Annotated in this window: 384 protein-coding genes, 4 tRNA genes, 1 other RNA gene and 5 pseudogenes; 195 read left to right on the top strand and 199 right to left on the bottom strand. The window is 70.4% G+C overall.

Annotation, left to right across the window (positions count from 1 at the left end; all coding sequences use genetic code 11):
* Positions 1-199: 199 nt before the first annotated feature.
* From ACFQUV_RS16810 to chpT, 6 genes are all read right to left on the bottom strand, one after another.
* Positions 200-1,090: a protein-glutamate O-methyltransferase CheR gene (locus ACFQUV_RS16810; protein WP_129608997.1), complete on the bottom strand. Its 891-nt coding sequence runs from the start codon at positions 1,088-1,090 to the stop codon at positions 200-202.
* Positions 1,087-2,253 carry a chemotaxis response regulator protein-glutamate methylesterase gene (locus ACFQUV_RS16805; protein WP_129608996.1) on the bottom strand — a complete coding sequence of 389 codons (1,167 nt, stop codon included), beginning with the start codon at positions 2,251-2,253 and terminating at the stop codon, positions 1,087-1,089. Before ACFQUV_RS16805 ends, ACFQUV_RS16810 begins: the two co-directional genes overlap by 4 nt.
* A gap of 64 nt (positions 2,254-2,317) precedes the next feature.
* Positions 2,318-2,683 (bottom strand): response regulator, encoded by a 366-nt coding sequence (locus ACFQUV_RS16800; protein ID WP_111385885.1) that lies wholly within the window; start codon positions 2,681-2,683, stop codon positions 2,318-2,320.
* A gap of 70 nt (positions 2,684-2,753) precedes the next feature.
* Positions 2,754-3,230: a chemotaxis protein CheW gene (locus ACFQUV_RS16795; RefSeq protein ID WP_244601570.1), complete on the bottom strand. Its 477-nt coding sequence runs from the start codon at positions 3,228-3,230 to the stop codon at positions 2,754-2,756.
* The gene (locus tag ACFQUV_RS16790; RefSeq protein WP_129608995.1) at positions 3,230-5,920 is read right to left on the bottom strand and encodes a hybrid sensor histidine kinase/response regulator; all 2,691 of its coding nucleotides are present in this window, start codon (positions 5,918-5,920) and stop codon (positions 3,230-3,232) included. Before ACFQUV_RS16790 ends, ACFQUV_RS16795 begins: the two co-directional genes overlap by 1 nt.
* A 364-nt stretch (positions 5,921-6,284) precedes the next feature.
* The gene (gene chpT, locus ACFQUV_RS16785) at positions 6,285-7,022 is read right to left on the bottom strand and encodes a histidine phosphotransferase ChpT (protein ID WP_129608994.1); all 738 of its coding nucleotides are present in this window, start codon (positions 7,020-7,022) and stop codon (positions 6,285-6,287) included.
* A gap of 111 nt (positions 7,023-7,133) precedes the next feature.
* Here chpT and ACFQUV_RS16780 point away from each other — a divergent pair, with 111 nt between their 5' ends.
* Positions 7,134-7,958: a 3'(2'),5'-bisphosphate nucleotidase CysQ gene (locus ACFQUV_RS16780; protein ID WP_129608993.1), complete on the top strand. Its 825-nt coding sequence runs from the start codon at positions 7,134-7,136 to the stop codon at positions 7,956-7,958.
* 45 nt (positions 7,959-8,003) lie between these two features.
* On the opposite strand, the gene ACFQUV_RS16775 is transcribed toward ACFQUV_RS16780, so the two are convergent.
* Entirely contained in the window at positions 8,004-8,480 is a 477-nt protein-coding gene (locus tag ACFQUV_RS16775; RefSeq protein ID WP_244601569.1) for a YHS domain-containing (seleno)protein, read from the bottom strand.
* A 158-nt stretch (positions 8,481-8,638) separates the two neighbouring features.
* Between ACFQUV_RS16775 and ACFQUV_RS16770 the strand changes: the two genes are divergently transcribed.
* The 10 genes and pseudogenes from ACFQUV_RS16770 to ACFQUV_RS16725 all read left to right on the top strand — a co-directional run bounded on the left by ACFQUV_RS16770 (position 8,639) and on the right by ACFQUV_RS16725 (position 18,310).
* Positions 8,639-9,226 carry a DUF1134 domain-containing protein gene (locus ACFQUV_RS16770; protein WP_111383620.1) on the top strand — a complete coding sequence of 196 codons (588 nt, stop codon included), beginning with the start codon at positions 8,639-8,641 and terminating at the stop codon, positions 9,224-9,226.
* 235 nt (positions 9,227-9,461) lie between these two features.
* The gene (locus ACFQUV_RS16765) at positions 9,462-10,709 is read left to right on the top strand and encodes a hypothetical protein (RefSeq protein WP_129608992.1); all 1,248 of its coding nucleotides are present in this window, start codon (positions 9,462-9,464) and stop codon (positions 10,707-10,709) included.
* Positions 10,706-11,602: a DUF2927 domain-containing protein gene (locus ACFQUV_RS16760; RefSeq protein ID WP_129608991.1), complete on the top strand. Its 897-nt coding sequence runs from the start codon at positions 10,706-10,708 to the stop codon at positions 11,600-11,602. Before ACFQUV_RS16765 ends, ACFQUV_RS16760 begins: the two co-directional genes overlap by 4 nt.
* A 55-nt stretch (positions 11,603-11,657) precedes the next feature.
* Positions 11,658-11,732: pseudogene (locus tag ACFQUV_RS16755) on the top strand.
* Between the two features lie 321 nt (positions 11,733-12,053).
* A complete protein-coding gene (locus ACFQUV_RS16750; protein ID WP_129608990.1) occupies positions 12,054-12,938 on the top strand; it encodes an STAS domain-containing protein in 885 nt (294 codons plus the stop codon).
* A gap of 2 nt (positions 12,939-12,940) precedes the next feature.
* Positions 12,941-13,333 carry an STAS domain-containing protein gene (locus ACFQUV_RS16745; RefSeq protein WP_111383623.1) on the top strand — a complete coding sequence of 131 codons (393 nt, stop codon included), beginning with the start codon at positions 12,941-12,943 and terminating at the stop codon, positions 13,331-13,333.
* Positions 13,311-13,718 (top strand): anti-sigma regulatory factor, encoded by a 408-nt coding sequence (locus ACFQUV_RS16740; RefSeq protein ID WP_207211462.1) that lies wholly within the window; start codon positions 13,311-13,313, stop codon positions 13,716-13,718. Before ACFQUV_RS16745 ends, ACFQUV_RS16740 begins: the two co-directional genes overlap by 23 nt.
* Before the next feature lie 4 nt (positions 13,719-13,722).
* On the top strand, positions 13,723-14,724 hold the full coding sequence (locus ACFQUV_RS16735) for an ATP-binding SpoIIE family protein phosphatase (RefSeq protein ID WP_129608989.1): 1,002 nt from the start codon (positions 13,723-13,725) through the stop codon (positions 14,722-14,724).
* Positions 14,725-14,849: 125 nt separating this feature from the next.
* Entirely contained in the window at positions 14,850-16,634 is a 1,785-nt protein-coding gene (locus ACFQUV_RS16730) for an ATP-binding protein (protein ID WP_244601568.1), read from the top strand.
* Positions 16,631-18,310, top strand: a complete 1,680-nt coding sequence (locus tag ACFQUV_RS16725; RefSeq protein WP_129608988.1) for a response regulator — start codon at positions 16,631-16,633, stop codon at positions 18,308-18,310. Before ACFQUV_RS16730 ends, ACFQUV_RS16725 begins: the two co-directional genes overlap by 4 nt.
* A gap of 895 nt (positions 18,311-19,205) precedes the next feature.
* Here ACFQUV_RS16725 and ACFQUV_RS16720 read toward each other — a convergent pair.
* The 5 genes from ACFQUV_RS16720 to ACFQUV_RS16700 all read right to left on the bottom strand — a co-directional run bounded on the left by ACFQUV_RS16720 (position 19,206) and on the right by ACFQUV_RS16700 (position 23,836).
* Positions 19,206-19,469: a hypothetical protein gene (locus ACFQUV_RS16720; protein WP_129608987.1), complete on the bottom strand. Its 264-nt coding sequence runs from the start codon at positions 19,467-19,469 to the stop codon at positions 19,206-19,208.
* Between the two features lie 149 nt (positions 19,470-19,618).
* Entirely contained in the window at positions 19,619-20,395 is a 777-nt protein-coding gene (locus tag ACFQUV_RS16715; RefSeq protein WP_129608986.1) for a 3-ketoacyl-ACP reductase, read from the bottom strand.
* Positions 20,396-20,514: 119 nt separating this feature from the next.
* The gene (locus ACFQUV_RS16710; protein WP_129608985.1) at positions 20,515-21,885 is read right to left on the bottom strand and encodes a glycosyl hydrolase; all 1,371 of its coding nucleotides are present in this window, start codon (positions 21,883-21,885) and stop codon (positions 20,515-20,517) included.
* 174 nt (positions 21,886-22,059) lie between these two features.
* Positions 22,060-23,163, bottom strand: coding sequence for a sugar kinase (locus tag ACFQUV_RS16705; RefSeq protein ID WP_111383630.1), 1,104 nt, complete (start codon positions 23,161-23,163; stop codon positions 22,060-22,062).
* Between the two features lies 1 nt (position 23,164).
* Entirely contained in the window at positions 23,165-23,836 is a 672-nt protein-coding gene (locus ACFQUV_RS16700) for a bifunctional 4-hydroxy-2-oxoglutarate aldolase/2-dehydro-3-deoxy-phosphogluconate aldolase (RefSeq protein WP_129608984.1), read from the bottom strand.
* A 644-nt stretch (positions 23,837-24,480) separates the two neighbouring features.
* Here ACFQUV_RS16700 and ACFQUV_RS16695 point away from each other — a divergent pair.
* Together ACFQUV_RS16695 and ACFQUV_RS16690 are read left to right on the top strand one after the other, a co-directional pair.
* Positions 24,481-25,395, top strand: coding sequence for a hypothetical protein (locus ACFQUV_RS16695; RefSeq protein ID WP_129608983.1), 915 nt, complete (start codon positions 24,481-24,483; stop codon positions 25,393-25,395).
* 32 nt (positions 25,396-25,427) lie between these two features.
* A complete protein-coding gene (locus tag ACFQUV_RS16690) occupies positions 25,428-26,462 on the top strand; it encodes a DMT family transporter (RefSeq protein WP_244601567.1) in 1,035 nt (344 codons plus the stop codon).
* A gap of 53 nt (positions 26,463-26,515) precedes the next feature.
* Here ACFQUV_RS16690 and ACFQUV_RS16685 read toward each other — a convergent pair whose 3' ends face one another.
* Together ACFQUV_RS16685 and ACFQUV_RS16680 are read right to left on the bottom strand one after the other, a co-directional pair.
* On the bottom strand, positions 26,516-29,149 hold the full coding sequence (locus ACFQUV_RS16685) for an EAL domain-containing protein (protein ID WP_244601566.1): 2,634 nt from the start codon (positions 29,147-29,149) through the stop codon (positions 26,516-26,518).
* Positions 29,150-29,592: 443 nt separating this feature from the next.
* Positions 29,593-31,110: an acetyl-CoA hydrolase/transferase family protein gene (locus ACFQUV_RS16680; protein WP_129608981.1), complete on the bottom strand. Its 1,518-nt coding sequence runs from the start codon at positions 31,108-31,110 to the stop codon at positions 29,593-29,595.
* Between the two features lie 336 nt (positions 31,111-31,446).
* Between ACFQUV_RS16680 and ACFQUV_RS16675 the strand changes: the two genes are divergently transcribed.
* Positions 31,447-32,535, top strand: a complete 1,089-nt coding sequence (locus ACFQUV_RS16675) for a DUF2336 domain-containing protein (protein WP_165363868.1) — start codon at positions 31,447-31,449, stop codon at positions 32,533-32,535.
* 448 nt (positions 32,536-32,983) lie between these two features.
* On the top strand, positions 32,984-34,594 hold the full coding sequence (locus ACFQUV_RS16670; RefSeq protein ID WP_129608979.1) for a methyl-accepting chemotaxis protein: 1,611 nt from the start codon (positions 32,984-32,986) through the stop codon (positions 34,592-34,594).
* A gap of 32 nt (positions 34,595-34,626) precedes the next feature.
* On the opposite strand, the gene ACFQUV_RS16665 is transcribed toward ACFQUV_RS16670, so the two are convergent.
* Complete coding sequence (locus ACFQUV_RS16665) at positions 34,627-36,171, bottom strand: bifunctional UDP-sugar hydrolase/5'-nucleotidase (protein ID WP_129608978.1); 1,545 nt, start codon at positions 36,169-36,171, stop codon at positions 34,627-34,629.
* A gap of 282 nt (positions 36,172-36,453) precedes the next feature.
* Between ACFQUV_RS16665 and ACFQUV_RS16660 the strand changes: the two genes are divergently transcribed.
* Both ACFQUV_RS16660 and ACFQUV_RS16655 read left to right on the top strand, forming a co-directional pair.
* The gene (locus tag ACFQUV_RS16660) at positions 36,454-37,152 is read left to right on the top strand and encodes a Crp/Fnr family transcriptional regulator (RefSeq protein WP_111383638.1); all 699 of its coding nucleotides are present in this window, start codon (positions 36,454-36,456) and stop codon (positions 37,150-37,152) included.
* Positions 37,153-37,166: 14 nt separating this feature from the next.
* On the top strand, positions 37,167-37,724 hold the full coding sequence (locus tag ACFQUV_RS16655) for an AAA family ATPase (RefSeq protein ID WP_371851704.1): 558 nt from the start codon (positions 37,167-37,169) through the stop codon (positions 37,722-37,724).
* Positions 37,725-37,731: 7 nt separating this feature from the next.
* Here the strand turns inward: ACFQUV_RS16655 and ACFQUV_RS16650 are convergent, their stop codons facing one another.
* Positions 37,732-37,992, bottom strand: coding sequence for a DUF1858 domain-containing protein (locus tag ACFQUV_RS16650; protein ID WP_280176755.1), 261 nt, complete (start codon positions 37,990-37,992; stop codon positions 37,732-37,734).
* Between the two features lie 146 nt (positions 37,993-38,138).
* Here ACFQUV_RS16650 and ACFQUV_RS16645 point away from each other — a divergent pair, with 146 nt between their 5' ends.
* The 3 genes from ACFQUV_RS16645 to ACFQUV_RS16635 all read left to right on the top strand — a co-directional run bounded on the left by ACFQUV_RS16645 (position 38,139) and on the right by ACFQUV_RS16635 (position 39,991).
* On the top strand, positions 38,139-38,537 hold the full coding sequence (locus ACFQUV_RS16645; RefSeq protein WP_378395291.1) for a metal-sulfur cluster assembly factor: 399 nt from the start codon (positions 38,139-38,141) through the stop codon (positions 38,535-38,537).
* A 10-nt stretch (positions 38,538-38,547) separates the two neighbouring features.
* Entirely contained in the window at positions 38,548-38,790 is a 243-nt protein-coding gene (locus ACFQUV_RS16640; RefSeq protein ID WP_111383640.1) for a DUF2249 domain-containing protein, read from the top strand.
* 70 nt (positions 38,791-38,860) lie between these two features.
* On the top strand, positions 38,861-39,991 hold the full coding sequence (locus ACFQUV_RS16635) for a hypothetical protein (RefSeq protein ID WP_378395289.1): 1,131 nt from the start codon (positions 38,861-38,863) through the stop codon (positions 39,989-39,991).
* Here ACFQUV_RS16635 and ACFQUV_RS16630 read toward each other — a convergent pair.
* Entirely contained in the window at positions 39,957-41,012 is a 1,056-nt protein-coding gene (locus tag ACFQUV_RS16630) for a glycosyltransferase family 1 protein (RefSeq protein WP_129607724.1), read from the bottom strand. The two genes, ACFQUV_RS16635 and ACFQUV_RS16630, sit on opposite strands and share 35 nt — an antisense overlap.
* Positions 41,013-41,264: 252 nt before the next feature.
* Here ACFQUV_RS16630 and ACFQUV_RS16625 point away from each other — a divergent pair, with 252 nt between their 5' ends.
* Positions 41,265-42,356 carry a YbhN family protein gene (locus ACFQUV_RS16625; RefSeq protein ID WP_245421772.1) on the top strand — a complete coding sequence of 364 codons (1,092 nt, stop codon included), beginning with the start codon at positions 41,265-41,267 and terminating at the stop codon, positions 42,354-42,356.
* A gap of 21 nt (positions 42,357-42,377) precedes the next feature.
* Here the strand turns inward: ACFQUV_RS16625 and ACFQUV_RS16620 are convergent, their stop codons facing one another.
* Positions 42,378-42,710, bottom strand: coding sequence for a hypothetical protein (locus ACFQUV_RS16620; RefSeq protein ID WP_129607725.1), 333 nt, complete (start codon positions 42,708-42,710; stop codon positions 42,378-42,380).
* A gap of 281 nt (positions 42,711-42,991) precedes the next feature.
* Between ACFQUV_RS16620 and ACFQUV_RS16615 the strand changes: the two genes are divergently transcribed.
* The 7 genes from ACFQUV_RS16615 (at position 42,992) to ACFQUV_RS16585 (ending at position 51,539) form a co-directional block, all read left to right on the top strand.
* A complete protein-coding gene (locus tag ACFQUV_RS16615; RefSeq protein ID WP_129607726.1) occupies positions 42,992-44,026 on the top strand; it encodes a DctP family TRAP transporter solute-binding subunit in 1,035 nt (344 codons plus the stop codon).
* Between the two features lie 182 nt (positions 44,027-44,208).
* Entirely contained in the window at positions 44,209-44,745 is a 537-nt protein-coding gene (locus tag ACFQUV_RS16610) for a TRAP transporter small permease (RefSeq protein ID WP_129607727.1), read from the top strand.
* A gap of 151 nt (positions 44,746-44,896) precedes the next feature.
* Positions 44,897-46,180 (top strand): TRAP transporter large permease, encoded by a 1,284-nt coding sequence (locus ACFQUV_RS16605; RefSeq protein ID WP_111383645.1) that lies wholly within the window; start codon positions 44,897-44,899, stop codon positions 46,178-46,180.
* 282 nt (positions 46,181-46,462) lie between these two features.
* On the top strand, positions 46,463-47,761 hold the full coding sequence (locus ACFQUV_RS16600; RefSeq protein ID WP_207211362.1) for a DUF3422 family protein: 1,299 nt from the start codon (positions 46,463-46,465) through the stop codon (positions 47,759-47,761).
* Between the two features lie 247 nt (positions 47,762-48,008).
* A complete protein-coding gene (locus ACFQUV_RS16595) occupies positions 48,009-49,940 on the top strand; it encodes an OmpA family protein (protein ID WP_378395284.1) in 1,932 nt (643 codons plus the stop codon).
* A 187-nt stretch (positions 49,941-50,127) separates the two neighbouring features.
* Positions 50,128-51,123, top strand: coding sequence for a lyase (locus ACFQUV_RS16590; RefSeq protein WP_165364052.1), 996 nt, complete (start codon positions 50,128-50,130; stop codon positions 51,121-51,123).
* Positions 51,123-51,539, top strand: coding sequence for a cytochrome c family protein (locus ACFQUV_RS16585; RefSeq protein ID WP_129610325.1), 417 nt, complete (start codon positions 51,123-51,125; stop codon positions 51,537-51,539). The genes ACFQUV_RS16590 and ACFQUV_RS16585 overlap by 1 nt, the downstream gene beginning before the upstream one ends.
* 26 nt (positions 51,540-51,565) lie before the next feature.
* On the opposite strand, the gene ACFQUV_RS16580 is transcribed toward ACFQUV_RS16585, so the two are convergent.
* Positions 51,566-52,351 (bottom strand): SDR family oxidoreductase, encoded by a 786-nt coding sequence (locus ACFQUV_RS16580; RefSeq protein WP_129610323.1) that lies wholly within the window; start codon positions 52,349-52,351, stop codon positions 51,566-51,568.
* Positions 52,352-52,645: 294 nt separating this feature from the next.
* Between ACFQUV_RS16580 and ACFQUV_RS16575 the strand changes: the two genes are divergently transcribed.
* From ACFQUV_RS16575 to dapA, 4 genes are all read left to right on the top strand, one after another.
* Positions 52,646-52,912: a hypothetical protein gene (locus ACFQUV_RS16575; protein ID WP_111387271.1), complete on the top strand. Its 267-nt coding sequence runs from the start codon at positions 52,646-52,648 to the stop codon at positions 52,910-52,912.
* A 202-nt stretch (positions 52,913-53,114) separates the two neighbouring features.
* Positions 53,115-53,354, top strand: coding sequence for a hypothetical protein (locus ACFQUV_RS16570; RefSeq protein WP_129610321.1), 240 nt, complete (start codon positions 53,115-53,117; stop codon positions 53,352-53,354).
* Between the two features lie 141 nt (positions 53,355-53,495).
* Entirely contained in the window at positions 53,496-53,786 is a 291-nt protein-coding gene (locus tag ACFQUV_RS16565; protein WP_129610319.1) for a hypothetical protein, read from the top strand.
* 35 nt (positions 53,787-53,821) lie between these two features.
* Positions 53,822-54,790, top strand: coding sequence for a 4-hydroxy-tetrahydrodipicolinate synthase (gene dapA / locus ACFQUV_RS16560; RefSeq protein ID WP_129610317.1), 969 nt, complete (start codon positions 53,822-53,824; stop codon positions 54,788-54,790).
* Between the two features lie 133 nt (positions 54,791-54,923).
* On the opposite strand, the gene ACFQUV_RS16555 is transcribed toward dapA, so the two are convergent.
* The 5 genes from ACFQUV_RS16555 to ACFQUV_RS16535 all read right to left on the bottom strand — a co-directional run bounded on the left by ACFQUV_RS16555 (position 54,924) and on the right by ACFQUV_RS16535 (position 59,529).
* Positions 54,924-55,616, bottom strand: coding sequence for a 4-carboxy-4-hydroxy-2-oxoadipate aldolase/oxaloacetate decarboxylase (locus ACFQUV_RS16555; RefSeq protein ID WP_129610315.1), 693 nt, complete (start codon positions 55,614-55,616; stop codon positions 54,924-54,926).
* Positions 55,613-56,329: a PIG-L deacetylase family protein gene (locus ACFQUV_RS16550; RefSeq protein ID WP_129610313.1), complete on the bottom strand. Its 717-nt coding sequence runs from the start codon at positions 56,327-56,329 to the stop codon at positions 55,613-55,615. Before ACFQUV_RS16550 ends, ACFQUV_RS16555 begins: the two co-directional genes overlap by 4 nt.
* A gap of 108 nt (positions 56,330-56,437) precedes the next feature.
* Positions 56,438-57,451 (bottom strand): tripartite tricarboxylate transporter substrate binding protein, encoded by a 1,014-nt coding sequence (locus ACFQUV_RS16545; protein ID WP_129610312.1) that lies wholly within the window; start codon positions 57,449-57,451, stop codon positions 56,438-56,440.
* 28 nt (positions 57,452-57,479) lie between these two features.
* Entirely contained in the window at positions 57,480-58,358 is an 879-nt protein-coding gene (locus ACFQUV_RS16540; RefSeq protein ID WP_129610310.1) for an amidohydrolase, read from the bottom strand.
* Between the two features lie 274 nt (positions 58,359-58,632).
* A complete protein-coding gene (locus ACFQUV_RS16535; RefSeq protein WP_155481554.1) occupies positions 58,633-59,529 on the bottom strand; it encodes a LysR family transcriptional regulator in 897 nt (298 codons plus the stop codon).
* Between the two features lie 189 nt (positions 59,530-59,718).
* On the opposite strand from ACFQUV_RS16535, the gene ACFQUV_RS16530 reads away from it, so the two are divergent.
* Complete coding sequence (locus ACFQUV_RS16530; RefSeq protein ID WP_129610306.1) at positions 59,719-60,087, top strand: hypothetical protein; 369 nt, start codon at positions 59,719-59,721, stop codon at positions 60,085-60,087.
* Between the two features lie 9 nt (positions 60,088-60,096).
* Here ACFQUV_RS16530 and ACFQUV_RS16525 read toward each other — a convergent pair whose 3' ends face one another.
* The 13 genes from ACFQUV_RS16525 to ACFQUV_RS16465 form a co-directional block, all read right to left on the bottom strand.
* A complete protein-coding gene (locus ACFQUV_RS16525) occupies positions 60,097-63,288 on the bottom strand; it encodes a multidrug efflux RND transporter permease subunit (RefSeq protein WP_129610304.1) in 3,192 nt (1,063 codons plus the stop codon).
* A gap of 15 nt (positions 63,289-63,303) precedes the next feature.
* Positions 63,304-64,518 (bottom strand): efflux RND transporter periplasmic adaptor subunit, encoded by a 1,215-nt coding sequence (locus ACFQUV_RS16520; RefSeq protein ID WP_129610302.1) that lies wholly within the window; start codon positions 64,516-64,518, stop codon positions 63,304-63,306.
* A gap of 851 nt (positions 64,519-65,369) precedes the next feature.
* Entirely contained in the window at positions 65,370-66,107 is a 738-nt protein-coding gene (locus tag ACFQUV_RS16515; RefSeq protein WP_111383405.1) for a NapC/NirT family cytochrome c, read from the bottom strand.
* Positions 66,108-66,168: 61 nt separating this feature from the next.
* On the bottom strand, positions 66,169-66,699 hold the full coding sequence (locus tag ACFQUV_RS16510; RefSeq protein ID WP_129610299.1) for a nitrate reductase cytochrome c-type subunit: 531 nt from the start codon (positions 66,697-66,699) through the stop codon (positions 66,169-66,171).
* A gap of 34 nt (positions 66,700-66,733) precedes the next feature.
* Positions 66,734-67,657 carry a quinol dehydrogenase ferredoxin subunit NapH gene (gene napH / locus ACFQUV_RS16505; protein ID WP_111383407.1) on the bottom strand — a complete coding sequence of 308 codons (924 nt, stop codon included), beginning with the start codon at positions 67,655-67,657 and terminating at the stop codon, positions 66,734-66,736.
* Positions 67,654-68,406: a ferredoxin-type protein NapG gene (gene napG, locus ACFQUV_RS16500; protein WP_129610298.1), complete on the bottom strand. Its 753-nt coding sequence runs from the start codon at positions 68,404-68,406 to the stop codon at positions 67,654-67,656. The genes napH and napG overlap by 4 nt, the downstream gene beginning before the upstream one ends.
* 153 nt (positions 68,407-68,559) lie before the next feature.
* Positions 68,560-71,082 carry a nitrate reductase catalytic subunit NapA gene (napA, locus tag ACFQUV_RS16495; RefSeq protein ID WP_129610296.1) on the bottom strand — a complete coding sequence of 841 codons (2,523 nt, stop codon included), beginning with the start codon at positions 71,080-71,082 and terminating at the stop codon, positions 68,560-68,562.
* 4 nt (positions 71,083-71,086) lie between these two features.
* Positions 71,087-71,353 carry a chaperone NapD gene (locus ACFQUV_RS16490; protein WP_111383410.1) on the bottom strand — a complete coding sequence of 89 codons (267 nt, stop codon included), beginning with the start codon at positions 71,351-71,353 and terminating at the stop codon, positions 71,087-71,089.
* Positions 71,350-71,763 carry a chaperone NapD gene (locus tag ACFQUV_RS16485; RefSeq protein ID WP_129610294.1) on the bottom strand — a complete coding sequence of 138 codons (414 nt, stop codon included), beginning with the start codon at positions 71,761-71,763 and terminating at the stop codon, positions 71,350-71,352. Before ACFQUV_RS16485 ends, ACFQUV_RS16490 begins: the two co-directional genes overlap by 4 nt.
* A gap of 286 nt (positions 71,764-72,049) precedes the next feature.
* A complete protein-coding gene (locus ACFQUV_RS16480) occupies positions 72,050-74,506 on the bottom strand; it encodes an alpha-amylase family glycosyl hydrolase (protein ID WP_129610292.1) in 2,457 nt (818 codons plus the stop codon).
* Positions 74,507-74,522: 16 nt separating this feature from the next.
* Positions 74,523-75,233, bottom strand: coding sequence for an EthD family reductase (locus ACFQUV_RS16475; RefSeq protein WP_129610290.1), 711 nt, complete (start codon positions 75,231-75,233; stop codon positions 74,523-74,525).
* A 129-nt stretch (positions 75,234-75,362) separates the two neighbouring features.
* Positions 75,363-76,910: a type 1 glutamine amidotransferase domain-containing protein gene (locus tag ACFQUV_RS16470; protein WP_129610288.1), complete on the bottom strand. Its 1,548-nt coding sequence runs from the start codon at positions 76,908-76,910 to the stop codon at positions 75,363-75,365.
* A 30-nt stretch (positions 76,911-76,940) separates the two neighbouring features.
* Positions 76,941-78,992, bottom strand: coding sequence for an AGE family epimerase/isomerase (locus ACFQUV_RS16465; protein ID WP_129610286.1), 2,052 nt, complete (start codon positions 78,990-78,992; stop codon positions 76,941-76,943).
* 488 nt (positions 78,993-79,480) lie between these two features.
* Here ACFQUV_RS16465 and ACFQUV_RS16460 point away from each other — a divergent pair, with 488 nt between their 5' ends.
* Positions 79,481-80,713 carry a DUF3419 family protein gene (locus tag ACFQUV_RS16460; RefSeq protein WP_244601657.1) on the top strand — a complete coding sequence of 411 codons (1,233 nt, stop codon included), beginning with the start codon at positions 79,481-79,483 and terminating at the stop codon, positions 80,711-80,713.
* A gap of 4 nt (positions 80,714-80,717) precedes the next feature.
* Complete coding sequence (locus ACFQUV_RS16455; RefSeq protein ID WP_244601656.1) at positions 80,718-81,413, top strand: class I SAM-dependent methyltransferase; 696 nt, start codon at positions 80,718-80,720, stop codon at positions 81,411-81,413.
* 127 nt (positions 81,414-81,540) lie between these two features.
* On the opposite strand, the gene ACFQUV_RS16450 is transcribed toward ACFQUV_RS16455, so the two are convergent.
* Positions 81,541-81,924: an H-NS family nucleoid-associated regulatory protein gene (locus tag ACFQUV_RS16450; protein WP_111383417.1), complete on the bottom strand. Its 384-nt coding sequence runs from the start codon at positions 81,922-81,924 to the stop codon at positions 81,541-81,543.
* A 660-nt stretch (positions 81,925-82,584) separates the two neighbouring features.
* Here ACFQUV_RS16450 and ACFQUV_RS16445 point away from each other — a divergent pair.
* Both ACFQUV_RS16445 and ACFQUV_RS16440 read left to right on the top strand, forming a co-directional pair.
* Positions 82,585-82,884, top strand: coding sequence for an antibiotic biosynthesis monooxygenase (locus ACFQUV_RS16445; protein ID WP_129610327.1), 300 nt, complete (start codon positions 82,585-82,587; stop codon positions 82,882-82,884).
* A gap of 281 nt (positions 82,885-83,165) precedes the next feature.
* Complete coding sequence (locus ACFQUV_RS16440; protein ID WP_129610282.1) at positions 83,166-86,378, top strand: trypsin-like peptidase domain-containing protein; 3,213 nt, start codon at positions 83,166-83,168, stop codon at positions 86,376-86,378.
* Between the two features lie 69 nt (positions 86,379-86,447).
* Here ACFQUV_RS16440 and ACFQUV_RS16435 read toward each other — a convergent pair whose 3' ends face one another.
* From ACFQUV_RS16435 to ACFQUV_RS16425, 3 genes are all read right to left on the bottom strand, one after another.
* Positions 86,448-86,687: a zinc ribbon domain-containing protein gene (locus tag ACFQUV_RS16435; RefSeq protein ID WP_378395271.1), complete on the bottom strand. Its 240-nt coding sequence runs from the start codon at positions 86,685-86,687 to the stop codon at positions 86,448-86,450.
* 114 nt (positions 86,688-86,801) lie between these two features.
* Positions 86,802-87,644 (bottom strand): GntR family transcriptional regulator, encoded by an 843-nt coding sequence (locus ACFQUV_RS16430; protein ID WP_129611724.1) that lies wholly within the window; start codon positions 87,642-87,644, stop codon positions 86,802-86,804.
* Between the two features lie 79 nt (positions 87,645-87,723).
* On the bottom strand, positions 87,724-88,578 hold the full coding sequence (locus ACFQUV_RS16425) for a polysaccharide deacetylase family protein (protein ID WP_165364189.1): 855 nt from the start codon (positions 88,576-88,578) through the stop codon (positions 87,724-87,726).
* 200 nt (positions 88,579-88,778) lie between these two features.
* Here ACFQUV_RS16425 and ACFQUV_RS16420 point away from each other — a divergent pair, with 200 nt between their 5' ends.
* From ACFQUV_RS16420 to ACFQUV_RS16410, 3 genes are read left to right on the top strand one after another with little or no spacing between them, the layout of a single operon-like run.
* Positions 88,779-89,819: a tripartite tricarboxylate transporter substrate binding protein gene (locus ACFQUV_RS16420; protein ID WP_129611722.1), complete on the top strand. Its 1,041-nt coding sequence runs from the start codon at positions 88,779-88,781 to the stop codon at positions 89,817-89,819.
* A 2-nt stretch (positions 89,820-89,821) separates the two neighbouring features.
* Positions 89,822-90,316, top strand: coding sequence for a hypothetical protein (locus tag ACFQUV_RS16415; RefSeq protein ID WP_129611721.1), 495 nt, complete (start codon positions 89,822-89,824; stop codon positions 90,314-90,316).
* Between the two features lie 50 nt (positions 90,317-90,366).
* Complete coding sequence (locus ACFQUV_RS16410; protein WP_129611720.1) at positions 90,367-91,083, top strand: transporter substrate-binding domain-containing protein; 717 nt, start codon at positions 90,367-90,369, stop codon at positions 91,081-91,083.
* 38 nt (positions 91,084-91,121) lie between these two features.
* Here ACFQUV_RS16410 and ACFQUV_RS16405 read toward each other — a convergent pair whose 3' ends face one another.
* Positions 91,122-91,520 (bottom strand): PPOX class F420-dependent oxidoreductase, encoded by a 399-nt coding sequence (locus ACFQUV_RS16405; RefSeq protein WP_129611719.1) that lies wholly within the window; start codon positions 91,518-91,520, stop codon positions 91,122-91,124.
* A gap of 118 nt (positions 91,521-91,638) precedes the next feature.
* Between ACFQUV_RS16405 and uvrB the strand changes: the two genes are divergently transcribed.
* The 3 genes from uvrB to ACFQUV_RS16390 all read left to right on the top strand — a co-directional run bounded on the left by uvrB (position 91,639) and on the right by ACFQUV_RS16390 (position 102,109).
* Positions 91,639-94,686 (top strand): excinuclease ABC subunit UvrB, encoded by a 3,048-nt coding sequence (gene uvrB, locus ACFQUV_RS16400; RefSeq protein ID WP_378395267.1) that lies wholly within the window; start codon positions 91,639-91,641, stop codon positions 94,684-94,686.
* 506 nt (positions 94,687-95,192) lie between these two features.
* The gene (locus ACFQUV_RS16395; protein ID WP_129611717.1) at positions 95,193-100,178 is read left to right on the top strand and encodes a response regulator; all 4,986 of its coding nucleotides are present in this window, start codon (positions 95,193-95,195) and stop codon (positions 100,176-100,178) included.
* An 8-nt stretch (positions 100,179-100,186) separates the two neighbouring features.
* Complete coding sequence (locus ACFQUV_RS16390) at positions 100,187-102,109, top strand: response regulator (RefSeq protein WP_129611716.1); 1,923 nt, start codon at positions 100,187-100,189, stop codon at positions 102,107-102,109.
* A 51-nt stretch (positions 102,110-102,160) separates the two neighbouring features.
* Here ACFQUV_RS16390 and ACFQUV_RS16385 read toward each other — a convergent pair whose 3' ends face one another.
* Both ACFQUV_RS16385 and ACFQUV_RS16380 read right to left on the bottom strand, forming a co-directional pair.
* A complete protein-coding gene (locus ACFQUV_RS16385) occupies positions 102,161-103,189 on the bottom strand; it encodes a methyl-accepting chemotaxis protein (protein WP_244601777.1) in 1,029 nt (342 codons plus the stop codon).
* On the bottom strand, positions 103,190-103,945 hold the full coding sequence (locus ACFQUV_RS16380) for a HAMP domain-containing protein (RefSeq protein WP_244601776.1): 756 nt from the start codon (positions 103,943-103,945) through the stop codon (positions 103,190-103,192).
* Between the two features lie 414 nt (positions 103,946-104,359).
* Between ACFQUV_RS16380 and ACFQUV_RS16375 the strand changes: the two genes are divergently transcribed.
* Positions 104,360-104,851, top strand: a complete 492-nt coding sequence (locus ACFQUV_RS16375; RefSeq protein WP_129611715.1) for a pyridoxamine 5'-phosphate oxidase family protein — start codon at positions 104,360-104,362, stop codon at positions 104,849-104,851.
* A 161-nt stretch (positions 104,852-105,012) separates the two neighbouring features.
* Here the strand turns inward: ACFQUV_RS16375 and ACFQUV_RS16370 are convergent, their stop codons facing one another.
* The gene (locus ACFQUV_RS16370; protein WP_129611714.1) at positions 105,013-105,903 is read right to left on the bottom strand and encodes a LysR family transcriptional regulator; all 891 of its coding nucleotides are present in this window, start codon (positions 105,901-105,903) and stop codon (positions 105,013-105,015) included.
* A gap of 100 nt (positions 105,904-106,003) precedes the next feature.
* On the opposite strand from ACFQUV_RS16370, the gene ACFQUV_RS16365 reads away from it, so the two are divergent.
* The 5 genes and pseudogenes from ACFQUV_RS16365 to ACFQUV_RS16345 all read left to right on the top strand — a co-directional run bounded on the left by ACFQUV_RS16365 (position 106,004) and on the right by ACFQUV_RS16345 (position 112,890).
* Entirely contained in the window at positions 106,004-107,599 is a 1,596-nt protein-coding gene (locus ACFQUV_RS16365; RefSeq protein ID WP_207211631.1) for a proton-conducting transporter membrane subunit, read from the top strand.
* Between the two features lie 23 nt (positions 107,600-107,622).
* Positions 107,623-110,046, top strand: coding sequence for a YbcC family protein (locus ACFQUV_RS16360; RefSeq protein ID WP_129611713.1), 2,424 nt, complete (start codon positions 107,623-107,625; stop codon positions 110,044-110,046).
* Between the two features lie 281 nt (positions 110,047-110,327).
* Positions 110,328-111,086: pseudogene (locus ACFQUV_RS16355) on the top strand (CHASE3 domain-containing protein); the annotation flags it as partial.
* Between the two features lie 67 nt (positions 111,087-111,153).
* On the top strand, positions 111,154-112,056 hold the full coding sequence (locus ACFQUV_RS16350) for a methyl-accepting chemotaxis protein (protein WP_207211630.1): 903 nt from the start codon (positions 111,154-111,156) through the stop codon (positions 112,054-112,056).
* Positions 112,057-112,332: 276 nt separating this feature from the next.
* Positions 112,333-112,890, top strand: coding sequence for a hypothetical protein (locus ACFQUV_RS16345; protein WP_129611712.1), 558 nt, complete (start codon positions 112,333-112,335; stop codon positions 112,888-112,890).
* Positions 112,891-112,896: 6 nt separating this feature from the next.
* Here ACFQUV_RS16345 and moaA read toward each other — a convergent pair whose 3' ends face one another.
* The 7 genes from moaA to ACFQUV_RS16310 form a co-directional block, all read right to left on the bottom strand.
* Complete coding sequence (gene moaA, locus ACFQUV_RS16340; protein WP_129611730.1) at positions 112,897-113,937, bottom strand: GTP 3',8-cyclase MoaA; 1,041 nt, start codon at positions 113,935-113,937, stop codon at positions 112,897-112,899.
* A gap of 37 nt (positions 113,938-113,974) precedes the next feature.
* Positions 113,975-115,774 (bottom strand): NapC/NirT family cytochrome c, encoded by a 1,800-nt coding sequence (locus ACFQUV_RS16335; protein WP_129611711.1) that lies wholly within the window; start codon positions 115,772-115,774, stop codon positions 113,975-113,977.
* Between the two features lie 28 nt (positions 115,775-115,802).
* Entirely contained in the window at positions 115,803-116,459 is a 657-nt protein-coding gene (locus tag ACFQUV_RS16330; protein ID WP_129611710.1) for a molecular chaperone TorD family protein, read from the bottom strand.
* Between the two features lie 18 nt (positions 116,460-116,477).
* A complete protein-coding gene (locus tag ACFQUV_RS16325; RefSeq protein ID WP_129611709.1) occupies positions 116,478-117,182 on the bottom strand; it encodes a cytochrome c family protein in 705 nt (234 codons plus the stop codon).
* Positions 117,183-117,232: 50 nt separating this feature from the next.
* Positions 117,233-118,255 (bottom strand): 4Fe-4S dicluster domain-containing protein, encoded by a 1,023-nt coding sequence (locus ACFQUV_RS16320; RefSeq protein WP_129611708.1) that lies wholly within the window; start codon positions 118,253-118,255, stop codon positions 117,233-117,235.
* 73 nt (positions 118,256-118,328) lie between these two features.
* Positions 118,329-121,130 carry a molybdopterin-dependent oxidoreductase gene (locus ACFQUV_RS16315; RefSeq protein WP_378395261.1) on the bottom strand — a complete coding sequence of 934 codons (2,802 nt, stop codon included), beginning with the start codon at positions 121,128-121,130 and terminating at the stop codon, positions 118,329-118,331.
* Positions 121,131-121,392: 262 nt separating this feature from the next.
* Positions 121,393-122,292 (bottom strand): chlorite dismutase family protein, encoded by a 900-nt coding sequence (locus ACFQUV_RS16310; protein ID WP_207211629.1) that lies wholly within the window; start codon positions 122,290-122,292, stop codon positions 121,393-121,395.
* 231 nt (positions 122,293-122,523) lie between these two features.
* Here ACFQUV_RS16310 and ACFQUV_RS16305 point away from each other — a divergent pair, with 231 nt between their 5' ends.
* Positions 122,524-123,081, top strand: a complete 558-nt coding sequence (locus tag ACFQUV_RS16305) for a sigma-70 family RNA polymerase sigma factor (RefSeq protein ID WP_307719486.1) — start codon at positions 122,524-122,526, stop codon at positions 123,079-123,081.
* Complete coding sequence (locus ACFQUV_RS16300; protein ID WP_129611706.1) at positions 123,078-123,713, top strand: NrsF family protein; 636 nt, start codon at positions 123,078-123,080, stop codon at positions 123,711-123,713. Before ACFQUV_RS16305 ends, ACFQUV_RS16300 begins: the two co-directional genes overlap by 4 nt.
* A gap of 556 nt (positions 123,714-124,269) precedes the next feature.
* On the opposite strand, the gene ACFQUV_RS16295 is transcribed toward ACFQUV_RS16300, so the two are convergent.
* Positions 124,270-124,344 (bottom strand) — tRNA-Thr (locus tag ACFQUV_RS16295).
* 699 nt (positions 124,345-125,043) lie between these two features.
* Between ACFQUV_RS16295 and ACFQUV_RS16290 the strand changes: the two genes are divergently transcribed.
* From ACFQUV_RS16290 to ACFQUV_RS16275, 4 genes are all read left to right on the top strand, one after another.
* A complete protein-coding gene (locus ACFQUV_RS16290) occupies positions 125,044-126,486 on the top strand; it encodes a short-chain fatty acid transporter (RefSeq protein ID WP_129611704.1) in 1,443 nt (480 codons plus the stop codon).
* Positions 126,487-126,601: 115 nt separating this feature from the next.
* On the top strand, positions 126,602-126,850 hold the full coding sequence (locus ACFQUV_RS16285; protein ID WP_129611703.1) for a hypothetical protein: 249 nt from the start codon (positions 126,602-126,604) through the stop codon (positions 126,848-126,850).
* A gap of 75 nt (positions 126,851-126,925) precedes the next feature.
* Positions 126,926-128,215, top strand: coding sequence for a UDP-N-acetylglucosamine 1-carboxyvinyltransferase (gene murA, locus ACFQUV_RS16280; protein ID WP_111385197.1), 1,290 nt, complete (start codon positions 126,926-126,928; stop codon positions 128,213-128,215).
* 161 nt (positions 128,216-128,376) lie between these two features.
* Positions 128,377-128,814 carry a DUF1236 domain-containing protein gene (locus ACFQUV_RS16275; RefSeq protein WP_129611702.1) on the top strand — a complete coding sequence of 146 codons (438 nt, stop codon included), beginning with the start codon at positions 128,377-128,379 and terminating at the stop codon, positions 128,812-128,814.
* A 25-nt stretch (positions 128,815-128,839) separates the two neighbouring features.
* On the opposite strand, the gene ACFQUV_RS16270 is transcribed toward ACFQUV_RS16275, so the two are convergent.
* Positions 128,840-129,205: a hypothetical protein gene (locus tag ACFQUV_RS16270; RefSeq protein WP_129611701.1), complete on the bottom strand. Its 366-nt coding sequence runs from the start codon at positions 129,203-129,205 to the stop codon at positions 128,840-128,842.
* 320 nt (positions 129,206-129,525) lie between these two features.
* Here ACFQUV_RS16270 and ACFQUV_RS16265 point away from each other — a divergent pair, with 320 nt between their 5' ends.
* Both ACFQUV_RS16265 and ACFQUV_RS16260 read left to right on the top strand, forming a co-directional pair.
* A complete protein-coding gene (locus ACFQUV_RS16265; RefSeq protein ID WP_129611700.1) occupies positions 129,526-129,921 on the top strand; it encodes a DUF1236 domain-containing protein in 396 nt (131 codons plus the stop codon).
* Positions 129,921-130,174: pseudogene (locus tag ACFQUV_RS16260) on the top strand (DUF3072 domain-containing protein). The gene ACFQUV_RS16265 and the pseudogene ACFQUV_RS16260 overlap by 1 nt, the downstream one beginning before the upstream one ends.
* Before the next feature lie 123 nt (positions 130,175-130,297).
* On the opposite strand, the gene ACFQUV_RS16255 reads toward ACFQUV_RS16260, so the two are convergent.
* A complete protein-coding gene (locus ACFQUV_RS16255) occupies positions 130,298-130,690 on the bottom strand; it encodes a hypothetical protein (protein ID WP_111385192.1) in 393 nt (130 codons plus the stop codon).
* Between the two features lie 312 nt (positions 130,691-131,002).
* Between ACFQUV_RS16255 and ACFQUV_RS16250 the strand changes: the two genes are divergently transcribed.
* Both ACFQUV_RS16250 and ACFQUV_RS16245 read left to right on the top strand, forming a co-directional pair.
* Complete coding sequence (locus ACFQUV_RS16250) at positions 131,003-131,830, top strand: DUF1236 domain-containing protein (protein WP_129611699.1); 828 nt, start codon at positions 131,003-131,005, stop codon at positions 131,828-131,830.
* 117 nt (positions 131,831-131,947) lie between these two features.
* Positions 131,948-132,529 (top strand): DUF2892 domain-containing protein, encoded by a 582-nt coding sequence (locus tag ACFQUV_RS16245; protein ID WP_244601775.1) that lies wholly within the window; start codon positions 131,948-131,950, stop codon positions 132,527-132,529.
* Positions 132,530-132,604: 75 nt separating this feature from the next.
* Here ACFQUV_RS16245 and ACFQUV_RS16240 read toward each other — a convergent pair whose 3' ends face one another.
* Positions 132,605-133,447: a hypothetical protein gene (locus ACFQUV_RS16240; RefSeq protein WP_129611698.1), complete on the bottom strand. Its 843-nt coding sequence runs from the start codon at positions 133,445-133,447 to the stop codon at positions 132,605-132,607.
* Positions 133,448-133,547: 100 nt separating this feature from the next.
* Positions 133,548-133,958, bottom strand: a complete 411-nt coding sequence (locus tag ACFQUV_RS16235) for a hypothetical protein (RefSeq protein WP_129611697.1) — start codon at positions 133,956-133,958, stop codon at positions 133,548-133,550.
* 209 nt (positions 133,959-134,167) lie between these two features.
* On the opposite strand from ACFQUV_RS16235, the gene ACFQUV_RS16230 reads away from it, so the two are divergent.
* Positions 134,168-134,821, top strand: coding sequence for an MT-A70 family methyltransferase (locus ACFQUV_RS16230; protein ID WP_129611696.1), 654 nt, complete (start codon positions 134,168-134,170; stop codon positions 134,819-134,821).
* Positions 134,822-134,855: 34 nt separating this feature from the next.
* Here ACFQUV_RS16230 and ACFQUV_RS16225 read toward each other — a convergent pair whose 3' ends face one another.
* The 4 genes from ACFQUV_RS16225 to ACFQUV_RS16210 are packed head-to-tail and all read right to left on the bottom strand — an operon-like array spanning position 134,856 to position 137,726.
* A complete protein-coding gene (locus ACFQUV_RS16225) occupies positions 134,856-135,749 on the bottom strand; it encodes a tellurite resistance TerB family protein (RefSeq protein ID WP_207211628.1) in 894 nt (297 codons plus the stop codon).
* A gap of 17 nt (positions 135,750-135,766) precedes the next feature.
* Positions 135,767-136,192 carry an ATPase inhibitor subunit zeta gene (locus ACFQUV_RS16220; RefSeq protein WP_129611695.1) on the bottom strand — a complete coding sequence of 142 codons (426 nt, stop codon included), beginning with the start codon at positions 136,190-136,192 and terminating at the stop codon, positions 135,767-135,769.
* A 32-nt stretch (positions 136,193-136,224) separates the two neighbouring features.
* Complete coding sequence (locus ACFQUV_RS16215; protein WP_165364188.1) at positions 136,225-136,557, bottom strand: ATPase inhibitor subunit zeta; 333 nt, start codon at positions 136,555-136,557, stop codon at positions 136,225-136,227.
* 41 nt (positions 136,558-136,598) lie between these two features.
* Positions 136,599-137,726, bottom strand: a complete 1,128-nt coding sequence (locus ACFQUV_RS16210) for a TerC family protein (RefSeq protein ID WP_129611693.1) — start codon at positions 137,724-137,726, stop codon at positions 136,599-136,601.
* A gap of 394 nt (positions 137,727-138,120) precedes the next feature.
* On the opposite strand from ACFQUV_RS16210, the gene ACFQUV_RS16205 reads away from it, so the two are divergent.
* The 4 genes from ACFQUV_RS16205 to ACFQUV_RS16190 all read left to right on the top strand — a co-directional run bounded on the left by ACFQUV_RS16205 (position 138,121) and on the right by ACFQUV_RS16190 (position 142,845).
* The gene (locus tag ACFQUV_RS16205; protein WP_244601774.1) at positions 138,121-138,426 is read left to right on the top strand and encodes a DUF485 domain-containing protein; all 306 of its coding nucleotides are present in this window, start codon (positions 138,121-138,123) and stop codon (positions 138,424-138,426) included.
* Positions 138,426-140,135 (top strand): cation acetate symporter, encoded by a 1,710-nt coding sequence (locus tag ACFQUV_RS16200; RefSeq protein ID WP_129611691.1) that lies wholly within the window; start codon positions 138,426-138,428, stop codon positions 140,133-140,135. Before ACFQUV_RS16205 ends, ACFQUV_RS16200 begins: the two co-directional genes overlap by 1 nt.
* Before the next feature lie 215 nt (positions 140,136-140,350).
* Positions 140,351-142,165, top strand: coding sequence for a DUF294 nucleotidyltransferase-like domain-containing protein (locus tag ACFQUV_RS16195; protein ID WP_129611690.1), 1,815 nt, complete (start codon positions 140,351-140,353; stop codon positions 142,163-142,165).
* Positions 142,165-142,845 carry a 3'-5' exonuclease gene (locus tag ACFQUV_RS16190; protein WP_129611689.1) on the top strand — a complete coding sequence of 227 codons (681 nt, stop codon included), beginning with the start codon at positions 142,165-142,167 and terminating at the stop codon, positions 142,843-142,845. Before ACFQUV_RS16195 ends, ACFQUV_RS16190 begins: the two co-directional genes overlap by 1 nt.
* A 59-nt stretch (positions 142,846-142,904) precedes the next feature.
* Here the strand turns inward: ACFQUV_RS16190 and ACFQUV_RS16185 are convergent, their stop codons facing one another.
* From ACFQUV_RS16185 to ACFQUV_RS16175, 3 genes are all read right to left on the bottom strand, one after another.
* A complete protein-coding gene (locus ACFQUV_RS16185) occupies positions 142,905-145,028 on the bottom strand; it encodes a hybrid sensor histidine kinase/response regulator (protein ID WP_129611688.1) in 2,124 nt (707 codons plus the stop codon).
* A gap of 123 nt (positions 145,029-145,151) precedes the next feature.
* Positions 145,152-146,312 carry a YcjF family protein gene (locus tag ACFQUV_RS16180; protein WP_129611687.1) on the bottom strand — a complete coding sequence of 387 codons (1,161 nt, stop codon included), beginning with the start codon at positions 146,310-146,312 and terminating at the stop codon, positions 145,152-145,154.
* The gene (locus ACFQUV_RS16175) at positions 146,309-147,787 is read right to left on the bottom strand and encodes a YcjX family protein (protein ID WP_129611686.1); all 1,479 of its coding nucleotides are present in this window, start codon (positions 147,785-147,787) and stop codon (positions 146,309-146,311) included. The genes ACFQUV_RS16180 and ACFQUV_RS16175 overlap by 4 nt, the downstream gene beginning before the upstream one ends.
* A 603-nt stretch (positions 147,788-148,390) precedes the next feature.
* Here ACFQUV_RS16175 and hemA point away from each other — a divergent pair.
* Positions 148,391-149,620 carry a 5-aminolevulinate synthase gene (hemA, locus tag ACFQUV_RS16170; RefSeq protein ID WP_129611685.1) on the top strand — a complete coding sequence of 410 codons (1,230 nt, stop codon included), beginning with the start codon at positions 148,391-148,393 and terminating at the stop codon, positions 149,618-149,620.
* Positions 149,621-149,923: 303 nt separating this feature from the next.
* Entirely contained in the window at positions 149,924-150,403 is a 480-nt protein-coding gene (locus tag ACFQUV_RS16165) for a RidA family protein (protein ID WP_111385427.1), read from the top strand.
* Positions 150,404-150,424: 21 nt separating this feature from the next.
* On the opposite strand, the gene ccoS is transcribed toward ACFQUV_RS16165, so the two are convergent.
* From ccoS to ACFQUV_RS16100, 13 genes are all read right to left on the bottom strand, one after another.
* Entirely contained in the window at positions 150,425-150,595 is a 171-nt protein-coding gene (gene ccoS / locus ACFQUV_RS16160; protein WP_129611684.1) for a cbb3-type cytochrome oxidase assembly protein CcoS, read from the bottom strand.
* A 63-nt stretch (positions 150,596-150,658) separates the two neighbouring features.
* A complete protein-coding gene (locus ACFQUV_RS16155) occupies positions 150,659-152,935 on the bottom strand; it encodes a heavy metal translocating P-type ATPase (protein ID WP_129611683.1) in 2,277 nt (758 codons plus the stop codon).
* Between the two features lie 197 nt (positions 152,936-153,132).
* Positions 153,133-153,645, bottom strand: a complete 513-nt coding sequence (locus tag ACFQUV_RS16150) for a FixH family protein (protein WP_129611682.1) — start codon at positions 153,643-153,645, stop codon at positions 153,133-153,135.
* 23 nt (positions 153,646-153,668) lie between these two features.
* Positions 153,669-155,123 carry a cytochrome c oxidase accessory protein CcoG gene (ccoG, locus tag ACFQUV_RS16145; protein WP_129611681.1) on the bottom strand — a complete coding sequence of 485 codons (1,455 nt, stop codon included), beginning with the start codon at positions 155,121-155,123 and terminating at the stop codon, positions 153,669-153,671.
* A gap of 150 nt (positions 155,124-155,273) precedes the next feature.
* The gene (gene ccoP, locus ACFQUV_RS16140) at positions 155,274-156,143 is read right to left on the bottom strand and encodes a cytochrome-c oxidase, cbb3-type subunit III (protein WP_129611680.1); all 870 of its coding nucleotides are present in this window, start codon (positions 156,141-156,143) and stop codon (positions 155,274-155,276) included.
* Positions 156,144-156,146: 3 nt separating this feature from the next.
* Positions 156,147-156,308: a cbb3-type cytochrome c oxidase subunit 3 gene (locus ACFQUV_RS16135; RefSeq protein ID WP_111385970.1), complete on the bottom strand. Its 162-nt coding sequence runs from the start codon at positions 156,306-156,308 to the stop codon at positions 156,147-156,149.
* A gap of 9 nt (positions 156,309-156,317) precedes the next feature.
* Complete coding sequence (gene ccoO / locus ACFQUV_RS16130) at positions 156,318-157,052, bottom strand: cytochrome-c oxidase, cbb3-type subunit II (RefSeq protein WP_129611679.1); 735 nt, start codon at positions 157,050-157,052, stop codon at positions 156,318-156,320.
* A gap of 13 nt (positions 157,053-157,065) precedes the next feature.
* Positions 157,066-158,721 (bottom strand): cytochrome-c oxidase, cbb3-type subunit I, encoded by a 1,656-nt coding sequence (gene ccoN / locus ACFQUV_RS16125; protein ID WP_129611678.1) that lies wholly within the window; start codon positions 158,719-158,721, stop codon positions 157,066-157,068.
* An 89-nt stretch (positions 158,722-158,810) separates the two neighbouring features.
* Entirely contained in the window at positions 158,811-159,956 is a 1,146-nt protein-coding gene (locus tag ACFQUV_RS16120; protein ID WP_129611677.1) for an AbrB family transcriptional regulator, read from the bottom strand.
* 226 nt (positions 159,957-160,182) lie between these two features.
* Positions 160,183-160,911 (bottom strand): helix-turn-helix domain-containing protein, encoded by a 729-nt coding sequence (locus ACFQUV_RS16115; RefSeq protein WP_207211627.1) that lies wholly within the window; start codon positions 160,909-160,911, stop codon positions 160,183-160,185.
* Between the two features lie 402 nt (positions 160,912-161,313).
* A complete protein-coding gene (locus ACFQUV_RS16110; protein ID WP_378395243.1) occupies positions 161,314-161,712 on the bottom strand; it encodes a response regulator in 399 nt (132 codons plus the stop codon).
* Positions 161,713-161,849: 137 nt separating this feature from the next.
* Positions 161,850-162,485 carry a response regulator transcription factor gene (locus ACFQUV_RS16105; protein WP_111385966.1) on the bottom strand — a complete coding sequence of 212 codons (636 nt, stop codon included), beginning with the start codon at positions 162,483-162,485 and terminating at the stop codon, positions 161,850-161,852.
* A complete protein-coding gene (locus ACFQUV_RS16100) occupies positions 162,457-163,698 on the bottom strand; it encodes a nitrogen regulation protein NR(II) (RefSeq protein ID WP_111385965.1) in 1,242 nt (413 codons plus the stop codon). The genes ACFQUV_RS16105 and ACFQUV_RS16100 overlap by 29 nt, the downstream gene beginning before the upstream one ends.
* 246 nt (positions 163,699-163,944) lie before the next feature.
* Between ACFQUV_RS16100 and ACFQUV_RS16095 the strand changes: the two genes are divergently transcribed.
* Complete coding sequence (locus tag ACFQUV_RS16095; RefSeq protein ID WP_244601772.1) at positions 163,945-167,457, top strand: NahK/ErcS family hybrid sensor histidine kinase/response regulator; 3,513 nt, start codon at positions 163,945-163,947, stop codon at positions 167,455-167,457.
* Positions 167,458-167,469: 12 nt separating this feature from the next.
* On the opposite strand, the gene ACFQUV_RS16090 is transcribed toward ACFQUV_RS16095, so the two are convergent.
* The 3 genes from ACFQUV_RS16090 to ACFQUV_RS16080 all read right to left on the bottom strand — a co-directional run bounded on the left by ACFQUV_RS16090 (position 167,470) and on the right by ACFQUV_RS16080 (position 169,524).
* Positions 167,470-168,156, bottom strand: coding sequence for a response regulator transcription factor (locus tag ACFQUV_RS16090; protein WP_371851762.1), 687 nt, complete (start codon positions 168,154-168,156; stop codon positions 167,470-167,472).
* Positions 168,157-168,426: 270 nt separating this feature from the next.
* Positions 168,427-168,888 carry a secondary thiamine-phosphate synthase enzyme YjbQ gene (locus ACFQUV_RS16085; RefSeq protein WP_129611675.1) on the bottom strand — a complete coding sequence of 154 codons (462 nt, stop codon included), beginning with the start codon at positions 168,886-168,888 and terminating at the stop codon, positions 168,427-168,429.
* A gap of 69 nt (positions 168,889-168,957) precedes the next feature.
* Positions 168,958-169,524, bottom strand: a complete 567-nt coding sequence (locus ACFQUV_RS16080) for a hypothetical protein (protein WP_129611674.1) — start codon at positions 169,522-169,524, stop codon at positions 168,958-168,960.
* A gap of 284 nt (positions 169,525-169,808) precedes the next feature.
* On the opposite strand from ACFQUV_RS16080, the gene ACFQUV_RS16075 reads away from it, so the two are divergent.
* From ACFQUV_RS16075 to ACFQUV_RS16055, 5 genes are all read left to right on the top strand, one after another.
* Positions 169,809-170,174, top strand: a complete 366-nt coding sequence (locus tag ACFQUV_RS16075; RefSeq protein WP_129611673.1) for an AtpZ/AtpI family protein — start codon at positions 169,809-169,811, stop codon at positions 170,172-170,174.
* A gap of 49 nt (positions 170,175-170,223) precedes the next feature.
* The gene (locus ACFQUV_RS16070) at positions 170,224-170,973 is read left to right on the top strand and encodes a F0F1 ATP synthase subunit A (protein ID WP_129611672.1); all 750 of its coding nucleotides are present in this window, start codon (positions 170,224-170,226) and stop codon (positions 170,971-170,973) included.
* 56 nt (positions 170,974-171,029) lie between these two features.
* The gene (locus ACFQUV_RS16065; protein WP_111388510.1) at positions 171,030-171,257 is read left to right on the top strand and encodes a F0F1 ATP synthase subunit C; all 228 of its coding nucleotides are present in this window, start codon (positions 171,030-171,032) and stop codon (positions 171,255-171,257) included.
* A gap of 92 nt (positions 171,258-171,349) precedes the next feature.
* A complete protein-coding gene (locus ACFQUV_RS16060; RefSeq protein ID WP_129611671.1) occupies positions 171,350-171,895 on the top strand; it encodes a F0F1 ATP synthase subunit B' in 546 nt (181 codons plus the stop codon).
* 10 nt (positions 171,896-171,905) lie between these two features.
* Positions 171,906-172,391 (top strand): ATP F0F1 synthase subunit B, encoded by a 486-nt coding sequence (locus ACFQUV_RS16055; protein WP_129611670.1) that lies wholly within the window; start codon positions 171,906-171,908, stop codon positions 172,389-172,391.
* A 1,075-nt stretch (positions 172,392-173,466) separates the two neighbouring features.
* Here ACFQUV_RS16055 and ACFQUV_RS16050 read toward each other — a convergent pair.
* From ACFQUV_RS16050 to thrC, 4 genes are all read right to left on the bottom strand, one after another.
* Positions 173,467-174,195 carry a hypothetical protein gene (locus ACFQUV_RS16050; RefSeq protein ID WP_129611669.1) on the bottom strand — a complete coding sequence of 243 codons (729 nt, stop codon included), beginning with the start codon at positions 174,193-174,195 and terminating at the stop codon, positions 173,467-173,469.
* Between the two features lie 107 nt (positions 174,196-174,302).
* The gene (locus tag ACFQUV_RS16045) at positions 174,303-174,893 is read right to left on the bottom strand and encodes a GNAT family N-acetyltransferase (RefSeq protein ID WP_129611668.1); all 591 of its coding nucleotides are present in this window, start codon (positions 174,891-174,893) and stop codon (positions 174,303-174,305) included.
* A gap of 329 nt (positions 174,894-175,222) precedes the next feature.
* Positions 175,223-176,491: a pitrilysin family protein gene (locus tag ACFQUV_RS16040; RefSeq protein ID WP_129611667.1), complete on the bottom strand. Its 1,269-nt coding sequence runs from the start codon at positions 176,489-176,491 to the stop codon at positions 175,223-175,225.
* On the bottom strand, positions 176,488-177,909 hold the full coding sequence (gene thrC / locus ACFQUV_RS16035) for a threonine synthase (protein ID WP_129611666.1): 1,422 nt from the start codon (positions 177,907-177,909) through the stop codon (positions 176,488-176,490). Before thrC ends, ACFQUV_RS16040 begins: the two co-directional genes overlap by 4 nt.
* 245 nt (positions 177,910-178,154) lie before the next feature.
* Here thrC and addB point away from each other — a divergent pair, with 245 nt between their 5' ends.
* From addB to idi, 4 genes are all read left to right on the top strand, one after another.
* Complete coding sequence (gene addB / locus ACFQUV_RS16030; RefSeq protein WP_129611665.1) at positions 178,155-181,370, top strand: double-strand break repair protein AddB; 3,216 nt, start codon at positions 178,155-178,157, stop codon at positions 181,368-181,370.
* 38 nt (positions 181,371-181,408) lie between these two features.
* A complete protein-coding gene (gene addA, locus ACFQUV_RS16025; RefSeq protein ID WP_129611664.1) occupies positions 181,409-184,912 on the top strand; it encodes a double-strand break repair helicase AddA in 3,504 nt (1,167 codons plus the stop codon).
* Positions 184,913-184,968: 56 nt separating this feature from the next.
* Complete coding sequence (gene trxA / locus ACFQUV_RS16020; RefSeq protein WP_111388744.1) at positions 184,969-185,289, top strand: thioredoxin; 321 nt, start codon at positions 184,969-184,971, stop codon at positions 185,287-185,289.
* 213 nt (positions 185,290-185,502) lie between these two features.
* Positions 185,503-186,066, top strand: coding sequence for an isopentenyl-diphosphate Delta-isomerase (gene idi, locus ACFQUV_RS16015; RefSeq protein ID WP_129611663.1), 564 nt, complete (start codon positions 185,503-185,505; stop codon positions 186,064-186,066).
* Here idi and ACFQUV_RS16010 read toward each other — a convergent pair.
* Positions 186,027-188,012, bottom strand: a complete 1,986-nt coding sequence (locus tag ACFQUV_RS16010; RefSeq protein ID WP_129611662.1) for an APC family permease — start codon at positions 188,010-188,012, stop codon at positions 186,027-186,029. The two genes, idi and ACFQUV_RS16010, sit on opposite strands and share 40 nt — an antisense overlap.
* Before the next feature lie 226 nt (positions 188,013-188,238).
* Between ACFQUV_RS16010 and ACFQUV_RS16005 the strand changes: the two genes are divergently transcribed.
* Positions 188,239-188,565: a cupin domain-containing protein gene (locus ACFQUV_RS16005; RefSeq protein ID WP_129611661.1), complete on the top strand. Its 327-nt coding sequence runs from the start codon at positions 188,239-188,241 to the stop codon at positions 188,563-188,565.
* A 206-nt stretch (positions 188,566-188,771) separates the two neighbouring features.
* Here ACFQUV_RS16005 and ACFQUV_RS16000 read toward each other — a convergent pair whose 3' ends face one another.
* From ACFQUV_RS16000 to ACFQUV_RS15990, 3 genes are all read right to left on the bottom strand, one after another.
* Positions 188,772-189,437: a polysaccharide biosynthesis/export family protein gene (locus ACFQUV_RS16000; RefSeq protein ID WP_111386015.1), complete on the bottom strand. Its 666-nt coding sequence runs from the start codon at positions 189,435-189,437 to the stop codon at positions 188,772-188,774.
* Between the two features lie 132 nt (positions 189,438-189,569).
* Positions 189,570-190,229 (bottom strand): peptide-methionine (S)-S-oxide reductase MsrA, encoded by a 660-nt coding sequence (msrA, locus tag ACFQUV_RS15995; protein WP_129611660.1) that lies wholly within the window; start codon positions 190,227-190,229, stop codon positions 189,570-189,572.
* Between the two features lie 173 nt (positions 190,230-190,402).
* The gene (locus tag ACFQUV_RS15990) at positions 190,403-190,723 is read right to left on the bottom strand and encodes a hypothetical protein (protein ID WP_111386014.1); all 321 of its coding nucleotides are present in this window, start codon (positions 190,721-190,723) and stop codon (positions 190,403-190,405) included.
* 200 nt (positions 190,724-190,923) lie between these two features.
* On the opposite strand from ACFQUV_RS15990, the gene rpsT reads away from it, so the two are divergent.
* From rpsT to ACFQUV_RS15915, 15 genes are all read left to right on the top strand, one after another.
* Positions 190,924-191,187, top strand: coding sequence for a 30S ribosomal protein S20 (rpsT, locus tag ACFQUV_RS15985; RefSeq protein WP_111386013.1), 264 nt, complete (start codon positions 190,924-190,926; stop codon positions 191,185-191,187).
* Positions 191,188-192,501: 1,314 nt separating this feature from the next.
* Complete coding sequence (dnaA, locus tag ACFQUV_RS15980; protein WP_129607855.1) at positions 192,502-193,950, top strand: chromosomal replication initiator protein DnaA; 1,449 nt, start codon at positions 192,502-192,504, stop codon at positions 193,948-193,950.
* Between the two features lie 148 nt (positions 193,951-194,098).
* On the top strand, positions 194,099-195,265 hold the full coding sequence (locus tag ACFQUV_RS15975; protein ID WP_129607856.1) for a glycosyltransferase: 1,167 nt from the start codon (positions 194,099-194,101) through the stop codon (positions 195,263-195,265).
* 304 nt (positions 195,266-195,569) lie between these two features.
* The gene (gene dnaN, locus ACFQUV_RS15970) at positions 195,570-196,688 is read left to right on the top strand and encodes a DNA polymerase III subunit beta (protein ID WP_129607857.1); all 1,119 of its coding nucleotides are present in this window, start codon (positions 195,570-195,572) and stop codon (positions 196,686-196,688) included.
* A 251-nt stretch (positions 196,689-196,939) separates the two neighbouring features.
* Positions 196,940-197,344, top strand: a complete 405-nt coding sequence (locus tag ACFQUV_RS15965) for an endonuclease domain-containing protein (RefSeq protein WP_129607858.1) — start codon at positions 196,940-196,942, stop codon at positions 197,342-197,344.
* Positions 197,341-198,507 carry a DNA replication/repair protein RecF gene (recF, locus tag ACFQUV_RS15960; RefSeq protein ID WP_129607859.1) on the top strand — a complete coding sequence of 389 codons (1,167 nt, stop codon included), beginning with the start codon at positions 197,341-197,343 and terminating at the stop codon, positions 198,505-198,507. The genes ACFQUV_RS15965 and recF overlap by 4 nt, the downstream gene beginning before the upstream one ends.
* Before the next feature lie 209 nt (positions 198,508-198,716).
* Positions 198,717-199,298, top strand: a complete 582-nt coding sequence (locus ACFQUV_RS15955) for a carboxymuconolactone decarboxylase family protein (RefSeq protein WP_129607629.1) — start codon at positions 198,717-198,719, stop codon at positions 199,296-199,298.
* Positions 199,299-199,357: 59 nt separating this feature from the next.
* Entirely contained in the window at positions 199,358-199,897 is a 540-nt protein-coding gene (locus tag ACFQUV_RS15950; protein ID WP_129607630.1) for a peroxiredoxin, read from the top strand.
* 340 nt (positions 199,898-200,237) lie between these two features.
* The gene (gene gyrB / locus ACFQUV_RS15945; RefSeq protein ID WP_129607631.1) at positions 200,238-202,670 is read left to right on the top strand and encodes a DNA topoisomerase (ATP-hydrolyzing) subunit B; all 2,433 of its coding nucleotides are present in this window, start codon (positions 200,238-200,240) and stop codon (positions 202,668-202,670) included.
* A gap of 309 nt (positions 202,671-202,979) precedes the next feature.
* Positions 202,980-203,951 (top strand): cytochrome c3 family protein, encoded by a 972-nt coding sequence (locus tag ACFQUV_RS15940; protein ID WP_129607632.1) that lies wholly within the window; start codon positions 202,980-202,982, stop codon positions 203,949-203,951.
* Positions 203,948-204,601: a cytochrome b/b6 domain-containing protein gene (locus ACFQUV_RS15935; protein ID WP_129607633.1), complete on the top strand. Its 654-nt coding sequence runs from the start codon at positions 203,948-203,950 to the stop codon at positions 204,599-204,601. Before ACFQUV_RS15940 ends, ACFQUV_RS15935 begins: the two co-directional genes overlap by 4 nt.
* Positions 204,602-204,619: 18 nt before the next feature.
* Positions 204,620-205,687 (top strand): ethylbenzene dehydrogenase-related protein, encoded by a 1,068-nt coding sequence (locus ACFQUV_RS15930; RefSeq protein ID WP_165363760.1) that lies wholly within the window; start codon positions 204,620-204,622, stop codon positions 205,685-205,687.
* Between the two features lie 559 nt (positions 205,688-206,246).
* Positions 206,247-207,695, top strand: a complete 1,449-nt coding sequence (locus tag ACFQUV_RS15925) for a tryptophanase (RefSeq protein WP_129607635.1) — start codon at positions 206,247-206,249, stop codon at positions 207,693-207,695.
* Between the two features lie 432 nt (positions 207,696-208,127).
* Positions 208,128-208,328 (top strand): hypothetical protein, encoded by a 201-nt coding sequence (locus ACFQUV_RS15920; RefSeq protein WP_129607636.1) that lies wholly within the window; start codon positions 208,128-208,130, stop codon positions 208,326-208,328.
* Positions 208,329-208,507: 179 nt separating this feature from the next.
* Entirely contained in the window at positions 208,508-209,077 is a 570-nt protein-coding gene (locus ACFQUV_RS15915; RefSeq protein ID WP_129608012.1) for an AAA family ATPase, read from the top strand.
* A gap of 496 nt (positions 209,078-209,573) precedes the next feature.
* Here the strand turns inward: ACFQUV_RS15915 and ACFQUV_RS15910 are convergent, their stop codons facing one another.
* The 3 genes from ACFQUV_RS15910 to ACFQUV_RS15900 all read right to left on the bottom strand — a co-directional run bounded on the left by ACFQUV_RS15910 (position 209,574) and on the right by ACFQUV_RS15900 (position 212,984).
* Positions 209,574-210,470: an MBL fold metallo-hydrolase gene (locus ACFQUV_RS15910; RefSeq protein ID WP_378395226.1), complete on the bottom strand. Its 897-nt coding sequence runs from the start codon at positions 210,468-210,470 to the stop codon at positions 209,574-209,576.
* 150 nt (positions 210,471-210,620) lie between these two features.
* The gene (locus tag ACFQUV_RS15905) at positions 210,621-211,751 is read right to left on the bottom strand and encodes a hypothetical protein (protein ID WP_129607842.1); all 1,131 of its coding nucleotides are present in this window, start codon (positions 211,749-211,751) and stop codon (positions 210,621-210,623) included.
* 231 nt (positions 211,752-211,982) lie between these two features.
* On the bottom strand, positions 211,983-212,984 hold the full coding sequence (locus ACFQUV_RS15900) for an adenosine kinase (RefSeq protein ID WP_129607841.1): 1,002 nt from the start codon (positions 212,982-212,984) through the stop codon (positions 211,983-211,985).
* A gap of 224 nt (positions 212,985-213,208) precedes the next feature.
* Between ACFQUV_RS15900 and murJ the strand changes: the two genes are divergently transcribed.
* The 16 genes from murJ to trmB all read left to right on the top strand — a co-directional run bounded on the left by murJ (position 213,209) and on the right by trmB (position 229,740).
* Positions 213,209-214,852 carry a murein biosynthesis integral membrane protein MurJ gene (gene murJ, locus ACFQUV_RS15895; RefSeq protein WP_129607840.1) on the top strand — a complete coding sequence of 548 codons (1,644 nt, stop codon included), beginning with the start codon at positions 213,209-213,211 and terminating at the stop codon, positions 214,850-214,852.
* Positions 214,852-215,886 (top strand): tryptophan--tRNA ligase, encoded by a 1,035-nt coding sequence (gene trpS, locus ACFQUV_RS15890; RefSeq protein WP_129607839.1) that lies wholly within the window; start codon positions 214,852-214,854, stop codon positions 215,884-215,886. The genes murJ and trpS overlap by 1 nt, the downstream gene beginning before the upstream one ends.
* 119 nt (positions 215,887-216,005) lie before the next feature.
* Entirely contained in the window at positions 216,006-216,500 is a 495-nt protein-coding gene (locus ACFQUV_RS15885; protein WP_129607838.1) for a universal stress protein, read from the top strand.
* A 239-nt stretch (positions 216,501-216,739) separates the two neighbouring features.
* A complete protein-coding gene (locus tag ACFQUV_RS15880; protein ID WP_111386313.1) occupies positions 216,740-217,291 on the top strand; it encodes a NifU family protein in 552 nt (183 codons plus the stop codon).
* Between the two features lie 251 nt (positions 217,292-217,542).
* A complete protein-coding gene (gene tsaB / locus ACFQUV_RS15875) occupies positions 217,543-218,226 on the top strand; it encodes a tRNA (adenosine(37)-N6)-threonylcarbamoyltransferase complex dimerization subunit type 1 TsaB (protein ID WP_129608616.1) in 684 nt (227 codons plus the stop codon).
* A 47-nt stretch (positions 218,227-218,273) separates the two neighbouring features.
* Positions 218,274-218,759, top strand: a complete 486-nt coding sequence (locus ACFQUV_RS15870) for a GNAT family N-acetyltransferase (RefSeq protein WP_129608615.1) — start codon at positions 218,274-218,276, stop codon at positions 218,757-218,759.
* A gap of 144 nt (positions 218,760-218,903) precedes the next feature.
* Positions 218,904-219,287, top strand: coding sequence for a Fur family transcriptional regulator (locus tag ACFQUV_RS15865; protein ID WP_111386327.1), 384 nt, complete (start codon positions 218,904-218,906; stop codon positions 219,285-219,287).
* Entirely contained in the window at positions 219,287-220,093 is an 807-nt protein-coding gene (locus ACFQUV_RS15860; RefSeq protein ID WP_111386319.1) for a 1-acyl-sn-glycerol-3-phosphate acyltransferase, read from the top strand. The genes ACFQUV_RS15865 and ACFQUV_RS15860 overlap by 1 nt, the downstream gene beginning before the upstream one ends.
* A 389-nt stretch (positions 220,094-220,482) precedes the next feature.
* Positions 220,483-221,940 (top strand): tRNA (N6-isopentenyl adenosine(37)-C2)-methylthiotransferase MiaB, encoded by a 1,458-nt coding sequence (miaB, locus tag ACFQUV_RS15855; RefSeq protein ID WP_129608614.1) that lies wholly within the window; start codon positions 220,483-220,485, stop codon positions 221,938-221,940.
* A 40-nt stretch (positions 221,941-221,980) separates the two neighbouring features.
* Positions 221,981-222,976: a PhoH family protein gene (locus ACFQUV_RS15850; RefSeq protein WP_111386329.1), complete on the top strand. Its 996-nt coding sequence runs from the start codon at positions 221,981-221,983 to the stop codon at positions 222,974-222,976.
* Positions 222,973-223,527 (top strand): rRNA maturation RNase YbeY, encoded by a 555-nt coding sequence (ybeY, locus tag ACFQUV_RS15845; RefSeq protein WP_129608613.1) that lies wholly within the window; start codon positions 222,973-222,975, stop codon positions 223,525-223,527. The genes ACFQUV_RS15850 and ybeY overlap by 4 nt, the downstream gene beginning before the upstream one ends.
* Positions 223,518-224,819 (top strand): hemolysin family protein, encoded by a 1,302-nt coding sequence (locus ACFQUV_RS15840; RefSeq protein WP_244601528.1) that lies wholly within the window; start codon positions 223,518-223,520, stop codon positions 224,817-224,819. Before ybeY ends, ACFQUV_RS15840 begins: the two co-directional genes overlap by 10 nt.
* On the top strand, positions 224,816-226,408 hold the full coding sequence (gene lnt, locus ACFQUV_RS15835) for an apolipoprotein N-acyltransferase (protein WP_207211431.1): 1,593 nt from the start codon (positions 224,816-224,818) through the stop codon (positions 226,406-226,408). The genes ACFQUV_RS15840 and lnt overlap by 4 nt, the downstream gene beginning before the upstream one ends.
* Before the next feature lie 598 nt (positions 226,409-227,006).
* Positions 227,007-227,444 carry a helix-turn-helix domain-containing protein gene (locus ACFQUV_RS15830; RefSeq protein ID WP_129608622.1) on the top strand — a complete coding sequence of 146 codons (438 nt, stop codon included), beginning with the start codon at positions 227,007-227,009 and terminating at the stop codon, positions 227,442-227,444.
* 244 nt (positions 227,445-227,688) lie between these two features.
* Complete coding sequence (metK, locus tag ACFQUV_RS15825; RefSeq protein ID WP_111387741.1) at positions 227,689-228,882, top strand: methionine adenosyltransferase; 1,194 nt, start codon at positions 227,689-227,691, stop codon at positions 228,880-228,882.
* 90 nt (positions 228,883-228,972) lie between these two features.
* Positions 228,973-229,740, top strand: coding sequence for a tRNA (guanosine(46)-N7)-methyltransferase TrmB (gene trmB / locus ACFQUV_RS15820; protein ID WP_129608611.1), 768 nt, complete (start codon positions 228,973-228,975; stop codon positions 229,738-229,740).
* Between the two features lie 13 nt (positions 229,741-229,753).
* Here trmB and ACFQUV_RS15815 read toward each other — a convergent pair whose 3' ends face one another.
* Entirely contained in the window at positions 229,754-230,413 is a 660-nt protein-coding gene (locus tag ACFQUV_RS15815; protein WP_129608610.1) for a 2-hydroxychromene-2-carboxylate isomerase, read from the bottom strand.
* A gap of 558 nt (positions 230,414-230,971) precedes the next feature.
* On the opposite strand from ACFQUV_RS15815, the gene rimP reads away from it, so the two are divergent.
* From rimP to pnp, 8 genes are all read left to right on the top strand, one after another.
* Positions 230,972-231,625 (top strand): ribosome maturation factor RimP, encoded by a 654-nt coding sequence (gene rimP / locus ACFQUV_RS15810; protein ID WP_244601531.1) that lies wholly within the window; start codon positions 230,972-230,974, stop codon positions 231,623-231,625.
* A gap of 3 nt (positions 231,626-231,628) precedes the next feature.
* Complete coding sequence (gene nusA, locus ACFQUV_RS15805; RefSeq protein WP_129608609.1) at positions 231,629-233,293, top strand: transcription termination factor NusA; 1,665 nt, start codon at positions 231,629-231,631, stop codon at positions 233,291-233,293.
* Positions 233,294-233,313: 20 nt separating this feature from the next.
* A complete protein-coding gene (locus ACFQUV_RS15800; RefSeq protein WP_129608608.1) occupies positions 233,314-234,021 on the top strand; it encodes an RNA-binding protein in 708 nt (235 codons plus the stop codon).
* Positions 234,021-236,747 carry a translation initiation factor IF-2 gene (infB, locus tag ACFQUV_RS15795; protein WP_129608607.1) on the top strand — a complete coding sequence of 909 codons (2,727 nt, stop codon included), beginning with the start codon at positions 234,021-234,023 and terminating at the stop codon, positions 236,745-236,747. The genes ACFQUV_RS15800 and infB overlap by 1 nt, the downstream gene beginning before the upstream one ends.
* Positions 236,748-236,934: 187 nt before the next feature.
* A complete protein-coding gene (rbfA, locus tag ACFQUV_RS15790; protein WP_111388430.1) occupies positions 236,935-237,363 on the top strand; it encodes a 30S ribosome-binding factor RbfA in 429 nt (142 codons plus the stop codon).
* Positions 237,364-237,430: 67 nt separating this feature from the next.
* Positions 237,431-238,456, top strand: coding sequence for a tRNA pseudouridine(55) synthase TruB (gene truB, locus ACFQUV_RS15785; protein ID WP_244601530.1), 1,026 nt, complete (start codon positions 237,431-237,433; stop codon positions 238,454-238,456).
* Positions 238,457-238,459: 3 nt separating this feature from the next.
* Entirely contained in the window at positions 238,460-238,729 is a 270-nt protein-coding gene (gene rpsO, locus ACFQUV_RS15780; RefSeq protein WP_111388427.1) for a 30S ribosomal protein S15, read from the top strand.
* A 462-nt stretch (positions 238,730-239,191) separates the two neighbouring features.
* Positions 239,192-241,357: a polyribonucleotide nucleotidyltransferase gene (gene pnp / locus ACFQUV_RS15775; RefSeq protein WP_129608605.1), complete on the top strand. Its 2,166-nt coding sequence runs from the start codon at positions 239,192-239,194 to the stop codon at positions 241,355-241,357.
* A 99-nt stretch (positions 241,358-241,456) separates the two neighbouring features.
* Here pnp and ACFQUV_RS15770 read toward each other — a convergent pair whose 3' ends face one another.
* Complete coding sequence (locus tag ACFQUV_RS15770; protein ID WP_129608604.1) at positions 241,457-241,849, bottom strand: rhodanese-like domain-containing protein; 393 nt, start codon at positions 241,847-241,849, stop codon at positions 241,457-241,459.
* A 159-nt stretch (positions 241,850-242,008) separates the two neighbouring features.
* Here ACFQUV_RS15770 and ACFQUV_RS15765 point away from each other — a divergent pair, with 159 nt between their 5' ends.
* Positions 242,009-242,218: a hypothetical protein gene (locus tag ACFQUV_RS15765; protein WP_111385976.1), complete on the top strand. Its 210-nt coding sequence runs from the start codon at positions 242,009-242,011 to the stop codon at positions 242,216-242,218.
* On the opposite strand, the gene ACFQUV_RS15760 is transcribed toward ACFQUV_RS15765, so the two are convergent.
* Positions 242,209-242,394: a hypothetical protein gene (locus tag ACFQUV_RS15760; protein WP_129608603.1), complete on the bottom strand. Its 186-nt coding sequence runs from the start codon at positions 242,392-242,394 to the stop codon at positions 242,209-242,211. The two genes, ACFQUV_RS15765 and ACFQUV_RS15760, sit on opposite strands and share 10 nt — an antisense overlap.
* 173 nt (positions 242,395-242,567) lie before the next feature.
* Here ACFQUV_RS15760 and ACFQUV_RS15755 point away from each other — a divergent pair, with 173 nt between their 5' ends.
* Positions 242,568-242,765, top strand: coding sequence for a hypothetical protein (locus tag ACFQUV_RS15755; RefSeq protein WP_111385978.1), 198 nt, complete (start codon positions 242,568-242,570; stop codon positions 242,763-242,765).
* 34 nt (positions 242,766-242,799) lie between these two features.
* On the opposite strand, the gene ACFQUV_RS15750 is transcribed toward ACFQUV_RS15755, so the two are convergent.
* Positions 242,800-243,915 (bottom strand): pyridoxal phosphate-dependent aminotransferase, encoded by a 1,116-nt coding sequence (locus tag ACFQUV_RS15750; protein ID WP_129608602.1) that lies wholly within the window; start codon positions 243,913-243,915, stop codon positions 242,800-242,802.
* A gap of 627 nt (positions 243,916-244,542) precedes the next feature.
* Between ACFQUV_RS15750 and ACFQUV_RS15745 the strand changes: the two genes are divergently transcribed.
* The 6 genes from ACFQUV_RS15745 (at position 244,543) to ACFQUV_RS15720 (ending at position 250,760) form a co-directional block, all read left to right on the top strand.
* A complete protein-coding gene (locus tag ACFQUV_RS15745; protein WP_165363844.1) occupies positions 244,543-245,721 on the top strand; it encodes an ABC transporter substrate-binding protein in 1,179 nt (392 codons plus the stop codon).
* A gap of 242 nt (positions 245,722-245,963) precedes the next feature.
* Positions 245,964-247,925 carry an ABC transporter permease gene (locus ACFQUV_RS15740; protein WP_129608601.1) on the top strand — a complete coding sequence of 654 codons (1,962 nt, stop codon included), beginning with the start codon at positions 245,964-245,966 and terminating at the stop codon, positions 247,923-247,925.
* Positions 247,922-248,701, top strand: coding sequence for an ABC transporter ATP-binding protein (locus ACFQUV_RS15735; protein WP_129608600.1), 780 nt, complete (start codon positions 247,922-247,924; stop codon positions 248,699-248,701). Before ACFQUV_RS15740 ends, ACFQUV_RS15735 begins: the two co-directional genes overlap by 4 nt.
* The gene (locus tag ACFQUV_RS15730; protein ID WP_111385983.1) at positions 248,698-249,408 is read left to right on the top strand and encodes an ABC transporter ATP-binding protein; all 711 of its coding nucleotides are present in this window, start codon (positions 248,698-248,700) and stop codon (positions 249,406-249,408) included. The genes ACFQUV_RS15735 and ACFQUV_RS15730 overlap by 4 nt, the downstream gene beginning before the upstream one ends.
* A gap of 30 nt (positions 249,409-249,438) precedes the next feature.
* Positions 249,439-250,632 carry an amidohydrolase family protein gene (locus tag ACFQUV_RS15725; protein WP_129608599.1) on the top strand — a complete coding sequence of 398 codons (1,194 nt, stop codon included), beginning with the start codon at positions 249,439-249,441 and terminating at the stop codon, positions 250,630-250,632.
* Complete coding sequence (locus ACFQUV_RS15720; RefSeq protein WP_280176751.1) at positions 250,629-250,760, top strand: hypothetical protein; 132 nt, start codon at positions 250,629-250,631, stop codon at positions 250,758-250,760. The genes ACFQUV_RS15725 and ACFQUV_RS15720 overlap by 4 nt, the downstream gene beginning before the upstream one ends.
* A 245-nt stretch (positions 250,761-251,005) precedes the next feature.
* Here the strand turns inward: ACFQUV_RS15720 and ACFQUV_RS15715 are convergent, their stop codons facing one another.
* The 12 genes from ACFQUV_RS15715 to ACFQUV_RS15660 form a co-directional block, all read right to left on the bottom strand.
* Positions 251,006-251,452: a MarR family winged helix-turn-helix transcriptional regulator gene (locus ACFQUV_RS15715; protein ID WP_129608598.1), complete on the bottom strand. Its 447-nt coding sequence runs from the start codon at positions 251,450-251,452 to the stop codon at positions 251,006-251,008.
* A 46-nt stretch (positions 251,453-251,498) separates the two neighbouring features.
* Positions 251,499-252,083 carry an amino acid synthesis family protein gene (locus ACFQUV_RS15710; RefSeq protein WP_129608597.1) on the bottom strand — a complete coding sequence of 195 codons (585 nt, stop codon included), beginning with the start codon at positions 252,081-252,083 and terminating at the stop codon, positions 251,499-251,501.
* The gene (locus ACFQUV_RS15705; RefSeq protein WP_129608596.1) at positions 252,080-252,991 is read right to left on the bottom strand and encodes a UPF0280 family protein; all 912 of its coding nucleotides are present in this window, start codon (positions 252,989-252,991) and stop codon (positions 252,080-252,082) included. The genes ACFQUV_RS15710 and ACFQUV_RS15705 overlap by 4 nt, the downstream gene beginning before the upstream one ends.
* Before the next feature lie 41 nt (positions 252,992-253,032).
* Positions 253,033-254,535 carry a 6-hydroxynicotinate reductase gene (locus tag ACFQUV_RS15700; RefSeq protein WP_129608595.1) on the bottom strand — a complete coding sequence of 501 codons (1,503 nt, stop codon included), beginning with the start codon at positions 254,533-254,535 and terminating at the stop codon, positions 253,033-253,035.
* Positions 254,536-254,630: 95 nt separating this feature from the next.
* Positions 254,631-258,257: a molybdopterin cofactor-binding domain-containing protein gene (locus ACFQUV_RS15695; RefSeq protein ID WP_165363842.1), complete on the bottom strand. Its 3,627-nt coding sequence runs from the start codon at positions 258,255-258,257 to the stop codon at positions 254,631-254,633.
* Positions 258,254-258,787, bottom strand: coding sequence for a (2Fe-2S)-binding protein (locus ACFQUV_RS15690; RefSeq protein ID WP_129608594.1), 534 nt, complete (start codon positions 258,785-258,787; stop codon positions 258,254-258,256). Before ACFQUV_RS15690 ends, ACFQUV_RS15695 begins: the two co-directional genes overlap by 4 nt.
* A 201-nt stretch (positions 258,788-258,988) precedes the next feature.
* Entirely contained in the window at positions 258,989-261,046 is a 2,058-nt protein-coding gene (phnN, locus tag ACFQUV_RS15685) for a phosphonate metabolism protein/1,5-bisphosphokinase (PRPP-forming) PhnN (RefSeq protein ID WP_129608593.1), read from the bottom strand.
* 244 nt (positions 261,047-261,290) lie between these two features.
* On the bottom strand, positions 261,291-262,124 hold the full coding sequence (nadC, locus tag ACFQUV_RS15680) for a carboxylating nicotinate-nucleotide diphosphorylase (protein ID WP_129608592.1): 834 nt from the start codon (positions 262,122-262,124) through the stop codon (positions 261,291-261,293).
* Positions 262,125-262,250: 126 nt separating this feature from the next.
* Complete coding sequence (locus tag ACFQUV_RS15675; protein ID WP_129608591.1) at positions 262,251-262,979, bottom strand: ABC transporter permease; 729 nt, start codon at positions 262,977-262,979, stop codon at positions 262,251-262,253.
* Between the two features lie 4 nt (positions 262,980-262,983).
* Positions 262,984-263,733, bottom strand: coding sequence for an ABC transporter permease (locus tag ACFQUV_RS15670; protein ID WP_129608590.1), 750 nt, complete (start codon positions 263,731-263,733; stop codon positions 262,984-262,986).
* A gap of 27 nt (positions 263,734-263,760) precedes the next feature.
* Entirely contained in the window at positions 263,761-264,591 is an 831-nt protein-coding gene (locus tag ACFQUV_RS15665) for an ABC transporter ATP-binding protein (RefSeq protein WP_129608589.1), read from the bottom strand.
* On the bottom strand, positions 264,588-265,556 hold the full coding sequence (locus ACFQUV_RS15660) for an ABC transporter substrate-binding protein (RefSeq protein ID WP_129608588.1): 969 nt from the start codon (positions 265,554-265,556) through the stop codon (positions 264,588-264,590). Before ACFQUV_RS15660 ends, ACFQUV_RS15665 begins: the two co-directional genes overlap by 4 nt.
* A gap of 315 nt (positions 265,557-265,871) precedes the next feature.
* Here ACFQUV_RS15660 and ACFQUV_RS15655 point away from each other — a divergent pair, with 315 nt between their 5' ends.
* The 7 genes from ACFQUV_RS15655 (at position 265,872) to ACFQUV_RS15625 (ending at position 273,472) form a co-directional block, all read left to right on the top strand.
* The gene (locus ACFQUV_RS15655; RefSeq protein ID WP_244601527.1) at positions 265,872-266,465 is read left to right on the top strand and encodes a CatB-related O-acetyltransferase; all 594 of its coding nucleotides are present in this window, start codon (positions 265,872-265,874) and stop codon (positions 266,463-266,465) included.
* Positions 266,466-266,567: 102 nt separating this feature from the next.
* A complete protein-coding gene (locus ACFQUV_RS15650; protein ID WP_129608587.1) occupies positions 266,568-267,128 on the top strand; it encodes a hypothetical protein in 561 nt (186 codons plus the stop codon).
* 64 nt (positions 267,129-267,192) lie between these two features.
* Positions 267,193-268,479, top strand: a complete 1,287-nt coding sequence (locus ACFQUV_RS15645; RefSeq protein WP_129608586.1) for a TolC family protein — start codon at positions 267,193-267,195, stop codon at positions 268,477-268,479.
* Positions 268,476-269,435: a divalent metal ion exporter adaptor subunit IhpB gene (gene ihpB / locus ACFQUV_RS15640; RefSeq protein WP_207211429.1), complete on the top strand. Its 960-nt coding sequence runs from the start codon at positions 268,476-268,478 to the stop codon at positions 269,433-269,435. Before ACFQUV_RS15645 ends, ihpB begins: the two co-directional genes overlap by 4 nt.
* On the top strand, positions 269,425-269,790 hold the full coding sequence (locus tag ACFQUV_RS15635; RefSeq protein WP_129608585.1) for a P-II family nitrogen regulator: 366 nt from the start codon (positions 269,425-269,427) through the stop codon (positions 269,788-269,790). Before ihpB ends, ACFQUV_RS15635 begins: the two co-directional genes overlap by 11 nt.
* Entirely contained in the window at positions 269,787-272,981 is a 3,195-nt protein-coding gene (locus ACFQUV_RS15630; RefSeq protein ID WP_129608584.1) for an efflux RND transporter permease subunit, read from the top strand. Before ACFQUV_RS15635 ends, ACFQUV_RS15630 begins: the two co-directional genes overlap by 4 nt.
* Positions 272,982-273,016: 35 nt before the next feature.
* Entirely contained in the window at positions 273,017-273,472 is a 456-nt protein-coding gene (locus tag ACFQUV_RS15625) for a hypothetical protein (RefSeq protein WP_307719448.1), read from the top strand.
* 93 nt (positions 273,473-273,565) lie between these two features.
* Here ACFQUV_RS15625 and ACFQUV_RS15620 read toward each other — a convergent pair whose 3' ends face one another.
* The 3 genes from ACFQUV_RS15620 to ACFQUV_RS15610 form a co-directional block, all read right to left on the bottom strand.
* Entirely contained in the window at positions 273,566-274,549 is a 984-nt protein-coding gene (locus ACFQUV_RS15620) for a dihydrodipicolinate synthase family protein (RefSeq protein ID WP_165363841.1), read from the bottom strand.
* An 82-nt stretch (positions 274,550-274,631) separates the two neighbouring features.
* Positions 274,632-275,696, bottom strand: coding sequence for a tripartite tricarboxylate transporter substrate binding protein (locus ACFQUV_RS15615; RefSeq protein WP_129608583.1), 1,065 nt, complete (start codon positions 275,694-275,696; stop codon positions 274,632-274,634).
* A 48-nt stretch (positions 275,697-275,744) separates the two neighbouring features.
* A complete protein-coding gene (locus ACFQUV_RS15610; RefSeq protein WP_165363840.1) occupies positions 275,745-276,833 on the bottom strand; it encodes a mandelate racemase/muconate lactonizing enzyme family protein in 1,089 nt (362 codons plus the stop codon).
* A 171-nt stretch (positions 276,834-277,004) separates the two neighbouring features.
* Between ACFQUV_RS15610 and ACFQUV_RS15605 the strand changes: the two genes are divergently transcribed.
* The 4 genes from ACFQUV_RS15605 (at position 277,005) to ACFQUV_RS15590 (ending at position 280,837) form a co-directional block, all read left to right on the top strand.
* Complete coding sequence (locus ACFQUV_RS15605) at positions 277,005-277,979, top strand: LysR substrate-binding domain-containing protein (protein WP_111388250.1); 975 nt, start codon at positions 277,005-277,007, stop codon at positions 277,977-277,979.
* A gap of 206 nt (positions 277,980-278,185) precedes the next feature.
* A complete protein-coding gene (locus ACFQUV_RS15600; protein WP_129608581.1) occupies positions 278,186-278,602 on the top strand; it encodes a heme-binding protein in 417 nt (138 codons plus the stop codon).
* Positions 278,603-278,635: 33 nt separating this feature from the next.
* Entirely contained in the window at positions 278,636-279,616 is a 981-nt protein-coding gene (locus ACFQUV_RS15595) for a D-glycerate dehydrogenase (protein WP_129608580.1), read from the top strand.
* A gap of 123 nt (positions 279,617-279,739) precedes the next feature.
* Positions 279,740-280,837, top strand: coding sequence for an NAD-dependent epimerase (locus ACFQUV_RS15590; protein WP_129608579.1), 1,098 nt, complete (start codon positions 279,740-279,742; stop codon positions 280,835-280,837).
* A 27-nt stretch (positions 280,838-280,864) separates the two neighbouring features.
* Here ACFQUV_RS15590 and ACFQUV_RS15585 read toward each other — a convergent pair whose 3' ends face one another.
* Together ACFQUV_RS15585 and ACFQUV_RS15580 are read right to left on the bottom strand one after the other, a co-directional pair.
* Positions 280,865-281,260, bottom strand: coding sequence for a hypothetical protein (locus ACFQUV_RS15585; RefSeq protein ID WP_129608578.1), 396 nt, complete (start codon positions 281,258-281,260; stop codon positions 280,865-280,867).
* 226 nt (positions 281,261-281,486) lie between these two features.
* Complete coding sequence (locus ACFQUV_RS15580) at positions 281,487-282,416, bottom strand: histone deacetylase family protein (RefSeq protein WP_129607922.1); 930 nt, start codon at positions 282,414-282,416, stop codon at positions 281,487-281,489.
* A 275-nt stretch (positions 282,417-282,691) separates the two neighbouring features.
* On the opposite strand from ACFQUV_RS15580, the gene ACFQUV_RS15575 reads away from it, so the two are divergent.
* Positions 282,692-282,766, top strand: a tRNA-Gln gene (locus ACFQUV_RS15575).
* Positions 282,767-282,909: 143 nt separating this feature from the next.
* Here the strand turns inward: ACFQUV_RS15575 and ACFQUV_RS15570 are convergent.
* From ACFQUV_RS15570 to ACFQUV_RS15550, 5 genes are all read right to left on the bottom strand, one after another.
* The gene (locus ACFQUV_RS15570; protein WP_129607921.1) at positions 282,910-283,245 is read right to left on the bottom strand and encodes a thiosulfate oxidation carrier complex protein SoxZ; all 336 of its coding nucleotides are present in this window, start codon (positions 283,243-283,245) and stop codon (positions 282,910-282,912) included.
* Complete coding sequence (locus tag ACFQUV_RS15565; protein WP_129607920.1) at positions 283,242-283,754, bottom strand: thiosulfate oxidation carrier protein SoxY; 513 nt, start codon at positions 283,752-283,754, stop codon at positions 283,242-283,244. Before ACFQUV_RS15565 ends, ACFQUV_RS15570 begins: the two co-directional genes overlap by 4 nt.
* On the bottom strand, positions 283,754-285,043 hold the full coding sequence (locus ACFQUV_RS15560) for an NAD(P)/FAD-dependent oxidoreductase (RefSeq protein WP_129607919.1): 1,290 nt from the start codon (positions 285,041-285,043) through the stop codon (positions 283,754-283,756). Before ACFQUV_RS15560 ends, ACFQUV_RS15565 begins: the two co-directional genes overlap by 1 nt.
* A 9-nt stretch (positions 285,044-285,052) precedes the next feature.
* A complete protein-coding gene (locus ACFQUV_RS15555) occupies positions 285,053-285,388 on the bottom strand; it encodes a c-type cytochrome (protein WP_129607918.1) in 336 nt (111 codons plus the stop codon).
* A 242-nt stretch (positions 285,389-285,630) separates the two neighbouring features.
* Positions 285,631-286,620: a lipase family protein gene (locus ACFQUV_RS15550; RefSeq protein ID WP_129607917.1), complete on the bottom strand. Its 990-nt coding sequence runs from the start codon at positions 286,618-286,620 to the stop codon at positions 285,631-285,633.
* Positions 286,621-286,752: 132 nt separating this feature from the next.
* Here ACFQUV_RS15550 and ACFQUV_RS15545 point away from each other — a divergent pair, with 132 nt between their 5' ends.
* The 3 genes from ACFQUV_RS15545 (at position 286,753) to ACFQUV_RS15535 (ending at position 290,298) form a co-directional block, all read left to right on the top strand.
* Positions 286,753-288,540: a metallophosphoesterase gene (locus ACFQUV_RS15545; RefSeq protein ID WP_129607916.1), complete on the top strand. Its 1,788-nt coding sequence runs from the start codon at positions 286,753-286,755 to the stop codon at positions 288,538-288,540.
* A gap of 146 nt (positions 288,541-288,686) precedes the next feature.
* Complete coding sequence (locus ACFQUV_RS15540; protein WP_129607915.1) at positions 288,687-289,673, top strand: glycosyltransferase family 8 protein; 987 nt, start codon at positions 288,687-288,689, stop codon at positions 289,671-289,673.
* Positions 289,674-289,824: 151 nt separating this feature from the next.
* On the top strand, positions 289,825-290,298 hold the full coding sequence (locus ACFQUV_RS15535; RefSeq protein WP_111385845.1) for a hypothetical protein: 474 nt from the start codon (positions 289,825-289,827) through the stop codon (positions 290,296-290,298).
* A 104-nt stretch (positions 290,299-290,402) separates the two neighbouring features.
* Here ACFQUV_RS15535 and ACFQUV_RS15530 read toward each other — a convergent pair whose 3' ends face one another.
* Positions 290,403-291,512 carry an alkene reductase gene (locus ACFQUV_RS15530; RefSeq protein ID WP_129607914.1) on the bottom strand — a complete coding sequence of 370 codons (1,110 nt, stop codon included), beginning with the start codon at positions 291,510-291,512 and terminating at the stop codon, positions 290,403-290,405.
* A gap of 280 nt (positions 291,513-291,792) precedes the next feature.
* A complete protein-coding gene (gene paaZ / locus ACFQUV_RS15525) occupies positions 291,793-293,853 on the bottom strand; it encodes a phenylacetic acid degradation bifunctional protein PaaZ (protein WP_129607913.1) in 2,061 nt (686 codons plus the stop codon).
* Between the two features lie 167 nt (positions 293,854-294,020).
* On the opposite strand from paaZ, the gene paaG reads away from it, so the two are divergent.
* The 3 genes from paaG to paaK are packed head-to-tail and all read left to right on the top strand — an operon-like array spanning position 294,021 to position 296,634.
* Complete coding sequence (gene paaG, locus ACFQUV_RS15520) at positions 294,021-294,803, top strand: 2-(1,2-epoxy-1,2-dihydrophenyl)acetyl-CoA isomerase PaaG (protein ID WP_129607912.1); 783 nt, start codon at positions 294,021-294,023, stop codon at positions 294,801-294,803.
* Positions 294,800-295,276 (top strand): hydroxyphenylacetyl-CoA thioesterase PaaI, encoded by a 477-nt coding sequence (gene paaI, locus ACFQUV_RS15515; protein WP_165363784.1) that lies wholly within the window; start codon positions 294,800-294,802, stop codon positions 295,274-295,276. Before paaG ends, paaI begins: the two co-directional genes overlap by 4 nt.
* A gap of 26 nt (positions 295,277-295,302) precedes the next feature.
* Positions 295,303-296,634 (top strand): phenylacetate--CoA ligase PaaK, encoded by a 1,332-nt coding sequence (paaK, locus tag ACFQUV_RS15510; RefSeq protein WP_129607925.1) that lies wholly within the window; start codon positions 295,303-295,305, stop codon positions 296,632-296,634.
* A gap of 277 nt (positions 296,635-296,911) precedes the next feature.
* Here the strand turns inward: paaK and paaE are convergent, their stop codons facing one another.
* The 7 genes from paaE to ACFQUV_RS15475 all read right to left on the bottom strand — a co-directional run bounded on the left by paaE (position 296,912) and on the right by ACFQUV_RS15475 (position 302,828).
* Positions 296,912-298,069, bottom strand: coding sequence for a 1,2-phenylacetyl-CoA epoxidase subunit PaaE (gene paaE / locus ACFQUV_RS15505; RefSeq protein ID WP_129607911.1), 1,158 nt, complete (start codon positions 298,067-298,069; stop codon positions 296,912-296,914).
* Positions 298,070-298,077: 8 nt separating this feature from the next.
* Positions 298,078-298,578: a 1,2-phenylacetyl-CoA epoxidase subunit PaaD gene (gene paaD / locus ACFQUV_RS15500; protein WP_129607924.1), complete on the bottom strand. Its 501-nt coding sequence runs from the start codon at positions 298,576-298,578 to the stop codon at positions 298,078-298,080.
* Positions 298,572-299,342: a 1,2-phenylacetyl-CoA epoxidase subunit PaaC gene (gene paaC / locus ACFQUV_RS15495; RefSeq protein ID WP_129607910.1), complete on the bottom strand. Its 771-nt coding sequence runs from the start codon at positions 299,340-299,342 to the stop codon at positions 298,572-298,574. Before paaC ends, paaD begins: the two co-directional genes overlap by 7 nt.
* 216 nt (positions 299,343-299,558) lie before the next feature.
* Positions 299,559-299,861: a 1,2-phenylacetyl-CoA epoxidase subunit PaaB gene (gene paaB, locus ACFQUV_RS15490; RefSeq protein ID WP_155480935.1), complete on the bottom strand. Its 303-nt coding sequence runs from the start codon at positions 299,859-299,861 to the stop codon at positions 299,559-299,561.
* Positions 299,862-300,018: 157 nt separating this feature from the next.
* On the bottom strand, positions 300,019-301,020 hold the full coding sequence (paaA, locus tag ACFQUV_RS15485; RefSeq protein ID WP_129607909.1) for a 1,2-phenylacetyl-CoA epoxidase subunit PaaA: 1,002 nt from the start codon (positions 301,018-301,020) through the stop codon (positions 300,019-300,021).
* A 192-nt stretch (positions 301,021-301,212) separates the two neighbouring features.
* Positions 301,213-302,148: a phenylacetic acid degradation operon negative regulatory protein PaaX gene (paaX, locus tag ACFQUV_RS15480; protein ID WP_129607908.1), complete on the bottom strand. Its 936-nt coding sequence runs from the start codon at positions 302,146-302,148 to the stop codon at positions 301,213-301,215.
* Positions 302,145-302,828 (bottom strand): TetR/AcrR family transcriptional regulator, encoded by a 684-nt coding sequence (locus tag ACFQUV_RS15475; protein ID WP_129607907.1) that lies wholly within the window; start codon positions 302,826-302,828, stop codon positions 302,145-302,147. Before ACFQUV_RS15475 ends, paaX begins: the two co-directional genes overlap by 4 nt.
* A 435-nt stretch (positions 302,829-303,263) precedes the next feature.
* On the opposite strand from ACFQUV_RS15475, the gene ACFQUV_RS15470 reads away from it, so the two are divergent.
* The 5 genes from ACFQUV_RS15470 (at position 303,264) to ACFQUV_RS15450 (ending at position 307,968) form a co-directional block, all read left to right on the top strand.
* Entirely contained in the window at positions 303,264-304,445 is a 1,182-nt protein-coding gene (locus tag ACFQUV_RS15470) for an ABC transporter substrate-binding protein (protein WP_129607906.1), read from the top strand.
* Positions 304,446-304,675: 230 nt separating this feature from the next.
* Positions 304,676-305,548 (top strand): branched-chain amino acid ABC transporter permease, encoded by an 873-nt coding sequence (locus ACFQUV_RS15465; RefSeq protein WP_111384887.1) that lies wholly within the window; start codon positions 304,676-304,678, stop codon positions 305,546-305,548.
* Positions 305,548-306,495, top strand: a complete 948-nt coding sequence (locus ACFQUV_RS15460) for a branched-chain amino acid ABC transporter permease (RefSeq protein ID WP_129607905.1) — start codon at positions 305,548-305,550, stop codon at positions 306,493-306,495. Before ACFQUV_RS15465 ends, ACFQUV_RS15460 begins: the two co-directional genes overlap by 1 nt.
* Positions 306,492-307,280 (top strand): ABC transporter ATP-binding protein, encoded by a 789-nt coding sequence (locus ACFQUV_RS15455; RefSeq protein ID WP_129607904.1) that lies wholly within the window; start codon positions 306,492-306,494, stop codon positions 307,278-307,280. Before ACFQUV_RS15460 ends, ACFQUV_RS15455 begins: the two co-directional genes overlap by 4 nt.
* Entirely contained in the window at positions 307,267-307,968 is a 702-nt protein-coding gene (locus tag ACFQUV_RS15450) for an ABC transporter ATP-binding protein (RefSeq protein ID WP_129607903.1), read from the top strand. The genes ACFQUV_RS15455 and ACFQUV_RS15450 overlap by 14 nt, the downstream gene beginning before the upstream one ends.
* A gap of 28 nt (positions 307,969-307,996) precedes the next feature.
* Here ACFQUV_RS15450 and ACFQUV_RS15445 read toward each other — a convergent pair whose 3' ends face one another.
* Positions 307,997-308,464: an MEKHLA domain-containing protein gene (locus tag ACFQUV_RS15445; RefSeq protein ID WP_129607902.1), complete on the bottom strand. Its 468-nt coding sequence runs from the start codon at positions 308,462-308,464 to the stop codon at positions 307,997-307,999.
* A 96-nt stretch (positions 308,465-308,560) separates the two neighbouring features.
* On the opposite strand from ACFQUV_RS15445, the gene ACFQUV_RS15440 reads away from it, so the two are divergent.
* Complete coding sequence (locus ACFQUV_RS15440; protein ID WP_129607901.1) at positions 308,561-309,328, top strand: GNAT family N-acetyltransferase; 768 nt, start codon at positions 308,561-308,563, stop codon at positions 309,326-309,328.
* Between the two features lie 261 nt (positions 309,329-309,589).
* Here the strand turns inward: ACFQUV_RS15440 and ACFQUV_RS15435 are convergent, their stop codons facing one another.
* Positions 309,590-309,745 (bottom strand): DUF6538 domain-containing protein, encoded by a 156-nt coding sequence (locus tag ACFQUV_RS15435; RefSeq protein WP_165363782.1) that lies wholly within the window; start codon positions 309,743-309,745, stop codon positions 309,590-309,592.
* Positions 309,746-310,286: 541 nt separating this feature from the next.
* Between ACFQUV_RS15435 and ACFQUV_RS15430 the strand changes: the two genes are divergently transcribed.
* The 5 genes and pseudogenes from ACFQUV_RS15430 to ACFQUV_RS15410 all read left to right on the top strand — a co-directional run.
* Positions 310,287-312,431: a type I restriction endonuclease subunit R gene (locus tag ACFQUV_RS15430; protein ID WP_129607900.1), complete on the top strand. Its 2,145-nt coding sequence runs from the start codon at positions 310,287-310,289 to the stop codon at positions 312,429-312,431.
* A 9-nt stretch (positions 312,432-312,440) separates the two neighbouring features.
* Positions 312,441-314,090, top strand: coding sequence for a class I SAM-dependent DNA methyltransferase (locus ACFQUV_RS15425; RefSeq protein ID WP_129607899.1), 1,650 nt, complete (start codon positions 312,441-312,443; stop codon positions 314,088-314,090).
* Positions 314,087-315,268, top strand: a complete 1,182-nt coding sequence (locus ACFQUV_RS15420) for a restriction endonuclease subunit S (RefSeq protein WP_129607898.1) — start codon at positions 314,087-314,089, stop codon at positions 315,266-315,268. Before ACFQUV_RS15425 ends, ACFQUV_RS15420 begins: the two co-directional genes overlap by 4 nt.
* 12 nt (positions 315,269-315,280) lie before the next feature.
* A complete protein-coding gene (locus ACFQUV_RS15415) occupies positions 315,281-316,378 on the top strand; it encodes an endonuclease NucS domain-containing protein (protein ID WP_129607897.1) in 1,098 nt (365 codons plus the stop codon).
* Between the two features lie 114 nt (positions 316,379-316,492).
* A pseudogene (locus ACFQUV_RS15410) lies at positions 316,493-317,017 on the top strand (IS5 family transposase); the annotation flags it as partial.
* Here the strand turns inward: ACFQUV_RS15410 and ACFQUV_RS15405 are convergent.
* The 3 genes from ACFQUV_RS15405 to ACFQUV_RS15395 form a co-directional block, all read right to left on the bottom strand.
* Positions 316,986-318,263 (bottom strand): DUF6538 domain-containing protein, encoded by a 1,278-nt coding sequence (locus ACFQUV_RS15405; protein ID WP_129607896.1) that lies wholly within the window; start codon positions 318,261-318,263, stop codon positions 316,986-316,988. The pseudogene ACFQUV_RS15410 and the gene ACFQUV_RS15405 overlap by 32 nt on opposite strands.
* A gap of 96 nt (positions 318,264-318,359) precedes the next feature.
* Positions 318,360-318,435, bottom strand: a tRNA-Glu gene (locus ACFQUV_RS15400).
* 173 nt (positions 318,436-318,608) lie between these two features.
* Positions 318,609-318,965, bottom strand: a complete 357-nt coding sequence (locus ACFQUV_RS15395) for a hypothetical protein (RefSeq protein WP_111384876.1) — start codon at positions 318,963-318,965, stop codon at positions 318,609-318,611.
* Between ACFQUV_RS15395 and ACFQUV_RS15390 the strand changes: the two genes are divergently transcribed.
* Positions 318,964-319,986, top strand: coding sequence for an RluA family pseudouridine synthase (locus ACFQUV_RS15390; protein WP_244601467.1), 1,023 nt, complete (start codon positions 318,964-318,966; stop codon positions 319,984-319,986). The two genes, ACFQUV_RS15395 and ACFQUV_RS15390, sit on opposite strands and share 2 nt — an antisense overlap.
* 356 nt (positions 319,987-320,342) lie before the next feature.
* Complete coding sequence (gene rpoH, locus ACFQUV_RS15385; protein ID WP_111384874.1) at positions 320,343-321,257, top strand: RNA polymerase sigma factor RpoH; 915 nt, start codon at positions 320,343-320,345, stop codon at positions 321,255-321,257.
* 197 nt (positions 321,258-321,454) lie between these two features.
* On the opposite strand, the gene ACFQUV_RS15380 is transcribed toward rpoH, so the two are convergent.
* The 8 genes from ACFQUV_RS15380 to ACFQUV_RS15345 form a co-directional block, all read right to left on the bottom strand.
* Complete coding sequence (locus ACFQUV_RS15380; RefSeq protein WP_165363781.1) at positions 321,455-323,284, bottom strand: hypothetical protein; 1,830 nt, start codon at positions 323,282-323,284, stop codon at positions 321,455-321,457.
* Positions 323,285-323,320: 36 nt separating this feature from the next.
* The gene (locus ACFQUV_RS15375) at positions 323,321-324,613 is read right to left on the bottom strand and encodes an adenylosuccinate synthase (protein WP_111388137.1); all 1,293 of its coding nucleotides are present in this window, start codon (positions 324,611-324,613) and stop codon (positions 323,321-323,323) included.
* 488 nt (positions 324,614-325,101) lie between these two features.
* Positions 325,102-326,103 (bottom strand): TorF family putative porin, encoded by a 1,002-nt coding sequence (locus ACFQUV_RS15370; protein WP_129607895.1) that lies wholly within the window; start codon positions 326,101-326,103, stop codon positions 325,102-325,104.
* A 422-nt stretch (positions 326,104-326,525) separates the two neighbouring features.
* Complete coding sequence (gene aceB / locus ACFQUV_RS15365) at positions 326,526-329,042, bottom strand: malate synthase A (RefSeq protein ID WP_129607894.1); 2,517 nt, start codon at positions 329,040-329,042, stop codon at positions 326,526-326,528.
* 138 nt (positions 329,043-329,180) lie between these two features.
* Positions 329,181-329,744: a hypothetical protein gene (locus ACFQUV_RS15360; RefSeq protein WP_207211373.1), complete on the bottom strand. Its 564-nt coding sequence runs from the start codon at positions 329,742-329,744 to the stop codon at positions 329,181-329,183.
* Positions 329,745-330,280: 536 nt separating this feature from the next.
* On the bottom strand, positions 330,281-331,627 hold the full coding sequence (gene glcF / locus ACFQUV_RS15355; RefSeq protein WP_129607892.1) for a glycolate oxidase subunit GlcF: 1,347 nt from the start codon (positions 331,625-331,627) through the stop codon (positions 330,281-330,283).
* A gap of 8 nt (positions 331,628-331,635) precedes the next feature.
* The gene (locus ACFQUV_RS15350; protein WP_129607891.1) at positions 331,636-332,871 is read right to left on the bottom strand and encodes an FAD-binding protein; all 1,236 of its coding nucleotides are present in this window, start codon (positions 332,869-332,871) and stop codon (positions 331,636-331,638) included.
* A gap of 97 nt (positions 332,872-332,968) precedes the next feature.
* Positions 332,969-334,462: an FAD-linked oxidase C-terminal domain-containing protein gene (locus ACFQUV_RS15345; RefSeq protein WP_129607890.1), complete on the bottom strand. Its 1,494-nt coding sequence runs from the start codon at positions 334,460-334,462 to the stop codon at positions 332,969-332,971.
* 303 nt (positions 334,463-334,765) lie between these two features.
* Here ACFQUV_RS15345 and ACFQUV_RS15340 point away from each other — a divergent pair, with 303 nt between their 5' ends.
* Positions 334,766-335,596 carry a universal stress protein gene (locus ACFQUV_RS15340; RefSeq protein WP_111385725.1) on the top strand — a complete coding sequence of 277 codons (831 nt, stop codon included), beginning with the start codon at positions 334,766-334,768 and terminating at the stop codon, positions 335,594-335,596.
* A 281-nt stretch (positions 335,597-335,877) separates the two neighbouring features.
* On the opposite strand, the gene ACFQUV_RS15335 is transcribed toward ACFQUV_RS15340, so the two are convergent.
* The 3 genes from ACFQUV_RS15335 to ACFQUV_RS15325 all read right to left on the bottom strand — a co-directional run bounded on the left by ACFQUV_RS15335 (position 335,878) and on the right by ACFQUV_RS15325 (position 338,824).
* Complete coding sequence (locus ACFQUV_RS15335; RefSeq protein ID WP_165363780.1) at positions 335,878-336,231, bottom strand: DUF6455 family protein; 354 nt, start codon at positions 336,229-336,231, stop codon at positions 335,878-335,880.
* A 119-nt stretch (positions 336,232-336,350) separates the two neighbouring features.
* Positions 336,351-337,016: a TetR/AcrR family transcriptional regulator gene (locus ACFQUV_RS15330; protein ID WP_129607888.1), complete on the bottom strand. Its 666-nt coding sequence runs from the start codon at positions 337,014-337,016 to the stop codon at positions 336,351-336,353.
* A 122-nt stretch (positions 337,017-337,138) separates the two neighbouring features.
* Entirely contained in the window at positions 337,139-338,824 is a 1,686-nt protein-coding gene (locus ACFQUV_RS15325) for a thiamine pyrophosphate-binding protein (protein ID WP_129607887.1), read from the bottom strand.
* Positions 338,825-339,222: 398 nt separating this feature from the next.
* On the opposite strand from ACFQUV_RS15325, the gene ACFQUV_RS15320 reads away from it, so the two are divergent.
* Positions 339,223-340,695: a TolC family outer membrane protein gene (locus tag ACFQUV_RS15320; protein ID WP_129607886.1), complete on the top strand. Its 1,473-nt coding sequence runs from the start codon at positions 339,223-339,225 to the stop codon at positions 340,693-340,695.
* Positions 340,696-340,754: 59 nt separating this feature from the next.
* On the opposite strand, the gene ACFQUV_RS15315 is transcribed toward ACFQUV_RS15320, so the two are convergent.
* The 4 genes from ACFQUV_RS15315 to ACFQUV_RS15300 all read right to left on the bottom strand — a co-directional run bounded on the left by ACFQUV_RS15315 (position 340,755) and on the right by ACFQUV_RS15300 (position 349,021).
* A complete protein-coding gene (locus ACFQUV_RS15315; protein ID WP_129607885.1) occupies positions 340,755-343,898 on the bottom strand; it encodes an efflux RND transporter permease subunit in 3,144 nt (1,047 codons plus the stop codon).
* 180 nt (positions 343,899-344,078) lie between these two features.
* On the bottom strand, positions 344,079-345,224 hold the full coding sequence (locus ACFQUV_RS15310) for an efflux RND transporter periplasmic adaptor subunit (protein ID WP_165363779.1): 1,146 nt from the start codon (positions 345,222-345,224) through the stop codon (positions 344,079-344,081).
* A 59-nt stretch (positions 345,225-345,283) separates the two neighbouring features.
* Positions 345,284-346,549 (bottom strand): efflux RND transporter periplasmic adaptor subunit, encoded by a 1,266-nt coding sequence (locus ACFQUV_RS15305; protein WP_129607883.1) that lies wholly within the window; start codon positions 346,547-346,549, stop codon positions 345,284-345,286.
* 411 nt (positions 346,550-346,960) lie between these two features.
* Positions 346,961-349,021: a carbohydrate porin gene (locus ACFQUV_RS15300; RefSeq protein WP_129607882.1), complete on the bottom strand. Its 2,061-nt coding sequence runs from the start codon at positions 349,019-349,021 to the stop codon at positions 346,961-346,963.
* 363 nt (positions 349,022-349,384) lie between these two features.
* Between ACFQUV_RS15300 and ACFQUV_RS15295 the strand changes: the two genes are divergently transcribed.
* The 3 genes from ACFQUV_RS15295 to ACFQUV_RS15285 are packed head-to-tail and all read left to right on the top strand — an operon-like array spanning position 349,385 to position 353,885.
* Entirely contained in the window at positions 349,385-350,488 is a 1,104-nt protein-coding gene (locus tag ACFQUV_RS15295) for an efflux RND transporter periplasmic adaptor subunit (RefSeq protein WP_378395186.1), read from the top strand.
* A complete protein-coding gene (locus ACFQUV_RS15290; RefSeq protein ID WP_129607880.1) occupies positions 350,488-353,568 on the top strand; it encodes an efflux RND transporter permease subunit in 3,081 nt (1,026 codons plus the stop codon). The genes ACFQUV_RS15295 and ACFQUV_RS15290 overlap by 1 nt, the downstream gene beginning before the upstream one ends.
* A complete protein-coding gene (locus tag ACFQUV_RS15285; RefSeq protein ID WP_111385374.1) occupies positions 353,565-353,885 on the top strand; it encodes a DUF3240 family protein in 321 nt (106 codons plus the stop codon). The genes ACFQUV_RS15290 and ACFQUV_RS15285 overlap by 4 nt, the downstream gene beginning before the upstream one ends.
* Positions 353,886-353,922: 37 nt before the next feature.
* On the opposite strand, the gene ACFQUV_RS15280 is transcribed toward ACFQUV_RS15285, so the two are convergent.
* The 12 genes from ACFQUV_RS15280 to ACFQUV_RS15225 form a co-directional block, all read right to left on the bottom strand.
* The gene (locus ACFQUV_RS15280) at positions 353,923-354,861 is read right to left on the bottom strand and encodes a hypothetical protein (RefSeq protein WP_244601466.1); all 939 of its coding nucleotides are present in this window, start codon (positions 354,859-354,861) and stop codon (positions 353,923-353,925) included.
* Positions 354,862-354,990: 129 nt separating this feature from the next.
* Entirely contained in the window at positions 354,991-355,863 is an 873-nt protein-coding gene (locus ACFQUV_RS15275; RefSeq protein ID WP_111385375.1) for a metal ABC transporter permease, read from the bottom strand.
* On the bottom strand, positions 355,860-356,741 hold the full coding sequence (locus tag ACFQUV_RS15270) for a metal ABC transporter permease (protein ID WP_129607879.1): 882 nt from the start codon (positions 356,739-356,741) through the stop codon (positions 355,860-355,862). The genes ACFQUV_RS15275 and ACFQUV_RS15270 overlap by 4 nt, the downstream gene beginning before the upstream one ends.
* A gap of 10 nt (positions 356,742-356,751) precedes the next feature.
* Positions 356,752-357,684, bottom strand: a complete 933-nt coding sequence (locus ACFQUV_RS15265) for an ATP-binding cassette domain-containing protein (RefSeq protein WP_129607878.1) — start codon at positions 357,682-357,684, stop codon at positions 356,752-356,754.
* Positions 357,681-358,598 carry a metal ABC transporter substrate-binding protein gene (locus ACFQUV_RS15260; RefSeq protein ID WP_371851673.1) on the bottom strand — a complete coding sequence of 306 codons (918 nt, stop codon included), beginning with the start codon at positions 358,596-358,598 and terminating at the stop codon, positions 357,681-357,683. Before ACFQUV_RS15260 ends, ACFQUV_RS15265 begins: the two co-directional genes overlap by 4 nt.
* 267 nt (positions 358,599-358,865) lie before the next feature.
* Positions 358,866-361,982, bottom strand: a complete 3,117-nt coding sequence (locus tag ACFQUV_RS15255) for an efflux RND transporter permease subunit (RefSeq protein ID WP_129607876.1) — start codon at positions 361,980-361,982, stop codon at positions 358,866-358,868.
* Between the two features lie 235 nt (positions 361,983-362,217).
* Positions 362,218-365,400, bottom strand: a complete 3,183-nt coding sequence (locus tag ACFQUV_RS15250) for an efflux RND transporter permease subunit (RefSeq protein ID WP_129607735.1) — start codon at positions 365,398-365,400, stop codon at positions 362,218-362,220.
* Complete coding sequence (locus tag ACFQUV_RS15245; protein WP_371851662.1) at positions 365,397-366,902, bottom strand: efflux RND transporter periplasmic adaptor subunit; 1,506 nt, start codon at positions 366,900-366,902, stop codon at positions 365,397-365,399. Before ACFQUV_RS15245 ends, ACFQUV_RS15250 begins: the two co-directional genes overlap by 4 nt.
* Entirely contained in the window at positions 366,899-368,311 is a 1,413-nt protein-coding gene (locus ACFQUV_RS15240) for an efflux transporter outer membrane subunit (protein WP_244601450.1), read from the bottom strand. The genes ACFQUV_RS15245 and ACFQUV_RS15240 overlap by 4 nt, the downstream gene beginning before the upstream one ends.
* A gap of 378 nt (positions 368,312-368,689) precedes the next feature.
* Positions 368,690-369,172 carry a bacterioferritin gene (gene bfr / locus ACFQUV_RS15235; RefSeq protein ID WP_111388746.1) on the bottom strand — a complete coding sequence of 161 codons (483 nt, stop codon included), beginning with the start codon at positions 369,170-369,172 and terminating at the stop codon, positions 368,690-368,692.
* A 168-nt stretch (positions 369,173-369,340) separates the two neighbouring features.
* Positions 369,341-369,637: a bacterioferritin-associated ferredoxin gene (locus tag ACFQUV_RS15230; RefSeq protein WP_129607737.1), complete on the bottom strand. Its 297-nt coding sequence runs from the start codon at positions 369,635-369,637 to the stop codon at positions 369,341-369,343.
* Positions 369,638-370,100: 463 nt separating this feature from the next.
* Positions 370,101-371,327: an energy transducer TonB gene (locus tag ACFQUV_RS15225; RefSeq protein ID WP_378395179.1), complete on the bottom strand. Its 1,227-nt coding sequence runs from the start codon at positions 371,325-371,327 to the stop codon at positions 370,101-370,103.
* 128 nt (positions 371,328-371,455) lie between these two features.
* On the opposite strand from ACFQUV_RS15225, the gene pcaB reads away from it, so the two are divergent.
* Positions 371,456-372,859 carry a 3-carboxy-cis,cis-muconate cycloisomerase gene (gene pcaB, locus ACFQUV_RS15220; RefSeq protein WP_129611431.1) on the top strand — a complete coding sequence of 468 codons (1,404 nt, stop codon included), beginning with the start codon at positions 371,456-371,458 and terminating at the stop codon, positions 372,857-372,859.
* A gap of 234 nt (positions 372,860-373,093) precedes the next feature.
* Here pcaB and ACFQUV_RS15215 read toward each other — a convergent pair whose 3' ends face one another.
* The 9 genes from ACFQUV_RS15215 to cpaB (ACFQUV_RS15175) all read right to left on the bottom strand — a co-directional run bounded on the left by ACFQUV_RS15215 (position 373,094) and on the right by cpaB (ACFQUV_RS15175) (position 385,126).
* Complete coding sequence (locus tag ACFQUV_RS15215) at positions 373,094-374,215, bottom strand: DUF2336 domain-containing protein (protein WP_129611430.1); 1,122 nt, start codon at positions 374,213-374,215, stop codon at positions 373,094-373,096.
* Positions 374,212-376,980, bottom strand: a complete 2,769-nt coding sequence (locus tag ACFQUV_RS15210) for an EAL domain-containing protein (protein WP_129611429.1) — start codon at positions 376,978-376,980, stop codon at positions 374,212-374,214. The genes ACFQUV_RS15215 and ACFQUV_RS15210 overlap by 4 nt, the downstream gene beginning before the upstream one ends.
* 351 nt (positions 376,981-377,331) lie before the next feature.
* A complete protein-coding gene (locus ACFQUV_RS15205; RefSeq protein WP_129611428.1) occupies positions 377,332-378,285 on the bottom strand; it encodes a type II secretion system F family protein in 954 nt (317 codons plus the stop codon).
* Between the two features lie 9 nt (positions 378,286-378,294).
* Complete coding sequence (locus ACFQUV_RS15200; RefSeq protein WP_129611427.1) at positions 378,295-379,260, bottom strand: type II secretion system F family protein; 966 nt, start codon at positions 379,258-379,260, stop codon at positions 378,295-378,297.
* 55 nt (positions 379,261-379,315) lie between these two features.
* Positions 379,316-380,722 (bottom strand): CpaF family protein, encoded by a 1,407-nt coding sequence (locus tag ACFQUV_RS15195; protein WP_129611432.1) that lies wholly within the window; start codon positions 380,720-380,722, stop codon positions 379,316-379,318.
* 184 nt (positions 380,723-380,906) lie between these two features.
* Positions 380,907-382,133 carry a response regulator gene (locus tag ACFQUV_RS15190; protein WP_129611426.1) on the bottom strand — a complete coding sequence of 409 codons (1,227 nt, stop codon included), beginning with the start codon at positions 382,131-382,133 and terminating at the stop codon, positions 380,907-380,909.
* Between the two features lie 144 nt (positions 382,134-382,277).
* Positions 382,278-382,643, bottom strand: a complete 366-nt coding sequence (locus ACFQUV_RS15185; RefSeq protein WP_129611425.1) for a hypothetical protein — start codon at positions 382,641-382,643, stop codon at positions 382,278-382,280.
* Complete coding sequence (locus tag ACFQUV_RS15180; protein ID WP_129611424.1) at positions 382,627-384,183, bottom strand: type II and III secretion system protein family protein; 1,557 nt, start codon at positions 384,181-384,183, stop codon at positions 382,627-382,629. The genes ACFQUV_RS15185 and ACFQUV_RS15180 overlap by 17 nt, the downstream gene beginning before the upstream one ends.
* Before the next feature lie 58 nt (positions 384,184-384,241).
* Positions 384,242-385,126, bottom strand: coding sequence for a Flp pilus assembly protein CpaB (gene cpaB / locus ACFQUV_RS15175; protein WP_129611423.1), 885 nt, complete (start codon positions 385,124-385,126; stop codon positions 384,242-384,244).
* Positions 385,127-385,521: 395 nt separating this feature from the next.
* On the opposite strand from cpaB (ACFQUV_RS15175), the gene ACFQUV_RS15170 reads away from it, so the two are divergent.
* From ACFQUV_RS15170 to ACFQUV_RS15150, 5 genes are all read left to right on the top strand, one after another.
* Positions 385,522-386,448 (top strand): NAD(P)-dependent oxidoreductase, encoded by a 927-nt coding sequence (locus tag ACFQUV_RS15170; protein WP_129611422.1) that lies wholly within the window; start codon positions 385,522-385,524, stop codon positions 386,446-386,448.
* 174 nt (positions 386,449-386,622) lie between these two features.
* On the top strand, positions 386,623-387,213 hold the full coding sequence (locus ACFQUV_RS15165; protein ID WP_129611421.1) for a tetratricopeptide repeat protein: 591 nt from the start codon (positions 386,623-386,625) through the stop codon (positions 387,211-387,213).
* A gap of 124 nt (positions 387,214-387,337) precedes the next feature.
* Positions 387,338-387,814: a TerB family tellurite resistance protein gene (locus ACFQUV_RS15160; RefSeq protein ID WP_129611420.1), complete on the top strand. Its 477-nt coding sequence runs from the start codon at positions 387,338-387,340 to the stop codon at positions 387,812-387,814.
* Positions 387,811-388,650 carry an SDR family oxidoreductase gene (locus tag ACFQUV_RS15155; protein WP_129611419.1) on the top strand — a complete coding sequence of 280 codons (840 nt, stop codon included), beginning with the start codon at positions 387,811-387,813 and terminating at the stop codon, positions 388,648-388,650. Before ACFQUV_RS15160 ends, ACFQUV_RS15155 begins: the two co-directional genes overlap by 4 nt.
* Positions 388,651-388,845: 195 nt before the next feature.
* Entirely contained in the window at positions 388,846-389,640 is a 795-nt protein-coding gene (locus tag ACFQUV_RS15150) for a glutamine amidotransferase (protein WP_129611418.1), read from the top strand.
* A gap of 228 nt (positions 389,641-389,868) precedes the next feature.
* Here the strand turns inward: ACFQUV_RS15150 and gdhA are convergent, their stop codons facing one another.
* Entirely contained in the window at positions 389,869-391,218 is a 1,350-nt protein-coding gene (gene gdhA / locus ACFQUV_RS15145; RefSeq protein WP_129611417.1) for an NADP-specific glutamate dehydrogenase, read from the bottom strand.
* 305 nt (positions 391,219-391,523) lie between these two features.
* Positions 391,524-393,638 (bottom strand): sulfatase-like hydrolase/transferase, encoded by a 2,115-nt coding sequence (locus tag ACFQUV_RS15140; RefSeq protein ID WP_129611416.1) that lies wholly within the window; start codon positions 393,636-393,638, stop codon positions 391,524-391,526.
* A 340-nt stretch (positions 393,639-393,978) separates the two neighbouring features.
* Between ACFQUV_RS15140 and ACFQUV_RS15135 the strand changes: the two genes are divergently transcribed.
* Positions 393,979-394,239 (top strand): hypothetical protein, encoded by a 261-nt coding sequence (locus tag ACFQUV_RS15135; protein WP_129611415.1) that lies wholly within the window; start codon positions 393,979-393,981, stop codon positions 394,237-394,239.
* Between the two features lie 69 nt (positions 394,240-394,308).
* On the opposite strand, the gene ACFQUV_RS15130 is transcribed toward ACFQUV_RS15135, so the two are convergent.
* Positions 394,309-394,566, bottom strand: a complete 258-nt coding sequence (locus tag ACFQUV_RS15130; protein ID WP_129611414.1) for a hypothetical protein — start codon at positions 394,564-394,566, stop codon at positions 394,309-394,311.
* Between the two features lie 201 nt (positions 394,567-394,767).
* Positions 394,768-394,843 (bottom strand) — tRNA-Ala (locus ACFQUV_RS15125).
* Between the two features lie 255 nt (positions 394,844-395,098).
* Here ACFQUV_RS15125 and ACFQUV_RS15120 point away from each other — a divergent pair.
* From ACFQUV_RS15120 to leuB, 4 genes are all read left to right on the top strand, one after another.
* The gene (locus ACFQUV_RS15120) at positions 395,099-395,389 is read left to right on the top strand and encodes a YggT family protein (protein ID WP_129609983.1); all 291 of its coding nucleotides are present in this window, start codon (positions 395,099-395,101) and stop codon (positions 395,387-395,389) included.
* Positions 395,386-395,724 (top strand): DUF167 family protein, encoded by a 339-nt coding sequence (locus tag ACFQUV_RS15115; protein ID WP_129609981.1) that lies wholly within the window; start codon positions 395,386-395,388, stop codon positions 395,722-395,724. Before ACFQUV_RS15120 ends, ACFQUV_RS15115 begins: the two co-directional genes overlap by 4 nt.
* Entirely contained in the window at positions 395,721-396,605 is an 885-nt protein-coding gene (folD, locus tag ACFQUV_RS15110; protein ID WP_129609980.1) for a bifunctional methylenetetrahydrofolate dehydrogenase/methenyltetrahydrofolate cyclohydrolase FolD, read from the top strand. The genes ACFQUV_RS15115 and folD overlap by 4 nt, the downstream gene beginning before the upstream one ends.
* 154 nt (positions 396,606-396,759) lie before the next feature.
* Entirely contained in the window at positions 396,760-397,875 is a 1,116-nt protein-coding gene (gene leuB / locus ACFQUV_RS15105; protein ID WP_129609978.1) for a 3-isopropylmalate dehydrogenase, read from the top strand.
* A 265-nt stretch (positions 397,876-398,140) separates the two neighbouring features.
* On the opposite strand, the gene ACFQUV_RS15100 is transcribed toward leuB, so the two are convergent.
* Positions 398,141-398,485, bottom strand: coding sequence for a hypothetical protein (locus ACFQUV_RS15100; RefSeq protein ID WP_111388727.1), 345 nt, complete (start codon positions 398,483-398,485; stop codon positions 398,141-398,143).
* 225 nt (positions 398,486-398,710) lie between these two features.
* Between ACFQUV_RS15100 and ACFQUV_RS15095 the strand changes: the two genes are divergently transcribed.
* Both ACFQUV_RS15095 and ACFQUV_RS15090 read left to right on the top strand, forming a co-directional pair.
* A complete protein-coding gene (locus ACFQUV_RS15095) occupies positions 398,711-400,060 on the top strand; it encodes a sulfite oxidase (protein ID WP_129609976.1) in 1,350 nt (449 codons plus the stop codon).
* On the top strand, positions 400,057-400,551 hold the full coding sequence (locus ACFQUV_RS15090; RefSeq protein ID WP_129609974.1) for a hypothetical protein: 495 nt from the start codon (positions 400,057-400,059) through the stop codon (positions 400,549-400,551). The genes ACFQUV_RS15095 and ACFQUV_RS15090 overlap by 4 nt, the downstream gene beginning before the upstream one ends.
* A 54-nt stretch (positions 400,552-400,605) precedes the next feature.
* Here the strand turns inward: ACFQUV_RS15090 and ACFQUV_RS15085 are convergent, their stop codons facing one another.
* Entirely contained in the window at positions 400,606-401,382 is a 777-nt protein-coding gene (locus ACFQUV_RS15085; protein ID WP_129609972.1) for a hypothetical protein, read from the bottom strand.
* Positions 401,383-401,534: 152 nt separating this feature from the next.
* Here ACFQUV_RS15085 and ACFQUV_RS15080 point away from each other — a divergent pair, with 152 nt between their 5' ends.
* Positions 401,535-402,569 (top strand): aspartate-semialdehyde dehydrogenase, encoded by a 1,035-nt coding sequence (locus tag ACFQUV_RS15080; RefSeq protein WP_111388143.1) that lies wholly within the window; start codon positions 401,535-401,537, stop codon positions 402,567-402,569.
* 275 nt (positions 402,570-402,844) lie between these two features.
* Here ACFQUV_RS15080 and ACFQUV_RS15075 read toward each other — a convergent pair whose 3' ends face one another.
* From ACFQUV_RS15075 to ACFQUV_RS15065, 3 genes are read right to left on the bottom strand one after another with little or no spacing between them, the layout of a single operon-like run.
* Positions 402,845-403,153 carry a hypothetical protein gene (locus ACFQUV_RS15075; protein ID WP_129609970.1) on the bottom strand — a complete coding sequence of 103 codons (309 nt, stop codon included), beginning with the start codon at positions 403,151-403,153 and terminating at the stop codon, positions 402,845-402,847.
* Positions 403,154-403,189: 36 nt separating this feature from the next.
* Positions 403,190-404,074, bottom strand: a complete 885-nt coding sequence (locus tag ACFQUV_RS15070) for a prephenate dehydratase (RefSeq protein WP_111388141.1) — start codon at positions 404,072-404,074, stop codon at positions 403,190-403,192.
* A 33-nt stretch (positions 404,075-404,107) separates the two neighbouring features.
* Positions 404,108-404,851, bottom strand: coding sequence for a 3-deoxy-manno-octulosonate cytidylyltransferase (locus ACFQUV_RS15065; protein WP_129609968.1), 744 nt, complete (start codon positions 404,849-404,851; stop codon positions 404,108-404,110).
* Positions 404,852-405,007: 156 nt separating this feature from the next.
* Here ACFQUV_RS15065 and ACFQUV_RS15060 point away from each other — a divergent pair.
* From ACFQUV_RS15060 to ACFQUV_RS15015, 10 genes and pseudogenes are all read left to right on the top strand, one after another.
* Positions 405,008-405,544 (top strand): annotated as a pseudogene (locus tag ACFQUV_RS15060) (c-type cytochrome); the annotation flags it as partial.
* Positions 405,545-405,845: 301 nt separating this feature from the next.
* Positions 405,846-407,777, top strand: coding sequence for an extracellular solute-binding protein (locus ACFQUV_RS15055; protein ID WP_129609964.1), 1,932 nt, complete (start codon positions 405,846-405,848; stop codon positions 407,775-407,777).
* Between the two features lie 128 nt (positions 407,778-407,905).
* The gene (locus tag ACFQUV_RS15050; protein ID WP_371851721.1) at positions 407,906-409,777 is read left to right on the top strand and encodes an extracellular solute-binding protein; all 1,872 of its coding nucleotides are present in this window, start codon (positions 407,906-407,908) and stop codon (positions 409,775-409,777) included.
* Positions 409,778-409,867: 90 nt separating this feature from the next.
* A complete protein-coding gene (locus tag ACFQUV_RS15045) occupies positions 409,868-410,983 on the top strand; it encodes a microcin C ABC transporter permease YejB (protein WP_111387309.1) in 1,116 nt (371 codons plus the stop codon).
* A gap of 2 nt (positions 410,984-410,985) precedes the next feature.
* Positions 410,986-412,215 (top strand): ABC transporter permease, encoded by a 1,230-nt coding sequence (locus tag ACFQUV_RS15040; protein WP_207211522.1) that lies wholly within the window; start codon positions 410,986-410,988, stop codon positions 412,213-412,215.
* A 38-nt stretch (positions 412,216-412,253) separates the two neighbouring features.
* On the top strand, positions 412,254-412,493 hold the full coding sequence (locus ACFQUV_RS15035) for a hypothetical protein (protein WP_244601641.1): 240 nt from the start codon (positions 412,254-412,256) through the stop codon (positions 412,491-412,493).
* A complete protein-coding gene (locus tag ACFQUV_RS15030; protein ID WP_129609960.1) occupies positions 412,477-412,953 on the top strand; it encodes a type II toxin-antitoxin system VapC family toxin in 477 nt (158 codons plus the stop codon). Before ACFQUV_RS15035 ends, ACFQUV_RS15030 begins: the two co-directional genes overlap by 17 nt.
* A complete protein-coding gene (locus ACFQUV_RS15025) occupies positions 412,950-414,575 on the top strand; it encodes an ABC transporter ATP-binding protein (RefSeq protein WP_129609958.1) in 1,626 nt (541 codons plus the stop codon). Before ACFQUV_RS15030 ends, ACFQUV_RS15025 begins: the two co-directional genes overlap by 4 nt.
* 130 nt (positions 414,576-414,705) lie before the next feature.
* Positions 414,706-415,341, top strand: a complete 636-nt coding sequence (locus ACFQUV_RS15020) for an NUDIX domain-containing protein (protein WP_129609956.1) — start codon at positions 414,706-414,708, stop codon at positions 415,339-415,341.
* A 5-nt stretch (positions 415,342-415,346) separates the two neighbouring features.
* Positions 415,347-416,063, top strand: coding sequence for a DsbA family protein (locus tag ACFQUV_RS15015; RefSeq protein ID WP_155479732.1), 717 nt, complete (start codon positions 415,347-415,349; stop codon positions 416,061-416,063).
* Between the two features lie 342 nt (positions 416,064-416,405).
* Here the strand turns inward: ACFQUV_RS15015 and ACFQUV_RS15010 are convergent, their stop codons facing one another.
* The 3 genes from ACFQUV_RS15010 to ACFQUV_RS15000 all read right to left on the bottom strand — a co-directional run bounded on the left by ACFQUV_RS15010 (position 416,406) and on the right by ACFQUV_RS15000 (position 419,568).
* Positions 416,406-417,275, bottom strand: a complete 870-nt coding sequence (locus ACFQUV_RS15010) for an NlpC/P60 family protein (protein ID WP_129609952.1) — start codon at positions 417,273-417,275, stop codon at positions 416,406-416,408.
* Between the two features lie 47 nt (positions 417,276-417,322).
* Positions 417,323-418,054, bottom strand: a complete 732-nt coding sequence (locus ACFQUV_RS15005) for a hypothetical protein (protein ID WP_129609950.1) — start codon at positions 418,052-418,054, stop codon at positions 417,323-417,325.
* A 131-nt stretch (positions 418,055-418,185) separates the two neighbouring features.
* Complete coding sequence (locus ACFQUV_RS15000; protein ID WP_129609948.1) at positions 418,186-419,568, bottom strand: M17 family metallopeptidase; 1,383 nt, start codon at positions 419,566-419,568, stop codon at positions 418,186-418,188.
* Positions 419,569-419,803: 235 nt separating this feature from the next.
* Between ACFQUV_RS15000 and ACFQUV_RS14995 the strand changes: the two genes are divergently transcribed.
* Positions 419,804-420,430 (top strand): glutathione S-transferase family protein, encoded by a 627-nt coding sequence (locus tag ACFQUV_RS14995; protein WP_129609946.1) that lies wholly within the window; start codon positions 419,804-419,806, stop codon positions 420,428-420,430.
* A 143-nt stretch (positions 420,431-420,573) separates the two neighbouring features.
* Positions 420,574-421,407, top strand: coding sequence for a tetratricopeptide repeat protein (locus ACFQUV_RS14990; RefSeq protein ID WP_129609944.1), 834 nt, complete (start codon positions 420,574-420,576; stop codon positions 421,405-421,407).
* Positions 421,408-421,485: 78 nt separating this feature from the next.
* Here the strand turns inward: ACFQUV_RS14990 and ACFQUV_RS14985 are convergent, their stop codons facing one another.
* The 11 genes from ACFQUV_RS14985 to ACFQUV_RS14935 all read right to left on the bottom strand — a co-directional run bounded on the left by ACFQUV_RS14985 (position 421,486) and on the right by ACFQUV_RS14935 (position 431,157).
* Positions 421,486-422,457: a type II secretion system F family protein gene (locus ACFQUV_RS14985; protein WP_129609942.1), complete on the bottom strand. Its 972-nt coding sequence runs from the start codon at positions 422,455-422,457 to the stop codon at positions 421,486-421,488.
* Between the two features lie 26 nt (positions 422,458-422,483).
* Positions 422,484-423,461 carry a type II secretion system F family protein gene (locus ACFQUV_RS14980; RefSeq protein ID WP_129609940.1) on the bottom strand — a complete coding sequence of 326 codons (978 nt, stop codon included), beginning with the start codon at positions 423,459-423,461 and terminating at the stop codon, positions 422,484-422,486.
* An 80-nt stretch (positions 423,462-423,541) separates the two neighbouring features.
* Positions 423,542-425,062 carry a CpaF family protein gene (locus tag ACFQUV_RS14975; protein WP_129609938.1) on the bottom strand — a complete coding sequence of 507 codons (1,521 nt, stop codon included), beginning with the start codon at positions 425,060-425,062 and terminating at the stop codon, positions 423,542-423,544.
* A gap of 20 nt (positions 425,063-425,082) precedes the next feature.
* Positions 425,083-426,354, bottom strand: a complete 1,272-nt coding sequence (locus tag ACFQUV_RS14970) for an AAA family ATPase (RefSeq protein ID WP_111384904.1) — start codon at positions 426,352-426,354, stop codon at positions 425,083-425,085.
* Positions 426,351-427,103 carry a CpaD family pilus assembly protein gene (locus tag ACFQUV_RS14965; RefSeq protein WP_129609936.1) on the bottom strand — a complete coding sequence of 251 codons (753 nt, stop codon included), beginning with the start codon at positions 427,101-427,103 and terminating at the stop codon, positions 426,351-426,353. Before ACFQUV_RS14965 ends, ACFQUV_RS14970 begins: the two co-directional genes overlap by 4 nt.
* Before the next feature lie 24 nt (positions 427,104-427,127).
* Positions 427,128-428,579 (bottom strand): type II and III secretion system protein family protein, encoded by a 1,452-nt coding sequence (locus ACFQUV_RS14960; protein ID WP_129609934.1) that lies wholly within the window; start codon positions 428,577-428,579, stop codon positions 427,128-427,130.
* Positions 428,580-428,614: 35 nt separating this feature from the next.
* A complete protein-coding gene (gene cpaB, locus ACFQUV_RS14955; RefSeq protein WP_111384901.1) occupies positions 428,615-429,421 on the bottom strand; it encodes a Flp pilus assembly protein CpaB in 807 nt (268 codons plus the stop codon).
* A 239-nt stretch (positions 429,422-429,660) separates the two neighbouring features.
* Positions 429,661-430,164 carry a prepilin peptidase gene (locus ACFQUV_RS14950; RefSeq protein ID WP_129609932.1) on the bottom strand — a complete coding sequence of 168 codons (504 nt, stop codon included), beginning with the start codon at positions 430,162-430,164 and terminating at the stop codon, positions 429,661-429,663.
* Between the two features lie 4 nt (positions 430,165-430,168).
* On the bottom strand, positions 430,169-430,345 hold the full coding sequence (locus ACFQUV_RS14945) for a Flp family type IVb pilin (protein WP_129609930.1): 177 nt from the start codon (positions 430,343-430,345) through the stop codon (positions 430,169-430,171).
* A gap of 211 nt (positions 430,346-430,556) precedes the next feature.
* A complete protein-coding gene (locus ACFQUV_RS14940) occupies positions 430,557-430,727 on the bottom strand; it encodes a Flp family type IVb pilin (protein WP_129609928.1) in 171 nt (56 codons plus the stop codon).
* 256 nt (positions 430,728-430,983) lie between these two features.
* Positions 430,984-431,157 carry a Flp family type IVb pilin gene (locus ACFQUV_RS14935; RefSeq protein WP_129609926.1) on the bottom strand — a complete coding sequence of 58 codons (174 nt, stop codon included), beginning with the start codon at positions 431,155-431,157 and terminating at the stop codon, positions 430,984-430,986.
* A gap of 336 nt (positions 431,158-431,493) precedes the next feature.
* Between ACFQUV_RS14935 and ACFQUV_RS14930 the strand changes: the two genes are divergently transcribed.
* The 3 genes from ACFQUV_RS14930 (at position 431,494) to ACFQUV_RS14920 (ending at position 433,305) form a co-directional block, all read left to right on the top strand.
* Positions 431,494-431,988 (top strand): pilus assembly protein N-terminal domain-containing protein, encoded by a 495-nt coding sequence (locus ACFQUV_RS14930; protein ID WP_129609924.1) that lies wholly within the window; start codon positions 431,494-431,496, stop codon positions 431,986-431,988.
* A gap of 163 nt (positions 431,989-432,151) precedes the next feature.
* Complete coding sequence (locus ACFQUV_RS14925) at positions 432,152-432,724, top strand: TadE/TadG family type IV pilus assembly protein (RefSeq protein WP_378395155.1); 573 nt, start codon at positions 432,152-432,154, stop codon at positions 432,722-432,724.
* Positions 432,725-432,732: 8 nt separating this feature from the next.
* Positions 432,733-433,305 (top strand): TadE/TadG family type IV pilus assembly protein, encoded by a 573-nt coding sequence (locus ACFQUV_RS14920; protein ID WP_129609920.1) that lies wholly within the window; start codon positions 432,733-432,735, stop codon positions 433,303-433,305.
* A gap of 30 nt (positions 433,306-433,335) precedes the next feature.
* Here the strand turns inward: ACFQUV_RS14920 and ACFQUV_RS14915 are convergent, their stop codons facing one another.
* The 3 genes from ACFQUV_RS14915 to ACFQUV_RS14905 form a co-directional block, all read right to left on the bottom strand.
* A complete protein-coding gene (locus tag ACFQUV_RS14915; protein ID WP_129609919.1) occupies positions 433,336-433,788 on the bottom strand; it encodes an Lrp/AsnC family transcriptional regulator in 453 nt (150 codons plus the stop codon).
* A gap of 111 nt (positions 433,789-433,899) precedes the next feature.
* On the bottom strand, positions 433,900-434,925 hold the full coding sequence (gene nudC, locus ACFQUV_RS14910; protein ID WP_129609917.1) for an NAD(+) diphosphatase: 1,026 nt from the start codon (positions 434,923-434,925) through the stop codon (positions 433,900-433,902).
* Between the two features lie 143 nt (positions 434,926-435,068).
* On the bottom strand, positions 435,069-435,500 hold the full coding sequence (locus ACFQUV_RS14905; protein WP_111384891.1) for an HIT family protein: 432 nt from the start codon (positions 435,498-435,500) through the stop codon (positions 435,069-435,071).
* Positions 435,501-435,692: 192 nt separating this feature from the next.
* On the opposite strand from ACFQUV_RS14905, the gene ffs reads away from it, so the two are divergent.
* From ffs to recR, 4 genes are all read left to right on the top strand, one after another.
* Positions 435,693-435,791, top strand: an RNA gene (ffs, locus tag ACFQUV_RS14900) — signal recognition particle sRNA small type.
* A 111-nt stretch (positions 435,792-435,902) separates the two neighbouring features.
* The gene (locus ACFQUV_RS14895; protein WP_378395151.1) at positions 435,903-437,909 is read left to right on the top strand and encodes a DNA polymerase III subunit gamma/tau; all 2,007 of its coding nucleotides are present in this window, start codon (positions 435,903-435,905) and stop codon (positions 437,907-437,909) included.
* A gap of 170 nt (positions 437,910-438,079) precedes the next feature.
* Complete coding sequence (locus tag ACFQUV_RS14890) at positions 438,080-438,400, top strand: YbaB/EbfC family nucleoid-associated protein (protein ID WP_111385520.1); 321 nt, start codon at positions 438,080-438,082, stop codon at positions 438,398-438,400.
* 142 nt (positions 438,401-438,542) lie between these two features.
* A complete protein-coding gene (recR, locus tag ACFQUV_RS14885; protein ID WP_129607354.1) occupies positions 438,543-439,145 on the top strand; it encodes a recombination mediator RecR in 603 nt (200 codons plus the stop codon).
* Between the two features lie 86 nt (positions 439,146-439,231).
* Here the strand turns inward: recR and ACFQUV_RS14880 are convergent, their stop codons facing one another.
* The gene (locus ACFQUV_RS14880; RefSeq protein ID WP_129607353.1) at positions 439,232-440,254 is read right to left on the bottom strand and encodes a Gfo/Idh/MocA family protein; all 1,023 of its coding nucleotides are present in this window, start codon (positions 440,252-440,254) and stop codon (positions 439,232-439,234) included.
* Between the two features lie 403 nt (positions 440,255-440,657).
* Here ACFQUV_RS14880 and ACFQUV_RS14875 point away from each other — a divergent pair, with 403 nt between their 5' ends.
* Positions 440,658-441,716 (top strand): S1C family serine protease, encoded by a 1,059-nt coding sequence (locus ACFQUV_RS14875; RefSeq protein ID WP_129607358.1) that lies wholly within the window; start codon positions 440,658-440,660, stop codon positions 441,714-441,716.
* A gap of 132 nt (positions 441,717-441,848) precedes the next feature.
* Positions 441,849-442,196, top strand: a complete 348-nt coding sequence (locus ACFQUV_RS14870) for a hypothetical protein (RefSeq protein ID WP_244601425.1) — start codon at positions 441,849-441,851, stop codon at positions 442,194-442,196.
* Positions 442,197-442,248: 52 nt separating this feature from the next.
* On the opposite strand, the gene ACFQUV_RS14865 is transcribed toward ACFQUV_RS14870, so the two are convergent.
* The 5 genes from ACFQUV_RS14865 to ACFQUV_RS14845 all read right to left on the bottom strand — a co-directional run bounded on the left by ACFQUV_RS14865 (position 442,249) and on the right by ACFQUV_RS14845 (position 450,565).
* The gene (locus ACFQUV_RS14865; RefSeq protein ID WP_129607352.1) at positions 442,249-442,746 is read right to left on the bottom strand and encodes a hypothetical protein; all 498 of its coding nucleotides are present in this window, start codon (positions 442,744-442,746) and stop codon (positions 442,249-442,251) included.
* A 165-nt stretch (positions 442,747-442,911) separates the two neighbouring features.
* A complete protein-coding gene (locus ACFQUV_RS14860) occupies positions 442,912-445,089 on the bottom strand; it encodes a caspase family protein (RefSeq protein WP_244601424.1) in 2,178 nt (725 codons plus the stop codon).
* A gap of 252 nt (positions 445,090-445,341) precedes the next feature.
* Positions 445,342-445,992 (bottom strand): OmpA family protein, encoded by a 651-nt coding sequence (locus ACFQUV_RS14855; RefSeq protein ID WP_129607351.1) that lies wholly within the window; start codon positions 445,990-445,992, stop codon positions 445,342-445,344.
* 513 nt (positions 445,993-446,505) lie between these two features.
* Complete coding sequence (locus ACFQUV_RS14850) at positions 446,506-448,425, bottom strand: outer membrane beta-barrel protein (RefSeq protein ID WP_129607350.1); 1,920 nt, start codon at positions 448,423-448,425, stop codon at positions 446,506-446,508.
* A gap of 550 nt (positions 448,426-448,975) precedes the next feature.
* On the bottom strand, positions 448,976-450,565 hold the full coding sequence (locus tag ACFQUV_RS14845; RefSeq protein WP_378395146.1) for a caspase family protein: 1,590 nt from the start codon (positions 450,563-450,565) through the stop codon (positions 448,976-448,978).
* Positions 450,566-450,698 lie beyond the last annotated feature (133 nt).

The raw sequence follows: 450,698 nt of genomic DNA, 5'->3' as shown, positions 1-450,698 counted from the left end.
GATCCGCGAAGTCCCTCAGGGCCAGCGGTCATCGACCGCATCCAAAGGCCGGATACATGACCGCTCCCGATCCGCCCCGCCAAGCCCACAAAGCACCCTTGCCAACCAGGGGCCGTCCATACATGACGGCGCACCGATCACCCGGAAACAGTAAAGGGCTTGGAGAGCGCCGGCCGATCCGGCCGGGTCGGATTCGACCTCAGCGGGCGGCGCCGAAATTGGCGGCGAGCCGCTGGGTCGCCGAGAAGCCGACAGCTCCCGGCTTGGCCGCACCGGACGCCGGGTTCGGCGCATAGACGCCGCGCTGGTCCGGCACCGGCTTGAAGGCATCGGTGAGCCCGACCACCGTCTCGGCCGCGCCGAGCACCAGAAAGCCGTCCGGCTCGACGACCTTGCGGATGCGCTCCATCACGTCGATCTTGGCGACCTGGTCGAAATAGATCAGCACGTTGCGACAGAACACCACGTCGAACGGGCCGAGGCTGGTGAAGTCGCCGAGCAGGTTGAGCGGCCGGTACTGCACCATGGAGCGGATCTCGGAGGAGATCTGCCAAGTCTCGCCGATCTGCGTGAAGTACTTCAGCAGCATCTGGATCGGCAGGCCGCGCTGCACCTCGAACTGGCTGTAGATGCCGGCCTTGGCCTTGTCGAGCACCTCCATGGACAGATCGGTGGCGACGATCTCGACCCGCCAGCCGTCGAGCCGCGGGCCCATGTCCTTGAGGCACATGGCGAGCGAGTACGGCTCCTGGCCGGTGGAGGCGGCGGCGCACCAGATGCGCAGCCGGCGACGGCTCTCGCGGGCGGCCAGTAGCGACGGCACGATCGACTGCCGGAAGTGATCGAACGGCACCTTGTCGCGCAGGAAGAAGGTCTCGTTGGTGGTCATCGCCTCGACCACCGCGACGGTCAGGTTCTCGGCGCCGGGCGCCTTGAGCTTCTGGACCAGCTCGCTGAGCGAGGCGAGCCCGTTCTTACGGGCGACCGGCAGCAGGCGGCTCTCGACCAGATACTCCTTGTCGGCGGAGAGCACGAGGCCGGAGCGATCCTTGAGAAGCCGGCGCAGGAAGTCGTAATCGAACGGCGTCACGAGCGCTCTCCCGAGAAGACACGAGTTACTTTCGACGCGATCTGCGCGAGCGGCAGGATGGCGGCGCACAGGCCGGCCTGGGCGACCGCCCCCGGCATGCCCCACACCACGCTGCTGGCTTCGTCCTGCGCGATGACGCTGCCGCCGGCGGTAACCAGATCGGCCGCCCCGCGGGCCCCGTCGGAGCCCATGCCGGTGAGAATCACGGCGAGAGTCGCGGCGCCCCACACCTGCGCGGCGGAGGTCAGCAGCGGATCGACCGCCGGCTTGCAGAAGTTCACCAACGGACCGTCTTGCAGCACGATCACCGGGCCACCGTCGCGCCGCGCCACCTGCATATGGAGGGCGCCGGGCGCCACGTAGACACGACCGGCCACCACCGGCTCGCCGTCCTGTCCCTCGCGTACCGTCCGGCCGCTGGCGCGGCTGAGGTGCTCGGCCAGGATCGTCGTGAAGGTCGGCGGCATGTGCTGGGTGATCAGCACCGGCACCTTGTCGATGACGCTGCCGAGATGGCCCACCACCTCGTTGAGCGCCTGCGGGCCGCCGGTCGATGACCCGATCAGCAGCACGCGCGGAATGGTCGGCGACAGTGTCCGGAGCTTGCAGGTCGGCGGCTTGTCGACGACCGGCGGAACGGTACGGCCCGCCGTCGGCCGCTCGTCCGAGCTCGGAGCCGGGGCGGCCGGACGAAAGCCGCGCTGACGGCGGCGGCGCTGGCCGAGATTGCGGACCTTCTCGACCAGATCGCGCCGGAAATCGGCGGACGTCGTGACGCCGCGATTGGTCTCCGGCTTCGGGATGTAGTCGGCGGCACCGAGCGACAGCGCCTTCAGGCTGATCTCGGCGTTGTGGCGCGTCAGCGTCGACGCCATGATGACGACGAGGTCGCGCTTCTTGGCGAGCAGCAGCGGCAGCGCCGAGATGCCGTCGAGCACCGGCATCTCGATGTCCAGGATGGCGACGTCGGGATCGAGCCGCTCGACCTGGTCGACCGCTTCCCGGCCGGTGCGCAGCGAGGCGACGACCTCGAAATCCGGCTGCTCTTCGAGCCACCGTGCGACCAGGCCTCGCACGACGACCGAGTCGTCCACCACCATGACGCGCAGCCGGTCTCCGGCGGCGGTCGATGCGGTGGACGCAGATGTGACGGCGATGGCCATAACACGAGCTACTCGGTTACGCGGACGGAACGACGGACGTGGCGCGGGGGCGGTCGCGAGCCGATCAGACCAGCCCGACTTCCTGGAACTTCGCCGCGATGATGTCCTTGTCGAACGGCTTCATGATGTATTCGTCGGCGCCGGCATGGATGGCGCGCGCGATCTGCGCCACCTCGTTCTCGGTGGTGCAGAACACCACCTTGGGCCGATCACCACCCGGCATCCGCCGCAACGTGCGGAGGAAGTCGTAGCCGTCCATCACCGGCATGTTCCAGTCGAGCAGGACGGCGTCCGGGAGGCCGCGCTGGCACACGTTGAGCGCCTGCTGGCCATCCTCCGCCTCGATGATCTCGAACTCCATCCCCTCGAGGATGCGACGCGCCACCTTGCGGATGACGCTGGAATCGTCGACGACCAGACAAGTCTTCATCGCGCGCCTCGTTGATCTTCTCACGTCGGCCGGTCCGCCCGGCCGCTTCACCCGCAGACGGCGTCGCCGATCAGGCCGCGATCGCCTCACCCATGTCGAGCACCCGGTCGACGTCGAGCACCACCAGAAGCTGGCCGTCGAGACGGTGGACACCGGCCGACACGCGCGCCAGCCGACCGTCGAGATTCACCGGATTGGGCTCGCGCGTGCCGTCGGAGAGCTTCAGCACCTCGCCGACCGTGTCGATCAAGAGGCCGTAGGACTCGCCCTTGGACTCGATGCCGATCGCCATCGGCTTCTTGCCGTCGTCGCGCTTCGGCAGGCCGAGCCGGCGGCGCATGTCGATCGCCGTGACGATCCGGCCGCGCAGGTTCAACACCCCGGCGATCTCCGGCTGCGACAGCGGCACCCGCGTCAACCGCTCCAGCATGAACACGTCCTGCACCCGCGAGATCGGCAGCCCGAACAGCTGCTCGCCCAGCATGACGGTGACGTACTCGATGAGCGTGTCGCTCGGATTGTTGTCGTTCACCATCTTGGTCTCCATCACGCGGCCTCACCGAGCGCGGTCTGTTCCTTGAGGGCGGCGATCAGGCCCGGCCGATCGAACTTGGCCACGAAGTCGTGGAAGCCCACGGCACGGCCGCGCTCGATCGCATCGGGCGAGGTGAGCGCCGACAGGGCGATGATGGGCAGATCCTTGGTCGCCGGGTCGGCCTGCACGGCCTGGGCGAAGTCGAAGCCGTTCATCCCGGGCATGTCGATGTCGGTGACGACGACGTCGATCCGGCGCCCGGACTTGAGCACTTCCAGTGCATCCGCAGCCCCCGGCACCGTGGTGACCTGATAGCCGGCGGCCTTGAGCACCGGGGTGAGCATGTTGCGGAAGAAGGCCGAGTCGTCGACGAACAGCAGCGACCGCGAGACGTGGCTGCCGACGGCCTTGTCCTTGCGCCGCAACCAGTCCTCGAAGGCGATCGGCAGGAAATAGCCCATGTCGATGATCTCGGTGGCGTGGCCCTTGACCACCGCCGAGCCGAGCACGCCGGGCGTCTCGCTCGACACCTCGATGTTGAGGTTGTCTTCGACGATGTCGACGATCTCGTCGACCACCAGGCCCATCGAGCGGCCGTCGTCCGAGAAGACGAGCAGCGGCTGGGTGCCCTCGGTGCGGATCTGGACCTCGTCGTTGACGCGCACCAGCGGCATGAGCTGGCCGCGATACTGCACCAGCCGGCGGCCGTTGGACGCCTCGATCTTGGTGGCGTCGATCTCCTCCAGACGGGTGACCAGCGACAGCGGCACCGCCTTCGGTTCCGGCGAGCCGGCGCGGAAGACCAGGAGCGACGTGGTGTTGTCGGCCCCACCGTGATGCTGCACGGCGCCGTTCTCCTCCGACTGGGCCTGCGCCGTCGCCGTGGTGCCGAGCGCGCGGGCGATGCCGTTCGGATCGATGATCATGATCACCGAGCCGTCGCCCAGGATCGTGTTGCCGGAGAACATGGAGATGTGACGAAGCTTGGTCGACATCGGCTTCACCACGATCTCTTCGGTGTGGAAGACGCCGTCGACCACGATGCCGAAGGTCTGATTGCCGACCTGCGTCACCACGATGAAGCCGTTCTCGGCGTCGTCGCCGGAGACGATCTCGTTCTCGTCCATCTTGAGAAGAGACTTGAGCCGGATCAGCGGCAGCAGCTTGTTGCGCAGACGCAGGACCGGGGTGTCCTTGATCCGCTCGATGCGGTGCTCGGAATTGGTCTGCGCCCGCACCAGCTCGATCACCGAGAGCTGCGGGATGGCGAAGCGGTCGCCGCCGGCCTCGACGATCAGGGTCGAGACGATCGCCAGGGTCAGCGGGATCTTGATGATGAAGCTCGATCCCGCGCAGGCCACCGACTTGACGTCGACGGTGCCGCCGATCTGATCGATGTTGTTGCGCACCACGTCCATGCCGACGCCGCGGCCGGACACGCTCGTCACCTTGCTGGCGGTCGAGAAGCCCGGCGCGAAGATGAACTTGTGGATCTGCTGCTCGTTCAGCTTCTCAAGCTGCGCCTCGTTGACGAGGCCGCTCGACAGCGCCTTGGCCTTGATCTTCTCGGTGTTGAGACCGCGCCCGTCGTCGGCGATCTCGATGATGATGTGGCCGCCTTCGTGATAGGCCGACAGCCGGATCGTGCCCTTCTCGGGCTTGCCGAGCGCACGCCGCTCGGCCGGCGTCTCCAGGCCGTGGTCGGCGGAGTTGCGCACCATGTGGGTGAGCGGGTCCTTGATCAGATCGAGGACCTGGCGGTCGAGCTCGGTGTCGGCGCCGTGCATCTCGAGCTCGATCTGCTTGTTGAGCTCGGTGGCGAGGTCACGAACGATGCGGGGCAGCTTCTGCCACGCATTGCCGATCGGCTGCATGCGCGTCTTCATCACGCCTTCTTGCAGCTCGGCGGTGACGTTGGAGAGGCGCTGCAACGGCACCTTGAACTCGGAGTCCTCGTGCCGGCGGACGATCTCGAGGAGCTGGTTGCGGGTCAGCACCAGCTCGGACACCATGGTCATCAGGTGCTCGAGCGTCTCGACATTGACGCGGATCGACTGGTTGGCGACCTTGGCGTCGGTCTTGTCCTCGTCGCGCTCGCCGGCAGCGGCGGCGGCCGCCGCCGCCTTGGCGGCCGAGGGGGCCTCGGCGGGCGCCGTGAACTTCGGCCCGGGCGTCTCGCGGAAGGCGCGCTCCAGGTCGTCCAGCGACACCTCGCCGGGACGCAGCGGGCGCTCCAGCACCTGATAGGTGAGCGAGCCGCTGGTCTCCTCCGCGGCGGCGGGCGCCGTCGGCGGCGCGGCGATCACCGGGTCTGCGGCCGGCGCCGGTGCCGCAAGCGCCAGGCGCTCCAGCTCGTCGATCAGGTCACGGTCCTCGCCGGCCGGCTCTTCCTGGTTCTGCTCCAGCTCGTCCAGGATCGCCTTGATGCGGTCGATGGTGGACAGGATCAGCGTCACGGCCTCGCCGGTCACGGCGGTGCCGTCGCGGAACTTGCCCATCAGCGTCTCGGCCGCGTGTGCCAGCGCCTCCAGGCGCGGCAGGCCGAGGAAACCGCAGGTCCCCTTGATGGTGTGGACGAGCCGGAAGATGTTGTCGAGGATCTTGGCGTTGTTCGGATCCTGCTCGAACCGCACGAGCTCGACGTCGACGACGTCGAGACTCTCGTTGGTTTCGGTCAGAAATTCCCGGAGCAAGTCGTCCATCGGAGAAAACTCGCGTTACAGGCTCGCGCGGCCCGATCGGTCGGAAGACTGATGCAGTCTGTTGGGAAAGCGTTTAAGTTTCGTTTCGGCACAGGCCGTGCAACTACCCTGAAACCCCTCGGCGGCGCGGAAAACCCGTCGTCGCGGCGGCGGCGAGCAGGTCGCGCCGGCGGGCCGGCATCGGCAAAATCAAAGCGAATTGCTGAAAATTAGAGCGAATACGCCGGCATGTGCGGGCCTCTTCGCAATCTGTTAAACACGGTCGGCTCGCGATCGTCGGCAGCCAAAAAAATTCGCCGGCGAGGTCCGCGGACGCCGCTCCAAGCCTCGGAATCGCAAGGACTAATCCAAACCGGGGAGGAATCTAGGCCGGCACCGCCGCGGTGATCACGACGGAGTCTCCGGTCGCCACGAAGCCGACATCCAGCCCGCAGGCCCGCGCCAGCATCCCGGCATAGAAGGGCTGGATCGCGTGCGCGTCGAGCGCCGCATCGGCCGGGGTTCCCGCCACCAGCGGCGGCAACGCCGCCGGCAGCCGCACGTTGAGGCCGCGCGTCTCGACCCGGAAGCCCATCGCCTCGCCCTCGCCGACCGGATCGACGGTGAGCGATCCGCCGCGCGGGATCGTCTGCCCGGCGAGCACCAGCAGGTTGAGCACCAGCTTGACGCGGTTCTTGGGCAGCAGCAGGCGCGGCAGGCTCCACACCAGCTTGACCTTCTCGTCCTCGAGGGCGCCGCGCGCCACCTTCTCGGCGTCGCCGAGATCGATCTGGGCACCCGACGAGCCCGAGGCGCCGAACGCCAGCCGGCAGAACTGGAGCCGGGCGGAGACGCGAATGGCGCTCTTCTTGATCAGGTCGAGGGCGAACGTCTTGGTTTCTTCGTCCTGGGCGTCCTCGAGCACCTCGAGACCGTTGACGATGGCACCCGAGGGGCTGATCAGGTCGTGGCAGACCCGCGAGCAGATCAGGGCACAGAGATCGAGCGGATCGAGCGTCACCAGGCTCGCCGGGCTCGCTGCCCCCGTGGCGACGGCGTCGGCGCTCGCCGCATCGGCGGTCGCCGGGCTCGAAGCGGGGACGCTGGAGGTGGCGCTGGACATGGATCTGGTCTCCGGCGAGCCCACCGAATCGGCGCCGCGCCGGGGTGGTAGCGTGTGATACACCGTGCCGACACCACGACGCAAACCACCTGGACCTTGTCGTACCGACCGATGACCGAGATCGATTCTCCACTCCTCGATGCCCTCACCGACCTCGTGTCCGAGGCCGGCCACGCCATCCTGGCGGTCGCCCGATCGGCCGTCCTCGACGTCCGCGAGAAGGCCGACCACAGCCCGGTGACGGCGGCCGACCGCGCCGCCGAGGCGGTGATCCTGGCCGGGCTCGCGCGGCTCCTCCCGGGGGTCCCGGTGGTGTCGGAGGAGAGCGTCGCGGCCGCGCCGCAGCCGCCGCTCGCCGGCACCTTCCTGCTGGTCGATCCGCTCGACGGCACCCGCGAGTTCGTCGATGGCCGCGACGAGTACACCGTCAACGTCGCCGTGGTGGAGGCCGGGGTGCCGATCGCCGGGCTGGTCCTGCTGCCGGCCCGGGGCGTGCTCTATCGCGGTCGCGTCGGGCACGGGGCCGAGCGGCTGTCGCTGCCGCCCGGCGGCCGGGCGACGACTGCCGTGGCGACGGCGATCCGGGCGCGCCCCTGCCCCCGCACCGGCGCGGTGGCGGCGGTCAGCCGCTCGCACCTCGATCCGGCGAGCGAGGCGTTCCTGGCCCGGCGGCAGGTGGCGGCGCGGGTGAGCTGCGGCTCGGCCGTCAAGTTCGGCCTGCTCGCCGAGGGGCAGGCCGATGTCTATCCGCGCCTCGCCCCCACCTCGGCCTGGGATGTCGCGGCCGGCCACGCGGTGCTGGCGGCGGCGGGTGGGACCGTGGTGCGGCCGGACGGCACGCCGCTGCGCTATGGCGAGACCGCCGGCTGGGGGGTGCCGGGCTTCGTCGCCTGGGGGGACCCGGTGGCCGGGCCGGCGATGACGACGAATCCGTGAGACCGGAGGGGCCTGCCGGCGGGTGGCCTGCCGACGAGTCGGCCGTCAGGGCGTCAGCCCGGCCCGCACCTGGGGCCAGTGGTTCTGCGCCTCGGTGAGCACGCCCACCGGATCGGCCATGAACTTGTCGCGCGCCGTCTCGCTGTAGAACAGGAAGACGCGGCCTCCCATCACGGCGAACAGGCCGGGATTGCCGGGGCGCGAGACGCCGCGGGCGATCCCGACCGGATCGTAACCGCCGAACACCGGGGCATAGACGGTCGGGTTGTCGGCGAAGGCGTTACGGTTGCCGGGGTTGCGGAAGCGCCACACCGTGCCGGCGTAGGTGTATTCGTACTCGGCACGGCCCTCGACGGCGGCCCGCTCGACGAAATAGGCGACCGGGTCGAAGCCCGAGATGGCGAGCCCGGAATGGCGATCAGTCACCACCCGCTCGGTGGTGGCGGCCGAGGCGGGCGGGCCGAGCCACAGGCTCGACAGCATCAGCATCGCAAGACCCGCCGCCCGTCGAAGGGTCGGCACGATCTGTCGGGTTCGCCGCCGTGACGTCATAGTATTGCCGGATGGTGTCGCGATTCGGGTGCAGCTCGGCCGTGAGCTCTCTCGGGGGTGTCATTGTCCTAGCGCGCTTTCGTAAGCGGCCGGTTACGCGCCGCAGGCAAAATTTCGGGAAGGGCCAGATGGGCAGAGTCTCGCGTTGGATCGTCGCCGCGGTCGTGGTCCTGGCCTGGGCGGTGCCGGTCGGGGCCTTCGCCCAGAGCACGCCGCAGCCCGCCCACCAGCCCAACACCTATTCGCCGGGCGAGATCGTCGCCACCGGGCATCGCTTCTTCGGCGGCGTCTCGCGCAGCCTCGCCACCCTGGTGGAGCGCGCCGTCAGCCAGTGGGGCCTGCCCAACGGCTACGTGCTGGGCGAGGAGGGCGGCGGCGCCTTCTTCGGCGGCCTGCGCTACGGCGAAGGCGTGCTCTACACCAAGAACGCCGGCGACCTGAAGGTCTACTGGCAGGGCCCGTCGTTCGGCTGGGACGTCGGCGGCGACGGCGCCCGCACCATGATGCTCATCTACAACCTGCCGGCCACCAACGCGATCTATCAGCGGTTCGGCGGCATCGACGGCTCCGCCTACTTCATCGGCGGCCTCGGCATGACGGCGCTGACCTCCAACAACATCGTGGTGGTGCCGATCCGCTCCGGCGTCGGGCTGCGGCTCGGCGCCAGCATCGGCTATCTCAAGTTCACCCCGCAATCGACCTGGAATCCGTTCTGATCTCGCGGCCCGCGGTCCGCCCCGCCCCTTGTGCGCGGCCCGCGATGCCACACGGTTGCGTGATCGGCCGGGATTTTCGGTGGCCGTTCTCCCGGAACGGTGATCAGCTTGTTGAAATCCTTGCCGAAGCTGGTAGGCCGAAAGCGGCTCGCGACGGTCGGGACGACGTCGGGCAGCCCCGCCGCTTCGCCATCCGGGCGGCCGGCGGCGTTCTCATGATCGAAGAGGCGTTCTCATGATCGAACAGGTCATGCTGTTCGGGATCGGATTTCTGGTCGCGAGCCTGTTCAATCTCCTGTTCGTCCCGCTGGTGCACAACCGCGCCGTCCGCCTGACGATGCGGCGCCTGGAGGCGGCGACGCCGTTCTCGATGGCGGAGATCCAGGCCGAGAAGGACCAGCTCCGCGCCGAGTTCGCCATGTCGACCCGGCGGCTGGAGCTGAGCGTCGAGCAGCTCAAGGCGCGCGCCGCCGGCCAGCTCGCCGATCTCGGGCGCAAGTCGATGGCGGTGACCCGGCTGCGCCAGGAGCTGGCCGAGAAGACCGCCGCGCTCCAGGCCATCGAGGCGCGCGAAAAGACCCTGCGCGAGCAGCTCCAGAGCACCGAGCAGGAGTTCTCGCGCAAGAGCGACAAGGCCCAGACGGTCGAGAAGCTCCTGGTCGGCAAGGAGGCGGAGCTCGCCGAGCTGACCGCCGCCCTGAACGAGCGCACCTCGGTGTCGGACAGCCAGCGCATCGAGATCGCCACCCTGAGGACCCAGATCGAGTCCCTCAAGGCGCGCACCGAGCAGGACCAGAAGGACCTCAAGGAGACCAAGGCGCGGCTCGACCGTGAGCGCGCCGCGGCGGCGGCCGCCGCCACCGAGCTGGCCGAGGAGCGGACCCGCACCGGCGCCCTCACGACCCGCATCGGCGAGCTGGAGCGCCAGCAGGCCGAGCAGACCAGCGAGGCCGAGGGGCTGACCCGCCGCATCCACGAGCTGGAGGAGCGGCTGACCGAGCAGGGCCGCATGCTAGTCGAGCGTGAATACGACGCCCGCAAGGCCCGCGAGGAGACCGGCGCGGCCGGCGACCTGACCAGCGAGAAGGCCCGCCTGGAGCGCGAGCTGGGCGAGGCGCGCACCGAGAACGCCCGGCTGGAGCGCGAGCTGGCGACGCTGCGCCGCGGCGCCGAGGCCGGCTGGGCGACCGAGCGGGTGGAGAACGCGCTGCTGCGCGAGCGCATCAACGACGTCGCCGCCGAGGTGGCGAAGCTGACCTTGGCGCTGGAAGGCGCCGACTCGCCGATCGCCGCGATCCTGGACCACGAGCGCACCGACCAGGAGCGCACCGACCAGCACCGGCCGGACGAGACCCGAGCGAACGGCGACCGGCCGGGCGGCGGCGAGCTGATCGAGCGCATCCGCGCCCTCCAGGCCCGCGCCTCGCGGGTGCCGTCACAGCCCGCCGCGACCGCCCCGGTGCCGGAAGCCGCCGCCTCGTGACGGCGGGGCGCCCCCCGTCATCCGGGCACCGGATCGCCGCCGCCCTCCGCGCCGCCTCTCTGGCGGCCCTCTCTGTCGTCCTCTCGATCGCCCTTCCGGCCGGCCTCGGGGCCGGCGTCGCCGCGGCCGGGCCGCGCCGCGCCGTCACGTCCGACCGGGGGCCATTCACCGATGCTCAGATCCTGCGCGGCTTCGCGGCCGTCACCGGCGCGGCCGAGTACGCGACGTCTCCCGCGGATCGCATCCGCCGCTTCGAAGCGCCGGTGCGAGTGCGCATCGAGGCCGATCCTCGCCTCGGCCGCGCCGGGGCGACGCGACGCGCCATGGTCGAGGCGGTGGTGGCCGACATCGGCCGTGGCATCGCCCATCTCGACCTGCGGCTGGCTGCCGCGAACGAGCCGGCCAATCTGACGGTGCGGCTGGTGCGTCGCCGCGACTTCGATGCCGCGGTCGCAGGGGTGTTCGGGCCGGAGCGCGCCCGAACGATCCTGGCACGACTCGCGCCACTCTGCGTGAGCGGCTTCGCCCGCGACGACGAGTTCCGGATCACGCGGGCGGCCGCGATCCTCGCCGTCGACGTCTCTGCCTTCGACGTCCGCGACTGCGCCTACGAGGAGATCTTGCAGGCGCTCGGGCCGTCCGCCGACACCGACGCGATCCCGTGGACGATGTTCAACGACCGCGTCCGCACCGGCCGCTTCGGCCGCTACGATCGCTATCTCCTCAACCTCCTCTACCACCCGCGGATGGCGGCCGGCACGCCGCCCGCCGAGGCCCGCGCCATCGCGGCCGCGGTGCTGCCGGAGGTGCGCCGCCGCGTCGAGACGAGGCCGGAGGCCGGACACCGCAGATCTCCACTCGGCGGCCGGGCGGTACCCGAATTTCGGCATTAGGATTGACGGCCGCATTCGGTTGCGGCGAAACTCCGCTACACCTAGCCTCGTGGCTGGCCCGGTGGCGGAAGGGCGACGCGGGGAATGCCGACCGCATTCCCACATCCTGGTTCGAATCCAGGCTGGGCCTCCGCCCGTTACCCACAGGAGGCCAGGGAACGGAACCCGGTGCCGCCTTCTGCGTTGAACAGGACCCTTTCGGGGCCTTCATCGACGCGCGGCCCGCCGTACGGAGCAGCATCGACGCTTTTTGAGAGAACGCGACAGCGTCCCCTGCCGCGGCGATCCGCCGAAGCCTTCGGGGCTGCGGCCTGTCGGGGTTGCCCCTAGGCATCTGTTCGCATCGCGGACTCGTCCGACCATCGCCCCCAACCCGCCCAAAACGGCCCGCGGGCCGAATCCATCTTGCCGTCCATCAACCGCCCTCCGAGTGACGAGGTCCCCGGCCACCATGACTCCACGCAGCCAGCCCCCGCTCATCGTCAAGATCCTGTCCGAGCAAGCGTCCACCCTGCTGCCGAAATGGACCACCCTGCTCAAGCAGAACGGAATCCTGGCGACCGGCCGGATCAAGGAGACCGAGCTCGCCACCCAATGCCGCACGGTGCTCGATCTGCTGGCGACCGCCATCACGGCAGCCGGGCTGGACGTGCCGGCGCCGCCCTATCAGCCGCTGCGGGACCTGCTCGCCGACATCTCGCGCTCGCGCGCCATTCAGGGCTTCTCGCCGTCCGAGACGGCGAGCTTCGTGTTCTCCCTCAAGCCGCCGCTGTTCGAGGCGATCGACGCCGCCAAGGGCACCGACGACGCCACTGCGTTGCGCGCCGTGCAGGACGTGACACGGTTGATCGACGCCCTCGGGCTGCACACCATGGAGGTGTTCCAGAAGAGCCGCGAGGAGGTGATCGTCCGCCAGCAGCGGGAGATCGCCGAGCTGTCCACCCCGGTGGTCAAGCTGTGGGAGGGCGTGCTGGCGCTGCCGCTGATCGGCACGCTGGACAGCCAGCGCACCCAGATCGTGATGGAGAACCTGCTCGAGTCGATCGTCGCCGAGCGCGCCGAGATCGCCATCATCGACATCACCGGCGTGCCGACCGTCGACACGCTGACGGCCCAGCACCTCCTCAAGACGGTGTCGGCGGCGCGCCTCATGGGCGCCGACTGCATCATCTCCGGCATCCGCCCGCAGATCGCCCAGACCATGGTGCATCTCGGCGTCGAGCTGAACGTGGTGTCCAAGGCGACGCTGGCCGATGCCTTCGCGGTGGCGCTGCGGCGGGTCGGCCGCACGGTGGCGCCACTGAAGACGGTGCACCGCCAGCAGCCGGTGGGCTGACGATGGACCGCATCCCCATTCTCAAGCTCGGCAGCGCTCTGCTGGTCACCATCCAGGTCGACATGCACGACCGGCTGGCGACCGCCCTTCAGGAGGACCTGACCGAGAAGATCGTGGCCACCCATGCCAAGGGGGTGCTGATCGACATCTCGGCCCTGGAGATCGTCGACAGCTTCATCGGCCGGATGCTCGACCACATCGCCGCGATCTCCCGCATGCTCGATGCCGAGACCGTGGTGGTCGGCATGCGGCCGGCCGTCGCCATCACCCTGGTGGAGCTCGGCCTGTCGCTGACCGGCGTCAGGACCGCGCTCGACGTCGAGCGCGGCATGGAGATGATCCGGCGCCGGCTGGAGGAGCCGGAGGTCGCGGATGGCGACGACGCCGGCGCGTGACCTGATGGAGGTGCGGTCCTCGGACGATGTCGTGCGGGTTCGCCAGCAGGTGCGGGCGCGCGCCGTGGAGGTGGGCTTGTCACTGGTCGATCAGACCAAGATCGTCACCGCCGCGAGCGAGCTCGCCCGCAACATGCTGGATTACGGCGGCGGCGGTGTCACCACCATCGAGACGATGACGGACGGCCACCGGCGCGGCTTGCGCCTGACCTTCGAGGATCAGGGGCCCGGCATCGCCGACGTTCAGCTTGCCCTCAAGGACGGCTACACGTCGGGCTCCGGCCTCGGCCTCGGCCTCGGCGGGGCGAAACGGCTGTGCAACGAGTTCTCGATCGACTCGGCACCGGGCCGCGGCACCCGGATCACCTGCGCGCGTTGGAAATGAAGACATGATCCGCGTTCCAGTGAGCGAGCAGAGCCAGATCGCCGCCGCCCGACACACGGCGGCGGAGCGGGCCGAGCGTCACGGCTTCGGCACCGTCGAGGTCGGCCGGGTGGCGCTGGCCACCACCGAGCTGGCCACCAACCTGATCAAGCATGCGGGCGGCGGCGAGATCCTGGTCGGCGCCTTCGACGAGGAGGACGGCACCGGCATCGAGGTGCTGTCGCTCGACAAGGGCCGCGGCATCGCCGATCTCGCGGCCTGCCTGGAAGACGGCTACTCGACCAGCGGCACCAACGGCCATGGTCTCGGGGCCGTCGTGCGCCAGGCCCACAGGGTCGAGGTGGCGACTTGGCCGGGCCTCGGCACTGCGCTTCTGGCGCGCTTCGAGCCGGGCACCCCGCCCAAGACCAAGAAGCCGAGCCGCGCCGGATGGGGCGCCGTCTCGGTGGCCAAGGAGGGCGAGGCGGTGTGCGGCGATGCCTTCGGGGTGATCGACGGCCATGGACTGCGCACCCTGATGGTCGCCGACGGGCTCGGCCACGGCCCCGAGGCCGCCGACGCCGCCACCCAGGCGGTGCGCGTGTTCAACCGGCACAAGGATCACCGCGTCCCGACCCTGCTGGACTACATCCACGGCGGACTGCGGGCCACCCGTGGCGCCGCCGTCTCGGTCGCCCGCCTCGACGCCGCCGACGGCCGGGTGGAATTCGGCGGCATCGGCAACGTCGCCGGTGTCGTGGTGACACCCCGCGACGTCCGCCGGATGATATCGCTGCCGGGCACCGCTGGGCACACCGTGCGCAAGATCCAGTCCTTCGACTACCGCCTCGACGATGGGGTGGTCATCCTCCACTCCGACGGCCTGGCCACCAGTTGGAGCCTCGACCGCTATCCCGGCCTGATCCGGGCCCATCCGACCCTGATCGCCGCCGTGCTGTTCCGGGACTTCTGGCGGCGGCGGGACGATGTGACGGTGCTGGTGGCCGGTGCGGGACCGAACCGATGATGGTGCCTTCGACGGAGCCGACGACCGAGCCGACCACGTGGCCGACCTCCGCGTCGGACCACTTCCCCTGCGGCGTGCGGCCCAGCCGGTCCACCGATTGGTCGTCCGCCTGGCCGATCGTGACCATGGCGATCGCCGCCGAGGCCGACGTGGTGGCGGTTCGCCAGCGCGCGCGGCTGATTGCCGAGCGGCTCGGCTTCGAGCGGCAGGACCAGACCCGCATCGCCACCGCGGTGTCGGAGATCGCCCGCAACGCCTTCAGCCACGGCCGGGGCGGACGAGCCGACTTCGCGGTGGAGACGAACGGTGGTCACCAGGGCTTGGTGATCCGGATCAGCGACCGCGGCCCCGGCATGGCCGATCCCGATGCCGTGCTCGCAGGCCGCACCCGCTCGCCCGGCGGGCTCGGCGTCGGCCTCGCCGGCGCGCGCCGCCTGATGGACCACTTCGCCATCGACTCGTCGCTCGGCGTCGGCACCACCGTGACGCTCGGTCACCGGCTGCCGGCCCGCGCGATGCCGGCGACGGCGGAGACGATCGCCACCCTCGTGCGCGACCTGACCGTCACGGCCGGCGGCCCGAACACCGGCGGCGACGCTCTCGCGGCACTGCACGAGCAGAACCGCGAGCTGATGCAGACCCTCGACGAGCTGCATCGCCGCGAGGAGGAGGCCGCCACCCTCGATCGCGAGCTGGCCGCCACCAACCGCGGCGTCGTGGCGCTCTATGCCGAGCTGGACGAGCGGGCCGACCAGCTCAAGCAGGCGAGCGAGCTGAAGTCGCGCTTCCTGTCGCACATGAGTCACGAGTTCCGCACGCCGCTGAACTCCATCCTGGCGCTGTCGCGGCTTCTGATGGACCGGGTCGACGGCCCGCTGACCGCCGAACAGGAGAAGCAGGTCGGCTATATCCGGCGCTCCGCCGAAGGACTTCTAGAGCTGGTCGACGACCTGCTCGACCTCGCCAAGGTGGAGGCCGGCAAGATCGAGCTGCGTCCGGTGCCGTTCACGGTCGCGGATCTGTTCGGGGGCTTGCGCGGGGCGCTCAAGCCGCTCCAGACCAATCCGGATGTCGATCTGGTCTTCGAGGTCGGCGACGATCTCCCGGCCCTGTATACCGACGAGGCGCGGGTGGCGCAGATCCTGCGCAACCTGATCTCCAATGCGCTGAAGTTCACCGAGACCGGCGAGGTCGCCGTTTCGGCCGCCTGGGAGCCCGACACCGCCCGCATCGTGTTCGCGGTGCGCGACACCGGCATCGGCATCGCGCCGGAGCACCAGGAGCGCATCTTCGAGGAGTTCAGCCAGATCGACACGACGATCCAGCGCCGGGTGAAGGGCACCGGCCTCGGGCTGCCGCTGTCGCGCAATCTCGCCGGCCTGCTCGGCGGCACGTTGACGCTCGACAGCGTGCCTGGACAGGGCTCGGTGTTCCGATTGACGATTCCCTACCGGCTCGACGGCGCGCCGGCCGAGCCGGCCCGCACCGCATCTGCATCTCCGTCGACGCCGGCACGGCACCGCGTGCTGATCGTCGACGACGACGAGACGTTCCGCTACGTGTTCCGTCAGCTCATCGGTGGCGACAGCCGCTTCGAGGTGATCGAGGCGGCGGACGGCGAGAGCGGCGTGCGCCGGGCCCGCGAGGAGCGGCCGGACCTGGTGCTGCTGGATCTTCAGATGCCCCGCATGGACGGCTTCACGGCTCTCCGGCACCTGGCGGAGGACCACCGCACCGCCGACATTCCGGTCGTCGTCTCGACCTCGCTGGCGGTGACCGCCGAGCTGCGCGCGCGGCTGCGGCCCGGCGTCCCGCTGCTGGCCAAGCAGGAGCTGTCGCGCGACACCGTCACGACGCTGCTGGCACAGCTGATCATGAACGGAACAGGACACGTCGGGGTCGGATCATGACGGAACCCAAGCCCCTGGTCCTCAATGTCGACGATCGGGAGATCGGCCGGTACACGAAGACGCGCGACCTGGAGCTCGCCGGCTTCACGGTGATCGAGGCGGGGACCGGCGCCGAGGCGCTCCACCTCGTCGAGACGGCGCGCCCGCATGTCGTTCTGCTCGACGTGCAGCTTCCCGACATCAGCGGCACCGAAGTGTGCGCCGAGATCAAGTCACGCTGGCCCGAGGTGATGGTGTTGCAGACCTCGGCCACCTTCACCACCGCGGCCGACCGCACCACCGGGCTCGACAGCGGGGCGGACTCCTACCTGGTGCAGCCGGCCGAGCCGCAGGAGTTGGCCGCCGCCGTGCGGGCCTTGCTGCGCATCCGCCACGCCGAGGACGAGATGCGGGCGCTCGCCGGCAGCCTGGAACGGCGCGTCGCCGAGCGCACCCGCGATCTCGCCGCCGCCAACGAGCGGCTGCGCCACGAGATCGCCCAGCGCGAGCGCGCCGAAGCAGCGCTCGCCCAGTCCCAGAAAATGGAGATCATCGGCCAGCTCACGGGGGGCGTGGCACACGACTTCAACAATCTCCTCACCATCATCATGGGCAATGTCGACATCTTGCAGCGCCACCTGGGCGAGAACGCGCCGGAGCGGCTGAAGCGCTCGGTCGAGAACGCGGCGCGCGGTGCACGGCGCGCCTCCGCGCTCACCCAGAGCCTGCTCGCCTTTGCGCGCCGGCAGCCACTCGATCCGCGACCGACGGACGTCAACGGCCTCGTCGGCAGCATGTCCGAGATGCTGCACCGGACCTTCGGCGAGCAGATCGCGGTGGACCTCATTCTCGCCGACGACTTGTGGAAAGTCAGCGTCGACCCGAACCAGCTCGAAAGCGCGATCCTCAACCTCGCGGTCAATGCCCGCGATGCCATGCCGAACGGTGGACATCTCACCATCGAGACCGCCAATGCCGAGATCGACCCCGAGGGCGCCGCCCGCGAGGTCGAGGTGCTGCCCGGCCCCTATGTGGTCATCGCGGTCAGCGACACCGGCATCGGCATGACCCGCGACGTGATCGCGCAGGCGTTCGAGCCGTTCTTCACCACCAAGGACATCGGCCACGGCACCGGGCTCGGGCTGTCGCAGGTGTACGGTTTCGTCAAGCAGTCGGGCGGCCATGTGCGCATTCACAGCGAGGTCGGCCACGGGACCACCGTGAAGCTCTACCTGCCGCGGCTCCTCGAAGAGCCCGCCGCGAACGAGCACGAGCCGGCCGACGCAACGGCGCCGCCGGCCGGGCATCGGCACGAGACCATCCTGGTGGTGGAAGACGACCCCGACGTCCGCGAGCACTCGGCCGAAATTCTGAGCGAGCTGGGCTACCGGGTCTTGCAGGCGGAGAATGGCCCGTCCGCCCTCGACCTCGTCGAGCGCGAGGAGGTGACGCTGCTGTTCACCGATCTCGGCCTGCCGGGCGGCATGAACGGCCGCGAGCTGGCCGAGGAGACGATGCGGCGGCGCCCCGGCGTGCGGGTGATCTTCACCACCGGCCACGCCACCAGCGCCATCGTCGCCAACGGCCGGCTGGAGCCTGGACTTCACCTGATCGCCAAGCCGTTCACCTATTCGGGTCTCGCCGCCAAGCTGCGCGAGGTGCTGGATCACCGCCGCACCGCCGCACCCGCCGACTGACGCGAGCCGAACGCGACGCCCCGTCGGCAACGCGGCGAAGTCGGTCGAAAAAACGTGAGGAGAGAAGGGTCCGCTCCCATCTCAGCACCGACCCTGCCGGTACATCCGCGGTCAGGTGGCGTGAGAGGGATGCGGTGGAAAGCGGCGGCAACCGACCAAATCAATCGACCTCGATCGAGGTCGGCTGCCCGCTTCCAATCTCGGCGCCGAGCCTGCCGGTTCATCCGCGGTCAGGCAGCGCACGAGACTGGCGCGGCCCGAGGCCGCGCAGCAACGACGAAGCTTCGCACTGTCGTTGCGTGGTGTCACACCGTCGTGGTGTCACACCAGAACCGTGTCGCACCACAGCGGTGTGACATCGTTCTGTGCCTCGCGGCCCGTGGTTCGGACCGACGAGATCGATCGACTCCCGATGAAGGGAAACCAACCAAGCTCGGCTGGAGCAGCCGGCCGACGAGGATCGTGAAGCCAAGATCGTCAAGCCAGGCTCGTGAAGCGAAGACAGAACGATCGAGACCCGCCGTCGGTTCCCCATCTCACGGCCGAAGCCTGCCGGTACATCCGCGGTCAGGCGGCGCGTGAGAGGGGTGCGGCCGAAGCCGCTCCAACCGCATATGGGGATAGGATCGTTGTTTCCAACCCCTGCCGCGGTCCCTGAGACATTCGGGCGCATCGCCCGTCCGTGCATTCGGGGCATTCGGGCGCGTCGCCCGTCCGCGAGAGCAACCATAGCGACCCAATGTGACAGAAATCCGAGTGACAGAAATCCGAGTGACAGAAACCTGACTCCGCCGTGGCGCCGCGACGCCCGCCACCGGGCCTGATCAGATGCCACCGGCAGCGGCCGCCGCGCGTGTCGCGCCGTTCCGTGCAGCGCCCTTCTGGGCAGCGCCGGTCAGTGCAGCGCCGCCGTCAGCCGCGCGATGGTGGCGTCGAGCAGCGTCAGCGCCGCCTCGCCGGGCCGCGCCAGCGTGGTGAAGGAGGCGACGCCGTCGCCGGCCGCGGCGGTCTCCATCAGGGCGAAATAGGCGCAGTCGCGCACCGGCCCGCTCGCCTCGCCGCGAAGTGCGCCGATCGCCTCGAACAGCCCGTCGCAGCTTCCGGCATGCAGAAGCTCGCGCGCCTTGTGCAATGTGCCGAGAACCGTCAACGCCGCCATGACCCAGGCCCCCGCCCCGTGTCGCGCACACGACACAGGACAAGGTTAACGGCACAAGGGTAGCGAGGGCAGTCCGGATTTATACGAAAGAGATCTCCGCGACGGCACGGCGAGACTATCGCAATGCAGAAATACACCGACACTGAACGTTATAGTCGCATGATGGTGAGACCACCATCGACCTTCACCACGGTGCCGGTCGAGAATGCGACATCGGGCCGCGCCAGCGCCCGCACGGCGGCCGCGATGTCCTCCGGCCGCCCCCAGCGCTTCGCCGGCACCAAGCCCTGCTCAATGAGAGCGTCGTATTTCGAGATCACGCCGGCCGTCATGTCGGTCCTGATGATGCCGGGCCGCACCTCGAACACCGCGATGCCGTCGCCCGCGAGCCGCGCCGCCAGCCCCTCCACCACCATGGCGAGGCCGGCCTTGGAGATGCAGTATTCCAGGCGGTTGTTGGAGACCATCTCGGCCGAGCAGGACGACACCACGACGATCGCCCGAGGCGTCTCCGACGGTCGCGCCAGCATGCGGTTGGCCACCGCCTGGGCCAGGAAGAAGGCGCCACGCAGGTTGACGCCGAGCACATAGTCGAAGTTCTCCGGCGTGGTCGACAGCACGTCGAGCCGCTGCGGCGGCGCCACCCCGGCGTTCGACACGAACACGTCGGTCGGACCGAGCGCCGCCTCGACGGCGTCGAGCACGCGCGCATGGTCGCCGACGTCGCCGACATCGCCGGCCACGTAGGTGGCGGCGATCCCGTGGGCGGCGAGCCGCTTCACCGCCGCCTGCGCCACGTCGTCGTCGCGGGTGCCGGTGATGGCGACGTCGAAGCCGTCGGCCGCGAGCCCCTCGGCGACCGCAAGGCCGATGCCGCGACGGCCGCCGGTGACGAGCGCGACGCGACGGCCGGTGGTCTGGTTCATGTAATGTCTCCCTGTCGCCTGCTCCGCATGCCGCTCAATCCCGCGCAAGCGGGACTCCAGTGCCGCAAGGGCTGGGTCCCCGCTTTCGCGGGGACGAGTGGCGGAGCGAGATCATCGCCTCATCCGAAGAACGTCAGGTACGGCCCGTTCTCGGCCAGGCGCTGCACATACAAGGCGAGCTCGCGCATGTGGTAGTCGCCCCACATGGTCGCCTCGCCGCACGGATTGTGACGGCCGGGCGGGACGTGGTCCCAGCCGTTGGGGCGATGATACTGGCTGTGCAGCACCAGGCCCTGATGCTCCGGATCGATCGACAGGTAGCGGTCCGACAGCAGCGTGCGCAGCACCGTCAGGCCGGCCTGCCGGTAGCGCGCCGCGTCGGCCCGGCCGGTCGCCTCGCGCCAGGCGCCGAAGCGCAGCAGGCCCTGCGCGGCGATCGCCGCCGCCGAGGAGTCGACCGGCTCGACGTCGTTCTCGGGTTCGGACTCGCGCGCGTAGACGTCGCCGAGATCGCGCAGGCCGGGCGCGCCCGTGTCCCAGTACGGGATGCCGTCGGTCGCCGTGTGGGCGATGTAGAAGTCGCAGGTCGCCGCCGCCGCTTTCTCCATCATGGCGACCACCTCGGCCTTGCCGCCGAACGCCTCGACCTCCTCCTCCTCGACCGTCTCCATGAACTCCAGGAGCTCGGCATAGCCGGTGATCGCCCAGGCGAGGCCGCGCGTCCAGGTCGAGAAGCCCGAATAGCCCTGCTGGGTGCCGACACAGCGGAAGGCACGGCTGGCGGTGTTGAAGATCGCCTCGTGGGCAGTGCGCCCGCGCAGGTCGTAGATGTCGCGGCCCTCGCCGTAGAACACGCCGTACTGCGCCGTGGTGCGGGCGTGCGCGACCATCCGACCGAGCAGCGGGATCACCTGGTCGCCCTCGCCCTTCATGACGTGGCCGAGCTGATGGGCGAGCGCCAGCACCCGCAGGGTCCGCATGGTGTCGATGAACAGCGAGTGGGGGCCGTTGAACGACTGGATGAAGCCGTAGCCGTCGCCGAGCTCGGTCCAGCGGTTGGCCTGCACGGCGCCCGAGCATTTCAGCGCCAGCTCGAAATATTCGAGCTGCCAGGGATCGTGCGGCAGCCGACCCTCGCCGACCAGGCGGCGCAGATTGCCGAAGGTCGAGATCTGGTTGAAGCCGTGGTCGTGGACGCCGAAATGGGTGACGTGCACCGGCATCTCGGCACAGATGCGATCGAGCCCCATGGCCAAGAAGCTCTCGTCGCCGGTCGCATCGAATTGCAGGATGGCGCTGCCGAACTCGAACCCTTGTGTCCAGTCGGTCCAGCCGCGCGGCTTGTAGACGCCCGCCACCGTGTGCACCGGGGCTCCGGCGGAGCGGTCCATGCTGCGGTCGATGGCGATGATCTTGTCGGCCGAGAGGGCCCACATGCGGCGGATCGCCGGCAGCAGGTCGTTCGGCGTCAGAACGGTGTCGATCTTCATGAGCGTTCGCCCCCTGTCGGCCTGCACTCGTGACTCGTCACGGCCAGCGTCGTGCCGGCCATTCACGGTCTTCGGCCAATTCCACACGAGCAGACGTGGATGGCCGGGACAAGCCCGGCCAGGACCATGGGACACGGCTCCCGCAACACCGCGCGAGCGTATCCCGCCGTGGCGTCACCGGATCACCCGGGCGCCCTTGCCCTTCATGATGGCCTCGACCTCCTTGGCGTTCACCATCGAGGTGTCGCCCGGCGTCGTCATCGCCAGTGCCCCGTGGGCGGCGCCGTACTCCACCGCCGCCTGCGGCCCCTTGCCTTCCAGGAACGCATAAGCGAGGCCCGACGCGAAGCCGTCGCCGCCGCCGACGCGATCATAGATCTCCAGGTTCTCCCGCAACGGGGCTTCGTAGAACTGTCCGCCCGCCCACACGATGGCGCCCCAGTCGTTGATGCTGGCGGTCTTGGCGTTGCGCAGCGTCGTCGCCGCCACCTTGAAGTTGGGGAACTGCTTCACGGCGCTCGCGATCATCGCCTTGAAGTTGGCCGGGTCGATCTCCGAGATGTGCTCATCGAGCCCCTCCACCTCGAAGCCGAGGCAGGCGGTGAAGTCCTCCTCGTTGCCGAGCATGACGTCGACGTAGCGGGCGATCTCGCGGTTGATCTTCTGGGCGCCGGCCTTGCCGCCCTGGCTCTTCCACAGCGAGGCGCGGTAATTGAGATCGTAGGACACGATGGTGCCGTGCTTGCGGGCCGCCTCGACGGCCTCGATCACCGCCTCGGCCGTGTTGCTGGCCAGCGCCGCGAAGATGCCGCCGGTGTGGAACCAGCGCACCCCCTCCTCGCCGAACAGCTTCTCCCAGTTCACCTCGCCGGGCCGGATCTGCGAGGCGGCCGAGTGGCCGCGGTCGGAGCAGCCGAGGGCGGCGCGCACGCCAAAACCCTTCTCGGTGAAGTTGAGGCCGACGCGGGTGTTGCGGCCGATGCCGTCGAACTCGCGCCACAGGATGTGCGAGGTGTCGACCCCGCCCTGCATGATGAAGTCTTGCACCAGCCAGCCGAGATCGTTCTCCGGCAGCGCGGTGACGACGGTCGACCGCTTGCCCCAGCACTTGCGCATGGCGCGCGCCACGTTGTACTCGCCGCCGCCCTCCCACACCTGGAAGCTGCGGGCGGTGCGCACGCGGCCGAAGCCGGGGTCGAAGCGCAGCATCACCTCGCCGAACGAGGCGCAGTCCCACTTGGTTTCCGATGCCGGACGGATCGTCAGAACGTCGCTCATGTCACTTCCCCCGGATCGACCGGATCAGCGCGATGGTGTCGCGCACCTTCGTCTCGATGCCCTTGTAGTCCTGGGCGACCAGCAGCTCCTTGGTGATCAGGTTGGAGCCGATGCCGACGCAGACGACGCCGGCCGAGAACCAGGCGCGCAGCGACGCCTCGGAGGCGTCGACGCCGCCGGTCGGCATGATGCGGCTCCACGGGCACGGCCCCAGCACCGACTTGACGAACTCCGGCCCGCCGACCGAGCCGCCCGGAAACACCTTGACGATCTCGCAGCCGAGCTCCTCGGCGAAGCCGATCTCCGACATCGAGCCGCAGCCGGGGCTGTAGGGGATCTTGCGCCGGTTGCAGACCTTGGCGACGTCGGGATTGAGCAGCGGGCCGACCACGAACTTGGCCCCGTTGGCGATGTAGATCCCGGCGGTCGGCGCATCGACGATCGAGCCGACACCCATGATGACGCTCGGGTCCGCCTTGGCGAAATGGCGGGCGACGTCGAGGAACACCTGCGCGGCGAAGTCGCCGCGGTTGGTGAACTCGATGCACTTGGCACCGCCGTCGGCGCAAGCCTGGATCACCTTGCGGCAGACCTCCGCATCGGGATGGTAGAAGACCGGGATCACCCCCTGGTCCATCATCGCCGTCAGGACGGCCATTCGATCGTGTGCCATCTCGTCAGTCTCCTCGAACGGTGACGACGGACGGGCCGCAAACCCCGCAACCCGCCGCCGAAGACCTCGCACTCGGCGCGCCCTGCCCGGCCGCCGGCTCTCGACTCGCGGCTCGCCACGACGCATCGCGGCGCCGGCGCGGCGGGTGGAGCGGCAGGCGGAAGCGGACCGGCGCGCGATCCGTCAAATCAAGTAACCGTCTAGTTACAAGACCATCAGGGCAGGCCGATCGTCAAGGCGGGAGCTGTTCCGGCAGCGCAAGACCGGGGCCGCACCCCGGCATGGCTCACCGATGGACGGCCGCCGCAGCACATCTTCCCCAAGGCGGCGTCCCTCGCGGCCCAGGTCGCGCGGCACTCGTTGCGGCCGAGGCGTGGCTCGGACGACGTCGCGGGGCCTCGATCCGGATCGCACCGAACGCACCGTCCGAAGGTGAAGAATGCCCCACTACTATACCTCATCCGTCACAACACTCTCGAAACGGTAGAGGAACCCCTTCCGTCGAAATGCCAGCCAGCGGCGATTCTTGAGTCCGTCTTGATTCGTTAACCTTAATATTCGCTAAAACTATCGAGAAATTTGATTCAAATTGACGCTTTCCACCCCTTAACGAATATTAACGACACGTCAGGTGGGAGTAAGACATGTCGCGACCGACTAGTGCCGCCCCGGCCGGCTCTCCGACTGCGGCTGTTCAGGACCGCGCCCGCACCACCCCGACCGCGCACGGCCCGTACGAACGTCCCGGCCCACCGCGCGCCACGCCCGTCGACGGCGGCCGCCCACCCCGGGCGCCGGTCCATGCGACCGTAGAAGCCACCGCCGAGAAGGTTCTGCGGTCATTCAACACCTGGTCGTTCAAGCGCGAGCAGCCCGAGAACCCGCACCTGCTGTTGCAGGTGGTCACCACCGCGGTGGCCTACGCCGAGCCGCTGCGGTTCGTTCTCTACTGGGGCAAGGGGCCGCGCTGCGCCGCCGCCGGCGAGGACATCGAGTGCCTCGACTTCATCGGCAGCATGGTGACGCGCGTGCGCCAGGCGCACGTGGCGGGTGCCGCCGTGACCTTGATCCTCACCGACACCCATGCGCGGCACAACGGCCATGCCGAGGAGAGCATCGACACGTACTTCGCGGCCATCACGGCCGAGGCGACGCGACGCGGCTTCCAGACCTGCCGGCTGAGCACGCTGGTGGCGGCGGCGCCCGAGGCGCACGACGTCGATACCACCGCGCCGGTGCCGGACGACGTGCTGGAGAGCCTGGCGGCGAGCGCCGGCAAGTGGTATCGCGGCGAAGGCTCGGCGCTCGACGGAGCCCGCGCCTACTACGCCATGAACATGGTGGAGAAGCGGGCCGTCGAGATCGCCTTTCCGGGGGCCGTCTTCGTCACCTTCAACGGCAGCAAGCTGCGCTCGCTGTTTCCCGCCCGCATGCCGGTCTTCTACATGTACTCGCTGCGCCGCGGCTTCGCGGTGAAGCCGTGGTTCCTGCCGGCCGATGCCGAGCCGTGCGGGCCCGACGACTGCCGCTGCCGGCCGGCCGAGACGCTGCCGGACTGATCGCTCGGCGCTGTCGAGCCAGAGGCCGCAACGTGTCCACCGAGACCGAGGACGACACCGTGCCCTTGATCGCCCGAGCCGGAAGCGTGCCGATGACGACATCGGCGAGCGCGCCGGCCGAGCCCGCGCCGGCGGCCCCCGCCGCCCAGCCCGCCGTGTCGACATCGCCGGCCCGCGTCGACAACATCCCGCTCGGCATCCTGTTCATGATCGGGGCGACCGTGATGTTCGCCCTGTCGAGCGCGCTCGCCAAATGGCAGGTGGCGCTCTACCCGGTCGGCGAGGTGATGGCGTTCCGCTCCATCTCGTCGCTCCTCGTCTGCTCGCTGTTCGTGCTGCCGTTCACCGGCCTCTCGGTGTTCGCCACCCGCAAGGTGCACCAGCACGTCGCCCGCGGCCTCTCGCAGGCGATCTCGCAGACGCTGACCGTGCTGGCCGTGAGCCTGATGCCGATCGCCGGCGCCATCGCGATCGGCTTCTCGGCGCCCTTGTTTGCGGCGTTGATCTCGGTGCTGTGGCTCGGCGAGCGCGCCGGGCCGGTGCGCTGGGCGGCGCTCCTGTTCGGCTTCGTCGGCGTGCTGATCGTCACCGAGCCGGGTGCCGACTCGCTGTCGCTCGGCGCCCTGTTCGCCCTCGGCAACGCCGTCATGTACGGCAGCGTCACCGTCGCGGTGCGCGGCATGACCAAGACCGAATCGGCCAACACGCTGCTCATGTGGCAGATGCTGACGATGTCGTTCTTCCACTCGTTCCTGCTGCTGTTCGGCTTCCGGATGCCGACCCCGATCGACGCCCTGATGCTGGTCGGCACCGGCGTCTGCAACGCCGTGCAGCAATACTTCTGGACCAAGGCGCTGCATCTCGCGCCGACCACCGCGGTGTCGCCGTTCTACTACATGACCCTGGTGTGGGCGATGGTGATCGGCTTCCTGGTGTGGGGCGACCAGCCGACGCTCGCGCTTCTCGCCGGCTCCGCCATCGTCATCGTGTCGGGGCTGATCCTGCTGTGGCACGAGGCGCAGCAACGCAAGGCCAAGCAGGCCGGCGGCGGCCAGACGCAGTCTTGAACGGGCGGAACGGCGGCAGGTCGCCGTCAGCCTCGACGATCAGGCCGCGATGGTCAGGCGGCGACGATGCGGCGGTGCGTCCAGCCGGCCAGCAGCGGGGCGACCGCTTCGATCGGCACCGCCGGGCTGAACAGATGGCCCTGGGCCTGGTCGCAGCCGAGCGTCGCCAACACTTCGCGCTGGCGCTCGGTCTCGACTCCCTCGGCGGTGGTCGTCATGCCGAGCGCGCCCGCCATCTGGACCACCGCCTGGACGATGGCGACATGCTCCGAGCCGTCGTCGAGATCGAGCACGAAGGCGCGGTCGATCTTGATCTTGTCGAACGGGAAGCTGCGCAGATAGCTCAGCGACGAGTAGCCGGTGCCGAAATCGTCGAGCGCGATGCGCACGCCCGCCTGCTTCAGGCGGCGCAGCACCCGCATGGTGCGGTCGCTGTCGTCGAGGAACACCCGCTCGGTGATCTCCAGCTCCAGCCGCTCGGGCGGAAGGCCCGTCGCCGCCAGGGTGCGCTCGACCACGTCGACGAGATCGGGCGCATAGAGCTGCACCGGCGACAGGTTGACGGCGATCCGGAGAGCCCCCGGCCAGCCGACGGCACGGCGGCACGCCTCCGCCAGCGCCCATTCGCCGAGCGGCAGGATCAGGCCGGAATCCTCGGCCACCGGGATGAACACGTTGGGTGGCACCAGACCGTGCTCCGGATGGTGCCAGCGCGTCAGCGCCTCGAAGCCGGTCACCGTACCGGAGCGCAGGTCGACGATGGGCTGGAAGTGCAGCGCCAGCTGATCGCGCGCGATCGCCTCGCGCAGCTCCATCTCGATGCGCCGGCGGTCGTTGACCTCCTTGGTCATGGCGGCGTGGAAGAACTTGTGGGTGCCGCGCCGCTCCGCCTTCACGGCGTAGAGCGCGAGGTCCGCCGCCATCAGCAGCTCGTCGGCACCGCGACCATCCTGCGGACCGACCGCGATGCCGATGCTGACGGTGGTGCAGATGCGGTGACCATCGATCTCGATCGGGCGCCCCACGGTCTCCACCAGCCGCTTCGCCATCGCCTCGATGGCGGCGCGGGATTCGACCGGCGACACCACCACGGCGAACTCGTCGCCGCCGAGCCGGGCGAGCACATCGCTCTCCCGCACGGTGCCGCGCAGCCGCTGCGCCACCTCCTGGAGGAGACGGTCGCCGATGCGGTGGCCGAGCGTGTCGTTGATCACCTTGAAGCGGTCGAGATCGAGGAACATCACGGCGTGGTCGTGCGCCACCGGACCGACCGGCCGGGCGCCGTCGCGGCGGCCGACCTGCTCCAGCGCGGCGTGGAAGACGCGCCGGTTGGGCAATCCGGTGAGCGGGTCCTCGGCAGCCAGGCGGGCCACCCGGGCCTCCGCTTGCCAACGCTTGGTGATGTCCGTGAAGGTGTGCACGACACTGCCGTCGGGCAGATGGACGGTGCGCTGCTCCAGCACCGTGCCGTCCGGCTGGAGCCGCTCGCTCACCGTGATGCGGCGCGCCTCGCCCTCGCCGGTCGCGCTTCTGCCGTGAGGCGGCGCCGGCGCCACGATGTCGCGCAGCTTGCCGTAGCGGGTTTCCGTGTCGGCGAGCTCGTCGAGGCGGGGCGGATGCGCGGCGAGACTCGGCGGCAGATCGAGCAGCTCCATGCAGTGGGCATTGATGACCGGGATCTCGTGATCCTTGGTCACCAGCATGATGCCCTGGCTCATGTGCTCGAGCGTCAGCCGCAACTGCTCGCTCTTCTGCACGGCGCGATCTTCCGAGCGCAGGATGCGATTGACCGCGACGAGCACGAGAAGCGTGAGCAGGATACCGACGGTGACGTGCAGCTCGAGCGTGGTCAGCGCGTTCTTGAAGACGTCCGCCTTGTCGACGCTCACCGCCACCCACAATGGATGGCCGCGCACCTTGCGCAGGGTGACCAGCCGCGTCTCGCCGGTGACGGGATCGACATTGTCGAAGGTCACGTTGGCGCCGGCCAGCATGTGGCGGAGCACGGCGGTGCCGCGCAGATCTGTGCCGAGGCCGAGCCCCCCGGACCGACCGCCGCTCGAACGCACCACGCCGTCGGCCCCGATCAGCGAGATCGACGCCGAGGGGCCGAGGTCGATCTTGTCGTAGAACTGGGTCAGGTGAGCGGGATCGAGCGAGGCCACGACGACGCCCGCGAAGGTGCCGTCGGTGTTGAGGAAGCGGCGGGTGAACTGCACCGACCACTTGCCGCTGATGCGGCCGACCAGCGGCCGGGAGATGAACAGGGCATCGTCGGGATTGTCGACGTGGACCCGGTAGTGCTCACGATCGCTCAGGTCGGTGGAGGGGGCCGGCTGCGGTCCGGCATTGGACGCCCGCATGATGCCGCCGGCGTCGATGATCGCCACCTGGACGATGATCTCGCTCAGCACGTCGGTGGTCGCCACGATGGTGTGGAAGTCGGTCGAGTCCTTGCGGGTCTCGATGCTGCGCCGGAGATAGAGCAGCGCCTTGTCGATCTCGCCGATCAGGCGCAGCACGTTCTCCTCGAACACCATCGCGAAGTTCTGGTTGGTACGCTCCGCCTCGCGCTGGTCGGCCTGCACCCCGTCGAAATACTTGAGCGCCACACCGGCCCACAGAACCGCGATCAGCACCACGCCGAAGATCGCCGAGCTGCGGCGTTCGGCGAGTCGCTTGGGCAACTGAAGGATCGGTAGTTTCATCGCGGTAGTTGTGGTGTCCTTAACGGGTGTTCGCAATCGTGGTCCGGTGCTGTTGCCGTCGGCTTAACGCTATCCGGATCGATGGCATCTTAGATAATGACGACTTAATCGCAGATTAGTCATACAGACTATTGGTTGTAACAATCGGCCTGAAACGTGGCAGAGCTCGGACAAAACTCGCCAAAGCCGTGAAACTCGGCATTTTTTTCCGAGACGAAAGGTCGCCAGCCGCCAGCGCGGGCATGAGGGCATTTTCCGGCGAAGTGGTCCGGTTCGCCGTCGAAAATGCGATCATGCAAGGACGTCTGGAGCGGAACACGATCCCGTTGGATCGGATTCCGCTCCAGACGCAAACGCACATCGCCCGGGCGACGCGAATCACCCGAGCGATGGACATTCAGAGATGATGGCGGCGGAGCGCGTCAGCGGCCGCCCGCCGCCCGCGCCTTCCACTCGGGCAGGAAGCGGAACGCCTCGTCGAGGAGATGCGGTGTGTGGCGGCCCGGCGAGCGATCGAGCGCCAGCCGGAAGTACTCCGACAGCGCCGGACGGTAGTCCGGATGGGCGCAGTTCTCGATCACCACCTTGGCGCGCTGCTTGGGCGACAGGCCGCGCAGGTCGGCGAGGCCCTGCTCGGTGACGATCACCTGCACGTCGTGCTCGGTGTGGTCAACATGGCAGACCATCGGCACGATGCACGAGATGCTGCCACCCTTGGCGGTCGACGGCGTCATGAAGATCGACAGATAGGCGTTGCGGGCGAAGTCGCCGGAGCCGCCGATACCGTTCATGATGCTCGACCCGTTGATGTGGGTCGAGTTCACGTTGCCGTAGATGTCGGCCTCGATCATGCCGTTCATGGCGATGATGCCGAGCCGGCGGATCACCTCGGGATGGTTGCTGATCTCCTGCGGCCGCAGCACCACGTTCTTCTTCAGCGCGGCGGCGTCGCGGTTGAAGGTGACGGCGGCCTCCGGGCTCAGCGACACGGCGGTCGCCGAGGCGAGCGTCATCTTGCCGGAGCGCACGAGCTGGAGCATGCCGTCCTGGAGCACCTCGGTGTAGGCGGCCAGATTGTCGAACGGCCCGTCCTCGAGGCCCGCCATCACCGCATTGGCGACGTTGCCGACGCCGGACTGCAAGGGCAGCAGCCCGGCCGGCAGCCGCCCCTTGCGGATCTCGTGCGAGAAGAACTCGAGGATGTGGCCGGCGATCCGGCGCGACGTCTCGTCGGGCGCCGTGAACGCCGTGTTGCGGTCGGGCGCGTCGGTCTCCACCACCGCCACCACCTTGGACGGATCGCAGCGATAGTAGGGCTCGCCGATGCGGTCGCCGGGGGCGAGCAGCGGCACCGGCATGCGGTAGGGCGGCAGCCGCGTGCCGTAATAGATGTCGTGCATGCCTTCGAGATCGAGGTTGGCCCAGGAGTTCACCTCGAGGATGACCTTGTCGGCCTGGTCGAGCCACGTCTTGTTGTTGCCGACCGAGTTGGTCGGCACCAGCCGGCCGTCCTCCAGGATCGCCGCGACCTCGACGACCGCGACGTCGAGCTGACCGAGGAAGCCGAACCACACGAACTGGGCGACGTGCGACAGATGGATGTCGAGATACTCCATCGTGCCGGCGTTGATCTGTTTCCGGCAGGTGGGGTCCGACTGGTAGGGCAGCCGCATCTCCAGGCCGTCGACCTTGGCGAGAGCCCCGTCCAGTTCGGGCGCCGTCGAGGCGCCGGTCCACACTCCGATACGGAACGGCTCGCCGCGCCCATGCGCGGCCTCGATGCGCTGCGCCAGCGCCAGCGGAACCGCCTTGGGATAGCCGGCGCCGGTGAAGCCGCTCATTCCGACGTTGGCGCCCGGCGGAATGAGGGCGGCCGCCTCGGCGGCCGACATGATCTTGGACCGGAAGACCGGGTCGAGAATGCGAGACGAGCTGGACATGATTTCCGTTCGGGTCAGACGTATCGGGGGAGGAATCGGAAGGAGGGGGGCATGACGCCGTGCAGATATACGCGCGGCCATGGCCGAACTATCCGCCCAACAACTTACTGGCGGATATCGAATGTCACCCATGCGCCCGGCACGGTGCGATCGGAGGTGGAGTACGCGACCTGCTTCGCGCCGCGCCGGGGGCATCGTCGCGTCGCCCGCAAGGCGTCGCGCTCTCGGCAGACGCCGTTAACGACTCGGCAAAGCTCGCCCGATACCCTGGCGTGTACCGCGCGCTGCGCCACGACGCAGACACGCGACGCCGCCGCCCATCCAGCGAGTCGCGCCATGGCCGAGCCGTCCCGTCTGATCGACGACCTCGACGAGACGCTCGCCGGCGGCTCACCGGAAGCCCGCGCGCATCTTCTGCGACGCATCACCGATCTCTATCTCGACGGTGCCGTCCACTACGCCGACGATCAGATCGCGGTGTTCGACGACGTGCTCGGCCGTCTCGCCACCGACATCGAGGAAACGGCCCGGCGCGAGCTGGCCCGCCGCCTCGCCGCCGCCCCGGTGCCGCCGCCACGGCTCGCCCGCACGTTAGCGCTCGACGAGACGCCGGCGGTCGCGGCACCGCTGCTGATCCATGCCGAGGGGCTGGACGACGCCGATCTCGTCGCCTGCGCCCGGACGCGCAGCCAGGCCCACCTGCTGGCGATCACCAAGCGCGCCGTGGTGCCCACCCCGGTCACCGATGTGCTCGTCGAGCGTGGCAGCGATCTCGTGGTCCGCAGCGTCGCCGACAATGCCGGGTCGCGCTTCTCGGACGCCGGGTTCGACACCCTGGTGCGCCGCGCCGACGGCGACGACGTGCTCGCCACCCGGGTGGGCCTGCGCCCCGACCTGCCGCGCCGGCATTTCATCCGGCTGCTAGCGAAAGCCTCCGAGGCGGTGCGGGGACGCCTGCAAGCGGGCCGCAGCGGCACGTCGGGCGACGACATCCGCGGGATCGTGGCGCAGATCGCCGAGGCGATCGCGGCCCGCACGGCGGCCGAGTCGAAGGACTACACGGCGGCCATCGCGGCCGCGGCGGAGCTGGACCGTACGGGCCGGCTCGGCGACGCCGAGATCGGCGCCTTCGCCACCGCCGGCCGCTTCGAGCACACCGCGGCGGCACTCGCCCGCCTGGCCGACCTGCCGCTCGTCACGGTGGAGCGCATTCTTCTGCAACGACGCTCGGAGTCGCTCTTGTTCCTGGCCCGGGCCGTCGGCCTCGGCTGGCCGACCACGCGCGCCATTCTGGAAATGCGACTCGGCCCCGGCGGCATCGGCGATCAGGCCCTGGCGGTCGCCCGGTCGAGCTTCGATCGCATCAGGCGCCAGACCGCCGAGCAGGTTCTCGCCTTCCAGCGGGCGCGACACGACCGCACCTGACCTGCGGCACCGCCGGAACCGACACGGGCGTCGAAACGACTGCGGTCTCCCCCACCACGGTCCCCTCGCGGCGCCGCCGCAATGCGGCCAGGCGCTCGGCATCCTGCCGCCGTCCCCAGACGAGATGCCACAGCGCCGCGGCGAGAAGGCCGCCGTCGAACATCACCTCGATCAGGCCGACCGGCCAGAACTCCATGGCTTTCCCCGACGGTTGGCCGGGCGACTGGACTACCGATCCGACCCATTGCATGTAGAGCACAGATCCCGCCGCCGTCGTTAACGATAACTCATCGCTTCCGGGCGTACAGTGCTGGTCGCTATCGAGCATTCGCGGAGCGAACCCGTGTCTCATCTCCTTTCGCGCTTTCGTATTATAACAAAAATACTATCTCTCGTCGGACTACTCGCATTAGTCGCAACGGGCGTGGTCCTCGTCGCACTGGATGCGATGACGTCGCTGTCCGATGCCGCGCGGCTCACCGAGGCGGCCGGCGACAAGGCGGTGCTCGGCTCGCGCCTCAACACCAACTTCACCGCGATCGGGCGCGCCGAGGCCATGATGGTGGCCGACCCACGCGCGGCGACCATCAAGGAGGCCGGCGATCTCGTGCGCGCCGAATGGGCGCTGCTCGACGAGCGCATCGCCCTCCTGGGCAAGCTGGCGACGACGGAGGACGATCGCCGTTACCTCGCCGAGCAGGCGCCGCTGATCGCCACCTTGCGGCGGGAGTCCGACGGTCTCCGCACGCTCCTCGCCGCGATCGCCGATCCGCCGAGCGCCGCCGAGCGGTCCGAGCTGCTGACCCGGGCCGCCGCGAGCCGGGCCGCCCAGGAGAAGGCGCGCAACCGGACGCGCGTCTATTTCGACGAGATCCAGCGTCTCAAGCGCCGCCTGTCCGACCAGGTCGCGACCACCTACCAGACCGGCATGCGAACCATCCTGGCGATCGCCGGCATCGGCATCGGCCTCGCGCTGGTGCTCTCCTTCGTGGTGACACGGGCCGGGATCGTCCGGCCGCTGCTCGGCATGACGGGCGCCATGACGGCCCTCGCCGAAGGCAAGCTCGACACCGTGGTGCCGGGCATCGGCCGCCGCGACGAGATCGGCGTCATGGCGAGTGCCGTCCAGGTCTTCAAGGACCACGCCGTCGAGAATGGGCGCCTCCATGTCGAGCAGGAAGCGGCACGCGAGGAGGCCGACCGGCAGCGCCGGGAGGCGGTGCTGTCCATGGCGCGTAATGTCGAGCGGGAATCGCTCGGTGCCATCGGCGAGCTGGGTAACGTGTCGCGGCGGGTCGGCGGCGTCGCCGACGGCATGGCGAGCCGCGCCGTCGCGGTCGGCGACACCTCCCGCTCCATCGCGGCCTTCGCCGAGGAGGCGCGCACCAGCGCCCAGGCGGTGGCGGCCGCCGCCGAGGAGCTGTCCTCCTCGGTGCAGGAGATCAACGGCCAGATCACCCGCACCGGCGCGGCGACCCGTGAGGCGGTGGCGGCCGGCAACACGGCCACGACGCGAATCCGGTCATTGTCCGAGGCGGTGGTCCGCATTGCCGAGGTCTCCAAGCTGATCGGTGACGTCGCCGAGCAGACCAACCTGCTCGCCCTCAACGCCACCATCGAGGCGGCCCGCGCCGGCGAGGCCGGCAAGGGCTTCGCGGTCGTCGCCCAGGAGGTGAAGACGCTGGCCGGCCAGACGGCCCGCTCGACCGAGGACATCGACCGCCACGTCCAAGACATCCGGCTGGCGACCGACGCCGCCGTGCGCGCCGTCGAGGAGATCGGCGAGCGCATCCGCGGCATCGACGGCATCACCGGCGCGGTCGCCGCGGCGGCCGAGCAGCAGGGCGCCGCCACCCGGGAGATCGCCCGCAGCGTGCAGCGGTCCACCGCGGCGGCCCAGGAGGTCGCGGCTCGCCTCGGCGCCGTGTCGGCCGATGCCGCAGAGGTCGGCCACCACTCGGTGGAGGTGCGCGACGCGATCGCCGGCATGAGCCGGGAGATCGACGCTCTCCACGGGCGCCTGTCGCGTATCGTCAAGGCCGAGCCGGAGGCCGCATAGACGCGGGCGACGCGCGCCCCTGCACCGCGCTGTCAGCGTAGCGTGATGCGCCCCTCGATGCCGGTGCGCACCGTGCCGAGCCGGCGCAGATGCACCATCACCTCGTTGGCGAGCAGCGGCGAGTCGTCGGTCGGCAGCAGATGCTTGGCGTCCCGGATGGTGGTGTAGCCGTCGCCGCCGCGGGCCAGGAAGTCGTTCACCGCCACCGTGTAGGTCCTCCGCGGATCGAGCGGCTTGCCGTCGACCAGCAGCGACAGCACCCGGCTGCCCGGCGGCTTCGAGACGTCCGCCTCGATGGTCAGGCCGGAGACCTGCGGGAAGCGTCCCGAGGCGGCGGGCAGCCGCGCCAGCCCGTTCTCGATCGCCTCGCGCAGCGCCGCGCCGCCGATCTCGACCGGCACGACGCGGTTGCCGAACGGCAGCTCGGCCAGCACGTCGCGGCGCGTCACCGGGCTGCCGGCCGGATAGACCTTGCCGGCCCGGATGCCGCCGCCGTTGAGGATCGCCGCATCGGTCTTCAGGTTGATGCGGGCTGCATCGGCGAACACGTTGCCGATCGCGGTCTCGCGGGTGCGCACGGTGGCGCTGCGGCTGTCCCACTCGACCGCGATGGCGCCGAGCGGCACCGCCATCTCCTTGGTCAGCTCCTGCCGGAACACCGCGACGGCCGCCGCGACGCCCGGATCGGGCGTCACCGTGGCGGTGTCGATCACCCGGAACTGCGGCCACCAGCGGGTGACCCGCCGGCCCTCGTCGATGGCGACGTGCAGGTCGATGTCGACGGCGACCACGTAGAACGCCTCGTAGGCGGATTCGACCACCGCGGCGTTCTGATCGTAGTTGATGAACAGGTCGTGGTTGTGGCCGCCGAGCACGAGGTCGACGACGCCGGTCGCCGCCATGGCGCGCTGTTGGTCGCGGTCGGCATGGACCACCGCCACCACGAAGTCGGCGCCGTCGCGGCGCAGCCGCGCCGCCTCCTCCTTCAGGGTCTCGACCGACGGCCGGAACAGCAGGTCCTCCGGATTGGAGGCGCGCGGCGTCTCGTCGTAGGTCAGCCCGACGATGCCGATCTTGATGTCCTCCACCTCGACCATGCGGTGATCCGAGAAGCCCGGGACCATGGCGTCGCCGGGCGCCCGCAGGTTGGCGGCGAGGAGCGGGAACCGCGCCTCCGCCATCCGCTTCAGGAACACCGCCTTGCCGAAATCGAACTCGTGATTGCCGGGCACAAACACGTCGGGGCGAATCATGTTGGTCAGCGCCACGATGTGCTCGCCCTGATCGAGCCCGGACATCAGCGACGGCGACAGCGTGTCGCCGGCATGCGCCATCAGCACCGTGGTGCCGGCGGCGGCGCCCCTGGCCCGCTCGGCCGCCACCACGGCGGCGAGGCGGGCGAAGCCGCCGCGCGCCTTGCCGTCCGGCATCGCCTGCTCGCCCATCTCGTAGATGTCGTTGACCAGCACGAAGGTGACCTTGGCGGCGGCGGCCGGAAGGACGGCGCCGGCGAGCACCAGGGCCGCGAGGACGAAGGCGCGGAGGAGCGCACGGGAGGACGAACGAGCGAGCGGCATGTCGCGGCGAATTCCGGGCTGGCATGGACCCGGTCCGGCGGCCACGGACCCCGGCGGGCGGTACCGCTGTCTAGAGCATTTCGCCGCGGCGTGGGAAGCGCATGTCGCCGCTCCGACGCGGCCGGGCGCCGGCACCACCGCCGGCCCGAACCACGACGACGACCCGGCGCGGGCGTGCTAGAACGCGCGGCCGGCGTCGCGCGGGCGGCGTCGTGCTGGTCCGGAGACTTCGATGTACCCATCCCCCGGGGCCTGCGCCGCCATCGCAACGAGGGCAGCGTGATGGCGACCGTCGATCCGACGCTCGTCGCCGGCGTGCCGCTGTTCGCCGGAATGTCGGTGCAGGAGCGCGAGGCGCTGCTGCGCGAGGCGCAGGCGGTCCGCTTTCCCAAGGGCGCCACGGTGTTTCAGCAGGATACCGACGCCCATTCGTTCTTCGTGCTGCTGCACGGGCGGCTGCGCGTGTTCAAGCTCACGCCGAACGGCCAGCAGGTGGTGGTACGCTTCGTGGCGCCCGGCGAGGTGTTCGGCGTCGCCGCCGCGATCGGTCGGACCACCTATCCAGGCACCGCGGCCGCGGTGGTCGACAGCGTCGCGCTGCAATGGCCCTCGGCGTCGTGGTCGCGGCTCGTCGCGGCGCATCCGGCGCTCGCCCTCAACACCCTTCACACGGTGGGCGGCCGCATCCAGGAGATGCACACGCGCGTCGTCGAGATGTCGACCGAGCAAGTGGAGCGGCGCGTCGCCCATGCGCTGCTGCGCCTCGCCCACCAGGCCGGCCGCAAGGTGGAGACCGGCGTGCGCATCGACTTCCCGATCTCGCGCCAGGACATCGCCGAGATGACCGGCACCACGCTGCATACCGTGAGCCGCATCATCAGCGCGTGGGAGGAGCGCGGGCTGGTCGAGAGCGGGCGCCAGAAGATCACGGTGCGCGAGCCGCACAAGCTGATGCTGCTCGCCGACGGCGCCGACGAGTAGGGCATCGCAACGAGATGGGACCGCAGCCGACTGCGATCGACCATGCCGGCGAGATACTGGTGCTGACCGGGCCGCCCGGCTCCGGAAAGACGACGACGGCTCGCGCGCTCGCCGCTCATCCGGGCTCCTGCAAGGTGCATCTCCACGCCGACGACTTCTGGCACTTCATCCGGCACGGCGCCGTGGCGCCGTTCCGGCCGGAAGCCGATGCCCAGAACCGGATCGTCGTCGGCGTGCTGGCCGGCGCCGCGGAGGCGTATGCCCGGGGCGGCTACTTCGTCATCGTCGACGGGATTGTCGGCCCGTGGTTCCTGTCGCCGTTCCGATCACTCGCGGTACCGCTTCATTACGTCGTTCTGCGGCCGCTGCTCGCCGAAGCTCAGCGGCGTTGCCGCGACCGCGGCGGCGACACGCTGCGGGACCCCGAGCCGATCGCGGCTCTTCATCGCCAGCTCTCGGCGCTCGGTGAACTCGAACGGCATGTCGTGCGCACCGACGGTCATTGGCCGGACGACACCCTGGATGCCGTGATCGCCGCACTGGCGGGCGGTACCTTCCGCCTGTCGGCGTGACGACGGCTCACGACGCATCGGCGGCAGGCTGACGGGGACGGGGACGCGGACCCCGCAGCGGAACGCCGCGCGCCGGCGCCGCCGCCGCGGCCCGCAGGGCCGCGATGAAGAGCACCGGATCGATGCCGTGCTCGCGGCAGGCATCGGCGACCGTGTGGAACGGGCCGATCGGGCAGCCGACGCACCGCATCCGATGATCGAGGAACACCCGCACGGTGGCGGGTGTCTCGCGCATCACCTCGACGACCAGCCGGTCGGAATCGATCACGAACTGTCCTCCACGGCCTGTTGCCCGTCCGGTGTACGCCAGGCCGCGGCCGGGCTCTTTGTGCCGGCACAAGCAATGCGGTCGGCGGCCGCGCCCATCGCGGCACTGTTTGTGCCCGGGCAAAGACGGCCCCGGCCGGCGCCGCCATGGTCACCTCGTACCGCGAGGGCTTCCCCATGACGTCACCCGACACCATCACCGAGCGGCCGGACACCGGCCTCGACGCCGACGGCCTCGATGCCGACGTGCTGGACTGCCTCCAATCGGTGATCGACCCCGAGGTCGGCCTCAGCGTCGTCGATCTCGGGCTCGTCTACGGGGCCCGCCGCTCCCCGGGTGCGGTCGAGGTGGACCTGACGCTCACGGCGCGCGCCTGCCCGCTCGGCGAGATGATCATGGACGACGCCCGCGACGCGCTGGCATCGCGCTTCCCGGACGTGCCCCGCATCGACGTGGCGCTCGTGTTCGATCCGCCCTGGACTCCCGACCGCATCACCGAGCACGGCCTCGCCCAGCTCGGCCACCCGCCCCGCGCCACCCGATGAGCATGACCCGATGAGCACCACGACCGAGACCGAGATCGACGTCCGCGCCCTGCCGCCCGGCTCCTGCCGCAACGTGATCTTCCGGGCGATCGCCGATCTCGGCGACGCCACCGCCCTGGTGGTGGCCGCCCCGCACGATCCGGCGCCGCTGCGCGAGTATCTCGCGGTGGCGCATCCGGACGAGTTCGACTGGACCTATGTGGAGCAGGGCCCCGATGTCTGGCGCGTCCGTATCAGCCGCGTCGCCGGCTGAGACCTCGGCGGCCACGGTGGTGCACGCCCCCGCCCCCTCGCCCGCCCCTCCACCCGCCGCCGCGAGCCGGATGCGGCTGCGTCTCGGCTTCCTCGGGCTCGGCGCGCTCGCCATGCTGACCGGCCTCTACGGCGGCCTGTGGCGGCTCGGCCTCGACCTGCCGCACGGATCGTCGCTCGCCGAGCTGCACGGCGCGCTCCTGATCTGCGGCCTGTTCGGCACCGTGATCGGGCTCGAACGGGCGGTGGCACTCGGCCGCGACTGGGCCTTCCTGGCGCCCGGCCTGTCCGGGCTCGGCACCCTGCTGATGCTGTCCGGCGCGCCGCTCGCCGGCGCCGTCGCCTATGCGCTCGCCGCCGCGATCCTCCTCGCTGCCACCTCGACGATCGCGGCGGCGCAGCCGGCGGTGTTCACCGGCACCCTCGTGGCCGGTGCGCTCGCCTGGCTCACCGGGACGGTGCTGTGGCTCTCCGGCAGCACCGTCCCGGAGGTCGCCGGCTGGTGGCTCGGCTTCCTGATCCTCACCATCGCGGGCGAGCGGCTGGAGCTGGGCCGGCTGATGGCGGTGAAGCGGGGCAGCGAGGCGCTGTTCCTGCTCGGTGTGGCGCTGATCGCGGCCGGCGCCCACAACGGCCTGACCAGCCCGAACGGCGCCCCCCTCTACGGCTTCGCTCTGCTGGTCCTCACCGCCTGGCTGATCCGTCACGACGTGGTCCGCCACACGGTGCGCCAGGCCGGGCAGACCCGCTTCATGGCGGTCTGCATGATCGCCGGCTATGTCTGGCTCGGTGCCGCCGGGGCGCTGCTGCTCGCCATGCCGCCGGCCGAGACGGCATTCGGCTACGACGCGGCGCTGCATGCCGTGCTGATCGGCTTCGTGTTCTCCATGGTGTTCGGCCACGCGCTGATCATCTTGCCGGCGGTGGCGCGGGTGCGCATCGCCTACCGGCCGGCCCTGTACGGGCCGCTGGTGCTGCTGCATGCCGCCGTGCTGCTGCGGGTCGCCGGCGACGTTCTGGCGTGGCAGCCGGGCCGCGCCTGGAGCGGGCCGCTGACGCTCGTGGCGCTCCTCGGCTTCGTCGGGCTGATCGTCGGCGGCATCGTCCGCCGCCCGCGGCGAAGCGACGCGCGCACCACCGCTACTGCGCCCGCGCCCGCCGCGCCGGTCACGCCCGGACCAGCCGCGAATCGCGGCCGCTGACGCGGCGACCACTGCCGCGCGCGACGCCCGCCCGCTCCAGATTGCCGAGGAAGCGGCGGGCGCTCTCCTCCCAGGTCAGCGTCATCGCATAGGCCCGGCAGGCCGCCCGCGGCAGCGCCGCGGCGGCCAGGCAGGCGGCGCGCAGGTCGTCGTCGAGCGCCGCCACCGGGGCATCGCCGACGACGTCGCGGGTCGCCGCCACCGGAAAGCCGGCGACCGGCAGGCCGCTCGCCAGCGCCTCCAGCAGCACCAGCCCGAAGGTGTCGGTGCGGCTCGGGAACACGAACACGTCGGCGGCCGCGTAGACGGCGGCGAGCTCCTCGCCGTGCCGCTCGCCGAGGAAATGCACGTCCGGATGCCGGGCCTGGAGCGCCGCCCGGGCCGGGCCGTCGCCGACCACCACCTTGCTGCCCGGCAGGTCGAGCGCCAGGAAGGCCGCGACGTTCTTCTCCACCGCCAGCCGGCCGACACCGAGAAACACCGGGCGCGGCAGGCCGAGATCGGCGCCGGGCCGCGGCCGGAACAGATCGACGTCGACACCGCGTGGCCAGCGCAGCACGGTGCGGAAGCCGCGGCCCTGAAGCTCGGCGATCAGCGAGGGGGTCGCCGCCATGGTGGCCGAGCCGGCATTGTGGAACCAACGCAGCCAGCTCCAGGTGACGTCGGCCGGGATCGGCCAGCGCGCCGCCGCATAGTCGGCGAGGCGGGTGTGAAAGCTGGTGGTGAAGCGCCGGCCGGAGCGCCGGCAATGGCGGCGGGCGAGGTGCCCGATCGGGCCTTCGGTCGCGATGTGGACGACGTCGGGCGCAGCCGCCTCGATCCGCCGCGCCACCGCGCCGGGCGGCGGCACCGCCAGGCGGATCGACGGATAGCTCGGCAGCGCCACCGTGCGCATCCCCTCCGGTGTGAGGAAATCGACCGAGGCGCCGAGCCCCGCGGCCGCCGCGGCCAGGGATTGCAGGGTGCGGACGACGCCGTTGACCTGCGGGTGCCAGGCATCGGTGGCGATCAGGATGCGCATGGTCCGCCCCGGTCCGTTCGTCCTCCGAGTCCCGCCCGTCCTCCGGGCCCCGCTCGTCGCTGCCGCATCGCCGCTCTCCCGCTCGGTCTGGTCTATGACGCGGCCTTGACGGGACCATGACGCAGGCACCGCCCGTGACGCGGGCCGGCAACCGTGCTAGGTCGTGCGCCCCTGTCGTGTCTCTGTCGCACGGCTGTGAAAAACCCGGACCCGGTGGGCGCGAGGCGCCCGGCCGGGCCGAAAGACGCGCGTGTGACCAAAGCCTTGCTGACGCCGAACCCAGAGCCTCGCGACGACGCGCCGACGTCCGGAGACGACGAGGCCGCACCTGATGCGGCATCGGCCCCGGTCGGCAGCGGCCGGGGCCGCTTGCAGCGGATCGGGGCATGGGTCGGCGGCATCCGCTGGAATCGGGTCGGCGCCGTGGTGGCGGTCGCCATCATCGCGGTGTCGATGGTGGTGCTCTACAATGTGCTCAGCGACATCGCGCTCGACGAGATCCGCACCGGCCTGACCAACATCCCGCCGGAGAATCTCGTCCGCGCCGCCCTGTTCGTGGCGATGGCCTACGCGACGCTGACCCTCTACGACTGGTTCGCGCTGCGCACCATCGGGGTCCGCCACATCCCCTACCGGGTGGCCGCGATGGTGAGCTTCACCAGCTACACCATCGGCCACAATATCGGGGCCACCGCCTTCTCGGCCGGCGCCATCCGCTGGCGCATCTACTCGTCCTGGGGCCTCGGCATCGTCGACGTGGCCAAGATCTGCTTCGTCGCCGGCCTCACCTTCTGGCTCGGCAACCTGGCGGTGCTCGGCATCGCCATGGTGTACGATCCGGCCGCGGTGAGCGCCGTCGACCAGCTCGCCCCGGCCGTCAACCGGATCATCGGGGTGGCGCTGCTGGTCGGCCTTGCCGCCTGGGTGGCCTGGGTGTGGGGCAAACCGCGGCGGCTCGGCCGCAACACCTGGACGGTGCAGCTTCCCGGCGGCCGATCGACGCTGTTGCAGATCGGCATCGGCATCACCGACCTGACCTGCTGCGCGCTCGCCATGTACATGCTGGTGCCGGCGACACCGCCGATCCACTTCTTCACCCTGGCGGGGGTGTTCATCGCCGCCACCCTGCTCGGCTTCGCCAGCCATGCGCCGGGCTCGATCGGCGTGTTCGACGCCGCCATGCTGGTCGGCCTGCCCTTCTTCGACAAGGAGGAGCTGATCGCCGGCCTGCTGATCTTCCGGCTGATGTACTTCATCGTGCCGTTCGCCTGCTCGCTCACCATCATCGGCATCCGCGAGGTGGTGCTGTCGATCCGCCGCAAGCGCGAGCTGGACGCGCCCTGAGCCTGCGGCGCGAGGCCGCCGTCAGGCGCGCGGAAAGGTCAGGTCGGGCCGGTCGAGCACCGGCAGCGGCCATTCGGCCGGCGGCGGCAGCGGACCGGTGAGCACCGCCCGCGGGATCTCGGGCCGCAAGATCCAGTCGAAGCTGCGGGCGCCGAGTCGACCGCCCTTCTTCAGCGGCAGCCCCTCGATGCACACCATGCGCTCCGGCCGCATCACCGCCGCGTCGTCCTCCTCGATCCAGGTCGGGACCAGCCACAGCTTGTCATCGTGACGCACCGCCGCACATTGCGCGAGCGACTTATCCTCCCTGAACTTCACGATGACCGAATAGATCGTCTCGTCGCGTCCCGGCATCCCGCCCCCATGCATGCTCGCCCGACACCGGCCTCGCCCGGCGCCAACACCGGCCCGGCACCATACCGGGCCGGCCCGGCGGGCGCGACCGAACCTTCGGCGACCCGGACCGGGCTGCGGCCACTTTCGCCTGGAACTGGTACCCCGCTCCGCGTATGACGGCTCCGCGCCCTCCGAGCCTCGATCCGATTGCATTGGCGGCCGCGCCGCGCAACAAAGTGCCACGACGGCCCGCCCCGCCCGGCGCGGATGCCTACGCCCGAACCACCAGGAGACATTTCATGACCAAGCGACTGCTCGCAGCGCTGGCGGCCGGTGTCGCCATCGCCCTCGCGGCGGCCCCGACGCTGCCCGCCGCCGCCCAGACCTACAAGGCCGAGTACAAGATCTCGACGGTGCTGGGCGCGCCCTTCCCGTGGGGCGTGTCGGCGCAGCGCTGGGCCGACCTGGTCAAGGAGCGCTCGAACGGCCGCATCGTCATGAAGGTCTATCCGGGCGCCCAGCTGGTCGGCGGCGACCAGACCAAGGAATTCACCGCCATGCGCCAGGGCGTCATCGATATGGCGGTCGGCTCGACCATCAACTGGTCGCCCCAGGTGGCGGAGCTGAACCTGTTCGCCCTGCCGTTCCTGATGCCCGACCACAAGGCGCTGGACGCCATCACGGGCGGCGAGGCCGGCAAGAAGCTGTTCGACATCGTCGCCGCCAAGGACGTGATCCCGCTCGCCTGGGGCGAGAACGGATTTCGCGAGGTGTCCAACTCCAAGCGCGATGTGAAGACCCCGGCCGACCTCAAGGGGCTCAAGATCCGGGTGGTCGGCTCGCCGCTGTTCAACGAGACCTTCACGGCGCTCGGCGCCAACCCGACCCAGATGAGCTGGGCCGACGCCCAGCCCGCGCTGTCGACCGGCGCGGTCGACGGCCAGGAGAACCCGATCACCGTCTACGTGGCGGCGAAGCTCAACACCGTCGGGCAGAAGCACCTGACTCTGTGGGGCTACGTCGCCGACCCGCTGATCTTCGCTGTGTCGAAGCCGGTGTGGGACACCTTCTCGGCCGAGGACCAGAAGCTCTTGCGCGAGACCGCCGCCGAGGCCGGCCAGTACGGCAAGGAGCTGGCCCGCAAGGGCATCACCGAGGAGGACCCGTCCACCCTCAAGGCCATCGAGGCGCTCGGCGTCACCGTCACCCGGCTCACCCCCGAGGACCAGAAGGCGTTCCAGGCCGCCACCAAGCCGGTCTACGACAAGTGGAAGGCGCGCATCGGCGTCCCGCTGGTCGAGGCCGCCGAGAAGGCGGTGGGGGAGAGGAAGTGAGACTGTCGATCCTCGTGTCCCGGGCGCGAGGCATCACGGCGCGATGCGCCGTGATGCCTGCGGACCCGGGACCCATCTGCCTCGAACAGGAACTGGGTCCCGCATCTGCGGTGTATCACGCGCGCTGCGCGCCCATGATTCACCGCGTGCGGGACACGAGGCCGTGCTGAACCAAGCCCGCCATGTCCTCCGAACCCGACCCGCTGATCGCCCCCAAGGACCCGCCGGTGCGGGTGCCGCTGTCGATCGAGAAGGTGCTGGCCGCGGCCGCCATGGCGGCCTTGTGCCTGATCACCCTCGGCAACGTGATCGCGCGCTATCTCACCAACTACTCCTTCGCGTTCACCGAGGAGTTCTCGATCGCCCTGATGGTGGTGGTTACGCTGCTCGGGGCCGGCATCGCCACCGCGGCCGACCGCCAGATCCGCATCGTGTTCTTCGCCGGCCTGCTGCCGCCCCGCGGACGGCGCGCCGCCGAGGTGATCGCGACGCTCGCCACCATCGTGATGTTCGGCCTCCTGGTCTGGCTCGGCACCCGGCTGGTGTGGGACGAGTACCGCTTCGAGGTGACGTCGCCCGGGCTCGGCGAGCCGCAGTGGATCTACACCGCCGCCCTGCCGCTGCTGTCGCTCGCGGTGATCGGCCGCGCCATCGGCCACCTCGTCCGCGTGCTGCGCTCGCGCGACACGCCGCCGCACGATCCGATCGAGCCCTTGTGATGATCGTTCTGACCCCGGCCACAGTCTCCGCTCATTCCCCCGCAAGCGGGAATCCAGTTTCGTCGTGCGGCCCCTGGGTCCCCGCATTCGCGGGGACGAGCGGACAACACACGGCACGTCGGCTCGCGACACTCCTCTTCGTGAGCCCGCCATGACCGCGGCCGTCCTCTTCCTCGGCTTCCTCGTCCTGTTCGTGCTCGGCACGCCGGTCGCGGTGGCGCTCGGGCTCGCCGGCTGCCTCGCCATCTGGATCGCCGATCTCGGCCTCCTCAGCGTGCCCACCAACGCCTACACCGGCATCGCCAAGTACCCGCTCCTCGCCGTGCCGATGTTCGTTCTGGTCGGGGCGATCTTCGACCGCTCGGGCGTGGCGCTGCGGCTCGTCAACTTCGCCACCGTGCTGGTCGGCCGACGGCCCGGCGCGCTCGCCGCCGTCACCGTGATGGTGAGCATGTTCCTGGGCGGCATCTCCGGGTCCGGCCCCGCCAATGCGGCCGCGGTCGGCGGCGCCATGATCGGAGCGCTGTCGCGCGCCGGCTATCCGCGCGCCTTCTCGGCCAGCGTGATCGGCGCCGCGGCGGCGACCGACATCCTGATCCCTCCGTCGATCGCGCTGATCATCTACAGCGTGCTGGTGCCGCAGGCGTCGGTGCCGGCGCTGTTCGCGGCCGGCATGATCCCCGGGATTCTCGCCGGTCTCGCCCTGATGGGGCCGATCTTCTGGATGTCGAAGACGCACGGCTTCGGGCTCGCCGAGAAGGATCTGCCGCGGCCGCCCTTCTGGGCGTCGCTGCGCGAGGCCATGTGGGGCCTGATGGCGCCGGTGCTGATCCTCGGCGGCATGCGGGCCGGCTGGTTCACGCCCACCGAGGCGGCCGTGATGGCCGTCGTCTACGGCCTGTTCGTCGGCTTCGTGATCTACCGCACCCTGACGCTGCGCGACCTCTACGAGATGTTCGTCGAGGCGGCCGAGATCTCCGGTGTCATCCTGGTGGTGGTGGCGCTCGCCTCGATCTTCGGCTGGGCCGGCTCGACGCTCGGCGTGTTCGACCGCGCCGCCAGCGCCATCGTCGCCACCGGCGGCAGCGAGTACGTGATCCTCGCCATGCTGATCGTCATGCTGATCGTCATCGGCATGTTCCTCGACGGCGTCTCGACCTTCCTGATCCTGCTGCCGCTGCTGATGCCGATCGCCGCGAAGTTCGGCTGGGACCCGGTGTGGTTCGGCGTGCTGCTGACGCTCAAGATCGCCATCGGCCAGTTCACCCCGCCCATGGCCGTCAACCTGATGGTGTCGTGCCGCATCGCCGGGGTGCCGATGGAGGCGACGCTACGCTGGGTCGGGCCGCTGATTGCCGCCATGTTCGCCGTGCTGGTGCTGCTGATCGCCGTGCCCGAGCTGGCGCTGTGGCTGCCGCGCGTGCTCGGCTACTGACGTCGCGCCGGCGACTTTGCCGGTGCGCCGGCGGACGAGCTGCTCTAAGATGCCGGCGCGAACGGGACGCGCCGGCATTCTCAGCCGGAACGGCACGGGAATTGCTAAAAATAGGAATTTCGAACGCCGACATGACAGGCGACGGACGTCGATACGTCACCATGCGATCGCGTCACGCGGACAGGCCTCCCTCACGCGGGCAGGTCTCCCGAGCGTGGCCGGCCAAGTCTCGCATCTCCCGTCGTCGCGGCCGCGTCGCGGCCTGAAGGTGAGCCGACCGCCGTGCTGTACGACATGACCCTGCCGCCCGATCACGCCCAGCGCTTCGCCCTCAACGACGAGGTCCATGCGCGACCGCCCGAGGCGCTGACCACGCCGACGCGGGCGTCCTACATCGCCACGGTGTCGCACTGGGACGATCGCGAAGCCGAATGGCAGGGCGTGTGCGACCTCGCGCGCCGGTTCGGCGCCACCGCGCCGTTCCCCGGCTCCAACCACTACAGCGGCCAGCTCGGTCCGTTCCGCCTGGTGTGGGAGCGGCACGGCGAGTTCTCCCGCTACACCTTCATCGCGCCGCTCGGCGAGGGCGACGATCCGTTCGCCGAGCCGGCGATCGCGCTGGCGCCCGCCAACTGGGTGGCGACGCGGCCCGGCCAGATCATCGTCGCGGCCCATGTGGCGGTGGTGCGGGCCGACGGGCTGCCCGATGCCGAGACGATGTCGGCGAAGCTGTTCAACGGCAATGCGCTGGTCGGCGGCCCGGTGTCGGACCGCGCCGCCGTGGCGCTGACCGACTTCCGCATCCACGCCGACGGCTTCGGCCGCTTTCTGGTGCAGGACCGCCACCTGACGCCGCTGCAAGCCGGCCGCCTGGTGCAACGGCTGCTGGAGATCGAGACCTACCGGATGATGGCGCTGCTGGCGCTGCCGGTCGCCCGCGAGCTGACGCCGTTCCTCGGCGCGCGCGAGCGCGAGCTGGCCGAGGTCACCGACGCGCTGGTCAATGCCGACGAGACGGACGAGCCGGTGCTGCTGGAGCGGCTGACCCGGCTGGAGGCCGAGATCGAGAGCCGCGAGGCCGCCAACCTGTTCCGCTTCGGCGCCGCGGTCGCCTATCACGATCTCGTCCAGCGGCGCATCAGCGAGCTGCGTGAGGAGCGCATCCAGGGGCTCCAGACCCTGCGCGAGTTCATGGACCGCCGGCTCGTCCCGGCCATGAACACCTGCCGGGCGGTCGCCGAGCGGCAGCAGTCCCTGTCGGGCCGGGTGGCGCGGGTGACGCAGCTTCTGTCGACCCGCGTCGACATCACCCGCGAGCGGCAGAACCGCGCCGTGCTCGAATCGATGAATCGGCGGGCCAAGCTCCAGCTCCAACTCCAGTCGACCGTCGAGGGCCTGTCGGTCGCGGCCGTCACCTATTACGTGGTCGGCCTCATCGGCTACGGCGCCAAGGGCGCCGCCTCGGCGGGCGTGCCGGTCAGCCCCGAGATCGCCATGGGGGTGAGCATCCCGATCGTCGCCACGCTGGTGTGGCTCGGCCTGCGCGGCTTCCGCAAGCGGGTGGCGCACGGCGAGGCGTGAGGCCAGCGGCAGGGGCTCGGCCACGAGCCTCCTTCGGAGCCGCGGCGGCCGCAAGCCGGCCCGATCGCCGGCGCAAGCCGAACACGGCTGTGCCGCAATGCCGTCAACCTCCTGATTATCATCGTGATACCGCTTCCGATCGGGAACGCGCCGGCGCGACGGCTCTCGCCGTCGCCGCTCTCCGACCGCGCGGCATCGGGTCGATCCGCTCCGCTTCCCCCCACCACCGATCCTCACGAGGCATCGAATGCACAAGCTCCAGCGGTTGCTCCTGGCGGGCACCGTTCTGTCCGGCCTGGCGGGTCTGGCGCCCGTCGCCGCGGCGTCGGATGTCGCCGCCCCCGTGGCCGCCCCCCTGGCCGCCCCCCTGACGCTCGGCCAAATGCTCGCGCAGGCGCCCGAGGCCCAGGAGCGCCCCGGCCAGCCGCCGCGCGGCGCACCGGGTCAACCGCAACGCCCGGGCGGCGCCCGCGAGGGTGGCCCGCCCGCTCCTGGCGGACCGCCGCCCGGCGCGCCCGCGGCCCGCGAGGGTGGCCGTCCCGTGCCGCCACCCCCGAGTGCCCAGACCCCACCGCCCGGCCGCCAGGCGCCACCACCGTCCGCCCAGAGCGAGCAGCCGCCGGCCCGCCCGGGCCGCCCCATGGCGCCGCCCCCGGCTGCCGAAGGCCAGCGCCCCGGTGCGCCGCCGCCGCCCGCCGCTCAGGGCCAGCAGCCACCCGCCGTGCCCGGTCGCCCGGTCGCCCCGCCGCCGGCTGCCGAAGGCCAGCGCCCTGGTGCGCCCCCGCCGCCGCCCGCCGCTCAGGGCCAGCAGCCACCCGTCGTTCCCGGTCGCCCGGTCGCCCCGCCCCCGGCCGCCGAAGGCCAGCGTCCCGGCACACCGCTGCCGCCGCCCGCCGCTCAGGGCCAGCAGCCGCCCGGCGTGCCCGGCCGTCCGGTCGCTCCGCCCCCGGCCGCCGAAGGCCAGCGCCCCGGTGCGCCCCCGCCGCCGCCCGCCGCTCAGGGCCAGCCCATGGCACCACCTCCGGGCCAGGCGGTGGCCCCCGTCGTCGTGCCGTCGACGCAAGGGCAGCCGCTGACACCCGCCGGCGTGCCGGCGCCGACGGCCCAGCAGGCACGCCCGATCCCGGTGGCCCCGAGCGGTGCCGCAGCGGGCTTCGTGCCGCAGTCGGCGCAAGGCCAGCCGCTGCGCCGCATGGACGACCTGCGCGGCGAGCGCCGCGAGATCGTCGAGGGCGGCCGCACCATCATCCGCGAGCCCGACCGCACCATCATCCGCGAGGGCGACCGGACGATCATCCGCCACAACGAGATCGACCGCTTCCGCTATGGCGCCCGCGACGTCCGCGTCGAGCGGCGCGGCGGCGAGCACGTCACCGTGATCGAGCGGCCGAGTGGCGACCGCGTCGTCACCGTGGTGGACGACAACGGCTACCTGCTGCGTCGTACTCGGGTGATGCCGGACGGCCGTGAATACGTGCTGATCGACAACCGGCCGCGCCACGGCTGGGGCGGCGGCGCCGGCTACCCACCCGGACCTCCCGGCCCCGGTCCACGCGGTCCCGGCTTCGGCACCGGGCTCGCGGTCGGCGCCGCCGTCGGCTTCGGCCTCGGCGCCCTGATGGTGGACGTGCCGCCGCCGGTGGTGCGCATCCCACGCGAACGCTACATCGTCGAGACCGAGCGGGCCGATCCGGCGCTGCTCTACGAGACGCTGACGGCACCGCCGGTCGACACCATCGAGCGCGCCTACACGCTCGACGAGATCCGCTACAACGCACCGATCCGCGACCGCATGCGCCGCATCGATCTCGACACGGTGACGTTCGAGTCCGGCTCGTGGGAGCTCGGCCCGGCGCAGATCCAGCTCCTCGCCGGCATCGCCGACGGCCTCAACCGCGCCATCCAGCAGAACCCGCAGGAGGTGTTCCTGATCGAGGGTCACACCGACGCGGTCGGCGCCGACGTCGACAACCTGTCGCTGTCGGATCGCCGCGCCGAGTCGGTGGCGCTCGTGCTCACCCAGCAGTTCGGGGTGCCGGCCGAGAACCTGACCACCCAGGGCTACGGCGAGCAGTACCTCAAGGTGCAGACCGACGGACCGCTGCGGGAGAACCGCCGCGTCACCGTCCGCCGCATCACGCCGCTGCTCACCGGCCAGGCCCAGCCGCAGCCGCAGTGACGGCCGCGATACGCTGACATCGGCGGTGCGACGGTCCTTCGCCGACCCGACGGGACCTCGCACCGCCTCCTCGCAAGCGAGGCTCACGGGATCGCACGACGTGCGATCCCGTTCTTGTGAAGACGGCCGCGGGGCGGTCGGCCGTTAAGGTACGGACGACACCCTCACGCTCTCGTCGGAGGCTTTCATGCGGCTGCCGGTCCGGCTCGCGCTGACGCTCGCCCTCGTTCCAACCCTGTCGTTCGCCCTCCTGCCCGCCCGGGCGGACGCCGAGGAGCGGCCCTCCCAGCGCTATTACGAGCTGCCGAAGGGCGACTATCCGCACGACGTCGCGGTCGGTCCCGCCGGCGAGGTCTGGTACGCCGGCCAGCGCCTCGGCATCGCCGGCCGGCTCGATCCGGAGACCGGCGCGATCGAGCGCATCCCGCTCGGTCAGGGCTCGTCGCCGCACGGCGTCATCGTCGGCCCCGACGGCGCCCCGTGGTTCACCGACGGCGGCCAGAACGCCATCGTGCGGGTCGATCCCGCCACCAAGGCCGTCAAGGTGTGGCCGCTGCCGCCCGAGCGGATGCCCTACGTCAACCTCAACACCGCCGCCTTCGACGGCAAGGGCCGCATCTGGTTCACCGGCCAGAACGGCGTCTACGGCCGGCTCGACCCGAAGACCGGCGACATGCGGGTGTGGGACGCGCCGAAAGGCCGCGGCCCCTACGGCATCACCGGCACGCCGCGCGGCGACATCTGGTTCGTGTCGCTCGCCGGCAGCTATCTGGCGCAGGTCGACCTGGAGAGCGGCGCCGCCACCGTCCACGAGCCGCCGACCAGGAACCAGGGCGCCCGCCGCGTGTGGTCGGACTCCAAGGGCCGCCTGTGGATCAGCGAGTGGAACAGCGGCCATGTCAGCGTCTACGATCCCGCCGCGGCGAGCTGGAAGACGTGGCGGCTGCCGGGCGACAAGCCCCGCACCTACGCCGTCTGGGTCGATCCGGACGACGGCGTGTGGCTGACCGACTGGGGCGCCAATGCGGTGCTGCGCTTCGATCCCAAGACCGAGCGGTTCGAGAGCTTCCCGAGCGACCGGCCCGGCGCCAATGTGCGCCAGCTCCTCGGCCGCAAGGGCGAGGCGTGGATCGCCGAATCCGGCACCGATCGGGTGCGGGTCATCCGCTACGACGCCAAGTGATGTGCCGTCCGCGTCGGGCCGCCGCGATCACGGCGGCCGCGGTGCTGGCCGCCGTCCTCGCCGTGCCGGGGCCCGGCCCCGTCGGCGCCGAGGACGCGGTCGCACGCGGCGCCCGCGCCTTCCAGCGTTGCTATTCCTGCCACACGGTCGATCCGGCCGAGACCGCGACTCTGGAAGGACCGATGCTCGCCGGGATCGTCGGCCGGCGCGCCGCGACGCGCCCGGGCTTCGACTACTCCGACGCCATGCGGGCCGCCGGCGACGCCGGCCTGGTGTGGGACGCCACGACCCTCGACCGCTTCGTCGCCGACCCGCAGGCGGTGGTGCCGGGCACCCGCATGAGCCTGCCGCCGCTCGCCGACCCCGATCTACGCGCCGCCATCGTGGCCTATCTGGCGACGACGGCGGCGCCGTGAGCGCCGCCGCCGCAGGACGCGGGTGATCAGATGCTCGGGATGAAGCCGCCGTCGACGCGGATCACCGAGCCGGTGACATAGGAGGCGCGGGCCGAGGCCAGGAACGCCACCACGTCGCCGTACTCCTTCGGCTCGCCGTAGCGGCCGACCGGGATCGACGCCGTGCTCTCGGCCGACACCTCGTCGACGCTGCGGCTCTCGCGCTTCGCCTTCTGCTCGTCGAGAAACCTGATGCGCGGCGTCGCGACGCGGCCGGGCAGCACGATGTTGACGGTGACGCCGTCGCGGCCGACCTCGCGGGCCAGCGTCTTCGACCAGCCGACCAACGTCAGGCGCAGCGCGTTCGACATGCCGAGATTGGGGATCGGCGCGATCACCCCCGACGACGTCGAGGTGATGATGCGGCCCCACTTGCGCGTCCGCATCTGCGGCAGCACGCGGTCCGTGAGCGCGATCACCGACAGCACCATCGCCTGGAAGTGCTTCGACCACACCGCCGGGTCCTGGCCGCTGGCCGGCGTGGGCGGCGGACCGCCGGTGTTGTTGACCAGAACATCGACCGGGCCGAACGCCGCCTCGATCGCCGCCACATGTCCCTCGATCGCGGCGAGATCGGCGAGGTCCCAGGTCAGCGGCAGCGCCTTGGAGCTGGCGCCTTCGATCGCCGCCGCCGTCCGCTTCAGCGCCTCGCCGTCGATGTCGCCGATGGCGACCCGGGCGCCTTCCTGAGCGAGCGCCAGCGCGATGGCGCCGCCGAGGCCGCCGCCGGCGCCGAGCACCAGCGCCGTCTTGCCCGCGAGTCCGAGGTCCATCTCGGTTCCTTTCTGGTTCTTGGGGAGCGTCGTCGATCGGGCGGGTCCGCGTCCGGCAGGACCCGGATCGCCGAGCCCTACACGGCAGCGTCCCGGCATGCAATGCGCCCCACGCGGGAGACAGGTCGGCCGAACGCGCCGACCTCGTCGCCGGGTCACGGCGCCGGCGTGACACACGGCCTTTACGGGCCGGCTGTCGGCTCCCCATTGTTTTCCTATGTGGTGCCCGCCTATCGGTCCGGCGACCCGCCGGCCGCACCTCCGCCGGTCCGGCCGATCGACATGGACACACCCATGGACCGCCCCTCTTTCGTCCCGCACCCCCTCCCCTCGGCGCATGTGCTGCTGCGTTTCGCCATGCGGCTCGTCGGGCTGGCCGCCGTCGCGGCGATGAGCACCCGCGGCTTCGCGGCGACCTTCGCGGCGCTGCTCGCGCTCGCCGCCTTCTACTGCCTGCTGGTGGCGGTGCAACGCCGCGAGGCACCATTCGGACCCGTGCTCACGCATGTCGACGAGGCCGCCGTCTACGCCCTGTGCGCCGGCCTGCTCTCGCGGCTCTGAGCCCGCATCGCCGCTGCGACGTCCGGTCCATGCACCGGCGACGCATCTCTATGCGGGCTTTATGGCGGAGGGGGCGGCCGCGGTCTCGATTTCATATGCGGGGAGCGGCACATCTTGGCACAGACGCGGCGGACAGCGTGACCCTTTCGAAGCCCGCCGCCGAACCGTCCGAGACACCACTGCGAACCAGCCGAGGATCTCGATGCTCACCGTTCCGACCACCAGGGTTCCGTCCACGACGACCCGCCTCGGGACGACGCTTTGGCACACGACGCTGAGGCACCTGGCCGGGCGCCTCGCCCACGCGCTCGACGCCTATGCGGAGAACCGCATGCGCCAGGCGATCCCGCCGTCCGTGCTGCGCCGCGCCGAGGAGTCCACCCTCCGTCTCCGGCGGCCGCTTCGCGGCGGCCGATCCGGCCGGCGGACACGCGGCCACTGAACCAGCCGCCCCGACCCTCTGCCCACGACCACGACCCATGATCGGCGGCCCGTGCGAGCGGCCGCCGCGACGGCCCCGCCGCAAGGCACGGCCCCTCGCTCATTCGAACCCGGCAAACCTCGACCCGAAAGGATGTTCACCATGAACCCGCAGACCGCCAGCGAGCGCACCACGGAGCCTCCCCAATACTTCATCGGCCGCGACAGCCGGAACCGCTGGGTGGTGCGCGACCACAGCGGCCGCCGCGGCGGCTTCTTCGTCGATCGCGCCGAGGCGCTGCGCTACGCGCTGTTCGAGAACGGCCGCCGTCCGCAAGCCGTGATGATGGTGCCGGGCGTTCTGGAGCTCGACCTCAGCGGCCGCGCCGCCGCGCCGCTGCCCTGCGCGGTCTCGCCCGTCACCCCGCGGCTCGCCAGCCGTCGCGTCGCTTGAGCCACACCGCCCGCCACCGACACGGAGCCGCACCGATGACCAGCTTCGGCGACCTTCGCGCCCAGCTCGCCGGCGCCTCGCCGGCGCTGCCGACCCCGTTCGACCAGGACGGCGCGGTCGACTACGCCGCCTTCGAGCGCTTCTGCGATCTCCAGATCGAGGCCGGTGCGGCGACGCTCGTCGTCTGCGGCACCACCGGCGAGTCGGCGACGCTGTCGGCGGCCGAGCACCGCGAGCTGATCAGACGCGCCGTCGACGTCGCGGCCGGCCGCGTGCCGGTGGTCGCCGGCGCCGGCTCCAACGCCACCGCCCGGGCGATCGAGATGGCCCGCGCCGCCGAGGATCTCGACGCCGACGCCATCCTGTCGGTCGTGCCCTACTACAACAAGCCGACGCAGGGCGGGCTCATGGCGCATTTCGGCGCGATCGCCGACGCCACGGCGCTGCCGGTGATCCTCTACGACGTGCCGTCGCGCACCGCATGCAGCCTCGCCGACGACACCGTGGTGCGGCTCGCCGAGCGCCCCACCGTGATCGGGCTCAAGGACGCCACCGGCGACATCGCCCGTCCAGCGCGGTTGCGGCCGCGGGTCGGCCGCGACTTCCGCCTGCTCTCCGGCGACGACGCGACGGTGTTCAGCTTCCTGCTGCGCGGCGGCGACGGCTGCATCTCGGTGGTCGCCAACCTGGCGCCCGGGCTCTACGGCGAGATGATCCCGGCCTTGCGGCTCGGCCAGATGGCGCGGGCGCAGCGCCACGAGATCGTCGTCGCCCGCATCGCCGCCGCGCTGTTCCAGGAGACCAGCCCGTCGCCGCTCAAATACGCGCTCGGCCTGCTCGGGCTGATGACCCCGACGGTGCGGCTGCCGCTGGTCGGCCCGAGCGATCCGCTGCGCACCGAGCTCGCCACCCTGGTGACGACGCTGTGCAATCGCTATCCGCAGCACCTGATCGGTGCATCGCGACAGCCGCCGGAGCCGGCGCGCGCCGCCGCCGGAGGCTGATCGGCACGGCGGGCGGACGAGACTCGTCGTGCCGAGCCTCCACGACTTCGAGCCGAGCGGCAGCAAAAACGTGGATGGCCGGGACAAGCCCGGCCATGACGGAGGATGCAGTCCGAGAGCACCGCCGCCGGTGTCAGATCTCGTCCGGCGAATCGACCCAGCGCAATCCGGCCTTCGCCAGCGGCTCGCGCATCTTGTACATGTCGAGGCCGAGCTCGCCGGAGGCGAGCCGGCGGCGCTTCTCCTCCTCGGCGGCGACCCGCGCCTCGCCGGCCTTCGCGACCGCGGCAGCGTCGGCCCGCGGCACCACCACGACGCCGTCGTCGTCGGCGACGATCACGTCGCCCGGGTTCACCAGCGCACCGGCGCAGACGACCGGGATGTTGACCGAGCCGAGCGTCGCCTTGACGGTGCCCTTGGCCGAGATCGCCCGCGACCAGATCGGAAAGCCCATCTCGGTGATGGTCTTGACGTCGCGCACGCCGGCATCGATGACCAGCGCGACGCCGCCGCGCGCCTTCAGCGAGGTGGCGAGCAGATCGCCGAACATGCCGTCGGTGTTGTCGGCGGTGACGCCCACCACCATCACGTCGCCGGGCCGGCACTGCTCGATGGCGACATGGATCATCCAGTTGTCGCCCGGCTGCGCCAGCACCGTGACGGCCGAGCCGGCGATGCCGGCTCCCGCATAGATCGGCCGCATGTAGGGCTTCATCAGACCGACGCGGCCCATCGCCTCGTGCACGGTGGCGACGCCGAGATCGGCGAGCGCCGCGACGATGGACGGCTCCGCGCGCGAGATGTTGCGAACGACGACCGGCTTCATGCCAGCTCCTCCAGGGCCATCGGGAACAGCCGCTGATAGGCTTCGCCATAGGTCATCGGCTTGCCGGTGTTACGGCCGCCCTGGACGCCGCGCTGGAGCGCGACGCGCTCGTAATAGGCCCACAGATGCTTCTGGGCCGCCAGGATCTCGAAGGTCTTGCGCTTGATCTCCCACACCTCGTCGATGTTGAGGATCACCTGGGGCTTGAAGTTGCACATCTCCGGCTGGTGCGGCTCGAACAGGAACACCGGCGGCGCCGCATAGCTGTAGCTCGCCTGCGGCTTGTGGCCCATCGCCTGGGCGAGGATGCGGGCCTCCTGGGCGAAGCGCGACGCCTCCGGATGATCGACATTGTAGGGATCGTCCAGCGCGTGGGTGAGCACGAAGCTCGGATTGAGCTCGCGGTAGATGTCGATCAGCCGGTCGAGATGCTGCGCGCCGAGGCGCAGCGGATAGTCCCCGGCATCGAAGAACTCGATCTCGGCGCCGAGCATCGCGGCGGCGCGCTCGGCCTCGTCCTTGCGGCCGGCCTTCACCTGGTCGAGCGTCATGCCCGGCTGCTTCCAGGCGAACTGGCTCTCGCCGCGCTCGCCGTAGGCGAGGCAGACGATCTTGACGCGGTAGCCCTTCTTGGCGTGCAGCGCGATGGCGCCGCCGGCACGCCAGACGAAATCGCCCGGATGGGCGCTGACGACGAGTGCTGTCTTGCTCATGGGAGCCTCGTTCTTGCCTGACATGACGGCTCTGGTCCGGATCACAGAGTTCGTCACGGCCGGGCTTGTCCCGGCCATGACGCCGCGAGCAGAGGCTACAGAGAGCGGCTACTGCTTCGGAATGCCGGCCTTGTCGATGACGGCAGACCAGCGGCGGATATCGACCGCCAGGCGTTCGCCGAGATCGGCCGGCGTGCTCGGCGTCGCCACGATGCCGAGCTCCAGCAGCTTCGCCTTCACCTCGGGCTCGACCAGCACCTCCTGGAGACCGGCGTTGAGGGCGCGCAACGCCTCCTCGGGTGTGCCCTTCCTGGCGAACAGCGCGTTCCACGAGGTGGCGTCGAAGCCCGGCACGGTGCTCGCCGCCGGCGGCACGTCGGGCAGCACCACCGACTGCTTGGCGCCCGAGGTGGCGAGCGCCACCAGGCTCTTGTCCTCGACCGAGCCCTTCAGCGAGGCGTAGGAATCGACGATGAGCTGGGCGTCGTTGCGCAGCATCGACACCATGGCGTCCGGCGTCGTGCGGTAGGTGACGATCTGTGCGTCGATGCCGGATTCGGCCTTGAACAGCACGGCGCTGAGATGCTGGGTCGAGCCGGCCGTGATGGTGGCGATGTTGAGGGCGCCGGGGCGCGCCTTGGCATCGGCGAGCAGGTCGGCGAGCTTGGTGTAGCCGGTCTGCTTGTTGGTCGCCAGGATGAAGTCGAACAGGCCGAGGGTCGAGATCGGCACGAACTCGTTGATCGGGTCGAACGGAAGCTGCTTGAACAGGCCGACGCTGACCGCCGTGCCGTTGGAGAACAGCGCCAGCGTGTAGCCGTCCGGCGCCGCCGAGGCGACCCGGCTGGCGGCGAGCGAGCCGCCGGCACCGGGCGCGTTCTCGATGACGAAGCGCTGGCCGAGCTTGTCGCCGAGCCGCTCGGTGACGATGCGCACCGTGATGTCGGCGACGCCGCCGGGGCCGAACGGCACCACCACCTTGATGGGTCGCACCGGATACTTCGCCTGCGCGAAGGCCGGGCCGGACAGGACGCTCGGGGCCGCGAGGCCGCCGGCAGCGGCGCCCGCGAGGCCGCACAGCAGGGTGCGGCGGCTCAGGAAGGGGGCGGTGTCTCGGGTCATGATTCAATCCTCGTGGTGAAGCCGCCGGTCACGCGGAGAAGCCGAACAGACGGGCCGGATTGTCGACCAGGAGCTTCTGCCGAACGGTGGCGTCAGGGGCATAGAGGGCGACGAGGTCGACGAGGTCGCCGTCGTCGGGCATCGCCGGCACGTTGGGGTGTGGCCAGTCGGTGCCCCACAGCAAGCGGTCGGGATCGATCTCGACGAGCCGCTGCGCGAAGGGCACGACGTCGTGATAAGGCGCGCCCGCCGACGACACGCGCTCGGCGCCGGTGAGCTTGATCCAGCACTTCGGATCGCCGGCGTAGCGCTCGCACAGCGCCCGGAACGCCGGCTGGTCGACGCCGAGGCGGGCCTCGACGACGCCGATGTGGTCGATCACATACGGGATGGGTAGGCGGTCGAGCACCGGCGCGAAGCCGTCGAGATCCTTGGCCGGAAGGTAGAGGTCGACATGCCAGCCGTGCGGCGCGATGCGGCGGACCACCGTGTCGAAGCGCGACATGTCGGGCCGGCCGCCGAGGCGGGCCAGGAAGGTGAAGCGGCAGCCGACGATGCCGGCGGCGGCGAGGCGGCCGATCTCGGCCTCCGAGAAGCTCGCGTCGACATTGGCGATGCCCTTGTAGCGGCCGCCGCTCGCCGCGATCGCGTCGGTCACCACCAGGTTGTCGCAGCCGTGCGGGGTCGCGTTGACCAGCACGGCGCGCGCGATGCCCATGCGCGCCTGCATCCATTGCAGCTTGGCGAGCGGCGCATCGGGCGGCGTGTAGGGACGATCGGCCACGTAGGGGTATTTCGCGTCCGGCCCGAACACATGGCAGTGGGTATCGCAGGCGAGCGGCGGCAAGGCGAGGCGGGGCGTCCGCGGATCGGGATGCGGCGGCGGGATGGTCGGGATCGGACTCATCGGGATCTTTCCTGGCGGTCCGCACGGACGGGCAACCGCCCCGCGGATAGTCCGGCGCGGCGCCGGGCGATCGGCGTGCCGATCCGGGGCGGGATGAAAACCGGAGGCCGGCACGGCCGATCGCCGCGTCGCGACCGGGAGCATGGCGCCGGGCCGCTCCCTGAACAAATGACATTATTGGGCCTATTGGTGAGATCGGCTCACCAATCTGGGAACCCATGCGCTGCACGCGGTGCACGGGTCGCGCCACGGGGTCACGCCCCCGCCGCAGCTCTCAGGGACGGCTGCGCAGGGTGCGGCGGATGATGCGCAACAGATCCTCGGCGGCCGGCGACAGCGGCAGGCCGCGCTTCACCACGACGCCGAGCGAGCGCGACACCGCCGGCTGACGCAGCGCCACCGTGGCGATGCCGGTGCGGCCGCTCGCCTCGACGGCGAGGCGCGGCACCACCGCGAGGCCGACGCCGGCGCTGACGAGACTGACCGCGGTGGAGAGGTGCTGCACCTCGTAGCGCCACGCCAGCGCGTCGCGCCGCGCTCCGAGCGCGTCGTCGATCAGGATGCGGTTGCCGGTCTGCGGGCTCACCCGCACCAGCGGCTGGCCCTCTAGATCCGCCCAGGTGATGCTCTTGCGCGCCGCGAACTCGTGCTCGGCCGGGCAGACCAGGACGAACGGCTCCTTCAGAAGCTCGGTGATCTCCAGGTCCCAGCGGTTGGCCGACACGATGGTGATGCCGAACGCGGCGCGGCCGGCCTGCACATGATCGGCGATCTCGCTCGCCGAATTGTCGAACACCTGCACCTCGAGGCCCGGATAGAGCCGGGTAAACTCGGCCAGCACCCGCGGGATGTAGCGGATCGAGACGGTCGGCAGGCAGCCGATGGCGAGCCGCGCCTGCCGGGCCCGCCCCTGTCGCCGGAGATCCTCGAACGACTGGCTGGCCTCCTCGACGATCCGTCGCGCCCGCGGCAGCAGCTCGAGCCCCGCCGGGGTGAGCGCCACCCGGCGGGTGGTGCGGGCCAGCAGCTTGACGCCCAGCGCATCCTCCAGCTTGCGCATGCGGTGGCTGAGCGCCGTCTGCGACAGGTTGAGATGCGCCGCGGCGCGGTGGAAGCTGCCGCGCTCGGCGATGCTGAGAAACGCTTCCAGGCCGAGGAAGTCGATGCGCACGGCGGCTCCTTCGCACGGGATCGGCGCCACTGTAGCCCAGCACGCCCGACCGCGACGATTTTAGGAGTTTCCCTCACGGCCCGCTCACCGCGGCCTGCAAATTCGCGGCCCGGCACGGCTCGCCTTATCGCACCGGAGAGGGAGCCGGCGACACGCTAACGGTGTTGTCGAACTCCGGGGAGGCGTGTCGTGGGATACTCGGCGGACCGGCGGGCCTGGCATGGCGACGGCATCGCCTTGACCGTGGAACGTGGCGCGGCGCCGCCGCCTGAAATGCCGACCTGGCGGGTCACCGCCTGGGACACCGAGACCGGCGCCCTGCTCGGCCGCTGCGAGATCGCCGCCGACGACTGGCCGCTCGCGCCCGACGCGGTGCTGGACCGGATCGGCGGTCGCTTTCGGCTGGAGGCGGTGCGGGTCGACCTCGCCACCGCCCGGCTCTCGCTGCTGACCCGCCGCGTCGCGCACATCTGCGGGCGACGACGGAGCGCCGCCCGCCGCTGGCGTCGCCGTGCCGACGGCGGAGAGACGACCGGCCGCGTCGCCGCGGCCGGATGAGTTTCGGCGTCAGCTCTCCGCAGCGGCGGCCTCGGCGGCCGCCAGCCGGCGCTGCCGGCGATAGCGCCGCAGCACCCGCCGCCGCGCCTGGAGGCGCAGCCAGCCCTTGCCGCCGCGCTCGCCGCCAATCAGCCGCTGCACGCCGACGAACAGCATCGGCACCATCAGGAGCGCCAGCACCACCACGGCGATCATGCCGCCGGCGACGCCGGTGCCGAGCGCCTGCTGGCTCTTGGCGCTGGCTCCGGAGGCGATCACCATGGGGGCGACACCCGACACGAAGGCGAAGCCGGTCATCAGGATCGGGCGGAAGCGCAGCCGCGCCGCCTCGACGGTGGCCTGGGCGAGCGGCATGCCGGCGAGATTGAGGTCGCGGGCGAAGCCGACGATCAGGATGGCGTCCTTGGCGGCGAGCCCGATGATGGTGATCAGGCCGATGGTGAAGTAGACGTCGTTGGGCATCGCCCGCGCCGTCACCGCCAGCACGGCGCCGAGCATGCCGAGCGGCACCACCAGCAGCACCGCGATCGGGATCGTCCAGCTCTCGTAGAAGGCGGCCAGCACCAGGAACACCACCAGGGCCGACAGCGCCAGCAGGAACGGCGCCTGCGAGCCCGCCGCCTTCTCCTGGAGCGACTGGCCGGTCCACTCGAAGCCGAAGCCGCGCGGCAGCGTGCCGGCGATCCGTTCCATCTCGGCGATGGCGTCGCCCGAGGTGAAGCCCGGCTTGGCGGAGCCGCTGACGCGCACCGACGGGTAGTAGTTGAAGCCGACCACCTGGCTCGGCCCGACCGACCACTTGACGGTGGCGAAGGACGAGAACGGCACCAGCGTGCCCTTGTCGTTGCGGACATTGAAGCCGAGGATGTCCTCGGCCTTCATCCGGGCGCCGTTGTCGGCCTGCACGATGACGCGCTGCATGCGGCCGCGATTGGGGAAGTCGTTGATGTAGGACGAGCCGAGATTGGTCGAGATGGTGGAGTTGATCTCCTGGAAGGCGACCCCGAGGGCGGCGGCCTTCTCGCGGTCGATCATCAGCTCGATCTGCGGCGCCGGCGGCAGGCCCTCGACATAGACGTCCTGGAGGATCGGGCTCTTGCGGGCCGCGTCGAGCAGCATGTCACGGGCCCGCATCAGCTCGGCATAGCCCTTCTGGCCGCGATCCTGGAGACGGAAGCTGAAGCCGGACGAGTTGCCGAGGTTGTCGATCGGCGGCGGCTGGAGCGCCGAGATGTCGGCGTCCTTGATGCCGGCGAGGCTGCGGTTGACGTCGGCCACGATGGCGGCGGCCGAGTCGTTCGGGCCGCGCTTCGACCAGTCGTCCAGGGTGACGAACGCCTGCGCCGTGTTGGCGCCCTGGCCGAGGAAGCTGAACCCGGTGATGAAGGTGATGTTGTCGACGCCGTCGCGGTTCATCAGGAACTGCTCGACCCGCTGCACCACGTCGAGCGTGCGGTTGAACGAGGCGTCGGGCGGCGTCTGCACGTCGGTGGTGATGAAGCCCTGGTCGTCCACCGGCAGGAAGCCGGCGGGCAGCCGCGCGAACATCCAGCTCATCGCCACCACGATGGCCAGGAAGGCCACCAGCATCCGCCCCGAGCGCGCCAGCGACCAGCCGACGAAGCGGCCGTAACCGTCGCGCGTACGGTCGAGGCCGCGGTTGAAGATGCCGAACACGCCGCGCTTCTCGCCGTGGTGAGTCACCGGCTTGAGCAGCGTGGCGCACAGGGCGGGCGTCAGCGATAGCGCCATCAGGGCCGAGAAGCCGATCGCCGCCACCATGGTGATGGAGAACTGGCGGTAGACGATGCCGACCGAGCCGGGGAAGAACGCCATCGGCACGAACACCGCCATCAGCACCAGCGTGATGCCGACGATGGCGCCGGAGATCTGCCGCATCGCCTTGCGGGTGGCCTCGCGCGGCGGCAAGCGCTCCTCCACCATGATGCGCTCGACGTTCTCGACCACCACGATGGCGTCGTCGACCAGGATGCCGATCGCCAGCACCATGGCGAACAGCGTCAGCATGTTGATGGAGAAGCCGCCGATCAACAGCACCGCGCAGGTGCCGAGCAGCGCCACCGGCACCACGACGGTGGGAATGATGGTGTAGCGGATGTTCTGGAGGAACAGGAACATCACGATGAACACCAGCACCACGGCCTCGGCCAGCGTCATCAGCACCTTCTTGATCGACGCCTGCACCACCGGGGTGATGTCGTAGGGGATCTGGTACTTGATGTTCTGCGGGAAGAACTTCGACAGCTCCTCCATCTTGGCCTGCACGGCGCGGGCGGTGGCCAGCGCGTTGCCGGTCGGCGACAAGAGCACCGAGAGGCCGGCGGTGGGCTGGCCGTTCAGGCGCGTGGTGAACTGGTAGTTGAGGCCGCCGACCTCGATGCGCGCCACATCACGCAGCCGCACGGTCGAGCCGTCGGCGTTGGCGCGCAGCACGATACTGCCGAACTCGTTCGGCGAGGCGAGCTGACCCTTGACCAGCACCATGGAGGAAACCGGCTGGCCGGTGCGGCTCGGCTCGGCTCCGATGCTGCCGGATGCGACCTGGGCGTTCTGTGCCTCGATCGCCTTGGTGACGTCGTCGGCCGTGAGGTTGTAGCCGACGAGCCGGGCCGGATCGAGCCACACGCGCAATGCGCGCTCGGTCGAGTAGAGGGTGGCACGGCCGACGCCCGGGATGCGCCGGATCTCGCCCAGCACGTTGCGGATCATGAAGTCGCCGAGGCCGATCTCGTCGAGGCTGCCGTCGGTCGAGGATAGCGTGATGATCTGGAGGACGGCGCTCGACGCCTCCTCGATCAGGATGCCCTGCTGGATCACGGCGCGCGGCAGGCGCGCCTCCACCCGCTTGATGCGGTTCTGCACCTCGACGGAGGCGAGGCTCGGATCGGTGCCGGGGACGAAGTTGGCGAGGATCTCGACCTGTCCGAGCGAGTCGGAGGTCGACTCGAAGTTGAGGATGCCGCTGGCGCCGTTCAACTCCTCCTCGATCAGCCGGGTGACGCTGTTGTACAGGTTCTCGGGCGAGGCGCCCGGATAGCTGGTCGACACCGAGATCGACGGGGGCGCAATGATCGGATACTGCGCCACCGGCAGAAACGGGATCGCCAGCGCCCCGAACAGGCAGATGAACAGCGCCACCACCACCGCGAAGATGGGGCGGTCGATGAAGAAGGCCGGCATCGTGCAGAGCCGCCGTCAGCGCGTGATCGAGGCGGTGGCGTCACCGGCCTGATCGACGGCCGCCGCGCGGGTCGGGCGGCGCTGCCATGGCACCGGATCGACGAGATCGCCGGGCACGAACTTCTGGAAACCCTCCACGACCACCCGGTCGCCGGGCTTGGCGCCGTCCAGCAGCAGCCACTGGTCGTCGACGACGCGGCCGAGCCGCACGGGCTTCGGATGCGCGCGGTTGTCGTCGCGGACCAGGAACAGGCGGCTGTCGCCGTCGTCGCCGCGCTGCACCGCCTGGAGCGGCACCGCGAGCGAATCACCGTCGATGCCCTGCTCGATCTGCACGCGGACATACATGCCGGGCAGGAGCTCGCCCTTGGGGTTGGGGAACTCGCCGCGCAGCGTCACCTGGCCGGTCGAGGGATCGACGCTGGCGTCGGAGAACAGCAGCCGGCCGGGATGCGGATAGAGGGTGCCGTCGCCGAGCACCAGGCGCACCTTGGCGGCGTCGGGCGCCACCTGCTCGAGCGCCCCGGTCTCGAAGTCGCGGCGAAGCTGCTGGAGCTCCTCCACCGACTGGGTGAAGTCGGCATAGACGCGATCGAGCTGCTGCACCGTGGTGAGATGGGTCGCTTCGCCCTGCCCGACCAGCGCGCCCTCGGTGACGAGGGCACGGCCGACGCGGCCGGGGATCGAGGAGCGTACATTGGTGTAGCCGAGGTTGAGCTCGGCGCGGGCGACATCGGCCTTGCGGGCGGCGACATCGGCCTGCGCCTGGCGCCAGGTGGCGATCGCGGTCTCGTGCTGGACCTGCGAGGCGGCGCGGCTGCTGGCCAACTCGTCCATGCGCTTGGCCTGCTTCTCGGATTGCTCGAGCACCGCCTCGGCCTTGGCGAGCGCCGCCTTGGCGGCGTCGAGCTCGACCTCGTAGGGGCGCGGATCGATGCGATAGAGCACGTCGCCGGCCTGCACGTCGGCACCCTGGAGGAACGGCCGCTCGACCACGATGCCGGCCACACGAGCGCGCACCTCGGCGATGCGGATCGGCGCGATGCGGCCGGGCAGCTCGCGCACATAGGGGCGCGGCGCCGGATGCAGGGTGACGACGGAGACTTGCGGCGGGCCGGACTGGGCGGTCGGCGGCGATGTCTGCGCCTCGGTGCAGGCGGCGAGGCCGAGCACCCCGAGAAGCACCACGGAGCGCCAGTTCGCGAAGGCCCGAACAGTGGGCAAGGTCATCGTCGTCATCTCCAGTCACAAAAACAGTTGGACGCGAGCCGGGGAGCCCACGCCGTGTGCGGCATCACGGCCGCTCGTTGTGCCCGGCTGATTCGCATCCGCCGGGGTCGCGTCATTCTCGTGAGGACCTCGCCGAGATCGAACCCATGGGATGACGGGATTGTTCGCCATGCCCCTCGAATGGCGACCGAGAGGGTCGGGCGAACCGGGCGGCACGCCGCCGCCTCGTCGTCATCCCACGAACATCGATCTCTTTACTCCGGGCCTCCGACCGAGCCGGTCGTCACCCTCGGGCTCCCCCTGACCGCGGCGGCCCCTCCAGTGGAGTGTCCCGCCCACGGCGTTACGGCATTATTAACAGCCGTTCAGTTTCCTATTCAGAGCACGAATACGGCAGAAATTTGCTGCACGTCTCATGGCGAGGGGAGAGACGCTCCGTGCAACAAGCCGATACCTACAGTAAAGGATGAGGAACAACTCGAAGAAAATCGAAATTGTACTTGGGCTCTTCAGGCCGCGAATCACATTCGACTTGCAGTGGTCCCATAACAGAATGTTGGTATTGAAAGAAGTGTGACCCGACAATTGGTCACGTCGTCGCACACGCAGATGGTGCGGCGCGGGGTCGCGAAAATCGGCGCCCGAGGACGCCAGCGGCGGCGATCCTCCTGGACCGCCGCCGCTTTCCGCAATGCCGTGGATGTGAGTTCGGAGCGACGCCGGCCCGGCACCGGCGCGCAGCCGCGGCCGTCAGAGCGGAATCCGATCCAACTGGATCGGACCCGCTCTAGAAGTCCTTGCGTGATCGCATTGTCGACGGCGAACCGGAGTCCGCTTCGCCGGACAATGCTCTAGCGCGCCGCCGCGAAGCCCCCCGCGGCCGGCACCGCCGGCGCCTGGCCGTGCGACAATTCGCGCCACAGCTTGTCGGCGGCCTCCTGGGCACCCGGCGGCAGCCGATGGGCGATGCCGCGGTGGCAATCGATGCAGGTGCCGGCGTTCCGCACCGCCTCCTGGTGCTTCTCGGCCGAGCGCTTCTCCTGCACCGACCAGTCCATGTGAATGAAGTCGTGGCAGTTGCGGCACTCGCGGCTGTCGGTGGTCTTCATCGTGCGCCACACATTGGTGGCGAGCTGAAGCCGCTTGGCGTTGAACTTCTCGGGCGTATTCACGCTGCCGAGGAAATGGTGCAGCAGCTCGTTGGACGCCTGCACCTTACGCACCATCTTGTGACGCCAGTCCTTGGGGACATGGCAGTCAGTGCACACCGCCCGCACGCCGGTGCGGTTGGTGTAGTGCACGGTCTGGCGATACTCGCGGAAGACGTTCGCCTCCATCTCGTGGCACGAGATGCAGAACGCCTCGCTGTTGGTCGCCTCCACCACGGTGTGGAAGCCACCCCAGAAGGCGATGCCGGCGAAGAAGCCGACAATCAGCAGCGCGCCGAGCGACAGCGTTCCGGACGGCGTCCAGAACCATCGCCACAGGCGGCGCAGGGCACCGGGCCGGGAGGCAGGCGGCGCGGCCGCCTCGGCCGCGGGCACCGGCCCCGTCGCGGCCGGACCCGGGTTCGGGGACTGGTCGTTCATCGGTCCGATCCTCTTCCTGCGCCGGCCGGACACGGGTCCGCACCCCGGCGCCGCACCGTCATCACTTCACTTCGGTGGCGTTCTGGAACGTGCTCTGCACGAGCGGCTTGGCGTCGAGCTGCGGGACGTGGCACTGGGTGCAGAAGAACCGGGTGCCGGACACCTTGTCGAGCCGGTTGCCCTCGCGGTCGTTGTAGTGCGTCTCCGACACTTTCGGCGCGCCGGCCTTGATGTTGGCGGGCCAGTCGTGACACGTCATGCACTGGTTGAAGTCCTTGGTGACCTGATAGGTCTCGATCCGGTGCGGGATCAGCGGCGGCTGCTGCCGATAGGCGCGCCCGAACATGCCGTCGGCCGGCGTGTCCTGCTTGACCACCGCGGGGGGCGGCGCCGGCTCCTCCAGCCCGATGTCGCCGCGCAGCGTCTTGACGGTCTGCGAACGGTCCTGCGCGACGCCCGGCCCGGCGAGCGTGAGCGCGATCACCGCGAACCCGGCGACCAGGACGGCGACGAAGCCACCCACTCCGGCCTGTCGACGCCGCCGCGAGCCGGCGATCTCTTCGCCGCGACGGGCTGTCGTGTCGTCGATCATGATCGTCCTCCATCGGCGAAACGGGGTCATCGGTTCAGGCCCTTTCCAGTGCGGCCGGCGCCGGCCGTCCGGCGGGGCGCGGGGCAGACGCCGGCGGCGCGTCCACGCGCGTGTCGAAACGGTGGGTGAGCGAGAACACCCGCTCGGGGCAGACATCGACGCAGCGCCCGCACACCGTGCAGTCGCCCGAGACGATCACCGGGCCGGCGCCCTCGCGGCCGCGCAGCGCCGGCGCGATGACGTGCGGCTCCGGGCACACGGCGAAGCAGTCCAGGCAGTCGTCGCAGCGGGCCCGGCCGCGCGCCGCGACGCGCAGCAGCGTCGCCTTGCCGATCAGCCCGTAGGTGGCGCCGACCGGGCAGAGATGGCCGCACCAGCCGTCGCGGGCGACGACGAGATCGAAGGCGAACACCGCAGCCACCACCACGAGCCCGGCGAGCCCGCCGAACAATGCCGCCCGGTAGACGAGTGTCACCGGGTTGATCAGCTCGAACGCGATGGTGCCGGTAGCGGCCGACGCCGCCAGGATGGCGAAGGCGGCGAGCCACCGCGTCTCGCGGCGCATCACCCAGCCCTTCTCGATGCCGAGCCGACGCCGCAGCCAGGCGGCCAGATCGGTGACCGGATTGATCGGGCAAGCCCAGGCACAGAACGTGCGGCCGCCGAACACCAGATAGAACGCCACCACGATGCCGAGGCCGGTGAGGGCCGTCGCCTCCGGCCAGTGGCGCGCGGCGAGCGATTGCAGCACCACGAACGGATCGGTGAGCGGCATCACATCGAGGGTGAGGCTCGCCGACAGCGTGCCCTTGGCGATCCACACGCCGGCGAGTGGCCCGCTGAGGAACAGCGCCAGCACGCCGAGCTGAGTGAGGCGGCGCAGCACCAGCAGGCGGTGCGCCCGCCAGAAGCCGTGCTGCGCCCAGGCGGCGCGGCCGGGAATGCGGCGGGCCGTCATGGCTTCACCTCCGGCAGCCGATCGGGCAGATCGATCAGCCCGGGCACCAGCTCCTCGCCGGCCTTGCGCTTCTCCTCCCAGCCGCGCCGGTAGTGCGCATCCTGGCGGCCGGCCGCGAGCCCGATCGGCAGCACCTTGATGGCGGCCTCGGTGAGCACGCAGGACTTCTCGCACTTGCCGCAGCCGGTGCAGGCGTCCGGATGAACGACCGGCTCGAACACCGCGTGCTTGCCGGTGCGGCGATTGTGGGACTGCTCCAGGGTGATCGCCTTGTCGATCACCGGGCAGACGCGATAGCAGACGTCGCAGCGCAGGCCTTGGAGATTGAGGCAGGTGTCGCGCGACACGATGACGGCGACGCCCATGCGGGCCGCCGTGATGTCGACCAGGGACTTGTCGAGCGCGCCGGTCGGGCACGCCTTCACGCACGGGATGTCCTCGCACATCTCGCACGGGATGTTTCGCGCCCGGAAGTACGGGGTGCCGCCGGCGGGGCCGGCCGCGAGATCGGCGAGCTTGAGCGTGTCGTAGGGGCAGGCCCGCACGCACAGGCCGCAGCGCACGCAGGCCGCCAGGAAGTTCGGCTCCGGCAGCGCGCCGGGCGGACGCAGCGCATCGGCCGGCAGCGATCGTGACTGGCGGGCGAGCAGCGCGAGCGCGAGACCGCCGACGCCCGCGCCCATCGCCGTGCGCAGGGTGCCCTGCACGAAGCGGCGGCGGTTGACGCTATGGTGGGGCTCTGACGCCATCTCGACTCACATTCGCCTTCCGTCACCCGTCATGCGCGGGCTCGACCCGCGCATCCATCCTGTGAAGACGACGCTCGCCGTCGTCGTTCGATGGATGGCCGGGTCAGGCCCGGCCATGACGGCCTCATCTGCTCGCGACGCACCGCCGTCGGCTCAGACCGGCACCACCTTGCAGGCCGCCTTCTTGAAGTCGGTCTCCTTGGAGATCGGACAGGTGGCATCCAGCGTCAGCTTGTTCACCAGCTGCGCCTCGTCGAAGAACGGGATGAAGACGAGGCCCGGCGGCACCTTGTTGCGGCCGCGCGTCTCCACCCGGGTCACCACCTCGCCGCGGCGGGTCGCCACCTTGACGAGCTGGCCGCGCCGCAGCCCGCGGCTCATGGCGTCGTCCGGATGCATGAACAGCTGCGCGGTCGGGTAGGAGCGATGCAGCTCCGGCACCCGGCGCGTCATCGAGCCGGAATGCCAGTGCTCCAGCACGCGGCCGGTGCACAGCCACAGATCGAAGTCCTTGTCGGGGCTCTCGGCCGCCGGCTCGTACGGGCAGAAGATGATGCGCGCGCGGCCATCCGGCTTGCCGTAGAACTTCACCCCCTCGCCCGCCTTGACGTAGGGGTCGTAGCCCTCGCGGAAGCGCCACAGCGTCTCCTTGCCGTCGACCACCGGCCAGCGCAGGCCACGCGCCTTGTGGTAGGTCTCGAACGGCGCGAGATCGTGTGCCTTGCCACGACCGAACACCGCGTACTCTTCGAACAGCCCCTTCTGGACATAGAAGCCGAACGCGGTGGACTCGTCGTTGTCGAAGCCCTGCTGAAGCTCCGACAGCGGGAACTTGTTCACGACGCCGTTGGCATACAGCACGTCGTAGAGCGTCTTGCCGCGATACTCCGGCTTCTTGGCGATCAGCTCCTCGGGCCACACCTCCTCGACCTTGAAGTATTTCGAGAACTCGATGGTCTGCCAGAGATCGGAGCGCGCCTCGCCCGGCGCCTTGACCTGCTGGCGCCAGAACTGGCCGCGCCGCTCGGCATTGCCGTACGCGCCCTCCTTCTCCATCCACATGGCGGTCGGCAGGATCAGGTCGGCGGCGAGCGCCGTCACGGTCGGATACGGATCGGAGACCACCACGAACGCATCGGGGTTTCGGTAGCCCGGCAGCCCCTCCTGATTCATGTTGGGGGCGGTCTGCATGTTGTTGGTGCACTGGACCCAGTAGGCGTTGAGCTTGCCGTCCTTGAGCATCCGGTGCTGCACCACGGCGTGGTAGCCGATGTTGCCCGGGATGGTGCCTTCGGGAAGCTGCCAGATCTTCTCGCTGATCGCCCGGTGCTGCGGGCTGGTCACCACCATGTCGGCGGGCAGCCGGTGCGCGAAAGTGCCGACCTCGCGGGCGGTGCCACAGGCCGACGGCTGGCCGGTGAGCGAGAACGGGCCGTTGCCCGGCTCGGAGATTTTTCCGGTCAGCAGATGGATGTTGTAGACGAGATTGTTCACCCAGGTGCCGCGGGCATGCTGGTTGAAGCCCATGGTCCAGTACGACACCACCTTCTTCTTCGGGTCGGCATAGAGCTTGGCCAGCCGCACCAGCTTCTCGGGCTCGACGCCGGAGAGCTTGGCCGTGTACTCGAGCGTGTACTTGGACACCGCCTCCTTGTATTGCTCGAAGGTGATGTCGCGCATGCCGGCGGGATCGAGCGCGCCGTCCTTGCCGGCCTTGTGAGAGGCGTTCTTCGCCTTCTCCTCCAGCGGATGGCTGGGCCGCAGGCCGTAGCCGATGTCCTCGACCGTGTGGGCGAAGGCGACGTGCTTGCCGACGAAGTCCTGATTCACGGCGCCGTTCTGGATGATCCAGTTGGCGATGAAGTTGAGGATCGCCAGGTCGGACTGCGGCACGAAGATCATGCCGTTGTCGGCCAGCTCGAAGCTGCGGTGCTCGTAGGTGGAGAGCACATGCACCTCGCAGCCGTCGTGGGTCAGCCGCCGGTCGGTGAGGCGCGACCACAGGATCGGGTGCATCTCGGCCATGTTGGCGCCCCACAGCACGAAGCCGTCGGCGTGCTCGAGGTCGTCGTAGCAGCCCATCGGCTCGTCGATGCCGAAGGTGCGCATGAAGCCGGCGACCGCCGACGCCATGCAGTGGCGCGCATTGGGATCGAGATTGTTGGAGCGGAAGCCGGCCTTGTAGAGCTTGGCGGCGGCGTAGCCTTCCCACACGGTCCACTGGCCGGAGCCGAACATGCCGACCGCCGAGGGGCCGCCCTTCTTGAGCGCCGCCTTCCACTTCTCGGCCATGATCTCGAACGCCTGCGCCCAGGTGATCGGGGCGAAGTCGCCGGTCTTGTCGAACTTGCCGTTGCGCATGCGCAGCAGCGGCCGCGTCAGGCGGTCCTCGCCATACATGATCTTGGAGAGGAAGTAGCCCTTGATGCAGTTGAGGCCGCGGTTGACCGGCGCATCGGGATCGCCCTGGGTGGCCACGATGCGGCCGGCCTTGACGCCGACCAAGACGCCGCAGCCGGTGCCGCAGAAGCGGCATACGCCCTTGTCCCAGCGGATGCCGTCCGGCCGCGTCACCTGCGCCGCAGCCTCGGTGTCGGGAAGCGCCACGCCGGCGGCCGCCGCGGTGGCCGCCACGGCGGCCAGCTTCATGGTGTCGCGTCGCGTCTGCTCGGACATTGCTTCAAGCCTCCATGACGTGCGGGGCGGCGGAGCCGCGGTCCTGGTCGAATCCGTGATAGACGAGCGCCGCGGCGACGACGCCGGGGAGCCGGTGAATGGCCGCGAGACCGTCGAGCGCGGTCGCCTGCGGGGTGTCTTCCAGCGTCACGATCAGCCGACCGCCATCGGCGGCGCCGTGCAGCTCGCTGCCGGGAATCTCACCGAGCGCGCGCGCCACCTCGTCGGCGCGGTCCGGAACGGTGTGGACGAGGACGCCGCAGACATTCATGCGCGGTTCTCCGGGTCGGTCTGGGTGTCGAGCGAGGTATCGCGGATCGAGACAGCGAGGACGCCGGGGAGCGCCGTGATGGCGCCGAGCGCCGCGGCGACGTGATCGCACCGCACGGCGGCGACCAGGCGCCCGCCTGGCGCGGCGGTGACACGATCGACTCCATCGATGCCGGGAATGGCCGCAGCGACGGCATCGATTCGAGCCGGGTGCGCACGAACCAGCAGGCAGGCAGCCGCCGGGCTGTCGTCCTCGGCCGCCGCGCTCGCCACCGCCCTGCTGGGTTCGGCCGCGCTCGACCGCGCTCCGGCTGCTCCGCTCGGGTCGCGACTCCACGCGCCCCCGAGGAAGCGGCGACGATCGACGGCGGCCACCCGGTGGCCGGCTGACGGTAATGACTTGCGGAACACGGGATCGCTTCAGGTCGGACGAGAGCTGCGGTTCGACGAAGGGATGCAACACGGCGGGACATCGAGCCGACAGATAGCCGAGCAAATCGGCGGGATCGTTGATCCGGATCAGTCAATAGGAAGATACCGCCGATGACGGGGGAATCTCCCGTCACCCATATCTTGTCAGATTATCCAAATGGATGAGCGGCGGTATCCGCTGCATTCGAGGGCCGCGGCCTCAACGTTTGCGCTACCTTGAAACCTCCATCATGAGCCGGAAGCCGCACTCGGTATTCCTACGGACTCAGGATCGTTGCAGCACCACCACCGCATTCGCCGGCAGCAGCACCGTGACGGCGCCGTGCTGCGACGAGACAAGCGCCGGATTGACGAGGCCGCTGCCACCATACATTCGGGCGTCGCTGTTCAGCACCTCGCGCCATGTCCCGTCCGCGAGCGCCGGATGGGCGATGCGGTAGCCTGCCGCGTAGGCGTGATTGGCGAGGCTGGCGATCACCAGGAGTTCGCCCCCCGGCGCGTCGCCGTCGGCGGCGCGGCGGAACGCCAGCACCCGGTTGGCGTCATGGACGTGGAGGATATCGATCGCATGCGAGCGCAGCGCCGGGCTCTCCCGCCGCAGCGCGATCACGTCGCGATAGAAGCCGAACAGCCGCGCCCCCCAGGACTCCCGCAGCGCCGGGAAGTTCTCCCGGTGATCGATGAAGTCGTCATAGCGGTAGGGCTGCGACGCACCGACCTCCTCGCCCATGAAGAACATCGGGGTCGCGGGGCCGAGCAGCGAGAGCGCGGCGACGACCCGCACCCGCGCCTCGGCGACGTCGCGGGTCGCGCCGACGAGCGGCGCCCCGTTCACCGCCGTCACGATGGTGCGGGCCGAGTAGACCTTGCGGCCGTTCTCCTCGTAGCTCGAATTACCCGCCTCGTCGTGGGACTCGTGATAGACGACCCGCCCCTGCGTGCTCGCCGCCAGCGTGCCGGCGAACCAGCTCATGGCGAGCGGCCGGTCGTCGCCGTAGCCGGAGAACTTGAGAAGCCGGGCGCGCTGGCTGTCGTTGGTCGCGTCGCCGATGAGCTGATGGTAGTGCTCGGCATACCAGGCGGCATCGAAGCCGAGCCCGCCCGCCGCGGTCGGCTGCGTCACCGCCGGCCAGCCCGAATGATCCTCGGCGATCAGGATCACGTCGGGCCGCACCAGCCGCACCGTGCGGGTCCATTCGCGCAGGAACTTCTGGCCGAAGATCCGGGCGGTGTTCGCGGCGCGCCCGTCGGCATGCAGAACCGCATAGGAATGCAGCGATGTCGTCTGGTCGACGCGGAAGCCGTCGACATGGAACTCGTCGACCAGCATGGCGGCACTGGAGCAGAACAGCTTGCGGACATTCTCCTCGAAGAAGCGCGGTGCCCAGCCGGTCGACTGGTTGTCGATATAGCCGCCCTCCGGAAACCGATAGTCGCCGGGCTTGCCCTCGTACCAGTAGTAGATGTTGCGCTCGGGCGCGGTCGAATCGTAGGCCCATTCGGCCCGCTCGGCATCCTTGATGTAGTGGTTGTAGACCACGTCCATGATCACCGCCATGCCATGGCGATGGCATTCGCGAACGAAATGCTTGAACTGGTCGCGGCCACCGCCCGCATACTCGATGGCGAGGTAGTGCGACGAGCCATAGCCCCAGCTCGCCCAGCCCTCGTATTCGGACAGCGGCATCAGCTCGATCGCGTTGACGCCGAGGTCGCGCAGATAGGGCAGCAGCGCCATGGCGTCCTTCAGCCGACCGCGCGCTGCCTGGCCGGCCGCCAGCCCGTCGACATGCAGCTCGTAGATGACGAGATCCTCCAGCCGCCGCGGCACCGGCCGCGCCGGATCGAACTCGTCGCGCCAGAACTCCTCCTCGGCGGTCCACTCGGTCTCCGGAAACACCGTCGATTCGAAGTTGGTCGTCACGCCGCGCGCCGGATCGACCATCACGGAGCAGCTCTTGGTGCCGTCGAGGCTGCGGCGGCAGCCGCACCACGACGGATCGCGAGCCGGGTCGACATTGCCGCTGCCGATCTGGCAGCGCGAGTAGAGATCGGTTCGGTAGACGATGCTGCCGTCGTCGCGGGTGATGCGGAACATGTAGAGGGTGTGATCGTAGGCCGTCAGCAACCCGCCTTCGGGCAGATCCTCGGGCCGCGTGCTCCACACGCCGTCGGGCTCGCGATGCATCGGCGCCGTGTCGGCGATGCCGCGGCCGTCGTCGAAGATGTAGCCGCCCTTGTCGTTCTCGGCGCCCGAGAGCTGGCCGCGCACCAGCTCCACCTTCTGGGCATAGGGCGCCCACACCGCAAAACGCACTGCCGGCGGCGCGCCTGGCCGCTCCAGCCGGTTGGCGCCGAGGCGCCGGCAATGGGTGAGATGGTATCGCTCGATCTGATCGGCGCCGGCGAGCACGAAGGCGCGCACCGGATCGGTCGCATCCGCCTGGCACGGCTCGGTCGGAATGGCCGAGATGCTCTCGCCCGCCGCCGTCTCGGCGAGGACGCTCCAGTGGAACGTGTTCCCGACGGCGTCGGCGGCGAGGCCGATGGTGGCGCGAAACGCCGGGCAGCCGTCGTCGGCCGTGAAGGACTCCATCGGCACCGTCGACCACTGCGCCGAGGGGCGGCCGGCTGCGTCCCAGCTCCCGGTCAGGCGCATGTTGCGAAGCACGATATGGCGCAGGCCGGTGCGATACTCGAAATGGACGGGAATCTGCGGCATGGGGTCCTCGCAGAAGTCATGCAGGCCGATAGGGCCGCGGCTCCGGCCCGATGATCCAGTGCTCGCGCACGAGCATCCGGTGCAGCCACCGCGGCTCGGCGCACAGGCGCCAATCGGCCGCGAGCAGCGCGTGCGGCAGCGACGCCTCGGCGACATCCACCGCGTCGGCATCGTCGAACCAGAACTGCTCGACGGCATCGAGCGGCGATTCGCCGATCGCATAGGCGGCGTCGCGGACGAGGCCGATCTGATAGCGCCGCAGTCCCGGCAGCGCCTCCGCCTTGTCGGCGTGCGGCCCCAGCAGATGGGCGCGGAAGTCGGCGAGACGCAGGCCCTCGCGGCGCTTGGTGAGGACCAGCAGCAGCACGCCGGCGGCGTCGCGCGTCTCGGGCGGCCCGGGCAGCCGCGGATGCGCCGTGGTATCGAGCACCACGGTGCGCCAGAACGCCGCCCAATTGGGCTCGTCGGCGCGGGCGCCCTGGATCAGCTCGGGCGACTCCAGCGAGGCCACCTCGGCCGCCTCGTCATCGAGCCAGATCTCGGCGACGCCGTCCCACAACGGATCGGCGGGGTCGCCCGGTCGAGCGATGCGGGTATCCACCTTGTACTTGCGGATCTGCGGGATGCGGCTCGCATAGCGCACCGCATGCACCTCGACCCAGTATCGCTGGAAATCCGCCTCGCTCATCCCGGGCTTGGGATGTGCGAAGATGAACTGCTGGATCATCGGCGACCTGCTCCGTCATTCCGGGACGGCGCGACGCGCCGAACCCGGACTTCCGTTGCGTGCTTCGGAATCGGATGCTGGCGTCCGGGTTCGCGGCTTCGCCGCGCCCCCGGACCGACCGGCGTGAGTTCACCAGCCCCAGCGGCGCAGCGGCGGATCGCCGTCGAGCACCTCGATCAGCTTGCGGCCGGTCAGCGTGCTGTCCGGCGTCGAGCGGCCGGTGATGAAAGGGTAGTCGACCAGCACGCTGGTCGGATGCCCGAAATTGCCGTGGAACCCACCGTCCGGCCCGGTCGCGTCGCGCAGGATGAACTCCAGCGGATAGGGTGGCGGCCCCATGTTGAAGTCCAGGAACGTGTTGCGGGCGCGCACGAAGGCGGTGCCGTCCTTGTAGTCGTATTCGAGGCAGTGCCCGGTAACGTGCTTGCCCCAGATGATGCTCTTGCGGATGTTCATGTCGCGCGCGAAGGCCAGGCAGGCGACGCCGTAGCACTCCGCCGCGATCGGCTTGCCGGCGTCGTGGAACGCCAGGATCAGGTCGTGGACGCGCTGGTTGTTGACGAGGTCGACCACCGGCCCGGAGCCGCCGACGATCAGCACCGCGTCGTAACGCGCGATGCTGTCGCGCGCCGCCGCCAGCGCCCGGTTGTAGGCTTCGAGCAGGCGCACGAAGCTCGGCGCCGAGTAGTAGGGCCGATCCGGAAACCAGGCGGCGAGCGAGATCGGCGTTTGCAGGCGGCGCCCCTGCGCGGTCGCGGGATCGTCGATCTCGCGCACCTTGGCGGCCATCGCGGGCGTCGTCACCGGCCGCATCAGGGCGGGGTCGAAGAAGTCCGGGTCCATGCTGACGGGAATCGCGTTGGGCCGGCGTCCGTTCGGCGTGCAGAAGTCGACCGTCCAGCCGGCGCGGTCGAACTCGTCCAGCGGCCCGACCAGCTCCTCGCCCCAGTAGCCCCATTCCGACAGCACCACGAGGACGTGACGTTTTCCGCGCGGGTCCGGAAGCGGGGGCAGCGGATCGGGCACGCCCGCCGCGGGTCCCGCCACGATGGCATCCTTCACGGCATCGATCAGCGCCTCGGTGGCATGCCAGGAGTTGTTGGTGACGAGATCGCCGTCGACCACCACCTGGCGATCCTCCGGTGTGCCGGCGACGCAAGGCGTGTAGAGCCCGCCCGCATTGACAACGTCGGCGAGCACCACCTTGTTGCAGATCACCTTGCGGCCGGCGAGCAGATCGGGCGAGGTGGTCAGCAGCCACAGGCCGTGGCAGGCGGCGGCCTTGACGATCCGCGGGTCCGCCATGGCGCGGCGGAAGAAGTGCGCGGCCGGCACACTCCGCGCCACCTCGGCGGCGTTGGCGGCGGTCACGTCCTCGCGCTCGCTCCAGCGCAGTCGCACGCTGGTGTAGTTGGCCGAGACGATGACGGCGGCATAGTCCTCCGGCGCCACCGTCGCGACGTCCTTGTCGACGTCGATCCATTCGATCTCGTCGACGACGCCGGGCTCGACCGTCGAGTAGAAGCGCAGGCTGGGCTGCCCCCACAGGCGCGACACCAGATCGACGGTCGCACCATAGGCGGCGAAGCGTTCGCGGTAGAGGCGGATCTCGCCCGGGATATACTGGGACTCGACGAGCACGGCGATCTTCTTGCCGGCGAGAGGCGTGTTGGTCATCGCGGTCTCCTGGCTTGCGCGACGTGACGTTCAGGCGCCGGTCGGCGCGATGGCGGAGAACTGCACCACCAGCGAGATGGTGCCGTCGGTGCGCTCGCCGTCGAGACCGTCGAGATGGATCTGGAAGTCGTCCGGGTTGGCGGGCCGCTTGTCGGCCGTCACGTCGATGCCGTTGGCGACGATGCGCTCGATCGACAGGCGACCGGGCGGCATGAAGTCCGGCAGCACGTTGATGCTGGTCTGGATCGACGACTTGCGCAGCCGGAAGAACAGGCAGAAACCGTTGTCCGCCTCGCGGCCCGCATCAACGAAGGCGCGGGTGTAGACATGGGCCAGATAGGCCAGCTCGAAAGCGTGATACCCGATGGCGTGGCTGCTCTTCATGCCGTACTGACCGTCGATGATCGGCAGCCCGTTCTCGGTGGTGCGGAAGTAGTAGCCCTGGCGCTCGCGATCGAGGAAGAACAGGTTCCAGAAGGCTTCGCATTCGCGCGCGAGCCCGAGATACTGGGGATCGCTCGGGGTCGCGCCGTGCAGCACCAGATAGGCGAGAATGCCCTGCTCCTGCTGCCAGAAGTCCTTGGTGGCGCCCCACGCGAACTGGATCGGCATGCCGCCGGAAGGCTCGCGCTCGACGCAGTCGAAGATGCCGCCGCGAATCACGTCGAGGCCGACAGTCGCCATGCGGTCGGCGAGCTGGCGGGCCACCCCGAGGCAGCGCGCGGCACGATCGTCGTCGCCCGCCGCCTCGGTCGCCTTGCCCATGGCCCGGCGACGCGCCGCGCGCATGTGGAAGTAGTTGGCGCAGCGCGTCAGGTTCCAGGCGATCTTCAGGTTGTGGCCGACGACGGCGCGGTTCTGCTGCCAGCGATAGGTGTGGTCGGGCGTCCAGTCGTCGTGGAAGCGCTCGTTGACATAGCTCGATTTCGGATCGGGAAACTTCTCGACGATGAGGCTCGTCGTCTCCTCCAGGATCCCGATGCAGGTGTGCAGCAGCGCATCGAAATAACCGCGCCCGGTGCCCTGCGGCAGCGGCTCCAGGGTGAGGATCAGATTGATCAGATAGGCCGGGATGTGGTCGCCGATCGAGTTCCAGTTCTTGCGGCGGAAGTTGTCGCCGAGCGCCGGAGTATCGGGCCGCATGGTCACCGGATCGAGATGCGAGTAGTAGCCGCCGGTCCCGGCGAAGCCTTTCTCGCGGGCCGCCGGCGGGTCCCACCAGAACGCCTGGAAGGCGTTGATGGTGCGCCGGATGTCTTCCAGCACCTCGGTGTCGAGGGTGATGCGATAGTATTGAGTGAGCCCGGCGATCGAGTAGATCTGTTCATAGAGCGGAATGGTCCCGATGTCGTCGGGTCCCTGGGACGCGAAGAACAGGCTCTCGCCCTTCTCGCCCTCCTCGTGGCGACGCCGGCCATAGGCCCAGAAGCAGTACTCGCCGTCGTGGCTTACGGAGCGGAACGCCTCGCGCAGATACTTCATCGCGGCGTTGGCGGCGAGGAAGTAGCGCTCCGCCCCGGTGATCAGGAAGGCGGTGGAGAGATCGTAGAGCAGCCGCGACAGCACCGCGCTCTCCTGCACGTCGTCGTCCACCGGCTGGCCGAGAATGTTGAGATTGGTGCGGTAGAACTTGGCGAAATCGTCGATGGTGTAGCTGCGGCGCTGATCGAACAGATGGTCGAGGATGCGGTCGGCCATCTGGGTGACCTGGGCGAGCCACCAATGCGTCTCCTCGAACAGATAGCGGCCGGGATCGGAGTGCAGCAGATAGATCGTGCGGGCCTCGAAGCGCTCGCGTTCGCCGTCGAGCTGATAGAGGCCGGCGACGAACAGCGGGCGCCCCGACACGATGTACTTCGTCAGCGCGCGGGGAATGTCGTCGCCTGACGACGCCGTCGGCTCCGGCACGCGGTCGCGGCCGATCTGATCGAGGTTGGTGAGCACCTGATAGGTGGTGGTCTCGCCCACCAACACCCGAAACACATCGCCGGTGCGCGCCTTCAGGCTGAAGGTCGAGGCGGTGGCGTCGACGTCCTGGACCGAGCCGGCGAGCGTCATCGTCTGCGTGAAGTTGTGCCGCATGAATCCCCCTTGTGACCGCGCCGCCGCCGGCCGCGTGACGCGGGACGGATCGGCGGCAAGCCCGAGGCATCCGTGGCAGGCGTCCCATGCCGACGTGCGATCCGCGGCGAATGCAGGCCAGGGCCTGTATCCGCCGATCCTGCGGGACACGTTCAGCTCTACACGCTTTGGTTGCAGATGCTCGGCTAACGGAACTATTACGGGAGATTGAACGAGAACACAACCTGAGGGAGCAATCGCGATAGATCACGACTTCGCGGGATCGCGGCGCGGCCGGATCGCGGCGCCGCGGAAGGCGCGGCACCGCAGGGCGCCGCCCGCCGCGACACCGCCGGACCCGGCTGCGAGGTCCGGCGGTGCGACTGCACGGCAGCTCTCTTCTCCACCTCCGGCGTCATCAAGCCGTCATCGGCCAGCCGATAGACAGGCCGGCAGCCGCTCCCCCGTCGGCAGGCATTTCCCTGAGCTCTTAGACATCGAGGCCCGGTTTGCTCACGTCGTCGAAGGTTCGATGCGGCGTCAGCGCCGCCGTTCGCCGCACGCCCGCGCTCTCGCGTCAGGGCCTGTCCGAGGCGCTGTTCGCCTGGATGTTTCGTGGTCTGGTCTATCCCCAGATTTGGGAGGACCCCGCCGTCGACATGGAGGCGCTGGCGATCGATCGCGGCTGTCACGTCGTCGCCATCGCGTCGGGGGGCTGCAACGTGCTCTCGTATCTGGTCGCCGATCCGGCCCGCATCACCGCGGTCGACGTCAACACCGCGCATGTGGCGCTGGTGCGCCTCAAGCTCGCGGCAGCGCGGCATCTGCCGTCGTGGCGCGCCTTCCATCGCTTCTTCGGCAGCGCCGACGACCCCGCCAATGTCGCGGCCTATTGGAATCATCTCGCACCGCGGCTCGACGCGACGACGCGCGCCTACTGGGAAGGCCGCGGCGCCTTCGGGATCGGGCGCCCGCGCATCTCGATGTTCGCCCGCAATGTCTACCGGCACGGGCTGCTCGGCCGCTTCATCGGGCTCGGCCACGCGGTGGCGCGGCTCTACGGCGTCGACCTGCGGGCGGTTCTGCAAGCCCGCTCGCGCGACGAGCAGGCGCGCGCCTTCGAGACGCTGCTGGCGCCGCTGTTCGAGAAGCGATTCGTGCGCTGGGCGGCGGAGCGGCCGTTCGCACTCTACGGGCTCGGCATCCCGCCGGCCCAGCATGCCGCGCTGGCCTCGGCCGGCAGCGACATGGCGAGCGTCCTGCGCAGCCGCGTCGAGCGCCTCACCTGCGGGTTCGACCTCGATCAGAACTACTTCGCCTGGCAGGCGTTCGGGCGCCGCTACGGCGGCGACGAGCACGACCCGGTGCCGCCCTATCTGGAACAGGCGAACTTCCCGGCGGTGAGCGCGCGGGCTCATCGCGTGGCCGTCGTCAACGCGGTGATGACCGAGCATCTCGCCGCGCAGCCGGCCGCGTCGGTGGACCGCTACGTCCTGCTCGACGCCCAGGACTGGATGACCGACGCCCAGCTCGATGCACTGTGGGGCGAGATCACCCGCACCGCCCGGCCGGGCGCCCGCGTCATCTTCCGCACCGCCGCCGAGCCGAGCCTGCTGCCGGGCCGCCTCGACGCCGCGATCCTGGCGCGCTGGCGCTACGAGGAGGCGGCCTCGCGGGCCTTCACGGCACGCGACCGCTCCGCCATCTATGGCGGCTTCCATCTCTATGTCCTGGCGGACTGACGCCATGCTGGAGCGGAGCGCCGCTGGGCCGGACCGCATGGGTGCCAGGGTCGCGGCCGACGCGGCACACCGCATGGACCGGATGTACCGCCACCAGCGGCACGTCTACGATCTGACGCGCAAGTATTATCTGCTCGGTCGCGACGGGCTGATTCGCGATCTCGCGCCGGCGCCCGGCCACCGCGTGCTGGAGATCGGCTGCGGCACCGGCCGCAACCTGGTGCGGGCGGCACGGCGCTATCCGGCGGCGCGCTTCTTTGGCGTCGACGTGTCGGGCGAGATGCTGGCGAGCGCGGCGCGCGGCGTCGCCCGTGCCGGCCTCGCATCGCGCATCGGGCTCGCCCGGGCCGATGCCACCCTGCTCGATCCCGCCGCCGTGTTCGGCGAGCCGGCATTCGAGCGCGTCTACTTCTCCTACACGCTGTCGATGATCCCGGATTGGGAGGCGGCGCTGGACCGCGCGCTCGCCGCGGTGGCACCGGGGGGCGAGCTTCAGATCGTCGACTTCGGCGCCCAGGAGGGGCTGCCCGCCGCCGCGCGGAGGGCACTGCGCCGCTGGCTGGCCCTGTTCGACGTGACGCCGCGCGATCGTCTCGAAGAGCACCTGGCGGCCTCGGCGGCGACGATCGGTGCCACCCTGTCGGTCACCCGCCCCTATCGCGGCTATTCCCAGCGCGCCGTGCTGCGCACGACTTGTTGATCGACACGCCGTGCTGCGCACGGCCTGCTGATAGACACGCCGTGCTGCGCACGGCGCCCTGATCGACGTATTGAAGCCTCGTGCCGGATCGTCCCGCCACCGCGGCGGAGGCGGCCAGCTCGTCCGCTCAGCCGCGCTTGCGACGGCCACCGCCGCGGCTGGCCTTGCGGACCGGCTTCTCCTCCTCGGCAGCCTCCTCGCCGCCACCGTCGATGGCGAACTCCTCCAGGCTGTGCCCTTCGTCGAGCAGCGCCGCGAGCCACTTCGGATGCGCCCCCCGCCCCGCCCAGGTCTCACCATTGGGGCCGCGATACTTGGGCGCCACCTTGACCCCTTTCAGGGCGCTGGAGCGCCCCGACGCGGCGCTGCGCGCCGGGCGTCCGCGGGCGGATTCGAGCGCGCTCAGCTGCTTCTTGAGCTCGCGACTACGCTCCTCCAACGTGCTGTCGATCTCGGCACGAAGGGCCAGCAGGGCATCGACATCCATGGCTTTCAGATTGACGGCAGCCATTCTCGGCTCCTGAAAAGGATTGAGGCGGTTTCGGCGGATGAACGTGATCCGGTCGCAAAAACCGGGAGAGGCCACTTGACGAGTAAAGCTCTGTCACGGGTTTCGGTTCGTCGCAAGAAAAAACATGAGAAATAACCCACCGATCGATTGCGTATCGACGAATGCCTTACCCCCGGTTGCTGAAAGCTGCTGATCCGGCAGCCGTTCATATCGTCCTATAACGAGAATTTCTTGGTCGGACCATGCAGGGCCGAACAACGAAACACCCACCGGCCGGAATGTACTATAACCAACCTAATTCGCAACCAAAAAGCGTAGCGGCGCACAATTGAAAGTTTCATGTAAGGAACCCGTCTTAGAATGGAATGCGAATCGAAGTGGAACGGACTTCGCTCCAGACGTCCTTCCGTGATCGCATGTCCGACGGCAGCCGGCATCGGCTTTGCCGGACAATTGTTATGCGCTGGCGAATTCGTCATCGCCGACGAAGCCTCGCAGGCCCGCGGCTTTCCCCCATGGCACGGCGGAAACTCGGAGGGTGCTGCACCTGAGCCGCACCGCCCGCATGGCAGCCGCCCCGTCGGCTCGATTGCACGGTTCCGATACCCGACGCATCATGGCGAATTGTCGATACCTTTCCCGCAGCGCGACGAGGCCGTGATGATTCTGGAGATCGCTCAGATCGAGGTAAAGCCGGGCCAGGAGGCCGAGTTCGAAGCCGGGGTCACCAAGGCGGTGCCGCTCTTCCGCCGGGCCAAGGGATGCTCCGGCGTGACGCTGCAACGGAGCATCGAGAAGCCGACCCGCTATCGGCTGTTCGTGCGCTGGGAAACCCTCGAAAACCACACGGTCGATTTCCGCGGCTCGCCCGATTTCCAGGAATGGCGCGCCTGCGTCGGACATACCTTCGCGGCGCCGCCCGAGGTGGAGCACGTCCGAGAGATCGTGCACGGCTTCTGAGCCGGGTGACGGCGGCGGCGTTTCGCTGGCTCGCGCAAATAGCGAAACTTTCGCGCAGCAAAACCTCCGGTGACGGCAATGTGATTAGACCGATCTGTCTGGTCCGGCATCATCACACCTGAGAGCAGCGCCGCCTCGTTGCGGCTAGCGGCCATCGGCGGTTCGTCGAGGAGAGCCCTCGAATTCAGATCAGCACCACCCATCGACCGGCCGCCCGTGCGGGCGGGATCGCCGGCGCTGCCTCTTGGCTTGACGTCCCTTCAACAAAGGAGACAGCGGTGATGAACGATTGCACGCGAGTGTCGACGCAGTCGGAAGAGGCGCCCGCACGGCCGGACGGCGCATCCGCACACCTCCCGGCACGCCCCAACGACACGCCGGCGCACCGGGACGGCGACGTCCCTCGCATCTCGTTCGCCGAGCTCGAGCGGCGGCTCCAGGACATCGATGTGCCGGACGCCGCGCTGCGCCCCTACTTCACCGGCGATCCATCATCGTCGCGGCCGTTCGCCCCGGTGCTGACCATCGACCCGCAGCGGGTCGAGTTGGACACGATCGAGAGCTTCCGAGTCGAGAACGCCTTCGCGATGGACTGGGCGAACGGCATCGCCCGATTCCGCCGGCAGGCCCGTTTCAAGCGGCGCCGCACCCGTGGCGAGCGGCTGCCGGTGCTCGTCGCCGAGGGCGACTCCTGGTTCCAGTTCCCGCTGCTGCTGGACGACGTGATCGACCAGCTCGACCCCGCCTATCTGATCTGGTGCACCAGCGAGGCCGGCGACACGCTCGCCCGCATGGTCGGCAAAGCGGCCGAATACGTCGACGCCATCGCGAGCCAGGAGCGCCCGCTGGCGCTGCTGTTCTCCGCCGCCGGCAACGACCTCATCGGCGTCGAGCCGGATGGCACGCCGGTCATGTACAAAGTGCTGCGCGACTTCGAGCCCGGCCGGCCGGCCCACTGGTATATCGAGACCGACGCTTTCGCGGAGCGCCTCGCCTTCATCGAGAAGGCTTATCGAACCCTGCTCGACACCATCGACCGAACCTTCGGGCGCCGGGTCGCAGTGGTGCTGCACGGCTACGACCGCGCCATCCCGGCCGGCGCCGGCGATCCGCGTCGGCCCTGGTGGGCCGCCCGCGACCAGTGGCTCGGCGGTCCGATGACCCGACGCCGGATCGCCGACCCTGCCCTCCAGCGCGGCATCGTGGCCGCGATGATCGATCGCCTCGGCGCCCTCCAGGCGCGGCTGTGCGGCGGCAACAATGCGGGCGGAGCCTTCCCGACCGCCTGGCAGGTCGACGTCCGCGGGACGTTGCCGGCCGTCACCGACTGGGCCGACGAGTTGCACCCGACCAGCGACGGCTTTGCCCGCGTGGCGCGGCGCTTCCAAGCCGTGCTGGCGGATGTCGCGGCCCGCGACGTGCCGGCCCGGCCGGTGCCGGTGCGGGCGCGGGGGAGCGAACCGGAGGCCGGCACGCCACCGACGACACCCGCATTCTCAGCCCCGCCACGCGATCCGGAGACGGCCGGGTCGGACGTCGTCACGCCGATTCAGGACCCGCCGTTCCTCCGCGAGCCCTCCACCGAGGTGCCGCCGTTCGGCGACCTCGCCGGTGCCGCCCCGGTCGATGATCCGGCCCACATGCTCAGAGGGTTCCGCACCCTGAGGGTGGAGGCAGCGGTCGGCCGCGAGGTGACGGCTCCGGCCGCGCTGGTGGCGATCCTCGCCGAGCGACGGCGGGCGGTCGTCCGCATCACGGCGCGCGGCACCGACTATGAAGGCATCGCCCGCGCCCTGCCGTGGTGCGGCACCGGCTTCTTGGTCGGCCCCAACCTATTGCTGACCAATCACCACGTCCTCAACTCCGTCACGGTCGCCCGCACCGCCACGGTCGAATTCGATTTCGAGGTGCGCGGCGCCGACCTGCTGAATGGCGTCGGTACTGCCGTCTCCGCCGAGACCTTCCGGGTCGATCCCGACCGGCTGTTCGTGACCAGTCCGGTCGCCGGTGGGCTCGACTTCACCTTCGTGTGGATCGAGGAGGCTGCCGCCAAGAAATACGGCACAATTCCGATGGAGCGGGCCTCCTTCACGGTCGAACGTTGGGAGCAAGCGTATGTCATCCACCACCCGCGAGGCCAGCCCAAGCGGATCTCGCTGGACGATACCGACGTGCTGAACATCGACTCGGCCCTCATCCATTATACGTCCGACACCGATGAGGGCTCGTCCGGCGCGCCGGTGCTCGACCAGCAGGGTCGGCTGGTGGCGCTCCACCACGCCCGCCAGAATCTCCAGCTTCCCCTACCCGATGGTGGCAGGACCACAATCGTCAACGAAGGCATCAAGATCGGCGCCATCGCGATTGATCTCGAGAACCGGGTGAAGCGCCGCGCCGACGATGCCGCAATGGCATCGGTGGTGCTCGACGCCATCACCGGATCGGACTCACTGACCGGCTATTTCGGCGGGCTCGGCCGCCCACTCAGCGGCAAAGACGGGGTCGAGGCGGTGGTCGACACCTATCGCGGCACCGACCAGGACGTCGACATCGCCTTCTGGAACGTCGAGTGGCTGGCGAACCGCTGGCGCGACCCCGAGAAGCTGCACGGCGCCGCACGGGTGATCGCCGACCTCAATCTCGACGTCTGGGGCCTCGAGGAAGTCTCGCCGCGCGCCGTCGTCGAGCTGGTGCGGGTGCTCCGCGACCTGTTCGGCCAAGACTATGGCTATGCCCTGTCGGAACCCGACGCCCCCGAGGGCAAGCAGTCCACCGCGGTGATCTGGAGGACCGCCACGGTGAGGGGCGAGCCGGCCCGCTGGCCCGACGAGGCCCTGGCGCTGTTCGATCTCGACAGCCGCGACCCGCGTGCTCGTGAGGAAGCGGTGCATGGCAAGGTGTTCGACCGCTTCCCGGGCCTGTTCCGGTTCACTCTCGGCGGCACCCGTACTCCAGCCCGCCCCGGCGCGCCATTCGACTTCTTTCTGGTGCCGCTGCACCTCAAGGCGATGGCAGAGGGCAGCGTCCGCCGCCGGCTCGCGGCTCGGCTGCTGATGCGGGCCACTGGTGCACTGATCCGCGAATCCGGAGATGCGGACATCATCTTGGGCGGCGATGTCAATGCGCCACTCGCCTCCGGCGATCTCAACGCCTTGCAGGACGGCGGCTTCACCGCAATGGCTGCGAGCGACGAGAAGGCCGGCGGCTTCACCTATCTGAAGTCGCCGAAATCCCTCATCGACAACATCTTCCTGTCGTCGAACCTGACCCGGACAGTGGGCGGGGCGGATTTCTTCATCGTGGCGCGCGAGCGCTCGGTCGACGGCTTCGTGGCGAACGTCTCCGATCACCGGCCCGTGCTGGTGCGCCTGTCGCTCGGCAATGTCGCAGCAACGACCGAGGTCGACCTTAGCGACCGCGGTCTCGATACAATGATCGATCGCTGGCTGGCCGAAAGGCCCGATCACGGCAGCCGGCGAGACCGCGCCGCCTGATCGACGGCCAGGGCGGCGCCCGCCGGCGGCGAGACAGAAATCCGGCTGGCGCCCCGGCGCCGGCCGCGCTCAGCCGCAGCCGCCCAGTCCCATCCCGGCCCCCATGCCGCAGCACTGGCCGCAGCCGCCACCCCCGCCGGCGCACACCGGCTCGGGATCGGAGCCGCCCTTGGCGGGCGACGCGATCAACGACAGCTGCTGCTCGAGATCGCCGCTGGCACAGGCCGGGCAGGTCGGCACGTCCGAGGAGCGGACGAGCGTCTGGAACATGTGGCCACAGCTCTTGCACGCATAGCCGTAGAGCGGCATGACGCCTCCAAAGGTCTGGCATTCAGGGAGCGGGGGCGCCGTCTAGTGCCCCATGGCCACGCGCCGCGCAAGAGGGCGCGACGCCGCCTGGAGGCTCGCGGCCTTCGCAGCGGCCTACAGCGTGCCGGCGATCCCGAGATCGGCGAGGGTCTGGACCGTCAGGGCCCGGGCGGTCCGGCGGGCCGCCGCCACATCACCGTCGCAGATGTGATCGATGAGCGCGCGCAGGAGCATCCGGCTCTTGCGGCCGCGGCTCTTGGCGAACGATGCGTTCACGTAGATCAGCGTCTGCTGCATGGTGTTGTCCCAGATCTCTCGCATGATCCGGTTGCCGGCCGCCGCCAGCAGCCATTGCGACATCCGTCCGCCGAACGCCGGGTGCCCCTCGTCGAGCTTGTCGAAGGCGGCGTCGATGCTGCGCTTGAGCTCCGCCGCGGCCGCCACGGTCTCGGGCGTCACCTGGCGCGCCGCCAGCTCGACGGCGTATTCGAGCAGCGCCAGGCGCACCTGGAACAGCTCGACGATCTCCCGCTCGGAGAGGCGCTTGACCCGCACCCCCTGGAACGGCGGACGCTCCGCCAGCCCGGCCGCCACCACGGCTTGCAGCGCCTCGCGGATCGGCCCGTTGGAAAAGCCGAACTCGGCGCGGAGCTGCGCCTCGCGAAGGCGCTCGCCCGGCGCGTAGACGCCGGTGATGATGCGGTCGCGCAGCACCTCCGCGAGCCACAGGCTGCGCGACGGCGGCGGCTCCTCGGGCGGCGGGACGGGACGGGGCGGCTTCGCGTCAGGCTTCGCGTCAGCCTTGGAGGCGGCCTCGGCGACGACCTTGGCAGTGGCGGCCGCCTTCGGATGCGGCTTCGCGGCCGGCCGCGGCGCGGACGAGGCGGAACCGGACGACGCCGGCTTCCGGTCGCGTGTCGCCGCGACAGGTCTGCTGCGTCGTCCCGGTTTCGCCATCGTCTCGTCCTCGCCCGAAGCGCCTGCGACTTACGCGGCGCGCCCGGAGATGACAAGCCGACGCGAGCCGCCGGTGGCGTCAGAAGAACCGTGCCCGATAGCTATGCTCCGGCGCCGCCGCCGCCAGCGCCCAGTCGGCCAGTTCCTCGTGCCGGGCGAACCACACGTCCGGGAACTGCTGCATGTAGCGGACGATCTCCTCGAACACCGCCATGATCATCGGCCGTCCGCCGAAATGGCAGTGGAGCGTCAGCACCAACATCGACATCGGCTCGTTGCGATAGAGATAATCGAACGTGCCCTTGTAGACGTCCCACAAATCACGTGGGCTCGAGCGCAGGACCCGGTTGTCGGTGAAGTCGCTGTTGGGCACCGCGGCGAGCACCCCGTTCGGCGTCTCGATCCGATGCGGCAGATCGATGTAAGTGACGTCGGCGTGCCATTTCAGCTTCTCGGCAGCCAGGAAGCTGGTGGTGTTCTCGGTGAAGGCGAGCACCGAGGAGAGCCAGCCGGTCGGGCGCCGGCCGGCCTTCTCCTCCAGGATGCCGAGGCACCGTGCGATCGTCGCCCGCTCCTCGTCCGGCTCCATGTAGGCGAGCAGCGCGTCCTGGGTGTAGTTGTGGCCGCCGACGTCGTGGCCGGAGCGGACGATCTGCGTCACCGTGTCGGGATAGAGCTCGGCGCAGCGCGCATTGGTGAAGAAGGTGCCGGGAATCTGCAATCGGTCGAGGGTGCGCACGATGCGCCACACCCCGACCCGCGCCCCGTAGGTGGACCAGGCGCGGCCGGCCAGATCCACGGTGCCGGGCTTCAAATGCGTGGTCTGCACCGAGTAATTCGGCGCCTTCCCCTCGGCCCAGGTCTCGTACATCACCGTGACAGCGACGGCGATCCGCTTTCCGTTCGGCCAGGCCGGCCCGTTCGCGCGCTCCACTGAACATCCTCCGATCGTGCCCCACCGGCTCTCTCCGGAGCCGTCGCACCGCGGCGAGACAAGTGCAGCGAGGGCGGCGCCGCGAAGCGACGTCATCGGCGGGGAGTTGCATCTGGGTCTCTGATTAATTATTAATAATCTTCAAGTCAAGAACGAGCGGCACCCGCGCCGCACCGAGGAACGTAGGGAAGGAGCCGACCATGCCCCCGCTTCGACAGCTCGCGACCATCGCGGCAGCAACCAGCGCCGTCGTGATGAGCACCGTCCTGACGACGGACTTCGGGTCCGGTGCGGCCCACGCCCAGACGGCCGGACGAGACGCCGCCGCGACAGCGGCGACCGAGTCGTGGCCCGAGCGGCCGATCCGCTTCCTCGTCACCTCGGCGGCCGGCGGCGGCATCGACCTGATGGCGCGCCTGCTCGCCGACGGGCTGAGCCGCGAGCTGCCCCAGCGCGTCGTCGTCGAGAACAACGGCGCCGCCGGCGGCCTGATCGCCACCCGCGCGGTCGCCAAGGCGGAGCCCGACGGCTACACGTTCCTGTTCTCCGGCCCCGGCATGGCGTCGCTGCCCTATGTCTACAAGAACCCGGGCTACGCCGTGCGCGACGACTTCGCGGCCGTGTCGCTGGTGACCCGCTATCCGCTCGTGATGGTGACGACGCCCGATCTGCCGGCCAAGACGCTGCCCGAGTTCATCGCCCTGGTGAAGAAGAACCCCGGCAAGTATGCGTTCGGCTCCAGCGGCATCGGCGGCGCCTCGCACATCCCGCTGGAGGCGTTCAAGGCGCAGGCCGGCCTCGACATGATCCATGTGCCCTATCGAGGCAGCGGGCAGACCACCGCGGCGCTGCTCGGCGGCCAGATCCAGCTGGTCATCGACGGCCTCGCACCGCAGCTTCCCAACATCCAGGACGGGCGCGTCCGTGCGCTGGCCGTCAGCACCACGGAGCGCTCGCCGAAGCAGCCGGACATTCCGACCGTCGCCGAGACGCTGCCGGGCTTCGCGTTTCCGATGTGGGTCGCGGTATTCGCCCCGGCCAAGACGCCGCCCGCCATCGTCGAGAGGATGTCGAAGGCGATCACCGCCGCCGTGCAGTCGCCGGCCGTCGCCAAACGGCTTCAGGAACTGGTGGTCGATCCTGTCGGGTCGACCCCGAAGGAGCTCGACCGCTTCCTCGACGAGCAGCTCGCCTTCAACAAGGCGGTGATCGAGAAGGCCGGCATCCACGTGCAGGAGTGACGATGACCTTCGACCCGGCCGACCGTGGAGGCCGCGATCGCGGCGCGCTCCTTCAGGCCCTGACGACGTTCGAGACCGACTACTGGCACGACGTCGACTTCAATCACGGCCGCGGCGGCGAGGCGTTCTACGTCGCCGACGGCCTGTTCGCGATCGGCGACACGCGGATGGACGGACGCGACGCCATCCGCGGCTTCTACGCCTGGCGAGAGCAGCGTGGCGCCCGCACGGCGCGGCACGTGGTCACCAACTTCCGGCTCGAGTCGGCCGGCGGCGACGAGGCGGGCAGCGACAATGCCGCCACCCTGCACTGCATCCTCCTGCTCTACGCGGCGGATGGCCTGCCGGTGCTTCCCTCGCTGCCGGCGATCCTGATTGCCGACGTGGTCAGCGTCTGCGTGCACCGCGGCGGCCGCTGGCTCTACCGCTCGCATGTCCTCACGCCGGTGTTCATGGGCGGCACGCCGCCGACCATACCGCCGGAGACCAAACCGTAGTATCGCTGACGGGTCGGCCGGCGCGGCGCGACACAGCCCAGGAGCCCCGCATGCAGGACGTCTCGAAGCAGCTCGCCCCGCGGGGGCGCCTGCGCGCCGCCATCAACTTCGGCAATTCGGTGCTGGCCCAGCCGGACCCCACCACCGGCGAGCCGCGCGGCGTGCAGGCGGCGCTCGCCCGCGAGATCGCCGCCCGGCTCGGCGTGCCGGTCGCCTTCGCCACCTATCCGGCGGCCGGACAAGTGTTCGCCGCACTGGCCCGCGACGAATGGGACGTCGCCTTCATGGCGATCGACCCGGTGCGCGCCGCCGATCTCGACTTCACGCCGCCCTATGTGCTGATCGAAGCCTCCTGCGTGGTGCGGGAGGACTCGCCCCTGCGGACCATCGACGATGTCGATCAGCCGGGCGTGCGCATCGCGGGCGCCCGCGGCAGCGCCTACGACCTCTACCTCTCCCGCACCCTGACGCACGCCACCCTGGTGCATCTGCCGAGCGGCCCGGAGGCGCGTGCCGCGTTCCTGCGCGACGGGCTGGAGGCGGTCGCCGGCGTGCGCCAGGAGCTGGTCGCCTTCGCGGCGTCCCATCCGGGCCTGCGCGTGATGGAGGGGCGCTTCGTCGGCATCGAGCAGGCGGTGGCCATGCCGAAGGGCCGCACCGCCGCCCTCGCCTTCCTGACCGGCCTGGTCGACGAGATGAAGCGCAGCGGGCTGGTCGCCCGCGAGCTGGCCGCCAGCGGCCAGTCGGCATCACTGGTGGCGCCGTGACGTGACCGCCGGCAGGCGGCGAGCGGTGCCGATACGACTCAGCTCATCCCGGACGCCGAGGTGGGCTCGATCTCCACCGACAGGCGCTGCTCCCCCGGCTGCCGATACGGATAGCTATCGACGCCGAGATACTTCTTGGCCAGCGCATCGATGTGGGCGTCGGCACCGTCCTCGGTGACGTGGCGAACGCGGCCGCGGATCTGGAGATAGCGATAGGGGTTGTCGGGATCGATGATGGCGAGGGCGACGCGGGCGCCCGGCGTCAGCGTCCGGGCCTTCACCCGGCCCTTGGCGGTGTTGACGCGGACGACGCCGTCGGTGAAGTCGAACCACACCGGCGTCACCTGCGGCGAGCCGTCCGCCATCACGGTGGCGATGCTGGCGAAAGCCTTCTTGCCGGTCAGCAGATCCAGATAGGCGTCGGGAGGCGTGATCATCGGGCATCCCCTGATTGGCGCACGGGGCGAGCACCACCCCGGGAGTAATATAGGACGTCTCTGCCGACGCGGCAGCCCGGCCCTTTCCCTGCCACGGTCGCCGGCCCATATTGCGCCGATGCCGAAGCCGCCGAAATCACCGGACCCGTCGCGTCCGTCCCGTCATGCCCCGCCGAGCAAGGACCCGGCCCGGCCCACCCGGGCCAAGGCGTCGCGCGAGGCGCTGCCGCCGATCGCGCCGGCGCTCGAATCGCTCCTCAATCCCGGCATCGCCCGCGGCGAGGCCGGAATCGGCTCGCAGACCGGCCTCGAATCGCGCCTCACGCCGCCGGCCGGAAACTCGCGCGACCGGCGCGCCGATTTCTCCGCCGCCCATACGGCGCGGCAATCGACGGGCGCCCGCCCCCGTCTCGCTCCCCCGCAGGCCGGCGAGGACCAGAAGGACGAGCGCCGGCCGACACCGCTGCAACCGACCGAGGAGCCCGGACGGCGCGGCTTCGCCGAGGCCCCGCAGGCCGGTTATCTGGACGCCGAGGAGCTGCGCGACGCCTCGCCCGAGCTCGCCCGCGCGCTCGGCCTGATCGGCGACGACGCGGAGCCGCCCGGCGGCCCGCGCGGGCCCGGCAACCCGACGACAGCCGACACCGACGACCGGCCGACCCGCCGCCGGCCGGCGCGTCCCACCCTGTCCGAGCTCGGCACCACGGCGACGGCGCAGTCGCTGGAGCGGCTGCTGCGCGAGGGGCGACCGGAGCTCGCCGACCAGGCGTGGACCCCGCACCGGCCGCCGCGGCCGGAGAAGAGCGAGGGCGGCGTCCACCTGGTGGTGAAGTCGGATTTCCAGCCCAAGGGCGACCAGCCACAGGCGATCGCCGACCTGGTCGAGGGCATCGGCCGTCACGACCGCACCCAGGTGCTGCTCGGCGTCACCGGCTCGGGCAAGACCTTCACCATGGCCAAGGTGATCGAGGCGACGCAGCGGCCCGCCATCATCCTGGCCCCCAACAAGACGCTGGCGGCCCAGCTCTACGGCGAGTTCAAGAGCTTCTTCCCGGACAACGCGGTCGAGTACTTCGTCAGCTATTACGACTATTACCAGCCGGAAGCCTACGTTCCGCGTACCGACACTTACATCGAGAAGGAATCGTCGATCAACGACCAGATCGACCGGATGCGCCACTCGGCGACACGCGCGCTGCTGGAGCGCGACGACGTCGTTATCGTCGCCTCGGTCTCGTGCATCTACGGTATCGGCTCGGTCGAGACCTATTCGGCGATGACGTTCTCTCTCAAGCGCGGCGACCGCATCGATCAGCGCCGGCTGATCGCCGATCTCGTCGCCCTGCATTACAAGCGCACGCCGGACTTCTCCCGCGGCACCTTCCGGGTGCGCGGCGACACCGTCGACGTGTTCCCGGCCCACTACGAGGATCGCGCCTGGCGCATCACGCTGTTCGGCGACGAGGTGGAGAGCATCGAGGAGTTCGACCCGCTCACCGGCCACAAGACCGACGAGCTGTCGTTCGTGAAAATCTACGCCAACTCGCACTATGTGACGCCACGCCCGACGCTGCTGCAAGCGATCGACGGCATCCGGCGCGAGCTGCGGTGGCGGCTCGACCAGCTCAACGACGCCGGGCGGCTGCTGGAGGCGCAGCGGCTGGAGCAGCGCACGCTGTTCGACCTGGAGATGATGGAGGCCACCGGAAGCTGCGCCGGCATCGAGAACTACTCGCGCTATCTCACCGGCCGCCGCCCCGGCGAGCCGCCGCCGACGCTGTTCGAGTACGTGCCCGACAACGCCCTCGTCTTCATCGACGAGAGCCACGTCACCGTGCCGCAGATCGGTGGCATGTATCGCGGCGACTTCCGTCGCAAGGCGACGCTCGCCGAGTACGGCTTCCGGCTACCCTCCTGCATGGACAACCGGCCGCTGCGTTTCGAGGAATGGGACGCCATGCGGCCGCAGACCGTCGCAGTGTCGGCAACGCCGGGCGGCTGGGAGATCGGCGAGGCCGGTGGCGTCTTCGCCGAGCAGGTGATCCGCCCGACCGGCCTGATCGACCCGCCCGTCGAGATGCGCCCCGCCCGCACCCAGGTCGACGATCTGGTCGGCGAAGTGCGCCAGGTGGCGGCGCAGGGCTACCGCGCGTTGGTGACCGTGCTGACCAAGCGGATGGCCGAGGACCTCACCGAGTATCTGCACGAGCAGGGCTTGCGGGTGCGTTACATGCACTCCGACATCGACACCATCGAGCGCATCGAGATCATCCGCGATCTGCGGCTCGGCGCCTTCGACGTCCTCGTCGGCATCAATCTGCTGCGCGAAGGGCTCGACATTCCGGAATGCGCCCTGGTGGCGATCCTCGACGCCGACAAGGAAGGCTTCCTGCGCAGCGAGACGTCACTGATCCAGACCATCGGCCGCGCCGCCCGCAATGTCGACGGCAAGGTGCTGCTCTATGCCGATCACGTCACCGGCTCGATGGAGCGCGCCATCGCCGAGACCAACCGCCGCCGCGAGAAGCAGCAGGCGTATAATGCCGAGCACGGCATCACGCCGGAGAGCGTCAAGAAGGGCATCGCCGACATTCTCGATTCACCGTACGAGCGCGACCATGTGCTGGTCTCCACCGGGCGCGGCACGGGCGGCCTTTCGGCGGCAGGTGGATTCGAGGACGCTGCCAGCATCGGCCACAATCTGGAAGCCGTCGTGGCGGATCTGGAGACGCGGATGCGCGAGGCCGCCGCCGACCTGAACTTCGAGGAAGCGGCGCGGCTGCGCGACGAGGTGAAACGGCTGCGCGCCACCATGCTGGCCGTCGCCGACGATCCGACCGCCAGAACCGTCGATCTCGGCAAGGCGCGCGGCGGCAAGGGCGCGGCGGGCCGCACCCGTCCGCACAAGCCCGATCTCGACGAGATGGGGATCGCGCTGTGGCACGAGCGCGGCGTCCACCGTCCCGACGCCAAATCCCGCGAGACCAAACGCCCACGCAAGCCGACGCTGGACGAGATGGGACCCGGCGTCGAGGCGATCCCGTTCGGCCACGACGCGCCGACACGCGACCGCGAGCCCGCCGACGGCGATCGCTCGTCCGGTCCGCGCTCCACCATGGGGCGTCCGGGCCAGCGCGGCGGCTTCAAGCCGAAGCGGCGGCGATGACATCGCGTCGCCGCAATCCGATGCAGACGGCGGCACGATAGAACCTCCGTCTGCGGTCTGCTCGGCGTCCGGTAACGGATTTCCCGACAGAGCGGCCCGGCGCGGCGCCGGAGTGTCTGGAGAACCGAGCCGATTCCATAATGCCGCCGTGAACGATCCGAACATGGCGCCATGGGTCATGTCGGCATCGGTGCGCGTCGTCCTCTATCTCGCGTCACTGATCCGGCTGGGCCCGACGACATCTGTCGTCATCTTCATACCGCGAACCGGGCGGTGGATCGTGGTCCATGGCCGAGAACCTCCGGGCGCACGGGGCCGCGGAGGCCCGGCCGACCGGACATAAGCGGCCGCTCAAGGATGGAACCCGCCGCTGACGCGGCGGTTAGCTCTTTTCCACGGAACCAATCGACCCCGATGTCGTTCGCGAAATCGGTACTCTGGCGTGCAGACCGGCACTCCGTGTCGGCCTGCACCGTCTCCTGCCCCTTTCATCCGAGGACTCCAGCATGACGGCCAGGCGCGAGAGCCGCAGCGGCAAGGCCGCAGTCGAGGCCCCCGTGGTGGCGGCCGCGCTCGCCGAGCAGGCGGCGCCGACGCCGGCGAACGGCAGCGCCGGTAGCGACGAGGCGGGGCTGAAGGCCCTGCTCCATGCCCTCCAGGCCATGCGGGTCGGCGACTTCTCGATCCGCATGCCGGGTGACCAGGCCGGCCTCGCCGGCAAGATCGCCGATGTGTTCAACGATATCGCCGCCACCAACGAGCGCATGGCGAAGGAGCTGGAGCGGGTCGGCCAGGCGGTGGGGCGCGAGGGCAAGACGCGCGACCGGGTGCGCTTCGGTGCCGCGGTCGGCGCCTGGGCCGACATGGAGACCTCGGTCAACGAGCTGATCGACGATCTCCTGTGGCCCACCAAGGAGGTGACGCGCGCGGTGGCCGCGGTGGCGCAGGGCGACCTTCGGCAGACGGTGCGGCTCGAGGTCGACGGCCGCCCGCTGAAGGGCGCGTTCCTGGAATCGGCCACCATCGTCAACACCATGATCAAGCAGCTCGGGGTGTTCACCTCGGAGGTGACGCGCGTCGCCCGCGAGGTGGGAACCGAGGGCAAGCTCGGCGGCCAGGCCCAGGTGACCGAGGTCGGTGGGGTGTGGAAGGACCTCACCGACAACGTCAACTCCATGGCGTCCAATCTCACGGCGCAGGTCCGCAACATCGCCGAGGTGACCATCGCGGTCGCCAACGGCGACTTGTCGAAGAAGATCACCGTCGACGTGCGCGGCGAGATCCTTCTGCTGAAGGAGGCCATCAACACGATGGTCGATCAGCTCCGCTCGTTCGCCTCGGAGGTGACGCGCGTCGCCCGCGAGGTCGGCACCGACGGCAAGCTCGGCGGCCAGGCGCTGGTGCCCGGCGTCGCCGGCACCTGGAAGGACCTCACCGATTCGGTGAACGCCATGTGCGGCAATCTCACCGACCAGGTGCGCAACATCGCCGAGGTGACCACCGCGGTGGCGCGCGGCGATCTCTCGCGCAAGATCACCGTCGACGTGCGCGGCGAGATCCTGGAGCTGAAGGACACCATCAACACCATGGTGGACCAGCTCAACGGCTTCGCCTCGGAGGTGACGCGCGTCGCCCGCGAGGTGGGCACCGACGGCAAGCTCGGCGGCCAGGCCGAGGTGCGCGGCGTCGCCGGCACCTGGAAGGACCTCACCGACAGCGTCAACTCGATGGCCGGCAATCTCACCGCCCAGGTGCGCAACATCGCCGAGGTGGCGACCGCCATCGCCAGCGGCGACCTGTCGCGCAAGATCACCGTCGATGTGCGCGGCGAGATCCTGGAGCTGAAGGAGACCCTCAACACGATGGTCGACCAGCTCCGCGCCTTCGCGTCGGAGGTGACGCGCGTCGCCCGCGAGGTGGGCACCGAGGGGCGGCTCGGCGGCCAGGCCAACGTGCCGGGGGTCGCCGGCACCTGGAAGGATCTCACCGACAACGTCAACCTGCTCGCCGCCAATCTCACCACCCAGGTGCGCAATATCGCCGAGGTGACCACCGCGGTGGCGCGCGGCGATCTCTCGCGCAAGATCACCGTGGACGTGCAGGGCGAGATCCTGGAGCTGAAGGACACCATCAACACCATGGTGGACCAGCTCAACGGCTTCGCCTCGGAGGTGACGCGCGTCGCCCGCGAGGTGGGCACCGAAGGCAAGCTCGGCGGTCAGGCACAAGTGCCGGGCGTGGCGGGCACTTGGAAGGACCTCACCGACAGCGTCAACTTCATGGCGTCGAACCTCACCGCGCAGGTCCGCAACATCGCCGAGGTGGCGACCGCCATCGCGGGCGGCGACCTTTCCAAGAAGATCACCGTGGACGTGCGCGGCGAGATCCTGCTGCTCAAGGAGACGCTGAACACCATGGTGGAGCAGCTCCGCTCGTTCGCCTCGGAGGTGACGCGCGTCGCCCACGAGGTGGGCGTCGAAGGGCGACTCGGCGGCCAGGCGGTGGTGCCCGGCGCCGCCGGCACCTGGAAGGACCTCACAGGCAACGTCAACCTGCTGGCCGCCAACCTGACCAACCAGGTGCGCGCCATCGCCGAGGTGGCGACCGCGGTGACCAAGGGCGACCTCACCCGCTCGATCCAGGTGGAGGCGCGCGGCGAGGTGGCGCAGCTCAAGGACAACATCAACACGATGATCGACAACCTGCGCCTCACCACCGAGCGCAACACCGAGCAGGACTGGCTGAAGACCAACCTCGCCCGCTTCACCAATATGCTCCAGGGCCAGCGCGATCTCGCCACCGTCGGCCGGCTGCTGCTCGACGAGCTGACGCCGCTGGTCGAGGCCCAGCGCGGCGTCATCTATCAGATGGAGAGCGAGGAGCAGACGCCGCGCCTGCGCCTGCTGTCGGCCTATGCGGACGGCATCGGCAATGGCCATCCGACCCAGCTCGCGCCGGGCGAGGGCCTGGCCGGCCAATGCGCCCGCGACAAGCGGCGGCTGCTCGTCGCCGACGTGCCGCCGGACGCGCCGCCGATCGCCTCCGCCCTGTTCCGCGCGACGCCCCGCAACATCGTGGTGCTGCCGGTGCTGTTCGAGAACGAGGTGAAGGCGGTGATCGAGCTCGCCTCGCTCGCCACCTTCAAGCCGCTCCAGATCGCCTTCCTGGAGCAGCTCACCGCCTCGATCGGCATCGTCCTCAACTCGATCGAGGCGACCATGCAGACCGAGGGCCTGCTGGAGCAGTCGCAGCAGCTCGCCGCCGAGCTGCAAGCGCAGCAGCGCGAGCTTCAGCAGACCAACGAGCAGCTCGAGCAGAAGGCCCAGCAGCTCGCCGAGCGCAACGTCGAGGTGGAACGCAAGAACCAGGAGATCGAGCACGCCCGCCGTGCCCTGGAGGAGAAGGCGGCCGAGCTCGCCCTCACGTCGAAGTACAAGTCCGAGTTCCTGGCCAACATGTCGCACGAGCTGCGCACGCCGCTGAACTCGATCCTCATCCTCGGTCAGCAGCTCGCCGAGAACCCCGACGGCAACCTGTCGCCCCGCCAGGTGGAGTTCGCCCGCACCATCCACGGCGCCGGTACCGACCTCCTCAATCTCATCAGCGACATTCTCGACCTCTCCAAGATCGAGTCCGGCACCGTCACGGTGGAGGCCGAGGAGCTGCTGTTCGGCGACCTGCTCGATGCCGTCGCGCGCCCGTTCCGCCACGAGGCGGAGACGCGGCAGCTCGCTTTCTCGGTCGCGGCGGGCGCCGATGTCGGCCGCAGCATCGTCACCGATCCGAAACGCCTCCAGCAGGTGCTGAAGAACCTCCTTTCCAACGCCTTCAAGTTCACCGAGCGCGGCTCGGTGCGCCTCTCCGCGGTGCGTGCCACCGCCGGCTGGACACCGAGCCACCCGGTGCTCAGCCGGGCGCCGGCCGTGGTCGCCTTCGAGGTGGCGGACACCGGCATCGGCATTCCGGCCGACAAGCAGAAGATCGTGTTCGAGGCGTTCCAGCAGGCCGACGCCTCGACCAGCCGCCGCTTCGGCGGCACCGGCCTCGGGCTGGCCATCAGCCGCGAGCTCGCATCGCTGCTCGGCGGCGAGATCCAGCTCCACAGCACGCCGGGCGTCGGCAGCACCTTCGTGCTCTACCTGCCGGCGCGCTACAGCGGCCCGGCGACGGCGCTGCCGCTGCCGGCGCTGCCGTCGCGGCGGCCACAGCCGGCGCTGGCTTCGCCACTCGCGGCCGCCGGCGCTGTGCCGCAAACCGCCGGCGAGCCCCCCCACCCGATCGAGACCATCGCGGACGATCGCGAGACGCTGGCGCCCGGCGACACCGTGCTCCTGATCGTCGAGGACGACGTCGCCTATGCGCGGGTGATCGCCGATCTGGCCCGTGCCCGCGGCTTCAAGGTGCTGGTCGCCAGCCGCGGCGCCGAGGTGCTGGAGCTGGCGCGCCGCCATCACCCCACCGCCGTGTCGCTCGACGTGCACCTCCCCGACATGCTCGGCTGGAGCGTGCTGGTCCGCCTCAAGCAGGACCCGCTGACCCGCCATATCCCGGTCCAGGTGGTCACCGTCGACGACGATCGCCAGCACGGGCTCGCCCGCGGCGCCTTCGCGTTCATCCGCAAGCCGACCACCACCGAGGGCATCGCGGCGGCGCTGGCCCGGCTCGAAGCCTATGCGGCCTCGCGGCGCAAGCGGCTGCTGATCGTCGACGACGACGCGGCCGAGCGCACCGCCGTGGCGGCCCTGCTCGGCGACGACGATATCGAGATCACCGAGGCGGAGAGTGGGCGCGACGCGCTCGGGCTGATGGGGCGGGAGCCGTTCGACGGCGTCGTGCTCGACCTGCGGCTCCCCGACATGTCGGGCTTCGCGGTGCTGGAGGCGATGTCGAGCAATCCCGCCCTCGCCGAGCTGCCGGTGGTGGTGTTCACCGGGCGGGCGCTGACCGCCGAGGAGGATACCAGGCTACGCGGGCTCGCCCGCGGCATCGTGGTCAAGGGCGTCGAGTCGCCCGAGCGCCTGCTCGACGAGACCGCCATGATGCTCCATCGCGAGATCGCCCGGCTGTCGCCCGACAAGCAGCGCATGCTGGAGCGCCTGCACGGCTCCGACGAGCATCTCGTCGGCCGCACCGTGCTGCTGGTCGACGACGACGCCCGCAACATCTTCGCGCTGTCGAGCGTGCTGGAGCGGCGCGGGATGCGGGTGCTGGCCGCCACCACGGGCCGCGAGGCGATCGAGACCATCGAGACCACGCCCGATCTCGCCATCGTGCTGATGGACATCATGATGCCCGAGATGGACGGCTACCAGACCATGGAGCGCATTCGCCGCGACCCGCGTTTCGGCCGGCTGCCGATCGTCGCGCTCACCGCCAAGGCCATGAAGGGCGACCGCGAGAAATGCCTGGAGGCCGGCGCCTCCGACTACCTGGCCAAGCCCGTCAACACCGAGCAGCTCCTGTCCGCCCTGCGCATGTGGCTGCACCGCTGAAGGTCGCCATGGAGAGCACCGAGCCCGTCAACATCCTGCTGGTCGACGACCAGCCCGCCAAGCTCCTGAGCTATGAGGTCATCCTGCGTGATCTCGGCGAGCGGCTGATCACCGCGAGCTCGGCCGGCGAAGCGCTCGGCCATCTGCTCCGCCACGAGATCGCGGTCGTGCTGGTCGATGTCTGCATGCCGGATCTGGACGGCTTCGAGCTCGCCCGCATGATCCGCGAGCATCCGCGCTTCGAGCGCACCGCCATCATCTTCATCTCGGCCGTGCATCTCACCGATGCCGACCGGGTGCGCGGCTACGAGATGGGGGCGGTCGACTACGTGCCGGTGGTGCCGGAGGTGCTGCGCGCCAAGGTGCGGATCTTCGTCGAGCTGTTCCGCAAGACCCGCCAGCTGGAGACGCTGGCCCGCGACCTGGAGCAGCGGGTGGCGGAACGCACCGCCGCGCTCGCCGCCTCGACGGCCCGCCTGATGGAGAGCGAGCGCCGCCGCTCGGTCGCGCTGGAGGCGGGCCAGATGGGCTCGTGGGACTGGGACGTGCGCACCGGCGAGTGCGTGTGGGACCCCGGCCAGTACCGCATCTTCGGCGTCGAGCCCGAGACCTTCGTGCCGACCTTCGACCGCATCCGCCCGATGATCCATCCCGACGATCTCCGGCGCCTGCACGCGCTGATCGAGGCGGGCGGCGAGTGCCAGACCTTCCAGGCCGAGGTGCGCATCGTGCGTCCCGACGGCGAGGAGCGATGGTGCGTGTGCGCCGCCGCGGTCACCTGCGACGATGCCGGCGAGGCCGTGCGGGTGAGCGGCGTCACCCTCGACATCACCGATCGCAAGCAGGCCGAGGAGCGCCAGCTCCTCCTCGCCCGCGAGGTCGATCATCGCGCCCGCAATGCGCTCGCCATCGTCCAGGCGATCGTGCGGCTCACCGCGGCGACCAGCCCGCACAGCTACGTGGCCTCGGTGGAGGGCCGCATTCGCGCGCTCGCCCAGGCCCACACGCTGCTGTCGGAATCGCGATGGAAAGGCGCCGACGTGCGCCGCCTCGTCGACGAGGAGCTGGAGCCCTACCGCCACGGCGCACGGCACCTCACCACCGAGGGACCGACCGTCTATCTGCCGCCGGACCGCGCCCAGGTGCTCGCTTTGGCGCTGCACGAGCTGGCGACCAACTCGGTCAAGTACGGGGCACTGTCGGCCGAGACCGGGTCGCTCGCGGTCGACTGGCAGGTCGCCGACGACCTCATGGTGCTGCGCTGGACCGAGACCGGCGGACCGCCGGTGCGCCCGCCGCAGTCGCGCGGCTTCGGCACCCGCATCCTCGAATCGAGCGTCAATCAGCAGATCAACGGCCGCGTCACCCTCGATTGGCGGGAGAGCGGCCTGGTCTGCTCGCTGGTCATCCCCATCGGTGAGCGGCCGGACCAGCCGGTCGGCGAAGAGACCGCTCCAGAGACCGCCGACAGCCACACACCCGAGCCGGCCGGCGCACCGGCCGCGCTGCGGGTCCTGCTGGTCGAGGACGAGGCGCTGATCGGCATGATGATGCACGACCTGCTGATCGATCTGGGCGTCGCCGTGGTGGGGCCGGTGCGATCGGTGGCCGAGGCGAGCTCCGCGGTGGCGGCCGGCGAGTTCGACTGCGCCATCCTGGATCTCAATCTCGGGCAGGAGACCGTCTACCCGGTCGCCGCGACATTGAAGCGGAAGGGCGTGCCGATCCTGTTCGCCACCGGCTATGACAGCGAGAGCGTCGACCGCGCCTTCGCGGACGTGCCGGTGATGCAGAAGCCGGTGGCCCGAGAAACGCTCGCCGACATGCTCCGCGACCACCTCGCGGCGGCGACACCCGGCATGGCGGCGCCCCCCTCGGAGCCGCCGCAGCGAACCTCCCGGCGCCGGGCGGCCCGGCTCGGCACCGCCTGAACGCGGCAGCCCCCGGCGGGCGGACCGCCGGGGGCTGCGCGATGGCGCCGTTCAGCCGGCTTTCCGCAACGCGGTCACCTGACGGGCCGCCTGGCGATCGGCGCGCCGCTCCGGCCCCTTGTAGTTCGGATCGTCGTGATGGCGGCGATTGAGCGGCCCGGTGCGCACGCTGAGCAGGAAGGCCCGCACCTCCTCCTTCAGCTTGCCGCCCTCCTTGGCCAGCATCGCGGCGGACGAGCGGACCTGCTCGGACGCCGTCTCGGTCGCGTTGGCGCCGCGGCTGACCTCGACGATGTTGCGCGCCACCTCGGCGGTGCCCTGCGACGCCTGCTGGATGTTGCGCGCCACCTCGTGGGTGGCGGCGCCCTGCTCCTCCACCGCCGCCGCGATCGCCGAGGCGATCTCGGAGATGCGGCCGATGGTGCTGCCGATCTCCTTGATGGCGACGACCGAGTCCTGGGTCGCCTGCTGCATGCCGGCGATCTGGGCGCCGATCTCGCCGGTGGCCTTGCCGGTCTGGGCGGCGAGCGCCTTGACCTCCTGGGCCACCACCGCAAAGCCCTTGCCGGCCTCGCCGGCACGAGCCGCCTCGATGGTGGCGTTGAGGGCCAGCAGGTTGGTCTGCTCGGCGATCGCCGTGATCAGCTTGACCACGTCGCCGATGCGGCCGGCGGCCTGCGACAGCTCGCCGATGCGGGCGTCGGTCTTCTCCGCCTGGCGCACCGCGTCGCCGGCGATGCGGGTCGACTCGGCCACCTGGCGGCTGATCTCGGTCACCGAAGCAGCCATTTCCTGGCCGCCGGAGGCAACCGACTGCACGTTGGCGGACGCCTCCTCGGAGGCCGCCGCCACCGTGGTGGAGAGATCGCGCGTCGTCTGGGCCGTCTTGGTCAGGGTCGTCGCCGCGGTCTCCAGCTCGTTCGAGGCGGTGGACACCACACCGATGATCTCGCCCACGGCCGACTCGAAGTCGTCGGCGATCTTGTGGATGGCGGACTGGCGCTCGGCGGCCGCGCGTTCGTCGGCAGCCGCCTGCTCGGAGCGCATCTTCGCCATCTCCTGGCCATTGCGCTTGAACACCTAGACCGTGCGGGCAATCATGCCCACCTCGTCCTTGCGCGCGGTGCCGATGAGCTCGGCGTCGTAGTCGCCGCCGGCGAGGCGCTCCATGGTGGCAATGATCCGCGTGATGGGCGCGACGACGGTGGTCTGGACCACCACGACGATGATGGCGATCACCACCGCGAGCGACAGCGCAAGTGCGATCGCCGTCATCTTGACGGTGCCGTAGGTGTCCGCGGTCGCGGCGTCGGATTCCTCGTTCATGGCCTTGTCGGCGTCCGCCACCAAGGCGCGGAAGTCGGCGCGGATCGGGTCGAGCTGACGGGTCACCACCATGGCGGCGGCGGTCGCGGCGGCTCGATCGCTGGCCAGTACCGCGTTCTGGAGAGCCGGATAATCGCGCGCCATGGCATCGACCCGGCCGCGCAGCTGATCGAGCCGCGCCGCGAATTTCGGAAGCAGCTTCTTGGCATGCTCCATCACATCACGAAACTCCCGTACCGTGTCGTTCGTCTCGTCGATCAGCTTTTTCGCCGTGGCGATGTCGGTCTCGCCTTCCATTCGCCAGGTCAGACGGCCGAAGTTGACCACCAGCAGGTTGGCGCGAGACGCCGACTGGATGCCCTCCGCCGTGTTGGCGATGAGCCGAGAATAAGCATCGTCGATGGACATCATCTGGACGGAGACGTACCAGATGGCGCCGGCCACCATCGCGCCGAGCAGGCCGATGCAGGCCAGGACCTTGGTGAGGATGCGCATGTTGGACAGTGTCATGGACTAGCCCCGTCGAACCTGTTTCCGTGATCAGCGAGCGGGCGGCGAAAGGGCAGGCCGGATCGGCCTACGCCACCCGCACCAAGGTTAGCCCGCGATATTCAACCCTGCATAAGCAACCCGCCCCTTCACAGATCCCATTGGTTGCCCGGAAGCCTTAAAGGGAACTTAAGATCGGCCCTTTTTAGCCGAAGCGGAACATTACTTACGCCCAAAGGTGCTAATTTATCGAAATACCACGGAACCGGACAATCATACTATCCGTCCGGACCAGGGCGGCCCGACCCGCCGCGATGGAGCACGACGACGCCGACGATCCCGGAGCGGAACCGCCCCATGACCCGCGGGTTGACGGCACGACGACGCGCCGGCCGCATCACGACAGCCCGCGCGTCCGTGACATGCGAGGCCACCATGAAAGACACCGAGAAAGACACCGACGACTCCGAGCGCGTGTGGGACCTGATGAAGAAGGTCGGCATCTGCATGCTGGCGACGCGCGACGGCGCACTGATCCGGGCTCGGCCGATGGGGGCCTATGTTCGGCGCGAGGAGAACGCCGTGTACTTTCTCACCGACGCCCGCCGCCACAAGGACGACGAGATCGCCCGCGATCCGCACGTGTGCTTGGCCTTTGCGGATTCGCGCGGGCAGACCTATGTGTCGCTCACCGGCCGCGCGACCATCTCGGCGGACCGTGACAAGATCCGGGAGCTGTTCACGACCCCTGCCAAAGCATGGTGGGACAGCGCCGACGATCCCAACATCCGCGTCCTCACCGTGACGCCGAACGATGCCGAATACTGGGACTCGCCCGGCACGGTGGTGAGCTACATCAAGATGGCGGCGGCGGCGATGACCAATACCCGCCCGGCGCTCGGCGACAACAAGAAGGTTGCCCTATAAGGGAGCTGCACCGATGTCCCGTCTCGGGGTTCGAGCGGGACATCGGTCAACCTCACCTACATTGAATAGAGAGTGGCGTCGCATGAGCCTCCGAGATGGACGCGATGGCTCGGTTCGGCCCTCGCTCATGCGCCGTAGCAAGTCGGCGTAGCGGCCGCCGCTCACGCCACCCCCGCCGACGCCGGATTGCGCAACAGCTCCTGAAGCAGCGGATTGGGAAAGCGGCGCGCCACCGTGACGCCGTAGAAGCCTTCCGTCAGACCCGGAAGGCTTTCCAGCTCCACCAGCGCGCCGCTGTCCAGCTCGTCGCGCACCACGATCGGCGGCAGCACCGCGAGCCCGACGCCCTCGCGGGCGATCAGCCGCATCATCGCCATGTCGTCCACCTCGGCGGCGATCTGGGGCGAGATCCCGAGCTGATCCACGAAGCCGTCGAACTTGGTGCGCAGGCCGTTGGCCTTGGTGGGCAGCACCAGCGGCAGCTCGGCGAGGCAGCGACGGAGCGGCAGCCGCGCGGGGCACAGCGCCGGCGCGCCGACCAGGCTCACCGGCTGCTCGTCGAGCCGCCGTACCAGGAACGGCGTCAGCGCATCGGCGGCGGGCGCCTCGTTGGTCAGCACCAGATCGAGCTGAAGCGCCACCAGGGCGGAGAGCAGCTCGGCCGCGCTGCCCGACCGCAACACCACCTCGACATCGACCCGGCCCAGCACCGGCCGCAGGAACTCGAGCTGGAAGTTCCGCGACAGGGTGGCCAGCGCCCCGATGCGCAAGGGCCGGCGCTGTCGTCCGCGCTGCTGCAACGTCGCCACCAGCTCCTGCCCGGCCGTGAAGATGGCGTCGGCATGATCGAGCGCGATGCGGCCGGCCTCGGTGAGATGCAACGCCCGCCCGCGCCGCTCGAACAGCGGCTGCCCGAGGCGCCGCTCCAGTTCCCGGATCTGCGACGACAGCGCCGACTGCGAGACGTTCAGCCGCGCCGCCGCGCGGGTCAGGTTGCCGTCATGGGCGACCATCCGGAAGTAGCGGAGGTGATGGTAGTTCAGCTCGGCCATGATTCGTTTAAACAGAACGTTTCGTACATAACAATCTATTTTTATACGCCATAAGGTCGCGGTACGGCATCGCAGGATGCTCGCTCCTGCGGAGGACCTCATGTCGGCCTACCTTGTGTCGCCCTCGTTGATATCGATATCGCCCTACGTCGCGCCCCTGCTCGGCCCCCTGTCCCTGCTCGTCGTCGCCCTGGCGGCGCTCGCCGCCCCCGGGCGCCGTCCGCGGTGGCTGCTGATCGCCGCCGAGACCGCTGCCCTGTTCACCCTGGCGGTGGCGGGTGCCGCCATGGCGCTGCTCGCCGTCGCCGGACCGGGCAGCAGCCCGCTCCTCGGGGCGGGCGGCGCCGGGCTCGCGGTGCGGCTCGATGCCGTCAGCGCCACCATGATGCTGCTGGTCGCCTTCATCGGCTGGGTGGTGGTGCGCTACGCCGTGACGGCGCTGGACGGCGACGCCCGCCAGGGCGCCTTCGTCGGCTGGACGGCCGCCACGCTCGCGGCGGTGCTGCTGCTCGTCGTCGCCGGCAACCTGGTCCAGCTCGTCGCCGCCTGGGTGGCCACGAGCCTGTGCCTGCACCGGCTGCTGCTGTTCTATCCCACCCGCCCCGGCGCCATCCGGGCGGCACGAAAGAAGCTCGTGATGGTGCGCATCGGCAGCGTCGCGCTCGCGCTCGCGGCGGTGCTGCTCGGCCTCGGCTACGGCACCCTCGACATCGCGGCGATCGGCGAGGCGGCGCGCGCCGGCACGGCCTCGCCCGTCACGATCGCGGCGGCCGCCGGCATCGCGCTCGCCGCCATCCTCAAGTCGGCGCAGTTCCCCACCCATGGCTGGCTCACCGAGGTGATGGAGACGCCGACGCCGGTGTCGGCCCTGCTGCATGCCGGTGTCATCAACGCGGGCGGCTTTCTCCTGATCCGGTTCGCCGACGTCATGCTGCTCGCCCCGGTGGTCCTCGCCGTGGTCGGCGTGGTCGGCGCCGTCACGGCGCTGTTCGGCGGCATCGTCATGCTCACCCAGCCGGCCGTGAAGAACTCGCTCGCCTGGTCGACGATCGCCCAGATGGGCTTCATGATCCTCCAGTGCGGGCTGGCGCTGTTTCCGCTGGCGCTGCTGCACATCGTCGCCCACTCGCTCTACAAGGCGCACGCCTTCCTGGCCTCCGGCACGGCGGTCGAGGCCGTCGCGGCCATCCCGCGGCCCGGGCCGGTGGCGATCCCGAACGGGCGTGCCGTCACCCGCGCCTTCGCGCTGGCGCTGGTGCTCTACGTGGCGCTCGGCGCCGCGTTCGGGTTCCACGCCAAGCCCCCGCAGGCCATCGCGCTCGGCGCCATCCTGGTCTTCGGCGTCGTCTACCTGATCGCCCAGGGGCTCGCCGACAGGGCGCCGCGCGCCCTGACACTGCGGACCACGACGGCCGCAATCGGTACCTCGATCGGCTACTTCGCCCTGCAAGCCGGGGCCGAGTGGTGGACCGCCGGGGTGCTGCCCGTGGCCCCGGCGCCCGGACCGTTCGGCTGGGTGCTGATCGGTCTCCTGGTGATCGCCTTCGGCACCGTCGCGGTCGCCCAGTCGATGCTGCCCAACTGGGCCTTCCACCCCGCCGCCGCCGGCCTGCGGGTCCACGTCACCAACGGCTTCTACGCCAACGCCCTGCTCGACCGCCTGCTCGGCACCTGGACGACCCGGACCGCGCCATGACCCCGACGATCGGAGACATCCCCATGGTTCCCAGCCTCGCCCCCGCCGCTCTGGAGCCCGCCGTGCTGAACGATGCCGCGGCGCGCGCCGCCCGCCACATCCCGCCGCTGTGGCCGCTCGCCGCGACCGTCGCCGTCAACCCGTTCCTCGGGCAGAGCACCGAGACGCTCGCCACGGCCGGCGCCCGGCTGGCCCGGGTCGGCGGCGTCCCGGTGACGCAGCCGCGGGCCTGGTACCGCGACCGCATCGCCTCCGGCGCCATTACCGACCGCGATCTCGCCGGCGCACTGGCGGCGAGCCCGCACGGGCGCAAGCCCGCCGACGTCGCCGCCCTGAAGGCCGCGGCGGCCCGCCCCGCCGCCGCCCCGCAGGCGCTGCCCACCGTGGCGGACCTGGCCGGCCAGGCGACCGGCTTCGACTGGGCCGGGCTTCTCGCCGATCGGCTCGGCGTGTGGGCCGGCTCGTATTTCGATCAGGGCCAAGCTCTGTGGGGCGGCCGGCGGGACGAACCCGCGTGGTCGTCCTGGCGGGCCTTCGCGACCCACGATCTGACGCCGGAGATCCACGGCCTCACCGGCTTCGCCACCCGGGTGGCGACGGCGCCCGACGACGCCGGCGCGGCGATCGCCCGGGCGGCCGGCCGGCTCGGCCTGCCGGCGGCGGCGCTCGACACCTACTTCCACCAGCTCCTGCTGTCGCTCGGCGGCTGGTCGCAATACGCCCGCTACCGGCTGTGGCAGGCCGAACTCCAAGGGCGCTCCGACGCGACCCTGACGGATCTCCTCGCCATCCGGCTGACCTGGGAGGAGGCCCTGCACCACCGCTTCGCCGCCGAGATCGCCACGGCCTGGCCGCAGGCACGGGCCGCGCATGCCGCGCCGGTCGAGCCCGACGAGGCGCAGATCGTCGACGCCATCCTCCAGGAGGCGGTCGAGCGCGCCGCCCAGCGACGCCTCGCCGACACTCTCGCGGAGCCGGCCCTGCTGGGGAGCGGCGGGCGCCCGCTGCTGCAAGCCGCCTTCTGCATCGATGTGCGCTCGGAGGTGTTCCGACGGACGCTGGAGCAGGTCGACCCGTCGATCCGCACCCTCGGCTTCGCCGGCTTCTTCGGCGTCTTCGCCAAGCACCGGCGGTTCGCCTCGGACGTCGACGAGCTGCGGTTACCGGTGCTGCTCAACCCGACCGTCGAGTCGCGCACCGGCCACGACACGACGGCGGAGGCCGATCGCGCCGCCCGCTACAAGGCACGCGCCACGCGGGCCTTCGGCCGCTTCAAGCTCGCCGCCGTCTCGTCCTTCGCGTTCGTCGAGGCGATGGGGCCGGTCTATGTGTGGAAGAACTGGCGCGATGCGCTCGGCCTCGCGGCCGCGCCGGGCGGCGCGGAGCCGGCGCCGCGGTTCGCGCCCGACCTCGATCGACAAGCGCGGATCGACGCCGCCGAGACGGTGCTGCGGGCGATGTCGCTGACGAGCGGCTTCGGCCGCGTCGTCCTGCTGGTCGGGCACGGCGCCACGGTGGTCAACAACCCGCATGCGAGCGCGCTGCATTGCGGCGCCTGCGGCGGCTACACCGGCGACGTCAACGCGCGGCTGCTCGCCGGGCTGCTCGGCAGCCCCGGCGTCCGCGAGGGGCTCGCCACGCGGGGCATCGTGGTTCCGCCCGACACCGTCTTCGTCGCGGCGCTGCACGACACCACCACGGACGCGGTGACGCTCTACGACACCGAGGCGGCGGCCGCGACCCATGCGGCCGATCTCGACCGCGTCCGCGGCTGGCTCGCCACCGCCGGACGGGCGGCCCGGGCCGAGCGGGCGCTGAAGCTGCCGGGCGCCGCATCGGAGTCCGATCTGCCCGGGCGGGCCCGCGACTGGGCCGAGCAGCGCGCCGAGTGGGGCCTCGCGGGCTGTGCGGCCTTCATCGCGGCGCCACGCTCCCGCACCGTCGGGCGCGGCCTCGCCGGGCGCGCCTTCCTGCACGATTACGAGTGGCGCCAGGACAGCGCCAAGGGTTTTCCGGTGCTGGAGCTGATCATGACGGCGCCCGTGGTGGTGGCGAGCTGGATCGCGCTCCAGTACTACGGCTCGACGGTGGCGCCCGCCACCTTCGGGGCCGGCGACAAGCTCCTGCACAACGTGGTGGGCGGCATCGGCGTGTTCGAGGGGAACGGCGGGCTGCTGCGCGCCGGGCTGCCGATGCAGTCGGTGCACGACGGCGAGGACTTCGTCCACGAGCCGCTGCGGCTCGCCGTCTGCATCGAGGCACCGGCCGAGGCGATGACGGCGATTCTCGGCCGCCACGACGACGTCCGCGCGCTGTTCGACAACCGCTGGCTCCATCTGTTCGCGATGGACGCGGAAGGGCGGCTGGCGCGCCGCTACATCGGCGACCTGCAATGGGAGCCGATCGCGGGAGCCGCGGCACCACCGAGCCGCAAGGCGGTGGCATGAGGCGAAGGGCGGCGCCGTTCCGTGCGGGCGGCGTCGCCCTCGTCCCCGAGGAGTGGCCGGCGCGGTGGCGCCCGCGCAGCCGCCTCGCATCGACGGCGTACGGCGCCGCCGCGGCTGGCGGCCTCGAACTGTCGACATACCTTTTTTCGACAGTGGTATCTCACCGCTTGCTCCGCGGCGAATACGCAATTTGACCGATCCGAGTTTCGCGGCGCCATGGGGTTTACGTCATCTTTCGTTAAGGACTTGCGCCGAGCCTCGTCTGTGACTTCCGAGGACATATGCCATCGGCTGTCGGCCCTTTTTCCCCACGCAACCAGGCTCCCGCCATGTTGAAGCGCTTCAGCGACATCAAGACGCTATGGAAGGTGTCCGCCGCCTTCGCTCTCCTGTTTCTTGCGAGCGTTCTGGTCAGCGGTGTGACGTGGATCGTCACCGGCAAGCTCGAATCGGCTGCGGCGATGACGGAGCATACCTATAAGGTTCTCATGCGCGTCGACGCGCTCGTCGCCGCCATGGTCGATCGCGAAACCGGCGTGCGGGGCTATCTGCTGTCGGCCGAGCCGCGCTTTCTCGAACCGCTGCGGGCCGGCGAGGCAACCTATGACAAGACGCTCTCCGATGTCCGGAGATTGACGGCGGATAACCCGGCCCAGCAGCGCCGGTTCGACGAACTCGACGGGCTGGTTCAGAAATGGAAGCAGGCCGTTTCCGATCGAGCCCAGTCGATTCTGCAAAATCCGGCCCGGCTCGACGAGGCCCGCCAGATCGAGCTGTCCGGCGCCGGCAAGACCTTCATGGACGGCATCCGTGCGAAGGCGAAGGAGATCGCCGGGGTCGAGATGGGGCTGCTCGCCGAACGCAGCGGTGCCGCCGCCGCGGCCGGATGGCTGGCCCGCGCCACGATGATCGCCGGCTCTGTGCTGATGCTGCTGCTGATCGCTGCGGCGTTGTGGATTCTGAACCTGTCGCTGGTTCGGCCGATGGTCGACATCAGCCGGGTGATGCAGGCCGTCGCGAACGGCGAGCAGGCGACCGTCGTCGGCGGCGAGCGCGGCGACGAGGTGGGCGATATCGCCCGCGCGTTCGAGCGCAACTCCGAGGCGCATGGCGCGCCTGGCGCAACAGCAGCGCGAGGCCGACGAACAGGCGGTGGTCGCGCGCCGGCGGGAGATGTTGACGCTCGCCGATCGCTTCGACTCCACCGTCGGCGGGATCGTCCAGACCGTCTCCAGCGCGTCCGGCGACCTCGAGCGGGCCGCGACCTCGCTCACCCGGACGGCGGAAACGACGCAGACCCTATCCACCGCGGTTGCCGCCGCCTCGGAGCAGGCTTCGGCGAACGTACAGTCCGTCGCCTCGGCCACCAACGAGATGTCCTCGTCGGTCGGCGAGATCAGCCGGCAGGTGGCGGAGTCCTCCCGCATCGCCGGCGAAGCGGTCAAGCAAGCGCAGAGGACGGACGCTCAGATCGGCGAGCTGTCCCAGGCCGCCAACCGGATCGGCGACGTGATCAAGCTGATCACCGCGATCGCCGAGCAGACCAACCTGCTCGCTCTCAACGCCACCATCGAGGCGGCGCGCGCCGGCGAGGCCGGCAAGGGCTTCGCCGTGGTGGCCCAGGAAGTCAAAGCGCTCGCGGCGCAGACCGGCAAGGCGACCGGCGACATCGCCGGGCAGATCTCCGGGATGCAGACCGCCACCCAGATCGCCGTCGGCGCCATCAAGGAGATCGGCGGCACCATCAAGCAGATCTCGGAGATCTCGAGCAGCATCGCGGCGGCGATCGAGGAGCAGGGCGCCGCCACCCAGGAGATCGCCCGCAACGTCCAGCAAGCCGCCCAGGGCACCACCCAGGTGGCGGACAACATCTCGCAGGTGAACCGGGGTGCCGGCGAGACCGGCTCGGCCGCCGCCCAGGTGCTGTCGTCGGCGGGGTCGCTCGCCGCCGAGAGCCAGCGCCTGAGAACCGAGATCGGCTCGTTCCTGTCCACCATCCGGGCCGCATAGGCGGGGTCCGGTCCGTCGAGATCGCACCCCGCTGGGACGAGCGGAGTCCGACGGCCGTATAAAAGCATGCCCCCTTTGATGTCATGCAACCAGAGCACGCGCCGCCGATTTGGCGGCGCCGAGCGCAACAGCGGACTCGGGCTCGAAGGGGAGAACAATCCGGCGCAGAAGGTCGACCAAAAGGTCTAATCCGCCCCGTATTTCACACTATTGACCAGTCGACGCCTCCGTAGTTGCCTCGCGAGTGCCTCGCACGAGCCGACCGGGAGACGAGTCATGATCGCCGGCCTGCCGATTGATACATTCACGTCCCTTCATGTGATCATCAGCCTGATCGGGGTTCTGTCGGGGATCGCTGCGATGGTTGGAATGGCGGCAGGTCTCCGCGTGGCCGGCCTGACCTTCGTCTTCCTGACCACCACGCTCCTCACCAGCCTCACCGGGTTCCTGTATCCCGCGAATGCCGTCGGCATTCGACATGTGATCGGCGTGGCGTCGGTCGCCTTGCTGACTTTGGCGGCGATCGCACTCTACGGGGCGAAGCTCAAAGGCGGTTGGCGCCCGGCCTATGTCGTTGCAGCCCTGTGCGCGCTCTGGTTCAACACCGCGGCCGCGGTGGTGCAGGCGTTCCTCAAGATCCCGCTTCTCTCGGAATGGGCCGGAGAGGACACGCAAGCCTGGATACTGACTCTCGAGGTGGGGCTCGGTGGCGTGTTCGTTCTCGTCGGCGCGCTCGCCTTGTGCCGACGGCCCGCAGGCTATCGCCCCTGGGCCGACCAGGATCGACCGACGGCTCCGCTGGACGTCGTGCTCCGCGTCCCCCATCCGCAATAGCGATGCTCAGCCGCCGGTCACGCTCATGTGGCGGGCGAGGGCCGGGCGCTTGCGGCGGCGATCGATGACGAAGTCGTGGCCCTTCGGCTTGCGGGCGATGGCGGCGTCGAGCGCCGCGTGCAGCGTCGCCTCGTCCGGCGCGGCGCGCAGCACGGCGCGTAAATCCGCGGCATCCTCCTGGCCGAGGCACATGACCAGCATGCCCGTGCAGGTGAGGCGCACCCGGTTGCACGATTCGCAGAAGGTGTGGGTCAGCGGCGTGATGAAGCCGAGCCGCCCGCCGGTCTCGGCGACCCTCACATAGCGGGCCGGCCCGCCGGTGCGGTCGTCGATCTCGATGAGAGTGAAGCGCTCGGCCAGCCGCGCCCGCACGGTGGACAGCGGCAGGTACTGATCGAGCCGGTTCTCGCCGATGTCGCCGAGCGGCATCACCTCGATGAGGGTGAGATCGATACCTTCGCCGTGCGCCCACACCATCAGGTCGCCAAGTTCGTGCTCGTTGACACCCTTCAGCGCGACGGCATTGATCTTCACCCGCAGGCCGACCCGCTGCGCCGCCGCGATGCCGGCCTTCACCTGGTCGAGTTCGCCCCAGCGGGTGATGTCCCGGAACGTCTTCGGATCGAGCGTGTCGAGCGAGACGTTGATGCGGCGCACCCCGCAATCGATCAGCGCCGCCGCATGCTTGTCCAACTGCGAGCCGTTGGTGGTGAGCGTCAGCTCGTCGAGCGCGCCCGTCGCGAGATGGCGTGACAGCGCCCGGAACAACGTCATGATGCCGCGTCGGACCAGCGGCTCGCCGCCGGTGATGCGCAGCTTGCGGGTGCCGCGCGCGACGAAGGCGGCGCACAGCCGGTCCAGCTCCTCCAGCGTCAGGATGTCGGCCTTCGGCAGGAATCTCATGTGCTCCGACATGCAGTAGACGCAGCGCAGATCGCAGCGGTCCGTGACCGAGACGCGCAGATACGTGATGGCGCGACCGAACGGGTCGACCAGCGTCGGTGATGCCGGTTTCGTGTGTGCTGCCGGAAGGCCGATCGGAACCATCGTGCCGTGCATGAGACCCTCCGGCTCTCGTCGCGCATCATCGCCGCGACGGGGCGATCGAGGTGATCGGCAGCTCCGAGGCGGCCCCATCCAGGGCCAGCCGCAGCTCCAGCGAAACGTGATGGAAGCGCGCATCCGCGAAGTCGTCGTGCACGGCGAAGCCGACCGTGTACACGGCACCGGGGACGATGCCGATATCGCCGGAGTCCGATGGCTTTAACGGGCGCCGCAGGGTCGCAACCCACCGATCGCCGACCTGCGCGATGCTACCGGTGATCGGAACGCCGCCTTCCATCAGACGCTGCGCCAGGACGCTGCCGGACTCGGCCGGACGGCCGGGGCGCAGGCGCAAGAGCTCCATGCGGGTTCCGGCGGCGCGCAAGGCCGCGAGATCGGGCGCCGACTTCACCGCGATGCCGCCGCCGCGCGGCCCGTCCTTGCCCTGTAGATCGATCCGCTCGCGCGACTCGGCCAGATACTTGGTGAGGCCCTGGGCGATGGCCGCGTCGCGCGCATCGGCGAGGAGGCCCGGCGCCGCCGTGGGATCGACCCGAGCCGCGTCCGGCATCGAGCGCACGTCGTGATGGCACGTGACCCAGCATCCGCCCTGCTCGGCGCGAGCGACAGCCGGACCGGCGATCATCATCGACAACTTGCTGGCGTGCTGCGGGTCCATCTTGCCGCCCTCGACGAACGGCACGGGCGCGTGCGGCGTGTCGCTCCACTCGAAGCGGAGAAACAGATCGGTTCCGTCCTGGGCCGCCTGGACCGAGAGGTCGATCCACGGCCGCTTGCCGGGGATCGGCGTCGGCTCGTTCTTGGTACCCGACACGAGCTTGCTGCCGATGTCCTTGACCTCCTTGCCGTGACACTCGTTGCACCGCTCTCCCGTGCGCAGGAAGCCGCGGGCGCCGGTGTGATCGCGCGCCACCTGAATCCACTCGAACGAGCTGACGCCGGGATAGAACAGCGTCACGGTCTTGGCCGGCACGGCGGCCCAGTCGACCCCGAAGGTGTCGACCGCCGCCGCACCGGAATCGCCACTCGCCTTGCGGGCGAGCTCCGCCTCGATGCGCGTCCGCAGCGCCTGCTCGGCGGCCCGGGCGGCCTCGTCGCGCGCCTTCGCCTCCGCCTCCTCGCGGGCCGTGACGCGCGCCAATCCGTCGATGAAGGTCGGCGGAATAGGACGAATGAAGGCCGGATTCGGCTTTTCGAGCGCCTCGATCTGCGCCGTCGTCAGGCGCTCGCGCGGGCTGTTGTGGGCGATGCCCTTATGGCAGTCGATGCAGGTCTGGCCCGACGTGAAGGCGTCCAGATGGACCTTTCTGGCACGCGGCTTCTGGAACTCGGGGTTCATCGACTGGAGGGTGTGGCAGTTCCGGCACTCGAGCGAGTCCGTCTGCTTCATCCGGTCCCATACATGGGTGGCGAGCTCCAGTCGTTTCGCCTCGAACTTCTCCTTCGTGTCGATGGTGCCGAGCATCCAGTGCCACAGCTCGTTGGTGGCCTGCACCTTGCGCATCATCTTGGGGAACCACTCCTTCGGGACGTGACAGTCGGAGCAGGTCGCCTTCACGCCGGTGCGGTTCTGATAGTGGATCGTCGTCGCGTATTCCTTGTAGACGAAGTCTCGCATCACGTGGCAGCCGGTGCAGAACTCGAGCGTATTGGATGCCTCCACGACGGTGTGGAACGCTCCCCAAAACAGAACTCCGCCGAAGAACCCGGCGACCACGAGCCCTGCGAGAATCCACCGCGAGACGGGCCGTGCGAGCCAGTCCGTGATCCTGCGGACGATGGACCATCGAGCCGCAGGCGCTGCCTTCAGTTCCGACATGATCACTCCGTCGAGCTCGCTCGCCTGGTCAGGCCGCCGCCGCGCCGAGCCGGCGCGCCACCGCGATTGCCTCCGCCTCGACGAAGCAACGGGCACAGCGAACGAGCCCGCGATAGAACGGCGCGACGAAATCGCCCGGTGTGTCGTCCATAGCGATCAGGAACGGCACGAGATGGCGACCGAGAAAATCGTGTTGCGCCCGCTGGTAGGGCCTCGCGTCGAGCGCCTGCTCGATCGCCTGCGCTTCCTTGGCGACGAGAAACCGAAGGAACTCCAGCTCGGCCGTCAGGGTGTCGACGAAGTCTCGCGGCTTCTCATTGGGCACGAGCCCGAAATGCCGATAGAAGGCATCGATCTCGAGCAGCAGGTCCGCGCGCGGGCGATCGGTCACGTAGTCGCCCTCGTAGAGGGAGAGCGGCGGCTTTCGCGGGCCCGTCTCGAACGTCGCCAGATAGTTCTCCTCCAGAGCCACGAGATCGGCGACCCGCGTCTCCAGATCGATGCGCACACCCGCGAGTGCCGCAATCAGATCGGGATGGACATCCATGACGAGATCGACCAGATCGAAGCCGAAGTCTCCGGCCTCGATGTCGTCGAGCAGCTCGGCGCCCGGATAGGCGAAGCCGCGCGCCAGCTCCCCGTAGATACTGCTCCGCACGACGGCGGACCGCGACGTTTCCGACATGGCGAATCGTCCTCGTTCTCAGTCCGGGTCCTTGGCGTCGGCCTGGAGCTGGCCGCGGATGGCGGGCACCGGCTCGCCGATGAACACGTTCTTCAGCTTGAAATGCTCGTGCACGCCGGTCCCGGGCCCCGAGCGCAGGACCTCCTTGTCGTAGTCGAAGGCGTATTTGGGATCGAGGGCCGGCGTGAACACCTTGAACGGCGGGTGCGCGCCGGTGAAACCAGAGCCTTCGTAATTGAGATGACAGGTCGCGCAGGCGGTCTTGTAGTCGAAGTTCTGGCCGAGCTTCACGAGCGTCTCGCGGGCGGTCTCGCCCTTGCCGGTCTTCCAGCGCTCTTCGGCGTTGCCGTGCTCGACGCGGAACTTGGCTCCGGCGCCGTGGCACGACTCGCAACCGACCACGGCGAAATTCTTGTGCTCGGCAGCCGGCGTCGCCGCCGAGAAGCCGCCCGGCTTCCCGAAGCCCGTGGTATGGCAGCCGACGCAGGCCGCATCGGCCGTGTAGTCCTTGTTCGGGTCGAGCTTGCCCTTCTGCTTGGCGTCCGCCTTGACCTTGGGCTTCAGCGACTCGAACGCCTTGGCGTGCGAGGTCTGGGCCCAGCTCTCGGCCTGATCGATGTGGCATTTGCGGCAGACGCTCACGCCCTCGAACTCCTGGCTGCGCGCCAGGCCAGGAACGAACAGGATCGCCAGCGCGACGCCGATCGGCAGGATGCTCTTCATTCTTCCTCCTTCGGAGCCCCTCGCCCCGATCCCGTTCGTCCGGCTCGAGGTCACGTCAGCGGGTTCAGCATCATGTCGGCGCTGCGCCGCCCGATCATGATGTCCATCAGCTCGGACGGCTGGCTCATGAGACGCTTTCCACGTTCGTCGTTGAGGAGCTTCATCACGCGCGGCACGTCGTTCCCGAACAGCTTGACCAGATACTCGAGAGGAATCTTCTTGTCGGTGCGCAAATTGCCCTGGGCGTCCTCGACCGCCGGGCCGAGAACCGGCGGGATGTAGAACATGTTCGGCTCGGTGCCGCGCTCACCGTAGAGCGGCAATCCAACCTTCCACACCTTGACGAGCTTGTGGACCGAGCTCGCCGTGTCCTCCATGAAGCCGACATGCATGGCGCGGCCGACGCATTGGGCGACGCACGCCGTGGCGACGCCCTTCTCGATGCGCGGATAGCAGCCGATGCACTTGCTCGCCTTCTGGGTCGCCGTGTTGAAGTAGGTCTTGTCGTAGGGACAAGCCTGGACGCAGTTGCGCGCCGCCTTGCACTTGGTCTGATCGACCAGCACGACGCCGTCGGCGGCGCGCTTGTAGATGGCGTCGTTCGGGCACGCTTCCAGGCAGGCCGGCTTGCTGCAATGATTGCAGTGCCGCGGCAAGTAGAAGTAGTAGTTGTTGGGATAGGCCCCTTCGCCCTGGTCCTCGTCGAAGTTCGGAGCCCACGACGCGAAGCCCGAGCCGCTCGCGGCCGGACGCGGGCGCACCCGGCCGGGGACGCCCTCGAAGAGCCTTGCCTCGTAGTCGAACTCGAACGGCACGCCGTAGTCGCCGGCGGTCGGCATGCGGCCGCGCTGAACTTCGCCGGCGGCGTTGAAGCCACCGCCCTCGTTCTCCCAGTTGCGCGGATAGCCCTTGCCCGGGCGCGTCTCGACATTGCGCCAATAGATCGGCTCCTCGCCTCTCTGATTGGTCCACAGCTTCTTGCAGGCGACCGTGCAAGTCTGGCAGCCGATGCACTTGTTGAGGTCGACCACGAAGGAGAGCTGCTTCTGCGGTTTGGTGATCTGTTTGGCCATGATCGTCGTCCTCGAAACCCTGGTTCGGGGACGGCGCGCCGCCGAGGGCGGCCGTCCCGTGGCGTCCTGCCGTTCAGCTCGGGATCACTCCCGTGTAGCGGCGCACCTGAACGCGCGCGTCACGCTGGGTTCCGCCGGGGCCGTAGTAGTTCGGCCGGAACAGCAGATGGCCGTAGTTACCGACCAGGCTCGTCGGATTGATGCGGATCGGGCAGACGCTCTGGGTCGAGCCTTCGATCAGATCCATGTAGAGCTCGGGGGTGTGGCACATGGTGACCCGCCCCTCGGGCTCCCGGTTGTGGATCTTCACCCGGCAGATCATCCGGCCGTGCTCGTTCCACACCTCGGCCCAGTCGTTGTCGCGCAGGCCGCGGGCCTTTGCCTCCCCGGGTGGCATCTCCAGCAGAGGGCCACCGCGCTGGAGCCGCAGCATCAGCACATTGTCCTTGAAGGTGGAGTGGATGGCGTGGCGGCTGTGCGGCGTGTTGAACCGCAGCGGGAAGTTGTCGGCATCGACCGGCGCCTTGTAGACCGGCAGCTCGACGCCCATCTCGATGAACCAGTCGTGATCGATGTAGAACTGCTGTCGGCCCGTGAGGGTCGGCCACGGCTTCTTGCTCTCGGTATAGAACTGGAATGGCGTATACGGAACGCCTTCCCGAATCGGCGAGGTCCAGTTCGCCTTGAAGCGCTGAGGCCGCTCGCGGATCATGTCGAGCGTGATGCCCTTGGTGGCCGGCGCGTTGTCGAGGATGAATTGAGCCGCCTGGGCGACGCTTTCCAGCTTGCCGTTGTCGGTTTGCTGCGCATAGAGGGTGGAGAAGTCGCGCGAGACGTTGAACTGCTCGTCGAAGACCCGGGACATCCCGCGCTCGATCGCACGGTCCTGCATCTTCTTGGCGAGCAGCGCGAACACGTCCCAGTCGTGCTTCGATTCGAACATCGGCGGGATCGCCGGCTCGGTCATATGGACGAAGGTGTGCTCCTCCGTCATCTGCAAGTCGAGCTTCTCGTACCAGTGCGCGGCCGGCAGCACGATGTCGGAGTAGAGCGCCGTCGAGTCCATGCGCAGGTTGAGATTGACGATCAGGTCGAGCTTCGGCCACAGGTTCTGGAGGACGTATTTCTGGCCCTTGGCCTGGTTCAGGAAGTTGCCGCGGTAGACGATGAACACCTTCGGATCGCGGCCCTCGCGGGGATAGAGCGGCATCATCCGCTGATCGAGGCTGGCGCGCAGATACTTGCGGGTGTCGATGCCGACCGTCTCCATCGCGTCGTAGGCGTCGGCGTGAACGTAGGTCCAGATCGTCGTCTGCGTGAAGCGATGACGCGCCGCGCCCTGCGGGAACGACAGCGCCAGCACGCCCGGCACCGCGACCGGCTTCCACTGGCCGATATAGTGATTGACGCCGCCGCCATTGCGGCCCTCGTTGCCGGTGAGCGACGACAGCAGATGGAAGGCGCGGATCTCGATGTCGCTCCAGTACCAGTGATTGGTGCCGCCGCCGCTGATGATCATCGCCGGCTTGGTGGTCCCGTACGCCTTGGCGAGATCGACGATCGCCTTCTCGGCGACGCCGGTGATCTCCGACACCTTCTTGGGCGTGTAGTCGCGCAGGATGCGCTCCGCGTAGAGCGCGTAGACCGGCTTCACGTCGACCGACTTGCCGTCCTTGAGCGTAACCTTGAAGCTGCCTTCCAGCGCCGGATCGAGATCACCGAGTGCAAGCGTGCCATCCGGGAAGGTGAGCGTGTTGCGCCCCAGATAGGCCGGCTGAACGGCCGGGCGCCCGCCGGGCGGCTCCTCGCCCCAGCATCCCTTGGCGAGCACGGGCTTCTTGGTCTTGGTATCCCACACGTAGAACTTCGCAGCCGAGCCGCCCTGCACGACATCGGCCTCGCGCAGGAACTTCTTGGTGTCGGTGCGAACCAGATAGGGAAGGTCGGTCTGCTCCTTGACGTTGGCGACGTCGACCAGCTTGTCGCGCAGCAGCACATGCGCCATGCCGAGAGCCAGCGCCGTGTCGGTGCCCGGCTTCGGATGAATCCAGGTGTCGGCCTTGATGGTGGTCGCGTTGTAGTCCGGCGCGATGCTGACGACCCGGCTGCCGTTGAGGGCCGCCTCGTTGATGAAATGCGCGTCGGGAATGCGGGTGACGGCCGGGCTCGACCCCCACAGCAGGATCAGCTTGGCGTTGAACCAGTCCGCCGTCTCGGCGGTATCACCTTGGACGCCGCAGGTCTGCGTCTGGCCGGTCGGGTGGTCGCCGTACCAGTCGAAGAAAGTGTGCGTGTGGGCACCGATCAGATGGGCGAAGCGATGTCCGGCCGAGAACGACACCGGCGCCACCGCCGGCACCGGCGTGTAGACGCTGATGCAGTCGACGGCATGGTCGCGGATGGTGTCGAGCATCTTGTCGGCGATGATGCCGAGCGCCTCGTCCCAGCTGGCGCGGCGCCATTTGCCCTCGCCGCGCGCGCCGGTGCGGATCAGCGGATACTTCACCCGGTGCGGCCCGTAGAGATAGTCCGTCCCGCAGGCGCCCTTGTTGCAGCCACGCGGGTTGTATTCGGGGACCCCCGCCAGCGAGGGCATGTCCTTCGACGCCTCCTCGCGGACCACGATGCCGTTCTTCGTGTAGACCCAGTGCGGACAGGCGCCCGTGCAGTTGATCAGATGCGCGCCGCGCGTCTTGGTGTCCCAGCTCCACTTGTCACGATAGAGCTGCTCCCAGCCGGCATAGTCGTGCTGCATCTGCGGCGATGCGGCCGGTGCCTGGGCTAGAGCCTTCAATGCGAACGGACCGCTGAACAGCGTGCCCAGATACGCGGCACCGCCCAATCTCAGCAGATCCCTGCGGTTCGTCTTCGACATGGAGCATCTCCCGGCGGAAGAGTTTGACAGGATGTCGCGCGCGCGACGGCATCACGCGCGCAAGAGGGCCGGCCCGTCGAAACGGGATGGATCGCGAACGGGATGGCGAGCCAGACTGGGTAACGGCGCGACATGTGAGGGGCGTGTCGGATCGCGGTCGTCACGAGCGTTCGACGGAGGACTGGGGCCGGTCCGCGCGCGGACCGGCGGAACGCAGGAGGTACCGACGGCAGCAGCAGACGCCGCCGTCGCTCACGACCGATCACATGGAGCGATCGGCGCCCGAGAGCGCCTTCACCACCGAGTCGACCGACTGGATCGTGCCGAGCACGGTGGGGTTGCCCCAACGGACGTGGTACTTGTTCTCCGGAACCTGGGCGAGCGCGATCAGCAGGTTGTTGAACGCACCGAGATCATTGGTCTCGAAGTAGGTGATGAAGTCGGTGTCGGACAGGCCGGTCGCGTGATAGAGCTTGCGCTTCACGTTGACCAGATACTGCAACGTCGGCGCGGTGTGGACCTCGATCTCCTTCAGCCGCTGCTCCGGGGTCAGATTCCACCATTCGGCGTTCTTCTTCACCGGGATCATGATCGCATAGCGGGGCGCCGGGTCCGAGTAAGAAGCGGCGAACAGCCCGGCGTTGAGCGTCTCGGACTTCTGCTTGGTGATGTAGTTGAGCGCCTTGGTGATGCCGACCAGATTCTCGGTGACATCGGAGTAGGAGCCGAACTTGGTGGCACGGAAATCGGTCAGGAACGTCTGGGCAGCGGCGAGATCGTAGGCGTGCACGCGCAGAAAATAGTCGCTCTTGGCATCGAAGCCGCGGGTCAGGTAGGCGTCGACGATCACCTTGTCCTTGTGCTTCTCGATGACGGCGAGAACCTCGGCGGCCGCAGCCTTGCGATCGGCCGCCGGGAGCATCGCGTATTCGGGGCGCAGCTTGTAGACCGAGAAGTCCCCGAAGACGCCGAGATCCGTGAGGATCTTCGCACGGTCGATCGGAGCCGTCGGCGTCGCCGACATGGAGGCCGGCGGCATCGGACCGGACGCCGGCATTCCACCGCCTTGCTGTGCGAGAGCCGTGCCGGCCAGGGCGAGGGACATCGCCGCGACGAACCCGAGTTGCAGCCGGTGCCGGCGCGGCACCAAAGTCGAAATCATGTCTGCCTCCGCGTTTGGATCGGCGGACAGCGCGGCCGGGGGTCGCCCGCGCCGGTCGAGGACCGGCACGGGCTGGCGTCGTCCATTCTGTAATACGGCGGAGGTTGGCCGGTGTTACTGGTCGCGCTGGATCGGGTGTAGTACCTAGGACATCTCGGTACGCCGGCTCGGCCAACATTAATTCTGGCCGAACGTAACATCCACGCGGCTGATCCGAAAAGGATTACGAACGTGCAGGTGGACCGACGCGAGCACGACTTCGCAGAAGCCATGAGAGCGGCGTCGCGTGGCGACGTCGCCGCTTATACGCGCTTTCTGCAGAACGTCTCCGACTGGTTGAGGCCAATCATCCGGCGCGAGCTTGTTCGATCTGGCCGGTCGGCAGCCGATGCGGAGGACATCGTGCAGGACACATTACTCGCGCTTCATTTGAAGCGGAACACCTGGGACGAGTCGCGTCCCATCGGGCCTTGGATACGCGCCATCGCGCGGCACAAGCTGATCGACGCGCTGCGGCTGCCGCGCGGGCGCAGCAACGACGTGTCGATCGACGAGTTCAGCGACGCCCTTCCGGCGGAGGAGACGACGTATCCGGCCATCGATGATCGTGACGTCGAGCGCCGGCTCCACGCCCTGGCGCCAGGGCAGAGGCAAGTGATCCAGGCGATCGCCATCGACGGGCTGTCGATCGCCGAGTCGGCCGCGAAATTCGCGATGACGCCCGTCGCCGTGCGGGTGGCGCTCCACCGTGCCCTCAAGTCGCTGAGCAGGATGGCGGGCGTGTCATGAAGACCGAGAATCTCATTCAGGCGATGGTGGCCGACCGCGAGGCGGACGGGAGTGTCGGTCCGGGGGCGCTGGCCTCGGCGGTCGGCCTCGGTCTGGTCGGCTCGCTCCTTCTCTATGCGGCCACGCTGGCGCCGCGTGAGCTTTCGACCGCGCTCATGGAGCCGCGGTTCGCCTTCAAGCTCCTCGTCGCACTGGTGCTCGCCGCCGGAGCCGCGGCCGTCGTCGGTCGCTTGGCCCGACCGGACGGCCGACCGGGGCCGGCGTCCCTCGTGGTGCTGGCCGCTCCGTTCCTGCTCGCGGTCGGGGTGTTCGTCGAGCTCGCGGTCGTCGATGCAGCGGCGTGGCGGACGCGGCTCATCGGCGATAACGCCGTGGCCTGCCTGCTGTCCATCCCGCTGCTCTCGGCTCCCGTCCTCGCGGCCGTCATCCTGTTCCTCAGAAAGGGCGCGCCGACCCGGCCGGATCTGGCTGGGATGTTCGCCGGGCTGCTGGGCGGCGGTCTTGGTGCCTTCCTCTATGCCAGCCACTGCCCGGACGACTCCCCGCTCTTCGTCGCGACCTGGTACCCGCTGGCGATCGCCGGCGTCGTCCTCGGAAGTCGAATTTTGGCGATGAAACTAACCCGATGGTAGGACGCCGAGACCGTTGCGATGTCTACAAAGTGCCGGCGATCTGTGGGTTTCCTTGATCGCCTCGGCGTTCGCCTGTGCAACCGCGACCATGACGCCGATCAGGGCGTCGCGCGCGCCGGCGTAGCCCGCGAGGAAAATACCCCAACGGACGTCGCCTGCTCGCAGTGGAGCCCGCACGCTCCGATGTCGCACCTGCCCGGCGGGCGGCATGCCATCCGGCCGGCGCACCGGCCGCGCAGTGCAGTTCCTGGCGCAGCAGCCCGTCTCGTCGACACCCGGAAGACCGACGCCGAGCGCGAAGCGCGGCAGGCGCGGGGCCGGGCCATGCTGGTCGAGCTCTACGGATGAAGGCCCTAGTTGACGGCGATCTGCCGCAGCGCATCCATGTTCGCGTAGATGGCCGAGACGATGGCCGCCACGAAGGCCAGCCCACCCAACTCGTTTCTCAGCCACGTCGGCATGCTGCCCTCTTGAGTATGCGCCCCGATCGCCCCACGGACACGAAAACGGACATTGTCCGTTGTTGTTGAAGCTCTTGTTTTTTCTGGACTTTTAATGGTGCTGCCGGACAGGATTGAACTGTCGACCTCTCCCTTACCAAGGGAGTGCTCTACCACTGAGCTACGGCAGCGACCGGCTCGCGCGAGTCATGCGGTGCACGGCGCGAACGGCGGTTCCTTGCCACAAGGTCGGGGGCGGCGCAAGCGCTGCTCTGCACATCCCCATGCACCGGCGGCCACGCCGATCATGGCCCCCGCTGCTGCTGCGAGCGAGCGCCGCCCCATCGGGTCTCCGACCGCGCTGCCGTCCCCCGCTCGCCACCGCGAGCCACGTCGCGGCCCCGCACTGCCCCCGAGCCCTCTTGGCAGGACCGCCACTCCCCCAGGCGGCAGGCCTCTCCCGACCCGATGTGACCGGGTGTGAGCTCCGGCAACACCTCGTCATCCGGAGCCGGCCCGGCACGCGACAGCGTCGGGTGCATCGGAGCGTCTCGGCGCAGCCGGCACGGGTCCCGTCCGCAGCCGCTCGCCGTAAACCCGGCACCTTGGACCCGTCGGACCGAGCCGAGGCGCGGCCGCCGCGGTGCACAACCCGCCTCCCGCCCGAGAGGGTTGATATTTATCATATTACCGGAATCGAGCGGTCCCTTAGATCGGCCCGTGCCGGCTCGTCCCGGCCTCCATGTCCGTCCCGTCCACCCTGGACGTCCGCCGGTGCCGCCTGTCGTTCGTCTCGCTCGATCGTCCCGGCTCGGCCGCCGGAGCCCTCGGCTCCGCCGCGGCTGCCGGACCGCCCGCACCGGCGCGACCGCCCGCAGCAGGGCCTGCCCATGAGCCTCGATCTGAGCGTCGAATCGTTGCGCCCGAAGAGCAGCCGTCCCGCCGGCGAGGAAAGCGGCTTCGCGCGCTTCGCCATCGTCTTCACCAACTGGTCGGAGCGCTGGTACCCCGACTCGTTCGTCTTCGCGGCCCTGACCGTGATCGGCGTCGCCGCCGCACTCGCCCTCGGCTCCAAGCCGCTCGACATCGCCAACGCCTTCGGGGGCGGCTTCTGGAGCATCATCACCTTCACGATGCAGATGGTGATGGTGGTGGTGACCGGCTTCGTGGTGGCCACCTCGCCGCCCGCCGCCCGCTTCATCGACTGGATCGCCCGGGCGCCGCGCACCGCCCGCGGCGCGGTGGCGTTCGTCGCCTTCGTCAGCATGTCGGCGTCGTTCCTCAACTGGGCCTTCAGCATGGTGCTGGGCGGCCTTCTGGTGCAGGCGCTGGCGCGCCGCGGCGATCTGCGCATGGACTACCGGGCCGGCGCCGCCGCCGCCTATCTGGGGCTCGGCGCCACCTGGGCGCTCGGCATCAACTCGTCGGCGGCCCAGCTCCAGGCCAACCCGGCGAGCCTGCCCAAGTCGATCTCCGACATCACCGGCGTCATCCCCTTCACCGAGACCATCTTCCTCTGGCAGTCGATGGTGATGGCGCTGATCATCCTGATCGTCTCGGTGCTGATCGCCTACTTCTCGGCGCCGAGCGCCGCCACCGCCAAGACCGCCGAGGACTTCGGCATCGACCTGACGCCGCGCCCCTCGGTCACCTTCGGGCCGTCGCGGCCGGGCGAGTGGCTGGAGCGCACCCCGTTCATCAGCTTGGCGTTGGCCGCACTCGGCTTCGGCTTCATCTACAACGAATTCGCCACCAAGGACCCGCTCCTGGCGATCTCCAACCTCAACACCTACAACCTGCTGTTCCTGCTCATCGGCCTGGTGCTGCACTGGCGGCTCGGCAGCTTCCTCGGCGCGGTCTCCAAGGCGGTGCCGTCGACCTCGGGCGTGCTGATCCAGTTTCCGCTCTACGGTGCCATCGCGCTGATGCTCACCGGCGTGAAGGGCGCCGACGGCTTCAGCATCTCGCACCACATCGCCAACCTGTTCGTCAGCCTGTCGACCCAGGAGTCCTTCCCGGTGCTGATGGGCGTCTACTCGGCGGTGCTCGGCTTCCTGGTGCCGTCCGGCGGCGGCAAGTGGATCATCGAGGCGCCCTACGTCATGCAGGCCGCCAAGGATCTCGGCACCCACATGGGCTGGGCCGTGCAGGTCTACAACGCCGCGGAGGCGATCCCGAACCTGATCAACCCGTTCTGGATGCTGCCGCTGCTCGGCGTGCTGGGGCTGAAGGCGCGCGACATCGTCGGCTTCACCTTCATCCAGTTCCTGCTGCACATCCCGCTGGTGCTGTTCCTGCTGTGGTTCTTCGGCCGCACCCTGCTGCCGGGCTGAGCCCACGCCCCATCACGGCGGCGAGGCTCCGGCCCCGTCGCCGTCCCGGCCTGCCCTGCCTGCCGCCGAACAGTGGCGCGTTGCGCCGTCGCGGTCGCCGTGCTCTAAGGCCGCCATGACCGGACCGGGCAAGACCGACGAACAACGCGCCCGCGCGGCGCGGCTGTCGGCGGCGCTGCGGGAGAATCTGCGGCGCCGCAAGGCGCAGTCGCGGGCCCGCACCGGCGGGCCCGACACCGCCGTCGACACCCCGGAGATCGACATGCCGGACCCCGCGCCCGCCACGGCGGTGCACCGATCGCCCGAGAACGGCCCCTTGTCCCACGATTCCGCCGGAATCGTCCCGGAGAACGGGCGCCGATAAGCTGGACCGAGACGGCGCCGGCGCGGTCGCGATTCACGCCACCGCCGACACGGCGTCCATCCACGAGGGGGCATCATGGACCGGATTCGCATCGTGGGCGGCAGGCCCCTCTCCGGACGCATCGCCATCTCGGGCGCCAAGAACGCCACCCTGCCGCTGATGATCGCGAGCCTCCTCACCGACGAGCCGCTGGTGCTGGAGAACGTGCCGCGGCTGGCCGACGTCGCCCTGCTCCAGCGCATCCTCGGCAACCATGGCGTCGACGTGATGGTCGGCGGCAAGCGCCCCGGCGACGGCGAGTACGACGGGCAGACGCTGCACATCTCGGCCAAGCGCATCGTCGACACCGTCGCCCCCTATGACCTCGTCTCGCGCATGCGGGCGAGCTTCTGGGTGATCGCCCCCCTGGTCGCCCGCATGGGCGTCGCCAAGGTGTCGCTGCCGGGCGGCTGCGCCATCGGCACCCGTCCGGTGGACCTGCTGCTGATGGCGCTGCGCGACCTCGGCGCCGACATCGAGATCGACGGCGGCTATGTGCTGGCCCGCGCCCCGAACGGCCTGCGGGGTGGCGAGATCGTGTTCCCCAAGGTGACGGTCGGCGGCACCCACACGGCCCTGATGGCGGCCGTGCTGGCCCGCGGCACCACGGTGATCGAGAACGCGGCGCGCGAGCCCGAGATCGTCGACGTCGCCGACTGCCTGACCAAGATGGGCGCCCGCATCAGCGGCGCCGGCTCCTCGCGCATCGAGATCGAGGGCGTCGCCCGCCTCGACGGCGCCCGCCACCGGGTGGTGCCCGATCGCATCGAGACCGGCACCTATGCGATGGCGGTGGCGATGGCGGGCGGCGACGTGCTGCTGGAGGGCGCCAAGCCGGAGCTGCTCCAGGCCGCCCTCGATGTGCTCGCCGAGGCCGGCGCCGAGATCGCCGCCACCAACGAAGGCATCCGCATCGCCCGCAACGGCGCCGGCATCGCGCCCGTGCGGGTCACCACCGAGCCGTTCCCGGGCTTCCCGACCGACCTTCAGGCGCAGCTCATGGCGCTGATGACCCGCGCCAAGGGCACCTCGCACATTACCGAGACGATCTTCGAGAACCGCTTCATGCACGTGCAGGAGCTGGCCCGCTTCGGCGCCCAGATCCGGCTCGACGGCGAGACCGCCACCATCGACGGCGTGCCGCGCCTCAAGGGCGCCCCGGTGATGGCGACGGATCTGCGCGCCTCGGTGTCGCTGGTCATCGCGGCGCTCGCCGCCGAGGGCGAGACGCTGGTCAATCGAGTCTACCATCTCGACCGCGGATTCGAGCGGCTGGAGAGCAAGCTCGCCGCCTGCGGGGCCGAGATCGAGCGCATCAGCGGCTGAGCGAACGCACGCAGGGCATCGAGCCACGAGCGGCAAGGCTCGGAGGCGATCACGGCAGGATCGTACCAAGACGGCTGTCCCGGTTCGGGCGGGGCGGGGAACGAAAGGCCCGTTACGGCATTCCCCCACCGACGATCCCGACCCATTCCGAGAGGCCGCCCATGCCGATCCCGAAGTCAGGACTGGCCGTGATTCTCGTCGCGGCGCTCGCCATCGGCGCCAGTGCAACAATCGCGACCGCCCAGCAGGCCGGCCCAGGGGCCGGCCAGCCGGCCGGCCAGGAGGCCGCGCCGCTGCCCACCATGCCGCCGACCGGCGGCGTCGGCCCGGTGTCGGCGCAGCCCGCCCCGCTCACCGAGGCGCAGAAGGCCGCTATCGCCCGCTCGGTCCGCGAGGCGAACCGCAAGGTCACGGTGCCGCCCGGCGTTCAGGTCCGCGTCGGCGCCGAGCTGCCGCCGTCGATGGAGCTCTACATGCTCCCCGACCCGACCCTGGCCACCATCCCGGAAGCCAAGCCCTACAAGTACACCGTGGTCGAGGACCGCGTGCTGCTGGTCGATCCCACCACCATGAAGGTGGTCGAGGTGCTGCCGCGGTAGGGTATCGGCGCCCTGCCGCAGACGATCAGCGCGCCGGATCTTTCGCCAGCATGCGGCTGGCGGCGGCCGGCAGCACGTCCAGAAACGGCCCCATGAAGAAGGCTTCGCCGCTGCCGTCGCCGAACGAGGCGTCCCAGGCGTCGATCATCTCGCGCACCGTCGCGGCGCAGGCCGGCATGGAATCGACGATCAGCTCGCCGATCATGGCGCCGGCACTCGCCTGCTTGAAGCGCGGGTCGGCCGCGATGGCGCGCACGATGCAGTCGGTCGTCGCCGTCACCCGGCTCTGAAGCGCGACGCGGGGCGACGCCGCATGGCTCGGCCGCGGATCGAGCGGGCCGGTCGCCACGCTCAGCGCCAGCGAGGCCGCGACCAGAGGTGCGATCACCATGGGGTCCCCTCCTTTCGGCCCGGTTCCGAACGAGCCGGTCCGCCCGATCACCAAGCGAGATCACCAAGCAAGCCGTATGCCGGCGCAAGCCGCGAGGGACCCACCCCGATCCGACACGCCAGCGTGGAGACGCGAGCCGCCCTCTGTCCATCCGTGAAACACGGCAGGGCCGCAGAACGCCGTTCGACTGCGGCCATCGGGCCACACCCCTGCGGCCCCATACCCACACTCGGGGGCCGCCGACCGATCGGGCGCGCCATGGCAGGAACCCGGTGTGGCAGCGGGCGTTGACGGGTCACCCACCGCGAGGAGCGACCCCCATGCGCCGCCGTCTGCCGAGCCTGACCATCGCCGCGGCCCTCGTGGCCGGCACCGTCGCCCTGGCGAGTGGACTGCCGACCGGCGTCGCGGCGGCGCAGACCACCGCACAGGACACCGCCGACGGCCCCCGGATCGAGCTCAGCGACGCCCAGCGTCACACCATCTGGCAGAGCGTCAGCCGCACCCAGAAGAACCACGCGGCGCCCACCGGCTTCCGCGTCGCGGTCGGCGCCACGCTGCCGGCCGGCATCGACCTCGCGCCGATGCCGGACACGCTGGCCGGCCTGATGCCGGAGGCCAAGCCGTTCGCGGTGGCGATGATCGAGAAGCAGGTGGTGCTGGTCGACCCGAAATCCCGCCAAGTCGCCGCGGTCATCACCGAGGAGACGCGCTGATGACCGCCAAGCAACCGCAGCCACCGGAGGCGAGCGCCGATCCCAAGCGCGATCCGCACCCGCCCGGCAACACCGAGAAGGACCCGCGCGACTGGGTCTCGGGCGACGAGCGATGACCGGCGCCCAGGCGTCCTATCTGAAGACGCTGTCCGAGCAGGCGCACGACCCGGAGGCGTTCGATCCCGGCCTCACCAAGGCCGAGGCGTCGCAGCGGATCGACGCCCTCAAGGCGCGGCTTTCACTGGACAAGTAGCGCGAGACACCGAGCTTGGCGGCGCGACTCCGGGCGCCGCGGCACGAACGCGAATGGCCGGGACGGAGCCCGGCCATCGCACGACGTAGCGGCAGTTCGGCAGCCGCAGCTTGCTCGAAGATCTCACGCCCGCGGCGCGATCTCGGTCTTGGTGTCGTCGACGTGGGTTTTCCACTTCGACATGCTGTCGGCGATGATGCGGGTCGACTGCATGGCGGCCTGGTTGAGCTGGGCGTAGCCGGCGAGCTCGCGCTGGACGCGCTCCCCTTCGCTGGCGATGTAGTCGCGCAGCGTCTGCAACTCGCCGATCAGGTTGTCGATCTCGGCGAGCGAGGTGCCCGCCACCCGTTGCACCAGCGTCGAGATGTTGCTGGCGGCGAACTCGCCCGAGCCGGCGTCGGTGTTGCGGCGCGCCGGCGTGAAGTCACGACGCACGAACTCGCGGATCTCGCCCTCGAACGAGGTGGCGACGGCATCGACGTCGTCTTGGACCGCCTGGGTGCTGGTCAAGGTCATACTCCCCGTACTCCTTCCTTCTGATCGATCGGGTCCCCCGCTGCGCGCCGGCATCGTCCCGCCCGCCGAGGCGGTCCCCCGGGGCGATGCGAGCATGCAGCCCCGCCATCTCACCAGCCCAATGGGGCCGGGTCGCGACGCTGGTGCGGCAGGCTCGCCCCGCCGCCGCCCGACCCTCGTCGCATTCCTGAATCGATCGTGAATCGCGGCCCCGGCGCCGGCCCGCCGCTCACGCAGGCGTGTGACGGTACGCCGGAACGGCAACCGCACGGCGGCGTTTCGGGTGCAGTGTCTTCAGCACGGAGAGACCGCATGACCCCCACCCGTCTCGTCGCCGTCGGCCTGGCGCTCCTGTCCGGCACCGCGCTCGCGAACGCCCAGACCGTCATCTCCCGCGAGGTGTCGCAAGAGCCGGTCGAGACCCTGATCACCCGCGGCCCGGACGGCATCACGGTCACGCGGCGGCCGTTGCAGTCGATGGCGGCGCCGGTGGTGTCGACGGTGCCGGTGTTCCCGACCTACGGCCCGTCCGGCGAGGTCTACACGCGTAGCTGGGTGCAGCCCGCACCCGTGCCGGCCGCGCCGGTGGGCGGCAGCATCGCGGTCCGTCCCTATGGCGAGCCCGTCACCACGACGACGACCCGCACCGTGGTGATCGAGGACGAGGAGCCGGTGCGGCCGGTCGTGCGTACCGTGCGGCGGGGAACGCCGCCGATCATGGCCCGCGCGGTCGAGCCCGAGCCGGTCCGCACCACGCGCAGCCGGACGGTGACCCGTCGCGTCAGCGCCGCGCCGATGGCGCTCGCCCCGACGCAGCGCACCACGGTCTATCGCACGCTGGTGCAGGAGCAGACCTACGACCCGACGGCGCTCGCCACCGTGACGCCGGGCTACGGCTCCGGCTGGAGCAGCACCGGCTGGGCGCCCGGCTACAGCGGCTGGGCGGCGGCGCCGGTGGCCCGGCCGATCACCTACACGGTCGGCTCGGTGCTGCCCGAGACCGTGACGGTGGCGCCGATGCCGCGCCAGGTCGTCATGCAGGTGCCGGAGACCCGCGGCTACGAGTACGCCGTCGTCGACGGCCGCGTCCTGCTGGTCGAGCCGGGCACCAACACGGTGGTGGCCGACATCGTCCGCTGACGTGGCGGACCATCGTCACCGCACAGCCGGCGGATCATGTCGCGGCGGATCACCATCCGCCGCGACACCGTCTCCTCATCATTTCCATCTTATGACAGCCTTCGAGCCGGACCCCCGATGACGCAGCGCCCCAATCCCCCGACGCTTCCCGGCACGCCGCAGCGCGTGCGCCGCATGACCGACGCCGAGATCAACGACGCCATCGACCGCCAGATCGAGCGCAACGTGCTGTACTACGCCGAGCATCAGGAGGAGATCCCGCTGCGGCTGCGCAGCCTCGATGCCGAATGGGATATCGAGCGCGCCCTTCAGGCCAACGCGGCGGCCGTGGGGCTCGCCGGCTCGCTGCTGGCGCTGACGCGCGGCGGCGGCTGGGTGGCGCTGCCGGCCCTGGTCGGCGGCTTCCTGCTCCAGCATGCGACCCAGGGCTGGTGCCCGCCGCTGCCGGTGATGCGCCGCATGGGCTTCCGCACCGCCCGCGAGATCGATGTCGAGCGCAACGCCCTCAAGGCCCTGCGTGGCGACTACGCGGCGGTGCCGAAGGACGGCGACACGGCGGCCCGCGCCCGCGCCGCCCTCCAGGCCGCCCGCTCGGGGCCGTTCGCCTCGGTGGGCCGGACGGCGACCGCACCGACGTCGCCGCTGAGCGCCAGCGGACGTGCCGGCGCCGCCTCCACGACGGTCCCGCGGCCGGCCTGACATTCTGATCGGGCCGCCGGCGATCCGCGCGTGGCGCCGGCCCGGGTGGCCGGCGCCGCCGTTATGTCTCGATGGTCAGGGATAGCCGAGCAGGATCTCGGCGACGACGGGCTTCACCGCCTTGACGGTCGCGGCCGACGAGACCAGCCCCTCGCCGGTCGCCTGCGCCTTGGCCTCGTCCGTCACCTTGGGGCCGGGCACGAACCGCAGCGTCACGTTGCAGCCGCCCGGCAGCGACGCCAGGGCGCCGCCCTGCCAGTCCACCACGTTGCCGCCGGAGTCCTGATCGAAGCCCTGGAGTTTGAACGGCTTGCCGTTGAGCTTCTCGACCGCGGCGAGCGGCATGCCGAGCTTGAGACCCTTCGGGGCCGTCCAGGTGGACTGGCCGGCGACCACGATGACGTTGATGTTGGCGCGCTCGCCCTCGTCCTTCCACAGCACCTCGAGGCGCCGCTTCGGATCGTCCGGGAACAGCACCGAGGCATTGAGCTTGGAGCCGTCCGGGCCGCCGTCCACCTCGGTGAAGGTGATGTTCTTCGAGTCGAACGCCGAAGCGAGCGACAGGTGGGTGGCCGACTTGGCGAACGGGCCCGAGCAGGCGATCGCCCGTTGTGACGCGGCGGCCGGCTTGGCACCCCCGGCGGCCCGCCGGGCCGGAGCGGCCGCGGGAGCCGCCGCGCCGCCCCCCTCCGGTGCCGCCGCCGGAGCCTGGGCGGGCGCCTGAGCCTGCGGCCGACGCTGCGGGCGCGGCTTCGCGGCCGGCTCGGCCGGGGCGTCGGTCGCCGCAGGGGCGCGCTGCTCCATCTGCTGGGTGGGGGCCGGCCAGCGATCCTGGAGGGGCGCCTGCCCCTGGGCCAGGGCCGCGGACGGGACGGCAAGCAGGCCGACCAGCAGCCCGCGCGTGAAGCGATCCATCATGGGTGCCTCGATACTCCGATACAAAAGATTCGGGGGATCATAGCGGCTTTTGCCGGCCGAGTGAGGCCCGATCGAGGCCGCCGGTCGACTCGTCCGCAGCTCAGTGCAGCGGTCGCCGCAGCAGCGAGAACAGCGGCGGCGACAGGGCGACGAACACGACGAGCGGAGCGAACAGGTCGCCATCGGCGACGGCGGTCGACGAGAACGCCTCGGCGACCACCCGGACCGGCTTGCCGCTCGCCACCACCAGCACCATCTCGGCCGCCAGTGTCAGCACCAGCCATAGCGCCCCGATTGCGAACGCGGCCCCGAACGGCGGCTTTGCGGCGCGAATGAACAGCGCGATCGCTACCCCCATCAGCAGGATGCCGGTGACGCCGGAGACCGGCAGTGCGGTCGGGCCGATCAGCGGCACCAGCACCAGCTCGCGCAAGGCGCCGTTGGCGAACGCGATGGCGAACAGGATGAACCAGAACAGCAGGGCGTTTCGAATCAGGGAGCCACACGACATCGGCACCTGCCTCGGGAGATGGGCTATCGCCCACCTTTCTACCGGAGGTCTCGGTCCAGGGCTATTCCGTTCGTACGCACTCGGTCCGGTCGTGGGCCGCCCACGACTGGCGGATCTCCCGGCCAGCGCGGTATGACGGTGGCAGCCGGCGTCGCGTGACCGTGCCGACGGGCCGGCGATGCCGTCGCGCGCCGACTCCGAGGTCTCGGATGTCCGCTGCTCCGATTGCCGAGGCTGCCGCCCACGCGCTCGCGGCGCTCGCGGGTGCGCGCCGCTTCGCCACCGTGCTGGCCGATCCGCCGTGGCAGTTCGTCAACCGCACCGGCAAGATGGCGCCCGAGCACCGGCGCTTGGCCCGCTACGGCACGCTGACGCTGCCGGAGATCGCCGGCCTGCCGGTCGCCGCGCTGACATTGCCGACCGCGCATCTGTATCTCTGGGTGCCCAACGCGCTGCTGCCCGAGGGGCTGGCAGTGCTCGCCGCCTGGGGCTTCGCCTACAAGGCCAACATCGTCTGGCACAAGGTGCGCAAGGACGGCGGCTCGGATGGCCGTGGCGTCGGCTTCTACTTCCGCAACGTCACCGAGCTGCTGCTGTTCGGGGTGCGCGGCCGCCATGCCCGCACCCTGGCGCCGGGGCGCCGGCAGGTGAACTTGATCGCCACCCGCAAGCGCGAGCACTCGCGCAAGCCGGACGAGCAGTACGCCGTGATCGAGGCGTGCTCGCCCGGCCCCTATCTCGAGCTGTTCGCCCGCGGGCTGCGCCCCGGCTGGACGAGCTTCGGCGATCAGGCCGACGCCCAATGGGCGCCGAGCTGGGCCACCTACGCGCACCGATCGGTGACCGGCCTGCCGGCCCGATAGGCATCGCGGCCCGCCGCGCGCGCGACGGGGCCGGTCAGGCCGCCGGAGCGCCGTCGCCGGCCGCCTCGAGATGGCGCCGCAGCGCCGGGTCGATCCGCAACCGGGCCGCCAAGTCGTCGAGCCAGGCCCGCTCGGCCGGCGTGTCGGCATCGATCGCCACATAGGCGGCGAGATAGATCTGGGCCGCCTCCTCCGGGCCGCGCGCATCCGCCGCCAGCGAGCCCGGCGTGTCGGGCTTGGCGATCATCGCCTCCAACACCAGGCGCTCGTCCTCCGACAGAGCGCTCGCCTCCACCCGCTCGACCAGCCGCATCCGCTCCGTCTCGTCGATGCGGCCGTCCGCCATGGCGGCCCCGATCATGGCCCGCAGCAGCAGCAGGCCGGCCCGCTCCGCCTCGACCTGTCCGGCGGGGGTCGCGGCAGGCGCACCGGCAGCCCCACCCGTCGCTCCGCTGGCGCCGCCCAAAAGCTGGCCGAGCGTGTCGGCGACGCCCTGCGGCACCACCGGCCGGCCGGCGCGGTAGTCCTGATACGCCTTGTAGGCGAGGCCGCCGAGCACCGCGGCGGCGCCGACCTGAAGGGCGGTGCCGGCATATTTGCGCGCATGCTTGGAGCCGAGCAGCACCCCGGCGAGCCCGCCCGCGAGGCCGCCGGCGCCGAGCATCCCGGCATTGCGCGACAGCAGATCGCCGAGACCGCCGCCACCGCCCCCGCCGGCGAGCTGCCGGCCGAGGGCGGCGAGGTCGAGGCCGCCCGCCGGTCCCGCCGGAGCCGTGCCGGCGCCGAGGCTGGAGGGCGGCAGGCCGCGGCCGCGCTGAAGGAAGCTCCCGCCCTCGCGCGCCGGCGCGGAGGCGGGTGCTCCGAGGCCGCCCTGGCCCGGCGCGGCGCCGGCCAGCACGGCGGTGAGGATCTTGTTGACGTCGATCATGCGACAGGTCCTTCCGGTCAGGCGTGGCCGGCGCACGGCCCGGCCAGCGCCGCAGCGACACCGGCGGGCGCACACCGCGTGAGACCGAGGCCGGCGAGGTCGAGGCGGGCGAGATCCAGGCGGGCGCGTAGCCGCATGTCGTGCAGGGCGTCGCGCAGCCGACGATCGTCGAGACCGCGGCCACGAGCGGCGAGGTCGCGCGCCACCTTGGCGATCATGTCGTCGTGGCCGGGCGCGGCGCGGTCGGCGAGATGCACGGCCCACGCATACAGCTCGAGCGCCTCGCCGCCGAGCCCGAGGCGGCGGCCCGCCCACAGGCCGAACAGGACGTTGCGGCCGACGATCTCGGCGTCGCGGGCTGGGCAATCGGACGCGGCGTCGGGATTGTGGACCGGCGGCACAGCAGTCTCGGTGATGGTGGTGACGGCGACAGAGGTGGTCATGGGGTCCTCGTGAAATCTCGGGGTGGCGCGGCTCAGTCGGTGGCGCCGACCTGGGCCAGCGCCTCGCGATGGCAGCGCGAGAGCGCCTCGCGCACCGCCTGCGGGGTCGCCGGCACGCCGGCGCGGTTGAGGTCGTACCAGAGCTTGTGGACGACATCGTCGCTGCCCGGGCTGGTGAAGTCGGCGGCGTGCACCTCGGCCGCGTAGCTGGCCGCATCCTCCGCGGACAGGTGCATCAGCCGGGCCGCCCACAGGGCGGCGAGCGCGTTGCGACGCGCCACGATGCTGTCGGCGGTGTCGGCCTCGACACACCATCCGGCGGCGCCTTCGGAGGCGCGGGGAACGAGGGTGACGTGAGCGGTCATCGTGGGTTCTCCTGTTGCGATGAATGGCGGGAGGGTGATCATCAGCTCCGATGGGCGCCGGTGTCCGGTGCGGCGGCAGTGCCGGCCGGGCCGGCCCCGTGACGCGGCGCCGTCGTGAACAGCGGCGCCAGCAGCGTGGTGCGCGGCGCATCCGCCACGGCATCGCCGGTGGTGCGGTCGCGGCCGGTCTTCCACACCGAGAACAGCACGCCGCCGGCCAGGAGCGTCACGGTGACGCCGAGCGAGATCAGCGGATCGAGCTTGCCGACGATCTGGTTCCAGAAGATCTTGAGCCCGATGAACACCAGCACCAGCGACAGCGCATATTTGAGATAGCGGAAGCGATGCACGCTGGCGGCCAGCGCGAAGTACAGGGCGCGCAGGCCGAGCACCGCGAAGATGTTCGACGTGTAGACGATGTAGGGGTCGGTGGTGATGGCGAAGATCGCCGGCACGCTGTCGACCGCGAAGACGAGATCGGCGAACTCGATCAGCACCAGGGCGACGAACAGCGGCGTCGCATAGAGCAGCCGGCCGCCGCCGGCCGGATCGGGCAGGCGCACCAGGAAGGCGTCGCCGTGCAGCTCGCGCGTCACCCGCAGGCGCGCCTGCACGGTCCGCATCAGGCGGTTGTCGACCCAGGCGGCGGGATTCTCGGCGACCACCAGCATCTTGATGCCGGTGACGATCAGGATGGCGCCGAACACGAACAGCACCCAGCCGAACTGCGACACCACGGCGGCGCCGAGCCCGATCATCAGGGCGCGCAGCACGATAACGCCGAGAATGCCGTAGAACAGCACGCGGTGCTGGAGATGCGGCGGCACCGCCAGGGTGGCGAAGATCAGCGAGATGACGAAGACGTTGTCGAGCGCCAAAGTCTTCTCGATGAAGAAGCCGGTCAGATAGGCGATGCCGGAGTCCGCGCCCATCTGGCCCCACACCCAGGCGCCGAACACCAGCGCGACGGCGATGTAGACGGCCGACAGAACGAGGCTTTCGCGGGCGCTGATCTCGCGCGCCTTGCGGTGCAGGACACCGAGATCGAAGGCGAGCAGGGCGGCGACGATGACGAGAAAGATCAGCCACGCCCAGGCCGGCTTGCCGAGCAGATCGGCGAACAGGGCAGCGGGCACGAGATCGAGTCCGAATCCGGGCACCAGGTCCATCGCAATCCTCCAGATGCCGCCGGTCCGATCGCATGGATCGGCACGAGGGCAGGTGAAAGATCCGACATCGCGGCAGGTGGTCCGCCAGAGGGGCCCGGATCGCTGTCGTCCGATATAGGGGCGCGATGTGGCACGTCCAGGGCGAAGCCGCCGGGCCGTTTGCGCCCAAGTGCCGCATACACCGTGCCGCATAGGCCGTGCCGCATACGCCGTGTCGGCCCGCCTCGCGGCGGCGCGACGCAGTAGCCGTCGGCCTTCCTTGTGCGGCGCGTCTTGTGCGGTGCGTCTTTGGTTGGATTGCGCCAATTCGTCGCCCCCACTATGGTGCCCCTAGACTAGAGCCGCGCAAAGCGGCCGCGTCCAAGTGGGAGGCGCAATGAACCAGGGGGACGCCGTGGGTACGCCATCGTACGACACGATCAAGAACGACCCGCAATTCCAGGAGCTCGTCGCCAAGCGGTCACGCTTCGCGTGGACGCTGACCGTGGCGATGCTGCTCATCTACTTCGGCTTCGTCTTCGTGATCGCGTTCGCCCCGAGCGTCCTCGCGATTCGCCTCGGCAGCGGTGTCACCACCATCGGTATTCCGATCGGCCTCGCCGTGATCGTGTCGGCCTTCCTGCTGACCGGCATCTATGTGCGCCGCGCCAACTCCGAGTTCGACGCGGACACCCAGGACATTGCCGGGAGGCAGAAGTGATGCGCACCGTCTGCAAGACGACCACCGCCACGGTGCTGTCGGCCCTCGCCCTCGGGGCGGCTTTCGGCCTCGTCGACACCGCGCAGGCCGCCGGCGCCATCGAGGGCGGCGGCAAGCAGGCGCTCAACCTCGAAGCCATCCTGATGTTCTTCGCCTTCGTGGCGGCGACGCTCGGGATCACCTGGTGGGCGGCGCGGCGCACCCGCTCGGCGGCCGACTTCTACGCCGCCGGCGGCGGCATCACGGCCGGCCAGAACGGGCTCGCCATCGCGGGCGACTACATGTCGGCGGCGTCGTTCCTCGGCATCTCGGGCCTCGTCTTCGCCACCGGCTTCGACGGGCTGATCTACTCGGTGGGCTGGCTGGTCGGCTGGCCGATCATCCTGTTCCTGATCGCCGAGCGGCTGCGCAATCTCGGCAAGTACACGTTCGCCGACGTCGTCTCGTTCCGGCTGGAGCAGACCCGCATCCGCAGCCTGTCGGCGATCGGCACCCTGACCGTGGTGGCGTTCTACCTGATCGCCCAGATGGTCGGCGCCGGCAAGCTGATCGAGCTCTTGTTCGGCCTGCCCTATCTCTATGCCGTCATCCTGGTCGGCGCCCTGATGATCATCTATGTCGCCTTCGGCGGCATGGTGGCGACCACCTGGGTGCAGATCATCAAGGCCTGCCTGCTGCTCGGCGGCGCCACCTTCATGGCCCTGATGGTGCTGATCAAGTTCGGCTTCTCGCCGGAGGCGCTGTTCGCCCGGGCGGTCGAGATCCACCCGAAGGGCGGCTCCATCATGGCGCCCGGCAATCTCGTCACCGATCCGGTGTCGGCGGTGTCGCTCGGCCTCGCCCTGATGTTCGGAACCGCCGGCCTGCCGCACATCCTGATGCGCTTCTTCACCGTCGCGGACGCCAAGGCGGCGCGCAAGTCGGTGTTCTACGCGACCGGCTTCATCGGCTACTTCTACATCCTGACCTTCATCATCGGGTTCGGCGCCATCACGCTGCTGATGAACGATCCCGAGTTCTACAAGGTCGGGGCCGACGGCGCCTACAACAAGGTCACCGCGCTGCTCGGCGGCACCAACATGGCGGCGATCCATCTCTCCAACGCGGTCGGCGGCCCGCTCTTCCTCGGCTTCATCTCGGCGGTCGCCTTCGCCACCATCCTGGCCGTGGTGGCCGGCCTCACGCTCGCCGGCGCCTCGGCGGTGAGCCACGACCTCTACGCCTCGGTGATCGCCCTCGGGCGCGTGTCCGAGGACCGCGAGGTGCGGGTGTCGAAGATCTCCGCCGTGGTGATCGGCATCGTCGCCATCGTGCTCGGCTACATCTTCGAGAACCAGAACGTCGCCTTCATGGTCGGCCTCGCCTTCGCGGTGGCGGCGAGCTGCAACTTCCCGGTGCTGCTGATGTCGGTGATGTGGGGCGGCACCACGACGCTCGGCGTGCTGATCGGCGGCTTCCTCGGGTTGGTCTCCTCGGTCGCCCTGGTGGTGCTGAGCCCGGCCGTGTGGGTGAAGACCTTCGGCTTCGCCACGGCGCCGTTCCCCTACGACAACCCGGCGCTGTTCTCGATGACCATCGCGTTCGTCGGCATCTGGCTGGTGTCGAAGCTCGATCGCAGCGCCCGCGCCAAGATCGACACTGCCGCCTACGAGGCCCAGTACGTGCGCTCGGAGACCGGCATCGGCGCCACCAAGGCGGTCGCCCACTAGCGCGGCCGACGCTCTCGACGGGGTCGCGCTTCGGCGCGGCCTCGGCCCGCCGGCGACGACCGCAGCCACGGCGTGCCGGAATCGACGGCGAGCGATCTCGTCGCCCGCACCGTGCCAATCAGACGACAGCGGCCGGTCCGACGGACCGACCGCCTCCCTCCTCCGGCCCCGCCGCGACCCCCGCGCGACCGAGGACCGTCATCGGTCGGGTGCCCATGCCGCAAGCCTTCGACGCCCAGAATCCGCCGTTCGACCGGCTCAGCCACGCCGAGATCGGCACGCTACGCGCCGCCCTCGACATCGGCTATTTCCCGCCCGGCGAGCCGATCATCGCGACCGGCCAGCGCTCCGAGCACCTGCATGTGGTCATCAAGGGCCGCGTCGAGGAGCGCGACGGCGAGACGATCGAGTCGAGCCTCGGCCCCAAGGACACCTTCGACGCCCGCTCGCTGGTGCACGGGCCGGCCGGCACCGCCTTCGTGGCCGCCGAGGAGACCCTGTGCTACCTCGTGCCCAAGGCGGTGGTGCTCGATCTCGTCGCCCGCAACACCGGCTTCGCCGCGTTCTTCTATTCCGAGATCTCGCGCAAGCTGCGCTCCTATCATCGGCGCGACCAGGAGGGCGTCGATCAGGCCCTGCGCGCCCATGTCCGCGACGTGCGCTATCACGCCGCCATCTTCGTCGACGGCACGATGCCGATCGAGGCGTGCGGCCATCTCATGCAGGAGCGCAACAACAACACGCTGTTCGTGTGCGACGGCGAGCGCACCGGCATCGTCACCGGCGCCAATCTGGCCAAGGCGTTCGTGGTCGACAAGAAGCCGCTCGACGCGCCGGTGCGCGAGGTGTGCCACTTCGACGTGGTGTCGATCGGGCTCGACGACTTCGTCTTCGCGGCGGTGATCGCCATGACCCGCCACAACAAGCGGCGCCTCGCCATCCGCGGCGAGGACGGCTATGTCGGCGTGCTGGAGGACATCGACATCCTCGGCCTCGTCGCCGGCAATCCGCAGCTCATCCCCGGCCAGATCGAGCAGGCGCGCACGCCCGAGGATCTGAAGCCCTGCGTGCTCGACATCCAGGCGCAAGTAGAGCGCCTGCACCGCCAGGGCGCCCGTGTCGAGGTGATCGCCGAGATCACCTCGGATCTCAACCGCCGCCTGTTCGCCAAGCTGTTCGATCTCGTCGCGCCGCCGTCGATCCGCGCGGCCGGCTGCCTGATGGTGATGGGCTCGGAAGGGCGCGGCGAGCAGACGGTGCGCACCGATCAGGACAACGGCCTGCTGCTGGCCGAGCCGGTGCCGGAGGCGGATCTCGCGGCGTTCCGGATCGCCTTCTCGGGCGCGCTGGAGCACTACGGCTTCCCGCCCTGCCCCGGCAACGTGATGGTGAAGAACCCGGTGTGGTCGCAGCCGGTCGACGACTTCCTGCGCCAGCTCGACGGCTGGGTGCGCTCGCCCGAGGAGGACGGGCCGATGAATCTCGGCATCTTCTTCGATGCGGTGTCGGTCACCGGCCACCACGAGCTGCTCGACCGCGCCAAGGGCGCGCTGATCGACCTGATGCGCGGCGAGACCGCCTATCTGGCCCGCTTCGCCCGCGCCATCGACCTGTTCGCCGGGGCCAGCGCCGGCCGGCTCACCGCCTTCATGGCCTCGGTCGGCGTCGGCTCCGACGAGATCGACGTCAAGAAGGCCGGCACCTTCCCGATCGTCCACGGCGCCCGCACGCTGGCCATCGATCGCGGCATCCGCGAGGTCTCCACGGTGCGCCGCATCGAGGCGCTGGTCGACGACGGCCTGATCGGCGCCGATCTCGGCCGCGAGCTCGCGAGCGCCCTGTCGTACTTCATGGAGATCCGCCTGCGCGCCCAGCTCGCCGCACTCGCCACCGATCGGCGCGAGCGGGAGTCCATCGTCAAGCTCGGCGAGCTGACCACGCGCGACCGCGATCTCCTGCGTGATGCGCTGCGGGTGGTGAAGCGCTTCCGTGAGATCATCCGCAACCGCTATCACCTCAGCGTGTTCTGATGCGCTTCGAGATCCTCCGTCGCTCGCGCGCGTTGATCGACCGGATGCTGCTGGCCGATCGCTCCTACGACTTCCTGTTCCACCCGGACGACTCCGGCGAGGTGGTGTCGCTCGACTGCGAGACCTCCGGCTTCAACATCCTGGCCGACGACGTGATCAGCATCGCGGCCATCAAGATCCGCGGCAACCGCATCCTCACCAGCGAGACGTTCCGGGCGTTGATCCGCCCCGGCGCCGCCATGGAGGTGTCCGCCATCAAGGTGCATCAGCTCCGCGAGGCCGACGTCCGCGAGGGCCGCACCATCCGCGAGGTGATGCCGGAGTTCCTGCGCTTCGTCGGCAGCCGGCCGCTGGTCGGCTACTGGGTCTCGTTCGACGTGCGGATGATCAACAAGTACCTGTTCGGCCTGCTCAACATCAACCTGCCGAACCGCCAGTACGACGTCTCCGAGCTGTACTACGAGCGCAAGTACGGCAAGGCGCCGCCCGGCACCGAGATCGATCTACGCTACGCCGCCATCGCGGCCGATCTCGGCCTCACCATGCTGCCGCAGCACGACGCCTTCAACGACGCCCTGGTGGCGGCCCAGATGTACGTGATCCTGAGGGACATGCAGCGGCGCGGCGTGCGCATCCCGCGCCAGCGGGTGGCGCCGCGCGCCGGCGACTTCTCGGTGTGACCGGCTCGATGTGACCGTCGGGGCGCGCTCGCCCCACCGTCGCATCCGCGGCAGCGGTCTCACGCGGCGTCGGACCCCGCCCGCGCCAGCGCGGCGGTCAGCTCGCGATGCAGCGCCTCGATGTCGAACGGCTTGCGCAGCACCGGATAGCCGCTCCTCGCCACCTCGTCGGCGCGATCGTTGAAGCCGGTCATCAGCACCACCGGCACCGACGGCGCCACGCGGCGCAGCTCGCGGGCCAGCTCGATGCCGCTCATGCCGCCCGGCATCAAGATATCCGAGAGAACGATGTCGACCGCATGCCCGTTGCCGAGCGAGGCCAGCGCCTCGCGCGGCGACGCCGCGAAGATCATGTCCCAGCCGAGCTGGTCCAGATAGGACCGACAGACCTCCGCCACCGCCTGATTGTCCTCGACGACCAGCACCGAGCGGCGCTCCTCGGTCGTGGCGATCGGCGGCGGGCTCGGCTCCGGCGCGGCCGCCTCCAGCGGCACATGGGGCAGCCACAGGGTCACCACGGTGCCGTGGCCGAGCCGGCTCTCGATGCGCACGTCGCCGCCGGCCTGGCGGGCGAAGCCGTACACCTGGCTGAGCCCGAGGCCGGTGCCCTTGGCGCTGTCCTTGGTGGTGAAGAACGGCTCGAACACGCGCGGCAGCACGTCGGCCGCAATGCCGGTGCCGCTATCCGCGAAGGCAACGCCGACGAAGCGGCCGGACAGGCCGCCATCGGCGGTCTCGTCCAGCATCAGATCGCGGACCCGCACGGTGAGGCGGCCTCCCTTCGGCATGGCGTCGCGCGCATTGACGCAGATGTTCATGACCGCCAGCTCGAACTCGCCGGGATCGACCTTCACCGGGCACGGGTGGTCCGGAACCTCGATCTGGACCTCCACATCGTCGCCGAGCGAGCGGCGGACGAGATCGCTCAGCTCCGGCAGGCGAACCGTGAGATCGATGCTACGCGGGCTCACCGACTGCTGGCGCGAGAACGACAGGAGCTGGCGGGTCAGCGTCTCCCCACGGCGGGCGGCCTCCGCGATCATCTCGACCAGCCGCGTCTCCTTCTCGCCGTCGATGCTGCGCCGCAGCCGCGCGGCGCTTCCGGAGATCACCATCAACAGGTTGTTGAAGTCGTGCGCCACGCCGCCGGTGAGGCGGCCGACCGCCTCCAGTCGTTGCGCCTGCCGCAACGCCGTCTCGGCGACCTGGCGCCGGCTCGCCTCGGCATAGAGGCTACGGGTGCGCTGATGGGCGAACCACAGCACGCCGAGCAGCAGCAGCGTGGCCGGCAGGCCGAAGACCAGGTGACCAAGCAGCGCCGCCCGCCACTCCTCGTGCAGCGACGCCGTCTCCAGCCCGGCCAGCACATAGATCGGGTAGCCGTCGACACGCCGGTAGCCGATCCGCCGCTCCGCTCCGTCGCTCCGGCCCGCGGCGGTGTAGAGTCCGCGTTCCGGCCCCTCGCCTCGGCTCGCCAGGAACGGCTCGCCGGCGGGATCGAGCCGCGGCAGCGCCCGCGCCCCGCCCGGATGGCGGGCCAGCACCGCGCCGTCGTCGCGCACCAGCGTGAAGAACTCGCGCGGCGCGCGCGCCAGCTCCGCATAGAACTTCTCGAAGTCGGACGGCAGCATCGAGACGGTGGCGACCCCGTTGAAGCCGCCGGCGGGATCGCGCAGGCGCCGGCTCATGCTGAAGAAGGCGGGACCCTCCACCAGGCGGGGGGTCAGGATGCCGCTCACATAGAGGCCGCGGTCCTGCTCGCGCTGCGTGCGGAAGAAGTCGCGGTCGGTGAGCGGCGTCGTGCGCGGCGCCGGCGCGAAGTAGCTGGACGCGACCGGCAGGCCGTCGCGATCGATGATCCAGATCGACTGCACCTCCGGCAGCAGATCGGCCATCCGCTTCAGCCGGGGGTGAAACTGCGGCTCGCGGGCGGCGAGCGCCTCAGCGCTGAGATTGTCGGCGGCGTCGACCACCTCGTCCAGCACGAGACTGCCGGTGGTGAGCACCTTGAGGGCCTGCTCGTGCAGCACGTCCAGCGTGCGCACCAGGCGATCGTCGGCGATGCTGCTGATCTGATCCCACGAGACCCAGGCCACATAGGCGAAGAGGGTCGCCGGAACCACGATCGCGCCGACCATGAGGGCACGGAGCAGACGAAGCGTCCCGCGCCGCGCACTCACCATCGACCGGACCTCCGGGGGAAACCGAGAGAGCGCGGCCGGACGGACGACCGCGTGTCGCGACAACGCGAACGCGGCCGGTTGGTTCCGCCCGGGATGCGGCGTCGCCCCGAGGCCCGGCGCCGATCACTCCGCCGTGGCGGCGCGGGCGGCGGCGGGCGGCGCGGCGGCGTCCCGCTCCGGCGCGCGAACGAGGCTGCCGGCGAGATCCTGGATGGTCGGGCGCTTGAGCGCCGAGAACGGCAGCGGCCGGGTGACGTCGATGGCGGCGAGGCCGAGCCGGGCGGTGAGCAGCCCGTTCAGCACGCCTTCGCCGAGCTTGGCCGACACCTTGGCGGCGAGGCCCTGGCCGATCATCTGCTGGACGACGCTGTCGCCGACCGACAGGCCGCCGGTGAGCGCCAGGTGCGACACCACATGCCGCATCAGCCGGGCCATGCCGAGCGCGCCGGGACGGCCGCCGTAGAGCAGCGCCAGCCGGCGCACCAGCACGATGGCGCTGCCGAGCACGAACAGCATGTCGATCGCGGCGCGCGGGCTGACCGCGGTCACCACCGAGACGCGCTTGGCCGCGTTGGTCACCAGCCGGCTGGCCTCCTCGTCGAGCGAGGTCATCAGCTCGCGCTCGGCCAGATGGACGAGGTCGCGGCCGTCGATGATCTCGTTGAGGTGGAACTGCACCCGCACGCGGGCGCGCTCCAGCGTCGGAGTATGGCGGGTGACGGTCAGCAGCTCGGTCACCGCGGCGCGGCCGGCGGCGCGATCGTCGCTGGCCAGCGCCTCGGCGGCACGGTCACGCACCTGGTCGATCGCCTTGAGCCGCAGGAGGCCGGCGGCCTCGCGGCCGGCGATCACCGTGAAGGCGACCGCGGCGACCGCCGCCAGCACGAAGCCGAGGGTGCCGAGCCAGCCGGAGCGGCCGTAGAGATCGGCGACGAGATCGATCACCGAGAGCGCGAGGCCGAGCACCACCAGGCCGCCCGCCGAGCCCCAGAACATGAGTCCCCAGGGAACCGGGCGAGACGGCGTCGCCGGACGGGCGGCCGCCGCTTCGGCGACCGCGACGCTGGCGACCGGCACCGCGGCGGCTGCGGCAGGGGTCGCGATCACCGGCGCGGCCGGCTGCACCGCGACGCTGGCGAAGGGCCGAGGCACCTCGGCGCGGGCCACCCGCCGGGGCGGCTCGGCCGCCGGACCCGGCCCGATCACGACATTAGGATCGTCCACGCTGAAGGCGGCGGGACGGCGCGGCTCGGCGGCACGGCGGGATTCGGCGGGGCTGCTCATTGAAATCGATCTCCGATGAGAAATTGCAGCACGCGGTCCAGGCGGATATGGGGCAGGCTCGGCAGTCCGTCCACCGTACGCTCGATCCGTGGCGGCCGGAAGCGGAGGAAGCGGAACTCGGCGTCGTCCGGCGAGGAGGCCATCAGGCCGTTGAAGCCGCCCGGCCCGAGGTCGAACACCCGCTCGGGATCGGCCGGCAGGTCCCCCGGGAACAGGGCGATCTCGCGCTCGCCGTCGAACAGGTGGCCGGCGGCCCGCTCGCCGGCGGCCGGCACCCCGACGATGGCGGGCAGCTCGTCGCCGTTGCAGCGCACCCGCGCCTCGCGGGTGGCGCGGACGGCCGCGAGCGCCACCACGTCCACCTCGGCGCCGGCATAGCGGGCGCGGTTGGCGGCCCGCTCGATCATCCGGCCGAGGATCGCCTCCAGCCGGTCGTGGCTGACCTGGTGGAGATGATCGGCCTTGGTGGCGGCGAACAGCACCTTGTCGACCCGCGGGCTGATCAGGCTGGTCAGCAGGGTGCGACGGCCGACCTGGAAGCAGTCGAGGATGGAGGCGAGCGCGAATTCGAGGTCGCGCACCGCGGCCGGCCCGGCATTGAGGGCGGCCAGCACGTCGACCAGCACGATCTGCCGGTCCAGCCGGGCGAAGTGGTCGCGGAAGAACGGCTTGACGACGATGTCCTTGTAGGCGTCGTAGCGCCGCTTCATCATCGCCCACAGCGAGCCCTCGGGGGGCGCCGCCTCGGCCGGCAGCGCCAGCGGCGCGAAGGTGAGCGCCGGCGAGCCGGCGAGGTCGCCGGGCAGCAGGAAGCGGCCGGGCGGCAGCAGGCTCAGCGAGTAGCGCTCGGCCCGGCAGCTACGCAGGTAATCGGTGTAGAGCTGTGCGGCCGTGATGGCCACCTGCTCGTCGGCCGGCGCCACCGGGTCGAGGCCGGCATTATAGGCGTGCCAAGTGGCGGCGAGGGCGGCGCGCGGCCCGGTGCTGGACAGCGCCAGGCTCTCCTTGGCCCACTGCTCGTAGGTCTTGCCGAGCAGCGGCAGGTCGAGCAGCCACTCGCCCGGATAGTCGACGATGTCGAGCGTGAGGGTGCGGGTCTGGCCCGGCGCGGCGCCGGCCTTGTGCTCGACCACGACCCGCAGCTCGCTGATCTGGCGAGTGGAATCCGGCCACACCCGGTCGCCCACCAGGGCGCGGACATGCGACTCGTACTCGAAGCGCGGCACCGCATCGTCGGGCTGCGGTGCCAGATAGGCGCGCAGGATGGTGTCGTCGGCGAGCGGGGTGAACACCGGGAAGCGGCCGCCGCGGGCGAGCCCGTGCACCAGCGAGGTGATGAACACCGTCTTGCCGGCGCGCGACAGGCCGGTGACCCCGATGCGCACGGTGGGGCGGACGAGGTTCTCGCCGAAATCCGCGATGGCCCGCGCCGCCAGGCGCGCGCGATCGACCATGTCGGTGACGAAGGAAGCCATGATCGCAACGACTTAAAGCAAAACCCGGCGGCCCCGGAAGCGCCCTACCCATAGTCCGCGGCCGCCGACCCGACAACCACGCAGGCCCTGCAACCCCGCAGCCCCGCCCGGCGGACCCGACCGGGTCCAGGAACGCGGCCGGCACCGGAGGTTGCGACCGATTCGGCCCTCGGTCTCGTTCCCTAGCGCGTTTCCGGCCGAAGTGGAAACCGCCGCGTGAGCGCCGGTCCGAAGCTCCGACGCCGGTCGGGAGCCGCTCCCGCGGCGGGCGGAATCGGGTCGGGCGGCATCTCGACACCGGCCCACTGCGACAATGCCCGGCGTCCTTGTCGGACCGCAGGCAGCCCCGCGTTCTCGGCTTTCTTTGAAGTCGATCTGGGTCTAGGACAATTCCAAAATGCGCGCGTGCCGGTCGCGGGGCCGCACCCGATCCCGGGCCGGTCGCGCGGCAGGAGGAGGCAAGGCGCCGATCAGCCGAATCGGAGCCCGCGAAGGTCGCAGAGTTGACAAACGTCAAGGCAGCATGACAGCTCTCGTTGTCAACTCCAGCGATCACATGCTAATCTCGTCTTCTACCGACCGTGGATCGGGGGAGTTAATTCTATGAACTATAACGCTTTTTTCACTGAGGCGTTGAACCGGCTGCACGATGAGCGCCGTTACCGGGTGTTCGCCCACCTCGAGCGCCTGGCCGGTCGGTTCCCCCACGCGATCCACCATACGCCGCAGGGACCGCGCGACGTCGTCGTCTGGTGCTCCAACGACTATCTCGGCATGGGCCAGCACCCGAAGGTGGTCGGCGCCATGGTGGAGACGGCGACCCGCATGGGCGCCGGCGCCGGCGGCACCCGCAACATCGCCGGCACCAACCATCCGCTGGTGCTGCTGGAGGAAGAGCTGGCCGACCTGCACGGCAAGGAGGCCGGCCTGGTGTTCACCTCCGGCTACGTCTCCAACGACGCCGGCATCTCCACCATCGCCAAGCTGCTGCCGAACTGCCTGATCCTCTCCGACGCGCTCAACCACAACTCGATGATCACCGGCGTGCGCAATGCCGGCACCGACAAGGTGGTGTGGCGCCACAACGACGTCGAGCACCTGGAGGATCTGCTGAAGAAGGCCGGCAAGGAACGGGCCAAGCTGATCGTCTTCGAGGGCCTGTACTCGATGGACGGCGACGTCTCGCCGATCGGCAAGATCTGCGACCTCGCCGAGAAGTACAACGCGATGACCTACATCGACGAGGTGCACGCGGTCGGCATGTATGGCGCGCGCGGCGGCGGCCAGGCCGAGCACCAGGGCGAGATGCAGCGGGTCGACGTGGTCGAGGCGACGCTCGCCAAGGCGTTCGGCTGCCTCGGCGGCTACATCGCCGGCAGCAAGGACGTGGTCGACGCGGTGCGCTCCTATGCGCCCGGCTTCATCTTCACCACCGCGCTGCCGCCGGCCGTCTGCGCCGCCGCGACCGCCGCGATCAAGCACCTGAAGTCGTCGACCTGGGAGCGCGAGCGCCACCAGGACCGCGCCGCCACCCTGAAGGCAGTGCTGTCGGCTGCCGGTCTGCCGGTGCTGCCGACCGACACCCACATCGTGCCGGTGATGGTGTGCGACGCCGAGAAGTGCAAGGCCGCCACCGACATCCTGCTGGAGGAGCACGGCATCTACATCCAGCCGATCAACTATCCGACGGTGCCGAAGGGCACCGAGCGGCTGCGCATCACGCCGTCGCCCTATCACGACGATGCGCTGATCCATGCGCTCGCCGAGGCGCTGGTCGACGTGTGGCAGCGCCTCCAGCTTCCGCTGAAGCCGCGCGCGATGGCGGCCGAGTAGCGACCTGCGCCGCGACCACGGCGGCCGTTGCGGCTGCCGGTGATCGCTTCGACTTCGACCTGGACCACTCCGCGCGGGCCTTCGGCCCGCGCTTTTTTGCACGGCGCGCCGCCGGCCGGCCGGACCCGTCCGTCGCCGGTGGTGGCCGTCGGGGCGTGCATGAGGCGGCCTGCTCGCCGGCTCTCGACGGGAGTCCGGACCGCCAGTCGGCGCGGGACGCCCGGAATGGGCACGACGCGATCACCCGGATGGCGTATCACGTCGGCGCGTTCGGCCCGCATCGTCCCCATTCATGAGGTCTCGATGTCCATCGAAGCCCGCCTGAAGGCGCTCGGCCTGGTGCTGCCCCCCGGCCCCCAGCTTCCGCCCGGCACGGTGCTGCCGTTCCGCCCGGTGCGGCTGGTCGGCCGGCGCGCCGTGATCTCGGGTCACGGCCCGGTGCTGCCGGACGGCCGCCTGTGGGCACGGCCCGGCCGGGTCGGCGACGGCATCTCGGTGGAGGAGGCGACGGAGGCCGCTCGCCTCACCGGCCTCTCGATCCTGGCGAGCCTCGCCCGGGAACTCGGCGATCTCGACCGCATCACCTGCTGGGTGCGCGCCTTCGGCATGGTGGCGGGGGCGCCGGGCTTCCAGGACATGCCGCGGGTCATCAACGGCTTCTCGGACCTGGTGCTCGCCGTGTTCGGGCCGGAGCGCGGCCAGCACGCCCGCTCGGCCATCGGGGTCGCGTCGCTGCCGTTCGGAATCCCGGTCGAGATCGAGGCCGAGGTGGAGATCGACTGAGAGCCGCGCCGGCGGCGCCGGTCACCGCTTGCGCGGCGGCGACGGCGGCAGCTTGTCGTCGTCCAGGATGGCCCGCCAGGCGGCGCCGTCGAGATCGTCGTACTGGCCCGATTTGAGCGACCACAGGAAGGCGACGAGGCCGGTGAGCCCGAGAAGCAGGGCGAGCGGCACCAGATAGACCAGGACTTCCATCATCCGCCTCCCTGTCGGCTCACGGCACGCCGGTGACACCAGCCCGCCGGCTGGCGCTTCGATTCATATGGGGCGGGGCGCCGCCCGCACAATGTCGATGCCGTCCGGCCCGCCGGCGCCCGGTGGGTCGCGGCCCGGCGCGCGGGCACGCAGCGCGTTGAGGATGACCAGCATGGACGAGCCCGACATCGCCACCGCGGCGACCAGCGGGGTGGCATAACCGGCGATCGCCACCGGCACCGCGATGGCGTTGTAGACCACCGCGAGCCACAGGTTCTCGGTCATGATGCGGCGCGCCCGGCGGGTGACGTCGAGAGCGGTCGCCACCGGCTGGAGGCGGTCGCCGAGGAACACCGCGTCGGAGGCCGACTGCGTCAGATGGGCGGCCGAGACCGGCGACAGCGACACGTCGGCGGCGGCGAGCGCGGGGGCATCGTTGATGCCGTCGCCGACCATCAGCACGGTGCGGCCGGCGGCCCGCAGCGCCTCCACATGGGCGATCTTGTCGGCCGGGGTGGCGCCCGCTCGCGCCGTGGCAACGCCGAGCTGGCGGGCCACATGCGAGACCGCGGCCTCGCGGTCGCCCGACAGGATCTCGACCGAGAGGCCGCGCGCCCGGAGGCCGGCGATCACCGCGGTGGCGTCGGCACGCAGGCGCTGACGCACCGCGAAGACCGCCGTCGCGGAACCGTGCCGAAAGGCGATCACCGAGGCTTCCGGATCGGCCACCGCGAGCCGCGCCGCCGCCGCCTCGGCGCCGCACCAGGACGGCCGGCCGAGCCGCAGCTCCTCGCCGTCCACCACGGCCAGCACCCCCTGCCCCGGCTCCTCGCTGGCCCCTGCGAGCGGCGTGGTGGCGCCCGCCGCGCGGGCGACCGCGGCGGCGAGCGGATGGCGGCTGGTCAGCGCCAGCCGGCCGGCGAGCGCCAGCACGGCGGGATCGACGGCATCGCCGTTGACCAGCTCGGGCTCCGGCAGCGTCAGCGTGCCGGTCTTGTCGAAGATCACGGTATCGACCGCGGCGAGCCGCTCGATGGCGTCGCCGGAGGCGAGCAGCACGCCGCCGCGGAACAGCGCGCCCGACGCCACCACCTGGACGGCGGGAATCGCCAGGCCGAGCGCGCATGGGCAGGTGATGATGAGCACCGCGATGGCGATCACCACCGACTGATGCCAGCCGGCGCCGGCCATCACCCATCCGCCGAGCGTGAGGAGCGCCGTGAGATGGACGACCGGCGCGTAGAGCCGCGCCGCCCGCTCGGCCAGCCGGACATAGTGCGAGCGCGCCTCGACGGCGCGGTCCAGGAGCCGCGTCACCTCGTCGAGCAGGGTGCCGCGCTCGACCGCCCCCACCCGCACCCGCAGCGTGCCGACGACGTTGAGGGTGCCGGCATAGACCAGCGTGCCGCGCTCGGCCGTGACATGCGCGGTCTCGCCGGTGACCAGGCTCTGGTCGATCTCGGAGCGCCCCTCCTCCACCTCGCCGTCGACCGCGATGCGCTCGCCCGGGCGCACCAGCACGAGATCGCCGGGCCGGATCGCCGCCACCGGCACCTCGCTGATCTCGCCGTCGCCGACGAACTTCACCGCCGTCTCGGCCTTGAGGGCGGCGAGATTGGCGGCGACCGCGCGGGTGCGCCGGCGCATGTTCTGGTCGAGCCAGCGGCCGGCCAGCAGGAAGGCGAGCAGCATCACGGCGGAATCGAAATAGGCGTGCTCGGCGTGGTTGAGCGTCTCGAACACCGAGAGAGCGAGGGCGAGCAGCACCCCGAGGGTGATCGGCACGTCCATGTTGAGGCGACCGGCCAGCACGGCCCGCATCGCCGAGCGGAAGAACGGCTGGCCCGCATAGGCCACCGCCGGCAGCGCGATCAGGGCCGACAGCCAGTGGAAAAAGTCGCGCTGCTCCGGCGTGATGTCGGTGACGTTGCCGGACCACACGGAGACCGACAGCAGCATCACGTTCATGGCCGCGAAGGCGGCGACGCCGAGGCAGCGCAGCAGGAACTTGGCCTCCTGCTGCTCCTCGGACTCCATGCGCCGCGCGTCGAACGGATACGCCTTGTAGCCGAGCGCGGCGAGCCGCCCGACCACGGCGGCGGGATCGACCGCATCGTCCCGCCACTCCACCGCGACGCGGCCAGCGGTGAGATTGGCGCGCGCCTGGGTAACGTTCGGCAGGGTGCCGAGCCCGCCCTCGATCTCGAACATGCAGGCCGCGCAGGTCATGCCCTCGACCGCGAGATTGAGGCGGGCGCGGCCGTCGTCGAGCTTCTCCACAAAGTGGGAGAGATCGGGATTGGTGAGATCGGTCTTGGTGAGAACGGGGGTCTCGGTCATGTCCACGCTGTTCCCGTGTCCCGCGGCCCTCACCTCTCCGCGCGGGGGGAGAGGTCGGACCGCATGCCGAAGGCATGGGGGCCGGGCGAGAGGGCGTCGCGGCTCGGTGCGAACCGCCACCGCCCCTCACCCCGACCCTCTCCCCGCTGGCGGGGAGAGGGAGTCCGAGCGCCGCGTTTACGGCGCTGCGGCCGATGCTAAGGCAGCACCACCCGGTTGCGCGAGAGATAGACGCGGTCGCCGCCGCGCTCCGCCTCGATCACCAGATCCCACTGGCCGGGCGGCACGTCCGCGGCCTCGCCGCGATAGATGCCGATGTCGCGCTCGGCGAGGCGCACCGGGCGGTCGTCGCGCCGGTCGGTCGGGCGCGCCAGCCGGGCCGAGACGACGAGCCCGCTGACCGGCAGGTCGGCGCCGTCGCGCGCCTCGATGCGCACGCTGGCGCGGCTGTCGGCGCCGCGCTCCACATGGGCGGCGACCCGCCAGGCGCGCGCCGCCTGCGCCTGCGCGGCGGCGATCTCGCCGTTGTAGGCGAGGCTCGCCCGATAGGCACTGTCCACCACGGTGCCCGGCAGGGTGTCGACGGCGAGCTTCATCATGATGCCGTTGACGCCGATCACCAGGGCGAAGAAGGCGCCGAGATACACCGCGACGCGGCGCCCGGTCAGCGGGCGAGGCGGGCGGCCCGAAGCCGCGAGGTCCGTGTCCATGGGGGTCGCTCCTGTCGGGGCCGTCACGGGCCGAAGAAGTGGTCGGTGGCGGTCGCGGTGTCGCCCGAGTCGACGTCGCGCACCGTGAAGGTGATGCCGTTCGACTTCTCGATGCGGGCGGCGGGCGGCACGGTGACGAGAACGCGCACCTCGCGGGTCTGATCCGGACCGACCGCCACGATGGTGCGGCTCCCCGGCTCCTCGCCGATGACGTGCACGACCGGGATCGGCACCCCGGCGACCGACAGCTCGAAAGTGCGCAGATCCGACCGCTTGTTGAGGAAGCGGACCGTGTAGGCGTTGCGGACCGAGCCGTCGGACAGCGACACGAACAGCGGGTTGCGGTCGTGCAGCACGTTGACGTCGACCATGGTGCGGGTCGACAGGGTGTAGAGCATCACCAGCCCGACCAGCGCGATGATGCCGGTGTAGATCAGCGTGCGGGCACGCACGAAGCGATAGACCGGCGGCTCGCCGGCGAGCCGGCGCTCGATGTTGACGTCGTTGTCGTAGGCGATCAGCCCGGTCGGCCGGCCCACCTTGGCCATCACGGCGTCGCAGGCGTCGATGCACAAGCCGCACTGGATGCAGCCGAGCTGCGCGCCGTCGCGGATGTCGACCCCGGTCGGGCAGACGGCGACGCATTGCAGGCAGTCGACGCAGTCGCCCGCCTTGGCGCCGAGCGCGCGCAGATCGGCCGCCTTCTTGGTCGAGGTGCGCGGCTCGCCGCGGTCGTAGCGATAGGTGACGTTCAGCGCCCACTCGTCGGTCAGCGCGGCCTGGATGCGCGGCCATGGGCACATGTAGATGCACACCTGCTCGCGCATGTGGCCGGCGAGCGTGTAGGTGGTGAAGGTGAGGACGCCGATGCACGCATAGGCCACCATCGGGGCCTGGAAGGTGGCGAGGTCCTTCACCAGGGTCGGTGCGTCGGCGAAGTAGAGTACCCAGGCGCCGCCGGTCCACCAGGCGATCAGCAGCCAGATGCCGTGCTTGAGCGTGAGCTCGCCGACCCGGCGCGCCGTGAGCCCGGCCTTGGCCTTCTTCATGCGCTCGCGACGATCGCCCTCGATCCACCGCTCGACCGCGTAGAACAGGTCCGTCCACACGGTCTGCGGGCAGGCGTAGCCGCACCAGACGCGGCCCGCGACGGCGTTCATCAGGAACAGCACCATCGCGGCGATCACCAGCAACCCGGTGAAGTAGTAGACCTCCTGGGGCCACAGCTCGATGAAGAAGAAGTAGAAACGGGTGTTGGGGATGTCGACCAGGACGGCCTGATCGGGCGAGTTGGGGCCGCGGTCCCAGCGCACGAAGGGCAGCAGATAGTAGATGCCGAGGAACACCGCCATCAGCACCCATTTGACGGTGCGGAAGCGGCCCTTGACGCTCTGCGGATAAACTGTCTTGCCGGCCTCGTAGAGCGGTGTGTCGGGCACCGCGGCGATGGCGGCGGGGGGCTGGACGGGCACGTTCATGGGCGGGGGCACCATGTTGCTCCGGATCATCCTGGGTCCGGATGGTCTTCGCTCCGGATCGAGCTCAGCCCCGGTCCCGCACGGACCGGGGCGTTTCGTTGTAGGCGACGGTACGGTCCGTCGACTTGATCATTCTCAAGTCTGAATACGTCAGCGTCCACCGCCGAGCGTATGGACATAGACGGCGAGCGCCTTGACGGTGACCGGATCGAGACGGTCGGCCCAGGCCGGCATCACGCCGGCACGCGAGTTGGTGATGGTCTCGACCACCGCCTCCTGGTCGGAGCCGTACAGCCAGATGCGATCGGTCAGGTTGGGGGCGCCCAGCTCCGGGTTGCCCTTGGCGTCGTCGCCGTGACAGACCGTGCAGTTGTCGGCGAACAGCTTCTTGCCGGCCTCGAGATTGACGCCCTGCGGGACCGGGAGGCCCGCCAGCGAGCGCACATAGCTCGCCACCTGGACGATCTCGTCCTTCTTCAGCGTGCCGTCCTTGCCGAACGCCGGCATCAGGTTCTCGCGCGCCTTGGTGTGGCCGGAGCGAACGCCGTACTGGATGGTCTGATGGACGGCTTCGAGCGTGCCGCCCCACAGCCAATCGTCGTCGTTGAGGTTGGGGAAGCCCTTCGAGCCGGTGGCGCCGGTGCCGTGGCAGGGCGCGCAGTTGTCGCCGAAGGCGGCACGGCCCTGGGCACGGGCGAAGGCGAGCAGCGCCGGGTCCTTCTCGATGTCGACCAGCTCCGCCTTGGCGAGCGCCGCGCCCTTCTCGCCACGCAGCGCCTGGAGGGCCGCCATGTCGGCCGCCACATTGGCCCGCGACGAGTAGCCGAGCAGGCCCGATGTATAGCTCGACACCAGCGGCCACGCCGGATAGGCGATCCAGTACAGGACCGCCCACACGATGGAGGCATAGAACGTCCACAGCCACCAGCGCGGCAGCGGGTTGTTCAGCTCCTTGATGCCGTCCCACTCGTGGCCGGTCGTCGCGGTGCCGGTGACGGCGTCGATGTCTTCTTTCGCCATGTCTCAGTCCTCCCGCAGAGGCATCTTGGCCGCGTGGTCGAAGATCGCGCCGTTGCGCGGCCACAGGGCGTAGGCGAGCACCGCCAGGAACAGGGCGACGAAGATGGGCGTCCACATGTTCGAGACGAAAGTGGTGATCAGGGACAGGCCGGGTTCTGCACGCATGGTCCCCTCTCAGCGCAGGTTGGCTTTGTCGTTGTAGAGCTTCAGATCGACCAGCGTGCCCAACATCTGAAGATAGGCCACGAGGGCGTCCATCTCGGTCACCCGCGACGGGTTGCCGTCGTAGTCGCGCGCCGTCGACTTGGCGTAGCGGCCCTGGAGATCGGCCGCGCCCGGATCGTCGGTCGTCGCCTGGATCTTGAGGTCCTTGGCGGCGTTCTTGATCTGGTCGTCCGTGTAGGGCACGCCGATCGTTTGCAGTGCCTGCATGCGGCCGGCGATCCCCTTCGGCTCCAGCTCCGTATTCGCCAAGAAGGCGTAGCCCGGCATGATCGACTGCGGCACCACGGCGCGCGGGTTCTTCAGATGCGCGACGTGCCACTCGTCGGAGTACTTGCCGCCCACCCGCGACAGGTCGGGGCCGGTGCGCTTCGAGCCCCACTGGAACGGATGATCGTACATGCTCTCGGCGGCGAGCGAGTAGTGGCCGTAGCGCTCGACCTCGTCGCGCAGCGGCCGCACCTGCTGCGAGTGGCAGGTATAGCAGCCTTCACGGACATAGATGTCGCGCCCGGCGAGCTCCAGCGGGGTGTAGGGCCGCATGCCCTCCACCTTCTCGATGGTGCTCTTCAGATAGAAGAGCGGCGCGATCTCGACGAGACCACCGACCGAGATCACCAGCAGGATGCCGATGAGGAGGAGGATCGAGTTCTTCTCGAGGATGGCGTGCTTGGCCATGATCGACATGGGTCGTGCTCCCTCACTCGGCCGGCTGCATCACGGGGCGCGACGCGACGGGCGCCGGCTCGCCGGACTGCACGGTCTTCCACACGTTCCACGCCATGATCAGCGAGCCGATCACGAACAGGGCGCCGCCGAGAGCGCGGATCGCGTAGAACGGATGCATCGCCTCGACGGTCTCGATGAACGAGTATTCGAGGAAGCCGAGCGACGTGTAGGCGCGCCACATGAGGCCCTGGAGAATGCCCGACACCCACATGGCGGAGACGTAGAGCACGATGCCGATGGTGGCGATCCAGAAGTGCCAGTTGACCGCCTTGAGGCTGTACAGCTCCTTCTTGTTCCACAGCCACGGCACCAGGCAGTAGACGGCACCGAACGACACGAAGCCGACCCAGCCGAGCGCGCCCGAATGGACGTGGCCGACGGTCCAGTCGGTGTAGTGGCTGAGCGAGTTGACGGCCTTGATGGACATCATCGGCCCTTCGAAGGTCGACATGCCGTAGAAGGCGACCGACACCACCAGCATGCGCAGCACCGGGTCGGTGCGCAGCTTGTCCCACGCGCCCGACAGCGTCATCAGGCCGTTGATCATGCCGCCCCAGGACGGCATCCACAGCATGATCGAGAAGGTCATGCCCAACGTCTGCGCCCAGTCCGGCAGCGACGTGTAGTGGAGGTGATGCGGGCCGGCCCAGATGTAGAGGAAGATCAGCGCCCAGAAGTGCACGATCGACAGCCGGTAGGAGTAGACCGGCCGCTCGGCCCGCTTGGGCACGTAGTAGTACATGATGCCGAGGAAGCCGGCGGTGAGGAAGAAGCCGACCGCGTTGTGGCCGTACCACCACTGGAACATCGCGTCCTGGACGCCCGACCACACCACGTAGGACTTGGAGCCGAACGCCGAGATCGGCAGCGCCGCGTTGTTGCCGAGATGCAGCACCGCGATGGTGACGATGAAGGCGAGATAGAACCAGTTGGCGACGTAGATATGCGGCTCCTTGCGCTTGATGATCGTCGCCAGGAAGACCAGCAGATAGACGACCCAGACGATGGTCAGCCACAGGTCGGCGTACCATTCCGGCTCGGCATATTCCTTGGATTGCGTGACGCCGAGCAGATAGCCCGTTCCGGCGATCACGATGAAGAAGTTGTAGCCGAGCACCACGAACCACGGCGCCAGATGGCCGGCCAGGCGGGTTCGACAAGTGCGCTGCACCACGTGAAACGAGGTGGCGATGAGCACGTTGCCGCCGAACGCGAAGATCACCGCCGAGGTGTGCAGCGGCCGCAGGCGTCCGAAGTTCAGGAACGGCAGGTCGAAGTTGAGCCACGGATAGGCGAGCTCGAGCGCGATGTAGAGGCCCACCGTGAAGCCGGCGATGCCCCAGAACACCGCCGCGATGGTGGCGAACTTGAGCGGACCGTCGTTGTAATTGATGCGGCCGTCCTCGGTCTCCTCCCCGGGCAGCTCCGCCGGCCGGTTGAAGTAGCCGCGGAAGATCAGGAACACGGCTGCCACGCTGGCCGCGGCCGACAGGAAGGCGTGGAAGGCGAAGGGCGCGTCCTGAGCCTTGGCGGCAGCCACGAGACACAGCAGCGTCGTCGCAGCGAACACGAAGGCCAAGCCGCCTTCGCCGAGCGTCATGGTCTTGCGAACCGTCGATGGAGCCATGATGGGGGCCTTGGGTTGCGGCGGTTGTTCGGCTGATGAGGAGTGGTTCGGACTAGTCAGGATGTGAGACGAATTCGCATTGATGAAAGTCAATCGTCTTGGGTGTCAGGTTCGCTTGATTGTCCAACCTTCTTGACAACTGCGCGATCACGACGCCGTTTGACGTACCGGATCACCACCGGCAACGAAAACGACACGGCGAAGACGCGCACGATGTGATGCGCACCGACGAACACCGGATCGATGTGCAGGGCGAGCGCCAGCACCATCATGGCGTCGATGGCGCCGGGCGCGAACGCGACGGTGAGATCGCCGAGCCGCAGCCCGGTCAGCGCCGTCACCGTGAGCACGAAGGCGGCGGTGACCACGATCGCCACCGCGAAGGAGCCGAGCGCCGCCGCCAGGAAGGACAGCACCAGCCGCACCGGCGTGCCGGAGAAGCGCGCGCCGCTGATGGCGCCGAGCCCGATCATGCCGGCGATGGTGATCCAGGCCGGCAGCGTGACGGTGACGAGGCCGGTGCCGTGCAGCACCGCCGACACCGTCATCGGCCCGATCATCAGACCGCCCGGAAAGCCGACCCGCACCAGCACCACGGCGACCACGACCGCCAGCCCCACCAGCACGGCCAGCTCGGCCGGTGCGTCGAGCAGGCCGGACGGCGCCGCCGCCAGGCTGGTCGGCCCGCCATGCCCGAGCGCCGCCAGCACGGCCGGCACACCGACCGTGAGAATCACCACCCGGATGGTCTGGACGATGGCGACGGCGCGGAGATCGGCGTTCTCCTCGGCCGTGTGCACCAGCACCTGCGACAGCGCCCCGGGCACGGCGGCGAACAGCGCCGTCAGGATGTCCCAGCCATGGATGCGGCGCAGATACAGCGTGCAGGCGAGCGTGACGCAGCCCATCGCGACCACCACGGCGACGATGCTGGCCGGCCAGGTGGCCAACCCCTGGAGCGACGCCGGATTGACGACGCTGCCGAGCGACAGCCCGACGATCACGAAGAAGCAGCGGGCGACCGGACGCGGCACCCCCATCGGGCGGCCGGCGAGCGCCGCCGCCGCGGTGGCCACCATGGCGCCGGCGAGCCACGCGGCGGGGATGCGCGCGAGATCGAACAGCACGGCGCCGGCAGCGGCGATCAGCAGCGTTTCGATGAGACGACGGGGTGTGGGCGGCGGGCGCGACACGCCCGCATCGGGGCGCGTCTTGTCGGGGGGGCGAGTGTCCATGGGGTCCTGCGTGCATCACCTCCATAGATCGTTTCGGCGCGGAGAGGAAAGCCGGTCGACGCCGAACGCCGGCCTCGGAAGACCGCCGGTGCGGCACCCGCCGCGGAGGCGCAAAAAAAGAGCGCCGTACCGGCGGCACGGCGCTTGAAGTTGAAGAGGATCGCCCGGGGAGGAGATGGACGATCGCTCCGAAACGGAGATGCCCGACTGCGGAAGGCCCCTCGCCTCAGTGGGCGCCGGTGAGCTGGCAGATCCGGCACACGTCGTGGACCCGGACCTCTTCCTGCTTGTCGATGGCGATGATGCCGCGGCGGCGCAGCTCGGAGAAGGCGCGCGACACGGTCTCCAGCGTCAGGCCGAGATAATCGGCGATCTCCTGGCGGGTCATGCCGAGGCGGACCACCGCGGAGTCGCCACCGCAGCGCGGGCCGGCGCAGTCGAAGCCGCCGCGGCCCGGCACGCAATGCATCACGAAGGTGGCGACCCGCTCCAGCGCCGACTTGCGGCCGAGCAGCACGGCGTGCTCGTGCAGGGCGCAGAGCTGGGCGTGGACATGGGCACTGAGGCGGCGGAGCAGCTCGGGCGACTGCTCGACGGCGGCGCGCTCATAGGCGATGACGTTGGAAGCGACCAGGGTCTCGGACGAGCAGTCGTAGACCGGCAGCGCCGAGAGGCCGAACACGTCGCCGGCGCTCAGCAGCTCGACGACCTGGCGGCGCCCGTCCGGCAGCAGCTTGTAGAGCATCACGGCGCCGTCGACGAGCTGGTACAGCCGGTCGGCGCGGTCACCCTCGCGGAAGATGTGGGCATGCTGGCCGACCCGCTGGCGCTGGCCTTGAGGCTCCTCGTCGCGGCGGTGGCTGGTCTGGACGGCGGCAGGGCGATGGGACGTCGGGAGTCGACAAGGCGACTCGACGGCAACAGTGAAGGATCGCTGTGCGATGGCTGGCTTCATGGGGGTCCTCGCCGGACGAGCCGGGGGTTGAAACGCTCGGCAGCGCAATGAAACATTAGCGGAGGTGATCGGCCGCGCGTATCTGGCATGAATGCTTACGGAGAAACCCTTATCGCTAAAAGACTAATGTTTACAGCAGGTTGACTGAGCCCGACAAAGCCTTCGGACGGCCTTCCCGCAGCCTTCCTGGAAGGCGCGGCGATCGGTGCCGGCCTACTCCATCGGGGTGATCGCACCGCAGCAAGACCGAGTCAATGGCGGCCGCGGACGGACGACCGCAAGCCGCATTCGACTTTCGGATAATGCGACCCGCGGCGGGCGGGCGCGGCCGGAGACGACATCGACCAGGCGAGCCCCGGAAGGCCGGCGGCGGCGTCCGCGGGCCTGCCCGATGGGGGCCGATCAGGCGATCAGCTGGGCGAGCTGCTGGGTGATCGACCCGTGCGACAGCGGCTTGCGGATGACGTTCATGCCGTCGATGCCACGGAGTTGCAGGTCGATGGTGGACTGGGACTGGCCCGACATCACCACGATGCGGGGCGGGTCTTTGAGGTTGGTGAGCCAGCGCAGCAGCTCGGCCCCGCTGATGCCCGGCAGAATGAGGTCGACGAAGACGATGTCGTTGCCGCTCGGCGGCGCGCTGCGGAACAAATCTTCCGCATCCGTGTGGCGGACCACCTCGAAACCGAGATGCTCCAAGAGGAGGGAAAGCGAATCGCTCACCCCCGGATCATCTTCGACCACGTGGACAGCCATGAACCCAGACCCAAGCCGCTCGCAGCCCGCGAGCTGCTCTTGCAAGAACATCGTGGGCGTGGCGCTCTGGCTCAATTCGTAAGAAGCAGTAAGGGTTAACACCTATGCTTTAACCGCCGGGAGCGCCGAGAGGCGGTGAGAGGAACGGCGCCGGCCGCACGGGCCGGCGGTCCGGACGAGGCTCAGGCGTTGCGGGGAGATTCGGAGAGGACGATGCGGACCAGGTCGGCGGCGTTCTTGGCCCCGAGCTTCTCCATGATGCGGGCCCGATGCACCTCGATGGTGCGCGGGCTGATGCCGAGCTGCCGGCCGGCTTCCTTGTTGGAGGCGCCGGCGGCGATCAGGTTCAGCACCTCGCGCTCCCGCGCGGTGAGCAGGTCGGAGCCCGGGAATTGGTTCAGAGTCTCGCCGAGCCCGGCCCGCGACTGCCGCCGGCTCGCCGCATCGATCGCCTCGCGCACCCGGCTGACCACCGTCTCGGCGTCGAACGGCTTCTCGATGAAGTCGAAGGCGCCGTTCTTGATCGCCTCGACCGCCATCGGGATGTCGCCCTGCCCGGAGATGATGAACACGGGGGCCGGGTAGTTCTTGGCGTTCAGCTCCTTGAGGATGTCGAGCCCCGACCGCCCGGGCATGTGGACGTCGAGGATGATGCAGGCCGGCGCCCGCGACCGCACGGCCGCCAGGAACGAATGCCCGTCCGCGAAGGTGGTGACGTGATAGCCCTCCAGCGTCAGCACCACCGCCAGGGCGTCACGGACCGCCGGATCGTCATCGATAATGTGGATCTCACCAGCCGCGGTGGCGTTCTGGCCCATTGTGACCGTCCTTGGTTGTCGTCGTGCCCGCCGTGGTCGCGTCCGGCAAGGGAAGGAGCAGCGTGAAGCAGGCGCCTCGCCCGCCGCCGCCCGCGTCGACGAGGAGATCGCCGCCGTGGGTCTGGGCGATCGACTTCGAAATTGCAAGGCCGAGTCCGAGACCCCGGCTCTTGGACGACGAAAAAGCTTTGAACAGCTCGGCGATCCCCTCCGGGCGAATGCCGGGGCCGCTGTCCAGCACGCTCATCCTCACGCCGTCAGCCGCCCACGCGGTGGACAGGCGGACGGTCTGGACGTCACATCCCTTGATTGCCTCCAGTGCGTTCCGCACCAGATTGACGACGACCTGCTGGATCTGGACCGGATCGACCATCACCTGCGGCAGGTCGGCGCCGAGCGCGCGAACGATCCGGGTGCCGGGCGGGCTGCCCAGGATGGTCAGCTCGAGAGCATCCTCGATCAGCGGATTGATGTCGACCAGCCGCCGCACCGGGTCGCGCTTCTCGATGAACTGGCGCATGCGCTGGATGATGCTGCCGGCCCGCTCGGCCTCGTGCACGGCCTTCTCCAGGATGGCCATCACGCTGGTCGGGATCGAGGCGCCGGAGCCGTGCTTGGCGCAGGCCCGCTCGACCGCCTGGAGATAGAGCATCAGCGCGGTCAGCGGCTGGTTGAGCTCGTGGGCGAGCGCCGCCCCCATCTCGTCGACCGCCGAGACCCGCGCCATGCGAACCAGATCGGCCTGGAGTTGGGCGAGGCGCTGCTCGCTCTCGTTGCGCGCCCGCAGGTCGCGCATGATGCCGATGAACTGCCGCCCCGCCGAGGTCACCGCCTCGCCCACCGACAGATGAATCGGGATCGCCGTGCCGTCGCGGTGCTGCGCCGTCACCTCGCGGCCGATGCCGATGATCTTGCGATGCCCGGTGCCGAGATAGTTCTTCAGATAGCGGTCGTGCGCCCGCGAATGCTCGTTCGGCATGATGGCGTTGACGTTGCGGCCGAGCATCTCGACCGCCGTGTAGCCGAACAGGCGCTCGCACGCCTTGTTGTAGGTGAGGACGATGCCGTGCTCGTCGATGATGATGATGCCGTCGGCCGCGGTATCGAGAACGCTGGCGAGCTGCGCGTCCGAGATGGCCGGCACGGATCGCTGGCTCGTGCTGGCGCTGCCGTCCGGGGGAGCGTCGCCGCGCTCGAAGGGCTTCATCGACATGCGGACCGGTCCTCGGCTCCGGGTGCGCGATAGCCGTACGTATTTGTCCCATAACTACGGAGCCGCGCACGGCAATGCAACGACAATCGCGCAGCCGCGCCGAGGGGTCGCGACGCCAGCACGCCCCCGCCGAGCCCGTCCTCGCCGTCCCATCGGCGGATGGACAAGGCCGGCCCGGGTGTGCTGACCTTGCGGTTACCGGGCGGCCGTCACCGGGCGGCCCCAGCCCGGTCGGTGGAGGCGCGCGTGCCGCACGGCTGGGTCGCGATCGGGGTGGCGCTCGGCTATATCGGGCTCCTGTTCCTGGTGGCGAGCTGGGGTGATCGCACGCGGGCGCGCGAGCGGCGGGCGTCGCGGCTGATCTATCCGCTGTCGCTGGCCATCTATTGCACGTCCTGGACGTTCTTCGGCTCGGTCGGCCTGTCGTCGCGCTCCGGCTTCGACTTCCTGGCCATCTATGTCGGGCCGATCCTGGTGATCGGGCTCGGCGGCCCGCTGGTCACCCGGGTGGTCCGCCTGGCCAAGGGCCAGAACATCACCTCGATCGCCGACTTCATCGCCGCCCGCCACGGCAAGAACCAGGCGGTCGCCGCCGTGGTGGCGGTGATCGCCATCGCCGGCTCGATCCCCTACATCGCGCTTCAGCTCCGCGCCGTGTCGTCGTCGCTCGGCACCATCCTGGCCGGGGCCGGCGCCGAGGCGGCCGGTCCGCCGGTGCTGCCCGGCGACATGGCCCTGGTGGTGGCGTTGTCGATGGCGGCCTTCGCGATCCTGTTCGGCACCCGCCACATCGACGCCACCGAGCACCAGGACGGCATGATCCTGGCGGTGGCGACCGAATCGCTGGTCAAGCTGGTCGCCTTCCTGGCGGTCGGGGTGTTCGTCACCTGGGGGATGTTCGGCGGCCCCGCCGCCCTGTTCGGCCGCGCCCTGGAGCGGCCCGAGGTCGCCCGCGTGCTGATCGGCGACCAGAGCTTCTCCACCTTCGCCACCATGACGTTCCTGTCGGCCTGCGCGATCCTGCTGCTGCCGCGCCAGTTTCACGTCGCCGTGGTGGAGAACAAGAGCGAGGCCGAGGTGCGGCGCGCCGCCTGGCTGTTCCCGCTCTATCTCGTCCTCATCAACCTGTTCGTGGTGCCGATCGCGCTGGCCGGGCTGCTCGCCTTCCCGGACCGCACCGTCGACGGCGACATGTACGTGCTGGCTTTGCCGCTCGCCGCCGGCTCGCAGACCATGGCGCTGATCGCCTTCGTCGGCGGCCTGTCGGCCGCCACCGCCATGGTGATCGTCGAATCGGTCGCCCTCGCCATCATGGTCTCCAACGACCTGATGGTGCCGCTGGTGCTGCGGCGGCGCGCCGCCCTGATCGGCACGGTGGAGAATGTCGGGGCGCTGCTGCTGCGGGTCCGCCGCATCGCCATCGTGGCGATCCTGCTGCTCGCCTACCTGTACCACCACCTGGCCGGGCCGGCGCAGCTCGCCTCCATCGGGCTCCTCTCCTTCGCGGCGATGAGCCAGCTCGCGCCGGCCTTCTTCGGCGGCCTCCTGTGGCGGCGGGCGACCGCCCGCGGCGCCGTCGCCGGCATGGCGACCGGCTTCCTCGCCTGGATCTACACGCTGCTGCTGCCGAGCCTCGTCGAGGCCGGCGTGATCGACCGCGGCCTGCTGATCGACGGGCCGCTCGGCATCGTGCTGCTGCGCCCGCAGGGGCTGCTGGGGCTCGACCTGCCGCCGCTGGTGCACGGCGTCGTCGTCAGCCTCGCCCTCAACATCGCGGCCTATGTGGCGGTGTCGCTGCGCCGAGGCCCGTCGGGAATCGAGCGGCTCCAGGCCGACATCTTCGTCCCGTCGCGGCTCGCCCCGGCGACGCCGAGCTTCCGCCTGTGGCGCCCGGCCGTGACGGTCGAGGAGCTGACCACGACGGTCGCGCGCTACCTCGGCGAGGAGCGCACCCGCAGCGCCTTCGCGGGCTTCGCGGCATCGCGGCGGATCGCCCTCGATCCCAAGCACGAGGCCGACTTCCAGCTTCTCCAGCACGCCGAGCACCTGCTCGCCTCGGCGATCGGCGCCGCCTCGTCGCGGCTGGTGCTGTCGCTGCTGCTGCGCAAGCGGCTGATGTCCACCAAGGCGGCCCTCAAGCTGCTCGACGACGCCAGCGCGGCGATCCACTACAATCGCGAGATCCTCCAGACCGCGCTCGACCATGTCCGCCAAGGCATCGCGGTGTTCAGCGGCGAGGCCGCGCTGGTGTGCTGGAGCCGGCAGTTCGGCGAGCTGCTCGACCTGCCGCCGGCGCTGGTGCGGGTCGGCTCGACGCTCGACGACATCTTGCGGTTCAATGCCGCCAAGGGCGCGTTCGGGCCGGGCGAGGTGGACGAGCTGGTGCGCGAGCGGGCGATCCGCTACGCCGCCGGGGTGGAGCCGTTCCTGGAGCGCTTCCCGAGCCGCGGCCTGGTGATCGAGGTGCGCGTCAACCAGATGCCGGGCGGCGGCTTCGTCGTCACCCTCACCGACATCACGCCGAGCGTGCAGGCCGCCGAGGCGCTGGAGCGCGCCAACGACGAGCTGGAGCGGCGGGTGCGCGAGCGCACCGCCGAGCTGGAACGGCTCAACACCGAGCTGGCCGACGCCAAGGCGGCGGCCGAGAACGCCAACCTGTCGAAGACCCGCTTCCTCGCCGCCGCCAGCCACGACATCCTGCAACCTCTCAACGCGGCGCGGCTCTATGTCACCAGCCTGGTCGAGCGGCCGCTGGGCTCCGACGAGGCGCGGCTCGCCGGCCATGTCGACGCTTCGCTGGAGGCGGTGGAGGAGATTCTCGGGGCGCTGCTCGACATCTCGCGGCTCGACACCGGCGTGCTCAAGACCGAGATCACCACGTTCGCGATCGACGAGCTGTTCCGCCAGATCGAGGTGGAGTTCGCGCCGCTCGCCCGCGAGAAGAACCTCCGCCTCACCTTCGTGCACAGCCGCCGCGCCGTGCGCTCCGACCGCCGGCTGCTGCGCCGGCTGGTGCGCAATCTCGTCTCCAACGCCATCAAGTACACCGAGCACGGCCGCGTCCTGGTCGGCTGCCGCGGCAGCGGGCGGGACGTCCGCATCGACGTCTACGACACCGGCATCGGCATCGCGGCGGCGAGCCAGCGCGCCATCTTCGAGGAGTTCCACCGGCTGGAGCGCGGCGCCCAGGTGGCGCGCGGGCTCGGCCTCGGCCTGTCGATCGTCGAGCGCATCGCCCGCGTGCTCGATCACAAGGTGACGCTGCGCTCGCAGGTCGGTCGCGGCTCGCACTTCTCGGTGCTGGTCCCGCGCGCCGTCGCCCTGCCGGAGCCGGAGCACGAGCCGGTGCCGGTGCGGACTCACGGCCGTCTCACCGGCTCGGTGACGCTGTGCGTCGACAACGAGCCGGCGATCCTCAGCGGCATGGAAACGCTGCTGTCCGGCTGGGGCTGCACCGTCATCAAGGCGCCCGACCTCGCCGGCGCGATGGCGGCGGTCGAGCGCGCCGGCCGGCGGCCGACCGTGCTGCTGGTCGACTATCATCTGGACGACGCCAACGGCATCGACGTGGTGGTGGCGCTGCGGCGCCGCTACGGCGAGGCGCTGCCGGCGCTCCTGCTCACCGCCGACCGCACCCGCGAGGTGCGCGAGACCGCCCGCGCTCTCGACATCCGCATCCTCAACAAGCCGGTGCGACCGGCTCAGCTCCGGGCCCAGCTCGCCCAGTGGCAGAGCCAGCGCATCGCCGCGGCGGAGTGAGCGAGGACCCGGTCAATGCTGGGCCGCCGTGGCCGGCGGCCACTGGCCGATCTCGATCTTGGAGGCGGCGATCACCGCCTGGGTGCGGCTCTCGACCCCGAGCTTCTGGAGGATCGCCGAGACATGCGCCTTGACGGTCGCCTCCGACACCGACAGCTCGTAGGCGATCTGCTTGTTGAGGAGCCCCTCGGACAGCATCATCAGCACCCGCACCTGCTGGGGTGTCAGCGTGGCGAAGCGGGCGAGCGCGGCCGAGGCTTCGGGATCGGCGGCGGCGTCGAGATCGATGTCGGGCGGAGTCCACAGGCCGCCTTGCAGGACCGCCATGATGCCCTGGCGCATGACGTCGACGCCGAGCGTCTTGGGGATGTAGCCGGCGGCGCCGAAATCCATGCAGCGGCGGATCACCGAGGGATCGTCGGTCGCCGAGACGACCACGACCGGGACGCTCGGATATTGGGCGCGCAGATAGAGCAGCCCCGAGAAGCCGCGCACGCCCGGCATGGCCAGGTCGAGCAGGATCAGATCGACGTCGCCGCCGCGATCGAGAAGCTCGGAAATCTGCTCGAACGAGCCGGCCTCGGCGATCTCGACCCGCTCGAACAGGCCCGACACCGCCTCCCGCATGGCCCCGCGGAACAGCGGATGATCGTCGGCGATCACCAGGCGATAGAACGAAATCTCACTCAAGTGTCGAATCCTGCCCTTGCGGCGGGCGTGATCCTGCGGCCGGACCCGGGAGACCGGGCGCATGGCCCCGCCCGCTCGTAACGATCATAAGGCAATTGTTGCAATAGCCCAATCGGGGGTTATGCCAATTCGGCAGCCGAGGGGAAGAGGGTTCTCGCCCGAACCGTAACTCCGGCCGGGGCGGCAGCAGCCGCAGAACCGAGAGATGCGGCGCCCCCGAGCATCGCGCGGAGGTAGCTGCGACGGCCCCGGCCGCGGACGCCGCTCAGGCGGCGGCGCTCAGGCGGCCGCGCCGAGGAACTGGAGCACCACCTCGCGGCGGTGCGGCCGGGCGCGATGCTCGGCGAGATAGATGCCCTGCCAGGTGCCGAGCGCCGGCACGCTCCCCACCACCGGGACGGCGAGCGACACCCCGGTCAGCATGGTCTTGACGTGGGCCGGCATGTCGTCCGGCCCCTCGGCGTCGTGCACCCAGCCGGCGTTCGCGGGCGCCAGCCGATCGAGCGCGGTGACGAGGTCGGTGCGCACGTCCGGATCGGCGTTCTCCTGGATCACCAGCGACGCCGAGGTGTGGCGGACGAACAGGAGCAGCACGCCGTCGCCGCCGCCCGCCGCCTCGACGAAGCGCCGCGCCTCGGCGGTGATCTCGACGAAGCCGGTGCCGCGGGTCGCCACCGTCAGGGTCGCGGTGGCGATGCGGGACACGGTCGCGGCGCGCACGGGCGTCAGGACGGCCGACATGGTCTCGGGCTCCCCGGTCGGATCGCGCGCTCGGGTGGCGCGATCAGATCGCGCGCTAGGGTGGCGAGCTCAGGTCTTGCCGGGCGCGCCCGACTGGCCCTCGATCATCTCGATCAGCCGCCGCCAAGCGCGCTCGATGAAGCCGAGGGCGCGGTCGAACTCGCTCTCGGTGGTCCGCCCGGCCTCGCCGGTGGTGACCGAAGCGTCCGGCTTGACGCCGCTCGGCAACGGCAGGCCGCGATCGAGCAGCGCCTTCTTGAGGGCGACATTGTCGGCCTGCAAGCGGCTGATCTCGGCCTCGAAGGCAGCCCGGTCGTCGGGCGACGCCTGGCAGGCCCAGCCGCTGCTGCGCAGGCCGCACAGGGAGACCTGGCCGGTGCGCAGGTCGAGGCGGGCGAAGCCGTCGGCGAGCCGGTGATAGCTGAACCGATTGCCGTCGGCCTCGGCCGGCGGGAGACCGGGAGGCGGCGCCGCGGGACCGGACGGCGGCGCGCCGGGCGCCGACACCGGCGGGCTCTGGGCCGGGGTGCGCTCCTGCGCGGCCACCGACATCAGCAGGCCGGACATCAGCAGGCCCGACACCAGCACCGTGACGGCCGCGGCAGCGGGCGCCGCCAGAGGAGATCGTCGAATCATCGGGGGTCCTTTCGTCGCCGCGAGCGACCGGGTCGCCGCCGCGATGCTGCCAGCATCGCCCCGATTGCGGCAATTCGGCGCCCGCCGACGACCCCCGGGGGGCTCCGGCACGGCCTCCGCAACGGCGGCGATATGCGGGATCTATCACGGAGTTAGCGGCATTGTTGCGGCGCCCGCGAAAGGCCGCCGAATTCTTGACTCGGTTGTCCCCGGTCAGTATGGTCCGCGCGGCTTTGGCGGGGGGCGGACGTCCGACCGGACGTCGTTGCGCGGGAGGCGACATCATGGCCCCGAACGCGCACGACCGGGACGACCGCTCGTCCGAGGAAGCCGACCTCTCCGCGAGGCTCCAGCGTCTCGGCGAAAAGCTCGACCGGCAGCGCCCGGCGGGCGGCTCGTCCGAGTCTGCGTCGGACCCGCGACCAGGCACGCGCTTCGCGGGCTTCGCCCGCGGGTTCCGGCTCTCCTCCGAGTTGGTCGCGGGCGTGATCGTGGGCGCCGTCCTCGGCTGGTCGCTCGATCATTGGCTCGGCATCTCGCCGTGGGGAATGATCGTCTTTCTGCTGGTCGGCTTTGCGGCCGGCGTGCTCAACGTGATGCGGGCGGCCGGCGTCGTGCCGGAACCCGGTGCGAAGGACCGCGACGCCTGACGGCGGCTGCCGCCGCCGAGGGCATCGAACCAAGGGGACCCGCGAGGTCATGGCCGATCCGATTCATCAGTTCGAGATCGTCAATCTCGTACCGCTCGCCAAGATCGGCTCCACCGAACTGCATCTCACCAATTCGGCGCTGTTCATGATCGTCGCGGTGGCGATCACCGGCGTCCTCATGCTCGGCACCACGGCGGGCCGCCAGCTCGTCCCGGGCCGCCTCCAGTCGATGGCGGAGGTGACCTACGAGTTCGTCGCCGACATGATCCGCTCGACCGCCGGCGAGCAGGGCATGCGGTTCTTCCCGCTGGTGTTCTCGCTGTTCACCTTCATCCTGTTCGCCAACCTGGTCGGCATCGTCCCCTACACCTTCACGGTGACGAGCCACATCGTGGTGACGGCCTCGCTGGCGCTGCTCGTCTTCCTCACCGTCATCGTCTACGGCCTCTACTCGCACGGGCTCGGCTTCTTCCGCCTGTTCGTGCCGCATGGCATTCCGGGCTACATCCTGCCGTTCGTGGTGCTGATCGAGATCGTCTCGTTCCTGTCGCGGCCGATCTCCCACAGCGTGCGTCTGTTCGCCAATATGCTGGCCGGGCACATCACCCTGAAGGTGTTCGCCAGCTTCGTGGCCGGTCTCGGCACCCTCGGGGCGGTCGGCTGGGCCGGCGCCTCGCTGCCGCTGATCATGGTGGTGGCGATCACGGCGCTCGAGATCCTGGTCGCCTTCCTGCAAGCCTACGTGTTCACGCTGCTGACCTGCATCTATCTCAACGACGCCCTGCACCCCGGCCACTGAGCCGGCGCGGCGCCGCACCTTCGATCTCCCTCCCGCAGAACCAAAGGAGCTTCCACATGGATCCGATCGCCGCCAAGTACATCGGCGCCGGCATCGCCTGCATCGGCATGGGTGGCGCCGCGCTCGGCGTCGGCCAGATTTTCGGCAGCTATCTGGCGGCCGCGCTGCGCAACCCGTCCGCCGCCCAGAGCCAGTTCGGCAACCTGATCTTCGGCTTCGCCATCACCGAGGCGCTCGGCATCTTCTCGCTGCTGATCGCGCTGCTGCTGCTGTTCGCCGTCTGATCCCGCGGTTCGTGGCACGCGGACGCGCCGCGTCCGCGGACACACCGCGCGATGCGACGTCGATGATGTAACGCCGATACAGGGAGGGGCCGATGGCCCAGCCGACCCAGGCGACCACGGAGCACGCCCCGGCCTCCGGGCACGGCGGTGGCTTTCCGCCCTTCAAGGCGGAGACCTACGGGTCCCAGCTGATCTGGCTCGGGCTCTGCTTCGTCGTCCTCTACGTGATGGTGGCCAAGCTCGCCCTGCCCCGCATGGCGAGCATCCTGGCCGACCGGCGCGCCCGCATCGACGGTGACCTCGCCGAGGCGGTCCGCCTGAAGGGCGAGGCCGATGCGGCGGTCGCCACCTACGAGAAGGCGCTGGCCGACGCGCGCAACCGGGCTCACACGATCGCCAGCGAGACGCGCGAGCGGCTCGCCCGCGAGAGCGAGGCGCATCGCAAGTCGGTCGAGGCCGATCTCGCCCGCCAGCTCACCGAGGCCGAGAAGACCATCGCGGCCGGCAAGACCGCCGCCATGACGAATGTCCGCGGCATCGCGGTCGACGCCGCCGGCGCCATCGTGGCGCAGCTGGTCGGCAAGACGCCGAGCCAGGCGGCCGCGGCCGCCGCCGTCGATCACGTCCTGAAGCGCTGAGAGGCGGCCGATGCTGTACGAAGCCGAATTCTGGGTCGCCGTCGCGTTCGTGCTGCTGGTGCTCGGGCTGTTCAAGCTCGGCGTCCACAAGACCGTCGCCGGCGCCCTCGACGACCGCACCGCCCGCATCCGCGCCGAGCTCGACGAGGCGCAGCGCCTGCGCGCCGAGGCCGAGGCGCTGCTGGCCGAATATCGGCGGCGCCGTCAAGAGGCGGAGGCCGAGGCGGCCGCCATCGTCGCCAATGCGCAGGCGGAGGGTGAGCGCCTCCAGAGCGAGGCCAAGGCCAAGGTCGAGGAGTTCGTGGCCCGCCGCACCAAGATGGCGGAGACCAAGATCGCCCAGGCCGAGGCACAGGCCATCGCCGACGTGCGCAGCGCCGCCGCCGACGCCGCCGTGGCGGCCGCCGAGACCCTGCTGACCGAGACCGTCAAAGGCAAGCTCGCCGGCCAGCTCGTCGCCGACGGCATCAAGGGCCTGGCGGCCCGGCTGAACTGAGACCGACGGACAGACGCCGACGTCGTCCCGTGATGCCCGGCCTCGTGCCGGGCATTTTCGTCGTGTCGTGCGTAGCCCGAGGCCGAGCCGCGCGCGACGCCGAGACATGCGCGATGGCTGCTGATGTCGAGTCGTCGTACCCGACCTTCGGCCGGAGGATGCAGTCCGAGAGTGCTGCCGCTGGTCTGATCTGTGGTCGCAGCCCGCGTGTCCCGGGCGGAGGCGCGACGCGCCGGAGACCCGGGACCCAGGGGCGGCGATCACAGCGCTTGCGGCTCTGGGCCCCGGCTCGCGGCGCTGCGTGCCGCGTCCGGGGCACGAGGCTCACGACATGCTCTCTCATGCCGATGGCTGCTGATGTCGACTCGTCGTGCCCGACCTTCGGCCGGAGGATGCGGTCCGAGAGTGCTGCCGTTGGTCTGATCTGTGGTCGCAGCCCGCGTGTCCCGGGCGGAGGCGCGACGCGCCGGAGACCCGGGACCCAGGGGCGGCGATCACGGCGCTTGCGGCTCTGGGCCCCGGCCCGCGGCACTGCGCGCCGCGTCCGGGGCACGAGGCCCTCACGACATGCTCTCTCATACCGATGGCCGCTGATGTCGACTCGCCGTGCCCGACCTTCGGCCGGAGGATGCAGTCCGAGAGTGCTGCCGTTGGTCTGATCCGGTCGCAGCCCGCGTGTCCCGAGCGGAGGCGCGACGCGCCGGAGACCCGGGACCCAGGGGCGGCGATTGCGGAGTTTGCGGCTCTGGGCCCCGGCTCGCGGCACTGCGCGCCGCGTCCGGGGCACGAGGCCTCGCGACATGCTCTCTCATCCCGATGGCTGCTGATGTCGACTCGTCGTGCCCGACCTTCGGGCGGAAGATGCAGTCCGAGAGTGCTGCCGCTGGCATCGGTCCCGCGCCAGCGTGATTCCAGCGTCTTCGAAGCAACGGGTTGCCTTGCGACTCCTGGGTCCCCGCTTCCGCGGGTACGAGCGGGACGCGGCGCGCCTTGCGCCTCCCGGATCAGTCTCCAGGAGACGAGTGGAGGAGGGGCGCAAGGCGGCTGCCGGCCTTTGCTGCCGCGGCTCGCGGACCTATCCCTGGCGGGGCTTGCGGGCCGGCTTCTTCTCCTGGGCGGCGCCCTGCGGATCGAAGCCGACATAGATGACGTAGCTGTCGAGCTCGGCGGCGGGCGGCACCGGCACCGCCATGTCCTCGACCACATGGGTGAACGGCACATGGGGCTGGCCGGGCGGCACCTGCACGGGCAGCATGTAGAGCTTGGACCAGATGGTCTTCGGCTCGATCCCCTCCTTCACGAGGGCATAGCGCAGCGGCACCATGGCCTCGCCGGGACCGCCGGCCGGACCGAGAATCAGCCGGCCCTGAACCCCGACCTTGATGGACAGCGTGCCGGCGGCGACCGAGCACTGGCGCGCCGTCCGCCCGAAGGTCGCCTGATAGCGCAGCGCCATGGCGCTGTCGGCGCCCGGCGCATTGGTCTGGAGGGTGCCGGCGCCCTGGCGGATATCGATCCCCGGACAGTCGACGTCGAGGGTCGACAGGGTCGAGCCGGCGGCGCCCGCGCCGCCCGCGCCCGCCTGGCCGGGCGTCGCCTCGGCGCGCGCCTCGGTGCCGCTGCCGAACAGGCTGCGGAAGCGGTCGGCGAAGCCCGACGACTTGTCGGGCGGCGCCGGCTGGCCGTTGAAGAACTCGTCGGTCGACGAGCACGCGCCGAGTGTCCCGGCCATCAGCAGGCCCATCAGGCCGCCGACCAGGTGGCCCGCTCGCCACCTCCTGCCCTGCCCCGCTCGCGCCACCATGCTGTCCACCCTAACCCCACTCGTCGAAACACTCTCTTCCCGCCGAACCATGGCGCCCCCATGGCGCCCCGCCTCCGCCCCGAGCAATCATCGCCCGGCAGCTCTCCTCAGTCCGGCGGCGGGTCGTCCTTCAGGCGGGCATAGAGAAGGTGATCCTGCCACAGACCATTGATGCAGAGGTATCGTCGCGCGTAGCCCTCGCGCTGGAAACCACACGATTCGAGCAGCCGCATCGAGGCCGTGTTGGTCGGGATGCAGGCCGCCTCCAGCCGGTGCAGCCGCAGGGCCGAGAACGCATGGGGGACGAGCGCCCGCACCGCCGCGCTCATGAACCCGCGCCGGGCGAACGGCGCCCCCATCCAATAGCCGATGCTGCCGGCCTGGGCGACGCCGCGCCGCACATTGGCGAGCGTCAGCCCCCCGACCAGCGCCCGGTCGGCACTGCGGAAGATCAGGAACGCATAGGACTGGTCGGCCCGCTGATCCTCAGCGTAGCGCCGCAGCCGCCGCCGAAACGCCCCGCGGGTGAGGTCGTCCATCGGCCAAGTCGGCTCCCACGGGGTCAGGAAAGCGCGGCTCTGCTCGCGCAGGGCCGCCCACTCGTCGAAATCCGCCATGGTGGGCGGCCGCAGAAACACGCCCTTGCCCTCGATGATCCCGGCCGGCTCGGGCAGGCTCGCGGTGCGGAAGAACGCCATGGTCCAACTCGTCTCCGTGTCCGGGTCGTGTCGGTCCGCGTCGAGGGCGTCGGATCGTTCGAATCGTCTCGGCTCGAACCTGGGGGGTCGAGCCTGTGTCGGGCGGCGCAATGGCGTTTCGATGTCGGCGACGGCCTGCACCAGTGCCGGCCACGGCCGCTTCCAACTCGCCAGTTCCAAGTCGACGACGTCCGTCCCGCCCGCGCGACGCTCGCCCGGCCGGACCGGCGGGCGGCGCGACGGCGTTGGTCGGACGAGTCGCACCGCCGCGGCTCCGGGCGGAGAACGCGGCGCGGCATGTCCGCGTCGGCAGGCGCCGGCGCGCCGGATCACGCCACCTTCAGGGCCAGACTTTCGGCGATCGCCGCCGCCGATTCAAGTCCGCCGGGTCCGAGCGCCGCCACCGCGGGCCGCGAGCGCGCCAGCAGGGCACGACCGGCGGCGCGGGCGCTTTCCACCGTCACGGCGTCGACGCGGGCGACGATCTCGTCGATCGGCATCACCCGGTCGTGAATGATGATCTGGCGGGCGAGCTGCTCGGCCCGCGCGCCGGAGCTCTCCAGCGCCATCAGAAGCCCGGTCTTCATCTGCGCCTTGGCGCGGGCCACCTCCGCCTCGCTGAGGGTCTCGGCCGCCCCCTCCATCTCGTCGACCACCACCCGCATCAGCTCCTGGGCGTCGGCCGCGTCGGTCCCGGCATAGAGGCCGAACAGGCCCGTGTCCGCATAGGGCGAGTGGAAGCAGTAGATCGAGTAGCAGAGGCCGCGCGTCTCGCGGACCTCCTGGAACAGGCGGGACGACATTCCGCCGCCGAGCACGTTGGTGAAAACCTGGAGGCTGTAGAGGCTGGGGTCGCGCTGCGGCACGCCTTCGAGGGCGACGGCGAGGTGCGCCTGCTCCAGGTCGCGCCCCTCCACATGGACGCCGCCGCGGAAGCGGGCCGGCTCGGGCGAGCCGGACGCCGGCCCCGAGAAGCCCGCGAACAGGCGCGCGACGTCGTCCACCAGGGCGTCGTGATCGACCGCGCCGGCGGCCGCCACCACGGTGCCGGGCGCGCGGTAGTTGCGGGCCAGGTAGTCGCGCAGCATCGCCCCGTCGAGCGACCGCACGGTGTCCGGGGTGCCGAGGATCGAGCGGCCGACCGGCTGGTCCGCATAGGCGGTCGCCTGGAGGAAGTCGAACACCAGATCGTCGGGGGTATCCTCCAGGGCGCCGATCTCCTGGATGATGACGTTGCACTCGCGGGCGATCTCGTCGACGTCGAATTTGGGGTGCGAGAGGATGTCGGCCAGCACCTCGAGCGCCAGCGGCACGTCGCGGCGCAGCATGCGGGCGTAGTAGGCGGTCACCTCGACGCCGGTGGCGGCGTTGAGATCACCGCCGACCGCCTCGATCTCCTCGGCGATTCGGCGGGCCGAGCGCGTCTCGGTGCCCTTGAACGCCATGTGCTCGAGGAAGTGGGAGATGCCGTGCTCGTTGGGCCGCTCGTGCCGGCTCCCGCAGTTCACCCAGACGCCGAGCGAGGCGGTCTCGAGATGCGGCATGTCGTCGGTGACGACCACCAGTCCGGACGGGAGACGCGACACCTGGACCGTCATGCGGCTGCTCCTGCGCCACCGGCGGCGGCGCGGCTGTGGGTGCGGATGAAGTGGGCGACGGCGGCCTGGTCGGCGGGCAGCGCGGTCTCCCGTTCGGGGTGGGACTCGAGATCGGCGAGCCACTCGGGCAGCGCCGGGCGGACCCCGCAGGCCGCCGCGACGGCGTCCGGGAACTTGGCCGGGTGGGCGGTGGACAGCACCACCATCGGCACCGCGGGATCGCGCGGCTCCTTCTCGGCCACCGCCATGGCGACCGCGGTGTGCGGATCGAGCAGATAGCCGGCCTCGCGCCGCACCGTGCGGATGGTGGCGGCCACCTCCTCCTCGCCGGCGCGATCGGCCGAGAACTGCGCCCGCATGGCGCCGAGCGCCCGCGACGTCACCGAGAACGAGCCGTTGCGGCCGAGCGCCGCCATGGCGGCCCGCACCGGCTTGGGGTCGCGCTCGCACGCCTCGAACAGCAGCCGCTCGAAGTTCGACGAAACCTGGATGTCCATCGAGGGCGAGGTGGTCGGCACCACGTCGCGCACCTGGTAGAGCCCGGTGGCGAGGGTGCGGGCCAGGATGTCGTTGACGTTGGTGGCGACCAGCAACCGATCGATCGGCAGGCCCATGCGGGCCGCCACGTAGCCGGCGAAGACGTCGCCGAAATTGCCGGTCGGCACCGCGAAGGCGACCTTGCGGTGCGGCCCGCCGAGCGCCGCGGCGGCCGCGAAGTAGTACACCACCTGGGCGGTGATGCGGGCGAAGTTGATCGAGTTGACGCCGGAGAGCTGCACGCCGTCGCGGAAGGCGTGGTCGTTGAACAGCGCCTTCACGATCGCCTGGCAGTCGTCGAAGGTGCCCTCGATCGCGAGCGCATGGACGTTGTCGGCCGCCACCGTGGTCATCATCCGGCGCTGGACGTCGGAGACGCGCCCCTGCGGATAGAGCACGAAGAGATCCGCCTGGGCGGAGCCGCGGAACGCCTCGACGGCGGCGCCGCCGGTGTCGCCCGAGGTCGCCACCACGATGGTGGAGCGGGCGCCGCGCGCCGCCAGCGCATGGTCCATCAGCCGGGCGAGGACCTGCATGGCGAGGTCCTTGAAGGCCAGCGTCGGCCCATGGAACAGCTCCAGCACGAAGGTGCCGGGCGCGAGCTGGACGAGCGGCGCCACGGCCGGGTGGCGGAAGGTGCCGTAGGCTTCGCGCACCATGCGGGCGAGATCGGCGGTGCCGAGCGTGTCGCCGGTGAACGCCTGGATCACCTCGGCGGCGACCTCCGCATAAGGGCGTCCGGCGAAGCCCGCGATGGTCGCATCGTCGAGCCGGGGCCAGGTCTCGGGAACGTACAGGCCGCCGTCGCGGGCGAGGCCGGCGAGGGTGACGTCCATGAAGCCGAGGGGCGGCGCCTCGCCGCGGGTGGAGATGTACTGCACGGTCCTCTCGCTGCCTCGCCGATCGGGTGACGGCCCGCGCCGACCGCCCCGCAGGCGTCGGCCGAGCCGCCGGCCGGTCGAGCAAAGCTCTGGAAAATCTACCGTTCCGGGACGGGGCCGGGCCGAAGGCCCGGGACCACGGGCACACTAGTCGCAAGCCGGCGCAGGCACAAGGAGAGCCGCCGGGGCGGCGCCGCGATGCAGGCTTCCTGCCAGGCCCCGGAGCGAATCCGTTATGATGGGGCATGCCGTCGTCCCGCGTCTTCACCATTCCGGCCGCCGTGCCGTTCCTGCCGACGCTCGCGGCAGCGCTGCTGGACGGCCGGCTGGTGCCCGGCTTCGCCGGCGCCCGCGATCCCATGGCGCTCGCCGCCGCCACCCTCTACCTGCCGACCCGCCGGGCCTGCCGGATCGCCCGCGACGCGCTGTTCGACGCCCTCGGCGGCCGCGCCGCGGTGCTGCCCCGCATCGTCGCCCTCGGCGACATCGACGAGGACGAGATCGCCTTCTCGGGAGCCGCCGACGAGCCTGCCGATGCCCTCGACGACCCTGGCGCGGGGCGGATCGCCGAGGCGGTCGACCTGCCGCCGCCGCTGCCGGCGCTGTCGCGCCGGCTTCTCCTCGCCCGGCTGGTGCTTGCCTGGGCGCAGTCGCCCGACCTGCGGCCGGCGCGGCCCGGCGACCCGCCGATGGTGGTCGACACCCCGGGGGCGGCGCTCGCCATGGCGGACCAGCTCGCCCGCCTGATCGACGACATGACCACCCGGGGCGTGCCGTGGTCGGCCCTCGACGGGCTGGTGCCGGCCGAGCACGACGCCTATTGGGGCCTGACCCTGCGGTTCCTGGCGGTCGCCCGCGAGGCGTGGCCGGAGATCCTGACGGCGCGCGGCACCATCGAGCCGTCGGCGCGGCGCGACCTGCTGATCTCCGCCGAGGCCGCGCGTGTCACGGCCATGACGGATGGCCCGGTGATCGTCGCCGGCTCCACCGGCTCGATGCCGGCGACCGCCCGCTTCATCGCCACGGTGGCCCGGCTGCCGCACGGCGCCGTGGTGCTGCCCGGCCTCGACACCGCGCTGGACGCGCCGTCGTGGGACGCCATCGCGCCTGCCGCACCGACGACGGTGGCCGGCGCCGTGCCCGCCGGCGCGCCGCCGGAGCCCGAATGCGGCCACCCGCAGTTCGCCCTGCACGGGCTGCTCGCGCTGATGGGGCTCGATCGCGGCGACGTGGTGCGGCTCGGCTCGCCACCCGCGCACGACCGCGCCGTGCTGCTCTCCGAGGCGCTGCGCCCCGCCGCCACCACCGACCGCTGGCGCGCCCGGCTGACCGACCCCGCCGTCGCGGCGGTGATCGGCTCCGCGCTCGCCGGCCTGTCGGTGATCGAGGCGGCGACCGCCGAGGAGGAGGCGCTGGCGATCGCCGTGGTGCTGCGCGAGGCGCTGGAGACCCCCGGCCGCACCGCCGCGCTGGCGACGCCCGACCGGGCGCTGGCCCGCCGGGTGGCGGCCGCCCTCGCCCGCTGGGGCGTCGCCGCGGCCGACAGCGGCGGCGTGCCGCTCGCCGAGGCGCCGGCCGGCGTGTTCGCCCGCCTGGCCGCCGAGACGGCGCTGGGCGGCGTCGCCCCGGTGCCGCTGCTGGCGCTGCTCAAGCATCCGCTGGCGCGGCTCGGCCGCGGCGAGGCGGAGCATGCCCGCGCCGTCGCGGCACTGGAGCGTGCCGTGCTGCGCGGGCCGCGACCGCGACCCGGCACCGCCGGCCTCGCCCGCGCGGTCGCCTCGATCGGCAAGGCGCTGGCCGCCCTGCGGGCCGGCGAGCCGTCGCCGCTGCACCGGGCCGACCCGCGCGCCGCCCTGCCGGCCGACGCGGTGGCGGACGCCGCCGCACTGGTCGAGCGCCTGGCCGCCGCGCTGGCACCGCTCGAAGCGCTCACCGCCGGCCGCCGGCCGGTGTCGCTGCGGACGCTCGCGGCGGCGCATCGCGCCGTCGTCGCGGCGCTCGCCGCCGAGGCCGACGGTCTCGTGACCGCCTTCGAGGAGGCCGACGGCACCGCGCTCGCCGACGTGTTCGAAAGCCTCGCCGAGGAGGACGCCGCCGAAGCCGTGCCGGTCGCGGCGGACGACTATGCCGAGCTGTTCAGCACGGTTCTCGCCGACCGCGTCGTGCGGCCGCCCCCGACGGCCGGCGACAGCCGCCTCCAGATCCTCGGGCTGTTGGAGGCGCGGCTCGTCACGGTGGATCGGCTGGTGCTCGGCGGTCTCGCCGAGGGGGTGTGGCCGCCGGCACCGACCTCCGACCCGTGGCTGAGCCGCGGCATGCGCCACGCGCTCGGGCTCGACCTGCCGGAGCGCCGCATCGGCCTCTCGGCGCACGACTTCGCCCAGCTCGCCGGCAGCGCCCCCGAGGTGGTGCTGACCCGCCCCGCCAAGCTCGGCGGCGCCCCGGCCGGCCCGTCGCGCTTCCTCCAGCGGCTCGCCGCCGTCGCCGGCCCGGGCTGGGGCGAAGCGGTCGCGCGCGGCGCGACGTGGCTGGCGCTCGCCCGCCGGCTCGACCGGCCGGAGGGGCCGCCGCGCCGCGTCCCCCGCCCGGAGCCGAAGCCGCCGCGCGACGCCCGCCCGCTGCGCCTCTCGGTGACCGAGATCGAGCACTGGCTGCGCGATCCCTACACCATCTATGCCAAGCATATCCTGCGGCTCGCCCCGCTCGATCCGGTCGACCTGCCGCCCGGCGTCAAGGACCGCGGCACCGCCATTCACGGCGCCATCGCGGCGTTCGCGACCGCCCACGCCGAGCGGCTGCCGGACGATCCGCTCGCCGCCCTGCTCGCCTGCGGGCGCGACGCCTTCGCGGCGCTCGACGACACCCCGGAGGCGCGCGCCTTCTGGTGGCCGCGCTTCGTGGCGATCGCCCGCTGGTTCGTCGGCTTCGAGCACGAGCGCCGTGCCGGCCTCGTCGCGCTCCATCCCGAGATCGGCGGCGAGATCGCCATCCCGCTCGACGGCGACCGCCACTTCCGCCTCACCGCGCGCGCCGACCGCGTCGAGCGCCTGGCCGACGGCCGCGTCGCGCTGCTCGACTTCAAGACCGGGCAGCCGCCGTCCGACAAGCAGGTGCGGCTCGGTCTCGCCCCGCAGCTCACGCTGGAGGCCGCCATGCTGCGCCGGGGCGGCTTCGTGGCGGCAGGCGTGCCGGGCGGGCTGTCGCTCGCCGAGCTGACCCATGTGCGGCTCGGCGGCGGCGAGCCGGCCGGCGAGGTCTGCCCCATCGACTTCAAGATCGAGACGGCGGACGCCGCCGCCGACCGGGCGTTCGCCAAGCTGACCACGCTGGTGCACGCCTTCGACGACGAGATCATGCCGTACCGCTCGCTGGTGCTGTCGATGTGGAAGGCCCGCTACGGCACCTACGACGATCTTGCCCGCGTCAAGGAATGGTCGGCCGGCGAGGGAGACGGGGAATGACGACCGCGCCTGCTTCCAGGCCCCACGGTAACGCGCCGATGAGTCGTGTGAAGACCGTTCCTCCGGCCATGACGGCCGTGCAGACCGAGGTCGCCGATCCGGCCGTCTCGGCCTTCGTGTCGGCCAATGCCGGCTCCGGCAAGACGCATGTGCTGGCCCAGCGGGTGATCCGGCTGCTGCTCGCCGGTGTCGACCCGGCGAAGATCCTCTGCATCACCTTCACCAAGGCGGCGGCCGCCAACATGGCGGACCGCGTGTTCGGCCAGCTCGCCGGCTGGATCGCGCTCGACGACGAGGCGCTGGACGCGAAGCTCTGCGCGCTCGGCGTCACGACCATCACGGCCGCCACTCGGGCGCAGGCGAGGACGCTGTTCGCGGCGGCGCTCGACACCCCGGGCGGCCTCAAGGTCGAGACCATCCACGCCTTCTGCACCCGCCTGCTGCAACGCTTCCCGTTCGAGGCGGCGGTGCCGGCCCACTTCGCCGTGCTGGACGAGCGGGCGACCGACGAGCTGCTCGACCGCGCGACGCTCGCCGTGATGCTCGACGCCACGGCGGCGCCCGACGGGCCGCTCGGCCGTGCCCTGACGGCGGCGCTCGCCGCCGCGGCGGATCAGACCTTGCGGGACCTGGTGCGCGAGACGGTGTTCCGCCGCCACGATCTCACCGCGTGGATCGCCGCCGCGGGCGGGCTCGACGCCGCCATCGCCGGCCTCTCCGCCACGCTCGGCGTCGCCGCCGACGAGAGCGTCGCCGATATCGACAAGGCGATCGTCGAGGGGCCGCTGTTCCCGCCGTCCGAGTGGGGCGCGGTGGCGGAGCTGTGCCGGGCCAGCTCGGCCAACGATCAGAAGCAGTGCGCGCGGCTCTCCGCCGCCGCGGCGGCGACCGGCCGCGACCGTGTCGAATCCTATCTCGACGTGTTCCTCACCGGCGACCGCGCGCCGCGCAAGAGCGTGATCACCGCGGCGCTCGCCAAGACATATCCGGCGCTGGCCGAGCGGCTGGACCGTGAGCGCGAGCGCATCGTCGCCCTGCTGGAGCGGCGCTGCGCCGTCGCCTGCCGGGATCGCACCGCCGCCCTGCTGACACTCGCCACCGCGGTGATCGATCGCACCACAGCCGAGAAGAACCGCCGCGGCCTGCTCGACTACGACGACCTGATCGACAAGACGCTCGATCTTCTCGCCCGCACGCCGCCCGGCTGGGTGCACTACAAGCTCGACCGCGCCATCGACCATGTCCTGGTCGACGAGGCGCAGGACACCAGCCCGAAGCAGTGGGAGATCATCCGCCACCTCGTCGCCGAGTTCACGGCCGGGGCCGGCGCCCGCACCACACGCCGCAGCATCTTCGCGGTCGGTGACGAGAAGCAGTCGATCTTCTCGTTCCAGGGCGCCGTGCCGCGCGAGTTCGCCCGCATGCGGCAGCATTTCGCCGCCGCCCACCGGGCCGGCGGCCTCGATTTCAGGGCGCGCGAGTTCAAGTTCTCGTTCCGCTCCGGCGCCAGCGTGCTCGGCGCCGTCGATGCGGTGTTCGCGGCCCGCGAGATGTATGCGAGCGTCACCTCGGACACCGACGGCGTGCCGCCGCACGAGCCGCTGCCGGACGCGGCCCCCGGTGTCGTCGAGCTGTGGCCGCTGATGCCGGCAGAGCCCACCCGCGAGATGGAGGGCTGGGAGGCGCCGTTCGACGCCACCCTCGAGACCAGCCCGCGGGAGCGGCTGGCGCGTCGCATCGCCCGCACCATCCGCGACATGATCGACCGCGGCGAGCCCGCCGGCCCCGAGCCGCGGCCGCTGACGGCGGGCGACGTGCTGGTGCTGGTGCGCCAGCGCGGCCCGATGTTCACCGCCATCATCCGCGCCCTCGAAGAAGCCAAGGTGCCGGTCGCCGGCGCCGACCGCCTCGCGCTCGGCGAGCACGTCGCCATCGTCGACCTGCTGGCGCTCGCCGACGCGCTGCTGCTGCACGCCGACGATCTCGCCCTCGCCATCGCGCTCAAGAGCCCGCTGTTCGGCTTCGACGACGATCTCCTGTTCGCGCTTGCGCACGGCCGCCGCGGCAGCCTGTGGGGCGCGCTGCGGCGCCACGCGACGACGCGGCCGGAGTTCGCCGAGGCCGCCGCCCGGCTCGACCGCTGCGCCGAGGCGGCGCGGCGGCAGGGGCCGTTCGGCCTCTTCTCGTGGCTGCTCGGCGCCGAGGGCGGCCGCCGCCGCATCCTCGCCCGGCTCGGCCGCGAGGCGAACGACGCGCTCGACGAGTTCCTGGCGCTGGCGCTCGACTTCGAGCGGCGCGAGACGCCGTCGCTGCAAGGCTTCGTCGCTTGGCTGCGGGCCGCCGAGAGCGAGATCAAGCGCGACATGGAGATCACCCGCGACGAGGTGCGGGTGATGACCGTGCACGGCGCCAAGGGCCTCGAAGCGCCGCTCGTCTTCCTGGCCGACACCACCCAGCCGCCGGCCGGGCCGCGGCCACCGCGCCTGCTGACGCTGGCGCCCGACCCGGCTGCGGCGCCCGGCACGCCGGGGGCGCTCGTCTGGGCCGGCCGCAAGGACAGCGACGCACCGGCGCTCGCCGATGCCCGCGCCGCCGCCGCCCGCGACGCCGAGGACGAGTACCGGCGGCTCCTCTACGTGGCGATGACGCGCGCCGCCCATCGGCTGATCGTCTGCGGTTGCGCCGGCAAGCAGAAGCCGCCGGCCCGCTGCTGGCACGAGCTGATCACGACGCATCTGGGCGGCCGCCCCGAGATCGTCACCACCGAGGTCGAGGGACACGACGCGCCGGTGCTGGTATTCCGCAAGGCCGCGGCCGAGGCCCCGCCGGCGATCGCGGCGCCCGCCCAGTCCGCGCCGGAGCCGCCCGAGCCCGCTTGGCTGCGCACCGCGCCGGCCGCCCAAGCCGCGATGGCGACGCTGTCGCCGTCGCGCGCCCATGCGGCCTCCCCACGAGCAGCCAACCGCGGCGGAGGCGGCGCCGATGCCGCCACCCGCGCGGCCGGGCGGGCGCGGGGCCGGCTCGTCCATCGCCTGCTGCAATCGCTGCCCGACGTGGTGCCGGCGCGACGCGCCGAGGCCGCCGCCGCGATGCTCGCCCGCAACGCACCCGCGCTCGACGGCGCGGCCCGCGATCGCCTCGCCGCCGAGACCCTGGCGATCGTCGACGACCCGCGATTCGCCCTGCTGTTCGGCCCGGACAGCCGCGCCGAGGTGCCCATCGTCGGCCGGCTCGTCCGCCGCGACGGCTCGCTGTTCGCGGTCTCGGGCCAGGTCGATCGCCTGGTGGTGACCCCCGAGGCGGTGCTGATCGCCGACTTCAAGACCGACCGGGCGCCGCCCCGCCGGGCCGCCGAGGCGCCGGCCGGCTATGTGGCCCAGCTCGCCCTCTATGCCGCCGTGCTGGCGCAGGTGTGGCCCGACCGGCCGGTGCGAACCGTGCTGGTGTGGACCGAGACCGCTGTTCCGATGGAGCTTTCGGAGCGCGACCGCAGCGCCGCGCTGGCGGCGCTCGGGCTCGCGCCCGGCGGGGCGGCGCCTTGACGCATCCCGGCCGCATTCATACGTTCCAGCCCGGATCGCAACACAAGAGGTATGGCATGGGCGTGACCAAGGTTTCCGATCAGGACTTCGAGGCCGAGGTGCTGAAGTCGGACAAGCCCGTCGTGGTCGACTTCTGGGCCGAGTGGTGCGGCCCCTGCCGTATGATCGCGCCGGCTCTCGAGGAGATCGCCGGCCAGATGGGCGACAAGGTGAAGATCGTCAAGCTCAACGTGGACGAGAACCCGAAGATCGCGGCGCAGTACAACATCATGTCGATTCCGACCCTGATGCTGTTCAAGAACGGCGAGCTGTCGTCGCGCCAGGTCGGCGCCGCCCCCAAGGCGAAGCTCCAGCAGTGGATCACCGCCGCGGTGTGACGGCGCGGCCTTCGAGGCTCACGTCCGTCTCAGGATCGAGCGAAGCGACGGCCGGCTCCGCCGGCCGTTTCCATGACCACGGCGGCAGCGGCAGGCCCCGGTTGTTGCGCCTCCCGCGCGTCGCCTATACTGCCGCGCGCTGAGGCGCCGGACCGCGGCCCCCGCCGCGGGCGCCCCGCAAAAGAAAGACAACATCATGCCGGAGACCGCATTATGCCGGCCGACGTGATCGCCGAGCGCGAGATCGAGGAGCAGATCATCCTGGTCGACGCCGACGACCGCCCGGTCGGAACCGCCGGCAAGACCGAGGTGCATCGCCGCGGCCTGCCGCACCGCGCCATCTCGGTGCTGGTGCGCAACCGCCAGGGCGACATCCTGGTGCAGCGGCGAAACCCGGCCAAGTACCACTCCGGCGGACTGTGGGCGAACACCTGTTGCAGCCATCCGCGGCCGGGCGAGACGACGCTCGCGGCGGCGCAGCGGCGGCTGCCCGAGGAGATGGGCTTCACCTGCCCGCTCAAGCCGCTGTTCACCACGCACTATCGCGCCACGCTGGAGAACGGCTTCATCGAGGACGAGCTGGTGCATGTCTTCGGCGGCATCTGGGACGGGCCGGTCGCACCAGCCCCCGACGAGGTGAGCGAATTCGCCTGGGTGCCGTTCGATCGCCTCGCCGCCGACCAGGCCGCGCATCCGGACGCCTATGCGGTGTGGTTCCGCCATTATCTCGTCCGTCATCACGACGAGATCGCCGCCTGGCTGGGGCGGGCCGTCTGAGCAGCGACGCCGCCGGGCCGCGGCTCGTCCCGCTCGGGCTCCTCGCGGTACCACGGCACGCTGATCACCACCAGGCGTGAGCCGCCGTGGCGGAGCAGCCCGGCGCGCATGCGCCTGGCCCGCAGGGTGTGCAGCGGGTATTGCCACCAGTGCTGCTTCACCAGCTCGGGCGTCAGCACCGCGATGGTGCGGTCGGGATGCTCGGCGGCGAGCTGATCGACGAGATCGAGCAGCGGCACCCAGACCTGCCGGTACGGCGCGCTCACGGTGACGAGCCGCGGCGGCCGGCGGCCGGCCGCCCGGGCCGGCGCCTCGACATCGTCCGCCCAGGTGTCGCGCAGCAGCCGCGCCTTCTCCTCGGAGCCCGGCCCCTCCAGGGCCACCAGATGGACCGCCCACACGTCGGGCGAGATCGCCAGCGCGAAGGCCAGCGCCCGGTCGACCAGCCGGCTGCGATCCTCGGTGGCCACCAGCACGATGGGCGGCGCCAGCGCCGCGGCGTCGAGCGGCCCGGGATCGCGCAACGCCCGGTCCAGCCCCGCATAGTAGCGCCGCACCGCCACGAACAGCCCGATCAGCAGCGGCACCAGCACCAGCACGATCCAGACGCCGGCGGTGAACCAGGCGACCAGCGTGACCGCCAGGGCGACCGTGGTGGCAAGTCCGCCGACGCCGTCGATCGCGATGCGCGACCACGCCGCCCCGCGCACCCGCCACCGCCGTGTCCCGAGCCGCCGCGCGACCCGCAGGCCGTGCACCACCATGCCGGCCTGCACCAGCAGGAACACCGTGAGGGCGGCGGCCGCGAACAGCGGCACCAGCCGGTCGGTGACGCCGTCGAAGGCGATCAGCAGCGCCCCCGCGGTGCCGGCCAGCACCAGCACACCGACAGTCAGCACCAGCCGCCGCCCGAGCACCGCGAAAGGCCGCGGCAGCCAGCCATCCGCCGCCACCAGGCGGACGAAGCCCGGCAGCCCGACGAAGCTCGTGTGCGCCGACAGCACAAGCACACAGAGCAGCAGCGCCATGCTGATGTAGTAGAGCGCGCCCTCGCCGACCGCCACGACGGCGAGCTGCGACAGCAGGCTGCGATAGGCGGGGTCGGCCTGCGGTACGGCAGTGAGGCCGAGCGCCGGCACCAGCCAAGCCAGGGCGGCGAGCACGACGGCGAGCACCAGCACCACCACGGCGAGCGCCCGCCGCGCCATGCGCACCGCCGGAGAGCGGAACGTATCGACACTGTTGCCGACCGCCTCGATGCCGGTCAGCCCGCTGCATGCGACCGCATAGGCGACGAGCACCGTCGTCCATGGAACCGCCGTGGCGGCGGGCGATGGCGCCGATGCCGCCGCACCCGGCTCGCCGCCGCCCGTCAGGACGACGGTCGCGCCGGCGGCGATCACCACGGCGAGGCAGGCCAGGAACGCCAGCGTCGGCCCCACGAACAGCCGGCCGGCATCGAGCGTGCCGCGCAGGTTGACGAGCGTCAGCCCGCCCAGCACCGCGAGGCACAGCGTCAGGCGGTAGGGGGCGAGCGTCGGCACCGCCGAGACCAGGGCGGCGATCCCGGCCGAGATGCCGACCGCGACGTTGAGGACGTAGTCGAGCAGCAGGACGGCGGCCGCCAGCAGCCCGCCGCCGCGCCCGAGCGTCGTGCGGGCCACCGTGTAGGCGCCGCCGCTGTCGGGGAACGCGGCCACCGCGCGGCGGAAGGTCGACCACAAGAGCAGGAGCAGCACCACCACGGCGCCCTGCACGACCGCGAACACGCCGAGCCCGGCCACGCCGAGCGGGGCCAGTGCCAGGAGCGCCGCCTCCGGCCCGTAGGCGGGTGACCCGAAGGCGCCGAGCCCGATGGTGGGAATGCCGGTCGGCAGGCCGACCTTGCGGCCCGCCTGCTCCTGGTTGGCGAGCGGCCGGCCGAGGATGAAGGCGGTGATCGACATGCGCCTCCTGACCCGGCCCGCGATGGAATACGACGTCCGATCCACACGACATCCGATGGACACGGCCGCTGCTTTGGCTCACCGTGAAACGGCCGGGCCGGAGCCCTGTTCCGCGCAGGAGCCGGAGCGCGGAGCCGGAGCCCCGGATCGCGACACCGCACAGGGCGCCGGTCGGCCGCGTCCGCCCGCCCGGCCGCTTTTATCGCGCCGGAGCTCGGAGACCCGCATGATCAGCAGCGGAAACCTGTTCGCCGGCATCCGGCCGCGGCGCGACGCGGAGACGATCGCCACCCTCCTGGCGACCCCCGACCTGCGCATCGAGCGCATCGTCTCGCATGGGCAGGCGAGCCCGCCGGGCTTTTGGTACGATCAGGGCTGGGCCGAATGGGTGGTGCTGCTGAGCGGCTCGGCCACGCTGCGGTTCGAGAGCGAGGCGACGCCGCGGGCCTTGGCGCCCGGCGACTACGTCCACATCCCGCCGCATGTCAGGCACCGGGTCGAGGCGACCGATCCGGAGCAGGCCACCGTCTGGCTCGCGGTGCATCACCGCTGAAGCCACGGCGACGCTCGCCCCACGCATTGCGCTGAACCGTCCGAACGGCTCTCAACTGTTTGCGGGTGATCGGTTCGCGTCATTCCGGGGCGCCGCGCAGCGGCGAGCCCGGAATCCAGCAGCAAACTTGGAGCTTTCGGCTGGGTTCCGGATAGCCGCTTCGCGGCTTCCGGAACGACCACCGAACTGATCAGCCGGATCTCGTATCAGAACCAGCGTTCGGAGATCGCCACGGTGTCGCCCGGCCGCACCGGCATCATCGTCGGCCCCTTGAGACGCACCGGCCCCTGCGGGGTCGGGCGGGTGATCTCCACCTCGTAGCGATAGGCGCGCGGCGTGAAGCCGCCGGCGATCGCCACCGCGGTCTCGGCCGTCATGTGGGCGACGAACGGATACTGGCCCGGGAAGCTCACCTCGCCGAGGATGAAGAACGGCCGGTAGGTGTCGACCTCGACGGCGACATGGGGCTCGCGCAGGTAGCCGTCGCGCAGCCGGGCCGCGATCACCCGCGACAGGTCCGCGGTGGTGCGGCCGCGCGCCGGGACGGCGCCGATCAGCGGCATGGTGATGCGGCCCGAGGCATCCACCGCGTAGGTGTTGGTGAGGCCGTCCTGGCCGTAGACCACGACGCGCAGCCGGTCACCCGAATCGAGCGTGTAGGGCGGATCGGGATCGTCGGCCTTGACCAGCGCGGCGGCGACCGCCGGCGACGGCCCAGGAACCACGCCGGGACCCGGGCCGCCATAGACCACGGCATCGACCGACGGCGGCGGAGGAGGTGGCGCCGGCGGCCCGAACAGGCGCGGCGTCGTCATGCAGCCGGACGTCGCCAGCGCGGCGAGAATCACGACGAGGGAACGAGCGAGCCGCATGGGAACCCGGACAAACAAGAGACCTCACTGTCCGGATTAACACCCCATTATCGTTAACAAAGGCTGAGTGCGGCCGGGGATTGCGAGGGGTGGCGACCGCAATCGGGAGAATTCGCGGCGACGGCCGGCCGCTCAGGCGGCCGGCACTCCCGCGCCCACCGGGCAGCTCACCCCGGTGCCGCCGAGCCCGCAATAACCGCCGGGATTCTTGGCGAGATACTGCTGGTGGTAATCCTCGGCGAAGTAGAACGGCGGCGCGTCGACGATCTCGGTGGTGATCGGCCCGTAGCCGCGCCGCGACAGCGCCTGCTGATAGGCGTCGCGCGACGCCTCGGCGGCGGCCCGCTGGGCCGGCGACGTCACATAGATGCCGGAGCGATACTGCGTGCCCACGTCATTGCCCTGGCGCATGCCCTGGGTCGGGTCGTGGCTCTCCCAGAAGGTGCGCAGCAGCGCCTCGTAGGAGATCACCGCCGGATCGAAGACGACCAGCACCACCTCGTTGTGGCCGGTGCGACCGCTGCACACCTCCTCGTAGGTCGGATTGGGCGTGCCGCCGCCCGCGTAGCCGACCGCGGTGACATGGATGCCGTCGCCGAGCTGCCAGAATTTGCGCTCGGCGCCCCAGAAGCAGCCGAGGCCGAACACCGCGGTCGCCGCGCCGTCCGGATACGGCCCCTTCAGCGGCCGGCCATTGACGGCGTGACGAGACGCCGTCGGGATCGGCTGTGCCCGCCCCGGCAGCATCTCGTCCGGGCGCGGCATCTCGGCCTTCTTACGGAACAGGAACATGGCGTCTCCTCGTCGTCGATGGCGAAGACGCGGCCGGCTGCGCCCGCGCGGTGGCGGGGACCCGAATCGCGCGTCCCGGATATGGGGACCGTCGTCGCCCCGACGCAGCCGGCCGCCGATCACATCTGCATCAGCCGGCCGCCGCTTCCGCGAGGCGGACGATCCGGTCCGGCTCAGCGGCGCGCGTAGCCGATCAGCGGCTTCTTCTTGCGGCCGAGCAGGACCAGCACCATGCCGACGACCCCGAGCACCAGCCAGGCGGGGGCGACCAGCACCTGCCGCATCGCCGGATCGGTGGCCCAGGGCGGGAAGTGCCGCTCCACCAGGCGCCGCACCTCGTCGAGGCTGGGCTGATGAATCGCCGTCCAGATCGCCTCGAACGAGAAGATCTCCAGGCGGTCGGCCGCGATCGAGCGGGTGCCGTCGTAGACCAGGAAGATGAAGGCGGCCGCCAGAATCCACAGACCGAGGAACCGAAACACGAAGCGGATCATGGGGGATATGGCCGCGTTGGGGGAAGACCGTGGACTCTGTGGACTCTATAGCGTGCGGCGCCCCGATCCGACAGGGGGCCGTTGACGGCCACCGCCCGCTTACTTATAAGCGTCGCTCACTGGCGGCGCGAGGGCGTGCCGCAGGCGATATTCTTTGCGCCCCCTCGTCGTGTGGCGCTGCAAACCGGACGAACCACCAGATGGCCAACACCACTTCCGCCAAGAAGGCCACCCGCAAGATCGCGCGCCGGACCGAGGTCAACAAGGCGCGCCGGTCGCGCATGCGCACCTTCGTCCGCAAGATCGAGGACGCGCTGGCCAGCGGCGACAAGGCGGCGGCGACCGCGGCCCTGAAGGCGGCGGAGCCGGTGCTGATGCGCGCGGCCCAGAAGGGCGTCGTCCACAAGCGCACCGCCAGCCGCAAGGTGGCCCGCCTCACCCATGCGGTGAGCAAGCTCGCCTGATCGGCGACCTCCTGTCGGCATTGCTTCACGAAGGCCGGGACATGCGTCCCGGCCTTCGTCGTTTCTGGGCACCCTCATGGGAACCCGGGCACCCGCCGGCGGCGACGCTTGCCGGGCTCGGCGGGCCTCCGGCAGGCCCTCCGGGCGTCAGGCCCTCCGGACGACAGATGGCGCCCATGCGATCCTTGCAAAGCACTTGGTAACCATGGCGACGGTCGGGATCTCGGAACCGGGAGCCATGCGCCCCGGTCGAAATCCTCAATGTGGTGAATCCGGCCGGATGGGCCTGCGCTTTCGTTGCCGACGCGCAACATCAGGGTGGCAGAATTAACGACGTCGGACCGCATACGTAGTTCCCGCATATGCAGAAGGTCCCGGAGGCCCGGGCAAAAGCACTGCCATTTCCAGGAGTTACCCTTCCCGAGCGCGCACAAATTTCAAAGTGTTAACAAGATGTTAACGGAATAGCCCCAACGAGCGGTCGGCATTTGCGCCACACAGCCGGAGCTCTGCAAGACGCCCGGGCGCAACCAGATCGCGGAATCGGTCCAGTCGGTTTGTCACGACACGGTGAAATACCGCGGCCCGACAGACAGTTGCCGCTTGCAAGAGGAATCCGGCCGAAGCCCGCCCCGGGCCGACGCGGCGGCGCCCCCGGGCCGCCTCATCCTGGCCATTGCGAGCCGAGGGGGGGCTGTGTATTGGTTGGGGGTAGGCCCCCGCCTGCGGGCGGGTTCACGAAGAAGAGGTTGAAATCGTGAGTCTCCAGCGAGGCGCTCTCACAAGTTGATCCTGTACGAGTAGACCTGAGAGAGTGCTGAAGACTCAGTCGGCGTATCAACCCGGCTTCTTGTACTGACAATAAGGGGACTTTACGACACCTGCCGAGTAAACGCGGTGGGTGAGCGTGAATTCTGTGGCTTCGAGGCCGAACTACAGACAAGTCCAGGGGCTAGCATGACCAAAATGTGGCACATTCGTAACGCGGGTCCGGTCGAGCCGAGCTTCGGCCGGAGCCCTTCATCCACCGTACGCATGGACATCCCCACCGGCCTCCCGACCGGCCTCTCGCGTCCCGGTTTCGCGACCCCCGCCCGGCCCTGTCCGCTGCCCACCGTCCGCCCACCCGCCCCGCCCCGCCGGACCCTGGTCTGGCCCTCCGGAACCTAAATCGCCGGTACTCCGACCCTCCTCGAGGCGCAGGGCCGGAGCATCGCCGTCCGTTCGTCGGACCACGACCCCGGGGACCGTCCCCGGGATCGACCCGCACGACCGAAATTACCGCCCCGGGGCGGACTGCGTGAGGCCATGTCGATGTCGAACACCCATCAAGAACGTTGGACCCGGGTCAAAGGGCGCCTGCGCGCCGAGGTCGGAGAGGATATCTTTTCGAGCTGGTTCGCCCGCATGGAGCTGGAGGGCGTCGACAGCGACACGGTGCGACTGTCGGTGCCGACCCGCTTCCTCAAGAGCTGGATTCAGTCGCATTACGCCGAGCGGGTGCTGGCCTGCTGGCAGGGCGAGGAGCCGCTGGTGCGCCGGATCGACCTCTCGGTCCGCTCGGCCGGGGTTCGCCCGGCCGCGATGGCGATACGAGCGGCCGGCGCCGTGGCGGCGGTGACGGTCCGCGCCGAGCCGTCCGCAGGCCCCATCGCGATCAACGGCCATTCCGGCCCGGTCGGCATGCCGGCCGCGTCGAGCGCCGGCCAGGACGCGGTCGGCGGCTCGCCGCTCGACCCCCGTCTCACCTTCGACACCTTCGTGGTCGGTCGCGCCAACTCGCTCGCCCACGCGGCCGCCAAGCAGGTCGCGGCGGCGCGCCGCGGCGACCCCGTGATGTTCAACCCGCTCTACGTCCACGCCGCGGTCGGCCTCGGCAAGACCCACCTGCTGCAAGCGATCGCCTGGGCCGGTAATGCCGGCGGCGAGCGCCGGGTGCTCTATCTCACGGCCGAGAAGTTCGTGTACGGCTTCGTCTCGTCGCTGCGCACCCAGACCACGCTCGCCTTCAAGGAGGTGTTGCGCGCCACCGACGTGCTGCTGATCGACGATCTCCAGTTCCTTCAGGGCAAGTCGACCTTCGCGGAGTTCTCGCACACCCTCAATGCCATGATCGACGCCGGCCGGCAGGTGGTGGTGGCCGCCGACCGGCCGCCGCTCGACCTCGAGAATCTCGACGACCGGGTGCGCTCGCGCCTGGCCGGCGGCCTCGTCGTCGAGATGGGCTCGTTCGGCGAGGACCTCCGCCTCGAGATCCTCCAGTCCCGCGTCGCCTGCGCCCGCACCCACCATGCCGATTTCGACGTGCCGGCGCCGGTGCTGTCCTTCATCGCCAAGTCGGTGACCCACAACGGGCGCGACCTCGAAGGCGCCCTCAACCGTCTCCTCGCCCACTCCAAGCTGACCGGCCAGCCGATCACCATGGAGCTGGCCGAGCGCGAGATCCGCGACCTCGTCCGCCCGCAGGAGCCCCGCAAGGTCAAGATCGAGGAGATCCAGCGCATCGTCGCGCGGCGCTACAATGTCAGCCGCGGCGACCTGCTGTCGTCGCGCCGGACCGCCAACGTGGTGCGGCCGCGGCAGATCGCCATGTATCTCGCCAAGACGCTGACGCTGCGCTCGCTGCCGGAGATCGGCCGGCGCTTCGGCGGCCGCGACCACACCACCGTGCTGCACGCGGTGCGCAAGATCGAGAACCTGGTCGGCAACGACGTGTCGCTCGCCGAGGAGATCGAGGCGATCAAGCGCGAGCTGCAAGAGTAGTGTTGCGGCGGCATAGACGAGCCCTGCTGGCTCGAACGGCACCGGCCGACGCTCTGCCGGCTCCGCCCGTTCTGGCGAGCCCGGACGGATCATGATACCCGTCCCCGACGGCGCCGCTCTCGCGGCGCCCGCCGTTGCGAGTGCCGCCATGTTGTCGGACCGTCCCGAAGCGCCGCGCGCCGTCGACCCTCTCCAGCCGCTGCGCCCGGCGGCACCGCCGCGGTCGCCGCACGCCTTCGGCTCCATCGTCGAGATTGGCGGCAGCGGCCTCCTGTCCCGCGTCGACCCGCAGACCGCGACATTGGTGTGGGCCGGCCGCGAGGATCTGAGCCGGCCGCTGCCGCCCAATGTGCGCGAGTTCGGGCCGCGGACCTTCTGGCAGCTCTGGCGCGCCTGCTGGCGCTACGAGATCGACACCCTCGTGGTGATCCCGCCCGGCGGCGATGCGCCCTGGCACTGGCGGTCGCTGCGCAGCGTCTTCCGCCGGCCGTTCGGGCCGTGGCGGCGGCTCGTCCGCCTGTTCGGCGTCCAGGCCGTCCGGCTACTACCGCGCCGCGTCTCGACCATCGTGGTCGACTCCGGCGACCAGCGCACCATTCCGCGCCGCCATCGCTTTCTCGTCGATCGCTGCACCTGGTACTTCAAGCGTGAGCTGCCGATCGACCGCTGGCAGGCGCTCGAGGGTACGCTGATGCCGGCGCGGCCCGACCCCGACATCCGCGGCCGCCCGCACTACCGGCGCCGCCTGGAGAAGCTGCGGCCGCTCGCCGTCGGGCTGCTCACCGACGGCCCGACGCTGCCGCCGATGGCGTTTCCGGAGAAGACCATCGGGTTGTTCGTAGCGGTTGGCACCAACTCTTCGACGGTGCGGCAGGCCGGCCTCGCCGAGCTGCGGGCGCTCGCCGAGCGCCGCACGGACATCGTCATCGCCGAGGAGCGGCTGCTCCACGACGCGGATCTGCGTGGCATGGCGAGCGCCTGGCTGACCTGGTCGCCGGAGGGCTTGGGCTGGGACTGCGCCCGCCACTACGAGGCCGCCTCGGTCTACTCGGTGCCGGTCATCAACCAGCCGACCATCGTGCGCTTCCAGCCGCTCGTCGACGGCGTCCACGCGCTCCACTACGACGCCGACGTGCCCGGCAGCCTGACCCGGGTGGTGGAGGCGGCGCTCGCCGATCCCGAGCGGCTGCGACGGATCGCCGTCGCGGCGCGCGCCCATGTGGCCGCCCATCACCTCACGCCGTGGCAGCGGGCCGAGCAGCTCCTGTCCTATCGATCCGGCCTGGCCGAGCCCCCCGGCGGCATCGCCCAGTGAGGCGCGGTCGCCCAGCCGGTCGCCCGCGGCTTCGCTCGATCGGCCGAAACGTCGGTTTTTCCTGTGGTTCGGCCTCGTTACCCTTGCCGAATCCGCGCCGGCGCGGCACTTTCCCCAGTCCGGCGCACCGGCACCCGGTGCCGGTCCGCGACATCCGTCCGCGTGCCCCAGGGCTGTTTCGACCGGATCGTCGCGTTTGCGCGCCGCCGGGCGATCGCCGCCGTCGAGATCCGAGGCGGCTCCGGCCGCCCGTCGGATCGGTTGCGCGTCGTTGGTTTGGCGTCTCGGTAGAGCGGGGTTGCGCATGAAGGTCACGGTCGAGCGATCCGAACTCCTGCGGTCGCTGTCGCATGTCCACCGTGTGGTCGAGCGGCGCAACACCATCCCGATCCTCGCCAACGTGCTGATCCGCGCCGACCGCGCCGAGCTGGCCTTCAAGGCGACCGATCTCGACATCGAGGTGATCGAGACCATCGCGGCCGAGGTGGCGACGCCGGGCGTCACCACGGTGCCGGCCCACATGTTCTACGAGATCGTCCGCAAGCTGCCCGAGGGAGCGCAGATCACGCTGGACGCCACCGGCGACCGCGCCGTGATGGTGATCCGCGCCGGCCGCTCGAAGTTCACCTTGCAGACCCTGCCCGAGAGCGACTTCCCGGACCTCGCCGCCGGTGACATGACGCACGCCTTCGCGCTGCCGGCCGCCGATCTCAAGCGCCTCATCGACAAGACCCAGTTCGCCATCTCGACCGAAGAGACGCGCTACTACCTCAACGGCATCTTCCTGCATGTCGCCGGCGAGGGCGCCGGCGCGATGCTGCGCGCGGTGGCGACCGACGGCCACCGGCTCGCCCAGGTCGAGTTTCCGGCGCCGCCCGGCACCGACGGGATGCCGGGCGTCATCGTGCCGCGCAAGACCGTCGGCGAGGTCCACCGGCTGATCGAGGACCCGTCGGGCGAGGTGACGATCGATCTCTCCGCCACCAAGATCCGCTTCACGCTCGGCGGCGTCGTGCTCACCTCCAAGCTGATCGACGGCACCTTCCCGGACTACGGGCGGGTGATCCCGGCCGGCAACGACAAGCTGCTGGAGGTCGAAAAGCACGACTTCGAGCAGGCGGTCGACCGCGTCTCCACGGTGTCGAGCGAGCGCGGCCGCGCCGTCAAGCTGTCGATCTCGGGCGGCAAGCTGGTGCTCTCGGTCACCAACCCGGACTCCGGCAGCGCCACCGAGGAGATCGAAGTCGGCTACGACGCCGACCCGCTCGATATCGGCTTCAACTCGCGCTACCTGCTCGACATCGCGGCGCAGATCGACGGCGACACCGCGGTGCTCAAGCTCGCCGACCCCGGCTCGCCAACGCTGATCCAGGACAAGGACGCCAAGGGCGCCCTCTATGTGCTGATGCCCATGCGGGTGTAGGGGCGGATTGCGGGTGTGACAGCGCTGCGCGTTCTTCCCCAGGTCTGACCCCGCCCACGGGCGCACCCTCTCCCCTTGTGGGAGAGGGTGGCGAGGACAGAACGAAGTGAGGTCCGAGCCGGGTGAGGGGTTCGTTCGAGACGCAGGCCAAGACCCCTCACCCGGCTCCTCGCTCCGCTCGGAACCACCCTCTCCCACAAGGGGAGAGGGAAGAGGAGCGAGCGGCAAGGCCGAACCTTCCACGGAACCCCATGGCATCGGCTCCGCACCATCGTCGGGTTCGTTCAGGCATTCGCGACAATGCCAAACACATGCGGCGTCAGCCGACGGACGCGGAGTCCGCGATGTGGCGGCTGCTTCGCAACAGGCGCCTGACGGGGTTGAAGTTCAGGCGGCAGGTCCCGTTTCGGGGCTGTATCCTCGATTTCGTCTGTTTCGACCGCAAGCTCGTGATCGAGATCGACGGCAGCCAGCATCTCGGATCTGCGCGCGATGAGGTGCGCGATGCCGTGCTGGACGCCGAGGGTTTCGTGATCGTCCGCTACTGGAACAACGACGTGCAGCAACGCTCTCGGTCCGTTCTGGAAGACCTGCTGGAACGCATCGCACGCCTGACTCCGGCCGCTGCGGTCGTCGGGGATTCCGCGTCGCCGTGACCCTCGCCCCGCAGATTCTTCGGCTCGGCCTCACCGACTTCCGGAGCTGGCGCGCCGCGACCCTGACGGTCGAGCGGCGTCTCGTCGTGCTCACCGGGCCGAACGGCGCCGGCAAGACCAACATCCTGGAGGCGATCTCGTTTCTGGCGCCCGGCCGCGGCCTGCGGCGGGCCACGCTCGACGCCGTCGCCCGCGACGAGGGCGCCGGCACCTGGGCGGTGGCGGCCGAGGTGGAAGGGGCGCTCGGGCTGGCCACGCTGGGCACCGGCCTCGCGGCGCCGGCCGGCGCCGAAGGTGGCCATGCGCGAAAATGCCGGATCGATCGCGAGCCGGTCGGCTCCGCCACCGCCTTCGCGGATCATCTCCGCCTGGTCTGGCTGGTGCCCGCCATGGACGGGCTGTTCGTCGGGCCGGCGGCCGAGCGGCGACGCTTCCTCGACCGGCTGGTGCTCGCAGTTCATCCCGACCACGGCAGCCGGGTGTCGGCGCTCGACCGGGCCCTGCGCGGCCGCAACCGCCTGCTGGAGAGCCCGACGCCCGATCCGCACTGGCTCGACGCCGCCGAGCACGAGGTCGCCGAGCTCGCCGTCGCGGTCGCGGTCGCACGGGCCGAGACGGTGCAGCGGCTCGCGGCGGCGCTCGCGGCCCGCCGCGACGGCCCGTTCCCCACCGCCGGCCTCGCCCTCGACGGCTGGATGGAGGCGGCCGCCCGTGACCGCCCTGCCCTCGCGCTCGAGGACGAGTACCGCGCCCGCCTGCGTGACGGCCGGCCGCGCGACGCCGCCGCCGGCCGCACCCTCGACGGGCCGCATCTCACCGACCTCGCCGTCACCTTCCTGCCCAAGGGCGTGGCGGCCCGCGACGCCTCGACCGGCGAGCAGAAGGCGCTGCTGATCGCGCTGGTGCTGGCCCATGCCGAGCTGGTCGCCACCATGACGGGCATCGCCCCCCTGGTGCTGCTCGACGAGGTGGTGGCGCACCTCGATCCCGGCCGGCGCGAGGCGCTGTTCGGGGCGCTCGGGGCGCTCGGGGCGCAGGTGTGGATGGCGGGGGCCGACCCGGCCGCCTTCGCGGCCATTGCGGCCGACGCCGACCTGTTCGAGGTGACGCCCGGCCAGGTGCGCCGGCCGGAGGCGCCGGCCCGCTTGGCTGGCCGGCCCTGACCCTCCTCGCCCAATCCCGCCCGCCCACAGCTCCCACACAGCTTGGCAGTGGGGCGACTTGCCGCGCCGCAACAACTGCGAATTAGTTGCATTAAAACGGTAGGGCGCTAAGGCTTCTTCCTCGAATGCACTGATTTGCATCTGTGTCGCCGTGCCTCGATCGACCGCGATCAGGCGCGACGACTGCCATCGCGACGTGAGGAGACGGCATGAGCGAGCTCGAAACCCTGCGGCAGGCCCTGCCCGATTACGGCAAGGACATCCGGCTCAATCTCGGCTCGCTGCTGGGGTCCGGCGGCGTGCCGGAGCTGACGGCGGCCCAGACCTGGGGATGCGCCATCGCGGCCGCCGTCGCGGCCCGCCAACCGGCGCTGCTGCGTGCCGTCGAGGCGGAGGCGGCCCGCGCCATCGATCCGGCGACCGCCGAGGCGGCCCGCACGGCCGCCGCCCTGATGGCGATGACCAATGTCTATTACCGGGCCGTCCACATGGCGGGCGACGCCGACCTCGCCAAGCTGCCGGCCGGCCTGCGGATGAACGCGCTGACCCGCCACGGCATCGCCCAGGCCGATTTCGAGCTGTTCGGGCTGGCCGCCTCGGCCGTGAAGGGCTGCGAGGGCTGCACCCGCGCCCATGTCGAGGGGGCCCGCAAGCACGGCCTGAGCGTCCAGGCCGTGCAGGCGGCGCTGCGGATCGCCGCCGTGATCCATGCCGCCGCGACCCTGCTCGACGCCGTCCCGACCGCGACGTCGGCAGCCCCGATCACCGCCGGCGAGCCGGCACTGGCCTGACCGCGCCGGCCCTCGCCACCACGACCACCCACCCCAACACAGGACTGGACTGACCGAACATGCTTACCGTCGGCGACAAGCTCCCCGCCTTCGATCTTCAGGCCGTCGTCTCGACCGATCCGCGGTCGGCCTTCGCCCGCATCACCGACACCACCAACCCGGGCAAGTGGAAGGTGCTGTTCTTCTGGCCGAAGGACTTCACCTTCGTGTGCCCGACCGAGATCGCCGCCTTCGGTGCCCTCAACGGCGAGTTCGCCGACCGCGACGCGGTGATCTACGGCATCTCGACCGACAGCGAGTACGTCCACCTGGCCTGGCGCCAGAACCACAAGGACCTGGCGAAGCTGCCCTTCCCCATGCTGTCCGACATCAAGCGTGAGCTGTCGACGGCGCTCGGCGTGCTCCACCGCGAGGAAGGCGTCTGCCTGCGCGCCACCTTGATCGCCGATCCGGAGGGGATCATCCGCTTCGTCTCGGTCAACGATCTCAGCGTCGGCCGCAACCCGCAGGAGGTGCTGCGCGTGCTCGACGCCTTGCAGACCGACGAGCTGTGCCCGTGCAACTGGCAGAAGGGCGAGTCGGTCCTGACCGCCGCCTGAGCCGCGGCGCGAGCCTCGGAATCCGTTCGGCGGGGCGGCACGGTGCGTGCCGCCCCGTTTCGTTTCGCCTTTCCGTGTCGCCCTTGCCGTGTCGCGTCGGCCCCCTCGGGCGACGCGGCTGCGGCGCCCCCACCGACGCCGGCGCAGAGTCGCCGAACGGCCTCGATTCGGGATCGCGGCGCAGCCCGGCCCCGGCTCTTTCGCGACCCCTCGAAAGCCTTGAAATCTCCTTCCCCGACAACCATTTATCGATCGGGATATTGTCCTGTACGCGCCTCCGGTTTCGTGCCACACCAGCGGCGTGACTTCCCTTAGGCATCCCCCGATCGAAACCCGCTCGATGGACGAACCGACCCCCTCGCTCACGCCGCCCGCGCGGTCCGATTACGGCGCCGAATCGATCCAGGTCCTCAAGGGCCTCGACGCGGTTCGCAAGCGCCCCGGCATGTATATCGGCGACACCGACGACGGCTCCGGCCTCCATCACATGGTGTACGAGGTCGTCGACAACGCCGTCGACGAGGCGCTGGCCGGCTGGGCCAAGGAGGTATCGGTCACCCTCAACGCCGACGGCTCGGTGACGGTGCGCGACGACGGTCGCGGCATCCCGACCGGCATTCACCAGGGCGAGGGCGTGTCGGCCGCCGAGGTCATCATGACCCAGCTGCATGCCGGCGGGAAGTTCAACCAAGACTCCTACAAGGTCTCCGGTGGCCTGCACGGCGTCGGCGTGTCGGTGGTCAACGCGCTGTCGAGCTGGCTCAAGCTCACCATCTGGCGCGACGGCAAGACCCACGCGATGGAGTTCCGCCACGGCGAGGCGGTGGCCCCGCTCGCGGTCATCGGCGATTCGGACGGCCGGCGCGGCACCGAGGTGACGTTCCTGCCGTCGACCGAAACCTTCACGATGACGGAGTTCGACTGGGCGACGCTGGAGCATCGGCTGCGCGAGCTCGCCTTTCTCAACTCCGGCGTCCGCATCGTGCTGACCGACAAGCGTCACGCCGTCGAGAAGCGCGAGGAGATGCACTACGAGGGCGGCGTCGAGGCGTTCGTCCGCTACGTCGACCGCAACAAGAAGCCGCTGATCGCCGACCCGATCGTCATCAAGTCGGGGCGTGACGGCATCGAGGTCGAATGCGCGCTGTGGTGGAACGACGGCTATCACGAGGCCGTGCTGTGCTTCACCAACAACATCCCCCAGCGTGACGGCGGCACGCACCTCGCCGGCTTCCGCGGCGCCCTCACCCGCCAGGTGACGAGCTACGCGGAGTCGGGCGGCGTCACCAAGAAGGAGAAGGTGGCGCTCACCGGCGACGATTGCCGCGAGGGCCTCACCGCGGTGCTGTCCGTCAAGGTGCCGGACCCTAAGTTCTCGTCGCAGACCAAGGACAAGCTGGTCTCCTCCGAGGTCCGCCCGGTGGTCGAGGGGGTTCTGAACGAGGCGCTGGCCGCCTGGTTCGAGGAGCATCCGAGCGAGGCGAGAACCGTCGTCGGCAAGGTGGTCGAGGCGGCTACGGCCCGCGAAGCCGCGCGAAAGGCGCGCGAGCTGACGCGGCGCAAGGGCGCGCTCGACGTCGCCTCGCTGCCCGGCAAGCTCGCCGACTGCCAGGAGCGCGACCCGGCGAAATCGGAGCTGTTCATCGTCGAGGGCGACTCGGCCGGCGGCTCCGCCAAGCAGGGCCGCAACCGCGAGTTCCAGGCCGTGCTGCCGTTGCGCGGAAAAATCCTCAACGTGGAGCGCGCCCGCATCGACAAGATGCTGTCGAGCCAGGAGATCGGCACGCTGATCACCGCGCTCGGCACCGGCGTGTCGGAGGAGTTCACCGCCGACAAGCTGCGCTACCACAAGATCATCATCATGACGGACGCCGACGTCGACGGCGCCCATATCCGCACCCTGCTGCTGACCTTCTTCTACCGGCAGATGCGCGAGCTGATCGAGCGCGGCCACGTCTTCATCGCCCAGCCGCCGCTCTACAAGGTGACGCGCGGCAAGTCCGAGCAGTACCTGAAGGACGAGCGGGCGCTGGAAGATTACCTGATCGTCACCGGCCTCGACGAGGCGGTGTTCCGCGCCCATTCGGGCGAGGAGCGCGCCGGCCCCGATCTGCGCCTCCTGGTCGACCAGGCCCGCACGGTGCGCGCCGTGCTGGCCGGGCTGCACAGCCGCTACAACCGCGCCGTGGTCGAGCAGGCCGCCATCGCGGGGGTGCTGTCGCCCGCCGTGCTCGGCAACACCGAGGATGCCGAACGGGCCGCCGCCTACATCGCCCGCCGTCTCGACGCGCTCGCCGACGAGACCGAGCGCGGTTGGGTCGGCCGTTCGGTCGAGGGCGAGGGCTTCGCGTTCGAGCGCACGGTGCGCGGCGTCAAGGAGGTGGCGGTCATCGACCACGCCTTGCTCGGCTCGGTCGAGGCCAAGAAGCTCGACGATCTCGCGCCGCTGCTCCAGCAGGTCTACCCGCGCCCCGGCGTGCTCCGCCGCAAGAGCGAGGAAACCCCGATCCACGGCCCCATCGACCTGATCGAGGCGGTGATCGCGGCCGGCCGCAAGGGCGTGGCGCTGCAACGCTACAAGGGCCTCGGCGAGATGAACCCGGGCCAGCTCTGGGAGACCACGCTCGACACCCACGCCCGCTCGCTGCTCCAGGTGAAGATCAAGGAGGTCGACGAGGCCGACGACATCTTCACCAAGCTGATGGGCGACGTCGTGGAGCCGCGGCGCGAGTTCATCCAGGACAACGCGCTCGCCGCCAGCGTGGATGTCTAGGACGGTATTTAGATCCTCCATCCGTTTCATATGTAAGGATCATTGCGGAGGCTAGTGCTCCTGCATTGCACGCACATGCGTTGTATTTAACTGCGTAAGTATTTCAGCGCTTGCAGCCGAACCTCTGTCATTCTCCAATGTGTCTGCCGCCGCGCTGCCGGTGATGCGGTTCGTGATCAGGTCGGGTTTGCATTCTTCTGATGTGCCGGTGGCGCAGGTTCCTGCTCGTCGAGGCTCGTCCCCACTCTTGCGGTCGCTCGTTCCCGTAGCCGTCTCGCTCGCGTCCCTTCACGGAACCGTCCACCTGTCATGCACGCAGGTCGCAGTTTCGCCACCGCCATCCTCCCGCTCGTTCTCGCCCTGACACCGTCGGCACCCGCCCACGCCCAGAGCACGGTGGCGCTCGACCCTGCCAAGCTCGCCGAGATCCGCGAGTCGAACGCCAAGTGCTTCGCCTGCCACTCCGCCGACGGGCTCAAGTCGCCACCTCGGCAGGACATGGATTTCGACAAGCTGAAGTCCCTGCTGCACGACCCGGCCCTCTATGAGACCTCCAGCCACGGCCGCGTCGAGTGCCGCACCTGCCACGGCGTCGGCTCCACCACGTTTCCGCACGGCGCCACGCTGAAGGCCCAGGTGAGCCCCTGCTCGGAGTGCCACGCCGCCAAGGTGTACCGCATCGAAACGCAGTTCGAAGCCAGCGTCCACGCCAAAACCCAGAAGGACAAGTTCACCTGCTGGTCGTGCCACGACGGACACGTCTACAACATCGCCGCCAAGATCGGGACTCCGGCCAAGATCGTCGCGCAAGACAATGCGATGTGCCTGGACTGCCACAACTCCGACCTCCAGTTCTCGAAGTTCGCGCCGGTCGGAAAGCGCCGACCGACCATCGACACGATCCACGCCTGGCTGCCGAACACCAAGAGCCACTGGGGCTCGGTGCGCTGTGTCGAGTGCCACACCCCGGCGGGCCGGAGTTTCTCCCACGAGATCCTCGACAAATCGAAGGCCGAGAAGAACTGCGTGTCGTGCCATTCACGCGAATCGTCGCTGCGCACCCGTCTCTACCGACACCTGGTCGCCGCGGAGGAAGAGAAGTTCGGCTTCGTCAACAGCATCTTCCTGAGCCAGTCCTATGTGATCGGCGCCAGCCGCAATCCGTGGATCGACTGGTCGGTCGGCGCGGCGGCGGCGCTGCTCGCCGTCGGGATGCTGACGCACGCCCTGCTCCGCATCGGCGCGGCGCTGTGGCGGCGCCGGGAAAGAAGGCCGCCATGAAGACACGCATCTACCTGCTGCCGCTGTGGCTGCGGCTCTGGCACTGGAGCAACGCAGTTCTGATCATCGTTCTGGCGGTGACCGGAGCCAGCCTGCACTTCGCCGACTCGACCCTCGTCCCGGTGTCCTTCGCCACCGCCGCACAGATCCACGACCTCGCCGGGATGTCGCTGGTGGGGCTGTATGTCTTCTTCGTCATCGCCAATGCCGTGACCGGAAACTGGTGGCAGTATATCCCGAAGCCGCCCGACATCATGGCGCGCTCGTTGAAAGTGACTCGCTACTACGCCTACGGAATCATGCGAGGCGAGCGCGACCCGCACGAGCCGACCCCCGACACCAACTTCAACGACATGCAGGCATCGGCCTATCTGGTCGTCATGTATCTGATGATGCCCGTGGTGGTGATCACCGGCCTGATCTTCATGTTTCCGCAGACCGCACCCGACCGCCTGTTCGGATTCGACGGCCTGTTTCCCATCGCGGTGCTGCATTACGTGACTGGCGCCGGCGTGGTGTTGTTCGCCATCCTGCACGTCTATCTGGGGACGCTCGGACATACCGCGACATCGCAATACAAGACGATGATCACCGGCTGGCACGAGGGTGACCTGCCTTCCGGCCGGACCTCGTCGAGACGTGCCCGCTGACAACAGGAGGGAATGCCAATGAGACGTTCGACAGTGCTGACGTCATCAGTCACCTTGGCGGCTCTCGCACTCGCGGCGCCAGTCGCGCTCGCCCAGGAGAAACCCGTCGCGATGAAGCCTGTCCAGGTCAGGGCCGTGAAGGCGACGGCGGCACCGACGCTCGACGCCGACGCAAGCGACCCGGTGTGGAAGCAAGCGCCGGTCACCGTCATCGAGGCGGTCAAAGGCGTGCATTTCAAGGACAATGCCGGCAACACCAATGCCACCGTGCAGGCCGCGTATCTTGCCGACACCCTTTACATGCTGATCACCTGGGAAGATCCAACCCTGTCGGTGCGGCGCTTCCCGTTCCAGAAGCAGGCTGACGGATCTTGGAAGAAGCTCGTCGACCCCGAAGACAAGGGCGGCGACGACAATCTCTACTACGAGGACAAGTTCGCGGTGATCTGGAACATCGGCAAGTCGATGTTCGGCTTCGACGAGCGCTTCGGCTGCCAAGTGAGCTGCCACGCCGGCGAGCCCGGCAAGCCCTACGGCAACAAGTACACCAGCGAGGAGGGCGAAATCGGCGACATGTGGCACATGAAGTATGTGCGCGGCGGCTTCCTCGGCCAGATCGACGACCAGTGGCTCGATCACACCCGCTTCGATCCGCAGAAGGCGCGGGAGGCCGGCCGCAAGTCCGACGCCAACACCGGCGGCGGCTACCAGGACGTCAAGCTGGTCGACGGCAAGCCGGAATTCATGAGCAAGGACGCCAAGGCGGCCAACAAGGGCGGCACCTACTGGATCAGGGCCGAGGACAAGGTGCCGTTCGACGATTCGAAGTTCGTCGCCGGCGACGAGGTCGCCTCGATCGTCGTCGCTCCGTTCACTGGCGACCGCGGGGACATCAAGGCCGCGGTGGTGTGGAAGGACGGCAAGTGGACCGCCGAGTTGTCGCGCAAGCTCGTCACCGGCTCGAAGACCGACGTGCAGTTCGACGACCTGGGGAAGACCTACGGCTTCGGCGTAGCCTTCTTCGACAATGCCCAGGTGCGCCACGCCTACAGCCAAGCGCCGCTGATCCTCGGCTTCGAGAAATAGCCGCCACGACCGCCGCGACATCGTCCGGTTGCCGCCGAGCCAAACGGCAACTCGGATCGTCGTGGCAGGACTGGCGCGGCAGGACTGGCGCGGCAGGACTGGCGTGGCAGGACTGGCGTGGCAGGACTGGCGTGGCAGGACTGGCGTGGCAGGACTGGCGTGGCAGGACTTGCGTGGCAGGACTTGGACGGGCGAGCGAAGGCTCGCCCGTCCCGTCGACGGCGGCGGGGCGGAGCACCGCGGCACGCCGGGTGCGCCAGCCGGGAGTAGCAATCGGGCACACGGGGTTGGCGCAGCAGACCGCCAGCGGTAGACCGCCGGCAGTGCCCCGGCCGCTCGCCCGCGCGTCTTCCCGGGCGCCGGCCGACGCCGCCCCTCTGGCGGCGGAAATATCCGGTTCGCCCTTCGGCTGCATTGATTCCGCCGGCCCTTTTTGACAGGGTGCCGCCGCTACGTATTCCGGCCGGCAGCTATCTCCGAACCGCAGACCAAGACGGGCATTTCAGCCGGTACTGTTTTTCACGACCCCCGTTCCATCCCGAACCGATTGAGGAATGACATGGCGAACGTCGCGTTCTACGGGGGCGAAACGGTTCCCTTGGAGATGCACAAGGTCCGCATCGTCCAGAAGCTCAGCCTGCCGCCGGTCGAGCGGCGCCTGGAGGTGATCAACCAGGCCGGCAACAACACGTTCCTGCTCCAGAACGCGGACGTGTTCCTCGACATGCTCACCGACTCCGGCGTCAACGCCATGAGCGACCAGCAGCAAGCCGCCATGCTGGTCGCCGACGACTCCTATGCCGGCAGCGCCACCTATACGCGCCTAGAGAGCAAGCTGCGCGAGCTGTTCGGCATGGAGTGGTTCCTGCCGACCCACCAGGGCCGCGCCTGCGAGCACATCCTGGCCAAGGTGCTGGTGACGCCCGGCACCGTGGTGCCGATGAACTATCACTTCACCACCACCAAGGCGCACATCACCCTGTGCGGCGGCACCGTGGAGGAGCTGGTCACCGACGCCGGGCTGGCGGTCACCAGCACGTTGCCGTTCAAGGGCGACATGGACATCGGCAAGCTCACCGCCGTGATCGCCAAGCACGGCGCCGACAAGATCGCCTTCGTGCGGGTCGAGTCCGGCACCAACCTGATCGGCGGCCAGCCGGTGTCGCTGAAGAATCTCGCCGAGGTCAGCGCGGTGTGTCGCGAGCACGGCATCGTGCTGGTGATGGACGCGAGCCTGCTCGCCGACAATCTCTACTTCAACAAGACCCGCGAGGACGCCTGCAAGGGCATGACCATCCGGGAGATCACCCGGGCGATCGCCGACCTCTGCGACGTCATCTACTTCTCGGCCCGCAAGCTGGGCTGCGCGCGCGGCGGTGGCATCTGCATCCGCGACCGCGCCCTCTACGAGCGCATGCGCGGGTTCGTGCCGCTCTACGAGGGCTTCCTCACCTATGGGGGCATGTCGGTCCGCGAGATGGAGGCACTCACCGTCGGTCTCGACGAGACCATGGACGAGGACATGATCAACCAGGGGCCGCAGTTCATCGCCTACATGGTGGACGAGCTGAGCAAGCGCGGCGTTCCGGTGATCACCCCGGCCGGCGGCCTCGGCTGCCATGTCGACGCCAAGCGCTTCGTCGACCACATCCCGCAGTCGCAGTACCCGGCCGGCGCGCTGGCGGCGGCGCTCTACATCGCGGGCGGCATCCGCGGCATGGAGCGCGGCACGCTGTCCGAGCAGCGCGAGCCGGACGGCCGCGAGGTGTTCGCCAACATGGAGCTGGTGCGGCTCGCGGTGCCGCGGCGGGTGTTCACCCTGTCGCAGATCAAGTACGCGATCGACCGCCTCGCCTGGCTGCACGAGAACCGGGCGTTGATCGAAGGGCTCATCTTCTACGACGAGCCGGAGATCCTGCGCTTCTTCTACGGCCGCCTGAAGCCGGTGTCCGACTGGCAGGAGCGGCTGGTGGCGAAGTTCCGGGCCGATCTCGGCGACAGCCTCTGAGCCGGAGCGGACCCCGGCCCAACCAGGGTCGGGGTCCGCCTTGCAGGCTGTCGGAGTCCCGATCCTGGTCGTTCCGGTGCCGGCCGAAGGCCGGAGCCCATCGCTCGATTGGTGAGGCCCCTCTGGCCGAGCCAGGCGTATCGCGCGGCCGCACTGCACCCATTCGCGGGCGGAATCGCCGCCATGCACCTGGACGGGGTGGCTGGGCCTTCAGGCTTTGTTAACCATGTCGGTGCAAATCGATCGGCCTGGCTCGGCCGGCCCGCTGCCCGCATGGCGCACGAGAGGGCGCCGCGTTCGGGGCTCCGCAAGCGGAGCCGTCGCGCCGGGACCGAGTCGTTCGCGGTCGTTCCGAGTTGTGGCGTTCGCAGTTGTGGCGTTCGAAGCGTGTGTCGCCGTCCTGCCTGTTCAGCGCGAAGCGATTGCCCGGCCATGACCATCGAATCGTCCGACGACATGCTGTCCCTTCATGCCGAGAGCCGCGCCCTCCTGGCGCAGAGTCGACGGTTGCGCGCACTCTCGCAGCAGGCTCGTCAGGAGGCCGCCGCGCTGAGGGCGCAAAGCCGCGCCATGCGGCTCGGCTCGCGGGTTCTCGGCTCCGACGATCAGCGCTCGTCGACCGCCTCTCTCTGACGGCTGACCGAGCTTTCCTCGACGCCGCGGTGAACACCTCGCCGGCCGCCCGGCCGCGGGCGAGGACCGTGGGCATTCTCCTGTTCCGATCGTCCGACCGACCCGCTCACGCGGCGGGGCACGGCGGACTCGACGCGCGCCGGCGCCGGCATTCCCACACCCACCCCCGGAACTCCCGCATGACCGACACCCCCACGCCCTTCCATGTGATCACCGGCGGCCCCGGCTCCGGCAAGAGCACCTTGATCGACGCGCTCGAAAGGGCCGGCTTCGCCCGCACCGTCGAGGCCGGCCGCGCAATCATTCAGGACCAAACGGCGATCGACGGCCCCGCCCTGCCATGGCGCGACCCGGCCCTGTTCGCCGAGCTGATGCTGAGCTGGGAGATGCGCTCGCGCCAGGCGGCGGGCCGGCACGCCGGCCCGGTGTTCTTCGACCGCGGCGTTCCCGACGTGATCGGCTATGTGGTCCTGCTGGGGCGGCCGGTGCCGCCCCACATGGAGCGCGCGGCGGCAAAATTCCGCTACGAGAGGCGGGTCTTCGTCGCACCGCCGTGGCCGGAGATCTACACGCGGGACGCCGAGCGCCGACAGGACTTCGACGAGGCGGTGCGGACCTGCGAGGCCATGACGATCACCTATCGACGGCTCGGCTATACGCCCATCGCGCTGCCGCGGGCCTCGGTGGCGGAGCGGCTGCGGTTCGTGCTCGACACGCTCGGCCTCGTGGCGCCGCCGGGTCGCCGGTGACGCCGGCCGGGCTCGACTCTTCAGCGCGCATTAAGCATAATGCCGTATGATACCGGATCCTGGGCTCGTGCCGGTGCCCGCCGGTCCGGCCAGGGATGTGGCCCATTATCCGCTGGTGACAGCCGCTCTGACTGTGCCGGGGCGCACCTGTCGAGCCATCGGGGCGTGGGAGTCTGCCGGGGGCGGTTCTAGAACGCCGTCGGCAGGCCGATCCACCGGCGACGAGGCGTTCTCGACGAGACGTTCTCGTTGCGGGGGCTGTCGAGACGTCCGGAGCACGTTCTGTCCGGAGCACATTCTGTCCGGAGCATGCCTCCCGAGCCCGCTCTCCCGAGCCCGCTCTGACGGTCTGCTCTCCCCCGGAGCACGTCGACGGGACCCGGCTCCAATCGCGAGATTGGACACCCGGGTCATCGTGTGCGGCAGCCCCTGATCCGCTCTCCCCGAAACGCTCCTCCTCTGATCCGCCCATTCGCGGGCGCGGCCCCGCCCCCCCTCACCGGCCCGGCAGCACCAGGAATTTCGGCTGCGCCGGCAGCGTCGCCTTGGACACCACCAGCGACGGCGTCTCGGCCATCTCGATCGCGTAGAGATCACGCACCCGGTCGAGGAAGCGGTCCAGGGTGTAGCGGCTGAAATAGTGCATCGGGATCATCAGCGGGGCCTTGAGGGCCTGGAGCACCTCCACCATGCCGTCGAGATCGAGCGTGTAGCTGCCGTCGACCGGCACCAGCACGACGTCGACGCGGCCGATCTCGGCGAGCTGCTGGGCCGTCAATGTGTGATGCAGATGGCCCAGATGGGCGATGCACAGCGTGCCCGCCTCGACGATGAAGATCGCGTTGCCGTGCCGCACCGTGCCGCCGCCCGTCCAGTCGCGGATGTTGGTGGCGACGCTGCGGACATGGACGTCACCATGGGTGACGTCGTGGGCAGCCGGCTTGCCGTCGTCGCGCCAGCCGTGCAGCACATGCTTGATGCCGGGCTCGGGCGCCAAGGTGTAGTGGGTCGAATGCGCCCGGTTCATGGTGGCGATGTCGGGCACCACCGGCGGCTTGACGTAGTCGTTGTAGTCGGTGGCGACGCGGACGAGCCGCGGGCTCTCGATCAGGAAGGTCGAGTGGCCCACATAGGTCAGCCGCACCTGATCGGGCGCCAGCGCGGCCGGACGGAACGCCGCCGGCATCGCCCGCGGCGGCACCGCCGAGACCAGGCCGGGACAGCTCTCGGCTCGCCCGGGGGTGGCCGGGGCCGCGGGGGCGGCGGGCTGTGCCGCGGAAGGACCCGCCGTCGACGCGGCGAGCCAGAGCATCAGGGCGGTCAGGACGACGAGGGACACGGGCGCGGGGCGCGCGGCCGCACGAGCGGGCCGCCGGACGGGGGTGAACGGCATGCGGGCTCCCTGGTGGTGCGGAGCCGAGCATAACCGAGGGGCGGCCGGTGTCCGCCGGCCGCCCGAACACAATCGGCTTACCGGGCACGGACCGATGGCTGCAGCCGCAACGATCGCCGGCGCGATCCGCGGGCCAGCTAGTGCGCCAGATCAGCGCGCCAGGATCACGCCGCGCGAGGTGACCACCATCCAGCGGCCGTCCTGCTTGCGAATGCTCTCGATGCGGCCGACGCCGGGCAGCTGGTCGCCGGTCTCCACCTCGACCAGCCCATAGCGGCCCTCGATGAGGGCGATGCCGCGGCGCACGTCGCGCACCGCCCAGCCGTTGAGGACGGGCGGCGCCGGCGGGCGCGGATCGCCGAGCGCGGCGGTGACGTCGGCGGAGGCGATCGTGGCGGGCGGCGCCAGCGCGGGCGGAGCGGCGTTTGTACCGCCGTGCGGAGCCGGCATCGGGGCCGGCGGGCCGCCCTGGGCGGCCGCCTGAGCCTGCAAGGTGGTGGGCGGCGCCCCGGGGCTCTGACCGGCGGCCGGCGTGGCGCCGGCCTGGGTGGCGCCGAGCTGGGCGGTGCGCTTCTCCAGCCGGTCGATCGCCTCGCCGAGGCGGGCGAGCTTCTGGGCCGGCTCGGCCTGGGCCCGCTCGGCCCGCTCCAGCCGGTCGGCGAGCTTGCCGGTCTGCGCCTGCATGGCCTTGGACGAGGTCTCGACGCTGGCCCGCAGGCCGGCGAGGTCGCTCTGGAGCTGCGCCACCGTGGCGCGGAGGACGCTGTCGTCGGCGGCCGCCACCTGCACGACGGGCGCCGCCGGCTCCGGTCCGAACCGGGTCGCCGCGAAGGTGCCGGCGAGGGCGCCGAACGAGGTCGCCATGGCGATCACCGCCGCGACCTTCATGTAGGGCGGAACCTCGAAGGAGAAGCGCCGCCGCGGCGCCGGATCGAGATCGATGTCGATGGTGTCGCCGGAGGCGCGCCAGCCGCCGTGCTCGACCGCGGGAGCCGCCGGAATCGGCATGGCCGCATGGGGATCGCCGGCCCCGCCCTCGGGGCGCCGGCCCGCCGCGCCGCCGGCTGCGGCCGGATCGGGCTTCCGCAGCCGCGCCTGGCCGGACGGCCGGGCGCCGGTGCCGGCTGCGCCGAACCCCGCCGCTGCGGCATCGGTCGCTGCTGACCCGGTCGCTGCGGCATCAATGCCCGCGTCGGCCGCGGGGTCGCGTCCGCTCGTATCGGTCGGTCCGCTCGCGTCGGTGCCGCTCGCGTCGGTCCTGTGGCTGTCGTCGTGCGACATGGCGCACTCGCCCCCGTCGTGCTCGCCCCGTGCGGGGCCCCGTCTCGCTGTCCGGCGGCCGTCGTCGATCCGCTTAGGGAATCGTTGACCACGTCCGCTTACCAAATCGTTACGGTTCCATTCCTGGCAGGGCGCTGCGGCCGAATCGCGGCCATGCGGTGGCGCGAACCGCGCACCGATGCGGCGTCCAGCGGAATGCTGAAGGATGCGTTAAGGGGTCGGCGGCCCCGCTCAGGCGAGCAGGCCGGTCTGCTGGGCGAGCGCCTGAAGCGACGCCTCGGGCCGGGCGCCGATGTGCTGGATCACCTCAGCGGCGGCGAGCGCCCCGAGCCGCGCCGCAGTCTCGTGATCGTCGCCCCGCGCGATGCCGAACAGGAAGCCCGCCGCGAACAGGTCGCCGGCCCCGGTGGTGTCGACCACGCGGTCGACCGGGAACGCCTTCACGGCCGCGGTGGCGTCGCGCGACACCACGAGGCAGCCCTTCTCGCTGCGGGTCACCACAGCGAGCCGGACGTCCTGACGCAGCACCGTGACGGCGGCGTCGAAATCAGCAGTCTGGTAGAGGCTGCGCAGCTCGGCCTCGTTGGCGAACACGAGATCCACCGTGCCCGAGCGCATGAGCTGCAAGAACTCGTCGCGCCAGCGGTCGACGCAGAACGAGTCCGACAGTGTCAGCGCCACCGTGCGGCCGGCCGCGTGGGCGATCTTGGCGGCCTTGACGAAGGCGTTCTTGGCGTTCTCGGGGTCCCACAGATAGCCCTCGAGATACGTGATGGCGGCGGCCGCGACGGCGTCCGGATCGATGTCGTCGGGATGCAGGTCCTGGGCGGCGCCGAGATACGTGTTCATGGTGCGCTCGCCGTCCGGCGTCACCAGGATGAAGGAGCGCGCCGTCGCCGGCCCGACCCCGGCCGGGCGGGTGTCGAACGCCACGCCGGCGGCGCGGATGTCGTGGGCGAACACGGTGCCGAGCGGATCGTCCTTGACCTTGCCGACGAAGCAGGCGCGCGCCCCGAAGCTGGCGACCCCCGCGATGGTGTTGGCGGCCGAGCCACCCGACACCTCGACGGCCGGCCCCATGGCCGCATAGACGGCCTCGGCCCGCGCCTCGTCGATCAGCGCCATGCCGCCCTTGCGCATGCCCTGCGCCACCAGGAAATCGTCCTCGGTGCGGGCGAGAACGTCGACGATCGCGTTGCCGATGCCGAGCACGTCGTAGCGGAGAGCCGTCATGGGAATACTCGTGATGGGCCGGCCCCCTGCGGCGCAGCGCGCTTGCCGGGAGCCGGGGGATTGCGCATAGGTCGCGCACGGGAACTGGGAACGGGCGGCCGGACCCCGGACCGGGTGCCGCCGATGGCGGCGCACTATACCGTCGCGCCACCGGCATTCAACGGCCGAGCAGGGCGGGCACCGCCCCGGCATCACGGCGGCCGCAGGGGACGCCTCGAACCGCGATGGCACAGCCGCAGCCCGCCGGAGCCTCCGGCGCCCTCGCCCGCGACGTCGGCACGCTCGGCGCCGCCACCCTGGCGTCCCGCGTGCTCGCCTTCCTGCGCGACGCCGGAATCGCGGCTCTGGTCGGGGCCGGGCCGCTGGCCGACGCCTATTTCGCCGCCCTCCAGATCCCGAACCTGTTCCGCCGGCTGCTCGCCGAGGGGGCGCTCAACGGCGCTTTCGTGCCGCTGTGGCTGCGGCTGCGCGAGCGCGACGGCGGCGAGGCGGCGCGCCGCTTCGCCGAGGGCGCGCTCGGCGTCATGGCGCTCGGGCTTGGCGTCGCCACGCTGCTCCTGGTGCTGGCGGCGCCCCTCGCGGTGCGGGTGATCGCCCCGGGCTTCGCGCCCGATGGCGAGCGGTTCGCGCTGGCGGCCGATCTGGTCCGCATCGCCGCCCCCTATGTGGCGATCGCCGGGTGCGTCGCGGTGCTCGGCGCCATCCTGTCGGCGGAGCGGCGGGTCGGCGCCGTCGCGCTCGGACCGATCGCGTTCAACGGGGTGCTGCTCACCGCCGTGGCCGGGCTGCTGATCGCCGGCCCCGCCGCGGCGGGCCGTGCCGGCGACGTGCTGGCGGCCGCGATCGTGGTGGCCGGGCTCGGCCAGATGGTGCTGATCGGCGGCGCCGTCCTGCGCCTTCCGGTGCGGCCGCGGCGGCCGCGGCTCGCCCTCTCGCCGGAGGGGCGCCGCCTGTTCGGCCTCGCCGGGCCGGGTCTCGTCGCCGGCGGCATCCCGCAGCTCACCCTGATAGCCGGCGCCATGATCGCCTCGCCGTCGCCCGCCGCGGTGTCCTGGCTCTACTACGCCGACCGCCTCTACGAGCTGCCGCTCGGCGTCGTCTCGGTGGCGATCGCCGCCGTGATGGGGCCGGTCATCGCCGGGCGGGTGCGCAGCGGCAGCGCCGCCGAGGTCGCCGCCGCCCAGGCTCGCGCCATGGAGCTGGCGATCGGGCTGGCGCTGCCCTCGGCGATCGCCTTCGTGCTGCTGGCCGTGCCGATCGCCCGCACCCTGTTCGAGCGCGGCGCCTTTGTCGCCCACGACACCGCCATGGTGGCGGCGGCGCTGGCCGCCATCGCGGCCGGCCTGCCCGGCCACGTGGCCGAGAAGGTGCTGGGCGCCATCTCGTTCGCCCGCGAGGACACCCGCACGCCCATGCTGGCCGCCCTCGCCGGCCTGGCGGCAGCCGTGGCCGGCGGGCTGCTGCTGTTTCCGGCCTACGGCCATATCGGGGTGGCGGCCGCCATCGCGGCGGCCTCCTATGTCGGATCGGCCGTGCTCGCCGTGGTGCTCGGCCGCCGCGGCTGGCTGCGCCGCGACGCGGCCGCCGCCGGCCGGCTCGCTCGCATCGTCATCGCCGCCGCCGTCATGGGGCTCGCCCTCGCGGCCGCCCGTCTCCTCGCCGACGGCTTCGGGGTTCCGGCCTCGACCCTCGGACGCGCCGCCGTGCTGGCGCTGCTGCTCGCCACCGGCCTCGCCGTCTATCTCGGCGCCCTGCGGCTGCTCGGGGTGATCGGGGCCGCCGACTGGCGGGCGCTCCGCCGGGGCCGGCCCTTGCGCCCCGAGGGCAATGGTGGCACACCGCGGCCGCGACCAGAGGAGCTTTCGTGATGGCGTTCAAGGAACAGGTGTTTTCCGGTGTGCAGCCGACCGGCAATCTGCATCTCGGCAACTATCTCGGCGCCATCGTCAACTTCGTCGCGCTCCAGTCGCGGTTCTCGTGCGTCTACTGCGTCGTCGACCTGCACGCCATCACGGTCTGGCAGGACCCGGCCGTGCTGACCAGGTCGATTCGCGAGGTGACGGCGGCGTTCCTGGCGGCCGGTGTCGACCCCAAGGCTCACATCGTGTTCAACCAGAGCCAGGTCGCCGAGCACGCCGAGCTCGCCTGGGTGTTCAACTGTGTCGCCCGCCTCGGCTGGATGAACCGGATGACCCAGTTCAAGGAGAAGGCCGGCAAGGACCGCGAGAACGCCTCGCTCGGGCTGTACGCCTATCCGAGCCTGATGGCGGCCGACATCCTGGTCTACCGCGCCACCCATGTGCCGATCGGCGAGGACCAGAAGCAGCACCTGGAGCTGACCCGCGACATCGCCCAGAAGTTCAACAACGACTTCCGCCCGCAGATCGAGGCGAAAGGCTTCGCCGACGGCTTCTTCCCGATGACCGAGCCGCTGATCGGCGGCCCGGCGACCCGGGTGATGAGCCTGCGCGACGGCACCAAGAAAATGTCCAAGTCCGATCCGTCGGACTACTCGCGCATCAATCTCGCCGACGATTCCGACACCATCGCCCAGAAGATCAAGAAGGCGAAGACCGATCCGGAGCCGCTGCCGAGCGAGGAGAAGGGCCTCGAAGGCCGCGCCGAGGCCGACAACCTGGTCGGCATCTATGCGGCGCTGTCCGGCCGGCAGAAGGCCGAGGTGCTGGCGGAGTTCGGCGGCGGCCAGTTCTCCACCTTCAAGACGGCGCTGATCGACCTCGCGGTCGACAAGCTCGGGCCGATCACCGCCGAGATGCGGCGGCTCAGCGCCGATCCGGCCCATATCGACGCGGTGCTCGCCGACGGCAGCGAGCGGGCGCGCGTGCTCGCCAGCGAAACCATGCGCCACGTCAAGGAGATCGTCGGCTTCGTCGGGCGCTGACGCGGCCGTCCCGAGACGCCACGGCGAGACCGCGCCGCGGTCCGCTTGTGCCGGCGGCCGTCGCCGTGGCAGATTCCCGGCGGGAGGTGGGCGGCGCCTATGCGTCGCCCGGACGGACCATGACCCGGAGACGCCGCAGCTACGAGGCCGGGCACCGGCCCAAGTTCCTCGTGGTCATCGACGACACGCCGGAATGCGACCGCGCCGTGTACTACGCCAGCCGGCGCGCCGGACGCACCGGGGCCGGCATGGTGATGCTGCGGGTGATCGAGACCAAGGACCGCGCCCCGCAGTGGCTCGGGGTCGCCGACATCATGCAGGCCGAGCAGCAGGAGGAGGCCGACGCGGTGCTGGCCCGCTACGCGGCGCGCGCCAACGGCATCGCCGGCATCACGCCGGAGCGGGTGATCCGCGAGGGCGATCCGGCCACCGAGATCACCCGGCTGATCGACGAGGACGAGGATATCGCCGTGCTGGTGCTGGCCGCCGGCGACGACAAGGAAGGCCCCGGGCCGCTGGTCACCAGCCTGACCAAGACGGCGGGCTCGTTCCCGATTCCCATGGGCCTCGTGCCCGGACACCTCTCCGACGACGAGCTCGACGCCATGACCTGACCGCCGGAGCCGGCCGCCGCTACGGTGCGGCTCGCCGGTCGGGGGCTCACCCTCCGGTGGCTCGCCCGGTCGGGGCGACTACGGACCGCTCGCCCCCTGCGGTTGACGCCCGTCCGTCGAAGGGACATCTCTTGGGCACCGGCGGTTCCCGGGCCGTGGCCGGCGCGCCCTGCCCGCCGCCCGACCCGCCGGAACCGTGGCCCGCCGCGACCTTGACCCGCGGCCGAGGAGACAAGCTCATGTTCATCCAGACCGAAGCGACGCCCAACCCCGCCACCCTCAAGTTCCTGCCGGGCCGCGCCGTGCTGCCCTACGGGGCTTTGGAGTTCCGCAGCAAGGCCGACGCCGACGCCTCGCCGCTCGCCCAGCGCCTGTTCGACGTGCCGGGCGTCGCCACCGTGTTCTTCGGCACCGACTTCATCGCCGTCACCAAGACCGATGTGGACTGGCAGCACGTCAAGCCGGGCGTGCTCGGCGTCATCATGGAGCACTTCATGGCCGACGCTCCGGTGCTCACCGGCACGGCCGCCCAGGAGGACGACGAGTTCTTCGACGAGAAGGACGCCGAGACGGTCGAGCTGATCAAGGAGCTGATCGAGAACCGGGTCCGCCCGGCGGTCGCCAACGACGGCGGCGACATCACCTTCCGCGGCTTCGAGAACGGCGTGGTGTACCTGGCCATGAAGGGCGCCTGCTCGGGCTGCCCGTCGTCGACCGCGACGCTCCGCCACGGCATCCAGAACCTCCTGCGCCACTACGTGCCCGAGGTGGTCGAGGTGCGGCCGGTCTGATCCCGGCCGGGATCGGTCGGCGCGGCGCCGCCGCGTGTCCACGTGATCGAGCGCCGGCCTCGCGCCGGCGCTTTCTCGTTCCGCCCCCCGGCGAGGGCGCGCACCCGTCCCGCCCCCGTCGCTCCGTCGCCCCACTCCGCCCGCGGCCCCCTGCCATGCCGGCACATCCGACCGGCCGGCTTGCGGTTTTTGTTCCAGGACGGCAGGCTCGTCCGGAGCCTCGTCGCAGGTGTCCGTGGAGTGCCGTCCGGATGCGCGTTCTCGCCCTCGATACCGCCCTCGCGGCGTGCTCCGCGGCGGTGTTCGACCTCGATCGTGGTGGCGTGCTGGCGCACGAATCACGCCCGATGGAGCGCGGCCACGCCGAGGCGCTGATGCCGATGATCGCCCGCGTGATGAGCGAGGCCGATCTCGAGTTCGGCGATCTCGACCGGATCGCCGTCACCATCGGGCCGGGCAGCTTCACCGGCCTGCGGGTCGGCGTCGCGGCGGCGCGCGGCCTGGCGCTGGCGGCCCACAAGCCGGTGGTCGGCCTGACCACGCTGGCCGCCTTCGCGGCCCCCCACATCGCCAGCGACGACCGCAGCCCGCTGCTCGCCGCCATCGACGCCCGCCACGACCACGTCTACATGCAGCTCGTCGGCGAGGGCGGCCGCGCCGTCATCCCGCCACGCATCGCCTCGATCCGCGAGGCCGCCCGCATCGCCACCGCGGCGCCGACCCGGCTGGTCGGCTCCGCCGCCGGGCTGTTGCACGCCGCCTGGATGACCGGCGCCCGCCCGCCGCTGTGCGTCGACACCACGCCGGCCCCCGATATCGACTGGGTGGCGCGGCTCGGCGCCGTCGCGGCCGACACCATGGCGTTTCCCAAGCCGCTCTATCTGCGCGCCCCCGACGCGCGGCCGCAGGGCGGCGCCCGGGTGGCGCGGCGCTGATCGGGCGGATGTGATGGTCGAGCGGATGTGATGGTCGGGCGAGTGCGATGATCGAGCTGGTGCGCCGCTGGTGGAAAGGCGGCGAGGCCCGCTTCGGCCTCGCCGAGACGAGCGATGCCGCCGCCCTCGCGGCGCTCCACGCCGAATCGTTCCGCCGCGGCTGGAGCGAGGAGGAGATCGAGCGGCTGCTGATCGACCGCGCCGTGGTGGCCGACATCGCCCTGATGGGCGAGACGCCGGCCGGCTTCGTGATGTCGCGCTGCGCGGTCGACGAGGCCGAGATCCTGTCGGTCGCGGTCGCCCCGGCCCGCCGCGGCCGCGGCCTCGCCGGGCGGCTGGTCGCCCTGCATCTCGGCCGCCTCGCCGGCATCGGCATCGTCCGGGTGTTTCTCGAGGTCGATCGCGACAACGCCCCGGCCTGCCGGCTGTATCGCTCGGCCGGCTTCCGCGAGGTGGGGCAGCGGCCCGGCTACTACGCCCGACCCGGCGCCACGCCGGCCGTCGCCCTGGTGATGCGGCGCGATCTGGCCTGACGAAACGCCGTTCCGGCTTGACGGCGCGCCGTGGACGATGCATCCGGCGGCTCTTATGATCCGGCCCGGCAGGGTCGAACGGCGGAGCAGCGGGTGAACGACCAGACCGAAACCCACATCGAGGCGCAATGCGTCGCCAAGGGCATGCGGATGACCGAGCAGCGCCGGGTCATCGCCCGCGTGCTGGCCGGCTCCGACGACCACCCGGACGTCGAGGAGCTGTATCGCCGCTGCGCCGTGATCGATCCCAACATCTCGCTGTCGACCGTCTATCGCACCGTCAAGCTGTTCGAGGACGCCGGCATCATCGAGCGCCACGACTTCCGCGCCGGCCGCGCCCGCTACGAGCAGATCCGCGAGTCCCACCACGACCACCTGGTCAACCTGCGCACCGGCGAGGTGATCGAGTTCCAGTCCGAGGAGATCGAGCAGCTCCAGCGCGAGGTGGCGCGGCGGCTCGGCTACCGGCTCATCGATCATCGCCTCGAGCTCTACGCCGTACCGCTCGACGACAAGGCGGCGCCCTGATGCTGCGGCTGGCCGTCACGGGGGCTGGGTTCGCCGTCGCGACGGCCGCGCTGCTGCCGGTGCAATGGCTGTCGGTCCGCTACGGCCTGCCGCTGCGGCGGCTGGTGCCGCTGCTGTTCCACCGCATCGTCTGCCTCCTGTTCGACGTGCGGGTGCGCGAGATCGGGGTGCCGGCCACCCAGCGGCCGCTGCTCATCGTCGCCAATCACGTCTCCTGGCTCGACATCTCGGTCATCACGTCGCGCCTGCCGGTGGTGTTCGTGGCCAAGCACGAGATCGCCTCCTGGCCGCTGTTCGGGCTGTTCGCCAAGCTCCAGCGCTCGGTGTTCGTCGATCGCTCGCGCCGCCAGAAGACCCGCGACGTCAATGCCGAGATCGCCGCCCGGCTGACCGAGGGCGACCCGGTGGTGCTGTTCGGCGAAGGCACGTCGAGCGACGGCAACCGGGTGCTGCCGTTCCGCTCGGCCCTGATCGGCGCCGCCGGCGACGCCCTCGCCCAGGCCGGCGACGAGACCGGCAGCGTGCTGGTGCAGCCCCTGTCGCTCGCCTACACGGGCTTTCAGGGCCTGCCGCTCGGCCGCCAGCACCGGCCGGTGGCCGCCTGGTACGGGGCGAGCGACCTGCTGCCCCACCTGCTGCGGGTGTGGCGGCACGGCGCCATCGACGTCACCGTGACCTGGGGCGAGCCGCTGCGCTGGGACACCACCTCCAACCGCAAGGCGATGGCGCGGCTGCTGGAGACGCGGGTCCGCCGCCTCACCGCCGAGGCCCTGCGCGGACGCGCCGCTCCCCAGGACCGCCGCTGACCTCCCAGGCGCGAGCATAATCGACTGAATTTCATGTTATTTTTCTGGGCGCCCGAGGGAGTTTGAGCGCCCGCCATTCCATTTCGGCCGAAAAACCGCTAGACCGAGCGACGAGCACACGAGTGTCGTCGTCCCGTCCGCGTGATGGAGGGTCAGGCTGCCGGTCCGGATCGCCGGACCGCAGGTCGGTCCTATCGGGGCGGAGCGGCGGCAGGGTCGGCGACGATCGTCTCGACGATCCAGCCTGTGAGGTTCTCGCGTGTGAGGTTCTCGCGTGTCCGGTCGTGCGATCACGGCGGTCGTGCACCATATGGATGCCAAGGCACCGAATGAACGCCCAGCAAGGCAGCGGACCGGACGGCCGCCGGACGGGAGATGACGACGAGGCGATGTCGAGCGTGACCAGCGGCCCGCGCAAGCTCTACGTGAAATCGTATGGCTGCCAGATGAACGTCTACGATTCCCAGCGCATGGCCGACGTCCTGGCGCGCGAGGGCTATGTCGAGACGGCGGAGCCGGACGACGCCGACGTGCTGGTGCTGAACACCTGCCATATCCGCGAGAAGGCGGCCGAGAAGGTCTATTCCGAGCTGGGCCGGCTGCGCCGGCTGAAGCAGGACGCGGCCCGGGACGGCCGCCGCCTCACCGTCGCGGTCGCCGGCTGCGTCGCCCAGGCCGAGGGCGAGGAGATCATCCGCCGCGCCCCGGTGGTCGACCTCGTGGTCGGCCCGCAGAGCTATCACCGCCTGCCCGACCTGGTCGCCCGCGCGGCCCGCGAAGGTCGCGTCGTCGACACCGAGTTTCCGGCCGAGGACAAGTTCGACCATCTCGCCCCGCCGACCGCCGCCGCCACCCGGGCGCGTGGCGCCGCCGCCTTCGTCACCGTGCAGGAGGGCTGCGACAAGTTCTGCACCTTCTGCGTGGTGCCCTACACCCGCGGCGCCGAGTTCTCGCGGCCGGTGGCCAGGATCGTCGACGAGGTGGCGCGGCTCGCCGAGGCGGGCGTGCGCGAGATCCGGCTGATCGGCCAGAACGTCAACGCCTGGCACGGCGAGGGGCCGGACGGCCGGCCGTGGACGCTGGCCCGCCTGCTGCACCGGCTCGCCGAGGTGCCCGGCGTCGCCCGGCTGCGCTACACCACGAGCCATCCGTGCGACATGGACGACGAGCTCATCGCGGCCCATGGCGACCTGCCGGCGCTGATGCCGCAGCTCCATCTGCCGGTGCAGTCGGGCGCGACCCGGGTGCTCGCCGCCATGAACCGCCGGCACGATCGCGCCGCCTACCTGTCGGTGATCGCGCGCCTCAAGGCGGCGCGGCCCGACATCGCCCTGTCGTCGGACTTCATCGTCGGCTTCCCGGGCGAGACCGAGGCGGAGTTCCGCGACACGCTGGCGCTCGTCGACGAGGTCGGCTTCGCCAGCGCCTACTCGTTCAAGTATTCGCCACGCCCCGGCACGCCGGCAGCGGAGAGCGACGTCCAGGTGAGCGAGGCCGAGAAGGCCGACCGCCTCGCCCGCCTCCAGGCGGCGATCGACCGTAACGCCGCCGCCTTCAATGCCGCGACCGTCGGGCGCACCGGCGCGGTGCTGTTCGAGCACCCCGGCAAGCATCCCGGCCAGATGGTCGGCCGCTCGCCCTGGATGCAGCCCGTGCAGGTCGACGGCCCGGCCACGCTCGCCGGCACCATCGCGACCGTGCGGTTCACCGCCACCGGCACCAACAGCCTGTTCGGCACCCTGGTCGACGCGGCTCCGCGAGACGCCGCCACCTCGCCCCACTCGGCATCGCCCGGCGTGGCGCCGGTGCGAGGCAACGCCGTTCATGTCGCTGCGGCAGGACGCTGACCCGACCGTGTCACGACGCCCCACCGACACGCCGTCGCTGATGCCGCCCGCCGCGGAGGCGCAGCTCGTCCTCGCCTTCGAGGACAACCGGCTGGCACTCGCCCTGTTCGGCCAGTACGGCCAGAACCTCGCCCTGATCGAGCGCCGCCTCGGCGTGACGGCGGACTCGCACGGCAATCACGTCACCCTCGGTGGCCCGCGCGACGCCTGCGAGCAGGCGCGCCGCGTGCTGGAGACCCTCTACGAGCAGCTCGAGCAGGGCCACGAGCTCGGCGCCGGCGACGTCGAGGGCGCCATCCGCATGGCGATCGCCCAGGGCTCGCTGTTCGACTACGATTCCGCCGATCCGCGTCCCCGCTCGGAGGAGATCAACCTGCGCAAGCGCCTGGTGCGCGCCCGCTCGCCCGCCCAGGACGCCTATATCCGGGCGCTGCGCCGGCATGCCCTGGTGTTCGGCGCCGGGCCGGCCGGCACCGGCAAGACCTGGCTCGCCGTCGCCTATGCGGTCGCCCTGTTCGAGCGCAAGGAGGTCGACCGCATCGTGCTGTCGCGCCCCGCCGTCGAGGCCGGCGAGCGGCTCGGCTTCCTGCCCGGCGACATGCGCGAGAAGGTCGATCCGTATCTCCGCCCGATCTACGATGCCTTGTTCGACCTGATGGACACCCGCATCGTCGAGCGTGCGCTCCAGACCGGCGAGATCGAGATCGCGCCGCTCGCCTTCATGCGCGGCCGCACGCTCGCCAACGCGGCCGTCATCCTGGACGAGGCGCAGAACACCACCTCGATGCAGATGAAGATGTTCCTGACCCGGCTCGGCGAGAACGCCCGGATGATCGTCACCGGCGATCCGAGCCAGGTCGACCTGCCGCCCGGCCAGACCTCCGGGCTTGCCGAGGCGATGCGCCTGCTGACCGACGTCGAGGGCGTCGGCATCGCCACCTTCGGGGCCGAGGACGTGGTCCGGCACGAGCTGGTCGCCCGCATCGTCTCCGCCTACGACCGCGCCGACGCCCGCAAGCGCGAGGGCTCCCCATGACCACCGCCCAAACCGACGCTTCGGCGGACACCGCCGGCAGCGAGACCGACACCCCGGCCGGCGACCACACCGGCGTCGACGTCATCGTCGAGTCCGCCCTGTGGGATGCGGTGCCGGAGGCCGAGGCGCTGGCGCGCCGCGCCGCGCTCGCGGCGCTGCCGGCCGGCCAGCCGGCCGGCGAGCTGTGCGTGGTGCTGGCCGACGACGCTGCCGTGCAGGCCCTCAACGCCCGCTTCCGCGGCCGCGATGCCCCGACGAACGTTCTGTCCTTCCCCGCCGTGCCGAGCCCGGTGGCGCATCCCGACGGTGCGACCGAGCCGACGCCGCTCGGCGACGTGGTGCTGGCCTTCGAGACCGTGCGGGCCGAGGCCGAGCGCGACGACAAGCCCTTCGCGCATCATCTCATGCATCTCGTCGTGCACGGCGTCCTGCACCTGCTCGGGCACGACCACATCACCGATTCCGAGGCCGACCTCATGGAGGCCCGCGAGCGCGACATTCTTGCCTCGCTGGCCGTCCCCGACCCCTATGCCGGACGAGAATGCGCCTGACCGCCGCCACCATGCCCGACGAGCCTCCCAGTCGTAACGAACCGAACCGGCCGGCGAGCCACGCCCGTGGCCCCGGCGCCGACGAGTCCCGCGACTCCGTCGGCAGCGACCATCTCGGCACCGCCGCGAGCGAGACGCGGAGCGTGGCGGTGCCGGCCCTCCGCGGCGAGGTCCTGCCCCGCGAGGCCGGCGAAGGCTGGCTCCAGCGGCTGGTCCGCACCCTGTTCGGCTGGAAACCGGGCTCGGCGCGCGCCGACTTCGCGGTGCTGCTCGACGGCAGCCCCCCGGCCGAAGGCGGCGACGGCGGCTTCTCGCCGGAAGAGCGCGCCATGCTCAAGAACATCCTCGACCTGCGCGAACGCCGCGCCGAGGACATCATGGTGCCGCGCGCCGACATCGTCGCGGTCCAGCAGGACATGCCGCTGGGCGAGCTGGTGAAGGTGTTCGAGAAGGCCGGACACTCGCGGCTCGTGGTCTACGACGACACCCTCGACGACCCAGTCGGCATGGTCCACATCCGCGACCTCGTCTCCTTCATGGCAACCCATGCGGCGGTGCCGCCGCCGACCAACAAGCGGCGCAAGCGCTTCCCCGCCGATCTCGATCTGCGCGCCATCGATCTCGCGATGCCGCTGGTGGAGACCCGCATCGTCCGCACCATCCTGTTCGTGCCCCCCTCGATGCCGGCGCTCGACCTGCTGGCCAAGATGCAGGCGACCCGCGTGCACCTCGCCCTCGTCATCGACGAGTACGGCGGCACCGACGGGCTGATCTCCATCGAGGACCTGGTCGAGCAGATCGTCGGCGACATCGAGGACGAGCACGACGAGCAGGCCCGCAGCCTAGTGCGCCAGCCCGACGGCTCGTTCCTGGCCGATGCCCGCACGCCACTCGAGGACGTGGTGGCGAGCGTCGGCGCCGAGTTCGACGTCGGCGACGCCGCCGAGGAGGTCGACACGCTCGGCGGCTACCTGGTCACCCGGGTCGGCCGGGTGCCGGTGCGCGGCGAGATCGTGCCCGGGCCGGAGCCGTTCGAGATCGAGGTGCTCGACGCCGATCCGCGCCGGGTGAAGCGGGTGAAGATCTCGCGCGCCAAGCCGCGGCGCAGCGGCCGCGAGCCGCGGCCCGCCGGGCCGCAGGGCAGCGGCGGGACGCTGGGCGGCACGGGTCCGCTCGGCCGCGACGGCGCGGCACCGGAGCCGTCGACGTCTACGCCCTCGGCACCCTCGTCTCCGTCCGAGCCCGGCCCCGCCCCGCACACCGACTCCCCACCCGGCCGGACGCGCCCGTGATCCTCGCCCGCGTCGCCCATCCGATCGTGCTCGCCTGGGGGGCGCGGCGCGCCCTCATCGCGGTGCTGGCGGGCGCCGCCTCGACGCTCGCGATGGCGCCGCTGCACCTGTGGCCGGCCCTTCTCGTCACCTTTCCGGTGGTGGTGTGGCTGATCGACGGCGCCGGTGCCGGCCGCTGGAACGGCGCCGGGTCGGCGGCCGCCGCCGGCTGGTGGTTCGGCTTCGGCTACTTCCTGTCGGGCCTGTACTGGATCGGGGCCGCCTTCCTGGTCGACGCCGACAAGTTCGGCTGGGCGCTCGGCCCCGCCGTGCTGGCGCTGCCGGCCGGTCTGGCCGCCTTCACGGCGGCGGGCTTCGCGCTCGCCCGCGTTCTGTGGACGCCCGGCTGGCTGCGCATCGTCACGCTGGCGGCGGCGCTGACCGCATCCGAATGGCTGCGCGGACACCTGCTCGGCGGCTTCCCGTGGAACGCCTTCGGCTATGCGTTCGCCGAGCCCCTGGCGCTGGCCCAGGGCTTCGGGCTCGTCGGCCTGTGGGGCATGACGTTCATCGCCGTGCTGGTCTTCGCGTCCCCCGCGGCCCTCGCCGACTCGGAGGCCGAGACGCCGCGGCCGTGGCGGCTGCCGGCGGTCGCCCTGGCGCTCGTGCTGGCGATCGGCCTCTACGGGGCGATTCGGCTCGCCCAGAACCCGACCGCCCTGGTGGACGGCGTGCGGCTGCGCCTGATGCAGCCCAACATTCCGCAGGACCAGCGATTCAACTACGCCGCCAAGGCCGACGTGATCCGCCGCTATGTCGCGTTGTCGAGCCGGCCGACCGACCGGCGGCCGCGCGGCATCGCCGACGTGACCCACCTGATCTGGCCGGAATCCGCCTTCCCGTTCTTCGTCACCCGCGAGGCCGACGCGCTCGCCGCCATCGCCGACCTGCTGCCGCCCGGCGCCGTGCTGATCACCGGCGCGGCGCGCCTCGCCGACACCTCGCGCCCCGGCCGTATCGAGGCGTACAATTCCGTCTACGTGTTCGATGCCGACGGCGCCATCGCGGCCGTCTACGACAAGGTGCACCTGGTGCCGTTCGGCGAGTTCATCCCGCTCGCCGGGCTCATGCGCCGGTTCGGGGTCGAGCAGCTCGTGCGGGTGCCGGGTGGCTTCCTGGCCGGCGACCGGCTGCGCACCATCGATCTGCCCCGCACACCCGCTTTCGTGCCGCTGGTCTGCTACGAGGCGATCTTCCCGCATGCGGTGACGCCGCGCGGCGCCCGCCCAGGCTGGCTCCTCAACGTCACCAACGACGCCTGGTTCGGCCTCAGCCCGGGCCCGTTCCAGCACCTGCTGCAAGCCCGCATGCGCGCCGTCGAGGAAGGCTTGCCGCTGGTCCGCGCCGCCAATACGGGCGTCTCGGCGGTGATCGATCCGGTCGGCCGCACCATGGCCCAGCTCGGACTCGGCCGCGAGGCCGTGCTCGACGCCGACCTGCCGGCTCCGCTTTCCCCGACCCTCTACGCCCGCACCGGCGATGCGACCGCCGCCGCGACCGTGGTGCTCGCCTTGGCGGCCGCCGTGTGGCGCCGCCGGCGGCCGGCCTGACCGACGCAGGCGCCCCCGATTCTGTCCCGTTAAAAGAGCATCCCCGCGCGACTGCACGCGACGCGATCGTCCGGAGCAGTTCCCGCGGCAACGCTCTATGCGTCATGTTGACGCACCCTAATTCACTAGTACGCAAGAGCGATTCGTCCCGAGAATGGCGCGGGAAGTCCGCTTGGTCGGCGAATTTCGGCTGTCGACAGCCCTACGAACTGCATACCAGTCTTGCGTCAGGAGCGGCCGGTTTCGCGCAAACACAGGTACCAATCTGCTGACATCGCCACCACGCGGGGATAAAGAATGGCTGCACAGCCGGACCCAACCAGACGGCCCGAACGTCGCGTACCGAACAGAATCCGCTTGGTTTCAGAGACCTTAGCCCCCGGACCAAGGCGGATTGATCCAGCAGACCAGAGCATTGTTTACTAACTTGCATTGGTCGCCCCTCGCAAACGAGGGTAGAGTTTATTTCATCCCAAAGCGAAGGATTGCATTTTTTGTTTCGCGGTGTTTGGAACAGCTATGCAATCCTGTGATTGCATCGCGTGACAATTCGGAACAGAAGGTTGGTCGGCGGGGATACGAGGAGAGAGTGAAAATGATGGCCAAGAAGGCTCCGAACCCCATCGACAAACATGTCGGGAGCCGCGTCCGCATGCGCCGGATGATGCTGGGGATGAGCCAAGAGAAGCTCGGGGATGCACTGAGCCTGACGTTCCAGCAAGTGCAGAAGTACGAGAAGGGCACCAACCGCATCGGCGCCAGCCGCTTGCAGCAGATCGCCCACATTCTCCAGGTGCCGGTCGCGTTCTTCTTCGAAGGCGCTCCCGATCTCGGGGACGGTACGCCGACCAACGGCCTCGGCGAGGCTCCGTCGCCGGCCTACATCTCCGACTTCCTCGCCACCTCGGACGGCCTCGCGCTGACCAAGGCCTTCATGCGCATCCAGGACGCCAAGCTGCGCCGGCGCATCGTCGACCTGGTCGAGCACATCGCCGGGGAGCCGGTCGAGAACGGCAACGGCGGCGCCGGGCACTGACGGCCCGTCGACGGCCTCCACACGAGACATCAGCCCGACAAGTCGGCAGGCGCGCCCCCGGGGCGCGCCGTTCTCGTTTTCGGGCCACCGCCACCGACCCGGGTACGCCAGCGACGCGCCCGGCGGCGGTTTCGAGGGGCGCACCGGCGCCCCTCGCGCACTTGACCCGGCAGAGTGACACTGCAATTAGAAGCGCCAAATTTGGATGACGCGGAGGTCCGCGTCCCGGGCTGGAGTGTCGAACGTGTCCCGCGCGAGCTACCTTTTTACCAGCGAATCCGTTTCCGAAGGCCACCCCGACAAGGTTTGCGACCGCATTTCCGACGAGATCGTCGATCTGTTTTTCCGCGAGGGCCCGGCCGCCGGCATCGACCCCTGGCAGCTCCGCGTCGCCTGCGAGACCATGGCCACCACCAACCAGGTGGTGATCGCCGGCGAGACCCGCGGCCCGCGCTCGATCACGCCCGACCTCGTCAGCCACGTCGCCCGTCTCGCTATCCGAGACATCGGCTACGAGCAGGACGGCTTCCACTGGGAGCATGCCGACATCAAGGTGCTGCTGCATCCGCAGTCGGCCGACATCGCCCAGGGCGTCGACGCCGGCGGCAACAAGGACGAGGGCGCCGGCGACCAGGGCATCATGTTCGGCTATGCGTGCCGCGAGACGCCCGAGCTGATGCCGGCGCCGCTCTATTATGCGCACCGCATTCTCAAGCTGATGTCGGAGGCGCGCCGCTCCGGCGAGACCGCCGCGCTCGGCCCGGATGCCAAGAGCCAGGTGACCGTCCGCTACGAGAACGGCAAGCCCGTCGAGGTCACCCAGATCGTCGTCTCCACCCAGCATCTCGACGAGAAGCTGACCTCCCACGACATCAAGGCGATCGTCGAGCCCTACGTCGCCAAGGCGCTGCCCTCCGGCTGGATCACCAAGCAGACCGCCTGGCACGTCAACCCGACCGGCAAGTTCGTCATCGGCGGCCCGGACGGTGATTGCGGCCTCACCGGCCGCAAGATCATCGTCGACACCTATGGCGGCGCGGCCCCGCACGGCGGCGGCGCGTTCTCGGGCAAGGACCCCACCAAGGTGGACCGCTCGGCCGCCTATGCGGCCCGCTATCTCGCCAAGAACGTGGTGGCGGCCGGCGTCGCCGAGCGCTGCACTATCCAGCTCGCCTACGCGATCGGCGTGTCGAAGCCGCTCGCCCTCTATGTCGACTTGCACGGCACTGGCCAAGTCGCCGAGGCCAAGGTCGAGAAGGCGCTGGCCGAGGTGATGGACCTCACCCCGCGCGGCATCCGCGAGCATCTCGGCCTCAACCGGCCGATCTACGCCCGCACCGCCGCCTACGGCCATTTCGGCCGCGCCCCGGAGGCCGACGGCGGCTTCTCGTGGGAGAAGGTCGACCTCGCCGACGCCATCAAGAACGCGGTCGGCTGATCCTGCGCTCCGGCGCCGCCGTGCGCCGGCCCACCTGTTCCACAGCCGGCGAAGCCTCGCTTCGTCGGCTGTTTCGTCTGCCGTGACGCGATGACGCCGGACACCAAAGACACGGACCCCGACGACGCGAGCCGCGAAGGGACGGGCCGCGACATTCCGCTCCCCGACGCCAGGCCGCCGCGCGCCTTCTTCGGGCGCCGCAAGGGGCACCCGCTGCGGCGCCATCACGGCGACCTAGTGGCGACCCTGCTGCCCCGCCTCGCCCTCGACCTGGCCGCACCGCCGCCGGTGCCGCTGGCTGCGCTGTTCGCGACCCCGGTCGCCCGAGTACGGATGGAGATCGGCTTCGGCGGCGGCGAGCATCTGGTGGCGCAGGCCGCGGCGGAGCCGGACGCCGGCTTCATCGGCTGCGAGCCCTTCGTCAACGGCATGGCGCAGGCCCTCGCCCTGATCGAGGCGAAGGCGCTCGGCAACATCCGCCTCCATCACGGCGACGCCACCGAGGTGCTGGCCTGGCTGCCGGACGCGGCGCTGACCCGCCTCGACCTGCTCTATCCCGACCCGTGGCCCAAGCGCCGGCACTGGAAGCGCCGCTTCGTGCAGGACGACAGCGTCGCGGCGCTCGCCCGGGTGCTGGCCGACGGCGGCGAGTTCCGCTTCGCCACCGACTGGTCCGACTACGCGGCGTGGACGCTGGAGCGCCTGCTCCGCTCGCCCGCCTTCGCATGGACCGCCGAACGGGCCGACGACTGGCGACGGCCGTGGGCCGGCTGGACCCGCACCCGCTACGAGGCCAAGGCGGTGCGCGAGGGCCGCACGCCCTGCTACCTGATCTTCCGGCGGGTGGCGCGCGGCTGACGCCGGCGCCTCCTCACGCCGTCCGCTTCGCCCAGGCCAGCGCCTGCTCCAGCCGATCGTTGCCCCAGAACAGCTCGCCCCCGGCGGTGACGAAGCTCGGCGACCCGAAGATGTCGCGGCGCGCCGCCTCCTCGGTCTCCTGACGCAGCTTCGCCTTGATGGCAGCGGAGCCCGCCGCCGTCAGCACCGGACCCGGGTCGACGCCGAGACTAGCCAGGATGTCGGCCAGGACGGCCGCATCGGCTACGTCTCGCCCCTCGCCGAACGCCGCCCGGTAGACGGCGACGCAGAACGCCTCGCCCCAGCCGGCCGCCCGCTTCCCCTGGTCGGCCGCCGCGCCGAGGCCGACCAGCGCCACCCGGGCGGCCAGCATCGTGTGGGCCGGAAACACCGGCGGGCGGGTGAGCGGGAGACCGAGATCGGCGCAGACGCGGGCAAGGTCGCGCCACATGTAGCGGCCTTTCGCCGGATAGAGATTGAACGGCGAGGTGTCCCAGCCCTGGGCCTTGAAGATCGGCCCGAGCAGGAGCGGCCGGAAGCGCAGCTCCACCCCTGCCGCGGCCGCGAGCGGCCCGATCCGCACCACCGCCGGATACGAGTAGGTCGAGGCGAACTCGAACCAGACGTCCAGGACGGGCGCCGCATCGGGCGTCTCGCTGCCTGCCTCCGCCATGCCGGCTGCCCTTTCTCCGTGCGAGCACAATCTCATTGCCCGGTAGCATGAAACGCGACCGGACGCCGGCTGCCTATGACGGCAGATGGCCCCTCGGGGGAAGCCCTGCCGGAATCGCCCTATTCGCCTGGATGCTGCCGGTTCCTCTTGCGATATCGGCGGTCTTCGCTATATTCCGCCGTGTCTGAGGACACCTCATAACGGTCGGATCACCGAACGGTTCGTGAGAGTGGGGCCCGCCCGGGACCCGCTCTTTTTTGTTACTTGCGGCGCCGCGCGGCCCCTTTGCCGGCCGTTGTCGGCGCGACACGCCTCCCGGGCAAGATGTCGCGAGGACCGGCTGGCCGGCACATGACGGGGACGAGACGCAGCGTGGCGAAGGATGCCGTGACGACCGGGCGCGACCGCACCAAGCGCAGCACGACGCCGCGCGGCGATACGCAGCCTGCCGTGACACCGGATGCCGCCTTTGCTCCCGATCATCTCCCGCCGGATCTCCCGGCGCCCGACCTCACCCCTCTTCTTCCGGCCCTCGACGTCGCGTCCGACGAGCCGCGCCTGATCGTCGAGACCGGCCTCTCCGCCCGGGTTGCCGCGGTGGTGGAGCCGGTGCTGGCCGCCCTCGGCTACCGCCTGGTGCGCGTCAAGGTGTCCGGGCAGGACGGCGGCACCGTGCAGGTGATGGCCGAGCGGCCCGACGGCACCATGCAGATCGAGGACTGCGAGCTGGTGTCGCGGACGCTGTCGCCGGTGATGGACGAGACCGATCCGATCGAGAGCGCCTACCGGCTGGAGATCTCCTCGCCCGGCATCGATCGGCCGCTGGTGCGGCTGGGTGACTTCGCCCGGGCCGAAGGCCACCTTGCCAAGATCGAGATGGCGGTGCCGGCGGCGGGCCGGAAGCGCTTCAAGGGCATCCTCGCCGGGGTGGACGGACGCGCCGCGCGTCTCCACATCGAGGGCAGCGACGGCACCGTCCAGGAGGTGCTGCTGCCGATCGAGGACATGCACGACGCCAAGCTGATGCTCACCGACGCCCTGGTGGCGGAGGCGCTGCGGCGCGGCAAGGCGGAAGACAAGGAGGCGCGCCGAGAGCGGGCGGCGCGCCGCAAGGATCGCATCGCGTCCCGCAAGTCGACTCACGGCAATTCGATCAACGACGGACGGGGCAGCGCGCGCGAGCCGGCCCCGCCGCGTTCCGACGGAGACTGATCCATGGCTGTCGTCAGCGCCAACAAGCTCGAGCTCCTCCAGATCGCGGACGCCGTCGCGCGCGAGAAGTCGATCGACCGGACCATCGTGATCCAGGCCATGGAGGACGCGATCGCCAAGGCGGCGCGCTCCCGCTACGGCAGCGAGACCGACGTCCACGCCGAGATCGATCCGAAGAAGGGCGAGCTGCGCCTCTCCCGCCACATGCTGGTGGTCGAGACGGTGGAGAATCCCGCCAACCAGATCAGCCTCGACGACGCGAGGAAGCACAATCCCGCCGCCCAGGTCGGCGACACCATCGCGGACACCCTGCCGCCGCTCGAATACGGGCGCATCGCCGCCCAGTCGGCCAAGCAGGTGATCGTGCAGAAGGTGCGCGAGGCCGAGCGCGACCGTCAGTACCAGGAGTACAAGGACCGCATCGGCGACATCGTCAACGGCATCGTCAAGCGGGTCGAGTACGGCAACGTCGTCGTCGATCTCGGCCGCGGCGAGGCGATCGTGCGCCGCGACGAGATGCTGCCGCGCGAGGTGTTCCGCAACGGCGACCGCATCCGCGCCTACATCTACGACGTCCGCCGCGAGCCGCGCGGGCCGCAGATCTTCCTGTCGCGCACCCATCCGCAGTTCATGGCCAAGCTGTTCGCCCAGGAAGTGCCGGAGATCTACGACGGCATCGTCGAGGTGAAGGCGGTGGCGCGCGATCCGGGCTCGCGGGCCAAGATCGCGGTGATCTCGCGCGACCAGTCGGTCGACCCGGTCGGTGCCTGCGTCGGCATGCGCGGCTCGCGCGTGCAGGCGGTGGTGAACGAGCTTCAGGGCGAGAAGATCGACATCATCCCGTGGTCGCCCGACATCGCCACCTTCGTGGTCAATGCGCTCGCCCCCGCCGAGGTCGCCAAGGTGGTGCTCGACGAGGACAAGGAGCGCATCGCCGTGGTGGTGCCGGACCAGCAGCTCTCGCTGGCCATCGGCCGCCGCGGCCAGAACGTCCGCCTCGCCTCGCAGCTCACCGGCTGGGACATCGACATCCTCACCGAGCAGGAGGAGTCGGAGCGCCGCCAGGCCGACTTCGAGAAGCGCTCGAAGCTGTTCATGGAGGCGCTGAACGTCGACGAGGTGGTCGGCCAGCTGCTCGCCTCGGAAGGCTTCGGCTCGGTCGAGGACCTCGCCGTCGTCGACGAGAAGGAGCTCGCCGGAATCGAGGGCTTCGACGAGGAGACCGCCCAGGAGTTGCAGACCCGCGCCCGCGAGTACCTGGCTCAGATCGAGGCCGAGTACGACGAGAAGCGCCGCGCCCTCGGCGTCGAGGACGCCTTGCGCGAGGTGCCGGGCGTCACCGGCCGGATGCTGGTCGCCTTCGGCGAGAACGGCATCAAGACGGTCGAGGACCTGGCCGGCTGCGCCACCGACGACCTCGCCGGCTGGACCGAGCGCAAGGACGGCGAGACCAAGCGCGAGGCCGGCATTCTCGACGGCCTGGAGCTGTCCCGCGACGACTGCGAGGCGATCGTCATGCAGGCGCGCCTGAAGGCCGGCTGGATCAGCGAGGAGGATCTCGCCCGCCCCGAGGAGGAGACCGAGGAGCTCGCCGAGGACGAGGGTGAGGGCGAGGGCGACCCCGACGGCGAGGCCACGGCGGAAGGCGCCGGGACGGCGCCGGCCTGACGAGGAGAACCCCGATCGCGATGCTGGCCCGGATGGAGGACGACACCACCCTGCTGGACGCGGGACCGCGGCACACCGCGGCACCGCGCGAGCGGCTGTGCGTCGCCACCCGGACGGTGAAGCCCGAGGCGGAGATGATCCGCTTCGTCGCCGGCCCGGACGGCCGCGTGGTGCCCGACATCAAGCGCAAGCTGCCGGGACGCGGCGCCTGGGTGACGGCCGGGCGCGGCGCGCTCGCCGCCGCCATCAAGCAGCGCGCTTTCGAGCGCGCCTTCAAGGGCAAGGCCACGGTCGGCCCCGACCTCGCCGACGACACCGAGCGGCTGCTCGGCCGGGCCGTGCTGGATGCCCTGGCGATCGCCGGCAAGGCCGGCACCGTGGTGGCCGGCTACACCAAGGTGGAGGCCGCGCTCGCCGCCGGCACCCCGATCGGCCTCGTCCGGGCCCACGATGCGAGCCCGGACGGGGTCCGCAAGATCACCGCGGCGGCCGAGCGTCGGCCGAACGCCGGTGAGCGTCCGCTTCCTGTGATCGGTTCGTTCGAATCCGTCGAATTGGATTTGGCACTGGGGCGGACAAATGTGATACATGCTGCACTCCTGCCCGGGCGCGCGAGCGAAGCGGTCCTGGGGCGTTGGCGCATGCTCGAACTGTTCCGAACAGGTGCTCCCGAAGGCGCGGGACCACAGGCAGAGGGCCGTCGTACCGGCCCCATACTAGGATCGTAATGACTGATACCAAGAACCCCGGCGAGAAGACGTTGACGGTTGCACAGCCCAAGACGCTGTCGCTCAAGCGCAGCGGCGTCGAGCAGGGGGTTGTGCGCCAGAGCTTCAGCCACGGCCGCACCAAGGCGGTGGTGGTCGAAAAGGTGAAGCGCCGCGCCCACGGTCCCGAGCAGAAGTCCGAGCCGACGCCGCAGCAGGCGAGCCAGGCGCCCGCCCGCCCGCAGCCGCCGCGCCCGCCGGCCGGCGGCGGTGGCGGCGGCCAGCGACCCGCGGGCGGCGCTCAGCGCCCGGCCGGCGGTCCCGGCCAGCGTCCGGGCGGCCGTCCGTCCGGCGTCGTCCTGCGCACCCTCACCGAGGAGGAGCGGTCGGCCCGCGCGCTGGCGCTCGCCGACGCCAAGGTCCGCGAGGCCGAGGAGCGCAAGATCGCCGAGGAGGAGGCCCGCCGCCGCAAGGAGCGCGAGGCCGCCGAGCGCGCCGAGCGCGAGGCCGCCGAGGCGCGCAAGCGCGAGGAAGAGGACCGCCGCCGCGTCGAGGACGAGGCCAAGCGCAAGGCCGAGCAGGAGGCCAAGAAGCGGTTCGGCGACGACGAGGCCGCCAAGACGGCGGCGCCCGCCGCGGCCCGGCCCGCCAAGCCGGCCGGCACTCAGCCGGCCCCGACCGCCGGTGCCCGCACGGCGACGCCTGCGGCAGGTGCCCGCACCGCCACCCCGGCGCCCGGCGCCCGTACGGCGACGCCCGAGCCGGAGGAGGACGAGCGTCGCCCGGTGCGCCGCAGCGGTGCCGGCCCGGCCCGCCCGGCCCCGGCGCCGAAGCCCGCCAAGGCCGCCCCTCAGAAGAGCCGTGGCCGTTTGACCGTGGTGACGGCGCTCGACGCCGGCGAGGAGCGCGAGCGGTCCGTCGCCGCGTTCCGCCGCCGCGTGCAGCGCCTGAAGGGCCACGCATCGAACGAGCCGAAGGAAAAGCTCGTGCGTGAAGTGACGATTCCCGAGGCCATCACCATCCAGGAGCTCGCCAACCGCATGGCGGAGCGGGCCGTGGACGTGATCAAGCTGCTGATGAAGCAGGGCCAGATGGCGAAGATCACCGACACGATCGACGCCGACACCGCCCAGCTGATCGCCGAGGAGCTCGGCCACACGGTCAAGCGGGTGTCCGAGGCCGACGTCGAGGAAGGTCTGTTCGATGTCGCCGACGCGCCCGAGGATCTGGTGCAGCGGCCCCCGGTGGTCACCATCATGGGCCACGTCGACCACGGCAAGACGTCGCTGCTCGACGCCATCCGCAAGACCAACGTGGTCGGCGGCGAGGCCGGCGGCATCACCCAGCACATCGGCGCCTATCAGGTGAAGTCGCCGTCCGGCGACAAGATCACCTTCATCGACACGCCCGGCCACGCCGCCTTCACGGCGATGCGCGCCCGCGGCGCCCGGGTGACCGACGTGGTGGTGCTGGTGGTCGCGGCGGACGACGGCGTGATGCCGCAGACCGTCGAGGCGATCCAGCACGCCAAGGCCGCCAATGTGCCGATGATCGTCGCCATCAACAAGATCGACAAGCCCGACGCCAAGCCGGAGCGGGTGCGCACCGAGCTCTTGCAGCACGAGGTGCAGGTCGAGAGCTTCGGCGGCGAGACCATCGAGATCGAGGTCTCGGCCAAGCAGAAGACCAATCTCGACAAGCTGCTCGACATGATCGGGTTGCAGGCGGAGATCCTCGAGCTGAGGGCCAACCCGAATCGCGCGGCCGAAGGCACCGTGATCGAGGCCAAGCTCGACCGCGGCCGCGGCCCGGTGGCGACCGTGCTGGTCCAGCGCGGCACCCTGAAGGTCGGCGACATCGTGGTGGCCGGCGCCGAATGGGGCCGTGTGCGCGCCCTCGTCTCCGACACCGGCGCGTCCATCGACTCGGCCGGCCCGTCGGTGCCGGTGGAGGTGCTCGGCTTCAACGGCACACCCGAGGCGGGCGACCGACTCGCGGTGGTCGAGAACGAGAGCCGGGCCCGCGAGGTGACCGACTATCGCTCGCATCAGAAGCGGGAGAAGCAGGCGGCCCGGGCGAGCGGCATGCGCGGCTCGCTCGAGCAGATGATGAGCCAGCTCAAGACCTCCGGCCGCAAGGAATTCCCGCTGCTGATCAAGGCGGACGTCCAGGGCTCGGTCGAGGCGATCGTCGGGGCGCTCGAGAAGCTCGGCACCGACGAGGTGGCGGCTCGGGTGATCCTGTCGGGCGTCGGCGGCATCACCGAGTCGGACGTGACGCTGGCGGAAGCCTCCGGCACCGCCATCATCGGTTTCAACGTCCGCGCCCACAAGGAGGCCCGCGAGGCCGCCGAGCGGCTCGGCATCGAGATCCGCTACTACAACATCATCTACGACCTGGTCGACGACGTGAAGAAGGCCATGTCGGGCCTGCTGCCGCCGACGACGCGGGAGACCATGCTTGGAAATGCCCAGATCCAGCAGGTCTTCAACATCACCAAGGTCGGCAAGGTGGCGGGCTGCAAGGTCACCGACGGGGTCGTCCAGCGCGGCGCCAATGTCCGGCTGATCCGCGACAACGTCGTCATCCACGAGGGCAAGCTCTCGCAGCTCAAGCACCTCAAGGACGACGTCCGCGAGGTCACGTCCGGCCACGAGTGCGGCATGTCGTTCGAGAACTACCAGGACATGCGGGTCGGCGACGTCATCGAGTGCTACCGCGTCGAGACGGTGCAGCGCAGCCTGTAGGTCTCTTCATCGTCGATCGGGCGTGCCCGGCTGTTCCAGCCGGGCACGCTGCACCATATCCGATGTCGTGGACGACGGCGCGTCCGCCCGCCCGCCTGCCTTGCGCGCGGGACCGGCCCGACCCGTCGAAAGCCCGCGAGAAACCGCCGGCGCGAGGTTCGACCCCACGCCACTGGCAAAGAAGAACATGGCCAAGCATCACCACCACCGTGACCAGGGCGCCGGCCCGTCGCAGCGTGCGCTGCGCGCCGGCGAGCTGGTGCGCCACGCCGTCGCCGAGATCCTCTCTCGTGGCGACGTGCACGACCCCGTCCTCGAGACCCATCTGATCACTGTGCCCGAGGTGCGGATGACGCCCGACCTCCGGCTCGCCACCATCTACGTCATGCCGCTCGGCGGCCAGGACGAGAAGGCGGTGCTCGATGCGCTGGAGCGCAACAAGCGCTTCCTGCGCGGCGAGATCGCCCACCGGGTGAACCTCAAATACGCACCCGACATCCGTTTCCGCATCGACGACCGCTTCGCCGAGGCCGCTCGCATCGACGGCCTGCTGCGCTCGCCCTCGGTGCGGCGCGACGTCGAGGCGGCCAAGACCGACGAGACCGATGATGACTAGCGCGCCCCGTCCGACCGATCTTCCGTTGTCCGCCCCGTCCCCCGGCGGGACCGAGGGGGCGCCGGCCATCGCCCCCGATGGCTCGCGCGAGGGCGCGCCGGAGGACGCCCGGCCGCGCCGCGACCGCGGCCCGCAGAAGAAGCGCGACAAGCGCGACGTCCATGGCTGGCTGGTGCTCGACAAGCCGGTCGGCATGACCTCGACCCATGCGGTCGCGGTCGCCAAGCGGCTGTTCTCGGCCAAGCGGGCCGGCCATGCCGGCACCCTCGATCCGCTCGCCTCCGGCTGCCTGCCGATCGCCCTCGGCGAGGCCACCAAGACCGTCATGTTCGTGATGGACGGCCGCAAGCGCTACGAGTTCACGGTGCGCTGGGGCGAGGAACGCGACACCGACGACGCCGAGGGCCGGGTGGTGGCCGAGAGCGAGCAGCGGCCGACCGCCGAGACCATCCGGGCGCTGCTGCCGCGCTTCACCGGCACCATCGAGCAGGTCCCGCCGCGCTACTCGGCCGTCAAGATCGCCGGCGAGCGCGCCTACGACATCGCCCGCGACGGCGAGACCGTGGAGCTGGAGGCCCGCCCGGTGGAGATCCACCGACTGGAGCTGATCGACACCCCGGACCGCGACCACGCCGTGTTCGCGGCCGAATGCGGCAAGGGCACCTATGTGCGGGCGATCGCCCGCGACATGGGCCGGCTGATCGGCTGCTTCGGCCACGTCTCGGCGCTGCGCCGCACCGCGGTCGGCCCCTTCGCGGCCGCCGACATGATTCCGCTGGCGGACTTGCAGGCGGTATGCGATAGAGCGGCGGTTGGCGAGGCTCACCTCGCCGACGCGCTTCTGCCCGTCTCGACCGCGCTGGACGACATCCCGGCGCTGGCCGTTAGTCGGGCGGACGCGGCCAGGCTCCAGCGGGGCCAGGCCGTTCTGGTGCGCGGGCGGGACGCCCCCATCGTCCGCGGCACGGTCTGTGTCACGGTCGCCGGCCAGCTCCTGGCCCTGGCCGACATGGATCGCGGCGAGATCGTCCCCAAGCGCGTGTTCAACCTCGCCGGCCTGCACGGCAGAGCCGGCCGACAGCAGGGTATCTGACCGATGTCGATCACGACGGGCCGCAAGGCCGAGCTGATCACCACCTATGGGACGAAGGCCGGCGACACGGGCTCGCCGGAGGTGCAGATCGCGATCCTCTCCGAGCGTATCGCCAACCTCACCGAGCACTTCAAGACCCACACCAAGGACAACCACTCCCGGCGCGGCCTGCTCAAGCTGGTGTCGCAGCGGCGTCAGCTGCTCGACTACCTGAAGCGGACCGAGGAGAGCCGCTACCGCGCCATCATCGAAAAGCTCGGCATCCGCCGCTGAGCGACCGGCGCGGGCCACGCCCGCGCCGACCTGCGGCGAGGCGGTCGCCTCGCCGCGACGACGACGGCTCTCGGCCGGACGTCCGAGGACGGGACCGTCACCATGGCGGAACCGCCATGCGACGAGACCGCCATACGACGGGACCGTCGAGCAGGCGACCGAAAGGTCCGGAGCGCAACGAATCCGCGTCGGATGAATCCGCATCGGATTTGGCGGCAGTGGCGCTCCGGCGGCGGGACGAACGGTCCTACGGCCGCGCCCGTCTGTGGCGACCACCGTCGCCGAGCGGCGGCTCGACGCCGCCGACCGAGCCGGGTCCACACGACCCGGCGCATGCTGGAGATCGCCATGGCAGGATCGCCGGACGCTGTCGCAGCCCGCTCGCCCGAGCGCGCGGCAGCCTCTCGCCGTCTTGCTCATGGCTGTCCGAGGCACCCCCTGGAACCATGAGAGATATCGCACATGTTCGACAAGCATAGCGTGGAGATCGACTGGGCCGGCCGCAAGCTCGTGCTGGAAACCGGCCGCATCGCCCGGCAGGCCGACGGCGCCGTGCTCGCCACCTACGGCGAGACCACCGTGCTCGCCACCGTGGTGGCCGAGAAGACGCCCCGCCCCGGCATCGACTTCATGCCGCTGACCGTCAACTACCAGGAGAAGACCTACGCGGCGGGCCGCATCCCCGGCGGCTTCTTCAAGCGCGAGGGCCGCCCGAGCGAGAAGGAGACGCTGGTCTCTCGCCTGATCGACCGGCCGATCCGCCCGCTGTTCGCCGACGGCTGGCGCAACGACACCCAGGTGATCATCACCACCCTGTCGCACGACCTGGAGAACGACCCCGACATCGTCGCCATGGTGGCGGCCTCGGCGGCGCTCACCATCTCGGGCATCCCCTTCATGGGTCCGGTCGGCGCGGCGCGCGTCAGCTTCATCAACGGCGAGTTCGTGCTCAACCCGCAGCTCGACGAGATGACCGAGAGCCAGCTCGACCTCGTCGTCGCCGGCACCCAGGACGCCGTCCTGATGGTCGAGTCCGAGGCCAAGGAGCTGCCCGAGGAGGTGATGCTCGGCGCCGTGATGTTCGGCCACCGGCACTTCCAGCCGGTCATCCAGGCGATCATCGATCTCGCCGAGAAGTGCGCCAAGGAGCCGCGCGAGCTCGTCACCGTCGACAACACGGAGATCGAGAAGGAGATGCTCGGCGTCGTCGAGCAGGATCTGCGCGCCGCCTATGCGATCCCGCAGAAGCAGGAGCGCCACAAGGCGGTCGACGCCGCCAAGGCCAAGGTGAAGGCGCACTTCTTCCCCGCCGGCGAGACGCCGCGGTTCGACGAGCTGCGCGTCATGGGCGTGTTCAAGGACCTCGAGGCCAAGATCGTCCGCTGGAACATCCTCGACACCGGCCGCCGCATCGACGGCCGCGACGTGAAGACCGTGCGCCCGATCGTCGCCGAGGTCGGCGTGCTGCCGCGCACCCACGGCTCGGCGCTGTTCACCCGCGGCGAGACGCAGGCGCTCGTCGTCGCGACGCTCGGCACCGGCGAGGACGAGCAGTTCATCGACGCGCTGGAGGGGACCTACAAGGAAACCTTCATGCTGCACTACAACTTCCCGCCGTTCTCGGTGGGTGAGACGGGCCGCATGGGCTCGCCCGGCCGGCGCGAGATCGGCCACGGCAAGCTGGCGTGGCGCTCGATCCATCCGATGCTGCCGCTGCACCACGAGTTCCCGTACACGATCCGCGTCGTCTCCGAGATCACCGAGTCGAACGGCTCGTCCTCGATGGCGACGGTGTGCGGCACCTCGCTCGCCCTGATGGACGCCGGCGTGCCGCTGCGCTCGCCGACCGCCGGCATCGCCATGGGCCTGATCCTGGAGGGCGAGCGCTTCGCGGTGCTCACCGACATCCTCGGCGACGAGGACCATCTCGGCGACATGGACTTCAAGGTGGCCGGCACCGAGAAGGGCGTCACCTCGCTCCAGATGGACATCAAGATCGCCGGCATCACCGAGGAGATCATGCGGGTCGCCCTCGGCCAGGCGAAGGACGGCCGCATCCACATCCTCGGCGAGATGTCGAAGGCGCTCACCTCGGCCCGCGCCCAGCTCGGCGAGCACGCGCCGCGCATCGAGATGTTCTCGATTCCCGTGGACAAGATCCGCGAGGTGATCGGCTCCGGCGGCAAGGTGATCCGCGAGATCGTCGAGAAGACCGGCGCCAAGATCGACATCCAGGACGACGGCACCGTCAAGGTCGCCTCCGCCAACGCCGAGTCGATCCGCTCGGCCATCAACTGGATCAAGTCGATCGCCTCCGAGCCGGAGATCGGCCAGATCTACGAGGGCACCGTCGTCAAGGTGATGGACTTCGGCGCCTTCGTGAACTTCTTCGGCTCCAAGGACGGCCTCGTCCACATCAGCCAGCTCGCCTCGCGTCGTGTCCAGAAGGTCACCGAGGTGGTCAAGGAAGGCGACAAGGTGAAGGTGAAGCTCCTGGGCTTCGACGAGCGCGGCAAGGTCCGCCTGTCGATGCGGGTGGTCGACCAGGAGACCGGCGAGGACCTAGAGGCCAAGCAGAAGGCCGAGGGCCACAAGGACGGCGAGCAGCCGCGCGAGGCCGGCGCGTAATCGCGACGGCTTGCGACAAAGCAAACAAGACCAGGTCCAAACGCGACAGGGCGGCCCACGGGCCGCCCTGTTTCGTTTCAGGCGCTGGTCGATCTCGGATCACATGCCCGGGTCGAGCGGCTGCTCGACGGCGCCGCCGCTCTCGGCCCAGTCCTTGAAGGCGCCGAGATTGAACACCTGGGTGTACCCCATCTCCTTGAGGGTCTTGGCGGCGAGCGCCGAGCGGCCCCCCGAGGCGCAATAGACGATCACCGGCTTGGCCTTGTCGAACGCCTTGTCGTGGTAGGGCGACTCGGGATCGGCGCGGAACTCCAGCATGCCGCGGGAGACGTGGACGGCACCGGCGACCTTGCCGCTCTTGCTCAGCTCGGGGGCGTCGCGCACGTCCACCACCAGCGCGCCGGCCGCCATCATGTCGCGTGCCTCGGCCGGCGAAATCGTCCGCACCTCGGCCTTGGCCGTGGCCAGCATGTCTTTGAGGCTCTTCGCCATTTCGTTCTCCTCTGGCGTCGTCTGACGCCCCGACGGCTGTAGCGCCGGCCCGCCCGCCGCGCAACCCGCCGGCCGGACCCCGCGCGACGCCTCGCCCGACCTCCCCAAGAGTCGATTTCGAGTCTTTTCCGTTACGTTACTGTCGGGTTAACGTGAGCCATGGCCACCGAGAAAGCCGAGACCGACCGAATTCCCGTCACCCTGGCGCTGTCGACCATCGGCTACATGGAGCGGCTGGTGCGGCAGGGCACCCACGGCACCAGCGTGCCCGGGGTCGCCCGCACCCTGATCGAGGAAGGCATTCGCAACGCTATCAAGGATGGCCTGCTGTCGATCCGCGACATCCCGCGCAACAACCATCACGACTGAGCGGGCGCCGGCTCCAGCCGACCGCTCGGCCCGGCGATCCACCAGCCGGCGAGACCCGCGACAGCCCCCGCCGCGATGGCGCCGAGGTCCGGCACCAGGACGGCGGCGTCCGCGGTCCACGGCATCGCGCCGGCCCACAGCAGAGCGAACACCAGCGCGGACGATCGGCGAAGCATGGGGGGGCTCCTTGCGGCGACCCCACCGTCATGCCCGACCGTGCCGGCGCGAACCGTGAGGTGCCTCACACGCCCCGCGGCGGACCGTCATCATTTCGGCACGACTATTGCTTAATGGAAGCTTACCTGACGGACGCCAACCCGGTCGAGCCGAAGAAAGACGACACCGCACCATGACGAGCCAGAGCCACCACCATCCGGCGGGCACGACCGGCCCCGGAGCCCACCCGGCGCTCGCCGGGGCCGAGCGGGCGCGTGTGCGCGCCGCCATGCGCGAGCTGCTGCTGCATCTCGCCCGCACGCTTCCGGCGCAGGACCGACGGAGCCGGCCGGGCGGGCGCGGCGTGCGCCGACCCGACACGGAGCTCTGAAGCGGCCGCGGCGCGGCGCCGGGATCGGTCGGGGTCAGCCGGACGCGGCCGCCGTGGCGGCGGAGAGCGCCGCCGGCCATTCCTGCTCCAGCACGTCGAGCTCCTCGGGCCGCCCGCAGCCGACCCGGATGCAGCGATCGAGGGGCGCCACGCCCGGCATGCGGACGAACACGTCGCGCGCCAGCAGCGCGTCGAGCACGCGGCGCGCATGAGCGCCGTCACGGCCGCAATCGACGGTGACGAAGTTGGTGGCGGAGGGCAGCGGCAGGAGCCCGTTGGCCCGAGCGAGCGCCGCGATCCGCGACCGCGCCGCCGACACCGCGGCACGCACCCGCACCAGATGATCGCCATCGCCGAGCGCCGCCAGCGCTCCCGCCTGGCCGATGCGGTTGACGCCGAAATGGTTGCGGATCTTGTCGAAGGCGGCGATCACGGCCGGCGCTCCGACCGCGAACCCGACCCGGATTCCGGCGAGCCCGTGGGCCTTCGAGAAGGTCCGCAGTCGCAGCACCCGCGGATCGTCGGGAGCGAGCCGCGGCGACACCCCGGCGGGCGCGAACTCCGCATACGCCTCGTCGAGCAGCAGCAGCGTGTGGGTCGGCAGCGCCGCCACCAGCTCGGCCACCGCCTCGGCCGACCACCAGGTGCCCATCGGGTTGTCGGGATTGGCGAAGTAGACGAGCGGCGCGCCGGTGCGGCGCACCGCGGCGAGCAGCGCCTCGGGGTCCTCGCGGTCGTCGTGGTACGGCACGGTGACGAGCCGGCCACCGAATCCGGCGACGTGATACGCGAAGGTCGGGTAGGCGCCGAGCGAGGTGACCACCGGGGTCCCGGGCTCCACCACGAGCCGCACCACCAGCCCGAGCAGGCCGTCGATCCCCTCGCCCACCATCACATGGGCAGGCGTGACCCCATGGGCCGCCGCCAGCGCGTGGCGGAGATCGTGGCTCTCGGGATCGCAGTACTTCCATGCCTCGGCGGCAGCCGCCGCCATGGCGGCGACGGCCATCGGCGAGGCCCCGAAGCCGTTCTCGTTGGCGCCGATGCGGGCACGGAACGGACGGCCGCGGACGCGCTCCTGTGCTTCCGGTCCGACGAACGGCACGGTGGCGGGCAGGCTGTCGACGAGGGCGGTGAAGCGGGCCGGCATGGCGACATATTCCGGAACGAAGCACGACGATCGAGCCGTGTGTGCGCCGCCGCGCGGGCCGGCGCAAACGCTTTCGTGCGACGCCAGCCGTGAGCCGGGATCGGCCGTGCGCCAGCGGCATGGTGTCGCCGCGGCGCCGCAAGACCGACGGCGCATGACACGGCCGCGACAACCGCAACAATCGGCGATCCGTGCGCATGCCGCAGCGCAGCGTCGAGTGCGCGTTCGCGCCGGCATCGATCGGCACGGGCTTGGTGAGGCGAGTCGCGACGGAGGCGCCGTGCCACATTCCGCAGTGCACATCAGACCCGTGACACGACCAAACAATATGCAACAATGCCGGGAGATCGCCTCTGTTTAGTTCTTGCGCGCCCCGGCGGAGTTGATACCGTTCGTATGCTAACGATCTCGCCGGGCCGAGCGGCGTGATCGGTGCCGATGCGACGCCGCATCGCGCATCGTGACAGACGATCTGCGCGCGACGGCATGACGGCGAGCGATCTCGGCCGAGCGACGAATATCTGACCGACGAGTATCTGATCCGACGAGTTTCCGATTCGACGAGTTCCTGTTCCGACCAGACGAAGAGAGGAACCCCCCGCCGTGTCGCCAACCGCCACCCGCCGCCTGCTGGTCGCCGCCGCCTTCGCCCTGGCGCTGCCGGCTCCGCTGCTCGCCGCCGAGATCAAGATCGGCGAGATCAACAGCTACTCGGGCCTGCCCGCCTTCACCGAGCCGTACCGCAAGGGATGGCAGCTCGCCGTCGAGGAGATCAACGCCAAGGGCGGCATCAACGGCGACAAGCTGGTGGTGATCTCCAAGGACGATGCCGGCAAGCCGGCCGACGCGGTGACGGCGGCCAACGAGCTGGTGTCGCGCGAGGGCGTCGTCATGCTCACCGGCGCGTTCTTCTCCCATGTCGGCCTCGCGCTCTCGGACTTCGCCGCGCAGAAGAAGATGTTCTTCCTGGCCGGCGAGCCGCTCACCGACGCCATCGTGTGGTCGAAGGGCAATCGCTACACCTTCCGGCTGCGTCCCTCCAATTACATGCAGGCCGCCATGCTGGCCGAGGAGGCCGCCAAGCTGCCGGCGAAGCGCTGGGCTACGGTCGCGCCCAATTACGAGTACGGCCAATCGGCGGTGGCGGTGTTCAAGCAGCTCCTCTCGGCCAAGCGTCCCGACATCGAATGGGTCGGCGAGCAGTGGCCGCCGCAGGGCAAGATCGACGCCGGCGCCGTGGCCGAAGCGCTCGCCGCCACCAAGCCGGAGGCCATCCTCAACGTCACCTTCGGCCCCGACCTCGTGAAGTTCGTGCGCGAGGGCAACACCCGCGGGCTGTTCCAGGGCCGCTCGGTGGTGAGCTTCCTGACCGGCGAGCCCGAATACATCGATCCGCTCAAGGCCGAGACGCCGGAGGGCTGGATCGTCACCGGCTATCCGTGGAACGGCGTCGGGACACCCGAGCACGACGCCTTCCTGAAAGCCTATCAGGCCAAGTTCAACGACTATCCGCGGCTCGGCTCGATCGTCGGCTACGCCCTGATGAAGTCGGTGGCCGCCATTCTCACCAAGGCCGGCTCGACCGACACCGACAAGCTAATCGAGGCGGCGCGCGGCATCGGCGTCGACACGCCGTTCGGCCCGATCGTGTTCCGCGCCATCGACCATCAGGCGACGCTCGGCGCCTTCGTGGGCAAGACCGCCGTCAAGGACGGCAAGGGCGTGATGGTCGATTTCGTCTATCGTGACGGCGCCAAGTATCTGCCGAGCGACGACGAGGTGAAGAAGATGCGGCCGCAGAACTGACGCGGCGCGCCATCCCGTCCGCATCCCCGCCCTCCGCGCCGCCGCGCCGCGGCACGGGGGCATCCGGGCGACACGGAGATGCGACCGGGCCCGCCCCGTCTCACGGGCGCAGGCAGCGGCGCGGCAGCATCCGAAACGCCGCGGTCGGGCCGACCCTGCCGCCGCCGACGATAAAGCCGCCGACCGTGTCGCCGCCGACCGCCCCGTCACATCCTTCACACCAGCAGCCGACGTGACCGCCGATGCAGCTCGTCTTCGTCCAGTTCATGACCGGCCTCGCGAGCGCCGCGTCGCTGTTCCTCGTCGCCTCCGGCCTGTCGATCATCTTCGGCGTCACCCGCATCGTGAACTTCGCCCACGGCGCCTTCTACATGCTCGGCGCCTATGTGGCCTACACGCTCACCGATCGGTTCACCGGCGCGTTCGGGTTCTGGTTCGCGCTGCTCGCCGCCGCCGCCATCGTGGCGATCGTCGGCTGTCTGCTGGAGATGACGCTGCTGCGGCGCATCTATCAGGCGCCCGAGCTGTTCCAGCTTCTCGCCACCTTCGGGGTCACCCTGATGGTGCAAGATCTGGTGCTGCTGATCTGGGGCCCCGAGGATCTGGTCGGCCCGCGCGCGCCCGGGCTCGCCGGCGCGGTGGAGATCTTCGGCAAGCGCATTCCTTCCTACGACCTGTTCCTGATCGCGCTCGGGCCGCTGGTGCTGGCCGGGCTGTGGCTGTTGTTCCACCGCACCCGCTGGGGCGTGCTGGTGCGCGCCGCGACGCTCGATCGCAGCATGGTGGCGGCGCTCGGCATCAATCAGAAATGGCTGTTCACCGGCGTGTTCGGGCTCGGCGTGTTCCTCGCGGCGCTCGGCGGCGCGCTCCAGATTCCACGCGACGCCGTCAATCACGGCATGGACCTGCGCATCATCGTCGAGGCGTTCGTGGTGGTGGTGATCGGCGGGCTCGGCTCCACCACCGGCGCCTTCGTGGCCGCCATCCTGGTGTCGCAGCTCAACGCCTTCGGCATCCTGGTGCTGCCGAAGATCTCGCTGGTGCTGGTGTTCCTGGTGATGGCCGTGGTGCTGGTCGTGCGCCCGTGGGGCCTGTTCGGCACGCGACCGCCGCCCGCCCAGGCGTCGATCGGGATGGCGGTGCGGCCGTGGCGACCGCTCGCGCCGGGCGAGATCGCCGTCGCCGCCGCCGTGGTGGCCGCGGTGGCGCTGATGCCGCTGTGGCTCGGCCACTACGCCCTCACGGTGGCGAGCGAGATCCTGATCTTCGTGCTGTTCGCCGCCAGCCTGCATCTCCTGATGTCGGTCGGCGGCCTCGCCTCCTTCGGCCATGCCGCGTATTTCGGCCTCGGCGCCTACGGGGCCGCCTTCGCCGTGAAGGCCGCCGGCCTGCCGATGCTGGCCGCGATCGCGGCCGGGCCACTGCTCGCCGCGCTCGGCGCCGCCATCGTCGGCTGGTTCGCGGTGTCGCTGTCGGGCGTCTACTTCGCCATGCTGACGCTGGCCTTCTCACAGATCGTGTGGTCGATCGCGTTCCAGTGGGTCGACGTCACCGGCGGCGACAACGGCATTCTCGGCCTCTGGCCGGACGCCTTCGCGGCGAGCCCGGCGGCGTTCTTCTGGCTCACCCTCGCGGTGGTGACACCGGCGCTGGTGTGGCTCCACATGGTCATCTTCTCGCCGTTCGGCTACGCGCTGCGGGCGGTGCGCGATTCGGAGCTGCGCGCCGAGGCGGTCGGCATCGACCGCCGCCGCGTGCAGTGGATCGCCTTCGTGATCGCCGGCACCGCGGCCGGCCTCGGCGGCGCGCTGTTCGCGTTCCTGAAGGGCAGCATCTTCCCCGACGTGATGGCCATCCCGACCTCGGTCGACGGCCTCGTCATGGTGCTGCTCGGCGGCGTCGAGACGGTGCTGGGACCGATCGTCGGCGCCGTGGTGTTCAAGGCGCTGGCGATGTGGCTGATCAGCCAGACCGACTACTCGAAGCTGGTGCTCGGCGCCGTCGTGGTGGCGCTGGTGGTCGCCTTCCCGAAGGGCATCGTCGGCACGCTGGCCGACTGGCGCGACCGCCTGATGGTGCGACGGCGCGGCGGCACGACGAACGATGCGGAGGCGACCGCCGACGCCACCGCGGCCGAGCCGCCGGCAGGCACGATGGCGCCGGCCCCCTCGCCCGCCACCGCCGCCGGGAGGACGCGGCCATGACGCGCCTGCTCGACGTGGAGAATCTCGCCAAGTCGTATGCCGGCCTCGCCGCCGTGCGCCATGTCTCGTTCGGGCTCGACCGTGGCGAGATCCTCGCGATGATCGGCCCCAACGGCGCCGGCAAGAGCACCTGCTTCAACATGCTCAACGGCCAGATCCGGCCGGATGCCGGGCGAATCCGCATCGACGGCGTCGACACCACCGGCCTGCCGCCGCGCGCCGTGTGGCGCAAGGGCGTCGGCCGCACCTTCCAGATCACCGCCACCTTCGGCTCGATGACGGTGCGCGAGAACGTGCAGGTGGCACTGATGTCGCACGGCGGCGCGCTCGGCCGCTGGTTCGGACGCGCCGACACCCGCGGCCGCGACGAGGCCGACCGTCTGCTCGCCCTGGTCGGCATGGCGGCCGACGCCGACCGCGCCGCCGCCGAACTCGCCTATGGCGACCTGAAGCGGCTGGAGCTCGCCGTCGCGCTCGCCAACCGGCCGAAGCTCCTCCTGATGGACGAGCCGACCGCCGGCATGGCGCCGCGCGAGCGCGTCGGCCTGATGCGGCTCACCGCCGAGATCGCCCGCGCCGAGGGCATCGGCGTGCTGTTCACCGAGCACGACATGGACGTGGTGTTCGAGCATGCCGACCGCATGATGGTGCTGTCCCGCGGCCTGCTGATCGCCGAAGGGCCGCCCGAGACGGTGCGCCGCGACCCGGAGGTGCGTGCGATCTATCTCGGCGAGGGGCTGGTCTACGACGCCCGCCACCAGGAGGCGCGCGCATGACCCACAAGCTCGCCGTGGCGAACCTCAACGCCTATTACGGCCAGGCCCACATCCTGTTCGACGTCGCCTTCACGGTCGCGCCCGGCGAGGTGGTGGCGCTGCTCGGCCGCAACGGCGCCGGCAAGTCGACCACCTTCCTGTCCATCATGGCGATGGTGGAGCGGCGCTCCGGCACGGTGCTGTTCGAGGGCGACGACGTCTCGCGCCTGCCGACCTACGCGATCGCCCGCCGCGGCCTCGGCTTCGTGCCGGAGAACCGCCGCATCTTCGCCGACCTCACGGTCGAGGAGAACCTGATGGTCGGCCGCCAGGCGCCGCGCCCCGGCGCGCCGGGCTGGACGCCCGAGACGCTGTTCACGCTGTTCCCGAATCTCGCCGAGATGCGCAAGCGCCCCGGCGGCCGGATGAGCGGCGGCGAGCAGCAGATGCTCACCATCGCCCGCACCCTGATGGGCAATCCCTCGCTGGTGCTGCTCGACGAGCCGTCCGAAGGGCTCGCGCCCAAGATCGTCGAGCAGATGGCGGCCGCCATCCTGACGATGAAGCGCGAGGGCTTGGCCATCGTGCTGTCCGAGCAGAACTTGCACTTCGCCCGGCTGATCTCGGACCGCGCCGTGATCCTGGAGAAAGGCCGCGTGCGCTTCTCCGGCTCGCTCGCCGAGCTGGAGGCGCGGCCCGACATCCGCGACGCCTATCTGGCGGTGTGAGACGCGCCCCCGAGACCAAGGAGAGCCCCCATGGCGAACGACGCGCCCGCCGGCCCGGCCGGCCCGACCAAGCTGGTGATCCGCAACATCGGGCTGATGCTGTCCGGCGCGCTGGAGAACCCGGTGCTCGACGCCGACACCATCGTGGCGGTGGACGGCCGCATCACCGCCATCGGCCGCGCCAAGGACGTCGACACCGAGGGCGCGACGACGGTGGTCGATGCCCACGGCACCGTGGTGTCGCCGGGGCTGATCGACAGCCACGTCCATCCGGTCGCCGGCGACTGGACGCCGCGGCAGAACCAGCTCGGCTGGATCGACTCGAGCCTGCACGGCGGCGTCACCACGATGATCTCGGCCGGCGAGGTGCACACGCCCGGCCGGCCGCGCGACATCGTCGGCCTCAAGGCGATGGCGATCACGGCGCAACGCTGCTTCGACGCCTTCCGGGTCGCCGGCGTCAAGCTGCATGCCGGCGCGCCGGTGCTCGAGCACGGCATGACCGAGGACGACTTCCGCGAGCTGGCCGCGGCCGGCGTGCGGCTGCTCGGCGAGGTCGGGCTCGGCGGCGTCAAGGACGGCGCCAACGCGCGCCAGATGGTGGCGTGGGCGCGCAAGTACGGCATCCAGTCAACCATCCACACCGGCGGGCCGTCGATCCCCGGCTCCGGCCTGATCGGCGCCGACATGGTGCTGGAAGCCGACACCGACGTGGTCGGCCACGTCAACGGCGGCCACACGGCGCTGCCCGACGCCGAGATCCGCTGCATCTGCGAGGGCTGCCGGCGCGGCCTGGAGCTGGTCCACAACGGCAACGAGCGCGCCGCGCTCTACACGCTGCGCCTCGCCCGCGAGATGAACCAGCTCGATCGCATCATCCTCGGCACCGACGGGCCGGCCGGCTCCGGCGTGCAGCCGCTCGGCATCGCCCGCATGGTGTCGATGCTGTCGGCGCTCGGCGAGGTGCCGGCCGAGATCGCGTTCTGCTTCGCTACCGGCAACACGGCGCGACTGCGCGCGCTCGACGTCGGGCTGATCGAGGTGGGTCGCGCCGCCGACTTCGTCATCATGGACAAGGCGCAGCACTCCGCCGGCAAGGATTTCCTCGACTCGATCCGGCTCGGCGACCTGCCCGGCATCGGCATGACCATCATCGACGGTATCGTGCGCACCGGCCGCAGCCGCAACACCCCGCCGGCGACCAGGCTGCCCGAGGTGGTGTGATTCTGTTTCCCGGTGATCGGTTCGCCGTCGTTCCGGGGCGCGGCGAAGCCGCGAACCCGGAACCCAGCGACAAACTCGAAGCTCTCGGCTGGATTCCGGGTGCGGCGCTGCACGCCGCCCCGGAATGACCGCCAAGTCGATCAGCCAGCTGGTACGAGGGCGGCAACGCCGCCGCGACAAGCCGCGTGTCCCGGGCGCGGTGCAGCGCGACGCATGGCGTCGTGGTGCGCCGCAGACCCGGGACCCACCTCTCATGCAAAGCAGGCCCGGCCGGTCTGGGTCCCGGCTCGCGATGCACCGGCTTCGCACGATGCACCGCGTCCGGGACACGGACCTCCATCGCTTCACAGAGCCAGATCCGATCCCAACACACTCACCGCAGCTTGAGGAGCAGCGCCAGGAAGGTCTTGCGCTCGGCGGCGGTGAGCGGCGCCAGCGTCTCGTCCGAGATGGCCAGCGCGGCCGCCGCATGCGCGTCGACCAGCGCCATGCCCTCGTCGGTGAGGGCGACGACGCGACGGCGCGCGTCGTCCGGGTCGGAGTCGATATCCACCAGGCCACGACCGCGCAGCCGGTCGACCACGCCCTTGACGGTGGCGACGTCCATGGCGGTGGCGCGGCCGAGCTGGTTCTGCGACGTCGCGCCGATCTCGCGCAGCTTGGCCAGCACGGCCCACTGCATGGCGGTGAGATCGCAGCCGATCCGCTCGGCGAAGATCACGGTGTGGCGCTGGCTCACCTGGCGCAGCACGAAGCCGACCTGCTCGTCGAGCCGATAGGCGTCCGTGCCCGGCTTCGGCTTCGCGATCTTGGCTCTCATGCCCTGCCCCCGTGGCGTGCGATCACGGCCGCGACCGGCCGATCGCTCAGCGCAACCCGTCCTCGCCCTTGATCTGGTCCTTGGTGAGGCCGCCGACCCGCGGCAGCGGCCGCCCGCCGGTGGTCACGGCCACCGCGACCACGATCTCGTCGGCGCGCGGCGCATCGGCGACCGCCACCTGCATGCCGTCGAAATGGCTGCGCACGAAGGCGGCGTCCTTGTGGCCGAGCGGGATGTCCAGCTCGGCGCCGACACCGCCGCGCTTCTTCGACGACGGAATGAGCGCCGCCCCTTTGCCGAGCGTCTTGCGCACCGGCGCACCCATCTTGGGATGCAGCAGCGCGGCGGCGTGCTCCAGCTCGCCGTCGGCACCGACCAGCGCCGCCTTGCCGTAGCTCTCGCAGACATCGCCCGGCACCCCGAGCGCCGCCACGGCGCGCTCCGCGAGAAGCTGGCCCAGCGTCTCGCCCATGTCGATCAGCGGCGCGAGGTCCTCGACATAGCGGCCCGCGAACGGGTTCTCGATCACCGCCACGGCGGCGGCGCGGCGCACCGGCGGCACCACCGCGCGGCCCATCTCGGTCAGCGTCTCGTCCACCACGGTGACGAGCTTGCGGATCTTCGGCGTCATGGCGGGCTCTCCGGTCGATCGGTCACGAGGGGCGTGTCGCGGTCCTGGCGCAACGGCCCGACCGTGCGGGTGAACCCTTGCAGATGCAGCGCCGCGGCGGCGATCAGCCCCTCGGCGCGCAACGCCTCGGCCATCGCGACACCACGGGCGAGCGCGGTGGCGATCTCGGCCGGCAGGAACGGCGGCACCACGCGGGTGACGAGACGGTCGCCGAGATCGCTGTCGGGCTGGAGCGTGCAGGCCGGCACCCGCACGATGCCGGGGTGATCGAGATCGACCGCGTTGGCCACCACGGTCGCAGCCGCGTCGGCGGTCGCGGCATCGCGCGCCAGGATGGTCACCGCATCGGCGATGCCGCGCGAGAAGCTGCGCCCGCGCGCGCCGGATGTCGCAATGCCGCGCACAAGATCCTCGGCCGCGATCGTCGCGGTAGCGAACAGACCGGGCCGGTCGGGGCGATCGACGAGGCCGGTGACGAAGCTGGTGCCGGGCGCGAGATGCAGCGCGATGTCGCCGCCGTTGTTGACATAGGCGCGGGCGAGGGCCGGGCCGGACGCCGCGATCATCGCGGCCAGCACCGCATCGGCGACCGCACCCGCCACCGCCGCCATCGGGGTGATGAAGCCGCGCGCCGCGTGGGGCGCCACCGCCTCGGCCATGCGGCGGGCGACCGCATCGGACAGCGCCGGCTGATCCGGACCCGCAGCCGCCCGCAGCCGCGGCAGCTCGGCGCACAGCGCGTCGAGCAGGCCGGTCAGCCGCCGCACGGCCGCCCGATAGGCGGTCTCGACCGCGTCGCGCGGCCCGAACGCCTCGACGATCAGGTCGATCGGCCCGTCCTGGAGGTGCAGGCGGCGGCCATCCGGCAGCAGGCGCACCTGTGGCAGGCGAGCCTGTGGCTGCCGCACGCGCGCGTGCGGCGGCGACGCGCCGGCCGGCGCCGCCGGGCTCACTCGCGCCCCCAGGGCGGCCCCTCGCGGCCGAACGGCCAAGTGTTGCCGGGAAGCTGCGGCACCAGCCGGCGCTCGTGCTCACCGAGCGTCGACAGCGGGCGGACGTGATCCATGTGGCCGCCGAGTGCCGCATAGTCGTCGAGCCGCAACGTGAACTCGATCGGCGCCACCAGCGCCGGCGTCGGCACGTAGCCGAAGGCGTTGGCGGGCAGCCGGGTGACATCGACCATGAAGGTGATGCCGCCGCCTGGCCACACATAGACGGGCGCGCCCCCGCAGGTGACGCGGGTCAGCGTGTCCTTGACCGAGCGGGTGAGCCGCACCGGATTCTCGGTGACGCCGGCGCGCAGCGAGCCGCCGGCCCCGGCCATGAACAGCACCGTCGACAGCGCCGGCTCGCAGTTCTCCTTGATGCGCTCGGTGGAGGCGCGCAGCGCCGCCGGCATCTCGGCCTCGACCGGGCGCAACGCCTCGTCGAGCCGGTAGAACGCCGCGTGCTCGCCGGTGGTCGACACCATGAACAACGTCAGGCCCGGGCGCGCCACCGCCGGATCGAACGCCCCGAGGATCGACAGCGGATCGGAGATGTCGGTGCCGCCCCAGCCGGTGCCGGGCTCGGCGACCTGGAAGTAGCGGCCGGGCGTCGAGCGCCGCCCCTTCATGCGGATGCCGGTCGGCGGAATGCCGAGCACCTTGCCGGACTGGTGCTCCGACAGCACGCCGGTGATGTGGTCGTCGACCACCACCACCTCGTCGACCTTGCCGAGCCACTGCTTGGCGAAGATGCCGATGGTGGCGGAGCCGCAGCCGACCCGCATGCGTTCCTCGGGCACGCCGTTGATGACGGGCGGCTTGCCGGCCTCCACCACGATAGTGGAGCCGCCGTCGACGACGAGCTCGACCGGCTTGCCGTTGGACAGCTCCAGCAGCGTGTCGCAGGTGACGCGGCCCTCCTTCTTGGAGCCGCCGGTGAGGTGATGCACGCCACCGAGCGACAGCATCTGCGAGCCGTACTCGCCGGTGGTGACGTGGCCGACCGCCTCGCCCTGCGCCCGCACGGTCGCCTGCTCGGGGCCGAGCCAGCGGTCGGTGTCGACCTTCACCTTGACGCCGCAGTAGCTGAAGATGCCTTCGGTGACCACCGTCACCATGTCGACGCCGTCGACCTCGGCCGAGACGATGAAGGGCGCCGGCTTGTAGTCCGGATAGGTGGTGCCGGCCCCGATGGCGGTGACGAACAGCGGCGCGTCGTCGGACAGGATCTCGCCGGCCCATTCGGCCGCGCGGCGCGAGAACGGCACCACACGGCCGCCCTGGTCGAGTGTGCGTTGCAGGATGACGTGCGGGTCGACCCGCACCAGCTCGCCGTCGCGGTTGGCGTAGCGGTCGCAGGCGCCGGCGAGGCCGGGCCTGATCCAGCAGGTGACCGGACAGGCGTCGCAGCGCACCTTTCCGTCGGCCGTGTGGGCGGTGTCGTCACGCGCGGGTTGAAGCGTCATGGCGTCCCTGTCGGGCATGGCCCCGTGCCGCGACGCGACCGCGAGGGCCGGCAAGATCGTTAGTGTACAAATGGTCCGGCATGGTCGCCGTCCTGTCAAGGCGCCGCGCCGGCGCGCAGCCGCGCCACCGTGGCATCGAGATCGGACCACGGCGCCCGGGCCGGTGCGAAGCGGTGGCGCAGGTAGCGGGCGAGCTCGGCGATCTGCCAGTCGGAGAGATGCTCCGCGAAGGCCGGCATGGCGCCGAGCGCCGCGATCCCGGCGAGCCCGGCCGGATGGCTGCCTTCGAGGATCACCCGCAGCACCGTGTCGGGATTGTCGGATTGCAGCGCCGTGACGGTGGCGAGCGACGGCCTCACCCCGTGCAGCGGGCCGCCCTGCCCCGGCTCGTGACACACCGCGCAGGCGCCGGCGAACATCCGGGCGCCGGCGAGCGAGACCGGCGTCGCGGCCCGCGCGGCGGCCTGCGCCTCGACCGCGGCGGCGCGTGCCGCGATCGCGGCGGCGTCCGGCCGCGGGCCGTCGAGATCGGCGAGATAATGCGCCATGGCGCGGATGTCGGCATCGGGCAGCGCCTTCAGGCCGGCCACCACCTCGGCCATGGGCCCCGCGGCGGCGCCGTGATGCGGCGACCAGCCGGTGCGCAGATAGTCGTAGAACGCAGCCTCGTCCCACGGCACCGGGGCGCGGTTCGCGGTGGTGAGCGCCGGCGCCTCCCAGCCGTCGCCGGTGCCGCCCGAAAGATGCGCGGCGCCCTTCTCCTCGGCCCCGAGCGGATTGCGCGGCGAGTGGCAGGCCGAGCAGTGGCCGAGCCCTTCGACCAGGTAGAAGCCGCGGTTCCACAGGTCCGAGCGCGACGGATCGGGCACGAACGGCTGGACGCGATGAAACGCGGTGTTCCACAGCGCCATCAGGGGCCGCTGATCGAACGGGAACGCCAACGCGGCCGGCGGCGTCGGGTTGCGCACCGCCGGCACCGACATCAGGAACGCATAGAGCGCCTGGAGATCGGCATCGGTCGCCTTGGCATACGAGGTGTAGGGAAAGGCCGGATAGAGGTGGCGGCCGTCGCGATGCAGGCCCTCGCGCATCGCCCGCTCGAACGCCGGATAGGACCATGCGCCGATCCCGGTCTCCGGATCGGGCGTGATGTTGGGGCTGGTGATGGTGCCGAACGGCGTCGCGATCGGCCGCCCGCCGGCGAGCGGCACGCCGTCGGTCGCCGTGTGACAGGCGAAGCAGGCGCCGAGATGCGCCAGCGCCTCGCCGCGCGCCAGCGTCGCGGCCGAGAACACCGCGGGATCGGGCCGCGGGATCGGCGGGATGGCGGCGCGCCACGGCAGCGTCGCCGCCCCGAGGCCGCCGGCCGCGGCGAGCGCGGCGGCGACCAGCGTGCGCATCAGCACCCGCGCGCGCGGCGCTGGCGGCTCGGCGGCCGCTGCGGGCGGCGGCGCCGGAGCGGGCGGCGCGACGCCGGCGGCGCGCAGGCCGGCCAGCACCCGCTCGGGGGTCAGCGGCAGCTCGCGGAAGCGCACGCCGGTCGCGTCGTAGACGGCATTGACGATGGCGGCGGCGCTCGGCACCGAGGCGGACTCGCCGACGCCGAGCGGCGGCTCCTCGGGCCGCGGCACCATCATCACGTCGATCTGCGGCAGCTCCGGGAAGGTGAGGATCGGATAGGCGCCCCACTCGCGGCTCGCCACCGCTACCTCGGAGAATGTCACCTCCTCCTTGAGCACGCGGCTGGTGGACTGGATGACGTTGCCCTGGATCTGATGGCGCACGCCCTCCGGATTGATCATCAGGCCGGAGTCCTGGCCGACCGTGATCCTGGTCAGCGCCACCTCGCCGGTCTCGCGGTTCACCGCCACGTCGGCGACCCAGGCCGACCACGCCGCGCCGTAGCCCGGAAACTTCGAATGCACATAGAGCGCGTAGGCGAAGCCGCGCCCGCGCAGGGTGCCGTCGGCATCCTGGCGTCGTCGCGCCCCGACATGCGGCTCCCAGGCGGCGCGCGCGGCGAGCTTCTCGACGAGATCGCGGCCGCGCGGATCGCTCAGGTAACGCAGGCGATACGCCACCGGGTCGACGCCCGCCTCGGCCGCCGCCTCGTCGATGAAGCACTCGTGCGCGAAGCTGTTGGGCAGCGCCGAGACGCCGCGCATCCAGGCGGCCCGCACGATCGGCGCCATGTCGTGACAGACGACGCGCTTGTTCGGCACGTCGTAGGGGCCGATGGCGGTGCGGTCGCCCATCTGGAGCACCACCGGCTCCGCCTTCACGGTGCCAGTGAGGAGAAGCGCCAACGTGGTCGCCGCGTTCGACGGATAGCGTGTCGCGAAGTCGTAGGCGACGACGTCGCCGGCCGCATCGAGGCCGCCGTCCACCGTCATCAGCTGGGCGGCGCCCTTCGGCTCCCAGGCATGTTCTTGATCGCGGGTGAGCTGCACCCGCACCGGCCGGCCGACCGCGCGAGAGAGCAGCGCCGCATCGGCGGTGACGTCGTCGGCGCAGTTGCGGCCGTAGCAGCCGGCCGCCTCCAACCGAACGATCTCCACGGCGCTCTCCGGCAGGCCGAGGAGCTTGGCCAAATCGGCCCGCAGCGGCACCGGGTTCTGGGTGCCGGACCACGCCCGCAGCCGTCCCTCGACGGCCGAAAAGTCGGCGACCGCGCAGGACGGGCCGATCGATCCGTGCATCTGATAGGGCCACACATAATGCCGCGTCAGCCGCGTCGCGGCGCCGGCGAGCGCCACATCGACGTCGCCCTGGTCGAGCAGCACCCGCGGGGTCGACGGGTTCCTGGTCAACGCGCCAGCGAGATCGCCGAGATCGGGCAGCGTCGGGGTCGGCCTCCAGGCGACGCGCAGCGCCCGCATGGCCGCCTCGGCATGCTCCTCGCGCTCGGCCACGACGCCGACGAAGTCCCCGATGGTCACCACCGCGACGATGCCGGGAATGTGGGCGATCGAGCCTTCGTCGACCGACAGGAGACTCGTTCCGACGAAGTCGCCGATGTCGACGCCCGCATAGGGCGGCCGCACCACGCGGCCGTGCAGCATGCCGGGCACGCGGACATCGTGCACATAGACGAGGCCGCCGGTCGCCTTGGCGGGCAGATCGACGCGCGGCGCCGAGCGGCCGACGATGCGATGCTCGGAGACCGGCTTGAGCGCGACGTCGTCGGCGAGCGGCAGGCGGATGCGCGCCTCGCCGATCAGCTCGCCATAGGTGATCACGCGGTTGTCGCCGGCGGGCTCCGGCACGCGGCGGCGCACCACGCCGTCGTCGACGACGAGATCGGCGGCCGGCACGCCGAGCCGCACGGCGGCGAGCCCGACCAGATGATGGCGCGCCTGAGCGGCGGCGCGGCGCAGCGGCACCGCGGTGATCTGGATGGTCTCGCTCGCGATGGTCGGCCCCTGATCGGGTGTCGCCGCGGTGTCGCCGAGCACCACGGCGACGCGGGCGAGGCCGACATCCAGCTCCTCGGCGACGATCTGCGCCAGCGCCGTGCGGATGCCGGTGCCGAGATCCACATGGCCGTTGAAGGCGGTGACGGCGCCGTCCGCCGCCACGATCACGAAGGGATCGAGGGTTTCGGGATCGGCGCTCGTGACATCGACGTCGGCGGGCGCACCGGGCGCCGGCCGCACCACCGCGAGGGTGCCGGGCCGCGTCAGGCAGACCGTGCGGGTGAGGCCCTGCGGCTGAAGCGTCACGGCGACGCCTCCACGTTCGGCGACGGTACCGGCCGCGTGGCGGCGATTCGCGCGGCGGCCAGCCGCGCGGCGGCGAGCCGCACCGCCGCGACGATCTCCACATGGGTGCCGCAGCGGCACAGATTGAAGCGCAGCGCCTCGCGGATCTCCGCCTCGCTCGGATCGGGCGTGGCCTCGAGCAGCGCCACTGTCGTCATGATCATGCCGTTGAGGCAATAGCCGCACTGGGCACCAGCCGCTTCCACGAACGCCGCCTGCACCGGGTGCATCGCGTCCGCGGTGCCGAGCCCATCGAGCGTGACGATCCGGCAGCCCGCGACGTCGCCGAGATGCAGCACGCAGGCACGCGCCGGCCGGTCGTCGACCAGCACGGCGCAGCTCCCGCATTCGCCGAGACCACAGCCGAACTTCGGGCCGTTGAGGCCGAGATCGTTGCGCAGCACCGGCAACAGCGGCGTCGACGCCGGCAGCCGCAGCGCATGCGCGGTTCCATTGACGGTGAGACGAACAGGACGGTCGGAACTCGTCATGCAGGGCGACCCGGCGGGCTTGTTCGTTCGTATGCTAACGAAGAAGCCGGCGCCCGGCGAGCCCTTGTCGATGCTGCGCCGCGATCGTTCCACGACGATATCCGATGCGGCGCAGCATTGCCGTCGGGCGGAGCACGTCCGCGCGACATTTGCATAACGAAGCGGCAGCACGCGCCGGCGGCGCGGCGGATGTGCGCGATATCAGCGCACCGTGCCCGGCTCGGTCAGCTGATAGCCGCAGGAGCGGGCCGCCAGCGCGGCCGCCGCGTCGAGGTCGGACGCCGCATTGGCGTGGATCACGAACAGCGGATCACCGGCCGCGACGGCATCGCCGAGGCGCGCCACCAGATCGATGCCGGCGCCCTTGTCGAGCGGCGCCCCCGCCACCCGGGCGATGCCGGCGATGGCGAAGCCGTCGATGTCGGCGACCACTCCGCCGCGCTCCGCCAGCACCGTGCGGGTGAGCCGGCCCGGACCGATCGGCTCGCGCCGCGCTCCTTGAGCGACGACGATCCTCTCCAGCGCCTCGCGGGCCGCGCCGGAGGCGAGCAGCGCCTCGGCGCGCCGGCGACCCGCCTCGACGCTGCCGATCGCCGGGTCCCACGCCAGGATGCGGCCGGCGAAGCGCAGCGCCTTCTCACGCAGGTCGGAGAGCATGTCACCGGCATCGCCCTCCAGCACCCGCAGCACATCGCACGCCTCCAGGGCCGGGCCGACGCCGCGCCCCACCGGGGCGCTGCCGTCGGTCGGCACCGCCTCGACGGCGAGGCCGAGCCCGGCGCCCACCGTCTCGAACAGACGCGCCAGCGCGGTGGCCTCGGCGGCGCTCTCGATGCGGGCGCGCGGCCCGTACGGCAGGTCGATCACCACATGGGTGGCGCCGGCCGCGAGCTTCTTGGACAGGATCGAGGCGACCGACCAGCGGTTGGAGTCGAGCCCGAGCGGCCGGGTGATGGCGTTCATCACATCGTCGAGCGCCGAGTGGCCGAGCCGGCCGTTCCACGCGATGCAGCCGCGTGCCGCGGCGACGACGCGGCGGACGTCGTCGGCATCGAGATCGACGCGGGCGAGCGTCTCCATGGCGTCCGCCGTGCCGGCCGCCGACGTGATGGCGCGCGACGAGGTCTTGGGGATCGCGAGCCCGTGCGCCGCCACGATCGGCACCAGGATCATGGTGATGCGCGAGCCCGGGATGCCGCCCATCGAGTGCTTGTCGGCGACGATCGGCTCGTCGAAGCGCAGCGCATTGGGGAAGCGCGCCCGCACCCGGGCGAGCGCCAGCACCTCGGCGTCGTCGAGGCTGCGGTCGGCGGCGACCAGGAAGCCGGCCACCTCGCTGTCGGGATAGCGGCCCTCGACGATGTCGCCGACCACCTGGGCATAGGCGGCCTCGTCCAGCGTGTCGCCACGGATCTTGCGGCGCAGCGCCGCCCGGCTCGCCGGGGTCGGGGTGCGGGTGAGCACGACGGGCGTGCTCTCCGGCAGGGCGAGCCGGTCGAACACCTCGGCGGTGAGCCCGACCGCATCGGCCGGCACCACGCCCGGCTCCGCCACCATCACCTCGGCGCGCACGCTGCGGCCACGGCCGGCGAGATCGATGCGGCCCGGCCCGAGATAGTCGGCGGCGGCCACCACGGTCGAGTCGCGCGGCAACACCGCCAGCGCCCGGGCGCCGGCGGCGAGCGGCAGCCGGACGAGGCGCAGCCGCGCCGTCTGGGCCTGAAGCGCCGCGATCAGCCGCTCGATGCCCTCCTGCGGGCTGCGATCGTTGTCGACGCGGACGAGGGTGACGCCGGCGGGCGGCGGCGGCGTGGTGCGGGCGAGGCGGGCGAGCACGACGTCGCCGCTCTCGCGGCCGCGCGCCGCGATGCGGGCGGCCAGGACCTCCGGCGGCGCCGTGATCTCGATCACCACCACGTCGGGCAGGCGCTCGGCCAGCGCCGCGATCACGGCGCGCGAGCCGTTGGCGACGACGTGACGTCCTTTCGCGATCTCGTCGAGAAGGCCGATCGGCAGGCCGTAGCGCAGGCCGTGCGCCGCCCACTCGATCAGGAAGGCGCCGCCTCGCGCCATCCGCTCGAAGGTGTCGGGATCGACGGCGTCGTGCGCCTCACCGCCGGCATCGGCGGCGCGCGTGATGGTGCGGCGGGCGAACACGAAGCGGCCACCCGGTGCCAGTGCGGCGCGGGCGCCGTCGAGCAGCGTGTCCTTGCCGGCGCCGCTCGGTCCCACCACGAAGAACAGGAGGCCGGGAGTCATGGTCTGTCGTTCTGCGTGCATCTGCTCTGCGTGCATCGGTCGACGGCGGGTCCGCTGTCACCTCTCCCCGCCGCGCGGGGAGAGGTCGAGTTCCACGCCGCAGGCGTGGAGCTCGGGTGAGGGGGCGCCTCCATATCCACGCGATCCCCCCTCACCCCACCCCTCTCCCCCCCGTCGGGGAGAGGGGGAGCACGCACCACGCTCTCTGGCGAGACGAGGCTCTGCATCGCACAAACATCCCGCTTCACGCCGCGTCGAGGCCGATGTCGATCGGCCGCGCCCCTTGGGTGATCTTGCTGGTCGAGATGTAGTCGACGCCGGTCTCGGCGATCGCCTTGATGGTATCGAAGCGGATGCCGCCGGAGGCTTCGAGCGGCACGCGCCCGCCGACGCGCGCCACCGCGGCGCGCATGTCGGGGAGCGACATGTTGTCGAGCATGATCACGTCGGCACCGGCGGCGAGCGCCTCGTCCACCTGATCGAGCCGGTCGCACTCCACCTCGATCTTGGTGAGGGTCGGCAACTGCCGGCGGGCGCGCGCCACCGCGGCCGTGATGCCGCCGCACACGGCGATGTGGTTGTCCTTGATCATCACGCCGTTGTCGAGCCCGAGCCGGTGGTTGAGGCCGCCCCCGCAGGTCACCGCGTGCTTCTCCAGCATGCGCAGGCCGGGCGTCGTCTTGCGGGTGTCGATCAGCCGGGCCTTGGTGTGGGCGATCAGCGCCACCCAGCGGGCCGTCTCGGTGGCAATGGCCGAGAGGTGCTGAACGATGTTGAGCGCGGTGCGCTCGGCGGTGAGCAGGCCGCGCGCCGGCCCCTCGACGGTCAGCAGCACGGCGCCGCTCGCGACGGCGTCGCCATCACGCACGGCGACCGCGACATCGAGGCGCGGCTCGTAGCGGCAGAACACCGCGGCGGCGACCTCGATGCCGGCAACCGTCAACGGCTCGCGGGCGTTCATGGCGAAGCGGCCCCGTTCGTCGGGCTCGATCATGGTCTGCGCCGTGAGGTCGCCGTGGCCGACATCCTCGGCGAGCCACAGGTCGATCAGGCGGGCAATGGCAAAGCTGTCATACATCGCGAACGTCCTTTCCTGATTCCATGTCGGCGCGGTGACACACGCGCCGCGTGCTTTTCACGCAACGCATCACCTGCCTCAGCGCCGTGACGCCCGGTCGAGCGCCCGCGCGCCGGGCCGATCAACTCAGCGCCGCCACGCCCGATCGAGCGCCAGCAGGGCCGCATTGACCACGAGGGCGAGCATCGCCAGCAGCAGCGCCACCGCCAGCACGCTCGGCATGTCGCCGCGCTCCATCGCCTGCATCACCACGAAGCCGAGACCGTTGCGGGCCGCGAACATCTCGCCGATCAGCACGCCGAGCAGGCACAGCGAGACGCCGAGGCGCGCCCCGGTGATCACCTCGGGCAGGATCGCGGGCAGCACCACGTAGAACGAGCTCTGCCACGGCGTCAGCCCCATCACGGCGGCGCTGCGGCGATAGACCGGCTTCATGTTCAGGATGGCGTTCATGGTGAACAGGGTGAGCGGGATCATGCCGTGCATGATGCCGAAGGCGATGCGGGCCGAGATGCCGAGGCCGAAGATCAGCAGCACCACCGGATAGAGCGTCACCTTGGGCAATGCGTAGAGATTGACCAGGATCGGCTGGGCGACCGCTCCGGTGGTGCGATTCATGCCGAGCAGAATGCCGAGCCCGATGCCGGCGAAGGTGGAAAGCACCACGGCGGCCGCGAAGGCCCGGCCGGTCTCCCCGGCCTGGCGCCAGAAGTCCGCATCGCCGAGCAGCACGCCGAGCCGGACGAGCGTCGCGACGGGCGACGGCAGCCCGCTGTTCGACACGGCGAGATGCAGCCCCTCCCAGACGACGAGGAGGACGAGGACCACGACGGCGGAGCCGAGGGCGCTGCGCACGGCTCTAGCGCCTCAGCCGCGCCTGGAGGCGGCGGTCCACCGCGTCGAGCCCGGTGTTCACCACGGTGACCACCAGGATGATCAGCAGCATCAGCCCGTACATCTCGCGATTGTCGAAGTTGTTGTAGGCATACGCGATGGCGTAGCCCATGCCGGCGCCGGACAGGATGAACTCCGACGCGATGACGCCGATGAACGCATAGGCGACCGCGAGCTTCACGCCGGTGAAGAGATGCGGCAGCGCCGCCGGCAGGCCGATCAGCAGGGCGCGCGAGGCCGGCCCCATGTGCATCATGCGGGCGGTCTTGCGCAGCACCAGGGGAATGCGGTCGAGACCCACCAGCGTGGCCGAGATCATCGACACGATGGCGAGCAGCACCGCGATGGCCACGATGGCGGCCGGACCGACCCCGAACAGGATGATGAAGACCGGGTAGAACATGAAGGTCGGCACCGCATAGTAGCTGGCGAGCAGCGGCTCGACGGCACCGCGCACCAGCGGCCAGGCATGGATCACGGCGCCGACCAGGAAGCCGAGCCCGATCGACAGCACCGCGGCGATGGCGACGCTGCGCAGGCTGACCACGATGTCGGCCCAGTGCTTGCCGCTCGCCAGGATGTCGACCAGGCTCGCCGCCATGGCGGAGGGCGGGATCACCACCGTGACCGGCACCCAGCCGAGCCGGCAGGCGAGCTCCAGCGCCGCCACCGCGGCGGCGATGACGAGGAGCCTGATCCAGCCCTCGCGGGTCACGGCACGGTCCCGGCGATTGTCATCCGCTCACCCCTCGCGCAGATGCTTGAGCGACTCGACCCGCAGCCGCTCCCACAGGTGGCCGGTGAGATCGCCGAAACGCGGATGCGAGACGATGCGGCTGTCGCGCTCGGCATCCCAGCCGGTCGCCACGATGTCGATGAATACGCCGGGCCGCGCCGACATCACGCCGACACGGTCGGCCAGCATGGCGGCCTCGTCGAGCGCGTGGGTGATCAGCAGCACCGTGGCGCCGGTCTCGCGCCACATGCGCAGCAGCTCGTCGCCCATCAGCAGCCGCGTCTGCGCATCGAGCGCACCGAACGGCTCGTCGAGCAGGATCAGCCGCGGCTGCATCACCAGCGTGCGGGCGATGCAGACGCGCTGGCGCATGCCACCGGAAAGCTGCGCCGGATAGGCATCGGCGAAGCCGCGCAGCCCCATGAAGCCGATGGCGTAGTCGACCCGGCGGGCGATCTCGGCCGGATCGACGCCGGCCCGCCGCAGCCCGAACGCGACATTGTCGGTGACCGACAGCCAGGGGAACGAGGCGTCCTCCTGAAAGACCGCGCCGACCCCGGCCGGCACCCCGGCGATCGGCCGCCCCTCGAACTCCGCGGTGCCGCTGGTCGGGGTCGCGAGGCCGGCCAGCACGTCGAGCAGCGTCGACTTGCCGCAGCCCGAGGGACCGACCACCGAGAAGAACTCGCCGCGCTTCAGATCGAGATCGATCGGCCCCAGCGCATGCACGTCGTCGCCCCGCCCTCGCCGCGAGAACACCCGGGTGACACCGACGAGCCGCGCATGCGGCATCGCGGTGTCGGGCACCACGGCGACCTCGGCCGGCGACACGCTCATTTGGCGCCCTGGACGGCGGGCGGCAGGAACGACGGATCGAGCAGCTTGGACCAGTCGACCGGGCCGGTGATCTCGCCGATCAGCCGCAGGCCCTCGACGGTGCGGTCCAGCTCGGTGCGGTCGAAGGCGCCGGTGCTCCACATGCGCGGCCCGATCATGTTGGCAACCGCCACCTGGGCGACGGCGGGATCGAGCTTGAACGCCTTCGTCAGAATCTCGGCCGCCCGGGCGGGGTTCTCGTAGAGCGCCTCGACGCCGGCGGCGCGACCCGCGATGATGGCGCGCAGGCGCTCCGGATTGCTCTTCGCAAAGGCGCGGGTGGTGATGCCGACCGAGGTGGTCATCGGCGGCAGCAAACTGCCGTAGGACACGACGGTCCGATACTTGTCGGCCCGGATGATCGACAAGGGCTCGATCAGCGCAGCCGCCGCGACGGCGCCCTGCTCCAGCATGGTCAGGCCGTTGACATAGCCGCCCGAGGCGACGCGCTCGACCTTGGTGGCGTCGACGCCCTCCTGCTTCAGCGCCATCAGCAGCAGCATCTCGGAGACGCCCTTGGGCGACGTCACCGCGACCTTCTTGCCCTCCAGATCCTTGAGCGAGCGGATCGGCGAGTCCGGCATGGTGACCAGCGACGCCTCGGCGGTCGAGCGGGTGCCGGTGTTGACGATGATCACATCGAGGCCCTGGCGCTGCGCCGCCAGCGCGGCCGCGATCGCCACGTCCCCATAGGGCGTCTCGCTCGCCAGCAGGTTTCGCACCGTGGTGCCGCCACCGCCGGAGCCGATGATCGAGGTGATGTCGACGCCGGCCTTCTTGAACAGGCCCTCCGCCATGGCGACCGCATAGGGCGCGCCATAGAGGCTGGTGCCCCATTGGGTGACCGAGATCTCGACCGCGCCGGCGGGCGCGGCCACCAGCAGTACGGCGGCGGACAGGACGGCACGAAGCGCGGTGCGGAACATCGTCGGGTCCTTCGGGATCGGGGGTTGTCGGCAGCGTCGGACGACGCCCGGCATCCTAGTCGACCCCGCGCCGGCCGACCAACCGGAAACTCGCGCCCCAGCTCTGCCGGCGCGGCGCCGTCCGTCGGCGAGAGATCATCGGCCGGCGCGACGCTGCCGTTCCGCGTCGACGTCGCGGACGACAACCAGGCCGCGAAGCCGGCGAGCCGGCCGCGACATCGCGATGTCGCCGGATCGGCCGCAGTGGCGTAGACGAGCGGGCGGGAGCCGTGGGCGACACCCCGGTCGGCGCGGCCTCCCGCCAGGAGACGGCCCGTGTCGAAGCTCTCGGATTTTCTGCGCCGGCGGGCGATCCCGCCCGAGCACCACACGCGACGAGCGCTCGCCCGCTATGTCCACAAGCGCGGCTTCGAGATCGGCGACTACACCTATGGGGTGCCGGCGATCCGGCCGTGGGGCAGCGCCCGGCTCACCGTCGGCCGCTACACCAGCATCGCGGCCGAGGTGGAGATCTTCTTGGGCGGCGACCACCGGATGGACGCGGTGTCGCTCTATCCGTTCGACGGGCCGGACGAGACCGGGGCCGCCGACGTGTGGATCGGCTCCGACGTGTGGATCGGCTTCGGCGCCACCATCCTGCCGGGGGTGCGGATCGGGCACGGCGCCGTCATCGGGGCACGCACCGTGGTGTCCCGCGACGTGCCGGATTACGGCATCGCGGTCGGCAACCCGGCCCGCGTGGTCAAGCATCGCTTCGCCCCGGAGATCATCGCGGCCCTGCTGCGCACCGCCTGGTGGGACCTCGATCGCGCCGCCGTCCTCGGCCTGAAGCCGCTGCTGACCGGCACCGACGTGCCGGCGCTCGTCGCCGCCTGCGAGCGGCTGCGGGCAACGGCGTCCGCGCAATGATCCCGACGCTATAGCGTAACAACTGTAACGGAGCGCAGCGCGCGGCGTGATTTTCGTCTCGCATCGGCTTGACAGCTCTGATCGTTGTCGTCTCTTAGAGGCATGCAAGGCGCCCCCGCTTCGGCATCGTCGGCCTGTCCCAATCGATCGATCCTCGATCGTTCGATTGCTGCACTGGCGACCGTCTGCCGTTCGGTCGTGGGCCACTCCATCCTGCGGCTCTCCAGCGCCGGCGGATTCGTCGTCAGCCGCTCGATCATCAGCCGCTCGATCATCAGCCGCTCGATCATCAGCCACCGGATCGTTCGTCGGCCGGTCGTTCGTCGGTCGATCGCGGTCGCCTGCGTGCTGATACTGGTGCTGGTCGGGGTCTTGCATCATCTGATGCCGGACCACTATGCCTTCGGCGCCGACATCACGGCGCCGGCCGCGGCGGCCGCGCTGCCGTCTGATGCGGCGTCCCCGTCCGAAGACGGGTCGGGCGGCTTCGCCGTCGCCATAGCGGCCGACTACTGCTCGGCCTGCACTGCCGTGACCCTGCCGGCCGTCGCGCTCCGCGGCATGGGCGAACGCCTTGCGCTCGTCGTCGATCCGGCACCACCGCCCGCCACGCGGGCACATCCGCCGGGCATCGAGCTGCCTCCGCCACGACGATCCGTCTGAGCACGTCCTCACGGCGGCTCGGCCCGTTCGGGCCGCCTCCCGTTGCTGCTCACGGTCGTCCATCATGCTCCATCGCGCGGTCGCGTGGGCGCTGGGCTTCGCCCTGGCCCTCCACGCCTCGTCCCCTGCTCTCGCGCAGGCCCCGAACCGGGCACCTTCGCGAACCCTGACCTTGACGGCCGCCATGCAGCGTGCGCTGGCGGCCAATCCTCGCCTCACCGCGGCCGAGCGCGATATCGGCATCGCCCGCGGCCGGCGCATCCAGGCGGGGGCCATCCCCAACCCCGATCTGTCGTTCGAACTCGACAACGCTTTCGGCACCGGCGACTACCGCGGCACCCGCTCGGCCGAGACCACGTTGCAGATCAGTCAGCTCGTCGAGCTGAGCGGCAAGCGCCAGGCCCGCATCGCGGCCGGCGACGCCGGCTTCGCGGTGGCGGGCTGGGATCGCGCCGCGGTACGGCTGGAGGTGCTGTCCGAGACCGCGATCGCCTTCGTCAACGTGCTGAGCGCCCAGCGTCGCGTCGAGATCTTCGACGAGCAGATCGCCACCCTGGGCCGGCTGACGCCGCTGCTCCAACGCCGGGTCGACGCCGGTGCCTCGTCGCCGGCCGAGATCGCCCGGGCCGAGGTGGCGGCCGATCTCGCCAAGGCGGATCGCGAGCGCGCCCGCGTGGCGCTGGCGGTGGCGCGGCGCGACCTCGCGGCGCTGATGGGGCTCACCGCGCCCGACTTCAAGAGCGTCTCGGGAAACCTGTCGCGCATCGGCCGGCCGCCGCCGTTTCCCACCGTGCTGGCCGCCCTGGAGGCAAATCCGCAGCTCGTCCGCTGGACCGCCGTGCAGGCTCAGCGCCGCGCCGAGCTGCTGCTCGCCCGCCTCAAGGTGGTGCCGGACCCGCAGGTCGGCCTCGCCTGGCGCCATTATCGCGACACCGGCGACGACGCCGTCCGCCTCGGCGTGGCGATCCCGCTGCCGCTGTGGGACCAGAACCGGGGCGGCATCCTGGAGGCGCAGGAGACCCTCGCCAAGACGGACGCCGAATGGAAGATCAACCGGATCGGCTTGATCCTGCTGCTCGGCCGTGCCTGGGAGACGATCGGCGGCGCCATCGAGGAGGTGCGCCTGCTGCGCGGCTCGACGATCCCGAAGTCGCGAAACGCGCTCGAAACCATCGAGAGCGGCTACGGCCAGGGTCGCTTCACCCTGCTCGAGATCCTCGACGCGCAGGCGGTCGCCGTGCAGGCGGCGCTGCGCGAGGTCGAGGCGCTGACCATCTTCCACACCGCCGTCGCCACCATCGAGGGCCTGACCGGCAGTCCCCTCACCCTGAGCCGCGAGGCGTCGCGATGATCACCCGGATTCTGCGTTACGCGATTCTGCTGGCCGTGCTGGCGGGGCTCGCCGGCGGCGGCCTCCTGCTGCTCGGCCGCTCCGACGGGCGGACCCCGCCGAAGGCCGGGCACGCCGAGGAGGAGGGGCATGGCGGCGGCGACAAGGTGGAGATCGGCGCCGCCAAGCTCGCCGCCACCGGCATCGAGATCGCCGACGCGGCGCCGGGCGTGCTGCGCGACAGCCTGCTCCTCAACGGCATCATCCAGCCGAACCAGGAGACGCTGGTGCAGATCACGCCGCGCTTTCCCGGCGTCGTCCGCGACATCCGCAAGCGGATCGGCGACACCGTGAGCAAGGGTGATCTTCTCGCCACCGTGGAAAGCAACCAGAGCCTGACCACCTACGAGCTCAAGGCACCGATCAACGGCACGATCATCGACCGCCAGGCGTCGCTCGGCGAGTACGCCTCCGAGCAGAAGGCGGCGTTCATCGTCGCCGATCTCTCGACCGTATGGGTCGACTTCTCGGTCTACCGGCGCGACTTCAGCCGGGTGAAGGTCGGCGATACCGTGATCGTCGATCCCGAGGACGGCGGCAGCCCGATCGAGACGAAGATCGCCTACGTGTCGCCGATCGGCACCAGCGACACCCAGAGCGCGCTCGCCCGCGCCATCGTCCCCAACAAGGACATCCGCTTGCGGCCCGGGCTGTTCGTCACCGGCCGGCTGCTGCTGTCGGCCAAGCCGGTCGACGTCGCCGTCAAGGCGAGCGCCTTGCAGACACTGGAGAACCGGACCGTCGTGTTCGTCCGCAACGGCGAGGTGTTCGAGGCCCGCGAGGTCGAGATCGGCGATCGCGACGCCGAGCAGGTCGAGGTGCTGTTCGGTCTGATGCCGGGCGAGCGTTACGCGGCGAAGAACAGCTTCGTGATCAAGGCGGAGATCGCCAAGGGAGCCGCCAGCCATGAGCACTGATCCGGAGTTCACCGTGGTGACGGCGATGATCCAGGCGCACATGGAAGGCCATGTGATCGACGCGCTGCACGGTCTTCCCGAGTTCACCGGCTTCTCGCTCACCGAGGTGCGGGGCCAGGGACGTGGCCAGGGCGTCGGCGGCAGCTATACGGCGACCGAGTTCGGCTTCAGCTACCAGCGCCATCTCCAGATCCAGATCGTCTGTCGCACCGAACAGGCGCGGCTGATCTGCCGCACCATCGCCGAGGCGGCGCGCACCGGCCACAAGGGCGACGGCATCATCTTCACCACGCCGGCGGCAGACTTCGTCCGCATCCGCGAGTTCGGCCGGCCCGGCCCGGAGACGACCCGATGATCGACGCCATCCTGGCCTTCTCGATCCGCCAGCGCTGGATGGTGATCATCGCCATGCTCGGCATCGCGGCCTTCGGGGCGTGGAACTTCACCCGTCTGCCGATCGACGCGGTGCCGGACATCACCAACGTCCAGGTGCAGATCAACACCCAGGCGCCCGGCTACTCGCCGCTCGAGGTGGAGCAGCGCATCACCTTTCCGATCGAGACCGCCATGGGCGGCCTCCCTCGGCTCCAGTATACGCGGTCGCTGTCACGCTATGGCCTGAGCCAGGTGACCGTCGTGTTCCACGACGGCACTGACATCTACTTCGCGCGCCAGCTCGTCAACGAACGAATCCAGCAGGTCAAGGACCAGCTCCCGCCCGGTGTCGAGACCGCCATGGGACCGATCTCGACCGGCCTCGGCGAGATCTACATGTTCACGGTCGAAGCGAAGGACGGCGCCCGCAGGCCGGACGGCTCCGCCTACACGCCGACCGACCTGCGCACCATCCAGGACTGGATCATCCGGCCGCAGCTCCGCACCACTCCGGGGGTGGTCGAGGTCAACACCATCGGCGGCTACGCCAAGCAGTTTCATGTGCTGCCGAACCCGGCGCGGCTGATGGCCTACAAGCTGAGCTTCCGCGACGTGATGACGGCGCTCGCGGCCAACAACGCCAATGTCGGCGCCGGCTACATCGAGCGCAACGGCGAGCAGTACCTCGTCCGTACGCCCGGCCAGGTGGCCGACGTCGGCGAGATCCGCGCCGTCGTGATCGGCACCCGGGGCGGCGTGCCGATCCGCATCGGCGATGTCGCCGAGGTGCGCGAGGGCACCGATCTGCGCACCGGCGCCGCCACGCTGAACGGCGAGGAGGTGGTGCTGGGCACCGCGATGCTGCTGATCGGCGAGAACAGCCGGACGGTGGCCCAGCGGGTCGCCGACAAGCTGCGCGAGATCGGCCGCTCGCTGCCGGAGGGCGTGGTGGCCCGCACGGTCTACGACCGCACCACCCTGGTCGAGGCGACCATCGCGACGGTGGAGAAGAATCTCGTCGAGGGCGCCCTGCTGGTGATCGCCATCCTGTTCCTGATCCTCGGCAACATTCGCGCCGCCGTGGTGACGGCCTGCGTCATTCCCCTGTCGATGCTGATCACCATCACGGGAATGGTGGAGAACAGGGTCAGCGCCAACCTGATGAGCCTCGGCGCCATCGACTTCGGCATCATCATCGACGGTGCCGTCATCATCGTCGAGAACTGCCTGCGACTGCTCGCCGCCGAGCAGCATCGGCGCGGCCGGCTGCTCACCCGGGCCGAACGATTCGACACCATCCTGGCGGGGGCCCGGGAGGTGATCCGGCCGAGCCTGTTCGGCACGATGATCATCGCCGTCGTCTACCTGCCGGTGCTCACGCTGACCGGCGTCGAAGGCAAGATGTTCACCCCGATGGCGCTCACCGTGCTGATGGCGCTCTCCGCCGCCGCGCTGCTGTCGATGACCTTCGTTCCGGCCGCGGTGGCACTGGTCGTCACGGGTCGCGTGTCGGAGCACGAGAACGCCTTCATGCGGGTCTCGCGCCGGCTCTACGTGCCATTGCTGGGCGGCTCGATCCGCTTCCGCGGCCCCGTGGCGATCGGCGCCGTCGCGTTGATCGTGGTCAGTGGCTGGGTGGCGTCGCGAATGGGCGGCGAGTTCATCCCGAGCCTCGACGAGGGGGACGTCGCCGTGCAGGCACTGCGGGTTCCCGGCACCAGCCTGTCGCAGTCGATCGAGATGCAGGCCGCACTGGAGAAGCGCCTTCTGCAAGTGCCGGAGGTGAAGGAGCTGTTCGCCCGGGTGGGCACCGCCGAGGTGGCCACCGACCCGATGCCGCCTTCGATCTCCGACGCCTACGTGATGCTGAAGCCGCGGAGCGAATGGCCGAATCCCTCCAAGCCCAAAGGCGAGGTCATCGCCGATCTCGAGAAGGCCGCCGAGGACATTCCGGGCAGCAGCTACGAGTTCTCCCAGCCGATTCAGCTCCGCTTCAACGAGCTGATCTCGGGCGTGCGCAGCGACGTCGGCGTCAAGATCTTCGGCGACGACCTCGACACCCTGCTGCGTGTCGCCAATCAAGTGCAGGCGGTACTCCAGACCGTGCCGGGCGCCGCCGACGTGAAGACCGAGCAGATCGCCGGCCTCCCGGTGCTGACCGTCAAGCTCGATCGCCCGGCGCTGTCGCGCTACGGCATCAGCGCCGGCGAGGTGCAGGGCATCGTCGAGATCGCGGTCGGTGGCAAGAGTGCCGGCCTGGTGTTCGAGGGCGACCGCCGGTTCGATCTCGTCGTCCGCCTGCCCGAGCACATGCGGATGGACATCGAGTCCATCAAGGCGCTGCCGATCCCGCTGCCGGCCGCCGAGGCAGCGCCCGCGGCTGGACCGGCCGGCTCCACCGCAGTTCTGCGGACCGCGTGGGGCGGCCCGCCGCTCGCCCAGGGGCGGTTCGTGCCGCTGTCGGCAGTCGCCGACGTCGAGCTCGCCCCCGGCCCGAACCAGATCAGCCGCGAGAACGGCAAGCGCCGCATCGTGGTGACGGCCAATGTCCGCGAACGCGACCTCGGCTCCTTCGTGGCGGACGCCCAGCGGGCGGTCGCCGAGCGGGTGAAGCTGCCAGCCGGCTACTGGATCGGCTGGGGCGGGCAGTTCGAGCAGCTCGTCTCCGCCACGCAGCGCCTCGCCATCGTGGTCCCGGTGGCGCTGCTGCTGGTGTTCCTGCTGCTGTTCATGAGCCTCGGCTCCGCCGCCGATGCGGCCCTGGTGTTCAGCGGGGTGCCGCTGGCACTCACCGGCGGCATCGCCGCCCTGTGGCTGCGTGACATTCCGCTGTCGATCAGTGCCGGCGTCGGCTTCATCGCGCTGTCGGGCGTCGCCGTCCTCAACGGCCTCGTCATCATCGCGGTGATCCAGCGGCTGCGGGCGGAGGGACGGCCGCTGGTCGAGGCGGTGCGCGAAGGTGCGCTGATGCGGTTGCGGCCCGTGCTGATGACCGCCCTGGTCGCCTCGCTCGGTTTCGTCCCCATGGCGATCGCCACCGGGGCCGGGGCCGAGGTGCAGCGGCCCCTCGCCACCGTCGTCATCGGCGGCATCATCTCGTCGACGATTCTGACGCTGCTCGTGCTGCCGGCGCTCTATGTGCTGTTCCGGCGCGAGACCACCAACGCCTGAGCACTTTCGTGTCACATCAACCGGAGGATTCCCCCGTGAAGAACACTTTTCTGCCCGGCGCCGTCCGGGTTGTCTCGGCGTCGCTGACCGCGGCGTCGTTTCTCGTCCTGTCGGCCGCCGTCGGTCCCACCGTGGTGGCGCCGGCGCTGGCTCAATCGCATGCGCACGGCCAGGGCCATCAGAAGGGGCCGAACGGCGGCGACATGAAGGACATCGCCGGCGTCCATGCCGAGATCCTGGTCGCGGGCCGGACCATCACGATCAACGTCTTCGACGATGCGGACAAGCCGGCGAGCACGAAGGGATTCACCGGCTCGGCGTTGGTCAGCGACGGCAAGACCAAGGAGACGGTGACGCTGGCGCCCTCGGGCGAGGCCGCCCTGAAGGGCGAGGCCAAGGGTGCGATCGCGGCCGGCGCCACGATCACGATCCTGCTCAAGACGGAGGCCGGCAAGACCGGCCAGGTGCGGTTCTCGCCGCACGACCACTGATCCGAGATCCGGCCGACCGGCGACGGCCGGTCGGGATCACCGGGGCGGGCCATGCGGCCCGCGCCCGGATGGCGATCGGTCCGGCCGCGGCCGTCAGGCGGCGTGCGAGGCGCGCGCCCCTGCCGGCACCGCCAGGCCGCAGCCCGCGAAGGCGATGCGGATGGCCTCGCGCTCGTCCTCGGTGAGCGGCAGCATCGGGCGGCGCACCGGGCCGCCGGCCTGGCCGAGCAGCTCCTGCCAGTATTTCTGCTGCGCCTGCGGCTTGCCGGGCGGGCGCGTGCGCCGCAGCGCATGGCGCACCGGGTCGAGGCTGTCGCGCACCTCGCGGGCGCGCTCGAACTCGCCCTTGAAGGCGAGATCGGTGTACTCGCGCATGCGGCGGTCGACGGTGCTCTGGAGCAGATAGGGCGGCGACGAGCACAGATAGAGGCGCCAATCGAGCTCGACGATGTTGTCGAGCCACTCCTCCTCGGACGCCGTGCTGACGATCAGCTTGCCTTCCGTGAGGCGGGTCAGGCGCGCATACATCTCGCGGGGGACGCTGTACTTGATGGCGACGATGTTGGGCAGCTCGGCGATGCGGGCGCACAGCTCCGGGCTCATCAGATAGCCGCTGTCGGGATGGCTCCACATGGCGATGCCGATGTCGAGCTGTTCGCTGAGATGCCGGTAGTACTCGTACAGCGTCTCGTCCTGGTCGGTGACGAAGTGCATCACCGGCGCATGCACCACGATGCTGCCGGCGCCGACCGCCTGGGCGTGGCGGGCGAGGTCGAGCACCGTGTCGAGGTTCTGGTCCGAGCACGACATGATGGTGCCAGCGCGGCTGCCGATCTCGTCGACCGCGATCTCGAACAGCCGCTTGCGCTCGGCGACCGACAGCGAGAAGAACTCGCCCTGCTTGCCGGCGACGAACACCCCGTCGATGCCGAGCTCGTCGACCCAGTGGCGCAGGTTGCGGCGGAAGCCGGCCTCGTCGACCAGGAGGTCCGGCGTGAACGGCGTCAGCGCCGCCGCCCAGATGCCCCGCATGTGTTCACGCGCGAACGCCTTGGCATCGTGTTTTTGATATTGCACGGGGGGCTCCTCGGTCGGCTCGGGGAAGAAGGCGGGCCGGCGCGGAACGCCGGCCCGCGGGGGTGCGCGGGGGGGCGGCGATTCAGTTGTCGAGCTTGATGTTGCGGTCGGCGATGACGCGGCCCCAATGGGCGCGGTCGCGGGCGATGCGGGCGGTGAACTCGGCCGGAGTCGTAGGCGTCGGCTGCGCCCCCATCGCCTCGAAGGCCGCCACCAAAGTGGGGTCGGAGAGCGCGACGCGCACCTTTTCGGCGATCTTGGCGGCGAGCGCCGGGTCCATCTTGGCGGGACCGAACAGGCCGAACCAGCTCGCCCCGGTGACGCCGGGAAAGCCCTGCTCGGCGATGGTCGGAATGTCGGGCGCCGCCTTGCTGCGGCTCTCGCCGACCAGGCCGATCGCCTTCATGGTGCCGCCCTGGATCTGCGGCAGCGCCGCCGGGAGATCCGCGAACAGCCCCTCGATGGTGCCCGCGATGGCATCCGTCATGGCCGGCGCGACACCCCGATAGGGCACATGCAGGAAGTCGGTCTTGGTCGCTTCCTTCAGCAGCTCGACATAGAGATGCAGGATGTTGCCGAAGCCGGCGGAGCCGAGCGACAGCGGCTTCGCGCTGCTCTTCGACAAGGCGATCAGCTCGGCGACATTGCCGGCCGGCAGCGCGGTGCGGACGACGAGTGCCGTGCCGTTGACGACGACGAGCGAGATCGGCGTCAGATCGGTCGCCACGTCGAGGCTCGACTTCTTGTCGAGATGCGGCGTGATGGTGAACAGCCCCGAGGTGGCGAGCAGCAGCGTGCGGCCGTCGGGCTCCGCGGTCGACACCGCGGCGGCCCCGGTCGCGCCGTTGGCACCCGGCTTGTTCTCGATGATCACCTTGGCGCCGAGCGGCTCGCGCAGCCGCTCGGCGAGATGGCGGGCGATCAGGTCGGCCGGGCCGCCGGCCGCCATCGGCACCACCATGCGCACCGCGGCGTCGCCGGGCTGCGCGTCGGCACGCTCGGCCCCCGTGGCGGCGAGCAGCAACACCGCGACGGCGAGCGCCAGCCCGAGGGGGCCGACACCTCGCCGCCGCGGGGGTCCGCCGCGCCGGAACAGAGCCGCAGGAGAACGAACAGGGGTCGACGGAAGCGGAGTCGGAACGGTCATCGCACTGCTCCTCGGGTCGGCCTCGTGACGGTGGACAGGCGGCTCTCGTCAGATCCGCCAAGCGATCTCGGGCCGCAGCCGCACGCCGCAGCCGACCTCGTCGGAGATCCACACGGCGCCGTCGCGCACCTCGAGTCCTTCGAACGGGTCGTCCATGACATGCAGGAACTCGGCCACCTCGCTGGGGAAGCCGAGATTGGGCAACGCCGCACAGAGCTGCACCGCATGGGCGGTCAAGAGCCGGCTGCCCACGGTGGCACCCATCCGGCAGCCGAGCTGCGCCGCCTCGCAGATGCGGGCCGCCGCGAACACGTTGCGCAGGCCGCCCATCTTGGTGACCTTCAGGCTGACGGCGTCGACGACGCGGTGGGCCGCCAGCGCGAAGGTGCTCTCCGGCGAATGGGCGCTCTCGTCGGCCTCGACCGCGATCGGTACCGTGCGGGTCACCAGAGCGAGGCCGTCGAGATCGGTCTCGCGCACCGGCTGCTCGATCATCTCGACCCCGTACTCGGCGACGCGGGCGACGAACGCGATGGCGTCCTTGGCCCGGAACGACATGTTGGGATCGAGGGTGAGGCGCACCTCGGGGCCGACCGCGCGGCGCACCGCGCGCACCCGGGCGACGTCCTCGGCGACGTCGCCGCCCACCTTGAGCTTGAGGCAGCGGAAGCCCTCGTCGATGCGGGCGCGCGCCTGCGTCGCCATGCCGTCCGGGTCCTTGAGGGCGAGCATGCGGCAGACCGGGATGGCGTCGCGGACGCGGCCGCCGAACAGACGGTGCAGCGGCACGCCGAGCAGGCGGGCGGCGAGGTCGTGGAGGGCGCAGTCGATGCCGGACTTCGCCGGCGCGTTGCCGCGGATGCCCTTGTCGACCAGGCGCAGATTGCCCTCGATCGCCAGCGCGTCGCGCCCCACCAGCGGTGCGGCGAGGCGGTGCAGCACGCTCTCCACCGCCGCATTGGTGGCGCCGAGATGCGTGAAGGCGGCGGCGTAGCCCCAGCCGATGGTGCCGTCCTCGGCGACCAGCGCCACGATGCAGGCATCCCAGTGCGGATAGGCCTGGCCGGCGAACTTCCACTCCGGGTCCTCGTCGGGCAGGCTGACCGGGACCACGGCGTATCTGGCGATCTTCGGCACGACGGGGTCCTCATGCGCGGCGGCGTGCATGGCGCCGGCCGGGGCGTCACGACGGCGACGGTCAAAACGGCGACGGTCAGAACGGCGACTTGCCGAATGGTAGCGACAGGCGTCGATCTCGCGTAATGAAATACAGTCGCGCCGATATAACCGGATGGTTATGCTGCCGCCATGGCTCTCGCGTCGAACCAAACCCGCTACACCGCCATCATCGCGCGGCTCAAGCTGCGCCACCTCCGGCTGATCGATGCGATCGTCGAGGCGCACAGCATCTCGGGCGCGGCGGCGCGCCTGCACATCACCCAGCCGGCGGTGTCCAAGGGGCTGCGCGAGGCCGAGGACATCCTCGGCGTGCGGCTGTTCGAGCGCGGGCCGCGCGGTCTCGCGCTCACGGTGGTGGGACGTGCCGTGGTGGCCCGCAGCAAGGCGATCCAGCTCGAAATCCGCCAGGTGAGCGACGAGATCGACGCCCTCAGCTCGGGCCTTTCCGGGCTCGTCACCGTCGGGGCGCAGCTCGTCGCGCTGCCGGCGCTGGTGCCCGCCGCGGTGCGCCTGCTGCGCGACCGTGGCGTGATGGTGCCGGTCCGCGTCATCGAAGGCACCCTGGATGCGCTGTTGGAGCAGCTCCGGGCCGGCGCCCTCGACCTGATCGTCGGGCGGCTGCCGCCGGTCGATCGCGACCAGCGGCTGGTCCAGGAGGTGCTCGGCCAGGAGCCCATCGTGGTGGTGGCGGGGGCCGGCCATCCGCTCGCCCGCAGGGCGCGGGTCCGCCATCGCGATCTCGCCCAGGCCGACTGGGTCTTCCCGCCGCCGGGCAGCCCGGCGCGTGCCCCGGTGATGCAGCTCTTCACCCAGCACGGCCTGGCGCGGCCGCCCGGCTATGTGGAGACGACATCGTATTTGACGGTGCGGGCGTTGCTCATCGAGCACGGCATGGTCGCCGCGCTGCCGCGTAGGACGGTGATGCGGGACGTCGAGGCGGGATGGCTGCGGATTCTGCCGCTGGCGTTCTCGCAGGAGTCGCTCGCCCTCGGCCTCACCATGGCGGCCGACGTGCCGCCCTCGCCGGCGGCCCAGCGGCTGGTGGAATGCCTACGCGAGGCGGCCCGCGCCGAGGCGGCTGGGCTGGCCCAGCGCGAACCTTAGAGCGGTATCCGATCCAACTGGATCGGCCCCGCTCCAGAAGTCCTTATTTGATCGCATTTTCGACGGCGAACCGGGTCCCACTCCGCCGGACAATGCTCTAGCCCGCGCGCGGTCCGTCATGGCGGCCCGGCGGCCCGCGCGGTTCCAGCCGGCCGGAAACTGGTGCATGAAAGGGTGCCACCCTCTGCAATCCCCCGAGGAGCCCCATGGACACGATCTCGCTGGACACCGCGCAGGCCCTGGTTTCGGCCGCCCTCGCCCGAGCCGCCGCCGATCACGGCAAGCCGGTGTGCGTCGCGGTGTGCGACGCCGTCGGCAACCTGATCGCTTTCGCGCGCGCCGACGGGGCGCCGCCGCGCAGCATCCAGCTCGCCCAGGACAAGGCCTACACGGCCGCCCGCATGGGCACCGACACCGACGCCTTCCACGCCCGTCTGAAGCGCGAGGAGGTGCAGGCGCGCGACTTCGGCGACGCCCGCCTGACCGCGCTGCTCGGCGGTGCGGTGCTCAAGAGCGGCGCCGGCCAGGTGATCGGCGGCGTCGGCATCAGCGGGCTCGCATCCGCCGAGGATCACGCCATCGTTCAAGCGCTGGCGGGACGTATCGCCTCCGATTCACTCTGACCGCAACTCGAACGCCGGAACACAGGTGCCGCCATGGCCAAGCCCAACGTCCTCGTGACCCGCATGGTGCCGCAGGAGAATCTCGACCGCCTGCGCGAGCGGTTCGACGTCGAGGTCAACACCGAGGACCGTCCGCTGACGCGCGAGGAGCTGAAGAGCAAGGTGAAGGGGCGCGACGCCATCCTGTCGATGCTGACCGACACCATCGACGGCGAGATTCTCGACGCCGCCGGGCCGAAGTGCCGGATCGTCGCCAACTTCGCGGTCGGCTACAACAACTTCGACCTCGCCGCGGCCACCCGGCGCGGCGTCGTGCTGACCAACACGCCGGGCGTGCTCGACGACGCCACCGCGACGCTCGCCTTCACGCTGCTCCTGTCGGTGGCCCGCCGCATCGTGGAAGCCGACAAGTATGTGCGTGACGGCAAGTGGACCGGCTGGGCGCCGCTGTTCTTCATCGGGCTCGACGTCGACGGCAAGACGCTCGGCGTCGCCGGACTCGGCCGCATCGGCAAGAACATGGCCCGCAAGGCGGCGGCGTTCGGCATGAAGATCATCTACAACGACGTGCGGCGCGATGCCGAACTCGAAGCGGCGCTGGGCGCCCGCTTCGTCGACAAGGAGACGCTGCTGCGCGAGTCCGACTTCCTCACGCTGCATGTGCCGCTGATCCCGGAGACGCATCACTACATCGGCGAGAAGGAGCTCGCCGCCATGAAGCCGACCGCGGTGCTGATCAACGCGGCGCGCGGCCCGGTGGTCGACGAGAAGGCGCTGGCGCGCGCCCTCAAGGACAAGGTGATCTGGGGGGCCGGCCTCGACGTGTTCGAGAACGAGCCGAAGGTCGAGCCGGACTTGCTCGGCCTCGACAATGTCATCGTGGTTCCGCACGTCGCCTCGGGCACCACCGAGACGCGCCTCAACATGGGGCGCATCGCGGTCGACAACATCGTCCGGGTGCTCGGCGGCCAGCCGCCGGCGACCTGCGTCAATCCGGACGTGCTGAAGAAGTAGCGCCGGCGGCCCGGGCGACGGGCCGTCCAAACGGCCTTCCACGGCTGGACAAGTCCCCCCGCCCTTGGCAAGACGGCCGCATCCCGTGCGGCCGTCGGCCGCCGCGGGCGTATGCGGGGGGCCATGCCGACCGAACCTCAGGCGAACGAGCGCGAGCCGACCGGGCGCGAGAAGAGCGGGCGCGACACGAGCGGACGCGCGCCCGCCGACACCGACCCGGTTCTCGTCACCGGGGCGGCCGGCTTCATCGGCTTCCATGTCGCGGCGCGGCTGCTGGCGCAGGGCCGGCGGGTGGTCGGGCTCGACAATCTCAACGACTATTACGACCCGGCCTTGAAGCGGGCGCGGCTCGCGCAGTTGACCCCGGTGGCCGGGTTCCGTTTCGAGGCGGTCGATCTCGCCGACCGCGCCGCGGTCGCCGCCCTGTTCGCCCGGGACAGGTTTCCGGTGGTGATCCATCTCGCCGCGCAGGCGGGGGTGCGCCACTCGCTCAATGATCCGTTCGCCTATCTGGACGCCAACTTGGCCGGTTTCCTCGCCGTGCTGGAGGGCTGCCGCCATCACGGCTGCCGGCATCTGCTCTACGCCTCCTCGTCCTCGGTCTACGGCGCCAACACCGCGGTGCCGTTCGCCACCGGCCAGAACGTCGATCACCCGCTCAGCCTCTACGGCGCCACCAAGAAGGCCAACGAGCTGATGGCGCACGCCTACAGCCACCTGTTCGGCCTGCCGGCGACCGGCCTGCGGTTCTTCACCGTGTACGGCCCGTGGGGACGACCCGACATGGCCATGTGGCTGTTCACCGAGGCGATCGCCCGCGGCCGGCCGGTGCGCCTCTTCAATCACGGGCGGATGCGGCGCGACTTCACCTATGTGGACGACGTGGTCGAGGCGGTGGTGCGGCTCGTCGATCGTCCGCCGGCACCGAACCCGTCGTGGTCGGGCGAGGCGCCCGATCCGGCGTCGAGCCGGGCGCCCTGGCGGATCTACAACATCGGCAACAACCGGCCGGTCGCGGTGCCGCGGGTGGTCGACCTGATCGAGCAGGCGCTCGGCCGTGCCGCCATCCGGGAGATGCTGCCGATGCAGCCCGGCGACGTGCCGGAGACCTGCGCCGATGTCGACGCCCTCACCGCCGCGGTCGGCTTCCGCCCGGCGACCGCGATCGAGGATGGGGTGGCGCGCTTCGTCGCCTGGTGGCGGGAGCACCAGGGCGCCTGATCCGGCATTGCCCCCGACCGACGCGCCTCAGTGGGCGGCCGCCATGTCGAACGCCACGAATTCCTGGTGGACGCAGCGGTCGGTGCCGATCGCCGTGCGGGTGTCGACCACCTTCTCCTTCTGGATGAAGAAGGCGTAGTAGACGGCGCCGTTGCCCTTGGGGTCTGACTTCAGGCAGACGATCCAGGACGGTCCGCCGATGCGATCGATCCAGCGCGGCTCGGAGATGGCGAGGCCGCCGGTCTCGATCGGGGTGGGCAGAGTCTTGGCGGCGGCGGCGACCAGGCGCCGATAGGGCGGCACCGGCTCGGGCGACAGCATCTGGCTGCGCTCGTAGCTGTCGTCGAAGAACGGGCCGCTGAGGCTGCATGCGCCGAGGCTCGATCCGGCGGCCGCGGCGAGCATCAGCAGGGACGGCGCCATCCACGTCCCCCATCGGGACGGGCGGCTCGCCGTCGATCGTCGGTCGCGACCGCAGTGCCCGCCGTTCGTCGGGCGTCCGCCGTTCTCGCTGCTCGTCGCCCTGTCCCGCCCCACGCCACCGCCCCACCACCGACGCCCGCTCCGGCACCGACCTGCCGGACGCTTGCGTCGAATTTGCGATCGGGGCCGCCCACGGCGAGCCGGTCTCGACGTCGTCGAAGACGGTCTAGCCGCGCATCAGGGCCGTGACATGCACGGCGACCGAGCGGGCGAGCCCCTGGAGGTCGTAGCCGCCTTCGAGCAGCGACACCAGCCGGCCGCCGCAGCAGGTGTCGGCGACGTCCATCATCCGCTTGGTCACCCAGGCGTAGTCGGGCTCCAGCAGGTTGATGTTGGCGAGCGGGTCGCGCATGTGGGCGTCGAAGCCGGCGGACAGCACCACCAGATCGGGGCGGAAGTCGAGCAGCCGCGGGATGATGATGTTCTCGAAGGCGTCGTGGAACTCGTCGCCGCCGTCGCCGGCCCGCAACGGCACGTTGACGATGGTGCCGTGCTCGCCCCGCTCGGAGGCGGCGCCGGTGCCGGGATAGAGCGGCATCTCGTGGGTGGAGCAGTACATCACGTTGCGGTCGGCCCACAGGATGTCCTGGGTGCCGTTGCCGTGGTGGACGTCGAAGTCGATCACCGCGGCGCGCTCGGCGCCGTACTTCTCCCGGGCGTGGCGGGCCGCGATCGCCGCGTTGTTGAAGAAGCAGAACCCCATGGGCTGGGTGATCTCGGCGTGGTGGCCGGGCGGCCGCATGGCGCAGAAGGCGTTGGCGACCCGGCCGGTCATCACCTCGTCGACCGCCAGCACGGCGCCGCCCACAGCGCGCAGGGCCGCCTCGTAGGTGCCGGGTGACATCGAGGTGTCGGAGTCGAGCTGCACCATGCCATCGGTCGGGCTCGCCTCGCGAATGGCCTCGATGTAGTCGGGCGTGTGGCAGAGCGCGATCCGGTCGATGGCGGCGACCGGCGCCTGGTCGCGGGCGAGCGACTGGAACGCCTCCTGCTCGAGCACGCGCTCGATCACCCGGAGACGGTCGGGACGCTCGGGATGTCCGAGGGGCGGAATGTGCTCGAGGCCGGCCGGATGGGTGATGTACAGCGTCGTCATTGGATGTGTCGGGTCATGCAATTCAACCATATCGCGTCGTCGGCGCCCCGCTGTCAAAGAAAATCCGGCCCCGCCGCAGCCGGCTCCGAACCCTCGGGCGGCCGCACCGGACGCGACCACGGCGGTGACCGCCGCCACCCGGCGGCCGCCTGAGGCGCCGACCCGGTGCCGCCGAGGGGAAATCTTCGGGCGGCGTGCTGGACGTGTTGATCCCGCCGGTGCGCACACGTATGGTCCGGCCGCGCCGAGGAGGCCCTCGTTCGTCCGGGCCGTGGTGGGGCGTAGCCAAGTGGTAAGGCAGCGGATTTTGATTCCGCCATTCCCTGGTTCGAATCCAGGCGCCCCAGCCAGCGGCCAAGTCTCTGGAAAATCTCGCCTCCACGGGTCGTGCCGCGTGGTCGTGCCGGGGCCGTCGCGGGCGCCGCGACGCCGAGCGGGCGAGCTCCCGGCGCCGCCCGGCCGGTGAGCCGAGCGACAGGCGCAGGCGGGGCGCTCAGGCGACGACGATGCAGGCGGCCGCCGTCAGGCTGCGGCCGTCCTCGTGCAGCCAGGTGAAGGCGAGCTCGGTCGTCCGCTCGATCGTCAGGAAGAACACCAGATAGGGATTGGCCGAGGTCGCGTTGCGGAACTCGGCCGCGAACACGACGGCACCGTTCGCCCGCACGATCAGGCGGGCCAGCATGTCGCGCGGCACCGGCTGGCCGTCGTCGCCCTTGCGTAGCCCGGTCTCCATCGGATGGTCGACCAGGGTGCGGATCTCCACCACCTCCCCGGCCTGCGCGGTCGCGGGCAGGCGCAGCCGCGGCCGTCCGGTGAGCGCGGCCGTCATGACAGGCAGCCTCCGACCTTGACGTCGATGACGACGGCGGCCCGCCGCACCGTTCCGGTCGACAGCTCCGCCAGCACCACGACGGTCTGCTTGGCGGCCAGCCGCATGCGCAGGGTGACCTGGGCGCGGCCGTTGGCGGGGCCGAGCCGATAAGTCGCCACATCAGGGGTCGGGTTCGCGGTCGCCACGATGTGGATGGCGCGGACGTGATCGGCGACCGTCATCGGACTGTCGACCGCGACGGTGAGCGGCACCACGGCGCCGTTCTCGGCCGCCTCCGGGGCGTGGAGGACGATGCCGCCGTCGACCGGCTCGGCGTCGCCGATCAGCGCCCGGATCGCCGCCGCGACCGTCCCGGGCGCCGCCACCGCGCCCGGCGCGGCGGCCAGCGCGGGCGCGGCCGGGATCGGCACCAGGGCGATGGTGGCGAGGCCGGCGCCGGCCAGACCGGCGCCGCCGCGCAGCAGGGCCCGCCGATCGATCGCCGGAGCCGCCCGGGAGGGTCCCATCAGCCGAACGCATCCTTGGTGATGCTGGCGTACCAGGAGTCGGCGTAGTGGGCTTCGAGCCGGCGCTGATCGCGAAGCTGCGCGAGCGGGCCGCGCGGCGACACGCCGCCGGAGTTCGGCGTCTCGACGAAGCCCTTCTCGCTCGGCCGGAACACGCCGACGATCGAGATGCCGTAGTCGTCGCCGACATGGCTGTAGCAGGTGTTGAAGTAGATCGGGTCCTTGGGCGGCTCGCGCCCCTCCAGCAAGGCGATCGCCGAGGCGACCGCCTGCTTCGACGTGGTGTTGGCGATGAAGCCCGACTTCGGCATCGCGCCCGGGATGTTGGCGTCGCCGATGACGTGGATGTCCTTCGCCCTGACGGCCTCGAACGTGTAGGGGTTCACCGGCACCCAGCCGGTCTCGTTGACGAGACCAGCGTCGACCGCGATGCGCGCCGCCGACTGCGGCGGGATGACATTGCCGACATCGACCTTGTGCCTCGTGCCGAACTCGGTCTCGAAGATCTTCTCCTTGGTGTCGACCCTCACCACCTTGCCATCCTTCGATCCCGGCACCCACTCGATCAGGCCGGGATAGAGCTCGTTCCAGGCGTCCTGGAACAGGCCCTGCTTGGAGAAGGCGTCCTTGTGGTCGAGCGCCAGGATCTTCGAGCGCGGCTTGTGCTTCTTGAGATAGTCGGCGACCAGACTGATGCGCTCGTAGGGACCCGGCGGGCAGCGGAACGGATTGGCCGGGATGGAGAAGGCGACCACGCCGCCGTCCGGCAGCGCTTCGAGCTGCTTGCGCAGCAGCGTCACCTGCTCGCCCTTCTCGGGCACCCAGGCGTGCGGGAAGATGCGCGCCGCGCCGGTGTCGTAACCGGCCAGCGCCCCCCACTTGATGGCGATGCCGGGCGACAGGATCAGCTTGTCGTAACGCACCGTGCCGCCACCGCCGAGCTTGATGGTCTTGGCGACGGGGTCGATCGCGTCGGCCCAATCGTGGATGAAGTCGACGCCGCGGCGCTTCAGCCGGTCGTAGGAATGCGTGATGGCGGCGAGATTGCGGCTGCCGCCGAGCAGCAGATTGCCGTACGGGCAGGTGACGAAGGACTTCTGCGGCTCGATCACCGTGACGGCGACGTGCGGGAAGGCGGTGCGAGCGTAACGCGCCGCCGAGGCGCCGCCGAAGCCGCCGCCGATGACGACGAGGCGCGGCGCCTTGGCCTTGGCGTGGACGACGGCGGGTGCGGCCAGGGTGGCGGTGGCCGACAGGACGAGGCGGCCGAGATCACGACGGGACAGCATCACGGCTCCTCAGCGCTTCACGGACGCGAAATAGGCAGCGAGCGCTGCGACCTCGTCGTCCGAGTAGCCGCGCGCGATGCGGTTCATGATCGTCGCGGTCGGCCGCTGATTGTTGCGGAACTCGCCCCAGACGCGCACGAAGGCGGCCGGATCGTAGCCGGCGAGGATCGGCGTGCCGCCCTGGCCGGCACCGTTCTGGCCGTGGCAGCCGGCGCACGCCTGGGCGTGCAGCGGGGCGACCGGCTGATGCGGCGTGGCGTGGGACTTGGGTTGGGCGAGCGCCGCCGACGCGGCGAGCACGGCGGCTCCTGCGGCAGCGATGACGACGACGGGACGGGACGGCATGACGGCTCCGTGACAGGCAAACCGAGTGACAGGCAAACCGAGTGACAGCGACGCGAGCGATGGACCTGTCGGGGGCCGCGTCCATCGTGATCAGGACGAGTACACAGCGCCGTCCGGCGTGGTTCAATCGGGCGACGAACATAAGAGTGGTTTTCCGCGCCATGCGGCCGCGGAGAAAAATCCGCGCCGGCGGAATCGTGTCGACCGCGCGCAACGTTCTCCGCGTCGATGGACGAGGCCCGTCACGATGGCGGCGCGAGCGCCATCCAATAGCGGTCGGGCAGGTGATCGCCGAAGGCCGGTGGCAGGACGCGCGACAGTTGCCCGATCGGGTCGGGCCTGATCTCGGGCGCGAGCGACAGCGACCACAGTTGTCGGAGCCCTTCCTTGACGCCGCCGATCAGCGCCGGGACGAAGGCCGGCTCATCGTCCGGCTCGCCGCACAGCGCGGCGGCGTCGAAGCGGGTGTGGCGTGCGCAAGTGAGACGCCGGCCGACATGGCCGTAGCCCAGCCGCGACGGCGGCACCGTCGGGACGATGTCCTCGCCATGCACCAGCCGCACGGTATGGGCACCGAGCGCCGCCTCGTAACGCTCGGCGAAGTGCGGGCCGCCGACCCGCGGCATGCCGAACGTCCACACCTGCGGCCGCAGGCCGAACGTGATCAGCAGCCGCTGCGCCGCCAGCACCGACAGGGCGCCGCCGAGGCTGTGGCCGGTGATCAGCAGCCGCGCGTCGCCGGCATGCTCCGACAGCGCCATCGCCACCGCGCCCCACACGGCGTCGAGCGCCGCATCGAAGCCGCGATGGATGCCCTCCGGGGTCTGCACGATGTCGAAGTCGGTCAGCCAGTGGGCGAGGTTGAGCGGATCGGTGCCGGCGAAGGCGAGAATGCGAGCGTCGCCGGTGGCGAGCAGCAGGCCGCGCGTGCCGGTGATCGGCAGCAGCGGGCTCGCGGGCGCGTCGAACCGCACGAGGCGTCGCGCTCCCCAGCCCGACACGACGGTGTCGATCTTGTCGAGCTCGTCCTCGTAGGCGAGCTGGGCGGCCCAGACGGCGGCGCGCGCGGCGCCGAGGTCGCAAGGCCCGGGCGGTGCCGGTGGCTCGGCCTCGTGCAACAGCCCGGCGAGCGCATCGGCCGGATAAAGCTCGATCGGAAGGCGGACCAGAAACGTCATCGGACGGGCGTCGCGCGCATCGTCCGAACGATCGACATGCGATCGGGACGTCATGCCAGCCTATCGGCGGACCGGGCGATTGTCGATCCGGTTGACATCGGTGCGCCCGCCGCGTGCAGTGTCGGCGGCATCGCGTGCCGCGCGGGCGACCGACGGTGAGGCACGAGGCCGGATGGCGAGGGGCGGATGACCGCGATCATCGATCCGCGTCGGGGCGACATCGAGGACGATGCGTCGAGCACCGAGCGGCACTCGCTCGTGTCGCTGGCCGGCAGCCTGCTGGCGGAGATCAGCCTGCCCAAGCTCGCGACCGCCTGGGTGCTGCTGATCGCCGTGCCGGCCCTGGTGGTCGGCGCCGCGCCGCTCGCCGTCACGCTGTGGTTCGCGACCCTGTCGAGCAAGCTCGCGACCGTGCTGTCGGGTGCCGGCTCGCTGCTGCTGCTCGGTCTGCTGGTCGGCGCCGGATGGTTCGGCGGGCGCCGCCTGCTGCCGGTCGCCGAGCGGAGCTTCTGGTCGCTGACGGCACTTGCCGTGCAGCCCGCCTATGCGATCGCCCGCGAGGCGCTACGCCATCTGGTCGAGAAGGCGTTGCCGGGCAGCGCCAGCGCCGAGGCGCGCGCCACCCTGCGGGCCGTGATGGCGGCGCTCGCCGGTCTCGCGGTGGCGGTGCCGACCGTCTGGCTGATCGCGGCGCTGTGGCCGGCAACCCGCTGGAGCGCGGGCCTCGCCGATCTCGCCGCCCCCTGGCCGCTGGTCGGTGCGGCAGCGGCGAACGCCACCGTGGCGGTCGCCTCTTATTTCGCCGCGTCGGCGCTGACCTGGGGCATCGCCGACGCCCTGATGGACCAGCCCCGCACCGTGACGGCGTTTCCGGAGGCGACGCCGGGGCGGACGCGCTGGCGCATCGCGCATCTGTCGGACATCCACATCGTCGGCGAGACCTACGGCTTCCGGATCGAGTGCGGCCGCGCCGGCCCGCGCGGCAACGAGCGTCTCGCCCAGGTGCTCGCGGCACTGGAGGCGGTCCACGCCCGCGAGCCGCTCGATCTCGTGCTCCTCACCGGCGATGTCACCGATGCCGGGCGCTCGGCCGAATGGGCGGTGTTCTTCGATCTCCTGGCGGCGCATCCGCGGCTCGCCGAACGGCTGCTGATCCTGCCCGGCAATCACGACGTCAACGTCGTCGACCGTGCCAATCCGGCGCGCCTCGATCTGCCCTTCGCCCCCGGCAAGCGGCTGCGTCAGGCCCGGATGATCTCGGCATTGGCGGCCGTGCAGGGCGACCGCGTCCATGTCGTCGACCGCGCGACCGGCAAGCCGGGCGCGACGCTCGCGGCCGCGCTCGCGCCCCACCGCGCCGCCATCGCGGCCTTCGCCGACACCGGCGCGCGGCGTTGCGGGCGCACCATCGCGGGCCTGTGGCCGGCGCTGTTTCCGCTGATCCGGCCGCCCGCGGCCCCCGACGGGCTCGGCGTGGTGCTGCTCGACTCCAACGCCGACACCCACTTCTCCTTCACCAATGCGCTCGGCCTGATGACGACCGACCAGATGGGCGCGGTCGCCGCCGCCTGCGCGGCGTTTCCGGCGGCGCGCTGGCTGATCGCCCTGCATCACCACCCGGTCGAGTATCCGATGCCGGCCAAGACGCTGTCCGAGCGCATCGGCACCGCGCTCGTCAACGGGAGCTGGTTCGTCCGCCGCCTCCAGGCGATCGCGCCGGGCGCCGTGGTGATGCACGGCCATCGCCATGTCGACTGGATCGGCCGATGCGGCGCGCTGCGCATCGTGTCGGCGCCCTCGCCCGTGATGGCGGCGGGAGACGGTGGCGAGACGCATGTCTACGTCCACACGCTGGAAGCCGGGCCGGAGCGGCTGGAGATGCTGGCGCCGACGCGGATCACGATCGCCGGCGCGGACGCCGGCCGTGCCGTCGCGAACGATACCGCGATGGTTGTGACGTCGGCGGCACGCTGACTCTGCCTTGCCGGCGGCGGTGCGCGACGTCGTCCGACCTCCCCTCTCGCCGGCGCGATACGCGCCGCCAGCCGCCACGATGGGCTTGCTGGATCGCGGTTTCGCCTCTAGGACAATTCTACCGTATCCCGCAAATTGATCACCTCATGGCTCAGCGTTTTGCAGTCGTCACCTGCTGCTCGGGTGACTGGATTCCGTTCGCGTGCGTGACGCTGGCCTCCGCCTGGCGCCATTTCGGCGGCGCCCGCCGCGTCGAGACCGACTTGCACCTGGTCACCAGCCTTCCGCTGGCCGCAGGCGATCGCGCTCTGATCGACCGCTTCTGCCAACAGCACGGCCTGACCATCCGGGTCTCTTGCCTGGATGCGAGCACGCTCACCGGCCTCTCGGTCGGCTTTTTCCATGTCTCGGCGCTGTACCGCCTCAAGCTAGATGCGCTGCTGCCGACGAGCTACGAGCGGGTTCTCTATTTGGACGCCGACACCCTGGTGTTGCGCAGCCTCGATCGCCTCTTCGACGTCGCGCTCGGATCGTCCATCGTGGCGGCGGTGGAAGACGTCGGCATGTTGTTCGGCGATCCGGCGAACCGCGAGACCGCGCGCCGCGGCGCCGGGCTGGCGCCGGAGGACCCGTACTTCAACTCCGGCGTGATGCTGTTCGACTGGCCCGCCATGCGTGCCGAACAGGTGATGGCCAAGGCCATCGACCGCCTCGCGCAGATCGACAGCCTCTATGCCGATCAGGACGCGCTCAATCATGTGCTGCGCGGCCGATGGAAGCGGCTGCCGCTCCGCTTCAACGTGCTCAATGCGGTCGACGAGTTCGCCGCGCTTCGGCCGGTCATTCGGCATTTCACCGATCACCGCAAGCCGTGGTCGTCGTCCTGCCGCAGCCAGGACCGCGGGTTCCGCCGGCACTATCGCGCGGCGCTCCGCGGCGTCTGCACGGATCTGGACGGCGTCGTCGCCCCCATCCATGTGCCGCTCCTCACCGCTCTGCGCGATCGGCTGTGGGCGTGGAAGGTTCGATTGAAGGACCCGTTCATCGGGTTGTCGCGCAAGCCGCGCTACCAGCGCCGACACCGAATCCGGCGCCTGATCATCGAGGCCATCCGGACGACCGAAACGGTGTAGCGCGCTTTTCGGCGAAGTGGACACCGCCCGTGGCCACCTGCCTGACGGCGCCTGGTCCGATGATCTCACAACTTTTTTGTTCTCGATCAAAACGCGAGCATGCCCCCGAGGGCATCGTTTCGGTTCCAGGCGGGGCCGGAGCGGACCAAGCATGACGATGTTGTTGCGGGCGCACGAGGAATGGTGCCGGTTTGCGCCGGGCCACCGTTACGGCTCGGTCGAGTCGCTGCTGGCCGCGCACCGCGAGGATTTCTGCGGCGTCGTCGCCGGCGTGCTGGGGCTCGGGACGGGCTGGCTTCCGGCGCCCGCCACCATCGACGGCAGCCGCGGCCTCTATGTGGGCGGCGGCGAGCTGTTCGTGTTCCTGGTGCAGGCGGGGCGGTCGCGCGGGCTGTTCGCCTGGTCGACGGCGCCGCGCTCCTGCGGCCTGACGACGTTCCGCTACGATCGCATCCTGGCCGACCACCGCGTCGTCGGCGCCGAGTCGGTCTGCGAGACCCTCATCGCCGAGACGCAGATGACCATCCGTAAGGCCGGCTATGCAGCGAGCTTCGATCTCGCCGGCGATCCCGCCGACCTGCTCGACATCCTGGCGCGTGGGGCGCCCCGCCGCACCATCCACTGAGGTCCGCCGAGGCGGACGCGACGAAGGCGGACGCGACGAAGGCGGACGCGACGAAGGCGGGCCGTGCCGGCTCCGCCCTCGCCGTCGGCGTGCGTGCGTGCCGATCAGGCCGGCTCGGTCTGGAGCGCCGGATAGTCGGTGTAGCCGTGGGCGTCGCCGCCGTAGAAGGTCTTGCGATCCGGCTCGTTGAGCGGGGCGCCGCGCCGCAGCCGCTCGACCAGGTCCGGATTGGCGATGAAGGCTCGGCCGAAGGCGACGAGATCGGCGCGGCCCTCGGCCACCGCCTCGGTGGCGAGGTCCCGGGTGTAGCCGTTGTTGACGATGAAGGCGCCCCGGAAGGCGCGGCGCATGGCGCCGTAGTCGAACGGTTGGCCGTGGTCGCGCTCCAGCCCGGTGAAGCCCTCGATGACGTGCAGATAGGCCGGGCCGATGGCGTCGATCCGCGGCACCAGCCAGCCGAACAGCGCCTGCGGATCGGAATCGGCGATGTCGTTGCCGGGCGACACCGGCGAGACGCGGATGCCGAGGCGCGCGCCGCCGACCTCCTTCACCACCGCCTCCAGCACCTCGAGCAGCAGCCGCGCGCGGTTCTCGATGGAGCCGCCATAGGCGTCGGTGCGCCTGTTGGTGCTGTCGCGCAGGAACTGGTCGATCAGGTAGCCGTTGGCGGCGTGCACCTCGACCCCGTCGAAGCCGGCCGCGATGGCGTTGGCGGCGCCGCGGCGGAAGCCCTCGACGATGCCCGGGATCTCGCCGATGTCGAGCGCCCGCGGCTCCGACGTGTCGACGAAGCGACCGCCCACGAAGGTCTTGGTGGCGGCTCGGATCGCCGAGGGCGCGACCGGAGGCTGGCCGCCGGGCTGAAGCGCGACATGCGAGATGCGCCCGACATGCCAAAGCTGGAGGAAGATGCGGCCGCCGCGGGCATGCACCGCGTCGGTGACGGTGCGCCAGCCGGCGATCTGCTCGGGCGCGTGGATGCCGGGGGTTGCCTCGTAGCCCTGCCCTTCGGGCACCACCTGGCTGGCCTCGCTGATCAGCAGGCCGGCGGAGGCGCGCTGCGCATAGTACTCGGCCGCGAGCGGGCCGGGCACGTTGCCGGGGGCGGCGCGGTTGCGCGTCAGCGGCGCCATCACGATGCGGTTGGGGAGGGTCAGGTCGCCGAGCCGGAACGGCTCGAACAGCGGGCCTGAGGCGGATTGCGTGTCGATCATGGGGTCCTCTCGGTTCGCATCGGACACCAAGCTCCGCCCGGGGCGTGCCCGAGGGCACGCCCGCTGGCCGCGGCGCGGGGGTCGCGCGGACATCGAGGAAAACCGGGTATCCGGCGTCGATGCTGACGTGGGTGCGGTGCACACATTCGTCAATGGCCGCGCCCCATGGCATCCGTGCAATCGACCGATTGCACGGCGGCAGGGGCGCCGGCATGGACCATTCGTAGGCACGGCCGGGCGCCGAGACGTCCGCGCAGGCCACGGGGGTCGCGGCGGAACGTCAGGCCGCGGCGGCGTCGCCGTTTGCGGTGCGGCGGGCGCTCATGGTGAGGAGGTCGTAACGCGCGACCGTCTCGCCGTCCTGGTTGAACACCTCGACGTCCCACCGCACCTCGCCGTACTCGGCCTTCCGGGCCGGCCGCTTCTCCTTGACGGTGAGGCGCACCCGGATGGCGTCGCCGGGCGACACCGGCTTGAGGAAGCGCAGATTGTCGAGCCCGTAATTGGCGAGCAGCGGCCCCGGCGCCGGATCGACGAACAAGCCGGCCGCGAACGACAGGATCAGGTAGCCGTGGGCGACCCGGCCGGGGAAGAACGGGTTGGCCTTCGCGGCCGCCTCGTCCATGTGGGCGTAGAAGGCATCGCCGGTGAAGTCGGCGAAGTGCTCGATGTCGGCGAGCGTGACGGTGCGCGACGGCGTCTCCACGGTGTCGCCGACCGCGAGGGCGTCGTAGTCGCGGCGGAAGGGATGAACGGTGGCGCCCGGTGCCGGCGCGCCCTTGGTCCAGCGCCGCGTCAGCGCCGCGAGGCGCGCCGGCGAGCCCTGCAACGCGGTGCGCTGCATGTAGTGGAAGACGCCGCGCAGGCCGCCCATCTCCTCGCCGCCGCCGGCCCGGCCCGGTCCGCCATGGACGAGCCCCGGCAGCGGCGAGCCGTGGCCGGTCGACTCCTTGGCGCAGTCGCGATCGACGATCAGCACACGACCGTGCCACGGCGCGATGCCGTGGACGAGCGCGTCGGCGACCCGGTCGTCATGGGTGAACACCGAGGCGACCAGGCTGCCCTCGCCCTTGGCGACGATCTCGACGGCGTCGTCCAGCGTGTCGTAGGGCATGACCGTGGCCACCGGCCCGAACGGCTCGACCGCATGCACCCGCGTCGCCGTCAGCGGATCGGCACAGCGCAGCAGCACCGGCGCCATGAAGGCGCCGGTCTCGGGATCGCCGCCGAGCGGGGTGGCGTGCGCGGGGTCGCCCGCGACGATCTCGGCCTCGGCTGCGAGCGCCGCCACTGCGTCGCGCACCGCGGCGCGCTGCGCCAGCGAGGCGAGCGGCCCCATGCGGACATCGTCGCGGCGCGGATCGCCGACCGTGGTCTCGGCGAGCTTGCGGGCGATCGCCTGCGTCACCGCGGGCTCGATGGCGCGCGGCACGACGACGCGGCGGATGGCGGTGCACTTCTGCCCCGCCTTGACGGTCATCTCGCGCACCACCTCCTTGACGAACAGGTCCAGCTCCGGCGTGCCTTCGGTCGCGTCCGGCCCCAGCACGGCGGCGTTGAGCGAGTCGCGCTCGGCGATGAAGCGCACCGCGTTGCGGCCGATCGTCGGATGGTTGCGCAGCCGCTCCGAGGTGTCGGCCGAGCCGGTGAAGGACACGACGTCCTGGCCGCCGAGATGATCGAGCAGATCGCCGGCGGAACCGCAGATGAACTGCAACGCGCCCTTCGGCAGCACGTCGGCCTCGACGATCAGCCGCACCAGCGCCTCCGCCACATAGGCGGTGGCGGTCGCCGGCTTGGTGATCACCGGCACGCCGGCCAGGATGGTCGGCGCCAGCTTTTCCAGCAGGCCCCAGCACGGAAAGTTGAAGGCGTTGATGTGGACCGCGACGCCGGCCAGCGGCGTCAGCACATGCAGGCCGACGAAGGAGCCGCCGCGCGACAGCGCCTCGGTGTCGCCCTCGATGACGAAGCGCTCGGCCGGTAGCTCGCGCCGGCCGCGCGACGCATACGCGAACAGCGTGCCGATGCCGCCGTCGACGTCGATCAGATTGTCGCGCTTGGTCGCGCCGGTGTCGGCCGCGAGCGCATAGAGCCGGTCCTTGCGCTCCGACAGGAAGGCGGCCAGCGCCTTGAGCCGGTCGGCGCGGTCATGGAACGTCGAGGCCCGCAGAGCGGGACCGCCGACCGTGCGCGCATGCCGCACCGCGTCGGCGAAGTCGACGCCGTCGCTCGACGCGCGGGCGACCGGGCGGCCGTCGACAGCGCTCGGGATCTCGGCGAGACCATGCGCCGGCGTGACCCAGCGGTCCTGCACATAGCTCTCCAGGGTCGGGATCATGGGGTCTCCTCCTGCGGGCGCGGTATTGTGGTTGACGGGCGCGGTCGCTGTGGCGTTGACAAGCGCGCCCCGTGCGCTAGATTGGTTGAAAGATTAACCGATCGATCGGTTAATTCAAGAGGCCCGCGGCGAGCATCGCGCCGGCGGACCCAGTGAGGGAGAGGCCCGTGGAGTCTTCGGTTCTCGTGGATCGCCGCGAGGGATGGGTGGTGCTCACCCTCAATCGGCCCGACCGGCTCAACTCGTTCAACGAAGACATGCACGGCCGTCTCGCCGAGGCGCTGGACGCGGCGGCGGCCGACGACGGCTGCCGGGCCGTGCTGCTGACCGGGGCCGGGCGTGGCTTCTGCGCCGGGCAGGACCTCTCGGACCGGGCCGGCGGGGTCGCCGATCTCGGCGCCGCCATCGAGACCCGCTACAATCCGCTGGTGCGGCGGCTGCGCGGCCTGCGCAAGCCGGTGGTGTGCGCCGTCAACGGTGTCGCGGCGGGTGCGGGCGCCAATGTGGCGCTCGCCTGCGACATCGTGCTGGCAGCGCGCTCCGCCAAGTTCATCCAGGCGTTCGCCAAGATCGGGCTGGTGCCGGACTCGGGCGGCACCTTCACGCTGCCACGCCTGATCGGCGACGCGCGGGCGCGCGCCCTGGCCATGCTGGCCGAGCCGGTGACGGCCGAGCAGGCGGAAGCCTGGGGAATGATCTGGAAGGTCGTCGACGACGCGGCGCTGCGCCCCGAGGCCGAAAAGCTGACCGCGCATCTCGCCACCCAGCCGACCGCCGGGCTGGCGCTGATCAAGGAGGCGATGAACGCCTCGGCCCACAACGATCTCGACACCCAGCTCGATCTCGAGCGCGACCTCCAGCGCAAGGCCGGCGCGACGCCGGACTACGCCGAGGGTGTCCAGGCGTTTCTGAAGAAGCGCGCGCCTCGCTTCACCGGGAGGCCGTCGTGACCGCCGCCCCGCCCCCCGTCCGCTCGCCCGAGGAGACCGCGCGGCTCGCCGCCGAGACCATGTGGGCGAGCGATGCCGCCTGCCGCAATCTCGGCATCGCGATCCTCGCGGTCGGCCCCGGCACCGCGACGCTCGCCCTGACGGTGACCGACACGATGGTCAACGGCCACGACATCGCGCACGGCGGCTACCTGTTCACGCTCGCCGACTCGGCCTTCGCGTATGCCTGCAACTCCTATGGCCTCACCACGGTGGCGTCGCACGGCAGCATCACCTTCATCCGGCCGGGCCGGCGTGGCGACCGTCTGGTCGCCACCGCCCGCGAGGTGTCGCGCTCGGCCCGCTCCGGCCTGTACGACGCGCAGATCCGTGTCGGCGACGTGGTGATCGCCGAGTTCCGCGGCCATTCCCGCACCGTCGGCGGCTCCTTCATCGACGGCGGCGACCCCGCATCCGAAACGCCCACGCCCTGACGAGAACGAGTGGAGGACCGATGACCATGGCACCCCCGGCCGCCGCGTTCGACCGCAAGATCGTCGACGGGCTCGACGCCGTCGAGCGCGCCTCGCGTGACCAAATCCAGGCGCTGCAACGCGAGCGGCTCGCCTGGTCGCTCCGCCACGCCTACGAGAACGTGCCGTTCTACCGGAAGACGTTCGACGAGGCTGGGCTGCATCCGTCGGACTTCCGCGAGCTGTCCGATCTCGCGAAGTTCCCGTTCACGATGAAGAACGATCTGCGCGACAACTACCCGTTCGGCTTGTTTGCTGTTCCTCGGGAGAAGCTGGCGCGCGTTCACGGCTCGTCCGGCACCACCGGCAAGCCGATCGTGGTCGGCTACACCCAGGCCGATGTCGACATGTGGGCCGACGTGATGGCGCGCTCGATCCGCGCCGCCGGCGTGCGGCCCGGCATGATGGTGCACGTCGCCTACGGCTACGGCCTGTTCACCGGCGGGCTCGGGGCCCATTACGGCGCCGAGCGGCTCGGCTGCACCGTGGTGCCGATGTCGGGCGGCATGACCGAGCGCCAGGTGCAGCTCATCCACGACTTCCGCCCCGACGCCATCATGGTGACGCCGAGCTACATGCTGACGATCCTGGACGGCTTCGCGGCGGCGGGGCTCGATCCGCGCGAGTCGTCGCTCCGCTTCGGCATCTTCGGCGCCGAGCCGTGGACCAACGCCATGCGCGAGGAGATCGAGCGCGCCTTCGGGCTCGACGCCACCGACATCTACGGGCTGTCCGAGGTGATCGGTCCGGGCGTCGCCCAGGAGTGCGTCGAGACCAAGGACGGGCTGCACATCTGGGAGGACCATTTCCTCCCCGAGATCATCGACCCGACGACCGGCGCGGTGCTGCCGGACGGCGAGAAGGGCGAGCTGGTGTTCACCTCGCTCACCAAGGAGGCGTTCCCGATCATCCGCTACCGCACCCGCGATCTCACCCGGCTGATGCCGGGCACGGCGCGGCCCGGCATGCGGCGGATGGAGAAGGTGACGGGGCGCTCCGACGACATGATCAACCTGCGCGGCGTCAACGTCTTCCCGACCCAGATCGAGGAGATCCTGCTGGCCACCCCGTTCTGCTCCGGCCACTATCAGATCGAGCTGACCCGCGACGGCCGCCTCGACGAGATGACAGTGCATGCCGAGGTGCGCGAGGATCGCGTCGTCGGCCTCGATCGCGAGGCGAGCGCCAAGGAGCTCGTCCGGCACATCAAGAACATGATCGGCGTGACGACGCGGCTGGTGCTGCATCCGCCCGGCGGCGTCGAGCGCACCGTGGTGGGCAAGGCCAAGCGCATCGTCGACCATCGGCCGAAGGGATAGGTCCGCCAAAGCCCCGTGTCCCGGGCGCGGTGCAGGCGACGCGAAGAAGCAAACCGTGTCGATGCCGAAGCCCTCTCCCCGCCTGCGGGGAGAGGGTGGCTCGCCGCGAAGCGGCGAGACGGGTGAGGGGGCGGTGCAACGAGTCGTATCGTCGTGATGTGGGAAGCGTCCCCTCACCCCACGTCCGCGCCGAACGCGCGAACGTCGACTCCGGATCAAGTCCGGGGCAGGCTCTCCCCGCGCGGCGGGGATAGGTGCAGCGGGCTTGCTCCGCCGCTCACACCTGGTCGTAGTCGATCACCACCGTCGGCGAGGTCGGGCGGGCCTGGCAGGTGAGCACGTAGCCGGCCTTCAGCTCCCACGGCTCCAGCGCGTAATTGACTGCCATCTCGACGGTGCCCTCCACCACCTTGGCCCGGCAGGTGGAGCACATGCCGCCCTTGCAGGCGAACGGCAGGTCGAGGCCGGCGCGCAGCGCGGCGTCGACGATCGCCTCGCCTTCGGCGACCGGCACCTCGCGGCGCTTACCGTCGACGATCAGCGACGCCATGTGGGCCGGCGGCGCGTCGGGCGCGACCGGCGCCGGCGGCCGCGGCCGGCCGCCGAGCGCCGAGACGAAGCGCTCGACGTGGATGCGATCGTCGGCGATGCCGAGCGCTTGCAGCGTCGGCACCAGCTCCTCGATCATCGCGGTCGGGCCGCACACGAAGGCGTGGTCGATCGCCGCCGCCGGCACCATGGTCGACAACAGGCGGCGCACCTTGTCGGCATCGAGCCGGCCGTTGAGCACGTCGAGATCCTGCTCCTCGCGGCTGAGCACGTGGAACAGCGATAGACGACCGAGATGGCGGTCCTTCAGCTCCTCCAGCTCCTCCAGGAACAGCATGTCGACGGTGGAGCGGTTGCCGTAGAACAGGAAGAAGCGGCTCGCCGGCTCGCGCGCCAGCACGCCGCGCAGGATCGAGATCACCGGCGTAATGCCGGAGCCGGCCGCGAAGGCGACGTGCAGGCGGCCGTCGCCCGGCTTGTGGGCGAGACCGAAGCGCCCGGTCGGCGTCATCACGTCGATCACGTCGCCCGCCTTCAGGGTGTCGTTGATCCAGCACGACAACAGGCCGTTCTCCACGCGCTTCACCGCGATGCGCAGCTCGCCGCTCTCGGGCGCCGTGCAGATCGAGTAGGAGCGCCGCACCTCCTCGCCGTCGAGGGTGGTGCGCAGCGTCAGATACTGGCCCGGCTCGAACGTGTAATCGGCGACGAGAGGAGGCGGCACCACGAAGGCGACCGAGACGGCGTCCGCCGTCTCGCGCCGCACATCGGCGACCGTCAGCGCATGGAAGCGGGGGGCGTGGCCTTCGGTGCGCCCTTCCTCTCCCCGCTGGCGGGGAGAGGGAGAGGCGCCGTGCGAGGTCCGCTCGTCGTGCTCGATCGTCATCCCTCACCTCAATGGCATTTGAAATAGTCGAAGGGCTCGCGGCAGGCGTGGCAGCGCCACAGCGCCTTGCAGGCGGTGGAGCCGAACTCGGCGATCGCCGTCGTGTCGGTCGATCCGCAGTGCGGGCAGGCGACCTCGTCGACCCCGAACAAAGCGCGACGGCCGGCGCCCTTCGGTGGCGGCGCGATGCCGTAGGCGCGCAGCTTGTCGCGGCCCTCGTCGGTCATCCAGTCGGTGGTCCAGGCCGGCGACAGCACGGTGGCGACCTTCGGTCGGCCGAGCCCCGCCTTCTCCAGCGCGATCTCGATCTCGGTGGCGATCATGCTCATCGCCGGGCAGCCGCAATAGGTCGGCGTGATGTCGATCTCGATGCCGGACGGTCCCACCCGCACGTCGCGCAGCACGCCGAGATCCGCGATGGTGAGCACCGGGATCTCGGGGTCCGGCACCGCGCCGGCGATGCGGCGGGCCGCCTCGCGCAGATCGTCGGGATGGGGCGCCGTCACCAGGTCGCTCCGGGAATCGTGCGCTGCATGTATTGCAGCTCGGTGAGCAGATGGCCGAGATGCTCGCTGTGGCGGCCGCTGCGGCCGCCCTTCTGCATGTAGCCGTCCGCCGGCATCGTCAGGGTCGCGCGGCCGAGCACGTCGGCGACGGTGGCGCGCCAGGTGTCGCGCAGCGACGCGGGATCGACCGCGATGCCGGCCTCGATCAGCGAGTCGTCGACCGAGTCGGTCTCGAACAGCTCGCCCGTGTAGGGCCACAGCATCGTCAGCGCGCGGGCGGTGCGCTCGTGACTCTCGGGCGTGCCGTCGCCGAGCCGCACCACCCATTCGGCCGAGTGCCGCAGATGATAGGCCATCTCCTTCTCGGCCTTGGCGGCGATCGCGGCGAGCGTCGCGTCACGCGACGACATCATCGCCCGCCAGTACGGGTCCGCATAGGCGGCGTAGAGGAGCTGACGCACCATGGTGACGGCGAAGTCGCCGTTCGGCTGCTCGACCAGCAGGAGATTGCGATAGGCGCGCTCGTCGCGTCGGTAGGCGAGCGCGTCCTCGTCGTGGCCGGCGGCCTCCGCCTCGCCCGCATAGGTGTAGAGCGCGCGCGCTTGGCCGATCAGGTCGAGGCCCATGTTGGCGAGCGCCATCTCCTCTTCCATCATCGGCGCCTTGCCGCACCACTCGGAGAGCCGATGGCCGAGCACCAGCGCATCGTCGGCGCGGCGCAGCACGTAGGTGACGAGCGGGGTTTCGGTGACGCGGATGCTGGTCATGGGCGCCTCGATGTGACTGCGGCCGGATGGTCACGATCTTCTGCGCCTCTCCCCGCGGGCGGGAGAGGCCGACGTTCGCGCCTTGGGCGCGGACGTCGGGTGAGGGGGGCGTTTCAATTCGCGACGAGGTTCGTCACCCCTCACCCGGAGCCCTCGCTACGCTCGGCCTCCGACCTCTCCCCGCATGCGGGGAGAGGTGAAGGGGCCGCGGCCCGCTCACATGTGCCCGACCTCGTCGGGGATCTCGTAGAAGGTCGGATGCCGGTAGATCTTCGAGGCGGTGGGCTCGAACATCATGCCCTTCTCGGCCGGGTCGGAGGCCGTGATGGCGGCCGACGGCACCACCCAGATCGACAAGCCCTCGCCGCGCCGCGTGTAGAGATCGCGCGCGGCCTGCAACGCCAGCGTCGCGTCGGGCGCGTGCAGCGAGCCGACATGCTTGTGGGCGAGGCCGTTGCGGGCCCGGATGAAGACTTCCCACAGTGGGATTGCTGCTTCCGTCCTGGTGGGTTCGGTCAAGGCAGTCTCCTCGGGCGTTTCCTGAATGTGTTATCCGGCCACCAGTCGTTCCGGACGCCGAGCGGAGCAAGGCGATCCGGAGTCCAGCCGCAGGCCCGGCGCTCGGGGCTTGCTTCCGGGTCCGGCGCGCTGCGCCGGCCCGGAACGACGGCCTGCGTCACGCCGCCGTGGCCACCGCCGCCTTGCGGCGCGAGTTCTTATCGGCGAAGGCGCGGGCGGCCTCGCGCACCCAGGCGCCGTCCTCTTCGGTCTTGCGGCGGCGCTCCAGGCGCTGGGTGTTGCAGGGGCCGTTGCCGGCGACGACCTGCTTGAACTCGTCCCAATCGATGGCGCCATGCACCCAGTGGCCGGTCGCCTCGTCGAAGCGCAGCTCGGGGTCCGGCACGGTGAGGCCGAGGAAATGGGCCTGCGGCACCGTCGCATCGACGAACTTCCGCCGCAGCTCGTCATTGGTGAACCGCTTGATCTTCCAGCGCGTCGAGGTGTCGGTGTGCTGGCTCGCGGAATCGGGCGGGCCGAACATCATCAGGCACGGCCACCACCAGCGGTTCAGCGCGTCCTGTGCCATCTCCTTCTGCTCGGCGGTGCCGCGGCAGAGCGTCAGCATGATCTCGTAGCCCTGCCGCTGGTGGAAAGACTCCTCCTTGCAGACGCGGATCATGGCGCGCGCATACGGCCCGTAGGAGCAGCGGCACAGCGGGATCTGATTCATGATGGCGGCGCCGTCGACCAGCCAGCCGATGGCGCCGATGTCGGCCCAGGTGAGCGTCGGGTAGTTGAAGATCGACGAGTACTTGGCCTTGCCGGCGAGAAGCTGGTCGACCATCTCCTCGCGCGACACGCCGAGCGTCTCGGCCGCGGCGTAGAGATAGAGGCCGTGGCCGCACTCGTCCTGCACCTTGGCAAGCAGCGCCGCCTTGCGGCGCAGCGAGGGCGCGCGGGTGATCCAGTTGCCCTCCGGCTGCATGCCGATGATCTCGGAATGGGCGTGCTGGGAGATCTGGCGCACCAGGGTGCGGCGGTACGCCTCCGGCATCCAGTCGTTCGGCTCGATCCGCTCCTCGGCGTCAATGCGCTCCTGGAAGCGTTGCAGCAGCGCGGCGTCTTCGAGCTGGCGCTCGTTGGTGTCCACTCCGCTGGCGAGGCCCTGCGTGTACATGCGCGTCTCCCGGGGGTCGGAGGATTTGCTCCTCACAATCATTGTCAGAAAATATATGTAACAGGAATCGGGATTGCAACGATGATCTGTAACATGTCCGTGCGCTGTGTGGTGCCCTGGTGGGTGATCGATACCCGATAAGGCGCTTGTGATGTCAGGTTCGGCGGCCGAAAGCGTGTCGTCTCTATCGACTTAATCGCGAAACCGCCGCAGCACCGCGGCGCCGCGTCGCAGCGGCGCGCCGCCGTCGTCGATGGCGTGGGCATCGAGCCAGCGCTCCGACGGCTCCAGCAGATCGGTGTAGAGGCCGGCGCACAGGCTGCGCGCCGCGCGGCCCGGCCAGTCGGCGGGCAGCAGCTCGGCCGGCAGCACCGGATCGCGCAGCACCACGCGGCGGTACTCGTGGACGAGCAGGATGCGCGCCACCATGGCGTCGATCTCGTTCGGCACGGCGCCGGCATCCAGCGCGGCACGCAGCGGCCCGAAGGTCTCCAGGAACCGCGCATAGCCGTCCGCGATGGCGTCGAGCGGCCAGCTCCGCGCCGCCAGATCGCGCAGCGCCTCGGCACCGCCCGTCGCCTGGAGCGCGACGACACCGTTCGCCGCATCGGGAATCGGCACGCCGGCGGCCACGAAGACGCCCGGCAGCGGCGAGCCGAAGCCGGCCGCTTCGAGCACGGCGCGGGCGGCATCGCGCTCGGGTCCGTTGCTCAGCAGCACCAGCCCGAGATGGCCGGCGAAGCGCGGCGGCCGCAGCGTGTAGATTTGCCGGGTCGCCGCCTCGAAGGTGGCGCGGCCCTTCTCGGCGAGCCGGTAGAAGCTGTTGCGGCCGACCTTGTGGCGCTCCAGCCAGCCGTCGGCGGCGAGCCGCGACATCGCGGTGCGCACCACGCCGTCGCCGATGTCGAGCGCCTGGAAGAAGGCCAGCAGGGTCCCGAGCCAGACGCTGCCGCCGCGCGGCACGATGGCGTCGCCGTAGATGGTGACGATGAGCGACCAGGTGCGCGACGGCTCCTGACGGAGCTGGTCGAGGATCGGCGCGAGCGCGCCGCGGGGCAGCCTCCGCCCCCGCTCCGGCGTGCCGCGCGGCCGGCGGGCCGTCGTCTTGGTGGCGCGCGGCGGACTCATGCGCCGCGGGCGCGGCGTGTCCGCGCGGTCCGAGCTGTTACGGCGGATGCCGGCGCGGCAACCGACGCGGTCCCCGGCGCCACCGCAGCGGCCGCCTCGGCGGCGCCGGCCGTCACCAGCCGAGTGACCAGGCGGGCATAGTCGGCGCGATCGAGGCCCTTGCCGGGGCGGAACCACAGGTAATGCCAGTTGAGCATGCCGAACAGCGACATGGTCATCGGCTTGAGCAGCGGGCCGTGGCCGACCGCCGGCACCGCGGCGGCGATCGCCTCGGAGAACACGCCGACCAGCACCCGCTCCATGGCGCGAAGCTGCTCCTGCTTGTCGGCGGGAAGGAGCTTGAGGTTGGCGATCTGCACCTGATGCTCGGCGTCGGCGTCGCGATACGCCTCGAGCAGCGCCGCCGCGAGCGACTGGAGCCGCGTGTCCGGATCGGCCTCGATCCGCGCGGCCGCCTCCACCGCCGTGATCAGCGTCTGGAGGTGCGCCGACAGGATGTCGAACAGCACCGCCTCCTTGTCGGGGTAGTAGTGATAGAGAAGCGCCTTGGAGACGCCGCAGGCGGCCGCGATCATGGTGATCGAGGTGCCCGAATAGCCGTGCTGCGCGAACAGCTCGGCGGCGCGATGCAGGATCGCGAGACGCTTGGCGTCGTAGTCCTGGGCGCGCGTGCGAGCCATCCGAAGTTTCCACTCCCCTTGCGGGCGGCCGGCCTGTTGCGCCGTCACCCTGCCGATCGTCATACATTAACCGGATGGTCGATCAACGAAAAGTCTCGGCGAGACACCTGTCGAGGCTGGGAGCATGCTTTCGGTCGTCGCTGCGGCGGCCGCCGGCCGTTCTGATCGCCAGAACGCGCCGACGAAGGTCGCTCTCGGCTTGGAGAGGCCCCGTCGCTAGAGTGGCCCGTCGTCGTCCGGCTCGCCGCGCTGCTCGGCCCGGCGGGTCGGCCTGCGACGAAACGGCCGTCCCGTCGGGACGCACGAAATCATTGACCAATCGTTCGGTTAATCTTAGGCTTCATTCCATCAGCGTTCCGGTGCCCGCGCCGGCACGGTCTTCAGAAGGCGGATCAACCGCCTCGTCGACGCCTCGACCTTGGGAGAAAACGCCAGATGCCACAGACCGCCGGGTCTCGGGGGCTGCGTGCCGCAGCCGTCGCCACCTTCGCCGCGCTCGCCACGATCACCGTGCCGACCGGCCCGAGCCATGCCGCCGATCCGATCCGGATCGGCTCCGTCGTCTCCGCCACCGGCCCCGCCTCGTTCCTCGGCGATCCGGAGCAGAAGACGCTCAAGCTCTATGTCGATCAGCTCAACAAGAAGGGCGGCGTGCTCGGCCGGCCGATCGAGCTGGTGCTCTACGACGACGGCGGCGACGCCAACAAGGCGCGCACCTTCGCGACCCGCCTGATCGAGGACGACAAGGTGGTCGCCATGGTGGGCGGCACCACCACCGGCACCACCATGGCGATGATCCCGGTGTTCGAGGACGCCAAGGTGCCGTTCATCTCGCTCGCCGGCGCCATCGAGATCGTCGAGCCGGTGCGCGCCTACGTGTTCAAGACGCCGCACACCGACAAGACCGCCTGCCAGAAGATCTTCGAGGACATGAAGGCGCGCGGCCTCACCAAGATCGGCATGATCTCGGGCACCGACGGCTTCGGCAAGTCGATGCGGGCGCAGTGCCTCAAGGTGGTCGGCGACTACGGCATCACGGTCGCGATCGACGAGAGCTACGGCCCGACCGACGCCGACATGACGCCGCAACTCAACAAGATCAAGAACACCGCGGGCGTGCAGGCGGTGCTCAACCCGGGGTTCGGCCAGGGGCCGGCGATCGTCACCCGCAACTACGCCCAGCTCGGCATCGGCCTGCCGCTCTACCAGTCGCACGGCGTCGCCTCGAAGAGCTTCGTGGATCTGGCCGGCCCCGCCGCCGAGGGCGTGCGCCTGCCGGCGCCGGCGCTCCTCATCGCCGACAAGCTCGCCGACACCGACCCGCAGAAGGCGGTCGTGACCGAATATAAGAAGTCCTACGAGACGGCGACCGGCCAGCCGGTGTCGACCTTCGGGGGCTACGGCTTCGACGGCATCCAGATTCTGGTCAAGGCGATCGAGCAGGCGAAGTCGACCGACTCGCAGAAGATCCGCGACGCTATCGAAGCCACCAAGGGCTATGTCGGCGCCACCGGCCTCTACACCATGTCGCCGACCGATCACCTCGGGCTGGGCACCGAGTCGTTCCGCATGCTCGAGATCCGCGGTGGCGACTGGGTTCCGCAGGAGAAGAAGTGATCTGAAAGACGTCCGTCTCACGTCGGGCGGCTTCGCAGCAAGGCGCAGCCCACCCTCTCCCCGCACGGCGGGGAGAGGGTGGCTCGCCGCGAAGTGGCGAGACGGGTGAGGGGGTGCTTCGACTTTAACTGCGACGCCCCCTCACCCGACGTTCGCGCCAGTCGCGCGAACATCGACCTCTCCCCGCACAGCGGGGAGAGGTGACGAACGAAGTCCTGCACGAGACCGCCATGGCCGAATTCCTTCAGCTCGTGTTCTCCGGCCTCACGGTCGGCGCCGTCTATGCGCTGGTCGCGCTCGGCTTCACGCTGGTCTACAACGCCTCCGACGTCATCAACTTCGCCCAGGGCGACTTCGTGATGATCGGCGGCATGGGAACCGTGTTCCTGATGGCGGCCGGCGTCGCCCTGCCCTTCGCGGTGCTGATCGCGGTGGTGGCGGCCGTGCTGGTCGGTCTGCTGCTGCACCGGCTCGCCATCGAGCCGGCGCGCGGCGCCTCGCCGGTCGCCCTGATCATGATCACCATCGGGGCGTCGATCTTCATCAAGGGCGTCGCCCAGATCGTCTTCGACAAGCAGTTCCACTCGCTGCCCGCCTTCTCGGGCACCGACCCGATCGCGATCGGCGGCGCCACCATCCTGCCGCAGAGTTTCTGGGTCATCGGCGGCATGCTGGCGCTCGTCTTCGGGCTGTGGCTGTTCCTGGAGCGCACCCTGATCGGCAAGGCGGTGCTGGCCACCGCCGCCAACCGGCTCGCGGCGCGCCTCGTCGGCATCAACGTCACCGTGGTGCTGGCGCTGGCCTTCGGCCTGTCGGCGGCGATCGGCGCCGTCGGCGGCGTGCTGGTGACGCCGATCACGCTGACCCGCTACGACGTCGGCACGCTGTTCGCGCTGAAGGGCTTCGCGGCCGCCATGGTGGGCGGCATGGGCAACCCGATCGGCGCCGTGGTGGGCGGCCTGCTGATCGGCCTGATGGAAGCGTTCGGGGCCGGCTATCTGTCCTCCACCTACAAGGACGCGGTGGCGTTCGTCGCCATCCTGGTGGTGCTGCTGGTGATGCCGCAGGGCCTGTTCGGCCGCCGTTCCGTGGAGCGGGTGTGATGCTGAAGACGTTGCTCTCCTCCCGCCTCGCCGTGCTGCTGCTGCTCGCCGTCGTGATCGCCCTCGTGCCGGTGCTGGCGCCGTCGTCGTTCTATCTGCGGGTGGCGGCGCTGGTCTGGGTGTTCGCCCTGGCGGCGCTCGGCCTCACGATCCTGATGGGTTATGCGGGCCAGGTCAGCCTCGGCCATGCCGGCTTCCTCGGCATCGGCGCCTATGCGGTGGCGATCGGCCCCGCCAAGCTCGGGCTCGATCCGCTGCTGTCGCTGGTGCTCGGCGCGGTGCTGTGCGGGCTCGTCGCCTATGTGGTCGGCAAGCCGATCCTGCGCCTCAAGGGCTACTATCTCGCCATCGCGACCCTCGGCTTCGGTCTCATCGTCGCCCTGGTGCTGACCAGCGAGGGAGCGATCACCGGCGGTCCGGACGGCATGCAGGTGCCGCGCATGACGGTGCTGGGCTGGCGCGTCTCGGGCATTCAGACCTGGTACTGGATCACGGGCGGGGCACTGCTGATCGGCGCGCTGCTCGCCCTCAACATCCAGGCGAGCCCGAGCGGGCGCGCCTTCCGGGCCCTGCACGACAGCGAGATCGCGGCCGCCGGCGTCGGCGTCGACGTGGCGTCCAAGAAGCTCGCCGCCTTCGTCATCAGCGGCGTCTATGCCGGAGTGGCGGGCAGCCTGCTCGCCCTGATGAACGGCTTCATCACCCCGGAGGCGGCCGGCTTCATGCACTCCATCGAGCTGGTCGCCATGGTGATCATCGGCGGGCTCGGCTCGGTGGTGGGTACGGTCGTCGGCGCCGCCTTCCTGGTGGTGCTGCCGCAGGCGCTGACCATGCTTCATGAGTACGAGCAGGCGGTGCTGGGCCTCCTGATCATGGCGTTCATGATCCTGCTGCCGGCCGGCATCGTGCCGTCGCTCCGCCGTCTCGTCCTGGAGCGCGTCCGATGACCATCCTGGCGGTGGAGGATCTCGGCATCACGTTTGGCGGTCTGCGCGCCGTCGACGGCGTGTCGTTCCAGGTGTCGCTCGGCGAGGTGTTCTCGATCATCGGGCCGAACGGCGCCGGCAAGACGACGCTGTTCAACCTCGTCACCGGCATCTATCGGCCCGGGCGCGGCACGATCCGGCTCGCCGGCGAGGATGTGACGCATCTGGCGCCGCATCTCTTGGTGCGCCGGGGCATGGCCCGCACCTTCCAGAACCTCCAGATCTTCTTCCGCATGACGGCGGTCGAGAACGTCATGGTGGGCCATCACCTTTCCGAGCGCACCTCGCTGCTCGCCGACATGCTGGCGTGGCCGACGGTGGCGCGGCAGAACCGCCGCACGCAGACGCGCGCCATGGAGCTCTTGGAGCGCGTCGGCCTCACCCACCATGCCGAGACGGTGGCGGGCGAGCTGCCCTATGGCGTGCTCAAGCGGCTGGAGATCGCCCGTGCGCTCGCCGTCGACCCCAAGGTGCTGCTGCTCGACGAGCCGGCCGCCGGCTGCAATGCGGTGGAGACCGAGGCGATCGATCGCCTGATCGTCCGCATCGCCGAGAGCGGCGTCGCCGTGGTGCTGATCGAGCACGACATGAAGCTGGTGATGAAGATTTCCGACCGCGTGCTGGTGCTGGCGCACGGCCGCCGGCTGGCCGAAGGCCCGCCGCGCGAGGTCCGCAACGATCCCGCCGTCATCGCCGCCTATCTGGGCGAGCACGGCGCCCGGGAGGCCGATCGTGCTCACGGTTGACGGGCTGTCCTCGGCCTATGGCCGCATCGAGGTGCTGCACGGCATATCGCTCGACGTGCCGGCGGGCGAGATCGTCGCGCTGGTCGGCTCCAACGGCGCCGGCAAGACGACGCTGCTGCGCACCCTCTCGGGCGTGCAGCCGGCGAGCGCCGGCCGCATCGTGTTCCAGGGCGAGGACATCCAGGCGCTGCCGCCGCATGCCCGGGTGATGCGCGGCATCGCCCAGTCGCCGGAGGGCCGGCAGGTGTTCGGCCCGCTGACCGTGGAGGACAATCTCCGCCTCGGCGCCTTCCGCCGCTGGGACGACACCGTGCGGGGGCGGCTCGATGCGGTCTACACGATGTTTCCGGTGCTGGCGGAGCGGCGCAGGACGCCGGCGTCGAGCCTGTCGGGCGGCCAGCAGCAGATGCTCGCCATCGGCCGCGCCCTGATGGCGCAGCCCAAGCTGCTGCTCCTCGACGAGCCGTCGCTCGGCCTAGCGCCGCTCTTGGTCGACCAGATCCTCGCCGCGGTGGTCGATCTCAAGCAGAAGGGCATCACGGTGCTGCTGGTCGAGCAGAACGCCTCGGCGGCGCTCGCCATCGCGGACCGCGGCTATGTGCTGGAGGTCGGCCGCATCGTCCACGAGGGCGAGGGTCTCGCGCTGCTCCAGGACCCCAAGGTGCGCGCCGCCTATCTCGGGGTGTGATCGCGCGGCCGGCGGCGGGCGGGATGCCCTACAGATCCGTCCACTGGGAAAAGGCCGCCGCGGTGCCGCGCAGCACGCCGGCCGCGTCGACGAGCTGCCACACGGTGCCGTCCTCGATCCAGAATTTTTCGCCCGACTGCTTCACCCGCAGACCGCGATAGCCGGCCATGAAGCCGTGCGCCGCGACCGCATCGAGGAACTGCTGGCGCTCGGCCCGCTCCGGTGCCTCCGCCGACAGCCGCGACGGCAACCCGACAAACGTGTCCCAGTCGTAGCCGAAGCGCCGCTGCGCCGCGCGATTGGCATAGACGAAGCGCGGGTCGTCGGCAGTGTCGTGCGCCACCAGGACGAACGGGGCGTCCTCGTACAGCCACGCCGCATCGGTGCCGGCCGGCACCAGCGGCCGACCGACCAGGCGCGCGTAGCTGCCGGTCAGCAGCGTGAAGAATTCGGGATCGGTGCGCAGGTCGGCGCGGGTGGCGGCATCGGACGTCATGGCGTGCCCTTCGGCGGACGAGTTTCGGCGTGTCGCCGCGTGGTATACGCAAGGCAGCCGCACGGAAAGCCCCCGGGGCGGCCTCACAGGTGCTTCATGTCCCCCGTTCCGCCGCCTTCCGCCACCGCTCTCTCTCCCGCTCCGTTCGCGCCGCGCTTCGTGACCGATGCGCGGTCGCGCCTCCCGGTCGGGCCGCCGGTCGATGCCACGCCGGCGAAACGGCCGTCGCGCACCGCCATGCCGGGCCGCTTCGTCGATCTCGTGCCGTTCGAGCCCGCGGCACACGCCGCCGATTTGTACGAGGCCACCAACGGCCCGGAGCGCGAGCGGCTGTGGTGCTACCTCGGCGACGGCCCGTTCGACAGCCGCGCCGCGTTCGAAGCCTATCTGGCGCGCTCCTTCGGAGGGGACGATCCGCTGCTGTTCGCCATCGTGGACCGCACGAGCGGCCGCACCGTCGGGCACGCCTCCTATCTTCGCATCGATCCGGCCAACCGGGCTATCGAGGTCGGGCATCTCCTCTTCTCGCCGGCACTCGCCCGCACGCCCGGCGCCACGGAGGCGATGGCGCTGATGATGGGCCGCGCCTTCGACGAGCTCGGCTATCGCCGCTACGAGTGGAAGTGCGACGTGCTCAATGCACCGTCGCGGGCGGCGGCATTGCGGCTCGGCTTCACCTTGGAGGGCGTGTTCCGCGCCCACATGATCCGCAAGGGCCGCGGTCGTGACACCGCGTGGTTCTCGATCATCGAGGATGAGTGGCCGGCGCGGCGGGCCGCCTTCGCGGCTTGGTTGTCGCCGGACAACTTCGACGCGGAAGGCCGGCAGCGCCGACGCCTCGCCGAGCTGCGCGGGGTCTGTTGACGGCGGCCCGTTGCCTTCGCGTGGTCGAGCGCCGCGACGGCATCGCCACAGGGCAACTCGAGAAGTGGGCCGAATGGTCGCACAAGGCTGCGGAGAGCTTTCGCGCCGCCACACGCAACGCGACCCGCGACATCATGCAACATCGTGCAGATCTGCCCTGCACTGCGTTTTTTTACGGATCTCCGGGAGGCCCGAGTTGGGTATCAAGGCGGCGTCGCTGGCCCACGGTCGGCGACATTGCCCTCCTTGGGCGTTTCCTCCCTAGACTTGGGCCGCCGGCTTCGCCGCGCGGCCTTTTTTTTGCGCAGGTCCTGGCGGCTTGCCCGGCCATTGGTCCGGGACGGCATGGCCGCGGAGATCGTCGGGAAGGCGGAAGCGGAAATGCCACGTCGATCCGCGGCGGATCAGGTACGTCATGAAGCCCATCGCCCGGCCCTGCATGGTGCAAGCGCATGGTGCAGCGGGCCGACGAAGCCGTTGATAGATCAGAATTTCTCGGAGGATCAAGGCCTTAAAGGCCGATGGCGCTCCCTAGGGGAGCCAACGATCGCCCGCAGATGTCATTGATGAAACACGATGATTGCCGCACCGCTTCGTTTCTGTGTACCACTTTCCTCGGCACTGGTGAAGGGGCGGTCAGGCCGCAAGCGAGCCACGAACCGGCGGGCTTCGGTGCTCGGCCCCCCTGAATTTGCCGTCGAATTCATTCTGCCGGAGCCGCCATGTGTTCCTCAGTGGCAAGCCGTTGGAAATCGTGAAAGCTGGCCAGAGAGGAATTGTGTCGGCACATCGATCGGTCTAACGCATACGGACACGACAATCGCGGGTCACACGCGATGAGATACACCCACGATCCACCCCCCGTTTGCGTGTAGGCCTCCGAAAAGCACACGCTTTCTTCGGAGTCGGCGAGACTTCGGAGTCGGCGAGGTCCCCGGTCGGCGATAAAGGTGCGGCCTTGGAGAATGAAACTTTCGCGCGGGTCAAGGTCGACCAACTCCTTCGTGATGCCGGATGGAGCCTCAGCGACGGCCGAAGCACCCGGTTCGAATACAGCTTCGACGATGGCGGCCGCGCCGACTACGTGCTGTTCGACCGTCAAGGTCGGGCGCTTGCCGTCGTCGAGGCGAAGCGGACCAGCGTCAACCTGACCGCCGGTGAGGCACAAGGCGAGCGCTATGCCGCGCAGCTCGGCGTCCCCTTCGTTTTTCTGTCGAACGGCGAGGAGATCTGGTTCCGCGACTGCGACCAGACCGCCCACTTCCGGCCCGTGGCGACCTTCTACAGCCAGGACGACCTCGTCCGGCGTCGTGCCGCCCGCGAGGTCCGTAGGCCGCTGCTCGACGTCCCCGTCGACACCCGCATCGCCGGCGGCGGCGGGCGGCATCACCAGTCGGCCTGCATCGACGTGGTGTCGCGCGAGATCGTCGTCGGTCGGCGTAAGCTGCTCGTCGAGATGGCCACCGGCACCGGCAAGACCCGCACCGCCGCCGCGCTGCTGAAGCGGCTGTTCGATGCGGGGTGGATCACACGCGCCCTCTTCGTCGTCGACCGCAACACCCTCGCCATCCAGGCCGAGGACGCCTTCGCCGAGCACCTGCCCAACCTGCCGTGCTACCGCGTGCCGCGCACCGGCCGCCGCTTCCAGGACGAGAAGCGCATCACCATCGTCACGCTCCAGACGCTGGTCAACGAGTACGAGAAGTACTCCGCCGGCTACTTCGACTTCATCGTCATCGACGAGTGCCACCGCAGCATCTACGGCCAGTGGAAGCGGGCGCTGGACCATTTCGACGGCATCAAGCTCGGCCTCACCGCCACGCCCTGCGTCATGCGGGACGCGCCCGAGGTCGACGAGGACGATCGCATCGCCATCCGCGACACGCTGCGGTTCTTCGAGGTCGACCGGCCGACCTACAGCTACAGCATGCGGGAGGCGATCGCGGACGGCCATCTCGTGCCCTACGAGATCTATCGCGCCATGACGGTGCGTACCGCCGCCGAGGACGGCTTCGAGGTTCACCGCAATGAAATCGACTGGGACGCACTCGACGGCGAGGCGCGAGCCGAGCTGGAAGCGCTGTTCGGCGCCGCTGACCCGCTGATCGTCGATCCGGCCGCGCTGGAGCGCCGCTTTACCATCCCCGAGCGCAACCGAGCGATGGTGCGGGAGTTCCGCGACGTGCTGGAGAAGGGATACGTGGCGCAGAATGGCGTCCGCCGGGCGCCGGACTGGGGCAAGACCATCGTCTTCGCGGTCACCAAGCGCCATGCCGAGACGCTGGCCCGGATGTTGGACGAGGCGTTCGCCGACAAGAAGCCCACCCCGGCGACCCGCTACGCCGACTTCGTCGTGTCCGGTCAAGGACCGGACGACAGCGTCGACGGTGCCGCGAAGATCAAGCGATTCAAGAAGGAAGAGTTTCCGCAGATCCTCGTCAGCGTGAACATGCTCGACACCGGGTTCGACTGCCCCGAGGTGCGCAACCTCGTCATGGCCCGCTTCACCCACTCGTCGATCCTCTATCAGCAGATGCGCGGTCGCGGCACCCGACTGGCCGAGGGCAAGACGAAGTTCACCATGTGGGACTTCACCGGCGTCACGCTGCGCCACGGCGATGACGAGGAGCCCGGCGACGGCGGGGTGGTGGTGGTCCGTCCGGCCGTGGACTGTCGCCGCCAGCCGCGCCGCATGGTCACCCTCGACATCCATGACGAGATCGACCCGGCCACCCGCGAATGGGTCACGGTGGACGAGAACGGTCAAGCATTCATGGACGCCGACGAGGCGCAGGCCGAGGCGCTCGGTGCCGCGTTCGAGACGTGGCTCGACGATCAAAACTTCAACGCCGACCAGCTCCGGCTTCTCCACCTCGTCAAGGAGCAGATCAAGGCCAATGCCGCCGGCCTCGACCAGTTCGAGAGCTGGCGCTTCGACCAGCCGCCGCTCGCCATGAACGGCGGCTTCGCCCGTGCGCTCGCGGTGTTCGGGGGCGAGGCCGAGCTGGAGAAGCTCCTGGCCGGCCTGAACCATGCCGTCTTCGGCGGCAAGACCTCGGCGGCCGACGCCACCACGGCGCCGCACGAAAAGTCCACGCGATAGAGAGCCGGAATGCCCTTCACACCTGACATGCGCCGCCGGGTCGACCAGATCCGGGATTACCTCTACGGCGGCGGCTACCCCGACCCGTTGTCGAACGCCGAGCAGCTCAGCTTCCTGTTCTTCTTCTACATGACCGAGGGGATCGACGCGGCCAACCAGCGCCAGGCCCGCGCCACCAGACGCGCCTACACGTCGCTGTTCTCCGGCGACTGGCCCCTGAAAAACCCGCTGAACGCCCCGGCGGAGGGTGTGAAGACGATCCCGTGCGAGCGGATGCGCTGGTCGTCATGGGCCTCGGCGATGTCCGCGGAGCCGCTGGTGCGCTTCGTGCGCGACGAGGTGTTCCCGTTCTTCGCCGGCATTGGCGACCAGTTCGGCATGAGCTTCATGGCGCAGGCTCGCCTCGTCATCGACGAGCCGACCGTGCTGACCCAGGTGGTGACGCTCATCAACCAGTTGCGCCTGGACGAAGCCGATCCGGACACCAAAGGCGACCTGTTCGAGCATGTTTTGAAGCAGATCAAGCAGGCCGGCGAGCTCGGCCAGTTCCGCACGCCGCGCCACGTCATCCGCGCCATCGTCGATCTCGTTGACCCGAAGATCGGCGAGACCGTCTACGACCCCGCCGCCGGAACGGCGGGCTTTCTCGTCGCCGCCTTCGAGCACATCCGCCTCGCCAACTCCTCCGACCGGGGCCGCGAGGTCGCCGAGTTCGACGGCAAGACCTTCGAGCGCGGCTATGGCGACCGGCTGAGCGACGCGCAGTGGCGCCGGCTTCGGACAGAGACTTTCTACGGCAACGACGTCGACCCGAAGATGGTCAGCCTCGCGTCGATGAACCTCGCGCTGCGCGGCCTGCCCGACGTCCGCATCCTGAAGCGCAACGTGCTGACCTCGACGCTCGACCGCCAGGACAAGGCCGAGCGCGGCTTGCCACTCGACGGCTATGACGTGGTGCTGGCGAACCCGCCCTTCTCCGGCCGGCTCGACCGCGACCGCATCGTCGACGAGGTCAAGGTCGGAACCTCCACGGCGACCGAGCTTCTGTTCGTGAAATACATGATGGACAGCCTGAAGCGCCCCGCCGGAGGCGACCCGAGCAAGGCCGGGCGCTGCGGTGTCGTCGTGCCGGAGGGCGTGCTGTTCGGCTCCACTGGGGCGCACAAGGAACTGCGCCGCCAGCTTCTCCAGAACAACCGCGTCGAGGCGGTGCTGTCGCTACCGGGCGGCGTGTTCCAGCCCTATTCGGGCGTGAAGACCTCGGTGCTGGTGTTCGGCCAGGGCGGGCGCACCGAGAAGGTGCTGTTTCTCCACGCCGCCAACGACGGCTTCAAGCTCGACGCCAACCACGACCAGCCCATAGAGGCCGATGACCTGCCGGGCCTCGTCGCCGCCTTCAACAGCCGCGACGATTTGTGGGACGACTGGCAGGCTCGCGACCCGGCCGCGCCGTGGACTCAAAACTGGTGGTTCGCCGACGCCGGACGCATCGAGGCCGAGGACTGGAACCTGTCGGCCTCGCGCTACCGGCCCGAGACCCGCGCAGCGGCCGCGCACCGCGACCCGCGCGAGCTGCTGGCGGAGCTGCAGGAGGACGTGACGGCGATCCTGGCGGACATCGAGGCGCTGACGGCGGAATTTTCCGAGGCGACCCGATGAAGACTCATACCGTCCGGCGATTCGGTGAGGTCGTCGAGATCAATCCGCGTCGCTGGAACAGCGTGGCGCCGACAACGCCCGTCTCCTTCGTCCCGATGGCAGCGGTCTCCGAAACGAGTGGAACGATCACCGAGAAGGCAACGCGTGCGTTCGAGGAAGTGGCCAAGGGCTACACGCTGTTCGCCGACAACGACGTCCTGTTCGCCAAGATCACGCCCTGCATGGAGAATGGGAAGGCCGCGATTGTCCGCGACCTGGAGGGAGGGCTCGGGGCTGGCTCTACCGAGTTCTATGTTCTTCGCCCGGGTGAGGAAATCCTCCCGGAGTTCGTCTTCCACTTCGTCAGGCGAGCGAGCTTCCGCGCTCTGTGCAAAGCGAACTTCACCGGTACCGCCGGCCAACAGCGCGTGCCCCGTCAATTCCTCGAGAATGTGCCACTGTTCGTTCCCCCGCTCGACGAACAGCGCCGCATCGTGGGGCTGTTGGATCGGGCAGCCGAGATCCGGCGACGCGCCGATGCCGCCCGCGCCAAGGCCCGCGCCATCATCCCCGCCCTCTTCCTCGACATGTTCGGCGACCCAGCGACGAACCCGAACGGGTGGCCCGTTCTATCGGTCGGGGATCTTCTTGAGGCCGCGAGTTACGGGACGAGCCAGAAAGCCAACGAGAATGGCGAAGGCATTCCCGTCATTCGCATGGGTAATGTTTTGATGGATGGACAGCTCAACACCGCTGACCTCAAGCATATCGTTCTCTCGCCCGAGGAGCAGGAGCGTGTGTCATTGAGGCACGGTGACATTTTATTTAATCGGACCAATAGCAAGGATCTGGTTGGAAAAACAGGGCTCTGGGACGGACGGTTCGATGCAGTTCTTGCTTCTTACTTCATTCGTCTGAGGGTTGACGAGAAACTCACGTGCCCGACATTTCTGTGGGCGTTCATGAACTCGTCCTTCATGAAGCAGGTACTTTTCAACACGGCACGGGGCGCCATTGGGCAGGCCAACATCAACACAAAGGAGTTGAAAGCGTTTAGGGTCTACGTACCTCCTTTGCCCCTTCAACGTACCTTCGCCGAACAAGTCATTCGTATTGAGTCCATTGCCCGCGCCCTCGACGCTGCCGCCGCCAAGGCCGAGGCGATGGCCGCCGCGCTTTCCGCCGAGGTGTTCGGCTAGAGAGGAGACACCATGCCGATCCAGCACAGTCTCTGGCACGTCGCCGACGAGCCGCTCGCCCTGCCGACCACCGTGCTGCCGGCCGAGCGCGACCTGGAGGCCATGATCGTCGCCACGCCGGAAATCCTCTCACCCGACTGGATGATCATCGGCCGGCAATGCGACACCGGCGCCAGCGGCCGCATCGACCTGCTCGCCCTAGCGCCGGACGGCACGCTGATCCTCATCGAGCTGAAGCGGGACAAGACGCCGCGCGAGGTGGTGGCGCAGGCGCTCGACTACGCGACATGGGTCACCGCGCTGAAGACCGAGGACATTGCACAGATCTTCGCCCGCTTCCAGCCCGGCGGCTCACTGGACGAGGCGTTCAAGGCCCGCTTCGGCCAGGCGCTCGACCCGGAGACGCTGAACCAGAGCCACCAGATCGTCATCGTCGCCGCGAGCCTCGACGCCGCCAGCGAGCGCATCGTCGCCTATCTCAATCAGCGCGACATCGCCATCAACGTTCTGTGCTTCCAGGTCTTCGACACCGGCGCCGGCTTGCTGCTCAGCCGGGCGTGGCTACTCGACCCGGTGGAGACGCAGGTGGCGGCCGTGACCACCAGCCGCGGCACCGTGTCCGAGCCCTGGAACGGCGAATACTACGCCTGCTTCGGCCAGAACAGCGACCGCGATTGGGACGAGGCCCGTCGCTACGGCTTCATCTCGGCCGGCGGTGGCGCCTGGTACAGCGGCACGCTACGCCTGCTGAAGCCGGGCGATCTCGTGTGGGTCAAGGTGCCCGGCCGCGGCTTCGTCGGCGTCGGTCGGGTCCGAGGCGCCGCGGTGCCGGCCGCGGAGTTCGAGCTGATCGGCGCGGACGGCACCGAACAACCCGCCCTGAGCGTCCTGACCAAGGGCTCGTATCTCCGCGACAGTCTCGACGATCCCGAGCGGCGCGAGGTTTTCGTCCCGATCGACTGGGCGGAGACGCGGCCACTGTCCGAGGCCGTCAACGAGACAGGTATGTTCGGGAACCAGAACACCGTCTGCGCACCGAAGACGCCGAAGTGGCGGCACACGGTCGAGCGCCTGAAGGAGCTGTTCCCGAACTGGGCGAAGGGGGCGTGAGGCGTTCCGATCCGCGATTGCCAGCTCGCGACCATCCGCGAGCCCTGCTCGTCCTTCGCCCGGTGTCGAGACTTCCACCACCTCGGCGGGCTCGTCTTCGACCCGATCGACGCAACGGCTCGTCGCGAGGGCAAGCCGACGCCGACCGCGGCGATCATCGACAGCCAGAGCGCGCCGACCACCGAAAGCGGCGGCCCACGGGGCTTCGATGCGGGCAAGCGCGTTCACGGACGCAAGCGCCACATCGTCACCGACACCAACGGACTGCTGCTCGCCGTGCTGGTGCATCCGGCCGACATCCAGGACGTGCACGGGGCGGTGCCGCTGCTCGAGCGCCTGCGGATCAAGTTCCCCGGGCTCGACTTCGTACTCGCCGACGGCATCTATCGCGGCAAGAAGCTCATCGAGGCGCTCGCCCCCTGCGGCCGCTGGACCATCGAGATCGTCGAGCGACCGCGCGGCGTCAAGGGCTTCCAGCTCCTGCCGCGCCGGTGGGTGGTCGAGAGAACATTCGCCTGGTTCGGCCGTTGCCGCCGCCTGGCGAAGGACTTCGAGCGATCCATCGCAACAGCGACCGCTTGGCTCCTCGTCGCACACCTTCGGCTCCTCACCCGCCGCCTCGCCAGACCCGGTCAATAAAGGCCGAATTTCGAGTCAGGCTCTTAGGACGATCGCCTGCGGTGAAAACTGATGTCCCGAAGATTGCCGCGAGATCACTCGCCGTGAAAATCTTGCGAGGGTCGACCTGCCGAGCATCGATACGGAACTTGATGTCTTTCTCGAACGGATTGCCGAACCCAGGGACCGCATCGAGAAGGCCGTCACGCTGGGCATGAGAGACGATCGCGGCGAGGATCGTGAGAAGCTTGTTGACTGTCGTGGCCGAACGCGGCGTGAATTTCGAGAGGTCGCGCTGAAGCAGAGACCGAAGCGGCAGCCTCCGGAGCTTGTTGGGAAGCGCGGCCGGGACCTTGGCCAAGGCATCTCGAAAGTCCCGGGCTTTGGCCTTCGTGATATCGCCAAGCCGCAGGTCGCCGTGCCACTCGATGAACCGGACGACCGCCTGATTGGCTTCCAGGACGGTATTTGGCCCCGGCTTCCTCGCGCCCTTGGCATCGCCTCCGACCTTCCATCGCTCGAACGCTTCGGAGAGCTTCGGTCCGCGCTGGAACGGCATCGGCAACTCGACTTCGAGGTCCCCGCGTTGGCGAGCCCGCATGCGGTCCAGCACCTCGACCTTGGCCTGGAGCGCCCGCAGCAGAAGCCGACGACGCTTCAGCTCATCCTCGGGCAGCCGCTGCCCTTTCTGCGCCAGATAGAGCTTCAGCTCGGGCTCGATGATTGCCGTGTTCCGCGAGGCGAGCGCCTTCCGATGGACCTCGGCCTCTTCCTCGATGAAATCGCCGTAGGCAAGGAAATGGTCCGGCTCCATCCCCTCGCTTCCCGGACCGTGGGTCAGAAATGCGAGGTCCGGCCATCGTTCGCGATCCGCCTGCGTGTGGATGTCCCGCCGCGCGTCGCCGTCTTCGCGCTGCGCTTCGTCCCATTTCAGCCAATCCGTAACGATGTCGGCAGCGATTTCCTCCGGTGCCGTCGAGGGAGTCTCGACCACGCTCGGGTCGGCCAAGGCAGCCTGAACGACCACGACCATATCGGCGATGCGGGCCGCCTCGCGAAGATCCTTGCGCTTGGCCAACCGGGTATCGGACGTGCCGAGGGAGATGGTGAGTTCGGTCTTGAAACAGCCGGTGGCGGGGTTGACCAGCTCCGGGAAGCGGACGCGCAGCGCGGCCGGAACCGGCCTGCCGGCCAGATCGCGCGGCAGTCGCTTGCGGAACTCGTAGATGCCGGATCGTCGCCGCTGCATGTAGGTCAAGACCGCCATGCGTACCACCCCTGTGGGCCACGTGTGTACCAGGGCGGCACTCCCAAGGTCTTGCTACCTCAGGAGTATCGGCTTTTCAATGACTTAGGGGGAAGATGGCGCTCCCTAGGGGACTCGAACCCCTGTTTTCGCCGTGAGAGGGCGACGTCCTGGGCCGCTAGACGAAGGGAGCGTGCCGCGAGGACATAGCGTCGTTCGGAGCGGAGCGCAAGCGGCCTCGTGCGCCGCCCGATGCGACGGATTCCTCCGAGCCACTGGCCGCAGCACCGCGCGGCGGCCGACAGCGACCGAATCGGCCTGCGACCTGGAGAAAGCCGACCATCCGGACAGGCTCGCCCGCCCGCCTCACGGCTCCACCGCGAAGCGCAGGCGGCCGGCCGGCTTGAGGGTCTGGGCATCGAAGGTGCGCACCTCCAGCCCCTCGCCCGATTCGACCGTGACCACGATGCGGTCGCCCGCCACGGCGGTGGCCAGCACCCGGCCGCCCTTGGGCAGCACCACGGTCGCGGCGGCGTCGGAAACGCTTCCCCCGCTCTTCGAAACGCGGTAGCCCACGACTCCGAGGACGACGGCGATCCCGAGCAGGGTGGCGACGCCGGAGAGCGCCATCAGCAGCTTCACCCGCGCCATGAAGCGGGCCTGCTCGGGGTCGAGCGGCGTGTCGGCCGCAGGGGGCGTATCGGGAGACTGTGACGGGGCCATGATGGGAGAGGATCGCCGGATCGAGACGGTCGTCATCGCGGCTCCAGAGGCCGGCGACCGGCTCGACCGTGTGCTCGCCGCCCGCCTCACCGACTTCTCTCGCTCCCGCCTGAAGACCCTGATCATCGGCGGGCACGTCGCCATCGGCGACCGCACGATCCGCGATCCGGGGCAGCGCGTCAATGCGAACGACCGCGTCCATGTCACGGTGCCGCCTCCGGAACCGCCCGAGCCGCAGCCGGAGCCGATCGCCCTGTCGGTGGTCCACGAGGACGACGACCTGCTGGTCATCGACAAGCCCGCCGGCTTGGTGGTGCATCCGGCCGCCGGCCACTGGAGCGGCACGCTCGTCAACGCCCTGGTGGCCCATTGCGGCGACAGCCTGTCGGGGATCGGCGGGGTTCGCCGCCCCGGCATCGTCCATCGCCTCGACAAGGACACCACCGGCCTGATGGTGGTGGCGAAGAGCGACCGCGCTCACCGCTCCCTCGCCCGCCAGTTCGCCGACCACGGCCGCCGCGGGCCGCTGGAGCGCGGCTATCTGGCCTTCGTGTGGGGAGGGCCGGACCGGCCGCGCGGCGTCATCGACAAGCCGATCGGTCGCCATCCGCAGGCGCGCGACAAGATGTCCATCCAGGCGACCGGCCGCGAGGCGGTGACCCATTGGGAAACCGTCCAGACCTATCGCGGCAAGGCCGGCGAGCCGGTGGCGGCGCTGCTCGCCTGCCGATTGGAGACCGGCAGAACCCACCAGATTCGGGTGCATCTGGCGTCGATCGGCCATCCCCTGATCGGCGACCCGGTCTACGGCCCGGGCTTCCGCACCAAGGCGGCCCTGCTGCCGGCCGAGGCCCAGAGCGCCCTCGCGGCCCTTGGCAGGCAGGCCCTGCATGCCTATCTCCTGGGAATTCAGCATCCGAGCTCGAGGAAGGCCCTGGTCTTCCGCTCGGATCTGCCTGCCGACCTGGCCCGCCTGCACAAGGCGCTGGGTGGGGGAACAATCGACCTCGCCCGGCGTTGAGAGGGCGTGCGCCGCAGTTTCGGACGAGCCCACGCCACCACCGACACCCTGCCGCCAGCCGTCCCAAGGGGACGTGTTGCGCCGCGGACGCTCATGCCGCGGACCGACAACCCGTGGACAAATAGGCAGTGGCCGAGTGAACCGGCGCGGTGCGGAAGACGTCTTCCGTATGTCGATTGGTCACAGGCTCGTCACGCCACGGTGACGGCGCACCGAGTTTATCGAAACGACACACCCGTGTATGCTGCATCGCCCGATCGCGACGCGATCGTCAGCAGCAGGGCGTCGTCGGCTCCTGGAGCGGCGGCGCCGATTAGCCCGCCGCATCACGGGGGCACAACATGGAGGGCGCTGTCATGGCCCCAACCGCATCCATGCCGGTCGTTTCCGGCGAATCCGGCCTCGCCCGCTATCTCGAGGAAATCCGGCGGTTCCCGATGCTGGAGCCGCAGCAGGAATACATGCTGGCCAAGCGGTGGCGCGAGCACGGCGACCGCACCGCGGCCCAGCAGCTCGTCACCAGCCATCTGCGCCTCGTCGCCAAGATCGCCATGGGGTATCGCGGCTACGGCCTGCCGATCTCCGAGGTGATCTCCGAGGGCAATGTCGGCCTCATGCAGGCGGTGAAGCGATTCGAGCCCGACAAGGGCTTCCGCCTCGCCACCTATGCGATGTGGTGGATCAAGGCCGCCATCCAGGAGTATATCCTGCGCTCGTGGTCGCTGGTGAAGATGGGCACCACGGCCAACCAGAAGAAGCTGTTCTTCAACCTGCGCAAGGCCAAGAGCAAGATCTCGGCCCTGGAGGAAGGCGATCTGCGCCCCGACCAGGTGAAGATCATCGCCAAGCGCCTCGGCGTCGGCGAGCAGGACGTCATCGACATGAACCGCCGCCTCGGCGGCGACGCCTCGCTCAATGCGCCGATCCGCGACGACGGCGATTCGGGCGAGTGGCAGGACTGGCTGGTCGACGACAGCGACAGCCAGGAGACGCGCCTGGCCGAGAGCGAGGAGCTGGATAACCGCCGCAAGGCGCTGGCCGAGGCCATGGCGGTGCTCAACGATCGCGAGCGCCGTATCTTCCAGGCCCGCCGGCTGGCCGACGACCCGGTCACCCTGGAGGAGCTGGCGGAGGAGTTCGGCGTCTCGCGAGAGCGCGTTCGCCAGATCGAGGTGCGGGCCTTCGAGAAGGTCCAGAAGGCGGTGCGCAACCGCATCGCCGCCATGGAGCAGCCGTCGGCGGAGCGCGAGGCCGCATCGCCGGTTCACTGATCCGAGACCCGAGCCGTCGCCGGATGGCTGGCGGGTCGAGACGGTCTCGGCGCGCCCGCGGAGCACTGATCCTCCGGATTCGCGCTCCAGCGGGCGGTCGCCAGCCGCCGGCGTGATCGAGGCCGGGCTAGTCCTGGCCCGCGGCCGGACAGAGCGGACGGACAGACGAGCCGCGTCTGGCGCTCGGCTCCCGCCGCCTACTCGCCCCAGGCCGCGAAGGCGTCCGCGAAGGCGCGCTCGCCCGGCGTGCCCTTCTCGATCGCCATGATGGCGCGGCGGCCATTGCCATACACCACCGGCACGTCGAACCACGCCCGCTCCTTGAGGAGCTGGAGGTTGCGCTGCATGTCGGTCTCGCTCGACGACAGGCCGATCAGGAAGAAGCCGGTGGTCACCTTCACGGCCAGCCCGGCAAGCGGCACGCCGCGGGTCTGCTCGGCCTGCTTCATCAGGATGCCGGGGATGTTCGAGATGCCTTCATTGGGGAAGTTGGCCGGCAGCGTGAACATGATCTCGATGGTATGGCTCGCCGGCAGCGAGCGGTCGCTGTTGCGGCGGAGCGACCAGCGCACCGAGGCGTTGCGCTCCGGAATCTCGATGTCGGCCCGCACCACCATGTCCGGCGCCTGGCCGGGTGCCGCCGCCACCGTCTCGGTCCGCCATACGGCGGTGCCGACGAAGCGCTTGCCGCCCGGATCGGCCGGGTCTTCCTCGTAGAGCACCACCCGCTGGGCGACCGCCGGCACGTCCTGCTGCGGTCGCGCGCCGGGCAGCGGCTGCGAGCCGACCCGGTCGGTGATCTTGCCGCGGCTGCCGGAGTCCGCCGGTGCCGGGGCCGGCGCCGTGGCGACCGGCCGCGACGACGGACCGAACAGGCCGGACAGCGTCGGCCAGGCCCACCAGCCGAGACCGACCACGGCGAGCACCGCGACCAACGCCACCGCAGCCTTGACGAGGCCGCCACCGAGGGGAGCCCGCAGCGGCCGCCCGAGGTCGCCATCGGGGTGAGGAGGTAGCGGCTCGGGCTGGAGCGGAAACGGCCGCCCGCCCGACTGCTGGTGATGGTCGTGGTCGTCCAGATAAGGACGCACGCTCCCCTTGCCGGCGAAATCGAGATCGGCTGATTCGCCTCGGACCGGCTCGGTCGAGCGTGGCGCCCCCGACGGCGGCATGCCGGCCTCGCGACCGGGCGGCGCCTCCTTCACGGCCGCGTCGCGCCCGGCCGAAGATCGGCGCAGCGGCTCGCGCGAGAACGGCGGGTGCTCGCGGGTGAGCGGCGGCGGCTCGCGCCGCGGCCGCAGCGCCTCGGGCTCGACATGCGGCTCGATGCGGGTGCCGTCGCGGCTCGGCGCCGTGGCGGCGAACGCCTCGCGCGCCGTCTTGGACGCCTGCGCGGTGGCCTCGCCGAGGCTCTCGGCCTCGGCCAGCACGTCGCGGAAGCCCTTGAGGCCGCGGTCCGTCAGGGAGGCTCCAGGAAGGCGGCGCGGCGTCCGCGGCTCGCTCCCCGAGGCCACCGGCGACGCCGTGGCGGAACCAGAGAGGGCAGAACCGGCGCCCCGTTCCGGCGTGCCGGGTGGAGACGACGAATCGGCGGACGACGGGAGTGACGGGGATGTCGGGGGCACCGGCGTGGCCGGGCCGCCGGCGGCGCCCGGCGGGGTGCGGTCGGCCGTCTCCGGCGGAGACGAGCCGGACGCCGACGTCGACCCCGTCCCCGGCGCAGCAGCGCGGGACGCAGCGGACGATCGCTCGGACCACCGCTCCGCCGACGGCGATGTCCGCTCGCCGCGGCCGGCGGGCTGCTCGCTGCGCGCCTTGCGGGCCGCATCGGCCTCGACCCGGCGGATCGCCTCCTCCAGCGCCAGCCGCTCGCGGGTGATCTCCGACTCGCCGAGCGCCGGGGTGACGCCGCGAAGCTGCGTCACCAGCGCATTGCGGGCGCGCTCGTAGAGCGCCCGCCGCGCTTCCCCGGTGTTCTTGTCGAGGCCGGCGACCGCCTTGGCGATCAGTGGGTAGTAATCAGCCATCGGGTCCCAGTTCTCGGCGATCCTCGCCCCCGAGGGTCAGCTTTCGAACGGATTGTGGACCAGGATAGTGTCATCGCGTTCCGGGCTCGTCGAGAGCAGAGCGACCGGACAGCCCACCAATTCCTCGATCCATCGCACGTATTTCACCGCCTGGGCCGGCAGATCGGCCCACGAGCGAGCGCCCGCTGTCTTGTCCTTCCAGCCCGGGATGGTCTCGTAGACCGGCTCGACCTCGGCCTGGGCCCGTTCGCTCGCCGGAAGATAGTCGATGGGGCGGCCATCGAGGCGGTATCCGGTGCAGACCTTGATCTCGTCCAAGCCGTCGAGGATGTCGAGCTTGGTCAGCGCCAGGCCGTGGATGCCGGAGGTGCGCACCGTCTGGCGCACCAGCACGGCGTCGAACCAGCCGCAGCGCCGCCGCCGGCCCGTGATGGTGCCGAACTCACGGCCGCGATCGCCGATCAGCCGGCCGATGTCGTTGTCCTGCTCGGTCGGGAACGGCCCGGCGCCGACGCGCGTCGTGTACGCCTTGCAGATGCCGAGCACGTAGCCGACCGCCGAAGGACCGAGGCCGGAGCCGGTCGCCGCCTGGCCGGCCACCGTGTTGGACGAGGTGACGAACGGATAGGTGCCGTGGTCGATGTCGAGCAGCGCGCCCTGGGCGCCCTCGAACAGGATGCGCTTGCCGTCGCGCCGCACCTGGTCGAGCAGCACCCATACCGAGTCCATGTAGGGCAGCACCTCGGGGGCGACGGCGGCGAGCTCGTCGTAGATCGCCTTGGGGTCGTACTCGGGCAGGCCGAGGCCGCGGCGCAGCGCGTTGTGGTGCACCAGCAGGCGCTCGATCTTGGGCGGCAGCGACTCGAGGTCGGCCAGATCCATCAGGCGAATGGCGCGGCGGCCGACCTTGTCCTCGTAGGCCGGGCCGATGCCGCGCTTGGTGGTGCCGAGCCGCGTCGCGGCGCTCGCCGCCGCCTCGCGGTTGGCGTCGAGTTCCTGGTGCAGCGACAGGATGAGCGAGGTGTTCTCGGCGATCCGCAGCGTGTCGGGCGAGAGCGGCACGCCCTGTCCCTTGAGCCGGCCGATCTCCTCGACAAGGGCGCGCGGATCGAGCACCACGCCGTTGCCGATCACCGACAGCTTCCCGCGCACCACCCCGGACGGCAGCAGCGACATCTTGTAGGTGGCGCCGTCGATCACCAGCGTGTGGCCGGCATTGTGGCCGCCCTGGAATCGCACCACCACGTCGGCCTGCTCGGAGAGCCAGTCGACGATCTTGCCCTTGCCCTCGTCGCCCCACTGGGAGCCGACGACCACGACGTTCGCCATGTCTGCCTTCTGTCCTTCGGGCCGGGCCGCCGCGCCCGGGACGGGCGCCACGACCGCGGCGTGTTCCTCGACCACCCGGCTGCACCGGGTCGTCCGTCGTCCTTCGGCCGCGCGGCGGCCATCAAACCGCGCAGCGGCCATCACCGGCCGCATCGACCTCGCCGGGGTTGGTATCACAGATCTGTCGCGGAAGCCGGCGGAAGACGGCATGCGCGGGCGGGCCGGGCTGCCCCCCGACCGAATTCTCCGAAAGAATCCTGCCGCCGGCGCGAGTCTGAACCGCCGTGCCCCGGTGTAGCGCCGCCGCACGGGGGAGTCGAGGGGGGAACCGACCCGGGCGCCGGCCCGAGGGCGGGGTCGCCACTGCGGACCGGGCTGCGTCCGCGCCGGCTCCGGCCGTTCCGTCGCCGGCGATCGAGGCGCCCCGAACGCGGAACGGGCGGCACCCGAAGGCACCGCCCGCCGGCAAACATCCGTGGAGGCACGGATCACTTGATGTTGGCACCGTAGGTCAGGTCGGCCTTCAGCGAGATCACGTACTGCTGGCCGCACCACTTGGAGCCGAGGCCACTCGGGTTGATGGTCGAAATGTTGGCCGGGCTGTAGGTGGAGTTGAAGTCGCTGGTGATGGCGTTGCACTGCCCTTCCGACAGGTCGGTGTCGTAGTAGCGCAGATCGACGGTGAACACCTTGTAGGTCAGGCCGATGCCGACGTTCCAGGTGGTGTAGTCGGGCAGGCGGGTGTTGAAGTAGAACCCGTCGGTGGTGCCGAGCCAGTAGCGGCCGACCTCGCCCGAGAGATACAGGCCGTAGCCGGTCGGCAGCCAGTTGCTGGGGGCCGTCAGCTTGACGTTGCCCGACAGGTACTTGGCGTCGAAGCCGAAATTGAGCCAGTCCTGATCGTAGTAGAACGCCACGCCGGCCGCGATGTTGTCGGTGAAGGTGTAGCTGGCCTTGGCGTAGTATTCGAGGAAGCTCAGGTCCTTCTTGATGACGTTGCCGCCGCCGGCGCCACCGACGATGAGGTTCCACTGATCGGCATTGAGGTTGCCGTTGAGCGCGCACTCGCCGGGAACCGAGGCGTTGTAGCAGGTGCCACCCGGATAGTAGTAATACCAAATGCCAAAATCGAGGGCGAGCTTGCCGAAGGTCGGGCGAATGCCGCCGTAGATGTCGATCTCGCCGCGGGCGCGATTGGCGAAGTCGACGTTCCACCCGGCGACGCCGGCGTAGAGCTGAAGCATGTCGTTGACGTTGTAACGCGGCTCGAAATAGACGTTCACGGCCGGGCCGCGATTGGTCTGCGAGATGCCGCGGAAGTTATAGTCCGAGTAGACGCCGGCGCCGAACGCCAGGTCCCACGGATTGACCGGCGCGGGCGCGGCCAGAACCGGAGCCTTCACCGCCATGTCGGCCGCCTGGGCGGCGGTCACCAGTGCCGATCCGGCGACGAGCGTGGCGGCCAGCGTGGCCAGAGTGATCGTCTTCATCAGAGCCCCCTTCCCCTCGCGAGACGCGCCGAGCGGCGGCGCTCGCCTGTACCCATTCACTGGGCCGTCGCCCCCCGACGGCGGCAGTTCGTGGTTCATAAACTCATAAGGGCCCGCTGCGTCGCAAGGTCATTCGCGCGGCAATTGCCGCCTTCTTAGGCAACCCAAATAGGTTTAAGGGGGAAGTTGCATTTCTGCCACAATGGGGCCGCACCCGACCCACCGCCCCGGATTAATGCGATGCTATGGCCTCTGAACCGCTACGGATGACCGTCATGCCGAGCGATCGAGACGCCCGACTCTCCGGTATAAAAGCCATATAAAAAAAGCCCCCTCCGGATAGAGGGGGCTTTAAGGGTTTGTTAACGAGCCGGCCACGGCAGCCGCCGGGCGACCAGCAGCCGCCCGCGGCCCTGCTGCCGTCAGACGATCAGCTTGTAGGCCGGCACCGTGAGGAAGTCCTCGAAGGTCGGCGCCAGCGTCAGGCGGCGGAACAGATCGATCGCCTCGGGGAAGCGGCCGGCGTCGTAGACCTCGGCGCCCAGCTCGTCCCGCACCCGCTCCATCTCCTCGCCGAGCGCCCGCTCGAAGAACTCCGGCGTCGCCTTGACGCCGTTGTCGAGCTCGGCCCCGTATTGGAGCCACTGCCAGATCTGCGCCCGGGAGATCTCGGCGGTCGCCGCGTCCTCCATCAGGTTGTAGATCGGCACGGCGCCGCGGCCGCGCAGCCACGCCTCGACGTACTGCACCCCGACCCGGATGTTGAGGCGGAAGCCCTCCTCGGTCTTGGTGCCCTCGTGGATGCGCAGAAGATCGGCTTGCCCGACCGTGACGTCGTCGCGCTGGCGGTCGACCTGGTTGGGCTGTGGCATCAGCCGGTCGAACACCTCCTTGGCGACCGGCACGAGGTCCGGATGCGCCACCCAGGTTCCGTCGTGGCCGTCCTTGACCTCGCGTTCCTTGTCGGCCCGCACCTTGGCGAAGGCCGCCTCGTTGGCCTCCGGGTTGCCCTTGATCGGAATCTGGGCCGCCATGCCACCCATCGCGAAGGCACGCCGGCGGTGGCAGGTCTTGATCAGCAGCGTCGCATAGGCGCCGAGGAACGCCTTGCCCATCACCACCTGGCCGCGATCGGGCAGCACGTAGTCGGGGCGCCGGGCGAACTTCTTGATGAACGAGAAGATGTAGTCCCAGCGCCCGGCATTGAGCCCGGCGATGTGGTCGCGCAGCTCGTACAGAATCTCGTCCATCTCGAACGCCGCCGGCAGCGTCTCGATCAGCACCGTCACCTTGATGGTGCCGCGCGGCAGGCCGAGCTTCTCCTGGGCGTAGAGGAACACGTCGTTCCACAGCCGCGCCTCAAGATGGGACTCGAGCTTCGGGATGTAGAAGTACGGCCCGGTGCCGCGCGCCACGAGCGTCTTGGCGTTGTGGAAGAAGTAGAGGCCGAAATCGAACAGCGACCCGGAGATCGGCTCGCCGTCGACGGTCAGATGCTCCTCCACCAGATGCCAGCCCCGCGGCCGGACGATCAGCACCGCCGGCTTGTCGCCGATCGCGTAGCGCTTGCCCGAGGTCTCGTCGGTGAAGTCGATCTTGTCCTCGAAGCGGTCGCGCAGATTGAGTTGGCCCTCGATGTTGTTGGACCAGGTCGGGGCGTTGGCGTCCTCGAAGTCCGCCATGAAATGCGTCGCGCCCGAGTTGAGGGCGTTGACGATCATCTTGCGGTCGACCGGCCCGGTGATCTCCACCCGGCGGTCCTGCAAGTCGGCCGGGATCGGCGCCACCGTCCAGTCGCCCTCGCGCACCTCGCGGGTCTCGGGCAGGAAGTCGGGCAGCTCGCCGGCGTCGAAGCGGGCCTGCCGCTCGGCGCGGGCGGCCAACAGCTCGCGGCGACGCCCGTCGAAGCGGCGATGCAGCTCGGCCACGAAGGCGAGCGCACCGGGCGACAGGATCTCCGGATAGCGCGGCCCCATGCGGCCCTTGATCACCACGCCGGGCGGCGTGGCGGCGCGGCCGCGCGGCCGCTCGCTGCGCGGCTTCACCGACGGACGCAGGGCCGACGCCGAACGCGGCGCCGGCTTCAGAGCCGCCGCGGCGGCGTCCGCGACGGTGGCGACGACGCGGCGGACCGCCCGCTTGACGCGGCCGGCGGCGCGCTCGCGAGCGAGCTCGAAGGGGCCGAGCCCGACGGTCTTGCCGCCGGAGACGGCCTTGCCGCGGGAGACGGTCTTGCCGCCGGGCTGGGCCGGGCGCGTCGCCGCGGGCTTGCCCGCCGCAGGCTTGCGTGTCGCGGCCTTGGCCGCAGGCTTGCGGGACGCGGCCTTGGCCGCGGGCTTGCCCGCCACCGCCTTGCCGCGGGTCGCGGCCGGGCGTGACGGCGTCGACGCCGCAGACTTGCGGGTGGACGACGTCGCTGCGGGCGACCTGGACTTCGCCGACTTCGCTGCGGACGACTTCGGCTTCGCCGACTTCACCGCAGGCGACTTCACCGCAGGCGACTTCGCCGCAGGCGACTTGGACTTGGCCGCGGGCGACTTCGACGCCCCCGACTTGCGGGCGAGCGACTTCGCCGCAGGCGACGTCGGCCTAGCCGACTTGGACGCCGCGGACCTCGCTGGCTTCGGTTTGGCGGCCGCCGATTTCGTCGTCCGCGACGTCACCGGCTTCGCCTTGCGGGATGCGGCGGCCGGCGCCTTGGACGAAGCAGCCTTGCGGGCGCTCCGTCCGGTGGCGCCGGACGCAGTCTTGGCCGGCTTGCCGGCTCGGCTCCCCGCCGCCTTTGCGGCGCCCGTCTTGCTGGTGGCGCTTGCCGCGGCGGCGCCCGTCTTGGGCTTCCGCGGCTCGGACGCGGGGGCGCCCTTCGCCTGCCTGGCGCTCGCCTGCCTGGCGCTCTTGGCGCCCGTCTTCTTCTTGGTACGGGGTGCCTTGCCGACCATGGGACCTCTTCACACTGGTCTTTGCCTTACCGGCCCGGTTGTTCGATCTCGTCGGTCACCGCGTGGGGGCGCGGGATGCGACGGGGGGTGGCGCCGCGTCCGACGTTCCGGCGAAGCCGGACGGCGGCAGCAGCGTGATCAGGACGCGCCTGGTGCCGACTCGCCGGAGGACTCGCCGGCCGTGTCGGCGGGCGCAGTGGGAACCTCGGGCGCCGAGGCGGGCGCGGTGGCACGCTTGCGCGGTGCGGCCGGCTTGCGGGCGGTGCCACGGGCCGACGCCGCGGCGCGACGGGTCGTCGCCTTGCGGGCAGCCGGCTTGCGCGCCGTGGCGGTCTTCTTGGCGGCCGGCTTGCGCGCCGTGGTGGCCTTCTTGGCGGCCGGCTTGCGCGCCGTGGCGGTCTTCTTGGCGGCGGCGGGCTTGCGCGCCGTGGTGGCCTTCTTGGCGGCGGCCGGCTTGCGCGCCGTCGTCTTCTTCGCGGCGGTGGCGGCCTTGCGGGCGCCGGCCGGCTTGCGGGCCGTGGTGGCGCGCGACTTCGCCGTCGACTTCGTCGCCGACTTGGCGGTCGACCGGGTCGTCGACTTGGCCGCCGTGCGGGCGCGGCTCGGCGCCGCCGTCTTGGCCGCCGGCTTCTTCGTCGCAGCCTTCTTGGCCGCCGGCTTCTTCGCCTTCGTCGCGGTCGCTTTCTTCGCTGTCTTCGCCATGCTGGGTTCTCCGATCCTGGGCTGAGCTCGACGTCACGCCGAGGCCATGAGAGCCGGGCCCGGGCCGGTCCGCGGACCGGAGGGACCGACGACGGACGCACACGACGCGATGGACGAACGGGCGGCGCTCCTCGCGGTCACACCGTGCTCGACCATTCCCCGCTGCTCCATGACCTTCGGCGCTGATCCCCGGCCGCTGGTGTCGATGCCTTCGCTCGACCGGCACGACCGAGATTGCGAAGCCCGCGGCGATCGGAGGGAGTGAACCGACGATGTCGGCGACGATCGCTCAGGGCGCAGTCTTCTCGATAATCACGATCTTGCGCTTGCGCAACCGATTCGCCAACTCCGGCACCGTGTTTCGCGATGTTGGTCGTGCTTCGCACATGATCGACGACCGGAATGCTCGTCGCCACGCACTCACATGCGCAGTGCAACACAGCGACATGGAGGACACGCGAACGCGGCGAGCCGGCGCGCGAAACGCCGCGAGCACGGCGCGAACGAGGCCGCTCCACCGTGCCGCCGTGGTTCCGTCACGTCGCCGCCACCGCAGGCGTGCGCACCTCGCGCGGGCTGGCGTCGAGATGCGTGCAGGCCGCCGGCACCGGGCCGCCCGTCGCCCAGTCGATCAGCTCGATCGGATGCAGCACCGGCCGCGCGGTGCCAGCGGCGATCTGAGTGATGCAGCCGATATTGGCGGCCGCGATCACGTCGGCTCCCACCGCCTCCAGGTTGGCAATCTTGCGGTCGCGCAGGCGGCCGGCGAGCTCCGGCTGAAGGATGTTGTAGACGCCGGCGGAGCCGCAGCAGAGATGCCCTTCGGCGGCGTCGCGCACGACGAAACCGAGCCGTGCCAGCACCTCCTTGGGCTGCCGGACGATCCTCTGACCGTGCTGCAACGAGCACGGCGCCTGGTAGGCGACCGTCACGGCCGGCACCGGCCGACCGCGGAGATCGTCGAGCCCATAGAGGAACTCGCCGATGTCCCGCACCGCCGCGGCGACCCGCGCGGCCGGTGCCGCGAAGGCCGGATCGGTGCGCAGCATGAAGCCGTAGTCCTTCATCGTGGTGCCGCAGCCCGAGGCGGTCGACAGGATCGCGTCCAGGCCGGCGCCGTCGAGCTCCGCCGCGAAGGCGGTGACATTGGCGCGCGCCGAAGCCAGCGCCCGCGCCTCGTCGCCCATGTGATGGGTGAGCGAGCCGCAGCAGCCCTCGCCGGCCGGCATCACCACCTCGTAACCATGTCGCGTCAAAACCCGGACCGCCGCCGCGTTGATCTCCGGCGACAGCACCCGCTGGACGCAGCCCGACAGCAGGGCGACGCGGCCGCGGCGCACGCCCTCGGCCGCGACGACGCGACCCGACGCGGCCGGTGCCGACAGCGGCCGCGTCGGCGCGAGACGCAACATCGCGGCGAACGGCGCCAGGCCGAGCCGCTCCATGAGCGGCGCCAGCGGCCGCGCCAGCACCGCCCCGCGGCTGGCGAGGCGGAACAGTGACGGGTTGGGGATGACGCGGACCAGGAGCCCGCGCAGGAGCCGCTGGTGCCACGGGCGCCGATAGGTCTCCTCCACATGCACGCGAGCGTGGTCGACGAGGTGCATGTAATGCACACCGGACGGACACGTCGTCATGCAGGACAGACAGGAGAGGCAGCGATCGAGATGCTTCACCTCCTCGACGGCGGCCGGCCGGTCGGCCTCCAGCATGTCCTTGATCAGGTAGATGCGGCCGCGCGGGGAATCGAGCTCGTCGCCGAGCAGCACATAGGTCGGGCAGGTCGCCGTGCAGAAGCCGCAATGGACGCAGGCGCGGAGGATCTTGTCGGCCTCCGCGATGGCCGGATCGGCGAGCCGGGCGAGGGAGAACTCGGTCTTCATGGCACCCCCTAGACACCCGCCCACAGGCGTCCGGACCCGAGCACACCCTGCGGGTCGAAACTCTCCTTGACGCGACGGGTGAGCGCCGCGAGCGCCGCCGGCTGCGGCTCGAACACGTCGACGACGGCCCGCACCGCGGCCGGCGCCCGCACCAGCGTCGCGTGGCCGCCGCAGCGCGCGACGGCGCCGCGCACCACCGCGGCTCCGGCATCGGGCGAAGGCGGCAGCGCCACCCAGACGAGCCCGCCGGCCCAGTCGAAGAGAATGCGCGCGTCGCACGCCGACGCGATGGCGGCCGCCAACGCGGCCCCGCGCGACGGCGCCGTCGAGACCCGCCACACCGGGCTCGCCGCGGCGTCGCCGCCCTCGCTCGCCGCGAACGGCGTCACGTCGCGGATCGACCGCCACAGCGTCCGCGACGCTCCGGCGTCGAGATCCGCGCAGCTCCCGTGCGGAGCGAGCAGCGACAGCAGGCTCTCGCGCCGGTGCGCCACCGAGGGAGCGACACCTTCGAGACGTAGCGCCGTCACGGCGACACCGCCGGGCAGCGCCGCGACCCCGGCGGCGGCGGCCACCGCGGCCGGCAGATGCGCCGCGCCCGACACCTCGAAGGGCGACCCCATGGCGGCCGCCATGGCGGCGACGGCCTGCTCGGGCACGAGCCCGAGCACCAGCACGCTCGCCTCGGTCTGCGGCCGCGGCAGCGTCTTGATGGTGATGTCGGTCATCGCCGCGAGCGTGCCGAACGAGCCGGCCAGCAGCTTCGGCAGGTCGTAGCCGGTGACGTTCTTGACCACGCGGCCACCCGCCTTGAAGGTCTCGCCGCGTCCCGAGACCGCCGTGAAGCCGAGAACATGGTCGCGCGCCGCGCCCGCCTTGAGGCGGCGCGGTCCCGACAGGTTGGTGGCGACGACGCCGCCGAGCGTGCCGGCTCCCGGTGGCTGGCCGAGCAGCGGGCCGAGATCCATCGGCTCGAAGGCGAGCGCCTGGCCGGCGGCCTCGACCAGCGCTTCGATCTCGGCGATCGGTGTCGCGGCCCGCGCCGACAACACCAGCTCGGTCGGCTCGTACAGGGTGACGCCCGACAGGGCGGCGAGATCGAGGGTCGCGTCGGTCTGGGCCGGGCGGCCGAAGGCCCGCTTCGATCCGTGCCCGACGATCTCCAGGGTCTTGCCGGCGCCGAGCGCCCAGCGCACCGCCGCCTCGACCTCGCCGGCGTCGCGCGGCGCGAGCGTGTCGGTCATCGGAGCCCTCCACTCGCGCACCGTCTGAGCGCCGCGACGAGCCCGGTCACGGCGATGCAGGGAGCCTGTCGCATGTCGAAACGATCCGTCGGACCCATCAGAACCTCGGGATGTCGGGGAACGCCAGGCGGCCGCCGGAGACGTGCATGCGGCCCAGCTCGGCGCACGAGCTGAGCACCGGGAAGACCTTGCCAGGGTTGAGCAGCCCCTTCTGGTCGAAGGCGCATTTGAGCCGCTGCTGGTGGGCGAGATCGATGTCCGAGAACATCGTCGGCATCAGGTCGCGCTTCTCGACCCCGACGCCGTGCTCGCCGGTGAGGACGCCGCCCACCTCGACGCACAGCCGCAGGATGTCGGCCCCGAACGCCTCGGCCCGCTCCAGCTCGCCCGGCTGGTTGGCGTCGTAGAGGATGAGCGGATGCAGGTTGCCGTCGCCGGCGTGGAACACGTTGGCGCAGCGCAGCCCGTACTGGGCCGACAGCGCGCGGGTGCGCTGCAACACATAGGGCAGCTTGGCGCGCGGGATGGTGCCGTCCATGCAGTAGTAGTCGGGCGAGATGCGGCCGACCGCCGGGAACGCCGCCTTGCGGCCGGCCCAGAACAAGAGCCGCTCCTCCTCCGAGGTCGACACCCGCAGCGTCAGCGCGCCGCAGTCGCGGGCGATGCCCGACACCTGCTCGATCAGGTGGTCGCACTCGACCCGCGGCCCGTCGAGTTCGACGATCAGGATCGCCTCGACGGCGAGCGGATAGCCGGCATGGACGAATTGCTCCACCGCCTCGGTGGCGAGCCGGTCCATCATCTCCATGCCGCCCGGGATGATGCCGGCCGCGATGATGCGCCCGACACAGTCGCCGGCCGCCTCGGTGGAGCCGAAGCCGACCAGCATGGCGCGCGCCGTCTCGGGCTTTTGCAGGATGCGGACCGTCACCTCGGTGACGACGCCGAGCAGCCCCTCCGAGCCGGTGACGATGCCGAGCAGATCGTAGCCGCCGGCATCGAGGTGGGCGCCGCCGAGCCGCACCACCTCGCCGGTCATCAGCACCAGCTCGCAGCCCAGCACGTTGTTGGTGGTCAGCCCGTACTTCAGGCAGTGCACGCCGCCGGAGTTCTCGGCGATGTTGCCGCCGATCGTGCAGGCGATCTGCGACGACGGGTCGGGCGCATAATAGAAGCCGGCATGCTCCACCGCCTTGGTGACGGCGAGGTTGGTCACCCCCGGCTCGACCACGGCGACGCGGTCGGCGAAGTCGATGGAGCGCACCCGGTTGAACTTCGCCATGCCGAGCAGCACGCCGTCGCCGAGCGGCAACGCGCCGCCCGACAGCGAGGTCCCGGCCCCGCGCGGCACCACCTTGACGCCGGCGTCGTGACAGTAGCGCAGCACCTGTGAGACCTGCTCGGTGGTGCTCGGCAGCACCACGACGAGCGGCAGCTGGCGATACGCGGTGAGGCCGTCGGACTCGTAGGGCCGCATCTCGCGCTCGGTGGCGATCACGCCTTCGCCCGGCACGATGCGGCGAAGCGCCGCGACGATCTCGTCGCGCCGTGCCAGCACGGCGTCCTCGCGCGGCGGCATCGTCACGCTCATCGGACGCTCCTCCCTGATGGTCGCCGGCCCATCGCGTCGCGCGTGCCGGTCTGTTGTTGTCGTTGTTCTAGCGCGGGACGCGGCGCGCCGTAAGGGCGTCGACGCAGCGGCCGGGATCGCATCGCGGCGACCGGGCGCCGCAGGCGCGTCCCGCGACCAGACGCCGGCGATGCTTGAGCGGACCGCCACCGCGTCCTAGGCTTTGACCGTCGTCAACATCCACCCCTCACCACCCTCTAGTTTGGACTGGCCATAAGGAACGTCGGCCGGAGCCCTCCGGCGGCGCTCTTCGGGAGTGACATCATGATCAAGGATATCGTCGTGAACCTGGCGCTGGTCGGGACACACGATCCGGCGGCCTCTTACGCGGTCTCGATCGCCCAGACCTTCGGGGCGAACCTGACCGGCGTCGTCTTCGTCTACGACCCGGTGATCTCTCCGAGCATCATGGACGGCGTCTCGGCCGAATGGATCGACGCCCAGCGGGCCGAGAGCGAGACGATGGCCAAGACAGCGATCGAGCGGTTCGAGCGGGCGGCATCACTGGCCGGCGTCCAGGCCGGCCATCGCATCATCGAGGCGACGCTGGGCGGCGCCACCGACCTGTTCGGCCGCATGGCGCGGCGCTTCGACCTCGCCGTGGTCGGCCAGCGCCAGCCCGACCGGATGTCGCCGGCCGACCTGTTCGCCGAAGGCGCGCTGTTCGAGTCGGGCCGCCCGGTCATGATGGTGCCGTACATCCAGACGAGCGGGCTGCGCCTCGACCGGGTGCTCGTGTGCTGGGACGGCAGCCGCACCGCCGCCCGAGCCATGGGCGACGCCATGCCGTTCCTGACCCGCGCCAAGCAGGTCGACGTGGTGATCGTCGCCACCGGACGGGCCAAGAGCGACGAGATCCCGGGCGCCGATGTCGGCCACCACCTCGCCCGCCACGGCATCAAGGTCGAGGTCAAGCGCATCGTCGCCGAGGATGTCGACGTACCGAACACCATCCTGTCCTATGCGGCCGACGTGTCGGGCGACCTCATCGTGATGGGAGGCTACGGCCACTCGCGGCTGCGCGAGTTCGTGCTCGGCGGGGCGACGCGCGGCATTCTCGCCTCGATGACGGTGCCGGTGCTGATGTCGCATTGAGCGGACGTCGGTCCCCCTCACGATCGCGTGCCCGGACGAGGCCCGCACGCCACCGGCCTGATGGGCCGCGGAGCTGCGCCTGCCGATTGTTTCGGCGCGCTGCCCCCTGGCGCCCATGGTCCCGTGGCGCCGGTGGGTCCCATGGCGCCATGGGTCCCGGCCCGCGCGAACGCGCGTCCGGGACACGGGCGCATGGCGCCACGTGGCCGGTTGGTTTCAGGCCTTCATAAGCGAATGCCCGGCGCGAGGGCCGGGCATGTCGGGGGCTCGCGGTTGGCGCCTCAATGCACCGTATGACGGCGCGGCGGCAGCACCGCCTGGTCGAGCGCGAGGCCGTCGAGGCGCTCCGCATAGGGACAGAAGGCCGGCGCCCGGCTGACCGAGACGGGCGCGCGGGCCAGCCAGTTGCTGCACACCTCGGCGGACCGACAGACCTGGCAGGAGCGGATGACGCTGCCGAGCGTCCGCCCGAAATAGCTGTCCACCTCGTCGTCGCACTCGATGCCGAGCCGCTCCATCATCTCGCCGATATTGGCGGAAAATCGGTCGAACCTATCGAAATCGCGCATCGTCGTCTCCGCCATGCCGGCGACAACCGGGCCGACATCGCGCAGGACCTTGAAAGATCCGGACACCACCGTCCTTGATCTGGAACAAGGGGCAATTTGATCTGGAGCAAACCCCGTCACCCGACCGTCGTATGCGGGTTGTCCTATGCGGGTATCGCCCGGGGCCACGCCCCGTGAGGACGCCGTCAGGCGGCGTCGCCCGCCGGCCACGGCGCCTGGACGACGAGGCCGCGCGCCCGGGCGTCGACCACACCGAGCGCCCGCAGCGCCAGCAGCACCATGGCCTGGACGGCGTCCTTCTGATGGGCGAGGTCGCCGGTGTCGGCGGCCGAGGGGGCGATCAGCGCCTCCATCAGGGCGCCCAGGATGGCGTCGGCGGCGATGCGGGCATCCTGCTCGGGCAGCCGGCCGGTCGCGATGGCGGCCCGGATGCGGTCCTCCAGGACCGCCGCCACGGCCCGGCGAGCCGCCCGGCGCTGCGCCTCGTTGTCGGGCTCGATCGGCTCGCCCAGCACGGCGAACACCAGGCGGCGCTGGCGCAGCGCCCGCCCCGCCAGGGCGGTCATCGCGGCGGCGAGCCCCGACAGCGGCCCCGGCGCGGCCGCCGCGGCCTTCGTCATCGCGGCGATCTCCTGCTCGCAGACCTGCGCCAGCAGCGCCGCCACCAGATCGGCCTTGGCCGGAAAGTAGCGATAGACCGTGCCGGCCGCGATGCCGGCGCGCTCGGCCACCGGGACGATCTGCACCCCGGCGAGCCCCTCCGCGGCGGCGACCGTGCGGGCCGCCGCGAGAATATCGTCGCGGCGCGCGGCCAGGCGCTCGATGACTCGTTCGGTGCGTCGATAAGGCATGATGGTGGCCGCCGGACAAGCGATGAGTCGTGATTCACGACACTGCCGCGCCGCCGGCCGGGGCGCAAGTGCGGGCCGCCGCGGAGGCCCGCACTGTCGCGACCGGGGTGGCGTCGTCCGTCTCAGCCCTCGGACTCGGACAGCGCCTTCTGGCGGATCGCCGACAGCGTGGTGGTCGGGGTGATCGCCTCGGGATCGATGCGCAGATGCAGGATCGCCGGCAGGCCCGACGCCTGCGCGGCCGCGAAGGCCGGTGCAAAGTCCGCGGTGCGCTCGACCAGCGCCCCGAAGCCGCCGAACGCCCGCGCATAGGCGACGAAGTCGGGATTGCGCAGCGTCGTCGCCGAGATGCGGCCCGGATACTCGCGCTCCTGATGCATCCGGATGGTGCCGTAGATGCCGTTGTCGCAGACCAGAACGACGATCGGCAGGCCGTACTGCACGGCGGTGGCGAACTCCTGACCGTTCATCAGGAAGTCGCCGTCGCCGTTGATCGACACCACGGTGCGCTCCGGATGCAGCCGCTTCATGGCGACGGCGGCCGGCACCGCATAGCCCATGGAGCCGGAGATCGGCGCCACCTGGGTGGCGAAGCGACGGAAGCGATAGAACCGATGAATCCAACCGGCGTAGTTGCCGGCCCCGTTGGTGATCACCGCGTCGGGCGGCAGGGTCTCGCGCAGCCACGTCATGATCTCGCCGAGATTGACGCCGCCCGGCACCGCCGTCGGACGGTCCGTCCAGGCGCGATAGTCCGCATGGGCGAGGGCCGCCTCACCGGCCCAGGGCAGATCCGGCAGCGGCGCCAGCGCCGCGGCGGCGCGCGCGAAGGCGACCGGCGCCGCATGGATGGCGAGGTGCGGCCGGTAGACCCGGCCGAGCTCCTCGGCGCCCGGATGGACGTGCACGAAGGTCATCTGCGGGCCGGGGATGTCGATCAGGCTGTAGCCCTGCGACGGCAATTCGCCGAGCCGGCCGCCGACCAGCAGCACCAGGTCGGCCGCCTTGATGCGGGCGAGGAGCTTCGGGTTGGGGCCGATGCCGAGGTCGCCGGCGTAGCAGGGATGCTGCGCGTCGAACAGGTGGGCCCGGCGGAACGTGGTGGCGACCGGCAGGCCGAAGCGGGTCGCGAAGGCCGCGATGGCGGCGTGCCCGTCCTCCGACCAGCGGCTGCCGCCGAGCAGCAGCACCGGCCGCTTCGCGCCGGCGAGCAGATCGCGCAGCGCCGCCAGATCGGTCTCGCCGGGCGCGGTCTCGACCGGGTGGAACGGCGGCGCCGGCGGCGCCTCGATGCGCTCGGTCAGCACGTCCTGCGGCAGCGCCACCACGACCGGACCGGGCCGGCCCGAGGTCGCCACATAGAAGGCGCGCGACACCAGCTCGGGCATGCGGGCGGGATCGTCGATCTCCACCACCCATTTGGCCATGCCGCCGAACATCGCCCGGTAATCGACCTCCTGGAAGGCGTCGCGCCCGCGCATGTCGCGCCCGACCTGGCCGATGAACAGGATCATCGGGCTGGAATCCTGCTGGGCGATGTGGACGCCCGGCGCCGCATTGGTGGCCCCCGGCCCGCGGGTGACGAAGCAGACGCCGGGCCGCCCGGTGGCCTTGCCGATCGCCTCCGCCATCATGGCGGCGCCCCCCTCTTGGCGGCACACCGTGACGGCGAGATCGCGATCGTGGAAGGCGTCGAGCACCGCGAGATAGCTCTCGCCGGGGACACAGAAGACGTGCCGCACCGCGTTGACGAGAAGCTGGTCGACCAGCGCCTCGGCGGCGGTGCGCAGATTGCCTTGCGGACGCATGCGTGTGATTCCGGATTTCGGGCGGCACCCACCGGCTAGGGCCGGGCCGCGAAACGAGCCTCCATGGCCACGACGACGAGCGGCCGGCGGGCATGCGGCGATCATTCGGAGCCCACGAACCCTGTCAATAGCCGCCGCCGCAGATGAACCGGCCGCCACCACCCGCCGCGACAACCCGCCGCGATCTCGGCACCAACCCGGCATCCATCCGGCACCTCATGGCCGCGGCATTCGGGCCACGCCCGGCCGGATTCGCCTCGCCGCCCGGGCGGCCGTGGGGGACCTGTCAGTTAAATCGGTGTAAACACCTCGATCGGGCTGCCGGCCCGGCCCGACGGGCGACACGCCCGCTGCGACCGGCCGGCCGCCGCGGGGGCGTTACGACGAGAGTGCGGGGCATGGAGTCGTCAACGAAAGAACACGCCATCGGCGGCACGAGCAGGACGGGCGGCGGACAGCCGGGGGGCCGCGCCGAGCGCCACCGGCGCGGGCGCTCCCGGGGCGGCGCGCTCGGGCTCGTCGCCGCGGTGCTGATGCTTGCAGTCACGCCGGCCTCGGCGGCCGAGACCCTTCAGGCGGCGCTGGTGCGCGCCTATCAGACCAACCCGGTGCTCAATGCCGAGCGCGCCCGCCAGCGCGGCACCGACGAGAACGTCTCCATCGCGCTGTCCGGCTATCGCCCGCAGATCGAGCTGGGACTGAGCCCCAGCCTGATCGCGCTGCGCAACCTCGTCCCCGGCGGCGGCACCGAGCAGGCGACGCTGCGCGGCTACACGGCGCAGCTCACCATCACGCAGATCCTGTTCAACGGCTTCCGCACCGGCAACCAGGTCCGCCAGGCGGAGTCGCAGGTCCAGTCCGGCCGCGAGGCGCTGCGCGGGGTCGAGCAATCGGTGCTGCTCGATGCGGTGACGGCCTATATGAGCGTCGTCGCCAACCAGTCGCTGGTCGAGACGCAGCGCCTCAACCTGACCTTCCTCACCGAGACGCTGGCCACCACCCGCAAGCGCCTCGACGCCGGCGACGTGACGCCGACCGACGTGGCCCAGGCGGAGGCGCGGCTCGCCCGCGGCACCGCCGACCTCAACGCCGCCGAGGTGGCGCTGGCGATCAGCCAGGCCACCTACGAGCAGGTGATCGGCGCCCCGCCCGGCCGGCTGGCACTGGCCGAGCCGATCGACCGGCTGCTGCCCAAGCGCCGCGACGAGGCCATCACCCTGGCCCGCCGCGACAACCCGGCGATCCGCGGCGCCCAGTTCGACACCGATGTCGCCGTCTATGCCGTGAAGGTGGCCGAGGGCGCGCTCTATCCCACCATCGCGGTGCAGGGCACGCTGGCCTCGACCCGCAACACCGATACGACGCTCGGCTCCTCCGGCAACGATCAGGCCGCCCTGGTCGGCTCCCTCAACCTGCCGCTCTACGACGGCGGCCAGGCGGCCGCCCAGGTGCGGCAGTCCAAGGAGGTGCTGGGCCAGACCCGCATCGTGCTCGACCGCGTGCGCACGCAGACCAACACGGCGGCGGTCGCCGCCTTCGTCACCCACGAGGGCGCCAAGATCGCGGTGACGGCCGCCGAATCCGAGGTGCGGGCCGCCGGCATCGCGCTCGCCGGCGTGCAGCGCGAGGCCCAGGCCGGCCAGCGCACCACCCTCGAAGTGCTCAACTCGCAGCAGGACCTCAACGCCGCCCGCACCCGCCTGATCCTGGCCCAGCGTGACCGCGTCGTCGCCTCCTACACGCTGCTCGGCACCATCGGCCGGCTCGACCACAAGTCGCTCGGCCTGACGACGCCGAGCTACGAGCCGCAGGTGCACTATCAGCAGGTGCGCGACGCCTGGCACGGCCTGCGCACGCCGGACGGCCGCTGAACGCGGGCGGCGATCGACAACGAGTACGGCTGACGCGCCCGGCCGCGGCTGCGCACCGCTCAGTGCGCCACCACGGTGGTCTCGCTGCGGCCGACATTCGGCAGCACCAGGCGGGCGAGGCTCGGGATCACCAGCAGGCTGCATATCGGCGACAGCAACATGCCGCCGACGATGACGGCGGCGAGCGGCTGCTGCACCTGGGCGCCGATGCCGGTCGACACCGCCGCCGGCACCAGGCCGATGCAGGCCGAGAAGCCGGTCATGAAGATCTGCCGCATACGGGTCTCGGCCGCCCCGATGATGGCGCTCTCGGTGTCCTGCCCCTCGTCGACGGCGCGGCGGATATAGGAGACGAGCAGGATGCCGTCCATCGCCGACACGCCGAACAGCGAGATGAAGCCGACCGCCGCCGAGACGCTGGCGTTGAGCCCCGCCACGTAGAGCCCGATGATGCCGCCGGCCACCGCGAACGGGATGCCGGACAGCGCCAGGAGGCTGTCGCGCACGCTGTTGAACAGGCTGTAGAGCAGCATCACGATCATCAGCAGGCTGAGCGGCACGATGAGGGCGAGGCGCGCCTTGGCCTCCTGGAGCGCCCCGTACTCGCCCGCCCAGTCGAGCCGGTAGCCGGGCGGCAGCGGCACCTTGTCGGCGATCCGCTGCTGGGCGTCGGCGACCGTCGAGCCGAGGTCGCGCTCGCGCACGCTGTACTTCAGCGGCACGAAGCGCTGGCTGTTCTCGCGGTAGATGTAGGCGGCCCCGGTGATCAGCCGGACGTCGCCCAGCTCGCCGAGCGCCACATAGGGGGTCGGCGCCTTGGGGTCGCTGCTCGGCAGCGCCACCGGGATCGAGCGGATGGCATCGATGTTGCGGCGATACTCCGGCGCCAGCCGCACCGTGAGGGCGAAGTTCATCTCGCCCTCGTAGACGCGCGCCACCTCCTGGCCGCCGATCGCCGCCTGCACGACCGCGTTGATGTCGGCGATCGAGAAGCCGTAGCGGGCCGCCTTGGCGCGATCGATGCGGATGACGAGATTGGGCTGGCCGAGCAGGCTGAAGGCGGCCGGATCGGTGACGCCCGGCACCTGGCCGATCTCCGCCTTGACGGTCTTCGACAGGCGCTCCAGCTCGACGAGATCGCGGCCGAAGATCTTGACCGAGTTCTCGCCCTTCACGCCCGACACGGCCTCCTCGATGTTGTCCTGAATGTACTGCGAGAAGTTGAAGTCGATGCCGACGAACTCGCGGTTGAGCCGCTCGCCCAGCGAGCGCACCAGCTTCTCCTTGGTCATGCCGGCCGGCCACTCGTCGGCCGGCTTCAGCGGCACGAAGAACTCGGCCAGGAACGAGCCGTCCGGGTCGGTGCCGTCGTCACCGCGCCCCTGCTCGGAGAACACGGTGCGCACCGGCTCGTAGCTGCGGATCACGTCGCGGATGCGCGCCACCGTCTCGATGCCGGCCTCCAGCGTGATGGTCGGCGGCATCATGGCGCGAATCCACAGGTTGCCCTCCTCCAGCTTGGGCAGGAACTCGGTGCCCAGCCGCAGGCCGGCGAAGCTGCACAGCACCAGGAAGGTCGCGGCCACCGCGAGCGACACCCGATAGAAGCGCACGGCCCGCGGCAGGATCGCCATATAGATCCGGCGCAGCCCGCGCACCAGCAGGGTCTCCACCTCGGCCACCCGCTCCGGCAGCAGGATGCTGGACAGCACCGGCGTCACCGTGAAGGTGGCGATGACGGCGCCGATCAGCGCGTAGGCATAGGTGCGCGCCATCGGCCCGAAGATCTGCCCTTCGACGCCGCGCATGGCGAACAGCGGCAGGAAGGCCGCGATGGTGATCAGCACCGAGAACAGGATCGCCTTGTCGACCTCGACGGCCGCCACCAGGATGCGGTGCAGGCGGTCGCCCAACCGCAGTGCGGTGCCGGAGGCCGACGGCAGAACCCCGTCCCGCTGGTGGGAGAGGTGCCGGTAGATGTTCTCCAGCATGATCACCGTGGCGTCGATGATGATGCCGAGATCGATGGCGCCGACCGACAGGAGGTTGGCGGATTCGCCGCGCAGCACCGTGATGATGACGGCCAGGAACAGCGCCACCGGGATGGTGGCGGCGACGATGATGGCGCTGCGCAGGTTGCCGAGGAACACCCACTGGATGACGAAGATCAGCGCGATGCCGAACAGCATGTTGTGCAGCACGGTGCGCACCGTGACGGCGACCAGGTCGCCGCGGTCGTAGAACGGCACGATCTTGACGCCGGGCGGCAGGCTGCCGTCGTTGTTGAGCCGCTCCACCGCCTCGCGCACCCGGGTCACCACCTCCATGGTGCGCTCGAACTTCTGCATCAGCACGATGCCGGTGACCACGTCGGTCTTGTCGTCGCGGCCCGCCATGCCGAGCCGGGGCGCGAAGCCGATCTGCACGTTGGCGACGTCCGACAGCATCACCGGCACGCCGCCCTGCTGGGTCAGCACGATGTTGCGGATGTCGTCGAGCGAGGACGCGACACCGATGCCGCGGACATTGACCTGCTGCTCGCCCATCGAGATGGTGCGACCGCCGACATTGGAGTTTCCGGCCGAGATGGCGGCGATGATCTGCGGCATGGTGATGCCGTGCGCCATCATCCGCACCATGTCGATCTCGGCCTGGATCTCCTTGGTCTTGCCGCCGAGCACCAGCACGTCGGAGACGCCGGGCACGATGCGCAGGCGCCGCTCCACCACCCAGTCCTGGAGCGTCTTGAGCTCCATCACGCTCATGCCGGGCGGGCCGACCAGCTCGTAGCGGAAGATCTCGCTGATGGTGCCGGCCGGCGAGATCACCGGCTGCACCCCGGCCGGCAGGTCGGCGTCCTTGAGGCGGTTGAGCGCCTGCTGACGGACGAAGTGGTAGTCGCGGCCATACTCGAACTGGAGCCGCACGAAGCTCAGCGCATAGACCGTGTTGGAGCGGATGAACTTGAGGCCGGGCGTCGACGCCACCGCCACCTCGATCGGGATGGTGACGTAGCGCTCCATCTCCTCGGGCGACTGGCCGGGCCGCTGGGCGATGATCTCGATGATGGGCGGCGCCGGGTCCGGATAGGCCTCGATGTTGAGGCCCATGAAGGCGGCGACGCCGAGCCCGACGAACGCCACATAGGCGATCAGCACCAGCGGGCGGCGCGACAAGCAGAACGCGATGAGTTGGCGCAACATCGAACCGACGAACCCGTGCCCTGCTGAAGCATCTTCCGGCGAAGCGGATTCCGGTTCGCCGTCGAAAATGCGATGTCGTATGGACTTCTGGAGCGAAGCCGGTGTGCCCGAACCTCGCCCCTCGCTGTCCCCGTATGGTTCCCTCTCCGGCGGCGCCCGCGCGCGCCGGCGAGAGCCGCTCTACTGCTGCCACTCGTTCTCGATGAAGATGGCCCCGACCCCGACCACCGTGTCACCGAGCCCGAGTCCCTGGCGTATTTCGAACAAGCCGTCCTGCTCCACCCCGAGCACCACGGTGCGACGCTGGAACACCAGCGGCTCGGTCTCCACCCACACCACGTCGCGCACCCCCTCGCGGATCACCGCCCGGGTCGGCACCGCGGGTGCGGTGCGCACCACCGCCGTGTCGATCCGCACGGTGGCGAACATCTCGGCCTTGAGGGCGCGATCCTGATTGGGCAGGGTGGCGCGCACCACGACGCGGTGGGTGGTCGGGTCCGAGACGGCGCCGATCACCGCCACCTGCGCCTCGTAGGTGCGCCCCGGCAGCGCCGAGACGGTGACCTCGATACGGTCGCCCGGCGTCACCGCGGCGAGATCGGCCTCCGGCAGCAGCGCCTTCAGCCACATGGTCGAGAGATCCGAGAGCGCGTAGAGCGGCTCCGACAGCTCGCCGCGCACATGCTGGCCGGGCGCCACCTTGCGGGCCGTGACGGTGCCGGCGATCGGGGCGCGGATCACCACCAGGCGGCTGGTGACGCCGCGCGCCGCCAGCTCGCCGATCTCGGCATCGCTGCGACCGATGATGCGCAGCCGCTGCCGCGTCGCCTCCAGCGCCGTCTCGGCGGCGCGGACATCGTTCTCGGCGGCGACGAGCTGGGCCTGCGCCTGCTGCCAGTCCTTGAGGGCGCCGGCCTTCTGCTCATAGAGGCCGCGGCTGCGGCTTTCCGCCGTGCGGGCGAGATCGAGCTGGCTGCGCGCCTTGCCGAGCGCCGAGACGGCGGCGACGTGATCGTTCTGCGGCGGCAGCACGTCCGGACTGTCGATCTCGACCAGCGGCGCGCCGGCCGCCACCGTCTCGCCGAGGCGGGCGACCAGGCGCACCACCCGGCCCGAGAACGGCGACGACACCACGGTGGTGGCATCCTCGTCGTAGCCGATCTGGCCGATCGCGGTCTTGCGCACCCGGAACAGGTGGGGCTCGACCTTGGCGAGCCCGATCTGATGCATCTGGTCGGGAATCACGCGAACGCGGTCGCCACTCTTGCCGGCCACCATGGCGATCGCGGCCGCGGCCCAGCCGCAGGCGACGGCGGCCACCAGCATCGCGGTCGCGACGGCACGCGGGCCGTGGGGCCGGATCGGGCATCGACGACCGGGCCTCATCAGCGTCCGCTCGCGATGCGGTCGATCAGCAGCCCGCCGCCGGTGACGACGCGCTCGCCGGGGGCGAGGCCCTCGACGATCTGCACCATGCGCTGATCGACGGCGCCGACCGTGACCGGCCGCAGCTCGAGGGTGCGGTCGTCGCGCGCCACCCAGACCCGTGCGCCGTGACCCTCGACGATGACGGCATCCTGGGGAACGCCGGCGGCGAGCACGATCCCGTTGGTCGCGATGGTGACGCTCGCCAGCATCTCGGGCTTGAGCAGCCCGTCGGCGTTGTCGATGTCGGCGCGCACCAGCAGCCGCCGGCTGACGCCGTCGATCTCCGCCGCCACGTAGTCGATGCGGCCGGTGAAGACGCGGTCCGGATGGGCCGGCACCGTGAAGGAGAGCGGCTGCCCGACGCGGATCTTGCCGGCCTCGGTCTCGCGCACATAGGCGCACAGGCGCACGGTGGCGAGATCGCCGATCACCAGCACCGGCTCGCTGGCGCCCGCGGTGATGTATTGGCCGGGGCCGATGCGGCGCTGCATCACCACGCCCGACAGGGGGGCACGCACCGCCATCTCCGGATCGATGCGGCCTTCGGCCTCCAGCCGCGCCACCGCGGCATCGTCCGCCCCCAGGAGCCGCAGGCGATCGCGCGCGACGTCGCGCGCCGTCTCGGCGGCCCGCAGATCGCCGAGCGCGGCGGCGAGCGTCGCCTGGGCCTGCTGCGCCTCCTTGAGCGGCGCCGCTCGCGCCTCGACGAGATCGCGGCTGCGGCGGTCGGCGATGCGGGCGAAGTCGAGCGCGGCGTGCGCCTTGGCGAGACCCGTCACGGCCGCCACATGGGCGTTCTGAGCCTGCACCATGTCGTTGGCCTCGACCACGAACAGGGTGCGGCCGGGCGTGACGGCGTCGCCGATCCGCACGTCGATGCGGGTCACCCGCCCCGCATAGGGAGAGAAGATCGGAGTGGTCCGGTCCTCGTCGATCTGGATCTTGCCCTCGGTGACGTGCTGCGAGCGGAACGCCCGCTCGGCCACCGGCTGCACCGTCAGGGTGGCCCATTCGGCGTCCTTGGGGCGGTAGAAGCCGGTGCGTTGCAGCGACGCGACGACGCCCGGCACCACGGCGGCGCCCGACCCCACCGGATGGCTCGTCACCCGCCAGGTCGCGCCAGCACCGGCCGCGACCGCGAGCAGCAGCGCCACGCCCCCGATCCGCCACTGCCAGGCGAAACGGGCCGGCGCACCGCCCGGAACGAGGCGCACCTCCGTCATGGCGCGATTTGCCGGGCTGACCCCGGCGCCGAGACGCACGCCCGGTCGGGCCGAACGGTCACGGCCTCCGACGAGACGCGCCGCAAGGGGACGGTCGATGGCATGCTGCGCGTTCCGCTGATTGGACGTTCGGGTGAGATGCCGATGTCGAGACGAGCCCGCGCCGGCGGATCGAAAGAGCGGCCGGCCATCCCCCAGCAGCCGGCCGTCTTACATAAGGCTGACGCTAACCCTCTCGCCTTACACGAACCTTACAACGAGCTGACGACGGCGTCCTGCGGCCCTGCATAGGGGCGCAGCGGCGACGCGCCGCAGCGATGCATCACCGCGGCGACGGCGGCCGGCGGGGCCGCGACCCCGGGCCCGGGGCGAAGCTGAACGTTTCTTCAGGAAGAACCCACGTTGTCGCCCTCAGAACGCGGTGCGAAGCCGCGTCCCGAAGATCGACACCGGCCCGCGGTCGGTGTTGTAGGCCGGGTTGGCGATGAACTGATAATCCAGGGTCACGCGCCAGCTCGCCACCGGCAGACTGTAATAGACCTCGACGATCTTCTCGAGTCCCGGATTGGGTAGCTTGCCGTCGCCCAGGATGGCGGTGAGCCCGCCGGCGTCCAGATAGGCGATGTGCGAGGCGCCGATCTGGTTGACCACGCCGGCGATGCCGACCGTGTCGTCGGGCCGCCCCCAGAGCCGCCCGGACAGAGCGGCGCCCAGCACGGCGGTGCGGTCGACGTCCGTGAAGGCGTTGGTCTCCAGCTCGCGATCGTTGAAGCCGGCGCGGGCGAACACCCCGATGTCACGGGTGATCTGCTGCTCCAGGTTGGCCGAGAGGCCGGTCTTGCCGGTGTAGCGCCGCACCGCGGCAAGCTCCGGTGTGGTGCCGGTCGCCTGGCCGAGCAGCACGGCGTCCTCGAAGCGCCCGAGCCGGGCGCGGCTGAGGAAGCCGGTGACGGCGAGCTTGCCCGGCCGCCCCCACAAGGTGTAACGGCGCTCCACCTCGCCGATGAGCTGGAACTGCTGGAAGGTCGGATCGAGATCGGTGCTGTTGGGGACCTTCGGCAGGTCGAACACGCCGGCCCGCACGGTCCACGGCCCGCGATACCACTCGACCGCCGCCCCATAGGTGAAGGCCCAGGCATCGGCCGCATAGTCGAAGGTGGCGGTGTCGACCACGGCCCAGTTCAGGAAGTCGGTGCGCGGATCGTGCGCATACTTGTTGGTGTCGAAGATGTCGACGCTGGAGAACTTGCCGACGGTGAACACCAGGCGGTCGGACGACTGGCTGCCGCCGAACTGGTTGGCTCCGCCCTCGACCTTCTCGATCTCGCCGCCGAGATCGATGGTCTGACGCAGGAACGTCCGGGTCAGTCGCGCATACGGATAGGCGGAGCCGACCTTGTAGGCTTCGGCGCTCGGGAAGCCGGCGATGCCGAAGGTGTTGCTCAGGCCGAAGCCCTGGTCGATCTCGGGGTTCACCCACAGCTCGGCGCCCTCCCACAGCCGCGCCCCGAGATAGAAGGTGACGTCCCAGGTCTGCCGCCCGATGTTGGGCTGGAAGCTGTTCGGCCCCGAATAGGGCGATCGGAACGGCGCCGCATACTGGATCGTGAAGGTGCTCTGGCCATGGACGCGGATGCGGTCCTGCTCCAGCGGCAAGAGGCCGTCGGACAGCAGGTTCGGGATCTTGGTGGCCTCGCCGATGTGGTAGTTCAGCCCCAGCCGGATGCTGTGGAGCGAGAGGTCCGACGAGACGATGTGGCCGACCGTGGGCCACGCCACCTGCTGGGCGCCGAAGCCCGTGTAGAGATATTCGGCCCGCGCCGTCCAGGCCGGCGACAGCGGAATCTCGACGCCGCCGCCCACCGCATAGCCGAGCCGCCACAACCGCGCCGCCACGGTGCCGTCGGCCTCCTCCTCGCCGAGCGCCGCGCCCGGATTGGTGGTGAGGCTCAGCCGGTCGTAGCTCCAGGCGAAGCCGGCGGTGCCGTAGAGGAGCCAATGATCGAAGGCGTAGCCGATCCGCCCCCGCACCGTACCCGACAGGATCGATCGCGCGGTCAGCTCCACGGGGCCGGCCGCGGAGGTCTCGAACGGGCGGGCGCCGCCGATCAGATTGGGGGCCGAGACGTCGACCTCGATGCCGAGCATCAGCCGCGACGGGAGCACATGCGTATAGCCGGCTTGCAGGCCGAGGCTGTAGCTCCCGGTGCCCTTGAACGCCTCGTAGGCATTGAACATGTCGACGGTGCCGGCCGACACGCCACCGGCGGTATCCACCGCCGACCAGTCCGAGCGGCCGGTGACGTAGCCGAAATGAGCGCCGAGATGGAAGCCGTTCCAATCGTACGGCGCCGGCGAAGACGGTAACCATGACGGACGCGGCTGGAGATCGGCCGCCGACGCAAAGTTGGACGCGCCGACGAGCAGTGCGAGACCTGAAGCCGTGTTGAGAATGCGTCGCGTCACCAGCATGACACCCTCGACGAAACAAAGTCTTGCGGGGACCTAAGACATGGCCGGCTGCCGTTGGCCAGTATGGCACGGCAGCACGACATGCGTTCGGTCGTGATGTGTCGCGGACGCAACAGGACCACTGCGCGTGGCGCCTGTCGACACGCTCTCCCACCTGTCGCAACAGCGTGAAAGTCCCTCCGCGACGGGGCGGGACGCCTACGACTCCGATATGACGATTGCACGACAATGCCGCGACGCCGGCGGCGTCAGCCTCCTGTCAGCCGTCCAGTCGCAGATTGCACCCGACGATCGATCGGCCACATCGGATCTCGATCGGCCGACACCCAACTCACAATGCGATTGATTTCCATGCGGAATGCCTTGCCTCGCGCCCCCCTCGGACTCGCTGCGGCCGCCCTGCTGCTGGCCGCCGCGCCGGCCTGGGCGGGCGACGACATCAACCTGTCACAGACCCAGATCGAGCGCGTCGGCATCGAGACGTCCCGGGTCGAGGAGCGCGCGGCGTCGCTGGGCCTGCGGTTTCCGGCGCGCGTCGTGGTGCCACCCAATCGCACCAGGCTGATCAACGCGCCGCTCGGCGGCCGCATCGAGACCATGGCGGTGCGCATCGACGAGCCGGTGCGAACCGGCCAGGTGCTGGCCGAACTACAGAGCCCGGCATTGGCGCAGGCACAGGCCGAGTTCCTGGTGGCCTCGAGCAAGGAGCAGCTCTTGCGCGAGACCTTCGAGCGCGAGCAGTCGCTCGCCCCGGCCGGCGCCGTGCCACGCAAGCAGGTGATCGCCACCGGGAACGAATACGCCCAGGCGCGCGCCACCACGGCCGAGCGCCGGCAGGCGCTGCGCCATTACGGGATGAGCGACGCGGCGATCGACGAGATCGCCGCGACCCGCGCGCTCGATTCGCGGCTCGTCGTCACCGCGCCGGCCGACGCCGTGGTGATCGAAACGATGGCGGCCCCCGGCCAGACCGTCGAGGCGCTCGCCTCGCTCTATCGCCTGGCTCAGCTCGATCAGCTCTGGATGGAGATCCAAGTGCCGGCGGCCCGCGCCGCGAAGTTCAAGGCGGGCGCCGCCGTGACCATCGAGGACAGCACCGTCCAGGGCCGCGTGGTCTCGGTCGGCGCCACCGTCGATCAGACCGCCCAGACCGTGACGGTGCGGGCCGAATGCACCACCGCCTGCGACACGCTGCGGCCCGGCCAGGTGATCGAGGCGCGGATCGCGCCGAACGGCGGGAGCGAAGCCGAATGGCGCGTGCGAGCGGGATCGGTGGTTCGGCGTGGCAGCGACACCTTCGTGTTCGTGCAGACGCCGACCGGCTTCGTGGCCACCCCGGTGGTGGTGCACGAGGAGATGCCGGAGTTCACCGTGGTGAGCGGCGGATTCCAGGGTGGCGAGAAGATCGCGGTCCGCGGTCTGGCGGCGCTGAAGGGCGCCTGGCAGGGTCTCGGGGGCGTCGACTGATGCTCGACCGCCTCGTCGAATTCTCGCTGGCCCACCGCCTGCTGGTCGTGCTCGCAACCATCGTGCTGATCGGCGCCGGGACCTATGCGTTCCAGCAGCTTCCCATCGACGCCTTCCCGGACGTGTCGCCCGTCCAGGTCAAGGTCATCGCCAAGGCGCCGGGCATGACGCCCGAGGAGGTGGAGACCCGCGTCACCGCTCCGCTCGAGCTGGAGCTGCTCGGCATCCCCCACAAGAGAATCCTGCGCTCGGTCACCAAATACGCGCTCGCCGACGTCACCGTCGACTTCGAGGAGGGTGTCGACATCTACTGGGCCCGCAATCAGGTGGCGGAGCGCCTCGCCGGCGTCGTCAAGGACATGCCGGCCGGGGTCGATGCCGGGTTGGCGCCGATCACGACGCCGCTCGGCGAGATGTTCATGTTCACCATCGAGGGCGGCGACCTGTCGCTGGCCGAGCGTCGCACCCTCCTCGACTGGACGATCCGGCCGGCGCTGCGCACCCTGCCCGGCGTCGCCGACGTCAACTCGCTCGGCGGCCATGTGCGCAGCTTCGAGGTGGTGCCCGACAATCTCGCCATGGCGGCGCGCGGCATCTCGGTCGAGATGCTCCAGAAGGTGCTCGGTGCCAACAACCGCAGCGGCGGCGCCGGCCGCCTCGCCGAGGGCGAGGAGGTTCTGCTGGTGCGCGTCGACGGCGGTGTCAAGGCGCTCGACGATCTGCGCGCCATCGTGGTGGCGGCCCGCGACGGCGGCATCGTCCGGGTCGGCGACGTGGCGGAGGTGCGCATCGGCAGCATCACCCGCTACGGCGCCGTCACCCGCGACGGTGTCGGCGAGGCCGTGCAGGGCCTGGTGCTGGGCCTGCGCGGCGCCAATGCCCGCGACGTCGTGCAGAGCGTCCGCGCCAAGCTCGCCGAGCTGAAGCCGACACTTCCGGCCGGGGTCGAGCTGCGCATCTTCTACGACCGCGGCGACCTCGTCTCGCGCGCGGTCGGCACCGTCACCCGCTCGCTGATCGAGGCGATCGTGCTGGTGATGGTGCTGCTGGTGCTGTTCCTCGGCGACTGGCGGGCGGCCCTGGTGGTCTCCGCCACCCTGCCGCTGTCGGCGCTGGCCACCTTCGTGCTGATGCGTCAGGTCGGCATGTCGGCCAACCTGATGAGCCTCGGCGGCCTCGCCATCGCCATCGGCATGCTGATCGATGCCTCGGTGGTGGTGGTCGAGAACATCGTGGCGCATCTGGAGCACGACAAGCACCACACCCGCGTGCCCTTCCTACACCGCATCTTCCACGCCATGCGCGAGGTGGCGGTGCCGGTCACCTCCGGCATCACCATCATCATCATCGTCTTCCTGCCGCTGATGTCGTTGCAGGGCCTGGAGGGCAAGCTGTTCATCCCGGTGGCGCTCGCCATCGTGTTCGCGTTGGCCAGCTCGCTGCTGCTGTCCCTCACCGTGATTCCGGTGCTCGCCTCGCTGCTGCTGCGTCCCGGCGGCCATGGCGAGACCTGGCTGGTGCGACGCACCGGCGCCCTCTACGAGCCGGTGCTCGGCTTCGCGCTGCGCCGCGAGAAGACCGTGCTGATCGCCGCCGTGGTGGCCTTCGTGGCGACCGCCTTCGCCTATGGCCAGCTCGGCAAGACCTTCATGCCGGTGATGGAGGAGGGCACCCCCATCGTCGGTGTCGAGAAGCTGCCGTCCATCGGGCTCGACCAGAGCCTGGCGATGGACCTGAAGATCCAGACCGCCATCATGGCCGATGTTCCGGAGGTGACCGGCATCGTGGCGCGCACCGGCTCGGACGAGCTCGGGCTCGACCCGATGGGGTTGAACCAGACCGACACCTATCTGCTGCTCAAGCCGACCGAGGAGTGGCGGCGACCGGGCGACAAGGAGTGGCTCGTCGGCGAGCTGCGCAAGTCACTCTCCCAGATGCCGGGTGTCGGCTTCAGCTTCACCCAGCCGATCGAGATGCGCGTGCAGGAGATGATCATCGGCGCCCGCGGCGACGTGGTGGTGAAGATCTTCGGTCCCGAGATCCCGGTGCTCAACGACCTCGCCGAGCGTATCACCGACGTCCTCAAGGCGATCCCCGGGTCACAGGATGCCCGCACCACCCTCAACACCGGCAGCCAGTATCTCGGCGCCCGCATCGACCGGCTGCGCGCCGGCCGGCTGGGGCTCGACGTCGACGGTCTCACCGAGGCGTTGCGCACCCAGATCGAGGGCAAGACGCTCGGCATCGTGGTCGAGGAGGGGCGGCGTACGCCTGTGCTGCTGCGCGGCACCGAGGCGCTGCGCGAGTCGCCGGTGCGGTTCGGCGACATCAGCCTGGTGCTCGCCGACGGCAAGGCGGTGCCGCTGACCAGCGTCGCCAAGCTGGAGCGCGTCGACGGGCCGGTGAAGATCGACCGCGAGAACGGCCGCCGGCTCGCCCTGGTGCAGAGCAATGTCGGCGGTCGTGATCTCGTCGGCTTCGTCGACGAGGCCAAGCGGCTGGTTGCCGAGAAGGTGCCGCTGCCGGAGGGCTACACCCTCACCTGGGGCGGCCAGTTCGAGAACCAGCAACGTGCCGCCGCGAGGCTCGGCATCGTGGTGCCGATCGCGCTGGTGATGATCTTCCTGCTCCTGTTCGCCACCTTCGTGTCGGTGCGTCAGGCCGTGCTGGTGTTCGTCAACATCCCGTTCGCGCTGATCGGGGGGGTGTTCAGCCTGCTCGCCTCCGGCGAGTACCTGTCGGTGCCGGCGTCGATCGGCTTCATCGCACTGCTCGGCATCGCGGTGCTCAATGGCCTCGTGCTGGTGTCGTGCTTCAATCAGCTCCGCGACGAGGGCATGGCGATCGACGAGATCGTGGTCACCGGGGCGCGGCGGCGGTTGCGGCCGATCCTGCTCACCGCCAGCATCACGGCCTTCGGCCTGGTGCCGCTGCTGTTCGCCGAGGGGCCGGGCTCCGACGTGCAGCGGCCGCTTGCCGTCGTGGTGATCGGCGGTCTGGTCAGCTCCACGGCGCTGACCCTGCTGATCCTGCCGATCCTCTATCGCCGCTTCGGCCTGCCGAAGGAGCGCCGCGCATGAGCCCGACCCAGACTCATCTCGCCCTCATCCTGCGTGTGCCGGCTGCCCTCGAAGAGGCGATCGAGGGCCTGTTGCTGGAGAACGACGCCGCCGCGAGCGCCGGCTTCGTGTCGCGCGACGTTCGTTTCCACGGCGATGCCGCCGCCTATCAGACCATCATCGAGCAGGTGCGCGGCTATACCCGCATGGTGGAGATCACCATCGGGCTGCCGGAGGTTGAGATCCGCGCCCTGCTGGCCTCCCTGCGGGAGACCTTCCCGGGTCGCGGCCTCACCTTCCATGTGGTGCCGATCGTCGAGGCCGGTCCGATCGGCTGAGCGGTGGCCGCGGACGACCGCGACCACCCGTCACAGCTCAGAAATGCGCCGTCAGCCGCAGCAGCGCCTGCACCCGCTCGTAGTTGACGAGATCGAGCGAGGCCGGATCGCCGACGGCCTTGCCGGCCACCTGATAGTTCACCGTGCCCGACAGGCCGAGCACCTTGGACAGCTTCATCGAGAAGGTGGGGCCGACATAGAGCGCCTCGCCGCACAGCCGGTCGATGCCCATGCCGTCATAGGCGCGCAGATAGCGCGCCTCGCCGCCGATCAGCACGTTCGGCATGAGCTGCCACGACAGCGCCCCATGGATCGCCACCTCGGAATCGTGCCCCCACGCCCGGGTGCCGAGGAACCGCGACGCGCCGCCCGCGTAGCCGAGATTGACGGCGCCGAACAGCTTGTCCGGAATGATCTCCTTGTCCATCAGCAGAGAGGCGACAATGCCATAGCTCTCGGTGCGCTGGCCGGTCATCTCGTCGATCAGGCCCCAGATCGGCTCGACATTGACGGTGAGGCCGAACGGCGCGACATGCCGGTCCAGCACCTTGTAGCGGACCTCGACGGATGCCTCGTGCAGACCGGCCTCGCCATGGTCGTCGATGCCGGGGACGCCGCGGATGCGATGCGACCCGAAGGTGAAGCCCGGCGCGATGCGCAGGTTGTCGGTGACCGTGTATTTCAGGTGCACATGGGTGCCGGTGGAGAAGAACGTCCCGAACCGCTTGCCGATCCCGGAGAAGGTCTCCAGCTCCAGCTCCAGATCACCCTTGTCGCCGATGTCGGACCCCATGGTGATGCCGAAGATGTGCTCGGTGTCGACCTCGTCGTGATGGTTCCCGGCGGCCGCCGCGACCGCGACGCCACCGCTCCACAGCAGCGCGACCCCGGCGATCGTCCCGACGCGCCGTCGCGCGTGCCCTCTGCCTCGCCCCCGTGTCGCGGGTCCGCTCCCGTTGCTGCGCTTGCTCGTCATCCCCCGTCCCCCTCGATGCGGACCATGCGGTGGCCCGCGGCTCCGATGCGTGACCGAGCGGTTCGCTCGCGTCAATTATAATACCTTTAAGGTCAATAGGTTGGAATTAGTCCAAGGCGATCCTCCGGGTTACTCGGCAGGGCTGCGGCTCGCCGCCGGCGCGGTGCGTCGGCGCGCCAGCATGCCGTGACGCGGGGCCAGCAGCGCGGCGGCGACGAACTGCGCGGCCTGCACCAGCACGATCGCGGCGCCGGGCGCAGCGTCGACATGGAAGCTCACCAGCGTTCCGATGATCGCCGACGCGACCGCCGTCGACGCCGCGATCACCAGCATGCGGCCGAAGCGATCAGTCAGCATGTACGCCGTGGCGCCGGGGCCGATCAGCATGGCGACCACCAGGATGATGCCCACCGCCTTCAGCGACGCCACGATGGTGAGGGCCAGCAGCACCAGCAGGCCGTAATGCAGCGTCCGCACCGGCAGCCCGATGGTACGGGCGTGGCCGGGATCGAAGCACCAGACCAGCAGGTCGCGCCACCGCGCCAGCACCACGACGAGCGTGCCGCCGGCCACGATCGCGGTCTCGATCAGGTCGCGCGTGCTGGTGCCGAGCACATTGCCGAACAGGATGTGGTCGAGATGCTGGTCGGTGTCCACCTTGGTGAACAGCACCAGGCCGAACCCGAACAGGCCGGAGAACACGATGCCCATCACGGTGTCCTCCTTGATCCGGCTGTTCTGCTTCAGATAGCCGGTGAGGAGCGCGCAGGAGAGCCCGGCCGCGAAGGCGCCCAGCACGAGCGGCAGGCCCGCCACATAGGCGAGCACGATGCCGGGCAGCACCGCATGCGAGATGGCGTCGCCCATCAGCGACCAGCCCTTGAGCACCAGATAGCAGGACAGCACCGCGCACACGGCGGCGACCACGACCGACACCGCGAGGGCGCGCTGCATGAACGGATAGGCGAGCGGGCCGGTGATCCAGTCGAGCATCGTCGTCATCGCACACCCCCCACCGAGGCGACGTCTTGCGCGGCGGCGCGGCGGCGCGCCGCCAGAAGGCCGTGCTTCGGAGCCAGCAGGAAGGCGGCGAGGAACAGCAGCGTCTGCAACGACACGATGACGCCGCCGGTCGCCCCGTCGAGGAAATAGCTGAGATAGGCACCGACCGCGCTGGTGGTGATACCGATCGCCACGGCGAGCCCGATCAGCCGGCCGAAGCGATCGGTGAGAAGGTAGGCGGTCGCGCCAGGAGTCACCACCATGGCGATCACCAGGCACGCGCCCACGGTCTGGAGCGCCGCCACCGTGCAGGCGGCGAGCAGGGTGAAGAACACCACCTTGAGCGCCGTCACCGGCAGGCCGATGCTGCGCGCATGCGCCTCGTCGAAGAAGGTCACCATCAGGTCCTTCCAGATCACCGCCAGAACGGCGAGCGAGACCGTCGCGATGATCACCACCTGCACCACGTCCTCGTCCGCGATGGCGAGGATGTTGCCGAGCACGATGGTCTGGATGCTGACCGCGGTCGGCCGGATCGAGGCGATCAGCAGGCCGAGGGCGAACAGCGTGGTGAAGACGAGGCCGATGACGGCGTCCTCGCGCAGCCGCGTCTGCCGGCGGACGAACAGCATGGCGAGCGCGGCGAGAAGCCCTGCCGCAAAGGCCCCGACCGAGAACGGCGCGCCGACGATCGCCGCCACGGCGACACCGGGAACAATCGAATGGGCGAGCGCGTCACCCATCAGCGACCAGCCCTTGAGCATCAGGAAGGCGGAGAGGAACGCGCAGGTGCCGCCGACCAGCGCGCTGACCCAGATGGCCTTGCGCATGTAGTCGTACGCGAAGGGCACCAGCAGCTCGGCGACGAGCCCGTCCATGGGCGCCTCCTCAGGCGTGGCCGTTGCGGCGCGGTGCGGCCGCGGGCGCCGTGTCGTCGTCGGGTGCCGCCTCGCCGTAGAAGACCAGCGGCTGCTCGTCGTCGGTCAGCACCGTCAGGCGGCGGCGGTCGGCATCGCGATGCAGCGCGGCACCGCCGAGGCGGAGATTGCGCAGCGCGCCCCCGAAGGTGCGCATCAGGTTGGCCTCGGTGAACACCTCGGCGGTGGGGCCCGCCGCCACCACGGTGCGGTCGAGCAGGACGACGCGGTCGCAGAAGGTCGGCACGCTGCCGAGATCGTGGGTGGAGACCAGCACCAGCTTCCCGTCGTCCCTCAGCTCGCGCAACAGCGCCACGATGGCCGCCTCGGTGGTGACGTCGATGCCGGTGAACGGCTCGTCGAGCAGCACGATGCGGCTGTTCTGGGCGAGGGCGCGCGCCAGGAACACCCGCTTCCTCTGCCCGCCCGACAGTTCGCCGATCTGGCGACGGCGAAACGCCGTCATGCCGACCCGGGCCAGCGCGGCGTCGACCTCGGCGCGGTCGGTCCGCGACGGGATGCGGAAGAGGTTCATGTGGCCGTAGCGGCCCATCATGACCACGTCCTCGACCAGCACCGGGAAGCTCCAGTCGACCTCCTCGCTCTGCGGCACATAGGCGACGAGGTTGGCCTTCAGGGCCGCCGCGACCGGCAGCCCGCCCAGTCGCACGCGGCCGGCAGACGGTCGGACGAAGCCCGTGATGGTCTTGAACAGGGTCGACTTGCCGCTGCCGTTGACGCCGACCAGAGCGCAGATGGTGCCGGGATCGAGCGCCAGCGAGGCGTCGCGGAGCGCCGTGAAGCCGTTCGGATAGGTGACGGTCAGGCGGTCGACCAGGAGGCCGTCGCCGCGCGGGTCCGATGCGGCGGCGGGCGGGACATCGACGCGGCGGGGAGCGCTCATTGGCCGAACCCCTTGGCGATGGTGTCAACCGTCACTTTCAGCAGATCCAGATAGGTCGGCACCGGGCCGCCCTCGGCGCTCAGCGAGTCGACATAGAGCACGCCGCCGTAGCGGGCGCCGGTCTCGCGCGCCACCTGCCTGGCGGCACGATCCGAGATGGTGCTCTCCGAGAACACCACCGGCACCTTGTTGGCGCGCACGAGATCGATGACCTTGCGGACCTGGCGCGGCGTGCCCTGCTCGTCGGCGTTGATCGGCCACAGATAGGCTTCGCGCAGCCCGTAGTCGCGGGCCAGATAGCTGAACGCCCCCTCGCTCGTCACCAGCCAGCGCTGCGCCTCCGGGATGCCGGCGAGGCGCTGCCGTAGCGGCGTGTCGAGCGCCCGGATTCGGGCCGCGTAGGCGGCCGCATTGGCGTCGTAGACGGCGGCATTGGCGGGGTCGTGCGTCGCCAGCGCCTTGCGGATGTTCTCGACATAGACGAGCGCATTGGTCGGCGACATCCAGGCGTGCGGGTTCGGCTTGCCGGAATACGGCCCCTCGCGGATGCCCATCGGCGCGATGCCGTCGGTCACCACCACGCTCGGCACCTCGCGCACATTGGCGAAGAACGACTCGAACCAGCGCTCCAGATTGAAGCCGTTCCACAGCACCAGGTCGGCGCTCTGGGCGCGCACGATGTCCTGCGGGGTCGGCTGGTAGTCGTGGATCTCGGCGCCCGGCTTGGTGATCGACACGACCTCGGCACGGTCGCCGGCGACGTTGCGGGCGATGTCCTGGATCACCGTGAAGGTGGTGACGACACGGAACGGCTTGCGCTCCGGCGTCTGCGCCGCGGCGGCGCGAGGATCGACGGTGATGGCGGCCAGAAGCACGAGCCCCGAGACCACGGCCATGCCCCACCCCCTGGCCATCCCCCGGGCGGCGCCGACGCACCCGGCCGGCCGGCGCGCTCTCCCGGCTCTCATTGTCATCGAAGCTCTCCCGTGGTCCCGGCCCTATGCGCCACTACCTATTGCAAACTGTTCGCAACAAGAGTGCAGCAACCCGCCACGCGAGTCAACGCTCTTGCAAATGATTTGCAAAAAGCGACCGAACGCCGCACCTTGGGGGGCGGCGGCCGCCGAACGGATCAGCCGGTTCTCGGATGAAAGGCGCGCGACTGCGGGGAGCGGGGGGCGCTACTCGGCCGGCACTGTCGACGGCCCGCCGGCGCGGGCCGCCTGGCCGCGACCCCACCAGCGCCGGTGCAGGCGATCGAGCATCAGGTAGATCACCGGCGTCGTGTAGAGCGTGAGGATCTGCGACACCACGAGGCCACCCATGATGGTGATGCCGAGCGGGCGGCGCAGCTCCGAGCCTGGCCCGGTGGCGAGCACCAGCGGCAGTGCGCCGAGCAGCGCCGACATGGTGGTCATCAGGATCGGCCGGAAGCGCTCGATGCACGCCTCGTGGATGGCGCGCTCGGGCGGCAGCCCGCGGGCGCGTTCGGCCTCCAGGGCGAAGTCGACCAGCATGATGCCGTTCTTCTTGACGATGCCGATCAGCAGAATGATGCCGATGAAGGCGATCACCGTCAGCTCGGCGCGGAAGAGCTGCAAGGCCAAGAGCGCGCCGAGGCCGGCCGACGGCAGCGTCGAGATGATGGTCAGCGGGTGGGCGAGGCTCTCGTAGAGCACGCCGAGCACGATGTAGACGGCGAGCAGCGCCGCCAGGATCAGCAGCGGCTGCGCCCCGGTGCTCTGGGCGAACGCCTTGGCGTCGCCGGCGAAGTCGGTGCGCAGCGAATCCGGCAGATGCATCTCGGCCACCGCCTGGCGGATTCCGGCGGTCGCCACCGCGATCGGCGTGTCGGCGGTGAGGTTGTAGGTGATGGTGACGGCCGGGAACGGCCCCTGGTGATTGACCACCAGCGGCGCCAGGCCGCGCTCGAAGCGGGCCACCGCCGAAAGCGGCACCTGCACGCCGCGCGACGCCTGCACGTACACGCGGTCGAGATCGGACGGATCGCGCTGATACGCGGGATCGACCTCCAGCACGACGCGGTACTGGTTGCGCTGGGTGAAGATGGTCGACACCTGCCGCTGCGAGAAGGCGTTGTTGAGCGCGTCGCTGATCTCCTTGACGTCGACCCCGAGGCGCGCCGCGGCGACACGATCGATCACCACGTCGGCCTGGAGGCCGCCCTGCTCGCGGTCGGTCGACACGTCGATGACGCCGGGCACCCGGCCGATGCGCTCCTGCACCTTCGGCACCCAAGCTTGCAGCTCGTCGAAGTTCGGCCCCCACAGCGTGAACTGATACTGCGAGCGGCTGGAGCGGCCGCCGACGCGCACGTCCGAGGCCGCGAACATGAAGACGCGCACCCCCGGAATGCCCATCAGCTTCGGGCGCAGCCGGTCGACGACGCGCTGGGCCGGCACGCCGCGCTCGGCGAGCGGCTTGAGGCTGATGAACAGCCGGCCGTTGTTGACCGAGCCGCTCCAGCCGGAGCCGCCCACCGACGACCCGACGCCGGCGACCGCCGGATCGGCCAGCACGATCTCGGTGGCGCGCTGCTGGAGTTGCAGCATCTCCTGATAGGAGACGTCGGTCGCGGCCGTGACGCCGCCGAAGATCAGCCCCGAGTCGTCCTGCGGGATGAAGCCCTTCGGCGTCACCACGTAGAGATAGACAGTGAGCCCGATGGTGAGCAGCAGCGACAACACCGCCATGAAGCGATGGCGCAGCACCACGTCGAGGCTGCGCCCATAGGCGCGGATCAGCACCCCCATGGTGCCGTCGACGACGCGGTCGAGCCGGGTGCCACCGCCGCCCGGCCCGCGGCGGACATGGTGGGCGCAGATCATCGGCGTCACCGACAGCGACACCACGGTGGACACCGCGATGGCGACCGCGAGCGTCACCGAGAACTCGCGGAAGAAGCGGCCGACGATGCCCCCCATGAACAGGATCGGGATGAAGGCGGCGATCAGCGACAGGCTGATCGACACCACCGTGAAGCCGATCTGGCGCGCCCCCTCCAGCGCCGCGGCGAGCGGCGAGCGGCCCTTCTCCAGGTTGCGGAAGGCATTCTCGATCATCACGATGGCGTCGTCGACCACGAAGCCGACCGAGACGATCAGCGCCATCAGCGACAGGTTGTTGATCGAGTAGCCGAGCGCCCACATGGCCGCGCAGGTGCCGGCGAGCGACAGCGGCACCGTGATGCCGGCCGCAATGGTCGCGGCGCCGTGCCGGATGAAGACGAACACCACCAGCATCACCAGCGCGATGGTGACGGCGAGGGTGACCTGCATGTGGTGGATGCTGGCCCGAATGGTCTCGGTGCGGTCGGTGAGGACCGAGATTTCGAGATCGGCCGGAATCCAGCGCCGCAGCTCGGGCAGCAGCGCGCGGATATGGTCCACCATGGCGATGACGTTGGCGTCCGCCTGCTTGGTGATGATCAGCAGCACCGCCGGCTGCCGGTTGAACCAGGCGGCCGAGCGGCTGTTGCGGGTGCTCTGCTCGACGGTCGCGACCGCCGAGAGCCGCACCACGGCGCCGTCGCGGGCGCGCACCACGATGTTCTCGTAGTCGGCGACGTCACGGAGCTGGGCGTTGAGCCCGATGGTCTCGCCGAGCCGATGGCCGTCGAAGGTGCCGAGCGGCCCGGTCGCGTTGGCGTCGACGATGGCGTTGCGCACATCCTCCAGCGCGATCCCCATGGAGGCGAGCGCGACGGGATCGACCCGCACCCGCATGGCCGGCTGCTCGGCGCCCGACACGTTGACCTCGGCGACACCGTCCACCTGGGCGATGCGCTGGGCGATCACCGTGTCCGCGACGTCGTAGATGGCGCTCGGCCGCAGGGTCGGCGAGGTCAGCGCCAGGATCAGGGCGGGCGCCGCGGCGGGATTGAGCTTGCGGAAGGTCGGCCGCGCCGGCATGTCGCCCGGCAGATCGGCGAGCGCCGCGTTGATGGCGGCCTGCACGTCGCGCGCGGCGCCGTCGACATTGCGGCCGAGATCGAACTGCACGACGATCGAGGTGGTGCCGAGCGAGCTGGTCGACGTCATCTCGGTGACGCCGGGGATCTCGCCGAGCCGCCGCTCCAACGGCGCCGCGACGGTCGCCGCCATGATCATCGGGTCGGCGCCGGGCCGGCTCGCCGCCACCCGGATGGTCGGCAGGTCGACCGCCGGCAGGCTCGCCACCGGCAGTTGCTGGTAGGCGACGAGCCCGATCAGGAACAGCCCGATGGCCAGCAGCGTGGTGCCGATCGGCCGGTGAATGAACGGCGCCGAAAAATTCATGGCGGCGCTCCGGCGAGACGCATGCCGTGGATCGTGCTTTGTCGCCGCGCCGCGCCCCCCCTCCCCAGCCCTCCCCCACAAGGGGGGAGGGAGCAGGCTGCGGCTCGCGACACCGCAGATGACCGAACCCGCGGGATGCTGCGTCCCGGACGCGACGAGCCAGAGGCTCCGGCGTTCCCTCCCCCCTTGTGGGGGAGGGACAGGGAGGGGGGTGAAGGCACGTGCCACATCTCCCCTACTCCGCCGCCCCGGGCGCAGCGGCCTCCGCCCGCGCCACCGGCACCACCGGAGCGCCGCCGAGCCGCAGCCGCAACCGTTCCATGGCGAGATAGATCACCGGCGTGGTGTAGAGCGTGAGGAGCTGGCTCAGCAGCAGGCCGCCGATGATGGTGATGCCGAGCGGGAAGCGAAGCTCCGCCCCGGTGCCCTGCTCCACCGCCAGCGGCAGCGCGCCGAACAGCGCCGCCAGCGTCGTCATCATGATCGGGCGAAAGCGCAGCATGCAGGCTTCGACGATGGCGTCGCGCGGCGACTTTCCCTCGTGGCGCTCGGCGTCCAGCGCGAAGTCGATCATCATGATGGCGTTCTTCTTGACGATGCCCATCAGGAGAATGATGCCGATCAGGGCGATCACCGAGAGATCCTGCCGGAACAGCAGGAGCGCCAGCAGCGCGCCGACGCCGGCCGACGGCAGCGTCGAGAGGATCGTCAGCGGATGGATGTAGCTCTCGTACAGCACGCCGAGCACGATGTAGATCGCCACCACGGCGGCGAGGATCAGCCACGGCTCGCCGGCCAGCGACTTGGCGAACTCGGCCGCATCGCCCGAATAGCTGCCCGAGACGGTCGCCGGCATGCCGATCGCCCGCTCGGCCGCCTCGACGGCGGCGACGGCATCCGACAGCGCGGCGCCCGGCGCGAGATTGAAGCTCAGCGTCGCGGCCGGGAACTGCGAGTCGTGCATCACGGCGAGCGGCGCCGTGGTGCGCTCCAGCGTCGCCACCGCCGACAGCGGCACCAGGTTGGTGGACAGCGACGGCGCCGTCCAGGTCGCGGCCGTCGAGCTCGACACCGAGCCGACCGCGGTGGTGCTGCCCACCGGCAGGAACAGCTTGGACAGCGTGCTCGGATCGGTTTGGTACTCGGGCTTGGCCTCCAGGATCACCCGGTACTGGTTGGCCTGGCCGTAGATGGTCGAGATCTGGCGCTGGCCGAAGGCGCTGTACAGCGTATCGTTGATCGACTGCATGGAGAGGCCGAGGCGGCCCGCCTTCTCGCGATCGATGTTGACGAACAGCCGCAGGCCGCCGTCCTGAGCCTCCGAGGCGACGTCGACGACGCGCGGGTCCTCACGCAGCCGCGTGACCAGCCGGTCGGCCCAGCCGGTCACCTCGGCGGCGTCGACCCCGGTCAGCGTGTACTGGTACTGGCCGCGGCTCGCCCGGGTGCCGATCTGGATGTCCTGCACGGGCTGGAAGTACACCACCATGCCGGGGATCGGCGCCACCGCGGCCTGCAATCGGGCGATCACCGCGTCGACGAAGGCGGCGCGGTCGCTGCGCGGCTTCAGCATCACGGCGAGCCGGCCCGCATTGGGGGTCGGGTTCATGGTCGAGACGCCGATCACCGAGACGACCCCGGTGACGTCCGGATCGCGCCGCACGGCGGCGACCACCTGGGCCTGGAGGCGCTCCATCTCGGCGAACGACACGTCCGGCCCGGCCTCGGTGACGGCGACGATCTGGCTGGTGTCCTGCAACGGCAGGAAGCCCTTGGGCACGATCAGGTAGAGCCACACGGTGGCGGCGAGCGTCAGCGCGGTGACGACCAGCGTCGCGGTCTGCCGCTCCAGCACCCAGTCGAGGCTGCGGCGATAGCCCGCGAGCGTCGCCTCGACGGCGCGGTTGAAGGCGCGGCCGACGGCACCACCGCCGGCGTCGTGGCGGCGCAGCAGCCGCGAGCACATCATCGGCGTGAGCGTCAGCGACACCACCGCCGAGACGACCACCGCGATGGTCAGCGTCAGCGCGAACTCGCGGAACATGCGGCCGACGATGCCGGTCATGAACAGGAGCGGGATGAACACCGCGATCAGCGACAGCGTCAGCGAGATCACCGTGAAGCCGATCTCGCGGGCACCGTCGAGTGCCGCCTGGAACGGGTCCTCGCCGTCCTCCACATGGCGCACGATGTTCTCGATCATCACGATGGCGTCGTCGATGACGAAGCCGGTGCCGATGGTCAGCGCCATCAGCGACAGGTTGTTGAGGCTGAAGCCGCAGAACCACATCACCCCGAAGGTGGCGACCAGCGACAACGGCAGCGCCACGCCGGCGATCAGCGTGGCCCGCACGCTGCGCAGGAACAGCAGCACCACCAGGACGACGAGGCCGATCGCCAGCACCAGGGTGAACTGCACGTCGCGCACCGAGGCCCGGATGGTGTCGGTGCGGTCGCTCACCACCTGGAGATCGACACCGACCGGCATGGCGGCGCGCAGCCGCGGCAGCTCGGCCATGATGCGGCCGACGGTCTGAATCACGTTGGCGCCGGGCTGGCGCTGGATGTCGATGACGACCGCCGGCTTGTCCTGGTACCAGCCGGCGACCTTGCTGTTCTCCAGCCCGTCGACCACGTCGGCGACGTCGCGCAGCAGCACCGGGGCGCCGTTGCGCCAGGCGACGATCTGGTTGCGATAGGCGTCCGCCGCGGCGAGCTGGTCGTTGGCCGCGATGGTGTAGGACTGGTGGGCGCCGTCGAGCGAGCCCTTGGGGCTCGCCACGTTGGCGTTGATGATGGTCGACCGCAGATCTTCGAGCGCGATGCCGTAGGCGGCGAGCCGCGCGAGATCGGCCTGGATGCGCACCGCCGGCTTGAGATTGCCCTGCACCGAGACGCGGCCGACGCCGCTCACCTCGGAGAGACGCTGCGCGATCATGGTGTCGGCGAGGTCGCTCATCTGCCGCAGCGGGATGGTCGGCGAGGTGAGCGCGATGGTGACGATCGGCACGTCGGCCGGGTTCACCTTGGCGTAGGCCGGCGGGTACGGCAGGTTGCGTGGCAGCGTCGAGCCGGCCGCGTTGATGGCGGCCTGCACGTCCTGGGCAGCGGCGTCGATGTCGCGGCCGAGATCGAATTGCAGGGTGACCTGGCTGATCCCGTAGGACGACGACGACACCATGGAGTCGAGCGCCGGGATCTGGCCGAACTGGCGTTCGAGCGGCGCCGTCACCAGGGCCGCCATGGTGTCGGCGCTGGCGCCGGGCAGCCGCGTCGTCACCTGCACGGTGGGGAAGTCGACCTGCGGCAGCGACGCCACCGGCAGCAGCCAGTAGCCGAGCAGACCGCCGAGCATCACGGCGACCCCGAGCAGCGAGGTCGCGATTGGGCGCCGGATGAACGGGGTCGAGACGCTCATCGCACCGCGCTCCCGCCGCCGGCCCCCTCGCTCCGGCGCCGTGGCGACGCGGCGGGCGGGGGCTCGCCTTCGGCCGCGGCGGCGCCGGTGGAGCCGGCCGCAGGCGGCGAGGCCGCGCCGGGCGGCGTCGCGCTCGGCGATGCGGCGCCCGACGGCGCCGCAGTCGGGGGCGCGGCCGGCGCATCGGCCTGCGGGGCCGCACCCGACGGCCGCCGACGACGCTCGCCGGCGGGCGGTGCGCCGCCCGGGGCCGCCGGATCACCCGACGAGAGCGTGACGCGCTTGCCGTCGGCGAGCTGCGAGAAGCCGGTGGTCACCACCCGGTCGCCGGCCGCGACGCCGCTGGCGATCACCGCGGTCGTGTCGTCCTGCTGGGTCACCGTCACCGGGCGCAGCGCGACGGTGTCGCCCTCGCGCACCACATACACGAAGGTGCCGTTGGGGCCGCGCTGCACCGCCGCGGTCGGCACCGTCACCACCTTCTCCAGCGTGTCGACCAGCAGCTTGACGCTGACGAACTGGCCCGGCCAGAGCTGGAGGTCGGCATTGGGAAACTCGGCGCGCAGCCGCACCGTGCCGGTGGTCGGGTCGACCTGATTGTCGATCACCTGGAGCACGCCGCGGTCGAGCGTTCCGCGCCGATCGGTCCCGAGCGCCAGCACCGGCAGGCGGCCTTCGTCGGCGGCCTTCACCACGGCGGCGAGCTGCTGCTGCGGCAGCGTGAAGATGACCGAGATCGGCCGGATCTGGGTGATCACCACGATGCCGGTGGTATCGGCAGCCTTCACCAGATTGCCGACATCGACGAGCCGGATGCCGGTGCGGCCGGAGATCGGCGCCACCACCTTGGTGTAGTCGAGATACGCCTTGGCATTGTCGATGGCGGCCTGATCGGCCTTCACCTGCGCTTCGAGCTGGGCCACCGTGGCGCGCTGGGTATCGGCCTGCTGCTTGGTCGCCGCGTTGGTCTGGGCGAGGCGGACATAGCGCTCGAGATCGAGCCGTGCATTGGCGAGCTGCGCCTCGTCCTGGGCCTTCTTGGCCACCGCCTGGTCGTACTGGGCCTGATAGATGGTGGGGTCGATCTCGGCCACCACGAAGCCCTTCTCGACGTCCTCGCCCTCCTTGAAGTTGAGCCGCAGCAGGCGGCCGTCCACCTGCGGCCGCACCGTCACGGTGTTGAGCGCCCGGGTGGTGCCGACGCCGTCATAGTAGACCGGCACGTCGGCGGCCTTGGCGGCAACCGCCAGCACCGGCACCGGCTGGTCGCGGCCGAGCCGCCCACCCCCGCCGCCGCGCATCATGCCAGGCGGGCCGCCGGGGCCGGCGCCGTCGCCGCCCGGGCGATAGCCGCTCTGGCTGATGATCAGCCAGGTGATGCCGCCCATCACGGCGAGCGTCACGGCATAGCCGAGAATGCGCCGCAGCGGGCGGCGCGGCCGTTCGGACGGCGACGGCGTCTCGGCCGTCGTGTCCGCTCTCTGTTCGGGTCCGCTGATCACGCGGGATTGCCTCCGATGCGCGGCGGCCAGCCGCCGCCCAGCGCCTGATACAGGCTCACCGCCGCGAGCAGCCGCGCGAGCCGCACCTGCACCAGCACGTCCTGGGCGGTGAACAGCGTCTGCTGGGTGTTGAGCACGGTGACGAAATCGACGATGCCCTCGCGCAGCCGCTGCTCCGAGATGGAGAACGCCTCGCGGGCGGCGCGCACCGCCGCCGTCTGGAGGCGCTCGCGCTCGGTCTGCTGCTTCAACGCCACCAGGGCCCGCTCGACATCGGCGAAGCCGTTGATGACGGCGCGGCGGTAGAGCTGGAGCGATTCGAGCTGGCGGCCCTGGCTGCCTTCGAGCTGGCCGAGCAGCGCACCGCCGTCGAAGATCGGCTGGCTCAGCGAGGCGGCGGCCGTGTAGAACCACGCGCCGGGGCCGAACAGGCTGGCCAGCGCGGCGCTCTGCACGCCGTTCTGCCCGGTCAGCCGGATGCTGGGAAAGAACGAGGCGCGCGCCTGCTCGACCGAGTGGTTGGCGGCGACGAGCTGGGCCTCGGCGGCGCGGATGTCGGGCCGCTGGTTGATCAGGTCGGACGGCAGGCCGGGGGCGATGCGCGGCACCGCGACGGCGTCGAGCGTGCCGCCCTTGACGGCGAAGTGCTCGGGCGTGCGGCCGACCAGCACGGCCAGCGTCGCGACGTTCTGCCGGATGGTGATCTCGAAGGCCGGCAGATTGGCCCGGATGGTGGCGACCAGCGACTCCTGCTGAGAGACGTCGAGGCTGTTGGCGGTGCCGGCGGCGAAGCGCTCGCGGATCAGGCTCAGGATACGGTTCGCGGCGGCGAGGTTGTCACGGGCGATGCGCAGCCGGTCCTGGGCGGCGACGAGCTGGAAGTAGGCGTTGCCGACGCTCGCCATGGCGGTCAGCGCCACGGTGTCGCGGTCGAAGCGGGTCGCCACCGCGATCTCGTCGGCGGCGAGCTGGCCGGCGCGGTTCTTGCCCCAGAAGTCCAGCTCGTAGCTGGCGCTGAGCGAGGTGCTGTACAGGCTGCGCTCGGTGCTGATGCCGCTGCCGCTCGCCGCCCCGGCCGAGCGGGTGCGGGTGGCGCTGCCGGCGCCCGACAGAGCGGGCAGCAGCAGCGCGCCGGCGACCCGCGCCTGGGCATCGGCCTGCATGATGCGGGCGACCGCCGCGGCGATGTCGAGATTGGAGGTCTGCGCCTCCTCCATCAGCCGGGTCAGCTCGCCGGACCGGAAGCCGCGCCACCAGTCGAGCGCCGGGCCTACCTCGGCGGTGCCCCGTCCCTCGACGTAGCGGCCGGGCACGTCGAGGGCGAGCTCGGGCTTCTCGGTGTCGACGAAGCAACCGGCCAGCAGCGGCAGCAGCAGCACGGCCACGGTGGACGGGACGACAGACGGCACCGTGCGCCCGCCCCGCCCGCGTCGGGGCCGGGAGGAGGAGACGGGCTCGGATCGGAACTCGTTCACGTCGCTCGGCCGGTCGCCACGGACCGACCTCCTCTTCTGCGGCCGGCGCGCGGGGCGCGCGTCGCCTGGCTGGCGCCGGCGTGCGGAATCGGCGCCGGTCGTCGGATGAACCACCGGGCCACCGATCGGCACTCGGCGGGGCCGCATGCTCTTGGACTCGATTTCAGGCGATTGTAGTGCCGCACCGACCCGTAGGCGTCATTACAAATACGACAGGAATACCGACGGCGGCCCCGCCGCCGCGCGGCGAGGCACCGGCCCGCGGGCGCGCCGCCGCGCCCGCGTCCGGCCGAGACGGTCGGAAGCGACCAATCAGTCCTCGTCGAGCTCGCCGATGTGGTGCTGCGAGTACAGCTCCACGCCGATCTTGGCGATCAGCTCGAGCTGAGTCTCCAGGAAGTCGATGTGACCTTCCTCGTCGGCCATCAGCTCCTCGAACAGGTCACGCGAGGGATAGTCCTTGACGCTGTGGCAGTAGGCCGCCGCCTCCTGGTAGAGCGCACGGGCGCCCTGCTCGGCCGCCAGGTCGCACTCCAGCACCTCCTTGACGCTCTGGCCGATCTGGAGCGGGTCGAGCACCTGGAGGTTGGGGAACCCTTCGAGAAAGAGGATGCGATCGACGAACTTGTCGGCGTGCTCCATCTCCTCGATGGCTTCCTTGCGCCACTTCTTGGCGAGGTCCTTGAAGCCCCAATTGTCCAGCATGCGGTAGTGCAGCCAATACTGGTTGATCGCAGTCAGCTCGCTCCGCAGCCCCTTGTTCAGGTACTCGATGACCTTCGCGTCGCCCTTCATCCTGCATGCTCCGTTCATGGCGCGGTGGTTCGTGGCGCGGTGCCGCGCCGGCGCGTCCGTCGTGCCGCCACAAACTGGGGGAACGGCCCCGCCAAGGCAAGGGGCACGGCCGCGGCTGCATCACGGCCCCGAGAGGCGGCCCTGCCGGCCGCGGATTTCATGTGATTTTTAGGATACTTGGCCAGGGAGGCCGGCATCCGCCGGGCCCATCGCGCCGAGCGGCGCTGCGGTCGCCTGGCTGTCGGCGTCGTCCCTCGCCGCCGCCGGGCAGCACGCGCAGGCCCGCGGACAGCCGCTCGCCGCCAGCGCCTGGTCCATGATCCGGCGGATGGTGCGGGCGCAGCGGCCACACTGGGCGCTGCACCCCAGACAACCATAGACCTGGCTGGTCATGCGCGGCGCCTGCTCGCTCATCACTTCGCGAATCTGGCGATCAGACAGAACGTTGCAGGAACAGACGATCATGACGACGGTAGTTTTCCGGGTTCTCGAAGGGTCTCGTCGGCCGCCGGGCGGAACAACATCGACATAGGGCAACCAGGGCTCGATTGCAAAAGAAACCAGCACTTTTTAAGCGTTCTAAACCGAGTGTTATTGTCATGTCGAACAGGTGATACAATGCGAGGCACATGGTTACTTGCATGCGCTCACCTCAGAATCTCTCAAAACTGACCGAATTCGATCTCCGGAAACAAAATTTTTGTCTTTGGAATTACATGGCGCGTCCCGCGACATCAGCGATCGTGATGGGCGATCACCGACCCGGCACGCCGAAGACCACGCTCACGCCCCGGCTCGACTTCCGGTCGTCTGTTGCGACAACCGCTCGCGGACCCCTCCGTGCGACTACGTAACCGACGGTTCAGTAAGGGCTTTTCACGATCTGCGGCAAGCCGGGCGCGCGGTGGTGGGGGGGCCGCGATCCGTGTCACCGGATGTTGTAGCGGATCGGTTGGGTGAAGCTGTGCGGCCGGCCGTCCGGCGGTGCCGGAAACGGCGAGGCGCGCCGCACCACGTCGGTGCTCTCGCGATCGAGAACCGGGTTGCCGCTGCCGCGCACCAGCGCGACCGAGACCACCCGACCGCCGCCGTCGAGCGCGAAGCGCACCATGGCGACGCCGGCATCGCCGCGCGCCTGGGCCTCGGCCGGAAACCGCTTGAAGCGGGCGAGATGCGCGGCGACCAGCCCCGGATAGTTGGACTGTGCGGCGGAACGGCCGATCCCGATGCCGCTCGACCCCGGCGCCGACGGCGACGATGCCGCCGCGCGGCGCTCGCCGTCGCGACCGGCCGGCTTGTCACGGGCAGGCGTCCGGGTCTCCGCCCGGGGCGTGACGGAGCGCGCTGCCATGCGCTTCTCCGGCGGCCGGGCGGCGGGCGGATCGGCCGGCTTCGGCGGCGCCGCGATGGCGGGCTCGGGCGGGCGCTCGGGCGTCGCCGCGGTGGCGGGCAGCGGCTCGGCGTCGTCCGGAGGCGCCGGCGGCCGTGCCGCCTCGGCCGTGGCGGCGGAGGGCGAATCGGTGGGTGGGGGCGGCGCCTCGGCCGCAGGCTCGGGCGGCTGCCCCGGCGGCGGCGTCTCGCCGGGTGACGTCTCGGTGGGCGGCTCGGGCGCCGGAGGACCAGGCGACGGCGCCCCGGCGACCGCCTCCGCCTCGTGCGGGCTGGGCACCGCCGCCAGGCCCGCCGGGGTATCGGCGCCGAGCACCAGCTCGACCGACATGGCTTCGAGCCCGATGCTGGCGAGCGGCGGCGGCGGCCGGCTGATCAGGACATAGAGCGCCGCATGGGCGGCCATCGAGGCCAACAGGGCGGCGGTCAGCGCCGTCACCCGCGAGGCGTCCGGACGCGGGGGCGCCGGCCGCTCCGCGGCGACCGGCGGTGCCGCCACGGCCACGGGTCCGCGGCCCCCCCGCTGCCGGAACGGCACCACCTTGGCGGCCTGCGGCCCGGCCTCCGGCGCGACCGCCGGACCGAGCGGCGGCGCCGCGGGCGCGCCGACGTCGGCAGGCTCCCCGCTGCACCCGGACGGCGGGGCGGGCCGCCCCCCCGGCACGATCCGCAGCTCCGGAGCGGCCTGCTGTCCCGACCCGCCACGGCGGTTCGCCCCGCGGTCGGGCGCAGGGGGCAGCAGCCGGATCTCTGGCGTCTCGGGCATGGAACGACTTTGCACGGATCGCCACGCTCGCCAATCCGGTCTATCCGTGAGGTGGACCGCGCCCCGTCCGCGCCGGACGGTGCGCCGGCACCCCCGTCCGGCCCGCGCCCGCGAGAAGGACCCCCGCGATGCCCGCCTCCGCCCTCGACTCGATGATCCTGCGCGACGTCGTCGCCACCGCGCCGATGCGCCACCTGTTCTCCGACGAGCATCGGCTTCGGCTCTATCTCGACATCGAGGCGGCGCTCGCCCGCGTCCAGGCCCGGCTCGGCGTGATCCCGCCCGCGGCGGCCGACGAGATCGCCCGCCACGCCGCCCTCGACGAGTTCGATCTCGACCGGCTGAAGCGCGACACCGAGCGGATCGGCGCCCCGGTGCAGCCGGTGGTGGCCCAGCTCGGCGCCTTGTGCCGCGACGATCTCGGCCAATGGGTCCATTACGGAGCCACCACCCAGGACATCATGGACACCGCGACGGCGTTGCAGATGCGCGACGCCTTCGCGCTGATCGACGCCGATCTCGTCGCCATCGCCGAGGCCCTCGCCGATCTCGCCCGCACCCATCGCGACACCCCGATGGCGGCGCGCAGCCAGCTCCAGCACGCCGTGCCGACCACCTTCGGATTCAAGATGGCGGGGGTGCTCGCCGCCGTGCTGCGCGACCGCGAGCGGCTCGCCGCCCTGGCGCCGCGCGTGCTGGTGGGCCAGCTCGGCGGCGCCGTCGGCACCCTGGCGTCGCTCGGCGACGAGGGGCCAGCCGTGCACGAGGCGTTGATGGCCGAGCTCGGCCTCGGCGTGCCGGAGATCGCCTGGCACACGGCGCGCGACCGCATCGCCGAGACCGGCGGGTTCTTGGCGCTCGTCGCCGGCACCTGCGGCAAGCTCGCCCGCGACGTCACCTTGCTGATGCAGACCGAGGTGGCCGAGGCGAGCGAGGCGGCGGCGCCCGGCCGCGGCTCCTCCAGCACCATGCCGCAGAAACGCAACCCGGTCTCCTCGGTGCTCGTTCTCGCCGCCGTGCCGGTGGTGCGCCAGCTCGCCGCCGTGCTCGCCGAGGCGATGATCGCGGATCACGAGCGGACGAGCGGCGCCTGGCAGAGCGAGTGGATCGTGGTGCCGGAGATCTTCTGCCTCGCCGCCGGCGTGCTGGCCCACACCCGGGCGCTCACCGCCGGCCTGACGGTCGACCCGGCGCGCATGCGCGCGAATCTCGACATCACCGGCGGGCTGATCAACGCCGAGGCGGTCGCCATGGGGCTCGCCCCGACCCTCGGCCGGGCGGAGGCGCACCATCTCGTCGCCACGCTGTCGCGCGCCGCATCGGCGCGCGGCCGGCCGCTGGCCGAGCTGCTGATGGCGGACGAGACGGTGACGGCGCAGCTCGATCGGGACACCGTGGAGCGCCTGTGCGATCCGGCCGCCTACACGGGCGCCGCCGGCGTGATGGTCGACCGCGTGCTCGCTCTGCATGCCGCCGCGCCGCCGCCGCGCGCGTTCGCTCTCCCCCGCAGCCCCGGCGCGCCGCCGGCGTGAGCGCGGCGACATCCGACGCCGCGGCCGGCGCCCGTCATACGAGATCCGGCTGATCCAGTGGGTGGTCATTCCGGAAGCCGCGAAGCGGCTGTCCGGAATCCAGCCGAGAGTCAAAAGTCTGCCGCGTGATACGTGTTTCGCTGGGTTCCGGGTTTGCGGCGCCCGGACGGCGCGACGCGCCGATCCGGATGCCGCACCCCGGAACGACGACGAATCGATCAGCCGGATCTCGTATTACTCGCGGCCCGGGGCGTGAGGTTGGGCGTGCGCCTGAGCGTGGGCGGCGCGCTCGCGCAGCCGCAGGAAGTTCATCGCCTTGCGGGCCGTCTCGGGCCGCAGCTTGCTGTAGGCGGCGAGATACTCGGCATTGCGGTCCGGCGCATTGTGGCCGTCGCGCAGGCGCAGGATGGTCTTGGTGGTGTTCCACGACAGGCCGATCGCCTTGGCGACGAGGATCACCAGCTCGGCGCGCGGCTGCACCAGCGCGCGCTCGCAGGCCCCGATCGGCAGATCGGACAAGACCGACAAGGCGACCGTCGTCTCGTCGAAGCGCCCGGTGGCGGCGAACTCGCGCAGCTTGGCCTCGTCGAGCTCGCCGGCGCGCCGCAGCGCCTCGACGATGCGGCACGCCTCGGAATAGTCGCTCGACCGCATCCGCACGGTCTCCTGCACCCGGCCGGAGACCTCGGACAGCATGGTGCGCAACACCCGCGTGGACTGGCCGTCGACCGACTCCAGGCGGCGGCGCACGTTCTCGGAGGCGACCGCGAACAGCTTGAGCAGATGATGGCGCGGGATGTCCTGGCGTGTCCACACGCCGGCCGCCAGCTCGTCGTCCTCGCGCGATCGCTCGACCAGGATATCGTGTCCGCGCGCTGAGAACCGCGCGCCCTTGTTGGCCACCGTCGACAACGCGACGGTGCGGTCGCCGCGGGTGACGAGCACGTCCGACACCGCCTCGCTGACCACCGCCCGCTTGGAGATCGCCAGCAGATGATCCTGGCTCGCCGTGCTGGCCGCCGCCACCAGCTCGTCGTCGTCGAGCCGCGGCGACGTGGTGAGCACCGGCCCGGCGACGTCGATCGCCTCGTCCTGGGCCAGCTTGCGGACGAGGTTCTGCGGCGCATTGGGAATCGCGGCCAGCCGCCGGGCGAGCGCGGCCCGCACCGCCGTCTCCATCTCGCCGATCAGCAGCACCATGACGTCGTCGTAGAGCGCGACCTCGTGCTCGTCATAGGTCGATGCGCTGCCGAGAAACAGATCGGTGATCCGCCGCAACGCCTCGGCCCGGTAGCCGATGGGGCGCGTCGACAGGGCCTCTTCCAGCTCCTCGATGATGGTCCGGCTGTCACTCATGAGAGTCTGATCGTGTCGGTGTCCCGGGCGCCGGCCTGCTGCCGCCGCCCTGTCTCGAAGACGAGATCGCGGGCCGGCGCCGGCCGGCCGATATAGTAGCCCTGCACCTGATCGACGCCGGCCGCCCGCAGCATGCGAAGCTGCGCCTCGCTCTCCACCCCCTCGGCCAGCGTCAGCATGTCGAGCGAGCGTCCGAGATTGACGATGGCGCAGACGATGGCACCGCAATGGTCACGGGCCAGCAGGTCGCGGGTGAAGGACCGATCGATCTTCAGCTTGTCGAACGGGAACGTCGTCAGATAGCTGAGCGACGAGTAGCCGGTGCCGAAATCGTCGAGCGCCACCGAGATGCCGAGATTCTTGAGCTGGTGCAGGATGGACAGATGATCGGCCTGCCATTCGAGCAGCACCCGCTCGGTGATCTCGATCTCCAGCCGCTCCGGCGGCAGCCCGGAATCCACCAGCGCGCACATGATCACGTCGAGCAGGTTGGTCTTGCGGAACTGCACCGGCGAGATGTTGACGGCGATCTTGACGTGGTCGGGCCAGGTCGCCGCCTCGGCGCAGGCGGTCTGCAAGATCCACTCGCCGAGCGCCCCGACGAGGCCGGTGTCCTCCGCCATGGCGATGAAACGATCGGGCGCGATCAAGCCCTTGTCGGGATGATTCCAGCGCACCAGAGCCTCCATGGCGCGAAGCTGCTGGGTCACCGCATCGACCAGCGGCTGGTAGTACAGCTCGAACTCGCCGCGGGCGAGACCTTCGCGGAAATCCACCTCGAGCCGGTGGCGCTCGTCGGCGGTGGCCGCCATCGCCTGATTGAAGAAGGCGAAGCCGTTCCGGCCGCCGGCCTTGATCGTGTAGAGGGCGAGATCGGCCTTCTTCATCAGCTCGTCGGCATCGACGGCGTCCTTCGGCGCCATGGCGATGCCGATGCTGGCGCCGACCACCACCTTGTGGCCGTCGACGTCGAAGGGTTGGTCGATCAGGTCGATGATGCGACCGGCCAGCACGATGGCACTCTCCGCCATCACGTCGGAGGCATCCTCCTCCGGCACGAACTCGCGCGGCGGCGTCTGGATCACGGCGAACTCGTCACCACCGAGCCGGGCCAGCACGTCGACGGCGCGCAGCGCTCCGCGAAGCCGGGCCGCCACCTCCTTCAGCAGGGCGTCGCCGGCCGCATGCCCGAGTGAATCGTTGACGTGCTTGAAATGATCGAGATCGAGCATCAGCACCGAGAACGGCCGCTTCTCGATCTCCAGCCGGCGGCGCGCCACCGCGATCTCCTCGAGGAAGTGCGAGCGGTTGGCGACGCCCGTGAGCAGGTCGCTGTGGGCGAGCCGCTTGATCCGCTCCTCGGCCTGCCGGCGATCGGTGACGTCCTCGTGGGTCGACAGCCAGCCGCCGCCCGGCATCGGCCGGTTGGTGACCGCCACGATGCGGTCGTCGCGCAGCCGGTACTCGTAGGAGCACGCCTTCTCCCGAGCAGCCGCATCGATGCGCTGGACCACGATGTGCTCGGCCTCCAGCGGCGGGATCACCAGATTGGAGCAGGCGGTGAGCACCTCCGCCATCGGGACACCCGGCATGGTGACGCCGGGCGGGATGCCGTAGATCTCGCCATAGCGCGCATTGCAGACCACGAGCAGCGCCTGCGCGTCGTACATCGCCAGCCCCTGGCTCATGTTGTTGAGGGCGGCATCGAACCTGCGGTTGCGGAGCTGAAGCTCCGCCTTGTGGGCCATCACCTCGCCGTGCTCGCGAACCAGCGCCTCCGACTTCTCGGCCAGCGAGATCTCCGATGCACTGAGCAGGCGATACTGACGCGTCATCTGGGTGAGAAAGAACAGGACGGCCGCCAGAAAGCTGGCGGTGACGACACCGACCACGAGAGCGTGCGCCCGCCATTCCGCCAGAAGCACGTCTTCGGGAACCCCGATGCTGACCACCAGGGGGTGGCCCTGCAACGACTCGACCGCGACCCAGCGGGCGACGTTGTCGAATATGCCCCGCGAACGATAGCTGCCGCCGCCCTTGGCCACCACCTCGTACCATCGCGACCCAGACGGCACCAGCGAGCCGGCACGATCCAGCGTGTCCGGATGACGGAGGTAGACCCGACCGTCGGAGCGCGCCAGCATGAAGGTCTGATGCGCCAGCGCCTCGATCGGCCGGTAGACCTGCTCGAAGTAGCGGAGGCTGAGGCTGACGAAGACGATTCCGAGAAAGCGGTGATCGTTGCTGTTGATGCGCCGTGCGAACGCCACTGCCGGCTCGTTGTCGACCCGGTTGCGGAACGGCAACGAGGCGCTCATGCGGCCATCGTCGTTGGCGGCGAGGTCCTGGAAGTGCTCGCGGTCGGCGACGTTGATGTCGGGGGCCGGCCATCCCGCGGTGGACAGCACGATCCGGCCCTGGCTGTCGGCGACCGCGATGTTGAACGCCTGCGGCAGCCGACTGCGCCAGTGCAGCATCGCTTCGCGCAGCGCCTTCGGATCGGTGATCCGCGGTGCTCCTTCGGTATCCGGCCCGTTCTCCGCCTCGATCCGCGACGCTAGCTCGTGCAACGCGATGTCGATCGCATTCAGCGCGCGTGTGAGCTGGCCGGCCAGCACCACCGCCGTGTTGCGGGCCTCGCGCACGCCGGACTGGAGGTCGTGCTCGCGGGCGTTCCACAGCGAGGCGGCGGTGGCCACCATGGCCAGGACGAGCACCAGACCGATGGCGACGGACAGCGCGCGGAATGTCCGTGGTCGGGGCATCGTCTGGCTCGGGGCGATGGTGGGCCGAGGGGTTGTGCTTCGTCGATACTGGCCGGTAAAACCTAATATTTCATGCGTCCGACGGCGCGTTTCGGCGCGCGATGCAGCTGCCGCGGCATGGTTCTCATGCGCCGATCGCGCTCTCTCGCCCGGTCGAGCTAGCCCGTGCGCTTCTCAGCCCACCGGACATGATCGGCATACGCGCCGCGTCTCCGCTCCGCGACCGGCGCGACAATCAATGAGGTTGCATCATACGGCGTCGTGGCGAGACTCGGCGCGCATCGGGTTCTGCTCGTGATCCATCACGACGATCGTGACGACGGCGCGCCGATTCGCGTCGCCGGACCATGCTCAATAGGCGCCGAGCTTCACCCGCACGAACACCGGCAGCAGGATGACCACGAACAGCACCGGGAACACGCAGACCATCAGCGGCACCGACAGCTTCACGGGCAGGCTGTAGGCCTTCTCCTCGGCAAGCGACAGGCGCTTGTGGCGCATGTCCTCGCTGTAGACGCGCAGCGCGTCGGTGATGCTGGAGCCCAGCTCGTCCGATTGCTGGATCAGGGTCGCGAAGGAGCGCACCTCCTCCAGCCCGAGACGATCGCCGAAGTGCTCCAACGCCTCGGTGAGCGTGCGGCCGGCGCGGATCTCCAGGTTGGTGATGTGGATGTTCTGGGCCAGCGCCGGATAGGACGAGGCCAGCTCCCGGCCGATCCGCTCCAGCGAGCCTTCCATGCCGAGGCCGGCATCCGCACAGACCACCAAGAGGTCCATGAAATCCGGAAAGCCGGTCCGGTACTCGTCGCGGCGTTTCTTGACGATCCGATCGAGCGCCAGGCTCGGCCCCAGATAGCCGGCGAGACCGGCGACGCCGACCAGCGCCCAGACCGTCGAGTCGCTCAGCGTGGAGACCAGCGGCAACACCCCGAAGGCGGCGATCCCGAGTCCCGCCGCCAACACTCCGCGCACCAGGAAGAAGAAGCCGACCGCCCGCGGATCGAAGATGCCGGCCTGCACCAGGCGCTGGCGCAGGAGCTTCATGCTCCCGTCGTCGAAGCTCGCATAGTGCCGCGTGGTGTAGTCGATCAGGCGCTGCACGGCCTCGACGCTGGCCTGCCGAAACGAGCGCCGCCCGCCGGCGCCGTCGTCGAGATCACCGCCCCCGACGATGCCGGCGGCGCGCCGCCGCACCGCTCCGCGCACCCGCACCATCGCCATGATGCCGAAGGTCGCGGCGGCCGCCGCCACGAACACGAACAGCGTGATCAGCAGATCCATGTTGTCGGAGATGAGATCGGCCATCCGGCGTGCTCAGATCTTGAAGTTGACCATGCGGAACATCAGCAGATTTCCGGTGACCATCCAGAGCGCGGCGCCGCCGAGCCCGAGCTTGGTGAGATCGTACTTCCACACGCTGCCGTAGAAGTCCGGCGACACCACCTGGATGATGAAGAACATGGCGATCGGCAGCGCCGACAGCAGCATCGCCGACATCTTGCCCTCCGACGCCAGCGCCTTGATCTTGCGCCGCATCTTGAAGCGGTCGCGGATCACCGACGAGAGATTCTCCAGGATCTCGCCGAGATTGCCGCCGGTCGAGCCCTGGATCGCCACGGCGGTGACGAACAGCGGCAGGTCGTCCTGGCCGACGCGGTCGAACAGGTTGCGCATGGCGGTTTCGAGATCGGCCCCGTAGGTGATCTCGTCGGCCACGATGCCGAACTCGGTGCCGACCGGGTCGGGCAGCTCGCGCGCCACCATGGTGACGGCGATCGGCACCGGATGGCCGGCCCGCAGGCTGCGCACGATGATGTCGATCGCATCGGCAAACTGAGCACCGAACCGCTTCTGCCGGCGCGCCCGCAGCATGCGCAGCACTAGCACCGGGGCGACGCTGACGCAGGCGAGAGCCGCCAGGGTCGCCTCCACCAGGCTGTCGCGGAGCACCACCACGCTGCCGAAGGCCAGCACGGCCGCCGCCAGCGCGTAGAGCACGAGGCGGGTGATGCCGCCCGCCATGCCGGATTGCAGCAGGAGCCGGTTGAGCGACAGGAACGGAAGAGTCAGCTCGCCGCTGCCGGTCAGCCCGCGCTCGCGGCGGAGCTGAATCAGGATGTCCTCCCGGTCGCTATTGCCGTTCAGCAGCGCGAGCCGCCGGTTGACCTTCTTGCGGTAGGACGTGGTCGAGAAGCCGAGCAGATAGATCGCCTCGGCGAACAGGATGGCGGAGATCGCCGCGAGGCCGTAGATCACATAGAGCGGATCGATGTCGGGCATGGCGCTCAGCTCCGGCCCCGCCGATCCCATCCGTCTCGCGATGCGCGCCCGGCCGTCACAGCGGATGCCCCGGATCGAAATAGCTGGACGGGATCTTGATGCCTTTGGCGGTCAGCTCGGTCAGCACCCGTGGGCGCACCCCGGTGGCGACGAAGTGGCCCTGCACGGTGCCGTCCTCCAGCGTCGCGGTGCGGACGAACTTGAAGATCTCCTGCATCTGGATGATCTCGCCCTCCATGCCGGTGATCTCGGCGATGCTCATCACCTTCCGCTTGCCATCGGAGAGGCGGGAGAGCTGCACGATGATGCGCACCGCGGCGGCGATCTGGCCGCGCACCGAGGCGATGGTCATCGGCAGGCCGGCCATGCCGATCATCTGCTCCAGGCGCGAGATCGCCTCGCGCGGATTGTTGGCGTGGATGGTGGCCATCGAGCCCTCGTGGCCGGTGTTCATCGCCTGGAGCATGTCGAACGCCTCCTCGCCACGGCACTCGCCGAGGATGATGCGCTCGGGCCGCATGCGCAGCGCGTTCTTGACGAGATCGCGCTGGCGGATCTCGCCCTTGCCCTCGACATTGGGCGGCCGCGTCTCCATGCGGGCGACATGCGGCTGCTGAAGCTGGAGCTCGGCCGCGTCCTCGATGGTGATCAGCCGCTCCTTGTCGGAGATGAACGCCGACAGCGCGTTCAGCATCGTGGTCTTGCCGGAGCCGGTGCCGCCCGAGATGATGGTGGTCACCCGCGCCTTGACCAGCGCCGCGAGCAGCTCGGCCATCTGGGGCCGCAGCGCACCGACATCGACGAGCTTGCTCAGGTGCAGCGGCTTCTTGGAAAACTTGCGGATCGACACCAGCGGCCCGTCGACGGCGACCGGCCGGATCGCCACGTTGACGCGGGAGCCGTCGAGCAGGCGCGCGTCGCACAGCGGATGCGACTCGTCGACCCGACGCCCCACCGCCGAGACGATCTTATTGACGATGCGCAGAAGATGCGCCTCGTCCTTGAACCGCACCTCGGTCGGCTCCAGCATGCCGCCACGCTCGACATAGACGCATTCGTGGCCGTTGATCAGGATGTCGCTGATGCTGGCGTCCTTCAGCAGCGGCTCGATGGGGCCGAGGCCGGTCATCTCGTCGAGGATCTCGGTGACGAAGTCGCCGAGCTCGCGGGTGTTCAGCGCGAGTCGCTCGACCAGCACGTACTGGGCGACGAGCTGCTGGATGTGCTTGCGGATCTCCTCCTCGGGCAGCTTCTCCAGCGCCGACAGGTTGATCTCGTCGATCAGCTTGCGGTGCAGCCGCACCTTGGCGTCGAGCAGCTTCTCGCGCATCGCCGGGCTCGCCGGCACAGGCCCTGCCGGCAACGCGGACGTCGCCGCGGAGAGCATCGCCGGCGCCGGAGACGGCGCCACACTCGGTGGCGCGGACGCAGCATCGACGGCCGGCGCCGCGGTCCGGGTCATCGCCTCGTCGCCGCGGGCGCTCGTGGTGTCGTGGTCGGCCGGCAGCGGCGCCGGGCCGGGCGCCGGCACCATGACGGGCAGCGGCGCCGGCGCCGCCGCCGGCGGCTCGGCGGCCGGCGCGGGGGCGAGACGGCGGAAGCTGAAGCGTCCACCCATGGTCAGCTCCCCTCGGCGGGGCCGGTGGTCAGCCGCGGGCCCATGACAACCCCAGTCGCCGCTTGGCGGTCGGCTCGACGGCCCGCTCCGTCGCCTGCGCCGGCGTGACGATCTTGCGGAGCTGGGCGGAGATCCGGTTGCCCGGCTTCACCTCGTCCAGCGGCACGCCGCGATCGATCGCCTCGCGCACCAGGCGGTAGTCGTTGGGAATCGTCGCCAGCAGGTCGTCGCCGAGCGCCTGATCGAGATCGCGCTTGCGCAGCCCGGTGCCGAACAGCGACTGCTCGAAGCGATTGATCAGCACCTGTGGGCGCGGCCCCTCGTCCAGCCGCTCGCGGATGGCGCCGACCAACTGCTTGGCGTGCTTGATGCCGGGCACCGTCAGCTCGCTCACCACATAGACCCGGTTGGAGCCGAGCAGCACGTTGTCGGTCCACGGGAACCAGGTGCGCGGCAGATCGATGACGACGTAGTTGAAGTGCGACGAGACGAGATCGAGCAGCCGCGTCACGATCTCCGGATCGAACGAGCGCATCTCGGCCGGCCGGCAGGGTGCCGCGATCACCGCGAGCCCGGAGGCGTGATACGACAGCATCACCTCGAGGAGCTGGCGATCGAGCCGCTCCGGCCGCGGCTCGATCTCGCCGAGGTCGAGCCGCGGCTCGAGATCGAGATAGTCGGCGCAGGCGCCGTGCTGAAAGTCGAGATCGACCAGGCAGGTCGCCGGCCGCGTCTTCTGGGTGCCGCTGCCGAGCAGCAGCAGCGCCGTCTGGATGGCGAGCGTCGTCACTCCGGCGCCGCCCACCGCCGACAGGTAAGTGAAGATCTCGGCCTCGCTGGTGTCGCCGGCGGCCGGCGTCTGCACCACGCGGGCGCAGGTGCGCACCAGCTCCACCGGCTGCACCGGCTTCACCAGGAAATCGGCGATGCGCAGCTTGAGAAGCTGCCGCATGACCTCCTTGTCGAAGACATCGGTGACGGTGACCACCGGCGGCCAGCCGTCCAGCCGCGCCGTCAGAGCCTCCAGCGCCGCCATGTCGTCGGCGCCGGCAACATTCAGGTCGATCACCACCACGGTGGCGTCGGCGGCCGCGACGGCATCGGCCTGCGCCGCCAGCGCACCGTCGATCACCTCCAGCTCGATCTGCGGCGCGGCCCGGAAGGTGTCGCGAACCAGATCGGCGAACGGCGGGTCGGCCGTCACCACGACGACCCGGGTTCGACTGCTGGACGGCTTGGCACGGGGACTTCGCATGTCGGGGGATCTTCCACGTTCCGGGGTCGGGTGCGGCGACGCCTAGAGCGGAATCCAACCCAACGGGATCGGACTCCGCGCTAGAAGTCCTTATTTGATCGCATTTTCGACGGCGAACCGGAGTCCACTTCGCCGGACAATGCTCTAGTCCTTGACGGCCGCACCTCCCGAACTCTGGGCCGCGACGGTCGGGGCGCCGTCGGGCGTCTGCGACTGCTTGTAGGTCGAGGTGGTGCCGAGACCCTGCGGCTTGATCACCCGGCCGGTGCGGTAGCGCTCCTGGGCGATGGCCACATTGGGGCCGTGGCCCGGGATGTTGCGGTTGGCGGCGGCCGGCGGCCACGGGTCGATGGTGTGGATCGCCACGTTGGTGGCGACCGCGTCCTGGGCGCCGAACATGACGGTCTCGCGCCGGTCGTAATAGATGTCCGAGCAGCCGGCCACGACGGCGGCGAGCAGCAGCGCGCCGGCGAGCGCGGCACGCCGGAGCCGGTTATTGCAGCACGACATGGGTGCCTCCCTGGGGCAGCTCGAGCATGTGGCCGGTATAGGGTCGCAGCGCCGCCGTCTCGCCGCGCACCGCCGGGGTGCGGGCGAGCTCGGGCTTGCCGCCGGCGAACAGGTCGAGATCGTTGGCGGGCACCGTGGCATCGAGCGGCGTGCGCAGCGGGTCGCCCGGCCGCGCCGGACGCGCCAGCCGCGGCGTCACGATGATGACGAGATCGGTTTCCTTCTTGATGTAGGAGCGGCTGGAGAACAGCGCGCCGAGCACCGGCACGTCGCCGATCCACGGCAGCTGCTCCTGCGCCGTGCTGCTGTCGTTCTGCAACAGTCCGGCGAGCGCGAAGCTCTGGCCGTCGCGCAGCTCCAGCGTGGTCGAGGCCCGCCGCACCGTCAGGCCCGGCACCGAGATGCCGTTGGCGACCGACACCGTGGTGGTGCGGTCGATCTGGCTCACCTCGGGCTCGATCTTCAGGTTGATGACGCTGCCGCCCAGCACCGTCGGGGTGAAGGCGAGGCTGACGCCGTAGCGCTTGTACTCGACCGAGATCTGGCCGAGCGTGCCCGACACCGGGATCGGGTACTCGCCACCGGCCAGGAAGTTGGCGGTGTCGCCCGACAGCGCGACGAGGTTCGGCTCGGCGAGGCGACGCACCAGGCCGCGCTCCTCCAGCGCGTTGAGGGCGACGTCGATCTGCATGCCCTGGAGCAGCAGGCTGCCGACCATGAAGCCGAACGGATTGCCGCCGGAGAGCACGCCGGCCGCCGCCGTTCCGACCGTGCCGAAGGTCGGCGGGCGCGGCACCGGCAGCCCGGAGGCGGTGCGATCGCTGCCGACATTGCCGATGAAGCGCCGGTTCTCGCTCCAGGCGTTCCACTGCACGCCGAGCTCGCGGCCGGCCGAGCGGGTCGCCTCGACGAAGCGCACCTCGAGCAGCACCTGCTGGGGCGCCGCCACCTGCACGGCGTTGATCACCTCGGGGCCGAACTGGCGGGCGATCGAGAGCGCCTGATCGAGCGTCACGCCATCCTGCACCGAGCCGGCCAGCAGGATGCGGCCGTTGACGCTGGAGACCCGGAACTTGGCGCCCGGGAAGCGCTGAGCCAGCTCGGAGGCCAGCGCCGACACGTCGTAGGACACCTCGACGTCGAACAGGCCGACCAGCTTCTTGCCCTCGCCATACACCGAGACGCGGGTGGTGCCGATCTTCTTGCCGAGGATCGACAGCGACTGGTCGGTGAGCGGATTGACGTCGGCGATCTCCGGGTCACCGAGGGTGACCTCCATGAAGGGGGCGTCGGTGCGCACGTCCTGCGACTTGCCGACCGGCACCGTCACGGCGGCGGTGCGCTTGCCGCCGCCGAGCTGCACCACCTTCTGAGCCTGCGCGGCCCCGGCCACCAGCGGCAGCGTCGCGGTGGCGAGCGTGGCGCCGAGCGCGACGGCGAGGGAGATGACGAGCGAGCGCCAGGCGGTCCGGCGCCGGCCGGCTCTGCGCTGGGAGGACCGCGGTTCCGTCGCGGTCGTGATGATGTCGTCCCCGTCCATTCCGAGCCCCCGATGTCCCTCGGCGCTCCACGCCCCCCGGCATGACGCGCCGTCGATCTCACTGCGCCGTCGCGTAGGCCGCGGCGTTTCCGGCCTCGTGCGGCACCTGGTATTCCTGCTTCTGCGCTCCGCGAGTCACCACCACGGTGGCGACCTCCTTGCGGGCCGCCGGCTTGTCGGTCTTGTCGGACTTGTCGGTGCCCATCAGGTCGCTGAACAGATCCTTGAGGGTCACCCGCGAGGTCCTCGTCTCGCTCACCTCGCCGGCCTTGCGCAGCAGCAGCGACAGCGAGCCGACCGAGGAGGCGAGGCTGAGCTTCTGCCCGGCGGCGGTGTCGACCTCGAGGGTCACCGCCTTGGACACCGTCGGGCTGGCGCTGCGGTCGTCGGCCATCTGATCGACGGCGAGCACGCGGACGTCTTGCAGCAGCACCTGGGTCGAGGCGTTGTCCTTGTCGACCTGGCGGGTCAGCACCACGTCGACACGGTCGCCCGGCAGCACGAAGCCACCGACACCGTCGACATCGTTGACCCGGATGGTCACCGCCTTCATGCCCGGCCCGACCAGCGCCGACAGCGTCGCGCGCTGGCCCGGCCCGGTGATCTTCATGGCCAGCACCGGCTCGTTCGGCTCCATCGGCGACAGCACCACGCGCTTGCCGCTCGACAGCAGCTCCGGAATGGTGGCGACGGCGCCCGGCGGCAGCGCATCGGCCGGCCACGGCGCCTCACGCAGCACCTGCGCCGACAGCTCGTGGCCGAACCGCAGCGGACGGGCCGCCACCACGACGGTGCGGGACGCCACCGCGGGTGCACCGCGGCCGGCCTCCAGGCTGCGCATCCGCGCCTCGGCCTGGCTGTTGAGCCAGCTCCGCGTCGCGAACACGGCGAGCAGCCCGAAGACGGCCGCCACCGCGATCATGATGACTGTGCTGGTCCGCACCGTTCTGGTCCTCTCGGGACGCGACAACGGCGTCCCTCCGGACTTACTAGGAGCTGCGAAAGTATTGAATTCGTGAACCGAACGGCGCTTCTCCCGATATGCTTTAGGCCGCCTGAAGAGATATTGTTGACGAACCGTTCACACCCGCGGCGAACTCGTGGCGCCCCTTAAGCATGTGCCGCGAATGGCGGCGGGCGGCGCGTTTGCGCCACAGGCCGCCGCCGGTGAGCAGCCTCGTCCAGCCCCCTGGTGTCTCGATGGGTGGGAATGCGGGGCGGCGTCGCTCGCAGGCTCTGGCCGTGGCGAAACCGGCCGTCACAAACTGGCCGTCACGAAATCAGTGGCGTGGCTGCGCCGGTTGCGAAATAGTGCTCGATCAGCACGGGACCCCCGCCATGCCGATCACCATCGCGATCCTCGCACCGGGTGAGATGGGCGCCGCCGTCGGCGCGCGACTGGTCGCCGCCGGCGCCCGCGTGACCACCTCACTGGCCGGCCGCAGCCCCGCCACCGCGGCGCGTGCCCAGGCGGCCGGGCTGGCGGTCGCCGAAGGCGATGCCGCCCTGGTGGCCGAGGCCGACATCGTGCTCTCCATCGTGCCGCCCGGCGAAGCGGTGGCGGTCGCCAAGCGGCTGCGGCCGGAGCTCGCCCGCGCCGGCCGCAAGCCCGTCTATGTCGACTTCAACGCGGTGTCGCCCGACACCGTGCGGCACATCGCGGCGGCGCTGGCCGGCACCGGCTCGCCGTTCGTCGACGGCAGCATCATCGGGCCGCCGCCCGGGCCGGGCCGCCGAACCGTCTTCCACGTCGCCGGCGCGGCCGCCTCCGACGTCGCCAAGCTGCGCCAGCATGGTCTCGACGTCCGGGTGCTGGAAGGCCCGGTCGGCGCCGCCTCGGCGCTCAAGATGTCCTATTCGGGCATCACCAAGGGTCTCACCGCGATCGGTGCCGCCATGGTGCTTGGCGCGACGCGGGCCGGCTGCGCCGCCGATCTCGCCGCCGAGCTGGCCGAGAGCCAGCCGCATCTCGCCGGCTGGCTCGGCCGCCAGGTGCCGGCCATGTTCCCCAAGGCGTACAGGTTCGTGGCCGAGATGGAGGAGATCGCCGACTTCCTCCACACCGACCGGCCGTCCTGCGAGATCTACCACGCGATGGCGCGGCTCTACGCCCGGCTCGCCGCGGCCGACGGTGCCGACGAGATCGATGCGCTCGCCCGCTTCTGTGCGACGCCCGGTGCCGCCCGCCCACCGGCGGTGCGATCCGCCGAGCCGGAGCCCCAGGCCGCCACGGCCACGGCGGAGGGGTCCGATCCCGGTCTGTGAGCACCGCACCGCCGCTCAACGCCGCAGGGTTGACGAGCCGTCAACGACCATTTCGGCGTTGCAAGCGAATTCTTAACTCCCGCTTTCTAGTCTCGCCGGCAGGCCACCCAACATCCGAGTCGTGCATCGCAGTCGATCGCCCGGCCGGAACCGCCGGTCCCGCCCGGGCGAGTCATGAGTATCGAGGTCCATCGGTTCGCGTTCGTCGCCCTCTCGGGTCTCCTGTGGCTCGCGGGCTGCGAGACGACGGCGGTGAAGCTGCCGGAGCTGCCCGGCGCGGCGCCGGCCGCGGTTGCGGTGGGGACGCCAGCCCCGGTGGCCGACGTCGACATCACCGGCTCGACCGCCGGAGCCGACCCCAAGCTGCTGCCCGACAACATGACGCCGAGCCTGCCGAACGACGATCTCAGTGTCGGCAAGGAGCACTTCCGGCAGGGCCAGTACGGCATGGCGGAGAAGATGTGCCGGCGCGCCGTCGAGGCGGCGCCGCGCTCGGCCGAGGCGTGGCTATGCCTCGCCGCCTCCTACGACCGGCTGAAGCGCTTCGAGCTCGCCGACCGCGCCTACGGCCAGCTCATCAAGATCACCGGCCGCACCCCGGCGGTGCTCAACAACATCGGCTATTCCTACATCCTGCGCGGCGACTACCGGCGGGCCCATGCGACGCTGCTCGCCGCCGAGGCCGGCGACCCGGCCAACCCGTTCATCCGGAACAATCTGGCGCTGCTCGCCGAGGTGACCCGGACCAAGGAGGGGGTGCGCTGACGGCACCGGGCCACCCGGCGCGGCTTTCCCCCGACCCCGTCGTCCCGGCGCGCTTTCCCCGCCATGGGGATTTGCTCTAGAAGGCGGTCCGACCGACGCGACCCCGCCCCCGGAGCACGACCGCATGTTCGACGACATCAAGACGTTCTTCGCCGAGCTGACCAGCGGCGGCAAGAGCCCGACCCGTTTCGAGCCCGACGACTACCGGCTCGCCGCCGCCGCCCTGATGGTCCATGTGGCGACCCTCGACGCCAACCTGTCGGAGACCGAGCGCGCCAAGCTGCACACGCTGCTGGAGACCCGCTTCGGCCTCGACGCCGCCGATACCGACGCGCTGATCGACGCGGCGGTGGCGGCCGACCGCGAGGCCGTCGATTTCTACCAGTTCACCCGCCTGCTGATGCGCAGCCTCGACGAGGAGGGCCGGCGCAAGGTCGTCGCCATGATGTGGCAGATGGTGTTCGCCGACGGCGACGTCACCGAGTTCGAGGACAATGTGATGTGGCGGGTCGCCGATCTGCTCGCCGTGCCCAACCGCGACCGGATCGAGCTGCGCCGCCAGATCGCGGCGGGACGCGACCCGCTGGACGAGCCGACGTGAGCGACGCGGCCGCGCACGAGCCCCCCTCCGTTCCGGCCCACCCGGAGCCGGTCGCCGTCGTCACCGGCGCCTCCTCGGGCATCGGGGCGGAGCTGGCGCGGCTGTTCGCGGCCGACGGCCACCGCGTCGTGCTGGTCGCCCGCCGCGAAGCGGAGCTGACGACCCTCGCCGACGAGATCGCCGGCCGCGGCGCGCCGCGCCCGGTGGTGATCGCCCTCGATCTCGCCGCGCCCGAGGCGGCCGCCCGCCTGCGCGAGACGCTGACGGCGCAGGGGCTCGCGGTCCGCTATCTCGTCAACAATGCCGGCTTCGGCCTGCTCGGGGTGGCGACCTCGCTCGATGCGGACCAGCAGCTCGCCATGATCGACCTCAACGTCCGCACGCTGACGGCCCTCACCCTGGCGTGCGCCGACGACCTCGTCCGCCAGCGCGGCGGGCTCCTCAATGTCGGCTCGCTGGCCGGCTTCATGCCGGGACCAGGCATGGCCGTCTACTACGCCACCAAGGCGTTCGTGCTGTCCTTCACCGAGGCGATCGGGCGGGAGCTCGGCCCGCGCGGCGTGCGCGTCAGCGTGCTGTGCCCCGGGCCGGTGCCGACCGGCTTCCAGGCGCGCGCCGGCGTCGGCGCCACCGGGTTCCAGAGCGTCATGACGGTGACGGCCGCCGCGGCGGCCCGCAGCGGCTACGACGCCCTGATGGCGGGTCGCCCCCTGGCGATCCCGGGCCGGCTCGCCCGGCTGGTGCCGCTCGTCGTGCGCCTGCTGCCCCGTCGCGCCATGCTGGCGCTGATTGCGGCGACGCAGATCCGCCGGCTCGGCGATCGCGGCGGCCTGTGAGGCGGATAAAATCGTTCTCCACCCATGCCCCGCGGGAGAAGCGACGCTGCGGTCGCGACAGCGGTCCGGACGCGGCTGTCTCTTCTGCCCGAGCATCTGGCGCGAGGCTTGCATCGCGATCGGGGCCGCGGTTAGCCTTGGCGTGACGCCGCGGCCACAGAACACCGCGCCGCCAGCACGGGACCGCGACCAACGATGCCGAATCCAGTCCTCGTCGTCCTGCACCAGGAATGCTCGACGCCCGGGCGCGTCGGGCAGTTCTTGCAGGCGCGCGGCATCCCGCTCGACATCCGCCGTCCCCGCTACGGCGACCGGCTGCCCGAGACGCTGGCCGAGCACGCCGGCGCCATCGTGTTCGGCGGCCCGATGAGCGCCAACGATCCCGACGACTTCGTCAAGACCGAGATCGACTGGCTGGCGGTGCCGCTGGCCGAGCAGAAGCCGCTGCTCGGCATCTGCCTCGGCGCCCAGATGCTGGCCAAGCAGCTCGGCGCCCGCGTGGCGCCGCATCCCGACGGGCACGTCGAGGTCGGCTATTATCCGCTGCGCGTCACCCTCGACGGCCGGCGCGTCTGCGGCCCCTGGCCCGGCCACGTCTACCAGTGGCATCGCGAAGGCTTCGAGCTGCCGGCCGGCGCCCGCCTGCTGGCGGAGGGCGACACCTTCCGGAACCAGGCGTTCCGCTACGGGCCGGCCGCCTACGGGCTCCAGTTCCACCCCGAGGTGACGCACGCCATGATGTGCCGCTGGACCACCCGCGGTCACGAGCGGCTGTCGTTGCCGGGCGCCAAGCCGCGGCTGGCACATTTTGCCGACCGTCCGGTCTACGACGGCGCCGTGCGGGCCTGGCTGTCGGCGTTCCTGGACGCCTGGCTGGCGCCGGCACAACCCGCGGCGCACAGCGAGGCTCGCGCCGAGGCCCGGCCGGGCCGCGGCGCCGAGCGGGTGACCGGGATCGGCCTCGCGGCCGGCCCCTTCGCGGCCGGCTGAGGGGACATCACAACGCGGCCGGGCGAACCCGGCCGCGCTTCTCGTCATCCGTCAAACTGGTTCCGATGATCAGTTCGCTGTCGTTCCGGGGCGCGGGCGCTCAGCCCGCGAACCCGGAACCCAGCGAAACAGGTCATCCCGCGGCAGACTCCAAGCTCTCGGCTGGATTCCGGACAGCCGCTTCGCGGCTTCCGGAATGACCACCGAGTGGATCTGCCGGATCTCGTATCAGATCACGCCGAGTGCCCGCATCGCCTCGGCGACCCGGATGAAGCCGGCGATGTTGGCCCCGACCACGTAGTTGCCCGGCGCCCCGTACTCCTCGGCGGTCTCGCTGCACCGATCGTGGATGCCGCGCATGATGCTCGCCAGCCGCTCCTCGGTGGCCTCGAAGGTCCACGAGTCGCGCGAGGCGTTCTGCTGCATCTCCAGCGCGCTGGTGGCGACGCCACCGGCGTTCACCGCCTTGGCGGGGCCGAACAGCACGCCGGCGTCGGTGAAGATGCGCATCGCGTCGGGCGTGCACGGCATGTTGGCGCCCTCGCCGACCGCCATGACGCCGTTCTCGACCAGCACGCGGGCGTCGCGGCCGTTGAGCTCGTTCTGGGTCGCCGACGGCATCGCGATGTCGCACGGCACGTCCCAGATGCAGCCCTGCGGCACGTAGGTGGCCGTGCTGCCGAGCGCCTCCGCATAGTCGGCGACGCGGCCGCGGCGCCGCTCCTTGATGTCCTTGAGCAGCGCGAGGTCGATGCCGCCCTCGTCGACCACGTAGCCGTCGGAATCCGAGCAGGCGATCACCTTGCCACCGAGCTCCTGGATCTTCTCGATGGTGTAGATCGCCACGTTGCCGGAGCCCGACACCACGACCTTCTTGCCGTCGAAGTCGGCGCTGCGGGTGCGCAGCATCTCGCGCACGAAGAACACCGAGCCATAGCCGGTCGCCTCGGTGCGCACCTGCGAGCCGCCATAGGCCAGCGCCTTGCCGGTCAGCACGCCCGCCTCGTAGCGGTTGGTGATGCGCTTGTACTGGCCGAACATGTAGCCGATCTCGCGCTGGCCGACGCCGATGTCGCCGGCCGGCACGTCGGTGTGCTCGCCGAGATGGCGGTACAGCTCGGTCATGAAAGACTGGCAGAACCGCATGATCTCGGCGTCCGAGCGGCCCTTGGGGTCGAAGTCGGAGCCGCCCTTGGCGCCGCCGATCGGCATGCCGGTGAGGGCGTTCTTGAACACCTGCTCGAAGCCGAGGAACTTGATGATGCCGAGATAGACGCTCGGGTGGAAGCGCAGGCCGCCCTTGTAGGGGCCGAGCGCCGACGAGAACTCGACCCGGAAGCCGCGGTTGATGTGGACCTGGCCGCGGTCGTCGGTCCACGGCACGCGGAAGATCACCTGGCGCTCCGGCTCGCAGATGCGCTCGATGAGTCCGTCCTCGGCGTAATCGGGCCGCTTGGCAATCACGGCACCGAGGCTCTCGAAAACTTCCTTGACGGCCTGGTGGAACTCGTCCTCACCCGCGTTGCGTCGGACGACCTGCGCGTAGAGAGGCTCTAGCTTTTCGTCGAGAGTGACCATTGTCTGTTTTTGACTCGAGATCGATGATTGAGATGGGCACATGAAACTGCCGCGGAAACGGCAGGCCCGGCGTGACCGGATGAGGGTTCGCGTCCGGAGATCGATAGGCGGCGGATCGCCGTCGTAGCCCGCGGGGTCGGGCCCACGACGAGGCGTCGCGGTCGAGACGAGCGGCAATTCGAACATGCCCCGAAAGGCGAGCCGAGTCGCGATGCCGTCGCGCCGAGCAGCCATACGTCGCATGCAGCGGCGAGTCGAGACGCCGTCGCGCGCCCAGCGTGCAGCACCTCGCAAAACGTGCGTCGTCAATGGCGGACGAGAAGGCCGCGCTCCAGCATGCGCCGGTTGATCGCGGCGGCGAGACGCCCGCCATCGGCGAACCACAGTGCGCCGCCATGGCGCCGCATCAGGTCGCGCCGCAGCGCGTGGAGCGGGTCCAGCGGCAGGCCCGCGGCCTCCAGCACCACCGTACCGAGATAGGCGATCTCGATCTCGTCGGGCAGATCGGGCGCGATCGTCGGCACCCTGTTGACGCCGTCGATCGCCACATAGGTGCGGTAGGCGAGATGCTCGCGCGGAAACTGCTCGGGCACCGATCCCCACGGCGTGTGATGGCCGAGCAGGCCCGCCGTGAACGGCGGCTGGTGGTCGCCGAAATGCAAGATCACGAACCGCCGCGACGGCAGCGCCGCGGCGAGCGCATCGCGGAACGCCGCGTAGTCACGCACCGTCGCCCGCAGCCGCCGCAGATACTCGTCGAGCTCGCGATCGGCGATCGGCTCCGTCGGAGGAGCATCGTCGCCACGATAGCGTCGATCGTGGGGAGCGTGGTTCGCCATCGTCAGCACGAACAGGAAGGCGGGGCCACCGCCGGTCTCCGCGTGGCGTCGCAGCCAGGCGAGGCCGCGGTCGAGATAGACGCGGTCCGGCGCCCAGTCGCTGCCGAGGCCGAGGGCGGCACGGTCCAGCATGGTGTCGATGCCGATCGACGCATAGAAGCCATCGGCACCGGCGAAGTCGCCGGCGGACGGATAGAGAACCGCGCCGCGATAGCCGTGGGTCGCGAGAACCCCCGGCAGGCTGTGGCGGATGTGCCCGGTCGCCCAATGGAACACATGGGTGCCGAAGGCCCCGTAGGCGCCCGCCGGAATCCCCGTCATGGCCGAGAACTCGGTCTTCCACGACATGCCCCCGAAGGTCTCGACCCGCAGGCCGCGGGTGCGCCCGTCGGCCGAGCGGAAGAAGGCGGCGACCTCCGGGTCGCACGCCCCGTCGACATAGAGCCACGGCGGAAAGGTCGACTCGTTGAGGATGAGCACGATGTCGGGCGGCGTTTCGGCACGCGCGATCGGAGCCGGTGCCGACGGCGGCGGGAACGGCGGAAGCGGCGGGAGCGACGGCGACGCGGCGATCTCCAGCACGCCGCCGCGCCACCACGCCCGCCCCGCATCGGTCACCGTCTCGAACAACCGGGCGACATGCACAGGCCGCGAGAAGTGCACCAGGAAGTCGCGCAGCGGCAGGCGCCGCCGCGTCGTCACCACCAGCACGGCGGCCACCGCCACCAGCCACGCCGCGCTCGTCGGGCCGATCGCGACCGGCTCCACCAGGGCGACGGCACCGACCAGCCCGAACGCCAGTCCCAGCCGGCCCAGCATGCGGACCACCAGGGGACGCTGAGCGTCGATCAAGAACCGCAGCGCGGTGCGATCGCGCAGGAACGCCACGAGATCGTAGGCGTGCAGGTTCATGTGGGTGTAGCGGTGCTTCTCGGCCGACAGAGCGGCGAGAAGCGCGACCGTCTCGGCGACCGCGACGGCCGCCGTCGCCGGGCGGCCGCCGACGACGAGAACGACGGCCCACAGCAGCACGACGACAGCCAGCGCGAAGTGACGGTCGACCGCCGCCGGCTCGCTACGCGCCAAGCGGCGCGCCACCACGTAGCCGACAGCCGCAGCGACCAGCCAGCCGAGATGCGGCGTGATCGCAGCCGCGAGGGCGACGGCGGCCGGCAGCCCCGGCGCCGCGCCGATCCACGCACCGAGCGCGCCCGCCGGCGGCTCCCACCAGAGAGCGGCGGCGAGCAGAGCGAGCCGCGCCGCGACGCCTGCGGCCGCCCGGGCCGCGCTCCGGCTCCCGATCGGAGCATCCGCCCTCGGTCGCCCGCGCAGCACGGCGCGCCCGGCGGCGATCAGCCCGGGCGCTGCGACGATCGTCGCCACCGTGAGGTCGGTCACGACCGACGCCAGGATCGGACGCTGAAGCACCGCCGTGGTGGCCGCGAACACCAGCACGGCGACGACCGCCCGCTCGCCGCGGCGGCGCCGGTTGTCGATCGCGCCGAGCCGTCGGGCCAGCGACCCGAGCATCACGAGAGGCAGCAGCACCGACAGGATGGGAAGAGCAGACTCGACGGTCATTCACGACTCGATCGCGGACGCATGCTGTCGTCGAGCTGCGCCTCGCGATTTCCGACGCCGCCTGATCCGACCGGGACGTTTGCTCGCCCGGCGCGACACGCCATGCAACACCGACGCACCGCTCCGGCGACGTGCCGCCCCGCCCGCCGGCTGTCAAGGCTCCGGCGCGGACGCTCGGGCGTCTGCCGTGAGACGCTCCGCCCCGCACCCGACTGCGACCGCCGGTCGCAGTTCGGGCTTGCGATCGACCGCCGATCACCCTAGCAAGACGGCGATGAGGCCGTGCCGCGCGCGATCGATCCTCGTGGACCGCCCGCGCGGCCCCTGCACTGGAACTGACATGTTGGTGAATGTCGTGCGCGTCGTGGTCTCGATCGGTGTCGCCATCGGCACCGGCGTGCTGCTCTATCTCGACAACCGAGTCCTCGGCACGGTGATCACCGGCCTCACGGTGGGACTGCTGGTGTTCGGCGTCATCGGGGCCGGCGTCGCGCTGGCGTTCGCGATCCGCGCGGTGGTGCGGGCGATGTTCGCCGCGCCCGAGCCGCCGTCCGCTCCCGCCGAAGCGCTGCGTCCACAGCGCGCCTCGGGTCGCCCCTGAGGCCGGCCGCGGCTCGCCCGGTGTCGGTCACTCGGTGCCGGTCACGCGGTGACGGCCACGCGGTGCCGGTCACTCGGCCTGGACGTGGCGGGCGACGCACTCGACCGGGTCGTACACGGTCACCTGCAAGATCGGGAACCCCTTCTTGATCACCCGACCGGCCGCCTCGGCGGCCTCGACGGTGGCGTAGGAGCCCTTGGTCTGGCGGTCCACCTGGAGCAGGTAGCGGCCGTTCTCCGGCTTGCGGTTCTGCGAGGGCGGCTCGGATGCCGCGGGGCTGGGGGCCACGAGCTTCGTGAGGGTCTTGGCCCCCGCGCGAGTCGGCATTGTCGTTTCCTTCCAAAATGGTTCGTTCGGAATAGGTCGGGATCGGGAGGTCGGCAGACGTCGTCCCCCACGCACGTCGGCACGCGCGCAGGCTGCCGACCCGAGACTCCGGGGCGCCAGGTCACCGCTTCGCGATCCGCGCCGGGCGGCGGCGGATCGGAGGTGCGCGACGGAGTGCGCGACGGATCGAGTCGGACCGGATGGTGGAGCCGAGGGGATTTGAACCCCTGACCTCCGCAGTGCGATTGCGGCGCTCTCCCAACTGAGCTACGGCCCCGCCGCTCGCGGCCGCAAGGGCGGCGAGCCATCAGGTGGCGCCATTTACGGGGGCACTCCGGGGAGTGTCAAGGCATGTCGGACGATACCGGGCGGACGACGGCGACATCCCGGCCCGTCGGGCCGGGCGGCGGGCGTTGACCAAACGGAGTCTTGGTGCTTGCCGCTCGTTTGGCGGAACGGTACACGTCGCTCGGCCAGGCTGCCCGCCCGCCCTCCCAGCAGACGTATTGCTGTCACCTGACGAGACCGCGAGATGTTGGAATTCCTCAGTTTCATCAGCACGCTGCTGACGCTCTACGTGTACGTCCTGATCGCCGCCGCGGTGCTGAGCTGGCTCATCGCCTTCAACGTCGTCAACACCCGCAATCAGGCGGTGTCGACCATCGGCGAATTCCTCTACCGCATCACCGAGCCGGTGCTGCGGCCGATTCGCCGGATGATGCCCGACCTCGGCGGCATCGACATCTCGCCGGTGATCGTCATCCTGGCGATCTTCTTCATCCAGTCGGTCGTGCTCCAGAACTTGGCGAAGGCGTTCTATTGAGCGGAGCCGACGACCCGGCCGCCTGGACCCCGGTCCGCGACGGGCTCTCCGTGACGGTCCGCCTGACGCCGCGGGGCGGACGCGACGCCATCGACGGTGTCGAACGGCTGGCCGACGGCCGCACCGTCCTCAAGATCCGCGTGCGCGCCGCGCCGACCGACGGCGAGGCCAACGCGGCCCTGCTGGCGTTTCTCGCCAAGTCCCTGCGGGTGCCGTCCCGCGCCGTCACCCTGGTGGCCGGCGACACCGCCCGAATCAAGCGAATCGAAATCGGTGGCGACGCGCGCGCCCTGGCGGACGCCCTCGCCCGACTGTCCGGAGTGCAAGCCGCATGAGTGCGCGAACGATCGATGGCAAGGCGGCCGCCGAGGCCGTGCGGGCGGCGGTGGCCGCCGAGGTGGCGCGGCTGTCGTCGGCGCACGGGCTGGTGCCCGGCCTCGCCGTGGTGCTGGTCGGCGACGACCCGGCGAGCGCCGTCTATGTGCGCGGCAAGGGCAAGGCGACCATCGCGGCCGGCATGCGCTCGTTCGAGCACAGGCTGCCGGCCGAGACCACGCAGGACGCGCTGCTCGCCCTCATCGCTCGCCTCAACGCCGATCCCGCCGTGCACGGCATTCTGGTCCAGCTGCCGGTGCCGAAGCACATCGATCCGCTCGCCGTGATCCTCGCCATCGATCCGGCCAAGGATGTCGACGGCCTCCACCCGATGAACTCCGGCCGCCTCGCCAGCGGGCTGCCGGCGCTCGTGCCCTGCACGCCGCTCGGCTGCCTGCATCTGGCGAAGAGCCTGCACGGCTCCCTCGCCGGCCTCGACGCCGTGGTGGTCGGCCGCTCCAATCTGGTCGGCAAGCCGGTGGCGCAGCTTCTCCTGGCCGAGAACGCCACCGTCACGATCGCCCATTCGCGCACCCGCGACCTGCGCGCCGTGTGCCGGCGCGCCGATCTCCTGGTCGCCGCGGTCGGCAAGCCGGGCATGATCCGCGGCGACTGGATCAAGCCGGGCGCCACCGTGATCGATGTCGGCATCAACCGGGTGCCGACCGCCGACGGCAAGGGGCGGCTGGTCGGCGACGTCGCCTTCGACGAGGCGGTGGCGGTCGCCGGCGCGATCACGCCGGTGCCGGGCGGTGTCGGCCCGACCACCATCGCGTTCCTTCTGGTCAACACGGTGCGGGCCGCCTGCGCGGCCGCCGGGCTGCCGACGCCGAAGATCTAGGCGGAACACAGCCTCGTGTCCCGGGCGCTGCACCGCGTCCGAGGCACGAGGCCGGCGCAAGACGCGCACCCTTGCCATCGGGCGGCGCGGGCTCTAGCACAGCCGCATCCCCGCCCGCCTCTTTTTGTCCGAACAACCGAACGAGACCGCGACCATGGCGACCCACAAGCTCCTCCTCCTGCCCGGCGACGGCATCGGCCCCGAGGTGATGGCCGAGGTGAAGCGGCTGATCGCCTGGATGAACCAGAACGGGCTCGGCAGCTTCGAGACCGAGGAGGGACTGGTCGGCGGGGCCGCCTACGACGCCGAGGGCGTCGCCGTCTCGGACGCCACCATGGCGCGCGCTCTGGCGGCCGACGCGGTCATCTTCGGCGCCGTCGGCGGCCCGAAATGGGCGAACGTGCCCTACGAGGCGCGGCCCGAGGCGGGATTGCTGCGGCTGCGCAAGGACCTCGGCCTCTACGCCAACCTGCGCCCGGCGATCTGCTACCCGGCGCTCGCCGACGCCTCCTCGCTCAAGCGCGAGGTGGTCGACGGGCTCGACATCGTCATCGTCCGCGAGCTGACCGGCGGCGTCTATTTCGGCGAGCCGAAGACCATCGTGGATCTCGGCAACGGCCAGAAGCGCGCCATCGACACCCAGGTGTACGACACCTACGAGATCGAGCGCATCGGCCGGGTCGCCTTCGAGCTGGCGCGCAAGCGCCGCAACAAGGTGGCATCGTTCGAGAAGCGCAACGTGATGAAGTCGGGCGTGCTGTGGAACGAGGTGATCACCGCGCTGCACGCCCGCGAGTTCCCGGACGTCGTCCTGGAGCATGTGCTGGCCGATGCCGGCGGCATGCAGCTCGTGCGCTGGCCCAAGCAGTTCGACGTCATCGTCACCGACAACCTGTTCGGCGACGTCATGTCGGACATCGCCGCCATGCTGACCGGCTCGCTCGGCATGCTGCCGTCCGCCTCGCTCGGCGATCTCGACGCGACGACCGGCACCCGCAAGGCGCTGTACGAGCCGGTGCACGGCTCGGCTCCCGACATCGCCGGCCAGGGCGTCGCCAACCCGATCGCCATGCTGGGCTCGTTCGCCATGGCGCTGCGCTACTCGTTCGGCCGGCTGAAGGAGGCCGAGCTGATCGAGACGGCGATCGCCAACACGCTCGACAAGGGCCTGCGCACCGCCGACATCAAGTCGGAGGGCACCACGGTGGTCGGCACCCGTCAGATGGGCGAGGCGGTGATCGCCGAGGTGGCGCGGCTGGCCGGCAAGTGATTCGCGTGGCCGTTGATTCGCGTGGCCGCCGAAGTCCGGGTTCGCGGCGTCGCCGCGCCCCGGACCGACGGCGAGCCGATCACCCGGTCCGCGCATAAGTCGGCCGCGACGGCGGCCTCCGGACGACGAAAAGGCGCCGGGCGGCCCCGGCGCCTTTCTTCGTATTGACCATCTCGAGTCCGGCGGAACACGGCGACGTCCGCCCGCGGACGCACCGGCCCGCAACGCTCGCGACCCGCGAGCGCCGGACGATCGCGATCGTCGCTCAGTAGCGCGAGTAGCCCGGGATGTCGAAATCCCCCGGCAGCGGCATCCGCGACCACGACCCCGGCGCCGACGAATAGTCGAACGACCGCGGGAAGATCGAGTAGGCCGGCGACACCGCATAGTCGCGGTAGTGCTGGCTATTGGGCAGCGGCTCGCGGCCGGGATCGAGGAACGAGCGCCGCCGCACGGTGACGCGGGCCGACGGCCGACCGTTGTAGACCTCGACCGGATCATAGGCGCGCGCCACGCGCCGCTTGGACTGAGCCTCGGCCGGCGAAGCGGCGAACAGCGCTGCCGTCAGCCCGGCAGCGGCCGCGAAGGCAACCAGTGTCGTCAGGCGCATGAGACCTCGCTCTCAGTCGAAACCCGGTTCTCAGTCTTAGACCCTATCCCCGGCTCCCCACAAGGGAAACGCCGGACCGCGATGCGGTTCCGCGAGACCTGTGGCGGCGCTGCTGCACCCGGTCCGCACGGGCGGCGGCCGATCCGACACATTGCCGCGCCTTCCCCACTCGGCCTAGACTGCACTGATCAACGATAAAAACCCGTTATCGGGAGGAGAACGACCATGCCGCAGCAGCACGACAAGGACACGGGCGGCCGATCCGGCCCCGATCGCCGCGGTTTTCTGGCGCGGGCCGGACTGGCCGGCGCAGGCGCCGTGATCGGCAGCGCGGTGCCCTTCGGCCCCGGCGCGATCACTCCGGCCGCCGCCCAAGGCACCGGCTCCGCCCCCGGCGCCACCGGCTCATCCGCCGCGCCGGCCGCGCCGGCCGCACCGGCCGCACCGGCGAGCCCGCCGGCCGCCAAGGGGCCGCAGCAGCTCAGCTACCCGGGCAAGAGCGACAAGCTGGTGCTGCTCGGCGACCGCCCGCTGGTGGCGGAGACGCCCGAGCACCTGCTCGATGCCGACACCACCCCGACCAACCTGTTCTTCGTCCGCAACAACGGCCAGATCCCGGAGCCGCCGACCGATCCGGAGACCTGGAGGATCACCGTAGACGGCGAGGTCGAGAAGCCGCTGACCCTGACGCTCGCCGAGCTGAAGTCGCGGTTCCGGCCGGTGACCCGCTTCCTGGTGCTCGAATGCGGCGGCAACGGCCGCGCCTTCTTCAGCCCGCCCGGCCGCGGCAACCAGTGGACCAACGGCGGCGCCGGCTGCGCCGAATGGACCGGGGTGCGGGTCGCCGACGTGCTCAAGGAGGCCGGCGTCAAGCCGTCGGCGGTGTTCAGCGGGCACTACGGCGCCGATCCGCATCTCTCCGGCGATACGAGCCGCCAGGCGCTGTCCCGCGGCGTGCCGATCAAGAAGCTGCTCGACGAGAACAACCTGATCGTCTGGGCGATGAACGGCGAGCCGCTGCCGACCATCCATGGCGGGCCGGTCCGCCTGCTGGTTCCCGGCTGGCCCGGCTCGGTGTCGGCGAAGTGGCTGACCCGCATCTGGGTCCGCGACAAGGTCCACGACGGCGCCGGGATGGGCGGCACCTCCTACCGGGTGACCGTCAACCCGATGGTGCCGGGCGGCAAGCCGGACGAGAAGAACTTCCGCGATCTCGAGTCGATGCCGGTGCGCTCCATCGTCACCAGCCCGGCGAACGGCACAAGGCTGCCCGCCGGCACCCGCCGGGTGGAGCTGCGGGGCGCCGCCTGGGCGGGCGACCACACCGTCAAGGACGTCCACGTCTCCCTCGACTACGGCGCGAGCTGGCAGCGGGCCGACCTCAAGGCGCCCCGCAATCCGTACGACTGGCAGCGGTGGACCGCCTCGGTCGCCCTGCCGAGCGACGGCTATTTCGAGGTGTGGGCGCGGGCGACCGATTCGAACGGCGTGATGCAGCCGCACATCGCCGGCAACTGGAACCCGCAGGGCTACGGGGCGAACCCGATGCACCGCGTCGCGGTGCTGGTCGGATGAGCCGCCTCGATGCCTCGGCGCGCAGCGGGACACCGCGAGGCGCCCGCGCCGGCCGTACCCGGGCCGGCGCCGTCCCCGGCCGACGGGTCGGCGCCATCGCCGTCGCCCTGTGGCTCCTGGCGGGGGCCGGGCTCGGCCTCACGGGCGCCGCGGCCCAGACCTCGGGCGCCGCACCGCCGGCGCCGCGCGAGCTGCCGGCCGAGCCGCCGGCCTTCACGCCGAGCGAGGAGACGCCCGAGCAGTTCCCGCCCGGCGAGGGCCGCGACGACACCTTCGCGAGCTGCACCGGCTGCCACAATTTCAAGCTCGTGGCGGCCCAGGGCATGAGCCGGCGACAGTGGGAGGACTCGCTCGACTGGATGGTGCGCCGGCACGGCATGCCCGAGCTCTCCGGCGCCGAGCGCGAGCGGGTGCTGAGCTATCTCGAAGGAGCGTTCCCGCCGCGCGCCCCCGCCGCCCAGCGCGGCTGGCAGAACCCGTTTCTGCGCTGACGCCGACACGCCGACGGTCCGGCACACCATCGGCCGGGCCGGCGGCTCCTCCGCTCAATAGCGCGGCGGCGCGTAAGGGTTGGCCTTGCGGGCCACGGAGGGGTTCGGTCCGCGCGGGTCCGAGGTCTGCACCACCGGGCTGCCGGAGCAGCGCATGGGGCGCGTCATGCCGGCCCGCAGGGCCGCGTCGGCGTCCTTGGCGGCGAGCGGCCGGATCAGCTCCAGCCGGTCGATGAGGCAGGCGAGATGCCCGGGCGACGGCCGGCTGCCGTCACCCTCGCAGTACCAGCCCTTGATGTAGAAGGCCGTCGTGTCGAAGCGGCTGAGGAAGGCGAGGCACTGCTTGCGCAGGCCGTCGGCGTTCACCGCCAGATCGACGGCGCGCACCTCGCCGTGGCGCGTCTCCAGGTCCCAGTGAGTCGAGCCGAACCGGGTCGGCAACCGCCGCAGATCCGGCAGGTCCCTGACCTCTCCGGCGATGCTGCCGGCGCCGAACCCCGGCCGTGGCGGCAGCACCAGCGCCACCGTGATGTCCTGGCCGCGGCTGTGAACCTGGCCGTAATGGCGGATCTCGACCCGGCCGAGGCCGCGGCTCTCGGCCACCAGGGCGCGCACCGGCAACCGTTCGAGCGCCGGATCGGCGAGCCGGAACGACGGCGCCTGCTCGCGGACCGTCGGCCAATAGCCCCACAGGGTGAAGAGGCCGAGGCCGATCAGGCCCAGCACCAGGGCGCCGACCAGATGGAAGCCGTAGCGGATCACGATTCCGACGGTCGACACCGCCGTGGTCAGTGGATCGCGGCCCCTGTCGGACTCGAAATACGACGCCATCCCGCCCCCCTGTCGCCCCCTCGATCCGCCGACGCCGGCGCGGATCGCGGACGAGGCATGCGTTGTCTCGCCGATGGTTCTCGCTTAAAAGCGGTTGCGCTGCGGTGTCTCCGTAGGAGAGGCCGGGCGAATTCCGATCCTGGGAGTTAACGATGGGTTACAAGGTCGCGATTGTCGGTGCCACGGGGAACGTGGGCCGCGCGATGCTGGAGATCCTCGCCGAGCGGCAGTTTCCGGCCGACGAGGTGGTGCCGCTGGCGTCCCGGCGCAGCCTGGGCGTCGAGGTCTCCTACGGCGACAAAACCCTGACGACGAAAGCCCTGGATCACTACGACTTCTCCGACGTCGACATCTGCCTGATGTCGGCCGGCGGCAGCGTGTCGAAGGAGTGGTCGCCGAGGATCGGGGCGCAGGGCGCCGTGGTGATCGACAACTCGTCGGCCTGGCGCTACGACGCCGACGTGCCGCTGATCGTGCCCGAGGTCAACGCCGACGCGGTCGTCGACTTCCGCAAGAAGAACATCATCGCCAACCCGAACTGCTCGACCGCGCAGCTCGTCGTGGCGCTCAAGCCGCTGCACGACCGCGCCGGCATCAAGCGCGTCGTGGTGGCGACCTATCAGTCCGTCTCGGGCGCCGGCAAGGACGCCATGGACGAGCTGTTCGCGCAGACCAAGGCGGTCTTCACGCTCGGCGAGATCGAGACCAAGAAGTTCCCGAAGCGCATCGCCTTCAACCTGATCCCCCATATCGACGTGTTCATGGAGGACGGGTACACGAAGGAAGAATGGAAGATGATGGTCGAGACCAAGAAGATTCTCGACCCGAAGATCAAGCTCACCGCGACCTGCGTGCGGGTGCCGGTCTTCATCGGCCATTCGGAGGTCGTCAACATCGAGTTCGAGAAGCCGATCTCGGCCGACGAGGCGCGCTCGATCCTGTCGACGGCACCGGGCTGTCTCGTCATCGACAAGCACGAGCCGGGCGGCTACGTGACGCCCTACGAGAGCGCCGGCGAGGACGCCACCTACATCAGCCGCATCCGCGAGGACGCGACGGTGGAGAACGGCCTCGTGCTGTGGTGCGTGTCCGACAACCTGCGCAAGGGCGCCGCCCTCAACGCGGTGCAGATCGCCGAGTGCCTGCTCAAGCGCAATCTGCTGACGCCCAAGAAGAAGGCGGCCTGACGGCCTGCCGCCCGCGGGGCGCCGCTCGCGGCGTCCCCGACCCGAGACGAGACCGATGCCCGGCCCGCGCCGGGCATTTCTCATTGAAGCGGCATCCGATCCGACTGGATCGGCCTCCGCTCGAGAAGTCCTTATACCAAGCTTCGTCGATAACGACCGCCTCTCCGCCGTCATGGCCGGGCTTGTCCGGCCATCCACGATCTTGTTCTGGCAAGACCGGAGCCCACGTCGCCGGACAATGCTCTACCGGGCGTGATGGCAGGGCGATCGGCGCCTCACGACGCCGCGGTCAGATCCTCGTAGACCTCGACCTCGATGGCGCCGCCGAGCATCTGGCGCCAGGCCTGGAGGAAGCTCTGGATGCGCAGGTCGGAGGCGATGCGCTGACGGCTCAGCTCCAGCGCCTCGGGCGCCTCGTAGGCAATCTCCTGGATGAACTGGGCGGGATCGTCGACGTTGCGCAGCAGGCGGATGCTGGTGCCGCCGAGCAGGCTGTAGAACGGCGCGGTCGCCTGTACGACGGTGCGCACATAGGCCGGATCGGCCGACGGCAGCGTCACCTTGAGGACCAGGACCCTGCGCACTTTTCCGTCCGCATCCGCCATGGCTCCCCCCGCCGGTCAGATCGTGGCGGCCTCCGTGTGCGACCGCTGCGCGACCGTAGCGCGGAACGGGTGCGCCGGATAGACGCCGAGAATCTTGAGCGACTTCGGCTGCGAGAAGAAGGCCAATTCCTCCAGCGCCAGCTTGAGGCCGGGCTCCTCGGGATGGCCTTCGACGTCGGCGTAGAACTGCGTCGCCGAGAAGGTGCCTTCGAGCATGTAGCTCTCCAGCTTGGTCATGTTGACGCCGTTGGTGGCGAAGCCGCCGAGCGCCTTGTAGAGCGCCGCCGGGATGTTGCGCACCTGGAACACGAAGGTGGTGATCACCGGCCCATTGCCCGGGGCGACCGCGACCGGCTCGCGCGCCAGCACGATGAAGCGGGTGGTCGAGTGGGACTCGTCCTCGATGTCCTGGGCCAGGATGTCGAGGCCGTAGATCTCGGCGGCGAGCCGCGACGCGATGGCGGCGCGGGTCTTGTCGCCGGCCTCGGCGATCATCCGGGCGGCGCCCGCCGTGTCGGCGGCGACCCGGGTCTTGAGGCCGAGCTTGCGCAGGTAGCGGCGGCACTGGCCGAGCGCCATGATGTGGCTCTCGACCGTCTCCAGGTCGTCGAGGGTGGCCCCCTTCACGGCGAGGAGCTGGTTGCGGATCGGCAGGAACCACTCGGCGACGATGCGCAGCCGCGACGTCGGCATCAGGTGGTGAATGTCGGCGACCCGGCCGGCGACCGAGTTCTCGATCGGGATCATGCCGAGCGCCGCCTTGCCCGAGGCGAGCGCCGTGAAGGCGTCCTCGAAGGTCGGGCACGGCAACGGCGTGTAGTCCGGATAGGCTTCGCGGCAGGCGATGTCCGAGTTGGCGCCGGGCTCGCCTTGAAACACGATTTTTCGCTGGCTGGTCATGCGGCTTGGGTTACGCGCTCGGCTCCGCCCGAGTCAATGCGCGCCGGCGAGGATCTCCCGTGCGGCGGCGAGATCCGCGGGCGTGTCCACCCCGAGCGGCACCGAATCGACCACGGCGACGTCGATGCGCATCCCGGCCTCCAGCGCCCGCAGCTGCTCCAGCTTCTCGCGCCGCTCCAGCGTCGACGGTGGCAGCGCCACAAAGCGGGCGAGCGCGTCCCGCCGATAGGCGTACAGGCCGATGTGGTGATAGAGCGGGCCGTCGCCATAGGGCGCCGTCGCGCGGGTGAAGTAGAGAGCGCGCAAGCGCCGCTCCCCGACCGGGGTGCCTACCACCTTCACCACATTGGGGTTGGTCCGCTCCTCGTCGCGCCGGATCACGGCGGCGAGCGTCGCGATGTCGACCGCCGGGTCGGCGAACGGGGCGAGCGCCGCCGCGACGTCGCCGGGCGAGAGCGTCGGCAGGTCGCCCTGGACATTGACCACCACCCGGAACCGCCCCTCCGGATCGATCCGGCCCAGCGCCTCGAAGATGCGGTCGGAGCCCGAGGGATGGTCCGGCCGGGTGAGCACGGCGCGGCCGCCGGCCGCCACGACGGCATCCCGGATCGCCTCCGAGTCGGTCGCCACATAGACCGGGCCGACCCCGGCTTCCTCGGCGCGGGCCAGCACATGGGCGATCATCGGCCGGCCGCCGATGTCGGCGAGCGGCTTGTCGGGCAGGCGGGTGGCGGCCAGCCGGGCCGGGATGAGGACGACGACGTCGGTGTCGGGCATGGGGTACCGCCGGAAAGGCTGCGCCGCGGCGGCGCGAACCGCCGCTTTCGGCGGCGCTTATACGAGTTGCCAGGGCGGCCGCAAACCCGCTATGTCTGGCCGGAACCTCGTCCGGCTACCCCCGCCGTATGCTCGCGCTTTCGGAGCCCCAGTGCGATGGATTCCTACGAACTCAACAAGATCGCCGGTGCCGTGCTGTTCAGCGGCGTCTGCCTGGTCGCCCTCAACATCACCGCCGGCCTCATCTTCTCGCCCGAGAAGCCGGAGCAGCCGGGCTACGTGATCGCCGTCGCGGGCGCCCCCGAGACTCCGAAGGCCGGCGAGGCGCCGGCCGCCGAGCAATCCATCGCGACCCTGCTGGCCACCGCCAGTGCCGAGCGCGGCGAGGCGGCGGCCCGCAAATGCGCCTCCTGCCATACCTTCGACAAGGGCGGCGCCAACAAGGTCGGCCCCAATCTGTGGGGCGTCGTCGGCCGGGCACGTGCGTCGCATGCCGGGTTCAACTATTCTGGCGCGATGACCGCGAAGGGCGGCGAATGGAGCATCGAGGAGCTGAACGCCTTCATCGCCAGCCCGAAAAGCGCCGTGCCGGGCACCACCATGGCATTCGCCGGAGTGCCGAAGGGAAGCGAGCGGGCCGACATCATCGCGTACCTGAACAAGCAGTCCGACGCGCCTGCCCCCCTGCCCAGCACCACGGGCGCGGCATCCCCGGGCCAGCCCCCGACGGAGCCCGCGGCACAGCCGGCACAGCCGCAGCCGGGCAATGCCGGCGCCCAGCCCAATGCGCCGCCGGAGGCGGCGCCACCGCGGCAGTGATCGCATCTCCTGAGGAACGGCCGGGCTCGCCCGGCCGTTCGTCTTTCCGGGCCGTCGTCGGTGCGCACGACGACGTGATCGTCGGGGCGGGCGGGGGGCTGCGACACACTGGCTCCTATCGCAAAACCGACGTATTCGGTCGGAACCGTCGGCCGAGCCTGCATGGAGATGTTTCTTGCGCCTGACCCGCCGTGACCTGCTCCGCTCCACCGTGACCGCCGCCGCCGCGCCGGCCCTGGCGCCGCTCGCCGGCCCGGTGACCGCCGCCCTGGCCGCGCCCCCCGCCGGAACCGCCGCGGCGGAAGCCGCCGCCCCGGCGGCCGGCGCTCCGGCCTGGCGGCACGGCCTGTCGCTGTTCGGCGAGCTGAAATACCCGGACGGGTTCAAGCATTTCGACTACGTGAACCCGGCGGCCCCGAAGGGCGGCGTCGCCCGTCTCGGCGGCTTCGGCACCTTCGACAATCTCAACACCGTGGTGGCCGGCGTGAAGGGCTCGATCGCCGGCGGCGTCGACCTGATCTACGACACCCTGATGGTCGGCGCCCTCGACGAGGTGTCGACCGAGTACGGGCTTCTGGCCGAGGCGGCCCGCCACCCGGACGACTTCGCCTTCGTGACCTACCGGCTGCGTGCCGAGGCGCGCTGGCACGACGGCCGGCCGGTGACCCCCGAGGACGTGATCTTCTCGTTCGAGGCGTTCCGCAAGCACAGCCCGCAGCTCTCCGCCTACTACCGCCACGTCGTGAAGGCCGAGAAGACCGGCGAGCGCGACGTGACCTTCATGTTCGACCAGCCGGGCAACCGCGAGCTGCCGCAGATCGTCGGCCAGCTCTCGGTGCTGCCCAAGCACTGGTGGGAGGGCACCGACGCGCAAGGGCGGCGGCGCGATGTCGGCGCCACCACGCTGGAGCTGCCGCTCGGCTGCGGCGCCTATCGCATCAAGGACGTGGTGCCGGGCCGCACCATCACGTTCGAGCGCGTGAAAGACTACTGGGGCCGCGACCTGCCGGTGAATGTCGGCCGCGACAATTTCGACGAGCTGCGCTTCGAGTATTTCCGCGACACCACGGTGGCGCTGGAGGCGTTCAAGGGCGACCAGCTCGACTGGCGCAGCGAGAACAGCGCCAAGAACTGGGCGACCGCCTACGACTTCCCGGCGGCGCGCGACAAGCGCGTGGTGCTGGAGGAGTTCCCGATCCGCAATCTCGGGATCATGCAGGCGTTCGCGTTCAACACCCGGCGGGACAAGTTCAAGGATCGGCGGGTGCGCCGCGCCTTCAACTTCGCGTTCGACTTCGAGGAGATGAACAAGCAGATCTTCTTCGGCCAGTACAAGCGCATCGCCAGCTATTTCGAAGGCACCGAGCTGGCCTCCTCGGGCCTGCCGGAAGGGCGCGAGCGCGAGATCCTGGAAAGCGTGCGCGACAAGATCCCGGCCGCGGTGTTCACCACCCCCTACACCAACCCGGTGGCCGGCAATCCGGAGGCGGTGCGCGCCAATCTGCGCGAAGGCATGCGGCTCCTGCGCGAGGCCGGATACGAGGTGAAGAACCAGCGGCTGATCGATCCCAAGACCGGCGAGCCCTTCACCATCGAGTTCCTGGTCTCCGATCCGAGCTCGGAGCGCTACGTGCTGTTCTACAAGCCGTCGCTGGAGCGCCTCGGCGCCGTCGTGTCGGTGCGCTCGGTGGACGAGGCGCAGTACGAGAACCGCCTGCGCAACTGGGACTTCGACGTGATCACGGCGGTGTGGCCGCAGTCGCTGTCGCCCGGCAACGAGCAGCGCAGCTTCTGGGGCTCGCAGGCCGCCGATCAGCCGGGCTCGCGCAACTATATCGGCATCCAGGACGCCGGCATCGACGCCCTGATCGACAAGGTGATCTTCGCCGAGAGCCGGGCCGACCTCGTCGCCGCCACCCGGGCGCTCGACCGGGTGCTGCTGGCGCACGACTTCGTGGTGCCGCAGTGGACCTACGGCAAGGTCCGCACGGCACGCTGGGACCGCTTCGGGCGGCCGGAGCGGATGCCCGAGTACGGCCTCGCCGCCTTCCCGACCATCTGGTGGTGGGACGCCTCCCGGGCCGCCAAGACGGGCGGCCGCTCGTGAGGCGCCTCCGCGGCGATGCTCCTTCACCTCTCCCCGCCGAGCGGGGAGAGGTCGGATTCCGCGCGTCGGCGCGGAATCCCCTCACCCCACCCCTCTCCCCGCAAGCGGGGAGAGGGAGTGCCGGCGCAGTGCCAGATCGCCGCGCGCTGCTGATCCTCTCCGGCGCCGCCGGGCTGGCCGCCGCGGCCGGGCTCGTGCCGCGCCGCGCCGGCGCCGCCGCGGTGGAGGCGCCCGAGAGCCACGGCCTCTCGGCCTTCGGCGACCTCAAATACCCGGCCGACTTCCGCCATTTCGACTACGTGAACCCGGCCGCCCCCAAGGGCGGCCTGCTCTCGCTGATCGGCTCGACCCGGCAGTTCAACCAGAACTTCCTCACCTTCAACTCGCTCAACAGCTACATCCTGCGCGGCGACGCGGCGCTCGGCATGGAGCTGACCTTCACCAGCCTGATGACACGCGCGGCCGACGAGCCGGACGCGCTCTACGGGCTCGCGGCGCGCGCCGTGCGGGTCGCGCCCGACGGGCTCGCCTACACGTTCCTGCTGCGGCCCGAGGCACGCTTCCACGACGGCACCCGCATCACGGCGCACGACGTCGTCTTCTCGCTGACCACGCTGAAGACCAAGGGCCATCCGGTGATCGGCCAGCTCATGCGGGACGTGCTGGCGATCGAGGCCGACGACGACACGACCATCACCGTCACCTTCGCCAAGGGCCGCGCCCGCGACGTGCCGCTGTTTGTGGCCGCCCTGCCGATCTTCTCGCGCGCCTATTATGCCAACCGGCCATTCGACGAGACCACCCTCGACGTGCCGCTCGGCTCGGGTCCGTATCGGGTCGGCCGCTTCGAGCCGGGCCGCACCATCGCCTACGAGCGCGTGCGCGACTGGTGGGGCGCGGGACTGCCGGCGATGGTGGGCCAGTATAACTTCGACACCATCCGGTACGAGTTCTACCGCGACCGCGACGTCGCCTTCGAGGGCTTCACCGGCCGTAGCTACCTGTTCCGCGAGGAGTTCACCTCGCGCATCTGGGCGACCCGCTACGATTTCCCGGCGGTGCGCGACGGCCGGGTGAAGCGCGACGTACTCCCCGACGAGACGCCGTCCGGGGCGCAGGGGTGGTTCCTCAACACCCGCCGCGACAAGTTCAAGGATCGCCGGCTGCGCGAGGCGCTGATCGTCGCCTTCGACTTCGAGTGGGCCAACGCCTCGCTGATGTACGGCTCCTATCAGCGCACCCACTCGGTGTTCCAGAACTCCGACATGATGGCCGAAGGCAAGCCCGAGGGCGCCGAGCTGGCGCTGCTCGAACGGTTCCGCGGCCGCATCGCCGACGAGGTGTTCGGCGAGCCCTTCGTGCCGCCCGTCTCGGACGGCTCGGGCCAGGACCGCGCCCTGCTGCGCCGCGCCGTGCAGCTTCTCAACGAGGCCGGCTACCCGGTGAAGAACGGCAAGCGGGTGATGCCGAACGGCGAGCCGCTGACCATCGAGTTCCTGCTCGACGAGCCGGCCTTCCAGCCGCACCACATGCTCTATATCAAGAACCTCGGGCTGATCGGCATCGAGGCCACGCTGCGCATGGTCGATCCGGTGCAGCACCGGGCGCGCATCGACGCCTTCGACTTCGACGCCGTGATCCAGCGCTTCGCCTTCTCGACGACGCCGGGCGACTCGCTGCGCTCCTATTTCTCGTCCCAGGCGGCCGCCCTCAAGGGCACCCAGAACCTCGCCGGCATCGCCGATCCGGTGGTCGATGCGCTGATCGAGGAGGTCATCGCGGCGAACAGCCGCGCCGACCTGGTGGTGGCGGCGCGCGCTCTCGACCGCGTCATCCGGGCCGGGCGATACTGGGTGCCGCACTGGTACAAGCCCTCGCACTGGCTCGCCTACTGGGACGTGTTCGCCCGCCCGGCCACCAAGCCGCGCTATGCCCGCGGCGTGCTGGAGACCTGGTGGACCGACCCGGCCAAGGCCGCCAAGGCCGAGGGAAAAGGGTAGAGTGCCCGGACGCCGGCTCTCCTCTCTCCGCATGCGGGGAGCGGTGAACAGCGGAGCACCTTCCGCACCTGTCGAGGCTGATCGAACCCCATGACCGCCTATATCGTCCGCCGCCTGCTGTTCATGATCCCGACGTTGCTCGGCATCATGCTGGTGTCCTTCGTGGTGGTGCAGTTCGCGCCCGGCGGCCCGGTCGAGCGGGTAATCGCCCAGATCTCCGGCTCCGACACCGGCGCCACCTCGCGCATCTCGGGCTCGGCCGGCGGCGACTTCGGTTCGCGCGCCCAGATGCAGGGCGCCAACCAGTTCGACCCGACCACCTCGAAATACCGTGGCGCCCAAGGTCTCGACCCTGAGTTCATCAAGAGCCTCGAGCGCCAGTTCGGCTTCGACAAGCCGGCGCACGAGCGCTTCCTGATCATGCTGAAGAACTACCTCACCTTCGACTTCGGCAAGAGCTACTTTCGCGACGTGCGGGTGATCGACCTGATCAAGGAGAAGCTGCCGGTCTCGATGTCGCTCGGCATCTGGATGCTGCTGCTCACCTACCTGATCTCGATTCCACTCGGCATCCGCAAGGCGGTGCGCGACGGCACGCCCTTCGACACCTGGACCTCCGGCATCATCATCATCGGCTACGCCATCCCGGGCTTCCTGTTCGCCATCCTGCTGATCATCCTGTTCGCCGGCGGCTCGTTCTTCGATTGGTTCCCGCTGCGCGGCCTGACCTCCGACAACTGGCACCGCCTCGCCTGGTGGCAGAAGATCCTCGATTACTTCTGGCACCTGGTGCTACCGATCCTGTCGATGGGGATCGGCGCCTTCGCCACCATGACGCTGCTGACCAAGAACTCGTTCCTCGACGAGATCCGCAAGCAATACGTGCTCACCGCCCGCGCCAAGGGCTGCACCGAGCGGCAGGTGCTGTACGGCCACGTGTTCCGCAACGCCATGCTGCTGATCATCGCCGGCTTTCCGGGCGCCTTCGTGCACGCCTTCTTCTCCGGCTCGTTGCTGATCGAGACCATCTTCTCGCTCGATGGCCTCGGCCTGCTCGGCTTCGAGAGCGTGCTCAACCGCGACTACCCGGTGGTGTTCGCCACCCTCTACATCTTCTCGCTGGTCGGGCTGATCGTGAACCTGCTGTCCGACCTCACCTACACCTGGGTCGATCCGCGCATCGACTTCGAGACCCGGGAGGTGTGACCATGGACGCCCCGACCGTCGCACCGCCGCGCGCCGCCGAGCCGGCCGGCACCCCGGCTGCCGCCCCCGCCACCACACCCGACACCACCGCGGTCGGCCCGAGCGGCCTGAGCGTGCTGCCCGAGATGCGGCCGCTCGCGGTGTCGCCGATCACCCGCCGGCGCTGGCAGAACTTCAAGGCGAACCGGCGCGGCTTCGTCTCGCTGTGGCTGTTCCTGGTGCTGTTCGTCTTCTCGCTGTTCGCCGAGTTCATCGCCAACGACCGGCCGTTCCTGGTGCGCTACGACGGCGGCTGGTACTTTCCGGTGCTGGTCGATTATCCCGAGACCACCTTCGGGGGCGACTTCGAGACCCGCGCCGATTTCCGCGATCCCTATCTCCAGAAGCAGATCGCCGAGAAGGGCGGCACGCTGTGGTGGCCGCCGATCCGCTACTCCTACAACACCCACAATCTCGACCTGCCGACGCCGGCCCCCTCGCCGCCGACCTGGATGCTCACCGAGGCCCAATGCAAGGCGGTGGTGGAGCGCAAGGGCCTCTCGGGCTGCCGCGACCTCGAATACAACTGGCTCGGCACCGATGATCAGGGCCGCGACGTGGTGGCCCGCCTGCTCTACGGCTTCCGCCTCTCGGTGCTGTTCGGGCTGTGCCTCACCCTGGTGTCCTCGGCCATCGGCGTCGCGGCCGGCGCCGTGCAGGGCTATTTCGGCGGCTGGACCGACCTTTTGTTCCAGCGCTTCATCGAGATCTGGACCTCGATTCCGTCACTCTATCTCCTCCTGATCATCTCGTCGGTGCTGGTACCGGGCTTCTTCGTGCTGCTCGGCATTCTCCTGCTGTTCTCCTGGGTGTCGCTGGTCGGCCTGGTGCGGGCCGAGTTCCTGCGCGGGCGCAACTTCGAGTACGTCCAGGCGGCGCGCGCGCTCGGCGTCTCCAACACGCTGATCATGTTCCGCCACCTCTTGCCGAACGCCATGGTGGCGACCCTGACGTTCCTGCCCTTCATCCTGTCGTCCTCGGTGATGACGCTGACGGCGCTCGACTTCCTCGGCTTCGGCCTGCCGCCCGGCTCGCCCTCGCTCGGCGAGATGCTGAGCCAGGGCAAGGCCAATGTGCAGGCGCCGTGGCTCGGCCTGACGGCGTTCTTCACCGTGGCGGTGATGCTGTCGCTCCTGATCTTCATCGGCGAGGCGGTGCGCGACGCCTTCGACCCGCGCAAGACCTACGGGTGAGATTTCGCTATGATGCGATGCGGCCCGAGGAGGCTGGCATGAACAGGATCGTGCGCGATAACTATCCGGCTGCGAAGCTGCCCGAGGAGCTGCGACCGAGCAGTGATCCGGATGCCCGGGTGCGGGTGACCATCGAGGAGCCCACCGCGCCCCTTTCACAGAGACCCGAACCGACGATGAGCCTCGAGGAAATTTTCTCACTGACGGGGTTTCGCCGACGGTCCAAGCGGGAGATCGACGAGGACGTTCGCCGGGACCGAGATGACTGGGACCACTGAGCCGCGCCCGCGGATCTACATAGACACGAACATCTTCATCTACGCCGTGGAGGGCGAAGCCGCCACGGCTCCGCCGTCGCGTGCCCTGCTCGCAGCGCTTCGAGGCCGACCGGGCACCGCCGTCTCCAGCGAGATCACATTGGCCGAGGTGCTCGCGCCGCCGCGGCGGCCCGATGCGCTGCCCGTCGCCGTGAAGCGGCGAGTCTACCTCGACATGCTGGCCTGGAGTGGCCTAGTGGAGCTGGTGCCCGTGAGTCGGGACATTCTGGTATCAACGGCAGACGTTCGAAGCACCGCGCGCCTGAGGCTGCCCGATGCGATCCATCTGGCCACGGCCATCCATGCACGGTGTGGCTTTTTCGTCTGCGGCGACGACGATTTCCAGTCGCTCCCGGCGGCGATGAAGCGAATCCGCCCCACCACGACCGAGATCGACCAACTCCTGAGGACGCTGGCTTGACTCCCCTCCTCTCCGTGACGGATCTGTCGGTGGCGTTCCGCCAGGGCGGACGCCAGATCCTCGCCGTCGACCGGGTGTCGTTCGACGTCGCGCCGGGCGAGACGGTGGCGCTCGTCGGCGAGTCGGGCTCCGGCAAGTCGGTGACGGCGCTGTCGGTGATGAAGCTGCTGCCCTATCCGGCGGCGAGCCATCCGTCAGGCCGCATCACATTCAAGGGCCAGGAGCTGCTCGGCCGCGCCGAGCACGAGATGCGGCGGGTGCGCGGCGACGACATCGCCATCGTGTTCCAGGAGCCGATGACGTCGCTCAATCCACTGCACACCATCGAGAAGCAGATCGCCGAGATCCTGCTGCTGCACCGCGGCCTCACCGGCGAAGCGGCGCAGCGGCGCATCGTCGAGCTGCTGACCCAGGTCGGCATCCCCGACCCCGAAGGCCGCCTCGGCAGCTATCCGCACCAGCTTTCCGGCGGCCAGCGCCAGCGCGTGATGATCGCCATGGCGCTCGCCAACGAGCCCGATCTGCTGATCGCCGACGAGCCGACCACCGCGCTCGACGTCACCGTGCAGGCGCAGATCCTCGCGCTCCTGAAGGACATTCAGAAGCGGCTCGGCATGGCGATGCTGTTCATCACCCACGATCTCGGCATCGTCCGCAAGATCGCCGATCGGGTGTGCGTGATGAAGCAGGGCCGCATCGTCGAGCACGGTCCGGTCGAGCAGGTGTTCACCGCGCCCGAGCACCCCTATACGCGCCAGCTCCTCGCCGCCGAGCCAAAGCCCGATCCGGCGCCGTTGCAACCCGATGCGCCGGTGGTGGTCGAGACGCGCGACCTCAAGGTGTGGTTCCCGGTGAAGCGCGGCGTGCTGCGCCGGGTGGTCGGCCACATCAAGGCGGTCGACGGCGTCGACATCGCGGTCCGCAAGGGCGAGACGCTCGGGGTGGTGGGCGAGTCCGGCTCCGGCAAGACGACGCTCGGCCTCGCCATCCTGCGGCTGATCTCCTCGGACGGGCCGATCGTCTTTCTAGGCAGCCCGCTGCAAGGGCTGAAGTTCAAGCAGATGCGGCCGTTCCGCCGCGACATGCAGATCGTCTTCCAGGACCCGTTCGGCTCGCTCTCGCCGCGCATGTCGATCGCCGACATCATCGCCGAGGGCCTGTGGGTGCATCATCCGAAGATGCCGGAGGCCGAGCGCGAGCAGCGGGTGATCAACGCGCTCACCGATGTCGGGCTCGATCCGGAGTCGCGCTTCCGCTATCCGCACGAATATTCGGGCGGTCAGCGCCAGCGCATCGCGGTCGCCCGTGCGCTGGTGCTGGAGCCGACCTTCATGGTGCTCGACGAGCCGACCAGCGCCCTCGACATGCTGATCCAGTCGCAGATCGTCGACTTGCTGCGCGATCTCCAGAAGCGGCGCAACCTCACCTACCTGTTCATCTCGCACGACCTGCGCGTCGTCGCTGCGCTGGCGAGCCGGCTGATCGTCATGCGGCACGGCAAGGTGGTGGAGGAAGGCCCCGCCGCGACGCTGTTCAAGACGCCGCGGAGCGCCTATACGCGCGCCCTGTTCGCCGCCGCGTTCAATCTCGACATCGCGCCCGAGGGCGTGGTGGCGCAGTGACGGCGGCGCCGGGATTCGCGGCACCGGGCCGGACGAATGCGTCGAGAGCATGGCCCGCGGCACGGAAAAACTCCGGCCCTGCTGCGAGAGTGCGGTCTTGCATCGCACCATCTTGTGCTATGAGGCGGCGATGAACGAGCAGTCCCGTCCCGTCCTTCTCGCCGACGAGCCCGCCGACGTGCGGCTCGACGGACCCGAGCTGATCGGCCCCGGATTCCGGCGGCTGGAGCGCTACGCCGTCACTCTGTCGCATGGCGACGACACGCCGGTGACGCTGTCGCGCGACATCCTGCGCATCGGCCGCACGGTGGGCATCGTCGCCGTCGATCTCGCCCGCGACGAGATCGTGCTGATCCGCCAGTTCCGCCTCGCCGCCCATCTCGCCACCGGGCTCGGCGAGATCCTGGAAATTCCGGCCGGCTACATCGAGGCCGCCGAGGCGCCGGCCGTGGCCGCGGCGCGCGAATGCCAGGAGGAGATCGGCGTGCCGCCGCGGGCGCTGCGCGAGATCTTCCGCTTCCTGCCGGCGCCCGGAATGCTGGAGGAGTTCGCCACCATCTTCCTGGTCTCTGTCGATGCCACCGCGGTGCCGCCGCGCGCCGGCGCCGACCACGAGATCGAGCACACCCGCCCGATCCGCGTGCCGATCGACGAGGCGATCGCCGGGCTGCGGAGTGGCGCCTTCTACAACGGTTATCTGCTGCTGGCGCTGCAATGGCTGGCGCTCAACCGCGATCGCCTCGCGGTTCTGCTCGGAGAGGACTGACCCCCATGACCATTCCGTATCGCCCCGCCGCGGTGGCGGGCTTGCTGGCGCTCGTCCTGATGATCGGTGCCGTCGCGGCCGGCGTGTCGCCGACCCGGGCGCAGGAGGGCGCGCTGCATCCGATCAAGGGCGAGGACGGCAAGCCGGTGCTGAACTACAAGGTCCCGGTCGAGCTGGAGAGCCGCATCGAGGAGCTTGCCGGCGTCGTGGTGGTCGGCAACCCGAAGGGTGACGTCACCATCGCGGAGTTCTACGATCTCAACTGCCCGTTCTGCCGCCGCGCCTCCGCCGATATCGCCGCGATGATCGAGGCCGACCGCGAGCTGCGGGTGGTGCTGGTGCCGTTCCCGGTGCTCGGCGTCGCCTCCATCCAGGCGGCACGGGTCGAGCTGGCGGTCATCAAGCTCGCCACCCCGGCCCAGGTGATGGCCTTCCATCGCAAGGTCTATGCGGGCCGCGGCACCATCGACGGCAAGCGCGCGCTCGCCGCCGCCAAGGATGTCGGCCTGCCGATCGCCAAGGTGACGGCCGCGGCCGACGAGGATTCGATCACCGACACGATGCTGTCGCATGTGCGCCTCGGCGATGCCCTCGGCCTCCAGGCGACGCCGTCCTACATCGTCAAGGGCGTGGCGGTGCTCGGCCATCCGGGTCGCAAGGCGCTGGAGGGTATCGTCGCCGCGATCCGCCGCTGCGACGCGCCGAGCTGCGACGGAAAGTGAGCGGCGGCGCGGCCGCCGTCACGCCGCCGGCGTGCCGGCCTGATCACATTGTTTCCAGGTGATCACTTCGTCGTCGTTCCGGGGCGCGGCCTCCGGATCGGCGCGTCGCGCCGTCCGGGCGCCGCGAGCCCGGAACCCAGCGAAACACGTCATGACGCGGCAAACTTTGGACTCTCGGCTGGATTCCGGACAGCCGCTTCGCGGCTTCCGGAATGACCACCGAATGGTTCAGCCGGATTTCTAGAGCGGAATCCGATCCAACTGGATCGGACACCACTCTAGAAGTCCTTGCGCGGTCGAATTTTCGACGGCGAACCGGCGTCCACTTCGCCGGAAAATGCTCTAATCACACCGCAGCCGGCGCACGCTGGTGATCGGGCTGCCCGCCGCGGCGATGCGGGCCACCGCCGCCGCCGTCGGCTCCACCGCCACCATCATGTGGTGGGCATTGGCGTGCAGGATCGTGGTCGCGTCGCGCACGATCGCTACATGGCCCGGCCAGAAGATCAGGTCGCCGCGGCGGTACGCCGCCTGAGCGTGCGGATCGGCGAGCGGAGCGCCGAGCGCCCGCTCCTGCATGTCGCTGTCGCGCGGCGCGGTGACGCCGGCGGCCGCGAGCGCCACCTGCACCAGCCCCGAGCAGTCGAGGCCGAGGCTGGTCTTGCCGCCCCACAGATACGGCGTGCCGACGAACCTCTCCGCCACCGCGACGTGATCCGGCTCGCTCGTGCCGGCCGGCGCGAGATGCGCCGCGAACACGAAACCGCCGCCGGCCAGCACCGCGAAAACCCCCTCCGTGCGCATCACCGCGACACGCGCGCCGAGCGACAGCGTCGCCAGCGGCGCCGTCTTGATGGAAGGAGCCGGGAACACGAAGGTGCGCAGCGCCGCCACCCGGTGGGTCGGCGCCGGGCCGTCGGGCCCCAGCGCCTCGCTCGGCAGCCAGCCGACATAGCCGTCGGCGAGCTGGCCCCAGGTCCAACCCTCGTCGTTCTCCTCGTAGACGGTGACGCGCTCGCCGAAAAGCGCCTCGGTGTCGAGCGGCGCGTCGTGCTCCGGCCGGCGGCGCAGCGGCGCCTGCGGCGCCACCACGGCGCGCACGACGCCGTCGACGAAGCGCGCCGCGTCGACCCGCCCGCGCAGATGCGCCGCCGCGAGGTCCGGCCGCGCCGGGGTGAGCCGGGGATCGAGCGTGTTCGTATTCTCAGCCATCGCCCATATGCACACTGATGGCCTTTGCAAATAAACTTCCTTCACGCCTATTTCGGTCGCTCACTCGGCTGCCTACCCCCCGCAGCAGGTGCGGGTTTAGGAGTTTCATTTAGAATGAGAGGCTTGGCAGATTGAACCGCCCGCGCGGGGGAACCTTCACCGCTCCGAACAGGCGCCATCACCGAGGGTTCAGGGGCGTTCCGCTTCACAACAGCAAGGGCAGGATTATTCAGAACCTCTTGCGCCTTTACTATCAACAAGCGAAGCTTTGAAAACTGCTCGGAATTCAGGTATGCAGACCTAGCCCCGACAGAACCAGAGGCGATCGCTACATTCAGTTTTCCGCTCAAATCATTAAAGACAGTGAAGCTCAAGCCACCGCGCGTCGCATACTTCGCCTCGAAGAACGGGTACGGAGTTACGCTCTCATTGGCCTTTGCTATATAGTCGACACCTTCTAAAAGCTCACCAATTTCATCATAGTCCACAAAAGATCGACTGACATGCTTTCCGTACCCTCCATACTCGGAAATCTCAAGAACTAATCCTTTAGTTTCTGATCCAGTCTTCGCGCTTTTGAATGTCATCGCGGTGACCGAAACCTCGCCCTGTGCTTTCACAACACCAATCTCGGCATATCCCTTGACGATTACCGAGCCGACTTCCCCCGTAAAAGCCTCAAGTTTCGTTTTCGGATTCGAAACTAGAGAATCCTGGGCAAAAATAGGATGATTACAAACTACAATGAATAATATCGAGACGAAAACTCTGGGTCGCATCGCTCTTCTGCCTAATAAAACAGTATCTTAACCCTACATCGCATCAGACCGCACCGCAACCGCAATCGGCCAGTTTAGTCGTCGGCCAATTCACAGGCGTGTCAGTGCGCGTGGGACAACCTCGAGCCCCGTCATCCGTACCGCTCGCACAGGAGCGCGTAGAGGGCGCGCGCCGCCTGGCACTCGCCGCCCTCCGGCCGGCCCGGCCGCGCCGACGGCGTCCAGGCGTAGATGTCGAGATGCAGGAAGCTCTTCGCCGCGGCGACGAAGCGGGCGAGAAACAGGGCGCAGAGGATCGAGCCGGCGAAGCCGCCGGTGCCGACATTGTTGATGTCCGCCACCTTGGAATCGAGCATCGACTCGTAGGGCCGCCACAGCGGCAGCCGCCACACCGGGTCGTGCTCGGCCGCGGCGTGGCGGGCGAGGTCGTGAGCGAGCGCGTCGTCGTCGGTATAGAACGGCGGCAGCTCCGGCCCCAGCGCGACGCGCGCGGCGCCGGTCAGCGTGCCCATGTCGATCAGCAGGTCGGGCGCCTCCTCGTCGGCGAGCGCCAGCGCATCGGCGAGCACGAGGCGGCCTTCGGCGTCGGTGTTGCCGATCTCGACCGTGAGGCCGCGGCGCGAGCGGACGACGTCGAGCGGCCGCATGGCGTCGCCCGACACGGCGTTCTCCACCGCCGGGATCAGCACGCGCAGGCGCACCGGCAGCCCGCGGCCCATGATCATGTGGGCGAGCGCCAGCATGCTGGCGGCGCCGCCCATGTCCTTCTTCATCAGCCGCATGGCGGCCTCAGTCTTGAGATCGAGGCCGCCGGTGTCGAAGCACACGCCCTTGCCGACCAGCGTCACCTTGGGGGCGGCGGGATCGCCCCACACGATGTCGATCAGCCGCGGGGCCCGCGCCGAGGCGCGGCCGACCGCATGGACGAGCGGCAGGTTCTCGGCCAGCAGCGCCTCGCCGACGACGCTGCGCAGGCGGCCGCCATGGCGCTCGGCGAGCTTGCGGGCCACCTCCTCCAGCTCCGCCGGCCCCATGTCGTTCGACGGCGTGTTGACGAGGTCGCGAGCCAGATAGACGGCCTCCGCCACACAGGCGAGATCGTGGCCCGCCCCCTCGGGCGGGACCAGGCGGACCTCGCCGGCCGTGTCACCACCGTCGCGGTAGCGGCCGAACCGATAGGCGCCGAGCGCGAAGGCGAGCGCCGCGAGCCGGGCATCCGCCGGCGGCTCGGCGAAGCGGTAGGTGCCGCGCGGCAGCAGCCCCGGCAGCCGCCCGGGCTGGAACGGGTCGCGGCCCGCCTGGCCGGACGGCTCGATCCCGAACAGCACCCCGGCGAGGCGCCCCTGCCCGTCCGGGACCAGCAGGTGCCGCCCCGGCTTCGGCTCGAACCCGACCGCATCGGCGAACGCCACCGCGGCGGGATCGAGCCGCCCCCGCAGCGCCGGCCAGGTGCCGGGATCGACCAGCCAGATCGGGGTTGCGGTCGTGTCGTTGCTCGCGAATGCCGGCTGCATGTCCGCCCGTGCCCGTTCCGCCGTGTTCATCTCGGTCATCGCCCTGCTAGCACGCGACCGGGGTGACTTGAAGCCGCCCGCCGCGCGGGCGCCAGAGCGGCGCGGGCGCAAGACCAGCGCGGGTGGCAGACCGGCGCGGGTGGCAGACCGGCGCGAACCCGCGTGGACGCCCGGCCGGCCTTCGACTATGCGATCGCAGGCGCGACCGGACGCGCCAGCATCGCGAGGACCCCGCATGGCGATCGACTTTTACGCCTTCGACACCCCCAACGGCCGCAAGATCAGCGTGGCGTTGGAGGAGATGGCGCTGCCCTACACCGTCAAGGTCGTCGACATCACCAAGGACGAGCAGTTCGCCCCCGCCTTCCTGGCGATCAGCCCCAACAACAAGATCCCGGCGATCGTCGATCCCGACGGCCCGGACGGCCAGCCGATCAGCGTGTTCGAGTCGGGCGCCATCCTGATCTATCTGGCCGAGAAGACCGGCCGCTTCCTGCCGCGCGATCTCCGCGCCCGGGTGCCGGTGCTGGAATGGCTGATGTTCCAGGTCGGCGGATTCGGCCCGATGCCGGGCCAGGTGCATCACTTCATCGGCCTCGACAGCGAGGCGGACCGCCGCTACGGCCTCGCCCGCTTCCAGAAGGAGACGCACCGGCTCTACGGCGTGATGGACCGCCGCCTGGCGGACCGCGACTTCTTCGCCGGCGACATCTCGATCGCCGATTTCGCCATCGTGGGCTGGGCCTGGCGGCACCAGCGCCATCAGGTCGATCTCGCCCAATATCCCAATGTGCGGCGCTGGTACGACACCATGATGGCCCGGCCGGCGGTGGCGCGCGGCTTCGCGGTGCCGCTGAAGTAGCGGGCGGGCACCGGCCCGTCGCCCCGAGTCGGTCACCGCGTGATTCTGAAGGAGCGGAATACTTTAACCGGGTGTTAGGGTTAACGGTCTACTTCTGGTCTCGTGCCGGCCCTGGTCACGGCTGGCCCGAGTGAGGTTTCACCGTGTCCCGCCGCCCGCGCTCCCCCCACCGTCTGCTCACCTCCGCCGCCCTCGCCGGCGTGCTCGCCCTCGCCACCGCCGGCTGCTCCACCACGGGCGGGCCGCTGCTGCTGCGCGCGACCGGGAGCGCCGAGCGCGTCGCCACCACGCCCGCAGTGGCGCGCAGCGAGGCCGACTGGCGCCGCGAGGTCGACACCTGGGGGGCGCGCTACCGCGCCGACCCCTCCGACCGCACCACCGCCATGGCCTATGCGAAGGCGCTGTCGGCGACCGAGCGGCGCGCCGAGGCGGTATCGGTGCTGGAGCAGATCTCGCTGCGCAACCCGAAGGACCCGGCGCTGCTCGGCGCCTATGGCCGGGCTCTCGCCGATGCCGGCCGCTTCGAGCAGGCCCTCGACGTGCTCGGCCGCGCCCACAGCCCCGACCGACCCGACTGGCGCATCCTGTCGGCGCAGGGCGCCGTGCTCGACCAGCTCGGCCGCCACAAGGACGCGCAGGCCTACTACGCCAGCGCCCTCAAGATCGTGCCCGGCGAGCCAACCGTGCTGTCCAATCTCGGGCTGTCCTATGCCCTCGCCAAGGACCTGCGGCGCGCCGAGGCGACGCTGCGCGAGGCCGTGGGGCGGCCCGACGCCGACCCGCGGGTGCGGCAGAACCTCGCCCTGGTGGTGGGCCTGCAAGGGCGCTTCACCGATGCCGAGGATCTGGCCCGCGCCGACCTGCCGGCCGACGAGGCGTCCGCCAACGTCGCCTATCTGCGCGAGATGCTGGCCGAGAAGGGCGACATCAAGCGGATCGGCCGCCCGGCCCCGATCGCGGCGCGCGGCCGCTCGTGAGCGTGCGGCCGGCTTCCCCGGTCTTCACCTCCCCCTGGAGAGAGACGGCCGACCGGGGCCACGTCGCCGAAGAATGCTCTATTTCAGCGACATCACCTGGATGGCGGCCGGCCCCAGGATGACGATGAACAGCACCGGCAGGAAGAACACGATCATCGGCACGGTGAGCTTGGGCGGCAGCGCGGCGGCGCGCTTCTCCGCCTCGGCCATGCGCATGTCGCGGTTCTCCTGCGCCATCACCCGCAGCGCATGAGCCATCGGGGTGCCGTAGCGCTCCGACTGTTGCAGCGCCAGGCAGACCGACTTGACGCCGTCGAGGCCGGTGCGCTTGGCGAGATTCTCGTACGCCTGCTTGCGGTCCGGCAGATAGGACAGCTCGGCCGTGGTCAGCATCAGCTCCTCGGCAAGCGGGATCGACTGGGCGCCGACCTCCTGGCCGACCCGGCGCAACGCCGCCTCGATCGACATGCCGGACTCGACGCAGATCAGCAGCAGATCGAGGGCGTCCGGAAACGCCCGCCGGATCGAGAGCTGGCGCTTCTGAATCTTGTTCTTGAGGACGAGCGGTGGAAGCTGGATGCCGAAGAAGGTGGCCGCGATGCAGATACCCAGCTTGACCGTCGTCGGCTGGTCGAGATCGAGAAGAACGAAGACGTACAGGATCGACGCCAGCAGCATCACCAGGGGCGCCACCGCTCGGAAGAACAGGAAGCCCACATAGGGCGCCGATCCGCGATATCCGGCCTGGGTGAGAAGGACGCGCGCCTCCTCCTGGCCGAGCCACTTGTTCAGATTGAACTGCTCGACCACGCGCTGCATGTACTGCTTGGGCGAGGCGCGCAGCTTGACCCGATCGCCGCGCGCCAGCCGCTCGCGTTCGCGCTGGCGCATGCGCTCTCGCTCGATCGCCACCGCGTTCATCCGCTTCTCCAGCGTGTCGGTGGCGAGCAGCGGCATGGCGAGCGTCAGGACGGTGGCTCCCGCCGCGATGGCGGAGAGCACCATCAGCAGCAGCCGGCTGTCGTGGAGGATATCGACCAAGTCGGGCATGGCACGCAGCCTCGGACCGTACGGGTTCAGAAGTCGAAATTGATCATCTTGCGCATCACCAGGATGCCGGCCCCCATCCACATGGCCGAGCAGGCCAGCAGGAAGTGCCCGGTGGGATGCGTCCACAGGATCGAGATGTAATCGGGACTGGTGATGAACACGGTCAGCATCACCAGCGGCGGCAGCGCCCCGATGATGGTGGCCGACGCCTTCGCCTCCATCGACATAGCGGCGATCTTCTCCTTCATCTTCTTGCGATCGCGCAGCACCTTGGAAAGATTGCCGAGGGCTTCCGAGAGATTGCCGCCGGCCTGCTGCTGGATCGCCACGACGATGCCGAAGAAGTTCGCCTCGGCCACCGGAATGCGATCGTAGAGGCGGCCGCAGGCTTCGCCGAGCGGCATGCCGACGGCCTGGGTCTCCAGGATGGCGCGGAACTCGCTGCGGATCGGCTCGTCGGAGTCGGCGACGATCACCTTCATGGAGTCGAACAGCGGCAGCCCCGCCTTGATGCCGCGGACGATGACGTCGACCGCATCGGGAAAGTGCTGGAGAAACTTCGCCTCGCGCCGCTTGCGCAGGTAGGAGAGGAGCCACGACGGCAGCCCACCGCCGGCCGCGAAGCCCAGCGCGATCGCCGGCAGGAGCCCGCCCCCCACCAGCAGCACCAGGGCGAACACCGAGACCCCGAGCACCCCGCTGAGGACCATGAATTTCTGCTTCGACCAGTCGAGCCCGGCGCGGGCGATGCGCACCGAGAGCGACGGCCTGTTGACCTTGCGGCCCCGCGCCTCGATCTCCTTGAGGGTCTCCTCGAGCTGCTCGCGGCGGGCGCGCTGCGGGCCGCGCGCCGCCTGCCGCCGCGCCGGCTCGGGCCGCGCCAGGGCGCCGACCCGCTGCTCCGCCGCCTTCTCGCCGGAGAGAAGCGGGAACAGGAACACCCACGCGACGCCGCCGACCGAGACGGTGACGAGGAACACGAGCGCGATCGCTTGCAGGGACATGACGCTACTCCTCGTGCCGCCCCCTCCCCTGCCGGAGACGCGGGACGGCCCGTTACACGACACGACGGCGCGCCGCCCCGCTAGGCGGCTCCGCTCCGCTCCGCGGCATCGAGCGCCGCCGCCAGGCGGACGTCCTCGCCGAAATAGCGGGCCCGCTCCCAGAAGCGCGGCCGTCCGATGCCGGTCGACCGATGGCGACCGATCAGCCGGCCATTGGCATCCTCGCCGAGCAGATCGAAGAGGAACAGATCCTGGGTGATGATGACGTCGCCTTCGAGCCCCATCACCTCGGTGATGTGGGTGATCTTGCGCGAGCCGTCGCGCAGACGCGCCGCCTGGATCACCACATCGACCGAGGCGCACACCATCTCGCGGATGGTGCGCGAGGGCAGCGAGAACCCACCCATGGTGATCATCGATTCGAGACGCGACAACGCCTCGCGCGGGTTGTTGGCGTGCAGCGTCCCCATCGAGCCGTCATGGCCGGTGTTCATCGCCTGCAACAGGTCGAACGCCTCGGGTCCGCGCACCTCGCCGACGATGATGCGCTCGGGCCGCATGCGCAGGCAGTTGCGCACCAGGTCGCGCATCGTCACCTGGCCCTCGCCCTCCAGATTGGGCGGCCGCGTCTCCAGGCGGACGACATGCGGCTGCTGGAGCTGAAGCTCGGCCGCGTCCTCGCAGGTGATCACCCGCTCGTCGTCGTCGATGTAACGGGTGAGACAGTTGAGCAGCGTCGTCTTGCCGGAGCCGGTGCCTCCCGACACGATGGCGTTGACCCGACAGCGGCCGATGATCTTCAGGATCTCGGCGCCCTCGGGCGAGATGGTGCCGTAACGGACGAGCTGCTCGAGGGTGAGCTTGTCCTTCTTGAACTTGCGGATGGTGAGCGCCGGCCCGTCGATGGCGAGCGGCGGCACGATGACGTTGACGCGCGAGCCGTCCGGCAGGCGGGCGTCGCAGATCGGCGAGGATTCGTCGACGCGCCGGCCGACCTGGCTGACGATGCGCTGGCAGATGTTGAGGAGCTGCTGGTTGTCGCGGAAGCGGATGCCGGTCTTCTGGATCTTGCCGGCGACCTCGATGTAGACGGTGCCCGACCCGTTGACCATCACGTCGGCGATGTCGTCGCGCGCCAGCAGCGGCTCCAGCGGGCCGTAGCCGAGCACGTCGTTGCAGATGTCGTCGAGCAGCTCCTCCTGCTCGGCGATCGACATCACGATGTTCTTGATCGCGATGATCTCGTTGACGATGTCGCGGATTTCCTCGCGCGCCGACTCGACGTCGAGGCGGGCCAGCTGGGCGAGGTCGATGGCCTCGATCAGGGCCCCGAAGATGGCGCTCTTGGTCTCGTAATAGGAATCCGAGCGACGCGAATCGACCGCCGCCGGGGCCCGCACCGGGGACGGCGCGTCGGCGAGTGTCGGCACCCGTCCGCCCACGGTGGCGGGCGGCGGCACCATCGGGGCCGCGAGGCCGCTGGACGGGAATGGGGCAGGCCCCGCCTCGGTCCGCTCGGGCGGCGGCGGCGCCACGGGCGCCGGCGTCATCCGCGGCACATCCCTGGCTTCCGTCGGCAGGCCGGACCGTCTTCCGAACACGCGCGCACTCCGGTGGGTTGTCAGCGACTGAACAGCTTGCCGAGCAGCGGCGTCAGCCGCCCGGCCCGGTTCTTCTTGGCATCGGATCGCCCCGTCAGAATCTGAGCGAGCTGCCGGAACGTCTCGGCGGTGCGGTGCGACGACGAGACTTCGGCGATCATCTGCCCGTTGTTGGCCGCGGTGCCGAACAGCTGCGGCTCGAACGGGATGATGGCGACGGGCTCGTCCTCCAGCGCCTTGGCGAAGTCCGGCGGCTTGATCTCGGGGCGCTTCGGCACCCCGACCTGGTTGAGGCAGTAGAGCGGGCGCCGGTCGTTCGGGCGCGCGCTCCTGAGCATGTCGACGATGTTCTTGGCGTTGCGGAGGCTGGCGAGATCCGGGGCCGCGACCAGCAGGATCTCGTCTGCGCCGACCAGCACGCGCTTGGTCCAGGCCGACCACAGATGCGGCACGTCGAGGACCACGCAGGGCACGCTGGCGCGCAGCGAGTCGATCACCGGGTCGAAGCTCTCGGGCGGGAAGTCGTAGACTCGGTCGATGGTCGCCGGCGCGGCGAGCAAACTGAGGTGATCGGTGCACTTCGACAGCAGCCGGTCGATGAAGGCGGTGTCGACGCGCTCGGGCGAGAACACCGCATCGGCGATGCCCTGCGGTGGGTCCTGGTTGTAGTCGAGGCTGGCGGTGCCGAAAGCGAGATCGAGATCGGTGACCACCGTGTCGAGCGCGAGATCGCGGGCCACCGCCCAGGCGATGTTGTGAGCGACCGTGGAGGCGCCGACGCCGCCCTTGGCACCGACCACGGCGACGATGCGGCCGACCGGCTTGGCGCTCGGGGCGTGAAACAGCGTGCTCACCGCCCGCACCACGGCGACCGGGGCGACCGGCGCGATCAGGTACTCGCTGATGCCGCGCCGGACCAGCTCGCGGTAGAGGCCGACATCGTTATGGTGGCCGACCACGATGACGCGGGTCGCGGCGTCGCAGACCTCGGCGAGGTCGTCGAGCGAGCCCAGGATCTCCTCGCCACGGTTCTCCGTCTCCAGCATGATCACGTTGGGGGTCGGGGCGTTGCGATACGCCTCGATGGCGGCCGCCATGCCGCCCATCTGGACGCGGACATGCGCCTTGATCATGCGGCGGTCACCGGCGGCGGCCTGCACGGCCGCGGCCGACTCCGCGGTCTCGCAGAACGCCTGCACGGAAACGCGAGGCACCGGCGCGATGTAATCGTCGTCGCTGGCGGCGACGATGGTTTCCGGAGCGGCGGCCGCTTGTCGAGGATACGTGATCATTTGCCCAGATCGCTGATCTTGCCCTTGTCTTCCTTCGGGTATTCGCCTCCGGTCGGCTGGCCTTTCTGGTACTTGTCGAGCACCACCGAGCGGCGTGCGCTCGGGATCGGCGTGCTGCCGCGCGGCTGCACCAGATCGTGCGGATCGTCGACCATGGCGGCCAGGTTGCGCTGGGTGGCGCAACCGAGATTGTGGTAGGGCCGGTTGGTCATGTACTCGGGATTGGCGTAGTTCGGCCCGAGATCGTCGGGCCACAGGCCGCACGGCCCCGCCGAGGCCACCATGCGCGGGTAGCGCACCCGCAGGGTGGCGAGCTGGGTCGCGAGCCGCGGCCGGTAGGGCTGGACCGCGATGGCGTTCGGCGGCAGGCCGCCGGCATGCAGCAGCGCCTGCACCTCGGGCAGCGCATCGGCAGCCGCGCGCTCGTTCGGGGTTCCGGCCGGCAGCTCGATGACGATGCCGCCGGTCGCCTCGCGCTGCCAGGAGCGCGCGAAGGACAGCACCTGCGCCCGCTGGTTGGGGTTGAGCCCGCCGCGATTGGTGCCGATGAACAGCTCCATCGCCTGGTCGCCCTCCTGCACGGTGATCGGATGCCGGAGGCGGTAGTCGGACGGCACGCTGCCGGTCTGCTCGCGCGCCGTGGTGGTGCAGGCGCCGACGAAGCCCGCCATCAGCAGCACGGCGAGGCGGTGCAGCAGAACCGCGCGGGGCCGGCGGCGCGGCGGGGTGATCGGATCGGCTCGGGTCATGGGGCGCTCTCCGGTCCGTGCCGGTCAATCGAGAATGAAGCCGTACTTGCCGAAATAGGTTCGGCGCGCATCGACGCTGCCGCGGACGCCGTAGAGACGATTGAGCCGCCCCATCAGCACCGAGGAGGGGTCCGACATGTCGGCGAATCCATCGTCGGGACGCGACAGCTCCTTCGGCGCGACCGCGCGCACCGTGTAGGGCGTCACCAGGATGACCAGCTCGGACTGGCGATTCACGTAGTCGCGGCTGCGGAACAGCGTGCCGAGCACCGGAAGCTGCAACAGGCCCGGAAAGCCGTTGATCTGCTGCTTGGTCTGCTCCTGGATCATGCCGGCCATCGCCAGCATGCCGCCGGACGGCACCTCGACCAGCGTCTCGGCCCGCCGGGTGCGGATCGACGGCACCGTGACGGTCGGGCCGCCGATGGTCGGCTGCAAGGTGATCGAGCCCTCGTTGGAGAGATCCGACACCTCGGTCATCACCTTGAGGCTGATGCGGCCCTCGCTCAGCACCACCGGCGTGAACGACAGGCCGATGCCGAACTTCTTGAACTGCACCGACACCTGGCAGTTGCGCCCGGTCTGGTCGCAGGTCAGGCCGCCCGGAATCGGAAACTCGCCGCCCGCCAGGAACGAGGCGCTCTCGCCCGAGATCGCGCTCAGATTGGGCTCGGCGAGCGTGCGGATGACACCGGCCCGCTCCATCGCCTTGAGGGTCGCGGTCACCTTGCCGCCGAAGCCGGCGGTCAGCGCCGTCGGACTGAGCTGCTGGCCATAGGCCGAGAACGGGTTCGAGGTGTTGAAGTCCAGCACCGCGTTGCCGCCGCCGATCTGGCCGTTGAGATCGATGCCGAGCTGCTTGATGACGTCGCGCTGGATCTCGGCCACCGTCACCTTCAGCATCACCTGGTCGCGGCCCTTGATGCTGATGGCGTTGACCACCTTGGTGTCGGAGCCGACCAGCCGCGTCGCGATATCGAACGCCTGCTGCGACTCGCCGGGGCTCGACACCGAGCCGGTGAGCATGACGCCGTCGCCGACCCCCTCGATGGACACGTCGCCGGCCGGAAACATCCGCCGCAGCGTCGCCTTGAGGCCGTTCAGGTCGCGCGTCACCGCGATGTCGAAGCCGGCGATCTGGGCGCCCGCGTCGTCGAAGAAGTAGACGCTGGCCTGTCCGATCTTGACGCCGATCAGGTAGGCACGGCGCGACGAGCGGATCACCGCATTGGCGATCAGCGGGTCGGACACCAGCACGTCCTTCACGTCGCGCGGCAGATCGATCACCACCGACTTGCCGATACCGAGCTGTACCGGCTGGGCGCCGCCCTCCAGGGCCACCGGGTCGACGGGGAGAGGCGCCGGAGGCGGCACGCCGCGCGGATCGGCGGCGCCGGCCGTGCCGGCCGCCACGATCGCCGCGCCGGCGAGCAGGATGCCGAGCACCAGCCCCCGGATCGTCGTCCTGATGGACATCTCAACCCCCCCGTCGCGGCGCGCGGACGCGCCCCTCACTTCGAGATCACGGTGCTGGTCACACCGAACCGGACCATGTTCAGACGGTTGCCGCCGCGCTCCACCTCGACGACCTCGCCGCGGTCCTTCTCCCGGGTCGGATCGGAGTCGGCGAGGCTGCGGAGCGCCAACGAGAGTGACCCCATCTGCTTGGAGACCGCCAGGGTCTCGGCCTGGCGCGGCGTCAGCTCCAGCGTCGCGGTGCGACCGACCACCACCTTCTGGCCGCCCTTCTCCTCGACGAGCTGATCGATGGCGAGCACCCGGACATCCGGCAGCACCGTCTCGCTGACATGGGACTCGACGCCGGTCGCCCGCTCGGATTCGCGGTCGCGCCGGGTGAGCAGCACATCGACGCGGTCATTGGGCAGGATGAAGCCGCCGGCGCCGGTCTCCGGCGAGATCTCGGTCGACGCGGCGCGCATGCCGGGCGGCAGGATCGCCGCCATGTAGCCCGAGCCCTTCACCTTGATCAGCTTGCTCTCGCGCACCGGCTCGCCGGCCGCGATCGGGGTCCGGGCGATGGCGCCGACGAGCTGGGGGATGGCGTCGGGCCGCTCGTTGCGGCGCAGGAAGGCCGGGCTCAGCGCCGCGGTCGGCCAGGGCTGCCAGGCGACGTCCGCCTCGGCGAGCGTCTGGCCGATGCCGATATCGGACTTGGCGACGAGAATCTCGACGGTGTCGAGCTTCGCCACCGGCTCCACCGGCACCGGCTCCGCTCGATCGAGGCCGCCGACCAAGAAGGCCGCTAGGCCGCCAGCGGCGACCGCAATACCGAGAACGATCAGGCGGGCGGCTTTCATACGCTTCACTTTCCGAGACACGCGACGGCGTAGGCGGCCGTCCTGCGGTGATTTCAGCAGGGAATGGTCAATTCATGGTTAATGAGGGGTATCCGGGCGCGCGTGCGGCCGGCGGCGCGCCACCCGTCATCGAGCGGGCCGGCCCTGCGTCTTCGCCACGGGCGGGACGTGCCTCGCCGGGGGGCGCGATCGCGCGCGAGCCATGGGCCTGGACGGTGCGCCAGCCCAGGCCGGTAGGCTCAGCCGAGCGTCGTCATCCAGGGGGTCGACGGATAGATCAGCAGCGCCGCCGCCGCCAGCGCGATGCCGTACGGGATGCCGCCGTCGCGGCGATGCAGGCGCTCGATCCAGTCGGACCCGCTCAACCGCCCCGGCAGCGCGTACTTGCGGAACTCGAGCAGCGTCAGGGTGAGCACGCCACCGAGCAGGGAGGCGTAGAGCAGGTACTCGTAGAGGAAGCCGAAGCCGAACCACAGCGCCGTCGCGGCGGCGAGCTTGGCGTCGCCACCGCCGATCCAGCCGCGGGCGAAGAACACGAAGGCGATCACCAGCACGAGAACGCCGGCCCCGACATGCTGGAGCGCCACCGCGGCCGGCATGCCGGTCGCGAACGCCAGCACCGCGAAGCCGGCCACCAGCAGGATCGACACGCGATTGGAGATCGTCATGGTGAACAGGTCGCTCGACGCCGCGAAGGCCATGAGCGCCGGGAAGATCAGCAGCAACGCCGCGTCGAGCAGCATGGCGTCACCTCCCCGCCGTCGCGAGCTTGTCCGAGACGTCCACGAAGCGGTCCTTCATGCTCGTGCCCACCGCCTGGACGGCGGCGATGACGGTGATCGAGACACCGGCGGCGATGAGCGCGTACTCGATCGATGTCGCCGCCGCCTGATCAGCCGCGAAACGCTTCAATACATCGAGCATGCCTGCCTCGGGCCATCCTGTTGGACGCGCAGAATACGGCGCAGGGATTAAGCGCGAGTAACTTGCAGCCACTCTGGACGCGAGGACCGCAGTGGCCGCAGCGCAATCCACAGCGGCGGCGTCCGCGGTCTACCGACCACCTCCGGGCAGCAGAAGGCCCCGGACCCGGTGTCCGGAGCCTGCCATTCGATCTGTTCGGACGGGCGTCAACTCATTCGGCCGTGTTGAGCTTCGACGAGACAGTCGAGAACGTCGTCTTCAGGCCGCTGCCGAGCGAGTTCACCACCGCGATGATGGCGACCGAGATGCCGGCGGCGATCAGGCCGTACTCGATGGCGGTGGCGCCCGAATTGTCGGAGACGAAACGCTTGATGAGGTTCATTGCAAGGTCCTTGACGTGAGAGCGTGGTAGGCGACGACCACCATCGCAGCCGGCTCTGGACGATGCGCTAAGACCTCATCTCGAAAGTCGTCTCCGATTTCGTGTCGAATGCGGCCGGGGCCGTTAAGGTCGGCTTACCCATGGCGGGCATCGCGCAAGCGGCGCGACGCGCGTGGTGGACGCGCGACCGGGTGCTCCGAACAGCAGAAGGCCCCGGACCTGAGGTCCGGGGCCTTCTGTTCATTCGTCGGTCGCGTTACTGAGCCGTGTTGAGCTTCGACGAGACGGTCGAGAACGTCGTCTTCAGACCGCTGCCGAGGGAGTTCACCACCGCGATGATGGCGACCGAGATGCCGGCGGCGATCAGGCCGTACTCGATGGCGGTCGCACCGGACTCGTCCTTCACGAAACGCTTCACAAGGGTGTTCATGGGCTGCTCCTGGATTCCACGCTTGCTGTCTGAGCTCGGTCCGCCGAGCCGATTGTGCCCCGGCCGATCCGGACCATGGCGACAACCTAGCGGATGTGCGTTGCGGGCCGGTTAATCGGATCGTCTAAACATCGCCTCGAAACGATCCTTCATCGCGTGGTTAACACGGCCTTTCCGGATCGTGTTCAAATCACTGAAAAGAAAGGTAAATTTCAGCCTTCTGGGAACCGCCCACAAGGCGTCGATTGGCATTTCGTTCACCACTTCCGCGGCAAGGTCGAGGCTCGAGAACGGCCGTGTCGCAACGGTCGTCCGTGGTGTTGGTGGAGAGTTCCGATGACGTTCAGATCGCGGCGGCGCTGGGTCTCGTGGAGCTCGGGGCTTGCTCTCGCGCTGGCCTGCGGCGTCGCGGCCGCCGAGCCGAGCCCACCCGGCGACCCGCTGGTCGTCATGCTCGATCAGGCGCGCCTCGTGCGCATGCCCGAGAACGTCGCCACCATCGTGGTCGGAAACCCGCTGATCGCCGATGTTTCGGTGCAGTCCGGCGGCGTCATGGTGGTGACCGGCAAGGGCTACGGCATCACCAACCTGATGGCGCTCGATCGCAACGGCAAGGTGCTGATGACCGAGAACGTGCAGGTGCAGGGAGCTCCCGACACCGTCGTGGTCTATCGCGGCATCAACCGTGAATCCTACAGCTGCACACCCGACTGCAATCGCCGCATCACGCTCGGCGACATGCCGCTGTTCTTCGAGCAGACGATCGCGCAGACGGGCTCGCGCAACAGCCGCGCTCAGGCCGGGGCGACCGGCGGCTTCGCGCCGCGCTGACCGGGACACGGGTCGGCGCCGGAGGCCGCGCGACCCCCGCAGGGTTAACGGATCGCCAACGACGGCCCCGCCCGCCTCTCCGCTGCCTGCAAGGGTTTCACAACGGGCCTTTGCCTAAAATAGCTCGTTCACGAGAGGTACGCCCATGCGCCGATCGAGCAGGGTGATCGTTCCATCGACAAGGACCGGACCGCCGCGACCGCAGGGATGGCTGACACGCCGGCTCGGCGTGCTGCTGCTGCGTCGCTTCGTGCGCCGCCAGGACGGCGCTACCGTGGTCGAGTTCGGCCTGGTGCTGCTGCCGTTCCTGTCGATCCTGCTGATGATCATGGAGACATCGCTGTTCTTCTTCGCCCAGCAGACGCTGGAGACGGCGGTCGCCGACTCGGCGCGGCTGATCATGACCGGCCAGGCGCAGAGCGCGAAGTACGATGCTGCGCAGTTCAAGACGGCGGTGTGCGGCCGCATCGTCGCCCTGTTTGACTGCACCAACGGCCTCTATGTCGACGTCAGCAAGTACTCGAACTTCTCCTCGATCGGCACCAGCGTGGCGGTCGACGCCGACGGCAAGCCGGTGACCCAGTATCAGCCCGGCGCCAAGGGCGACATCGTGGTGGTGCGGCTGATCTACCGCTGGCCGATCACCACGCCGCTCGCGCAGATGTATCTGGCCGAGCCCTCCTCGACCACCCGCATGCTGGTCGCCACTGCGGCCTTCCGCAACGAACCGTTCTGAGGCGCGCCATGCCGCAGCTCCGCACTCTGGCCGGCCCGGCCCGCCGCTTCGCCGGCGACGACAGCGGCGTCTCCGCGGTGGAGTTCGCGCTGATCCTGCCGCTCATGCTCACCCTCTATCTCGGTGGTGTCGAGGTCACCCAGGCGGTCAGCATCGACCGCAAGGTTACGCTGGTGGCCCGCACGGTGGCAGACCTGACCGCTCAGGCGAGCACGGTGAGGAACGAGGATCTCGACAATTATCTGGGCGCCTCGAAGGCGGTGATCGTGCCGTACACCTCGACCCCGCTCAACGTGACGGTGTCGAGCATCGTCATCGACAAGAATCTCAGGGCGACCGTCGACTGGAGCAGGAACCTGGCGGGCGGCACGCCCTACGCCAAGGGCGCCGACATGACCTCGCGAATACCGGCCGCGCTGCGCGAGCCGTGTGCCACCGCGACATCCGCCTGCACGCTGATCTGGGGCGAAGCGACCTACGACTACAAGCCGACCATCGGCTACGTGATCACCGGCATGCTGACGCTCAGCGACGTGATCTTCATGAAGCCGCGGCTCACCAACCAGATCACCAAGACGTGACCGGCGCGCCATCCCGCCGGTTGATCGCCGTCACTCGATCGGCAGCACGGTGGTCGACTTGACCCGCTCCATAGCGAACCGCGACGTCACGTTCTTCAGCGGCACCGCGGCGATGAGCTGCTTGTAGAAGCGGTCGTAAGCCTGCATGTCCGACACGACGACGCGCAGCATGTAGTCGACGTCGCCCGCCATCCGGTACAGCTCCATCACCTGCGGCATGGCGGCGACCGTCTGGGCGAAGCGGTCGAGCCACGCCTGCGAATGGTCGGCGGTCTCCACCGAGACGAACACGGTGACGCCGAGCCCGACCCGGTCCGGATCGACCAGCGCCACCCGCCGGGTGATGACGCCCTGCGCCTCCAGCTTCTGGATGCGCTTCCAGCACGGCGTCGACGACAGCCCGACCCGGCTGCCGATCTCCTGCACCGAGAGCGAGGCGTCCTCCTGGAGAAGGCGCAGGATCTTGTGGTCGATGGCGTCCATGCGGGGCCGTGGCGTGGGAGGAGTGGTGACGGATCGTCTTGGGCAAGTCGTCTTGGGCGAGCCGTCTCGGGCAAGCCGACGCCGCCGCGGACGCCGGCTTCGAAGGGCGCGCTAGCCGGTTGCGATCCCCTCGACCCAGCCGCGGATGAGGGCGTGGCCGATGGCGATGGGCGGCGGCGTGGTGAGGCCGTCGGGATGGCGGCGGGCCAGCATGGCGGCAGCCTCGTCGCGGCCGAACCAGCGCAGATCCTCGAGCTCGGTGCGGTCGATCGTGAGGTCGGTCGACAGCGCCTCGGCGTAGCAGCCGATCATCAGCGACATCGGGAACGGCCACGGCTGCGAGGCCGCGTAGCCCACGCGGCCACAGCGAATGCCGGCCTCCTCCAGGGTCTCGCGCCGCACCGCCTCCTCGATCGACTCGCCGGGCTCGACGAAGCCGGCGAGGCACGACCACATGCCGGGGGCGAAGCGCGCTTGGCGGCCGAGCAGGCAGCGGTCGCCGTCGACCGCCAGCATGATGACGACGGGATCGGTGCGCGGGAAATGATCCGCCCCGCAAGCCGGGCAGCGGCGCCGCCAGCCGGCATCGGCGAGCGCGGACGGCGACCCGCAGGCGGAGCAGAAGCGATGCCGGGCGTGCCACAGCAGCAGGGCCTTGACGGCGGCGAGCGCCGGCAGGTGCTCGCCCGCCACCAGGCCCTGGACCGCGATGCTGCGCAGGTCGGTCACCATGAGGTCGGGGCGGGCCGCGAGCGCCTCGGCGGCCGCCGGATCGATGCCGACGCCGAAGCGGCCGGCCGTCCCGTCGAGCCCGAGCCACACCCGCTCGTGCGGCGGCGCCAGCCGCTCGGCCTCGGCGAGGGTGAACAGCGGATCGGCCAGGTCGACGCCACGCCGAAGCACCACGAGCTCACCCGCCACCACATAGGCGCGGGCCGCCGGGTCGGCCGCCAGCGCCGCCGCGCGGGCCGCATCGTGGCGGACGGCGGGCTGACGATCCAGGAGACCGCCGGTGTAGCCGAGCCAGAGGCGCCGGGCACGGGGCTCGGCGCGATCGGGGGCGGCGCAATCGGGGGCGACGCGATCGGGGGCGACGTGATCAGGGTCGACGTGATTGGGCGCGGCGCGATTGAGCATCGTCACTCCGGCAATGGCCGGAGGGAGGCCCGCCGGGCCGCGTGGGGGCTTCCGATCGGCGACCGGCGCCTCGTTCGCGCGCCAGCGGGCGGGGACCCGACTCGGCCGGATTCAAACGTCATGGCGCCAATAAGGGCGAGGCTTCAGTCCGACGCAAGCCAAATTCTGCGGCGCAGCGCCCGGATGAAGGCATCGCGCTCCTGCGGGTCATGGGCCACCGGCGCCACCTGGCCCCAGATCGGCCGCGGCCACGCGGCATCGCCGGTGCGGCGGGCGACGACATGGACGTGGAGCTGCGGCACCACGTTGCCGAGCGCCGCCACATTCAGCTTGTCGCACTCGGTCACCGCCTTGAGGGCGCGGCCGGTGCGGGCGATCTCGACCATGAGCTGAGCTTGCGCGACCTCGTCGAGATCGATGATCTCGGAGACCTCGGGACGGCGCGGCACCAGCATGAGCCACGGGAAGTTGGCGTCGTTCACCACCAGCACGCGCGACAGCGGCAGGTCGCCGATATTGATGGTGTCCTTGGCGAGCTGCGGGTGCAGCGACCAGCCGGCGGCGGGATCGGGCATCGGGAACCTGCGGGCAGAAGCTATGAGGAAAATCCGGGGGCACCGGAACGCGGCACCGTCGGCCGCCACCTTAGCAGGCGGACCCGTCGGGTCGAAGCGCCCCCGGCTCTGCCCGGGAGCGACGCCGCGACCGTCGCCGCGACCGGCGCCGAGACGCTTGCAATCCGGTCCCGTCCCGTCGATATAGGGGGCGGGAGGTTGGCGGTGGACGAGCCACTCGCCAACCGGGTCAGGTCCGGAAGGAAGCAGCCCTAACGAGCCCCGGTTCGGGTCGCTTGTCAGCCTCCCACTTCGTGACCTGCTGTTCGGGCGACGGGCTATTCAGGTGACTGGATTCTCGGTCGCGGGGTAGTCGGTCGCTGCCATTCCGTCATTGCGCTGCTGCGAGGGCCCGGCCGAGCGATGGACGACGCCGAGACATCCGGGCTCGCGGTCCCGCCGGCCGCCGCCCCGACCGAGCCGGCGTCTTCGGGCCTGTTCCCCTCCCCGCCCCCGATCGCCCCGACGAATTCCGCCCCTGCGTCCGCGCCCGTCGGCCCCTACCGGGTGCTGGCCCGAAAATACCGCCCGTCGACCTTCGCGGACCTCATCGGCCAGGACGCGATGGTGCGCACCATCTCCAATGCGTTCGAGACCGGCCGCATCCCGCAGGCGTGGATTCTCACCGGCGTGCGCGGGGTCGGCAAGACGACGACCGCCCGCATCCTCGCCCGCGCCCTCAACTACGCGCTGCCGGACGGCTCGGTGACCGGGCCGACCATCCACATGCCCAGCCTCGGGCTGCACTGTACCGCCATCATGGAGAGCCGCCATTTCGACGTGATCGAGATGGACGCGGCCTCGCACAACGGCGTCGACGACATCCGCCAGATCAACGACGCCATCCGCTACGCGCCGGTCTCGGCCCGCTACAAGGTCTACATCCTCGACGAGGTCCACATGCTCTCCACGGCGGCCTTCAACGCCGTGCTGAAGACCCTCGAGGAGCCGCCGCCGCACGCCAAGTTCGTGTTCGCCACCACCGAGATCCGCAAGGTGCCGGTAACCGTGCTGTCACGCTGCCAGCGCTTCGACCTGCGCCGGCTCGACGCCGACCTGCTGGTCGGCCATCTCGGCGGCATCGCGGCGCGCGAGGGTGTCACCATCGAGCCCGCGGCACTTGCCCTGATCGCGCGGGCCGCCGAAGGCTCGGTGCGCGACGCCCTCTCGCTGCTCGACCAGGCGATCGCCCATGCGGGAGCCGCCGCGGGAGCCGGCAGCGTCGATGCCGCCGGGGTGCGGGCGATGCTCGGCCTCGCCGACCGCAGCCGGGTGATCGACCTATTCGAGACGCTGATGCGCGGCGACATCGCGGCGGCACTGACCGAGCTGCGCGACCAGTACGACAGCGGCGCCGACCCGGCGACGGTGCTGGAGGACCTCGCCGAGCTGACCCACTTCGTCACCCGCGTGAAGGTGGTGCCGTCGGTCGCCGACGACCCGGCGCTGTCGGAGGCGGAGCGGACCCGCGGCCGGGCGCTCGCCACCGCCCTGTCCATGCGGGTGCTGTCGCGCACCTGGCAGATGCTGCTCAAGGGCCTCGGCGAGGTGGCCGCCGCCAGCAAGCCGATCGCCGCCGCCGAGATGGTGCTGGTGCGCATCGCCTATGCGGCCGACCTGCCGACCCCCGACGAGGTGATCCGCTCGCTCGGAGCACCCGGCAGCGGCCCCGGTGGCCCGACCGGCGGCGGCCTTCCCGGTGCCGGGCCGTCCGGTGCCGGGGCGTCCAGCCTTGGCGGCGGAGCCGAGGGACGCGGGGCGCCCGCCGGAGCGCTCGGGGCCCGGGCGATGCGGCCGCCGCTGCGGACCGCCACCGCCGCCGATCCCCGGCCGGTGGCGACCGGGCGGCCGGTCGCCGCGCAACCCGCCGCCCCGGCGATGCCGACCCTCGCGCGCTTCGAGGACCTGATCGCGCTCGCCGCGGCGCGGCGCGACATCCAGCTCAAGACCGTGCTGGAGCGCGACGTCCGGCTGGTGCGCTTCGAGGACGGCCATCTGGAGATCGCCCTGGAGCCCGATGTGTCCAAGGCGGCGATCGGCGACCTGTCGCGCCGGCTCGGCGATCTCACCGGGCGGCGCTGGATCGTGGTGGTGTCGTCCGCCCCGGGCCAGCCGACGGTGCGGTCGCAGCAGCAGGCCCGCGAGGCCGAGGTCAAGCGCGGCGTGCTCGCCGATCCGCTGGTCCAGCAGGTGCTGGCCCGCTTCCCCGGCGCCAAGGTGATGGACGTGCGGCCGCGCGTGGCCGAGCCGGCCGCCGGGCTACCGCCGGTGCCCGAGCCGGAGGACGACCCCGGCGAGCCGCCGCCGGTGGACGACGAGGGCGCCTTCGGGGCACACGGTTACCCGGACGACATCGACGACGACTTTTGATCGCCGCGCGCTTTGACAAGAGCGGCCCGAGCCGCCACACGCATGTCGATCCGCACGCCCGAACGGCCCGTGGCTCGCCCGGACCGACGGTGAGTTTCAACCGGCGCGGCCCTCCGCGTCCGCATCGCAACCGGCGCGGCCCTCCGCGCCTCGCATCAGACGAGGCCACCATGGCGAATTTCCTGGGCCTGATGAAGCAGGCCGCCGAATTGAAGAGCAAGATGGAGACTCTCCAGGCCGAGCTGGAGCAGATCGAGGTGTCGGGCTCGTCCGGCGGCGGCATGGTGGAGATGACCGTGACCCCCAAGGGCGAGCTGAAGAAGCTGCGGATCGATCCCTCGCTGGTGAAGCCCGACGAGGTCGAGGTGCTGGAGGACCTGATCGTCGCGGCCCACGCGGACGCCAAGCGCAAGGCCGACGCCCTGCTGGCCGAGAAGATGCAGGGGCTCACCGGCGGCCTGCCGATCCCGCCCGGCATGAAGCTGTTCTGAGACCGACGACGCCGCATCGTCGGTCATGGCCGGGCTGCTGGTCCCGGCCATCCCCGTCGCCGGACGAGACGGATGCCCGCGACCGGCGCGGGCACGATGATCACGACCGATCCCCGCCGCCCGCCCCGACGAGACGAACCGCATGAGCACCGCCGGACCCGAGATCGAGCGGCTGATCCAGCTTCTCGCCAAGCTGCCCGGCCTCGGCCCGCGGTCGGCTCGGCGCGCCGCCCTGCTTCTCGTCAAGAAGCGCGACCTGCTGATGGCGCCGCTCGCCGCGGCCCTCCAGGCCGCCATGGACACCATCACGGTGTGCACCGTGTGCGGCAACCTCGACAGCCGCAATCCATGCACCGTGTGCGCCGATCCGCGACGCGATCCGGGCATCATCGTGGTGGTCGCCGACGTCGCCGACCTGTGGGCGCTGGAGCGGGCCAAGGCGGTGAACGCCCGCTATCATGTGCTCGGCGGCACGCTGTCGCCGCTCGACGGCGTCGGCCCCGACGACCTGTCGATTGCGGCTCTGCTGACGCGGGCGCACGACCCCGCGGTGAGCGAGGTCATCCTCGCCCTCAACGCCACCGTCGACGGCCAGACCACCGCCCACTACATCACCGACCTCCTGACCGATGCCAGCGTCAAGGTGACCGGGCTGGCCCATGGCGTGCCGGTCGGCGGCGAGCTAGACTATCTCGACGAAGGCACCCTGACGACCGCGGTGCGCAGCCGCACCAGCATGGGCTGAGAGCGGACAGCCCATCGCGGCGACGGCCGCCCCTGCGGTCCCATGCCGGCCCGTCCGGTCCCGACCGTCTCGTGCCGGCCCCGTCTCTATGACACCGCCTGCGCCTGCCCGGTCGTCGCCGAGCGGATCAGCGCCTCGCACACCGCCGCGCCATGGACGATCTCGGCCGGCGGGATCGGGAACGGCGGCCCGCCGGCGGCGGCCCGCGCGAACGCCTCCAGGCAGGCGCGGCCGACATCGACCCGCGCCGCCTCCCAAGTCTCCGCCGCCCCCTGCACGGGCTGGAACCGGCAGGTGCCGAACAGCCCGGTGCGCCGCTCCTCCGACGACGCGCCGGCCACATGGGTCATCCCGTCGAGGCGGACGAAACCCTTGGAGCCGTAGACCTGGACCACGAAGGTCGGGGCAGTGGCCATCATCATGCCCAGATAGGCGGTGGCGCCGCTCGCCATCCGGAACAGCACCGAGGTGGTGTCGTCGGTCGGCAGGTCGACCGCCCGCCGGCCGCTCTGGGCGTAGACGGTCTCGATCGTGCCGGCGAGATCGATGAAGGCATCGACGGCGTGGACCCCGAGCGGCGCCAGCGCCCCGCACGGCGCCTCGACCGGGTCGGCCCGCCACGCGGTGCGCGGCATCACCAGGGCGTTCGGCACCGTCATGGTGCACTCGATGTGCTCCAGCACCCCGAGCCCGCCGGCGCGGATGCGCTCGCGCAGGCCGGTCATCTCCGGATGGAAGCGGCGGTTGTAGCCGATGCCGAGAGCGACCCCGGCCGCCTCGACGGCCGCCACCGCGGCCGCCGCCGACGCCTTGTCGTAGGTGAACGGCTTCTCGCAGAAGACATGCTTGCCGGCCCGGGCCGCGGCCGTCACCTGGGCGGCGTGGCCCGACGGCGGCGTCGCCAGGATGACGGCGTCGATCTCCGGGTCGGCCAGGAGATCATCGAGGGAGGGAACGTGGCGCAGGCGCCGCTGTGCCACGAAGGCGGCCGCGTCCGGCCGCAGGGTGGGCTGCGCCGCCGCCACGACGGTCATCGCATCCGAGCCGTCGACCGATTCGACCAGCGTCCTGCCCCACCAGCCGAGACCCGCGATGCCGGTCCTGATCATGGCCTGCCCCGTTCGTGACGGCGTCACGGGCGCGACGCCTCGGCGTGATGTCGTGAGAGAGCGGGAGACCGAGCGCGGCTGACCGGCCGCGGGCGGCCAGAGGCGATCGGGCGTTCCGCACGGGAACACCCGGAGATTCGGACATGGCGGACCGCCGGCGTCAAGCTGGCGCCGTCCCGACCGGCGCCCGCCCTGGCCGCGATCGGCCGCGCCGGAACCGGACCCCGCCGCCCGCCTTAACCCGGAGGCGGCGTGGTCCTATGGTGCCATCGCGTCGTGCCCCCGTGGCCGCCGCGGCCGGCCTCCGGGCCGCGCCGCCGCGGCTCGCATCGCCCGAGTGGAGACATCGTTGGACAGGTCGGTTCGCTTCCTTCTGATCGCCATTCTCGCCGTGCTCGGCGTCATGCTGGCGCAGCCCTGGCTGCAACGGCAGTTCTTCTCGGCCACCGAGCCGCGCGCCATCGAGCCGCGCGGCGACCTCGCCGAGTGGGAACGCACCACCATCGCGATCTTCGACCGGGTGTCGCCGTCGGTCGTCCAGGTCGCCGGCCGCGCCGGCGGCGATGCCTTCGCGGGCGCCGAGCCGGACGAGCAGAACGGCAGCGGCGGCGCCCAGACCGGCACCGGCTTCGTGTGGGACGCGGCCGGCCACATCGTCACCAATGCTCACGTCGTGCAGGGCGCCACCGAGATCGCGGTGCGGCTCGCCAATGGCGACGTCGCCCGCGCCGAGCTGCGCGGCATCGCCCCCAATTACGATCTCGCGGTGCTGCGGGTGTCGACCAGCCGGCCGCTGCCGCCGCCGATCCCGGTCGGCAGCTCGGGCGACCTCAAGGTCGGCCAGGCGGCGTTCGCGATCGGCAACCCGTTCGGCCTCGACCAGTCGCTGACGACGGGCGTGATCAGCGCCCTGAAGCGCCGCCTGCCGACCAGCGCGGGCCGCGAGATCTCGAACGTCATCCAGACCGACGCCGCCATCAACCCGGGCAACTCGGGCGGGCCGCTGCTCGACTCGGCCGGCCGGCTGATCGGCGTCAACACGGCCATCTTCTCGCCCTCGGGCTCCAACGCCGGCATCGGCTTCGCGGTGCCGGTCGACACCGTCAACCGCGTGGTGCCGGGGCTGATCAGCCGCGGCCGGGTGCCGACGCCGGGCATCGGCATCGTGGCGGCGCCCGAGTCGCTCGCGACGCGGCTCGGCATCGAGGGGCTCGTGGTCGTGCGCACGGTGCCGGGCTCGCCGGCCGACCGCGCCGGCCTCCGCGGCGTTGACCGCATGAGCGGACTGGTCGGCGACGTCATCGTCAGCGTCAACGGCACGCCGGTGCGCCGGCTGGTCGACCTCACCGACGAGCTCGAGCAGGCCGGTGTCGGCAACCGCCTGGAGCTCGAGGTGCTGCGCGGACGCAGCACCGTGAAGGTCGCCGTCGAGGTGGTCGATATCGGCGGCCGCGGCCCCTGACGGTCGCGCCACGCCGGCGCGGCGGGCCGGTGCGGCGCCGGTGTGAGATCCCGCACAGTCATGACCGCTCGACGCGGCGATCCTGCCTCCAGACACGCCGGCCGACGAGCCGGCGAACCGGAGGAGGACACCATGGCCAGGCGGACTCGGACGACGGCGCCGATCGACTCCGTGACCGGGGCGCTGTGGCACGGTCTATTCTGCGAGGCCGGCGCGGCGCTGCGCCGTCTCGCCGGCCGGTGCTATCGCGGGACCGTGCCGGCCGCCGTCGCGACAGCGGTGGTGATGGTCGGCTTGTCGAGCGCTCCGAGCAGCGCCATGGGCACCGCCGAGGATCGCGCCGCCTGCATCCCGGACGCCTTCCGGCTGTGCAGCGCCGCCATCCCGGACGCCGACCGGGTCATCGCCTGCCTGAAGACCGAGCGGGTCAAACTTAGCACCGCCTGCCGGGTGGCGATGCGGCGGAACGGCGCGATCTGAGACGCGCCGCGACGGTGGGCGCCCTCTCCAGATCAGGCACCGTCACCCCGCCTCAGAAGCCGATGCCGAGGAACAGCGGCAGCCAGACGCGATCGAGGCGCGCGGCGAGCCGGTAGCCATCGGACGGCGGCGCCGCGACGAGCCGCGGCGACGCCGGACGGACCACCCGATGACGATGCACCGCCGGTGAGGTCCGGACCACCCGGCGAGGCGTCGAGACGACCGGCCGATGCGGTGCCGTCGCCTGGGTTCTGGCGGCATCCGGCCGGGCGGTTTCAGGCCTCGTGGCCGGGATCGGAACGGCGGCACCTCCGCTGCGCGGCGGTTCAGCCGCCGTTGCCGGACGCTCGGCGGGCACGGACGGTGTCTCGGTCGGTCCGGCGGCCGGGCTCGCGGCCGGGGCTTGCGCCAACCCATCGGGACGCGAAACGGCCGCCGGCAAGCCGTCGCCCGGCAGGGCGTCGGCCGGGCCGGCGGCACCGGCGGTCAGCATCCCGACGGCCAGGAGGCCGATCGCGAGCGACGTGAACACCCGGAACTGCTTGGACATGGTCGGCTCCGTGTCGGCTGGCGGTGGGCCGGGATGGCCTCCGTCCGGTTCGGGCCTCCGCCGCGGCGACGAGCCGGACGGAGGATCGGTCGTCGGTTAGTGCGGCAGAAAGCCCGGCCGTTCGAGCGGCCGGGCTCATTTTTCGCGAATCCCGCCGTGCTCCGGTCAGAACCCGATTCCGTGCATCACGGCGCCACCGCCGCCACGCGCCGGGGCAGGCCGTGCCGCCGTCGCCTGGGCCCGCGGCGCCTCGCGCTTCGGCGGAGCCGGACGGGCCTCGCGCTTCGGCTCCGGCTTCTCGCGCCGGGTGGCGACCTCGGGCTTCTTCTTCTCGCGCGCCGGCCGCTCGGTCTCGGCGTCGCGCTTCGGCTTGGCCGGCTCGAGCGCGGCGAGGCAGTTCTTGATCGGCCGCTGCTGCTGGAGGTCCTCCACCAAAGCGGCGGTGACACCGATGTCGCCGCGGCCGTGCCCGGTCGACAGCCGGTACGCCTGCAAGGCGCGGCGGGTGGCGTCGTTGAGAACGCCGTTGTCGTCGCCCTCGTAGCAGCCGAGCCGGCGCAGCTCGATCTGGGCCGACCGGACCACCTCGGCCCCGTCGAGCGGCTTGGCCCTGGCCCGCTCCTGCTCGATCCGCAGGGCGGCCTCGCGCTGGGCCTTGGTCTCCGCCTCGGCGGCGGCCTTCTTCTCGGCCTCGGCGGCCTTCTTCTCGGCCTCGGCGGCCTTGGCGTCGGCCTCGGCGGCCGCCTTGGCGCGCTTCTCCTCCTCGTCGCGGCGACGGGCGGCCTCGCGATCGGCCTTCTCGCGCTCGGCCGCCGACAGCTTGGCGCGGCGCTCCTCGTCCTCACGCTGACGGGCGGCTTCGCGCTGGGCCCTGGCCTCCGCCTCGGCGGCGGCCTTCTTCTCGGCCTCGACGGCCGCCTTGGCGCGCTTCTCCTCCTCCTGCCGCTGACGCGCCGCCTCCCGCTCGAAGCGCGCGCGGTCGGCCTCCTCGCGCTTGCGGTCGGCGATCGCCCGCTCGATGATCTCGAGCCGGGTCTGCGCCACCACGGCGAGCGGCGAGGTCGGGTACTTCTTGATGAAGGCCCGGATGGCGGCCGGATCGGTCGAATCCTGGAGCTTGTCCCAGGCGAGCCGGTCCGGCGACATCGCCTCCTCGGGCGGTCGCGGCGGCGGGGTGGAGCGGTCGAGCGCCGCCACCACGCTGGCCTCGGGCTTGGCGGCGCCGGCCGACAGCTTGGTGCGCTGCTGCTTGGCGAGCTCGGCGTAGAAGCCGGTGCCGTGCACGGCGAGGAACGAGTCCCAGGCGCTGACGGTGCCGACCCGCTCGGCCAACTCGTAATCGCCGCGCGCATCGGCGGCGCTCGCCACCGGCTTCTTCTCCGGCTCCGGCACCAGCGACACGGTGGCGCCGCCGAGCGACCCGTAGACGAACGGCTCCTGGCGGTTGTTGGTGCGCTTGAGCACCTCGTCGCGGACGCGGCCCAGCGCGATGCGGATATCGAGGCCCGGCGTGGTGAGATTGTTGACCAGCGCCTGCGTGAACGGGCTGTTGCGACCGGCGCCGTCCTCGGCGGTGGAGCCCGCCTTGGCGGCGTAGGCGACCAGCGTGTCGGTGCCCATGGGCTCGACCTTGGCGAGGCCGTGGGTCACCGCCCGGCTGGCGATCTGGCGCTGCATGGTGCGGGCGAACGGATTGTCACGGCAGGCGTCGAGGATCACCAGCCGCAGCCGGCGCGTCGCCTCGATGGAGCGGAAGATGCGCTCCAACGCCACCGCCTCGTCCTCGGCGTCGTAGTCGCTGCGCAGCTTGGCATCGACCGGCACCATGTAGTTGACGCCGCCGACCTCGATGCCGTGGCCGGCATAATAGACCACCGCGACGTCGGCATCGCGGGTGGTGTTGTAGAAGTCGCGCAGCGCGCGCTTGAACTCGATGACGCCGAGATCGAGCTTCAGCTCGACCGAGTCGAAGTTCGCCTTGCGGAACATCTCGGCGATCGCCGAGGCGTCGTTGAACGGATTGTCGAGTTTGACGACGTTCTGGTACGACGAGTTGCCGATGATCAGGGCGGCGCGCTTGTCGGCCTGCGCCGCCCCGGCGACCAGCACGCCGGCCGCCACGATGATCGCCGCCAGCACCAGCGACCGCCACAGGGATCGCGGAGGGTTTGCGGTCCGGTGTACGAAACGCGACAGCACGGCACGCGGCTGCTTGTGATCGGGCGTCGCGACCGGCCGCCGAACTGGCGCCGTCTTCTGCGCTCCGGTCTTCGCCGACGAGACCACAGGAGCCGCGGCCCGCAGGACCTCGGGCAGGACCATCGAGAGCATTCGCCTGGTCATCTGTCGCCTCCCGCGTCCCGTCACCACCGCTCCACTCTTCGCTGCTCCCGGGAGCTTCGGGCCGTTCGTCGAACGCAGGGCCGGCTGGCCACGGACGAAATTATACGCTTGGTCGATGTCCCTGGCAATTTCGACCGCCCGGCGCGGCGCCGTCGCATTCGCATGTCATCGACTTCGTGTATATCGACTTCGTATATCAGGCCGATATCGAGGCCGGACGTCGCGCCGGCGACGTCCGGTCCGCGATGTCCCTCACCGGGCCGCCGACTGCTTGACCTCGAGATTGACGATCTGGACCCGGCGGTTCTCGGCCGCGAAGGGCTGCTCCGGCTTCTTGAGCTGCTCCTTGCCGTAGCCGGCCGTCACCAGGCTCTCCTCGGGAAGCTGGAAGCGGTCGAGCAAGAAGCGCTTCACCGCCGTGGCGCGGCGCTCGGAGAGCTTCTGATTGTACTCCTCGCCGCCCTTGGCGTCGGTGTGGCCGCCGAGCAGGAAGGTGCTGCCGCGCAGATCCGGGTTGCTCAGCGCCTTGCCGAGCTCCATCAGATCGGGAACGGCGCGCTGGACGATCTCGGCCGAGTTGTAGTCGAAGTAGATCTCCAGATCGATCTTCTGCTTGTCCTTGGCGATGTCGGCCACCTTGGTGCGCTCGTCGAGCGTCAGCGCCCGGGTCTTGCCGCGGATGGTCTGGAGGAATTTCTGGTCCTCCATCTGCTTCGGCGTGGTGGTGAGGCCGCGGGTCTTCGGCGCCGGCTTGAGCGCGTTGAGAATATCGCTCTCGCTCGGCCGCTGCTGCGCGAACGCCGACGGGGCGGTCGCGACGAGAGCGCCGGCGACCAGGACCGACGCGACCGCCGCCCCGATCCTCTGCCATCTGCTCTGCCATCGTGTCAGAACGTGTGTCATCTCGGTTCCTCCGGCTTCGCCCTGAGTGTCTTCTACCTGTTGGGATCGAGAGTAGAGCGAACGGGGCCCTGGGACTGTGAGCAATCTCACGCAGCCTACGCTCCACGTCGACGACCCGCCAAGACACTCACGGGTTTGTGACCCTTTCTCCCGGGAGTTGGTGAATCCAGGAGATCACCGGGTTCGACCGGCACCTTGCGGGCGATCAATTCGGCCCGCTATTTCGACCGTTGGCATTTCGTCCAGCAGGCATTTCGACCACCAGAACGAGGGCGAGCCTCCGGGCGGCGCCTGACGGCCACGGCGTCGACGAACGGGCGAGAGCGGGCGGAAGCAGGACCGGGCGGCCGAGAGCGGCGGCATCACTCGGCCGCTGCCGAGGGGCGGCATCGGGCCAGCGGCCCTCCCATAACGACGAAAGCCCGGCCTTCGCGGAAAGGCCGGGCTTCCTTCGGGGACGCGGTCGGGTTTGGCGGCGACCGCGCCGAGCCTTCGACGATCCGTGCTCGGACGTCAGTACTTGGCCATCACCGCAGCCGGGACCGGGGTGAAGCGATAGTTGACACCGACCCGGGCGAGGCCGCCGCGCAGATGCGCGTCGTAGTCCACCGCATAGGTGTCGGTCCCGAGATCGTAGTAGAGCCACTCGGCCTTGGCCGACCAGTTGCTCGTCAGGGCGTACTCGGCGCCGAGACCGGCGGTCCAGCCGGTGGCGATCTTGGACGCGCTCCACACGATGCTGCCGTCGAAATTCGACCGGGTCTGCTGGGTGACGTCCGCCATGGCGGCGCCACCCTTCACGTAGAACAGGGTCCGCTCCCAGGCGTAGCCGAGGCGGCCCGTGACGGTCGCGAACCAGGCGAGGTTGGTCTCGTCGGTGGCGAAGAAGCCGAGCTGGCCGCCGAACAGCGGGTTGCCGACCGAGCCCTTGGCGTTGCTCCAGGCGATGTCGCCTTCGAGACCGACGACCCACGGACCCCACTGGAAATTGTAGCCGGCCTGACCGCCCAGCAGCGCGCCGCCATACTTGATGTCGGCGCTGGCGACGTTCGGCAGATAGTCCTCGGTGGTCTTGCCCCAGATGGTGCCGGCATGGACACCGACATACAGCCCCTGCCACGACACCGGCACCACGATCGGTGCGGGCGGCGCCTTGAACACCGGGCTCTTGCCGGACAGCGCCACTTGCGGCAGCGGCGCCACCTCCGGCATGAACTGATAGCGCAGGCCGGCATTGAGGGCCCAGCCTTCGATGTTCTCGCCGAACCGATAGTCGCCGCGGACGTAGCCGAGCCATCCGGTGTTGAGCGCCTGCGCCGCGAAACCGCCGGAGATCTGGCCATAGGTGCCGATCCGGCTGGTGGTCATCACGCCATTGGCGGTGATGTCGAAACCCTGGAAGCTCAGGCCCGAATTGATCCGCGTGGTGACGTCGCCAGCGAACTCGTGGAACACGCTGCCGGTGATGAACGGCTGCACCGCCGCATACTGGGTGGTGAAGTTGGTGCCGACCCGCAGGCTGACACGGCCGAGCTCGCTTTTGATGTCGTCGATCTGAACGGTGCCGGGCAGCGAGAAGCCGGTGGTGAAGATCGTGCCGGTCACGTTGAGCGGATCGACCTCGACCTTGGAGTAGGTGAAGCCGGCCGACGGCTCGATGAACCAGTTGTTGGGCAGCGAGAAGTTATAGCCGAGACCGCCGGCGACCGACCAGCCGCGCGCATTGAGCTGCTGATTGAACAGCCCGTTGCCGGTGTCGTTCAGGCTCATGTTGTAGAAGTCCCAGCGGACCTGGGCATCGGCGAAGAAGCCGCCGCGGGTGACCGCCAGATAGCTGCCCATGAACGGCACTTCGGTCACCGAATTGAAGGTCGGCGGCACCACGTCGGCGGTCTTGTCGCGCGCCTGCGAGGTCAGATAGCCGGCCGTCGCACCCATGTGGACGTTCCAGCCGTTCCAGTTGAGCTTGGCGATGTCGCGGCCGACCTGGTAGCCGACGAAGTCCTGGCGGGTCTTGGTGTCGCAGTTCACCGTCGCAGCTGCGGTGGCCGACCCGGTGCCGGGGCCTGTGCCTGGAACAAACAGGGTGGCATTCACGACCGCCGAGTTCGTGTTCTTGGTCTCGACCTGGCCGCCGAGCGCGCGGCCCCAGACGCCGCCGCCGTTCTCGCCGGGCGCCGGATTGGCCGGGCTGCTGACGAAGGCCGAGCCGGTCTGCGCCTGGAACACGCTCGTCGAGGTGTTCAGCACCGAGATCAGCGAGCTGACCGAGCTGCCGCGCGCAAACGGCGCGAAATACTCGGCCCCCGATCCCGTCGAGACGCACTGCGCCTGAGCGCCGCTCGATATGGCGAGACCGACCAGAAGGGCCGAGCTACCGAGAAGAATGGATTTCGGATTGAAGCGCCGCGGCGCCGAAACTGTCTTTTGCATTGCCGTCCCCCCGTCCCCCGACGAAGTCGCCAACTGAAAATTCTCGATTCCAATTAAGCAGGAACTCGCCTTACCGGGAACACAAACGAGCCCCTCCACAGCCTCAACCGCACGTTTTGAGATCCGCGTGTGCCGATTCCGCAACACACCAGAGGGGCGAAACGAGAGTTCGGGAGCAGGTATCGACCACCGAAACGTCGGATCAGACGACCTGATTAGGTCCGGCTATGTCGTTCGGGCGAGAGCCGCGACGGCCGGCTCCCCGCAGGGGTGGCGAATCGTGCCGTACGGGGGGCGCGCGCTCGCCGGGGCCACCGTTTCAGGCGGTGAACCAGCCAGGCGCTCGACCCGCACTGTGATTATTTCCAGCGGGAAATGAATAATCATGGTGGCCAGAGGAGCAGCGTTCCATCCGAGCTTCGGCCCCCCCGCGAACGATACACGAGAGAAATAGATGATAAGCACAACGCATAGTGCGGCCGCCGCGACCTGATCAGGCCCGGTCCTCGGCGACGCCGCACACCCGTTCGGCTCCAGGCCGAACGGTCGCTCAGCGCACTCCGTAGCTCTCGAACTCCTGGGCCACCGTCGGGTCGAGCCCCTTGGCGCGGTCGATGTCGGCATTGCCGCCGCTGCGGTCGCCCTTGCGCAGCTTGGCCTTGCCGCGGCCGAACAGCGCCGAGGCCATGCGCGGGTTCATCCGCAGCGCCTGGTCGTAGTCGGCGATCGCCTTGTCGGCATTGCCCAGCTTGAGATGGACGAGGCCGCGGCTGTCGAGGGCGTCCGGATATTGCGGCTTGAGCCGCAGCGCCTCGTTGCAGTCCGACAGGGCGGCGTCGAGCTGCTCCAGCACCGCGCGACTGAAGCAGCGGTTGTTGAAGGCTTCGGGATCATTGGGATTGAACCGGATCGCCTGGCCGAAGTCCTCGGCCGCCATGGCGTATTCACGCCGCTCCGCCCAGGCCTGGCCGCGCTTGTAATAGGCGTCGGCATCGCGCGGGTCGCGGTCGAGGCGGGCATCGAGATCGCGGATCACCTGGTCGCGGGCGACCGGCCGCTCGGCGACCGGCGGGGGCGGCGGCGGCCGCACCGGCTCCGGCGTCACCGCGGGCGGCGGGGGCGGAGGCGGCGGCGTGTAGGTGGAGACCTGCGGCGGGCGCGGCGGCTCGGGCGTCACTGTCGGCGGCGGCGGGGGTGGCGGGGGCGGCGGCGGACGCACCGGCTCGGGCGCCACCACCGGGGTCGGGGGCGGCGCCACGCTGCCGCCGGGCGCCCGCGAGAAGAAGAACTCCTCCACCAGCGACGACGAGACCCACGGCACCTGCTCGTTCTTGGAAGCGCGCGACACCCCCATCCGGGTGTTGTTGAAGATCGCCTCGGCATTGAGGGCGGGCGAGCGCATCTCCTTCAGAAGCTCGGCCACGAACAGGCTGTTCTCGCCGTCGGACTCGTTGGCCACCTTGTCGGTGGCGGCCGCGTACATGGCAAGCGTGCCGGCCGGCGCCGCCAGCGAGGCGAGGCCGGCCGAGAAGCCGCGGAAGCGCCGCTCGAACGGATTGCGGCGGGCGGCGTCGACGATCACCACCTTCACGGTGGCGCCGGCACTGTTCATGTCGGCGAGGATCGACTCGATGCTCACGCCGTCGCGCCGGACCTCGCCCTCGGTCCAGATCTGGGCATCCACCGGGATGATGTAGGACTGCTTGCCGGTCTGGATGCCGTAGCCGCTGAAGAACAGGAGCGCGGCCGAGCCGGGCCTGATCTTGGCCCGGAAGGCGTCGAGCGCCGTCTTGAGCTTCTGCTTGGTCAGGTCCTCGCCGGTGGTCACGTCGAAGCCGGCGCGGCGCAGCTCCTCGGCGATGGCGCGGGCATCCTTGATGGGCTGGGCGAGCGGCCGATTGTCGTCCGGATAGGTGGCGTTGCCGATCACCAGCGCGACCCGCCCCCCGCCGGCGCCCGCCTGAGCGAGCCGCAGCCCCGTGGGCGCCTCGCCGCCGCGTGCGACCGCGGCGCCCGATGGAGCCGAGGCGATCGACCCTGTCTCGGCCACGGCGGTGGCGGGAGCCGGCGCCTCGGCGCGGGCCGCGATCGGAACCAGGCAGGCGAGCAGCAGAACGACGGCAGGAACCCAGTGCTTCATGACCGGACCTCGCGCCGCGGATGCGAGGCTCGCGCGCACGGGCGAGCGCACCGGATCGCGGCTGTGGGAGCAACGTCTGCGCCCAGAAACTGCGCGCAGACACCTTAGTTACCTCCCCTTGCAATCTCAATAC

The sequence above is a fragment of the Rhodoplanes sp. P11 genome (assembly GCF_964266735.1).
GTDB classification, from domain to species: domain Bacteria; phylum Pseudomonadota; class Alphaproteobacteria; order Rhizobiales; family Xanthobacteraceae; genus Rhodoplanes; species Rhodoplanes serenus.
This window is presented reverse-complemented; position numbering and strand designations above follow the sequence as displayed.

Bases quoted from the DNA above. Each gene is read 5' to 3' on its own strand.
- ACFQUV_RS16805 (WP_129608996.1), bottom strand. From the start codon at position 2,253: ATGGCCATCGCCGTCACATCTGCGTCCACCGCATCGACCGCCGCCGGA.
- ACFQUV_RS16800 (WP_111385885.1), bottom strand. From the start codon at position 2,683: ATGAAGACTTGTCTGGTCGTCGACGATTCCAGCGTCATCCGCAAGGTG.
- ACFQUV_RS16795 (WP_244601570.1), bottom strand. From the start codon at position 3,230: ATGGAGACCAAGATGGTGAACGACAACAATCCGAGCGACACGCTCATC.
- ACFQUV_RS16790 (WP_129608995.1), bottom strand. From the start codon at position 5,920: ATGGACGACTTGCTCCGGGAATTTCTGACCGAAACCAACGAGAGTCTC.
- chpT (WP_129608994.1), bottom strand. From the start codon at position 7,022: ATGTCCAGCGCCACCTCCAGCGTCCCCGCTTCGAGCCCGGCGACCGCC.
- ACFQUV_RS16780 (WP_129608993.1), top strand. From the start codon at position 7,134: ATGACCGAGATCGATTCTCCACTCCTCGATGCCCTCACCGACCTCGTG.
- ACFQUV_RS16770 (WP_111383620.1), top strand. From the start codon at position 8,639: ATGGGCAGAGTCTCGCGTTGGATCGTCGCCGCGGTCGTGGTCCTGGCC.
- ACFQUV_RS16765 (WP_129608992.1), top strand. From the start codon at position 9,462: ATGATCGAACAGGTCATGCTGTTCGGGATCGGATTTCTGGTCGCGAGC.
- ACFQUV_RS16750 (WP_129608990.1), top strand. From the start codon at position 12,054: ATGACTCCACGCAGCCAGCCCCCGCTCATCGTCAAGATCCTGTCCGAG.
- ACFQUV_RS16745 (WP_111383623.1), top strand. From the start codon at position 12,941: ATGGACCGCATCCCCATTCTCAAGCTCGGCAGCGCTCTGCTGGTCACC.
- ACFQUV_RS16740 (WP_207211462.1), top strand. From the start codon at position 13,311: ATGGCGACGACGCCGGCGCGTGACCTGATGGAGGTGCGGTCCTCGGAC.
- ACFQUV_RS16735 (WP_129608989.1), top strand. From the start codon at position 13,723: ATGATCCGCGTTCCAGTGAGCGAGCAGAGCCAGATCGCCGCCGCCCGA.
- ACFQUV_RS16730 (WP_244601568.1), top strand. From the start codon at position 14,850: ATGGCGATCGCCGCCGAGGCCGACGTGGTGGCGGTTCGCCAGCGCGCG.
- ACFQUV_RS16725 (WP_129608988.1), top strand. From the start codon at position 16,631: ATGACGGAACCCAAGCCCCTGGTCCTCAATGTCGACGATCGGGAGATC.
- ACFQUV_RS16720 (WP_129608987.1), bottom strand. From the start codon at position 19,469: ATGGCGGCGTTGACGGTTCTCGGCACATTGCACAAGGCGCGCGAGCTT.
- ACFQUV_RS16715 (WP_129608986.1), bottom strand. From the start codon at position 20,395: ATGAACCAGACCACCGGCCGTCGCGTCGCGCTCGTCACCGGCGGCCGT.
- ACFQUV_RS16710 (WP_129608985.1), bottom strand. From the start codon at position 21,885: ATGAAGATCGACACCGTTCTGACGCCGAACGACCTGCTGCCGGCGATC.
- ACFQUV_RS16705 (WP_111383630.1), bottom strand. From the start codon at position 23,163: ATGAGCGACGTTCTGACGATCCGTCCGGCATCGGAAACCAAGTGGGAC.
- ACFQUV_RS16700 (WP_129608984.1), bottom strand. From the start codon at position 23,836: ATGGCACACGATCGAATGGCCGTCCTGACGGCGATGATGGACCAGGGG.
- ACFQUV_RS16695 (WP_129608983.1), top strand. From the start codon at position 24,481: ATGTCGCGACCGACTAGTGCCGCCCCGGCCGGCTCTCCGACTGCGGCT.
- ACFQUV_RS16680 (WP_129608981.1), bottom strand. From the start codon at position 31,110: ATGTCCAGCTCGTCTCGCATTCTCGACCCGGTCTTCCGGTCCAAGATC.
- ACFQUV_RS16675 (WP_165363868.1), top strand. From the start codon at position 31,447: ATGGCCGAGCCGTCCCGTCTGATCGACGACCTCGACGAGACGCTCGCC.
- ACFQUV_RS16670 (WP_129608979.1), top strand. From the start codon at position 32,984: ATGACGTCGCTGTCCGATGCCGCGCGGCTCACCGAGGCGGCCGGCGAC.
- ACFQUV_RS16665 (WP_129608978.1), bottom strand. From the start codon at position 36,171: ATGCCGCTCGCTCGTTCGTCCTCCCGTGCGCTCCTCCGCGCCTTCGTC.
- ACFQUV_RS16660 (WP_111383638.1), top strand. From the start codon at position 36,454: ATGGCGACCGTCGATCCGACGCTCGTCGCCGGCGTGCCGCTGTTCGCC.
- ACFQUV_RS16655 (WP_371851704.1), top strand. From the start codon at position 37,167: ATGGGACCGCAGCCGACTGCGATCGACCATGCCGGCGAGATACTGGTG.
- ACFQUV_RS16645 (WP_378395291.1), top strand. From the start codon at position 38,139: ATGGTCACCTCGTACCGCGAGGGCTTCCCCATGACGTCACCCGACACC.
- ACFQUV_RS16640 (WP_111383640.1), top strand. From the start codon at position 38,548: ATGAGCACCACGACCGAGACCGAGATCGACGTCCGCGCCCTGCCGCCC.
- ACFQUV_RS16635 (WP_378395289.1), top strand. From the start codon at position 38,861: ATGCGGCTGCGTCTCGGCTTCCTCGGGCTCGGCGCGCTCGCCATGCTG.
- ACFQUV_RS16630 (WP_129607724.1), bottom strand. From the start codon at position 41,012: ATGCGCATCCTGATCGCCACCGATGCCTGGCACCCGCAGGTCAACGGC.
- ACFQUV_RS16620 (WP_129607725.1), bottom strand. From the start codon at position 42,710: ATGCCGGGACGCGACGAGACGATCTATTCGGTCATCGTGAAGTTCAGG.
- ACFQUV_RS16615 (WP_129607726.1), top strand. From the start codon at position 42,992: ATGACCAAGCGACTGCTCGCAGCGCTGGCGGCCGGTGTCGCCATCGCC.
- ACFQUV_RS16610 (WP_129607727.1), top strand. From the start codon at position 44,209: ATGTCCTCCGAACCCGACCCGCTGATCGCCCCCAAGGACCCGCCGGTG.
- ACFQUV_RS16605 (WP_111383645.1), top strand. From the start codon at position 44,897: ATGACCGCGGCCGTCCTCTTCCTCGGCTTCCTCGTCCTGTTCGTGCTC.
- ACFQUV_RS16595 (WP_378395284.1), top strand. From the start codon at position 48,009: ATGCACAAGCTCCAGCGGTTGCTCCTGGCGGGCACCGTTCTGTCCGGC.
- ACFQUV_RS16590 (WP_165364052.1), top strand. From the start codon at position 50,128: ATGCGGCTGCCGGTCCGGCTCGCGCTGACGCTCGCCCTCGTTCCAACC.
- ACFQUV_RS16585 (WP_129610325.1), top strand. From the start codon at position 51,123: ATGTGCCGTCCGCGTCGGGCCGCCGCGATCACGGCGGCCGCGGTGCTG.
- ACFQUV_RS16580 (WP_129610323.1), bottom strand. From the start codon at position 52,351: ATGGACCTCGGACTCGCGGGCAAGACGGCGCTGGTGCTCGGCGCCGGC.
- ACFQUV_RS16575 (WP_111387271.1), top strand. From the start codon at position 52,646: ATGGACCGCCCCTCTTTCGTCCCGCACCCCCTCCCCTCGGCGCATGTG.
- ACFQUV_RS16570 (WP_129610321.1), top strand. From the start codon at position 53,115: ATGCTCACCGTTCCGACCACCAGGGTTCCGTCCACGACGACCCGCCTC.
- ACFQUV_RS16565 (WP_129610319.1), top strand. From the start codon at position 53,496: ATGAACCCGCAGACCGCCAGCGAGCGCACCACGGAGCCTCCCCAATAC.
- dapA (WP_129610317.1), top strand. From the start codon at position 53,822: ATGACCAGCTTCGGCGACCTTCGCGCCCAGCTCGCCGGCGCCTCGCCG.
- ACFQUV_RS16555 (WP_129610315.1), bottom strand. From the start codon at position 55,616: ATGAAGCCGGTCGTCGTTCGCAACATCTCGCGCGCGGAGCCGTCCATC.
- ACFQUV_RS16550 (WP_129610313.1), bottom strand. From the start codon at position 56,329: ATGAGCAAGACAGCACTCGTCGTCAGCGCCCATCCGGGCGATTTCGTC.
- ACFQUV_RS16545 (WP_129610312.1), bottom strand. From the start codon at position 57,451: ATGACCCGAGACACCGCCCCCTTCCTGAGCCGCCGCACCCTGCTGTGC.
- ACFQUV_RS16540 (WP_129610310.1), bottom strand. From the start codon at position 58,358: ATGAGTCCGATCCCGACCATCCCGCCGCCGCATCCCGATCCGCGGACG.
- ACFQUV_RS16525 (WP_129610304.1), bottom strand. From the start codon at position 63,288: ATGCCGGCCTTCTTCATCGACCGCCCCATCTTCGCGGTGGTGGTGGCG.
- ACFQUV_RS16520 (WP_129610302.1), bottom strand. From the start codon at position 64,518: ATGACCTTGCCCACTGTTCGGGCCTTCGCGAACTGGCGCTCCGTGGTG.
- ACFQUV_RS16515 (WP_111383405.1), bottom strand. From the start codon at position 66,107: ATGAACGACCAGTCCCCGAACCCGGGTCCGGCCGCGACGGGGCCGGTG.
- ACFQUV_RS16510 (WP_129610299.1), bottom strand. From the start codon at position 66,699: ATGATCGACGACACGACAGCCCGTCGCGGCGAAGAGATCGCCGGCTCG.
- napH (WP_111383407.1), bottom strand. From the start codon at position 67,657: ATGACGGCCCGCCGCATTCCCGGCCGCGCCGCCTGGGCGCAGCACGGC.
- napG (WP_129610298.1), bottom strand. From the start codon at position 68,406: ATGGCGTCAGAGCCCCACCATAGCGTCAACCGCCGCCGCTTCGTGCAG.
- napA (WP_129610296.1), bottom strand. From the start codon at position 71,082: ATGTCCGAGCAGACGCGACGCGACACCATGAAGCTGGCCGCCGTGGCG.
- ACFQUV_RS16490 (WP_111383410.1), bottom strand. From the start codon at position 71,353: ATGAATGTCTGCGGCGTCCTCGTCCACACCGTTCCGGACCGCGCCGAC.
- ACFQUV_RS16480 (WP_129610292.1), bottom strand. From the start codon at position 74,506: ATGCCGCAGATTCCCGTCCATTTCGAGTATCGCACCGGCCTGCGCCAT.
- ACFQUV_RS16475 (WP_129610290.1), bottom strand. From the start codon at position 75,233: ATGATCCAGCAGTTCATCTTCGCACATCCCAAGCCCGGGATGAGCGAG.
- ACFQUV_RS16470 (WP_129610288.1), bottom strand. From the start codon at position 76,910: ATGACCAACACGCCTCTCGCCGGCAAGAAGATCGCCGTGCTCGTCGAG.
- ACFQUV_RS16465 (WP_129610286.1), bottom strand. From the start codon at position 78,992: ATGCGGCACAACTTCACGCAGACGATGACGCTCGCCGGCTCGGTCCAG.
- ACFQUV_RS16455 (WP_244601656.1), top strand. From the start codon at position 80,718: ATGCTGGAGCGGAGCGCCGCTGGGCCGGACCGCATGGGTGCCAGGGTC.
- ACFQUV_RS16450 (WP_111383417.1), bottom strand. From the start codon at position 81,924: ATGGCTGCCGTCAATCTGAAAGCCATGGATGTCGATGCCCTGCTGGCC.
- ACFQUV_RS16445 (WP_129610327.1), top strand. From the start codon at position 82,585: ATGATTCTGGAGATCGCTCAGATCGAGGTAAAGCCGGGCCAGGAGGCC.
- ACFQUV_RS16440 (WP_129610282.1), top strand. From the start codon at position 83,166: ATGAACGATTGCACGCGAGTGTCGACGCAGTCGGAAGAGGCGCCCGCA.
- ACFQUV_RS16435 (WP_378395271.1), bottom strand. From the start codon at position 86,687: ATGCCGCTCTACGGCTATGCGTGCAAGAGCTGTGGCCACATGTTCCAG.
- ACFQUV_RS16430 (WP_129611724.1), bottom strand. From the start codon at position 87,644: ATGGCGAAACCGGGACGACGCAGCAGACCTGTCGCGGCGACACGCGAC.
- ACFQUV_RS16420 (WP_129611722.1), top strand. From the start codon at position 88,779: ATGCCCCCGCTTCGACAGCTCGCGACCATCGCGGCAGCAACCAGCGCC.
- ACFQUV_RS16415 (WP_129611721.1), top strand. From the start codon at position 89,822: ATGACCTTCGACCCGGCCGACCGTGGAGGCCGCGATCGCGGCGCGCTC.
- ACFQUV_RS16410 (WP_129611720.1), top strand. From the start codon at position 90,367: ATGCAGGACGTCTCGAAGCAGCTCGCCCCGCGGGGGCGCCTGCGCGCC.
- ACFQUV_RS16405 (WP_129611719.1), bottom strand. From the start codon at position 91,520: ATGATCACGCCTCCCGACGCCTATCTGGATCTGCTGACCGGCAAGAAG.
- uvrB (WP_378395267.1), top strand. From the start codon at position 91,639: ATGCCGAAGCCGCCGAAATCACCGGACCCGTCGCGTCCGTCCCGTCAT.
- ACFQUV_RS16395 (WP_129611717.1), top strand. From the start codon at position 95,193: ATGACGGCCAGGCGCGAGAGCCGCAGCGGCAAGGCCGCAGTCGAGGCC.
- ACFQUV_RS16390 (WP_129611716.1), top strand. From the start codon at position 100,187: ATGGAGAGCACCGAGCCCGTCAACATCCTGCTGGTCGACGACCAGCCC.
- ACFQUV_RS16380 (WP_244601776.1), bottom strand. From the start codon at position 103,945: ATGACACTGTCCAACATGCGCATCCTCACCAAGGTCCTGGCCTGCATC.
- ACFQUV_RS16375 (WP_129611715.1), top strand. From the start codon at position 104,360: ATGAAAGACACCGAGAAAGACACCGACGACTCCGAGCGCGTGTGGGAC.
- ACFQUV_RS16370 (WP_129611714.1), bottom strand. From the start codon at position 105,903: ATGGCCGAGCTGAACTACCATCACCTCCGCTACTTCCGGATGGTCGCC.
- ACFQUV_RS16365 (WP_207211631.1), top strand. From the start codon at position 106,004: ATGTCGGCCTACCTTGTGTCGCCCTCGTTGATATCGATATCGCCCTAC.
- ACFQUV_RS16360 (WP_129611713.1), top strand. From the start codon at position 107,623: ATGGTTCCCAGCCTCGCCCCCGCCGCTCTGGAGCCCGCCGTGCTGAAC.
- ACFQUV_RS16350 (WP_207211630.1), top strand. From the start codon at position 111,154: ATGGCGCGCCTGGCGCAACAGCAGCGCGAGGCCGACGAACAGGCGGTG.
- ACFQUV_RS16345 (WP_129611712.1), top strand. From the start codon at position 112,333: ATGATCGCCGGCCTGCCGATTGATACATTCACGTCCCTTCATGTGATC.
- moaA (WP_129611730.1), bottom strand. From the start codon at position 113,937: ATGGTTCCGATCGGCCTTCCGGCAGCACACACGAAACCGGCATCACCG.
- ACFQUV_RS16335 (WP_129611711.1), bottom strand. From the start codon at position 115,774: ATGTCGGAACTGAAGGCAGCGCCTGCGGCTCGATGGTCCATCGTCCGC.
- ACFQUV_RS16330 (WP_129611710.1), bottom strand. From the start codon at position 116,459: ATGTCGGAAACGTCGCGGTCCGCCGTCGTGCGGAGCAGTATCTACGGG.
- ACFQUV_RS16325 (WP_129611709.1), bottom strand. From the start codon at position 117,182: ATGAAGAGCATCCTGCCGATCGGCGTCGCGCTGGCGATCCTGTTCGTT.
- ACFQUV_RS16320 (WP_129611708.1), bottom strand. From the start codon at position 118,255: ATGGCCAAACAGATCACCAAACCGCAGAAGCAGCTCTCCTTCGTGGTC.
- ACFQUV_RS16315 (WP_378395261.1), bottom strand. From the start codon at position 121,130: ATGTCGAAGACGAACCGCAGGGATCTGCTGAGATTGGGCGGTGCCGCG.
- ACFQUV_RS16310 (WP_207211629.1), bottom strand. From the start codon at position 122,292: ATGATTTCGACTTTGGTGCCGCGCCGGCACCGGCTGCAACTCGGGTTC.
- ACFQUV_RS16300 (WP_129611706.1), top strand. From the start codon at position 123,078: ATGAAGACCGAGAATCTCATTCAGGCGATGGTGGCCGACCGCGAGGCG.
- ACFQUV_RS16290 (WP_129611704.1), top strand. From the start codon at position 125,044: ATGAGCCTCGATCTGAGCGTCGAATCGTTGCGCCCGAAGAGCAGCCGT.
- ACFQUV_RS16285 (WP_129611703.1), top strand. From the start codon at position 126,602: ATGACCGGACCGGGCAAGACCGACGAACAACGCGCCCGCGCGGCGCGG.
- murA (WP_111385197.1), top strand. From the start codon at position 126,926: ATGGACCGGATTCGCATCGTGGGCGGCAGGCCCCTCTCCGGACGCATC.
- ACFQUV_RS16275 (WP_129611702.1), top strand. From the start codon at position 128,377: ATGCCGATCCCGAAGTCAGGACTGGCCGTGATTCTCGTCGCGGCGCTC.
- ACFQUV_RS16270 (WP_129611701.1), bottom strand. From the start codon at position 129,205: ATGGTGATCGCACCTCTGGTCGCGGCCTCGCTGGCGCTGAGCGTGGCG.
- ACFQUV_RS16265 (WP_129611700.1), top strand. From the start codon at position 129,526: ATGCGCCGCCGTCTGCCGAGCCTGACCATCGCCGCGGCCCTCGTGGCC.
- ACFQUV_RS16255 (WP_111385192.1), bottom strand. From the start codon at position 130,690: ATGACCTTGACCAGCACCCAGGCGGTCCAAGACGACGTCGATGCCGTC.
- ACFQUV_RS16250 (WP_129611699.1), top strand. From the start codon at position 131,003: ATGACCCCCACCCGTCTCGTCGCCGTCGGCCTGGCGCTCCTGTCCGGC.
- ACFQUV_RS16245 (WP_244601775.1), top strand. From the start codon at position 131,948: ATGACGCAGCGCCCCAATCCCCCGACGCTTCCCGGCACGCCGCAGCGC.
- ACFQUV_RS16240 (WP_129611698.1), bottom strand. From the start codon at position 133,447: ATGATGGATCGCTTCACGCGCGGGCTGCTGGTCGGCCTGCTTGCCGTC.
- ACFQUV_RS16235 (WP_129611697.1), bottom strand. From the start codon at position 133,958: ATGTCGTGTGGCTCCCTGATTCGAAACGCCCTGCTGTTCTGGTTCATC.
- ACFQUV_RS16230 (WP_129611696.1), top strand. From the start codon at position 134,168: ATGTCCGCTGCTCCGATTGCCGAGGCTGCCGCCCACGCGCTCGCGGCG.
- ACFQUV_RS16225 (WP_207211628.1), bottom strand. From the start codon at position 135,749: ATGATCGACGTCAACAAGATCCTCACCGCCGTGCTGGCCGGCGCCGCG.
- ACFQUV_RS16220 (WP_129611695.1), bottom strand. From the start codon at position 136,192: ATGACCACCTCTGTCGCCGTCACCACCATCACCGAGACTGCTGTGCCG.
- ACFQUV_RS16215 (WP_165364188.1), bottom strand. From the start codon at position 136,557: ATGACCGCTCACGTCACCCTCGTTCCCCGCGCCTCCGAAGGCGCCGCC.
- ACFQUV_RS16210 (WP_129611693.1), bottom strand. From the start codon at position 137,726: ATGGACCTGGTGCCCGGATTCGGACTCGATCTCGTGCCCGCTGCCCTG.
- ACFQUV_RS16200 (WP_129611691.1), top strand. From the start codon at position 138,426: ATGCGCACCGTCTGCAAGACGACCACCGCCACGGTGCTGTCGGCCCTC.
- ACFQUV_RS16195 (WP_129611690.1), top strand. From the start codon at position 140,351: ATGCCGCAAGCCTTCGACGCCCAGAATCCGCCGTTCGACCGGCTCAGC.
- ACFQUV_RS16190 (WP_129611689.1), top strand. From the start codon at position 142,165: ATGCGCTTCGAGATCCTCCGTCGCTCGCGCGCGTTGATCGACCGGATG.
- ACFQUV_RS16185 (WP_129611688.1), bottom strand. From the start codon at position 145,028: ATGGTGAGTGCGCGGCGCGGGACGCTTCGTCTGCTCCGTGCCCTCATG.
- ACFQUV_RS16180 (WP_129611687.1), bottom strand. From the start codon at position 146,312: ATGAGCAGCCCCGCCGAATCCCGCCGTGCCGCCGAGCCGCGCCGTCCC.
- ACFQUV_RS16175 (WP_129611686.1), bottom strand. From the start codon at position 147,787: ATGGCTTCCTTCGTCACCGACATGGTCGATCGCGCGCGCCTGGCGGCG.
- hemA (WP_129611685.1), top strand. From the start codon at position 148,391: ATGAACTATAACGCTTTTTTCACTGAGGCGTTGAACCGGCTGCACGAT.
- ACFQUV_RS16165 (WP_111385427.1), top strand. From the start codon at position 149,924: ATGTCCATCGAAGCCCGCCTGAAGGCGCTCGGCCTGGTGCTGCCCCCC.
- ccoS (WP_129611684.1), bottom strand. From the start codon at position 150,595: ATGGAAGTCCTGGTCTATCTGGTGCCGCTCGCCCTGCTTCTCGGGCTC.
- ACFQUV_RS16155 (WP_129611683.1), bottom strand. From the start codon at position 152,935: ATGACCGAGACCCCCGTTCTCACCAAGACCGATCTCACCAATCCCGAT.
- ACFQUV_RS16150 (WP_129611682.1), bottom strand. From the start codon at position 153,645: ATGGACACGGACCTCGCGGCTTCGGGCCGCCCGCCTCGCCCGCTGACC.
- ccoG (WP_129611681.1), bottom strand. From the start codon at position 155,123: ATGAACGTGCCCGTCCAGCCCCCCGCCGCCATCGCCGCGGTGCCCGAC.
- ccoP (WP_129611680.1), bottom strand. From the start codon at position 156,143: ATGGCGAAAGAAGACATCGACGCCGTCACCGGCACCGCGACGACCGGC.
- ACFQUV_RS16135 (WP_111385970.1), bottom strand. From the start codon at position 156,308: ATGCGTGCAGAACCCGGCCTGTCCCTGATCACCACTTTCGTCTCGAAC.
- ccoO (WP_129611679.1), bottom strand. From the start codon at position 157,052: ATGTCGATCATGGCCAAGCACGCCATCCTCGAGAAGAACTCGATCCTC.
- ccoN (WP_129611678.1), bottom strand. From the start codon at position 158,721: ATGGCTCCATCGACGGTTCGCAAGACCATGACGCTCGGCGAAGGCGGC.
- ACFQUV_RS16120 (WP_129611677.1), bottom strand. From the start codon at position 159,956: ATGGACACTCGCCCCCCCGACAAGACGCGCCCCGATGCGGGCGTGTCG.
- ACFQUV_RS16115 (WP_207211627.1), bottom strand. From the start codon at position 160,911: ATGAAGCCAGCCATCGCACAGCGATCCTTCACTGTTGCCGTCGAGTCG.
- ACFQUV_RS16105 (WP_111385966.1), bottom strand. From the start codon at position 162,485: ATGGGCCAGAACGCCACCGCGGCTGGTGAGATCCACATTATCGATGAC.
- ACFQUV_RS16100 (WP_111385965.1), bottom strand. From the start codon at position 163,698: ATGTCGATGAAGCCCTTCGAGCGCGGCGACGCTCCCCCGGACGGCAGC.
- ACFQUV_RS16085 (WP_129611675.1), bottom strand. From the start codon at position 168,888: ATGTCGGCCGTCCTGACGCCCGTGCGCGCCGCGACCGTGTCCCGCATC.
- ACFQUV_RS16080 (WP_129611674.1), bottom strand. From the start codon at position 169,524: ATGATTCGACGATCTCCTCTGGCGGCGCCCGCTGCCGCGGCCGTCACG.
- ACFQUV_RS16075 (WP_129611673.1), top strand. From the start codon at position 169,809: ATGGCCCCGAACGCGCACGACCGGGACGACCGCTCGTCCGAGGAAGCC.
- ACFQUV_RS16070 (WP_129611672.1), top strand. From the start codon at position 170,224: ATGGCCGATCCGATTCATCAGTTCGAGATCGTCAATCTCGTACCGCTC.
- ACFQUV_RS16065 (WP_111388510.1), top strand. From the start codon at position 171,030: ATGGATCCGATCGCCGCCAAGTACATCGGCGCCGGCATCGCCTGCATC.
- ACFQUV_RS16060 (WP_129611671.1), top strand. From the start codon at position 171,350: ATGGCCCAGCCGACCCAGGCGACCACGGAGCACGCCCCGGCCTCCGGG.
- ACFQUV_RS16055 (WP_129611670.1), top strand. From the start codon at position 171,906: ATGCTGTACGAAGCCGAATTCTGGGTCGCCGTCGCGTTCGTGCTGCTG.
- ACFQUV_RS16050 (WP_129611669.1), bottom strand. From the start codon at position 174,195: ATGGTGGCGCGAGCGGGGCAGGGCAGGAGGTGGCGAGCGGGCCACCTG.
- ACFQUV_RS16045 (WP_129611668.1), bottom strand. From the start codon at position 174,893: ATGGCGTTCTTCCGCACCGCGAGCCTGCCCGAGCCGGCCGGGATCATC.
- ACFQUV_RS16040 (WP_129611667.1), bottom strand. From the start codon at position 176,491: ATGACGGTCCAGGTGTCGCGTCTCCCGTCCGGACTGGTGGTCGTCACC.
- addB (WP_129611665.1), top strand. From the start codon at position 178,155: ATGCCGTCGTCCCGCGTCTTCACCATTCCGGCCGCCGTGCCGTTCCTG.
- addA (WP_129611664.1), top strand. From the start codon at position 181,409: ATGAGTCGTGTGAAGACCGTTCCTCCGGCCATGACGGCCGTGCAGACC.
- trxA (WP_111388744.1), top strand. From the start codon at position 184,969: ATGGGCGTGACCAAGGTTTCCGATCAGGACTTCGAGGCCGAGGTGCTG.
- idi (WP_129611663.1), top strand. From the start codon at position 185,503: ATGCCGGCCGACGTGATCGCCGAGCGCGAGATCGAGGAGCAGATCATC.
- ACFQUV_RS16010 (WP_129611662.1), bottom strand. From the start codon at position 188,012: ATGTCGATCACCGCCTTCATCCTCGGCCGGCCGCTCGCCAACCAGGAG.
- ACFQUV_RS16005 (WP_129611661.1), top strand. From the start codon at position 188,239: ATGATCAGCAGCGGAAACCTGTTCGCCGGCATCCGGCCGCGGCGCGAC.
- ACFQUV_RS16000 (WP_111386015.1), bottom strand. From the start codon at position 189,437: ATGCGGCTCGCTCGTTCCCTCGTCGTGATTCTCGCCGCGCTGGCGACG.
- msrA (WP_129611660.1), bottom strand. From the start codon at position 190,229: ATGTTCCTGTTCCGTAAGAAGGCCGAGATGCCGCGCCCGGACGAGATG.
- ACFQUV_RS15990 (WP_111386014.1), bottom strand. From the start codon at position 190,723: ATGATCCGCTTCGTGTTTCGGTTCCTCGGTCTGTGGATTCTGGCGGCC.
- rpsT (WP_111386013.1), top strand. From the start codon at position 190,924: ATGGCCAACACCACTTCCGCCAAGAAGGCCACCCGCAAGATCGCGCGC.
- dnaA (WP_129607855.1), top strand. From the start codon at position 192,502: ATGTCGAACACCCATCAAGAACGTTGGACCCGGGTCAAAGGGCGCCTG.
- ACFQUV_RS15975 (WP_129607856.1), top strand. From the start codon at position 194,099: ATGTTGTCGGACCGTCCCGAAGCGCCGCGCGCCGTCGACCCTCTCCAG.
- dnaN (WP_129607857.1), top strand. From the start codon at position 195,570: ATGAAGGTCACGGTCGAGCGATCCGAACTCCTGCGGTCGCTGTCGCAT.
- ACFQUV_RS15965 (WP_129607858.1), top strand. From the start codon at position 196,940: ATGGCATCGGCTCCGCACCATCGTCGGGTTCGTTCAGGCATTCGCGAC.
- ACFQUV_RS15955 (WP_129607629.1), top strand. From the start codon at position 198,717: ATGAGCGAGCTCGAAACCCTGCGGCAGGCCCTGCCCGATTACGGCAAG.
- ACFQUV_RS15950 (WP_129607630.1), top strand. From the start codon at position 199,358: ATGCTTACCGTCGGCGACAAGCTCCCCGCCTTCGATCTTCAGGCCGTC.
- gyrB (WP_129607631.1), top strand. From the start codon at position 200,238: ATGGACGAACCGACCCCCTCGCTCACGCCGCCCGCGCGGTCCGATTAC.
- ACFQUV_RS15940 (WP_129607632.1), top strand. From the start codon at position 202,980: ATGCACGCAGGTCGCAGTTTCGCCACCGCCATCCTCCCGCTCGTTCTC.
- ACFQUV_RS15935 (WP_129607633.1), top strand. From the start codon at position 203,948: ATGAAGACACGCATCTACCTGCTGCCGCTGTGGCTGCGGCTCTGGCAC.
- ACFQUV_RS15930 (WP_165363760.1), top strand. From the start codon at position 204,620: ATGAGACGTTCGACAGTGCTGACGTCATCAGTCACCTTGGCGGCTCTC.
- ACFQUV_RS15925 (WP_129607635.1), top strand. From the start codon at position 206,247: ATGGCGAACGTCGCGTTCTACGGGGGCGAAACGGTTCCCTTGGAGATG.
- ACFQUV_RS15920 (WP_129607636.1), top strand. From the start codon at position 208,128: ATGACCATCGAATCGTCCGACGACATGCTGTCCCTTCATGCCGAGAGC.
- ACFQUV_RS15915 (WP_129608012.1), top strand. From the start codon at position 208,508: ATGACCGACACCCCCACGCCCTTCCATGTGATCACCGGCGGCCCCGGC.
- ACFQUV_RS15910 (WP_378395226.1), bottom strand. From the start codon at position 210,470: ATGCCGTTCACCCCCGTCCGGCGGCCCGCTCGTGCGGCCGCGCGCCCC.
- ACFQUV_RS15905 (WP_129607842.1), bottom strand. From the start codon at position 211,751: ATGTCGCACGACGACAGCCACAGGACCGACGCGAGCGGCACCGACGCG.
- ACFQUV_RS15900 (WP_129607841.1), bottom strand. From the start codon at position 212,984: ATGACGGCTCTCCGCTACGACGTGCTCGGCATCGGCAACGCGATCGTC.
- murJ (WP_129607840.1), top strand. From the start codon at position 213,209: ATGGCACAGCCGCAGCCCGCCGGAGCCTCCGGCGCCCTCGCCCGCGAC.
- trpS (WP_129607839.1), top strand. From the start codon at position 214,852: ATGGCGTTCAAGGAACAGGTGTTTTCCGGTGTGCAGCCGACCGGCAAT.
- ACFQUV_RS15885 (WP_129607838.1), top strand. From the start codon at position 216,006: ATGACCCGGAGACGCCGCAGCTACGAGGCCGGGCACCGGCCCAAGTTC.
- ACFQUV_RS15880 (WP_111386313.1), top strand. From the start codon at position 216,740: ATGTTCATCCAGACCGAAGCGACGCCCAACCCCGCCACCCTCAAGTTC.
- tsaB (WP_129608616.1), top strand. From the start codon at position 217,543: ATGCGCGTTCTCGCCCTCGATACCGCCCTCGCGGCGTGCTCCGCGGCG.
- ACFQUV_RS15870 (WP_129608615.1), top strand. From the start codon at position 218,274: ATGATCGAGCTGGTGCGCCGCTGGTGGAAAGGCGGCGAGGCCCGCTTC.
- ACFQUV_RS15865 (WP_111386327.1), top strand. From the start codon at position 218,904: ATGCGGATGACCGAGCAGCGCCGGGTCATCGCCCGCGTGCTGGCCGGC.
- ACFQUV_RS15860 (WP_111386319.1), top strand. From the start codon at position 219,287: ATGCTGCGGCTGGCCGTCACGGGGGCTGGGTTCGCCGTCGCGACGGCC.
- miaB (WP_129608614.1), top strand. From the start codon at position 220,483: ATGTCGAGCGTGACCAGCGGCCCGCGCAAGCTCTACGTGAAATCGTAT.
- ACFQUV_RS15850 (WP_111386329.1), top strand. From the start codon at position 221,981: ATGCCGCCCGCCGCGGAGGCGCAGCTCGTCCTCGCCTTCGAGGACAAC.
- ybeY (WP_129608613.1), top strand. From the start codon at position 222,973: ATGACCACCGCCCAAACCGACGCTTCGGCGGACACCGCCGGCAGCGAG.
- ACFQUV_RS15840 (WP_244601528.1), top strand. From the start codon at position 223,518: ATGCGCCTGACCGCCGCCACCATGCCCGACGAGCCTCCCAGTCGTAAC.
- ACFQUV_RS15830 (WP_129608622.1), top strand. From the start codon at position 227,007: ATGGCCAAGAAGGCTCCGAACCCCATCGACAAACATGTCGGGAGCCGC.
- trmB (WP_129608611.1), top strand. From the start codon at position 228,973: ATGACGCCGGACACCAAAGACACGGACCCCGACGACGCGAGCCGCGAA.
- ACFQUV_RS15815 (WP_129608610.1), bottom strand. From the start codon at position 230,413: ATGGCGGAGGCAGGCAGCGAGACGCCCGATGCGGCGCCCGTCCTGGAC.
- nusA (WP_129608609.1), top strand. From the start codon at position 231,629: ATGGCTGTCGTCAGCGCCAACAAGCTCGAGCTCCTCCAGATCGCGGAC.
- ACFQUV_RS15800 (WP_129608608.1), top strand. From the start codon at position 233,314: ATGCTGGCCCGGATGGAGGACGACACCACCCTGCTGGACGCGGGACCG.
- infB (WP_129608607.1), top strand. From the start codon at position 234,021: ATGACTGATACCAAGAACCCCGGCGAGAAGACGTTGACGGTTGCACAG.
- rbfA (WP_111388430.1), top strand. From the start codon at position 236,935: ATGGCCAAGCATCACCACCACCGTGACCAGGGCGCCGGCCCGTCGCAG.
- rpsO (WP_111388427.1), top strand. From the start codon at position 238,460: ATGTCGATCACGACGGGCCGCAAGGCCGAGCTGATCACCACCTATGGG.
- pnp (WP_129608605.1), top strand. From the start codon at position 239,192: ATGTTCGACAAGCATAGCGTGGAGATCGACTGGGCCGGCCGCAAGCTC.
- ACFQUV_RS15770 (WP_129608604.1), bottom strand. From the start codon at position 241,849: ATGGCGAAGAGCCTCAAAGACATGCTGGCCACGGCCAAGGCCGAGGTG.
- ACFQUV_RS15765 (WP_111385976.1), top strand. From the start codon at position 242,009: ATGGCCACCGAGAAAGCCGAGACCGACCGAATTCCCGTCACCCTGGCG.
- ACFQUV_RS15760 (WP_129608603.1), bottom strand. From the start codon at position 242,394: ATGCTTCGCCGATCGTCCGCGCTGGTGTTCGCTCTGCTGTGGGCCGGC.
- ACFQUV_RS15755 (WP_111385978.1), top strand. From the start codon at position 242,568: ATGACGAGCCAGAGCCACCACCATCCGGCGGGCACGACCGGCCCCGGA.
- ACFQUV_RS15750 (WP_129608602.1), bottom strand. From the start codon at position 243,915: ATGCCGGCCCGCTTCACCGCCCTCGTCGACAGCCTGCCCGCCACCGTG.
- ACFQUV_RS15740 (WP_129608601.1), top strand. From the start codon at position 245,964: ATGCAGCTCGTCTTCGTCCAGTTCATGACCGGCCTCGCGAGCGCCGCG.
- ACFQUV_RS15735 (WP_129608600.1), top strand. From the start codon at position 247,922: ATGACGCGCCTGCTCGACGTGGAGAATCTCGCCAAGTCGTATGCCGGC.
- ACFQUV_RS15730 (WP_111385983.1), top strand. From the start codon at position 248,698: ATGACCCACAAGCTCGCCGTGGCGAACCTCAACGCCTATTACGGCCAG.
- ACFQUV_RS15725 (WP_129608599.1), top strand. From the start codon at position 249,439: ATGGCGAACGACGCGCCCGCCGGCCCGGCCGGCCCGACCAAGCTGGTG.
- ACFQUV_RS15715 (WP_129608598.1), bottom strand. From the start codon at position 251,452: ATGAGAGCCAAGATCGCGAAGCCGAAGCCGGGCACGGACGCCTATCGG.
- ACFQUV_RS15710 (WP_129608597.1), bottom strand. From the start codon at position 252,083: ATGACGCCGAAGATCCGCAAGCTCGTCACCGTGGTGGACGAGACGCTG.
- ACFQUV_RS15700 (WP_129608595.1), bottom strand. From the start codon at position 254,535: ATGACGCTTCAACCCGCGCGTGACGACACCGCCCACACGGCCGACGGA.
- ACFQUV_RS15690 (WP_129608594.1), bottom strand. From the start codon at position 258,787: ATGACGAGTTCCGACCGTCCTGTTCGTCTCACCGTCAATGGAACCGCG.
- phnN (WP_129608593.1), bottom strand. From the start codon at position 261,046: ATGACTCCCGGCCTCCTGTTCTTCGTGGTGGGACCGAGCGGCGCCGGC.
- nadC (WP_129608592.1), bottom strand. From the start codon at position 262,124: ATGTATGACAGCTTTGCCATTGCCCGCCTGATCGACCTGTGGCTCGCC.
- ACFQUV_RS15665 (WP_129608589.1), bottom strand. From the start codon at position 264,591: ATGAGCGTGTCGCCGGCCGAGGTCGCCGTGGTGCCCGACACCGCGATG.
- ACFQUV_RS15660 (WP_129608588.1), bottom strand. From the start codon at position 265,556: ATGTTCCGCACCGCGCTTCGTGCCGTCCTGTCCGCCGCCGTACTGCTG.
- ACFQUV_RS15650 (WP_129608587.1), top strand. From the start codon at position 266,568: ATGCAAGGCGCCCCCGCTTCGGCATCGTCGGCCTGTCCCAATCGATCG.
- ACFQUV_RS15645 (WP_129608586.1), top strand. From the start codon at position 267,193: ATGCTCCATCGCGCGGTCGCGTGGGCGCTGGGCTTCGCCCTGGCCCTC.
- ihpB (WP_207211429.1), top strand. From the start codon at position 268,476: ATGATCACCCGGATTCTGCGTTACGCGATTCTGCTGGCCGTGCTGGCG.
- ACFQUV_RS15635 (WP_129608585.1), top strand. From the start codon at position 269,425: ATGAGCACTGATCCGGAGTTCACCGTGGTGACGGCGATGATCCAGGCG.
- ACFQUV_RS15630 (WP_129608584.1), top strand. From the start codon at position 269,787: ATGATCGACGCCATCCTGGCCTTCTCGATCCGCCAGCGCTGGATGGTG.
- ACFQUV_RS15615 (WP_129608583.1), bottom strand. From the start codon at position 275,696: ATGACCGTTCCGACTCCGCTTCCGTCGACCCCTGTTCGTTCTCCTGCG.
- ACFQUV_RS15605 (WP_111388250.1), top strand. From the start codon at position 277,005: ATGGCTCTCGCGTCGAACCAAACCCGCTACACCGCCATCATCGCGCGG.
- ACFQUV_RS15600 (WP_129608581.1), top strand. From the start codon at position 278,186: ATGGACACGATCTCGCTGGACACCGCGCAGGCCCTGGTTTCGGCCGCC.
- ACFQUV_RS15595 (WP_129608580.1), top strand. From the start codon at position 278,636: ATGGCCAAGCCCAACGTCCTCGTGACCCGCATGGTGCCGCAGGAGAAT.
- ACFQUV_RS15590 (WP_129608579.1), top strand. From the start codon at position 279,740: ATGCCGACCGAACCTCAGGCGAACGAGCGCGAGCCGACCGGGCGCGAG.
- ACFQUV_RS15585 (WP_129608578.1), bottom strand. From the start codon at position 281,260: ATGGCGCCGTCCCTGCTGATGCTCGCCGCGGCCGCCGGATCGAGCCTC.
- ACFQUV_RS15580 (WP_129607922.1), bottom strand. From the start codon at position 282,416: ATGACGACGCTGTACATCACCCATCCGGCCGGCCTCGAGCACATTCCG.
- ACFQUV_RS15570 (WP_129607921.1), bottom strand. From the start codon at position 283,245: ATGACGGCCGCGCTCACCGGACGGCCGCGGCTGCGCCTGCCCGCGACC.
- ACFQUV_RS15565 (WP_129607920.1), bottom strand. From the start codon at position 283,754: ATGGGACCCTCCCGGGCGGCTCCGGCGATCGATCGGCGGGCCCTGCTG.
- ACFQUV_RS15560 (WP_129607919.1), bottom strand. From the start codon at position 285,043: ATGCTGTCCCGTCGTGATCTCGGCCGCCTCGTCCTGTCGGCCACCGCC.
- ACFQUV_RS15555 (WP_129607918.1), bottom strand. From the start codon at position 285,388: ATGCCGTCCCGTCCCGTCGTCGTCATCGCTGCCGCAGGAGCCGCCGTG.
- ACFQUV_RS15550 (WP_129607917.1), bottom strand. From the start codon at position 286,620: ATGACGTCCCGATCGCATGTCGATCGTTCGGACGATGCGCGCGACGCC.
- ACFQUV_RS15545 (WP_129607916.1), top strand. From the start codon at position 286,753: ATGACCGCGATCATCGATCCGCGTCGGGGCGACATCGAGGACGATGCG.
- ACFQUV_RS15540 (WP_129607915.1), top strand. From the start codon at position 288,687: ATGGCTCAGCGTTTTGCAGTCGTCACCTGCTGCTCGGGTGACTGGATT.
- ACFQUV_RS15535 (WP_111385845.1), top strand. From the start codon at position 289,825: ATGACGATGTTGTTGCGGGCGCACGAGGAATGGTGCCGGTTTGCGCCG.
- ACFQUV_RS15530 (WP_129607914.1), bottom strand. From the start codon at position 291,512: ATGATCGACACGCAATCCGCCTCAGGCCCGCTGTTCGAGCCGTTCCGG.
- paaZ (WP_129607913.1), bottom strand. From the start codon at position 293,853: ATGATCCCGACCCTGGAGAGCTATGTGCAGGACCGCTGGGTCACGCCG.
- paaK (WP_129607925.1), top strand. From the start codon at position 295,303: ATGGCACCCCCGGCCGCCGCGTTCGACCGCAAGATCGTCGACGGGCTC.
- paaE (WP_129607911.1), bottom strand. From the start codon at position 298,069: ATGACGATCGAGCACGACGAGCGGACCTCGCACGGCGCCTCTCCCTCT.
- paaC (WP_129607910.1), bottom strand. From the start codon at position 299,342: ATGACCAGCATCCGCGTCACCGAAACCCCGCTCGTCACCTACGTGCTG.
- paaA (WP_129607909.1), bottom strand. From the start codon at position 301,020: ATGTACACGCAGGGCCTCGCCAGCGGAGTGGACACCAACGAGCGCCAG.
- paaX (WP_129607908.1), bottom strand. From the start codon at position 302,148: ATGAGTCCGCCGCGCGCCACCAAGACGACGGCCCGCCGGCCGCGCGGC.
- ACFQUV_RS15475 (WP_129607907.1), bottom strand. From the start codon at position 302,828: ATGGCTCGCACGCGCGCCCAGGACTACGACGCCAAGCGTCTCGCGATC.
- ACFQUV_RS15470 (WP_129607906.1), top strand. From the start codon at position 303,264: ATGCCACAGACCGCCGGGTCTCGGGGGCTGCGTGCCGCAGCCGTCGCC.
- ACFQUV_RS15465 (WP_111384887.1), top strand. From the start codon at position 304,676: ATGGCCGAATTCCTTCAGCTCGTGTTCTCCGGCCTCACGGTCGGCGCC.
- ACFQUV_RS15460 (WP_129607905.1), top strand. From the start codon at position 305,548: ATGCTGAAGACGTTGCTCTCCTCCCGCCTCGCCGTGCTGCTGCTGCTC.
- ACFQUV_RS15455 (WP_129607904.1), top strand. From the start codon at position 306,492: ATGACCATCCTGGCGGTGGAGGATCTCGGCATCACGTTTGGCGGTCTG.
- ACFQUV_RS15445 (WP_129607902.1), bottom strand. From the start codon at position 308,464: ATGACGTCCGATGCCGCCACCCGCGCCGACCTGCGCACCGATCCCGAA.
- ACFQUV_RS15440 (WP_129607901.1), top strand. From the start codon at position 308,561: ATGTCCCCCGTTCCGCCGCCTTCCGCCACCGCTCTCTCTCCCGCTCCG.
- ACFQUV_RS15435 (WP_165363782.1), bottom strand. From the start codon at position 309,745: ATGACGTACCTGATCCGCCGCGGATCGACGTGGCATTTCCGCTTCCGC.
- ACFQUV_RS15425 (WP_129607899.1), top strand. From the start codon at position 312,441: ATGCCCTTCACACCTGACATGCGCCGCCGGGTCGACCAGATCCGGGAT.
- ACFQUV_RS15420 (WP_129607898.1), top strand. From the start codon at position 314,087: ATGAAGACTCATACCGTCCGGCGATTCGGTGAGGTCGTCGAGATCAAT.
- ACFQUV_RS15415 (WP_129607897.1), top strand. From the start codon at position 315,281: ATGCCGATCCAGCACAGTCTCTGGCACGTCGCCGACGAGCCGCTCGCC.
- ACFQUV_RS15405 (WP_129607896.1), bottom strand. From the start codon at position 318,263: ATGGCGGTCTTGACCTACATGCAGCGGCGACGATCCGGCATCTACGAG.
- ACFQUV_RS15390 (WP_244601467.1), top strand. From the start codon at position 318,964: ATGATGGGAGAGGATCGCCGGATCGAGACGGTCGTCATCGCGGCTCCA.
- ACFQUV_RS15395 (WP_111384876.1), bottom strand. From the start codon at position 318,965: ATGGCCCCGTCACAGTCTCCCGATACGCCCCCTGCGGCCGACACGCCG.
- rpoH (WP_111384874.1), top strand. From the start codon at position 320,343: ATGGCCCCAACCGCATCCATGCCGGTCGTTTCCGGCGAATCCGGCCTC.
- ACFQUV_RS15380 (WP_165363781.1), bottom strand. From the start codon at position 323,284: ATGGCTGATTACTACCCACTGATCGCCAAGGCGGTCGCCGGCCTCGAC.
- ACFQUV_RS15375 (WP_111388137.1), bottom strand. From the start codon at position 324,613: ATGGCGAACGTCGTGGTCGTCGGCTCCCAGTGGGGCGACGAGGGCAAG.
- ACFQUV_RS15370 (WP_129607895.1), bottom strand. From the start codon at position 326,103: ATGAAGACGATCACTCTGGCCACGCTGGCCGCCACGCTCGTCGCCGGA.
- aceB (WP_129607894.1), bottom strand. From the start codon at position 329,042: ATGGTCGGCAAGGCACCCCGTACCAAGAAGAAGACGGGCGCCAAGAGC.
- ACFQUV_RS15360 (WP_207211373.1), bottom strand. From the start codon at position 329,744: ATGGCGAAGACAGCGAAGAAAGCGACCGCGACGAAGGCGAAGAAGCCG.
- glcF (WP_129607892.1), bottom strand. From the start codon at position 331,627: ATGAAGACCGAGTTCTCCCTCGCCCGGCTCGCCGATCCGGCCATCGCG.
- ACFQUV_RS15350 (WP_129607891.1), bottom strand. From the start codon at position 332,871: ATGACCGACACGCTCGCGCCGCGCGACGCCGGCGAGGTCGAGGCGGCG.
- ACFQUV_RS15345 (WP_129607890.1), bottom strand. From the start codon at position 334,462: ATGAGCGTGACGATGCCGCCGCGCGAGGACGCCGTGCTGGCACGGCGC.
- ACFQUV_RS15340 (WP_111385725.1), top strand. From the start codon at position 334,766: ATGATCAAGGATATCGTCGTGAACCTGGCGCTGGTCGGGACACACGAT.
- ACFQUV_RS15330 (WP_129607888.1), bottom strand. From the start codon at position 337,016: ATGCCTTATCGACGCACCGAACGAGTCATCGAGCGCCTGGCCGCGCGC.
- ACFQUV_RS15325 (WP_129607887.1), bottom strand. From the start codon at position 338,824: ATGCGTCCGCAAGGCAATCTGCGCACCGCCGCCGAGGCGCTGGTCGAC.
- ACFQUV_RS15320 (WP_129607886.1), top strand. From the start codon at position 339,223: ATGGAGTCGTCAACGAAAGAACACGCCATCGGCGGCACGAGCAGGACG.
- ACFQUV_RS15315 (WP_129607885.1), bottom strand. From the start codon at position 343,898: ATGTTGCGCCAACTCATCGCGTTCTGCTTGTCGCGCCGCCCGCTGGTG.
- ACFQUV_RS15310 (WP_165363779.1), bottom strand. From the start codon at position 345,224: ATGCTGGTGGCCGCCGTCGCCTGCGGCTGGGCCGCGGCCGCGATCGCC.
- ACFQUV_RS15305 (WP_129607883.1), bottom strand. From the start codon at position 346,549: ATGACGGAGGTGCGCCTCGTTCCGGGCGGTGCGCCGGCCCGTTTCGCC.
- ACFQUV_RS15300 (WP_129607882.1), bottom strand. From the start codon at position 349,021: ATGCTGGTGACGCGACGCATTCTCAACACGGCTTCAGGTCTCGCACTG.
- ACFQUV_RS15290 (WP_129607880.1), top strand. From the start codon at position 350,488: ATGCTCGACCGCCTCGTCGAATTCTCGCTGGCCCACCGCCTGCTGGTC.
- ACFQUV_RS15285 (WP_111385374.1), top strand. From the start codon at position 353,565: ATGAGCCCGACCCAGACTCATCTCGCCCTCATCCTGCGTGTGCCGGCT.
- ACFQUV_RS15280 (WP_244601466.1), bottom strand. From the start codon at position 354,861: ATGACGAGCAAGCGCAGCAACGGGAGCGGACCCGCGACACGGGGGCGA.
- ACFQUV_RS15275 (WP_111385375.1), bottom strand. From the start codon at position 355,863: ATGACGACGATGCTCGACTGGATCACCGGCCCGCTCGCCTATCCGTTC.
- ACFQUV_RS15270 (WP_129607879.1), bottom strand. From the start codon at position 356,741: ATGGACGGGCTCGTCGCCGAGCTGCTGGTGCCCTTCGCGTACGACTAC.
- ACFQUV_RS15265 (WP_129607878.1), bottom strand. From the start codon at position 357,684: ATGAGCGCTCCCCGCCGCGTCGATGTCCCGCCCGCCGCCGCATCGGAC.
- ACFQUV_RS15260 (WP_371851673.1), bottom strand. From the start codon at position 358,598: ATGGCCAGGGGGTGGGGCATGGCCGTGGTCTCGGGGCTCGTGCTTCTG.
- ACFQUV_RS15255 (WP_129607876.1), bottom strand. From the start codon at position 361,982: ATGAATTTTTCGGCGCCGTTCATTCACCGGCCGATCGGCACCACGCTG.
- ACFQUV_RS15250 (WP_129607735.1), bottom strand. From the start codon at position 365,400: ATGAGCGTCTCGACCCCGTTCATCCGGCGCCCAATCGCGACCTCGCTG.
- bfr (WP_111388746.1), bottom strand. From the start codon at position 369,172: ATGAAGGGCGACGCGAAGGTCATCGAGTACCTGAACAAGGGGCTGCGG.
- ACFQUV_RS15230 (WP_129607737.1), bottom strand. From the start codon at position 369,637: ATGATCGTCTGTTCCTGCAACGTTCTGTCTGATCGCCAGATTCGCGAA.
- ACFQUV_RS15225 (WP_378395179.1), bottom strand. From the start codon at position 371,327: ATGCCCGAGACGCCAGAGATCCGGCTGCTGCCCCCTGCGCCCGACCGC.
- pcaB (WP_129611431.1), top strand. From the start codon at position 371,456: ATGCCCGCCTCCGCCCTCGACTCGATGATCCTGCGCGACGTCGTCGCC.
- ACFQUV_RS15215 (WP_129611430.1), bottom strand. From the start codon at position 374,215: ATGAGTGACAGCCGGACCATCATCGAGGAGCTGGAAGAGGCCCTGTCG.
- ACFQUV_RS15210 (WP_129611429.1), bottom strand. From the start codon at position 376,980: ATGCCCCGACCACGGACATTCCGCGCGCTGTCCGTCGCCATCGGTCTG.
- ACFQUV_RS15205 (WP_129611428.1), bottom strand. From the start codon at position 378,285: ATGGCCGATCTCATCTCCGACAACATGGATCTGCTGATCACGCTGTTC.
- ACFQUV_RS15200 (WP_129611427.1), bottom strand. From the start codon at position 379,260: ATGCCCGACATCGATCCGCTCTATGTGATCTACGGCCTCGCGGCGATC.
- ACFQUV_RS15195 (WP_129611432.1), bottom strand. From the start codon at position 380,722: ATGACCCGGACCGCGGCGCCGGCCGTCGATGCTGCGTCCGCGCCACCG.
- ACFQUV_RS15190 (WP_129611426.1), bottom strand. From the start codon at position 382,133: ATGCGAAGTCCCCGTGCCAAGCCGTCCAGCAGTCGAACCCGGGTCGTC.
- ACFQUV_RS15185 (WP_129611425.1), bottom strand. From the start codon at position 382,643: ATGTCGTGCTGCAATAACCGGCTCCGGCGTGCCGCGCTCGCCGGCGCG.
- ACFQUV_RS15180 (WP_129611424.1), bottom strand. From the start codon at position 384,183: ATGGACGGGGACGACATCATCACGACCGCGACGGAACCGCGGTCCTCC.
- ACFQUV_RS15170 (WP_129611422.1), top strand. From the start codon at position 385,522: ATGCCGATCACCATCGCGATCCTCGCACCGGGTGAGATGGGCGCCGCC.
- ACFQUV_RS15165 (WP_129611421.1), top strand. From the start codon at position 386,623: ATGAGTATCGAGGTCCATCGGTTCGCGTTCGTCGCCCTCTCGGGTCTC.
- ACFQUV_RS15160 (WP_129611420.1), top strand. From the start codon at position 387,338: ATGTTCGACGACATCAAGACGTTCTTCGCCGAGCTGACCAGCGGCGGC.
- ACFQUV_RS15150 (WP_129611418.1), top strand. From the start codon at position 388,846: ATGCCGAATCCAGTCCTCGTCGTCCTGCACCAGGAATGCTCGACGCCC.
- gdhA (WP_129611417.1), bottom strand. From the start codon at position 391,218: ATGGTCACTCTCGACGAAAAGCTAGAGCCTCTCTACGCGCAGGTCGTC.
- ACFQUV_RS15140 (WP_129611416.1), bottom strand. From the start codon at position 393,638: ATGACCGTCGAGTCTGCTCTTCCCATCCTGTCGGTGCTGCTGCCTCTC.
- ACFQUV_RS15135 (WP_129611415.1), top strand. From the start codon at position 393,979: ATGTTGGTGAATGTCGTGCGCGTCGTGGTCTCGATCGGTGTCGCCATC.
- ACFQUV_RS15130 (WP_129611414.1), bottom strand. From the start codon at position 394,566: ATGCCGACTCGCGCGGGGGCCAAGACCCTCACGAAGCTCGTGGCCCCC.
- ACFQUV_RS15120 (WP_129609983.1), top strand. From the start codon at position 395,099: ATGTTGGAATTCCTCAGTTTCATCAGCACGCTGCTGACGCTCTACGTG.
- folD (WP_129609980.1), top strand. From the start codon at position 395,721: ATGAGTGCGCGAACGATCGATGGCAAGGCGGCCGCCGAGGCCGTGCGG.
- leuB (WP_129609978.1), top strand. From the start codon at position 396,760: ATGGCGACCCACAAGCTCCTCCTCCTGCCCGGCGACGGCATCGGCCCC.
- ACFQUV_RS15100 (WP_111388727.1), bottom strand. From the start codon at position 398,485: ATGCGCCTGACGACACTGGTTGCCTTCGCGGCCGCTGCCGGGCTGACG.
- ACFQUV_RS15095 (WP_129609976.1), top strand. From the start codon at position 398,711: ATGCCGCAGCAGCACGACAAGGACACGGGCGGCCGATCCGGCCCCGAT.
- ACFQUV_RS15090 (WP_129609974.1), top strand. From the start codon at position 400,057: ATGAGCCGCCTCGATGCCTCGGCGCGCAGCGGGACACCGCGAGGCGCC.
- ACFQUV_RS15085 (WP_129609972.1), bottom strand. From the start codon at position 401,382: ATGGCGTCGTATTTCGAGTCCGACAGGGGCCGCGATCCACTGACCACG.
- ACFQUV_RS15080 (WP_111388143.1), top strand. From the start codon at position 401,535: ATGGGTTACAAGGTCGCGATTGTCGGTGCCACGGGGAACGTGGGCCGC.
- ACFQUV_RS15070 (WP_111388141.1), bottom strand. From the start codon at position 404,074: ATGACCAGCCAGCGAAAAATCGTGTTTCAAGGCGAGCCCGGCGCCAAC.
- ACFQUV_RS15065 (WP_129609968.1), bottom strand. From the start codon at position 404,851: ATGCCCGACACCGACGTCGTCGTCCTCATCCCGGCCCGGCTGGCCGCC.
- ACFQUV_RS15045 (WP_111387309.1), top strand. From the start codon at position 409,868: ATGACCGCCTATATCGTCCGCCGCCTGCTGTTCATGATCCCGACGTTG.
- ACFQUV_RS15040 (WP_207211522.1), top strand. From the start codon at position 410,986: ATGGACGCCCCGACCGTCGCACCGCCGCGCGCCGCCGAGCCGGCCGGC.
- ACFQUV_RS15035 (WP_244601641.1), top strand. From the start codon at position 412,254: ATGAACAGGATCGTGCGCGATAACTATCCGGCTGCGAAGCTGCCCGAG.
- ACFQUV_RS15030 (WP_129609960.1), top strand. From the start codon at position 412,477: ATGACTGGGACCACTGAGCCGCGCCCGCGGATCTACATAGACACGAAC.
- ACFQUV_RS15020 (WP_129609956.1), top strand. From the start codon at position 414,706: ATGAACGAGCAGTCCCGTCCCGTCCTTCTCGCCGACGAGCCCGCCGAC.
- ACFQUV_RS15015 (WP_155479732.1), top strand. From the start codon at position 415,347: ATGACCATTCCGTATCGCCCCGCCGCGGTGGCGGGCTTGCTGGCGCTC.
- ACFQUV_RS15010 (WP_129609952.1), bottom strand. From the start codon at position 417,275: ATGGCTGAGAATACGAACACGCTCGATCCCCGGCTCACCCCGGCGCGG.
- ACFQUV_RS15005 (WP_129609950.1), bottom strand. From the start codon at position 418,054: ATGCGACCCAGAGTTTTCGTCTCGATATTATTCATTGTAGTTTGTAAT.
- ACFQUV_RS15000 (WP_129609948.1), bottom strand. From the start codon at position 419,568: ATGCAGCCGGCATTCGCGAGCAACGACACGACCGCAACCCCGATCTGG.
- ACFQUV_RS14995 (WP_129609946.1), top strand. From the start codon at position 419,804: ATGGCGATCGACTTTTACGCCTTCGACACCCCCAACGGCCGCAAGATC.
- ACFQUV_RS14985 (WP_129609942.1), bottom strand. From the start codon at position 422,457: ATGCCCGACTTGGTCGATATCCTCCACGACAGCCGGCTGCTGCTGATG.
- ACFQUV_RS14980 (WP_129609940.1), bottom strand. From the start codon at position 423,461: ATGTCCCTGCAAGCGATCGCGCTCGTGTTCCTCGTCACCGTCTCGGTC.
- ACFQUV_RS14970 (WP_111384904.1), bottom strand. From the start codon at position 426,354: ATGATCACGTATCCTCGACAAGCGGCCGCCGCTCCGGAAACCATCGTC.
- ACFQUV_RS14965 (WP_129609936.1), bottom strand. From the start codon at position 427,103: ATGACCCGAGCCGATCCGATCACCCCGCCGCGCCGCCGGCCCCGCGCG.
- ACFQUV_RS14960 (WP_129609934.1), bottom strand. From the start codon at position 428,579: ATGTCCATCAGGACGACGATCCGGGGGCTGGTGCTCGGCATCCTGCTC.
- cpaB (WP_111384901.1), bottom strand. From the start codon at position 429,421: ATGAAAGCCGCCCGCCTGATCGTTCTCGGTATTGCGGTCGCCGCTGGC.
- ACFQUV_RS14950 (WP_129609932.1), bottom strand. From the start codon at position 430,164: ATGCTGCTCGACGCGGCGTTGCTGCTGATCTTCCCGGCGCTCATGGCC.
- ACFQUV_RS14945 (WP_129609930.1), bottom strand. From the start codon at position 430,345: ATGCTCGATGTATTGAAGCGTTTCGCGGCTGATCAGGCGGCGGCGACA.
- ACFQUV_RS14940 (WP_129609928.1), bottom strand. From the start codon at position 430,727: ATGAACCTCATCAAGCGTTTCGTCTCCGACAATTCGGGCGCCACCGCC.
- ACFQUV_RS14935 (WP_129609926.1), bottom strand. From the start codon at position 431,157: ATGAACACCCTTGTGAAGCGTTTCGTGAAGGACGAGTCCGGTGCGACC.
- ACFQUV_RS14930 (WP_129609924.1), top strand. From the start codon at position 431,494: ATGACGTTCAGATCGCGGCGGCGCTGGGTCTCGTGGAGCTCGGGGCTT.
- ACFQUV_RS14920 (WP_129609920.1), top strand. From the start codon at position 432,733: ATGCCGCAGCTCCGCACTCTGGCCGGCCCGGCCCGCCGCTTCGCCGGC.
- ACFQUV_RS14915 (WP_129609919.1), bottom strand. From the start codon at position 433,788: ATGGACGCCATCGACCACAAGATCCTGCGCCTTCTCCAGGAGGACGCC.
- nudC (WP_129609917.1), bottom strand. From the start codon at position 434,925: ATGCTCAATCGCGCCGCGCCCAATCACGTCGACCCTGATCACGTCGCC.
- ACFQUV_RS14905 (WP_111384891.1), bottom strand. From the start codon at position 435,500: ATGCCCGATCCCGCCGCCGGCTGGTCGCTGCACCCGCAGCTCGCCAAG.
- ACFQUV_RS14895 (WP_378395151.1), top strand. From the start codon at position 435,903: ATGGACGACGCCGAGACATCCGGGCTCGCGGTCCCGCCGGCCGCCGCC.
- ACFQUV_RS14890 (WP_111385520.1), top strand. From the start codon at position 438,080: ATGGCGAATTTCCTGGGCCTGATGAAGCAGGCCGCCGAATTGAAGAGC.
- recR (WP_129607354.1), top strand. From the start codon at position 438,543: ATGAGCACCGCCGGACCCGAGATCGAGCGGCTGATCCAGCTTCTCGCC.
- ACFQUV_RS14880 (WP_129607353.1), bottom strand. From the start codon at position 440,254: ATGATCAGGACCGGCATCGCGGGTCTCGGCTGGTGGGGCAGGACGCTG.
- ACFQUV_RS14875 (WP_129607358.1), top strand. From the start codon at position 440,658: ATGCTGGCGCAGCCCTGGCTGCAACGGCAGTTCTTCTCGGCCACCGAG.
- ACFQUV_RS14870 (WP_244601425.1), top strand. From the start codon at position 441,849: ATGGCCAGGCGGACTCGGACGACGGCGCCGATCGACTCCGTGACCGGG.
- ACFQUV_RS14865 (WP_129607352.1), bottom strand. From the start codon at position 442,746: ATGTCCAAGCAGTTCCGGGTGTTCACGTCGCTCGCGATCGGCCTCCTG.
- ACFQUV_RS14860 (WP_244601424.1), bottom strand. From the start codon at position 445,089: ATGACCAGGCGAATGCTCTCGATGGTCCTGCCCGAGGTCCTGCGGGCC.
- ACFQUV_RS14855 (WP_129607351.1), bottom strand. From the start codon at position 445,992: ATGACACACGTTCTGACACGATGGCAGAGCAGATGGCAGAGGATCGGG.
- ACFQUV_RS14850 (WP_129607350.1), bottom strand. From the start codon at position 448,425: ATGCAAAAGACAGTTTCGGCGCCGCGGCGCTTCAATCCGAAATCCATT.
- ACFQUV_RS14845 (WP_378395146.1), bottom strand. From the start codon at position 450,565: ATGAAGCACTGGGTTCCTGCCGTCGTTCTGCTGCTCGCCTGCCTGGTT.